The following is a 461,373-nucleotide window of genomic DNA, read 5'->3' as shown; positions in this document are numbered from 1 at the left end:
ACCCAATACCGCGCCTGTGCTTTTAAACTCTTCTTCTCAGAATAGCGCAGGTTACCTTTTTCCCTGGTGTTGGCGCAGTATTCGCGCACCCCGGCCTCGGTCGGGGTCATTTTTTTCCAGCGTCCGTAACCCATTCCCGTAACACGTTCACATCATTCCGCCATTCATGTTTCAACTCGTCGATCCATTCCTGAACGTTGTCCCACCAGGCTGGCAGCTCCGGACTTTGAATCTGTTTCGCCAGATACTGAAGATGCACCAGGCCAACCGATCCCGCAGCGCCTTTTATTTTATGCCCCTCTTCCGCAATGCCTTTCTGATCGCGGGCCATCATGTTCGAATCAAGCACCTCAAGGTAACCCGGCATCATCTGCTCGAACATATCCAGACTCTGATAGATAAGCTGGGGACCAACCAGTTCGATGTATTGCTCGAGCATGGTGACATCCAGTAATCCCAGTTTTTCCTCATCCATTTTGCTCTCCTCCGTCTCCTGCTGAAAATCCCAGTACTTTTTGATGATCGCTGTCAGGGCTGGCACAGCCAGCGGTTTACTGAGCACATCATCCATGCCGGCATCCAGATACTCTTTCTTGTCTTTAAGCACATTGGCCGTCAGTGCCACCAGCGGCGGCAGATGCTGTCTGCCATGACGCTGATGGATTTCCCGGGCGACATCCAGACCGGTCATATCCGGCAACTGAATATCCAGCAGCACAAGGTCAAATTCATCGGGGTCAAACATCGCCAGAGCTTCTTCACCCGTCATTGCGACCTCCACGCTGTTACCCAGCTTTTCAAGCACCGAGCGGGCTACCACAACGTTGAGTTCAATATCCTCCACCAGCAGCACATGAAGCGCCGGCAGCGGCATATCATCGGCTGGCTGTTCAGCTTCATGCTGTTCAGCAATACGGGGAGCATTTATCGTCAGCGTAAAGCAGGATCCCGCTCCCGGAGCGCTGCGCACCGTAATGTCGCCCCCCATGCTCTGTGCAAGGCGACGGGAAACCGCCAGACCAATCCCGGTACCGGTTGCCGGTTTACCCCCGCGCTGGTCCTTGACCTGGTAGTACATTGCAAAAATTTTATCCTGCTCATCCTGAGGGATGCCCATCCCCGAGTCTTCCACTTCAAAGCGCAGGCAATCTTCTCCCTGATACTCTACCCGTACAACAATGCTGCCCTTTTGGGTGAACTTCACCGCGTTACCAATCAGGTTCCACAGGATCTGCCGCAGTCGCGTGCCATCGGTCATGATTTGGTGGGGAAGAGGCAACTGAGGTTCCAGCTCGAACCGGAGATCTTTAGGCTGAACCAGCAGCCCGGAGAGATTCTCCAGATCGGCCAGAAAACCGGTAAAGTCCACCGGCTGGATATCCAGCTGCACTTTGCGCCGCTCGATCTTATCCATCTCAATCACGTCGTTGAAGATGTTCCCCAGGGTGATGGCTGAGACGTGAATGGTTTTGAGGTAGTTGAGCTGTTCCTGATTAAGTTCGGTATCCAGCAGAATGCGGCTGAGGCCTACAATGCCATTAAGCGGCGTACGCAGCTCATGGCTGATAGTTGAGATAAATGTGGTCTTCTCCCTGCTGGCATTCTCTAAAGCGTCCTGGTAGCGCTTACGCTCCGTTATATCGCGTCCAAAGCCCATCAGACCACTGCGTTTACCGATGCGGTCGTAATAAGGCACTTTGCGGATTTCAAAACAGGCTTTGCGCCCGTCAGGGTATTGCAACCATTGCTCATAGGTCAGGGAGACGTTATGACGGAAGACTTTATCGTCAGTTTCCAGCACTTTAGTCGCCGCATCGTTGTCATAAACATCGCGGGGCGTCAGGCCAATCAGCTGTTTTTCACTTTTTCCTGTCAGTAATTCCATCGCGCGGTTACAGCCTGAAAACTGCTGATCGATATTGCGGTAGAACACGAGGTCAGGCGAGGCATCCAGAAAAGATCGCAGGAAGGAAGATTGTTGTTCGAGTTCGATCTGCGCCTCTTCACGTCTGACCATCTCTTCCTTGAGTTTGGCCATCACCTGCAAACGCGCCTCTTCGGCTTTGATACGATCGGCAATTTCCTGGTTCAGCTGGGTGATATTCTCTTTCATCTGCTGATTCAGTTCGAGATCGCGGTGCCGCATCTCCTCCAGCTTATCCACCAGCCTCGACAGCCGCTGTCGGGACTCTTCAAGCTGCTCCACCACCACTGAAAGGAAGTAGACAGCCCAGGGAGTGATCAGCAGACCAAAGAACACTGAGCGCACCATGTCGATACTTTCCACATGACCGCGCAGCACCATGGTCACTGCCATCTGCACAATCATGGCCAGCACCACCAGAGCGGAAGCCAGCAGCAGTGAGAAGCGGACCAGCCCCAGCTTCACCATCAGGTCGACGTAATATTGCGCTAAAAGACGAATTTGTTTCATAAAAGATTCCTTCCGTGCCAATGGGACAATCATACCGTAAAAGCTCAAAAGACCCACCAGCGGCTGTTCATTCTGGCAGCGCACCAGGCTGGTGCACTAAAAACTTTCTCTATTGCCTTACAGGCTGCGCCCACGTTGGTTCTGGTATAAAATGAGGCTACCAATATCCTCAACGCTTTACCCCCGCCACCTGCCTGTCATTCTTCTGAAGCATTTTTACTGTCTGATATTATTGATTGCATAATCTGCGAGAGAGGAACCCGCCCTGTTTTGCAGTCTTAAGGCTGTCATTCATAGCTACAGGCCGATCTCGGCTGCATAATCGCCGCGCTCACGCGAATAAAAATTCACATTAAATGAGAAGTTAATCATGGCCAGGGTGATTAATTTTACTAATGATCCCCCGGTGTTTAATTCAAATAACCCACACAATTAAAAACAGTACTTTTCAGCAAACAGGTGCCTGTTGTCAGAACATTCTGCTGCCAATACCCCCGGCACCAGCATGGTGCAGAGATTTGGCCCCTGCACTACAGTGAGACAGCTCACACTTAGTGGGGCCACTGAGGCTATACCTCCGACAGAAAAAAGCCTTACAAAAGCTTACATATCATAAAGTTAACATGCATTAACCCGGCAAAAGGCTTTGTAAGAGCGCTATTTGACCTGAGTACGCTTTCCCGATAAGTTGGAAATCCGCTGGAAGCTTTCCTGACGGGCCATTGTCCCGGCATATCTATGCAGCAAGAAGACTCCCTCGTGATGTAAGTTATCTCCCTTTAAGAGATTCGGAAATTTTAGAGCAGCCCCCCTTCATGGATGTATTACAAAAGTCCGGAGAGGAGATGCTCGGGTTAACAGCGTCCGCTTGAAGCGGTCAGGAAAATGATACAGAGCCTGGGAAAGATCCACTCAGTTGCATTCTGTGGTTGAAACAATATAGGCAATGTCAAAAAGAAGTTGAGGAGGCCCCCGATGTCCAACACAAACCCTTTTCCCTACGGCTTGTACGATCCAACGCAAGACAGTGACAGCTGTGGCGTAGGCTTTATTACGCGTAAGGATGGCGAACAAACTCATGAGATACTGCAGATGGCACACAGTGCCCTGTGCACCGTGCCTCATCGTGGGGGTATGTCGGCGGAAGGCGTCGGTGACGGCGCTGGCGTTAACGTGGACATCTCGCTGCACTTCTTCCGTAAAATTACCGGCCAGCCGCTGAATGCAGGACGTTTCGGTGTGGGTAACTTCTTTGTGCCTAAAGATGTTGAACTGCGCGCGAATGCCGAGCGTCTGGTAGAAGAGACCCTGGCCGCCGGTGGCCTGCCAGTATTGCTGAAACGCGATCTGCCACTGGATGGCAGCGTGCTGCGTCCTGCCGCCCTCTCTTTCCAGTTGCCTATCGTACAGTGGGTGTTTGCTGCCCCGCTGGATGTGGTTGATCAAAACGACTTTGAAAAACGCATTCACCGCGCCCTGCTGGATATTGAAGCGCGTGCCTTTACTGAAAGCCAGTTTGGTGGACTTTACCCGCTCTCGCTCTCTTCACGCACCCAGGTTCTGAAAGCCCGCCTGAACTCTAATGAAGTGATCCCTTACTTCAAAGATCTTACCGATCCGGATCATCAGGTGCGCGGGCTGTTCTTCCATACCCGCTTCTCCACAAATACCGATCCGCACACCACTATGGCGCAGCCTTTCCGGCTGATGGCGCACAATGGCGAGCTGAACACTGACCGTAAAAACCGCATTGCCGAGTCCGCTCTGGCGCTGGCACGTGGCAAAAAAATCGTTCGCCCTAAAGGGCAGTCTGACAGCTCGCGCCTGGATCAAAGTATTCAAAGCCGCCTGATGGAAGATAATCTCGATCTGATCAACGCCGTGGTTTCGATGATGCCGCCGGCATGGGAAAACGATCCTTCACTTTCTCCTGAAGTCCGCGCGATGCTGGAATACTTCTCTTTATATGAAGAGAAGAACGATGGTCCGGCCGCGCTGATCTTTGGTAATGGCGAAGTTATCGGCGCACGCCTTGACCGTCTGGGCCTGCGTCCCCTGCGTTCTGTTGAGACAGCTGACTATATCGGTGCCATGTCAGAAGCGGGACAGATCGCTTTCCCACCGGAAAGCGTGTTACGCCGTGGCCGCATCGAGGCTGGTGGCATGCTCTATTACGATCACAGCGAAAAACGCAGCTATACCACGCTCGAAGCACTGGAAAAACTGGCTGCCGAAAAAGATTATCCGGCATTGCTGGAACAATCCCGCGTGACGCTGGATGCGCTGCCGTTAATTCCTGCAGAGCAACAAGGTTCACCGCTACGTTACAGCGGCGATCTGAAAACTTATCAGCGTTTTGTTGCCTACTATTACAACCAGGAAAGCTTCAAATTCATGATGGATCCGATGTTGTCCACCGGCGCAGAGAAGATCTCTGCAATGGGCTATGGCAACGCGATCAACGGCTTATCCGATCATGAAGGCGGTATGGCGCACTATTTCTCACAGCGCTTTGCTCAGGTGACTAACCCGCCTTTAGACTCCATCCGTGAAATCGACGGCATGACGTTGCGCGTCGCCCTGGGTGCCAAACCGCATCTGGGACGCAGTAAAGGGCGCCAGATCATCGTGCCTACGCCAATCCTGACCCATCTGGATATGCTCCAGCTGCGTGAACAGGATGTGGCGCCGTACGCTCGTTTTGACATGCTCTATACCCCGATTACCGGCACCGAGCCACAAAACCGACTCGATAATGCTGATGCGCTGGAAAAAGCCATCGACGATCTGGCTCAGCAGGTCGTGGATTTTGCCCGTGAACAGGGCGGAATTGCGGTGCTTACCGACCGCCATATCTCCTCTACCCGCGCGGGTATTCCAATGCTGCTGGTGGTTTCTGCCATCAACCAGCGTCTGGTGCAGGAAGGCTTGCGTCTGGATGTCTCGCTGGTGGTTGAAAGCGGGCAGAGCATCTCCTCACACCACATCGCAGCGACCCTTGGATTTGGCGCTTCCGCGATCTATCCGCTTGGCGTGCAGATGCGTGCTGAAGAGAAATACGGTGAAGGCGTCGAAGGCAACAAAGCCTTTAAGCGCTATGCCAAAGCGGCTGAAAAAGCGCTGATGAAAACCATGGGCAAAGTGGGCCTGTGTACCGTTGAAAGCTACAGCTGCGGTGAGTTCTTTGAACCGAACTTCCTCGATACTGAAGATCGCGTGCTGAAGAAATATTTCCCGAATATCAAAACGCCAGTGGGCGGCGCAGGCTTTGCCACCATTGCTCAGATGGCCGTTGACTGGCACCAGAGCGCACTGAAAATTCAGGGCGAATCCGAAGTGCCTTTGCTGGGTCTGTTTAAAGAGCGTGCTGAAGGCGCGGGCCACTCTTACGGCACCATTGCCGTGCGTACCTTTATTGATATGACTGAGCAGCCGATCCGTTTTGCTGATAAGCCGCGCGATGAAGATCAGTTCATTCGTCTGCTGACGCTGGCAAAACTGGATAACGCTTTCAGCATCAAGCCGGACTCTTTTGCTGACACCAGCTTTGAGCGTATCTCCAGTGAGGTGATTGATAATTTCACTATCACCGCGGATTACCGTGAGTTCACCAGCCTGATGCATCAGGAGCGTAAACGTCGTCCTGCGGCGCTGCGTGATATCCTGGCCTTCCCTGCCGATCTGACCCACGTGGACAGCCAGGCAGAGTTTGCCCGTAAGCTGGGACGTTACTCACTGGTCAACAATGGCTTTGCCACTCGCGGCCTGGTTTGTGAAGCAGCAGAAGGCCGTGAGGGTTACTTTACCCTGCGCCTCACTGACAGCATCGTTGGGCTGAAACCGGAAAGCGAACGTCTTGCGGCCCTGTTCAGCGCGCTTAAGGCCCGTTTCAACGATGAGATTGGCGAGAGTGAAATTGTGGCCGGTGGCCTGCAACTGGCCGCAACGGGCAAAGCTGCTGACTATCTGTCACGCATCTTCACCTCTGCTCCTTCTCTGCCTTTGAACGAGATTCAGCCAGCGAGCGAAATTACCCGTACCTTTGCTTCTGGTGCGATGAGTCACGGCGCACTGGTTGCGCCGGCTCACGAAGCGGTAGCTCACGGCACCAATATGGTTGGCGGCATGAGCAACTGTGGTGAAGGCGGTGAGCACTATTCCCGTCACGGCACCATCCGTGCGTCACGCATTAAACAGCTGGCTTCCGGGCGTTTTGGCGTCTGGGCTGCTTACCTTGCCGATCCGATGCTAGAAGAGCTGGAAATCAAGATTGGCCAGGGTGCAAAACCTGGCGAAGGCGGTCAGTTGCCTGCGGCCAAAGTGACGGTAGAAATTGCGGCTGCGCGTGGCGGCACGCCTGGCGTGGAGCTGGTTTCCCCTCCTCCGCACCACGATACCTATTCGATCGAAGATTTGGCGCAGCTGATCCATGACTGCAAAGCGGCTCGCGTGCGGGTTATCGTTAAGCTGGTTTCCTCAGAAGGCATCGGCACCATCGCGGTCGGCGTTGCCAAAGCCGGTGCCGATGTGATTAACGTCGCCGGTAACACCGGCGGTACAGGTGCAGCCTCGGTAACCAGCCTGAAATATACTGGCCGTGTGGCGGAGATTGGCATTGCCGAAGTCCATCAGGCGCTGTGTGCCAATGGCCTGCGTGAAAAAGTGCTTTTACGCTGCTCGGGCGCTCAACAGACCGGTAGCGACGTGGTGAAAGCGGCACTGCTGGGTGGAGACAGCTTCGAATTCGGTACTACCGCGCTGATGATGCTGAAGTGCGTGATGGCGAAAAACTGTAACGTGAAATGCCCGGCGGGTCTGACCACCAATGCCGAAGCCTTTGATGGGGATCCACGCCAGCTTGCGCAGTACTTTATCAACGTGGCACATGAAGTCCGTGAGATCCTGGCTCGTCTCGGCCTGCGTTCCCTGCGTGAAGCACGCGGTCGCTCTGACATGCTGCATCTGATGGATCACCCGCTGGAAGTCGGCAAACTTGATTTCCGTGCGATGCTGACCGTGGTGCCGGAACTGAAAATCGCGCATCCGGTTTATCTGGAAAAAGATTTCGAACTGGACAGCGGCTGGATCGAACAGCTGAACCTTGAGCTGGTTGATCAGAATAAAACTACGCTGGAATTTGGCGCAGGCATGATCCTGAACAACCGTAACAAAAGCGTTGGGGGCCAGCTGGCTATCGATATCGAACGTCTGCTGAACCACAAGCTGGATACAGAACGTTTGAACAAAATTTCAGCGGTCATGCTGGACGACCGTGGACGTCGCTATCTGGCGCCTGCTACGGTGAACCTCTCAACCTCAGGCTCTGCCGGTCAGTCATTTGGCGTGTTCTGTAATGACGGCATGAAATTGCAGCACTACGGCACCTGTAATGATGGCGTGGGTAAAGGCCAGTGCGGTGGCGAAATTGTGGTGATGTCGCCTGGCGGCGGCTCTCAGGATGCTGAAGGCAACGTGCTGATCGGTAACTTCGCACTCTTTGGTGCTACCGGTGGCCGTCTGTTTGTTCAGGGCCAGGCCGGTGACCGTTTCGCTGTCCGTAACTCCGGTGCCACTGCGGTGGTGGAAGGCGTCGGTGATTTCTGCTGCGAATATATGACCAACGGCGCCATCCTGAACCTGGGGACATACGGCACCGGTTTTGGTAACGGCATGAGTGGCGGTTTCGCCTACCAGTACGATCCCTATGGGACGCTGGCAGGATCGGCCGCCGGTGATTCGGTGCTGTTTGGATCGATCGCTGACGACAACGAGATGGCGAAAGTGCACAAAGAAGCGGTGCTGACGATGCTGAACTGGCATCTGGAAGCGACCAACTCTCCTCGCGCCGCCTGGTTGCTTGAGCACTGGGAAACAGAGTGTCATCACTTTGTTTACGTGATGCCACGTTCACTGCTGCTTTACCAGGACAGTGCAGAAATCCTTAAGGCGAAAACCCGTAAGGATCTGCTGGAAGAACTCTCTACCGCGCTGGCCAGCCATCAGGTAGCGAAATTCAAAGCAGCCTGGCGCACGAAAAACATTATCGCCAATGGCGCAGTACCTGAATACGGTGCAACTGACACACAAGAAATGTTTGTGCTGCTCAATAACTACACCGTTCTCAGCTTTGCTCAACAACTGGCGATCTCCCGGTTACCTAAAGGGACGTCGGTAGAGGATGCAGCGGTCGAGAAAGCCGTGCGTAATCTGTTGATGACGGAAGACTTCTCACTGATCAGTAAGCTGCAACGGCATGCCCGTTCGGCGATTGAAAACTACAGTGATGACGAGCTGGCCTGCCTGATTGCAGCAAAACGTATGGCGGATTACAAAGCTGCTCTGACACAACGCAACATCCGCTCGATGGACAGCCTGGCAACCTATGGCTGGATCATTTACCAGGATGCGCGAAACAGAGAAGTGCTGGGCGGACTCCCTGATTTTGAAGAGCTGTTTGCCCGTGCTGCACTGCCAGAAATCGCTGCTGCCGTCGGGAAATTATCCTGACGGTTTACCGGACTGAATGCGACTATCTACTGAACAAGACGAAACGGGATTGAGTACAGATAACCGATGAAAATTCCATACATTCCTGAAGACGCGCCATTTAATGGCGACCAGAAATCCTGGCTGGCGGGGTTTCTCGCCGGGCTACATTCACGCCTGCTGGTACTGGAAGACAAGCAGCAGGTTGTCAGCGGCACCAGTTCTACGGCTACCACACAACTGCATATTCTGTTTGGATCCCAGACGGGTAATGCTGAAGCCTTAGCGCAGAGCGCGGCGAAAGCCGCCCGCGCTCAGGGCCTGGTGCCTGTGGTTCAGGGCCTGGGTGAAGTGGATATCGAAGTGTTCGCCACTATGCGTCACGTTCTGGTGATCACTTCCACCTATGGCGAAGGCGAAATGCCTGACAATGCGCAACTTTTCTGGCAGGCGATTTCTGCCAGTACCGCACCACGCCTGGAGCAAATGCACTTCGCCGTACTGGCTATCGGTGACACCGGCTATGACGGTTTCTGTCAGGCGGGTAAATTTATCGATATGCGTCTTGAGCAGTTGGGCGCCAAACGCGTCAGCGATCGTATCGACTGTGATATCGATTATGAAGAGCCGTCTGAACAGTGGATTTCAACCTCAATGCCACAGTTTGCTGCCAGTGCCGGCAGCAGCGGTACCGCTCTGGAAAACCTGCCAGAAGCGCCGGTTATACCGGGCAGTAACAAACAGAACCCTTATGCCGCCGCGCTGATCACCAACAGTCGCCTGTCAGGAACAAATTCCGGCAAGGATATCCGCCACTTTGAATTTGATCTTACCGACAGCGGCCTGAAGTACGAAGCAGGTGATGCTTTGGGGGTGATCCCGGTAAACGATCCGGCGCTGGTGAAACTGTTGCTTGCTCAGCTGAATTCAGACTATGACACCCCGGTTTCCGGTTTTGACCGCAGCCTCGGCGATCTGCTGACTTATCAGTTCGAGATCTCTGAACCTTCCCGTAAGCTGATCGAGTGGGTAGGCCAGAACACCACCAACCAGGAGTTGCGTCACGTACTGCAACACGACGATAAAGACGCGCTGGGTGTCTGGCTTTGGGGCAAAGATTCGCTGGACCTGCTGCAGCTTGAGCTGACCCGCTCGCTGAGCATTCCTGAGTTCGTTGCACTGCTGCGGCCTTTACAGCATCGTGCCTACTCAATCTCGTCCAGTTCTAAAGCGCATCCGCACCAGGTGCATCTGACTATCGCTACGCTGCGTTATCACAGCTCTGGCCGTCCACGCAGCGGCGTATGCTCCTCGTATCTGGCTGAACGCGTTGGACGTGGTGAAAAGCCGGCCATCTTTATCTCCCCGAACAAAGCTTTCCGCGTTCCGGCAAATGGCGAAGCTCCGCTGATCATGATCGGTCCGGGTACCGGCATTGCGCCGTTCCGTGCCTTCCTGCAGGAGCGTCATGCTGTTGGGGCGACGGGCAAAAACTGGCTGTTCTTCGGCGATCAGCATCAGGAACATGACTTCATCTATCAGGATGAGCTGTCAGGCTGGCAGGAAACTGGCCTGCTGACTCGTCTGGATCTTGCATTCTCGCGCGATCAGTCGAAGAAGATTTATGTGCAAAACCGGATGCTTGAGCAGGGTGCAGAGCTGTTTGCATGGCTGGAGCAAGGCGCTTATTTCTACGTTTGCGGCGATGCATCACGTATGGCTAAAGACGTTGATAAGGCGCTGTATCAGGTGATTACTCAGTTCGGTGGGATGTCATCAGAGCGTGCAGCGGATTATGTCGACCAGCTCAAAAAAGAGAAGCGCTACCTGCGCGACGTCTATTAATCTCACCCTGACCGGCCTGTTTAACGGGCCGGGTATGAGATAAAAAAAACGGGCCGAAAGGCCCGTTTCTTATTTCACGACGCGTAACGCCGGTCGACCACCGCGAGGCGGCGGATCGTCATCCGGATTATCATCATCGTTGTGCACGCTGCTGTGATCGGGGCGGTCACCGTCGATCACAGACATTGGCGTGTTGTTCTGCTCTGAATCCGGGTTATATTCCCCGGCTTCTTCGTAGACGGGTTCAGGCTCAAACATCGTGCCTGCGCCATTTTCCCGCGCATAGATAGCCATCACTGCCGCCAGCGGAACCGTGACCTGACGCGGAACGCCACCAAAACGGGCGTTGAACGTCACTTCATCGTTACCCAGCTCAAGGTTACCCACTGCACGCGGTGCGATGTTCAGGACAATCTGACCATCTTTCGCATACTCAAGCGGTACCATCACGCCGGGTAAATTGATATCCACTACCAGATGCGGGGTAAGCTGGTTGTCCAGCAGCCAGTCGTAAAACGCCCGAAGTAAGTACGGACGACGAGCGGTAAGTTGTGACATTTCCATGGTAATCAGCCCCGCGTTTGCAGGCGCATTTCACGTTCTGCTTCCGTCAGGGAAGCCAGGAAGGAATCACGCTCGAAGACACGAGTCATATAACCTTTAAGCTCTTTAGAACCAGCGCCAATCAGATCAATACCCATCTGCGGCAAACGCCACAGCAGCGGAGCCAGGTAGCAGTCAACCAGGCTGAACTCTTCGCTCATAAAGAACGGGGTACGGGCAAACAGAGGGGCAATCGCCAACAGCTCTTCACGTAATTGCTTACGTGCTGCATCTGCTTCCTGCGCCGTGCCGTTTTCAACCTTACGCATCAGGCTGTACCAGTCCTGCTCTACACGGTGCATCATCAGACGGCTTTCACCACGAGCCACCGGGTAGACCGGCATCAATGGCGGATGCGGAAAACGCTCATCAAGGTATTCCATGATGATGCGGGATTCATACAACGTCAGCTCACGATCGACAAGCGTAGGAACGGTGCGGTACGGATTGAGGTCAATCAGATCCTGGGGCAGGCTATCCATTTCTACCTGCTCGATCTCTACGCTGACGCCTTTTTCCGCCAGGACAATACGAACCTGGTGGCTAAAGATGTCAGTCGGACCAGAAAACAGCGTCATTACCGAACGTTTGTTGGCAGCGACAGCCATGTAAACCTCCAAGTTTATCCAGAAAATTACTGCGCAAGCCCGCCACGTGGCGATTAACCTGCTTAACAGACTGCCATTAGCATGATGTGAAGCCGAACCAGCATCCACTGAGGATTTCATGCATCAATGCCCTGCTAATGGGCGCAAAGTGACACACAGTTTACCAGATTTTAGACAGCTTGTGGGGGCGGCAGCGAGGAATTGATGGGAAAAGGGTAAATCCCACCCTCTTTTCGGCTCTGTTTGCCGAAAGCGGAAAAGAAAAAACCCGGTGCAGGCACCGGGTTTTCCGATAATCGTTTCTGCCGGAGCAGAACAGATTAACGTTTGGAGAACTGAGGACGACGACGTGCTTTACGCAGGCCGACTTTCTTACGTTCAACCTGACGAGCATCACGAGTAACGAAGCCTGCTTTACGCAGTTCGCCACGCAGTGATTCGTCATACTCCATCAGAGCGCGTGTGATACCGTGACGGATCGCACCAGCCTGACCAGAGATACCACCACCTTTAACAGTGATGTACAAATCGAATTTACCAACCATGTCCAGCAGTTCCAGCGGCTGACGAACTACCATGCGGGCAGTTTCACGACCGAAGTACTGTTCCAGCGAACGCTGGTTGATTACGATGTTACCGCTACCCGGCTTGATAAAGACGCGTGCGGAAGAGCTTTTGCGGCGACCAGTGCCGTAGTTTTGATTCTCAGCCATTGCCTGTAATCCCGATTAAATGTCAAGAACTTGCGGTTGCTGTGCCGCGTGGGAGTGCTCGTTGCCCGCGTAAACTTTCAGTTTACGGTACATAGCACGACCCAGTGGGCCCTTCGGCAGCATACCTTTAACCGCGATTTCAATCACACGCTCAGGACGGCGAGCAATCATCTCTTCGAAGGTCGCTTGCTTGATACCACCGACGAAGCCGGTGTGATGATAATAAATCTTATCAGTACGCTTGTTACCGGTTACGGCAACTTTCTCAGCGTTCAGAACGATAATGTAATCACCAGTATCTACGTGCGGAGTATATTCCGCTTTATGCTTACCGCGCAGGCGACGAGCCAATTCAGTCGCTAAGCGACCTAAAGTTTTGCCTGTTGCGTCGACAACATACCAGTCACGTTGGACGGTTTCTGGCTTAGCTGTAAAAGTTTTCATCTAAAAGCTTACCCAAATTAAGTTACACGTTGGTGAAATCCCAAACGCTTGAATAAACGGTTGAGGCTCACACGACCATCTTGACCAGCAAGCCCACCCCTTCGGATAGAGTTACTGGAACACAAAGAGTTTTGGGAAAAAAACCTTTGTTGTAACGTGGGGTCGCAAGATTATAGAGAAGTCGCCTGTAAAGTGCGACCCCTTTTTAATATTAATTGCACCCCAATGCCCCGCCCTGGCCCGCTTCAGGGCAAATGCGCCAGTCGGAGATACTCCTCGCTTTGCATCTCCTGCAGACGTGAGACACAACGCTGGTATTCGAACTTCAGCCGCGAGCCCTGATAAATCTCATACAGCGAGGCTTCGGCGGAGACCACCAGCTTAACATGCCGTTCATAGAACTCATCAACCAATGCCAGAAAACGTCTCGCCTGGTCCTCGGTTTTGTAGATCATCACCGGCACATTAAACAGCAAAACACTGTGGAAACGGCGCGACAGCTCAATGTAATCATGCTGGCTTCGCCCCTCGCCGCACAATGTTTTGAAATCCATCGCGACTACGCCTTCAGCCATTCCCTGGGTTGCCAGAGCGCGGTGATTGATCTCCAGCACGGGTTTATCTTTCCTGCCCTGCCCCGACAGCGCGACAAACATCCGCTCCATCTCTTTGTCTGTTGCCTCATTTAGTGGCGTCATCCACAAATGGGCCGACGTCAGCGTTCGCAGGCGATAATCAATTCCGGCATCAACATTCATGATTTCGCAGTGCTGCTTAATCATCTCTATGGCAGGCAGGAATCGGGCGCGTTGCAGCCCGTTACGATAAAGGTCGTCAGGGGGAATATTGGAGGTGGCCACCAGTGTAATCCCTCTGGCAAAAAGCGCCTCCATCAGGGTGCCGAGCAGCATCGCATCGGTGATATCTGAGACAAAAAACTCATCAAAGCAGAGCAGATCGGTTTCACTCTTGAAGCGATCGGCGACAATTTGCAACGGATCGCTCTGCCCCTGCAACTGGGTCAGCTCTTCATGAACGCGCAACATAAAACGGTGAAAATGCAGACGCTGTTTACGCTCCCCAGGAATTGCCTGAAAAAACATATCCATCAGCCAGGTTTTTCCCCGGCCCACTCCGCCCCACATATACAACCCACGTGCGGGGGCTGGCGCGTCAGTTTTGCCCTTGCCCATCAGCTTATTCAGTTTGCCAAACAGACCTTTAACAGGGGCAGAGGAAACCGGTTCAACCCGGGTCAGCGCCTGATAAATCCCGTCCAGGCGGGTCATGGCTTCACGTTGCACGGCATCAGGCTGAAACTCGCCGTTGTCCAGTGCCTGCTGGTACAGCGCCAGGGGGAGATCGTTTGCATAATTTGTTCACATTCCATGAAAAATTCGGTGCGTCAGGTGATTGATTGTCCAAAAAAAGGCCGTTATACACTAAGCGATGCTGCCTCAGGATTCCACTTCCATCAGATTAGCGGTTATAGTGGCAGGTAGTGAACTGGCGTTGGCCAGAAGCCCCTACGGAACAACGAAGACAACACGGGAGTTATTATGACCTGGGAATACGCGCTTATTGGGTTGGTAGTTGGATTAATCATCGGCGCGGTGGCAATGCGTTTTGGCAACAGTAAGCTTCGCGAACAGCGCAGCATGCAGTATGAGCTGGAAAAAACCAAAGCTGAGCTGGCCGACTATCGTGAAGAGCTGACCGGCCACTTTGCACAAAGTGCCGAGCTGCTGGATAACATGGCCCGCGACTACCGCCAGCTGTACCAGCATATGGCAAAAGGGTCGAATGACCTGCTGCCAAATCTGCCTGGGGAGAAGAATCCCTTCGCTTACCAGCTGACTGAATCTGAAGCAGATAACGATCAGGTACCCGTTCAGATGCCGCGTGACTATCCGGACAGCGCATCAGGCTTGCTTCGCGGCGATCGTGCTGCACAGAAATAAGCTGAATGAGTACAGGGCGCTTTGCGCCCTTTTTTCTTTCTGAACCAGTTTCACCCACAAGGCCATAATCCTGAGTCCCCTCACCCTTTTGGTAGCGAGAGCGTCGTAGCGATGAAGAAAAAATCCTTACTATTAAGCGCGTTAGCATTGAGTACTGGCATGAACCTGACCCTTGCTCCACAGGCGATGGCTACGCTTCCTGCGCAAATTCAGGGGCAAACCTTGCCCAGCCTGGCCCCGATGCTGGAAAAAGTGCTGCCAGCCGTGGTTAGCGTGCATGTGGAAGGCACCCAGACGAATACTCAGGAAATACCCGAGCCATTGAAGCGCTTCTTTGGTCAGGGTGGGCAGGAAGGCGCGCAGCCCCAGCCTTTTGAAGGTCTCGCTTCTGGCGTGGTTATTGACGCCGAAAAAGGCTACGTGCTGACCAATAATCATGTGGTCAACGGCGCGGATAAGATCAGCGTTCAGTTGAGTGATGGCCGCGAATTTGACGCCAAATTGATCGGCCATGACGAACAAACTGATATCGCCCTGATTCAAATCAGCGGGGCTAAAGGTCTCACTGAGGTCAAAATTGCCAACTCAGACCAGCTGAAAGTGGGTGACTTTGCCGTTGCCATCGGCAACCCGTTTGGCCTGGGCCAGACCGCAACTTCTGGCATAATTTCAGCGTTGGGACGTAGCGGGCTGAATCTGGAAGGGCTGGAGAACTTTATCCAGACCGATGCAGCCATTAACCGCGGTAACTCCGGCGGTGCGCTGGTCAACCTGAACGGTGAACTGATTGGCCTGAATACCGCCATTCTCGCTTCTGCTGGCGGTAATATAGGCATCGGTTTCGCCATTCCCAGCAACATGGCGATGAATCTGGCTCAGCAGTTAATTGAGTTTGGCGAAGTTAAACGGGGTCAGTTGGGCATCAAGGGCACAGAGATGACGGCCGAAATGGCTAAAGCCTTTAACGTGGATGTTCAGCGTGGCGCCTTCGTCAATGAAGTGTTGCCGGGTTCCGCCGCTGCTAAAGCCGGCATCAAAGCGGGTGATATCATTACCAGCCTGGATGATAAGCCGGTTGAGAGTTTTGCTGCCCTGCGCGTGACCATCGGTACCACTGCGCCAGGTAAAGATGTAAAAGTTGGCCTGCTACGTGAAGGTAAGCCTGTGACCGTCACCGTAAAACTTGATACCAGCACTCAGGGCAGCAGCAGCGCAGAACAAATGACGCCTGCGTTGCAGGGCGCCACATTGAGTGATGGTGCGGCGAAGGACGGGACCAAAGGCGTCAACGTTGATGCCGTGGAAAAATCCACGCCGGCAGAACAGTTTGGATTGCAGAAAGGCGATGTCATTGTGGGCCTTAACCGGACCAAAGTGGAAAATCTGGCTGAACTGCGCAAACTGCTGGAGGCCAAACCACCGTTACTGGCCCTGAACGTTATTCGGGGTGATGAGAGCATCTATCTGCTTTTACGTTAAATCATGATGCGGACACCTGCGTGTCCGCTTAACTCATGTTATCCTGCCCAAAGTTATCCACTCACCTGTTAAAGCCATGTTTCCTAAACTTTTGCGTTCAGTGCTTCTTGGCCTTGTGGTTGCGGGTCTTCTGCTGGCGGCCCTGCCGGCATTAAGGATCGGCAGTGACTTTTTCGCCCAAAAAGATGACAGTGCCGATCAGACGCCGGTCAGCTACAACCCGGCCGTGCGACGAGCCGCTCCTGCGGTAGTGAACGTGTATAACCGCAGTGCCAATGCCTCCGCTGATAACCTTGAGATACGCACGCTGGGATCCGGAGTAATCATGGATGCCCGCGGCTACATTCTGACTAACAAGCATGTTATCAATGATGCCGATCAGATCATCGTGGCGCTGCAGGATGGACAAATTTTCGAAGCGATGCTGGTGGGGTCGGACAGTCTTACCGATCTTGCGGTCCTGAAGATCACAGCTTCCGGGCTGCCTGTTATTCCAATCAACCCTAAACGCACCGCTCACATTGGCGATCTGGTGATGGCGATCGGTAACCCCTATAACATCGGCCAGACCGTGACCCAGGGGATTATCAGCGCAACTGGCCGTGTGGGATTAAGCCCCTCCCGTTATCAAAACTTTCTGCAAACTGATGCCTCAATCAACAAAGGCAACTCCGGTGGAGCGCTGATCAATTCGCTGGGCGAACTGATGGGCATAAACACGCTCTCATTTGATAAAAGTAATGATGGTGAGACGCCGGAAGGGATTGGCTTTGCTATACCAACCGCTCTGGCGGTTAAGATTATGGATAAATTAATTCGTGATGGCCGCGTAATCCGTGGTTTTATCGGCATCAGTGGCCGGGAAGTCCCTCAGATGCATGGGCAGAACAGCGGTCTGGATCATATTCAGGGGATCGTGGTAACTAACGTTGCCCAGGGTGGGCCAGCGGCCAAAGCGGGCTTACAGGTGAATGATGTTATCACCAGTGTGAACCATAAACCGGCGATCTCTGCTGTGGAAACCATGGATCAGGTAGCTGAAATCCGGCCGGGAACGGTGATTGATGTTGATATCATGCGCAACGACCAAAAGATGAAATTGCCAGTCACCGTACTGGAATATCCGGGAAATTAATCGATATCCTGCGCAACATCAGAAGATGAAGCTGCCAGTAGCCAGATTGAACACGGCGATAAATGAAAGGGCCAGCGATTGCTGGCCCTGTAGCAGGGTTATTTAACGAACTCTTCGCCCAGCGTAATATCTTTCTTCAGCGTTTCCAGCATGCCTTCTAAAGACTGCTTTTCAAATGCGCTCAGCGTTCCAATGGGCTGGCGTTCAATAATCCCCGTTTTACCCAGCAGCAGCGGCTGAGAGAAGAAACGGGCATACTCGCCATCGCCTTCAACGTAGGCACATTCCACAACATTGCTTTCGCCCTTCAACGCCCGCACCAGTGAAAGACCAAACTTAGCTGCAGCCTGGCCCATCGACAGCGTAGCAGACCCGCCACCCGCTTTAGCCTCAACCACTTCCGTACCGGCATTCTGAATACGTTTAGTCAGATCGGCCACTTCCTGATCGGAGAAACTGACGCCTGGGATCTGTGACAGCAGAGGAAGAATAGTCACGCCTGAGTGTCCACCTACCACAGGGATATTCAGCCCGGCAGGGTCTTTGCCTTTCAGCTCAGCAACAAAAGTATTGGAACGAATAATATCCAGCGTGGTAACGCCAAACAGTTTGTTTTTGTCGTATACGCCAGCCTTTTTCAGCACTTCAGCAGCAATTGCCACGGTGGTGTTGACCGGGTTAGTGATGATCCCTATCAGGGCTTTCGGGCTGGTGCTGGCAACCTGTTCAATCAGATTGCGCACGATACCGGCGTTGACATTGAACAGATCGGAGCGGTCCATACCAGGTTTACGCGCCACGCCGGCAGAAATCAGCACAACGTCAGCGCCCTGAAGGGCCGGGGTGGCATCTTCGCCACTGAATCCTTTGATTTTTACGTCGGTAGGGATATGGCTCAAATCTACTGCCACGCCAGGCGTAACAGGAGCGATGTCATACAGGGAGAGTTCTGAACCTGCAGGAAGCTGGGTTTTAAGCAGAAGTGCGAGAGCCTGGCCAATACCGCCAGCTGCGCCGAGAACTGCAACTTTCATCCTAAACTCCTTATTATAGTGTGCGTGATGTGTCGAAAATCTCTCTGGTCAGGAACATAGACGACCCGGAAGGTCTTAGCGAATGCCATCATGTTATTTTGAGCCCTCAGGCCCAAAAAACGCCGAAGCGGGTGAGATTGACCGCATTATAAGAAACGCTGTTCGTAACCCAGTGCAGACAACATATTCTACTTTTACATTACACCCTTAGCGCTTATCTGAACAACATCATTTTAATAACATTCTGTTTACTTTTCGTACTACCGCTCTGTTATTAAGCCCGTTTTTTTCAGCACAAAGTTTGGTAAACTGCGTCTCTGTCTGCCCGGGATGGCGGAACACCGCAAGGATTTATTGCATAAAAATTCACTTCACTGCATAATCATGTTCTGTCCCGCCGGGGCCACCCCCTTTATTTCTGACTTTTTCGCGGAAGCCTATGCGTAACCCATCAAAACAAGAAGATCTGATTAAAGCGTTCAAAGCGCTATTAAAAGAAGAGAAGTTCAGCTCGCAGGGCGAGATTGTTGCCGCACTGCAGGAAGATGGCTTCGACAATATTAATCAGTCAAAAGTGTCACGCATGCTTACCAAGTTCGGTGCTGTCCGCACGCGCAATGCCAAAATGGAAATGGTCTATTGCCTGCCTGCAGAACTCGGCGTGCCTACCACAACCAGCCCGCTGAAAAATCTGGTTCTGGATATCGACTATAACGATGCCCTGGTGGTGATCCACACCAGTCCGGGCGCCGCTCAGTTGATTGCCCGCATGCTTGACTCACTGGGTAAAGCTGAAGGGATTCTGGGAACCATTGCAGGCGATGACACCATCTTTGTTACGCCAGCGAGAGCGTTTACTGTGAAGCAGTTATATGAGGCGATCCTCAAACTGTTTGAACAGGAGCTGTAAGAAGTTTCAGTTATACCCGCAGGGATAACTCTTCAGTAGCCCGAAGGATTTTCAAAAGCCGACGCCCGTCGGCTTTGTAATTTCTGCTCTCTCCGTCCCATCCTGCCAGAACAATCGTCTGCTTCAATCGCCCTACGACAGAGTGATGAAACTGGATACTCTCGTCTCACGGTGTGATCCACCACAAATAAGCGCACAAATGGCTAAATTCACATATCCGTATGTTTTTACATGGAATTAACATGAGCTGCACAACTTATAAGCGTTTTTTATAACAGAAGGTTATTAAAAAGCAGCGAAATGATAAATAACCACAACAAAACATTATTAGCTTGCTATTAATTTTTTACGTTATCAGATCTATACTTATTTTCGTGATGAGAATCACAGTAAACAGAAAGATAAAAATACACTACGAGGAATAGATCATGAATATTAAAACTACTGTAGCTACCCTGAGCGTACTTTCCGCCCTCTCTTTTGGTGCTTTTGCAGCTGAATCTGTCAACGCGGATCAGGCGCAAAATCTGCAAGCAGTCGGCACCATCTCCGTGAGTGGCGTATCAGGCTCACCGATGAGCATTCGTCAGCAGCTGAGCCAGAAAGCCGATGCACAGGGCGCTTCTGCTTACCGTGTGGTGGAAGCCCGCCTTGATGGCAACTATCACGCTACAGCCGAGCTGTACAAATAAGCCGTTGAGACCAGCAATTACCTCTACCTTACAGACCGGTAACCCCAGGAATAAAAATCGCCTTCGAGCCCTTTCGGTTACCGCTCACCCTTACCCGGAGTATTTATTATGAAAACCAAATTAGCCATTGCCGTACTCAGCCTTGCTTCCGTCCTCTCCTTCGGTGCCAGCGCTGCACATCTCGTCACCGATCAGCAGGTTAGCAGTCAGAATCTGCAATCCATGGGCACCATCAGCGTCAGCGGTATTGATGCGGCACCAACGGATATCCGTCAGGAACTTTCGCAGAAAGCCGATAAAGAAGGCGCCAGCTCTTACCGTGTGATTGAGGCCTATACCAACGGCAACTACCACGCCACGGCAGAGTTGTATAAATAACAGAGGCCAGCAGCGCGTCGTCGAAGCCCGCAATTACCCTCGCTGGCATGCCACTGCAAAAATTTGAAAGTATTCCTCGTCAGTATGACGAACCTTTTGGCCCCGCTCGCCGGGGCCTTTTTTGTCTCTGTCCTTCAGCGAACATTAAAGCGCAGAAGGCCTTCCTGCTCCTCTTCCGCTTCATCAAACAATAAAATCAGCGCACCATAACGCCGTTTCTGCCCTGTTCCTAAATGGATAAATTCAATCCCCAGCGGCACGGGTAGCGCGCTAACTGCATCCCACAAACTGTCTAAATCGGTGACGGCCAAATCGGCCAGCGCAAAACGTTCGCTGAACTGCCGGAAAAAATGCGCCTGATCGACTATCTCATCAAAATCAAAAATCTCTGTTCTCATACTGGCCGCTCCACAAGGCAGACGGTTGGGCGGCGGGACGCCGCCCGGTGAGTTACAGTCCCCCAATATGCAGGGCTTTTACCTCTAAATACTCTTCAAGCCCCAGCACCGATCCTTCACGCCCCAGCCCGGACTCTTTCACACCGCCAAACGGGGCAAGTTCAGTAGAAACGGCACACTCATTTATGCCGACCATACCACTTTCTAATGCGGCTGAAACACGGAATACCCGCTGCAGGTTCTGGGTGTAAAAGTAAGCTGCCAGGCCAAATTCGGTATCATTGGCCCGCCGGATGACATCATCTTCATCATCAAAGCGGAAGCAGGCTGCAACCGGCCCAAAAGTCTCTTCTCTGGCGAGCTTCATCTTTTCATTCGCCTCTGCTATCACCGTTGGCTGCCAGAAGTTACCGCCCAGAGCATGACGCGCGCCACCCGTGACAATTTTGCCACCGTTGGCGACCGCATCCTTCACGTGTTCTTCAACCTTCTCAACCGCGGCAGCTTCAATCAGGGGCCCTACGATCACCCCTTCATCCATACCGTTACCCACTTTGAGTTTACTGACTTCCTCTGCCAGCTGTCTGACAAAGCGGTCATAAATCGAATTGTGGATAAAGAAGCGGTTCACGCTGACGCAGACCTGGCCGGCATTACGGAATTTATTGGCAATGGCCCCTTTTACGGCGGCGTCAATATCCGCATCGTCGAAGACGATATAGGGCGCATTACCACCAAGTTCCATAGAGACCTTTTTCATGGTTTCAGCCGCGTTACGCATCAGAAGTTTGCCCACGGCGGTGGATCCGGTGAACGAAATTTTCCTGACGGCTTTGCTGGCCATAATCGCATCGCTGATGGCATGCGTGTCCCCGGCTACGGCATTCAGTACCCCCTCTGGTACACCCGCTTTTTTTGCCAGCATCACCAGAGCAAAAGCCGACAGCGGCGTATTGTTGGCCGGCTTAATAATTCCGGTACAACCAGCGGCAAGCGCAGGGCCAAGCTTGCGGGTCAGCATCGCCATCGGGAAGTTCCAGGGTGTGATGGCAGCCACCACGCCAATGGGTTCGCGGGTTGCCAGAATACGTGAGCCGGTTTTTGCCGGGGGGATAATCTCCCCGTTGGCACGTTTAGCCTGCTCAGCGAACCACTGAATGAAGCTGGCGGCGTACTCAACTTCTCCTTCAGCTTCTTTGACCGGCTTGCCCTGTTCAGCCGTCATCAACTTACCGAGCCAGACCTTGTTGTCGATCATCAGTTGATACCAGCGATAGAGAATTTCACTGCGCTCTTTCGCGGTTTTAGCACGCCAGGCCGGGAAGGCTTTTTCCGCTGCCGCGATGGCCTGTTCTGTCTCTTTTTTACCGGCTTTAGCCACCTGAGCTATCACTTCTCCGGTGGCAGGATTAAGGACATCAAAAGTTGATGCGCTTTGCTGCCACTGGCCATCAGCAAAATAACCGGTCTGGAATAATTCATTGTCCTGAAGGGAGGTGCTCATTATCTTCTCCTGAGTGGTTTGCCATCCTGAATAAATAAGTATAGATGGCACACATTATCCCGGTATGAACCAGGCAGGGAGAAACGGGAATGGGAAAACGCTGATACAGTCCTGTATCAGCGTAAAGTCAGATTTGGATGAGGGTGTTCTGGTACTTTTTCAACATATCGGCCAGCCTTTGCACCGGCTCGGTCACGCCCAGCGGCGCCTCGTAGTGACGCAGTTTTTCCTGATAGATATCTAATTCGGCCAGAAGACGTTCAAAATACCTGCGTCGTTTTGCATCGCTGCTGGCCGAGATCACCCGGTCAGCCGTGTGACGCAACTGCTTATGCCAGGCCGACAACTCTTCATTAACCGGAATCTCCGCATCTCTGAGACGCTGATGACCAATGATCAGCGTCAGGGCAATACGGAATTTGTCGATGTCGCCAGGGAACATATTCAGCAGCATAAAGAGCTGATGATAGAGCGCAGGGAGATGGTTTTCCCTGCGTCGGACCTGATTGGTGGTCATGGCAGAAACGGCGGCATACATAAAGCGGTTGAGCAAGGTGCGGCCGGTACGGGCTTTGGAGGTGTCGCGGATCAACAGGATAACCAACAGGGCCAGGAAGCAGCCGATGGCCTGTCCCAGGGCATTATCCAGAAATACGCTGACGTTGAAGGTCATCGGATTATCCAGCGTGAGGATATTGATAGTGCCTACCAGCGCGCCGAGCGTACCAATCTGCCGCCGCTGGATCAGGATCCCACCAATAAATGCCATTACGCCCAGCGCAATACAGAGCAACAGCATACTTTGCTGGGTGCCCGGCATGATCACCATGTAGTAGAGCGACCCGAGTGGGATCGCCACGATCATGCCGTAGAGAAAATCCTTGGCCATCATCAGTGGATTTGGCATTCGCATTGCCAGCGCGGTAATGACCGCCAGCATCACCATCGCCCCGCTTCCCGAAGTCCAGCCGCTCCATAACCAGAACAGCGATCCTACAGCGGTGGCAACAAATGTCCGGATACCGTTGATCAGTGCATGACGGGTTTCAGCAGAACGGACTTTTACAACCGGCTCCTCATCCAGCACTTCCTGTTCAATGCGGCTGATGCTGCTGTTGGTGTGGATACCCTTCAACAGCAGAAGATAACGCGTTGAGGCAACCACCCAGTTGCGGAGAGTCACCGGGGTATTTTTACTGCCGCTGACACTGATCACCCTGCGCATAATTTTCATACGCTTATGGATATCGCCAATGCTCTCTACCGGCTTTTCAAAGAAGATATGGAACTGCGGGGGCACATATTCCTGACGGGAATTCTGGATCAGAAAGGTTTCAGCTGCCTGGGTGATCAGAGTCAGCGAAAGCGTATTCAGCGCACGCATCCGGCGATCAATTTTCTGCCAGCGACTGGATTCCATCATCAGATTGCCGCGCATACCGTTCAATGCGGCGGTTCGCCGTACCAGCCCTGTCCAGAGTTTATCCACCTCTTCTCTGTAACCATGCGCCACACACAGCTGCATCAGCTTGTACTGATCCACCAGCAGGGCATCAATTTCCCGATCAATATCCTGCTTAATGGAGCGGGGAGAAAACAGCATATCTGCAAGGATGGCGCAGACTATCCCGATAATGATTTCACTGCAGCGCTCGACCGCAAACTGCGGAGCAAGCAGCACCGACCCGTTGGCATCCACGCTGACCACAATGATCAGGGCGGTATAACCAGCCAGGCCCAGCGCATAGGAGTTTTCAATTTTGATCAGCGAAGAGAGCCAGACGCAAAATCCGGCCCACAGGCAGCACAGCAGCAGCATCACCACCGGCGCCCGGATGGTGGCAATCATGATCACCAGGGCCGCCAGGCACCCCAGGAACGTCCCGATTATGCGCAGCATGCCGCGATGGCGAAGCGCGCCAGAGAAAGGATCGCCACCGGCAGCAAATGCGGTTCCTCCTGCCACGATACAGGCCGTCATAACCGCCCAGCGAGGCGTTTCCAGATTGAAATGAAAACCGATCAGCAACGCCAGCAAAATGGCAAAGGTAAGCTTGATCGGGAACCGTAAACGGTGCCACTGCATAATGCGCTCCTGCTTAGCCGAACTCACGCAGGCGATGCATCAGTTTCATCATCGGGGACATATCTTCAGGCTGACGATCTTTGGCGCCGGTCACCACAACGGTGGCCGTAGTCCCTGAAGGATAAAGGTTGCCCTGCTGCGCATCCAGGTGAATACGCACCGGAACCCGCTGTGCCAGACGAACCCACTCCAGATTCGAATCAATGGTCGCCATCCCTTTAGCGTCAATAGTGCTGCTGCTGTTGGTCACACCGGCAGCAACGCTGTCTACCCAGCCATGCAGAACGCGGTTGCTTCCCAGCGGGGTGATTTCCACCCGGTAACCCGGACGAACGCCATCAAGTTTGGTCTCTTCCATATAGGCCAGCACATAGAATGTATGTTGTTGAACCAGGGCTACGGCCGTGGAACCCCGGGTGATGAACTCACCCCGGTAGACGTTGAGGTTAGTCACCCAGCCATCCGCAGGGGCTTTAACAACGGTACGATCCAGATCCAGCTTAGCGGTATCGCGGGTTGCCACAGATTTTGCCAGCTGATGCTCGGAGGTCTGGTAATCGTTGTTGGATTGTTCGATAGCCTCGCGTGACATCGCGGAGACGCCAAGCTGATTACGGCGGGAGGCTTCGCGGCGTTTCTCGCTGACCAGCGCCTGATAGTAAGCCACATCGGCTTCAGCTTCGTTCAGAGCCTGCTGATAGCGAGGCTGATCGACCACAAACAGCACCTGGTCTTTTTTCACCAGCTGGTTATCGTGCACGCGAACATCAGTGATGAGCCCGCTGACGTCAGGCGCAATCGCCACCACATCAGCCGTGAATTTGGCATCGCGAGTCCAGGGAGATTCGGTGTAGAAAACCCATGCGCGGAAAATAACGATGACGGCAATGACAACCAGAATCAGGGTTATGGCATACCGGGAAATTTTTGTAGTTAGCGCTTTCACTATGACCTCAGACAAACAATCGGGAAACCAGGTAGAACAGGCAGCAGTAGAGTGCTGTATTAAACAGTGCAGGATGCCAGACCAGGTCATAGATCCCGGTGGGCGTGAGCAGTCGACGCACCAGCCAGAACAGCATCAGTGACACAATAATTTCAAAGAATATGGGCGGGAAGGAGAGCCCAAATATTACGATAACCGGAAGCACACTCATCTCTTATCCTTGTCAGTACCTTACCGGGTTCACGCCATACACAAATCACCTCCCCTTCAGGGGTGGTTGCTGTTTTACAGGTTGATGATGATAGAGTGACACACGAGCTGTCAGATAATCATAACCGGCGCTCATTGAATAATAGCGTATTCAGGAGCCAGCATCAGGCGAGTAGGGTTACGAAAGAGTGACCCGGCGGTGCTATAGTAACGCGCCCGACTATATGTTTTCTACCTAATGTGATCTAAATCACTTTTAAGCCAGAGTTAATAATGGAAAGACTGAAGGGAATGTCCGTTTTCGCACGGGTAGTGGAGCTGGGATCCTTTACCGCAGCGGCCCAACGGCTACAGATGAGCGTCTCTGCTGTCAGCCAGAGTGTGGCCAGACTGGAGAATGAGCTGCAGGTAAAATTGCTGAACCGCAGCACCCGCAGTCTGGGCCTGACTGAAGCCGGGAAAATTTACTTCCAGGGCTGTCGGCGCATGATGTCTGAAGCGCAGCAGGTTCATGAACAGCTCTATGCGTTTAATAACACGCCGGTAGGGACGTTACGCATTGGCTGCTCCTCGACCATGGCCCAGAACGTGCTGGCCAATATGACCGCTGAGATGCTGAAAGAGTATCCGGGGTTAACGGTCAATCTTGTTACCGGCAGTCCGGCACCCGATCTGATTGCCGACGGGCTGGATCTGGTTATACGTGTGGGTGCCCTGCAGGATTCCAGCCTGTTTTCACGCCGTCTGGGATCGATGCCCATGGTGGTCTGCGCGGCTAAAAGCTATCTGATGCAGCATGGCATACCGGAAAAACCCTCCGATATCGGCAATTTTTCCTGGCTTGAATACAGCGTTCGTCCTGACAACGATTTTGAACTGACATCGCCGGAAGGAAACTCAATTCGCCTCTCTCCTCAGGGGCGCTTTGCCACCAATGACTCACAAACCCTCATCCGCTGGCTGGTGGCCGGAACCGGTATCGCCTATGTGCCGTTGATGTGGGTGATTGAAGAAATCAACGCCGGAAAGGTGGAGATCCTCTTCGCGCATTATCAGTCCGACCCGAGGCCGGTCTACGCGGTCTACACCCAAAAGGACAAACTGCCGCTGAAAGTTCAGGTCTGCATTAACTATCTGACCGAGTATTTCGACAAAGTAGCGGATATTTACCAGGAATCCCGGCAGGAATAGTCGGCTGAACGGGCTTCCGAAACACGGCCAGAACAGGCGAGATTCAGGGAAAGGATGTTGCAGAAAAGCCGAAAGCAAAAGGGACGATTTCTCGCCCCTTTAGGTTATTGACAAAGTGCAGGCTCAGGGAGCATATGCCTCTCACAAAGACGCAAAAAGCGCCGTCCCTGCCAGCTCAGCACGGGCCGTCCATGGCCCGTGATGCTTTGCTCAAGGCATATGCTCCCATCGCTTCGGGGTTCGGGAACAGTCTTAAGGTACCCATCGCCCGCCGGACTAAGCTGTGCCGCCTACCGTCAGTTTATCCAGCTTCAGAGTAGGCTGGCCTACACCAACCGGCAGGCTCTGGCCCTCTTTACCACAAACCCCGACGCCTTTATCCAGCGCCAGATCGTTACCGACCATGGAAATTTGCTGCATCGCTTCAATGCCGGAACCAATCAGCGTGGCACCTTTCACCGGTTTGGTGACTTTGCCGTTCTCGATCAGATAAGCCTCTGAGGTAGAGAACACAAACTTGCCGGAGGTGATATCCACCTGACCGCCACCAAAGTTCGGCGCATAGAGGCCGTATTCAACGCTTTCGATGATGTCCTGCGGTGTGGATTTACCGGCGAGCATATAGGTATTCGTCATGCGCGGCATCGGCAGATGTGCATAAGATTCACGGCGGCCATTGCCGGTCGGTTTAACGCCCATCAGCCGCGCGTTAAGTTTGTCCTGCATGTAGCCTTTAAGAATGCCGTTTTCAATCAGCATATTGTACTGGCCGGGCACACCCTCATCATCAATAGCCAGAGAGCCGCGCAGGCCATCAAGGGTGCCGTCATCCACAATAGTACAGAGCTCAGACGCCACCAGCTGCCCCATCTGTCCGCTAAAGACAGAGGTGCCACGCCGGTTGAAATCCCCTTCCAGGCCGTGACCTACGGCTTCATGCAGCAGCACGCCCGGCCAGCCCGCGCCCAGCACCACAGGGATAGTCCCGGCAGGTGCAGCCACGGCATTCAGATTGACCAGCGCCATCCGCACCGCTTCACGAGCCCAGGCTTCAGCCCGGACTTCGCCGGATTCATCGGCCAGGAAAAACTCATAGCCGAAACGACCGCCGCCGCCGCTGGAGCCGCGCTCACGCTTGCCATTCTCTTCAACCTGAACGCTGACAGAGAGACGAACCAGCGGACGAATATCCGAGGCCAGCGTGCCGTCAGTCGCCGCTACCAGAACCAGTTCGTAAACGCCGCTCAGGCTGGCGGAAACTTCCTGCACGCGCTTATCTGCAGCGCGTGCTGCGCTGTCGACACGGTGCAATAACGCAATTTTTTCTTCACGCGTCAGGCTCTGTAACGGATCCCGATCGGAATAGAGCGAACGGTTCATCACCGCGCCGAGCGTATGAGATTTACCGTTGCCCTGTTCACGCACAATGCTGCGTGCGGCAGTGGCGCTCTGTGTCAGGGCATTCAGCGTGATTTGGTCCGCATAGGCAAACCCGGTTTTTTCACCGCTGACGGCGCGCACGCCAACACCCTGGTCAATATTCCAGGAGCCGTCTTTAATGATGCGATCTTCCAGCACCCAGGACTCATGAAAGCTTGACTGGAAATAGAGGTCAGCATAATCCAGTTTACGTTCAGACAGCTGACCGAGAAGGGAAAAGAGATCCTGTTGATTTATGTTGTTAGCAGTCAGTAACTGCTCACTTACCAGATTCAGACTCATGAATTCTCGCTCTGTTTGGATGAGCCAGGCACCGCTGGCATCGCATATCTATAGCCTGCGGCAATTCGCAGGTCACGTCAAATTCACTTCGCGCTCTTTTCCCGGGGCTTACGCAGGACTTCGTCGATTTCGGGCTTATCGATTGGCCCGGAAATGTGGTAGCGCAGCACCGAAATTTTATTCCACAATGGCCCAAGGACTTTACTGGCGGCAAAGACCGCCGCGCCCACTACCGGGTTAACAGCAAAGGCTGCTGCCACGCCCACCGTCGCGGAGATTTCCGGGGCGACCACCGCTTCCATATCTATTTGTCTTTTCACCAGGTCCATCTTCCCTTTCATGGCAATATCCGCTTCCAGCCCATCTACCAGCAGATTGTCGGTGTGCATTACCCCTTTTTCAATCCATGCGGTGCCATTAATGGAGTCAAAATAGAAGCCCTGGCTGAAGGTGTCACTGAAATCCAGCCGCAGTTTACGCAGCAGGGCATCAATACTGACCAACCGTAATAGCTGACCGGCTCTGCCGGTATTCACATCCGCAATCTGCCCCGCACCAAAATGCGTTTTGAGTAAGCCGCTCAGGGTAGCTTCGGAGGGCTGCCACGGCGCAGATTGCCAGTGAAGGTCATAATCAATATTGAAAGGCGCATCCCGCAGCGGCGAGTTCATGCCAAACCAGTTAGTGGCATCATTGATTTTCCTGCCGCTGAGCACGCCTTTGAGCGCCGTGCGCTGTGCGCCTGGACGGTTAACCCATTCACCTTCAACTTTCAGCTTCGAGTTTCCGGTATCAATCAGTCCGTTGTTCAGGGTCAGGGTGTCACGCGTATGGCTGAGATCGGCTTTCATCCGGCCAAACTTTTGTCCACGCAGCCAGCATTCATCGCAGGTGACTGCCAGTACAGGCCAGGTACTGAAATCAACGGCAGTGGCATCGCCAGGCAGAGGAGAATCTCCCGCCGTTGCAGGCCACTCCGGGTTGTAATAGAGGTAATTAAGATGAGCCACCCAGGGTGAACGCTGATTCATCTCCAGCGTGGCGTCGATCTCTTTCCCCTTAGCCTGAATCCGGGTATCGCCGGAAACAGTCTGGCTTAGCGTTGCATTCAGCTCATGCCATTGCTGCCCTCCCAGCGTCAGCTCTGGTGTGCGCAGAGTGATATTACCCGGAATATAAGCCAGGCCCTGACGGGTCTGCTCAGTAGAAACGGTTGCTGAACCTTTACCCGCCCCCTTGCTGTTGAACAGGCCCAGCCAGGCTTCGCCATCCAGCGGCGGCAGATTCAGCACCATGCCGTTCGTTTCAGGCAGGGCCGGGAGACTTTTGGCGTGATTTTCCCAGATGCCCCGATCCACCTTAAGCTGTTTGCCCAGCAGCCACTGGCTGTTGAAACGGTTGTCGTCACCTACCAGTCCGCTGAGGTTGAGACTGTCCAGGTTACCTTTGACAGCAATTTTCACCGGCATCGCCTTACCCCTGGCTTTATCGAGAGGAGCAGGTAAGTGACTGCTTACATTTTTCAGCTCCCCCTCCAGAGCAACCTGGTAATTCGCCCCGCCGCCATGCGGCAGATTGATGAGCACATTGCTTTTCCAGCTGGCATTTCCGTTCAATTGCTCACGCAGCTTCGCGGGAACCACATCCATCTCGCCTGGCTGCCAGTCGCCCTTCAGGTCAATATCCACCTGATAGTTCTTTTCACCCTCAAGCGTATCGAAGCTGACATCAATGGGCTGCCCGAACCAGGTGGCGGTCATGGGATCGCTCTTCAGATCGCCATTGTCATAAGTAAAATGCCCGTTAAGTGCTCTGACTGTGCTGCTCAGAGGTTTAATAAACAGATCATTATTCTTCAGATTCACATCACCGGTTGCACGAACCTGCTGACCATCCAGCGGAATATCCAGATGTAAGCGACCACTTACATCGCCGCCAATCTGCAGTTCATCCAGAGCGGCGCCTAATGATGGCTTAAGTGGCGACTGGTTAAAGTAGTTGCCAATCTCTTTACCTGAGCCGCTGATATCTCCATCAACGATCAGCTTCTCTTTTAAATAATCCGGGATGACCGCAGAAATATTCCTGCCGTTGACCTCTCCCAGCTTCGCTTCGTCAGCCTTCATAAACAGGCCATCGTTAACGAAATCCAGGTTGATATCGAGGTTTTGCAAATCCGGCCAGCCTGGCTGGAACTGATAGGTCGCTTTTTTCAACGGCACCCAGACTTCAAACATGCCGTCATTATGCTTAAACGGGAATAAATGCGGATTTCCGGCGAAAATCAGCGAGGCATTTTGCACCTGACCGCCTTTGATCGCGCCACTGAGGTAGTTCACCAGCGAGGTCCCCATCAGCGGCTGGGGGAAGTAACGCCAGGCATCACCGGCATCGGTAACGTTGATGCCTGCCAGAATATCCAGGCGGGGAGCCTTGTCCTTCGGCTGAGCGTAGGTAAAGTCACCCTTCGCCCATAATGAACGGGCTTTTACATCCAGCTGATGACCGGCCAGGGTGAAGTGGTCTTTTGCATACTGCCAGTCCAGAGAACCTTTCGCCTGCTCTATCTCAAGAGGGGCGCGGAACATTGAGCCGTAGGGCAGGCTGGCACTGGACAGATTGAAATCCACCCGCCCTTTTGCAACTCCACCGGAGAGTGCGCCGCTGAAATGTTCCATTCCTGGCAACAGTTCCCAGTGCTGCCAGCTTAAATCACGCCAGCTGGCCTGGAAGCGGCTTTGTTCGGGCTGCTGCAGGGGAATATCTACCGCCAGCGCCTCGATCCGCCCTTTGGGTTGCAGAGAACGCCAGTTCTCCAGCAGCGTGGGGGTTAATTTTGCGAACAATGGGATCAGCGGGTCAAGCCGCTCCAGATCCAGTTGCGTGGCGCGTACGCGGATTTCCTGATTGTGATCCGGACCGGGCAACAGACCATTTTCCGGCTGCCACAACACAGAAAGCTGCCCTTCAGGCCAGGCCTTGCCATCCGTCACCAGGTTGGTCTGCGGCACCTCAATACGCCAGCCGCTATTGAAACGGGCGATATGGGCAGTCACATCGTCGACGGTAAGCTGATGCGATTGTTTATCGCCCTGCCAGCTTGCGCCCCCTTTCTTCAGCTGGATATCGCCATCATAAATTTCGCCCTCTTTCAGGCTCATCCAGGCCGCCAGGCTGAACCGGGCGCTGTCCAGGCTGGTATTGTCACGCATCCACTGGCCCAGCCAGGGTTTCACATCCACGTCGTCAGCCTGCATCCAGACCCGGCCAGTATCGAGATAACCATTGCTGTCACTCAGATCCAGGCGAACCTGCACTTCGCCATGCTGCCCGGTGAAGCTGGAAAGGCTTACGATACCTTCCGCACGGTGGCGATTTTTTTCGTTCAGCCAGGTTAGCTGTGGAATATCCAGGCGGGCACGCTGACCAGAAAGCGTGAGGAAACTGATATGGCTGTCGCGCAGGTCGAAGTGATCGAACTGTCGCAGGAAGAGATCGCTGAATTTGCCTGGTTCAAGCTGCACTTTGCTGCCATCGTCAGAGGTCAGGGGTTTACTGGTTTTCAGATTCAGTTGATAAAAGGTAAGGTCGCGGAACTGCCAGCGGAGGTGGAGCGCTGACTGCCAGATATCCAGCGCCAGAGTAATGCGATCGGCCTTCAGCTCATCGCCCTCTTTCAGGGCAACATGCAAATCTTTGATTTCCAGAACGGGCCCGAAATTTTCCCAGGTGCCATTCAGGGCGCTGGCCTGTACCGGCATCCCCGTAGAGGAGGAAACTGTCTCCAGCAGAGGTTCGCGCCAGCTATTGAGGTGAGGCATCACCAGACGCAGCCCACTCACCATCAGCGCAATAATCACCACGATTATTGCACCGGTGAGTAGCAGGATTCCTGGTAGTCGCCTCACACACTTCTCCTTGTGTCGGTCACATCATGACCACATCAAACTGCTCCTGAGTATAGAGCGGTTCAACCTGAACTTTGACCTGTTTACCCACAAAAATTTCGACTTCCGCCAGCGCGTGGGACTCATCGGTTTTCAGCGCTTCACCCACTGCCGGAGAGACGTAAACCAGGAAGCGATCCGAATCATAAGCGTGATGCACGCGTACAATCTCACGCATGATTTCATAACACACTGTTTCTACCGTCTTCAGCGTACCGCGGCCTTTACACACCGGACAATCCTGGCAGAGCACATGCTCAATACTTTCACGCGTTCGTTTGCGGGTCATCTCCACCAGCCCGAGCTGCGAGAAACCGTGAATGCCAGTTTTAACCCGATCTTTACTTAATCCCTGCTCCAGCGAATGAAGCACTCTCCGGCGATGGTCTTCGTTGGTCATGTCGATAAAATCGATGATGATAATGCCGCCGAGGTTACGCAAACGCAGCTGACGGGCGATAGCCTGAGTCGCTTCAATATTGGTGTTGAAAATGGTCTCGTCGAGATTGCGGTGGCCAACAAAAGCGCCGGTATTGATGTCGATGGTGGTCATGGCTTCGGTTTGATCGATGATCAGATATCCCCCGGACTTCAGCTCGACCTTACGATCCAGTGAGCGCTGGATTTCATTTTCCACATCAAACAGATCGAAAATTGGCTGCTTACCGGTATACAGCTCAAGCTTGTCTGTCATCTCCGGAATATATTCGCTGGTGAACTCCACCAGATGCTCATAAGTCAGGCGGGAATCTATCCGGATACGATCCAGAGCGGCACCGGCAAAATCACGCAGGATACGCTGAGACAACGCCACTTCACCGTAAAGGCGGCAGCGGGTTTGATTGCGTTTACGGCGTTCAATGACCTTCGTCCACAATCTTTTCAGGAAGGCGGCATCGGAAGCCAGCTCCACTTCGCCCACCCCTTCTGCGGCGGTACGAATAATGTAGCCGCCCAGCTCATCGCAGTAAGAAGAAACCACTTTTTTAAGACGATCGCGCTCGGCTTCACTTTCAATACGCTGGGAAACCCCTACGTGTGAAGCGCCCGGCATAAATACCAGATAACGGGATGGCAACGTGATATCTGTTGTTAAACGTGCGCCTTTGGTGCCCAGCGGATCTTTGACCACCTGAACCACCAGGTCCTGCCCCTGACGGACCAGCTCCGAAATATCGCGCACCGAGAAATTTTTCTGCTCATCTCCCGCCACGCACTCGGTATGAGGCATGATATCGGAAGCATGGAGGAAGGCGGCTTTCTCCAGGCCAATATCGACAAACGCCGCCTGCATACCGGGAAGAACACGACTGACGCGGCCTTTATAGATATTGCCCACGATGCCACGACGCGCTTCGCGCTCAATATGAATTTCCTGCAGGATGCCGCCATCAATATAGGCAACGCGGGTCTCTGAAGGGGTGATATTTACCAGCAGTTCAGCGGTCATGTTGTTCCCTTACCTCACGCAGTGACTGAAACTGGCTGAACAACTCAGCCGTTTCAACCAGCGGCAGCCCCACTACAGCGTGATAGCTTCCATTAATTTTGCGGACAAAGTTGCCACCCAGTCCCTGAATCCCATAAGCCCCGGCTTTATCCATCGGCTCACCACTGGCGATATACGCCGAGATGTCGTCAGCAGATAAGGTACGGAAGGTGACTTCAGTCACCACCAGACAATCCAGGAGTTGCTTCGCATCGGCCAGCGCCACGGCAGTCATCACCCGATGCGTCTGCCCCGAGAGTTTAGCCAGCATTTCTGCGGCTGCTGCTTCATCGGCAGGTTTTTCCAGCACGGCATCATTCAGCACCACAATGGTATCCGCGCCCAGTACAGGCAGATCCTGTTCTGCAACCGCTACACCAGCCCGGGCTTTTTCACAGGCGAGGCGGCGAACGTAGGCTTCTGCCTGCTCGTCCGGGCGTTTTTGTTCTTCAACTTGAGTGGAGAGACGTTCAAAGCGCAGGCCAAGCTGCTCAAGCAACTCACGACGACGGGGAGAACCAGAGGCCAGATAAAGGGATACCATATTCTTCCTTATTGTACGGCAAACTGGCGGCGTATTTTTCTCATCAGCAAGAACAGCCAGGGCCAGAGGATACCGTCCACCACGCTACTCCAGAAAATTTCCGGACGGAACGAGACGTTTATCACTAAAAATTCAGCCCAGAATACAATGACATCCATAGCCAGGGAGAGCACCATGACCATCAGCGCCTGCTGCCAGAGTGCGAGGTTACGGAACAGCTGGAATTTGAACGCGACCAGATAAGCCACGATGCTGAATGCCAGAGCACGTACGCCCAGCGTCGAGCCAGAGACAAGATCCATTATAGATCCCATCACAAAGCCCGTACCGACATTCGCGCGATGAGGCAGAGCCAGCACCCAGTAGATCAGAATCAGAAGCAGCCACGAGGGCCTGAACATATAAAGTTGTTCAGGCCAGGGCATAATTTGCAGAACCAGTGCGACCAGAAACGAGAGCCAGATAACCCAGCGTCCGTGGCTGCGATAGCTACTCAAGGCTGGCCTCCGCGGGGGCGGGTACACTGGATGGAGAGGCCGTTGCGGCGGGTGCCGTCTGGCCAGACGAGGAGGGAACGGAGCCAGCAGGCTGGCCCGGCGCCGGCGGTCCCATCATATCGCCTGTCGCAGGCAGAACCTGCGGCATCATCTGCATCAATCGTTCATTAGCAACCCGGTGAACTTCATTGGGTGCCATTGGCATGGTGCCGTTGCGATCGGCGCCCCAGAGTAAAAGCAGGTAGCGCAGACGCTGAAGCCCGGCGGTGGGACGTGCCTGAATCACGGTGTAAGCACGCTGCGTATCCAGTTTGACGGAAGAGACCACGCCAACAGGATAACCTTCAGGGAAACGTCCCCCCAGTCCGGAGGTCACCAGAACATCCCCAACACGGATATCGGTATTACCTGGCAGGTGTTCCAGCTGCAAATCTTCTGTACAGCCGTTACCGGCAGCAATAACGCGGATGTCATTGCGCAGTACCTGAATCGGCAGCGCATGGGAAGAGTCACAAATCAGCATCACGCGGCTGGTGATTTTACCCACGGCAACCACTTGCCCCACGACACCTTTATCGCTGATGACCGGCTGGCCTTCATACACGCCGTTCATACTGCCTTTATCAATGACGACCTGATCGGTGTAAGGATCTGTCCCTGTAGAAATGACCTGGGTGACCATCTTATGCTCATCCTGACGCAGGGGTGAACCCAGCAGTTCGCGAAGACGGGCATTTTCCTGCCTGAACTGACCCAGCATAAGCAGCTCGCTGTTTTTCAGCATCAGCTCGCGCTGTAATCCTTTATTTTCCAGTTCAAGCTGCTGGCGGGAGGCCAGTGTTTCAGAAACACTGTCCAGAATTTGACGTGGCCCGTTGGCCAGAAAATAGAATGGGCTGACCGCCGTATCCATATAGGTGCGTATCTGGCTAAAAGCGCCCATACGACTGTCGGCGATAATCACGCCCAGAGCCACAATAACCGCTAAAAACAAGCGTAGCTGCAGGGAAGGCCCCCTGCTGAAGATTGGCTTCATAAACTCGGCGTATTCCTCGACATCTTGAAAAAGGAGTGCCGGGCAAAATGCCCACACTCCTTAAAGCAAATTATTCTTCGCTGAACAAATCGCCGCCGTGCATGTCGATCATTTCCAACGCTTTACCGCCACCGCGAGCAACGCAGGTCAGCGGGTCTTCTGCGACGACAACCGGGATACCGGTTTCTTCCATCAGCAGACGATCCAGGTTACGCAGCAGAGCGCCACCGCCGGTCAGAACCATACCGCGTTCAGAGATGTCGGATGCCAGTTCTGGCGGACACTGTTCCAGAGCAACCATCACCGCGCTGACAATACCGGTCAACGGCTCCTGAAGGGCTTCCAGAATTTCGTTGGAGTTCAGCGTAAAGCCACGCGGTACCCCTTCAGCCAGGTTACGGCCACGAACTTCAATTTCACGCACTTCATCGCCCGGATAAGCAGAGCCGATTTCATGCTTGATGCGTTCAGCGGTGGCTTCACCAATCAGTGAGCCATAGTTACGACGCACATAATTAATAATAGCTTCATCAAAGCGATCGCCACCGATACGGACGGAAGAAGAGTAAACAACACCGTTCAGTGAGATAACAGCCACTTCAGTGGTACCGCCACCAATATCCACCACCATAGAACCGGTAGCTTCTGATACCGGCAGGCCGGCACCGATAGCAGCAGCCATCGGCTCTTCAATCAGGAACACTTCACGTGCACCAGCACCCTGGGCAGATTCACGGATAGCGCGACGCTCAACCTGAGTGGCACCCACTGGTACGCAGACCAGCACGCGAGGGCTTGGGCGCATAAAGCTGTTGCTGTGAACCTGCTTGATGAAGTGCTGCAGCATTTTCTCGGTCACGAAGAAGTCGGCGATAACACCGTCTTTCATCGGCCGGATAGCCGCGATGTTGCCGGGCGTACGCCCCAGCATCTGTTTTGCATCATGACCGACAGCCGCAACGCTCTTAGGGGAACCGGCACGATCCTGACGGATCGCGACTACTGAGGGCTCGTTCAACACGATGCCCTGCCCTTTTACGTAAATCAGGGTATTGGCTGTACCCAGGTCGATGGACAAGTCGTTGGAAAACATGCCACGGAATTTTTTAAACATACTGAAGGATAATCCTGCAAGCTGGGGGCGGAAAATAAAATCCGCTTACTTTACCAACCACACGAAGCAGCGACAAGGCGCAAAAATGGTCTACTTCGGTGAAAAATCACGCTATCTCGCATCTTCAGCACACCGCTAAACGGGCGGCGAACAGCCAGCCAGTCTTCAGGCTACGCCCCCATTTCCAGGGCGTTCAGATGGACATAACGTACATAAAATTTAACATTTCTCAGGTCACTGGCTAACCAGGCTACCCGTGCCGGCACCACAGCCGCGCGGGTATTCTACGTGAATTCCAGCACAACGGCAGATTAAACTTGATATCTTTGCAAATATTTTTTCACGCTGCTATTAAGCGGTTGTGAGGGCGCAATAAATTCGCCCTGACCACCCGCCACGCCCAGTTCCATAAGGATTTGCCACTCGGCACGGGTCCGCACGCCGGCCGCAAAAACCCGCGTGGAAGTATTCGTGCAGCTCTCCAGTAAACTTCTTACAAAGAGCTGATTTTCAGTACGACGTTCAATATTTCTGACCAGCGCCGGATGAAGCTTGATCAGCTCCACCTCAAACTGCCGGATATAGGCCGTACTGACCATCGTCAACCCCGCCTGATTAATGGCGATTCGACAGCCAAAACCTTTCAGCAAATGGAAAGCGGAACCTAAACGGCTGATGTGTTGACACACATCTGCTTCCGCAAGTTCAAATAAAATGTGATTTCTTTGTAATTTAGTGGATTGCAGCAACATATCGCGCAGCCAGATCTGAAAGGGACGCTGGAGCAAAGCGTCGACTGTCAGCGGGATTGCCAGCGTCTCTTCCGGCCAGACTGGCAGCAGAGCCAGCATCCGCGTGACCAGTTGCCGGTCATACCCTTCGGCCATGCCCAGCTGCTGAATAAACGGCAAATACTCTGCTGAAAGAAGCTCTTTTTCACCGTCAAAGATGCGCGGCATCATCTCGCGATGATGAACCTTGCCATCATGGGTTACGGCAGGTTTTTGATACAGCCTGGGTCCGCCACGATGCAGCGTATTTTCCAGTAAAGTGCGCCATTTTACGCTGCCACGGGCAAACTCAGGCTGCGGTGTTTCGCCCACTGACCAGTTATTGCCGCCCTGGAGTGCCGCATGCCGGGTCGCTGATTCCACATTTTCCATCACCTGTTGTGTCGCCTGGCCACTTCGCCAGGCGCTGATACCGATATGGATCATATCCTCCCGATCCAGCATTCTTGTAGGAGGCAGGGCATCTACGGCTTTAATCAGCTGCGAAGCAATACTGTCCGCATCTTTCAGACTTCGGTGCGGAAGAAGCACAGCAAAATCACTGCGGAAATAGCGCGCCAGTAAGGCTCCGGGATAACGCATCACAAAGGTCGACAGCAAATTCACCAGCGCAAAAATATAGTCATTGGTTTGGCTATGGCCCCAGTTATCGCGCAACGTATCAAAGTCTGGCAGGCGTATCATCATGACCATTCCGTGTGCGCCGCCCGTCTCATTATCTTCCAGCATGGTCGCCAGCTGACTGTCAAAAAAAAGCCGGTTGTTGAGGCCGGTTTTAGCATCCTGCGCAGCAAAAGCGCGGATCAGCGTATCCACGCGTGTACGCTGCTCCCCCGCTTCATGCAGATCGGCCAGCAGGATGTCCAGGGCACTACTGGCCTTTGGCGGCCACTCATGCACCGTGCCGGGTTTAACCGTACTCCTCTCCCCTTTAATGACCTTCCCAGCTCTGATTTCCAGCCGCTCCATCCCCTTGAGCTGGCGATAGAGCCAACGGTGAGTCAGCACCAGAATGACGATCATTACCGCAACCGCTGCACCGATAACGCCGATCACCGAAGCGCCAATAAAAGATTTTAACCAGGTTCTGGTGGAGTCCACCCACTGGACGCGGAGGGCATAATCGGGATGATTTGGCAGGGCGAGCAGAGATTCACGGTACTGATTGGGCTCATCTTCCACCACCGGATCCTGATAGCGATGAACGGTAAGACGGCTCTGGTTATCCTTGATGAAATCCACACGAACAATTTGCAGCGGCCCCATGATCTTTTGTAACCATTGCGAAATTTGTTCTGGCGATTGTGATACCAGAGCCGTATCAACATCTTCAGCCATCAGCCCTATACGGTGCTCTGCCCGCAGTGCACTGAGGTAGAAAAACTTATTACGCATCCCACCAGCATCAGTGACATTGCCAGCGTGCTTAAAAGCGTAATCATCGCCGAAAGTTTAGTGGTTAATCGCATCCCTGTGCCTGTTAACTGCGGTTAAGGTGCGGTCTGAATACTGACGTCCCGCACCTGCCGGATTGAAATTCGTAGTCCCTCAGACTTCCCGCCTGCGGCACGCCGCTGAAACTATCACATCCGCTCCGCCGGTTATTTGCCGGATATCAGATTAGTGACCATTATCGGGAGTATAGTGATGTAAGACTTCAATTCTGCAACGTGGTTTCATTTTCAGGAGATTCTCATGCAAGCGCTGGTTCTTGAACAATCCGATGGCAGGACTCTTGCGGCCATCAAACATCTCACGTCAGATGACCTCCCTGCAGGCGATGTTACCGTAGACATCGACTGGTCAAGCCTGAACTATAAAGATGCTTTAGCCATTACCGGCAAAGGAAAAATCATCCGCCAGTTCCCGATGGTGCCCGGTATCGACTTCGCCGGAAAGGTTCATCACAGTGAGGACCCTCGTTTTCACATCGGACAGTCAGTGCTCCTGACCGGATGGGGCGTGGGAGAAAATCACTGGGGGGGACTGGCGGAGCAGGCACGGGTGAAAGGTGACTGGCTGGTGCCGCTGCCACAGGGCCTTGATGCGCGCAGAGCGATGATTATCGGCACTGCGGGTTTTACCGCCATGCTCTGCGTGATGGCTCTTGAAGAGGGAGGCGTAAGCCCGGAAAGTGGCGAGGTTCTGGTGACGGGAGCGAGTGGAGGGGTCGGCAGCACCGCTGTTGCCTTGCTCAGCGCGCTGGGCTATCAGGTCGTTGCGGTCAGCGGACGCGAATCTACTCACGAGTATCTTCATCAGTTGGGTGCTAAAGCGATCCTACCGCGTAGCGAGTTTAGTGGTGAAAGTCGCCCCCTGGACAGACAAAAGTGGGCTGGTGCAGTGGATACAGCAGGTGGCAACGTGCTGGCCAGCGTACTGGCACAGATGAATTATTCAGGCGTGGTAGCCGCTTGCGGGCTGGCTGGCGGGTTTGACTTACCCGCCACGGTGATGCCTTTTATCCTGCGCAATGTCCGTCTTCAGGGCGTCGATTCCGTAAACACGCCTGCCGCACGTCGGATTGAGGCCTGGAAAAGAGTGGTTAAAACGCTGCCCGAAACGTTTTACCAGCAGGCCACACAAGAGATTACTCTTGCTGAAGCCGCTGACAGCGCTGCCAGGTTGCTGAATAACGAATCAACTGGCCGTACGCTGGTCAGAATTCGTTAGTCCCTTCTCTCCTTCCTTTTCACTAAAGGAAGGAGTCCCCAGGAAATTTCACATTTTTCGCCCTTAATTCGCGTAAACCCTCCTCTTTAGTCATGCTTCAGATAAGAAAAGACCGAGCCTGTGGAGGCCGCCAGATGAAACCTTTTGATAAACTTACTGAAAGTGATGTCACTCCTGAAAGTATTTTTAACACCCGCCGTCGTGAGTTGCTGAAAACGCTGGGCATCAGTGCCGCCGCTTTATCGTTGCCTGTCGCCGCTCGTGCCGATGTGCTGTCGTGGTTCAAAGGAAACGACCGCCCCGCAGCTCCCGCCGGTAAGCCCCTGGACTTCACTAAACCTGCGCAGTATCAGGCTGACCTGACTTTAACGCCTGCCGACAAAGTGTCCGGCTACAACAACTTTTATGAATTCGGGCTGGATAAAGCCGATCCTGCAGCCAATGCCGGTACGCTGAAAACGGATGACTGGAAAATTGAAATTGGGGGTGAAGTTGGTAAACCGATGACGCTGTCGATGGATGATATTTTCAAACGCTTCCCGCTGGAACAGCGTATCTATCGTATGCGCTGTGTGGAAGCCTGGTCGATGGTCGTGCCCTGGGTGGGGTTTGAACTTGGCAAATTACTGAAAGCCGCAGAACCCACCAGCAAAGCTCGCTATGTCGCCTTTCAGACAATTTATGCACCCGATCAAATGCCCGGTCAGAAAGATCGTTTTATTGGCGGCGGCATCGATTATCCCTACGTTGAAGGGCTGCGCATTGATGAAGCCATGCATCCCCTGACAATGTTGACGACCGGAGTGTATGGTAAAGCGCTTCCTCCACAAAATGGCGCCCCCATCCGTCTGACCGTACCCTGGAAATACGGTTTTAAAGGGATCAAATCGATCGTCAAAATCACTCTGGTCGAGAATATGCCCCCCACCACCTGGAACCAGCTGGCTTCAAATGAATACGGATTTTATGGCAATGTGAATCCGCATGTCGATCATCCACGCTGGTCGCAGGCAACCGAGCGCTTTATCGGCTCTGGCGGCATTCTGGACGTTAAACGCCAGCCTACCCTGCTGTTCAATGGCTATGCCGATCGGGTGGCTTCTTTGTACCGGGGAATGAACTTGCGGGAGAACTTCTAGTGAGGCGTTTAACCGCCAGAGAGATCACCTGGTTAAAAGTGCTACTGCATCTTGCCGGCTTTCTGCCGTTGCTCTGGTTACTGTTGTCTGTCGATCAGGGTTGGTTCAGCGCCGATCCTGCCAAGGATATCCAGCATTTTACCGGCAGGATGGCGCTGAAATTTTTACTGGGGAGCTTGCTGATAACACCGCTGGCCCGCTACGGCAAACAACCGCTGTTAATCCGGGTTCGCCGGTTGCTGGGTTTATGGTGTTTTGCCTGGGCAACGCTGCATCTGGTCAGCTATTCCGTGCTGGAACTGGGTATCAGCAACCTTGGCCTGTTAGGTTCGGAGCTGATCTCACGCCCTTATCTGACGCTGGGCATCATCAGCTGGCTGATTTTACTTGCCCTGGCGCTTACTTCCTTCCAGAAAGCGCAACGTAAGCTGGGAAAACGCTGGCAAACGTTGCACAACGGCGTCTATCTGGTGTTGATCCTCGCGCCCATCCATTATTTGTGGTCAGTGAAAACTTACTCTCCTCAGCCGTGGATTTATGCGCTGATTGCCGCGATCCTGCTGGTGTGGCGTTATAAAAAATTCCGTCAGTGGCTGCGCTAAGAGTGTGTACTGCCCCGCATTTCCTGCATTAAACCGCCTGTCTGTTCAGCCGGGCGGTTGATAATCTTCGCTGATACGACCAGTATTTAGCTGCGAATTGCCACGAAATCGTTATAATGCCCGACTTCGAACCTGCGAGCAGGCCTATTTTCACCTGGAAAGGTGACAAATGGCTTTTCGCGTTGTATTTTGTGCGATGCCTCAATTATCGCAGGAGATAGCAGCAAGATGGCTGATAAGTTTCACATATTGCTCTTAAACGGTCCCAACCTGAACCTTCTTGGCACTCGTGAGCCAGAAAAGTACGGGAAAACGACCCTGGCTGAGATCGTCAGTGACATTACATCGCAAGCTGATGCGCTCAACGTGAAACTGAGTCATCTCCAGTCCAATGCGGAATATGCGTTAATTGACCGCATTCATGAGGCGAAAGGCAATGTCGATTATATCGTCATTAACCCGGCGGCATTCACCCATACCAGCGTAGCGCTTCGGGATGCCCTGCTGGCAGTCAGCATTCCATTCATTGAAGTTCACCTGTCGAATGTGCATGCTCGCGAGCCTTTCCGTCATCATTCATATCTTTCTGATATTGCTGCCGGTGTAATTTGTGGACTTGGTGTCGACGGTTACTCCTGGGCTTTGCAGACGGCGGTTAAACGCCTGTCACAATCTAATTAAACAGAGTACGGAACCACACTCATGGATATTCGTAAGATAAAAAAACTGATCGAACTGGTTGAAGAATCAGGCATTTCTGAACTGGAAATTTCTGAAGGTGAAGAGTCTGTTCGCATCAGTCGTTCACCGGCAAACGCTGGCTACCCAATGATGCAGCACTATGCTGCGCCAATGATGCAGCAACCTGCACTGGCTAACGCCGTTGCACCCGCTACTGCACCCGTCATGGAAGCGCCGGCTGCAGCCGAGATCAGTGGCCACATCGTACGTTCACCAATGGTGGGCACTTTCTACCGTACCCCAAGCCCGGACGCTAAAGCGTTTGTGGAAGTGGGTCAGAAAGTTAACGCTGGCGACACTCTGTGCATCGTTGAAGCGATGAAAATGATGAACCAGATCGAAGCCGATAAATCCGGCGTTGTGAAAGCGATTCTGGTCGAAAGCGGCCAACCCGTTGAATTTGACGAGCCGCTGGTAGTCATCGAATAACGAGGCGAACCATGCTGGATAAAATTGTTATAGCTAACCGTGGTGAAATTGCGCTGCGCATTCTGCGTGCCTGTAAAGAGTTGGGCATTAAGACTGTGGCCGTGCATTCAACTGCGGATCGCGATTTAAAACATGTGCTGCTGGCAGATGAGACCGTCTGTATTGGTCCTGCGCAGTCAGTGAAAAGCTATCTGAACATCCCTGCCCTGATCTCTGCTGCAGAGATCACCGGTGCCGTGGCTATCCACCCTGGCTATGGCTTCCTGTCCGAAAATGCGGATTTTGCCGAGCAGGTTGAGCGTTCAGGTTTCATTTTCATCGGCCCTAAAGCTGAAACCATTCGCCTGATGGGAGACAAAGTCTCCGCCATCAACGCGATGAAAAAAGCAGGGGTTCCCTGCGTGCCAGGCTCTGACGGCCCGCTGACTGACGACATGGATAAAAACCGTGCGTTCGGTAAGCAGATTGGCTACCCGGTAATCATCAAAGCTTCTGGCGGCGGTGGTGGCCGTGGTATGCGCGTAGTGCGCAACGAAAAAGATCTGGAACAGTCCATCAATATGACCCGTGCGGAAGCCAAAGCGGCTTTCAACAACGATATGGTCTATATGGAAAAATACCTGGAAAACCCACGCCACATTGAGATTCAGGTGCTGGCTGACGGTCAGGGCCATGCTATCTATCTGGCTGAACGTGACTGCTCCATGCAGCGCCGTCACCAGAAAGTGGTTGAGGAAGCCCCTGCACCAGGTATCACCGACGAGATGCGTCGCTTTATCGGCGATCGTTGCTCTAAAGCCTGTATCGAAATCGGTTACCGTGGCGCAGGAACCTTCGAGTTCCTGTACGAAAACGGTGAGTTCTACTTCATTGAGATGAACACCCGTATCCAGGTTGAACACCCGGTGACCGAGATGATCACTGGCGTGGATTTGATCAAAGAACAGCTGCGTATTGCTGCTGGTCAGCCTCTGTCGATCAAACAGGAAGACGTGGTCATCCGCGGCCATGCGGTGGAATGTCGTATCAACGCCGAAGATCCTAACACCTTCCTGCCAAGCCCAGGCAAGATCACCCGCTTCCATGCACCAGGTGGTTTTGGCGTTCGTTGGGAATCTCATATCTACGCCGGCTATACTGTTCCGCCGTACTATGACTCCATGATCGGCAAACTGATCACTTACGGCGAAACCCGTGAGGTTGCTATCGCCCGCATGAAGAATGCGCTGGCTGAGCTGATCATCGACGGCATCAAAGTTAACGTTGAGCTGCAGATGAAGATCATGAGTGACGAGAACTTCCAGCACGGTGGAACCAATATCCACTATCTGGAGAAAAAACTCGGCCTTCAGGAAACCTGATTAGCCTGATGTTTTAAAAAAGGCCGGTCTGACCGGCCTTTTTCTTTGCATTTTTAAGGTGAGGTATACATGGACAAGCGTTTCGTTCAGGCTCATCGCGAAGCTCGCTGGTCATTCTGGCTGGCTGTAGCCTATCTTGCCGCCTGGTCACTGATGGCCTGGTTGCCGGACGATCGGCCGGGGATTACCGGGCTGCCACACTGGTTTGAAATGGCCTGCCTGCTTGTTCCCGCGCTCTTTATTCTGCTCTGCTGGCTGATGGTCAGGCTGGTATTCCGTGACATTCCTCTGGAAGATGAATAGTGAAACTTGAAATCATCCTGCCCCTGATTGCCTATCTTTTGCTGGTTGCGGGTCTCTCTGTTTACGCCATGCGTAAACGCCGCGAGGGCAACTTCCTGACAGAATATTTTCTGGGTAGCCGGTCAATGGGCGGTTTTGTACTGGCGATGACGCTGACCACCACCTATATCAGCGCCAGCTCATTTATAGGCGGCCCAGGGGCTGCTTATAAATATGGCCTTGGCTGGGTATTGCTCTCTATGGTGCAGGTGCCAGCCGTCTGGTTATCCCTGGGTATCCTGGGAAAAAATTCGCTATCCTGGCCAGGCGTTATAACGCGGTTACGCTTAATGACATGCTCTACGCCCGTTATCGTAGTCCCCTGCTGGTGTGGTTTGCCAGCCTCAGCCTGCTGATTGCGTTTATTGGTGCTATGACCGTGCAGTTTATCGGTGGCGCGCGCCTGCTTGAGACAGCGGCGGGTATTCCCTACGACACGGGATTACTGATCTTCGGGGGCACAATTGCGCTCTATACGGCGTTTGGAGGCTTTCGGGCCAGCGTGCTGAACGATGCCATGCAGGGTCTGGTAATGCTGGCAGGCACTTTCCTGCTGCTGTTTGCGGTCATTCATGCCGCTGGTGGCGTGCACAGCGCCGTGGAGAAGCTGCAGCAAATCGATCCTCAACTGGTCTCTGCCAGCGGAGTCGATAACATCCTCAGCCCAACTTTCCTGGCCTCCTTCTCGGTGCTGGTCTGTTTTGGGGTGATTGGCCTGCCGCATACCGCAGTTCGCTGCATCTCCTATAAAGACAGCAAAGCCGTTCATCGCGGGATTATTCTTGGCACGGTAGTGGTCGCTATCCTGATGTTTGGCATGCACCTTGCCGGCGCGCTTGGACGGGCAGTGATGCCCGATCTGGCGATCCCCGATCAGGTCATCCCTACCCTGATGATCCATGTATTGCCGCCTGTGGCTGCCGGGATTTTTCTTGCTGCTCCGATGGCTGCCATTATGTCGACCATTAATGCCCAGCTTCTGCAGGCTTCCGCTACCATCGTAAAAGATCTCTTTTTACGGTTGCGGCCGCAGCATATGGACAACGAGCCCTTGCTCAAGCGGATGTCTGGTCTTATCACGCTGATAATGGGTCTGTTACTGCTGGTGGCGGCATGGAATCCGCCTGAAATGATCATCTGGTTAAATCTGCTGGCCTTTGGCGGACTGGAAGCCGTGTTCCTCTGGCCGCTGGTGCTGGGGTTATACTGGGAAAAAGCCAATGCGGCGGGTGCGCTAAGCAGCATGATCGCTGGTGCCGGATGCTATACGCTGCTGGCCAGCCTTTCGCTGCAATTATGGGGATTCCATCCTATTGTGCCCTCTCTGGCGATCAGTTTGATTGCCTTCGTGATGGGTAACCGTTTTGGCCATACCGCTGCCGTGTCAGCGCCGGCTTCCACCCCTGTTTGAATAAAGAGAATTGCCATGCCCTGGATACAAATGAAAATTAACACCACTGGCGCTCAGGCTGAAGAGCTGGGCGATGCGCTGATCGAGAACGGGGCTGTCTCGGTCACGTTTCAGGACACGCATGACAACCCGGTTTTTGAACCCCTCCCCGGCGAAACGCTGTTATGGGGCGATACCGATGCCATCGGCCTGTTTGATGCGGAAACCGATATGGATCTGGTTATCCTCGGTTTAGAAGCTTGCCCTTTGCTGGGCTCGGGTTTCGCACATAAAATCGAACAGATTGAAGACAAGGACTGGGAACGTGAGTGGATGGATAACTTTCATCCGATGCGTTTTGGGCAGCGTTTATGGATCTGTCCTAGCTGGCGTGACGTTCCGGATCCTGATGCGGTGAACGTGATGCTGGATCCTGGCCTGGCTTTTGGCACCGGCACACACCCGACCACCTCACTTTGCCTCACCTGGCTGGATGGCCTGGATCTGGAAGGGAAAACAGTGATCGATTTTGGCTGTGGTTCCGGAATTTTAGCTATCGCTGCGCTGAAGTTGGGTGCAGCTAAAGCGATAGGTATTGATATTGATCCCCAGGCAATTCAGGCAAGCCGTGACAACGCCCAGCGTAATGGCGTGTCAGAACGTCTCTCTTTGTACCTGCCCCACGAACAGCCCGATAACCTGAGTGCAGACGTGGTGGTCGCCAATATTCTTGCCGGCCCTCTGCGTGAGCTTGCGCCGCTGATTAGCGTACTGCCCGTCACAGGCGGTAATCTGGGCCTCTCTGGCGTGCTGGCAAGTCAGGCAGAAAGCGTCTGCGAAGCTTATGCAGAGTTATTTACGCTGGATGCAGTGGCAGAGAAAGAAGAGTGGTGCCGGATCACCGGCGTAAAAAATTGATCGAGGGCAGGGGAAAGTCAGGTTTCCTGCACCTTAAGACTTAATTAAACCTTCATTTAATTTAGTGCCGTTACTATCTGCTTTCTTGCTGTGGGCATCCTTCGCCCACAGCATTTTGCAGAAACTGTTAACCAGGATAGTAACTCATCATGAACGTAAAAATTTCTTCTCTTGCCCTTGTTGTCTCTCTCCTCACCGCGCCTTTAGCCCATGCCCACTCAATGCCACACTGGTCTTATTCTGGTGACGGTGCCCCGGAAAAATGGGGGAAATTAAGTGAGGATTTTGGTGCCTGCGAGAAAGGCTATAATCAGTCCCCTGTTGATATTCAGCAGGTTGTTAAGAGTGAACTTCCGCCACTGAGCCTGACTTACCAGGCAAAAGACAAGAGCATTATCAATAATGGTCACACACTGCAGTTAAATGTCCATGATGGCGATAAGCTGCTGGTGGACGACACAGAATTTACCCTGCTTCAGTTCCACTTCCATACCCCTTCTGAGAACCAGATAAATGGCAGGGCTTATCCTCTGGAACTGCATTTTGTCCATAGCGATGACAAAGGCAATCTGGCCGTGGTTGGCGTGATGTTTGAAAAGGGGAAAGCGAACCCGGCCATTGCAGATATTCTCAATATGGTGCCCGCTACAATTAATGTTGCCGAAGCAGTGGCTAAGCCTGTTTCATTGGCCGAATTAATGCCTGGTGATAAACATTACTTCCGCTTCAGTGGATCGCTTACCACCCCTCCCTGCACTGAAGGTGTTCGCTGGCTGGTGATGAAGCAACCGGTCACTTTGTCTGCCGGACAAATTGACGCGTTTAAGAAAGTCTTAGGTGATAATAACAGTCGCCCTGTCCAGCCTTTGAATGGCCGGGTTATCGTTGACTGAGTAGCCAGAGCACAGCAATTTTTGCGGACTGACTCTTCACATGTCTCGGATAAGAGACATGTGTTATCCCGTAATGACAGAGTACTTGTAGCGTTTTTGTCCTGAAGTAACGTTATTTATATTGTTAAGTGGGTCACATAAAAAGAAAAATATTTGTATACAAATCCAGCAAAGTTATATAAACGGATGATAAATAAGACTATTTCATGTTTAAACGGTTTATGTAGTTCTCTGTAGTCTGGTTTCAGTCTGAATTGTTCAAAGTTTGGCCTTTCATCTTCTATGAAAAATGCGTAATATACGCCGCCTTGCGGACACACTATGGTCACTTTTTTTCATGCGCATTGGAAACCACCAGCTTCGTAATCAACTGATTGCAGCACCAATGGCCGGAATCACCGACAGGCCTTTCCGGACGCTTTGTTATGCAATGGGCGCTGGTATGACTGTCTCTGAGATGATGTCGTCTAACCCTGAAGTTTGGGCTACCGATAAATCCCGGTTGCGTATGGTACACAGTGATGAGCCCGGTATTCGTACCGTGCAAATTGCCGGATGTGACCCTCATGAGATGGCGGAAGCCGCGCGTATCAATGCTGCATCTGGCGCGCAGGTGATTGACATCAATATGGGATGCCCGGCTAAAAAAGTGAATCGCAAGCTGGCGGGTTCGGCCCTGCTGCAACATCCGGAGTTGGTGAAGTCTATCCTCTCTGCGGTGGTCAATGCAGTAGACGTGCCCGTAACGCTGAAGATTCGCACCGGCTGGGATCCAGACAACCGTAATTGTGTTGAGATTGCCCAATTGGCTGAACGCTGCGGTATTCAGGCCCTGACCATCCACGGACGCACTCGCGCGTGTTTGTTCAACGGTGAAGCTGAATATGACAGCATTCGGACAGTTAAGCAGAATGTCACCATTCCCGTTATCGCGAATGGTGACATCACTGACCCGCATAAAGCCAGAGCTGTACTCGACTATACGGGGGCTGATGCCCTGATGATAGGACGGGCGGCTCAGGGAAGACCGTGGATCTTCCGGGAAATCCAGTATTATCTGGACACTGGGGAGTTGCTGGCACCGATGCCACTGGCTGAAGTCAAGCGCTTGCTCATCGGGCACCTACGGGAACTGCACGACTTTTATGGTCATCGCAAGGGATACCGTATTGCCCGGAAGCACGTCTCCTGGTATCTCCAGGAGCATGCCCCAAACGACCAGTTTCGGCGCACATTCAACGCCATAGAGGATGCCAGCGAACAGCTGGAGGCGTTGGAAGCATACTTCGAAAAACTTGCCTAATAGAAATAAAGAGCTGACAGAACTATGTTCGAACAACGCGTAAATTCTGACGTACTGACCGTATCTACCGTAAACTCACAGGATCAGGTGACTCAAAAGCCACTGCGTGATTCGGTCAAACAGGCACTGAAGAACTATTTTGCTCAATTGAATGGTCAGGATGTTAATGACCTGTATGAGCTGGTTTTGGCTGAAGTAGAACAGCCATTGTTGGACATGGTGATGCAATACACCCGTGGCAACCAGACCCGTGCCGCCCTGATGATGGGCATCAACCGTGGTACGCTGCGTAAGAAACTGAAAAAATACGGCATGAACTAAGTTTCGGTTCATTGTTATGAAGGCGCTAACTTATTGATAGCGCCTTTTTTAATGTCTGAAACAAGGACCTGAAGTGTCCTGATCGTGTAAAGTACGACTATCCGGCCTAACATAACGTGTTTACTGCTGTCAGATTCAACGTACCGCTGTTGATGCCCGACCTCTATGCGTTAAATACCTCATGCACGCCAGAAGAGAGAATTATGAAGTCTTCCCCTCGTTTCACCCGTCGCCTGTTGCACCCACGTTACTGGATAACCTGGGCCGGGCTGGGATTTCTTTTTTTACTGGTTCAACTCCCCTTCCCGCTGCTGCAGAAGCTGGGAACCTGGATGGGCCGGACCTCAATGCGGTTCCTTAAACGCCGTATTCGTATCACCCGTCGTAACCTTGAACTTTGCTTTCCTGATATGCCTGCCGATCAGCTTGAAGCACGTATCGTTAAGAATTTTGAATCTCTGGGCATGGGATTGCTGGAAACGGGCATGGCCTGGTTCTGGTCCGATCGCCGGGTGAAACGCTGGTTTACTGTAGATGGCCTGCAAAATCTTAAAGCGGCTCAAAAGGGTGGACGAGGTGCCCTGATCATAGGTGTCCACTTTATGTCTCTGGAGTTAGGTGGCCGGGCGATGGGTTTGTGCCAGCCAATGATGGCCATGTATCGTCCGCACAACAATAAGCTGATGGAGTGGGTGCAGACCAAAGGGCGCATGCGCTCTAACAAAGCAATGATCAACCGTCGCGATCTGCGTGGCATGGTGCAGGCTCTGAAACAAGGTGAAGCCGTATGGTTTGCACCGGATCAGGATTACGGCCCTAAAGGCAGCGTCTTTGCTCCTCTGTTTGCCGTTCCTCAGGCTGCCACCACCAGTGGAACCTGGACAATTGCTCGCCTGGCTAATCCCGCTCTGATAACCGTGGTACTGATTCGTAAAGAAAAAGGTTACGGCTATGAGCTGGTGATCCAACCTGAGCTTGAAAATTACCCTCTGGAAGATGAGCAGCAGGCCGCTGTCTATATGAACAAGGTCATCGAGCGTGAAATTATGCGTGCGCCAAATCAGTACCTGTGGCTGCACCGTCGTTTCAAAACCCGGCCAGAAGGTGCTACCTCGTTGTATTGATATCATTACCAGCCTGGGTGCCAGCTCAACATATTGGGCTGGCATTTTTTATTACCTGATTTTACCAGCCCCTCGCTCCTTCCCACCGCCGTTTTAAACCTGCACCCCCTCAAAAAACATCATCCATCATTAACAAAAATACGCTTTTGCTCACATTGCTTTCATATAATGAAACATATTGCACCATTTGTGACCAGTCCGGCTGTTTTTGCCCCCCTGTAGTGCGCGATATTAAGCAAACTTTCAAAATGCTTCAGATTATTAGCAAAGCTTTTCAGGAAATTCAGGGTTCTGCAATTTTGGCATTACCTTTGCAGAGTCGTGGATGGCTCGCGCCACAGACGGGAAAAGTGCACCACAGCGTGCGTTGAACATAAAAATGATTTCGCCACACAGGATGCTTTATGAAAAAAATGTTGCTCTCCACTTTGGTTGCCGCTGCAGCACTTATCGCAGTGACGAATCAGGCTCATGCCGGCACCACTCTGGATGCCATTAAAAAGAAAGGTTTTGTACAATGCGGCATCAGTGATGGCCTGCCGGGCTTCTCCTTTGCAGATTCCAGCGGCAAATTCAGCGGTATTGATGTGGATGTATGCCGTGCGGCCGCGGCCGCCGTGTTTGGTGATGCCAGCAAGGTGAAGTACACCCCGCTGACCGCTAAAGAGCGTTTTACCGCCCTGCAGTCTGGTGAAGTAGACATTCTTTCCCGTAATACCACCTGGACCTCTGCACGCGACGGCGGCATGGGCTTTATCTTCGCTGGCGTCAACTATTATGACGGCATCGGCTTCCTGACTCATCAGAAGGCCGGCCTGAAAAGTGCTAAAGAGCTCGATGGCGCGACAGTCTGTATTCAGGCTGGTACAGATACCGAACTCAACGTGGCTGACTTCTTCAAAGCCAACAACATGCAGTACACCCCTGTAACCTTCGACCGTTCTGATGAGTCAGCGAAAGCGCTGGACACGGGCCGCTGCGATACTCTGGCTTCTGACCAGTCACAGCTGTATGCGCTGCGTATCAAGCTGGGCAAACCAACCGAGTTTATCGTGTTGCCAGAAGTGATCTCCAAAGAGCCACTGGGGCCTGTGGTACGCCGTGGTGATGATGACTGGTTCACCATCGTTAAATGGTCCCTCTTTGCCATGCTGAATGCTGAAGAGATGGGCATCACCTCTAAAAACGTCGATCAGATGGCTGCCAAACCTACCACACCAGATATGGCTCACCTGCTGGGTTCCGAAGGCGACTTCGGCAAAGACCTCAAGCTGGATAATAAATGGGCTTATAACATCGTTAAGCAGGTAGGTAATTATCAGGAAGTCTTTGATCGCAATGTGGGTAAAGACAGCCAGCTGAAAATTGCCCGTGGGCAGAATGCCCTGTGGAACAATGGCGGTATTCAGTACGCACCACCAGTACGTTAATTCCCCCCGTTAACAGGGCGCCGGTATACCGGCGCCTTCGTCAGAATTTTCGTCACTGAGGTTTCAACATGTCTCAACGCCCAACCGTAAAAAGGGATTTTTCATTCACCAATCCTGCGGTGCGCGCCTGGCTTTACCAGATCATTGCGGTTGTCGCTGTTTTAGGGGTGGTGGGGTATCTGGTTCACAATACCGTCATCAACCTGGCTAACCGCGGCATAACTTCCGGTTTTGGTTTCCTTGAACGTAGCGCTGGCTTTGGTATCGTTCAGCACCTTATTGAGTACACCGAAGGTGATACTTATGCTCGTGTATTCTTAGTTGGCTTAACCAATACCCTGCTGGTATCCGCTCTTTGTATTGTATTCGCCTCTTTTTTGGGCTTCTTTATTGGTCTGGCACGTCTGTCAGATAACTGGCTGTTGCGGAAAATTTCTACAACTTACATCGAAATCTTCCGTAATATCCCGCCGTTGCTGCAGATTTTCTTTTGGTATTTTGCCGTACTTCGTAATCTGCCAGGACCACGACAGGCAGCAAATGCCTTTGATTTAGCCTTTGTCAGTAACCGCGGGCTTTACATTCCCTGGCCGCTGTATGCCGAAGGTACCTGGCCATTTGTTATCGCCCTGCTTCTGGCGGCGGCGGCAACGGTAGCTCTGTTCCGTTATAACCGCACTTTCCAGCTGAAAACGGGCCAACTTCGTCGGACCTGGCCTGCAGCTATTGCAATGCTGATACTCTTTCCGCTGATTGCTTATATGACTTTTGGTACTGCCATGCACTGGGATATTCCGCAATTACGTGGATTTAATTTCCGCGGTGGTTTTGTCTTAATCCCGGAACTGGCTGCGTTGACTCTGGCGCTCTCCATTTACACCTCTTCCTTTATCGCTGAAGTTATCCGTTCAGGTATCCAGTCGGTACCTTATGGTCAGCATGAAGCTGCCCGTTCACTGGGCTTACCTAATCCAGTCACGCTGCGACAGGTCATCATCCCGCAAGCCATGCGAGTGATCATCCCACCGTTAACCAGCCAGTACCTGAATATCGTGAAAAACTCTTCGCTGGCCGCAGCCATCGGTTATCCGGATATGGTTTCTCTGTTCGCTGGTACCGTGCTGAATCAGACTGGCCAGGCTATCGAAACCATTGCCATCACTATGGGTGTCTATCTGATCATCAGCCTGCTGATTTCGCTGTTAATGAATATCTATAACCGCAAAATCCGCCTGATTGAGCGTTAAGAGAACGGGATCATTATGACTTTAGCTACTCATGAAACACCGCCTGTGCCGACCAATGCGTTTTCCCGCACCGTCAGATGGGCACGCAAAAATCTGTTTTCAAGTTGGGGTAATTCTCTACTGACTCTGTTTTGCCTGTGGGTTATCTGGACTGTTATTCCTCCGGCGCTTAACTGGCTGGTTTTTCAGGCTAACTGGATAGGTACGACAAGGGCGGATTGTACTAAAGAGGGGGCCTGTTGGGTCTTTATCCATGCGCGCTTCGGCCAGTTTATGTATGGGCTTTATCCGCATGAATTACGCTGGCGTATCAACCTCGCCCTGGTCATTGGTCTGTTATCGATCCTGCCGATGTTCCTGAAAAGTATGCCGCGCCGTGGACTTTACATTGCCGTCTGGGCTGTCGCCTATCCGGTCATTGTCTGGTTCCTGCTGTACGGGGGCTTTTTCGGACTTGAGCGTGTTGAGACCAGGCAATGGGGAGGATTAACCCTGACGCTGATTATCGCTTCTGTTGGCATAGCCGGGGCTTTGCCTTTGGGCATCTTACTGGCTTTGGGAAGACGTTCAACCCTGCCTGTGGTCCGTTCACTCTCAATTATTTTTATTGAATTCTGGCGTGGTGTGCCGCTGATCACCGTCCTGTTCATGTCCTCGGTAATGCTTCCCCTGTTTATGGCAGAGGGGAGCAGTATCGACAAACTGATCCGTGCATTGGTCGGGGTCATTCTGTTTCAGTCAGCCTATGTTGCTGAAGTGGTTCGGGGAGGGTTGCAGGCGCTGCCTAAAGGCCAGTATGAAGCCGCCGAGTCACTGGCACTGGGATACTGGAGAACTCAGGGGCTGGTTATTCTGCCGCAGGCATTGAAGATGGTCATTCCTGGGCTGGTAAATACCATTATTGCCCTGTTCAAAGATACCAGTCTGGTGATCATCATCGGCCTGTTTGATCTGTTCAGCAGCGTACAACAGGCAACGGTCGACCCCACCTGGTTAGGGATGTCGACTGAAGGCTATGTCTTTGCCGCACTGGTTTACTGGATTTTCTGTTTTAGTATGTCGCGCTACAGCCAGTATCTGGAGAAGCGTTTTCACACCGGGCGTTCACCGCACTGAGGCTTAAAATGACACAATCTATGATTCAATCCGACGACGCGATGATGATTACGCTCGAAAACGTCAACAAGTGGTATGGGCAGTTCCACGTGCTGAAAGATATCAATCTGCATGTTAAACCCCGTGAACGCATTGTGCTTTGTGGGCCTTCAGGCTCGGGGAAATCAACCACCATTCGCTGCATTAACCACCTTGAAGAGCATCAGCAAGGTCGTATTGTGGTTGATGGTATTCATTTGAATGATGACTTACGCAATATTGAACGCGTGCGTACGGAAGTCGGTATGGTGTTCCAGCACTTCAACCTTTTCCCTCACCTGACCGTATTACAAAACTGTACGCTGGCACCGATCTGGGTGCGAAAATCACCTAAAAAAGAGGCAGAAGCGCTGGCAATGCACTATCTGGAGCGCGTACGTATTGCTGAGCACGCACATAAGTTCCCCGGACAGCTTTCAGGAGGGCAGCAGCAGCGAGTAGCCATTGCGCGCTCTTTGTGTATGAAGCCTAAAATTATGCTGTTTGATGAACCGACCTCAGCGCTGGATCCTGAAATGGTGAAAGAGGTGCTGGATACGATGATTGGTCTGGCAGAAGACGGTATGACCATGCTCTGTGTCACGCATGAGATGGGTTTTGCACGTACGGTGGCCGACCGGGTGATCTTCATGGATCGGGGGGAGATTGTAGAACAAGCACCTCCGCAGGAGTTCTTCTCGAATCCTAAGTCAGAGCGTACACGTGCTTTCCTTTCTCAGGTAATTCATTGATTAAAAAGCATTAAAAAGTCAGATGTAGATAACAAAAAAAGCCCCGGTGTATCACCGGGGCTTTTTTTGACCGCACTGCAAACAAATTTCAAAGGCCCGGCGCGTCAGCGCCGGGCCTTTTCTTTGCCCTTTTTCACTGCCCACGCCGGTACTTACGGGCGCACAGATCGGTGTGAACGGCAAAATTTCACCGGTCAGCGTCCACATGGACGTGTTCATGGCGTTTTTGCAGGCAGGGCGCTTCCCGCAGCCTGTGCAGCGGAGCTCAGAACGTCATTTTTGACGCACGCAGACGCAAAAAACCCCGGCCTTGCGGTCGGGGTCAGTGCTTGATTTGATGCCTGGCAGTTCCCTACTCTCGCATGGGGAGACCCCACACTACCATCGGCGCTACGGCGTTTCACTTCTGAGTTCGGCATGGGGTCAGGTGGGACCACCGCGCTAAAGCCGCCAGGCAAATTCTGTTGTTCACGCCGCCCTCGCAGGCCACGTAAATCAATCCGTTATCGAACAGGCTGAAAATCTCTTTTTCGTCTCTCAGACGCCCACCAGAACGCTTCTGGTGTTGTAAGGTTAAGCCTCACGGGTCATTAGTACCGGTTAGCTCAACGCATCGCTGCGCTTACACACCCGGCCTATCAACGTCGTAGTCTTCAACGTCCCTTCAGGGGTCTCAAGGACCCAGGGAAGATTCATCTCGAGGCAAGTTTCGCGCTTAGATGCTTTCAGCGCTTATCTTTTCCGCACTTAGCTACCGGGCAATGCCATTGGCATGACAACCCGAACACCAGTGGTGCGTTCACTCCGGTCCTCTCGTACTAGGAGCAACCCCTCTCAATCTTCCAGCGCCCACGGCAGATAGGGACCGAACTGTCTCACGACGTTCTAAACCCAGCTCGCGTACCACTTTAAACGGCGAACAGCCGTACCCTTGGGACCTACTTCAGCCCCAGGATGTGATGAGCCGACATCGAGGTGCCAAACACCGCCGTCGATATGAACTCTTGGGCGGTATCAGCCTGTTATCCCCGGAGTACCTTTTATCCGTTGAGCGATGGCCCTTCCATTCAGAACCACCGGATCACTATGACCTGCTTTCGCACCTGCTCGAGCCGTCACTCTCGCAGTCAAGCTAGCTTATGCCATTGCACTAACCTCACGATGTCCGACCGTGATTAGCTAACCTTCGTGCTCCTCCGTTACTCTTTAGGAGGAGACCGCCCCAGTCAAACTACCCACCAGACACTGTCCCCACGCCAGATTATGGCGCCAGGTTAGAACATCAAACGTTAAAGGGTGGTATTTCAAGGTTGGCTCCACGCAGACTGGCGTCCACGCTTCAAAGCCTCCCACCTATCCTACACATCAAGGCTCAATGTTCAGTGTCAAGCTGTAGTAAAGGTTCACGGGGTCTTTCCGTCTTGCCGCGGGTACACTGCATCTTCACAGCGAGTTCAATTTCACTGAGTCTCGGGTGGAGACAGCCTGGCCATCATTACGCCATTCGTGCAGGTCGGAACTTACCCGACAAGGAATTTCGCTACCTTAGGACCGTTATAGTTACGGCCGCCGTTTACCGGGGCTTCGATCAAGAGCTTCTCCTTGCGGATAACCCCATCAATTAACCTTCCGGCACCGGGCAGGCGTCACACCGTATACGTCCACTTTCGTGTTTGCACAGTGCTGTGTTTTTAATAAACAGTTGCAGCCAGCTGGTATCTTCGACTGGCTTCAGCTCTGGGAGCAAGTCCCATCACCTACGCGCCAGCGTGCCTTCTCCCGAAGTTACGGCACCATTTTGCCTAGTTCCTTCACCCGAGTTCTCTCAAGCGCCTTGGTATTCTCTACCTGACCACCTGTGTCGGTTTGGGGTACGATTCTGTGTTACCTGATGCTTAGAGGCTTTTCCTGGAAGCAGGGCATTTGTTGCTTCAGCACCGTAGTGCCTCGTCATCACGCCTCAGCCTTAAAGAGTTCCGGATTTGCCTGGAACTCAAGCCTACACGCTTAAACCGGGACAACCGTCGCCCGGCCAACATAGCCTTCTCCGTCCCCCCTTCGCAGTAACACCGAGTACAGGAATATTAACCTGTTTCCCATCGACTACGCCTTTCGGCCTCGCCTTAGGGGTCGACTCACCCTGCCCCGATTAACGTTGGACAGGAACCCTTGGTCTTCCGGCGAGCGGGCTTTTCACCCGCTTTATCGTTACTTATGTCAGCATTCGCACTTCTGATACCTCCAGCAGACCTCACAGTCCACCTTCGACGGCTTACAGAACGCTCCCCTACCCAACAACGCTTACGCGTCGCTGCCGCAGCTTCGGTGCATGGTTTAGCCCCGTTACATCTTCCGCGCAGGCCGACTCGACCAGTGAGCTATTACGCTTTCTTTAAATGATGGCTGCTTCTAAGCCAACATCCTGGCTGTCTGTGCCTTCCCACATCGTTTCCCACTTAACCATGACTTTGGGACCTTAGCTGGCGGTCTGGGTTGTTTCCCTCTTCACGACGGACGTTAGCACCCGCCGTGTGTCTCCCGTGATAACATTCTCCGGTATTCGCAGTTTGCATCGGGTTGGTAAGCCGGGATGGCCCCCTAGCCGAAACAGTGCTCTACCCCCGGAGATGAGTTCACGAGGCGCTACCTAAATAGCTTTCGGGGAGAACCAGCTATCTCCCGGTTTGATTGGCCTTTCACCCCCAGCCACAAGTCATCCGCTAATTTTTCAACATTAGTCGGTTCGGTCCTCCAGTTAGTGTTACCCAACCTTCAACCTGCCCATGGCTAGATCACCGGGTTTCGGGTCTATACCCTGCAACTTAACGCCCAGTTAAGACTCGGTTTCCCTGCGGCTCCCCTATACGGTTAACCTTGCTACAGAATATAAGTCGCTGACCCATTATACAAAAGGTACGCAGTCACACCACGAAGGTGCTCCCACTGCTTGTACGTACACGGTTTCAGGTTCTGTTTCACTCCCCTCGCCGGGGTTCTTTTCGCCTTTCCCTCACGGTACTGGTTCACTATCGGTCAGTCAGGAGTATTTAGCCTTGGAGGATGGTCCCCCCATATTCAGACAGGATGTCACGTGTCCCGCCCTACTCATCGAACTCACAGTAAGCACATCTTCGTGTACGGGAGTATCACCCTGTACCCTGCGACTTTCCAGACGCTTCCACTGATGCACAAACTGATTCAGGTTCTGGGCTGTTCCCCGTTCGCTCGCCGCTACTGGGGGAATCTCGGTTGATTTCTTTTCCTCTGGGTACTTAGATGTTTCAGTTCCCCAGGTTCGCCTTGCATGGCTATGTATTCACCATGCAATGATGCACCAAAGTGCACCGGGTTTCCCCATTCGGGTATCGTCGGTTATAACGGTTCATATCACCTTACCGACGCTTATCGCAGATTAGCACGCCCTTCATCGCCTCTGACTGCCTAGGCATCCACCGTGTACGCTTAGTCACTTAACCTCACAACCCACAAGCGTCCCGGAGGACACGAGCTGTTGCGAGCATTTGAGAGACTCGACCGCATCGTAAATTTCATTCTTATTACGGAGAATGAAAACGACGCGTCGTTTCAATTTTCAGCTTGTTCCGGATTGTTAAAGAGCAAATATCTCAAACGTGACTCGCCTTGCGGCATAATCAGTTTTGAGATACTGGTTGATAATGTCTTTCACTCATTATCAGGAGATGGCGTCCCCAAGGGGATTCGAACCCCTGTTACAGCCGTGAAAGGGCAGTGTCCTGGGCCTCTAGACGATGGGGACTCTGGTTCGTTCTTTGCTCATTACTTCTATCAGACAATCTGTGTGGACACTACGCGGGAAAGTATCTTCAGGTAAGGAGGTGATCCAACCGCAGGTTCCCCTACGGTTACCTTGTTACGACTTCACCCCAGTCATGAATCACAAAGTGGTAAGCGCCCTCCCGAAGGTTAAGCTACCTACTTCTTTTGCAACCCACTCCCATGGTGTGACGGGCGGTGTGTACAAGGCCCGGGAACGTATTCACCGTAGCATTCTGATCTACGATTACTAGCGATTCCGACTTCACGGAGTCGAGTTGCAGACTCCGATCCGGACTACGACGCACTTTATGAGGTCCGCTTGCTCTCGCGAGGTCGCTTCTCTTTGTATGCGCCATTGTAGCACGTGTGTAGCCCTGGCCGTAAGGGCCATGATGACTTGACGTCATCCCCACCTTCCTCCGGTTTGTCACCGGCAGTCTCCTTTGAGTTCCCGACATTACTCGCTGGCAACAAAGGATAAGGGTTGCGCTCGTTGCGGGACTTAACCCAACATTTCACAACACGAGCTGACGACAGCCATGCAGCACCTGTCTCACGGTTCCCGAAGGCACTAAGGCATCTCTGCCGAATTCCGTGGATGTCAAGGCCAGGTAAGGTTCTTCGCGTTGCATCGAATTAAACCACATGCTCCACCGCTTGTGCGGGCCCCCGTCAATTCATTTGAGTTTTAACCTTGCGGCCGTACTCCCCAGGCGGTCGACTTAACGCGTTAGCTCCGGAAGCCACGCCTCAAGGGCACAACCTCCAAGTCGACATCGTTTACGGCGTGGACTACCAGGGTATCTAATCCTGTTTGCTCCCCACGCTTTCGCACCTGAGCGTCAGTCTTTGTCCAGGGGGCCGCCTTCGCCACCGGTATTCCTCCAGATCTCTACGCATTTCACCGCTACACCTGGAATTCTACCCCCCTCTACAAGACTCTAGCCTGCCAGTTTCAAATGCAGTTCCCAGGTTAAGCCCGGGGATTTCACATCTGACTTGACAGACCGCCTGCGTGCGCTTTACGCCCAGTAATTCCGATTAACGCTTGCACCCTCCGTATTACCGCGGCTGCTGGCACGGAGTTAGCCGGTGCTTCTTTTGCGGGTAACGTCAATCGACAAGGTTATTAACCTTATCGCCTTCCTCCCCGCTGAAAGTACTTTACAACCCGAAGGCCTTCTTCATACACGCGGCATGGCTGCATCAGGCTTGCGCCCATTGTGCAATATTCCCCACTGCTGCCTCCCGTAGGAGTCTGGACCGTGTCTCAGTTCCAGTGTGGCTGGTCATCCTCTCAGACCAGCTAGGGATCGTCGCCTAGGTGAGCCATTACCCCACCTACTAGCTAATCCCATCTGGGCACATCCGATGGCGTGAGGCCCGAAGGTCCCCCACTTTGGTCCGAAGACGTTATGCGGTATTAGCTACCGTTTCCAGTAGTTATCCCCCTCCATCAGGCAGTTTCCCAGACATTACTCACCCGTCCGCCACTCGTCACCCAAAGAGCAAGCTCTTCTGTGCTACCGTTCGACTTGCATGTGTTAGGCCTGCCGCCAGCGTTCAATCTGAGCCATGATCAAACTCTTCAATTAAAAGTTCGATTTGCTGCAACAAGTGCAGCGATGCTCAAGTGTAAAACGTCATAATGAATTTCATTATGTGTTCACTCTTAAGGCTTGATATTTTTTGCGTCCAAAGACGCTGATATCAATCCTGCGAGTGCCCACACAGATTGTCTGATAAATTGTTAAAGAGCGGTGCGGTAAGCGCCGTGGCGACTTACTGCGAGGTGGCGTATACTACGCTATCCTCCTTCAGAGTCAACGTCTTTTTCAGAAGTTTTTCTCCGGCGGTTCAGCTTCCTGACCCTCTCAACCCGGTGACTGTTAAGCCGTTGTTCCGTGTCGATGGAGGCGCATTATAGGGATCCCGCTTCAGAGCACAACCCTTTTTTCGATCTTTCTTTTCAAGTGCTGTATTTTCACTCTTTTCGCTGAGATCTCAGACGATCCGCACAAAAATGCCGCGCAATTATCCCCAGTTATTGATCCTTAATCCCCTGGCGCACTACCCTTCAGGGATCCTTTTACAGAGAGGTAGTTATGTCCGCACACCTTCGACCTTATAAAAATACGCGTCCGCAGCTGGGTCAGCGCGTTATGGTAGACCTATCCAGCGTGGTAGTGGGGGAAGTTGAATTACAGGATGACGTGAGCATCTGGCCATTAGTTGCCATCCGGGGTGATGTTAACAAGGTGGTTATTGGTAAGCGCAGTAACATTCAGGATGGCAGTGTCCTGCATGTGACTCACAAGTCCTCTTATAACCCTGAAGGTAATCCACTGATCGTTGGCGAGGATGTTACCGTCGGCCACAAAGCTATGTTGCACGGCTGCACGATTGGCAACAGGGTATTAGTAGGGATGGGTTCAATTTTGCTGGATGGGGTAGTAGTAGAAGATGATGTGATGATTGGTGCCGGGAGTCTGGTTCCACCAAACAAGCGTCTGGTTAGCGGTTACCTTTATCTGGGAAGCCCGGTAAAACAGATTCGTGCTCTGACAGCCGCTGAGATTAGCGGGCTTCTCTATTCATCCAGTAATTATGTAGGCTGGAAAGATGATTATCTTACTCAGGAAAGCCACACCCAGCCCTGATCGTCTGCTCCCGCGGCTTTAATAGCCGCTTCTGCCTCTTCTTCTATATCCCAACGATGGAGCAGAAAACTGGCCATCACGGTCTGTTTATTACCATAGCGGCGGACAATGGTTTCGCCGCTGATTGCGCAGGTAAGTTGAAACCCATTAACCAGAGCTGGAAAGCAGACGGAACCGGTAGATTCTTCCCACCACTCCCTGTCCGGAAACTGAATGGCCTGATTCAAGCGTGTAGCTCTGCCTTGAGGACTGCAATGACGGGAGTAATGTCAGGGAGCATGCCATGCCATAAAAAGAAAGAGTGTGCCGCTTGTCCCACCAGCATCCCCAACCCATCAGCCATTTCGACAGCACCCTGCTGCTGGCACCACTTCAGAAAAGGCGTGGCTGTTGCCTGGTAAAACATGTCATAACAGCGGGTATGCTGAGTAATCAGAGTGCCGGATAAAGCAGGGATGTCACCGCCAATACCACTGGACGTGGCATTGATGATCAAATCAAATTGCTCGCCTTCCAGTTGATCAAGAGCCTGAGCATGGATAACTCCTGCATGTTGAAATGCATCGGCAAGCATCTGCGCTTTGCTCAGCGTACGGTTGGTGATAGTCAGTGAGCATCCATAAGAAAGAAGCGGCAGAATAACACCCCTTGCTGCTCCCCCCGCCCCCACCAGCAAAATACGATCTGCTGGTTTGATCAGCTCCAATCTGTTGAGATCGGTTAACAAACCTATCCCGTCAGTGTTGTCACCCAGCAAACGTCCATCTTCCAGCCTTTTAACCGTATTCACCGCACCTGCAAGTGCGGCACGCTCGGTTAACTCGTCGGCCATTTCATATGCCTGCTCTTTAAAGGGCAAAGTGACATTTGCCCCTTTCCCACCCTGCTGCATAAATTCTGATAAAGAAGAGGAGAATCCTTCTACTGGTGCGCAGATCCGCCCGTAAGGATGATCGATCCCTGTCTGCTCAGCAAAAAGCTGATGGATCCGTGGGGATTTACTGTGGGTGACTGGATTACCGAACACGGCGAAGGTTTGCATCGTATTTCCTGTTAGCCCTGACGAATGAGTTCGCCGGTTAAAACATCGCGAATTTCCGAAGGGTTCTCGCGTCCTCCGGTTTTTCCTGACAGAACGGGGAACGTCTGCCCAAACTGCTCATGAACTTCTGCAGCCGTGCGACAAGGGGGGAATCCCGTCAGATTAGCGCTGGTTGAAACCAGAGGTTTACCAAAACCATTACAGAGATTCTGTACATCGGGATGATGACTGACACGAACGGCGAGCGAGCTGAAACGTCCGGTCAGCCAGGCTGGCGTCGTTGCACGGGCAGAAACAACCCAGGTCACGGGACCAGGCCACGTCGCCAACATTTGTTCTTTCTGATCTGCGGAAAGCGTGCTGTCATCTATATAAGGCTGCAACTGTGAATAATCTGCAGCTATCAAAATCAGCCCCTTCTCCACCGGCCTTTTTTTTAATGCCAGTAAGGTCATAACTGCTGACTCGCTGTCCGGATTACATCCCAGTCCAAAAACGGCCTCGGTGGGATAAGCGATAACGGCATCTTGCTGGAGTTGCACGATACAAGCTTCTACAGAACCTGGAACGATTTCATTCTTCACTGCTGTTTCCTGCTGTTACCGGCTTTCCACAGGCTTTACTGGCGCAATAACGCTTCAGGCCTCGTGCCGTTTTTTTCTCAATTAAAAGTGGGAAATGACAAAATTCACATGCTCCCTCTACCGGAGGGAAATTTACCGCAAACTGACAGTCTGGGTAACGATCGCAGGCGTGGAAAGATTTGCCATAGCGGGAGCGACGCTGAACCAGTTTCCCCTGCTCACACTGAGGACAGGCAAGCGTCGTGGAATCAGGTTTATCGATCACTTCGGTGTGTTCGCATTCAGGATAGCGGCTACAGCCTACAAACATACCAAATCTTCCCTGGCGCAATACCAGCTCGGACTGACATTCGGGACATAACTGCCCCTCAAGGACTTTCACCACATGGCCATCGGCCTGATTTTTCAGAGGACGAATATAGTCACACTCGGGGAACTGCGAACAGCCAAGAAAAGCGCCGTGTTTGCCCGAGCGAATAACCAGTTCTGCCCCACACTGGGGGCAAGGTTCATTTTTTCGCACAGCGAAAAGCGCTGTTTTATTCATAACATTTCTTACACGAAGAAGATCTTCAGTGCACTATTCCTTCATTGACGTCGAAAAGAAGTTCTTCCATCTGTTGGTAAGCGTTTTCACATCCGGGAATATTGAACAACACCATCAGCACTACCCATTTGAGATCTTCAAGATCGAACTCGAGCGTATCCAGGGCCATAATCCGTTCGATAACCATTTCGCGGGTTTCGAGATTCAGTACCTGAATTTGCTCCAGGAACAAAATAAAGCCCCGACAGTTGGCATCTAAACGCTGGCTTTCTTCCTCGGTATAGATACGCATAGACAGCGGATCGGTAGCTAGCAGAATCGGAGCAACCAGCCCGTCCTGATAATCTGCAAGCTTTTCCAACCAGTTCAACGCATTATAAATATCTTCACGATGAAAACCGGCATCGGTTAAATCATCAGTCAATTTATCCTGGTCAACGCGCATTTCGGCTTCGTTGTGGATATACGTTTCAAATAAGTACATTAGTACGTCGAACATGGCTTGCCCTCCTCAATCGGACATAGCCGCCGGGTACAGCTGCGATCCACCCTGCTAACTCCAACTCAAGCAGCTTAGCTACGATAGCTGGCACAGGTTGGCCGGCACGTTCAGCGACGACGTCAACAGGTGTAACCTCATCTCCTACGTTAGCCAACACATCAGCAAATGGCAATGGAGTATTGCTCTCCCCGGGCGAATATATTGTGGAATCTGAGGCATCAGGCAGCCATTTCAGGTCGCTTTGTAATTGCTCGAGGATAGAATCAGGATGCGCGGTCAACATTGCCCCCTGTTGAATCAGCCAGTGAGTACCTTCACTTCCGGGGTTACCTATCGCGCCAGGCAAGGCATATACGTCCCGATTTTGTTCTAATGCAAGCCGCGCCGTTACCAGAGAACCACTGTTTAGTGTCGCTTCAATGACTAATACCCCAAGGCTTAGCCCGCTGATAATCCTGTTGCGGCGAGGAAAGTTGTGGGCCAGCGGTTTAGTTAATAAAGGATACTCTGAAATCACCGCGCCTCCCCGTTGGATGATCTCTTGAGCCAGAGAACTATGTTGCCGGGGATAGATATGGTTGAGCCCGCTGCCTAAAACTGCCAGTGTTTTACCGCCAACCTCCAGCGCTGCCCGGTGCGCTATCCCATCGATACCCAGCGCCAGGCCACTGGAGATAGTGATGTCATTCAAGGCTAATGCCTGAGCAAAAAAGGTTCCCCAGTTCCGCCCATATAGCGAACATTTACGGCTCCCTACGATGGCGATCTGTGGTGTTAACAAAACCTTGGGGTCTCCTGCGACATACAGAAGAGGAGGAAAAGAGGCAATATTTCTTAAACGCTCTGGATAGTCTGAACTGTCGCAGGTCACAATATGGTGCTGAGGATTTTCCAGCCAGCGAAATGTTTGTTCAATAACAGCGGGATTATAATTAAGAAATGCCTCGCATTGCTCATGCCTGAAGCCAGCCTGAATCAACTTTTCCCTACTGACGTTTCCTGTTTGTTGCAAACATGAGGCCATCCGTAAACGTTGTTGGCCTCTCATTCCGCTAACGCCTGAAAGACGCAGCCACATCTCCGCTGGTGTCATCGTCCAATCCTTGTTAGGCCTGAAAAGCGGCCCGGCTAACGTAGCGGGAATGCTGTCAATCACCGCCCGAAATGTCTACAATAAGAGAGATAAATATCTACTCCCTTGAACACAGATCTGGAAAGTTATGTCAGTTTTGCAGGTATTACATTTTCCTGACGAGCGCCTGCGCATCGTTGCGAAACCCGTTAAAGAAGTAAATGCAGATATTCAACGCATCGTTGATGATATGTTTGAGACGATGTATGCGGAAGAAGGCATCGGGCTGGCGGCCACTCAGGTCGATATCCATCAGCGTATTATCGTGATTGACGTTTCTGAAAATCGCGAAGAAAGGCTTGTGCTGATCAACCCGGAAATGCTGGAGAAATCCGGCGAAACCGGTATTGAAGAGGGCTGTCTCTCTATTCCGGAGCAGCGTGCGCTGGTCCCGCGTTCAGAGAAAGTGAAAATCCGTGCTCTGGACCGTGAAGGCAAAAGCTATGAGCTGGAAGCAGATGGTCTGCTGGCCATCTGTATTCAACATGAAATGGATCATCTGGTCGGTAAATTGTTTATTGATTACCTGTCCCCCATGAAGCGTCAGCGCATTCGCCAGAAACTGGAAAAGCTTTATCGCCAGAATGCCCGTGATTAAGACGAGCCTGAAGAAGGGAAGAGCGTGTCCGAAGCCTTAAACATTATCTTTGCCGGTACACCAGATTTTGCAGCGCGTCATCTTGACGCGCTGCTCTCTTCTGGCCATAACCTGGTCGGCGTATTTACTCAGCCGGATCGTCCTGCGGGCCGGGGGAATAAGCTAACGGCCAGCCCGGTTAAACTGCTTGCTGAGCAACGCAATATTCCTGTTTTTCAGCCAAAATCGCTTCGCCCGGAAGAAAACCAGCAGCTGGTTGCCGGACTGAATGCCGATGTAATGGTGGTTGTCGCCTACGGCCTGATTTTGCCTGCCCCGGTACTGGCAATGCCACGCCTGGGCTGTATTAACGTACATGGTTCATTGCTGCCAAAATGGCGCGGTGCCGCCCCTATCCAGCGTTCGCTCTGGGCGGGTGACAGCGAAACCGGCGTGACTATCATGCAAATGGATGTAGGGCTGGATACCGGCGATATGCTGCATAAACTTGCCTGTCCCATTGAGCCTGAAGATACCAGCGCCACACTCTACAATAAGCTGGCTGAATTGGGTCCGGAGGGGATGCTCACCACCCTGTCTCAACTGGCTGATGGCAGCGCCAGGCCGGAAGTGCAGGATGAATCCCTGGTAAGTTATGCCGAAAAACTCAGCAAAGAAGAGGCCAGACTCGACTGGAGCCTTTCCGCTGCGCAGTTAGAACGGTGTATTCGGGCGTTCAACCCCTGGCCGGTCAGTTACTTCATAATTGATGACCAGCCGGTAAAAGTGTGGAAAGCCACCCTCCTGCCTCATGCCGGAAAGCCGCCTGGCGAAATTGTGCAGGCTGATAAGAACGGTATTCAGGTTGCAACAGCCGATGGCGTACTGAATATTGAAGAACTGCAGCCTGCCGGTAAAAAACCGATGAAGGCGCAGGACCTGCTCAATTCCCGCCGGGAGTGGTTCATACCGGGCAATATTCTTGCCTGATGCTTCGCCCGACATCCCGTCGGGCTGATTTTGACTTGCGATCCCTATGAAAAAAAATACCAACCTGCGCAGCGTTGCTGCCCAGACTATCGAAAAAGTGGTCGAACAGGGCCAGTCGCTGAGTAACGTGCTGCCCGCTGCACAGAAATTACTGGCGGAGAAAGATGCCGCGCTCCTGCAGGAGCTCTGCTACGGCGTATTGCGGACATTGCCTCAGCTTGAATGGATTATTGGCCAACTGATGGACCGCCCTATGACGGGTAAACAGCGGACCATACACTTTTTAGTGATGGTTGGCCTTTATCAGCTGATGTATACCCGGATACCGGCGCATGCAGCGCTTGCTGAAACTGTTGAAGGGGCAGTGTCGTTGAAACGTCAGCAGTTTAAGGGGCTGATAAACGGCGTATTGCGCCAGTTCCAGCGTAAGCAGGAAGAGCTGACTCAGCGTATGAACGATGGCGATCAGCAATATCTTCATCCGAAATGGCTGCTGGAAAGGCTGAAACGTGCCTGGCCAGACAACTGGGAAACCATCGTTGAAGCCAATAACCAACGTCCCCCCATGTGGCTTCGCGTAAATCGCCAGCATCACAGTCGTGAAGGCTGGCTGGCTTTGCTACAGGAATCCGGTAAAGCTGCCTTTCCCTCTTCCCTTCATCCGGACGCACTGAGACTGGAGTCGCCTTGCCCGGTATCACAACTGCCAGGGTTCGATCAGGGATGGGTAACCATTCAGGATGCCTCTGCTCAGGGATGTGTGACGCTGCTTGATCCTCAAAATGGTGAGTCAATCCTCGATCTTTGTGCCGCACCCGGCGGGAAAACTACCCATATCCTGGAAGCTGCTCCCCAGGCAGACGTCATGGCTGTTGATATTGATGCACAGCGCCTGGCCAGAATTGACGAGAACTTGTTGCGGCTTAACATGACCGCAGAAGTGAAAGTGGGGGATGGCTGTTTCCCTGAAAGCTGGTGTGGCGATCGCCAGTTCGATCGAATTCTGTTAGATGCACCCTGCTCGGCAACCGGCGTCATTCGCCGCCATCCTGATATAAAGTGGTTACGCAGGGATCGCGATATTGCTGAACTGGCTGCCCTGCAACAGCAGATTCTGGATGCCATCTGGCCTCATCTGAAATCTGGCGGCACCTTGCTTTATGCAACCTGCTCTATTCTGCCAGAAGAGAATCATCAACAGGTTGCTTCTTTCCTGAGTCGTCATGAAGATGCCAGCCTGGCAGAAACTGGCAACGCAGAGCAACCAGGCCTGCAAGTCTTCCCCGCCACAGACGGTGGAGATGGTTTCTTCTACGCGAAATTGTTAAAACGATAGCTGCGCCGGCCGGTGAGATCTCCCGGCCATATCCACTTCCAACGAATCAGACTGAAGCACAATGAAAATAATCATTCTTGGCGCCGGTCAGGTCGGTGGCACACTCGCCGAAAACCTGGTTGGTGAAAACAACGACATTACTGTTGTAGATACTGATTCGACACGCCTGCGTCAGTTGCAGGATAAATTCGACCTGCGTGTTATCCAGGGACATGGTTCACACCCGCGTGTGCTTCGTGAGGCAGGCGCTGAAGATGCCGATATGCTGGTTGCGGTGACCAACTCAGATGAAACCAATATGGTCGCCTGTCAGGTAGCTTATTCACTGTTCAATACGCCCAATCGTATTGCCCGTATTCGTGCGCCGGATTACCTCCGGGATGCAGACAAACTCTTTATTCCTGAAGCGATTCCGATTGATCATTTAATCTCTCCGGAGCAACTGGTGATCGATAACATTTACCGGTTGATCGAATATCCCGGCGCCCTGCAGGTAGTGAATTTTGCCGAGGGCAAGGTCAGCCTGGCAGTGGTAAAAGCCTATTATGGCGGTCCACTGGTGGGAAATGCGTTGACTGTAATGCGCGAGCATATGCCGCATATTGATACCAGGGTAGCGGCTATCTTCCGCCAGGATCGTCCAATACGCCCGCAGGGGTCGACGATCGTAGAGGCGGGTGACGAGGTATTCTTTATTGCAGCCAGCCAGAATATTCGCGCGGTAATGAGTGAGTATCAACGTCTTGAAAAACCCTACAAGCGCATCATGATAGTCGGTGGCGGTAATATTGGCTCAGGTCTCGCTCAACGACTGGAAAAAAATTACAGCGTGAAGCTGATCGAGCGCGATCAACAACGGGCGGCTGAACTGGCGGAAGTTCTGCAAAACACTATTGTATTTCATGGTGATGCTTCGGATCAGGAACTGCTGGATGAAGAGCATATCGATCAAATCGATCTCTTTATTGCCATCACTAATGATGACGAAGCAAACATTATGTCGGCGATGCTGGCGAAGCGGATGGGTGCCAAAAAAGTCATGGTGCTTATTCAACGCAAGGCTTATGTCGATCTTGTGCAGGGTAGCGTCATTGATATCGCCATATCTCCGCAACAGGCCACCATTTCTGCTTTACTGGGACATGTACGCAAAGCCGATATTGTTGGCGTTTCCTCTCTCAGACGTGGCGTCGCGGAAGCCATTGAAGCTATTGCCCATGGTGATGAAACAACCTCCAGAGTAGTTGGCAAACCCATTGATGATATCAAACTCCCTCCCGGGACTATCATTGGTGCGGTTGTCCGTGGGGATGACGTAATGATTGCCAACAACAATCTGCGTATTGAACAGGGCGATCACGTGATTATGTTTCTCACCGATAAGAAGTTTGTTCCTGATGTGGAACGGTTGTTCCAACCCAGCCCATTTTTCCTTTAACTTTGGTCCGACGGCCCCGCTCCGTCGGTACTTTTATCCGGCTTGCCAGACATTTTCTCAGTAATCCGAATGGAAAAAACTCAATCGTTTGTTAGACTTTCAAATTGGCACAGGAAAGGAGATAACAATGAGTTTATTCAAAGAGTTTCGCGATTTTGCGATGCGCGGCAACGTTGTCGACCTGGCGGTCGGTGTCATTATTGGTGCCGCATTCGGCAAAATCGTGTCTGCTCTGGTGGCGAATATTATTATGCCACCGCTGGGGTTACTGATTGGTGGGGTAGATTTCAAATCCTTCGCATGGGTACTGAAACCTGCTGTTGGCGATACACCTGCCGTTATTATGCAATACGGTATCTTCATTCAGACCGTGTTTGATTTCATCATTGTCGCTTTCGCCATCTTTATGGCGGTCAAACTGATGAACAAGCTGCATAAGAAGAAAGAAGTCGAAAAACCTGTAGCAAAACCAGGTGCAGAAGAAGTTCTCTTAACTGAAATCCGTGACTTGCTTAAGCAGAAAAACGGCCAGCTCTGATTAATTTCTTCAGGCCAGTATAAAACCGCCATCGGCGGTTTTTTTATTCCTCAAAAGCAGAAGGCCAGTGGTAAAGCTCTCTTTACCACTGGCCTCCCAGTTACCCTTCTTATTGTATTTGTCCTTACGTCGGTAGCTCCCTTTCCCTTTCTGATTCACTTCAATACGGACTTTGAAAAGCGGGTCGTGTAACAGAGCCTCAAGCGCATTGTCCCGAATAACGCCTTTTTTATGTTGATAGCCTGACATGGTGTTTTCCTTCAGTGAGTGTCGGCAAGAATATAGATCTGACCTGATATAAAATCAATCCGCTGGAGAAATTTCTCCCTTTTCCAGTGCCTCAAGTATTGAGCAGTAAACGCTGCTGTGTGCCGTGCCACAGCAGGCATCGTTCAGCCTTTGCAGTGAGCGCTGCATATTCTGCAATTCGCCAATCATTGTTTCTACTTCGGTCAGGCGGGTCTGAACAATGGTTTTAGACTCGTGGCAGGTATGATGTTCTGGATCCACCCGGATCGACAGAAGCTCTCTTATTGCCTCCAGACTAAAACCCAACTGTCTGCCATAACGGATAAACTTCAGCCGCTGCAGATCGTTTTCACCGTAAAGACGAAATCCTCCTTCTGTACGGATTTCATGATCCATCATCTGCTGTTTTTCATAGTAGCGAATAGTATCTGGTGTAACCTCGGCTAACTTTGCGAGCTGTCCAATTTTGAACATCATTTTTCTCCTCTAAAGCGCTGGTTGAACTGGGTTTGGTATCTCCCTTTGAGAAATGATGTACTCATCCCTGCCTGCTTAAGTTTTAGCTCAAGGGGTAGTAGTTTTTTAGCATATTGCTGATAACTGGTATCGGATGGATCGATACCGGCAAGCAATTCGGAAAGTTCAACAGCCTCACGCCGTAGTTCCAGCTCGGGGGGAAGATGGCCTGAGTTCTTTAAAAGACGATAAGCTGCTCTGAGCTCAGCCGGGACATGGCTGTCATCATCCAGCACCACTCTTTTGCCACTTCCGGGAAGATTATCGAATTCACCTTTGATTTGAGCTTCAGAGATGTGTTGTTCTACCAGCTGATCAATTAGCCACATAGTTCTGCCCCGGTCATTTATATCAGGAAGAGAACAAGGATAACGCTTGTGGGGGGAGAAGGGGAATTTCAGATATAAAAAAACCGGGCAAGCCCGGTTTTTCCTTAGTGCAACAGATTACTCTGCTACAGCTTCTGCTTGAGCTTCTGGACGATCAACTAACTCGATGTAAGCCATCGGAGCGTTGTCACCAGCGCGGAAGCCACACTTCAGAATGCGAGTGTAACCACCGGCACGGCTCGCGAAACGCGGGCCCAGCTCGTTAAACAGTTTTGCCACGATCTCGTTATCACGAGTACGGGCGAATGCCAGACGACGATTAGCTACGCTATCGGTCTTGGCAAGAGTAATCAGCGGCTCAACTACACGACGCAGCTCTTTCGCCTTTGGCAGGGTCGTCTTGATAATCTCGTGACGAACCAAAGAGCCAGCCATGTTGCGGAACATAGCCTGACGATGGCTGCTGTTGCGGTTCAGTTGACGACCACTCTTACGATGGCGCATGACCTTATCCTTCTCAGTGAAACCTTAACCTGTGATCGGGTTATTCATCAGCGATGCTAGCGGGTGGCCAGTTTTCCAGGCGCATGCCCAGTGACAAACCACGAGAAGCCAACACATCTTTAATCTCAGTAAGAGATTTTTTACCAAGGTTAGGCGTTTTAAGCAGCTCAACCTCGGTACGCTGTACCAGATCACCGATGTAGTGGATAGCTTCTGCCTTAAGGCAGTTAGCAGAGCGGACAGTCAATTCCAGATCGTCAACAGGGCGCAGCAAGATCGGATCGAATTCTGGTTTCTCTTCTTTAACTTCTGGTTGACGTACATCACGTAAATCAACGAAAGCTTCAAGTTGTTCAGCCAGGATGGTAGCCGCACGGCGGATCGCTTCTTCAGGATCAATAGTGCCGTTGGTTTCCATTTCGATGACCAGCTTGTCCAGGTCAGTACGCTGTTCTACACGCGCTGCTTCAACATTGTAGGCAATACGCTCTACAGGGCTGTAACAGGCATCTACCAACAGACGACCGATCGGGCGCTCATCTTCTTCCGAATGAATTCGGGCTGAAGCCGGCACATAACCACGACCACGCTGAATTTTGATACGCATGCTAATAGCCGCGTTCTCATCAGTCAGGTGACAGATCACATGCTGAGGCTTGACGATTTCGACATCACCATCATGGGTGATATCGGCTGCAGTCACAGGGCCAATGCCAGATTTATTCAAGGTAAGAATAACTTCATCTTTCCCCTGAACTCTTACCGCCAGCCCTTTCAGGTTGAGCAGGATTTCCAGGATATCTTCCTGTACGCCCTCTTTGGTGCTGTACTCATGCAGTACACCATCAATTTCAACCTCGGTCACCGCACAACCCGGCATTGATGAAAGCAGAATACGGCGCAGTGCGTTACCAAGAGTATGGCCAAAGCCACGCTCTAAAGGCTCAAGGGTCACCTTGGCATGCGTCGAACTCACTTGCTCGATATCTACCAGGCGCGGTTTTAGAAACTCTGTCACAGAACCCTGCATTGTGTCCTCTCTTTGGTACTAAGCTTTACTTGGAGTAAAGCTCGACGATCAGGTGTTCGTTAATGTCCGCAGACAGATCGGTACGTTCAGGAATACGTTTGAACACACCTTCCATCTTAGTCGCATCAACTTCCAGCCAGGTTGGCTTTTCACGCTGTTCAGCCAGCTCCAGAGCGGCTTTCACGCGAGACTGCTTTTTGGCTTTCTCACGGATGCTAACAACGTCATTCGGAGTTACCTGATAAGAAGCGATGCTGACAACGCGGCCGTTTACCATGATAGATTTGTGGCTAACTAACTGACGTGATTCTGCACGAGTAGCGCCAAAGCCCATACGGTAAACTACGTTATCCAGACGACCTTCCAGCAGAGCTAACAGGTTTTCACCCGTGTTGCCTTTCAGACGTGCTGCTTCTTTATAATAGTTACGGAACTGACGCTCCAGCACGCCGTAGGTACGACGAACTTTCTGCTTTTCACGTAACTGAACGCCGTAATCAGACAGACGCGGTTTACGCGCACCGTGCTGACCAGGGGGTTGTTCAATCTTACACTTGGTATCAATCGCGCGAACGCCTGACTTCAAAAAGAGGTCGGTACCTTCGCGACGGCTCAGCTTGAGCTTAGGACCCAAATATCTTGCCATTATTCTTTCTCCAACATTCCTAAAAAACGGGCGTTATACGCGGCGTTTTTTCGGCGGACGACAACCGTTGTGAGGGATCGGAGTCACATCAGTAATATTCGTGATGCGGAAACCAGCTGCGTTCAGAGCACGAATCGTTGATTCGCGGCCTGGACCAGGACCCTTAACCATAACTTCCAGGTTCTTAATACCGTACTCTTTCACGGCGTCTGCACAGCGTTCGGCAGCAACCTGAGCTGCAAACGGAGTCGACTTACGAGAACCACGGAAACCGGAACCACCGGCTGTTGCCCAACCCAACGCGTTACCCTGACGATCGGTAATAGTTACGATGGTGTTGTTGAAAGATGCATGGACATGAGCCACGCCATCAGAGACTTGCTTTCTTACACGCTTGCGTGCACGAACTGGTGCCTTTGCCATTATTCAATCACCCCGATTATTTCTTGATCGGTTTACGCGGACCCTTACGGGTACGTGCGTTGGTCTTAGTACGCTGACCGCGCACTGGGAGACCACGACGATGACGTAAACCACGATAGCAGCCAAGGTCCATAAGACGCTTGATGCTCAGGGTGACTTCACGACGCAGATCGCCTTCAACAACAAATTTAGCAACTGCATCACGCAGAATGTCGATTTGTTCTTCAGACAGCTCACTGATCTTAACATTTTCAGCGATTCCCGTAGTAGCACAGATAGCCTGTGAACGGGTCTTGCCGATGCCGAAGATTGCAGTTAATGCAATAACGGTATGTTTGTGATCAGGAATGTTAATGCCTGCTATACGGGCCACTATGCACTCCTATTAAATTACTTATGCGTTCCATACCGAAAAGCCCGTTTTCAGGATACTCAAATGGAAACGCACAGACATACAAAAGATTGGCTGGCTAATCTAGCCAGCTCAACCCGACTTTGCAAGAAAAATATTAGCCCTGGCGCTGTTTATGCTTAGGCTCGGCGCTGCAAATTACACGAACGACGCCTTCGCGACGAACGATTTTGCAGTTACGACATAATTTCTTGACGGAAGCACGAACTTTCATTTTAACTCTCCGTAACTTCGTAGCGCCTGATTAACGGCCGTAGCCTTTCAGGTTTGCTTTCTTCAATGCAGACTCATACTGACTGGACATCATCAGAGTTTGCACTTGAGCCATAAAGTCCATGATGACTACCACTACGATCAGCAGTGATGTACCGCCGAAGTAGAATGGGACTTTCATCGCATCACGCATGAACTCCGGGATCAGGCAGATGAAAGTAATGTAGAGCGCACCGACCAAAGTCAGACGAGTCATTACTTTATCGATGTACTTCGCCGTCTGTTCTCCCGGACGAATTCCTGGTACAAATGCACCGGACTTCTTCAGGTTATCTGCTGTTTCACGCGGGTTAAATACCAGCGCTGTATAGAAGAAACAGAAGAAGATGATTGCAGTCGCATAGAGTAGCACATAAAGCGGTTGCCCGGGCTGCAAATACATCGAAATAGTCGTCAGCCAGTTCCAACCGGTACCGCCCCCGAACCATGAAGCAATGGTCGCCGGGAACAGAATGATGCTGGAAGCAAAGATTGCTGGGATAACCCCGGCCATATTCACTTTCAACGGTAAATGTGTGCTCTGTGCAGCATAGACACGACGGCCTTGCTGACGTTTCGCATAGTTCACCACAATGCGGCGTTGACCACGCTCAACGTAAACAACGAAGAAGGTCACTGCAAATACGAGAACTGCAACCAACAGTAACAGGAGGAAGTGCAGGTCGCCTTGCCGTGCTTGCTCGATAGTATGGCCAACGGCCGGCGGCAATCCCGCAACAATACCAGCGAAGATTATGATTGAAATACCGTTACCGATACCTCGTTCAGTAATCTGTTCACCCAGCCACATCAGGAACATTGTCCCGGTAACCAGGCTGACAACAGCAGTAAAGTAGAAGGCAAAGCCTGGATTTAACACCAGGCCCTGCATTCCAGGCATATTCGGTAAACCGGTAGCAATACCGATAGACTGAAATATCCCCAATACCAACGTACCGTAACGGGTGTACTGGCTAATCTTACGACGGCCAGCCTCCCCTTCTTTCTTGATTTCTGCCAACGCTGGATGAACCACCGTCAGTAGCTGGATAATAATAGAGGCCGAAATATACGGCATAATACCCAGGGCAAAGATAGAAGCACGGCTGAGAGCACCACCAGAGAACATGTTAAACATTTCAATGATGGTGCCACGCTGTTGCTCAAGCAGTTTGGCAAGTACAGTGGCATCGATACCAGGGATCGGAATAAAAGAACCAATTCGGAAAACAATCAGCGCACCAATAACAAACAGAAGTCTGCGTTTTAGTTCGCCAAAACCACCCTTGGCACTTTGAAAATCTAATCCTGGTTGCTTAGCCATCTGCTACTTATTCCTCAATTTTACCGCCAGCAGCTTCGATTGCAGCACGAGCGCCTTTAGTGACACGCAGACCGCGAACCGTTACCGGTGCAGAGACTTCGCCAGACAGGATAACTTTAGCGAATTCAATCTGAATACCGATAATGTTGGCTGCTTTCAGCGTGTTCAGGTCGACGATGCCGCCCTCAACTTTCAGCAGGTCAGACAGACGAACTTCAGCTGTAACCATTGCTTTACGCGAGGTGAAACCGAACTTCGGCAGACGACGGTACAGAGGCATCTGGCCGCCTTCGAAACCGCGACGTACGCCACCGCCAGAACGAGAGTTCTGACCTTTGTGACCACGACCAGCGGTCTTGCCGAGGCCAGAACCGATACCACGACCTACACGCTTCGCAGCGTGCTTAGACCCTTCGGCCGGAGACAGAGTATTTAAACGCATCTGTTACTCCTCCACTTTAACCATGTAGGAAATCGCGTTAACCATACCGCGTACAGCTGGCGTGTCTTCACGCTCTACGGTGTGGTTAATACGACGCAGACCCAGGCCCAGCAGCGTTGCCTTATGTTTCGGCAAACGACCGATCGAACTACGGGTTTGAGTAATCTTAATAGTCTTAGCCATGGTCATTACCCCAGAATGTCTTCAACGGATTTGCCACGCTTGGCAGCGACCATTTCTGGGGAATTCATGTTGCCCAGGCCATCCAGCGTTGCACGAACCACGTTAATCGGGTTAGTGGAACCGTAGGCTTTAGCCAGAACGTTATGAACCCCAGCGACTTCCAGTACGGCGCGCATTGCACCGCCGGCGATGATACCGGTACCTTCAGAAGCCGGCATCATGAACACGCGAGACCCAGTGTGCACGCCTTTAACAGGGTGCTGCAGGGTGCCGTTGTTCAGCGCGACATTGATCATATTGCGACGAGCTTTTTCCATCGCTTTCTGGATCGCTGCTGGAACTTCACGCGCTTTTCCGTAACCAAAACCGATACGACCGTTACCGTCGCCAACTACTGTCAAAGCAGTGAAGGAGAAGATACGACCGCCTTTAACGGTTTTAGATACGCGATTAACCGCGATCAGCTTTTCCTGCAGTTCGCCAGCTTGTTTTTCGATGTGTGCCATCTTACAACTCCACCTTAGAACTGTAGGCCAGCTTCACGGGCAGCATCTGCCAGTGCCTGGACACGACCATGATATTGGAAACCAGAGCGGTCGAAAGAAACATTTGTGATGCCTTTTTCGATTGCGCGCTCAGCAACTGCTTTACCAACAGCGGCGGCGGCGTCTTTGTTTCCAGTGTACTTCAGCGGCTCACTGATTGCTTTTTCTACAGTAGAAGCAGCAACCAGAATTTCAGAGCCGTTAGGAGCAATTACCTGTGCGTAAATATGACGCGGGGTACGATGTACCACCAGGCGAGTTGCACCCAGCTCTTTGAGCTTACGGCGTGCGCGGGTCGCACGACGGATACGAGCAGATTTCTTATCCATAGTGTTACCTTACTTCTTCTTAGCCTCTTTGGTACGCACGACTTCGTCGGCGTAACGAACACCTTTGCCTTTATAAGGCTCAGGACGACGGTAGGCGCGCAGATCAGCTGCTACCTGACCAATCAGCTGTTTATCAGCGCCTTTCAGCACGATTTCAGTCTGAGTTGGACATTCAGCAGTGATTCCGGCTGGCAGCGCATGTTCAACGGGGTGAGAGAAGCCCAGGGCCAAACTCACTGCGTTGCCTTTAATGGCTGCACGATAACCTACACCAACCAGCTGCAACTTCTTAGAGAAGCCTTCGGTAACACCGATAACCATACCGTTCAACAGTGCACGAGAAGTACCAGCCTGCGCCCAACCATCCGTGAAGCCTTCGCGCGGAGCGAAAGTCAGGGTGTTGTCAGCATGCTTAACTTCTACAGCAGCGTTCAAAGTACGAGTCAGCTCGCCGTTTTTACCTTTAATCGAAATAACCTGACCGTCGAGTTTTACCTCTACGCCGGCAGGAATCACGACAGGTGCTTTAGCAACACGAGACATAAATTCCTCCTTAAGCTACGTAGCAGATAATTTCGCCACCAAGACCAGCCTGGCGCGCTGCACGATCGGTCATAACACCTTTAGAGGTAGAAATAACAGCGATACCCAGTCCTGCCATAACTTTTGGCAGTTCGTCTTTGCGCTTATAAATGCGCAGACCTGGACGACTAACACGCTGAATGCTTTCTACCACAGCCTTGCCCTGGAAATACTTAAGAGTCAGTTCCAGTTCTGGCTTGGTGTCGCCTTCGATTTTAAATTCTTCAATATATCCTTCTTCCTTCAGCACGTTGGCAATAGCCAATTTCAGCTTGGAGGAAGGCATGGTGACCGCAACTTTGTTCGCGGCTTGACCGTTACGGATACGGGTCAGCATATCCGCGATCGGATCTTGCATGCTCATCTGTCTTTACTCCCGTGATTCAATTGGTAATTACCAGCTAGCCTTTTTCAAGCCAGGTACTTCACCGCGCATGGCGGCTTCACGCAACTTGATACGGCTCAACCCGAACTTGCCCACGAAACCATGTGGACGGCCAGTTTGGCGGCAGCGATTACGCTGACGAGACGGGCTGGAATCACGCGGCAGAGTTTGCAGCTTGAGAACAGCATTCCAACGATCTTCGTCGGATGAGTTCACATTCGAAATGATAGCTTTCAGTTCCTCGCGTTTAGCGCGGTACTTGTCAGCCAGTTTCACGCGAACGACTTCGCGTGCTTTCATTGATTGCTTAGCCATCAGTAACCCTGCCTTACTTGCGGAACGGGAAGTTAAAAGCAGCCAACAGTGCGCGGCCTTCATCGTCAGATTTCGCAGTAGTGGTAATGGTAATATCCAAACCACGAACGCGGTCGACTTTGTCGTAGTCGATTTCTGGGAAGATGATCTGCTCACGAACGCCCATGCTGTAGTTTCCACGGCCATCAAATGACTTAGCGGACAAGCCACGGAAGTCACGGATACGTGGTACAGCAATAGAAATCAGTCGCTCGAAGAACTCCCACATGCGCTCGCCACGCAGAGTTACTTTACAGCCGATCGGATAGCCCTGGCGGATTTTGAAGCCTGCAACTGATTTGCGTGCTTTAGTGATAAACGGCTTTTGACCGGAGATTGCTGCCAAATCAGCTGCTGCGTTATCCAGCAGTTTCTTGTCAGCGATCGCTTCACCAACACCCATGTTCAGGGTGATCTTCTCGACCCGAGGGACTTGCATGACAGAATTGTAGCTAAACTCAGTCATGAGTTGTTTAACTACTTCGTCTTTGTAGTAATCATGCAGTTTCGCCATCGTATACTCCAAATTACTTGATAGTTTCGCTGTTAGACTTGAAGAAACGGACTTTTTTGCCGTCTTCGAATCTAAAGCCTACACGGTCCGCCTTGCCGGTGGCAGTGTTGTAAAGTGCAACGTTAGAAACCTGCAGAGCAGCTTCCTTTTCAACGATGCCACCTGGTTGGTTCAGGGCCGGAACCGGCTTCTGATGTTTCTTAACCAGGTTGATACCTTCAACAATGACCTTGCCAGAAGACAGGACATTTTTAACTTTACCGCGCTTACCTTTATCTTTGCCGGTCAGCACGATAACTTCGTCATCGCGACGGATTTTAGCTGCCATTTTTCGCTCCTTAGAGTACTTCTGGTGCCAGAGAGATAATTTTCATGAACTTTTCAGTACGAAGTTCACGAGTTACCGGCCCAAAAATACGCGTTCCGATAGGCTGCTCGCTGTTATTATTTAAAATAACGCATGCATTACCATCGAAGCGAATGACAGAACCGTCCGGGCGACGAACACCCTTCCTGGTGCGCACCACTACCGCTTTCAGCACATCACCTTTCTTAACCTTACCGCGAGGAATTGCTTCCTTGATGGTAATTTTGATGATATCGCCTACGCCTGCGTAGCGACGGTGCGAGCCACCCAGAACCTTGATACACATTACGCGACGTGCACCGGAGTTGTCGGCGACGTTCAGCATAGTCTGTTCTTGGATCATTTTAGTGCTCCGCTAATGTCAACTACTACTTCGGGACCTGATTCAGGTCGTATAAAAACCCCAATATTGAGGGCGCAGCATTATAACACTGCTTCTCGCATATGGGTAGAAAAAATAAACGGCCCAGACGAGCCGTTTATCTTATTTTTTAGAGAGCGCAGATTCTATTACAGAATCGCTTTCTCTACAACGCGAACCAACGTCCAGGACTTAGTCTTGGACAGTGGACGGCATTCACGTATTTCTACCTTGTCGCCAATTCCACATTCGTTGTTCTCGTCATGTACGTGCAGTTTAGTCGTACGCTTGATGAATTTACCGTAGATAGGGTGTTTCACAAAACGTTCGATAGCTACAACAATGGATTTCTCCATTTTGTCACTAGTCACACGACCTTGCAGAGTACGGATTTTATCGGTCATTACGCACCCGCCTTCTCAGTCAGTAAAGTCTTTACGCGTGCAACATCACGACGCACTTGCTTCAACAGATGAGACTGTTGCAGCTGGCCGGATGCTGCCTGCATGCGCAGGTTAAACTGCTCACGCAGAAGGTTAAGCAGCTCTGTGTTCAGCTCTTCAACGCTTTTTTCACGCAGCTCTGTTGCTTTCATTACATCACCGTCTTAGTTACAAAGGTGGTTTTGATAGGCAGTTTTGCTGCTGCCAGCTTGAATGCTTCACGGGCAAGCTCTTCCGGAACGCCGTCCATTTCATACAGGACTTTACCCGGCTGGATCAAGGCAACCCAATACTCCACGTTACCTTTACCTTTACCCATACGCACTTCCAGCGGCTTCTCGGTAATTGGTTTGTCCGGGAATACACGGATCCAAATTTTACCTTGACGCTTAACTGCACGGGTCATAGCACGACGTGCTGCTTCGATCTGACGAGCGGTCAGACGACCACGGCCAACAGCTTTCAAACCGAAAGTACCGAAGCTAACATCCGTACCCTGCGCCAGACCACGGTTGCGGCCTTTATGCACTTTACGGAATTTTGTACGCTTTGGTTGTAACATCAGCGACTCTCCTTACTTACGGCTTTTACGCTGCTGCTTTTTAGGTTGAGCAGCCGGTTCCGGTTGTTCAACAGCAGCCATACCACCCAGGATCTCACCTTTGAAGATCCATACCTTAACGCCGATTACACCATAAGTGGTGTGCGCTTCAGAGGTGTTATAGTCAATGTCAGCACGCAGGGTGTGCAACGGCACGCGGCCTTCACGGTACCATTCGGTACGCGCGATTTCAGCACCGCCCAGACGGCCACTAACTTCGACTTTAATCCCTTTAGCGCCCAGACGCATTGCGTTCTGTACAGCACGCTTCATAGCACGACGGAACATCACACGACGCTCCAGCTGTGAAGTGATGCTGTCAGCAACCAATTTAGCGTCCAGTTCCGGCTTACGGACTTCGGCGATATTGATCTGTGCAGGAACGCCAGCGATATCCGCTACGACCTTGCGCAGTTTTTCTACGTCTTCGCCTTTCTTACCGATCACGATGCCAGGGCGAGCAGTGTGAATAGTCACACGGATGCTCTTAGCTGGACGCTCGATAACGATACGAGATACAGACGCTTTTGCCAGTTCTTTAGTCAGGAACTGACGTACTTTAAAGTCGCTGTCCAGGTTGTCAGCGAATTCTTTGGTATTTGCGAACCAGGTAGAGTTCCAGGCTTTGACAATACCCAGGCGAATACCATTAGGATGTACTTTCTGACCCATTGCTAGTCTCCAGAGTCTCAGCGATCGGACACAACCACAGTAATGTGGCTGGTGCGCTTCAGGATGCGATCTGCACGACCTTTTGCACGAGGCATAATGCGCTTCATGCTTGGGCCTTCGTCAACGAAGATCTTCGTGACTTTCAGATCATCAATGTCCGCGCCATCGTTGTGTTCGGCGTTAGCAATGGCAGATTCCAGAACTTTCTTGACCAGTACAGCCGCTTTCTTATTGGTGTAGGTCAAAATGTCCAGAGCCTGCGACACTTTCTTACCGCGTACAAGATCTGCTACCAGGCGAACCTTCTGAGCAGAAGAACGAGCGTGGCGATGTTTAGCTATAGTTTCCATCTCTTCCTCCTACCTTAGCGTTTCTTGGCTTTCTTATCAGCCGTGTGGCCGCGATAAGTACGGGTCGGTGCAAATTCACCCAGTTTGTGGCCGACCATTTCGTCGGATACAAAGACAGGAACGTGCTGACGACCATTATGGACAGCGATGGTCAAACCGATCATGTTAGGGAAGATCGTTGAACGACGGGACCAGGTGCGCAAAGGCTTCTTGTCTCCGCTTTCCACCGCTTTCTCTACCTTCTTCAGCAAGTGCAGGTCAATAAAAGGACCTTTCTTGAGAGAACGTGGCATGGCTTATCCTCTAAAATTATTTGCTACGGCGACGTACGATAAATTTATCAGTACGCTTGTTGCTACGGGTCTTCTTACCTTTGGTCTGAACGCCCCACGGGGTTACCGGGTGCTTACCAAAGTTACGACCTTCACCACCACCGTGTGGGTGATCGACTGGGTTCATCGCAGTACCGCGAACGGTAGGACGAACACCACGCCAACGAGCAGCACCGGCTTTACCCAGAACGCGAAGCATGTGCTCAGCGTTACCGACTTCACCCAGGGTAGCGCGGCAGTCAATTTCGACTTTACGCATTTCACCTGAACGCAGACGCAGGGTAACGTAGGAACCATCACGAGCAACGATCTGCACGTAAGCACCGGCTGAGCGAGCAATCTGACCGCCTTTGCCTGGTTTCATTTCTACGTTATGCACGGTAGAACCCACTGGGATGTTACGCATTGGCAGGGTGTTACCTGCTTTGATCGCAGCATCAACGCCAGACTGAATCTGGTCACCAGCTTTCAGGCCTTTAGGGGCCAGGATGTAACGGCGCTCGCCATCTTTGTACAGAACCAGTGCGATGTTCGCAGAGCGGTTCGGATCGTACTCAAGACGTTCAACGGTTGCCGGGATACCATCTTTGTTGCGTTTGAAGTCAACAATACGGTAAGCCTGCTTGTGACCACCACCGATATGACGGGTAGTGATGCGACCATTGTTGTTACGGCCACCGGATTTGCTGTTTTTCTCTACCAGCGGGGCGAATGGTTTGCCCTTGTGCAGCTCCGCGTTCACCACTTTAACTACGTGACGACGACCCGGAGATGTCGGTTTACATTTAACAACTGCCATTGTTCTTCTCCTCCGACTTACTCAGCGCCGCCGACGAAGTCCAGATTCTGGCCTTCTTTCAGGGTGACGTAAGCTTTTTTCCAGTCGTTACGACGACCAATACGCTGTCCGGAACGTTTAACTTTCCCTTTAACTACCAGGGTGTTAACGACCTCTACTTCCACTTCGAAAAGCTTCTGTACAGCGGCTTTGATTTCTGCTTTGGTCGCGTCTTTAGCAACTTTGAGAACGATGGTATTTGTTTTTTCCATCGCAGCAGATGCTTTTTCAGATACGTGCGGCGAGCGCAGTACTTTCAGCAGACGTTCTTCACGGATCATGCCAGCATCTCCTCAACTTGCTTAACTGCGTCAGCAGTCATAACGACTTTGTCGAAGGCGATCAGGCTAACTGGGTCGATACCCGCTGCATCACGTACGTCAACCTTGTACAGGTTACGCGCGGCCAGGAACAAATTCTCTTCCAGTTCGCCAGTGATGATCAGCACGTCTTCCAGAGCCATGTCTTTCAGTTTCTCTACCAGCAGCTTAGTTTTAGGTGCTTCCAGAGCGAACTGCTCGACAACGATCAGACGATCTTGACGTACCAGTTCGGACAGGATGCTTTTCAGCGCGCCGCGGTACATCTTTTTATTTACTTTTTGACTGTGATCCTGTGGCTTCGCAGCAAAGGTCACACCACCTGAACGCCAGATTGGGCTCTTTACAGAACCTGCACGCGCACGGCCGGTGCCTTTCTGGCGCCACGGCTTTTTGCCGGAACCAGTTACTTCAGCACGAGTCTTCTGAGCACGAGTACCTTGACGGGCACCTGCTGCATAAGCAACAACAACCTGATGTACCAGCGCTTCGTTGAAGTCACGACCGAAGGTAGTTTCGGAAACAGTCAGCGCGCTTTGCGCGTCTTTCAATACTAATTCCATTGCTATCCCCTTACGCCTTCACAGCTGGTTTAACGATCAGGTCGCAACCGGTAGCACCGGGTACTGCACCTTTAACCAGCAGCAGGTTGCGCTCAGCGTCAACGCGTACCACGTCCAGGCTCTGAACGGTTACGCGCTCATTACCCATCTGGCCTGCCATTTTCTTGCCTTTGAACACTTTGCCCGGAGTCTGGTTCTGACCGATAGAACCCGGAACGCGGTGAGACAAGGAGTTACCGTGAGTAGCATCCTGAGTACGGAAGTTCCAGCGCTTAACAGTACCGGCAAAACCTTTACCTTTAGATGTACCAGTCACGTCAACTTTTTTCACGTCAGCGAAAATATCAACGTTAATGCTCTGACCTACGGTGAATTCAGCGCCTTCAACAGTGCGGAACTCCCAAAGACCACGGCCAGCTTCAACGCCAGCTTTAGCAAAATGGCCTGCTTCAGGCTTAGTAACACGGTTTGCTTTTTTAGCACCCGCAGTTACCTGGATAGCAGTGTAACCGTCGTTTTCCAGGCTCTTAACCTGAGTCACGCGGTTTGCTTCAATTTCAATCACGGTTACTGGGATAGAAACGCCATCTTCAGTGAAGATACGAGTCATGCCCACTTTTTTACCGACTAAACCAATCATTGTTTCAACCTCTCAATCGCTCAATGACCTGATTAACCCAGGCTGATCTGCACGTCTACACCTGCAGCCAGATCCAGACGCATCAGAGCATCAACCGTTTTTTCAGTTGGCTCAACGATGTCAACCAGACGCTTGTGAGTGCGAATTTCATACTGATCGCGCGCGTCTTTGTTGACGTGCGGGGAGATCAGAACGGTAAAGCGCTCTTTGCGGGTCGGCAGCGGGATGGGACCACGCACCTGCGCACCAGTGCGCTTGGCAGTCTCAACAATTTCCGCAGTTGATTGATCAATCAGACGATGATCAAACGCTTTAAGACGGATACGGATTCTTTGGTTCTGCATGAGACCAGAGCTCCAATTATTTATAAACGAAAAAAATTACTACTCATACCCATTACGATTGATGGGTGAGTGTAATCGTCTGCACATAACTCCCCTATTGGGAGTATTGTCAGGTGAGCTGATTGCTCGCCTGCGGTTCAGATTGAACCGGGCCGTCATTTCTGACAAGCCCGCGCATTATACGTGGCTCAGCGTTTAACGCAACCTGTTTCTATAGAGCGGATAAGTGAGAAGAAGGGAGGGCTGACTGGAATACAAAGACTAAAAATGCGAACGCCGCTGAACTCTCTGTTTCAGCGGCGTAAATTTGTACAACGACATTGCGGCTACCCTGCCCTACTCTTCTACTTTTATTTGTGACTGCAGATAATTTTGCGTACCTATCTTACCGATCAGCTCAAGCTCGGTTTCAAGAAAATCGATATGCTGCTCTTCATCTTCCAGAATCTTAATCATCATATCCCTGCTGACGTAATCATGAACCTTATCCGCATAAGAGATGGCTTCGCGCAAATCTTTTGCGCCTTCAAGCTCCAGTTGCAGATCGGATTGCAACATCTCTTCCACATCTTCTCCAATGCGTAACCTGCCAAGATCTTGCAGATTTGGGAGCCCCTCGAGAAATAATATGCGTTCAATATATTTATCAGCATGTTTCATTTCATCGATCGACTCATGATACTCAATGTCGTTCAGACGCATCAGTCCCCAGTTTTTGAACATCCGCGCATGCAGGAAATACTGATTGATGGCAACCAGCTCATTTCCAAGCAGTTTATTAAGATGACTTATGATTTTTATATCGCCCTTCATTTTGCTTCCTCCGCTTCCAGTTAATCAAATCGTAGACGCGGAATGAGGGAAGTCAAAAAACCATGACTAAATATAGGGAGATTATCAGGCGATCTCTTTGTACTGCGGAACATGCTGTAATTCTTCATCCATGATTTCGCGTGCGGCGCGGATACATTTACCGCATTGCTTGCCAACCGGGACCAGTTGACGGAGATGCTGTATGGATTTGGGTTGATAACGGCGGACCACTTCGCGGATGGTTTTGTCACTCACAGCATTACACAAACAGACGTACATTTTGCCACTCCAGTACAATTTCTGATCATAGTGTAAATGCGAATCGTTTTTATTACAATGCCTGGCGAATCTGTCCGGATTGCGGACATAAAAAAAGAGCACCTGAGTGCTCTCTTTATTTGCTATGGCGGAGCAAGCTCCGCCTCAGGCTATCAGCAATTAAGCGATAACTTTAGCAACAACGCCCGCACCAACAGTACGGCCGCCTTCACGGATTGCGAAACGCAGACCGTCATCCATCGCGATTGGGTGGATCAGGGTAACAACCATCTGAATGTTGTCACCTGGCATTACCATCTCAACGCCTTCTGGCAGTTCGATGGTACCGGTCACGTCAGTAGTACGGAAGTAGAACTGAGGACGGTAGCCTTTGAAGAACGGAGTATGACGGCCGCCTTCGTCTTTGGACAGAATGTAAACTTCTGACTCAAACTTGGTGTGTGGCTTGATGGTACCTGGCTTAGCCAGAACCTGGCCACGCTGGATATCTTCACGCTTGATACCACGCAGCAGAACACCACAGTTCTCGCCTGCACGACCTTCGTCCAGCAGCTTACGGAACATTTCAACGCCGGTACAAGTTGATTTCACAGTATCTTTGATACCAACGATTTCAACTTCTTCACCAACCTTGACGATACCGCGCTCTACACGACCGGTAACAACGGTACCACGGCCAGAGATAGAGAACACGTCTTCGATTGGCAGCAGGAAAGGCTTGTCAATGGCGCGCTCTGGTTCTGGAATGTAGTTATCCAGGTGGCCAGCCAGCTCAATGATTTTCTCTTCCCACTCAGCTTCGCCCTGCAGTGCTTTCAGTGCAGAACCGCGAACAATTGGCAGGTCATCACCAGGGAAGTCGTAAGCAGACAGAAGTTCACGAACTTCCATCTCAACCAGCTCCAGCAGCTCTTCGTCATCAACCATGTCACATTTGTTCATGAACACGATGATGAAAGGAACGCCAACCTGGCGACCCAGCAGGATGTGCTCACGGGTCTGAGGCATAGGGCCGTCAGTCGCAGCTACAACCAGGATAGCGCCGTCCATCTGAGCAGCACCGGTGATCATGTTTTTCACATAGTCGGCGTGGCCCGGGCAGTCAACGTGCGCGTAGTGGCGAGTCGGGGTGTCATATTCAACGTGTGAAGTGTTGATGGTGATACCACGAGCTTTTTCTTCTGGCGCGTTATCGATCTGGTCGAATGCACGAGCAGAACCACCGTAGGTTTTAGCCAGAACGGTAGTGATAGCAGCAGTCAGGGTAGTTTTACCGTGGTCAACGTGTCCGATGGTACCAACGTTGACGTGCGGTTTGTTACGTTCAAATTTCTCTTTAGCCACGACGATATTCCTTACTTTAATGCTCTCACTCCGTGGTGAGAGCATAGGATCAATATTTTAAAACTGTAGCTTATTTGCTACGAGCTTCAATAACGGCCTGAGCGACATTGTTCGGCGCATCATCATACTTCAGGAACTCCATTGAGTATGAAGCACGGCCTTTAGTCAGAGAGCGCAGCTGAGTTGCATATCCGAACATTTCAGACAGCGGAACTTCAGCATGAATCTGTACGCCAGTAGCGTTAGATTCTTGTCCCTTCAGCATACCACGACGACGGCTAAGGTCACCGATAACGTCACCGGTGTTCTCTTCCGGAGTCTCTACTTCAACTTTCATGATCGGCTCAAGCAGTACTGGAGTTGCTTTCTTAAAGCCGTCTTTGAACGCGATAGAAGCTGCAAGTTTAAACGCCAGCTCTGAGGAGTCAACGTCATGGTAAGAACCAAAGTGCAGACGAACACCCAGATCAACTACCGGATAACCAGCCAGAGGACCTGATTTCAGCTGCTCCTGGATACCTTTGTCAACCGCAGGCACGTATTCAGTAGGAATCACGCCGCCTTTGATGTCGTTGACGAACTCGTAACCTTTAGGGTTAACGCCTGGCTCCAGTGGGTACATGTCGATAACAACATGACCGTACTGACCACGACCACCGGACTGCTTGGCGTGTTTACCTTCAATGTCGTTAACGCGTGAACGGATGGCTTCACGGTAAGCAACCTGAGGTTTACCCACGTTAGCTTCAACGTTGAATTCACGCTTCATGCGGTCAACGATGATGTCGAGGTGCAGTTCACCCATACCAGCGATGATGGTCTGGTTAGTTTCTTCATCAGTCCATACGCGGAAAGATGGATCTTCTTTAGCCAGACGACCCAGAGCCAGACCCATTTTTTCCTGGTCAGCTTTGGTTTTTGGTTCTACTGCGATGGAGATTACCGGCTCTGGGAATTCCATACGCTCAAGGATGATCACATTATCTGGATCACACAGGGTGTCACCAGTGGTCACATCTTTCAGACCGATCGCTGCAGCGATATCGCCTGCACGAACTTCTTTGATCTCTTCACGCTTGTTAGCATGCATCTGAACGATACGGCCCAGACGCTCACGCGCGGACTTAACCGGGTTGAACACGGTGTCGCCAGAATTCACGATACCAGAGTACACGCGGAAGAACGTCAGGTTACCAACGAACGGGTCGGTAGCAATTTTGAACGCCAGCGCAGCAAACGGCTCGCTGTCGTCTGAGTGACGAACAGCCGGAGTGTCTTTGCCATCGTCCAGCATACCGTTGATTGCAGTAACGTCAGTTGGAGACGGCAGATATTCAACTACCGCATCCAGCATCGCCTGAACACCTTTGTTCTTAAATGCAGAACCACAGGTAACCAGGATGATTTCGCTGTTCAGAACGCGCTTACGCAGAGAGTTTTTGATCTCTTCTTCAGTCAGCTCTTCGCCACCAAAGAATTTCTCCATCAGCTCATCAGAGCCTTCAGCAGCAGCTTCAACCAGCTTTGCACGCCATTCTTCAGCCAGTTCCTGCATATCAGCTGGGATCTCTTCGTAAACGAAGGTCACGCCCTGATCGGCATCGTTCCAGTTGATCGCTTTCATTTTCACCAGGTCAACGACACCGGTGAATTTCTCTTCTGCGCCGATAGCCAGCTGTAATGGCACTGGGTTTGCACCCAGGCGCGATTTCATCTGGTCAACAACTTTCAGGAAGTTAGCACCCATGCGGTCCATTTTGTTAACGAACGCGATGCGTGGAACTTTATATTTGTTAGCCTGACGCCATACGGTCTCAGACTGTGGCTGAACACCACCAACCGCACAGTAAACCATTACTGCGCCGTCGAGCACACGCATGGAACGTTCTACTTCGATGGTGAAGTCAACGTGTCCCGGGGTGTCGATGATGTTTACGTGGTGTGGCTCAAACTGCTTAGCCATACCAGACCAGAAACAGGTGGTCGCAGCGGAAGTGATGGTAATACCACGTTCCTGTTCCTGCTCCATCCAGTCCATAGTGGCTGCGCCATCATGAACTTCACCGATTTTATGGTTTACACCGGTGTAGAACAGAACACGTTCGGTCGTCGTCGTTTTACCGGCGTCGATGTGTGCGCTGATGCCGATATTACGGTAGCGCTCAATGGGTGTTTTACGAGCCATTTGATTCCTCTGATTCTCGGACGTTCTAAAGTTAGTAAATCCCAGCGGGTGAGTCACTGGGGACGCCCGCTGGGTTAATAACAACTACGAAGCTGTTACCAGCGGTAGTGAGCGAACGCCTTGTTGGCTTCGGCCATACGGTGAACGTCTTCACGTTTCTTAACTGCAGTACCTTTGTTCTCTGCAGCATCAGAAAGTTCGTTCGCCAGGCGCAGAGCCATAGATTTATCACCGCGTTTACGAGCAGCTTCAACGATCCAACGCATTGCCAGAGCATTACGACGAACCGGACGGACTTCAACTGGTACCTGATAAGTAGAACCACCAACGCGACGGGATTTAACTTCCACGGTTGGGCGGACGTTGTCCAGGGCTACTTCGAATGCTTCCAGTTCGTTTTTACCTGAACGCTGAGCCAGGGTCTCAAGCGCGGTATAGACGATTGATTCAGCAGTAGATTTTTTACCATCTACCATCAGGATATTTACAAATTTGGCCAGCAGCTCTGATCCGAACTTAGGATCTGGCAGAATTTTACGCTGACCAATTACGCGACGACGTGGCATGGAAATACTCCGTTGTTAATTCAGGATTGTCCAAAACTCTACGAGTTTATTATGACATTTAAGATAAAACGTTTGGCCTTACTTAACGGAGAACCATTAAGCCTTTGGCTTCTTCACGCCGTACTTGGAGCGTGACTGCTTACGGTCTTTAACACCTGAGCAGTCCAGCGCGCCACGAACGGTGTGGTAACGCACACCTGGCAAGTCTTTTACACGACCGCCACGGATCAGGATCACGGAGTGTTCCTGCAGGTTATGACCTTCACCACCGATGTAGGAGGTAACTTCAAAACCATTGGTTAAACGAACACGACATACTTTACGCAGTGCGGAGTTCGGTTTTTTAGGGGTAGTAGTATATACACGGGTACATACACCACGTTTCTGCGGGCAGGCTTCCAACGCAGGCACGTTGCTCTTTGCAACTTTGCGTGCGCGTGGTTTGCGTACCAGCTGGTTAACTGTTGCCATTAAATAGCTCCTGGGATTTGCTTTCGCTTCGTAAACACGTGATAAATCGCCTCGTGGTATAACGAGGACGCAGAATTTTAGGGCTGAGGAGAAAAGGTGTCAAGAAATAACCAGGATATCGTGAGTTACCAGGTCATTTGTTGCGGATTTTTTACCGTCAGCGCGACGAAATCAGTATAGCTTACCCTGGTCGCACTGGTTGAAATTTGAGCAGAAAGTCCGCGAGCGACAATATCTTCTTGCAGCACATACAGTGATATAGGGGCTTTCAGCAAGATTTCAAGGGCCCGACTCCCTTCCAGGGCGGCCAGCACGCCGTCCTGAAGCAGCAGCAGATCGTCGCCCTGAGAAATAATTCGCATCAATGCGGTTAAATCACATTTATAAGGAGAGGTGATCAGGGTATACAGCATAATTTCCTCAAAATGTAATGATACGATCGTATTTTTCCAGCTCGGCACGCAGTGCCAAAGGCGTTAAAACTTCGACCGGCAGAACCTCTGCCATTTCAGCGCTGATACCCCGTTCGGCCAGGGAGGCAGCACAAACATAAAAACGCTCAAGATCGTAGAGTGGCAGCACGCCGAAAGTCGCTATGTAGTTACGGGAAAGCACCTGTTCAGGATCCTGACCAGAAATAAGCTGCAGGACGCCATCACTCACAAAAAATAGCCCCACCTCTTCACTCAGCGCGGATATCGCTAACACCGCATCCAGCCCTTCGCGTCCGGCACTGGTGCCGTGAGGAGCCTGACTGAAAATAAAAGCCACCTTATTCATCAGAACTGCACCAAACGTTCACATGTCAGGGCTGCTTCTGCCAGCGCCCCTAATCCTGACAGTTGAAACCCCTCAGCCAGATTGGCCGAAGGCAGGTTCAGATTATTGGCTTCCTGCTGATCGGTGATGCCACGGCGAAGTGCCGCTGCCACACAGATGTTCAGGATGACACCCTGCTCCTGATGAAGACGCTGCCAGGCTTTGCTCAGATTAAACTCATCGCTGGCCGGTGAGGTTAACTGGCTGGCATTGAGCACCCCTTCACGATAGAAAAAAACACTTTCCAGTTCATGCCCGGCAGCCAGCAAAGCCTGCGCAAAAAGATACGCGCTGCTCGAATGCTGAGTTCCGTAAGCGGGGCCGGTGACCAGTAAGGTGTAACGCATCAGCGTTCATGCCCCTGAAGATCTCCACTTTTAAACTGGCGGATGTAGAGATAGACGGTGTGCTTGGAAATGTTGAGCCGATCAGCAACCTGATTAATGGCATCTTTGATATCGAAGATCCCCTTCTCATACAGATTGAGCACAATCTGACGATTCTTGGCGTTATTGGAAACGTTACGGTCGCCACTGACCTCTTCAATGGTGAACTCCAGCGTTTGCATCACCAGGTCATCAACCGAAGAAGCGAAATTCACTGAGGAGGCCGCATCCTGGGTCTCAGGCGGCATAAACGTCGCCATAATCTGCGAGAAAGGAACATCCAGGTTCATGTTGATACAAAGCAGGCCAATCACACGTTGATCGCCATTACGGATGGCAATCGTGACCGACTTCATCAGAACACCGCTTTTGGCACGCGTGAAGTAGGCCTTAGAGACATTACTGTCTGCCCCGGTCATATCATGCAGCATACGCAGCGCAAGGTCGGTGATGGGTGACCCAATCTTGCGGCCGGTATGCTCGCCATTAGCAATCCTGACGGCTGAACACTTCAAATCTTCCAGTGAATGCAGAACAATTTCACAGTGTGAGCCAATCAACATCGCCAGCCCATCAACCACGGCTTCATAGGATTTGAGGATATCGAAGTCAGTTTGCACGAAGGGATGCTGTTCCAGTAATTCCAGATCGGCCACATCACCGGTAAAAATTGAACCAGACATTAAGACACCACCCTTTTAAAGAGCCTGTCGCACGGCGCAAGGGCAGACTCGTTCGGAAGAAAATGCGTGAAGCACAGTCTATCAAATATCCGAAACGCCTGTCCTGACCTTTGTCATGAAATGCCGGGGAACGCAAAGTCTGAAGGAAAAGAGAGGGGGAAAGCAAACCGCCACACAGGGTGTGGCGGCTGAGGGTGTTACTTCGCCTGAGGAGCGGCAGGGGCTTCTGCAGGTTTAGGGGCATCAGCATCTGCTTTTGCAGCAGGTTTGATGTCGAGGAGCTCCACATCAAACACCAGCGTGGAGTTAGCCGGGATACCCGGAACACCGTTTTTGCCGTAAGCCAGCTGTGGTGGAATGACCAGCTTGATCTTGCCGCCCTTCTTCACATGCTTCAGACCTTCAGTCCAGCCTGGGATTACGCCATCCAGACGGAAGGAGAGAGGCTCACCGCGCGTGTAAGAGTTGTCAAATTCAGTACCGTCAATCAGCGTACCTTTGTAGTTCACTACTACGGTATCGCTGTCTTTTGGTGCATCACCGGTACCTTCTTTCTCAACCTGATAAAGCAGACCGGATTCTGTTTTCTTCACGCCTTTTTCTTTGGCAAATTTGGTGGCATAAGCGTCACCCTTCTGGGTGTTCTCTTTTGCGTCTTTTTCCATCTTCGCCTGGGCAGCGCCTTTCACGCGGCCTTCAAATGCTTGCAGGGTCTGTTCGATTTCCTGGTCAGAGAGTTTGCTCTTACCCGCGAAAGCATCCTGAACACCAGAGATCAGCTGATCTTTATCCAGTTTGATGCCCAGTTTCTCCTGCTCTTTGAGAGAGTTTTCCATGTAGCGGCCCAGTGATGCACCCAGCGCATAAGCGGACTGCTGGTCATCATTTTTAAAGGCTGCGTTCTTCGGTGCCTGCTGTGGTGCCTGCTGAGCCGGTGCTGCTGCCGGAGAAGTTTCGGCAGCCATTGCCAGTGGCGCATTCAGCGCGACGGCCATGGTGGTGGCTAACAGTGTGACTTTAAACAGTGATTTCATCCATTTCTCCAAAACCGAAGTCTCTCACCTCGGACATCGTGTACAGAACAGGGCCTGTACTATAACTGTGTGCGAGAAAACTGCATAACCCGCAATGAAAACTAAGTTAACTTCCGACCTCTTTTCCATCCGAAAGTTTCAAAACAGAGATGCAGACGCACAATCGCTTTTTCAACCGCCGGACCGAAATTAACCTCAATATCCCTGTTTCAGCCCGCTGTTTATCGCTAGAATCAGACAATTCGGCAAGTATACCTGTCGCCGCAGTAACAAGAGGAAAGAGTATGCAACAATCATTGTTTGAAGAGCGGATGGAGATGCTGGAGAGTCGTCTGGCTTTTCAGGAACACACCCTTGAAGAGCTTAACCAAACGGTGATTCATCATGAACTTGAAATGGCTCGTCTGCGTGAGCAAATGCGCCTGCTGACCGACAAGTTGAAATCGGCCGCACCTTCCATGATTGCCTCGCAGTCTGAAGAGACGCCGCCACCGCACTACTGACAACACGTTTTTGACGCATAAAAAAAGGGGCCGAAGCCCCTTTTTTACTGCTGACACTTAGTGGCAACCACAGCCGCCGGTGCCGCAACCGCCTTTGCCATCTTCATGGTCATGTTCGTGATCGTGGTGATGGTCGTGCTCACCGTGAACGTGGCCATGGGCAAGTTCTTCTTCAGTGGCTTCACGAATTGCAACCACTTCAACATTAAAGTTCAGGTTCTGACCAGCCAGCATATGGTTACCATCAACCACTACATGCTCGTCTTCTACTTCGGTAATTTCGACCGGGACAGGGCCCTGATCGGTTTCTGCCAGGAAGCGCATGCCTACCTGCAGTTCATCAACGCCCATAAATACGTCTTTAGGGACACGCTGGACCAGGTTGTCGTCATACTGACCGTATGCGTCGTTGGCAGCGATGTTCACTTCGAATTTGTCACCGGCCTCGTGGTCTTCCAGGGCTTTTTCCAGACCTGAGATCAGAGAACCATGACCGTGCAGGTAGTCCAGCGGTGCGCTCACCGGAGACTCATCGACCAACACGCCGTCTTCTGTACGTACCTGATATGCCAGGCTGACCACCAGGTCTTTAGCTACTTTCATGATTACTCCTAACCGTTGAGAACGTTGAGTCCTTTGTATGTTGACCGGTTTGCCAACAGGAAAGACTCGAAATTGGGCCGATTGTAACGACTTTCAATGCCGCTGTGTGTTACAGCTTAAAAAAGCTGAGCCATAACGCTACTCAGGATGGAAAATTCCAATCACTTGTTCGTTATCGCGGACCCGATCGCGGACCTGCTTATCCGCTTCACGCATCTGATGGCCGCACTTAACACATTCAACCACATCAATATTATTTTCCTGCCATAAAGCCAGGGTATCCTGCGCTTTACAGCTGGGGCAGGTAGCCCCTGCAATAAATCTTTTACGCATAACTTTTCCTATTCAAATTCATCCCAGCCGTCGAACTGGCGTTTTTCATGCTGCATCTCAGCCTGAAAAATCTCTTCCAGCTCGCGGCGAGCCTCTTTCACCCGGGAGATTTGCTGGCTGTCCGAATGGTTAGGTAACATTTCGCGAAGCATTCGCATATCCAACCGGCGGAAATGTTGTTGGGCGCGGAATGCCTGATGCGGGTGCATCCCCAGTGTAATAAGGGATTTACGTCCCAGCTCCAGCGCACTGGAGAAGGTCTCACGGGAAAATTGCGTGACGCCGGCCTGGAGCAGTTCATGAGCTTCCACACGCCCCCTTGCTCTGGCAAGGATCTGCAGATGGGGGAAATGATGCTGACAAAGATGCACAATTTCCATCGAGGCTTCCGGGCCGTTGCAGGTAATTACAATTGACTGCGCTGTTTCCGCCCCCGCAGCCCTCAGCAGCTCTAATTCGGTGGCATCTCCATAGTATACTTTGTAACCGTACTTTCGCATCAGGCTGACTGCGCTGATATCGCGCTCCAGTACCGTGACCCGTTTCTCATTGGCCATCAGCAGGCGCGCAACAACCTGACCAAAGCGGCCAAACCCCACCACAATAACCTGAGGTTTATCATCTTCAACCCAGGGCTTTTCTTCGTTTTCATCTGGCTCATTGAAACGGCGCTCAAGGATTTTGTCCACGCCCTGCATCAGCAATGGCGTAGTCATCATCGACAGCGTAACCGTCACTAACAGCAACGGCATCTGGTCGCCACTGAATAATTTTGCTGAAGAAGCCGCCGAGAACAGCACAAAAGCAAACTCTCCGCCCTGGCTCAGCACGCCCGAAAATTGCAGACGTTCTGAACTGCGCAGGCCGAAAATGCGTGATAGTAAATAGAGTACGCCAGCTTTAATGGAGACCAGTGCCACCACGCCAATCAGGATTTCCACGATATGGGTGTAAAGCACGCCCAGATTCAACGCCATTCCTACTGAGATAAAGAACAGGCCCAGCAGTAATCCTTTAAAGGGATCGATAGCGATCTCAAGCTCGTGGCGGTATTCACTTTCCGCCAACAGGATCCCGGCGATAAAGGTGCCAAGCGCCATAGAAAGCCCAAGTGCATCCATAAATAATGCGGATCCCAGCACCAGTAACAGCGCCGCAGCGGTGAAAACTTCCCGCACGCCCGAAGCAGCAATAAAGCGGAAAATGGGCCGCAGTAAATAGCGTCCACCGATTAACATGCCGGCAAAGGCCAGCACCTTCATGCCCACCTTCATCCAGTCGGTGTGGCCACTGTCGCCACCCGCCAGTAGCGGGACCAGGGCCAGTGCAGGAATCACCGCCAGGTCCTGGAATAACAGAACTGAAAAGCCCAGCTGCCCCGATTCGTTGCGGTTCATGCCTTTGTCCCGCATCAGCTGAAGCGCCATCGCGGTTGAAGACATCGCCAGCCCAATCCCGCCAATCGTTGCTGCCTGCCAGGAGAAGTCCGTCAGAAAGAGCAGCCCACCTAAAATGGCAGCACTAAAAATAACCTGAGCCGCCCCGACGCCAAAAATGGAGCGGCGAAGTTCCCACAGTTTTGAAGGTTTCAGTTCCAGTCCGATAATGAACATCAGGAACACAACGCCCAGCTCAGAGAAATGCAGGATCTCTTCCACATCGCTGATAAAGCCCAGTCCCCAGGGACCGATAGCAATACCGGCCAGCAAATAGCCCAGCACCGCACCGATGCCTAATCGGGCGGCAATCGGCACGGCAATCACCGCCGCAAACAAATACACCACACCAGCCGTCAGGAGGGTCTGTCCTTCCATTCAAATACCTCCGTAAGGCAAAGGGGATGCGAGCCAGTCACTGTAGGCTCGCGAATAATTTTTCATAACCTCAGGGGTTTGACGCCTGGCCCAGTAAATGATCATCGGGGTCAGCCAGTGCATCCGGCACATCTGCGCCGTCAGCTCAAACGGGCGCATGATCTCTGACATCGGATAGCGGTTCAGCCCTTCCTGATGGTAAGCCGCTTCGGGCTCGCCGGTAGTGATCACGCTGCGCCAGTACTTTCCTTCCAGTACGTTACCGCCTGGCCCACTGGCAAACCCGCGCGACAGCACACGATCGAGCCACTCTTTCAACAGAGCCGGGCAACTGTAAGTATAAAGAGGATGCTGGAAAACGATGACGTCATGTTCACGCAACAGTTGCTGTTCGTGGTGGATATCAATAAAGAAATCAGGATAGTGCGCGTAGAGATCGTGCACGGTGACATGCGGCAAATCATAAGCCGGTTTCAGTAAAACCCTGTTAGCTAACGAGTCCTGTGATTCCGGATGGGCGTAAAGCAGCAAAACTTTAGGCGTCTGTGACATCATTCCCCTCCAAATCATCGTCACGGCGGGGAAATTCCGCTACCATGCACGACGCAACGGAATTTAAGATTCCGATATAAAATTGACGGTTTAATTTAACATATTCTGACTATTACGGCGCTTATGATTGTCTTCTCTTCGTTACAAATCCGACGCGGTGTTCGCGTACTGCTGGACAATGCCACAGCCACCATCAACCCGGGACAAAAAGTGGGTCTGGTGGGAAAAAATGGCTGCGGTAAATCCACGCTGCTGTCGCTGCTTAAGAACGAGATAAGCGCCGATGCAGGTAATTTCAGCTATCCTGGCAACTGGTCTCTGGCCTGGGTTAATCAGGAAACGCCGGCGCTTTCTGTTCCGGCCATTGATTACGTTATCGATGGCGACAGGGAGTTTCGCCAGCTTGAGGCCGAACTGGCCCATGCTAATGAGATCAATGATGGTCATGCCATCGCCACACTGCATGGCAAGCTGGACGCTATTCAGGCATGGACAATACAGCCACGTGCCGCCAGCCTGCTTAACGGTTTGGGCTTTTCTCAGGAGCAACTGCAACGTCCGGTAAGCGATTTCTCCGGCGGTTGGCGTATGCGCCTGAACCTTGCGCAGGCGCTGATCTGCCGTTCCGATCTGCTGCTGCTTGATGAGCCCACCAACCACCTGGATCTGGATGCTGTTATCTGGCTGGAACGCTGGCTGAACAGCTACCAGGGGACACTGATTTTGATCTCGCATGACCGGGACTTCCTTGACCCGGTTGTGGATAAAATTTTACATATTGAACAGCAGTCGATGTATGAATACACCGGCAACTACAGCTCGTTCGAAATCCAGCGCGCGACAAAGCTGGCGCAACAGCAGTCAATGTTCGAGAACCAGCAGCAAAAAGTGGCGCACCTGCAAAGCTTTATTGACCGGTTCAAAGCCAAAGCCAGCAAGGCGAAACAGGCGCAAAGCCGTATCAAAATGCTGGAACGGATGGAAAAAATCGCGCCAGCGCACGTAGACAATCCGTTTACCTTCAGCTTCCGCGAGCCGGAAAGCCTGCCCAATCCGCTGCTTAAAATGGAAAAAGTCACTGCGGGTTACGGCGATAAAATCATCCTGAATTCGATCAAGCTGAATCTGGTTCCTGGTTCGCGTATTGGTTTGCTGGGCCGGAACGGTGCCGGTAAGTCAACGCTGATCAAAATGCTGGCGGGCGATCTGGCTCCGCTGAAAGGCGATATTGGTCTGGCGAAAGGCATCAAGCTGGGTTACTTCGCCCAGCATCAACTTGAATTCTTACGGGCTGATGAATCCCCGCTTCAGCACATGGCACGACTGGCGCCAAAAGTGCTTGAGCAGCAGTTACGGGATTATCTGGGCAGTTTTGGTTTCCAGAACGATAAAGTCTCCGAAAACACCGAACGTTTCTCAGGCGGTGAGAAAGCCCGCCTGGTGCTGGCGCTGATTGTCTGGCAGCGCCCTAATCTGCTGTTGCTGGATGAACCGACTAACCACCTTGATTTAGATATGCGTCAGGCGCTGACTGAAGCCCTGATTGATTTCGAGGGGGCGCTGGTTGTGGTATCGCACGATCGTCATCTGCTGCGTTCCACTACCGATGATCTGTATCTGGTCCATGATGGCCAGGTCGAGCCCTTTGATGGCGATCTGGAAGATTACCAGCAATGGCTGAGCGATTTGCAGAAGCAGAGCAGCGACGCGGAGCCAAAACAGGAAGGGGCTAACAGCGCCCAGGCTCGTAAAGATCAGAAGCGTCGTGAAGCGGAGTTGCGCACGCAGACTCAGCCTTTACGTAAGCAGATTGAAAAGCTGGAAAAGCAGATGGAAAAGCTGAACGTACAGCTGGCCGAAGCAGAGTCAAAACTGGGCGACACCGCCCTCTACGACCAGAGCCGTAAGGCCGACCTTACCGCAGCTCTGCAACAGCAGGCCACGGCGAAATCGGCGCTGGAAGAGTGTGAAATGGCGTGGCTGGATATTCAGGAACAACTTGAAACTATGCTGGCTTCCTGATGAGACAGGCGGGAGAGCAGGACGGCTCTCCCACTACAATTCTGCCGTACCCTCTTTACCAGCGTCTAAGGTTCATTTCCCCCCAGTCAGTTATCCTTAGTGCCGTTAACCCCCTCCGCCTGCCACATCACGCCCGATAAAATGGCTGATCCCCCAGAATTGTTGCGCGATGCATGATCCTGCGCTGCGGCATGTAGTCGGCATTGGCATAATGCTGCGTCACCCGGTTATCCCAGATAGCAATATCATTCTCCTGCCAGCGCCAGCGAACCTGAAACTCCGGTTTGGTGATATGGGCAAACAGGAAGTTCAGCAGCGCATCACTCTCCTTCTGACTCAAATCCACAATGCGGGTAGTGAAGCCCTCGTTCACAAACAGCGCCTGTTTGCCACTGACCGGATGCGTGCGGATAACGGGGTGTTGCAGCGGAGGATTCTTTTCTACTGCCAGCTTCCAGCGCGCATGTTCTTCTTCACTGCCACGGTGTTTGAATTCCTGGAAAGATTTGGTGAAATCATGCTCCGCCCGGAGCCCGCTTAACAGCACTTTAAAAGGTTCGGACAAAGCCTCATAAGCCGCTATTCCACTGGCCCATAATGTATCTCCACCCGTCTCCGGCAACTGTTTGGCCGCCAGAATCGCACCCGCTGGTGGGGTAGTGATAAAGGTGACGTCGGTGTGCCAGTTATCATTGTCAGGTGGATTATTATCATGGGTATCCAGCACGATAATCTCTTCCACATCCGGCGCGTGTGGGTAAACCGGATGAATATGCAGATCGCCAAATCTGGTGGCCAGCGCACGCTGCTGCTGAGGCGTGACAGGCTGATCGCGGAAAAACAGCACCTGGTGACGGATCAATGCATGCCAGAGCTGTTCAAACTGCGCATCGCTCAGCGGACGGCTTAGATTAATGTCGGAAACCTGAGCACCGATATAGGGGCCAAGCGCGGTAATAGTCAGACGTTCGTTCATGAATGTACTCCATGCCAGGGGGTCAGACGGCGTTGTAAAGCACGCAAACCCAGTTCAAGGGTGAAAGCGATCAGGGCGATAACGGCGATCCCGGCCAGTACCACATCCGTCGCTAAAAATTCTCCGGCAGACTGCACCATAAAGCCCAGTCCACGGGTGGCAGCAATCAGTTCGGCAGCGACCAGTGTTGACCAGCCCACGCCCAGCCCGATGCGCAGTCCGGTGAGGATTTCCGGCAAAGCTCCCGGCAAGATCACCAGCCACAACACCTGCCAGCGGTTGCCTCCAAGAGACTGTGCGGCGCGAATACGAACCTGCTGAGCACTCTTCACCCCCGCCAGCGCGGACATGGCGACAGGTGCGAAAATCGCCAGATAGATCAGCAGGATTTTTGAGGTCTCGCCAATGCCGAACCAGATCACCATCAGCGGCAGATACGCCAGCGGAGGCACAGGCCGGTAAAGCTCAATCAGGGGATCAAGAATGCCGCGAGCCGTCTGACTCAGGCCCATCAAAATGCCAACTGGCACGCCAATCAACACCGCAGCCAGCAGCGCTATTAAAATTCGGCTCAGACTGGCGGCCAGATGCTGCCACAGCGTGGCATCCATAAATCCCTGGGAACCGGCAATAGTCAGCAGCTGATGAAAAACCTGCTGCGGCGCAGGCAGAAAAAGCGGTGCAATCAGCTGCAGTTCAGTCACTCCCCACCAGATGGCAAGCAGGACCAGTAGTGTTGCCGTGCTCAGCGTAAACTGCCTGCTGAAAGGCCAGCTCAGACTGCGCTGCACGGTTTTTTCCGTCGATAACAGGCTCATGAAAATACCTCACGCTGCTGAAAGACCTGGCTCAGAACGTACTCCCGACGCTCAATAAAAGCGGGGTCGGATTTGATCGCCCGGCAGGATTCCCCGGCTGCGTAGCGGCGGCCAAAATCAAGCGGGATCCGCTCAATGACGGTACCCGGCCCCGGTGACAGCAAGATCAGCTCGCTGGCCAGGAAAATAGCTTCTTCAATATCGTGGGTAATCAGCAGGATCTGTTTGCCACTTTCCCGCCATAACGTCAGCAACAGCTCCTGCATCTGTTCACGGGTAAACGCATCCAGTGCGCCAAAAGGCTCGTCCAGTAACAGCAGTTGAGGATCGGCTGCCAGCGCACGGGCGATCCCGACGCGCTGGCGCATGCCGCCGGATAACTGCCAGATAAAGCGCTTTTCTGCTCCTTCCAGCCCGACTTTCCTCAGCATCTTCCGGGCAATATCCCGGCGAGGCTCTTTCACCATCCCCGCCAGCTGCAAACCCAGCGCGACGTTATCCAGCACGTTTCGCCAGGGCAATAACCCTTCATGCTGGAAGACCACGCCACGTTCTGCACCAGGTCCGTTTACGGCTTTGCCATCGAGGAGAATGCTGCCGGATTCCGCAGGCAGAAAACCGGCAATCAGATTAAGCAACGTGGTTTTGCCGCAGCCTGAAGGGCCTAATACCACCAGCAGTTCGCCGCTGTCGATCGACAAATTGATATCCTGCAGCGCGAGGTGCCCTTCATAGCGGGCCGTCAGATGCGAAACTGTCAGCATGGGATCCCCTTAATCACTCAGCAATTTGCTTAACAAAGCGATCGGTAACATAGTCGCTGTAATCACTGGCCGCCTGAAGCACCTTGCCCTGAGCTTTGAGGAATTTAGCGGTATCGATAATGGCCTGATCCACGGGTTTCCCCAGTTGCTCCACCTGTTGCCGGGCGGTGAGATAGGTATTGCCCTTAACCAGACCCGGAACCTGGTCTTCCGGAACACCGCTCAGACGCGACAGCTTGCTGAGGTTATTACCGTCTTTCAGCCACTGTTCCGGATTGTCGAGATAGCCTTTTTGCGCCGTTAACGCACTACGGGCAAATGCGGTGACCACTTCAGGATGCTGCTGCGCAAAATCTTTGCGTACTACCCACACATCCAGCGTCGGTGAACCCCACTCGCCAACCCGTGCTGAATCGGTCAGGACTTTGCCCTCCTTCTCCAGTTCATTCACCGCTGGCGCCCAGACGTAAGCGCCATCAATGTCGCCCCGTTGCCAGGCAGCAATAATTGCAGGGGGCTGAAGATTAACAATTTGAAGTTGATCGGGACGGATGCCCCAGTGTTTAAGCGCTGACAGCAGGCTGTAATGCGTGGTGGAGATGAACGGCACCGCAATGCGTTTGCCGAGCAGATCTTGCGGACTGCTGATAGTTTTCTTCACTACCAGCGCTTCAGAATTTCCCAGCTGAGAGGCCAGCAGGAAGACCTCTATGGGCACCTGCTGACTGGCGGCCACCGCCAGAGGACTGGATCCGATATTGCCAATCTGCACGTCCCCGGAAGCTAACGCGCGCACCACGCTGGCTCCACTGTCAAACTTGCGCCAGTCCACTTTCGCCCCGCTCTCTTTGGCGAAGGTATCATCAGCCTGAGCGATCTTGGCCGGCTCCGCAGAAGTTTGATAAGCGACGGTGACATCCACCGCTTGTGCGCTGAGTGCCGACAATGAAAGTGCCGCCGCAATAATTGTAAGAGTGAATTTTCCCGCCATAACCTGCCCCGGTAAGTGATCGTTATTGTCTGAATAACGCCTTTGTAACCGAGAGCAATCATCGCGATAAAGTAATTAAAAATTATCTTTTATAACCATTCATCCTTAGAACAATCACTGGAAACCAAAGCTTAAAAGCGGATTTAAGCCATAAAAAAACCACCGCGTGGCGATGGTTCTTTCAGAAAGCGTCTTCAGCGCCAAATCAACAGGACGCAGGCGGCAGTCAGGAGACCCATTGAGAGGTTAAAAACGGTCCAGGCGCGACGGCTCCGCAAAATGCGGCCAATCAGCGAACCGAAGCCCAGCCAGATCAGGCCTGAAACCACGTTAACCAGCGCCATACCGATGCTGATGGCCATGACGGAATGGCGATACTCATCCCCTGCCAGGCTGAAGCTGGCGACGGCACCCAGCGCCATTAGCCAGGCTTTGGGATTAATAAGCTGCAGCAACCCGCCCTGCCAGAACGGCATCGGTGCGGCAGGTGCGCTACTGGTTTCCAGTTTCTCATAGGTTGCCGTGGCTATTTTCCACGCCAGCCAGAGGAGATAGACACTGCCAGCTATTTTCAAAAAGAGATGCAGCGAAGGATAGAGCAGAATCAAGCCGCCAATCCCAAAGGCGACCATCAGCAGCATCACCTGCATACCGAGCATGATGCCGATCAACAGCCACAATGAGCGCAAAAAACCAAAATTGGCGCCGGAGGCGGTGAGTAACATATTATTAGGGCCTGGCGTAATGGCTGCGACCCATAAAAAGCCCAACATTGATAAAAATAAACTCAGTTCCATATGAAACGGGTGCTCCTCACCCCCTGACCAGAAACGAACTTGTCGAAGCTAGCAATGTGACAGGGATCCTACAAGCATTTTGAACATGAATTTTAATCACGGAACAGCCCTGCCTTTCAGGCCGCTGGCTGGCATGAGCAATGCCCATCTGCAAACGATTTTGCCACGGCTGATTCGCCGCCGGATTGAGCTGCAACCTCACTGGCAGCGCCTGACGCTTCCGGATACGGATTTTGTCGATCTGGCCTGGAGTGAAGATCCCGCTGGCGCTAAACATAAGCCCAGGGTTGTGCTCTTTCACGGGCTGGAGGGAAGCTTCCACAGTCCCTACGCGCACGGACTGCTGCAGGTCTGTAAAGCGCGGGGCTGGCTGGGCGTGGTGATGCATTTCCGTGGGTGCAGCGGCGAACCGAACCGGCTGCGGCGAATTTATCACTCCGGCGAAACCAGCGATGCCCGCTTCTTTCTTCAGTGGCTAAGGGAGGAATGGGGAGCGGTGCCTACCGCTGCTGTGGGTTTCTCTCTTGGGGGAAATATGCTGGCCTGTCTGATGGGTGAACAGGGGAATGCCTGCCTGCTTGATGCCGGAGTGGTGGTTTCTGCCCCACTGATGCTTGAACCCTGTAGCCTGAAGCTGGAACAGGGATTTTCCCGTTTCTACCAGCGCTATCTCCTCAGCCTGCTCAAGCAGAATGCCGAGCGTAAATTACTCGCCTGGCCCGGAACGCTGCCCATCGACCTTCCGCAGCTCCGGGCGTTGAAAAAACTGCGGGATTTTGATGACGTTATTACGGCCAGAGCGCACGGATTTCTGGATGCAACAGACTATTATCGCCGCTGTAGCGCGATGCCTTTACTGCCCGGCGTGGCAAAACCTTTGCTGATCATCCATGCTAAAGACGATCCCTTTATGACCAGCGAGGTCATACCCGCTGCCGGCCTGCTGCCTTCCAGCGTCACTTATCAGCTGACGGAGTATGGCGGCCACGTAGGATTTGTCGGCGGCACCCTGCGGAAACCGCAAATGTGGCTTGAGCAACGTATACCTCAATGGCTTTCAACCTGGCTGGACAACTAACGTGATTATTCCCTGGAAAGATTTAGACGCTGAAACTCTCGATAACCTGCTGGAAGCCTTTGTGCTGCGGGAGGGCACTGACTATGGCGAGCAGGAAAAGACCCTTGAACAAAAAGTTGCAGACGTTCGCCGCCTGCTAAACAGCGGCGAAGTAGTGCTGGTGTGGTCAGAACTGCATGAAACAGTAAATATTATGCCTCGTGGCCAGGTGACCGGTTAACAAGGCGGTTTAATGCACAGAGATGACACCTGTGCGTTAAACATGGTACCAATGCTGGATCGATGTGATTTTTTTCAGGGAGGTATGCCATGTCAGCCAAACATCCGGTCATCGCGGTGACCGGTTCCAGCGGAGCGGGAACCACTACCACCAGCCTGGCTTTCAGAAAAATTTTCCAGCAGCTGAATCTGCATGCTGCAGAAGTCGAAGGTGACAGCTTTCATCGCTACACCCGTCCTGAGATGGACATGGCCATCCGTAAGGCGCGCGATATGGGCCGGCATATCAGCTATTTCGGTCCCGAAGCCAATGACTTCGCGCTACTGGAACACACCTTTGCTGAATATGGCCGTAGCGGCAGCGGCAAATCGCGTAAATACCTTCACACTTATGATGAAGCTGTGCCGTGGAACCAGGTTCCGGGCACCTTTACGCCGTGGCAACCCCTGCCTGAACCTACCGACGTTTTGTTTTATGAAGGCCTGCACGGCGGTGTCGTGACGCCTACCGATAACGTTTCACAGCATGTTGACCTGCTGGTCGGCGTGGTCCCCATCGTTAACCTGGAGTGGATCCAGAAATTAGTGCGCGACACCAGTGAACGGGGGCACTCCCGCGAGGCGGTAATGGATTCGGTAGTGCGCTCTATGGAAGATTACATTAATTTCATCACCCCACAGTTCTCGCGCACACACATCAACTTCCAGCGCGTCCCCACTGTAGATACCTCTAACCCCTTCGCTGCGCGAGCCATTCCCTCGCTGGATGAGAGCTTTGTAGTGATCCACTTCCAGGCGCTGGAGGATATTGATTTCCCCTACCTGTTGTCGATGCTACAGGGGTCTTTTATCTCCCACATCAATACATTAGTGGTGCCGGGTGGAAAAATGGGGCTGGCGATGGAATTGATCATGGGGCCGCTGGTGAAACGGCTGATCCAGGGGAAAAAATTGAGTGATGCCCCGACAGTGCGGGGCAGCAGCAAAACGGTGATGCAGTGACTTATCCTGTTATTCAATCACTTCATAACTGTGGGTGATCTCCACGCCCTTTCCTAACATCAGCGCAACAGAGCAATATTTCTCAGCGGAGAGATCCACAGCACGCGCTACGGCCTTATCAGCCAGCGCTGCACCGCTGACAATAAAGTGCATATTGATATGGGTAAACAGGCGGGGTGCTTCCTCACGGCGCTCTGAAGTTAGCTTAACCTCGCAATCCCTGACGTTATGACGGCCCTTCTGCAGGATGGAAACCACATCTATTGCGCTGCATCCGCCCGCGGCCATCAGCACCATTTCCATCGGGCTTGGTGCCTTATCGCCTGAATTCCCATCCATCAACACCTGATGTCCCGATGAGGATTCTCCCAAAAACGTTAACCCTTCTACCCACTTTACCCGAGCCTGCATAACAAGTTCCTCTAATTCATTCAGTTAACCTCAGATTACGCTTTACCCTGAAAAACGGCAATGCGGCAGTTTTCGCACTATGCTGAAGCGAGACAACAGAAGACACCCATTGAAAGCTGTGCTACAAACAAAGCTGTAATATATTCGTCAGTACTCTACATGCATGACGAAACGGGACGACATAACGAGCCAGGCTTTTGACAGAGGCCCGAATAAATTTCCTGATGGGAAACGCTTGACTATTTCAACGCCTGGCAGGGAACTCTGCCCCTGTATTTAGGCACGATTACAACAGAGGATAACAGCGAATGGTTCTCGGCAAACCGCAAACAGACCCGACACTTGAATGGTTCCTGTCACATTGCCATATTCATAAGTATCCCTCCAAAAGCACGCTGATTCATCAGGGTGAAAAGGCGGAAACGCTCTACTACATCGTCAAAGGCGCAGTAGCGGTACTTATCAAGGATGAAGAAGGCAAAGAGATGATCCTCTCTTACCTCAATCAGGGTGACTTCATTGGCGAGCTTGGCCTGTTCGAAGAGGGTCAGGAACGCAGCGCGTGGGTACGTGCGAAGACAGCCTGTGAAGTGGCTGAGATCTCCTACAAAAAATTCCGTCAGCTGATTCAGGTTAACCCTGACATTCTGATGCGTCTCTCTTCACAGATGGCGCGTCGTCTGCAGGTGACTTCTGAGAAAGTGGGCAATTTAGCTTTCCTCGATGTGACAGGTCGCATCGCGCAAACCCTGCTGAACCTGGCGAAGCAACCCGACGCCATGACGCATCCGGACGGCATGCAGATCAAAATCACCCGCCAGGAAATTGGGCAGATCGTTGGCTGCTCACGTGAAACGGTAGGGCGTATTCTGAAAATGCTGGAAGATCAAAACCTGATCTCGGCACACGGTAAAACGATCGTTGTCTACGGCACTCGCTAATCGGCTCTGATCCACGGCGCAACAGTTACTGTTGCGCCGTTTTATTTGGTACGGAGTGATGTGGCGTCGAATCATTTATCACCCAGAAGTTAATTACGCACTGCGCCAGACGCTGGTGCTCTGTTTACCCGTGGCTACAGGATGGCTGCTGGGCGATTTGCAGAGAGGTTTACTCTTTTCCTTAGTGCCTGCCTGTTGCAATATTGCTGGTCTCGATACGCCTCATAAACGTTTTTTCAAACGCCTGATTGTCGGCGGAAGCCTGTTTGCCTTCAGCAGCTTCCTGATCCAGTACCTTGGCGGCCATGCCGTTCCCCTGCCGGTTATTCTCTTTACGATGGCGATGCTGCTGGGCATTACCGGGGAGCTAAGCCCGCTGCATGGGCGTTTGCTGCCAGGCTCGCTGATTGCTGCAATTTTTACGCTGAGTCTGGCCGGACGTATGCCCGTCTGGGAACCGCCGATGCTCTATATTTTGGGCACAATCTGGTACGGAGTCTTTAACTGGTTCTGGTTCTGGCTGTGGAAAGAGCAGCCGATGCGCGAAACTCTCAGCCTGCTCTACCGGGAGCTGGCGGGCTATTGCGAAGCCAAATATACCCTGCTGACCCGGCTTACCGATCCTGAAAAGGCCCTGCCTCCGCTGCTGATACGACAGCAGAAAGCTGTCGACCTGATCACCACCTGCTATCAGCAAATGCACATGCTGTCAGCTACCCGTTATAACCATCATAAACGGCTAACCCGGGCATTTCAGGTGGCGCTGGATTTGCAGGAACATATCTCAGTCAGTCTGCATCAGCCGGAGGAGGTGCAAAAACTGGTTGAGCAGAGCCATGCTGAAGCGGTCATTCGCTGGAATGCTCAGACTATAGCTGCCAGGCTGCGTGAACTGGCCGACGATATCCTCTATCACAAGCTGCCCAACCGTTTCACCATGGAAAAACAGTTGCAGGCGCTGGAGAAAATTTCGCGTCAGAATCCGGATAATCCGGTTGGGACCTTTTGCTATTACCATTTCAGCCGTATCGGACGGGTGTTGCGCACGCAGCGCCCTCTCTATCAGCGGGACTTAATGGCCGATCGGCAACGCCGGCTGCCTCTGCTGCCCGCCATCAAAAGCTATCTGTCGTTGAAATCCGCAGCCCTGCGAACCGCAGGCCGGTTCGCCGTGATGCTGACCTTTGCCAGCTCCCTGGCGCTGTTCTTTAATCTGCCAAAACCTTACTGGATCCTGATGACGGTGATGTTCGTCAGTCAGAATGGCTACAGTGCCACCCGGGTAAGGATCCAGCACCGTGCGCTTGGCACGCTTGCCGGGTTGGTTATTGCGGCTATAACCCTGCGACTTCAGGCACCGGAATCGATCGTCCTGCTGGTGATGCTGGCGATCACCCTGATCAGCTATCTGTTTATCCGTAAGTTCTACGGCTTTGCCATGATCGGTTTTACCGTCACCGCCGTTTACTCTTTACAGCTCCTCTCGCTGAATGGGGCAGATTTCCTGCTGCCCCGGTTGCTGGATACGTTGATGGGCTGTCTGATTGCCTTTGCCGGCATGGTCTGGTTATGGCCACAGTGGCAAAGCGGTCTGCTGCGACAGAATGCGCACGATGCGTTGGGCACTTATCAGGATGCGTTACAGCTTTTACTGGGGAATGAGCAGGATCCGGTGAAGCTGGCTTACCAGCGCATAAAAGTAAATCAGGCTCACAACGCGCTGTATAACTCGCTGAATCAGGCGATGCAGGAGCCGGGATTTGATCCCAGTTATCTTTCCGATATGAAACTCTGGGTAACGCACAGTCAGTTTATCGTTGAGCATATCAATGCCATGACCACGCTGGCGCGCGAGCACACCATGCTGACCTCTTCGCTGGCAGAGCGCTATTTGCAATCCTGCGAGGTGGCACTGCAACGCTGTCAGCAGCGACTGGAATATGATGGCCCCAGCTCTGAAGCTAACGTGCTGGATTCACAGGTGGAGTTTCATCAGGGGCCGGTCACCATTCTTGAAAGGCATGTGAAGCGTATTCTGGGGCATCTGAGCGTGATGCATACCATCTCCTCACTCGCCTGGAGTTCACGTCCGCACCACGGACGCTGGCTCTCACGCAAGTTAAGAAAATCGTCCTGACTGCTTATCCTGTGCTGCCTGTACGGTGAGATGAAAGAGGGCCTGACAGCCGGTCTGCAGGGGGCGGTACGAATGCAGGTGTGAGAGAGCGGCATGGCGTGGAAAGGGATCTGATGCAAAATTTGAGCTGATGGGAAATCCCCAGGGAGCTGAGCAGCTCAGCTCCCTGTCGGTCTGTTAAGCCAGCGCTTGTTCTACCGCTTTAGCAAAGCGGGCCATGCCCTCTTCAATATCAGTAGGTTCAATTACCAGCGAAGGGGCGAAACGGATCACATCCGTTCCGGCATTCAGAATCATCACTCCTTCCGCTGCGGCGGCATTCAGAATGTCCCGCGCTTTACCTGCATGTTGCGGCTTCAGTGCGGCACCAATCAGTAACCCTTTGCCACGAATATCGCTGAACAAATCCAGCTTCACATCGAGGGCCTTCAGTGCGGTGACAAACTGCTCACGGCGAGCTTCCACACCGCTCAGCACCTCTTCGGTGTTGATAATATCCAGCGCGGCTTCTGCTATGGCGCAGGCCAGCGGATTACCGCCATACGTGGTGCCATGAACGCCCGGCGACATAGTGGAAGCGATCTCGTTGGTAGTCAGCATCGCACTGACCGGGAAACCGCCGCCCAGCGCTTTAGCGGTGGTGAGGATATCCGGCTGCACGCCATAATGCTCATAAGCAAACAGCTTGCCGCTCCTGCCCATACCGCTCTGCACTTCATCCAGCACCAGCAGCGCCTGATGCTTATCACATAATTCGCGCAGCCCCTGCATAAACTCCAGAGTCGCTGGCATCACGCCGCCCTCGCCCTGAATCGGCTCAACCACAATGGCACAGGTATGGTCATCAATCACCGCCTTAACGGCAGCCAGATCGTTAAACGGCACATGGACAATATCCGCAGGCTTCGGACCAAAGCCGTCAGAATATTTAGGCTGCCCACCCACGGAAACGGTAAACAGCGTGCGGCCATGAAACCCGTTATGGAAGGCAATGATTTTACTTTTGTAGGGTGAATGACGTTTGGAAGCGTAGTAACGCGCCAGCTTGAAAGCGGCTTCGTTGGCTTCTGCACCCGAGTTGGCAAAGAACACACGTTCGGCAAAGGTGGCGGCAATCAGCTTGCTGGCGAGGCGCAAAGCTGGCTCATTGGTGAACACGTTGCTGGTATGCCACAGTGTTTCGCCCTGAGTTTTTAATGCTTCCACCAACGCCGGATGGCAGTGCCCCAACGCCGTGACCGCAATACCACCGGAAAAGTCGATATACTCTTTGCCCTGCTGATCCCAGACCCGGCTGCCTTTGCCTTTCACCGGCACAAACTGCGCTGGTGCATAAACAGGCAATATCACCTCATCGAACGTCGCCCGCGTTACCGCTAATTTATCCGCTGCCATTGACTACCTCATGTTTTTTTCGTTGTCAGAGAGTGAAATTATAATCACAAAATATGCATAAAAAATCACTGAATTGCAATTATTTCACGCTTTCAGGAAATTACCGAGGAGTTGATGCCCCTGCTCGCTGAGGATGCTTTCAGGATGAAACTGTACGCCTTCCAGCGGTAAATGACGGTGACGAAAGCCCATGATCTCATCCGGTTCTCCGTTGGAGAGTGTCCATGCCGTGACCTCGAACGCTTCCGGCAGCGAGGCCGTTTCCACTATCAACGAATGATAACGGGTAACGGTTAGCGGATGGTTCAGGCCAGCAAACACGCCACGATCGTTATGTTCAATAGCCGACACTTTCCCGTGCATCACCTGACGCGCACGCACTACACGAGCGCCGAAAGCCTGTGCGATGGCCTGATGTCCAAGACAAACGCCCAGAATGGGCATCTTCCCGGCAAACTCACGGACAGCGGCCAGAGAAATCCCCGCCTCATCTGGCGTGCAAGGCCCGGGTGAAATCACCAGCCGCTCCGGCTGTAAATCCGCAATCTGCGCCAGCGAAATTTCATCGTTACGGTGAACCTCTACCTCAGCCCCCAGCTCGCAAAAATACTGGTAAAGATTCCAGGTAAAAGAGTCGTAGTTATCGATAAGCAGTAGCATGTTGGCTCCGGGATGATCTGGGACGCCGCCATTCTACGCATTTTCCTGCCGTTCGCTTACCACTTTGCCAAACGCGGCGGTGAGTAAACTCAGATCCCCTTCCAGGCTGGCGCGGTTAGCCTCTTTCCAACTGTCGCTGTCTGTTTTCTTCCACTGAATATCATAACCGGCCTGAATAACGATCTGCTCAAACAGCAAACGTTGCGTGCGGCCATTGCCACGCAGGAAAGGATGCAGCACCGTCAGCTCGCAATAATACCAGGCCAGGCGTTCAGTGAATTTATCCAGAGGCAGATCGGCCAGACCATTTTCATCTTCCAGCGCCTGCATCAGTGAATTGCCCTCTTTTTCGATATATTCGAAATGGCAGCAGGGGGTGTCGCCAAGCACGATATCAACCCGACGCAGTTCTCCGGCATCCTCCAGGACGTCATGGAACAGTGCGCGATGGAGTGCACGTAAATGAGGTAAACCTGGATGTCCATTACCCGGATCCAGCGTGGCACCGCTCAGGGCGAAACTGGCAAAGAAATTGGCTTCCTGCCTTTGCTGCCAGAGGGCTAGTTTTTGCTTATCGGTGAACTTTTTGGACATGCTGACTCCCGGAACGTGGTGACTGCTGCGAAATGCGACCTCCAGGTCGCGTGCAAGTTACTGCACTTATTATAAGCAGCAATCACCCGTTGGGAGATTAAGGCAGGACTTTTGCGGAAAGGATCACCACCGGCTTAACCGGAACATTCTGGTAAGGGCCGACGTTCTGCGACTGAACCTGAGAGATTTTGTCGGCAATCTCCTGCCCTTTTACCACTTTGCCGAAGACGGCATAGCCGAAGTCACGCTGTCCGTGATCGAGGAAAGCATTGTCCGCTACGTTGATAAAGAACTGGCTGGTAGCGCTGTCTTTGTCCGCCGTACGGGCCATAGAAATCGTGCCGCGCTTATTCAACAGACCATTGTCCGCTTCATTTTTGATCGGCGCGTTAGTGGGCTTCTGCTGCATATCCGTGGTAAAGCCGCCGCCCTGGACCATAAAGCCCGGGATGACGCGGTGGAAAGTGGTGTTGTTGTAGAAGCCGTTATTGACGTAATCAACGAAATTCTTTGTCGAAACAGGGGCCTTTTGATTATTAAGTTCCAGTTCGATATTGCCAGCTGAAGTCGTCAATAACACATGAGTATCCCCTTTTGCTGCCAGTGCAGAAGCGGAGACTGTGGACAGCGCGAGAAGGGTAGCAACGGCTGTCAAAGTACGTTTTAACATGAAAGATTCCTTACTAAGGGCTGTGAGCCTGAACAATAAAAATGATTGTAAAGAGGCGCTTAACAACGCGCCAGCGTTTTACTTTTATTTACTCGCGAACTGCGGCAGGCAATCGCTTGCGGACCCCGATAAACAGTGACTTAAGTCACGAAATTCATGAAAATGAAATTAAATGTTTCATTATTCGTTTAAGCCGATCACGAATATCGTTACACTCCTGCGGGTTACCGTGGCCTTCCTGCGCCACGTTCCCTTTTACTCACAGGCCTCAACTATGACTAATCGCGATCGCATCGGGCTTACCTGGATCAGTTTCTTCTCATATGCGCTTACCGGCGCGGTAGTAATCGTCACCGGTATGGTACTGGAAAATATTGCTGAGTATTTTCAGTTACCCGTCGCTCAAATGAGCAACACCTTTACCTTTCTGAATGCCGGTATTCTGGTTGCGGTGTTCCTGAATGCCTGGCTGATGGAAATTATTCCTCTGAAGCGTCAGCTGGTATTCGGATTCGTGCTGATGGTGCTTGCGGTGCTGGGGCTGATGACCAGCCATAACCTGAACGTCTTCTCGCTGTGTATGTTCGTACTGGGCGTGGTCAGCGGCATCACCATGTCGATTGGTACCTTCCTGATCACTCATCTGTACCAGGGGCGTCAGCGCGGTTCGCGCCTGCTGTTTACCGACTCCTTCTTCAGCATGGCAGGAACTGTCTTTCCGATTATTGCCGCCGCTATCCTCGCGCGCTCCCTGCCATGGTATTGGGTTTATGCCTGCATCGGTGTGATCTATGTGGCTATCTTCGTGCTGGCACTGTGCTTTGAGTTCCCGGTTCTGGGCAAGAAAGCGCCAAATCAACCAGCCGGAGAAAAAGAAAAATGGGGTGTCGGCGTGCTGTTCCTGTCGATCGCTGCCCTGTGCTACATCCTTGGACAGCTTGGCTTTATCGGCTGGGTGCCGCTGTATGCCACCAAAACCATGGGGATGGATATCAGCCAGGCCGGTGGGCTGGTAGGCAACTTCTGGACATCCTATATGATCGGCATGTGGGCCTTCAGCGCCATCCTGCGCTTCTTCGATCCTCAACGTATTCTTACCCTGCTGGCCCTGCTGGCAACGGCGATGATGTACTGGTTTGTCTCCACTCCTGACGCCTCAATGCTGAAGTGGATTATGATCGGTCTGGGCTTTGGCTCCAGCGCTATCTACACCACTATCATCACCCTGGGCTCTCTGCAGACCAAAGTCTCTTCACCGAAGCTGGTGAACTTTATCCTGACCTGCGGCACGGTAGGCACCATGCTGACCTTTGTGGTCACCGGGCCGATTGTGGAAAAAGGAGGTGCCCACGCAGCGCTGATGACGGCTAACGGCCTCTATGCGGTCGTCTTTGTGATGTGTCTGCTGCTGGGCTTCGTCAGCAAACACAAATTGCCGGGACATATGTCTTCGCACTAAACATAAAAAGGCCGGGAACACCGGCCTTTTTTATTTCTTCATGGCTCTGTACAGAGCACGGAAAATTACCTTTTAAAATCTACCTTCTCACTTTCCTGTAAGTGGATCAGCGTTTCTGCCGGCTGCGTTTCGGCTATCACCCTCCCCTGGCGGATTGAGTACCGCACCGGAACCTGACGCCGGAGAGCATCAAAGCCGTTTTCAGCAGGCAGAATAATCAGGTTGGCACTGTTCCCGGTTTGAATGCCGTAATCCTTAAGTTGCAGTGTCCGGGCACTGTTATGGGTAATCAGGTTAATACCGGCGTCGATCTGCCCATACCCCATCAGCTGACAGACGTGCAGCCCCATATGCAGAACCTGCAACATGTTCGCCGTTCCCAACGGGTACCAGGGATCAAACACGTCATCGTGACCAAAGCAGACATTAATATCCGCTTCAAGCATCTCTTTGACCCTGGTGATCCCCCGGCGCTTTGGATAGGTGTCAAAACGGCCTTGCAGATGGATATTGACCAGCGGATTAGCGACAAAGTTAATGCCAGAAAGCTTCAGAAGTCTGAACAGGCGCGAGGTATAAGCCCCGTTATAGGAGTGCATGGCGGTGGTATGGCTGGCCGTCACCCGCTCGCCCATTTTCTCGCGCAGCGCCAGGGCCGCTACCGTTTCAACAAACCTGGACTGCTCATCATCAATCTCATCGCAGTGCACATCCACCATCCGCTGGTATTTTTGCGCCAGCGCGAAGGTTTTATGCAGGGACTCCACGCCATATTCGCGCGTGAACTCGAAATGTGGGATCGCCCCCACCACATCTGCCCCCAGCTTCAATGCCTCTTCCAGCAGGGCTTCACCGTCCGGATAAGAGAGGATGCCCTCCTGTGGGAAAGCCACCAGCTGAATATCCACCCAGGGTGCCATCTCTGCTTTCACTTCCAGCATCGCTTTAAGCGCCGTCAGTGTGGGATCTGACACGTCGATATGGGTACGCACATGCTGAATGCCGTTGGCAATCTGCCATTTAAGCGTCTGCTTTGCCCGCTGCTTAACATCTTCATGGCTCAGCAACGCCTTGCGCTCTGCCCAGCGCTCAATGCCTTCAAACAGCGTACCGGACTCATTCCAGGCGGGTTCACCGGCGGTCTGGGTGGTATCAAGATGGATATGAGGTTCAATGAACGGTGGAAAAGCCAGGCCGCCTTCCGCATCCAGCGAGTCCGTGGTGGGCCGGGATTGGGTCTGAGGTGAGATTCGGGCAATCCTGCCGTCGTTGATTTCGATTTGCCACAGCCCTTCACGCCAGGGCAAACGAAGATGATTTATCCATTTCACATTACCAGCCTGCATGCAAACGCTCCTGAAGGTCGTTGGTCTGTCATTTACCATAGCATTGTTTTTACAGGCTGTACGCAAGGCACCAAACCCGTAGCTGATACGATTCAGTTTAACTGTCGTATTTTCCGGGACTTACAGAAAAAGGCGTTAAATCAGCGACCTACTCATAAAGGAGTATTTAAAAAGCGGATTGATGTACATCAATAAGTGCACATGCCTGCGCGGTATTGTAGCGATAATAAATTGCATTGTGAGGCAAAAATGAGCACCCGACTCGTCATTATTGGCAACGGCATGGTAGGCCACCGCCTGATTGAAGAACTGGTTGAAAAAGCCGCGCCCGGCCAGTTTGCCATCACCGTTTTCTGCGAAGAACCCCGCGTGGCCTATGACCGTGTCCACCTCTCCGCTTATTTCTCCCATCATACCGCTGAAGAACTGTCGCTGGTCCGTAACGACTTCTATCAAAAAAACCATGTTGAAGTGCTGATTGGTGAGCGGGCCATTACGCTTAACCGCCGTGAAAAAGTCATCCACTCCAGTACCGGACGTGCAGTGCATTACGACAAGCTGGTGATCGCCACAGGTTCATATCCCTGGGTCCCTCCAATTGAAGGCGCCAGCGGTCAGGACTGCTTCGTCTATCGCACCATTGAGGACCTCAATGCGATTGAAGCCTGCGCACGCCGCAGCAAACGCGGTGCGGTTGTGGGCGGCGGATTGCTGGGTCTGGAAGCGGCCGGCGCGCTGAAAAATCTGGGCATTGAAACCCATGTGGTGGAATTTGCTCCGGTGTTGATGGCTGAACAGCTCGACCCTATGGGGGGCGATCAGCTGCGTCAGAAGATTGAGCGTATGGGCGTGAAAGTCCACACCAGTAAAAACACCCGAAAAATTATCGACCGCCCGGCAGGTGGCAAAACCATGCAGTTTGCCGATGGCAGCGAACTGGAGATCGACTTTATCGTCTTCTCCACCGGGATTCGTCCCCAGGACAAACTGGCCAGGCAGAGCGAGCTGCCCGTGGGTCCACGCGGCGGCGTGCTGATTGATGACCATTGCCAGACCGCCGATACCGATATTTATGCCATTGGCGAATGTGCTGCCTGGCAGAACCGGATTTACGGGCTTGTCGCGCCGGGCTATAAAATGGCGCAGGTCACCTGCGATCGTCTGCTTGGCAATGACAATGCTTTCTCCGGCGCGGACATGAGCGCCAAACTCAAGCTGCTGGGCGTGGACGTGGGCGGCATTGGCGATGCGCATGGCCGTACCCAGGGCGCCAGAAGTTACGTATACCTCGACGAAAGCAAAGAAATCTACAAGCGTCTGGTGGTCAGTGCTGATAACAAAACCCTGCTGGGGGCCGTGCTTGTAGGGGATACCAGCGACTTTGGCAACCTGCTCCAGCTGATGCTGAATGCCATCGAACTGCCCGACAACCCGGATGCCCTTATTCTGCCAGCTCATGCGGGCAGCAAACCGGCGATTGGGGTGGAGTCTCTGCCCGACACGGCGCAGATTTGTTCCTGCTTTGACGTCACCAAAGGCGACCTGGTCAGTGCGATCCAGGCCGGATGCCATACCGTAGCAGCGCTGAAAGCCGAAACCAAAGCAGGCACCGGTTGCGGAGGATGTGTGCCGCTGATGACCCAGGTACTGAATGCTGAACTCAGCCGCCAGGGCATTGAAGTTAATCATCACCTTTGTGAACACTTCAGTTATTCACGTCAGGAGCTTTATCATCTGATCCGCGTGGAAGAGATTAAAACCTTTGAGCAGCTGCTTGAGAAATACGGTAAAGGGTATGGCTGCGAAGTCTGCAAACCTACCGTCGGCTCCCTGCTGGCATCCTGCTGGAACGAATATGTTCTTAAGCCCCAGCACACGTCACTGCAGGACAGTAACGATCTCTTCCTCGGCAATATTCAGAAAGATGGCACCTATTCAGTGATCCCCCGCTCTGCCGGCGGCGAAATCACTCCTGAGGGCCTGGTAGCCATTGGAGAGATTGGCCGACGCTATAACCTCTATACCAAAATCACCGGCTCACAGCGTATCGGGCTGTTTGGTGCGCAGAAAGACGATCTGCCCGCTATCTGGTCACAGCTGATTGCCGCTGGTTTTGAAACAGGTCATGCGTATGCCAAAGCGTTGCGTATGGCAAAAACCTGCGTGGGCAGTAGCTGGTGCCGTTTTGGCGTCGGGGACAGCGTCAGCCTTGGGGTCGAGCTGGAAAATCGCTACAAGGGCATTCGCACTCCGCACAAGATGAAATTTGGCGTCTCCGGCTGTACCCGTGAATGCGCGGAAGCTCAGGGCAAAGATGTGGGCATCATCGCCACAGAAAAAGGCTGGAATCTTTACGTCGCGGGCAACGGCGGTATGAAGCCGCGCCATGCAGATTTACTGGCAGCCGATCTGGATCGGGAGACGCTGATTCGTTACCTGGACCGCTTTATGATGTTCTACATCCGCACTGCGGATAAATTGCAGCGCACCTCGCTGTGGCTGGAGAGCCTTGAAGGCGGCATCGACTATCTCAAACAGGTGATCGTCAACGACAAGCTGAAGATCAATACCCAACTGGAAACGGAACTGGGCCGGCTTCGTGAACAGTTTATCTGTGAATGGAAAGAGACCGTCGGGGATCCGCGCCAGCATGCCCGCTTTGCTCACTTTATCAATGATTCACAGCGTGACCCGCTGGTACAGGTGGTTGCCGAACGTGAACAGCATCGTCCTGCCCGCCCGGATGAACGTATTTCTGTTGTCGTGCTGGAGGAACAATCATGAGTCACTGGTATCCGGTCTGTTCTCTGGAGAGCATTATCCCCGCCACCGGCGTTTGTGCGCTGGTGAACAATCAGCAGGTTGCGGTATTTCGCCCTTACGCTGACGACACTGTTTTTGCGCTCAGCAATATCGATCCCTTTGCCCAGGCAAGCGTGCTTTCCCGTGGCCTGATAGCAGAGCATCAGCAGGCTTTATGGGTCGCCAGCCCGCTGAAAAAACAGCGTTTTCGCTTGCAGGATGGGCTTTGTATGGAAGATGAAAGCCGTTCGGTCACCAGCTATCCCATCCGCGTCTGTGACGGAATGATAGAGATAGCTGTCTGAGCGTGGATTGACTGATAAAATCCTTCCTGGCCGCCCTTCTGCGGCCCTTTTTTTCTGTGAGTGGTGAACCCCGTATGGATTATCTTCCCCTGTTCTGCCAGCTTCGTAACAGAGCCTGCCTGCTGGTGGGAGGTGGCGAGGTGGCAGAGCGCAAAGCCCGTCTTCTCCTGAAGGCGGGTGCAGACCTGCGAGTCTGTTCAACCCATTTCTCGTCCCAGTTCCATCTCTGGCAGCAGGCCGGAGAAGTTACCCTGCTCGATCGGTCGTTTACAGCAGAGATGCTTGAGGGCTGCTGGCTGGTGATTGCGGCAACAGATGACGACAAAGTGAATCAGCAGGTCAGCGCCTGCGCGGAAGCAAGGCAGGTATTTTGCAATCTGGTGGATGCACCAGAGCAGGCCAGCGTGATCATGCCTTCTGTTGTTGATCGCTCCCCGCTGATGGTGGCGATCTCCAGCGGTGGCCGGGCGCCAGTGATGGCGAGGCTGCTAAGAGAAAAAATTGAGGCGTTACTGCCTCAGCATCTCGGTAAAATTGCGGCCTACGCCGGGTCGCTTCGTCAGCGGGTCAAAAACCACTTTGCTGAAATGGGGCAAAGGCGACTTTTTTGGGAGAAAGTTTTCCATCACGATCGCCTGGCACAGTCGCTGGCCAACAATCAGACCGCCCGGGTTGAACAGCTGACGGAAGCGCTGTTTCGGGCACCGCTGGCAGATAAAGGCGAAGTGGTGCTGGTCGGCGCGGGTCCGGGGGATGCCGGCTTACTGACGCTGAAAGGCCTTCAGCAAATTCAGCAGGCTGATGTGGTGGTCTATGACCGGCTGGTTTCTGATGAAGTTATGGAGCTGGTACGGCGCGATGCAGAGCGTATCTTCGTTGGCAAACGGGCGGGACATCACTGCGTGCCCCAGCAGTCCATCAACCAGTTGCTGCTTGAACAGGCCAGTCAGGGTAAACGCGTGGTCCGCCTTAAAGGCGGCGATCCCTTTATTTTCGGGCGGGGTGCTGAAGAGCTGGAAGCATTGCTGGGCGCGGATATTCCTTTTTCTGTGGTCCCCGGTATCACTGCGGCTTCCGGCTGTTCAGCCTACAGCGGCATTCCCCTGACCCATCGCGATTATGCGCAAAGCGTCCGGCTGGTAACCGGTCATGTGCAGAGTGAAGGGGCACTGGACTGGAAAAATCTGGCAGCAGAACAGCAAACGCTGGTGTTCTATATGGGGCTGTCGCAGGCGGCTGAGATTCAGAAGCAGCTGTCCGATCACGGCATGGCAGCGGATATGCCGGTAGCCTTGGTGGAAAGAGGAACGTCGGTGCAGCAACGCGTGGTGACCGGGGAATTACATCAGTTGGCCCGCCTGGCGGCAGAAGTTGAAAGTCCTTCGCTGATTATTGTCGGACGGGTGGTTGCTCTGAGAGAAAAGCTTCGCTGGTTTTAAAATTAATCGGGAGATGTACAGGCCTGAAGGGGTGTTGCCTGATGAATGGAGGGTACCGGAGGGCGACAGGGTTTCGATGATGAGTCAGAAGCAGGTATTCCTGCTTCTGACTGTGTCGCTAATCAGGGTTGAGCAACAAAGCCCACGGCTTCATAGACTTTCTTCAACGTTTCCTGAGCCTGTGCACGGGCTTTGGTCGCACCATCACGCATGATCTGCTCAAGCAGGGCTTCATCATTACGGAAATGGCTGTAACGCGCCTGCAGGTCTGTGAGCATGCCAGAAACAGCTTCAGCAACCGCCCCTTTCAGATGACCATACATCTGGCCTTCAAACTTCTGTTCCAACTCTGCAATGCTCTCACCGGTCACGCCAGCGAGAATATCCAGCAGGTTAGAAACCCCAGCCTTCTTTTTAACGTCGTAACGCACAACGGGTGGCTCATCGCCATCAGTCATGGCACGTTTGATCTTCTTCACCACTGACTTAGGATCTTCCAGCAGGCCGATAACGTTATTGCGGTTATCGTCAGACTTGGACATCTTCTTCGTCGGCTCCAGCAGGGACATCACGCGCGCGCCAGATTTCGGGATAAACGGCTCAGGGACTTTGAACACCTCGCCATACAGCGCGTTAAAGCGTGCCGCCACATCACGGCTCAGCTCCAGATGCTGTTTCTGATCTTCGCCTACCGGAACCTGAGTAGTCTGGTACAGCAGAATATCGGCAGCCATCAGTACCGGATAGTCAAACAGACCGGCATTGATGTTCTCCTCATAACGGGCTGATTTATCTTTGAACTGGGTCATACGGCTCAGCTCGCCGAAATAGGTGTAGCAGTTCAGGATCCAGCTCAGCTGGGTGTGTTCAGGGACGTGAGACTGAACAAAAATGGTGCTCTTTTCAGGATCGATACCGCAGGCCAGATAAAGCGCCAGCGTATCCAGCGTGGCTTTACGCAGCGCGGTTGGGTCCTGACGGACGGTAATCGCATGTAAATCGACAATACAGTAAATGCAGTGGTAGTCATCCTGCATATTTACCCACTGACGCAGCGCACCCAAATAGTTACCGATGGTCAGTTCGCCGGATGGCTGTGCGCCGCTAAATACGATGGGTTTGCTCATGTTTTTTCGTCCTGATAATTACAGCCCTAAGGCGGGCAACAAATCGTTAAAATGGTCCAGCACCAGAGTGGGCTGACTGGCAGCAATCGGCTCACCGTAGTTGTAGCCGAAAGTCATGCCAATGCTGGGGCACCCTGCCGCCCTGGCAGCAAGAATATCATTCCGGGAGTCGCCCACGAATACCAGCTCTTCCTGTAGCAGGCCAAACTTGCCCAGTACGAGGAATAACGGTGCCGGATGCGGTTTTTTTGCCACCACATCATCGCCACCGATAATCAGCGAGAAGTAATCAGCGATGCCCAGTGAAGCGAGCAACGGCGCGACGAAAGGCGTGGGTTTATTCGTCACTACCGCCATCGGCAAGCCCGTAGCCGCCAGAGCAGCCAGCCCCTCTTTCACACCGGGGAACAGCTTGCTGCCGCTTTCTATGGTGGTTGCGTAGTGCGTATCAAGCAGAACACGCGCATCGCGGATCAGGTCGCTGCCTGGCTGGTGGCCCAGTGCCCAGGTCAGCGCACGCTCAATCAAAATATCCGCGCCGTTGCCAATCCAGGTCGAGACGCGCTCTATGCCCGCGGCTGGCAGACTCAGAGAGGTCAGCGCCGCATCTACGGCACTGGTCAAGCCGGGAGCACTGTCAATCAGCGTGCCGTCCAGATCGAAAGCCAGCGCGCGAACTTTAGTGAAATGAGCCATGGCGAGATTTCTCCAGTTCAGTGCGCATGTCGTCGATCACTTTTTTGTAATCGGGTTTACCGAAGATGGCAGAACCGGCGACAAACATATCCGCACCAGCCGCAGCAATCTCCGCAATATTCTCTACCTTCACGCCGCCATCCACTTCCAGACGAATGTCGTAGCCGCTTTCGTCAATCAGCTTACGGGCCTGACGCAGTTTATCCAGCGTCCCTGGGATAAAGGATTGCCCGCCAAAGCCTGGGTTCACCGACATCAACAGAATGACATCGACTTTATCCATCACATATTCAAGGTGGCTCAGCGAGGTGGCCGGATTGAAAACCAGACCAGCCTTGCAGCCGTGTTCTTTAATCAACTGCAGCGAACGGTCAACGTGCTCTGAAGCTTCAGGATGGAAGGTAATGTAGCTGGCACCCGCTTTAGCAAAGTCCGGGATCAGGCGATCCACAGGTTTGACCATCAGATGCACATCAATCGGGGCGGTAATGCCATAATCGCGTAGCGCCTTAAGCACCATCGGACCCATCGTCAGATTGGGTACGTAGTGATTATCCATTACATCGAAATGCACGACATCGCCACCGGCGGCCAACGCTTTCGCTGTATCTTCACCCAGACGGGCAAAATCCGCAGACAGAATTGATGGGGCTAGTAAAAACTGTTTCATCCATTTCTCCCAATAAGCGCGCCTGACGCCAGGCACGTACCGCAGTTGAGGGTTATCTGCTCACGAACAACGCCAGCAGTTCATCCACCTGATTACGTCCGTTACTGTTGCGACTGATTGAACGCCGTGCCTTGATCTGATGCAGCATGGCGGCCTGATACCACTCCCTTGTCAGAGGCGTATCATGATTTGAGATCAGCACCGGGATACGGTTCTCAACGGCCAGTTTCTGAGCCAGTTCGGCCAGATGCTGCTGTTGCAGCAGACTGAAGCTGTTAGTGTGGTAAGCCGTAAAATTAGCCGTTGCTGACAGCGGGGCATAAGGGGGATCGCAATAGACGACGGCCCCTTGTGGCGCACGGTTCAGGGTAACATCGTACGATTCACAGACAAAGGTCGCATTCTGTGACCGCTCAGAGAACCAGTAAAGCTCATCCTCTGGGAAATAGGGTTTACGGTAACGGCCAAAGGGCACGTTAAACTCGCCGCTGAGATTGTAACGACAGAGTCCATTGTAGCAATGGCGATTGAGGTACAAAAACAGCAGGCCGCGACGATAAGGATCTTTACAGCTGTTGAATTCAGCGCGACGGGCGTAGTAAAAATCCGCGTCGTTGCTTTCACTGGTGAACAGCTCGCGGGCATCAGTGACGAACTCACCGACACGGGTTTTGACAATACCGTAGAGGTTAATCAGATCGCTGTTGATATCCGCCAGGATGTAGCTGGCAAAATGGGTATTAAGGAACACGGATCCCGCCCCGACAAAAGGTTCGATTAAACAATCTCCTTCTGGCAGATGACGCTGGATATCATCAAGCAGCGGGTATTTGCCACCCGCCCATTTCAAAAAAGCGCGATTTTTTTTCATGCCGTCGTTTTTATTACACTTACTCTTCTGGCTGCGGTTACACCGACAGCATATCTGCGCTTTGAATAGTAAGCCCTCCGAAGAGGGCTGACAGTTTCATCTTAAATCAGGCTTAAGCTGACTTCTTAATTAGTCGATTCTTTCTTAACCTGACTGACAGGCTTCACCCAGGGGTTTTGCGACCGGACGTCTGCCGGAAGTGAAGCTACGGCGCGCTTCGCTTCTGCCGGCGTGGCATAAGAGCCGCTGATCAGCACGTACCAGGGTTGACCATTCCGGGTCGTTTTGTAGACATGATACCCGCTGAGGTTCTGTTTCTTAGCCCAGGCGTTCAGCGTGTCTGACCTTGACGCACTGCTCAGCTGCAGCGTGTAATTTCCACCCGGCGCTGAAGAGGACGCTGCTGCGGCTCCCGAAGAAGCATGGCTACTGGTTGACGCAGTGCTTTTCGGCTTGCTCTCTTTCGCTACCGGCTTAGTGGCGGCAGGTTTATGCGTTACGGCAGGCTGATTTTTATGCGTAGCTGCCTGGCGTGGCTGACTGGCCGGAGAAGTCGTCTCAGCAGGTGTCGAAGCATTACCGCCAGGGGCTACAGTTGCAGGCCCGGTAGGTAAAGTGCTGCCGTTATCCTGAGCGCCCTGGGCCGCAGCATCTACCTGACCCTGCTGGCTGGTCAGCGCATTATTCAAATCACCGGGCAATTCAACACGCTGCTGACTGGCCGGAGCCTGAACTGGCTCAGCCTGCGTAGGCGTGGAGGAAACAGGCGGTGCGCTGAGCTCCTGGGGACCATTACTGTTCTGAGACGGGCTACCCGCTGTCGCATCCGGGGCAGGCTGTGAGCCAGACTGTCCACTCATTGACGAAGAGCCTGAGAGGTCGATATCTTTATTGCTGCCAGTGTTTGCCGCGCCAGAAGGAGCAGCGGATTTTTGACTACTGCCGGTGGGTTTGTCGTCCGGCGAATTCAGCGCAGAGCCAATACCAATCACCAGGAGCAGCAGGACCAGAATACCAATACCCATCATCATATGCTGACGGGAAACCGGCACTTTAGGGGCAGAAGACGTCTTGCGGGACCGCTGCGGGCGGCGGTCACTGGTGTCAGGTTTCAACTCGTCTTCCGGTTTAAACTCGTCCATTCAACCTCCTACTGTAGAGCAGCAACGCCCCTCAACATCCTGTGAGCGGCGGATTACTATCATTTGGGCCGAAACGGTATCAGGCAGGCTGACAGTCGTTGATCGCAGCCAGTACCGTATCATGTGCTACGCCGCTGCGCACTTCGGCTTTACCGATTGCGAGAGGCAGGACAAGGCGAAGTTCACCGGCCAGCACTTTCTTATCACGCATCATATGCGGCAGGTATGCTTCCGCAGTCATACTCTCTGGCCCGGTTACCGGCAGGCCTGCACGTTTTAATAACGTGATAATCCTGTCAGTATCCTGCGCAGTAAATTGACCTGAACGTTCTGCCGTCCGGGCTGCCATCACCATTCCGGCAGCCACAGCTTCACCGTGGAGCCAGTTACCGTAGCCCATATGGGCTTCAATGGCATGGCCATACGTATGACCAAGGTTCAACAAAGCACGCTGCCCCATTTCACGCTCGTCGGCGGCAACAACCTCTGCTTTCAGCTCGCAACAGCGGCGAATGCAGTAAGCCATCGCTTCCCCGTCAAGGGCCAGCAACGCATCAAGATTATCCTCAAGCCAGCTGAAGAAATCGCCGTCCAGAATAATACCGTACTTGATCACTTCAGCCAGACCAGACGCCAGCTCACGCGGCGGCAGGGTACTGAGACAATTGATATCAATGACCACCGAAGCAGGCTGATAGAACGCGCCGATCATGTTCTTGCCCAGGGGGTGATTGACAGCGGTTTTTCCTCCCACAGAAGAATCAACCTGCGACAGCAGCGTGGTAGGAACCTGAATAAAGCGCACACCGCGCTGATAACTTGCGGCGGCAAAACCGGTCAGATCGCCAATAACCCCACCGCCTAAAGCGACCAGGGTAGTATCACGACCGTGAGGTTTTTCCAGCAGAGCGGTAAAGACCTGATCCATCACCGCCAGCGTTTTATACTGCTCGCCGTCGGGGAGAATAACCTGGTCCACCTCAACGCCAGCGCCTTCCAGCAGTTGACGAACAGGTGCCAGGTAAAGAGGTGCCAGGGTCTGGTTAGTGACCAGCATGGCACGATCGCCCGCCTTAAGCGGCCAAAAAGAAGCCGGATCCGTAAACAGTCCGGCAGCGATGGTAATGGGGTAACTTCGTTCCCCCAAAGTGACGGTAATCTTCTCCATGAAGCGTTATCACCTTTTTATTACTTTGGCCCGCAGGCGGTCAGAGCTGGGTTCAGCTCTTCTCCAACATGTTGATGATCTGGTTCGCGACCACTTTAGCGCTCTGGTCGTCGGTCCGGATCGTCACGTCGGCGATCTCTTCATAGAGCGGATTACGCTCGGCAGCCAGCGCTTCCAGCACCTCTCGAGGCGGAGATTCCACCTGCAACAGAGGACGCTTTTTATCACGCTGCGTGCGAGCTAATTGTTTCTCGATGGTGGTTTCCAGATACACCACGACGCCACGAGCCGAAAGACGGTTGCGGGTTTCGCGTGATTTCACTGAACCGCCACCGGTAGCCAGCACTATGCCTTGCTTCTCGGTGAGTTCATTGATGATTTTTTCTTCGCGATCGCGGAAGCCTTCTTCGCCTTCGACGTCGAACACCCAACCCACATCCGCTCCGGTACGTCGCTCAATTTCTTGATCGGAATCGAAAAATTCCATATTGAGTTGCTGAGCTAACTGACGCCCAATAGTGCTTTTGCCGGCACCCATAGGCCCAACCAGAAAGATATTGCGTTTCTCTGCCATTTTTTCGGTATTACTAAGACAATTCGTTAATGATACCCCGTCCAACCGGACAGGACATGAACTGAAACCTCATGAGCGATAGTGCGAGAGTCAGATGAAAATTATCTCAACACTGAAGGTGTTTTGGCAACCGATTAAATTGACCTTGCCCATTGCGCACTCAGGGCGCGTTTCAGTCCGCTTCATTTATCAGCCCGATGTCACTGCATCGGCTACGCCGGTTGCGCACGATAAAAAACGGGTTCTGTGTATTCTTTGAAGCCAAACCAAGGCTCATAAATCAAAATCGCTAAACCTTGTAAGCTAATTCGGCCCTTGCGTCAAACGCATATGGCTTCAATGCCGGAAAAAAACCTCCGGTTTCTCAGTTTGGCCTAAAAAAAGCATTACTCGTCACGGATCAATCGGGGCGTGATGAAGATCACTAATTCTCGTCTTTTTTGTTCATGAATATCATAACGAAACAGCTTTCCCAGGCCCGGGATATCGCCCAGCAGCGGGACTTTGCGCTGTCCGCTGGCGTTTTGCCGCTGGAAAATCCCTCCCAGTGCCAGCGTCTGGCCATCCTTTAGCGTCACCTGGGTCTGAATTTCCTGAGTGTCGATGGCCAGATATTCACCCTCCCCGCTGCGCATCGTTCTGCCGGGAACGTTTTGCGACAAATGCAGTTTCAGCAAAATCCGACCATTCGGTTGCACCACTGGCGTCACTTCCATTCCCAGCACCGCCTCTTTAAATTCGACGGTAGTGGTCCCGTTGCCGCCGCTGGAAACTTCGTAGGGAATTTCTGTCCCCTGCTTGATGCTGGCAGCCTGCTGATGGGAGGTAAACAGACGCGGGCTGGCGATAATCTCCAGCTTGTTCTCCTGCTCAAGTGCGCTGAGTTCCAGGTCCAGTAATTTCCCGTCAAGCCTGGCCAGCGTGAAGCCAGCGGATAAAGCGGCATCCGTCACCGGAAGATTAACGCTAAGCTGGCTGGCGCGAAGCGCATGGGTAATCTGCTCATCGCCACTCAATCCCCAGCGAACCCCTAACTCCCTAAGGCTCTCTTCATTGATGGTGACGATTTGTGCCGACAGCTCAATCTGCTCAAGGGGAACATCCAGCGCGCGTATCCAGTGGCTGGTAGCTTTCAGAGCAGGGCTCGTATCCCGGATCAGCAGACTGTTGGTTCTGGTATCGACCGTCACACTGCCTCTTTCGGTCATTAATTTTGCCCTTTCGGCCTGCAGGCTGGTATTCACCGTGGTGGCATCCGCATGAGCAAGCGTTAATACTTCAGCGATCAGCGGCAGGGCTTTCTGCTCTTTTTCCCGCTGATTTTCCTCCTGACGCTGCTTCTCCTGCTGCCAGCTCTGCGGCCAGACCAGCAGGACATTGCCTTCCGTTTCGATACTCAGTTTTGCCATTCTGGCAACCAGCGTGAGCGCCTGCTGCCAGGGAACACTCTCTAATCTCAGCGACAGTACCCCTTCCACTCCCGGCGCAACCATCAGGTTGAGTTGCTGCCAGTTCGCCAGCGCCTGCAATACCTGGGCCACTGGCGCATCGTCAAAAGCCAGAGACAGCGGCCCCTGTCTAGCCTGAAGTGGCGCCAGGTACAGCAGGCATAACAGGCAGAAGATCCTTTTCATAAATGCTTCCTTTTAAATTCCTTTTCAGCGGTGAAAGACAACCCTTCACATCCGCCAGCGTAATGCTCATCGCCTCTACCTTTATCAACTGCCAGCGTTGATCAATTTGCTGGCCCTGACTGCGTGGCATACCTTTACCTTTTTCCGGGGTCAGCCAGGCATGGTAATCGTCAGCCCGCCCAATAATGCCTTTCAGCCGCCAGTTGAACGGGGCAGACTGCGCTGTTTCACATACCGTCCCGGGAGGCTGAAAAGGATCTTTCTCTGCCCGGCATCCTGCCGTTATCAGCAGTAACAGCAACAACCAGTGCAATACTGGCTGTTGATACCCGCGCCCCCGTTCAGCCCTCATGGTTCAGGGCCAGCGTCAGCTGGAATCGTAAATGTGCCTGTTCCGGTTTCAGGCTAAAATGAGGCAGCTCCACCCCGGTTTGCAGCGAACCGAAATAGTCGAACACGCTATGCACCTGAGGCCAGTTAAGGGCCAGCGTAAGATTTCCGCCCTGCCCGGCGGGTTGCCAGACCGCGATTTCCCCTCCGGAAGCCTGAGCCATGTCCAGCAGGGAGAAGGTTTTTACCTTATCCGGGTGCAGGCTCTGTCGTAGCTGCGCTATCTCATGGTTCAGACTGGCTAACGACCTCATCGCCAGCAAACGCTGAATCCGCTGTTGATACTGGCCGCTCTGCTGCTGCTGCTGAGATTGCAGGAGAGTGGACTGCCGGAACACCGGCGAAGACCAGAGCCACCATGTGACCAGGACTATTACAGCTACCGGGAGGCAAAGAAAAATAGCCTGTAACCAGAGCGGAAAACCCAGCCAGCGCGAAATAAAATTATCCATCTAAATCTGCCTCTGGTTTTAACGTAATCAATAAATTAAATGCCATTCTGCCCTGAGCAACCCGGCTTAACGTGCCCGCTGTTATCTGCCCGACCAGCCCCTGTTTTCGCAGTTGCAGGCTGAACGCGTCCAGATCGCCCACCCCCTTGCAAAAACCCGCCAGCGTCAAAGTACTGGCGCTTTTACTGATGCTGCTCAACCAGAGCGTTTCAGGCATCGCCTTTACCAGGCCGGACAGAAAAGAGGACCACCGGACGAGTCCTTGCTGTCTCCTCTGCCGTTCTATCAGTTGCTGTTTGAGAGCCTCTCTTTCCCTGTCTGACAGAGTGACCTGCTGAAGCTGTTTTTCAAGCTGGTGGTCAAGCCCCTGCCGCTGCCGGATCCCTTTTTCATTAAGTCGGTTCAGCTTCTGTTGCCCCAGCGTGGGTAAGCCAGCCACCATCAGCGTTAATGCCAGTAGCATCAGGACAACAGACCAGCGCTGGCATGCCTTTCGTCTCTGCCGCCGCCGCCAGGGCAGCAAATTGACCCACACCATCAGGCATCCCCCGGACGCAATGCTAACCCTGCAGCCAGGGTAAAAGCCCCGGACAGCCCTGGCAGCGGGGGTTGCCTCAGGGCAAAGGCTGCAAAGGGATCGAGCCACTGTGCCGATTTCGGCAGAGGCTCCTTCAGCTGTGAGCTGTAATAGAAGGCGTTAAAGTCAGGCAGCTGCTTTTGCCGTAGCGTGGAGAAATCTGGGGCATCCTGAAGGGAGCACCAGCCCCATTCAGGCCGGGCAGGCAGGGCCGAATACCACAGCCAGTGATCCTGCAACCGGTGTACCATCGCCGCGGAAGGATCGAGGGAGAGCGATGTTGAGAGGGCAAACAAGGCGGCAGGCGTCAGTTCCAGCACTTCAGGTTTCAGCCTTGCCTGTTCGAGGCAGTCCATCCAGCTGGCAAGAACATCACGCTTTGCGGCCGTAATGTAGAGCGCCCTGGCCTCCTGAGCGCCTTCGCGGTAGTCCAGCGCCAGCGTCTCGGGCTCAATTGGGAAAAATCGCCTCGCCGCTGCGGTGATGTACCTGCTACGCTCAGGCTCGCGTAACTGGGTTCCCGGAAGCTCAACCTGCCGTTGCAGAACCAGCTGAGGAGGAAAACCCACGCGCAGTGAGATACGGTAAGGCAGCTGCCTGCGCCAGCGTTGCAGGAGTGCGATCACCGGCTCGGGACGTTGCAGCAGCCCGTTAACTAACGTATCTTGCGGCAACGCATGTTGCCACCAGTGGCGAAGTTGCCAGCCGTTACGACGGCGCTGGATGCCAAGGGCACAAAGTTGCCCATTCTGAATATCCAGGCCTACTTGCCATGTCTGAAATGCCATTTAGCGCGATCTCCATATCGTCAGTCATCAAAAGGACGTATCCAAGCTTCTGGCTAGCCTTTATACTACCGCGCGATTGTTTATAAACTGCCCAATCGACTCAGAATGGAAAATATCAGGTGAAGTTCGTAAAGTATTTTTTGATCCTTGCAGTGTGTTGCATTTTGCTGGGAGCCGGCTCGGTCTATGGTTTATACAAATACATAGAACCCCAGCTGCCAGACGTAGCCACGCTGAAAGATGTGCGTCTTCAGACGCCTATGCAGGTGTACAGTGCCGATAATGAGCTGATTGCTCAGTATGGTGAGAAACGCCGTATCCCGCTTAAGCTGCCGCAGATCCCGCCTGAGATGGTAAAAGCGTTTATTGCCACTGAAGACAGCCGTTTCTACGAGCACCACGGCGTTGATCCTATCGGGATCTTCCGTGCTGCCAGCATCGCGCTGGTTTCCGGTCATGCTTCGCAGGGTGCCAGCACCATTACCCAGCAGCTGGCGCGTAACTTCTTCCTCAGCCCGGAACGCACGCTGATGCGTAAGATCAAGGAAGCTTTTCTTGCTATCCGCATCGAGCAGATGATGAGTAAAGATGAGATCCTTGAGCTCTACCTGAACAAAATTTACCTCGGCTACCGTGCCTATGGTGTGGGTGCCGCCGCTCAGGTTTACTTCGGCAAAAATGTCGATCAGCTTTCGCTGAGCGAAATGGCAATGATTGCCGGTCTGCCTAAAGCACCCTCAACTTTTAATCCGCTCTATTCCCACGAACGGGCCGTTATGCGCCGTAACGTGGTGCTGGGCCGTATGCTTGATCAGAATTACATCTCTCAGTCGCAGTATGAAGAAGCGCGCAATGCACCGCTTGAAGCGAACTATCATGCCCCTGAAATCGCCTTCTCCGCCCCTTATCTGACGGAAATGGTTCGCCAGCAGATGGTGAAACGTTACGGGGATAACGCCTATAACGACGGTTTCAAAGTCACCACCACCATCACCCGTAAGCTGCAACTGGCTGCCCAGAAGTCGGTGCAGGACAATGTGATGAACTACGACATGCGTCACGGCTACCGTGGGCCGTCTGCCGTGCTGTGGAAAGTGGGCCAGAATCCGTGGGGTCGCACTGAAATCCTGAAGAGTCTGAAGGCGCTGCCGGTGTATGGCCCGCTGTTCCCGGCGGTGATTACCGAAGCCAACAGTGAAGAAGCCACAGCGACTATGCGTGACGGAACCAGCGTCACACTGAATCTCGCTGGCATGCGCTGGGCTCGTCCCTACAAGTCCGATACCGCACAGGGTAGAACGCCAAAATCTGTGACCGAAGTTGTGCAGCCTGGTCAGCAGATTTGGGTCCGCCAGGTGGGGACAGACTGGTGGCTGGGACAAGTGCCTGACGTAAACTCTTCACTGGTTTCGTTGGATCCTCAAAACGGCGCAGTTCGTGCTCTGGTGGGTGGATTTGACTTTAATCAGAGCAAATTCAACCGCGCTACTCAGGCTCTGCGTCAGGTAGGTTCCAATATCAAACCTTTCCTGTACACGGCAGCAATGGATCGCGGTCTGACGCTGGCTTCCATCCTTAACGATGTGCCCATTTCGCGCTGGGATGCGGGTGCCGGTTCCGACTGGCGTCCTAAAAACTCCCCGCCAACCTATGATGGCCCAATCCGTCTGCGCCAGGGGCTGGGACAGTCAAAGAACGTGGTCATGGTCCGGGCTATGCGTGCCATGGGCGTCGATTACGCGGCAGAATATTTACAACGCTTTGGTTTCCCTGCGCAGAACATTGTGCATACCGAATCGCTGGCACTGGGTTCCGCCTCCTTTACTCCATTGCAAATGGTGCGTGGCTATTCAGTGATGGCCAACGGCGGATTCCTGGTTGATCCTTACTTCATCAGCAAAATTCAAGATGAACAGGGCAATACGCTGTTCGAAGAGAAACCCAGGATTGCCTGCCCCGATTGCAATTTGCCGGTGATTTACGGCGACACCAAAAAAGCGGTTGCCCTGAGTGAAGACAGCGTGGAAAACGTTGCCGTCTCGCAGGAAGGCGACAAAACAGCCGTACCGCAGCCTCAGCTTGGGCAGGTTTCGCAGCAGGGTGGCGAGCAGCAGTACGCTCCGCATGTGATCAATACGCCGCTTTCGTTCCTGATTAAAAGCGCAATGAACACCAACATCTTTGGCGAGCCCGGCTGGATGGGAACCGGCTGGCGCGCTGGCCGCGATTTAGGCCGTAATGATATTGGCGGTAAAACAGGCACCACCAACAGCTCGAAAGATGCCTGGTTCTCTGGCTATGGCCCCGGTGTGGTGACCTCAGTCTGGATTGGCTTTGACGATCATCGTCGTGATTTAGGGCGAACCACCGCATCTGGTGCCATCAAAGATCAGATCTCAGGGTATGAGGGCGGCGCTAAAAGTGCTCAGCCAGCCTGGGATGAGTATATGAAGGCCGCGCTGGATGGCGTACCGGTACAACCGCTGACGCCGCCAGAAGGTGTGGTGACCGTCACTATCGATCGTAACACTGGCAAGCTGGCTAATGGCGGTGGCAATACCCGTCAGGAATACTTCATCAATGGCACCCAGCCTACTGAATATTCCGTTCATGACGTGGGGACTACGCTGATGGATAACGGTGAGAGCCACGAACTGTTCTGATTATTCACAGTAACAAAAAGGGACGCACCGGCAGGCGATGCGTCCCCTTAAATTATCAAGGCGGGCTCAGGCCCGCTTTTTTAATAGCTCAGGCGGCCTTGTTTCACCAGCCATTCGCGTACCAGAAACAGCGCACTGACGTTACGCGCCTCACGGAAATCCGGCTCCTCTAACAACCCCAGCAGATTATCCAGCGGCCAGCGTAACTGAGGTAACGGCTCAGGTTCATCCCCTTCCAGCTGCTCCGCATAGAGGTTTTCCGCTACGACGATGTTCATTTTGCTGGAAAAATAGGAGGGTGCCATCGTCAGCTTAGCCAGAGTTTCGAGCTTTTCAGCCCCAAATCCTACCTCTTCCTTGAGTTCGCGGTTGGCGGCTTCAAACGGCGATTCGCCAGGATCGATCAATCCTTTAGGAAAACCCAGTTCATAACTTTCAAGCCCTACCGCGTACTCCTGAATCAGCACAATGTGGTTATCGATTATTGGCACGATCATTACCGCCTCACGATCTGAGGGTTTCATTCGTTCGTAGACCCGCCGGGCACCATTACTGAATGCCAGGTCTACGGCCTCAACGGTAAAAAGGCGTGAACGCGCCACGGTTTCAACGTTAAGAATGGTGGGTTTCTGCAGTTGTCTGGTCATGGCGGCCCCAGGAAAAAAGCCAAAAAAATGAGCATCACAGCCCGTAAGTCGCGGCACGCTGGCCGTCGTTACCCCATTGTGCGGTACCCAGCAGGGGATGCCAATCATCGCATGGTTTATTTTTACGCCGTTATAACAATTCCGTCCGGTTCAGCATTAAAAGTTTTAAGTAATGTCAATCAGGGCCATAAAAAATAGGAATATGCCGATACTGACATCCCATTTTGCTTGATAACATTCGGAAAGGGATTCATATACTAATAATCTAATTTTATGATTTTGCGCGCTATTTTTGTATGCACAGCGGATTGCCAGAGCCGTCTAAACCCGCCACAATGTCGATAACGATATGAGCATGGCCGGGTATCAACATAATAACGACGGGAGCATCGTGGCAGGAATGAGGGAAGCATGAGCACAATAGTCATTATATTGGCTGTGATGCTGACCTGCTCGATTGGGGCGGGTTGTTTCTTTTGGTACGCTATGCGGCATCGCCCGCCGTTGGCGAAACCACTGCCATTTATAAGTCCCCCTTTTCGTAAACTTAGCGACGACGAGCGTAAAGCCGTAGAGCGCTATCTCAGCCTGCTGGAAAAACACCGGGAAGCCACATTGCCCGGAGGTATAAACAGATCTGCCGACCCGCTGGTTCTGACCTCACAAAGCAGCAACGTCTATCCTGTCACCCGCTCCATTACGCGCTACGGCCTTTCCACTGATGAACCCCACAAATGGCGTTATTACCTGGATGCGGTGGAAGTCCATTTGCCGCCGTTATGGGAGCAATACATCGCGGATGAAAATTTTGTTGAGCTGATTAAAACGCAAACGATCCCCCTGGTCATTTCGCTCAACGGCCATTCGCTGGTGAACTATGTTTATGAGCAGCCCGCTCTGGCTCCGGTCGTTCGCCCCGTGTCGCAGAATGCCTCGATCAGGAAAGAAGAGAGCGAAAACATTGAGCTGGTCAGCGTACGTAAGGAAACAGCTGAAGAGTATGCGCTCAGCCGTCCTGATGGCACACGGGAAGCGACAGCTATTGGCCTTGCTTTCCTGCTGATCTTTATCAGCCTGGTCGGCCCTGAACTGCTGATGCCCTGGCTGATCCTGGCGGCTACCGCCATGATTGTGGTCAGCTGCTGGTTCCTCTATCGCCCTCCGGGCAATAAATCACTGCGCGAAATTCATTGCCTGCGTGGTGCGCCAAAACGCTGGGGTCTTTTTGGCGAATCCAACCAGGGGCAGGTCAGCAATATCTCCCTGGGCATTATCGATCTGATTTATCCTCCTCACTGGCAACCCTACGTTTCCCACGATCTGGGACAGCCCACCGAAGTGGATATCTACCTGAATCGTCAGGTTGTCCGTCAGGGCCGTTACCTTTCCCTGCAGGATGAAGTGCGTAATTTCCCTGTCCAGCGCTGGAAAAAAATCTGGTGCTGGCTGCAGGTTCACTGCTGGTGCTGGTTTTGCTGATTGCGTGGATCCCGTTAAGCATGCCACTGAAACTGAGTATGGCCTGGCTGAAAGGCACGGAAAGCGTTCAGGTGCAGTCAGTGAACGATCTTGAAAAAATGCCGCTGCACGTAGGTGACAGTCTGAAAGTAAAGGGTGAGGGTATGTGTTCCATCCCCGCCACCTATCAGGGCAATCGCTCATATGCTTTTATGCCGTTCGACTGTTCAGCGGTGTACTGGAATAATGCCGCTCCCCTGCCCCAGCCGCAGTCTGATATTATTGATAAAGCTACTGCGCTGTTAAGCACTACCAGCCAGCAGCTTCATCCGCAGACCAGCACCGATCCCAAGCTCAATCCTCAACTGGCTACGGCGATTCAGAAATCGGGGATGATCCTGCTGGATGATTTCTCCGACATCGTCCTGAGAACGCAGGAGCTTTGCAGCCAGGAGCAGGATTGCGTCAGACTCAAGAATGCGCTGGTCAATCTGGGCAATGCTAAAGACTGGGAAGCGCTGGTGCGCCGTGCCGATTCAGGCGCGCTGAATGGCATGAACGTGCTGTTGCGCCCGGTGAGCGCAGAAGCGCTGGAAAATCTGGTGAACACCGCCACCTCCTCTTTCTTCTATCGTGAAACAAGGCGCGCTGCGGAAGCTCTGAACAGCCCACCGCCGGGCGGTTTCCTGATCCTGAGTGATGAGGGACGCCAGCTGGTGAATCAGCAGGCTCCGGCTGTTTCCCTGTTTGATTATAATGCGCCGGATCAGTGGCCTGAGTTGCAACGGCTGGCTGGCATGCTGCTACACACGCCGTTCACCGCCAACGGCATAGTGACCAATATCAGCGTTGATGCTAACGGGACGCACCATATCGCCCTGCACAGTGCGCCGGATACGCTGACGCTGTGGCGTTATCTGGGCACCAGTCTGCTGCTGCTGATTGTCAGCCTGAGCTTTATCTTTAACAGCCTGTTAGCGCTGAAGCGCATCCACCGTAATCGCCTGCGTATTCAGGCCATTCAGAACTATTATGATAAGTGCTTCAACCCCTCGCTGAGCACTACCCAGAGCATCCGCCCTTTATTCTGAGCCTGTCAGTTTTTATGCTATTTTTAAGGCTGACAAGGCCAGTGGTCTCCCTGCCTGCCCCCTGATTATCCTGTGGCGAAGCGCCTTGAATTCCAGTATTTCACCCACACATAGGGGTATTCCCACCAAGGAGCAGCGATGAAAGAGAAATCCGCAGAGGCGGTTCGGCTCGATAAGTGGCTGTGGGCCGCTCGCTTCTATAAAACCCGCTCTGCCGCGCGCGAGATGATTGAGGGTGGCAAAGTTCACTACAACGGTCAGCGCAGCAAACCTGGAAAAATCGTTGAACTCAATGCAGAACTGACCCTGCGCCAGGGCAACGATGAGCGCACGGTCATTATCCAGGCCATCAGCGACCAGCGCCGTCCAGCCGTGGAAGCACAACAGTTGTACACGGAAACGGCACAAAGTATTGAGAAACGGGAAAAGATGGCACAGGCGCGAAAGATGAACGCGCTGACGATGCCACATCCTGACCGCCGCCCTGACAAAAAAGAGCGACGGGACTTAATGAAATTTAAAAATTCTGGCGAAGAGTAACCCGCCTAAAAGAGAGAGAATTATGGCTCATCAAGACCAACTGCATCGCTACCTGTTCGAAAACTACGCCGTGCGTGGCGAACTGGTGACTGTTTCTGACACCTGGCGCGAAATCATCAGCGGCCACGACTATCCGCTGCCGGTACAAAAAGTACTTGGGGAACTGCTGGTTGCCACCAGCCTGCTGACCGCTACGCTGAAGTTCGATGGCGATATTACCGTGCAGTTGCAGGGTGATGGTCCGTTGAACCTGGCAGTGATTAACGGTAACAACCGCCAGGAGATGCGCGGTGTGGCCCGCATGCAGGGTGACATTGCCCCTGAAAGCACCCTGAAAGAGATGGTAGGCAATGGCTATCTGGTGATCACCATCTCTCCTGCCGAAGGTGAGCGCTATCAGGGCGTGGTCGGGCTGGAAGGTGAAACGCTGGCGGAATGCCTGGAAGATTACTTCATGCGTTCAGAGCAGTTGCCAACCCGTTTGTTTATCCGTACCGGTGAAACCGAAGGTGTACCGGGTGCTGGTGGGATCCTGTTGCAGGTGCTCCCGGCTCAGGATGCCAGTCCGGACGACTTCAGCCATCTGGCTACACTGACAGAAACGATCAAGACAGAAGAGCTGCTTGGCCTGCCAGCCCACGACGTCCTGTGGCGCCTCTACCATCAGGAAGAAGTGACCCTTTACGATCCGCAGGAAGTCTGTTTCCGCTGCACCTGCTCGCATGAGCGCTGTGGGGAAGTTCTGGTGACGCTGCCGGAGGAAGAAGTGGATCAGATCCTGGCTGAAGATGGCAAAATTGATATGCATTGTGACTACTGTGGCAGTCACTATATCTATGACGCGGTAGATATTGCGGCCATCCGCACGGGCTCCGCAACCAGTAACGACCAGCTTCACTGATCGCCCAATGGTCAGGCCTTAACCGGTCTGGCCATACTTCCCAATCTCTTTACGCGTCGCCTCTCATTTCTACGGCTTATGCCTTTCGCTGACTTCTCACACGTGTACACTGCGCGCGATCGTGATTTCCGCACCATGACGGATATGCGGATCGTCACGGTTAATGGTCTTCCATTACCCTACACTACGTGGCAGCAAAGAGCCGATTAAGGAGCAGTAACATGCGTGATTTGACCCCGCAGGACCTCGTCGCTTATGGCATCACGGATACGGTTGAGATCGTTCATAATCCGGATTATGACACGCTGTATAAAGAAGAAACCCGGCCGGGACTGACCGGCTATGAACGCGGCATTGAGACGAAATCCGGCGCTATCGCCGTTGATACCGGCATTTTTACCGGGCGCTCACCCAAAGATAAATATATTGTCCGTGATGAGACTACCCGCGACACGCTGTGGTGGAACGATCAGGGCAAAGGCAAGAACGATAATCAGCCCCTTTCAGTGGAAACCTGGCAGGCACTTAAGTCTCAGGTAACCCGACAACTCTCTGCAAAACGTCTGTTTGTGGTGGATGCCTGGTGCGGTGCAAACCCGGATACCCGCCTCTGCGTGCGCTTTATCACCGAAGTCGCCTGGCAGGCCCATTTCGTTAAAAATATGTTTATCCGTCCTGATGAAGAGTCGCTGGCAAGCTTTGTCCCGGATTTTGTGGTGATGAACGGAGCCAAATGCACTAACCCAAACTGGCAACAGCAGGGTCTGCACTCCGAAAACTTTGTGGCCTTCAATCTGACCGAACGTATTCAGCTGATAGGTGGAACCTGGTACGGCGGCGAAATGAAAAAAGGTTTGTTCGCCATCATGAATTACCTGCTTCCGTTGCGGGGCATTGCGGCAATGCACTGCTCGGCTAACGTCGGTAAGAATGGCGACGTGGCGGCCTTCTTTGGCCTCTCCGGCACTGGAAAAACCACGCTCTCTACCGATCCGCAACGTCAGTTAATCGGTGATGATGAGCATGGCTGGGATGATGACGGCGTGTTTAATTTCGAAGGGGGTTGCTACGCCAAAACCATCAAGCTTTCTGAGCAGGCTGAACCGGAAATTTACCACGCTATCCGTCGCAATGCATTGCTGGAAAACGTGGTGGTGCGTGCCGACGGAACGGTAGATTATGATGACGGCAGCAAAACCGAAAACACCCGCGTTTCTTACCCGATTGAGCATATCGACAATATCGTTAAGCCGGTGTCTAAAGCGGGCCATGCGCGTAAGGTCATCTTCCTGACCGCTGATGCTTTTGGCGTGCTGCCACCGGTTTCCCGTCTGACTCCGGATCAAACGCAGTATCACTTTCTTTCCGGCTTTACCGCCAAACTGGCTGGCACTGAGCGGGGCGTTACCGAACCCACACCGACCTTTTCAGCCTGTTTTGGTGCCGCTTTCCTGACCCTGCACCCGACGCAGTATGCTGAGGTTCTGGTTAAACGAATGGAAGCGGCAGGCACTGAAGCTTATCTGGTCAATACCGGCTGGAACGGCAGCGGCAAGCGCATCTCAATCAAGGATACGCGGGCGATTATTAATGCCATCCTCAATGACGATTTATCAGAGGCGGAAACGGTGACGCTCCCGCTTTTCAACCTTGAAATGCCTGCCTCACTCCCGGGCGTGGACAGCCACATTCTGGACCCGCGTAATACCTATGCTGATGAAGCAGGATGGGAAAGCAAAGCCCGTGACCTGGCTCAACGCTTTATCGACAACTTCGATAAATATACCGACACGCCTGCAGGGGCGGCCCTGGTCAAAGCCGGTCCGCAACTCTGACGCCTGCCATAAAAAAGGGCCAGTCGAAAGAGTGGCCCTTTTCTGCAATGTTATGGGAGAACGGTGTTTCCGCCCCCTCTCAGCGTACTAACCAGCTGTAGTCACCGGAAGTTGTGATGCGGGTAAAGGAAGGTAGGCGCGGATCCGCAAACCTCCACGCTCACTCTCTGCAATCTCCAGCGAACCCTGGTGCGCATCAATAATGCGCTGCACAATCGCCAACCCTAATCCGGTGCCGCTGGTACTACGGGCACTGTCTCCCCGCACAAACGGCTGGAGCAGATGCTTCAACTGATCGGGCTTGATGCCCGGACCATCATCATCCACCTGGAACCAGGCTCGTTGCAGTTCGCTGCCGCTGCTGACTTTGATCCAGCCATTGCCATAACGGGCGGCGTTGACCACCATATTCGCCAGTGCGCGCTTGATTGACAGCGGGTTAATGTCCACCATCAATTCTGCAGGCATTACCGCATTTTCAATCTCACGCTCGTAGCCACTTTCTGCAGCTACAACCTCTCCCAGGACACTATTCAGGTCAGCGCGCTCAAACTGCATCTCCTGACCCGTACGCAGATAATCAATAAACTGCTCGATAATGGCGTTGCACTCTTCGATGTCTTTATTGATCGACTCAGCCAGATAGCCGTCTTCCTGTGACATCATCTCTGTGGCCAGACGGATACGGGTCAGAGGCGTTCGCAGATCGTGGCTCACCCCGGCCATCAGCAGCGTACGATCGTCGGCCAGTTGCTTAACCCCTGCCGCCATCTGATTAAAGGCCCGCGTTACAGAACGGACTTCAGAAGCGCCGTATTCACGTAACGGCGGTGGAATAATGCCCTTCCCTACCTGGAGGGCGGCGTGCTCCAGCTCGACCAGAGGCCGGTTCTGGATACGGATAAACAGCCATGCCCCGCCTATGGCCAGCAGCATAATCGCCAGCGTATAGCGGAACAGCGGAGAAAAGTCGCCCTGATGGATTTCCGTCAGCGGCACCCTCACCCAGATATCCGGCGACAGCCAGGTTTTCAGCCAGACTACCGGGGAGTTTTTGTTCACCTCCACACGAACATCGGTCGGGCCACCCAGCTGCTGTGCCATCTGCTGACTGAGGAATTCGTAATGCTGCGCCCAGCGCAATCCGCTCTCTTCCGCCGCCGCGTTGGTATACAGCGAAATGCCTAACTCGCGGTATATCTCACGGCGGAACGCGGGTGGCACCTCAAGCTGGGTACCATCCTCAAGCTGTAACCTGTCGGTCATCAGCATACGCACTTCATAAGCCAGCACTTTGTTGAACTGCTGCAGGCTGGGCAGAATGGCAAAGTTCAACACCACCAGATAGGTCGTGACCAGGCTGACAAACAGCAGGGTCACGATCAGCAGTAGCGTACGGGCAAAGGAACTGCGGGGAGAGAAGCGGATCCGCCTCATGCTTTGCTGCCGTCCGGCACAAAGACGTAACCCAGACCCCAGACGGTCTGTATATAGCGTGGATGGGCCGGATCTTCTTCCACCATGCGGCGCAGGCGGGAGATCTGAACGTCGATAGAACGTTCCATCGCACTGTACTCACGGCCACGGGCCAGGTTCATCAGCTTATCGCGTGATAACGGCTCACGAGGGTGGCTTACCAGCGCTTTAAGCACCGCAAATTCACCGCTGGTCAGTGGCATAGGCTCATCTTCACGGAACATTTCACGCGTGCCGAGGTTCAGCTTGAATTTGCCGAAGGCGATGACCGCCTCTTCCTGTGAAGGCGCGCCCGGCAGTTCATTAGCCTGACGGCGTAAAACGGCACGGATACGGGCCAGCAGCTCGCGCGGGTTGAAGGGTTTCGGGATGTAGTCGTCGGCACCGATTTCCAGCCCCACGATACGATCCACTTCTTCGCCTTTAGCCGTCACCATGATGATCGGCATTGGGTTGCTCTGGCTGCGCAGACGGCGGCAGATAGAGAGGCCATCTTCGCCCGGCAGCATCAGGTCCAGCACCATCAGATGGAAGGATTCACGCGTCAGCAAACGATCCATCTGCTCGGCATTAGCCACGCTACGCACCTGGAAACCCTGCTCGGTCAGATAACGCTCCAACAACGCACGTAAACGCATGTCGTCATCCACGACCAGAATTTTGTAGTTCTCTTGCATGTCGATACTCCCAAAGGCGCTATTGCCTGAGTCATTATTCTTAAAAAAGATGCCTGAATGTAACAGTCAATAATGGTTTATATTCTAGCCGAAATTGTTACAAAGCATATTAAACAGCAGCTTATCTTTAATTTTGCGGCAAAAAAACGCGCTGGTGCACACTATTTCACAGCCGAATAGTCAGGACAAACAAACAGTAAGGTCGGGCAGAAAACTGCAGAAGAGATTTGCATCAGTGCGCGTCGCACAACAAAATAAGCGCAGCATTTCGCAGTAAGAACTGGATTACGATGAAAACTCAACTGATCACCCGTGAAGGTTACGACAAGCTGAAGCAGGAACTGGACTTCCTCTGGCGTGAAGAGCGGCCAGAAGTCACCAAAAAGGTGACCTGGGCTGCCAGCCTCGGCGACCGCAGTGAAAACGCCGATTACCAGTACAACAAAAAGCGCCTGCGTGAGATCGATCGCCGCGTGCGTTATCTCACCAAATGCCTGGAGCAGTTGCGCATTGTCGATCACTCTCCACAGCAGGAAGGTAAAGTCTTCTTCGGTGCCTGGGTAGAGATTGAAAATGATGAGGGCGAGGTAAAACGCTTCCGCATTGCGGGCTATGACGAGATCTTTGGCCGCAACGACTATATCTCCATCGACTCTCCGATGGCCCGCGCACTGTTGAAAAAAGAGGTGGGCGATCTGGCTACGGTACAGACGCCAGCCGGAGAAGCCCACTGGTACGTGGTAGCTATCGACTACGTTAAACAATCCTAATCACGCGGATGCAGGCGCCTGGATCGGCCCGATGACTGGCATTTTTCGCCTGCAATCCGTATAACTGACGGTCTTTGAGCCATAAAGTAACCGATGATGAAAGATTCGCTGAGCCGCATAATTGCAAGTGAGCTGCAGGCGCGAGCAGAACAGGTTGATGCCGCTGTTCGTCTGCTGGATGAAGGGAACACCGTGCCGTTTATCGCACGTTACCGTAAGGAAGTGACTGGCGGTCTGGATGATACCCAGCTGCGCCAGCTGGAAACCCGCCTGGGTTATCTCCGGGAGCTTGAAGAACGCCGCCAGTCGATCCTGAAATCCATCGGCGATCAGGGCAAGTTAACTGATGAGCTTTCCAGTGCCATCACCAATACCCTGAGTAAAACCGAACTCGAAGATCTCTATCTGCCCTATAAACCAAAGCGTCGCACGCGTGGCATGATCGCTATTGAAGCCGGTCTGGAACCGCTGGCCAACACGCTGTGGCAGGATCCGTCGAACAATCCAGAGCAGCTTGCTGCCGGATTCGTGGATGCTGATAAAGGCGTGGCCGATACCAAAGCGGCACTGGATGGCGCACGCTACATCCTGATGGAGCGCTTCGCTGAAGACGCCACGCTGCTGGCAAAAGTCCGCGATTATTTGTGGAAAAATGCCCATCTGGTCTCCCGTATGATGGACGGGAAAGAGGAGGAAGGCGCGAAATTCCGCGACTACTTTGATCATCACGAAGCGCTGGCTACCGTGCCTTCACACCGCGCGCTGGCAATGTTCCGTGGCCGTAACGAAGGCGTGTTACAGCTCTCTCTGAATGCAGACCCGCAGTTTGATGAGCCGCCGCGCGAAAGCCACGGCGAGCAGATTATTATCGATCACCTGCAACTGCGCCTGAACAATGCCCCGGCGGATGCCTGGCGCAAAGCCGTGGTCAGCTGGACCTGGCGCATCAAAGTGCTGCTGCACCTTGAAACCGAACTGATGGGCACCGTGCGTGAACGTGCGGAAGATGAGGCGATCAACGTCTTCGCCCGTAACCTGCACGACCTGCTGATGGCTGCTCCGGCAGGGATGCGCGCGACTATGGGCCTCGATCCGGGCCTGCGGACCGGGGTGAAAGTGGCGATTGTAGATGCCACCGGCAAACTTGTCGCGACGGATACCATTTATCCCCATACAGGCCAGACAGCCAAAGCGGCAGCCGCCGTTGCGGCCTTGTGCATCAAACATAATGTCGAACTGGTGGCTATTGGTAACGGAACAGCCTCACGGGAAACCGAGCGCTTCTATCTGGATATCCAGAAACAGTTCCCTGAAGTGCAGGCGCAGAAAGTGATTGTCAGTGAAGCTGGCGCGTCGGTTTACTCCGCTTCCGAGCTGGCCGCGCTGGAATTCCCTGACCTGGATGTTTCCATCCGTGGTGCCGTGTCGATCGCCCGCCGCCTGCAGGATCCGCTGTCTGAGCTGGTGAAAATCGATCCTAAATCGATCGGTGTAGGCCAGTATCAGCATGACGTCAGTCAGAGCCAGCTGGCGAAAAAGCTGGATGCAGTCGTGGAAGATTGTGTGAATGGCGTGGGGGTCGATCTGAATACCGCGTCAGTGCCGCTGCTGACCCGCGTCGCAGGGCTGAGCAAAATGATGGCACAGAACATTGTCAGCTGGCGTGACGAAAATGGCCGCTTCCAGAACCGCCAGCAGCTGTTGAAAGTCAGCCGCCTGGGGCCTAAAGCCTTTGAACAGTGCGCGGGGTTCCTGCGGATTAACCAGGGCGACAACCCGCTGGATGCTTCCACCGTTCACCCGGAAGCCTATCCCGTGGTTCAGCGCATTCTGGCCGCAACGCAGCAGGCGCTAAATGAAGTGATGGGTAATCCTTCCGAGCTGCGTAATCTGCGTGCTGTAGATTTCACCGATGAGAAATTCGGTGTCCCTACCGTCACCGATATCATCAAAGAACTGGAAAAACCGGGCCGCGATCCGCGTCCTGAGTTCAAAACTGCCCAGTTTGCTGAAGGCATTGAGACGATGAAGGATCTGCTGCCAGGCATGGTGCTGGAAGGTGCAGTGACTAACGTGACTAACTTTGGTGCCTTCGTCGATATCGGCGTGCATCAGGACGGCCTGGTGCATATTTCTTCACTTTCTGACAAGTTCGTTGATGACCCGCATAAAGTGGTCAAAGCGGGCGATATCGTTAAAGTGAAAGTGATGGAAGTGGATCTGCAGCGTAAGCGAATTGCGATGACGATGCGCCTTGACGAACAGCCAGGGGAAACCAATGCCCGTCGTGGCGGTGGCAATCCTGGCCGTGACAATGCAAAACCGGCTCAGGGCAAACCGCGTCCTCGTCCGGCGGCTCAGCCGGCAGGCAGCAATAACAGCGCGATGGGCGATGCGCTGGCCGCTGCCTTCGGCAAAAAGCGTTAAAGTACAGGGCGGGCCTCCGGGTCCGCCTCTTGCCCCTTCCCTCCTTCTCCCCCTGCTCAAGCCTGCCCCAAGCTTGTTCTATATCAATATTAGCGATAATAGTTCTCATTATAATTTCCGCCGTTGATTATCACAGTGCGCATCTATGTCGCCCGGGTGGAACCATGCAAATTATTCCCCAGCAACACTATAAAATTCTCAGCTTCTCGCCTTCTGTCAGTGCCGCCTTCCGGCAGAAACTTCTCGCATTAGGGCTGCTGCCCGGTGCCAGTTTTCTGGTCAAACGTGTTGCCCCACTGGGCGATCCGGTACAGATCCAAACGCGCCACGTCAGCCTGATGTTACGGAAAAAAGACCTTGCCTTTCTGCAACTTGAGCATCTGCAAGGGGCTGCAAGATGAAAACCTGCACCATTGGCCTGATTGGAAACCCTAATTCCGGAAAAACCACGTTGTTTAATCAGCTCACAGGCGCCAGGCAGCGAGTGGGCAACTGGGCAGGCGTTACGGTAGAGCGTAAGGTGGGCCATTTTTCCACAGGTCATGCCCGCGTGGAGCTCGTCGACCTTCCCGGCACCTATTCCCTCACCACCATTTCTGCCACCAGCTCTCTGGATGAGCAGATAGCCTGCCATTACATGCTGAGCGGTGAAGCAGACCTGGTGATCAACGTGGTGGATGCCAGTAATCTGACCCGTAATCTCTGGCTGACATTGCAGCTACAGGGGCTGGGCATTCCCTGCATCGTTGCGCTGAATATGCTGGATATCGCTGCCGCTCAGCAGATCGATATCAATGTGGCAGCGCTTGAGGGGCTACTTGGCTGTCCGGTTGTGCCGCTGGTATCCAGTCGCGGTCAGGGGATAGATCTCCTGAAGCAGGCCATAGACGATCACTCCCACCAGCCAGCTCATTATGAGGTCCGCTACCCGTCAGAAGTGCTGGATCAGGTCGCCACGCTGTATAAAGTCATGCCTGCAGATCGTACCGCACAGCAGCGCCACTGGCTGGCGCTTCAGATGCTGGAAGGCGATATATACAGCCGCTCCCAGGCTCCGGAAGCCGCCAAAATATTGCCCTCACTTACGGGGTTGTCTGACAAGCCGTTACAGATCGCCGCCGCCCGCTATCAGGCAATAGATGAAATTTGCCAGGCCGTCACCCTTCCCCACCACGCCATCCCGCATCGCCTCTCAGCCCGGCTCGACAGCCTGGCTCTGAACCGCTGGCTGGGGCTGCCGATTTTCCTGCTGGTGATGTACCTGATGTTTTTCCTGGCGATCAACCTCGGCGGGGCTTTACAGCCGCTGTTCGAAATTAGCTCGGCTGCGATCTTTATCCACGGCATGCAGTGGCTGGGGGATGCCCTTCATTTTCCACTGACGCTGACGCTGTTCCTGGCACAGGGTATAGGCGGCGGCATCAATACCGTGATGCCGCTGGTCCCGCAAATCGGTCTGATGTACCTGTTCCTTTCACTGATGGAAGACTCCGGTTATATGGCTCGCGCCGCCTTTGTGGTGGATCGCCTGATGCAGGCTCTGGGCCTGCCGGGGAAATCCTTTGTACCGCTGATCGTAGGATTTGGCTGTAATGTGCCGTCGGTGATGGGTGCCCGGACTCTGGACGCCCCGCGCGAACGGCTGATGACGGTGTTGATGGCCCCGTTTATGTCCTGTGGGGCAAGGCTGGCTATCTTCGCGGTCTTTGCCTCGGCCTTTTTTGGCAAAAGTGGTTCTCTGGTAGTGTTCAGTCTTTATCTGCTGGGCATCGCGGCGGCCATTCTGACAGGCCTGCTCCTGAAACATACTCTGCTAAGGGGGAAGCATCGCCGTTTATCATGGAGCTGCCGACCTGGCATGTCCCCCATCTGAAAAGCCTGCTGCTGCAAGCGTGGCAACGGCTGCAAAGCTTTGTACTGAGAGCCGGGAAAGTCATCGTTGCCGTCAGCGTGCTGATTGGCGCCCTGAACAGCTTTTCGTTCAGCGGAAAACCGGTAGACAGTATTAACGATTCCGCGCTGGCGGCTACCAGCCGCATACTGACCCCGCTGCTTTCCCCTATGGGCGTACATAACGATAACTGGCAGGCCACCGTTGGGCTGGTCACTGGCGCAATGGCCAAGGAAGTGGTGGTGGGTACGCTTAACACGCTCTATACCGCTGAGACGCTGCACGAAGAGCCTTTTGATGCTGAAGGTTTCAGCCTGACAGATGAACTCAAAGAGGCGGTGACGGTAACCTGGGAGGGTGTTAAAGAGACGTTCAGCCTGAGCGTACTGCTCAATCCGATTGAAGCCAGCAAAGGCGACGGTGAAATGGACAGCGGCTCCATGGGCATGATGCACAGTAAGTTCATCAATGACCATGCTGCTTACAGCTATCTGATTTTTGTACTGCTCTATGTTCCTTGTGTCTCCGTAATGGGCGCTATTGCCCGGGAAAGCAGCCGCCGCTGGATGCTGTTTTCCATCGGCTGGGGACTGAATCTGGCTTACTCACTGGCAACAATTTACTACCAGCTGGCCACCTTCAGCGATCATCCGCAATCCAGCAGCCTGATCCTGCTGGCGGTAGCCGCTGTTAATCTGCTGATCTGGCTCAAGCTGAAAACCATCACTTTAGCGCCGGAACGCCTGGTGGTCAGGACTGTCACCGACAAACCCTGCACTGGCTGTGCAAAAAACGGTAATTGTCACTAAGGTTCATGGAAAAGGCCGTTGGAGTTGCGATTCTGCTTCAACGGTCTACAGTGAAATCTATCGTGCTGTGAAAAAATGCGGCGGCTCACTGCATCACCATGGATATCATCACTTCCCTTCTCGATAAAATTTATGACGGAACTTTTCCTCTCATCTGCAGGGAAAAGCTGACCGAAGCTGTCCTTCAAACGCGAAAGGCCATAAACCATCAGCGTAAAGCGCACTGGGATGAAAAAGATGTGGTGCTGATCGTCTATGCCGATCAGTTCAGCAAGGCCGACACGCCCGGGTTGAGCACCCTCTCAAAATTTTATCAGCAACATTTGCAATCCAGTTTTAATCTGGTGCATCTTCTGCCTTTTTTCCCTTACTCCTCTGACGATGGCTTTTCGGTTATTGATTACCATCAGGTCAGTAAAGCGTGTGGGGAGTGGTCAGATATCGCGGAGCTGCATCAACATACCCGGCTGATGTTTGATTTTGTCTGCAACCATATGTCGGCTCACAGCGCCTGGTTTGCCCACTATCTGGCGAGGGATCCTGGCTGGGATGATTTTTTTATCAGCATGCCGCCCTCCACCGATCTCAGTGCGGTAACCCGTCCCCGCACCTCGCCCCTGTTAACACCTTTTGAGATGGCGAATGGCGAAACCCGCTTTATCTGGACCACCTTCAGCGCCGATCAGATAGACCTCAATTTCGCAAATCCCAACGTGCTGCTCAGCATGGTGGGCGTGCTGCTAGATTATCTGGCGAAGGGTGCAGATTATATCCGCCTGGATGCCGTAGGCTATATGTGGAAAACCCCCGGCACCTCCTGTATTCATCTGGAGAAAACCCACCTGCTGGTTAAATTATTCCGCGCTATCGCCAACGAGATCGCGCCTGGCACGGTGATCATCACTGAAACCAATGTGCCGCACAAAGATAACATCAGCTATCTGGGCAACGGGCAGGATGAAGCGCAAATGGTGTATCAGTTTTCGCTGCCGCCACTGGTACTGCATGCCATTCACTATGGTTCAGCACGCGCGCTGAAACAGTGGGCATCCTCACTGGATGCAGGCAGCGGGACGACAACCTGGTTCAATTTCCTGGCTTCTCACGATGGGATTGGGATGAACCCGCTGAGGGGCATTCTGCCCGAAACAGAGATTGTTTCGCTGGTCAGAGATCTGGCGATGGAAGGGGCGTTAGTCTCTTATAAAAATAATCCGGATGGCACCACCAGCCCCTACGAAATTAACGTGACCTACATGGATGCGTTAAGCAAAAAGCAGGACGATGACGACACGCGTCTGCAACGGTTTATGCTGGCACATGCACTGTTACTGGCATTTCCCGGCGTGCCTGCGCTCTATATTCAAAGCATTCTTGGATCCCGCAACGATATGCAGGGAGTGAAAACCGCCGGGCATAATCGGGCCATTAACCGGCAGAAATACATACTCAGCGAGATTGAAGCGGAACTGGGTGACCACCATTCACTGCGCTATCGGGTTTATCATTCACTGTCAGCCCTGATCCAATTGAGAACCCGCCAGCCCGCTTTTCATCCGGATAATCCTATGCAGGTGCTGGAAAGTGACAATGCTGTCTTTGCTATCTACCGCTGGTCTGAAAAAGATCATCAGACGCTGCTCTGCCTCTATAACCTCAGCAGCAGGGAGATCCCCTGGACGCTGCCGGATAACAGACGCTATCGGGATCTGATTACTGACAGGATATTTGAAGGCGAAAAACCCCTGACGCTGACGCCATGGTCTTATATGTGGCTTAAGAGCTGAAAGTTAATATCAGGCAGGGAAAACCCTGCCTGAGAGATAAATCACTGATTATTCAATGTGTGCCGGGGTGTTAAACCGACCGGCGTCCATAAAGCTTATTTATAAACATCCGCTGTGGCACTGAACTTACCATGCTCACGTCCGGCGATGACCAGGAAGTATTTCCCCCCTTCTCATCCGCTTTCTCAGACAAATCTTTTTTTGCATCCATCGGGGAGGTTGCTTCCGCGGTGGTGGTGACCGTGCCAATTTTTTCCAGCTTCATTGTTTCTACTTCTTCTTTGGTCACCTCTTTGGCCGCCATGGCACCAAAGGAAACCGAGCCTGCCAGCAGGCTAATCACAACAGTTTTAAAAATTTTCATCAAAGACACTCCCGTTTTATTTTCAGGTATAAGCAATCGCTTGATGAGAATACAGGGAGGAAAATGAGGCCAACTCCCTGGACTGCTCAGAGGTAAATAGGTAAGCAACCCCGCTTACCCAGATAATTATTACCCGTTATGATTAATTCGCCAGTTTTTGACAGAAGTTTAACGGCTGATTTTCAGGCTGAAATCAACCAGTTGCTGACAGAAGGTTTCAGGGTGGGAAAGAAAGGGGGCGTGGGCCGCTTTTTCTATCATCGCCGACTCGCTGTCAGGCCAGGCTTCATCCAGCAATGCCGCCACTTTGCGCGGAACCAGGCCATCTAATGCGCCATAAATACGCAGCAAAGGTCGCTGTAACGCTTTCATCTCTTCACGGAGATCGACAGTGCGCAAAATCTCCAGCCCGGCATTCAGCACCTCCACTTCGGGCGCAGGTAACTCCAGCACGATATTTTTCAGCTGACGGGCATCCTGCCTGGCATTTTCCGTGCCCAAAGTCTGTAAAGCCAGAAAGCGCTCAACGGTGCGCTGGAAATTTTCGCTGAGCTGATGCTGAAAGCCGCTCAGCGTCTCAGGTTTAATGCCCGGCCACGCTTCTGTTGCAGAGAAACGAGGCGAGGAAGCCACGGTGATCAAACCAGTGACGCGTTCCGGATGCAACAGGGCCAATTTGCCTGCCACCAGCCCACCCAACGACCAGCCAAGCCAGAGTGCCTTCTCAGGTGCCTGCGGCAGCAAAGTAGCCACCATCTGCTCCACGCTCATTGGGGCAAAATCTCTGCTGCGGCCATAGCCCGGCAAATCCACCAGATGCAGACAAAAATGCGGGCTGAGTCGCGCTGCCACGGTCTGCCAGACACCGGCATTCAATCCCCATCCGTGCAGCATCACAAGATGGCGATCGCCGGTGCCCATTGTCTGCCAGTAAAGCTGTGTCATGCGTTATTGTCCTGTTTTTGCCATGGAGGCCGCTATGCTACCAATGCCCACCGCCTGTTGGCTATGTCAGATGCCGCTGGCGATCTCCCGCCATGGGCTATGCAGTTTCTGTCTGCGCCACCTTCCTGCTTTGCCCCGGTGCTGTCCTCGATGTGGGCTCCCGGCACCCAGTGCGCTAACCGAGTGCAGGTCCTGCCTGCTGAAGCCGCCGCCATGGCAGCAGATGATTTTCGTCAGCGAGTGGCGATCGCCGGTAAAGGAGTGGGTGAAACGGCTGAAATTTTCTCAGGCTACCGCACTCTCGGTGATGCTCGCACGGCTGCTCTTACTGAAATGGCTGGTTGCCCGTCGTGAGCACAACCTGCGCAGACCCGATATCCTGCTCTGTGTACCCTTACATAAAACGCGCGCCTGGCGGCGTGGCTATAATCAGATGGACGACGTAGCCCGTCAGCTGGCTCGCTGGCTGAACTGCCACTATGCCCCTGCCGGCCTTTCACGGCAGAGAAAGACCCGAATTCAGCACAGCCTTAACGCTATCGCCAGGCGGAAAAATTTACGTGGCGCGTTCAGGGTTGAAATCCGGGTAAAAGGGCAGCATATCGTCCTGACAGATGATGTGGTAACCACCGGCAGTACGGCAGGTGAAATAAGCCGCATTTTGCTGGCCGCGGGTGCCGCCAGCGTGCAGGTCTGGAGCCTGTGCCGAACCTTGTAGAGCGTCGGCGATGGGCGTAATATATTCAATTAATTGAGTTAACTGTTGAGCAATCGCCATGATCCTAATTACTGATTCTGCGCAAGAGCATTTCGCAAAACTGCTGTCGAAACAGGAAGATGGCACACAAATTCGCGTATTCGTTATTAATCCGGGTACCCCTACTGCGGAGTGTGGTGTCTCTTACTGCCCACCCGATGCAGTTGAGAGCACAGATACCGAACTGAAGTTCGAGAAGCTTTCTGCCTTTGTAGATGAACTCAGCGCCCCGTATCTGGAAGATGCCGAGATCGATTTCGTCACCGACAACCTGGGTTCTCAGCTGACCCTGAAAGCGCCTAACGCCAAAATGCGTAAAGTGAATGAAGATGCCCCGCTGATTGAACGCGTTGAGTATCAGCTGCAGGCAACCATCAACCCGCAGCTGGCCAGCCACGGCGGTAAGGTTTCCCTGATGGAGATCACCGACGACGGTTTTGCTATTCTGCAATTTGGCGGTGGCTGTAACGGTTGTTCGATGGTCGACGTGACCCTGAAAGAAGGCATCGAGAAAGAGCTGCTTGCTGCTTTCCCCGAGCTGAAAGGCGTTCGCGATCTGACCGAGCACCAGCGCGGTGAACACTCTTTCTACTGAGTGGCATGAATGGACTGCGCGGTGAGCACGCACTTATTGAGTGAGGCTAAACCGTCAGGCTGTGAATGCTGTTGTAGTGAGTGACAATAACTGGCTGAATACTGAACTGCCCCCTGAATGCTGGAGAATCATCCACCATATTGAGGGGCAGTTTTTAATTTAAAAGCGCGCTTTATTGACTGCCTTTACTGACGGCTTTCTCTTCAACTTCGTTTCCTGTTTCATTTGCTGCTTCTCCCTCAGCCTCACGCCCTGTTTTTTCTTCAGCTTTGCTCCCTGCTTTCTTCTCAGCTTTGCGCCTGCGATTCAGATCTTTCAACAACCTGTTGATGTGTGGGTCCTCAAACATCGCCTCCAGCGTCATACTCAGCTTCCTGCGCCAGTTTGGATACTCATCCGTGGTGCCCGGCACATTGACCGGCTTCTCCATATCCAGCCAGTCTTCCGGTTGCAGCCCCAGCAGGGCGCTGTTGCTGTCAGCAATAAACCGCTGCATACCGCGATTCAGCTCAGGCGTCATCTCCATCAGGCTGGCCTCTTTACCACTGCGCTGTGGCATACAGCCATAGCGATGGAGCGCTTTCAGCAGTGCCTGCTTTTGCCTGGCGCGATCCTGATACAGGCTGTGCAACACGGCTTTGTCCGGATAAAGCCCCAGGCTCTCACCGAGCTTCAGATCGCCTGCACTCCAGAAGCCCCGCAGCGTGGGCAGGTCGTGCGTGGTGGCGCTGGCCATCGACTGACGGGGCCAGGCCGCAGGCGAACGGTAGCGGTCCATATTCTCCTGCTCGAAGTACATCACTTTCCAGGAGTAGATCCCGCTTTTACGCAGCAAATCAACGATTTCTACCGGGACCGTCCCTAAATCTTCGCCAATCACCATGCACTTATTACGCTGGCTTTCCAGCGCCAGAATGGCTAACAGGTCATCCACCGGATAGTAAATATAGGCACCGAAATTGGCCGTTTCGCCTCTGGGGATCCACCACAAACGCAGCATCGACATCACATGATCGATACGCAATGCCCCACAGCTGGCCATATTCGCCCTGAGCAAATCGATAAACGGCTGATAGCCTCTGGCCGTCATTACGTGAGGATCCATGGGCGGCAGGCCCCAGTTTTGTCCCAGTGGCCCGAGGATATCCGGCGGCGCGCCCACAGAAGCTTCAAGACAATAGAGCTCCCGATCGCACCAGGTTTCTGCCCCCCTTCAGCCACGCCTACGGCCAAATCACGGTACAACCCCACCGGCATCCCTTTCTGCTGGCTCAGCTGCCAGCACTCATCAAACTGCCGGTTTGCCAGCCACTGGAGCCACAGCCAGAAACGGACTTCCTGTTCCTGCTGCTGACAGAAAAGCTGTACCTCATCAGATTGAGGATGCTGCTGGCTTTCCGGCCAGACAGGCCAGCCCCAGCGGGCAGGATCTTCCGCCAGCATTGCGGCGTGCAGCGCATCATAAGCTGCCTGCCAGTAGAGGCTGCTGCCCCCCTGAGCAATAAATTCTTCAAAAATTATCTGGCTGGGATCCTGCTTTTTGCGCTGGCTGAAATGCTGCCACGCATGACGTAGTCCGGCAATTTTCAGTTCGCCTGCCAGGGCGTAATCCACCCATTCACTCTCACGGGCTTTAGCCAGCCGCTGCTGAGTATTTTTCTGCTGCCACCAGCGTTGTGCCGCCTTACCCTGCTGAAAATCCTCCACGGCAGCCACGTTGATGTACAACACATTCAACCAGCGGCGAGAGGAGGGACTGTAAGGACTGGCATTTTCAGGGAGTGCAGGATAGAGCGAATGGATCGGATTCAGGCCGATAAACGCGCCCCCGCGATCGGCCACTTCGGCCAGCATCCGGCTTAAATCACCAAAATCACCCATTCCCCAGTTCTGTTCAGAGCGCAGGGTATAAAGCTGGACGCAGGTACCCCAAAGCTTTTTCCCCTGCAACAGCGGCTCTGGTTCAAAACAACGTTTTGGTGCCACGATAATCCGGCATGACCACTGTTTTTCCCCCTGGCTGAGTTGCAGCTGATGATACCCCAGCGCCAGGTTAGCAGGCAGGCGTATAGCTTCATCCGCGCTGACCTTGCCGGTATGTTCGCGGCCATTCTCCATCATCAGTTGCCACTGATAGTCGCCCTTTCCGGCCACATTGAGCTCAAGCTGGCGTTTACGGATAAACACTTTGCACAGCGGCACCGGACCGGGCTCAGCCTTGCGCTGATCGGACATTGCAGCCAGCAGACGCTGACGAATTTCAAGCGCAATCTCCTCGGGCTCGTTCCGGGCGTTGATATATTTGGAGGCGATACCTGCCGCCGCGGCTTCCTGTTCAAATTTTTTCCTGTCCAGTGCCGCGTCGAAATGCACCTGACCGGATTTCTGCTGCGACATAGCGCTTCCTTCTTCAATGATGGGCTAAAGCGAAGTGCAAACTGGCTTACAACCCTTACAGTTAAGACCGGAACAGAAAAAATTGCTCACTGGAAGTGAAGATAAAGTGGCGGGAAAAGAGGCGACAAAGAAGGGAGTGCGGCATCCATGCCGCATAACATCGGATCAACAAAGCTCAAGATGGACTTCGTGCTGTTCAATGGTTTGCAGCACGCTGGCGGGGGGTGTCTCATCGGTGAAGAGGTAATCAATCAGGCTCATGTTGCCCAGGTTGACCATGGCGTTACGGCCAAACTTGGAGTGGTCCGCAACCAGCATCACGCAGCGGGAATTCTCAATGATAGCCCGCTTGGTACGCACCTCATGATAGTCAAAGTCCAGCAGGGAACCATCCATATCAATGCCGCTGATCCCCAGAATGCCGTAATCCAGACGGAACTGAGAGATATAGTCCAGCGTCGCTTCCCCCATGATCCCGCCATCGCGGGTTCTGACTTCGCCCCCGGCCACAATCAGGCTGAAATCAGGCTTGGTCATCAGCAGCATCGCCACATTGAGGTTATTGGTGACTACCCGCAGGTTGCTATGGTTGAGCAAAGCGTGCGCTACAGCCTCCGGCGTGGTGCCGATGTCGATAAACAGCGAAGCCCCGTCGGGGATCTGGCTGGCAACCCGTTGGGCAATGCGGGCCTTTTCAGCCGACCACATCATTTTCCGATCCTGCCAGGCGGTGTTTTCCGAGCTGGAAGGCAATGCGGCTCCACCATGATGGCGTTGAATTTTATTCTGTTCGGCCAGGTCATTCAGGTCGCGACGAATGGTCTGCGGGCTGACGGTAAAATGGTCCACCAGCTCTTCCGTACTGACATATCCCTGACGACGCACCAGATCGATAATGGCGTCATGACGTTGCGTTTGCTTCACAAAACTCTCCTGTACGGGGCATCCCTGCTGATTAATGCTTCAGGATTTTTTCTTATGGGTATCCACAAACGCCATCGCCAGACCTACCAGCAGCCCGGTAACGTGCGCGGCGTTAGCAATGGACAAGCCAAACCAGCCCATATAACCCACGACAAGCCAGACGACGGCAAAGGCCATCAGTCCACGCTCAAGGAATATTCCACTTTCGGGATCGCGTTCGCCTTTCAGCCAGGCGTACCCCATCAGGGCATACACGGCACCTGACAGACCACCAAACATTACGCCGCTGTATTTGGACTGCATCCAGCCACTCAACAGCGCGGAAATCAGCAGGATGACAAACAGTTTGCCGCTGCCAAGACGTTTCTCAATGGCGCCTCCCAAATACCACCACCACATCAGGTTAAAAGTGATATGCAGAACAGAGAAGTGCAGCAGCGCATGGGTAAACCAGCGCCAGAGCTGGAAATGCTGATCCTGATCCGGCCACGCCAGCCAGCTCATCACCGTCTGATCGCCCAGCACCTGCATCAGGATATAGACCAGAACAGAGATTACCATCACTGACAGCGTTAAGGGTCCGGCACGCTGACGAATGTTAGCCAGCAGCGACGAGCTCTGATAATGGATCCCGGTGGAAGTGGTGCCGGAATGCCAGCTTGCCGCCTGATAACGCGGATGATTAGGCTCGCGGATAAACTGGCTGAGTTCGTTTTCGACCAGATTCACTTTCGAATCATCATCCAGCCAGACGGTATAATGGTTATCGTGCTCCACGCGCAGACTGATGCCACGGGTTGCCATATAGTCCACGAAGGCCTGCGCCATGCGAGGGTTGGAGAATTCAGTGATACGCATCATCGCCGTCGAAAGTCCCTGTTTATCATAACGAAAGAACAGTATACCGCACAGTTTAAGGGGATACAGTTAAACCGTGACGGCGTCCACCTGCTGCGGGAACGCAACCCGCCAGGCTTCAAAGCCACCATCAATGCTGTAAACCCGATCAAAACCTTGTGTCAGCAGATATTGAGCGGCTCCTTTACTGCTGTTGCCGTGATAACACATCACCAGCACCGGCGTAGCGAAATCCGACTGCCCGATAAAGCTGTGCAGCGTATCGTTATTCAGATGAAACGCGCCGCTGGCATGAGCCGCAGCAAAACTCTGGGGATCGCGAATATCAACCAACAGCGCCTTGCTGTCAGCGAGCTGTGCCTGTGCCTGCTGCACACTAATGCACTCAAATTGTTCCATGGTGGGTTCTCATTAAAGTCGGACAAACAGGCGCCATTGTAACGCGAAGGTTGCCAGGAATAACCCGAACTGTTGCAGGGTTATCAGCCTTTTCTTTGCTCAATTATGTTACCTGCATCACGCATAAATGTTTTTATTCGGTTAACGCTGGCAACAATGCGCGTTTACGATTATTATAATGCTCGAAAACGAACATTTAAGAACTATTCCGAACACCGGAGGGGATGACGTGGAAACCAAAGACTTGATCGTAATCGGCGGCGGTATCAACGGCGCTGGCATTGCGGCTGATGCTGCAGGTCGCGGCCTGTCTGTGCTGATGCTGGAAGCGCAGGATTTGGCTTGTGCCACCTCTTCCGCCAGCTCAAAACTGATCCATGGTGGCCTGCGCTATCTGGAACATTATGAATTCCGCCTGGTCAGTGAAGCACTGGCCGAACGCGAAGTGCTGCTGAAAATGGCACCTCACATCGCTTTCCCGATGCGTTTCCGCCTGCCGCACCGTCCGCATCTGCGCCCGGCATGGATGATCCGTATCGGCCTGTTTATGTATGACCACCTGGGCAAGCGCACCAGCCTGCCCGCCAGTAAAGGGTTGCGTTTTGGCTCAGATTCTGTGCTTAAGCCTGAAATTGTGCGCGGATTCGAATATTCTGACTGCTGGGTGGATGATGCACGCCTGGTGGTGCTTAACGCGCAGGAAGTTGAAAAGCGTGGTGGCGAAGTCCGTACCCGTACCAAAGTTACCCGCGCCTGGCGTGAAAATGGCCTGTGGGTGGTGGAAGCCGAAGATATCGACAGCGGCAAAACCTTTACCTGGCGCGCTAAAGGCCTGGTGAATGCGGCAGGTCCCTGGGTTAAACAGCTGTTTGATGACGGCCTGAAGCTGAAATCGCCTTACGGCATTCGCCTGATTAAAGGCAGCCATATTGTGGTGCCGCGCGTTCATACGCAGAAGCAGGCCTACATTCTGCAGAATGAAGATAACCGTATCGTGTTTGTGATCCCGTGGATGGATGAGTTCTCCATCATTGGTACCACTGATGTCGAATACAAAGGCGATCCGAAAAACGTCCATATCGACGATAAAGAGACTGAGTACCTGCTCAATGTGTTCAACAACCACTTTAAAAAGTCGTTGAGCAAAGAAGATATTGTCTGGTCCTACTCAGGTGTTCGTCCGCTGTGTGACGATGAGTCTGATTCACCTCAGGCCATCACCCGTGATTACACGCTGGATGTACGCGATGATAATGGTCAGACGCCTCTGCTGTCGGTGTTTGGTGGCAAGCTCACCACTTACCGTAAGCTGGCAGAAGCCGCGATGGAAAAACTGGCTAAGTACTATCCGAAAGCGGGCCCGGCCTGGACCAAAACCTGCGTGCTGCCAGGCGGTGATATTGCCGGTTCACGTGATGATTATGCCGCCAGCCTGCGCCGCCGTTATCCGTTCGTTACCGAGGCGATGTCTCGTCACTATGCCCGTACTTACGGCAGCAACACTGAAAAGCTGTTGGACGGGGCAAAGAGCCTGGATGATTTAGGCGAGCTGTTTGGTCACCACTTCTATGAAGCTGAACTGCGCTATCTGATGGAAAACGAGTGGGTGCGTGAACAGGACGATGCCCTGTGGCGCCGGACCAAAATCGGTATGTGGCTGAACGAAGAGCAACGTGCGCGTGTGGGCGCATGGCTCGCAGAGCACGCTAAAAAACCGGCGCTTTCACTGGCCTCATAACGCTCTCTTCCTTCAGTCGCGCCATAAATAAAAAGCGGGCTTAGTACCTTAAAAAGGACTAAGCCCGCTTTTTTTATGGGAATAATCGAAAACCCTCGATTTCCGCCCTGTCCCCTGCCCTGAACACCAACACTCATGCTTAAAGCGAGAGGGACACAGGCCGTGAATAAAGCGTCCCGGCACATGGACGTGCCGGGCCGAGCTATCAGGGACGATGCTTTTTGCGTCTTTATGAACGGCCTGTGTCCCTTGAAGCCGACACAGGTTTTGGATATTAAAGCTGGTGCTGGTTTTAAGTTTTCAAATCCAGCACCGTTTTCAAAAGCTCGTTACAACCGCACCGGCTTAATGCCCCAAATCTCATCCGCATACTCCTGAATCGTCCTGTCGGATGAGAAATACCCCATATTAGCGATATTCAACAAGGCCCTGCGGGTCCACTCATCCGGATTACGATAAAGCTCGTCCACCTTATCCTGCGTATCCACATAGCTGCGGTAATCTGCCAGCAGCTGGTAGTGGTCGCCAAGATTGACCAGCGAATCAAAGATATTGCGATAACGGCCAGGCTCCTGAGGACTGAACACGCCGGTGGCAATCTGCGTCAACGCCTGATGTAACTCCGCATCCTGCTCATATATCTTGCGGGAGCTGTAACCGCTTTTGCGCAGCTCATCAACCTGTGGCGTGGTGTTACCAAAGATAAAGATATTCTCCTCGCCCACATGTTCCAGCATCTCAACGTTGGCTCCGTCCAGCGTCCCTATAGTCAGCGCGCCATTCAGGGCGAACTTCATATTACTGGTGCCCGACGCTTCCGTCCCGGCCAGAGAAATCTGCTCAGAGAGATCGGCTGCCGGAATGATAATCTGCGCCAGGCTAACGCTGTAATTCGGGATAAAGACCACTTTCAGCTTATTCTTCACCAGCGGATCGCTGTTGATCACCTTTGCCACATCGTTGATCAGATGAATAATATGCTTCGCCATGTAATAGGCAGAGGCCGCTTTACCGGCAAAAATATTGACGCGGGGTACCCAGTCCGCTTCCGGATCGGCTTTGATACGGTTGTAACGGGTAATCACATGCAGCACGTTCAACAACTGACGCTTATATTCATGAATACGTTTAATCTGCACGTCAAACAACGCATGCGGATCGATGACGATATCCATCTTCTGGGCAATATACTCCGCCAGCCGTTTTTTGTTGTGCAGCTTGGATGCGCTGATCTGGGCAAGGAAACCTGGATAATCCGTATGCTGCTTCAGCTCACCCAGCTGGCTCAGTTCGGTGCGCCAGTTGCGGCCTATAGCTTCATCCAGAACGCCGGAAAGAGAAGGGTTAGCCAGCGCCAGCCAGCGTCGTGGCGTCACGCCATTGGTCTTATTACAGAAACGGCCCGGGAACAGCGCGGCAAAGTCGGCAAACAGCGACTGCACCATCAGGTTTGAATGCAGCTCAGAAACGCCATTCACTTTATGGCTGACCACCACCGCCAGCCATGCCATACGGATTTTACGGCCATTGGTTTCATCAATGATTGAAATGCGCGATTGCAGATCCCAGTCATCCGGATAGTAATCCTGAATGGTCTTGAGAAAGTAATCATTGATGTCGAAAATAATCTGCAAATGCCGCGGCAGGATTTTGCCGATCATATCCACCGGCCAGGTTTCCAGCGCTTCCTGCATCAGGGTGTGGTTGGTATAGGAGAACACCTGGCAGTTAATTTCAAACGCATCATCCCAGCTGAATTTGTGCTCATCAATCAGCAACCGCATCAGCTCCGGAATAGCCAGAACCGGGTGCGTGTCATTGAGGTGGATGGCAATTTTGTCCGCCAGATTGTCAAAGGTCTGGTGCATTGCCCAGTGACGACTGAGAATATCCTGCACCGTCGCCGAGACGAGGAAATACTCCTGCCGCAGCCGCAACTCCCTGCCTGAATAAGTGGAGTCATCGGGATAGAGCACGCGGGAAACGTTTTCCGAGTGGTTTTTATCCTCAACGGCCGCAAAGTAGTCGCCCTGGTTGAATTTCCCCAGATTGATCTCATTACTGGCCTGAGCCCCCCATAGCCTCAGGGTATTAGTCGCATCGGTGTCAAAACCCGGGATAATCTGGTCATAGGCCATCGCCAGCACTTCTTCGGTCTCCAGCCAGCGGGAACGGCTGCCTTCAAGCTGGATACGGCCACCAAACCGCACTTTGTAACGGGTGTTGTAACGCTGGAACTCCCAGGGATTGCCATATTCCAGCCAGTAATCCGGTGACTCTGCCTGACGCCCGTCCACGATATTCTGTTTGAACATACCATAGTCATAGCGGATGCCGTAACCGCGTCCCGGTAAGCCAAGCGTGGCAAGAGAATCCAGAAAACAGGCAGCCAGCCGACCTAAACCGCCGTTGCCAAGACCGGGATCGCTCTCTTCTTCAATCAGCTCTTCCAGACTGAATCCCATCTCTTCCAGCGCCGCGTTAGCATCATCATAGATGCCCATTGCCAGCAGCGCATTCGACAGCGTTCGTCCGACCAGAAACTCCATCGACAGATAATAAACCTGCCGTACATCCTGGGAAAGTTGCGCCCTGTTGGAGCGTAACCACCGTTCAACCATACGATCGCGCACTGCCAGCAGCGTGGCGTTCAGCCACTCATGCTTATTGGCAATTGAGGGATCCTTACCAATAGTAAACATCAATTTGTAGGCGATGGAGTGTTTCAACGCTTCAACGCTGAGAGTGGGAGCGGTATAGGTGAAAGGTGAGTTCATATCAAATTTCCCATTTCCAGATTACAACAGACGCTGATAGAGATCGCGATAGGCTACAGCAGCAACCTGCCAGCTAAAATCCATGCCCATCGCCTGACGCTGAACATAGCGCCACAGCGTGGGACGTGACCAGAGTACAAAGGTGCGTCGGATAGCCCGTAACAGAGACCAGGCATTACTGTCTTCAAAGACAAAGCCGCTGGCAATCCCATCGGCAAGGTTCTCCAGCGAGCTGTCATTAACCGTATCCGCCAGCCCGCCCGTACGCCTGACCAGCGGCAGCGTGCCATATTTAAGGCCATACAACTGAGTCAGGCCACAAGGCTCAAACCGGCTTGGAACCATGATCACATCTGCACCACCCATGATCCGGTGTGAAAAAGCTTCGTGATAGCCAATCTGCACGCCAACCTGCCCCGGATATTCCGCAGCAGCAGCAAGGAAGCCCTGTTGCAGCACTGCATCCCCGGCACCCAGCAGCACCAGCTGTCCGCCCTGCTCCAGTAAACCAGGCAGAGCTTCCAGCACCAGATCCAACCCTTTTTGTTTGGTCAGGCGACTGACCACAGCAAACACCGGCACTTTATCGTCAATCTTAAGCCCCATGGTGATCTGCAACTGACGCTTATTCTCAACTTTGGCATCCAGAACATCGCGGTTATAGCGCGCGTTCAGCAGCAGATCGTGCGCCGGATCCCAGATAGCCGGATCCACGCCGTTCAGAATACCGGTCAGCCTGCCCTCCATCTGCCGCTGTTTCAGCAAATCCTCCATGCCGTAACCAAACTCCGGCAGGGTGATTTCACGGGCATAGGTCGGACTGACGGCAGTAATATGATCGGCGTAAAACAGGCCCGCCTTCAGGTAGGAAATTTGATTATAGAATTCCAGCCCAAACATGTTGAAGAAAGAGGCTGGCAGCTGGATCTCATCAAGATGTTTCGCCGCGAACAGCCCCTGATAAGCCAGGTTATGAACGGTGAAAACCGACTTTGCCGGCCGCCCTCTTGCTGCGAGATAGGCGCACGTCAGCCCGGCATGCCAGTCATGCGCATGCACCACTTCCGGACGCCAGTAAGGATCCAGTCCACAGGCCATTTCACAGCCAATCCAGCCCAGTAAGGCAAAACGGAGATAGTTATCCGTATAAGCAAACTGTGACTCATCGTGATAGGGGCTACCGGGCCTCTCATACAGGCCCGGTGCATCTATCAGGTAAATCCCCACCCCATCAAATTGCCCGTACAGCAGCTCTACGTTGCCCGCGAAGGTTTGCAGGCTGGCTACAACCTGCTGATCGGTGACCCCTTTTTTCAAATCGGGAAACGCCGGGAGCAGAACTCGGGTATCAATTCCTTCCGCAATTTGCGCCGCAGGTAATGCCCCAACAACATCAGCAAGCCCGCCCGTTTTCAGCAGCGGGAAAATTTCTGAACAGACATGTAAAACCTGCATTATCGGCTCCTTTACTGTGTACTGATGCGGTCCTCCGCATCAAAAACCTTGCCCAGACTGCCTTGTAATTTTCTTAGCTTCGCCAGCCCAGTTTGGCCAGCATAGAACGCGTCACCAGCACTATCCCCTCATCTGAACGGTAGAAACGTCGCGCGTCGTCATCCGGGTTCTCCCCGATTACCGTTCCTTCAGGCAGCACGCACGCGCGGTCAATTACACAGCGGCGCAGGCGACATGAGCGCCCCACCACCACATCCGGCGAGAGCACAGAGGATTCGATATTGCAGAAAGAATTGATTCGTACGCGGGAAAACAGCACTGAATTCACCACCACCGAGCCGGAAATAATGCATCCACCCGAAACCAGAGAATTCATCGTCATCCCGTGACTGCCGGACCGGTCCTGCACAAACTTCGCCGGTGGAAGCGGCTCCATATAGGTGCGAATCGGCCATTCACGGTCATACATATCCAGCTCTGGCTTCACGGAAGCCAGGTCGAGATTCGCTTTCCAGTAAGCCTCCAGCGTTCCCACATCGCGCCAGTACGGCAGTGAAGTTTCATCACTTTGTACGCAGGAGATGCTGAAAGAGTGCGCCAGGGCCTCACCGGTTGCGACAATCTGCGGAAGAATGTCTTTACCAAAGTCATGATTGGAATTGGGATTTTTCAGGTCTTCTTCCAAAAGTTCGTAAAGGTAATCCGCATTGAAAGCATAGATGCCCATGCTTGCCAGCGCCTGGTTTTTATCACCTGGCATATGGGGCGGATCGGCTGGCTTCTCCAGAAACTCGACCACTTTATTCTCATCGCTGACCGCCATCACGCCAAAAGCGCTGGCTTCTTCAATCGGCACCGGCAGACAGGCGATGGTACATTTAGCCTCATTTTCTACGTGATCCAGCAACATGCGCGAGTAATCCATTTTATAGATATGGTCGCCTGCGAGGATCACGATATATTTCGCCTGATAGCGGCGAATGATATCCAGGTTCTGAGTGACCGCATCAGCCGTCCCGCGATACCAGTGTTCGGTAGTCTGACGTTGCTGAGCCGGAAGCAAATCTACAAACTCGTTCATCCCCTCGTTAAGGAAAGACCAGCCGCGCTGGATATGTTGCACCAGCGTATGAGATTGATATTGCGTGATCACCGCGATTCGACGGATCCCGGAGTTCAGGCTGTTTGACAGGGCAAAATCGATAATGCGGAACTTACCACCGAAGTGGACAGCCGGTTTAGCGCGCTTGGCGGTAAGATCTTTCAACCGCGTGCCGCGCCCACCAGCCAGGATCAGGGCTACAGTTTGAGTTGGCAATTGTTTTGCCAGCATCAGGGGATCGTTCTTATCTGAATTTATCATGTCTGACTCCTGTTATGATTGCTTTTGGAACACGCACACACCGTGTGCTGGCCCATGCCAGACAGTTGTAAGGATCGGGTTGTCATCCCCGGCGAAGGGCGGAATGGCGTGCCATTGACCTTGAGGCAGTTTGATATCGCCAACTTCTTCGGTGGCGTTAATAGTGATCAACCAATTTTGTGACAGACGGATCTGCAGACGACGCACCCCGTAATGCCACTCCTGTTCGCCAAACGGCTGGCCCTCCGGCCCAAGCCACTCAACGTTTCCATCTCCTTCCTGCCACCAGCGATCGATTTGCAACGCAGGGATCTTTTTGCGCAGATGAATCAACGCCGAGGTAAACGCAAATAACCCACTGTCATTATTTTCCCAGTCCAGCCAGGTCAATTCATTATCCTGACAGTAGGCATTATTATTTCCATGCTGACTGTGGCCATGCTCATCGCCGGCCAGTAGCATTGGGGTTCCCTGCGCCAGCAGCAGCGTGGTTAACAACGCGTGCACGCTGCGGCGACGGTGCTCTGTAACCAGCAGCGGCGCATTCAGTCCTTCAACCCCGTGGTTATGACTGTAATTTCTGTTGTTGCCGTCCCGGTTATCTTCACCATTGGCTTCGTTGTGCTTGTGGTTAAAGCACACCACGTCGGAGAGGGTAAATCCGTCGTGAGCCGTCACCAGGTTGATGCTGGCTGAAGGCAATCTTCCCTCCTGCTGGAAAACATCGCTGGAGGCGGCAAACCGTCTGACAAACTCCGCGTTGGAGATCTCGCCATATAGCCAGTAACGCCGGACAACATCGCGGAAATGGTCATTCCATTCCGCAAAGGGCGCCGGGAAGTTTCCTACCTGGTAGCCACCAGGGCCTATGTCCCAGGGTTCTGCAATCAGTTTGCACCCAGACAGAACCGGATCGGCTTCAATGGCCTTGAACAGCCCGGCATCCCGGTGATACTCCGGTGTACGCCCAAGTACGGTAGCCAGGTCGAAGCGGAAACCATCAATGTGGCACTCCTCAACCCAGTAGCGCAGGCAGTCCAGTGTCCAGGCCATCACTTCAGGATGGCTGATGTTCAGCGTGTTGCCGCAACCGGTCCAGTTGGCATAGGCCCCCTGCTCATCAAGCCAGTAATAGCTTTTGTTATCCACGCCGCGTTTCGACAGCGTTGGGCCACTCTCTTCAATCTCTGCCGTGTGGTTAAACACCACATCCAGAATCACTTCTATACCCGCCGCATGCAGCGCTTTTACCGCCTGCTGAAACTCGTTGCGCGGATGAAAACCGTCGACCCCGGAGGCATATCGCGCATCCAGCGCATAGAGCGCTAACGGATTGTAGCCCCAGTAGTTGGTCAGCCCTTGCCGCAACAGACGCGGTTCATGAGCAAAAAAAGCCACGGGCAGCAGTTCAAGGCTGGTGATACCCAGCCGTTTGAAATAGCCGATCATCACCGGGTGGCCCAGCGCCGCATAGGTGCCCCGGATCTCAGGTGGGATGCCGGGATGCCGTTTCGTCAGTCCCCGCACATGTGCTTCGTAAATCACCGTAGAACCCCACGGCACACAGGGAGGACGATCGTCCTCCCAGTCAAAGTCATCTGCCAGCACCACGCTTTTAGGGGCCACAGCAGCGCTGTCTTCGGTGTTCATTTCGGTTTCACCGCCCTGAAAACGCGGATCGTCAGGTACATCCCCTTCCACTTCTCTGGCACAGGGATCGACCAGCAGCTTATGCGGATTAAAGCGATGCCCCGCCTGCGGATCCCAGGGGCCATGCACCCGGTAGCCATAACGCTGCCCCGGTTTAATCGCCAGCAGATAGCCATGCCAGATATTCCCGCTGCGTGCAGGCAAATCCATTCTTGTTTCCTGCCCTTTGCTATCAAACAGGCAGAGCTCAACGCGCTCTGCATGTTGTGAGAACAAAGTAAAGTTCACCCCTTTTCCATCGTAAATCGCGCCAGCAGGCGAGGATTTACCAGGAAGCAGTGGACTCATGGCACCTCCCGGGCAAGCCAGAGGGTGGACAGGGGTGGCAGCGTCATACTGACCGAATGTTCGCGATCGTGGCTTGGCTGCGGTTCGCTGTGGATCACGCCATGATTTCCAGCATTACTGCCGTGATAGTGCTCCGAATCGGTATTCAGCACTTCGCGCCAGCTACCCGCACCTGTTACCCCAAACCGGTAATTTTCGCGAGCGACAGGCGTAAAGTTACTGACCACCATCAGTTCGTTGCCTTCACGATCGCGCCGCACAAAGACAAACACCGAATTTTCGAAATCATCCACTACCAGCCACTCAAAGCCCATCGGGTCGAAGTCCAGCTGGTGAAGTGGCGCGTGCGCCTGGTAGGTATGGTTAAGGTCGCGGACCAGTCGCTGAACGCCGTGATGCCAGTTGTCTTCCCCTTCCAGCAGATGCCAGTCGAGGCTGACGTCATGGTTCCACTCTCTGCCCTGGGCAAATTCATTGCCCATAAACAGCAGCTTTTTGCCGGGAAAGCCGAACATCCAGCCGTAGTAGGCACGCAGGTTGGCAAACTTCTGCCAGGCATCGCCGGGCATACGGTCAAGAATCGAGAGCTTGCCGTGCACGACCTCATCATGTGACAGCGGCAGGACAAAGTTCTCTGTCGAGTTATAGAGCATGCCAAAAGTCATATTGTTGTGGTGATGCTTGCGGTGCACCGGATCCAGCTTCATATAATCCAGCGTGTCGTGCATCCAGCCCAGATTCCACTTGTACCAGAATCCCAGCCCTCCCATTTCGGGCGGCCTGGAGACGCCAGGGAAGTCGGTAGACTCTTCAGCAATGGTGACAGAACCCGGTACCGCCGTGCCTAACATACGATTGGTATAGCGCAGGAATTCGATCGCTTCCAGATTCTCTCTGCCGCCCAGGTGGTTTGGCACCCATTCACCTTCGGCACGGCTGTAATCGCGATAAATCATTGAGGCGACAGCATCCACACGCAGGCCGTCAATGCCAAACCGTTCCGCCCAGTAAAGGGCATTACCTGCCAGATAGTTACTGACTTCGCGCCGGCCAAAGTTATAGATCAGCGTGTTCCAGTCCTGATGATAGCCTTCACGGGGATCGCCATGCTCATACAGCTCGGTGCCGTCAAATTTTGCCAGACTAAAATCGTCTGAAGGGAAATGGCCAGGCACCCAGTCAAGCAGCACATTCAGGCCTGCTTCATGGGCCGCGGCGATGAAATTGCGGAAATCGTCCCGCGTGCCGAAACGACGGGTGGGCGCATACATGCCGGTGGGTTGATATCCCCAACTGCCGTCAAAGGGGTGTTCGTTGATGGGCATCAGCTCAAGATGGGTAAAGCCCATCTCTTTGACATAGGGCACCAGCTGTTCGGCCAGCTCTTTGTAGCTCAGCCAGTAGTTATTGTCAGTGTGCCGACGCCATGACCCCAGATGAACTTCGTAAATGGAAATGGGCCGATCAAAATCATTGGCACGCTGACGGGCTTCCGTCATTTCGGTTTTAGGCGGAATACCGCAAATCATTGAGGCGCTTTCCGGCCGCATCTGTGCTTCAAATGCGTAGGGATCGGACTTCAGCCGCAGTTTGCCATGCAGGTCGATAATCTCGAATTTATACAGATGTCCCTGGACTGCGCCGGGAACAAACAGCTCCCACACGCCAATCTCGCGGCGAAAACGCATCGGATGGCGACGACCATCCCAGAAGTTGAAATCTCCCACTACCGATACGCGTTGAGCATTCGGTGCCCAGACAGAGAAACGCGTGCCAATGACGCCATCAATCACGTCGGCATGCGCCCCCAAAGTCTCATAAGGGCGGAGATGCGTCCCCTCCGCCAGCAGCCAGCTGTCCATCTCCGCCAGCAGTGGGCCAAAACGATAGGCATCATCGATCAGGTTTTGCTGACCATGCCAGGTGACCGCAAGCTGGTAGCGAAAACGATTTTTACGCCTTGGGATCACGCTCTGGAAATACCCCCGGGAATCCAGGCATTTAAGCTGGGCGCATTTACGCCCGGTATTGGTTTCAATCACCCATACTTCGGTGGCATCTGGCAGGAGCGCCCTTACTTCCAGCCCGTTTTCTGTCTGGTGCATACCAAGAAGCGAGAAAGGGTCTGCATAGTGGCCGGAGAGTAGTGCATTAATAAGCTGACGTTCCGTTAGCTCGGACATGTCTGTTTTCCCGTGATATAGGGCAGGCGATCCTCTCATCGCCTGTGAAAGGGCGAGGGATGCTCTGCTCTTCAATGAGCCAAAAGCACGCTGACGGGAAAGGTGGCTATCCAGTACGAAAACCGCCGCAGCGCGCGACAACTTCTTAAGATAAGGCAAATTTTTTCAGGCCGGATTCTGAAGGTGTTCCAGCCTGTTATGATTCAGCGACATTTTTAAGCATAGCGCGAGCGCAACTAAAGCCAGCACTGAAAATTCAAAAAAAGGCTTTTCAGATCAAACTTTCAGAGATTGACCATGAGGGGACGGGTAAAGCTGAAGAAAAACAGAGCCGGGAGAGGATTGAAACGAGAAAACCCCGCTGCCAACGGCAAGCGGGGGGATAAAGATGGGCAGTGGAAGGGTTAGCCGACCAGCAGACGAAGCATGCGGCGAAGAGGTTCAGCAGCTCCCCACAGAAGCTGGTCACCTACGGTAAACGCGGAAAGATATTCCGGCCCCATATTCAGCTTCCGCAGACGGCCTACCGGGGTTTTCAGCGTGCCGGTTACCGCTGCTGGCGTCAGCTCACGCATGGTCAGCTCACGGTCGTTTGGCACCACATGCACCCAGTCATTATGCGAGGCCAGTAACTGCTCGATCTCTTTCAGCGGCACATCTTTTTTCAGCTTCAGCGTGAAGGCCTGGCTGTGGCAGCGCAGCGCGCCAACACGGACGCAAAGGCCATCAACCGGGATAGTGGTGGCGGGTTGCAGGATCTTGTTGGTTTCGGCCTGCCCTTTCCACTCTTCACGGCTCTGGCCATTCTCCAGCTGCTTATCAATCCACGGGATCAGGCTGCCTGCCAGCGGAACACCAAAATTATCGGTCGGCAGCACGCCGTCACGGCTCATCGTGGTGACTTTGCGTTCGATATCCAGGATAGCAGAAGCGGGATTTTGCAGCTCTTTCGCCACATGGTCGTGCAGCATTCCCATCTGGGTCAGCAGTTCACGCATATGGCGCGCGCCGCCGCCAGAAGCCGCCTGATAGGTAGCCACAGAAGCCCACTCCACCAGGTTGTTGGCGAACAGGCCACCCAATGACATCAACATCAGACTGACCGTGCAGTTACCGCCAGCAAAGGTTTTGATGCCTTTATCCAGCCCCTGCTGAATGACGTTGTGGTTAACCGGATCGAGAATAATCAGCGCATCGTCATTCATGCGCAGGGTGGAAGCCGCATCAATCCAGAAGCCCTGCCAGCCGGAAGCCCGCAGTTTGGGATAGATTTCAGTGGTATAATCACCACCCTGACAGGTGATAATGATATCCAGCGCTTTCAGCGCCTCAACATTATAAGCATCCTGCAGAGTACCCGCAGACTGGCCGCCAAACTCTGGAGCCGCCTGGCCATGCTGAGAAGTCGAGAAAAAGACCGGGCGAATCACATCGAAGTCACGCTCTTCTACCATGCGTTGCATAAGAACGGAGCCAACCATGCCACGCCAACCGATAAGTCCTACTGATTTCATGTTGCACCTGCTGCAGGCGTTACTGGCTGCGACAATAACGCCTGACCTGTTAGAGTTTGAGAGATAAGAAAGCGATCTGCTTAACACCTTACAAAATGCAGCAAAAGTGGCAAGTGAATTAAATCGATTACAGGCATTTTTTTAGCAATGCTGCTTATAACATGCAGCGAACTGCGCGAATCAGAGAAGAATAGCGATGACTGAAATGATCTCCGCGACAATATTATTGTTGCTTATTATGGACCCGCTGGGCAATTTGCCGATTTTTATGTCGGTTTTAAAGCATCTGGAGCCAAAACGTCGACGCCGGGTGGTGATGCGCGAAATGCTGATTGCGCTGGCAATTATGCTGCTGTTTTTGTTTGCCGGTGAGAAGATCCTCGCCTTTCTGAATCTCCGCACGGAAACCGTCTCGATTTCGGGCGGCATCATCCTGTTTCTGATTGCCATCAAAATGATTTTTCCTTCTCACGAAAGCAGCAGCAGCGGTTTACCGGCCGGTGAAGAACCTTTCCTGGTGCCGCTGGCTATCCCGCTGGTGGCCGGGCCTTCTCTGCTGGCAACACTGATGCTGCTCTCGCATCAGTATCCCAATCAGATTGGTCATCTCGCAGGCGCGCTGCTGATCGCCTGGGGGGCAACGGTAGTCATTTTACTGCTGTCAGGGGTGTTCTTAAAATTGCTGGGGGAGAAAGGGGTTGATGCGCTGGAGCGGCTGATGGGGTTGATTCTGATCATGCTGGCAACGCAGATGTTCCTGGATGGGATTCGGGCTTATCTGAAGATATAAGCCCGCTACAGAGGGTCCTGACAACTTCATTCAGGACCATTATTTATTATCACACAGCTGAATTACTGACCACCATTTCATTAATTCTGTTTAAGTTAACTTGTTGTTAGTCACAACAAAATGGATATAATGGCGATAGATAGGGAGATCAAATGGCTAATAATATTGCAAATTACAAAGGCACGGGAATCTACATCATTACTGAACGCTTATACAGCAGAGGTGCGCCCAACTGGAATGGAATTGGGGCATCAATGGTTCAGGTTTATAAGATGGTTTATCAGCTGTATCAAAAACAGGATGTTTATCTTGAAGAGAAAAGAATTACGCCTGATACCGTTACCCTCTGGCAACGTCTGAAAATTCTTTCGGGAGCCCATCTTGTTCAGCGAGATTCTTCCGACCACAGTAATTGCTTTTCTCTGGATTATGCTGGCTCACGCTTTATGGCTACGCCGCTCTCCAGCTTCGATTCAAAAAAATCCCTACCTTTTTGACGAAAGAGTATAGCCTGCCTACCCGTAGAATACTGGCCTTAGGAAGAGATCCTTTTCCACAAGTGAATATTTACGGTCGCCAGGATGCGCACTTCGTCATGGCCAGTGGTGGGAAAGATGACCCGATCGCCGCAGCTAAATATGATTCAAATACCCGACAGTTAGTACTGGTGGATCCTGGGCAGGAGTTGTCAAGCCTGATGAGGCTGCTAAGTACACAGAGAGTATTATAATGAAATATGTGATTTCACAGGTTACTTTCAGCATCCTGTTTTTGGTCACAGGGTATTTATCATGGGATCAGTTAGTTCAGTACTATGTAAACGGAGCTGAGAGCAATGTTGTTAATGTGCGAAACTTTTTCGTTGCCCCCTTATTTACCGCTTCTTTCTGGCTGTTTCTTTACCTGTCTGCCGGTTGGGTATTCAGGAAAATAGCCGTAATCACTCGCGCCAGAGAGAACTTATTTCAATTGCTTTTTCTTATAGCCAATCTGTTTTTCTTATTTTCAGTCACCTGGTTTAGTAAGCCCGGGGGTAATGATGAGCTTGCCACTGTACAATTGACACAAATCAGCGATAGATTCTTTATGGCTATCTATCTGATTTCCGCTGCGCTTTCATTAGGAGTGTTCATTGGACTGAGAAGGAAATTTCGATGAGGGCTCTGCTGCAGATTATCAAAGACTGCCTGCTGAAAACTTTTAACTATGAAGGGCGTGAAGCACGGAGAAGCTATCTGGTTTTCCTGGGTTTCCAACTGATGTGGTTTTGCTGTTACCTGAAGTGGGGAACCGGTACTGATGGCGAACTGAGTTTTATCGCCTTGCTGCTGTTCATTCTGCCGACATTTGCCTGCGGTATCAGAAGAGCCAATGACGCCGGCTATTCGCGCGGCGTCATTGCTCTGCTGGTTGTTGCTCCCTACCTGCTGTTCCCTTTTTTGCTGTTTCCCGCTTCAGCTAACCTGTCTGAGAAAACATAAACTTTAAGACAGCAACTCGAAAGCAATCATGCCGACCACCGCGCCCACGGTGCCCAGAATGGTTTCCATCATCGTCCAGGTTTTTAGCGTCTGCGCTTCTGTTGCGCCAGTAAAGCGGCCAAACAACCAGAAACCAGCATCGTTGACGTGGCTGAAGATTATTGAGCCACCGGCGATGCAGATCGACAGCGCTGCCATCTGCGCGCCAGAGTAATGCAGCGGTTCAATCACTGGCATGATCAAGCCTACCGCTGTCAGGCAGGCTACCGTTGCTGAACCCTGAATGATGCGCACCGCGCCGGCCAGGATAAAGCACGCCAGCGCCACGGGCAGTCCGGCTCCGGTTAATGCATTGCCCAGCGCCGGGCCAACGCCTGAATCCACCAGCACCTGCTTAAATACGCCACCGGCACCAATCACCAGCAGAATAATCCCGGCTGGCTGCAGGGCGCTGCCACAAATCTGCATCACACGCTCTTTATCCATGCCCTGGCGGTAAGCCAGACCGTAGATGGCAACCAGGCAAGCCAGCAGGATGGCGATAAACGGATGCCCAATGAATTCGAGCCATTCATAGAGCGTTGACCCCGGTGCGGTAAAGCGGGCGCCGATAGTTTTCAGCCCTACCAGCACCAGCGGGAACAGGATCAGCGACAGGCTGAAACCGAACGAAGGCAATTTGCTCTCGTCAAATTCCGGATGGGTGGTCTCGGTAGGCAGCGTGAACTTAACATGGCGACTGATAAAGTTACCGAACAACGGGCCGGCAATCAGCATGCTGGGAATAGCCGCACAGAGGCCAAGCAGGATCATCCAGCCAAAATCGACATGCATCTGAGAAGCCAGCAGCATCGGGGCTGGCCCCGGCAGCAGGAAGGCCGCAGAAGCTGCCACGCCGGCAAACAGAGGGATAACCAGTTTGACCAGATTATCATGCGTGCGGCGCGCAACGGCGAAAGCGATACTGATCAGCAGCACGATCGCCACCTCAAAGAACAGAGGCAGTGCGCAGATCAGGCCTGCAATGCCCATCGCATAGTGTGCCCGGCTTTCCCCGAAGGTTTTCAGCATTTTGATGGCGATCTGATCGACCGCACCGGTTTCATGCAGAATTTTGCCGAACATCGCGCCCAGCGCGACCACGATAGCGAGGAATCCGAGGGTGCCGCCCATGCCTTTTTGCATGGTGTCGGCAATTTTATCGAGGGGCATGCCGGAGAAAATACCGGCACCAACGGAGACTAACATCAGGGCAACAAAAGCGTGCATACGCGCTTTCATAACCAGAAACAGCAGCAGTAAAACAGAACCCGCTGCTGTCAAAACCAGTGTTGCAGTAGCCATTACATCCAACTTATTGTTTTATTGCACCTTCGATGGTGGCAATGGTGGCAGCCACAACCTCATCCAGCGTTTGATTAATATCCACCACCAGCACGCCGCGCTCATCATTGCCCGGCTCTTCCAGCGTTTCGAACTGGGTTACCAGCATCTGCGGCTTGAAAAAGTGACCTTTACGTGCGCGCAGACGGGATTCAATGGTGTCGAAGTCACCTTTCAGATAGACGAACGAAAGATTGTCATTGCCCTTGCGCAGGATATCCCGGTACTGCTTTTTCAGGGCTGAGCAGACAATCAACGATACATCGTTGGTGCGCTGCATGGCAAAAGCGGCATCGTTTATCGCTTCCAGCCACGGCTTGCGATCGTCATCATTCAGCGGATGACCTTCCGCCATTTTCTGAATGTTGGCGCGAGGATGAAGGAAATCCCCGTCAAGAAACGCCGCTTTCAGCTGGTGTGCAACGGCATTAGCCACCGCTGATTTGCCACTTCCGGATACGCCCATAAGCACGAAAACGTGACGGGACGAGAGGGTAGGTTTCATTATTTATGCTCCGGCAAAGAAGTCAGTGAAGAGGGCCGTCAGGAAATTCCTGCATTGTTATCGGTAACATTGTCTGGACGGCCACGCACGAAGGCAACAGCTGGGGAGGAAAAAGCTGGTAAATGTGAAGTGGTTCAAAGAAATGAGAGTTTCAGAGTTCAGGGGCACAAAGAGACAAAGTCTCTCTTAATGCCCCTCTGAGGTTAACCGCCGAGCCAGGCTCAGATGCTGCCCCCTTCTGAAATCGCGAAACCGACATTCACCTGCTTTACGTCAGCCTGCTGGCCGCGGATGCTGGCCAGCAGCAGGGCAGCAGATTCCCGCCCCATCTCTTCACGCGGCGTCACCACCGTTGCCAGTACAGGTGTTACCACCTGAGTAATATCATGGCCGTGAAAACCCGCTATCGCCATCTCCTGGGGAACACGAAGTCCCTGACGCTGGCATTCAAACATCGCGCCTATCGCCAGGTCATCGTTGGTACAAAACAGGCTGTCGGTGTCGGGATAGTGTTTTTGAGCTTCCTGCAGAAGCAGGCCACCCATGGAAAAGGAGGAAGCTTCTTCTCTCATGATGCTGCGGGGCTCAAGGCTGGCTTCACGCATCGCCTGCTCATAACCCTGCTGTTTAAGCAGCGTTCGCTCATCCAGCCGCGCCCCGAGATAGACGGTGCGCCGGTGACCTTTTTTAAGGATCGCATGGGTCATCTGCCGCGCCGCTTCAACGTTATCAAACCCCACGGCCATATCCAGACAGGGTGAGACACAATCCATCATCTCAATCACCGGGATGCCGGCTGTTTCAATCATTCTCAGGCTGGCGGGTGTGTGGGTGCGTTCGGTGAGGATTAATCCATCGATGTTCCAGCCAAGCAGCGAGCGGATCTGAAGTTCTTCTTTTTCTGCACTGTAGCCGAAATGGCCCAGCATCGTCTGGTATCCCGCAGCATCGGTGACGGCCTCAATGCCACGCAGGACATCAGCAAAGACCTGGTTAGTCAGTGAAGGCAGCAAAACGCCAATAGCCCGGCTGGTGGCATTAGACAAAATATCGGGGGCTTTATTGGGGATATAACCCAGCTCATCCAGCGCTTCGGCGATGCGGCTCTGTAGCGCGACAGAGACCTGATCGGGATTGCGCAGATAGCGACTAACGGTCATTTTAGTGATGCCCACACGATCGGCAACATCCTGTAATACCGGTCTTTTCTTCTTCATGTTCAAAAGGGATTTGAGGAGAGATAAGAAGAGTGTAACAAAAATGGCTGATAAACGGTGAAGGGTGCGGTAAACCGCACCCAAAGTGTGACGAACTTAAACCGCAGGCAGATCAAACAGCAGGATTTCCGCATCGCTACCGGCAACAATCTCCAGCGCAGCTTCATCCCAAATCGCAAAGGCATCGCTGGTTGAGGCTTTTTCACCGTTAACAGTCACGTCACCCTTAACCACCTGGATCCAGATACGGCGACCTGACTCCACGTTTACAGTACCCTGCTCGCCCTGTTTCAAAGCCCAACGGGACAGCGTCATATCCTGGAACACCTTCAGCGAGCCCTCACGCGCATCCGGTGACAGCACCAGCTGGCGGCCCTGCACATCGTCGAAACGGCGCTGAGCGTAACGTGGCTCTATGCCGGTTTCTTCCGGGATAATCCAGATCTGGTAAAGGTGCAAAGGCACTTCTTTACTGGCGTTGTACTCGGAATGACGCACACCGGTTCCGGCGCTCATGATCTGAAACTCACCGGCTGGGATCTGCTCTTTGTTACCCATGCTGTCTTCGTGCTCGACCGTACCGGAAAGCACGTAGGTCAGAATTTCCATATCTTTGTGGGGATGAGTGCCAAATCCCTGACCGCCATCGATCACGTCTTCGTTGATAACGCGCAACGCCGAGAAGCCCATGAAGTTGGCGTCATAATAGTTCGCGAAAGAAAACGTGTGATAGCTGTCCAGCCAGCCATGATTAGCATGACCGCGTTCCTGTGCTTTGCGTAAGTAAATCATATTCAATCCTCCTCAACGTTTTCACACAGTCTGGACCTGATCTAAAAGCGATGATAGCGGAGAAAATTGTCTTCTCTGTTCAAATATTTCGATTAAAAACAGGCGGAATATTCAGGCGTGCTGAGGAGGGCAAATAGCAGGCAAAAAAAAAGCCAGCACCCGAGCTGGCTAAATAATACTTGGAAGCAATGTGAGCAATGTCGTGCTTTCCCGTTGGTCCGTGAAGCCCATGTCGGGAACGCATGACAATAATAATCATTATCATTCGCACTTGTAAAGTATTTTTTTGCTTGATTTATCAGCTAAAGCCCATGATCTTAAAGAGGATTACCATTCAACAAGGAGAGAGACAATGCGTGAGATTGTGATACGTCATGCGGAAAAGGGCGATGCAGAAGCACTGCAACGCATTATGAGCCAGCCCGAAACCTACGCTGATACGCTCCAACTCCCTCATCCCTCTCTGCAAACCTGGCAGGAACGCGTGGAGACTTCCCGTGCCGGTCTGCACCGTCTGGTGGCCTGTATCGATAACGTGGTGGTTGGTGATTTGACGCTGGAAGTGAACAGTCGTGCCCGCCGCCGACATACCGCATCATTTGGGATTTGCGTGGATTGCCACCAGCGCGGCAAAGGCGTGGCAACAGCATTAATGCAGGAGATGATTAACCTTTGCGATAACTGGCTCGCCGTCGAACGTATTGAGCTGACCGTATTTGCCGACAACGCCACAGCCATCGCGCTTTACGAAAAGTTCGGTTTTGTGACTGAAGGCGTGGCCCGCCGTTATGCCGTGCGGAATGGGCAGCAGGTTGATGCGCTCTATATGGCCCGGTTTGGCCTGGGGTAGAAGGTTATGACAAGCAGGGGGATAGTTAGGAATAGCCGGTGTCAGTTGAAAGTGAGCTGATAAACATTTCTACCCTGCCCTGAGGAACAACGGCTGAGATCGTCAGTCCTTATTGAGCCCCGGAAACATACCTCATCCGGGGCTCTCCTTTCAGTGATTAATAACCTGCAGTTAAATCATCAATGGAGCGGGGATCCGACGCGCCATACAGCGTGCCGTCCGGCCCAATCATAATACTCTGCGTGCTGCCCATCGCAGGCTGCACCTTCACATGCTGACCTTTAGCTTCCAGCAGCTTCAGGGTATCCGGGCTGAAGCCCTTCTCCACCCGCAGCTGATCCGGAAGCCACTGATGATGGAAGCGTGGCGCATTGGTCGCCTCTGCAATATTCATCCCGTAATCGATGCTGTTCACCACCATTTGCAGCACGGTTGTGATGATGCGGCTGCCACCCGGGCTGCCGGTAACCAGCCAGGTTTTACCGTCTTTAGCCACAATAGTCGGCGACATAGAGGAGAGCGGACGCTTATAAGGCCCGACTGCGTTGGCCTCTCCCCCCACCAGACCATAAACGTTTGGCGTCCCTGGTTTGGCCGAGAAGTCATCCATTTCATTGTTCATCAGGATGCCGCTGTTGCCTGCCACAATGCCGCTACCAAAATAGGTATTCAGCGTATAGGTCACCGCCACCGCGTTACCCTGCTTATCTACCACGGAGAAATGCGTGGTCTGGTTGCTTTCATAAGGAGCCAGTTTGCCCGGTTTAATTTCTGAAGAAGGTCGCGCTTTATTCACGTCGATCTGCTGCGCCAGCGATTTTGCATAGGCTTTGCTGGTAAGCGCCTGCCACGGCACCTTAACAAAGTCCGGATCGCCCAGATATTCCGAGCGGTCAGCATAGGCATACTTCTCCGCCTCAGCCATCACCTGCATGGCATCCGCGCTGCCAAAGCCCATTTTCGCCAGGTCAAAGTTTTCCAGGATATTCAGGATTTGCACAATATGGATCCCTCCCGAAGAAGGAGGCGGCATAGAGAAGACTTCATATCCGCGATAAGTGCCGCCGATCGGCTTACGCTCCACCGCCTTGTACTTTGCCATGTCAGCTTTGCTGATCAGGCCGCCGTTCGCTGCCATTTCACGATCGATCTGATCGGCGATCTCGCCTTTATAGAAGGCATCCGGCCCCTGCTTTGCGATCAGCTCCAGACTGTGTGCCAGATTACGCTGGACCAGCTTCTCACCCCGTGCGTAAGGCATGCCATCCTTTTTGTAGAAAATGGCTTTACTGTTGGGATGAGCGATCAGCACCTCCTTGCCGTAGACCTTAAGGTCATCAGCCAGAGCCTGATTCACCTCAATGCCCTGGCTTGCCAGTTTGATCGCTGGCTGGATAAGCTGGCTCAGAGGCAGGGTGCCATATTCTTTACTAGCCAGCGCAAAGCCTGCCACCGTGCCCGGAACGCCAGAAGCGAGATGAGAGGTCAGGGATTTTTTACTGTCGGCATTGCCCTGCGCATCCAGAAACATATCGCGGCTGGCTCTGGTCGGGGCCATTTCACGGAAATCGATCGCCGTGGTGCGGCCAGAGGCCGTACGCAGCATCATAAAGCCTCCGCCGCCCAGATTACCGGCCTGTGGGTGAGTCACTGCCAGCGCATAGCCAACGGCAATGGCTGCATCAACCGCATTGCCGCCCTGCTTGAGGATATCCACCCCCACCTGAGTGGCGGTGGCATCCACCGACGCCACCATCCCGTGCTGCTCTTTTACCGGATGAAAAGTGTCCGCATCCACCCCATAAGAAACGGCGGGTGCAGCAGGGGCAGCGTGCGCTCCCTGCCAGAGAAACAACCCGATCATCAGCGGCCCGGCGAACCGCGCCCACTTACCTTGTCCAGTCATCTTCACCTCTTCATGATTATTTACGTTTGTTTACCGCTGGTAAGTGTGTACGAAATAAAAGAAAAGGCGAGCAGACAGTGAAAATCAGTCAACTCCTGGCGCCGCTTTTACGCGCCTGGCATACACTTGAGGGAAGAAACATGGAGGGCAGTTTATGAAATGGTTAATTATTTTTGCCGCACTGGTGCCGTTAAGCGGCATGGCAAACATGTTGAATAACAATAATCCGAACCAGCCGGGTTACAATCCAAGCACTCAACGGACACAGCAACATATGCAGGCGCAGCAGTCCCAGCAAAAACTGAAGTTACAGCAGGATCAGCAGCGTCAAAGCCAGGATATGCAGCGTAAAGTTCAGGAACAGCGCAACAGTGCCTCTCAGCGCGTGCTGCAATCGCAGCCGGGTAACAATACCCAGCCGCCAGTTCAGCAGAACAATAATTAAGCCTGCGGGAAATTCGGACCCAGGGTGTCGATGCGGTCAGTACAGATAGCATCGACGCCCCACTTCAGCAGTTTCTTTGCCTGCTCCGGGCTGTTTACCGTATAAACCAGAATCCGCAGCCCAGCCGCTTTTAACTCTGCGACTCTCTGTTCAGTCAGCACCCGATAATTGAGGTGGATGGAGACGCACGCCAGCGTTTCGGTCAATGCCTGCCAGTTTTCATCCCACTCATCCAGCAATAACCCGCGAGGCAGTTCCGGCGCGGCTTCTTTAGCCGCTTCCAGCGCGATAAAGGAGAAAGAAGAGAGCAATGGCGTGGTCTGGGTATGCCAGAGATCCCGCGCGGCAAGTGCCACCGCCCGCCCGGTTTCAGCTTCAAGTCCGGAAGTCGGTTTGATTTCGATATTGGCCATCATCTGATAACTTGCACAACGCTTAGCAACCTGGGAGAGCAACGGCAGTCGCTGATCGGCGAAATCTTTGCCATACCAGCCTCCCACATCCAGCTGTACCAGCTTTTCCCAGGGCAACTGACCGGCGATCCCCCAGCCATTACTGGTCCTGTCCAGCGTGTCATCATGCAGCAGGAAAATTTCGCCATCCTGCGACAGTTTCACATCAAATTCGATCATCTTGTGGCCCAGTTTTGCGCCCACGTCGATGCCCGCAAGGGTATTTTCCGGGGCCAGTTTGCCCCCGCCACGGTGCGCAACAATGGCCGGGTAAGGCCAGGCTTTATTTCTCATTCGAGCCGTTGTCCATTAAGGGTGTCAAAGAAGTGTAGCGATTCTGCAGGCAGATGCAGCCATAACATGCTGCCAGGTGTCGGACGCTCAATGTGCGGCAGCCGGACCACCACATTGCGGCCGCCCAGTTTGCCATGCGCCAGATTGTCTGCGCCCAGCATCTCCAGCGTCTCCACCACCAGCGGCAGGCCGCCAGCCTGTTGTGACGAGAGCTTAATATGTTCCGGACGAATCCCCAGCGTCAATGACCTGTTTGCCCAGCGCGCTCTGGCCTGAGCCAGAGGTAGGGCAAACCCTTCCGACAATGTCAGACGCGAGCCATCATCATTCATCTCACCCTCCAGCAGGTTCATGGAAGGCGCGCCGATAAAGCTGGCAACAAAGCGGGTTGCCGGGCGCTCATACACTTCTACCGGCGTCCCTGACTGTTCCAGCACGCCTTTGTTCATTACCATCACTCGCTGTGCCAGGGTCATCGCCTCCACCTGATCATGAGTGACATACAGACTGGTGGTTTTCAGGCGGCGATGCAGTTGCTGAAGCTCAAGCCGCATCTGCACCCGCAGCCGGGCATCCAGGTTTGACAAGGGTTCATCGAACAGAAATACCGCTGGTTCACGCACAATCGCCCTGCCCATTGCCACACGCTGGCGTTGCCCGCCCGAAAGTTCGCGGGGACGACGATCGAGCAGCGCATCAAGTTCCAGGCTTTTTGCGGTTTCCAGCACTCGCTGGCGGATATGCTCTTTGCCCATGCCGCGGATTTTCAGGCCATAGGCCATGTTCTGCTCCACGCTCATGTGCGGATAGAGGGCGTAGTTCTGGAACACCATCGCAATGCCCCGATCTTTCGGCTCCATCTGTGTGACGCGCTGGTTGTCGATGTAAATATCACCGCTGGTGACCTGCTCAAGCCCGGCGACCATCCTTAAGAGCGTGGATTTTCCGCAGCCGGAAGGGCCGACCATCACCACAAATTCGCCATCACGGATTATCACATCCAGCGGTTGAATAATCTGGTTTTTGCCGTCGTAGGATTTGGTGACGGCCTGAAGTTTTACGCCTGCCATATTATTTCTCACTCTCTACCAGCCCGCGAACAAAGGCGCGCTGCATCACTAAAACAATCACAATCGGTGGGATCATGGTCAGCAGCATCGCCGCCATCACCAGATTCCACTGGGTGGATCCATCGCCGTTGCCAATCATGCTGCGGATGCCGGCTACGGCGGTGCCCAAATCGGCCTCACTGATGATCAGCAGCGGCCACATGTATTGATTCCAGCCGTAGATAAAGGTGATTACGAACAGCGCCGCCAGATTGGTTTTCGACAGCGGCAGGACGATGTCCCAGAAAAAGCGCATCGGGCTGGCTCCATCAATGCGTGCCGCCTCGATCAGCTCATCAGGCAGGGTCATAAAGAACTGACGGAACAGGAAAGTCGCCGTGGCGGAAGCCATCAGCGGCAGCGTTAATCCGCTGTAGCTGTCGAGCATATTCAGGCTGGAAATCACCTCTACGGTGGGGAAGATCCTGACCTCAACCGGCAGCATCAGGGTGATAAATATCATCCAGAAAAACAGCGAGCGCAGCGGGAAACGGAACCACACCAGTGCAAAAGCGGAGAGGATCGAGACGGTGATTTTTCCGGCAGTGATGCACAACGCCATAATCGCGCTGTTCATCAGCATCACGCCAAAGGGTGCACTGTTCTGCGCTACGCCGTGCTGCCAGATGTTAGCCATGTTTTCCAGAAGATGGCGGCCAGGGATCAGCGTCATCGGCACCTGAAAGACTTCACTGTTGCTCAGGCTGGCGGCGACAAACGCCACGTAGAGCGGGAACAGGACGGTCAGAATGCCCAGCCCCAACATCACATGGCTGAAGAGCGTCAGCCCGCGTCGGTTCTCAATCATTGGTAACGCACCCTTTTTCGACGTAGCGGAACTGGATCACCGTCAGGATAATAACCAGCACCATCAGCACTACCGACTGTGCGGAGGAAGAGGAGAGATCCAGTCCGGCAAAGCCTTCACGGTAGATTTTGTAAATCAGCGTGGTGGTGGACTGTACCGGGCCACCGCCGGTTGCGGCGTCGATCACCGGGAAGGTATCGAAGAAGGCATAGACCAGGTTGACCACCACCAGGAAGAAACCCACCGGCGTTATCAGCGGTAGTGAGAGCTGGAAAAACCGTCTTACCGGCCCGGCACCGTCAATGGCTGCGGCTTCGGTCAGTGATTTTGGGATCGATTGCAGCGCGGCAAAGAAGAACAGGAAGTTGTAGCTCATCTGCTGCCAGATGGAGGCCAGCACCACCAGGAACATCGCCTGCCCGCTGTTTTGTGCATGATTCCAGTCGTAGCCGAGATACCGCAGGAAGTGGGTGATCAGACCCAGGCCGGGGCTGAACAGGAACATCCATAATACCGCAGCCACGGCTGGCGCTACCGCATAGGGTAGTAAGAACAGTGTCTGATAGAAGCGTTTAAGGCGCACTACGTGATCCACCAGCGCGGCAAAAAACAGCGATACCACCAGACCGATAACCGTAACCAGGCCGCTGAAGATCATCGTGGTCAGAAAAGAGTCGAGGTAGTACTCGTCGCCCATCAGGCGTTTGAAATTCTCCATGCCGACATACGTGCTGGAGAGGCCAAAGGGATCGACGCTTTGTACCGAATACCACAGCGCTTCGCCCGCAGGCCAGAGGAAGAAGACGACGGTGATCAGCAACTGGGGCAGCACCAGCAGATAGGGCAGCCAGCGTGAGCGGAATACGGGACGGGAAGAAGACATAACGTCGCCTTGAAATAGGTTATTCAACGCTGAAACGGGCGAAAGAATTCCCGCCCTTGCAACAGATATCGCCCTTAAGGGCGGTCAGAGATCCCCGGCTGGCTTAGCCGGAATACCATGCCAGCCGGGATAGTCCTGATAGCCAGGGGTGTTTTCTCTCTCTGGCTTACTGTTTAACCGTCTGTTCAAAGCGGCGAAGCAGCAGGTTGCCACGGGTGACCGCGTTATCCAGTGCAGCCTGAGGCGTTTTCTTGCCGGTCCAGACGCCTTCCAGCTCTTCATCGACTATGGTGCGGATTTGCGGCATGTTGCCCAGACGCATTCCTTTGGTGAAAGGCAATGGCGGCTTGTTCAGCATCTGACGGGTGGCCGTGTCAGCCCCTGGGTTTTTCTCGTAGAAGCCCTGTTGACGGGTCAGTTCATAGGCCGCCGTGGTGATCGGCAGATAGCCGGTTTTCTGGTGCCATTCTGCGGCGATCTCTGGTTTAGCCAGGAATTGCATAAATTCCGCCACGCCTTTATAGGTGTCGGCATCTTTGCCTTTCATCACCCACAGGCTCGCCCCGCCAATAATGGCGTTCTGTGGCGCATTCGGTACGGTGGCGTCATACGGCATCATGCCCACGCCGTAGTTGAATTTGGCATAGTGGCGGATATCAGCCAGAGAGCCGGAAGAGGCCGTGGTGATGCCACAATCGCCGTTGTAGAACTTGGCGGTGGATTCATCTTTGCGGCCAAAGTAGGTGAACTCCCCTTTTTTGTTCATCTCTTCCAGCATCTGGATATGACGCACCTGCACCGGCTTGTTGAATTCCAGTGCGGCGTCGGTGCCGTCAAAGCCGTTGTTTTTGGTGGCTACTGGCAGGCCATGCCAGGCGCTGAAGTTTTCAATCTGGATCCATCCCTGCCAGCCACTGGCGTAGCCACAGGTCATTCCCGATTTACGCAGTGCGGCGGCGGCTGTTTGCAGTTCCTGCCAGGTTTTTGGCGGTTCGTCCGGGTTCAGCCCCGCTTTTTTAAAGGCGTCTTTGTTGTAGTAGAGCACCGGTGTGGAGCTGTTGAAGGGCTGAGAAATCAGGTGGCCATTGGCGTCGCTGTAGTATCCGGCCACGGTCGGCACAAACTGTTTTTCATCAAAGGTGATGCCCGAGTTTTTAAAGACATCGTAGACCGGCACAATAGCTTTTGAAGCCATCATGGTAGCCGTACCCACTTCATAAACCTGCAGGATTGCCGGGGCTTTACCGGAACGCACAGCAGCAATACCGGCGGCCAGGCTCTGTTCGTAGTTGCCTTTGTAGGTCGGCACAATTTTGTAGTCAGGGTGGGAGTCGTTGAAGCGTTTAGCCAGCGACTCCACCTCTACGCCCAGTTCGCCTTCCATGGAGTGCCAGAATGGAATATCGGTTGCAGCCAGTGCGTGACCGCTGAAGGTCAGTCCCAGTACCACGCAAAGTGCGGTTTTACGAAATGAGAACGCTGTCATATCGGTTTCCTGTGCCCGGTGTTTTCGCGCGAATTCGCGCGTTCTTATTGTCCGGGAAGTAACATGACACGGGAAAATGACGGAAAGATAACGGGTTTATGACGGGTACATGACACTCAGGTGACGGTAAAACCGGGTTTAAGGTGGTACGTAGTTGTCGGTAAGTTCGGGGGCATAGCTCGTTCATAAAGACGATAAGGCATCGGTAGGCACGGGTGAAACGAGGGGAACATAGCTCGTTCATAAAGACGTAAAAAGGCGTCGGTAAGCACGGGGGCAACGAGGGGAACATAGCTCGTTCATAAAGACGTAAAAATGCGTCGGTAGGCACGGGGGCAACGAGGGGAACATAGCTCGTTCATAAAGACGCAAAAAGCATCGTCCCTGATAGCTCGGCTCGCACCGTCCATGGTGCGAGACGCTTTATTCACGAGCTATGTCCCCCTCGCCTCATATTTCTGTGTAGCCTGTAAAAGCAAGTCCAGGGCAAAAAATCCGGCGACCAATACTGAGCGTTGCCTGTCCATGCTTTGTCATCCGGGATTCCTGGTAAGCCATGCCTGAAAGCTAGCCGCCCAGATAGGCGCTGCGAACGGCTTCATTGGCCAGCAGGGCTTCGCCGGTGTCTTCCAGCACCACATGGCCGTTTTCCAGCACGTAGCCCCGGTCAGCCAGCTTCAGCGCCTGATTGGCGTTCTGCTCGACAAGGAAGATGGTCATACCTTCCTGACGCAGTTGCTCAATGGTGTCGAAGATTTGCTGGATGATAATGGGAGCCAGCCCGAGAGAAGGCTCATCCAGCAGCAGCAGGCGTGGCTGGCTCATCAGCGCACGTCCGATGGCGAGCATCTGCTGCTCGCCGCCCGACATAGTGCCAGCGCGTTGCACACGTCGTTCATAGAGGCGTGGGAAGAGTTCATAAACCCGTTTGATGCGCGTCTGATACTGCTGACGATCGGCAAAAAATCCGCCCATTGCCAGGTTCTCTTCCACGGTCATCCGGGAGAAAACCCGCCTTCCTTCCGGAACGATAGCGATCGCTTCACGCATGATCCGCGCTGTTTGCCACCCGGTGATCGCTTTACCGTCGAAAGTAATCGTCCCCTGCGTGGCTCTCGGCTCGCCGCAAAGCGTGCCCAGAATGGTGGTTTTGCCTGCGCCGTTAGCGCCAATCAGCGTGACGATTTCACCCTGATTAATGTGCAGGCTGACGTTATGCAGCGCCTGAATCTTGCCGTAGTGGGCGCTGACGTTTTCCAGAGAGAGCATGCTCATATCAGGCTTCTCCCAGATAGGCGCGGATCACGTCCGGGTTGTTGCGGATCTCTTCCGGCGTGCCGTTTGCCAGCGGAGTGCCCTGATTCACCACGTAGATGCGGTCTGAAATACCCATTACCAGTTTCATATCATGTTCAATCAACAGTACCGAGACGTTGTGTTCACTGCGCAGTTCTGCGATCAGTTCGTCAAGCTCGTGAGTTTCTCTCGGGTTCAGTCCGGCTGCGGGTTCATCCAGCATCAGGATCTCCGGACGGGTCACCATGCAGCGGGCGATTTCCAGGCGACGTTGCTGACCGTAAGCCAGGTTGCCTGCCTGGCGGTTAGCCATGTCCAGCAGCCCTACACGCTCCAGCCAGGTGGCCGCGCGATCCAGCGCTTCACTTTCCGCTTTACGGAAGGCAGGCGTTTTCAACAGACCGGCAAACACGCCGCTTTTCAGGTGCTGATGCTGAGCCACCAACAGGTTTTCAATCACCGTCATTTCACGGAACAGGCGTACATGCTGGAAAGTGCGCACGATGCCCATCCGGGCAATTTTCTGACCTGGCAGGCCAGCAAGCTGCCGATCGCGGAGCGTGATGCTGCCGCCTGTGGGGCGATAGAAGCCGGTCAGGCAGTTAAACACCGTGGTTTTCCCAGCACCGTTTGGCCCGATCAGCGAGACGATCTCCTGCGGGCGCAGTTCCAGCTCAACGTTGTTGACGGCGAGCAGGCCGCCAAAACGCATCATCAGGCCATTTACGGCTAACAGAGGCTTCATGGCTGCGCTCCTTTTTCCACACTCTTCAGCTTCAGATGTGGCCGCTTCATCGGCAGCAGTCCCTGAGGGCGCCAGATCATCATCAGCACCATCAGGCCACCGAGGACCAGCATGCTGTACTCATTCAGATCGCGCATCAGCTCGCGCGAAACCACCAGCAGGATAGCAGCAAGGATGACCGCAAATTGCGATCCCATACCGCCCAGCACCACGATTGCCAGCACAAAAGCCGACTCGGCAAAGGTGAAGGATTCCGGGCTGACAAATCCCTGACGGGCAGCAAACAGGCTTCCGGCAAAGCCTGCAAAAGCGGCGCTGATGGTAAAAGCAGTCAGTTTGATGCGCGTAGGGCTGAGGCCCAGTGAACGGCAGGCTATTTCATCTTCACGCAGCGCTTCCCACGCACGGCCCAGTGGCATACGCAGCAGGCGGTTGATCACGAACAGGGTGATCACTACCAGCAGCAGCGCCACCATGTAGAGGAAGATGATGCGATCGCTGGGATCGTATTTCAGCCCGAAGAAGTTATGAAAGGTATCCCATCCGCCGTCGCGGACGCTGCGGTTGAATTCCAGCCCGAACAACGAGGGTTTCGGGATCTGGCTGATGCCGTTCGGGCCGCCGGTGATTTCGGTGTTGTTCAGCAGCAAAATACGCACAATCTCGCCGAACCCCAGGGTAACAATCGCCAGATAGTCACCGCGCAAACGCAGAACCGGGAAGCCCAGCAACAGCCCAAACATGGCGGCTACCAGTCCGGCCAGCGGCAGGCATTCCCAGAAACTCATGCCGTAGTAGTGGTTCAGCAACGCGAAGGTATAAGCGCCGATAGCATAGAAGCCGCCATAACCCAGAACCAGAAGGCCAGACAACCCCACCACCACGTTCAGGCCCAGGCCGAGCATCACGTAAATCAGCGTCAGCGTGGCGATATCCACGGTTCCCCGGGAGACGAGGAAAGGCCAGGCCACAGCGGCAATGATCATCACCACCATCAGCAGTTTTTGCTTCGGCGTTGAGCCATCAATGCCCGGTAATACCAGCGCAGGGCCAGATATTTTTTTCAGGCCTTTCTGCATCAAAGGGCGCAGCAGCTGGAAGAAAAAGACTACCGCAGCACCGGTGGCGATCCAGTTCCAGCGGACGCTGCCCGCGTTGTTTACGACCAGATGAGTGCCATCCAGATTCAGCCGCATCCCCATAAAGAAGGCAGCCAGCACCACCAGCATCAGCGAAGAGGCGATGGCGTTAAGCAGGTTAAGATGCTTCATACTTTCTCAACCTCCGGACGGCCCAGGATACCGGTTGGCATCACCAGCAGCACCACAATCAGCAGGGCAAACGACACCACATCTTTGTATTCAGTGCTGAGATAGGCCGATGTCAGGGCTTCAGCAATACCGAGGATCAGGCCACCCAGCATCGCGCCAGGAATACTACCGATGCCGCCAAGAACAGCTGCGGTAAAGGCTTTCATACCGGCCATAAAGCCGATGTAGGGGTTGATCACGCCGTAAAATTGCCCCAACAATACGCCCGCGACAGCAGCCATAGCGGCGCCGATCACAAACGTCAGGGAGATCACCCGGTCAGTGTTAATGCCCAGCAGGCTGGCCATTTTCAGGTCTTCCGCACAGGCGCGGCAGGCACGCCCCATGCGGGAATAGCGAATGAACAGCGTCAATGCCAGCATCGACAGGAAAGTCACAACCCAGATTACAATCTGCATAGTGGAGATGGTCGCGGCAAAGCCATTGGTTTCACCCAGCGTCCACTGTCCGGTAATCAGGCTTGGCAGCGCCAGATCGCGTGAACCCTGGGTCAGGCTGACGTAGTTTTGCAGGAAGATCGACATCCCGATGGCGGAGATCAGCGCTATCAAACGCTTCGATGAGCGTACCGGTTTATAGGCCACGCGCTCAATGCTCCAGCCGTAGGCGCTGGCGATCACAATCGCCACAATAAATCCGGCACCGATCAGCATCCAGCTGACGTCGATGCCCATCATCATCAGGGCGGCGATCACGATAAAAGAGACATAGCTGCCGATCATATAGACCTCGCCGTGGGCGAAGTTGATCATGCCGATGATGCCGTACACCATAGTGTAACCGATGGCGATCAGCGCATAGGTGCTGCCCAACGTTACGCCGTTGAACATTTGCTGCAGGAAGTAGAGAAACTGCTCGGACATACCTTGATACCTTACTTCTATCCGCCTCGGCGGAGAGAATGAAAAAAACGTCCGGGAGTCATTCACCAGACGTTTGCTGTTACTGGCAACAACGTCGCCTTCACCGCTGGCCTGCACGGTAAAGGACCGTCAGGCAAAGCCCGACTGGATTATTTCACCGCGGTTGATGAGCCGTCTGCATGCCATTTGAAAATGCCGAACTCAAAGCCTTTCAGATCGCCTTTGCCATCCCAGCTCAGGTCACCCATTACGGTTGGTACCGGCGCACCCTCTTTCAGGTTCTTCGCGATATCTTCAGGCTCAGCACTTTTGCTGCGTTCCATCCCGGTAGTCAGTGACTGCAAAGCCGCATAGGTGGTCCAGACGAACGGGCCGGTTGAATCCAGTTTCTTCGCTTTCAGCGCGTCAACAATGGCTTTGTTAGCCGGAACCTGGTCGTAACGCTTAGGCAGCGTCACCAGCATGCCTTCAGAGGCAGCACCGGCAATGTTGGACAGGGAGGAGTTACCCACGCCCTCCGGTCCCATAAACTGGGTTTTAAGACCGGCAGCACGGGCCTGACGCAGCATCTGGCCCATCTCCGGGTAATAACCGCCGAAGTAAACGAAATCCACGTTCTCTTTCTTCAGGCGCGCTACCAGCGTGGAGAAGTCTTTATCTCCTGCCGTGATGCCTTCAAACATCACCACGTTGCCGCCGTTTTTCTTCAGGCTTTCCTGAACAGAACGCGCCAGGCCTTCACCGTACTGCTGTTTATCATGGATAACGGCAATACGCTGAGGTTTGATTTCGCTGAGGATGTACGTTGCCGCCGTAGGCCCCTGATCTGAGTCCAGACCGGTGGTACGCATGATCATCTTGTAACCGCGAGTGGTCAGGTCTGCATTGGTTGCAGCCGGGGTAATCATCAGTATGCCTTCGTCTTCATAGATATCAGAAGCAGGCTGCGTAGAGGAGGAGCAAAGATGACCAATGACGTAACGGATACCGTCGTTGATCACTTTGTTGGCTACGGCCACGGCCTGTTTTGGATCGCAGGCATCGTCATATTCCACGCCAACCAGTTTGTCGCCGTTCACGCCACCTTTGGCATTGATATCGGCAATCGCCTGTTTAGCACCGGTGAATTCCATATCGCCATATTGCGCTACCGGGCCAGACATTGCGCCAACAATGGCAACTTTAATGTCTTTCGCTACGGCTGCGTGGCTCATCGCCAGGGCCACACAACCCGCCAGGAACGCGCTACCTTTACTGATTTTCATCCGAACTACCCCATCTGTTGTGATTGCTGTTTTTATTGCTGGCGGATGTCGATAAATCGTCGAAGAAAGAATGAGTTACCGGTAAACGCAGCGATTTTTAATAATAAGGTGTTAATTTTCAGGTTATTAAACAGGAATTTTCTGCTGTAAATCAACTGACACATTCAGAAACCCCCGCTACTGACAGGACAAAACACTGGCAGTTATGGTGGCTTTTCAGCCGCTCAGCCAGCGCGTTATGCTGGCTTTGTGAACAGGCCTAAGTATTTACCCTGCCTTTCAGTTGAGCAATAAACAGATTGCTTTGAATTCGTACAGGAAAAGTTACACGCCCTTCTTTGTGTAATTTCGCTACAATATGCCTTTCGTACTAGTGCGGTATTCCCTATGAAGCTGACCATCATCAGACTGCAACACTTCTCCCCGCAGGACCGGCTTGATTTAGCGAAAATCTGGCCGGAGAGCGATCTGGCTGTCCTGGCGTCTGTACTGAGCGAAACCCAGCAAATTTGGGCGGCAAAATTCAATGACCGTCTGCTGGCGGCTGTTAAGGTCACGATAAAAGGAACGCAGGGCGAGCTGGTGGATTTTCACGTGCGGGAAGTGACCCGTCGCCGTGGCGTCGGAAGTTATCTGCTGGAAGAGTTACTGATAAACAATCCGGCGATCGTTCAATGGTGGATGGCGGATAAAGGTGTGGAAGATCGTCTGGCGATGGCCGCGTTTATGCAGCACGGAGGATTTGTTGATCAGAGGGACGGCTGGAGCTGGCAGGTGCGCTAAGCGCTATCTGAACGGCAGAGTACGGGATGCGGCATCAGAAGCAGGCACGTCAGACATTTTGCACACCAGGCACGTTACAGATTTCAAAGCTGCCTTTGCCGCAGAAACAGAAAGGGCGACCCGAAGTCGCCCTTTCCTGATTAACTTGTGGTTTACGCTTCGATAGCGACACGCAGTTTTTTCATCGCGTTCTTTTCAAGCTGACGCACACGCTCTGCAGAAACGCCGTATTTATCGGCCAGTTCCTGCAGGGTGGTTTTGTTGTCATCGTCCAGCCAGCGGGCACGGATAATGTCCTGGCTACGCTCATCAAGACCCTGCATCGCATCACTGAGTTTATCCGCAGCATGCGCATCCCAGTTATCTTCCTCAATGCCACCGGCAAAGTCAGAGGACTTATCCTGCAGGTAGAGCATAGGCGCCATAGAGCGGCCTTCACCTTCATCATCCGGCGTAGGATCGAAAGTCATGTCCTGGGCCGCCATACGCGACTCCATCTCCAGCACATCTTTGCTGGAAACACCCAGTTCACGGGCAACCATCTCCACTTCGTCCTGATTAAACCAGCCTAAACGCTGCTTGGCTTTACGCAGGTTAAAGAACAGCTTGCGCTGAGCCTTGGTGGTGGCGACCTTCACAATACGCCAGTTACGCAGGACATATTCGTGAATTTCGGCTTTGATCCAGTGCACCGCAAAAGAGACCAGACGTACGCCCACCTCCGGGTTAAAGCGACGCACTGCCTTCATCAGGCCGATATTCCCTTCCTGAATCAGATCAGCCTGCGGCAAGCCGTAGCCCGAATAGTTACGAGCGACATGAACAACAAAGCGCAGGTGAGACAGGATCAGCGTTTTAGCTGCTTCCAGATCGCCCTGGTAATGCAGCCGTTCAGCCAACGCTTTTTCCTCTTCTGCCGTCAGCATAGGCCAGGCATTGGCAGCACGGATATAGGAATCCAGGTTGCCTAAAGGAGCAATAGCTAAAGTTTGCATTTCTTTGGTCATTCAAACCCTCTCTGTTTTCAACAATGATGCTGTGCATTTCCCTGCACAATCCACAAGCCTACGTGAACGGCAGCCAGAAATGAAAGCAATCTGTGCTACTTCGACTCTAAAGTTATCCACAAGTTCACTGTCAGCAGTGCATAAATTACACACCGTCTGGGCAGGGGGAGTCTCCGGAGGGGAAGTGTAGAATAAAAACTTCCTCTGTGCAGGGGACTCACGCAACAGAGGAAGATTATAACAAAAAAGATGTAAAGGGGTTACTGCGGCGTAAATCGACGTAAATGTTGCACCGTCGCCAGCCAGGCGGCTATCCAGCCAATCATGGCGGAGACCAGCAGCAGCAGCAGGCTCTCATCCCAGGCTAAACCGGTCAGATTAAAGGTGGTGCCAAAGACGGCGGCAACCTGAGTCACTACCGTTTCCAGACGGAACACCAGGACTTCTGAAAGGATCAACGACAGCAGCGCACCGGCGAATCCGAGCAACGCACCGCCATAAAGGAAAGGCCGCAGAATAAAGCCATCTGTTGCGCCAATCAGCTTCTGCACATTGATGGTGTCGCGACGCGCAAAGATACTGAGCCGCACGCTGTTACCGATCACAAGGAACACGGCCACAATCATCAGAATACCGATCATGGCTGCCACCTGGCCGACCAGGCCGGTCAGCGCGGCAAGGCGGGCAAACCAGCTGTCATCCATCTTCACTTCATCCACGCCCTGCACTTTCGATACGCGGTCGCGCAGGTTATTCATGGTGTCGTTGCTCTGGAAGGTCATCTTTGGCGTGATGATGGCAACGGCAGGCAGTGGATTCTGCTCCAGCATGTCCATCGCGCCACCAAAACCAGACCAGTTGCGGAACTCGCCCATCGCCTCTTCGCGGGACAGATAATTCACTTTGTCCACGCCATCTTCTTTCTTCAACTGCGCCACAACATTTTCTGCCGCGTCGTCATCCAGCGTTTTACTCAGGTAAACCGTCAACTGAGGTGCGGGATACCATTGTTCTGCTGCCTGATTGACGTTTTTCCACACCATGTAGCATACGCTTGGCAACGTCAGTGAGATGGCAATCACCATCACCGTCAGCAAGGTGGCTAACGGTTGACGCCACATATCAGAAAGCGAGCCATGCAGCGCATATCGCCACTGCTCCTGCCAGCCGCCTTTCAGCGCTTTGCTTTTAGAGGGGCGCTTCTGTTTTGCCGCTTTGGGTGCAGGCGTCCGGGAATTGCGTTTATTAACCACCCTGGCCTCCGTGCAAACGTCCCTGATTTAAAGTCATCAGGCGATAATTACGCCGGGCGATCAGCGCCCGGTCATGGGTTGCCATCAGTACGGTGACGCCAACACGGTTGAACTCTTCGAACAGGCGAAGGATATCTTCCGACAGAGCATCATCCAGGTTACCGGTGGGTTCATCAGCCAGCAGAACGGCAGGTTTGTTTACCACGGCGCGGGCAATGCCTACACGCTGCTGTTCACCGCCAGAAAGTTGGATCGGATAGCTTTTGGCCTTGTCCAGCAGGCCCACTTTGTCCAGCGCGGCAGATACGCGACGGCGAATATCTTCTCCGCTGGCCCCGGCGATGATCAACGGAATGGCCACGTTGTCATATACGGAACGATCCATCAACAGGTGGTGGTCCTGAAAGATCATACCGATCTGGCGGCGCAAAAACGGCACTTCGCTGTTTTTCAGGCGACTGATGTCATGGCCGCTGAACCAGATCTGGCCGGCACTTGGGCGCTCGATACCACAAATAAGCTTTAGCAGGGTGCTTTTCCCGGCCCCGGAATGTCCGGTCAGAAACGCCATTTCTCCCGGACGCAGATGAAAATCTACCCCCTGAAGCGCTTGCCGACCGCCGAGATAAGCCTTACTGACTTCTTCAAAGCGAATCATCCTAATTAGTCCTCTCGGGCAAAAAGTGCCTCTATAAAATCGTCAGCTTTAAACGAGCGTAAATCTTCGATGCCTTCACCCACGCCGATATAGCGAATCGGAATGGCAAACTGATCGGCGACCGAGAAGATCACCCCACCTTTCGCTGTACCGTCCAGCTTGGTCAGGGTGATCCCCGTCAGCCCAACAGCCTCATGGAACAGCTTAGTCTGGCTGATAGCATTCTGGCCGGTGCTGGCGTCGATGGTCAGCATCACCTCATGCGGAGCCTGCTCGTCGAGCTTTTTCATCACGCGGGTGATTTTTTTCAGCTCTTCCATCAGGTGCGCCTTGTTCTGCAGACGCCCGGCGGTATCCGCAATCAGCACGTCTACGTGGCGGGCTTTAGCAGCCTGAATGGCATCAAAAATTACCGAGGCGGAATCCGCACCGGTATGCTGAGCAATCACTGGAATATCGTTACGCTGGCCCCACACCTGCAATTGCTCAACGGCTGCTGCGCGGAAGGTATCTCCGGCTGCCAGCATCACTGATTTGCCTTCGGCCTGGTACTGACGGGCCAGTTTACCGATGGTGGTGGTTTTACCGACGCCGTTAACACCAACCATCAGGATCACAAACGGCGTTTTCCCAGTGACTTCAAGCGGTGCCTCTACTTTGGCCAGGATTTCTGACATCTCCTGTTTCAGCAGACCATACAGGGCTTCAGCATCCCGTAGCTGTTTGCGGTTAGCCTGTTGCGTCAGGTTATTGATAATACGGCGAGTGGTCTCTACCCCTACATCTGCAATCAAAAGCTGCTCTTCCAGCTCTTCAAACAGATCGTCGTCGATCTTTTTACCCCGGAACAACCCGATAAATCCGGACCCCAGATTCTGACGGGTTTTCACCAAGCTGCGTTTCAGGCGGGCAAAGAAGCCTTCTTTGGTCGGACGCTGCTGTTCGGTTTGTTCAGCCTGCTCAACTTTCGCCAGCGCGGCCGCAACAGACTCTTCCTGTTCAATCAGTTCAGCCTCAGAAGCCCCGGAAGCCAGAGCGATAGCTTCCAGCTCTTCCGGCAGGATCTCATCCTCTGGCTCACTCTCAGCCACCTCTTCCGGCAGATACTCTTCTTCCGGCTCAGGTTTAAACTCAGCCACTTCTTCCGGCAGATATTCTTCTTCCGGCTCAGGTTTAGTCTCAGCCACCTCTTCCGGCAGATATTCTTCTTCGGGCTCAGGCTTAGCCTCAGCCACGGCTTCCGGCAGATATTCTTCTTCGGGCTCAGGCTTAGCCTCAGCCACGGCTTCCGGCAGATATTCTTCTTCTGGCTCAGGCTTAGCTTCAGCCACGGCTTCCGGCAGATATTCCTCTTCCGGCTCAGACTTAGTCTCAGCCACGGCTTCCGGCAGATATTCTTCTTCGGGCTCAGGCTTAACTACCGCCACGACTTCCGGTTGTAACGGTTCTGCCGTGGCAGATTCACTTACGCGTTCCGGGTGGGTGGCCTGATCGTGAGCAACGTTTTCCGTTACTTCAACAATCTCTTCAGCGCGCTGCTCAGCCTCGGGTTTTGCGGGCGTGGCGGCATCTGTTGCAGTAACATCCCCGGACTGCTGCTGATCTGGCGTCTCTTCCTGCGGCGTTTTATCTTCACGCCCTAATCCCAGCCAGGAAAAAAGCCACGTTTCTTATTTTTTGCCATGGTGCAACCACACTCCTCGCGGGGAAAAAACTGTCAGGTCTCTGAAAATCATCTTAATCCCCTAGTCTAACACTTTCCTGCTAACGCAACACAGCACCCTTTTTACGTTTCCTCCGCCCGGTAAGCCCGTTAAACTGTGCAACAAATTATGAAGAGTTCAGCAGCATGAATAAAAATCCCCGCAGCGGCGGCGCCGGACAAATCCGCATTATTGGTGGTTTGTGGCGCGGCAGAAAACTTCCGGTGCCCGACAGCGCCGGCCTTCGTCCCACGACCGATCGCGTTCGTGAAACCCTGTTTAACTGGCTGGCACCCGATATTCAGGGAGCAAAGTGTCTGGACTGTTTTGCCGGCAGCGGTGCGCTGGGCCTTGAAGCGCTTTCGCGCCATGCAGCCTCGGTCACGTTACTGGAGCTGGAACGCCCGGTGGCCCGCCAACTGGAGCAGAACCTCGCTACTCTGGCAGCAAAAACAGGTCGTGTGGTGAACACCAATACTTTGCAGTTTCTGGCGCAGAGTGGAGAGCCTCACGATCTGGTATTTATTGATCCTCCGTTCCGCAAAGGGCTGTTAGACCAGACTCTTGAGCTGCTGGAACAGAAAGGCTGGCTGGCGGATAACGCGCTTATTTATGTCGAAAGCGAAGTCGAGCAGGGCCTGCCGCCCGTGCCGGTCAACTGGAAGCTGCATCGTGAGAAGATTGCCGGGCAGGTAGCGTATCGCCTCTATATTCGTCAGGTTATTGAGAAGGAAGAGAAAATGCTGATTAATCTTGGCCGGCTGTTGATGGCCTGCGTCTGGGCCTTTTTGTTGCTCAACCTGGTGCATCCCTTCCCCAAACCGCTGAAGTATTTTATCGATGTGGCGCTGTTTTTCATGGTGATCATGCATGGCCTGCAGCTGGTGTTGATGCGGGCAACGCAACCGAAAGATGCCCCTAAACTCAGTGGCCTGATGCAGATAAAAATCTTCTTCTTCGGCGTATTTGAACTGCTGGCATGGCAGAAAAAATTTATGCCGAAGAAGTAAAAAGCAGTAAATCAGCCGAAAAAGCGCGGTCATCCCCTGCTTTTTCGGCAAGCTTACCGACTGCTGAACGAAATAAACCGCGTTCCCTGAATTTTTAACTGCCCTTTCTCACCCTGGTCAATCTGCCTGTAATCCTGCTCTTTCAACACCAGTTTGAAATCGCCTGCCCCGTTTAAAGGGTGGAACCAGGCCTCGTAACGCATCTCCTCTACCGGAATAACTTCACGCTGGCGAGAGCGGCGGTTAGTAATCGGAACCTCTTTCTTGGCTTTGACCTGTGCCGGTATTGAACGCACTGGCGAAGCATCATTTACCGCGACTTCCCGCCGCTGCTTGATAAACTGCCGCGTGGCCAGCACGGCGATGACAGCCAGTACGACGAAAAAAATGAGTGATGGCTTCATATTTCCCTTCTTCCTCCTTATCAGGCAATGCAATTCATTCCCACGGACCAAAAGGATACAACCAGAGCCGTCCCATTGTCACATCGGGAAGACCTGACCTAAACTACTTTCAGAATTGTGGAGTTTTGCCTCTAAAACAAAGGGACACATTATGATTTGGTCGTTTCTGGCAGTCTTTTTCTCCAGCTGGTTATATGTCGACGCTTCCTATCGCGGCCCGCAGTGGCAACGGTGGGTCTTCAAGCCCGTCACTCTCCTGCTGTTGCTGGCGTTGGCTTGGCAGGCACCGGTGCTTAATACCACGGACTATTTGATCCTCTTCGGGCTGCTGGCCACGCTGATTGGCGACGCGCTCACGCTGTTACCCAACCGCCGCATGCTTTATGCCATCGGTGCTTTCTTCCTTTCTCATCTGCTTTACACCCTGTGCTTTGCCAGCAACATGACGCTGACCTTCTTCTGGCCCATCCCGCTGGCAGTGCTGATTATTGGGGCAGCCCTGATCGCCACCATCTGGACCAGGCTGGAAGATCTGCGCTGGCCGATTTGTACATTTATCGGCATGACGCTGCTGATGGTCTGGCTGGCTGCTGAACAATATTTCTTCCGCCCAACGGATTACAGCTTCTCGCTGATGGTCGGTACCTCGCTGCTGTTGCTGGCCAATATTGTCTGGCTGGGTAGCCACTACCGCCACCGCTTCACCGCTGACAGCGCTATTGTCGCCGCCTGCTATTTTGCCGGCCACTTTATGATTGTCCGTTCGCTCTATCTTTAATCGTCTTTTGCCTTGACTCTGGAGTCCACTCCAGAGTGTAAGATGGCGCAATCGCGGGACACTTTCCCGCCGTTGCCCATCAGGAGGCGTTATGCACCCGCACTCATCATCTTGCCCTTGTGGTCAGACCCACGCTCACAGCCAGCATGGCTGCACCAGCAAACCTCGTCCCGTGATTAAAAAAATTGCTTCGCTCAGCATGGCAGCACCGGAAACCAGCTGTTGCAGTGATGCAGGATGCGGCCCGGCTGACGAGCCTGATGAGGAAAGCGACAATGCCGGTTCGGCAGAACGTTTAAGCTGGATAATTAACGGGATGGATTGCCCGGCTTGTGCCCGCAAAATCGAAACGGCCGTAAATAAACTCGCTGAAGTCAATCATGCCCGGGTGCTGTTCGCCACGGAAAAACTGGTGGTCACCGCCGACAAAGATGTCAGCAGGCAGGTTGAGGCCGCCGTTATCCAGGCCGGGTTTACCCTGAAACGCAGCAATGCGCCAAAGACGGTTGAGGATCATCCCGGCTTCTGGCAGGAAAATCGCGCCATTATATCGCTCTGCGTGATGATGCTGTTGAGCTGGTCAATCCACTTCATCAGCCCTCAGGCTGCAAAGATTGCCTTTACCCTGACCACGCTGGCCGGAGCCTGGCCTGTTGCCCGCAGTGCATTGCGCCTGATCCGCAGCGGCACCCCCTTTGCTATTGAAACATTGATGACTGTCGCAGCCATCGGGGCCTTATTTATCGGCGCTACCTCAGAGGCTGCCATGGTTCTGCTGCTGTTTCTGCTGGGTGAACGGCTGGAGTCTTTTGCCGCCAGCCGCGCACGCCGTGGCGTAACGGCGCTGATGGCGCTAAAACCCGAAGAGGCTGTCCGTATCCGGGGAGACCGGCGTGAAACCGTTGCTCTGAACGCGCTGCGCCCTGGCGATATTATTGAAGTTGCCCCCGGTGACAGGCTGCCAGCCGATGCCCTTTTACGCTCTTCCTTTGCCAGCTTTGATGAAAGCGCCTTAACCGGTGAATCAGTTCCGGTTGAGCGCCAGCAGGGCGAAGCCGTAGCCGCAGGCTGCCTGAGCGTCGACCGCCAGGTTCAGCTGGAAGTGGTATCAAAGCCGGGTGAAAGTGCCGTTGACCGTATCCTGCACCTGATAGAAGAAGCCGAGTCTAACCGCGCACCGATAGAACGTTTCCTCGATCGTTTCAGCCGTATCTACACCCCGGCGATCATGGCGCTGGCATTGCTGGTAGCGGTAATCCCTCCGCTGCTGCTGGGCGCAGAGTGGCAACCCTGGATTTACAAAGGGCTCACCCTGCTGCTGATTGGCTGCCCCTGCGCACTGGTTATCTCCACGCCTGCGGCGATCACTTCCGGCCTGGCAGCAGCCTCACGCCGCGGCGTGTTAATTAAAGGCGGTGCGGCACTTGAGAGTCTTAACGCTATCCGCACGCTGGCTTTCGATAAAACCGGTACGCTGACGCAGGGTAAGCCTGAAGTCACTGCCCTGATTGCGCTGACAGGAGAGAGTGAATCCTCACTGCTGGCCAAAGCGGCAGCGGTGGAAAGCGGCTCCTCACATCCGCTGGCGAAGGCCATTGTCTCCCTGGCGGCTGAACAAAACCTGACGCTGGCACAGGCAACCGCCCAGCGGGCACTGGCTGGCAGCGGCGTTGAAGCCATTGTTGAAGGTCACACCTTGTTGATCAGCGCACCTGGCAGGCTGGCTGAGGGCAGACTGGATTGGGCGCAGGCTGAACGCGTGGCCACGCTTGAAGCCGCAGGAAACACGGTAGTGGTACTGATGCAGGATGGACTGCCAACCGCTCTGATTGCCCTGCGTGATACCCTGCGTGCCGATGCGGCAGAGGCTCTCGCAGAGCTGCGCGCGCTGAATATCCATACTCTGATGTTAACCGGGGATAATCCCCGGGCTGCCGCAGCTATCGCCGGTGAGCTTGGGATAGATTATCGCGCCGGCTTATTGCCCGCAGATAAGGTGGCAGCCATCAGGGAGCTGAATCAGCATCAGCCCGTAGCCATGGCAGGCGATGGGATTAACGATGCACCAGCGATGAAAGCCGCCACGGTGGGGATTGCCATGGGCAGTGGCAGCGATGTGGCACTGGAAACAGCCGATGCCGCCCTGACCCATAACCGGCTTGGCGGCCTGGCAACGATGATCCGCCTGGCCAGGGCAACGCACAGCAATATCCGTCAGAACATCACTATCGCGCTGGGGCTTAAAGCGGTCTTTCTGGTGACTACACTGCTCGGCATCACCGGCTTATGGCTGGCCGTGCTGGCCGATTCAGGCGCTACCGCATTAGTCACCGCTAACGCGTTACGCCTGCTGCGCAAATCCTGATACGGGTTTGCGCTCAGCCCGGAAGCCCTTTTCTCAACAGATACTTATAGGGTACCTGCTCTGTCAGTTGGGCGACCAGCGTATGTTCCATAAAACGACAGAAGCCGGGGATATCGCGGGTGGTTGCCGGATCGTCAGCAATAATCAGCAGGGTTTCGCCCTCCTGCATATGGCGCACGGCTTTGCGCACCATCATTACAGGCTCCGGGCAGCGCAGGCCCAAGGCATCCAGGGTTTGATCGGGGTTGGCGAACAGATCGCTCATAGCACTCTCATTAAACGTAAAAAAACTGCGTTTAGTTTACCCTCCCCTTTTGCATCTGCAAGTCCGCTGCAGACGATAACGTTTGCGCTAAAATTAACCATTGCAATGGCAGGATGATTCGGTAAGATGCCGCGCAATCGCCCTGGCGATACAATTTTCATTGGGTTCCCTCACCCCAATCTTCAAAAAGGTCACATGATGATTTCTTTTTCAAAAAATCAGCGCATGCATGCGTTGGTCTGGCTGTCGCTGTTTCATGTACTGGTGATCACTTCCAGTAACTATCTGGTGCAACTGCCGATCTCTGTTTTCGGTTTCCACACCACCTGGGGCGCCTTCAGCTTCCCGTTTATCTTTCTTGCCACCGATCTGACCGTGCGAATTTTTGGTGCGCCGCTGGCTCGTCGCATTATTCTGGCGGTAATGATCCCGGCCCTGTTTATCTCCTACGGCGTTTCAGCCCTCTTCTATCAGGGAGAATGGCAGGGTTTTGCCGCGCTGAAAGAGGTCAATCTGTTTGTCGCCCGCATCGCCTGCGCCAGTTTTATGGCCTACGCGCTGGGTCAGATACTGGACGTGCACGTCTTTAACCGTCTGCGCCAGCTGCCGCAGTGGTGGATAGCACCGGCTTCCGCCATGTTCCTTGGCAATATCAGTGACACGCTGGCCTTCTTCTTTATCGCCTTCTATAAAAGCCCCGATGCTTTTATGGCGCAGAACTGGGTCGAGATTGCTCTGGTGGATTACAGCTTCAAAGTGCTTATCTGCATGATTTTCTTTTTGCCCGCTTATGGCCTGCTGTTGAATGCCATGCTGAAACGCCTTGCGGAAAAATCCCGCCTCACCCAGGCCAACTTCGGCTAAGCTGCATTCTGTGACAGAGAGCAGGTTGCTTTTGCCTGCTGATTACTATTTTATGAATGGCTGTAAATCAGCACATGACTAACGTAAAAAGGGATCATAATGCGTAACTTACTGAAATATGCCGGTATTGGTTTACTGGTGGTCGGACTGGCCGCCTGCGACGGCAAAGATGATAAAGCCGCAGCCGACGACAATGGCACCAGTAGCAGCCAGAGCAGCCAGAATGTGACCCTGATGGATGGCAAGCTGAGCTTTGCGCTGCCAGCCGGAATGTCCGATCAGAGCGGCAAGCTCGGCACCCAGGCCAATAACATGCACGTCTATGCCGATGCATCAGGTCAGAAAGCGATTATTGTGATCGAAGGGGATTCCACCACTGAAGGTCTGGACGTGCTGGCAAAACGTCTTGAGCAGCAGCAGCGTAACCGTGATCCACAGCTACAGGTCGTCACCAACAAGTCTGTCGATCTGAATGGCCAGCCTGCCCAGCAGCTGGACTCGGTGATCTCTGCTAAAAACCAGTCTTCCTGGTCTTCAGTAGTGTTAGCCAAAGTTGACGGCAAACTGCTGACTATGCAGATTACTCTGCCTGCAGATAACCAGCAGCAGTCTCAGACAGATGCTGAGAGCATCATCAAAACCATCAAGCTGAAGTAAAAAAAGCCCCTGCAAGTATCTTGCCAGGGGCTTTTGCTTTTTTTACGGCTTACAAACCCGCGTACTCGCGAATATATTTCCTGGCTTTCACCGCATACTCATAGGGATTGGCTAAGGCTGGATCCTGCTCCGCCTCCACAACCATCCAGCCTTTATATCCCGCCTCGTCCAGAATTTTAAACACCGGCATAAAGTCGATTACGCCATCACCCGGTACGGTGAAAGTGCCTTTTTTCACGCCGTCGAGGAACGACAGCTTCTGGCTTCTGACCTGCGCCACCACCTCATCGCGCACATCTTTCAGATGCACATGATTGATGCGCGGCAGATACTTTTTCAGGATAGCCAGCATCGCGGCCTGACTCCCTTCCGAGTAGTAAGCATGGCCCGTATCAAACAGCAGGTAGACATCTTCGTTGGTGGCAGCCATAAAGCGATCAATTTCTTCGGTGGTCTGGATCGCAGTGCCCATATGGTGGTGCAGACAAACCTGCATGCCTTTTTCTGCCGCCAGTTTCGCCAGCTCGTTATAGCCCTCTGCCGTCAGTTGCCACTCTTCGTCAGTGAAGTACGGTTTCTCTTCCAGCACGGCTAACGTCGTACCCTGGATGCTTTTGCTCTGCTCTGAGCAGCCGATCACTTTTGCTCCCATGGCATGCAGGAAATCACGATGATTAATAAACTCATCAATGGTTTTTGCTTTGTCGCCATTGGCAAAAAAGGTGCTGAACCAGGCATTGCAGATTTGCAGACCCCGGCTTTCCAGCATCGGTTTCAGCACCGCCGGATCCCGCGGATATTTACTTCCCACTTCACTGCCGGTAAAACCAGCCAGCGCCATCTCACTGACCGTTTGCTGAAAGGTATTTTCTGCGCCCAGCTCCGGCATATCGTCGTTGGTCCAGCCAATCGGGGCTATCGCCAGCTTCACATTGTCTTTGTTCATCTTCATCTCTCGCAAGAAATAGGGCCGCAGGGCGTTATCTGTTCAGCAGCTCACGCTCAATCAGCTCGCGGGTCTCCACGGCCTGACGCTTCATTTTTTCCGGGTAACCAAACAGCGAAGAGGCAATGACAGATTCCCCCCACTTTGTATGTGCGGTTGGCAAAATCCATCTCCTTCAGAGTCTGGAACAGGGTGTCAAAGTCCACTTCCCCTTCTCCCACACCCACATGCTGGTGAATGGTGGCATCCACGCCCGGCGGATTGACGATGTAACGACAATGCTTGGTGTGATTCATGGTATCGGCAATCAGCACGTGTGACAGATCGCTACCGGCGTATTCCAGCATGCGCTTCACATCGCCTTTGCCTTTGTCATAAAAGAAGGTGTGCGGCACGCTGTACAAATATTTGATGTTCTCACTGCGGAAAGACTTCACCAAATCGACGGTCTCATTGTTCTCTTCGCAGAAATCCCAGGGATGAGACTGGATTTCGATGCGGATGCCTTCACGTTCGACGATCGGCAGGAGCTCCTCCATCGAGCGATAGAACATCTCTTCACAGATTTCCGGCTCGTTAGGCGTGCCGGAGAGTTCGGTATTGATCACCTGAACGCCGGTTTCCACGGCTATCTCAATCATGCGTTTCCAGTTCCGGACGGCAGCCTGACGACGGGCCTCATCCGGGCCGGACCAGCGATAAACCACGATAAATGAGGAGATCTCGACGCCGGTTTCACGCAGCGCGTTTTTATATTCAGTGATAATTTCACGGCTGGCTTTGGGATGTTTATAGAAGGGGTTGATCTGCGGATGGGGCGACTGCTCAATATATTTATAGCCCCAGTCAGCCACCTGATGGACCATTTTAGTAATGCCCATCTCTTTGATGACATCAACGTCAAAAGCGATTTTCATCTCTAACTCCCGGCAATTCAATTCAGTGGTTCCCCCACACAGGGTGGGGGAAAAGAAGCTTATTTGTTGTAGAACGCCGGACGAGGCGGAAGCTCAACGGGCTCTATAGCGCCACTCTCCTGCGCACGAAGGCAGGCATCGGCAGCAACGGAGGCGGCAAAACCATCCCAGGCTGACGGCCCCTGCAGCTTGCCGCTGGTGGCATCGTTGATGAAGGCCTGCAGCTCAACGTCGTAGGCATCAATAAAGCGGTCTTTCCAGTCGGTCAGGATAGTGGTGGCCAGCTTCGCCTCTTTGCGCATCTGCACCGAGGCCGGTTCAGGCAGCTTCGCAATACCGGTTTCACCTACCACTTCACACTGAATGTCATAGCCGTAGGCACAGTTGACGAATATCTCGACGTCTATACGGGTACCTTTCTGGGTTTCGAACAGGACAATCTGCGGGTCACGCAGCCTGGCATGGCTGTTTTTAGTGGAGCGGGGGAAGACCACCTGAACGGTTTTATAGTCGTCCTCGGTCAGCCAGCGCAGCACGTCCAGCTCGTGGATCAGCGTGTTGGTGATCGCCATATCCGTGGTGTAACTCTCTGGCACAGTGGGGTTACGGTGCGCGCAATGCAGCATCAGGGGCTCGCCGATATCTCCGTTAACGATCACCTGCTTAAGCGCACGGTAGCCTGCATCGTATGGGCGCATAAAACCGACCTGTACCAGGCGCTTACCGTAAGCGATTTCGGCATCCACAACGCGGCGGCAGCCTTCGGCACTCAATGCCAGTGGCTTTTCACAAAAGACCGGCTTACCCGCAGCGATTGCAGCCAGAGTGAACTCTTCGTGAGTCGGATCCCAGGAGGTGACAATCAGCGCATCCACATCCGCTGAACGGATAACATCATGGCCGTTGGCATAGACTTCCGCATCAAGGCCTAAACGGCTGACGATCCCTTTAGCCCCTTCGATATTGATATCCGAGACGGCGACCACTTTGGCCCCCTGCAATACTTTGCTGCAGCGACGGATATGTTCCTGACCGATAGCACCGGTACCAATAACGCCAAGTTTCAGAGTCATACAATGTCCTTGATAGGTAGGGTTCAGCACGGACACTTAACCCTGCCAGTTATGTGCTGGCAGTGGCCGGGTGTCCGTTCCAAAAAACAGAGTGATAAGGAAAAAGTCAGAATCAGTATTCGCGAGCCTGGCCGATATGCTCGTTCAGCATCCGTGCCACGGCATCCACACGTTCAGAATCAGAAACCTGAGCGCCGCCGACGCGCCACCAGCTGAAGTATTTGTGCACCATGGTTTTTGGCAGCACTTTGATATCAATCAGGGTAGAAACGGTCTGTTTTCGCGCATCTTCCAGCGCGTCTTTTAACTGTTCAAGCGTGGTCACGCGGTAAGTTTTACAGCCATAGCCTCCGGCAATTGCCGCGAAGTCCACCGGCACAAAGCCCCCGTTCAGCTTGCCGCCTTCGGCATTGCGGAAGCGGAATTCGGTGGTGAAACTGTCCATACCGTGTTCCATCTGCAGGTTATTAATGCAGCCGTTGGTCATGTTATCGAACAGCACCACGTTGATTTTGGCCCCCTCCTGGATGGAGGTGACCAGCTCCGAGTGCAGCATCATAAAGGAGCCATCTCCTACCAGGGTGTAAACCTCACGATGCGGCTCAGCCAGCTTTACGCCCAGCGAGGCGCTGACCTCGTAGCCCATGCAGGAGTAGCCATACTCCACGTGATAGCTGTTGTAATCTTTAGTGCGCCAGACGCGCTGAAGGTCACCCGGCAGGCTACCTGCAGCGGCGACTATCACCGAGTTCTTTGGGAGATGTTCATTCAGCGTCCCCAGCACGCTGCTCTGTGTCAAAAACGAGTCTGTCAGGCGGTTAAATTCGGCATAGACCGCTTCACGATCCAGATGATCGTCAATTTCCGGGATAAAACCGTCGTTGCTGTAAACCGCCTGATAAACGCGCTGGGTCTCTTTCAACAGTTTGCTTTGCGCCTGGGAAATTTTCTCCCCCCAGCCGCTGGTAAAGCCCTGTGCTGCCAGCCTTTCATCCAGCGCCGTCAGCGCTTCACGGGCATCTGCCACCACCTGCACGGCATCCAGCTTATAGGCGTCGAAAGAGCTGACGTTGATATTGATGTAGCTGACGTCCGGATTGTGGAATATCCATTTCGAAGCTGTGGTGAAATCGGTATAGCGCGTGCCTACTCCAATCACCAGATCGGCCTCTTTTGCCAGCAGGTTTGCGGCCAGACAGCCCGTTTCACCCACACCACCAACGTTGAGCGGATGATCGGAAACAAGCGTGCCTTTGCCAGCCTGGGTTTCGGCAAACGGAATCTGATGGCGCTCGGCAAACTGACGCAGCGCCTCACCGGCTTCTGAATATTTCACCCCGCCGCCGCAGACAATGATCGGTTTACGCTTACCGGCGATCAGCTTCAGGGCTGCTGACAGTTGCGCTTCCGTTGGCAGACGACGATCCAGCAGGTGCACGCGTTTCTGGAAGAAGTAATCCGGATAGTCATACGCCTCGCCCTGCACATCCTGCGGCAGGGAAATTGTCACCGCCCCGGTTTCCGCCGGGTCAGTCAGCACACGCATGGCGTTGATGCAGGCGGTCATCAACTGCTCCGGGCGATTTACACGATCCCAGTATTTGCTGACGGCACGGAAGGCATCATTGGTGCTGATGCTCAGGTCATGGCTTTGTTCAATCTGCTGCAGCACCGGGTCTGGCTGGCGGGTGGCAAACACGTCGCCTGGCAGCAGTAATAAAGGAATACGGTTAGCGGATGCGGTGCCCGCTGCGGTGATCATATTGGCCGCACCAGGCCCGACAGAAGAAGTACAGGCAATGATTTCCCGGCGCAGTTTCTGTTTGGCGTAGCCGATGGCGGCATGTGCCATCCCCTGCTCGTTGCGCCCCTGATGCACCACCAGGTCACCGCTGTCCTGCTCAAGCGCCTGCCCTATTCCCAGCACGTTGCCGTGCCCAAAGATGGCAAAGATCCCTTTTACAAATTTGGTTTCAACGCCATCTACCGACAGATACTGGTTATCCAGAAATCTGACCAGAGCCTGTGCTGTGGTGAGTCTGATCTTACCCATTTGCTCTTCCTTTACGGTACGGCGGAAAGTCAGAAACCTTCCGGGGTTCGTAGTCTTGTTCGCCACCGGTTGTTGACAATGGGCGATGGCTGTAAGTGAAACGTGAAGCGATTATAAACAAATATTTTTTTCATTAAACACGACTACAGAAGAAACATTTCATTTTGCGAGTGAGATCAAATTATGCGGTGAAATGACGCTGATAAAGATGACTGTGCGTCCAGATTTGAAACAATAAGATGAGGTTATAAGAAAGATGGGAAAATTCGTTTCACTTCAATGGCTTCTCAACTACAGATTTCTCACATTGGGAGCGGCTTCACATTGCCTGTACAGGGGGAACAGAGCAGGAGATTCGATCGCCGTGGATACCCTGTTCAAGAGTTTTATCCACTTCACACTTTTGGGGTATAAATTTCATTTTGTATTGAAGTTGAAATTTTTATTCTCCATACTCAGGCTCATATTCAGTCCGGGTGTCAGGTTCTGGCGAAAGCGCTGAAAAAGCTCAGCTAAGCCGGCTTATTAAAGAAGGAAAAAAGGTATGAGTACACAACAGAAACGGCTTGATGTGATTTGTATCGGCCGCATTGCCGTTGACCTTTATGGCCAGCAAATTGGCGCACGCCTTGAAGATATGAGCACCTTTTCTAAATACCTCGGTGGATCATCAGGCAACGTGGCTTACGGCACCGCAATTCAAGGCCTGAAATCTGGCATGCTGGCTCGCGTAGGTGACGAGCATATGGGCCGCTTTCTGCGTGAAGAACTGCAGCGTGTCGGGGCTGATACTGAATGCCTGATTACTGATAAAACCCGTCTTACCGGGCTGGTGATCCTTGGCATCAAGGATCAGGATACCTTCCCGCTGGTGTTCTACCGCGATAACTGCGCTGATATGGGCCTGACGCCGGATGACATTCAAGAAGATTACATCGCCTCTTCGCGAGCCGTAGCCGTGACCGGGACACATCTCTCCCATCCTGATACCCGCGCTGCGGTGTTGAAAGCCCTGGATATCGCCCGCAGTAACGGGCTGCGCACCGCGCTCGACATCGATTATCGCCCGGTGTTGTGGGGGCTGACCTCGCTGGGCGACGGCGAAACTCGCTTTGTTGAATCTCAGCACGTCACCCAACAGCTGCAGGAAGTGCTGCACTATTTCGATCTGGTGGTGGGTACGGAAGAGGAGTTCCATATTGCCGGAGGCAGCACGGATACGCTTACCGCGTTAAAAAATGTCCGTCAGTCGACCCAGGCGACGCTGGTCTGTAAGCGTGGGCCGATGGGCTGCGTGGTACTTGAAGGCGAAATCCCGGACAGCTGGGAGCAGACTAAGCTTCAGAGTGGCGTGCGCGTGGAAGTACTTAACGTGCTGGGCGCGGGCGATGCTTTTATGTCTGGCCTGCTGCGCGGCTGGCTGAATGATGAAAGCTGGGAACAGGCCTGCCGCTATGCCAACGCCTGCGGCGCGCTGGTGGTTTCCCGTCACGGATGCGCTCCGGCCATGCCAACCAAAGCCGAACTGGATGATTTCCTGAGCCGCGACAATGAGGTCAAACGCCCGGATCTGGACAGCCGTCTTAACCACCTTCACCGCGTCACCACGCGCAAACAGCAGTGGCCGGAACTGTGCGTCTTTGCCTTTGACCACCGTAAGCAACTGGTGGATATGGCCAACGAGGCGGGTGTTGATACGCACCGCCTGCCAGAGCTGAAAATGCTGCTGCTCCGGGCGGCAGAAGAAGCCGCCGGAGAAGCCGGGCTGAACGGCCGCAGCGGCATTCTGGCAGACACCACCTTTGGCCAACCGGCACTGAATGCCATTACCGGCAAAGGCTGGTGGATTGGACGCCCGATTGAGCTGCCCAGCTCCCGTCCGCTGCGCCTTGAGCATGGAAACATCGGTTCACAGCTGGTCGACTGGCCACAGGAACACGTGGTGAAATGCCTGGTGTTTTACCATCCGCAGGACAGTGCAGAACTGCGAAAAGAGCAGGATGAGCTGGTGCTGGACGTCTGGAACGGCTGTAACAAAACCGGACACGAATTGCTGATGGAAGTGATCCTGCCGGAGAGCAATCCGGACAAGCAGGAGTCTTATTATCTGGATATTCTCAGCCACTTCTACTCCCTGGGCATTCAGCCGGACTGGTGGAAGCTGCCGCCATTGCAACAGGAGAGCTGGGAGGCAATCAGCGGGCTGATTGAGCAACAGGATCCGCATTGCCGTGGCATTCTGCTGCTCGGCCTGGACGCGCCAGAAGAGAAACTGAAAGCCGGTTTTGCCGCCGCCGCTAAAGCGCCGTGGGTAAAAGGATTTGCCGTCGGGCGGACTATCTTCGGTCAGCCTTCCCGCCAGTGGCTGCAGGGCGAACTGGATGACGATGCCCTCATCGCGCAGGTGAAAAATAATTACCAGCAGCTGATTAACTACTGGCGCGAGGTTCGCCCGGCGCAGTAATTATCTTTGAAGGGGCGGCGATCTGGCAGGATCTTTCCGTCAGTGCATTTTCTGACTCACGGGGATCCGCAACGGTTCCCGCCCCACTTTTCCTGCTCACCTCTCCCTCCGAAATGCTTCCAGCCATTACTGCAGATCCGCACTTATTTTATATCGCGAAGTAAAACCAGCCGGCCCTGAAGTTTTTCACAGCGTAAATTGTGATTCGTTTCATATCCCGATGAAATAAACCTCCTGTTTTACGTTAGAAAGTGAAATTTTTTGTTCATCTGGTAGAATAGCGACCAGAAGAAAATGACTTATTTTATTTAGCGAGCCGAAGTAATGACCAATAACCCGACCCAGCTTTCTCTGTTACAGGACGACATTCGTCGTCGCTACGATACGTTGAGTAAACGCCTGAAGCAGGTGGCTCGCTACATTCTCGACAACAGCAACAGCATCGCTTTTGACACCGTGGCCTCCATTGCCCAACAGGCAGATGTGCCGCCCTCCACGCTGATCCGCTTCTCCAACGCTTTTGGCTTCAGCGGCTTCAACGAAATGAAACAGGTTTTTCGTCAGCATCTGATGGAAGAGACTGTTAACTACACTGAACGTGCCCGTCTGTTCCGTCAGACCTCTACGGATGAATCAGCTACGCCGCCTGAAACTCCGGCTGAGATCCTCAACGTGTTTACCATGGTCAACTCGCAGGCGTTGCAACAGCTGGCCATGCAGACCAACCCTGAGCAGCTCAATAAAGCGGTAGAGTTGTTGAACCAGGCAGAGAATATTTATGTCATTGGCCTGCGTCGCTCGTTCAGCGTGGCTTCTTATCTGACCTATGCATTGCGCCATCTTGAGCGCCGCGCCTTTCTGATTGATGGCCTGGGCGGCATGTTTACCGAGCAGCTGAGCATGGTGAATCCTAAAGACGTAGTGATTGCTATCAGCTATTCGCCTTACGCCCGTGAAGCGGTGGAATTAGTTGAACTGGGTGCCAAACGTGGTGCTCATCAGATTGCGATCACTGACAGCCAGGTCAGTCCGCTGGCCGCTTTCAGCGATGTCTGCTTTGTCGTGCGTGAAGCCCAGGTTGATGGCTTCCGTTCACAGGTCGCATCACTCTGCCTGGCGCAGACCCTGGCGGTATCGCTGGCGCTGAATAACGCCGGGTCCTGATATTTGCCAGGCCGGGAGAAAGGCCTCTCCTCCCGGCCTGGCTTCTTCCTCTCAGCCCAGCGGCTCAGCCGCTTCAGCCAGACGCGCTTTCATCTGCTGATAGCTCTCTGCCACGTACTGTTCCGCCCAGGCAGCATCCTCAATTTTTTCCACCCTTACCGCACAGTATTTAAATTCAGGCGTTTTCGCGATCGGATCCAGACTGTCGATAGTCAGCTCATTGCAGGCACCGATCCACCACTGGTAAGTCATATAGATCGCTCCCTGGTTAGTGCGTTCACCGATCTCCGCACGGCTGATCACCCGACCTCGCCGGGAAACTATCCACACCAGCTCCCCCTGACTGATGCCCAGACTTCGCGCATCTTCAAGGTTAATCTGTACCCTGCCCGGTTCATCGGCCTGGGCACTCAGCGCATGGCAGTTGCCGGTCATAGATCGGCAGCTGTAGTGTCCCACCTCTCTGACCGTGCACAGCACCAGTGGCCACTCCTTATCGACCGGCTCTACCGGTGGGCGCCAGTCACAGGCGAACAGAATGCCTTTACCTGAAGGGCGGGAAAAATGATTCCCTTCATACAGGTAAGGCGTTCCGGGATGGGATTCATCCGGACAGGGCCACTGAACATAGCCCAGGTCAGCCATTTTCCCCCAGCTTGCCCCGGCATAAAGTGGACAGAGCGCCCGCAGCTCATCCCAGATAGCTTCATTGTTCGCGTAGTGCATGGGATACCCCATCGCCTGCGCCATCCGGCTGATAATCTCCCAGTCTGGCAGGACATTGCCTTGCGGCTCTACCGCTTTATAAAAGCGCTGGAAGCCCCGGTCGGCGCTGGTGTAGACACCTTCATGCTCGCCCCAGCTGGTAGCAGGCAGGATTACGTCAGCCATTTCCGCCGTTTTGGTCATAAAGATGTCCTGCACGATGACCAGATCCAGCTTCGCCATCGCTTTTCGCATTAGCGCTAAATCCGGCTCCGTCTGCAGAGGATCTTCACCCATGATCCAGTAAGCCCGTAGCTTGCCTTCCAGCGCCAGATGGGGGACATCGGTAATCGCATGCCCGACTTTACCACTCAGCGACTCCACACCCCAGGCCGTGGCAAACTTCGCCCGCACCTGGTTATCCGTCACCGGCTGATAGCCCGGAAAGAGGTTTGGCAGCGCGCCCATATCACAGGCTCCCTGCACATTATTCTGCCCCCTGACAGGCCCGACGCCGACGCCGGGACGACCAAAGTTACCGGTAGCCAGGGCCAGACTCGACAGCCCCTTAACCACATCCACTCCCTGCCCCCACTGCGTCACTCCCATCCCCCACAGAATGGTGGCGTTTTTCGCTCCGGCATACAGCCGCATCGCTTCACGGATCTGCGCGGGTTTCAGCCCCGTCACTTCTTCCACCGCTTCTGGCGTGTAACGCTGAACAATCTCCTGCCACTCCGCGACCCCTTCAACATGCTGGCTCAGATAGTGGGTGTTCCACAGCCCCTCGTTGATCAGCACATTAGCAAAGGCATTCACCAGCGCCATATTGCTGCCATTTTTCAACGGTAGCCACAGGTCTGCCAGCCTGGCACTTTCGATATAGCGGGGATCGCAGACAATGATTTTTGCCCCGCGTGCCTTAGCGCGAAGGATACGGCGGGCAACGATAGGGTGGGAATCGGCGGCGTTGTAGCCAAAAATGAGCAGGCAATCGCTGTGCTCAATATCCTTCAGCGAATTGCTCATCGCCCCGTTGCCCAGCGTGGCCTGTAAACCGGCAACGGACGGGCCGTGGCAAACCCTGGCGCAGCAGTCAATGTTATTGCTACCCAACACCGCCCGCACAAACTTTTGCATAACATAGTTAGTTTCATTGCCTGGCCCGCGGGATGAACCTGTGACCATAATGCTTTCTGCGCCATGACGCGCCTTGATCTTCTTCAGCCGGGAGCTGGCAAAAGCGATGGCCTCCTCCCAGCTTACGGCTTCGAAAGGTCCACCTCGTTTACGACGAATGGCAGGCTGCTGCAAGCGTGGCGTCAGTAGCCTGGTATTGTTTAAAAATTCCCAGCCAAAGTAGCCTTTCAGGCAAAGCTCGCCCTCGTTGGTCACTCCCTGCGCGCCACTGGCACTGATGATTTTTCCCTGGTCAATCTTAAGCTCGATCTTGCAGCCGCAGCCGCAATACGGACAAACGGTTGTCACCTTATCCATTGATCCACTCCTTGTGTAAAAGCTGGCCACCCGCCAGGCTCTCAATCGCCACCTGTTGCTGTCGTTTTTGCTGCTGAAGACTGAGGTCGCCTGGCGTGAGAAGGAGAAGTGCGTCGGTCGGGCACACGGCGATACAAACCGGTCCCTCTTCATGCCCGGCACACAGGTCGCATTTTCTGATTAACGGGATGCTGTGCCGGGCTTCATCGGACTGGCTGACAATCTCAATAGCGCCAAAAGGGCAGGCAACCATGCAGCTTTTGCAGTCGATGCAACGCAGGGGGATCATCTCTACTGAGTGCTCCCCTTTTTGCAGAGCCGCCACCGGGCAGGCAGCAACACAGGGGGCGTTTTCACACTGTCGGCACATCACAGGGACGCTGACTGCGCCCTGCTTAACCACCTTCAGCCTTGGAAAATAGTGCTCCGCTCCTACTGCAATCGTTCCTGCATGAATCACAGCACAAGCCACTTCACAGGTATGACAGCCGATGCATTTTTCGGCTGAAGCCACAATCATATTGCTCATGATGCCTGCTCCCTGAGCCTGATTTGCTCATTAAACATCTCAATCATCTCTCCGGCGCTGCGGCGTCCTGCTGCCATCGCCGTAACCACCAGATCGGCGCCATGTACAGCATCTCCGGCGGCGAAGACTTTGCCGTTGTGGGTCTGGGTCGACCTGCCTTTCTCTCCGGTTTTAATCAACCCCCAGCGATCGAAGCGGATACCCTGCCCGGCAAGCCAGGGCATCTCATGGGCCTGAAAGCCAAAGGCCATGACCAGCGCATCCGCCTTCAGCACAAATTCCGAGCCAGCCAGCGGTTGCGGCCGTCGTCGGCCATCACTTCCCGGCGCGCCTGGTACAGTGCGGATCATTCCGATGCCGCTGAACCGGCCTTGCTCATCAAGTTCGATAAACTGCGGCTGAAGGTTGAACATAAATTCCGCGCCTTCCTCACGGGCGTTAGTCACTTCCTTTTTCGAGCCAGGCATGCTTTTTTCATCCCGCCGGTAGGCGCAAATCACCTGTTTTGCCTGCTGACGGACGGCAGTTCTCAGGCAATCCATCGCCGTATCTCCGCCACCCAGCACCACCACTTTTTTATCCCTGAAGGAGATAAAGGGTTGTTTTGGATCATCCTCCAGCCCCATTACCCGGCGCGTGTTGGCGATCAGGTAAGGCAGCGCCTGCATAACGCCGGGAGCCTCTTCATGCTCCAGCCCGGCCTGCATCAGGCCATAAGTGCCCACGCCCAGGAACACCGCGTCATACCCTTCCAGTAAATCGGCAAAGGCGATGTCACGGCCTATTTCGCGGTTGAGATGAAAACGGATACCCATCTCACTGAAAATGGCCCTGCGGGTGGTCAGCAGTTGTTTATCCAGTTTGAAAGAGGGAATGCCGAAAGTCAGAAGGCCGCCGATTTCAGGGTGACGATCGTAAACATCCACGCTAACGCCCTGGCGTATCAGAATATCGGCACACCCCAGTCCCGCCGGCCCGGCGCCGATAACAGCTACCCTTTCCGCACGGGGCTGTACCCCCTGCATGTCCGGACGCCATCCCTGAGCAAGCGCCTGATCGGTGATATAACGCTCGATGTTTCCTATGGTGACTGCGCCAGAATGACCATTCAGCGTGCAGGCGCCTTCACAAAGGCGATCCTGGGGGCACACGCGCCCGCAGATTTCAGGCAGGCTGCTGGTCTGGTGGGAAAGCTCCGCCGCTTCCGTAATCCGCCCCTCCTGCGCGAGCTGAATAAAATCGGGAATGGCGTTATGAAGCGGGCATGTCCAGTTACACCAGGCTTTGCGGGAACAGTGAATACAGCGTTCTGTTTCATAGCCGGCCTGTGACGCGTTCAGTCCGGCATAAATCTCCTTAAAGTGCTGTTTTCGCTCATCGGCCGGGCATTTGCGTGCGCCGATCCTGGGAGGCTTATCCAGCAGTTTCTGTCCCTGCCCGGCTGCTGAGCGGGATTCACTGCCCGCACTTGCGCGCTGGCGATGCTGATGAAGTCTGGACAGCGCCGCCTCATCCATCAGCTGCAATGCCTGAGCAGGGCACTCACTGACGCAGGCTGGCTGACCAGACGAGCTTTGCTGACAAAGGTCGCATTTCATCATCCGCTCTGGGGATGCCGCCTGCTCAATCGCACCGAAAGGACAGGCCAGCAGACAGTTTTTACAGCCGATGCATTTCTCTTCCCGCAGATGTATAAATCCCTGTTCGGCCACCAGCGCATCACAGGGACAACTGGCGACGCAGGGAGCGTTATTACATTGACGGCAGGTAAGCGGGACTATGGCTTCCCCCGCGGCGACAAGGTGAATACGCGGCCTGAACTCGCTGCGTTCTGAGGGCCAGAGCTGCTCATTATGCGACAGTGCACAGGCCACCTCGCAGACATGGCAGCCTATACATTCACCCGGGTTAGCAATGACAAACCGATTCATTTGGTTATCCTTTTTTGCGGCACAGGGCCACCTGCTGAGCGCAATGCAAAAAAGGGGCTAGATTGCGGAAAGCGCCAAAAAACCGGCTGATTTGTGAAACGCTTCGCAAAAAGACAGGTTGCCCTCCCTCCACCTCTGCCGCTCTGCCGGCTGATGCGAGAAAGCCTCTCTCACAATGAGAAAAAAATGCGTCAAAGTGAAAAATCGCTTCTTGTACCAGAGGGTTAGCAAGGATTTCACCGTAATAAAAAGGACATTTTTCTAATTGCCCTCACAACTCCGCACCAACTTTGGCCGTTCTCCTTTCTCTGGCACATCCCTTGCTTTACACAGCCACACGGGTGCATATCAGGAGAATAAACCCTATGGAAACGTTATTTGTGGGCAGTGAAGTTCCGCGTGTTGACGGGCTGGCAAAGGTCAAAGGCGTGGCGATTTACGGCGACGATATGGTGCTGAAAGGGATGTTGTATGGCGTCTGTCGCTACGCCGACATTGCCTCAGGCCGGATTGAGTCTCTGGACATATCAGAAGCGGAGAAAATGCCCGGCGTGGTGAAAATTGCCACCTGGAAGGATATTCCCGGACAGACCCACATTGGGGTTGTTATCCCGGATTATCCGCCACTGATTGACCGTGAAATTGCTTTTCGCGGCGATGTGATTGCCATTGTCGCGGCAGAGAGCTACGAAGCCGCCTGTCTGGCTGCCGAAAAAATCAGAGTGACCTATACCCCCTGGACTCCGCTGACGTCGGTCAGAGAAGCGATGATGCCCGGCGCACGACTGATCCACAGCGACAGAGAGAACAACATCATTAATCACCATCACACTATGAAGGGAGATATTGAAGCGGGTTTCGCCGCTTCAAGCCATATTTTTGAACGCGATTTTGAGGTGGGTTTTCAGGAACATGCCTATCTCGAACCCGAATCCATCACCGCTGGCTACGATGATAATGAGCAAATCATTACCCTTTACGGATCGATTCAGAACGCGCATCGCGTGCGGGGGATGGTAGCGAAATACCTCGATTTGCCGCAGGCAAAAGTCAATGTAAAACGGTCAGTGCTCGGCGGCTCTTTTGGCGGCAAAGATGACATTATCGATCACCTGGCCTGCCGCGCCGCATTACTGGCACAGCTCACCGCGCGCCCGGTCAAAATGACCTATAACCGCGAACAGTCGATGCGCGAAAGTTATAAGCGCCATCCCTACCTGATGCACTACAAAATCGGCCTGGATGACCAGGCACGTATTCAGGCGATCAAGATCGACATCCTCGCGGATGGCGGCAGCTATGCCGGACAAACCGTTTTTGTCACCTGGCGAAGTTCGGTACAGGCCGCCGGCCCTTACAACATCCCGAACGTGCGTGTTGATGTTACCGGGGTTTATACCAACAACAATTACACCTCTGCCTACCGTGGGTTTGGCGCGCCACAGGTGATCTTTGCCAATGAGTCGCTGATGGATGAAGTCGCGGAAGCGTTGAATATGTGCCCCATTGAGCTGCGGCGGCGAAACGTGCTGCGCCAGAACGATACCAGCATGGCAGGCCAGGTATTCAGCGACCACACCGTATCAGCAGGGGAAGTGCTGCAAAAGGCGGTGGACAGCACTGAATTTATCGCACGGCAAAAGCATTATCGTGAACTGAACAGCAAGGGCGGGCCGGTGCGTTATGGCATTGGGTTGGCGCTCAGCCACCGTGGCTGCTCATTGGGTGCAGAGGGGCTGGATGCCTCTTCCGCGTTGATTCAGGTTAATGCCGACGGCAGCCTGAATATCTCCACCTCGGTCTCTGAAAATGGCCAGGGATTACAGACCACCATGTCGCTGATCGCTGCCGAAGCTTTTGGCGTGGGTCTGGATCGCATCAGTTTCACCGATCCGGCCACCGCCATGATTGCCGACGGTGGCTCAACGGTGGCCTCACGCGGGACCTTAATGGGCGGACAGGCCATCCTGAACGCTGCGGATAAACTCAAGCGCAGAATGGCCGATGCGGTAGCGGAAAAACTGGGGGCCAGCGGCCTTGACGAACTGGTCTGGGAGAACGGCAAAGTCTTTAACCGTCTGCAACCTTATAACCGGCTGAGTTTCCAGGAAGTAGTGGATCTGACCAGGGCTACCGGTGCCAACCTCTCCTCTTATGGCTGGCATGTAGCGCCCGATATCCACTGGGATGAAGAAAAAGGCTGCGGCAGTCCCTACTTTACCTGGGTATACGGCTGTCAGGTGGCCGATATCGCGGTGGATACCCGCACGGGGAAAATTACCATCAACAAAATCACCGCCGTCCATGATGTGGGCAAAGTGATCAACAAGGTAGGGTTTGAAGGCCAGGTTTACGGCGGCGTGGTACAGGGAATGATCGGCTACGGCATGCTGGAAGAGTTCAATATTGAACAGGGTGAGGTGAAATCAGAAAACTTTGATACCTACCTACTGCCCACGATCAAAGATGTACCGGAGATTGAGATCGTTGCCGTGGAAAACCACGATCGCGCCGGCCCTTATGGGGCAAAAGTCATTGGCGAGCCGGTGCTGGAACTGGGCGGCGCGGCATTAAACAACGCCGTCAGTTTTGCGCTTGAGCGCCGGAATTATGTCCTGCCACTGACCCTTGAACAGGTGCGTCTGGGCTATGCCCTGAAAAAACCGGTGCGGCAGAGTGAGATGCTGGCGGAATCAGAGGAGAAAAAACAGCTTCTGCGGCTGAATACCCTGCAACTGACCCGGGCCGTCACGCTGAGTGACGCTCTGCAAGCGCTGGCGGATGGTGTAGCCAGGCCGATAGCCGGGGGAACCGATGTGCTGGTACAGGCGAGGTTAAAATCCGCGGCGGTTCCACTGGTGGATATTTCTGGTCTGGCCGAGCTGAAAACCATCTGTGCCTGTGGAGATGCTCTCTCCATCGGTGCCGGGATCTGCTTCAGCGACCTCACCGCCCACCCAATAGTGCAGCAGCGTTATCCGCTGCTGGTCACCGCCTGTAATACCATTGGTTCACTGCAACTGCGTAACCGCGCAACGCTCGGCGGGAATATTGTCAACGCAGCCCCCTGTGCGGACTCAATGCCCCCGCTAATTATCTACGACGCCATCATAGTGATACAGAGCCTGAAGGGCATACGCCATGTGCCCTTAGCCGAATTTGTCACCGCCGGCTACCGGACTCAGCTTGAAGTGGGTGAACTGGTCACGGCCATTATCCTCCCCCTCCCTGCGAAGATGCCGGGCTACAGCAGCGCTACCTGCAGCTTGGCCGCCGTAACGCCCTGAATATTACCCGCCAGAGCCTGACCGGGCAGTTCACTTTCAATCCCTCGGGGATCCTGACGCGATGCCGGCTGGTAGATGGCGCGCTGTTTTCCAGACCTCAGCGATTGATTGCGGTTGAGAAGGCGTTAACCGGACAAAAACTCAGTGCCGCACAGACAGATGCCGCGATAAAAGCGCTGGAAACGGAGCTGGTTGCGGCCATTGGCAACCGCTGGTCAGCCGCCTATAAAGTGCCTGTGGCGCTGGATATGTTGCGCCAGATGCTTGAGGAAGCGCAGGAAAGCCGGAACAAATAAGGAAAGTAAGATGAACACAATCAGTCTCAAAGTGAACGGGATCCGCGTGGAAAAGCAGGTGGATGATAATCGCCGTCTGCTGGATTTTCTGCGGGAAGATTTGCAGCTAACCGGAACCAAAGAGGGCTGCTCGGTCGGAGAATGCGGCGCCTGCACGATTATTATGAACGGAAAATCCCTGTGCTCCTGCCTGCTGCTGGCGGCACAGTGTGACGGCGCGGAAATCACCACCATCGAAGCGCTGCAGTTTGACGAGCCGGGACGAAAATTACAGCAGGCGTTTGTCCGTCACGGCGGTGTGCAATGTGGTTTCTGCACGCCTGGCGTGCTGATGAGTACCAAAGCCCTGTTGGATAACCATCCACAACCGGATGACAGCCAGATAGCGGAAGCGCTGGAAGGCAATCTTTGCCGCTGCACGGGCTATCACCCCATCATTACCTCAATCAAAGCGGTACTGAAGGAGCGTTGATAACCCCGCCGTAATGCCCGCTCAGCCGGGCATTACGGTAACTGCCGTACCGGATGTAAGACAGGGATATCGTTATGAAACAGTGCATTATGCTGGCTGCGGGTCTCTCCTCCCGCATGGGAGTGTGGAAAATGATGCTCCCCTGGAAAACGGGAACCGTGCTGGACAGTGCCCTGCATCACGCGCTGGAGTTTTGCGATCGGGTCATCCTGGTTACCGGCTATCGAGGGGAAGAACTGGCCCAGCGTTACGCAGGCCACGCTGGCATTCGGTTATGCCCTAACAGCCGTTTCAGACAGGGAATGTTTTCGTCGGTTCAGTGTGGGGCGTCTCTCCTGTCGGGCGAGCGTTTTTTTGTTGTGCCTGGCGATATGCCCGCGATTGATCCCCAGGTTTATGCCACGCTGTGGCAGCACGCCAGCGACAGATGTTTGCACCCCCGTTTTGAGAAAGGAAACGGACATCCGGTATTACTTCCCGCTGCCCTGATCCCACTGATCCTTGCCGCTCCACAGGAAAGTAATCTGCGTGAAATCATGCAGGCCAGAGGGAGGACAAGCGTACCGGTCACCACGCCTGCCATTCACTGGGATCTGGATACGCCCCAACAATATCGGGCGTTACAGGCCATCTGTCCCTGAGGGGAAGGCTCAGACCAGACCATATTTTTTTATTTTGCGGTACAAAGTGGCCATACCGATACCCAGTTCGTCGGCGATCTGCTTTTTATTGCGGCTCCGGTGCAGCGCTTCTTCGATAAGTTTTCTCTCCATACGTTTCAGGCTGGCCGCACTACTCTCTTCATCCGCAAACTCCTCCTCCGGCAGCAACATTATCCGTTCTGGCATCCTCTCACCCGCGGCATGAAATACCGGTGGCAACAACGCGCTGTCGATCACTTCACCTTCGGGAACGATATTCACCAGATACTCCACCAGATTACTGAGCTCCCTGACGTTTCCCGGCCACCGGTGACGCTGAAGCAGCCTGACGACTTCCGGACTGACGCCGGGATAGGCACAGCCAATGCGCATGGAATGAAAATTAAGGAAGTAATGCAGCAGCAGTTCCACATCATTATCCCGCTCCCTCAGAGGGGGCAGCGTCAGAGGGATCACATTCAGCCGGTAATAGAGGTCTTCGCGAAAGCGTTTATGCTGAATAAATCCCTGAAGATCCTGATGTGTCGCAGAAATAATGCGGATATTGACAGGAACAGGCCGGCTGGCTCCTACCGGTAATACTTCCCTGGTTTCAATTGCCCTCAGCAAGCGCGCCTGTAAATTAAGCGGCATATCCCCGATTTCATCCAGAAACAACGTCCCGCCGTTCGCAGACTGAATTAACCCAGGACGCCCTCCCGGCGCGGCCCCGGTAAATGCCCCTTTTACATAGCCAAAAAGCTCACTTTCGAGCAGATTTTCAGGAATGGCGGCACAATTTATCGCCACAAAGGGTTTGTCATGACGATGGCTGAGGCGGTGGATAGCCCGGGCAACAACTTCTTTTCCGGTGCCGCTTTCTCCCAGGATCATGACGCTGGTCGGGCTGGAGGCGATACGAATAATTAATCGTTTTAACTTTTTCATCCCTGATGACTTCCCCACCAGCCGTTCAATGGCTGGTGTCTCATCCTCCTGCGGGAAAAACTCTTTTGACGCACTCTGGTGGAAGGCCAGCAAAAACAGCGATTGCTGGCCGATAGCATGCAGCTGGCCAGTGAGTAATGTCTGGCGATCGTCCAGCATAATACGGTGCTGAATATGCCCTTCGCAGCTGTTCTGCTGGCGGCTCAGAGGCTCAATAGTCATAAATTTTTCCAGCAGGCTCGCCTGAGGAAGGTGAAGAAGATCGGTTGCGCGTTCATTGATCATCTTAATCCTGCCCTCCTGATCCCGGACGATCACCCCCTGATCCATATTGCTCATTAACAATGGCCAGACTGCCTGGCTCCTGGGCTGTTTCTGCTTATCACTGGCCAGATTGGCGACCAGTAGCCGGGAAACATGCCAGATATATTGCGTGAACATATCCGCATTCTTGCACAGGCTCTGATGCTGCTCGTTGCTGACCGCTATCAGGCTTATCACCCCCAGGCATCGCTCTGGTCCAATAACAGGTACGCCGATAAAAGCTCTTTCTTTGCAGGCTCCCCGTTGCTGGCAATGCTGACAAAGTGGATTGAACCGCGAATCCACCACCACGACCTCTTTTTGCGTTTCAATAACATTTCTGAGCAGCGTGGTATTACTTTCGGGGATCTGGCCATAACGACTGCTGTAGGGGCCGGTACCGGCGATCCGGGCAAGGTGGTGATCAACAACCTCAACTTCCAGCTTCAGCACATTGGAAAGAAGGCTGCTGAAGTTAAGGATGGTGGACTGAATCGTCATTAATGTGGTGGGTGGATCCTGCCTGTCACTCATTTTCACTCCCTGTCGACCTGAGCTTTCCTGTGAAAAACTGACGGCGTCCTGCCACTCTCATTTTGAGAAGTGCGGCGGGATTTCTCATTTTGACCCTCTCTTTATCTCCTGCCCACGCGGTCAGCCTGCTGAACTGCGCCCTACAACTACGCTGATTGCCCGAAACCCGTCATGACGGATCACAACAAAGCCGGTTTTTTGGTGAATATTGCCGCGAAATAAGAACAGGATCACATTTCGGCCACTGCACAAGTTGCCGCAATCGCGTTGGCACAGAAGTTGATTAACCCCGCTGAGTAAACACATGCCCGTCATTTTTCTCACTGAAAAAGCCAATGCCGGGTTTTCCTCTTCAGGTTTAAGGAATCTGTCAAATGGATGAGATCAACACGCTTCTGCACGTTATCAGTCAAAAGAAATCGGCCCTGTCGAAGAAAGACTTTCTCCTCACCTGGGAACAAACGCGTGACGAACTGGAACAGGTGCTGGCTATCGCCGAAGCGATGAAAAGCCTGCGTGAACGCAACATCGATACCCGCGTGTTTAACAATGGCCTGGGCATTTCTGTTTTCCGTGATAACTCCACCCGCACCCGCTTTTCTTACGCCTCAGCGTTGAATCTGCTGGGACTTACGCAGCAGGATCTGGATGAAGGTAAGTCGCAGATTGCGCATGGCGAAACGGTACGGGAAACCGCCAACATGATCTCCTTCTGTGCCGATGCCATTGGTATCCGCGACGATATGTACCTCGGTGCAGGCAACGCCTATATGCGTGAAGTGGGTGAAGCGCTGGATGATGGTTTTGCACAGGGGGTTCTGCCTCAACGTCCTGCGCTGGTCAATCTGCAATGCGATATCGATCACCCCACCCAATCGATGGCCGATCTGGCCTGGCTGAAAGAGCATTTTGGCAGCCTGGAAAATCTTAAAGGCAAAAAAATCGCCATGACCTGGGCTTATTCCCCGAGCTACGGCAAACCGCTGTCGGTGCCGCAGGGCATTATCGGGCTGATGACCCGGTTTGGTATGGACGTCACGCTTGCCCACCCTGAAGGCTATGACCTGATCCCGGATGTGCTGGATGTTGCCCGTCAGAATGCCAGGGCATCAGGCGGCAGCTTCCGCCAGGTCAGCAGTATGGAAGAAGCCTTTAAGGATGCGGATATTGTCTATCCCAAATCCTGGGCACCCTGGCAGGTGATGCAGCAGAGAACCACGCTGCTGCGCAGTCAGGATGCAGCCGGCTTAAAAGCGCTGGAACAGCAGTGCCTGCAACAAAACGCCGGCCATCAACACTGGCACTGCACGGAAGAGATGATGAAGCTGACCCGCAACGGCAAAGCCCTCTATATGCACTGCCTGCCTGCTGATATTACCGGAGTCTCCTGTGAGGCAGGCGAAGTGGAAGCCAGCGTCTTCGAGCGTTACCGCATTGAGACCTACAAAGAAGCCAGCTGGAAGCCGTGGATTATCGCCAGCATGATCCTCGCCCGCAAATTTGCAGACCCCGCAGCGGTACTGGCGAACTGCCTGAGTAAAGCACAGCCGCGCATCAAATACTGATGCCGTGCCGCCCCTCTTAATTTAACAAAAGGATCGGTATGTCAACGTTTACGTTAAAGATGCAGATAGCCGACAACGCCAGCTTCGCGCCTGTACGGTCGGCGCTTTTCACCCGTGAAACGGCGAAAGCGGCGCGTAATTTCCACAGCAAAATACCGGGTTACCGGCCTACTCCGCTCTACAGTCTGCCAACCTTCGCCTCTGCACTGGGCGTGCAACAGGTGCTGGTGAAGGATGAATCTCAGCGTTTTGGGCTGAACGCGTTCAAAATGCTGGGGGGTGCATGGGCAATCGCCCGCCTGCTTTGTGAAGAATATGCATTGGATATCAACGCCTTTTCCTTTGACACCTTTCGCAAACAGCACCCTAAACCCATCACATTCGCCACCACTACCGACGGTAATCACGGGCGCGGCGTTGCCTGGGCTGCCCGTCAGCTGGGGCAGCATGCGGTGATTTACATGCCAAAAGGCTCTGCACAGGCGCGGGTTAACCACATCACCGACCTTGGCGCCGAGTGCATCGTCACCGACATGAATTACGACGACACGGTGCGTCTGACCATGCGCACCGCCGAAGAAAAAGGCTGGAAGGTGGTTCAGGACACCGCATGGGAAGGCTATACCAGCGTCCCAACCTGGATAATGCAGGGCTACGCCACGCTGGCCGATGAGGCCGTGGAGCAAATGCAGGCGATGGAGTGCGGCGCGCCAACCCATGTTTTCTTACAGGCGGGCGTGGGGGCGATGGCCGCAGGGGTACTTGGCTATCTCAGCGACGTTTACGTCCCAGGTACCCTGCATGCCGTGGTGGTTGAACCTGACAAAGCAGACTGCCTGTTCCGTTCTGCAGCCCTGGGCAAAATCGTCAATGTCGGCGGCGAGATGAACACCATTATGGCGGGCCTGGCCTGCGGGGAACCTAACCCTCTTGGCTGGCCTCTGCTACGGGATTGTGTCCGGCAGTTTATCTCCTGCGAAGACCGGGTTGCCGCCCTGGGCATGCGCGTGCTGGGGAATCCCCTTGGGGACGATCCACGCATCATCTCAGGCGAATCAGGCGCGCCGGGCATGGGCGTATTGGCTGCCATTCTCCACCATCCGCAGGCACAGCAGCTCAAAAACACTCTCAAACTTACCCCTCATTCTCGCGTGCTGTTGATCAACAGTGAAGGCGATACCGATCCTCAGCATTACCGTGAAGTGGTGTGGGAAGGGAAATTCAGTTCCGGAAACGACAAGGAGTAACACATGAGCAAAACCATTCCGTTCAGCGACATTCTGGCGCTGGCAAAAAAATACCAGCCAGAAATGACCCGTTTTCTGCGTGACATGATTGCCATTCCCAGCGAAAGCTGTGACGAAAAGCGCGTGATTGCCCGCATCCGTCAGGAGATGGAAAAAGTCGGCTTCGACAAAATTGAGGTGGACCCCATGGGCAACATTCTTGGCTACCTCGGCCATGGTCCGCGCCTGCTGGCGATGGATGCCCACATTGATACGGTCGGTATCGGCAACATCAAAAACTGGAACTTTGATCCCTATGAAGGCATGGAAGATGATGAACTGATCGGTGGCAGAGGATCATCGGATCAGGAAGGCGGCATGGCTGCGATGGTCTATGCCGCGAAGATCATCAAGGATCTGGCGCTGGAAGATCAATATACGTTGCTGGTCACCGGTACCGTGCAGGAAGAAGACTGCGACGGGCTGTGCTGGCAATACATTATTGAGCAGTCAAAAATCCGTCCTGAGTTTGTGATCAGCACTGAGCCAACTGACTGCCAGATCTACCGTGGGCAGCGTGGCCGCATGGAAATCAGGGTGGAAGTTCAGGGCATCAGCTGCCACGGCTCAGCGCCGGAAAGGGGCGACAATGCGATTTTCAAAATGGCACCGGTACTGACCGAACTGCAGCAGCTTTCCGGCAAGCTGGGCCATGATGAGTTTCTGGGTAAAGGCACGCTGACCGTGTCAGAAATTTTCTTCACCTCTCCAAGCCGCTGTGCGGTTGCTGACAGTTGTGCCGTTTCGATTGACCGACGCCTGACCTGGGGCGAAAGCTGGGAGAATGCGCTGGAAGAGATCCGGGCGCTGCCTGCCGTTAAGGCCGCCAAAGCTGAAGTCTCACTTTATCACTATGAGCGTGCCTCCTGGACCGGCCTGGTCTATCCAACCGAATGCTACTTCCCTACCTGGAAAGTGGAAGAAGATCACATCACGGTCAAAACGCTCAGCGCCGCCTATCGCGGGCTGTTCAATAAAGAACCCGTGGTAGACAAGTGGACCTTCTCCACCAACGGCGTGTCAATCATGGGCCGTCACGGCATCCCCGTGATTGGCTTCGGGCCGGGTAAAGAGCCGGAAGCCCATGCCCCGAATGAGAAAACCTGGAAGGAACATCTGGTGACCTGTGCCGCCCTGTATGCCGCAACGCCGCTCGCCTGGTTGCAGCAGCTGGAAAGTTAATCGTTTTGCGCTGGCGCCAGCTTCGGGCGCCAGCAGGAGAAAGACGATGAGAACATTACTGAAAGGGGGAACCCTGGTAGACGAAGCCGGGGAGTACCGTCAGGACTTGTTGATCGAGCTGGGGAAAATTGTGCGGCGGGAGGAGGAGATCGTCGCAGATGCCAGTATGGAAGTGATTGACGCCAGCGGCCTGTTGGTGATGCCAGGGGGAGTTGACGTCCATACCCATTTCAATATCGATGTGGGCATTGCCCAAAGCTGTGATGATTTCTTTACCGGCACCCGGGCAGCAGCCTGCGGAGGTACCACAACGATCGTGGATCATATGGGATTCGGGCCTGAGGGCTGTTCCCTGCATCATCAGCTGGAAAAATATCATCACGACGCGAAAAAATCGGTCATTGATTACAGTTTTCACGGCGTGTTACAGCACGTTTCAGCGCAGATTATTGATGAAATCCCTTCGATGGTTCATGACGAAGGGATCAGCAGTTTCAAATTTTACCTGACCTACAGCCATATGCTGAACGACGGTGACATACTAAAAGTCTTACAGCGGCTTAATGATACCGGCGCGCTGGCTACCGTGCATCCGGAGAACGATGCCGCCATAAAATGGCGCATCAGCCAGTTCAAAACACAGGGGAAAACGGCCCCCATCTGGCACGCCCACAGCCGCCCTTCAGCCTGTGAGGCCGAGGCTATAGCCCGTACGATAAACCTGGCTAAGCTCGCCGATAACGCCCCGCTTTATATCGTTCACCTCTCCAACGGTCAGGGGCTGGAGTACATCCGCATGGCCAGAGAAGCAGGGGGCCGGGTCTGGGCTGAAACCTGTCCTCAGTATCTGCTGTTGGATATCAGCCGCTACCACCAGCCCGACGCACTGAAATTCATGCTCAGCCCGCCTTTACGCCCACGTCCGGAGCTGGACAAACTTTGGGTAGGCATCGCCGATGGCAGTATTGATACCCTTGCCACTGACCACTGCAACTTCCCCCTGAGCCAGCGCCAGCAGATGGCAGCGAATGATTTTACCCGCTGCCCGAATGGTCTGCCGGGTGTGGAAAACCGGCTGGCGTTACTGTTTTCCGAAGGGGTGATGAAAGGGCGGATAAGCCGTTCGCGCTTCGTCTCACTGACCAGCAGCAAACCGGCAAAGCTGTTTGGGCTGTGGCCGGAAAAAGGCAGTCTGATGCCGGGGGCCGATGCCGATCTGGTGCTGTTTGATCCCGCCCGGCATCAGGTGATTCAGCACAATGCCCTTCATGATAATGGCGATTACTCGCCTTATGAAGGTTTTCACGTACAGGGAGTGCCGGTCATGACGCTGTCGCGCGGCGAAATCGTCTGTCGCGATGGCCGCTTTACCGGGCGAGCCGGGCATGGCCGTTTTATCAACCGTAAGCCATTCACAGGGAGTCATTGATGAAAAAGAGAATTGTACTGGCACTGGGAGGTAATGCTTTGGGCAGCAGCCTCGCTGAGCAGATGCAGGCGGTGCAAAGTACCGCCGAAGCGATTGTTGATCTGGTGGCTGAAGGGCATGAGCTGGTGATTACCCACGGCAATGGCCCTCAGGTAGGCATGATCCATCAGGCCTTTGAAACCGCCGCCAGTATGGCCGCCCATTCCCCCCATCTGCCCATGTCGGTGTGCGTGGCCCTCAGCCAGGGCTATATCGGCTATGACCTGCAAAACGCCCTGCGTGAAGCGCTGCTTAATCGGGGAATACAAAAACAGGTGGTCTCCCTGATCACCCAGGTACGGGTAGACGACTGCGATCCGGCTTTTGCTTCTCCGGATAAACCCATAGGTTCATTTTATACCGAAGCTGAGGCGGAGAAGTTGCGCGTGCGGGGAGTGCTGTTAAAAGAAGATGCAGGACGGGGCTGGCGCAGAGTGGTTGCCTCACCCAAACCACAGGAAATTATTGAAGCGGATGCGGTGAAGACCCTGCTCAAAGCCGGACAGATTGCTATTACGGCTGGCGGCGGAGGCATACCCGTCATCGCCCGGCAGCATCATCTTAAAGGCGTGAATGCCGTGGTGGATAAAGACTGGGCCAGCGCGGTGCTGGCGCGGGATATTGATGCGGATATGCTGATTATCCTTACGGCGGTGGAAAAAGTGGCGGTTAACTTCAACCGGCCGGATCGGCGCTGGCTGGATACGCTGACGCCAGAGCAGGCGCGTGCCTGGATTGCTGACGATCAGTTTGCTCCCGGCTCCATGCTGCCAAAAGTGGAGGCAGCCCTCTCTTTTGCAGAGTCGAAGCCGGGCAGACAGGCTTTAATTACCCTGCTTGCTAAAGCCAAAGAGGGCATTGCAGGAAAAACCGGCACCGTTATTCAGCTGTAGCTTCAACGGCGGTGGGCGCTGCCAGGGCCTTGCCGTCCGTTGCTTCCCGGGCTGCCCTGGCGGGCTTTTTTGCCGCAAAATTGGAATGAGTTGAGCAAGGATACCGATCGCGATCTCTTCCGGTGTTTCCGCCAGGATATCCAGCCCGACCGGTGCATGCAGCTTCTCCAGTTGCTCATCGCTAATCCCCTGTTCCTTTTTCAGCAGTTGGCGAAAGTGCTGAGCCTTCCGGCGGCTGGCCAGCAGTCCGAGATAGCGCAAAGGCAGGCCAATCACCTGTTCCAGCACTTCACGATCCTGATGATTGGTGGCGATAATGACAAAGCTGCGGGGGGTGAAATTAAGTTTTGGCAGGATAGCCGTAAAACTGTCGCCACCGATTCGCTCACAGCATTCCGGCAGGTCCGGATGCTCCAGATTCTCCTGCCAGGGATCGGCAATCGTAACCTGAAATCCCAACTTAACGGCAAACTGTGCCAGCGCCCGATTAACATGCCCTGCCCCCAGCAGAAAAAGCGCGGGGCGATTGGCATATACCGCAATGTGTATCGTCATGGCCCCGCCACAATCCGAGCCTACTGCATCCGGTCCCTGGCGCGCCAGCTTGCCATGAAACAGCCGCGACTCTCCCTGCCGTATCGCCTCTCTGGCCTGTTCAATCGCCAGCCTCTCAATCATTCCTCCGCCAATAGTGCCGATGGCGGGCCCCTGTTCCGGGATCAGCATACTGGCAGCATGACGGGGTGACGATCCCCGGCTTTCGATGATATGCAGTAGCGCAAACGCGCAGTTCTCCTGTTCGAGCCGGGTGGCCTCAGTAAATAAGCTCATATTTCTCTCCCTGATAAGGTGTTCATAAGAACAATGCAACCTCCGTGCCGACCGACAGATCAAGTAACTCAAAGGGTCAGGGGCCATTCGCATTCTCCCTTCTCAGTTTGAGAGGAAAAAATTCTTATATTGCGAAGATTCTCGCGGTAGCCCGCAGGAATTCATCTGGTAAATGCCTCTCATTATCAGCCAGTTACCTGTGATGGCTGCAAGCCGCTTCACCCTGCGATTGGGGTCACGAATATCAGTTAAAAATGGCCCCCCGGACAGCTCTGGCGCGCTTGTTGCTAATGCCCATCGGAAACTTGCCCGGCCTGACCCACTCAGGCCCCCTGCAAAAAGCATCAAGGAGCTATTTATGGGTGACATTATGCGTCCCATTCCCTTCGACGAACTTCTGCACAGAGTGTGCGCCGAATATCAGGAGAATCAGTCCATCTTCGGCATTCCGGAAGCTGAGTTTTATGCCCGTGATCCCGCCCGCCAACTCCACATGTTCGGTGAAACCTGTGATACCCCGATTGGCCCGGCTGCCGGCCCGCATACTCAGCTGGCGCAGAACATTATTGTCTCGTGGTTAACAGGCGGCAGCTTTATAGAATTAAAAACCGTGCAGATTCTGGACCGGCTGGAACTGGAAAAACCCTGCATTGATGCCAGCGATGAAGCCTTTAACACCGAGTGGTCAACCGAGTTTACGCTGCTCAAGGCCTGGGATGAGTACCTGAAAGCCTGGATGGTGTTGCACTTTCTGGAAGAAATTTATTCACCTCGTCCACAGGGGCAAGGCCGCTCTTTTATTTTCAATATGAGCGTAGGGTACGACCTCAAGGGCATTAAGCAGCCAGCAATGCAGACCTTTATCGATGAGATGAAAGATGCCAGCAAAACGCCAAAATTTCATCTCTACCGCCAGATCCTGAAAGAGTGGCTGGAAACCAGCGGATGGCGGCTGCTCGAAAAAGCCCCCAGAACAACGCTGTATTCCCTGCCGGAGCGGATTTCAGGGCGGATGGTTAACAGCGTGACGCTCTCCACCATGCACGGCTGCCCACCCGATGAAATTGAATCCATCTGCCGTTATATGCTCACGGAGAAAAATCTGCACACCTTCGTGAAGCTTAACCCCACCCTGCTGGGCTATGAGAAAGTCCGGGCGATTCTGGATGGCAACGGCTTCGACTATATCTCCCTGAATCAGGACTCTTTTGCCCACGACCTGCAGCTAAGCCAGGCGCTGGAAATGCTCGAAAGACTGGTTTCTCTGGGCAAGCAAAAGCAGCTTACCTTCGGCGTGAAGTTGACCAACACGCTGGGCGCGCGTAATCATAAACACCGCCTTCCGGGTGAAGAGATGTATATGTCCGGACGTGCGCTTTACCCCCTTTCCATCAACGTTGCCGCTCTGCTGTCAGAACATTTTATCGGGCAACTGCCCGTTTCCTATTCCGGCGGTGCCAGCCAGTACAATATCGCGGACATTTTCGCTACCGGCATCCAGCCGATCACCATGGCTACCGATTTGTTAAAACCTGGCGGCTATCTGCGGATGAAAGCCTGCGCGAAAATTCTTGATGGCGCTGAGGGCTGGGAGCGCCGCCAGATTGATGTTGCGCGGTTACAGGCGCTGGCTGCCCGATCGCTAACGGCTGGATGGGCACAGAAAGAGTGGAAAAGCCGGGATGAGATTGACGCCGGTGGACCGCTACCGCTCACTGACTGTTATGTTGCTCCCTGCGTCAGCGCCTGCGCAATCCGGCAGGACATTCCGGAATACCTGCGCCTGGCAGGAGAAGGCCGCTACACCGATGCGCTGGAGATTATTTATCAGCGTAATGCGCTGCCCGGTATCACCGGTCATATCTGCGATCACCAGTGCCAGAGCAACTGTACCCGCCTCGATTATGACAATGCGCTGAATATCAGGCGGATCAAAAAAATCGTGCTGGAAAAAGGCTGGGAAGCGTATCGCCAGCGCTGGCACAAACCGGCAGGATCGGGCGATCGGCATCCCGTTGCCGTGATTGGGGCCGGGCCTGCCGGGCTGGCGGCAGGGTATTTCCTTGCCCGTGCCGGACACCCGGTGACCCTGTTTGAACGCGAAGCCAGCGCGGGCGGCGTGGTGAAACATATCGTTCCGCATTTCCGAATCCCGGCAAACCTGATCGAGCAGGATATCCAGTTTATTGCCGATCATGGCGTTAAATTTGTCTATAACTGCGACCGGCAGCTGACGCTTGATAAACTTCGCCAGCAGGGTTTTCGTTATATCTGCGTGGGGATCGGAGCGGGAAAAAATACCGCGCTGGACCTGCCCGGCGGCAACCTGCATCTCCTGAAATCCTTTGAATTTTTGCGGCGTTTCAACCAGCAGGTGCTGGCCGGCACGATCAGCGGCGATGTGGCAGTAGTCGGTGCCGGGAATACCGCCATGGACTGCGCCCGTGCCGCGCTGAAAATTCCCGGTGTCACCTCCGTCAGCATTGTCTATCGTCGTGAGGAGAAAGACATGCCGGCCTGGCCAGAGGAGATTGCCGAAGCCCGCCATGAGGGCGTGGCGTTTATGACCTGCGTCAATCCGGAACGCTTCGATACTGCAGGCAACCTGACGCTGAGGGTGATGCGGCCAGGGGCACCGGATGAACAGGGTCGTAGCCGTCCGGTGGCCACCGGAGAGACCTTCACAAAACATTTTGATGCCCTGATCGCGGCTACCGGCGAGAATCCCGATTATGACGTATTAAACCGTATCGGCCTGCCGCTGAACGCTTCAGGCAAGGTCAGTGTAGATCCCGTCACGCTGGAAACCAGCCTGCCCGGCGTGTTCCTGACCGGTGATGTGCAGAGCGGCCCTGCTTCTATCGTTTCTGCCATCGGCGGCGCCCGCAAGGCAACCAATGCCATTCTTCACCGGGAAAACATCCGCTCTGATAAAGAGGACAAGCGCTGGCTGAACAGCGATCCTGCCGCCCTTTATCGCCGCCGTGGCGTGGTCGCTATCCGCCAGGCAGACAGCGATGATGCGGATGCCTTTGCCCGCCAGGAAGCCTCACGCTGCCTGGAGTGCAATTACGTCTGCGCCAAGTGCGTCGATGTCTGCCCGAACCGCGCCAATGTCGCCCTTGCCGTCCCCGGCTATCACAGCCGTCAGCAGATAATTCACCTGGATGCCCTGTGCAACGAATGTGGCAACTGCGCCCAGTTCTGTCCGTGGCAGGGCAAGCCTTACAAAGACAAGATCACCCTCTTCAGCCGCCAGGATGATTTCGACAACAGCACAAACCCTGGCTTCCTGATCGACCGTCAAAGCGTACAGATCCGCCTTAAGGATCGTCGCTGGACGCTGGAGATCGATCACAAGGGCGAGATCCTCGGTGACACGCCGGAAGAGCTGCAGGAAATGACCCGGATTATCAGCTATACGCGCCAGCAGCATGACTATCTGCTGGGCAGCGTGGAGGAGTGATCATGCTTTTACTTAAAAATTGTACCGCCGTTGAGTTCTGTCCCAGCCGCGTGGAAGCGGGCGTGGATATAGTGATTGAGGGCGACAAAATCGTTGCGGTGGGGAAAAACCTTACCGCGCAGTATCCCGATGCCGGCTGCAAAGAGATGCACAACAGGCTGGTGATGCCGGGGCTGGTGTGCGCCCATAACCATTTTTATTCCGGGCTGTCACGCGGCATCCTGGCTCCAGTCGCCCCCTGTCCGGACTTTATCTCCACGCTGAAAAACCTGTGGTGGCGGCTGGATCGGGCACTGGATGAAGAGTCGCTCTACTACAGCGGGCTGATTTGCTCACTGGAGGCGATCCGCTCCGGCTGTACTGCCGTGATCGATCATCATGCTTCCCCCAGCTTGATCAAAGGATCGCTGGCGATCCTGCGCCGGGGTTTTCTCCAGGCGGGCTTACGCGGTATGACCTGTTTCGAAACCACCGACCGTAACGGCGGGCTGGCTGAACTGGAAGCGGGCGTTGCAGAGAACGTCGACTTCGCCAGTTTAATAGACTCGGAGCGGACCGCCCATCAGCAAAGCCCCTTGGTGGAGTGCCATCTTGGCGCTCATGCCCCCTTCACCCTGTCGGACGCCGGGCTGGAGATGCTGCGCCAGGCCCGGAAAGCCACCGGCAGGGGCCTGCACATTCATGTGGCTGAAGACCGCTATGACGTATCACACAGCCATGATAAATACGGGCTGGATCCCATTGTCAGGCTGGATAAATTTGGCCTGCTGGACGAGAAAACGCTGATTGCCCACGCCCTGTGGCTCTCTCCTCATGAGATTGCGCTGCTGAACGAACGGCGGGCTGCCCTGGTCCATAACGCCCGTTCGAATATGAATAACCATGTCGGCTACAACGCGAACCTCGCTGATTATCACCTCTCTGCGCTGGGCACCGATGGCATAGGGGCAGATATGTTTGAAGAGCTGAAATTTGCCTTCTTTAAACACCGCGACGCGGGAGGGCCACTCTGGCCTGACAGTTTTCTGCGCATGCTGCATAACGGAAACACCCTGCTTGAGCGAAACTTTTCGCAATCCTTTGGCCAGCTTGCTGCGGGATATACCGCTGATTTGACCATCTGTGACTACGCCTCACCCACGCCTTTACAGGCCGAAAACCTGGCAGGCCATCTGGCCTTCGGCATGAACAGTGCCTCAGTACACAGCGTGATGATAGCCGGACGCATGGTGTATGAAGATCGTCAGTTCCCGTTTGATATTGAACCGATCTACGCCAGCGCGCGCAAAGCAGCCAGCAGGCTGTGGCAAAACATGGCGAAGCTTTAACCCTCCGGGCTGCGCCAGTATGGGCAGCCTTTTTTTACTTCCGGATGACTTCAAGGGAGGCAACATGCCTTCGAATCGTAGCCAGGGTAGCAATGCCCGGGCCGTATGGGAGAAATATGATGAACACTTCTGAACGTCAGGACTCACCTGCCAGACCTCTGCCCGTTGATGAAATCCTGCCCATCGGGCAGATGGTTCTTTACGGCCTGCAGCATGTGCTGGTGATGTACGCGGGAGCAGTAGCCGTTCCGCTGGTTGTGGGGTCGGCTATTGGGCTTACCGACGAGCAAATCGTGGTGCTGATAGGCTGCGATCTGATGGTTTGCGGCCTGGCTACGCTGATGCAAACGCTTGGCGTGGGGAGATGGATGGGCTGTCGGCTACCTGTCGTCCAGGGCTGTACCTTTGTTGCCATGATCCCGCTGGTGCTGATTGGCAAAGAGTATGGCATGGGCGGTATTTCCGGTTCTGTAATGGTTGCCGGGGCTTTCACGCTGTTGTTCGCGCCCTGGATCTCAAAACTGGTGCGTTTTTTCCCCAGAGTGGTGATGGGGTCGATAGTCACCCTGATTGGCTTATCAATTATGCCGGTGGCCGGCGGCTGGATTGGTGGCGGAAACGCCGCAATGGTGGGTTTTGGCAGCCCGTTAGCGCTCTCTCTGGCTGCGGTAACGCTGGTGATCATCCTGAACATCTATACTTTTGGCTCAGGGCTGATCAAAAACATTGCGGTGCTGATCGGCCTGATCATCGGATCTACCCTGTGGTATTTCGTTGATACGCTGGATCTGGGGCGGCTCGCCGCCACGCCCTGGATCAACATCCCCCTTCCCCTGCAATTTGCCGTGCCTGAGTTTCATCTGGTCCCCGCCTTGCTGATGTCGATGGTGATGATTGTGGTGATGGTGGAAACCATGTCGTCGATGATGGCAACGGGTGAACTCGTTGGCCGTCAGGCCGATGGGGAAACGCTGAGAAAAGGGCTGACCGGCTGCGGGTTTGCCACCTTGTGCGGCAGCCTGTTTAATCTTTTCCCCTATGCCGCCTTTGCACAGAATGTCGGGCTGATTAGCCTGACCGGCGTGCGCAGCCGCTTTGTGGTGGCGGTATCCGGTCTGATCTTAATTCTGATGGGATTGTTCGCCAAAATGGCGGCACTGGTAGTGATTGTGCCGAAACCGGTGCTGGGCGGGGCGGGCATAGTGATGTTTGGTATGGTCGCCGTTGCAGGCATCCGGACGCTGGGCCAGGTTAACTATCGCAATAATAATAATGGCATGGTCGTAGCGCTGACGCTGGGCGTGGGGCTGATGCCGGTGCTGGTGCCCGGTCTGTTTTCACAAATGCCTGAGCTGGCGAAGATGTTTCTGCACAGCGGCATTACGCTGGGAACCTGCGTGGCCATCTTTGCCAATGTCGTTCTGAACGGTAAGGGAGGACAGGCTAAAAAAGCGAATTGTGATACCTGCCAGCCGGAGGAGCTGACGGCGGCTGGCCCGGAATCCACCGCCGCCCGGCGTGTGGCGGTCAAAACGGTCAGGGTCTGGCTGCTGCTGCGTCGCGCCCGTGAACAGCAGCAAAGAGAGCGGGAACAGCAGTGAACAGAAAATCCTGCCTGACCCGGCTAATAGTAGCCGCGGCGTTTATTGTGCTGTCGGGTTTGCTGCTGGTTACTGACGGCATCAGGCTCGGCCTGGAAAGTCGTTTTCATTACGCCGCAGGTTTTGATTTCTTACTGCCACCAACCCCATGATTTACAGACAAAAAAGAGGGTAATGTGCGTTGCCCTCAGATTGCAGCCGAACCCTGAAGCGATGGGAGCATATGCCTTGAACAAAGCATCACGGGCCACGGATGGCCCGTGCTGAGCTGCCATGGACGGCGCTTTTTGCGTCTTTGTGAGAGGCATATGCTCCCTGAGCCTGCACGTTGTCAATAATCTGAGGGTAACGCGCGTTACCCTCCTGTTGACTGCCAGACTCACTCTGCCTTTGGATAGGCTTCGCTGTTTACCCAGGCGTGATCTTTCTCCCAGCTAAACTTCCACAATCTCACTGGCCCCGCCATCACGTTAAGATAGTAATTATCGTAGCCTGCGATAGTGGCCACCGGATGATACCCACGCGGTACCGTTACCACATCGCGGTTATAAGCCGCCATGCATTCGTCCAGCGAGCGGTCGTCAGTGTAGACCCGCTGCATGGCAAAACCCTGCTCCGGGCTGAACCGGTGGTAGTAGGTCTCTTCCAGATAGGTTTCCGTTTCTGAATTTTCCTGGTCATGCTTGTGGCTGGGATAAGAGCTGGTGTCCCCTTCGTTGGTATACACCTCCACTACCAGCAGGCTGTCTGCCGGTTGATCGTCTGGCAGGATGTTATGCACCAGGCGCTTATTGCGCCCTTTGCCACGCTTTTCCACGCCTACATCAGCAGGCGCAATCAGCCTGGCAGGCAAGGAGCCTTTACCTGGAGCATTGCATACCGCCAGTTCCAGATCGGAATCGGCATACACCTCAACCTTGTCATTATTCGGTACATAAACCGAATAAGGCGGCGTACGCTCAAACGGTGACATACGCTTTCCGATGCCGGGAAACTCTGCATGCAGCGTTTTCACCGAGGCCAGCCCGGCTACCAGCACCAGACACAGCTCTTTATCGCCACTTTCCAGCTGCAGGGTCTGGCCCTTTTTAAGCTGATAAGCATCAAACCCCACATAACGCCAGCCTGCACTTTCCGGCGTGACGTGCTGGATGCGCCCCTGCGCATCGGGTTGTTGGACTCTGGACAGCAATGACATTCTCGTCCTCCTGATCGATTAACCCAGCGTCGGCATACTGAACTCAGAAACGGTTTTCTGTCCGCTCGGCCAGCGCACGGTAGCGGTTTTCATGCGGGTATAGAAACGAACGCCATCCGGACCGTGTACGTTCAGCGCACCAAACACCGAGCGTTTCCAGCCGCCGAAGCTGTGGAATGCCATAGGAACCGGCACCGGCACATTCACACCCACCATGCCGGCCTGCACTTCGCGCACAAAATCGCGCCCGGTGTGGCCATTGCTGGTAAAGATGGCGCTGCCGTTACCGAACTCATGGCTGTTAACCAGTTCCAGTGCGGTGGCGTAGTCCGGCGCACGCATGATGCTCAGCACCGGTCCGAAAATTTCTTCCCGCCAGATGACCATCTCTGAAGTGACGTTATCGAACAGCGTCCCCCCCACGTAGTAGCCTTCCGCATAGCCTTCCACCTGGAAGTTACGGCCATCGACCACCAGCTTCGCGCCTTCCTGCTCGCCTTTATCAATATAACCCAGCACTTTTTTCTGGTGCGCGGCCGAGACGACCGGCCCCATTTCATTCTCTTCGCTGCCTTTCTGGATGCCGGGACCGACGCGCAGCGCTTTAACCAACGGCGTCAGGGCTGCAATCAGTTTATCTGCGGTGTCATCGCCTACGGCAACGACCACCGGCAGCGCCATGCAACGTTCGCCAGCTGAACCAAATGCACCGCCCATAATGGCGTTAACGGTCGCCTCCAGATCGGCATCCGGCATCACGATGGCGTGGTTTTTAGCCGCACCGAAAGCCTGCACGCGCTTGCCATGCGCACTGGCGGTTTTGTAGATGTGTTCTGCCACACCGGAAGATCCGACAAAGCTTACCGCCTGAATGCGGGGATCTTTGTACAACTGCTCAGCATCTTCATTAGAACAGTGAATAACGTTGAATACGCCATCCGGCAGACCCGCTTCGGTCAGCAGCTCTGCCATACGGACGGAAACAGAAGGATCCAGCGCCGGGGGTTTCAGCACGAAGGTGTTACCGCAGGCCAGCGCAATCGGGAACATCCACAACGGCACCATCGCCGGGAAGTTGAACGGCGTAATGCCCGCCACCACGCCCAGCGGCTGCATCAGGGAATAGCTGTCCACGCCCGTAGCCACATCAGCCGAGTTTTCACCTTTGATTAGATGCGGGATACCACAGGCAAATTCGACCACCTCCAGACCCCGGGTCAGTTCACCCAGCGCGTCAGACCAGACTTTACCGTGTTCGCTGACGATCAGTGCAGCCAGCTCTTCACGGTGCTGCTCCATCAACGCTTTAAAGTTAAACAGCACACGGGCGCGGCGCAGAGGAGAAGTGCGGGACCAGCCGTCATAAGCGTTATGCGCCACTTCAATGGCTTTAGCCACCTCATCTGCGGTGCTCTGGGTCAGTTCACGCACCGGTTGCCCGGTAGCGGGATCGTAAACCGGAATCGTTTCATTACTGGCGCTCAGAGACGTTTTTCCGCCAATAAAATTTCCTGTAATAGTCATGTTCTGGCCTCTTTGATGTATGTATTCCCTGCAGGGACGGCGTTTATGCTGCCCGCGCCCTGACCGGACAAATCCCAAATGCGTGTAAGGACAGTATTATAGTGGAATAAATTTTTCAAATATTTCACTTTAGAAAATTCATTTTTAGCGGCACAGATCGCATTTTCACCGGAACGATTGCGCTCTGTATTGCATTGGCCCGTTCGCTGTTCAGCAGCAAAGAAAACTTAAGCAGCACGCGGCTCGTGGACGTTAAACAGTTATGCGCGCGTTCTTTGTATTACGCTGCGCCAGGGTTCACATATCCCCGATAATCCTCGGGATAATCGGGGCGTCTGAACGAAATTTTGCGAGAATGATCCAAAAACTTAAATTTCATTATTCACCACTCATGAAATAAATGTTCTCTTATAGGCCATAACAGAAGCCGCTGAAGGTCATCTGAAATCGCGGTCCCTCCTTTTCTCTCAACCTTGTTTGCAGGAGCAAAAACATGGCTATCGAACCAACCCGTTTCTGTATCAACCGTAAGATTGCCCCCGGTCTCAGTATTGAGCAGTTTTTTCAGCTGGTGCAGAGCCTGGGGCTGAATAAGGTCGAACTGCGCAATGACATGCGTGGCGGCAGCGTGACGGATAACCTGAGCCATGCCGAGGTGCGCGCGCTGGCCCAGCGTTACGATCTGGAAATCGTCACCATCAACGCCGTCTACCCGTTCAATCAGGTTGACGATACGCTGCTGGCGAAAGCGGAAGGCTTGTTAAAGGATGCCCGGGGCGTCGGCGCTAAAGCACTGGTGCTTTGTCCGCTCAACGATGGCACGCCAGTTTCCGACGAGCAGACGCTGGCGGCCCTGAAAACCCTTGCCCCGCTGTTTGAAAAATATGGCATTGAAGGTCTGGTGGAGCCGCTGGGCTTCCCGGTCAGCTCTTTGCGCTCAGGCGTAAAAGCCCAGGCACTGATCCGTGATGCCGGTGTGCCTTTCCGTCTGGTGCTGGATACCTTCCATCACCATCTGTATGAGAAGGCAGAAGAGGAGTTTGAAGAGAGGATTGATATCAACGCTATCGGGCTAATCCATTTGTCCGGCGTGGAAGACAGCCGACCGACCAGCGAACTTACTGACGAAGAACGCATTATGTTAACGGAAGGCGATCTGCTTAACACCGCCACCCAGGTTCAGCGTCTGGAACGAATGGGATATCGCGGCATTTACGCTTTTGAGCCCTTCTCCTCCGTAATGGATAACTGGAACGCGGCGGACATAGAACGGGAGATCCGCCGCAGTATCGCGCTGTTGCAGGATTAAGGTCAGTAAACCTGATTCACGACCTCTCCGCCTGCGTTTCACTTTGCTCGCGGAGCGTTCGTTTAATTCTCAACGTCAGCCCCATCGCCACGCAGACCAGTAGCCCGCTGATCAGATAGATAACCGGCACGCCCAGCCAGCTCATGGCAAGCCCGGCCAGCGGCCCGGTTATCCCCAGAGAGAGATCCATAAACGTGGTGTAAGCGGCCAGTGCGCTGCCCTGATTCTGTGGCGGCACGGCTTTTACTGCGACCACGCCAACAGCGGGGAACACCAGCGAGAAGCCTGCGCCGGTGAGTAAGGCGCCCAGCTTCGCCATCCAGGGATCGACCGATCCCCAGACCAGAAACAGCCCGATGGCCTCTACGGCGAAACAGACCAGCGCAACTGCCAGCCCGCCGTGACGGTTGATGGCGTTAGGGAAAAGCAAGCGCGTGCCAACAAAAGCCCCGCTGAACAGGGTCAGTGCCCAGGCCGCTCCTTCCCAGCCTTTATCCTGGTAAAACAGGGTGATAAAGGTGGCGATCACCCCAAAGCCTGCTGAACCCAATCCGAGGATAATGCCATACCCCCAAATCTTCCCCAGCACGGCGCGGAACGGCAGGGGTTTGCCTTTGCTGCTTTTCACCTTTGGACGCGGTAAAGCAAACAAAATAGCCACCAGCGCGATAGCCAGAATAATGCCCGACAGCAACAGTAAACCGCCCCAGTGATATATGCCCACGCCCAGCGGTGCCCCTATCGCCATCGCACCGTAGGTAAAAATGCCATTCCACGAAATCACCCGGCCAATATGCAGCGATCCCACCACGCCAACGCCCCACAGCGTGGAGCCCGTGCCGGCAAAACTTTGTCCCACCCCGAGGATCACCCGTCCAAGACAGAGCAGCAGCAGGCTGAGGATCGGTATACCTGCCCCCAAAGCGGCCAGCGCATAGAAAAGTCCGCTCAGGAAGCAGCCGCACAGGCCAAAGACCACCACCTTTTTTGGCCCCCAGAGATCGGCAAACCGCCCGGCATGGGGACGACTGAGTAGGGTCGCAAAGTATTGCAGACTGACCACCAGTCCCGCCCAGAAGGCGCTGTAGCCCATCACGTCGTGGACATAGCCCGGCAGGACAGCCAGCGGTAATCCAATCGTCAGGTAGCTGGCAAAGTTAAAAATCACCACGGAAATAATACGCAGATTCAGGCGAAAACCGCTTTGAGCAGGTTCCGGCGCAGGATGCTCAGGCATGGAGAAGGGAACTCTTTTGGCAAACACACGAGGTTCAACTATACCCCGACTTCCCCCTGCCTGTCATCCCCGGTTTACATCTTCAACATAAATGCCGCCATAAATCCGTCATACAGCGCTCATATACTGCCGCCTTAATGAAATCCCAAAGAGGATAATATGACAGCTCCCCTGGTTCTCTCCCGGGCGAGCGCGAACCGTCCGTTCCGGCTGACGGGATGCAGGCCCTGCCTGCTTCCGGTGGAGGCCATCTGATGAATCGTGCTCCCCTTACTCTCGATCTGAAGGGCATTCACTATGCCTTCGGCAATCAGACCGTATTGCACCATCTCGATCTCAGGGTGGAAGGCGGCACCACTGTGGCGCTGCTTGGCCCTTCAGGCTGTGGCAAAAGTACGTTGCTTAAGCTGCTCGCGGGCCTGCTTCAGCCACAGCAGGGCGAGATCCACTTTGGTACGCGTCTGATTGCCAGCCCCCGAAGCGCGCTGCCTCCCGAACAGCGCGATATCGGCATGGTCTTTCAGGATTATGCTCTGTGGCCGCACATGACGGTAGCGCAGAACGTTGGCTTTCCCCTGCTGATGCGTCGCCTGCCCACAGCCGAAAGACTGACCAAAACCATGATTGCCCTTGAGCGGGTTGGCCTTGCCAGTCTCGCGCTGCGTCGCCCTGCCGATCTCTCCGGAGGCCAGCAGCAACGCGTGGCGCTGGCCAGGGCAATCATCGCTGAGCCGGGCATTCTGCTGTTTGATGAGCCGCTTTCAAATCTCGACCGGGATCTGCGTGAATCCTTAAGTCGTGAAATGAGCGGCCTGCTGCGTCAGCTTAATACCACGGCAGTTTATGTCACCCATGATCAGGGTGAGGCAGAGGTGTTAGCCGATCGCATTGTTCATCTGTCACAAGGTTCTGTGACCGCCATTCAGGCGGTCAGGCCACTCTCCGGGGAAATTGCATGAAATCCATTCTGACTAAAAAAACAGGGGCCATCTTCGCGATGATCTTCACTTCCGCCATGATGATAAATGATGCCAGTGCGCTGACGGTCTACACCGCCGGACCAGGATCGCTGGCCAAAAAACTCGCTACCGGTTATGAAAAGCAGACCGGGGTGAAGGTAAATATTTTCCAGGCGACCACCGGCAAGGTGATGGCCAGGCTGGAAGCCGAGCAGGCTAACCCGATAGCCGACGTGTTGATTTCCGCCTCCTGGGACACGGCAGAAGAATTACAGCAGCGCGGCTGGCTGCTGCCTTATACCAGCGCCAATGCGGCCACCATCCCGGATTCACTGAAGTCAGATTCATATGTGGCGCAGGGAATTTCAGCGCTGGGCATCGTCTGGGATACCAAAAGCGGCACGCCAGAGCCAAAAGAGTGGGCCGACCTCACGACCCCGGCCTTCAAAGATAAAGTGACCACGCCCGATCCTTCTCTCTCCGGCGCATCACTGGATCTGCTGACTGGCCTGCAAAACGGCATGGGTGACGCTGCCTGGCAACTGTTCGGCAAGCTGAAAAATAACGGCATGGTGATCGGTGGGCCTAACGCTCAGGCGCTGACTCCGGTGCTGCAGGGCGCGAAAGCGGCGGTGTTTGGCGCGGTGGATTATGTCTCCTACGGCAGCATTCAGGATGGGGAAGCGATCAAAGTGATCTTCCCGGCCAGCGGCACCGTGGTGGCTCCCCGCCCGATGATGATCCTGAAATCCACTCAACATGCGGCGGATGCTAAAGCTTTTGTGGATTATGTCCTCTCACCGGAAGGTCAGGAGCTGGTAGCGAATGCCTGGCTGATGCCTGCCCGTGCGGATATTGGTGCCAAACGTCCTCTGCTCAGCGAGCTGAAGATCCTGCCTGAGAACAGCGAAGGCAGCAGCGATCGTGCTGCTATCCTGCAACGCTTCGGCAAACTTTTTGCCGCTCAGTAGCGCCTGGTCTGGAAATTCGCCTGTGAAACTGCGTCTGATGCCACTGATTACCGTGGCACTGTTAATTATTCTGGTGGCGCTGCCGCTGTTATTTGTTCTGCTTCAGGCACTGTTTCCGGCGTTGAGCCGGGGATCGCTGGCGGGTGCCTTCTCCACAATCCACACGCTGCTGCAGGATCCGGCTTTGCCCGCCCTGCTGGCGGGCACGTTAAAAACCGGGCTGGGCGTGGCCCTGCTCAGCGCGCTGGTGGGGGTGCCGCTGGGGACGCTGCGCGGGCTGTTTCAGCTACCGCTGGCACGCTTCTGGGATCTGGTGCTGCTGATCCCTTTTCTCACCCCTCCTTACATTGCCGCGCTGAGCTGGATGCTGGCACTGCAACAGAATGGCTACGTGCAGCAACTTACCGGGCTGAATCTGAACAATCTGCTGTTCAGCCAGACCGGCATCATGCTGATCATGACGCTGAACATCTTCCCGGTGGTCTATTTTGCGGTGTCGCGAAGTATGCTGGCCAGCGGTCAGCGCCTGGCTACCGTCGCACGGGTGCATGGCGCTTCGGCATGGCGGGCGTTCTGGCATATCTCACTGCCTATGGCGCTTCCGGCTCTGGCGGCTGGGGTGCTGCTGGCTTTTACCCTGGCAACAGAAGAGTTTGGCGTGCCTGCTGCGCTTGGCCCTCGTGCTGGCGTCGTTATGCTTACCGTCGGGATTGAACAGCGGCTGGCAGACTGGCCAATCGATCTGCCGGGCGCCTCGCTGCTCTCTGTGTTGCTGGTGGCGATCGCCCTGGGCGCTTTTACCCTGCAGAAACAGCTGACCGGTAATAAAGAAGTCACCAGCATTACCGGTAAACCCGCCGCAAGCAGCCCCGTGCTGCTGGGGCCGTGGAAAATACCGGTGATGCTGTTGTTCAGTCTGGTGGCTTTTATGGTGGTGATAATGCCACTCTCCTCGTTAGTGCTGACAGCGCTGATGTCCACGCTGTCCGGCGGGTTACATCTGGATAATCTGACGCTGCGCCATTTCTCCGCGTTGTTTGCCCAGCAAAGTGAAGCCCTTTCCGCATTATCCACCAGCGTTGGCCTGGCGCTGGGGGCAGCGGCGATTACCGGCGCGCTGGGCTTTCTGGTGGCGTGGCTGGTAGTGGAAGGCAAGATGCGCGGCGTCAGGATCATCGATGCGCTGTCGCTGCTTCCCGTTGCCCTGCCGGGAGTGGTCATTGGTGTGGGGCTGATCCTATTATGGAACCGTTCGTTCTGGCCGGTTTCGCCCTATAACAGCTGGGCGATCCTGCTGCTGTCGTACTGTTGTATTCTGCTGCCGTGGCCGGTTCGTTATGTGGGCAGCGCGCTGAAACAGATCGGCGGCAATCTGGAACCGGCGGCGCGCGTTCACGGAGCCAGCTCTTTACAGGCGCTGCGCCATATTATTCTGCCGCTGGTGTTACCCAGCCTGCTGGCAGCGATGCTGATGGTGTTTGCCATTGCCTCCCGCGAGCTGGTGACCTCGCTGCTTCTCGCTCCGGCAGGCACTCAGACCGTGGCCGTGTTTATCTGGCGGCAGTTTGAACAGGGGTCTCCAGGCCAGGGAATGGCAATGGCCAGCATTGCGCTGACGGCCAGTCTGATACTGATGCTCGCTGCGCTGGCACTGATGCAACGCCAGGGAAAAACGTCCGATCATTCTTAAAGTCAGCAGGTTACTCTCCAGAGGCGTTAAACTTGTCAGGCATAGACTTCTCTGGAGATGGAATGAGCGAACTGCAGCAGGAAAAAATCGGGCAGAATTTGTTGCTTAAGCTGGCCACACTGATAGTGATACTCGCCGGGATCAAGGCGTCCTCAGAGATTCTGGTGCCGTTTTTACTGGCGCTGTTTCTCTCTGTAGTGCTGAATCCACTGGTGACTTTTTTGCTGCGCCGGGGTGTCAGGCGTGGTCTGGCTATCAGCCTGGTGATGGCAGGGGTGCTGATTTGTATCGGCCTGCTGGTTGCGCTGGTGGCGGGGTCGGTGAATGAGTTCAGCGATATTTATCCCGAATTACGCACGCAGATGGAGCAAAAGCTGGTAATTGTTCAGCACTTTGCGGCGACGTTTAACATCAATATTTCCACCGACCGGCTGGCAGAACGGCTGGATCCCAATGCCATAATGGATATGGCCACTACCGTGCTGAGCCAGTTTTCCGGCGCGATGACCAATATTGTGCTGCTGCTGATGACCGTGGTCTTTATGCTGTTTGAGGTACATCACCTGCCCTATAAGCTGCGCTTTGCGCTGGTTAACCCCAAAATCCGCATCGCGGGGCTGCATAAAGCGTTAAAAGGGGTGACGCACTATCTGGCGCTGAAGACCCTGATCAGCCTGATTACGGGCGTGGCGGTCTGGCTCGCGCTGCTGTCGTTGGGAGTGAAGTTCGCCATGCTGTGGGGCGTTGTCGCCTTTATCCTGAATTTTATTCCTAATATCGGCCCGGTTATTGCCGGCATTCCGCCGCTGATTCAGGCCCTGCTGTTAAACAGCATCTACGATGCGGTGCTGGTAGCCGGGCTGTTCACCGCCATTCATATGCTGTTCGGCAATATGCTGGAGCCGCGAATAATGGGCAAAAGGCTGGGGCTTTCCAGTCTGGTGGTGTTTCTGTCGTTGATATTCTGGGGCTGGCTGCTGGGGCCGGTGGGTATGCTGCTCTCAGTGCCGCTAACCAGCGTGTGTAAAATTCTGATGGAAACCACGCCGGGCGGCAGTAAGCTGGCAGTCCTGCTCGGCAACGGCAGGCCGAAACAGAACCGCAGCGAGCTGCGAAAAAACCGGGCGTCCTGAGGCCTTAATTTTGTCCGGTAAACAGCCGGTCATAAACGTGCTGAATATGGCTCTCCATACACATTTTTGCCCGCTGAGGATCGCGTTCAATAATCGCCTGGGCGATGTTAGCGTGGTCCTGATTCATCTCACGGGGGAAGTCACTTTCAGCATAGTGGCTTTCCAGCCGCAGAAAACGGGAGCTTTTCCGTTTGTTCCACAGATACTCCATCATCTCCGCCAGCACCTCGTTGCCGGTCATTTCGGCAATAAGCAGGTGAAAGCGCTTATCTTCATGCAGAAACTTTTCATCATTAACGTGCAGCTGAACCAGGTCCTGAGTCACTTCTTTTAATTCAGCACGCTGATCGTCGGTGCCGTTGCGGGCCGCCAGTTCTGCGGTCATGCCTTCGTAGATCAACCGGGCATTAATCAGCGATTTCAGGCTGAATTCATCCTCAACCAGCGGAGCGTCAGTTTTGGGCAGAGGATTCATAACAAATACGCCGTTACCGGTACGGATCTCAACCCAGCCGGTGATTTCCAGGGCAATCAAAGCCTCACGGATGGAGGAGCGGCTGACGCCAAGCTGCTTAGCCAGTTCACGTTCTGCGGGCAGCATAGCCCCAGGCGCAAACTGTCCCTTACGGATACAGCCAATCAGCAGCGAAGAGATCTGCCGGTAAAGTCGTTCTGGTTTCAGGGTAGGTAATTCCATCTTCCGCTCTCATGCCGGGCATTCTGGCAGGCAGCTTAGCATAAGCCACCGGCATTTCTGCCCCCGCCCGGAGGTAAAGCTGCGATCCGGATCACGGCGCGATCGCCCCGTTGCGTTTTATTCTTGGTCCAGCGGCCTGACCACTGGGCCGGTCACAGCTTATCGTTACTTAAAGGAGTCTCTGCATGGAACACACATGGCGCTGGTATGGCCCCAAAGATCCTGTTTCGCTGGATGATGCTCGTCAGGCGGGGGCTACCGGTATCGTCACCGCCCTGCATCACATCCCCAATGGTGAAGTCTGGCCAGTGGAGGAGATAAAAGCCCGTCAGGCATTGCTGGCTGAAAAGGGGCTGGTCTGGTCAGTGGTGGAAAGTATTCCTGTGCATGAGTCGATTAAGACGCAGCGGGGCAATTATCAGCATTACATTGCCAACTATCAGCAGTCGATTCGTAACCTGGGTGCCTGCGGCATTGATACCGTCTGCTATAACTTTATGCCGGTGCTGGACTGGACGCGAACCGATCTCGCCTGGACATTGCCTGACGGCGCCAAAGCGCTGCGGTTTGACCATATCGCCTTTGCCGCGTTCGAACTGCATATTTTGCAGCGCCCTGGCGCAGAGCGGGATTATTCAGAGCAGGAGCAGACAGAAGCGGCAGAGTATTTTGCCGCCATGACGCCAGGAGCAATCGAAACCCTGACCCGCAATATTATCGCCGGGCTGCCGGGTGCCGAAGAGGGCTACACGCTGGAGCAGTTTCAGGCGCAACTTTCCCAGTATGACGGCATCGATAAAGCCGGACTGCGGGAACATATGGCCGAATTTCTTCAGGCGATTGTGCCAGTAGCAGAAGCCAGTGGCATTGTGCTGGCGGTGCATCCTGACGATCCTCCACGTCCTATTCTGGGCCTTCCACGTATTGTCTCCACGCTGGAAGATATGCAGTGGCTGAAAGACAGGGTCAACAGCGTGCACAACGGTTTTACCTTCTGTACCGGCTCTTATGGCGTGCGGCCTGATAACGACCTGGTGAAAATGGCCGAAACCTTCTCCGATCGCATCCATTTCGCGCATCTGCGTTCGACACTGCGCGAAAGTAACCCGAAGAGCTTCCATGAAGCTGCGCATCTGGGAGGAGATGTGGATATGGTCGGCGTGGTGAAGGTCATTCTGGCGGAAGAACAACGCCGCCGCCAGCAGGGCAATGCAAGATCCATCCCGATGCGCCCCGATCATGGCCATCAGATGCTGGACGATCTGCATAAGAAAACCAACCCTGGCTACTCAGCAATTGGCCGTCTGAAGGGGCTGGCGGAAGTGCGGGGCGTGGAAGTGGCTTTAAAACAGATCTATTTTAACGACTGAGCTGGTGATGCAGCGGCCGCCTGACCAAAGCCGGAAGATGTTCAGGTCAGCCCGGATGTGGCTGGCGGTCTGATCATTGAATAGTCAGGGCCAGCATCCTGGCCCTGATGCTAATCGACAATAAACAACTGCGCGCCGGTGCTGGTCCAGGAGCGGTGGGCCTCAGCTTCATCAGCCACCTGATAACTCATGCCTGGCGTCAGCGAAAATACCCTGCCATCCTCCAGTTCAGTGTGCAGCTCGCCCGAGAGGCAAAGCAGGATGTGCCCTTTTTTACACCAGTGATCGGCCAGATAGCCGGGGGTATATTCGACCATTCTGACGCGAACGTCGCCGAAATGCTGGGTTCGCCATAGTGCCTGTCCGGTTTCACCCGGATGCTCTGTGGCTGCCAGTGCGGCCCAGGCCGTGGTGCCAAACGGAATGTCGCTGATCTTCATTGTACTGCCTTCCCGGATTCAGGTGCCTGATGGCAGCATAGCAATGGTTAAGGCCTGCTGGCACGCTGAAAAAGCAGGCACAGTGATGATAAGGCACATTGAGGCTGCGGATGCGCTTGCCAGGGCGGAACCGGAACCTCAATGCTCAGCCCGGCTCCCCGCCGGATAGCCTGGTTTGTGAGCGAAAGTGTCGATTAGCGAGCTTCAAATACGCTGGTATCGGTAATCTCCTGTACGCTGACCTTCGCGGGCAGGATAGCCAGCGAGGAGAACAGATCGGAAACCTTCTGCACTTTGGCAATATCCTCAGCAGAAACCGGGCGGATGCCGTGTGAAATACGTGCGGTAATCCCTTTGGCTGCTTCAGGAGAAAGCCGGGTTAACGAAGCGTAAACCTGATTGTATTCATCAGGATGCTGCAAGCCCCATTCACGTGCTTTTGCCAGACGACGGGCAAAATCCGCAATCGCCAGCCGCTTCCGGGGATCCTTCAGTGAACGCTCTGTTGCGGTCACAAAGGAGAGCGCCGTGGTCAGCCCTTTTCCATCGCGCAGCAACCTTGCCCCATTCTGCTCGGCAATCCCCAGGTAGGGATCAAAAGTCGCCCAGGCAGCAATCTGCCCGGAATTAAAGGCCGCACTGGCATCCGTTGGCAGCACAAAGCGCACGGGCACCGCTTCACGCTTTACGCCTGCCTCCTCCAGCGCCTCATACAATAAATGCTGGGAGATACTGCCCCTGGCGGAGGAGACCACCACCGGTTTCCCGGCCAGCTCTTTCACGCTGTGTACCGGAGAATCGGCAGGCACGATAATCCCATTGGAACCCGGGTCGCCGACGTTAGTGGCGATAATTTTCAGTTCCACCCCACCGGAGGCGGCCATCAGCACCGGCAAATCCCCCGCGTAGGACGTGTCTACCGCGCCAGCCCTTTGCGCCTCAAACAGTGGCGCAGCGCCCTGAAAATTTGCCCAGCGATAGGTATAGGGCGCATCTTTCATCACGCCGGAAGCCTCCACCAGCGAACGCAGGTTGCGGGCCTGATCGCCCAGCACCAGCGTCACGCCGGATAAATCACTGGCGGCACTGGCCGCAAAAGAGGCGCACAGCAGTAAAAACGTCCCTAAATATTTCATGGCCAATCCTTATTGTTAAAGGGCATTGCGTTGCAACTGGCGAATATAAGCATCCCAGTGCAGTAAATATTTTTTGTTTTTAATACCGTTATCAAAGACCTGCGCCGCTTTCTCTGCCACTGCGTCAGGCACAATCGTCAGTTCGCTGCCGCCGGTCTGCGCGGCCAGTTGGGCTACGCATGCACGCTCCAGGTAGTAGAGGTTATAAAAAGCTTCTTCCAGATCCTCACCGCAGGTCAGCAAGCCGTGATTGCGCAGGATCAGCGCATTCAGATCGCCCAGATCGGCGACGATTCGCTGCTGCTCATCCAGGTCCAGCGCAATCCCTTCATAGTCGTGATAAGCCAGCCGCTGGAAAAAACGCATGCTGTGTTGCGAAATCATCAGCAGGCCTTTGCTCTGCGCCGCCACACCTGTTCCGGCAGCGGTATGGGTATGCAGCACCGCGTGGGTGCCTGGTCGGGCACGGTGGATGGCGCTGTGGATGACATAGCCTGCCGGATTGATACCCAGCCCGGTAGGATCGTCGATGATCTCCCCTTCCAGGTCGATCTTCACCAGCGTTTCAGGGGTAATCTCATCGAACGTCTGGCCGTAAGCGTTGATCAGAAAATGAGGTTTTTCACCGGGCACCCGCAGGGAAAAATGCGTGTAGATATGGTCGGTCCAGCGTAGCTTTGCAGCCAGCTGGTAGCACTGAGCGAGTTTGACGCGAGCCTGCCACTCCGCGTCACTGATTCTGCTTCTCAACGGCGTTGCCGCTTCCACTACTGCATCAGTCATGGTCTCTCCAGTTTCAATTACAGGGTAAGCGGCCTGAACCGCGAGGGCATCCTGACACAGAGGAAAATGGCGGGGGAAACGAGGAATCCGGCAATAATTTGCAGAATATTGACTAAGCTCCGGACTCTGCGTTTATGATGCAGGCAGACTGTGCGGCTTTAACAGGTTTTGTCCGCCAGAATCCGCGGCCTGAAGTTCTGCCGGGCAGCACTTTGCCGATATACAGAGGAACAACGTGGAGTCTATTTTTAAGAAAAGCCCCGAAAAGAAAGGGCTGCTGCTGACCATCGCCGGTCTGACGCCGTTGATCCTCTGCCTGCTCTTTACCTTTATTGATGCACGGCAAATCGTGCAGCGCCAGCAGGCCGTTACAGCGAACATGCTGCTGACCCAGGCTGAAGAGATCAGCGACCGCGCCTGGAATATGGTCGGCTATCTGCGAAAGTATTCCGGCCTTCCCTGCCGGGAAATCAACGATCGGCTGCAACAGTATGTCTCGCAGTACCCCTATTTCCGTTCGATTGGGGTGATGCACGAGGGTACGGTCACCTGCTCTTCAATCTTTGGCGGGCAGACGAGCGATCTGCAAACCATGCTTCAGCGCCCGGCCCCTGAACATCCCAAAGCCTGGTGGATGCTCTCGCTTGCCGGAACCTTTTCGGTAAAAGATCGCCCTGCGGTGATCTTCATGCGCAATACTCCCAGCCAGTTCAGCACCTATGCACTGGTTGACGGTCAATACCTGCTCGATTTTATGAATGCCGTCGGCAAAAGCCACGGTTACGACATTGCCATGCAGTTTGGCGGCGGGCACCTCATTGAAAGCGGCCTCCAGCCTGAACCCGGCACTACTCTGCTAAATGCCAGTACGCTAACCCAAAGCTCAGCCCGTTATCCCATTATTGCTACCGTCACCTCACCGCCTGCCGATCTGGCGCTGACCTGGCGTCAGGGGCTGATGACCTTTGTGCCGATGGCGGTGATTTTCTCGCTGCTGCTGATGATGATGACCAACAACTGGTTGAAGCGAAAAGTGTCGGTTAAAGACAGGTTGCGTCGGGCCATCGCCCGGCGGGAATTTACCGTGAATTATCAGCCGGTTTATAACATTGAAACGGGAGAATGCAGTGGTGCAGAAGCCCTGATGCGCTGGCAACTGCCCAATGGCGTGTGGGCAAGGCCCGATCTTTTTATTCAGGCGGCGGAAGAGGAAGGGATGATTGTCCCGCTGACCCGCCATCTTTTGCAGATGATCGCGGAAGATGCCGGAAGCTGGCAGATCCCTGCTCATTTTCACCTGGGGCTGAATATTGCCGGAGAACATATTCAGCATGCTGATTTTGTCGCTGATATTCGCCAGTTTGCTGCAAAAGTTGCGCACCACCAGCCCAGCATCACCCTGGAACTGACGGAAAGAAGTTTGATTGCTGACGGCGATGAAGTGATTCAAAAACTGCAACAGCTACGCAGCGATGGGATCCGCATTGCCATTGATGACTTTGGCACCGGGCACTGTTCGCTCTCTTATCTGCAAACGTTCCCGCTGGACTATCTGAAAATAGATCGCGGCTTTGTGAATGCCATTGAGTCGGTACAAGGCGAAGCACCGGTGCTGGACGCCATTATTATGCTGAGCCATAAGCTGAAGCTGAGCATCGTGGCCGAAGGGGTAGAAACGCCAGTACAGCGGGATTATCTCAGGGATCGTGGTGTGGTCTTCATCCAGGGCTATCTCTATGCGCGCCCCATGACCAGTTCCGCTTTCATGGCCTGGATGCAGGAGCAGAGTGAGCGTCCTGTAAGGTCATAACGGGTACAGAAATAAAACGGCAATAAATTATTATCCACGCAGCTTTAAAGCAGCGCGCATCGCCACGTTCAGCGTTTCTTCTGCAACTGGCAAACTTATTTGCGAGGCAGAGTGAATGCCGGTAGCTTCACGCCTGGCTTCCACCCGCTGATTTATTCTCGCCAGCGTGGGCATAATATGATCGGCCAGCTGCTGATATTCATCAGCAAGGTGCCTGTGCTGTCGGGTATTTGATTTTTCTGCCAGTTTCTCACCCAATGCCTGAAACCGTTCTATCAGGCTTTGCACGGGCGGAGAAATCATCCCATCACGGCTCATCGCTTCCGCCTGTTGCGCAACTATTTCTCCCTGGATAAGTAACTCTTTTAAGGCCTTATCAACAGACTCTCCGCAATTAAGCCAGGCATTTTGAGACTGAATAGCCTGATATTTTACAGGGGGAAAAGCATGGTGCTGCTGCCAGGCTTTTAAATTATTTTCAATGCTGTCTGACCTGTTTAGATAATGATTCTCGAATTTAGGGCTTTTTTTATTATGCATTGCAGGCTCCGCAAAAATGCGCCGGGAATTATTACCTATAGTGGGATAACACGCAACAATTAACTTTTAGAGATCCATTCGCTTAATCAGACTTAATTTTAGTAATAAAAAATGCGGCTTAATTTATTATATTCTTTTCCTCAACATTATTTTTCCAAAATAAATTGCTGTTAACTGTAGATTTGCAATCAGGGTTAACCGCCGGCCCCTGACTTTGCGGATGCGAAAGCCTGGCCGTTGAACAGGGCTGCTCCTTTCTGACTGTAGGTCTAATTTCAGGCAGAAATTATGTTAGCTGCTGAAGAAACGATATACTGATAACAGACAGATATTTGTTGAGGGGCCTGATACCCGCTACATATCGCTGTCTGTAGGGTTTCCAGCCCTACAATTTGACCCGCCAGGCCTTGTGCCACATTCTTGACAACGGCACTGCGGGCAAAAATTTAATGGGTAAACAGTCAATTACAGGGTGTTTTATATGAAGCTACGTAGGAAGCGTGTTAAGCCGATAGGCTTAAAAGACGTAACGATCATTGATGATGCCAGGTTACGCAAAGCCATTACCGCAGCGTCGCTGGGCAACGCCATGGAGTGGTTTGACTTTGGGGTTTACGGCTTTGTGGCCTATGCATTGGGCCAGGTGTTCTTCCCGGGTGCCGATCCCGGTATTCAGATGATTGCCGCTCTGGCAACCTTCTCCGTTCCTTTCCTTATTCGTCCCCTGGGTGGGGTATTCTTTGGCCGGTTGGGTGACAAATATGGCCGTCAGAAAATCCTCTCCATCACCATTGTGATTATGTCGGTCAGTACTTTCTGTATCGGCCTGATCCCCTCGTACGCCACGATAGGCATCTGGGCCCCTATTTTACTGTTGCTGTGTAAAGTAGCGCAGGGCTTCTCAGTAGGCGGTGAATATACCGGTGCCTCAATCTTTGTGGCGGAATACTCCCCGGACCGCAAACGTGGCTTCATGGGTAGCTGGCTGGACTTTGGTTCGATTGTTGGCTTTGTCACCGGTGCCGGACTTGTGGTGCTGATCTCCACCGTAATCGGTGAAGCGAAAATGCTGGAATGGGGCTGGCGTATTCCCTTCTTCGTCGCACTGCCACTGGGCCTGATTGGGATCTACCTGCGTAACGCGCTGGAAGAGACCCCGGCATTCCAGCAGCACGTCGATAAGCTGGAAAAAGGCGATCGTGAAGGTCTGGCCGATGGCCCTAAAGTGTCGTTCAAAGAGATTGCCACCAAACACTGGAAAAGCCTGCTGGCCTGTATCGGTCTGGTGCTCTCCACCAACGTCACCTACTACATGCTACTGACGTACATGCCAAGCTACCTGTCGCACAATCTTCACTACTCTGAAGATCATGGCGTGTTAATCATTATCGCCATCATGATTGGTATGCTGTTTATTCAGCCGATCATGGGCCTGATGAGTGATAAGTTTGGCCGTCGTCCGTTCGTCATCATCGGGAGCATCGCGTTGCTGTTGCTCTCTATCCCGTGCTTTATGCTGATCAACAGTAACGTGATAGGGCTGATTTTTGCCGGCCTGCTGATTCTGGCTGTGGTGCTGAACTGCTTTACCGGCGTTATGGCGTCATCGCTGCCTGCGATGTTCCCGACCCATATCCGTTACAGCGCCCTGGCCAGCGCCTTCAATATCTCGATTCTGGTCGCTGGTCTGACGCCTACTCTGGCGGCCTGGCTGGTTGAATCTACCGGTAACCTCTACATGCCTGCTTACTACCTGATGGTGGTGGCGGTGGTAGGTCTGATTACCGGTGTGATGATGAAAGAAACCGCGAATATGCCGCTGCGTGGCGCTACGCCAGCCGCGTCTGATATTCACGAAGCGAAAGAGATCCTGCAGGAGCACCACGATAACATCGAGAGCAAAATCGAGGATATCAGTGGACAGATAGCTGACCTGGAAGAGAAGCGTAAACACCTGATTAATCAACATCCGAACATTAACGAATAATGTCCGGAGTGATATCAGCAAAAGGCCCGCGATAATCGCGGGCCTTTTTTTATGCGCTTAACGGGCAGGTTATCTGGCCGTCCAGTAGGTTCCCGTTTCCGGCAGCGGCAGGAAATGCTGGTTCATCTCCTCCAGGGTCTGACGGGGATCCAGGTCGGCAAACAGCTGAGGGTGCAACGCCTTAGCGAAGATCTCCACGTCCAGCAGATGCCAGGGGCTCATATAGAAGTTGTGCCAGACCGCCAGCGCCCTGCCATTGCGCACCGCCGTAAGCTGCGAGAGAACCGGTTCCCGCGCCAGCGCCCGCTTAAAACTCTGCTGCGCCACAGCCGCACTGACCTGCGGGCCAAGCTGAAGCGACTGCTTTTGCCCAGACCGCCCCATGCCCGTTGCCAGATAGACGTCAGGATTTGCTGAGATAATCGCTTCCGGGCTTAGTTGCCCGAACACGCTGCCAAAGCGTCCTGCGGCGATATTGTTTCCCCCAGCAAAAGCCAGCAGATCGGCCAGATTGCCGTGGCTGACAGTGGTACAACACTCATCCCGCCGGCCCAGATGCAGTTGCAGCAGCACGCTGGGGCGGGCAGGTTTGGCCTGTGCCAGACGCTCGCGGATGCGGTTCATGTGCTGCTGGTAGAAGGTGATAAAGCGCTGCGCTTTCGCCCGATCGTTTAACACGTCACCCAAAATATTGAGGCTTGGCACGGTGTTTTTCAGCAGCTCAACACGGGTGTCGATGTAGATTACCGGAATACCAGCGCCGGTCAGCTGTGCCTCGAAGCTATCCTGATTACTGCCTTTTTTGGCATACACCGGCAGGATCACCAAATCTGGTTGCAGGGCGATAACCTTTTCAACGCTGATCTGCCCGTAACCGGCCTTGCCCACAATCGGGATGGCTTTGATCTGAGGGAAAGCAGCGGTATAACGCGCCCAGGTTTGAGGATCGTACTTTTCTAAATCGCCGGGCCAGCCCACGATGCGCTTTGCCGGATTACCCTCTTCTACCAGCCCAAGGGTGTAAATCATCCGGCTTTCCCCCACCACAATACGTTGCGGATTTTCAGGAACCTCAACGGTGCGCTGCAAAATATCGGTGACGGTTTTTGCTGGCGCCGTGCTGCTGACCAGCAACAGCAGGATAATCAGAGCTTTTTTCATGGGAGTCGCGCCACCTTAAAAATCAACCGATGCCTGCAGATAAAACATGCGCGGCTCGCCCTCAATCACGCGCAGATTACCGCCGCTGGAGGAGTAATATTCTTTATTAAACAGGTTGTTGATATTCAGCTTCAGCTGAGTATGTTTGCCCACCAGCTGGCTGTCCCAGGCGATAAAAGCATCCGCCACTGTATAGTCCGGCAGGGTGAAACTGTTCTCCGGATCGCCTGCCCGGTTGCCCACATAGCGTGCGCCACCGCCTGCGCGTAGTTCACCTGGCAGCCAGGAGAAGCGCATGCTGTGGCTCAGATAGAGGCTGCCCATATTAGTGGGGGCGTTAACCAGCCGGTTGCCCACGTTATCCGGGTTGAGATCGTCTTCCACGATTTCAGTTTTGTCGTAGCTGTAATTAGCAATCAGCTGCCAGTCCCTGGCCAGCTCACCGTTGATCTCCACTTCAGCGCCGGTCGAACGTGCTTTGGGAATATTGCGCGTCACGCCATTGATAAACACCGACATATCTTTTTCATCAATACGATACAGCGCCAGCGTGGCGGAAACGGCAGGCACCATCTGCCATTTCACGCCGGCTTCATAAGTGGTCCCCTTTTCCGTTGAGGCGACATTACCGTCGTCATCCGTCTGGGTGGAAGGGGTGAAGGAGCGGCTGTAGCTGCCATAAAGCGACAGATCCGGCAGGACTTTATAGACCAGACCCAGCTGCGGCAGGAATGCATCTCCGCGATCGTTAAGGGTCGACTCCGGGTTCTCATAGCCTCTGCTGCCGGTCTGGGTGTAACGCTGGAAACGTCCACCCAGCACGGCTATCCATTTGTCGCTGAGGTGGATACTGTCTTTGGCAAACAGCGAACGGCTGTAGAGATTGGTGCGCAGATTACTCTGCGTGTCGCTGAGGGTGCTGGCATTTACCACAGGCTCTTCGCCATACACCGGATCGTACATATTGAACGTTTTAGAGACTTTGCCACGGTAAGAATAGGCTTTGTAAGTCTCGTTTTGTTCGTAATCCGCACCCAGCATCAGATCGTGCTGCATCCCCCAGATCTCGGGACTGCCACCAATATCCCAGGAGAGGGAGGTAGTCTGATGGTTAAAGCCCCGGTTGGCATCTGCACGGCGGGAAACAATTCCGCTGGTGGTATCCACCGCCGTGGCCCTGACTTCGTTGCTGTCATAACGACGCTGCATCCAGGCATAGGTGAAGTGGGTCGCCCAGGTCTCATCCAGATTGTAGCCATAGCTGACGTTCAGCCGTTTGGTTTTGCCCCAGGCGTGGTTGGCGCTGTCGTCCAGCCTCTGGTTGTAGGGGACGTTGACCGGTTTATTGTTGATAAATGCCGTGCCCCGGTCATAGGGAATATCATATTTGTTTTCCACGTAGCTGACGTTAAACGAGGCTTTTTCGCCGAACCAGCTAAGGGAAGGCGCGACCAGCGTATGTTCATTCACCCCGAAATTGCGCCAGTAATCTTCACGCTGGCGTTCGGCAATCAGCCGGAACGCAAAGCCATTTCCCAGCGGGCCGGTGACATCAATCATGCCGGAGCCGCCGCCAAAGCTGCTGGTTTCACCGCTGACATGGGTGTTCCATTCGTACTGCGGCTTTTTGCTGACCAGATTGATCACCCCGCCAGGGTTAAGAATACCGTACAGCAGCGAAGCCGACCCTTTCAGCACTTCTACGTGATCGATGGTGGCATCCATCGACAGCCCCAGATTGCTCCGCACGCCGTCCAGAAACAGGGAGCCATCGGAATTGGAGCCAAATCCCCGCTTCACAAATCCGTCCTCGGTGCCGCCCAGCGTATTCCCCTGAGTCACACCGCTGACAAACTTCACTGCATCATTAACGGTTTTGACCTGATAATCCTTTATCACCTGGGAAGTGACCACGCTGACCGACTGTGGCGTTTCATTACGTGGGGCGGCGGTCCGGGTCGCAGTGGTCGCCATATCCTGGCTGTAGCTGCCTGCCGGTGAAATCCGATCGGCATTAACGGTAAGCGTCTCTTCCTCACTGGCTGCGGCAGCAAAGGGAGATACACTGCTGAACAGGCTGACCACCATGAGAACGGGGAGTTTTCCGCCGAGGCGAGTGAAATGAAAAGGGGAGAAATAGGGCGATTTCATCTGTTTGCGCGACTGTTATCCATATTATTAGACCGCGAATGATAATGACTTTCATTGTCATTATCAATTATTACAACGCCCTGCCCGACTGGCGCTTCGCGGTCTGTCGCCCTCAGCCAGCCAGCGTCACCTCAATATCCATCGCGGCCATCTCCTGACGTGCGCCCGCAGCCAGCCAGGGATCGGTAATAATACTGTCAAATTGCGTCAGCGGCAGGACCAGGAAAGTGGCAATTTTGTTGTATTTCGAGCTGTCGGCCAGCAGCACGCGCTTATGGCTGATTTCACTGACCGCACGCTTCACGGTGATCTTCTCTTCATCCGGCGTAAATATTCCCCTTAATCCCCAGCAGGAGGCTGAGATAAAGGCAATATCCACCGAAAGGCCGCGCAGCGCCTGTGCCGCCGCATCGCCCACGCAGGAGCGGTTATCGCGGCATAAGGTCCCGCCGGTGTGAATCATCCGGCACTGGCTGTTATCAATAAAGAAGTTGGCAATCACAAAGTCATTGGTGACCACCGTCAGGTCATCCCGCATTCCCAGCTCACGGGCCAGCGCCAGCGTGGTGGTCCCGGCATCAAGGTAAATACAGCTGTGGCGGGGAATATGGCGGGCGGCCGCTTCCCCAATCGCCTGTTTTTCCTGGCTGAACATGCTGGTTTTATCCAGATGGGAAGGCTCACTCGCCAGACGCTCTGTTGAGCGCACGCCCCCGGAAACCAGCATCACGGCCCCCTGCTCTTCCAGCTTTTGCAGGTCGCGGCGGATGGTCATATGGGACACCGCCAGGCGTTCGGTGAGTTCGGCTATGCTTACCACGCCTTTTTCCTGCACCAGCGCTAAAATTTGTTGATGTCTTTCAACCGGGATCATCGTCTCTCCTTGCCATCACGACGGGGGTTATCAGCATGTGAAGTGTAAAGGAGCAGAGCGAATTACTGCACCCCAATTTTTATCATTTCATCACGAATTTTTTGCCTGAGCCCGCCTGTCTGTTACCGGCTCTTTTTATCATCACGCTGAAAATAAAAGAGTTTAATAAGAAACAGCTTCGTTACCGTGATGTTAATCCTTGTGAATCGGAGGGTATTGCATGTTAATTATTGTGACACACATCACCAAAGTGATCGCATACAGCGCCTATACTTCACACAACAAAACAAATTATCACCTAAATTAACACGGAGATCCTATGTCTGACTCAACATCACTGTCGGTTTGTGTCGTGGGCCTCGGCTCGATGGGAATGGGCGCAGCGCAATCCTGTGTAAAAGCCGGTCTGACTACTTACGGTGTCGATCTCAACCCTGTGGCTTTGCAGACTCTGTTGGACAGCGGTGCCAAAGCCGCCGATACCCGCGCCGACGGCTTTGCCGCGCAGCTGGATGCCGTGCTGCTGTTAGTGGTTAACGCCGCGCAGGTAAATCAGATCCTGTTTGGCGACAACGACAACGGCCTGGCTGCACAGTTAAAACCCGGCACCGCCGTGATGGTCTCTTCCACCATCTCTTCTCAGGATGCGTTGCAGATTGAACAGCGTCTGGCGGCGCACCAGCTGATCATGCTGGATGCCCCGGTTTCCGGCGGCGCGGCCAAAGCCGCCCTGGGCGAGATGACGGTGATGGCCTCCGGCAGTGATAAAGCCTTTGAGCTGTTGCAGCCGGTGCTGGATGCGGTGGCAGGCAAGGTCTACCGCATTGGCAGCGAAATTGGCCTGGGTTCAACGGTAAAAATCATCCACCAGCTGCTGGCCGGGGTGCATATTGCAGCCGGTGCAGAAGCGATGGCGCTGGCGGCGCGTGCAGGCATTCCTCTGGATACCATGTATGACGTGGTGACCAATGCGGCGGGCAACTCCTGGATGTTTGAAAACCGTATGCGTCACGTGGTGGACGGTGATTACTCGCCGAAGTCAGCCGTGGACATCTTCGTAAAAGATTTAGGCCTGGTGGCTGATACGGCCAAAGCGCTGCACTTCCCCCTGCCGCTGGCCTCTACCGCTTTCAATATGTTCACTTCGGCCAGCAATGCAGGTTATGGCCGTGAAGACGACAGCGCAGTGATCAAAATTTTCAGCGGGATTACCCTGCCAGCGAAAAAGGAAGGTAAATGATGCGTCTGGGCGTGATTGCCGATGATTTCACCGGCGCAACGGATATCGCCAGCTTTCTGGTGCAGAACGGCATGACGACGGTGCAGGTGAATGGCGTGCCAGCGGAGCCACAAAGCCTGGAAGCCGATGCGATTGTGGTCAGCCTGAAGTCCCGGTCCTGTGCCGCGGACAAAGCGGTGAAAGACTCGCTGGCGGCGCTGACCTGGTTGCAGCAGCAGGGCTGCGAACGCTTCTACTTCAAATATTGCTCCACCTTCGACAGCACCGCCAAAGGCAATATCGGGCCGGTGACCGATGCGCTGCTGGCGGCGCTGGAAGAGACGCAGACTATTCTCTCCCCTTCGCTGCCGGTTAATGGCCGCACGGTCTATCAGGGGCATCTGTTTGTTCAGGATCAGCTGCTTTCCGACTCCGGCATGCGCCATCACCCGGTCACGCCTATGACCGACAGCAATCTGCTGCGCTTGATGGAAGCACAAAGCCAGGGCAAAGCCGGGCTGATTGCCAGCCAGACGCTCGATCGCGGGGCGGATGCCGTGCGCGAAGCGCTCGCCGGACTGAAAGAACAGGGTGTGCGATACGTGGTGCTGGATGCCCTGAACGAACAACATCTGCTGACGCAGGGCGAAGCCGTGTGTGAGATGAAGCTGGTCACCGGCGGTTCCGGCCTGGCGATCGGTCTGGCAAGGCAGTGGGCAAGCAGCACGCATAACAGCGAGCAGGCTCAGGCTGCTGGCGCCCCCCAGGGCGAACGGGCGGTGGTGATTTCCGGATCCTGTTCCACCATGACTAACCGTCAGGTGGCCCGCTATCGCGAGCAGGCCGCTTCTCTGGCTGTGGATGTGGAACGTGCGCTTGAACAGCGCGAAGCCTATGCCCTTGAGCTGTGCGACTGGGTTGCTGAACAGGAACAGGGTCTGGCACCGCTGCTGTTCGCTACTTCCGAGCCGGAAAAGTTAAAACGCATTCAGCAGAAGTATGGTGCTGAGAAGAGCAGCGAAGCCGTTGAACAGCTTTTTGCCGCCGTGGTGCGTGAGTTACAACAGCGTGGCTGGCAGCGCTTTATCGTGGCCGGTGGTGAAACTTCCGGCGTGGTGGCTCAGACGCTCTCCATTGATGCCTTCCACATTGGCCCGGTTATTTCTCCCGGCGTGCCGTGGGTCAGGGCTGTCTCTCAGCCAATTTCGCTGGCACTGAAATCCGGTAACTTTGGCGATGAAAACTTCTTCGCCCGCGCACAACAGGAGTTTCCACTATGACCGAACAACAAGCACGGGAAGAGATGGTCCGGCTGGGCGCCTCTTTCTTTCAGCGGGGTTACGCCACCGGATCGGCAGGAAACCTGTCAGTGCGGCTGGAAGATGGCACGCTGCTGGCCACGCCGACCGGCTCCTGCCTTGGAGAGTTAGTGGCCGACCGGCTCTCTAAAGTGACGCCGGAAGGTGAGTGGATTGGCGGCGACAAGCCTTCCAAAGAGATCAGCTTTCACCGCGCTATCTATCAGAACAACCCGGCCTGCGGGGCGATTGTTCACCTGCACTGCCTCTACCTTACTGCCCTCTCGTGCATGGAAGGGCTGGACACGCAGAACTGTATCCGCCCTTTCACCCCTTACGTAGTGATGCGCGTGGGCGATGTGCCGGTAGTGCCTTATTACCGTCCGGGCGATGCCCGTCTTGGCGAAGACCTGGCGAAGCTGGCCCCGCACTATAAAGCCTTCCTGCTGGCAAACCACGGGCCGGTCGTCGTGGGTAAAACCCTGCGTGAAGCCGCAGACAACACGGAAGAGCTGGAAGAGACTGCCCGGCTTATCTTCACTCTGGGCGACCGCCCCATTCGTTATCTTACTGATGACGAAGTGGCTGAATTACGGAGCTGAATATGCCTAAGTTTGCTGCCAACCTCTCCACGATGTTTACCGATCTGCCTTTTATGGCCCGCTTTGATGCCGCCGCCGCCGCCGGATTTCGCGGTGTGGAGTTCCTGTTTCCCTATGACTATGACGCCGGGGAATTAAAGCAGGCGCTGATCCGCAACGATCTGGAGCTGGTGCTGTTTAACACCGGCCCCGGTAACGTTGAGGCGGGCGAGTGGGGTCTGTCTGCCATTCCTGGCCGTGAAGAGCAGGCCCGTCAGGATATCGATCAAGCGCTGGAGTACGCCCTGGCACTGAACTGCCCTCAGGTGCATATCATGGCCGCCACGGTGCCGCAGGGCGCGGATCGCGAAGCTTACTGCCGGACTTTTATTGAAAACCTGCGCTATGCCGCCGATCGTTTCGCGCCGCATGGCATCAAAATCCTGCTGGAAGCGCTGAACCCGAAAACCAAACCGGGCTATCTCTATGCCAGCCAGTATCAGACGCTGGAGATGGTAAAACGCATTGACCGTCCGGGGATCTTCACCCAGCTCGACCTGTTCCATGCCCAGCTGGTGGATGGCAATCTGAGCCATTTGATCACCGAATACAGCGGTCAGTATCAGCATATCCAGATCGCTTCTGCTCCGGACCGCCACGAACCGGATGAGGGCGAGATCAACTACCCCTGGATCTTCGATCTGATCGACCGCAGTGGCTATCAGGGCTGGATCGGCTGCGAATACTTCCCGCGAGGCACCACGCTTGAAGGGCTGAGCTGGTTCTCCCCCTATAAGTAGCTGACCGACAATGTTGATTAACGCTGCGCGTTTTTGCGCGCAGCTACGGCTTTCTGTTGCCTGAATCAGGCCGGGCCGGGGAAAAGTGTTACCCGCGAGCGTGCTGTAAAGCACGACAAAATGAGAAAACTCTGTGAGGCTGCAACGATGTCTACCGCCCTGTTACTCACGATTGCCGTAGCCAGCGTGCTGATTTTGCTGCTGCTGGTGATCAAAGCCAAAGTTCATCCGTTCGTCGCACTGCTGGTGGTCAGCCTGATGGTGGCTGTCGCTACCGGCATTCCGGCGGACAATATTATGAAGGTGATCGTGTCCGGGATGGGCGGCCTGCTGGGGTCTATCACCATTATTATTGTACTGGGCGCCATGCTCGGGGCGATTATTGAATCCTCCGGCGGTGCTGAATCGCTGGCGCAACGCTTTACCCATGCGCTTGGCATAAAACGCACCGTTGCCGCACTGACCATGGCCGCGTTTATTCTGGGCATCCCGGTGTTCTTTGAAGTCGGCTTTATTATCGTGATCCCGCTGATTTACGGCTTCACCAAAGTCGCCAGAGTTTCTCCGATTAAATATGGCCTGCCCATGGCGGGCGTGATGCTCACCGTCCATGTGGCGTTACCGACTCACCCGGGTGCAGCGGCGGCGGCTGGCCTGTTAGGCACTGACGTAGGCTGGCTGATGCTGCTGGGGATCGCCGTCTCCATCCCGGTGGGCGTGGTCGGTTACTTTGTTGCCAGGTCGATGAACCGTCGTCAGTACCATCTGTCGCTGGCCGTGCTGGAGCAGTTACAGCTGACAAAGCCTGAAAGCAGCTCTGGCAAACGTGAAACGCCACCGCCGGGTGCCGCACTGATCGCCTCCCTGATTGTCGTGCCCATTGTTCTGATTGTGGTGGGAACGCTGGCGCACACCGCGCTGCCTGAAGGCAACATTATCCGTAAGCTGTTAACGCTGATTGGTACCCCGGCAATCGCCCTGCTGATTGCGCTGGCCCTGTCGGCCTGGCTGCTGGCCCTGCGCCGTGGCATCACCAAAGAGAAACTGGGCGAACTGCTGGATCGCGCTATCCCAAGTTCTGCCGGGGTTATCCTGGTGGCCGGGGCAGGCGGTGCCTTTGGTAAGGTGCTGGTTGAATCCGGTGTGGGTAAAGCGCTGGCGCTGTCGCTGGAAACCATCCATCTGCCGCTGATCCCTGCTGCGTTTATCCTGTCGCTGGCCCTGCGTGCCTCACAGGGATCGGCCACCGTGGCCATTCTCACCACCAGCGGACTGCTGACCCAGGCGGTAACCGGCCTGAGTGATATGCAACTGGTGCTGGTCACGCTTTCAGCCTGCTTTGGTGGACTGGGCCTGTCGCACGTTAACGATGCAGGTTTCTGGGTAGTAACCCGTTACCTCGGCCTTTCCGTTGCCGATGGTCTGAAAACCTGGACGGTACTGACCACCGCGATGGGGATTACCGGCTTCCTGCTGGTATGGCTGTTGTCGGCAGTCATTTAACGCTTTACAGCCAGCCCGTCGAAAGATGAGCTGGCTAAACCTCCTCAATGCCCCCACCCGCCGATCCTTTTCCTATACTGGTACTTCATCCCCGGTTTAAGGAGAGAAAATGCAGTTTTTGTCACGTTTTGATTTTATTACTCTGGTCATGGCGCCGTCGTTCTGGATAGGTGCGGCCACTATCGTGCTGGTCACGCTGATCATGTACTGGGTTATTAACCGGTTACTTGCCGTCATCCAGAAAGGGATTAATAGCTGGGGGAGAAGCACCATTCCGCTCGCAGAAGCCGCGCGGTGTTCACCGACATGCTGACCAGAACCAGTAAGCTGTTGATTTTTATCTCAGCTTTTCTGTTCAGCCTGCGCTTTGTTAACCTGCCCGATAAACTCTACAACACTATCAGTCATGCGTGGTTCCTGGTACTGGCGATACAGATGGCCTTGTGGCTGGACAGAGGGGTAGTCTCCTGGCTGCGTGAGCCGGGCATGTCCCGGAATCCTGTCACGCTGGTGATCACCGGCCTGATCCTGCGAGCTATGGTCTGGTCGGTGATGCTGCTCTCTATTCTGGCGAATGCGGGCGTGGATATCACCGCGCTGGTAGCCAGCCTGGGCGTCGGCGGTATCGCCATTGCGCTTGCCATCCAGACTATCCTCAGTGATGTTTTCGCCTCGCTTTCCATTGGTTTTGACAAGCCTTTTGAAATTGGCGATTTCGTGGTGTTCAACGATGTGGCAGGGACGGTTGAACATATCGGCCTGAAAACCACCCGTATCCGTAGCCTGAGTGGCGAGCAGATAGTCTGCGGGAATGCCATTTTGCTGCAGCAAACGCTGCACAATTACAAACGGATGCAGACCCGCCGTATCGTCTTCACTTTCAGCGTGGCGCTGAACACGCCGCCAGAAAAGCTGCGTAAAATTGGCGAGATGGTTAAAAAGATTATTACCGATGTAGGCGAAACCAAATTTGACCGTGCCCATCTGCTGGGCTTTGGCAGTGACCGCCTGAATTATGAAGTGGTGCATATCGTCAATACTGCCGACTACAACAAATACATGGATATTCAGCAGGAGATCAATATTCAGATTATTGAAAAACTGCAGGCGCAGGAGATAGAAATGGCGCTGCCGAATATGATTATCAATAACCCGTGGGCCACCGATGCTCAGGAAGATCAGGATGATGCTTCTTATGGGGATCAGAAAAGGGCATAATTTTTTGCCCGGCTAAGCATAAAAAAACCACTCGTGATGAGTGGTTTTTTTATCGCTGACGCTTAACTGCTCAGGCCGTGGCCTTCATCGCGATCGTAAACTTCAGCGAAGCTGTCAGCAATTACAACGGCACTACGTTGCCAGCTGATGGACCTTTAGCACCGTTCTCAATAGTGAACTCTACTTTCTGGCCTTCATCTAACGTTTTGAAATCGTTGCTCTGGATCGCAGAGAAATGCACGAACACATCTTTGCTACCGTCATCTGGAGTGATAAAGCCGAAGCCTTTCTCAGCGTTGAACCATTTGACGATACCAGTCATTTTACCAGCCATAATTATTTCCTTGATTGTGGGTGTTACTCAGCCTGACGAACAAAAGCCAATGTTCAGGTCAGGTCTTAAGCATAGTTGAAAGGAGGCATATGGGGATGAATATCTTTTGATAACCCGATCGGATCGCTCAGACACGCTGATTTTTAACCAGGGAGAAGCAGGCAGGGCACCTGATTCAGGCAAAAAAAAACCCGCACAGGGCGGGTTTTCTTATCACTGTTGCTTAGCTGCTCAGGCCGTGGCCCTCATCGCGTTCGTAAGCGTCAGTGAAGTCAGCAGCAATTACAGAGCAACAACGTTGCCAGCTGCAGGGCCTTTAGCGCCGTTTTCGATAGTGAATTCCACTTTCTGGCCTTCATCTAAAGTTTTGAAATCGTTGCTCTGAATTGCAGAGAAATGTACGAATACATCTTTGCTGCCGTCTTCTGGAGAAATGAAGCCGAAGCCTTTGTCAGAGTTGAACCATTTTACTAAACCAGTCATTTTGTTAGACATGAATATTTCCTTTGAATTTTTTTGAGTCACACAAGGTGACAGACAAGGCCTGTTTTCAGATTAGTTCTTATGGGGCACTTAAAAGAAGACTCAAGAGGAAGGATATCCAGGGATAACGCTTTGAATGAGAACTGCTTTACTAATTTCGTGTACATAAGGTCTGTGTTCCAAACCGATGACGCATACTACGCCCGAACCGACTCACTAAGCAAGCGTTAGTTTTTTTAATATTTTTTTAACATTTCCTTCCCTGCCCTTCACGCCTGTCGGCACCGGGGTTGAGCCCTGTTTCGCGGACAATTCAATGAGTAAAACCCTGCTCAGTCTGGCGCCCTGTAACCGACGTAGATCACAGGTTTTTGAGCTAATCTTAACTCTCGCGTTGCGTTAACCCGCTTTTAAGGCCTTTATTTGAAAGGGAATAAACAGAATGAACATTGCCTGTCTTGGTTGGGGATCGCTGGTCTGGAAACAGGGGCAGTTGGACGTCAAAGGTGACTGGAAGCTTGACGGCCCCAGGGTGCCCGTGGAGTTTTGCCGCGTAAGCGATGGGGGAGAACTGGCCACCGCGATTTGCCTGAATGCCGCGCCCGTGACGGTGCTCTGGTCATGGCTGAACACCGATAATCTTGCAGGCGCCATAGAAATGCTGAGGTTGCGTGAGGGCATCCCCGCCGATCGCGCTGACGGCATCGGTTGGCTGACGTTGAGTGAGCGGCCAGTGGGCGATCTGGCGAAATGGGCGCAGGAAAAAGGCATTGAAAGCGTGATCTGGACCGGGCTGCCTGCGAAAAGCCTCGCCGCAGAAGGACGTGTGCCTACGGTTGAAGAGGCGATCGGCTATCTGAGCCAGCTTGAGGGAGAGACGCGGCATCATGCGAAACGCTATATCGAACAGGTTCCCGCACAAATTGACACCGCCTACCGGAAAGAAATTGTTCGTCAGCTGAACTGGTGAAGCCGATCCCCTGATGCAAAGTCGGTCTTCATCCGTTGATAAGGAGGGAACTGTGCGTCTGATGCGTGGCTCATCCCCCTTCTGCGTGCAAGCCTCCCCTTTTTCAGCCAGCGCAACGCTCCTGTAAAATTGCAGAGTTGATCGTCAGCTCACAACTCTGCTTCTCCCTGATTACCGCACCAATTTTTGCGTGATAGGCTGATTCGACGTTGCTCAATTGTTGTCATATGCAGATTTATGAAACGCAGATTGCCTTTTCAGGTGAAACTCTTTTTATCGCTCGTGCTCTTTTCCTGCCTGCTGTTAACCCTGCTGGGCACTGTTCTTTTTCATTTTACCGATCGCCAACTGCATCACGACCTTGGCCAGCGCGCCCGCGTTCAGGCCAGCCAGATAGCGCTTATGCCCGGACTTTCAGACGCGGTAGCAACCCGCAATCTGGCAGAGATAGCCCGGTTAATTCAGCCGCTGCGTAACCAGAGTGATGCCAGCTACATTGTGATTGGCGATGTCAAAGAGCAGCACCTCTATCATTCAGAATCGCCAGAGCGCCTGAATTTGCCGATGATAGGCGGGGATAATGCTGAAGTCCTGCAGGGGAAAACCATCATTTCGATGCGTCAGGGCGGCATCGGCCTTTCGTTACGCAGTAAGGCACCGATCATGGATGCCCGTCATCATGTGACTGGCATTGTTTCAGTCGGCTATCTCATCTCTTATATCAACACTGTCAGTGCCCGGCTTCTCTGGCAGGCGGGGTTATACGGTCTGGTGCTGCTGCTGCTGCTGTTTGTTTTCTCCTGGATATTCACCCGCAACGTCAAAAAACAGATGTTCTGGCTGGAGCCAAAAGATATCGCTCTGCTGGTACTGCAGCAAAAAGCGCTGCTGGAAGCGATGTACGAAGGGGTTTTTGCCGTGAACGCCGGGAAACAGCTGATCTTAATTAACCGTGCAGCCCGTGAACTGCTGGATATCCGCCAGCCTGAAAGCGAACTTCTCGGAAAACCGCTTGAGGCGATCTTACAGACTCCGCCCCGTTTTTTTGCGCAAGGTGATGAGCAGGAAAAACACAGCCACCATGACCAGATTACCGTGCTCAATCAGCGACAGGTCATCTTCAATCGTGTGCCGATTAAACTGGAACCCGGCGTGGAAAACGGCTGGATATTCAGCTTTCGCGATAAAAACGACATGAATACCCTCAGCAGCCAGCTCAGCCAGGTGAAGCGTTATGCAGACAGCTTACGCATCATGCGCCATGAACAGCTTAACTGGACCGCAACGCTGGTGGGCCTGCTGCAACTGCAGCGTTACGACGAAGCGATGCATTATATTCGGGCACAATCCGGGGAGGCGCAGGATGTGCTGGATTTTGTCTCTGCCCGTTTCACCTCTCCGGCGCTCTGTGGCCTGTTACTGGGGAAATATGCCAGCGCACGGGAAAAAGGGATTGAACTGGCTTTCGACCCGGCGTGCCAGCTTACCCGTCTGCCGGTCAGGATTAATGAAACCGAACTGATGTCGATAGTGGGTAACCTGCTGGATAACGCCCTGGATGCAACCCTCAAATCCCCTGGCCCGGCAGCACCTGTGGAACTCTATATGTCAGATCGAAATAACGAGCTGCTGATTGAGGTGGCCGACAGGGGCTGCGGCGTGGATGACATCCTGAAACCGCATCTCTTCGAACAAGGCGTCACCAGTAAGCCTTCTGACGACAGCGAAAGAGCCGGTTCAGATCACGGCATCGGCCTCTATCTGGTGGCCGGTTACGTCCGTCAGGCTGGCGGCAGTATTGAGATCGCCGATAATTCGCCGCAGGGAACCATCTTTTCTGTGTTTATTCCGTTGCCGGACTCTGCTTTATCAGGACAACACCATGAATAATGCCCGCGCCCTTGATGTTGTCATTGTGGAAGATGAACCGCACCTTGCCGGTTTACATCGTGATTATATTGAGCAAAATTTTCTTCTGCGCGTGGTTGGCATCGCTGGCACGCTGGAACAGGCGCGCGTGCTATTGCAACAACATCAGCCGCGCCTTGTGCTGCTCGACAACTATTTACCGGACGGGCAAGGCGTGGATCTGCTCGACAGCCCGTTACTCAAAAGCTTCGACTGTTCGGTAATTTTCATTACGGCTGCCAGTGATATGCAAACCTGTAGCCATGCAATGCGTAGCGGCGCATTTGATTACCTTATTAAGCCGGTGTTTTTTAACCGCCTGCACGCCTCACTGGAGCGCTTTATGCGTCTGGTACAGACATTGCGCCATGTCAAAGTGGTGGATCAGCATTCGCTGGATCGGCTGTTTAATCTCACGGCGGCCTCAATCCCCTCCGCTCCTTCGGCAAAAGGGATTGAGCCCACCACGCTGGACCTTGTGCAGCGCGTGATTACCGCCAGACCAGAGAGCAGCTGGTCGGTGGAAGAAGTGGTGAAAGAGGCCGGGATCAGCAAAACGACTTGTCGCCGTTATCTGGAATATTGCGTCGAAATGGGGTTCATCTGCGTCGAAATGCAGTACGGCAACATCGGCCACCCGAGGCGCCTTTACCGAAAGATGTGACCTCAGCCCCGTACTTGTTCAGGTCATCCTGAGGGGATAAGCGTCACCCGTCGTGGTTTTTATGGTGTTTATTGCTTAAATAATGCCAACAATCACACTTCTGCATAATAACATTCGCCCCTCTATTGCCTGTGAGACGCCATGAGTTATGTTGACTTTTAGTTTGCTAAATGTAACTAAGAGGTTAACTGCAATGTCGAATAAATTACCCCTCTCTCTGCTGGCTGTCTCTGTGCTTGTGTCGTTTTCTGCCATGTCTGCATTACCTCAGGGTTATCCCGCTGACTATCAAAAAGTCGTGGATGCGGCAACCAAAGAAGGCAAGGTGGTGGTCTATTCCACCACCGATACCAAAGCTGCCGGCCCGTTGATTCAGGGCTTTGAGGCGGCCTATCCGGGCATCAAAGTTGAATATAACGACATGAACAGTACGGAACTGTACAACCGTTTTATCAGCGAACAGGCATCCGGCGGCACTAGTGGCGACGTGGTCTGGAGCTCCTCTATGGATACCGGGTTAAAACTGGCAACCGACTATGCGCAGGAATATAAATCCCCTGAGCAGGGCCAGCTACCGAAATGGGCGGTCTGGCAAAGCAAGGCTTATGGCACCACCTACGAACCTGTGGTGTTTATCTATAACAAGCGCCTGATCCCGGCGGGCGAAGTGCCTGACTCCCACACTGCCCTGGCCAAACTGATCGCCAGCCAGCCCGACAAATTCAGCAAAAAAGTCACCACTTACGACATCGAGAAATCGGGGCTGGGCTTTATGCTCTCCGTACAGGATTTCAAAGCCGATCCGAATTACTTCAAAACCCTGGCTGACGTCGCCAAAGGCGGTTTAGCGGTGCAGTCCTCTACCGGCACCATGATGGAAAGGGTCTCCTCAGGCGAAAACCTGATTGGCTTTAACATCCTGGGTTCCTACGCCGAAGCGCGCGCTAAAAATGACCCGTCGCTGGGGATCTCCTATCCCAAAGATTACACGCTGGTGCTGTCCCGCGTTTCCTTCATCAGCTCGCAGGCTCAGCACAGCAATGCAGCAAAACTGTGGCTGGATTATGTGCTCTCTGAAAAAGGCCAAAGCATCCTGGCAAACAAAGCTGATATCCCCTCTCTCCGTAACGATATCGAAGGGAAAAATGATATCGATGGGATGACCAAAATTTTAGGCAAAGCGCTGAAACCCATTCCGGTTGACGAAACCCTGCTGGAATACCTGCAACAGAAAAAACGCCTCGATTACATCAAACAGTGGCGCGCTGCTGCTGCCAAATAATCGCATTTTGGTAGCGTGTCATCCCTGTCACGCTACCTTCTTTCATGCCGGATCCCGCTGTTCTGGAATAACCGTAGGGTAGAAATATGAGTGCATTGCGCAGAAAGTGGCAGAGCCTGCCACGCGGCATTGTGGTGCTGATAACAACGCTGGTTATCTACGTTCCCCTGTCGTTCATCGTGATCCAAAGTTTTCTCTCCGCGCCGTTCTTTTCGCCGTCGAAAGAGTGGAGCCTGGAATCATTCGAATTTATTTTTACCGATCCTGATTTTTACCGGGCGCTGAAAAGCGGCTTTATCCTCGCGTTCGGGTTAGTGGTTATCGCTATTCCGCTCGGCGGTATTCTGGCGTTCCTGATGGTTCGTACCGATTTGCCGGGCCGACGCGTGATTGAACCCTTGATCCTGGTGCCGATTTTCGTGTCGCCGATGGTGCTGGGTTTCGGCTACGTGGTAGCCGCCGGGCCGGTAGGGTTCTTCTCTCTGTGGGCGCAATCCCTGTTTGGGTTTATCCCGTGGAATATCTACGACATGTCGAGCATTGTGGTGATTGCGGGTCTGACCCACGTCCCGCATGCCTATCTCTATATCTCCTCTGCCTTGCGCAGCGTGGGGTCAGATGTTGAAGAGGCCGCGCGTACCGCCGGGGCATCCCCCCTGCAGGTCATGACGTCCGTGAGTCTGCCGATGGTGCGCCCGTCGATGCTTTACGCCACCGTGCTGCTGTTTTTCCTTGGGCTGGAAGTGTTCGGCCTGATGCTGGTGCTTGGCGACCCTGAAGGCAACCTGGTGCTGGCGACCTATCTGTACCAGTTGACCAACAAACTCGGCACGCCTTCCTATCATCTGATGGCCGCTGTGGCGGTGGTGCTGATCTGTATCACCATCCCGCTGGTGATGCTGCAGCGCCGGCTGATGCGCACGGCTAACCGATTTGTGACGGTTAAAGGCAAAGCTTCGCAGGCCCGCGCCCTGCCGTTAGGGAAATGGCGCTGGGTGGCGGGTGGTGTAGTGGCTTTCTGGCTCACCGTCACCATTGGTGTGCCGCTGGTTGGCGTGATGCTGCGCGCATTTATCTCCAACTGGGGCGTGGGTGTCTCAATCTGGGATGAACTCTCGCTCGGTACCTTCCGGACGATCTGGGAACAGCCGAATCTGCTGCGGGCCATTGTGAACTCCATGGCAATAGGGGTGTTTGGCGGTGCGCTGGCGGTCGCCTGTTATCTGTTCATTGGCATCGCAATGCACCGTAAACCGGATAACGTTACGCGTTTCCTTGATTACAGCGTACTGGTACCCCGTGCAGTTCCCGGCCTGCTGGCGGGTCTGGCGTTCCTGTGGGTGTTCCTGTTCCTGCCGATGTGGCTTGATAACGCGCTGAAATCCGGCTGGCTGTCTGATATGGCGTGGTCGCAGTGGCTGCGTGACAATCTGGTGGTCTGGCTGCGTTCGCTGCGCAGTACCATCTTCAGCGTCTGGCTGGCCTATACCGTGGTGTGGATGGCCTACGGTTTGAGGTTGATCTCTTCGACCCTGTTACAGGTAGGGCCGGAGCTGGAAGAAGCTGCGCGGAGCACTGGCGCAACCCGTGGGCAGATCACCCGTCACGTCACCATTCCCCTGTCGCGCTATGGACTGATCGGCTCATGGCTGCTGATGTTCCTGATTTTCGAGCGCGAATATTCCACCGGTGTCTATCTGCTCTCGCCGGGTACTGAGACCATCGGGTCGATGCTGGTTTCCCTGTGGGCCGCCGGTGCGATTGATATTGTCGCGGCACTCTCCTTTATTAATATCCTGCTGGTCGTGGTCGGCCTGGGTGTTGCCCTTCGTTTTGGAGTGAAATTACATGATTGAATTATCGGTCGAGAATCTGCACTTAACCTACGGCGACAATCCGGTGTTGAAGGGGGTTTCCATGGATCTGAAGCGCGGCGAAGTGGTGTCGCTGCTTGGACCTTCCGGGAGTGGTAAAACCACCTTATTGCGTGCCGTTGCCGGGCTGGAAAAACCCACGCAGGGCGTGATTACCATCGGCAAAAACAGAGTATACGACGGCACGTCGCGGAGTGAGATCCCTGCCGAAGAACGTAATCTTGGTCTGGTGTTTCAGTCTTACGCGCTGTGGCCGCACAAAACCGTCTTTGAGAATGTGGCTTACCCGCTGAAGCTGCGCAAAGTGGCCTCCGGTGAGATTGCACAACGGGTCCAGGCTGTGCTGGAGCAGCTGGGCCTCGGCCATCTCGGTAAACGCCATCCACATCAGCTTTCCGGGGGACAGCAACAGCGCGTGGCGATTGGCCGTGCGCTGGTCTACAACCCGCCGGTGATCCTGCTGGATGAACCCTTATCGAACCTTGACGCCAAACTGCGTGAAGAAGCCCGCGTATTCCTGCGCGAGCTGATTATCAAACTGGGCCTGTCGGCGCTGATGGTCACGCACGATCAGAACGAAGCGATGGCGATTTCAGACCGTATTTTGCTGCTTAACAATGGCAAAATTGAGCAGCAGGGAACCCCGCAGGAGATGTACGGTTCGCCCAAAACGCTGTTCACCGCCGAGTTTATGGGCAGTAACAATCGTCTGCACGGTAAAGTCACCGAACTGCGCGACGGTAAAGCCCGTATCGAAGGCAAAGGCTGGGCATTGTGGGGCCAGGCGGGTGAAGGCGTTCAACAGGGGCAGGAAGGCACGGCGGTAATCCGCGTGGAGCGCGTAGTGCTGGCGGACGGCCCGGGCGAGAATCAGCTGGAACTGCCGTTGCTGACCAGCATGTACCTGGGCGATCGCTGGGAATATCTGTTCCGCACCCAGGGTGATGACTTTGTTATTCGCGCCTACGGCAACGAGGTGCGCGATCCGCAGCATTGCCATCTGGCCTTGCCAGAAAAGCATCTCTGGATATTCCCGAAAACCTGAGGGGGTGCTGACAAAAATTAACCCGGCTTTTCGGGCCGGGTTCCACTCACAAAGCCTGAGCGCAGGCCCAGGCCGAACTCCACGCCCACTGGAAGTTATAGCCGCCTAACCAGCCGGTGACGTCCACCACTTCGCCGATGAAATAGAGACCAGGTACATCCCGCGCTTCCATGGTTTTGGAAGAGAGCACGCTGGTGTCTACTCCGCCGAGAGTCACTTCCGCCGTGCGGTAGCCTTCGGTGCCGTTAGGCTGCACTCGCCACTGGTGCAGTGAAGCCACCAGTCCGGATTGCTGGCGGCTGTTCAGCTGCTTCAGGGTGCATTCTGGTACGCTGCCCAGCAGTTGCAGGCACTCCACCAGGCGACGGGGCAACACTTTTGCCAGGGTGTTCTTCAGGCTCTGGTTCGGGTGCGCCTCACGCTCTTCCGTGATAAAGCTGTCGAGGTCGCGTTCCGGCGAGAGATTGATGGTGACGAATTCGCCAGGCTGCCAGTAGCTTGAGAGTTGCAGCACTGCCGGTCCGGATAAGCCCCGGTGGGTAAACAGCAGCGCTTCCTTAAACAGCGTGCCATCTTCAGCCGTCATGACGGACGGCACGGCCACGCCGGACAAGGTCTGAAGTTGTTCCAGCAGCGGCTTGTGCAGCGTAAAAGGCACCAGCCCGGCGCGGGTAGGAAAAACCTTCAGGCCAAACTGTTCGGCAACTTTATAGCCAAACGGCGAAGCGCCCAGTCCGGGCATTGAAAGACCGCCGGAGGCGATCACCAGCTTCTCTGCCTGAACCGTGCTGCCGTTCAGCTCCAGCGTGTAACCTGCGTCGTCGCGCGCCACGCTCAGTACTTCACTTCTTAAACGCAGCGTCACTTTCCCGGCTTCACACTCTTTTAACAGCAAATCGACAACCTGCTGGGCTGAATCATCGCAAAAAAGTTGTCCCAGCGTTTTTTCATGCCAGGCAATACCGTGACGATTGATCAGATCGATAAAATCCCACTGGGTATATCGCGCCAGCGCAGATTTACAAAAATGGGGGTTTTGCGAGAGATAGGCCGCCGGTTCAGTATAGAGATTGGTAAAATTACAGCGACCGCCGCCGGACATCAGGATCTTACGGCCCGCTTTTTTGCCGTTATCCAGCAACAGAACGCGCTTGCCCCGCTGCCCCGCCTGAGCAGCACAGAACAGGCCAGCCGCACCGGCGCCAATAATGATAACGTCAAACTTTTCCACGACTCGCTCCGGGCTGCTCAGAAAAGCGGTGATTGTAGTGACAAGCCGCGTCTGATGCCAGAGTAACAAAAGTGTCAGGCTGAAACATTTTACAACCGGATGATTTTCAAGCAGAACAATCTTCTGATTTGGTCTTATTGACACAATAATGTCAAAAAAAGTCTATATTTCCCTTTCCCCGGTCGCGGTTTCTCGCTGATAATGCGCCGCGTTCATGTCCCTGAAATGGCTTAACGCTTATGTTACATCTGTTTGCTGGTCTCGATTACCATACCGGCCTGTTACTGGTGCTTGCGCTGCTCTTTGTGTTGTTCTACGAGGCCATCAACGGCTTCCATGATACGGCCAATGCGGTGGCTACTGTGATTTATACCCGAGCAATGCGATCGCAACTGGCGGTGGTAATGGCCGGGGTATTCAACTTCTTTGGTGTGCTGCTGGGTGGACTGAGCGTGGCTTACGCTATTGTTCATTTGCTTCCCACCGACCTGCTGCTCAATGTGGGATCGGCTCATGGCCTCGCCATGGTCTTCTCTATGTTGCTTGCCGCTATTATCTGGAATCTTGGCACCTGGTACTTCGGTCTGCCTGCCTCCAGCTCCCATACCCTCATCGGGGCCATTATCGGCATTGGCCTGACCAACGCACTTGTGACCGGAACCTCGGTTGTGGATGCGCTGAATATCCCCAAAATGATTGGCATCTTTTTATCGCTGGTGATCTCGCCGATTGTCGGCCTGGTGCTTGCTGGCGGACTGGTGTTTATCCTGCGTCGTTACTGGAGCGGTAACAAAAAGCGTCGCCGTATTCATATGACGCCTGCAGAGCGTGAAAAGATCGACGGCAAAAAGAAGCCGCCATTCTGGACCCGTATCGCGCTTATCGTCTCGGCAATTGGCGTGAGCTACTCGCACGGTGCGAATGATGGCCAGAAAGGTATCGGCCTGATTATGCTGGTGCTGATTGGCGTAGCCCCGGCTGGGTTTGTGGTTAACATGAACTCTTCCGGCTACGACATCACCCGTACCCGCGATGCCGTGAACCATCTGGAGCAGTATTATCAGCAGCATTCTGATTCTCTGGCCCATATCGTTCAGCAGGCACCGCCTGCCGTTCCCACGCCAGAAGAGTATAAGAGTGGCCCGAAAGAGTTCCACTGCGATGCAGCGCGTGCTCTGCCAGCCATTCAACAGGCTCAGGGGTTGCTGAACAATCTGCAAAGCTACGACAAGCTGACTGTTGATCAACGCGCGCAGATGCGTCGCCTGCTGATGTGTATCTCTGATACCGCTGACAAGGCCGCGAAACTGCCGGGCGTTAACAACGATGACAAACGTTTCCTGACCAAGCTGAAAGACGATCTGCTGAACACCGTTGAGTATGCCCCAATCTGGATTATCGTGGCCGTGGCGTTAGCGCTGTCACTGGGAACAATGGTTGGCTGGCGTCGTGTTGCGACCACCATCGGTGAGAAAATCGGTAAGAAAGGCATGACCTACGCACAGGGCATGTCCGCGCAGATGACGGCTGCCGTCTCTATCGGTGTGGCAAGCTACACCGGGATGCCGGTATCAACGACCCACGTCCTCTCCTCCTCTGTTGCCGGTACTATGCTGGTCGACGGTGGAGGCGTGCAGAGTCGCACCATCAAAAGTATCCTGTTGGCCTGGGTGTTTACCCTGCCTATTTCGATACTGTTGTCCGGTGGGCTCTACTGGATAGCGTTGCAGTTCGTCTCTTAAGCGAGGGCTGCCAAAGTAAAAGGGTGGGGCTTGTCCCCACCCTTTTTGTTTTCTGCCGGTCAGATCAGTGCCAGATAAGCAACCCAATCAGACTGACCACCACCAGCCCACAGAGCGAACTGGTCAGGATAAACTGCCCCCGCACACGCTCGCAGCGACGAATAAACTCCTCATCATGATGGTCAAGGTAACGTTGTGCCCAGATATAGCGCACCAGCCGCACCTGTTTGACCGGCTGCCCGTGCGAGGTAAAGAACCCCGCGCCATCGACATATTGATAAAGCAAAGGGTCACACCCGCGAAGCACCACTAAAAGGGCGCGCAAAGAGGAAAAGTAGCGCGCCATATTCACCAAACAGATGACACAAAGAGCCCAGAATAGCGCGATGGTGCTGATCATGATCCCCTCCCGGCAATCCATCAAAGAACATGTTCAGCGGGATACGCTGAAGATCCTGAGAACCAGCCAATAACCTCATTGAACCAGCAGAAATGGTGTTCCGAAAGACCGTTATTAGCGCATAACAGGTCGTTGTTATCAGTGTAGGAGATTTGTTTAATTTTTTCCAGCGATGTTATACGCAACCACAGGAAAAAGAGAAAAATTCACTTTGATCCCGCTCGCAAAGGGCGCGGCCTCTCAGCCCTTCTGTTAACAATTAAGACTATAATGGGGATGAAAACAATAAAGGCGCCGGGACGTTCTCTCTTCTCAGGCGCGGTACCGACCCCCGATGCATTAAACATTAGCAACAGATTTCAATGTGTTATGATGCAAAAAGACAACTTTGTCGGCGGAGAACTCTCCGCAACGAATGAAAGGAGTATCGTTATGTCTTACAAACACATTCTGATTGCAGTTGACCTTTCCCCGGAAAGTAAGCTGCTGGTTGCCAAAGCGGTGTCCATGGCCCGTCCTTACGATGCCAAAGTGTCACTGATCCACGTCGATGTGAACTATTCCGACCTGTATACCGGGTTGATCGATGTGAACCTTGGCGATATGCAAAAACGTATCTCTGAAGAAACCCACACCGCCCTGACTGACCTCTCCAACAGCGCTGGTTATCCCATTTCCGAAACCCTTAGCGGCAGCGGCGATCTGGGCCAGGTACTGGTAGACGCGATCAAAAAATACGATGTGGATTTGGTGGTTTGTGGTCACCATCAGGACTTCTGGAGCAAGCTGATGTCATCGGCTCGCCAGCTGATCAACACTGTGCACATTGATATGCTGATTGTGCCGCTGCGTGATGAAGAAGAAGAGTAACCTCGCCGGGCTACAGGGTTGAGGAAGGGGCGGAAGCGATCCCGCCCCTGCTTTTTTCCGCAGGAAAGAGGCCGAAAAGTCAGCCGCTGACCAGTGGCGGATAGATATCAAACCGGTGACTTTTGGTGACCACCGCAGACTGAGTGGCAATGCCAGCAAGCGGCGGCGCGTAGTCAGGGCGTTTAACCACTACCCGTTTTTTCGCCAGCCTTCTGGCCGGTCCCAGCAATCCATCAGCATCATTATCTGCACCTACCAGCGTCTGAAATACCCGCATCTCTTTCTTCACCAGCGCGCTTTTCTGCTTGTGGGGATACATCGGATCCAGGTAAATCACATCCGGCTTCTCCTGCATTTCGTCCAGCGCCTCCAGGCTTGAAGCGTGGATCAACGTCAGCCTTTCACGAAGCCAGCCGCCAATTTCCGCGTTCTGATAGCCGCGTTGCAGACCATCATCCAGCAAGGCTGCCACAACGGGGTGACGCTCCAGCATCTGCACACGGCAACCCAGCGAGGCTAAAACAAAGGCATCACGCCCCAGGCCCGCGGTTGCATCAATCACCGAAGGCAGATAACCGCCCTTGATACCCACGGCTTTCGCCACCGCTTCGCCACGTCCGCCGCCAAAGCGCCGACGGTGAGCCATTGCCCCTTCAACGAAGTCGACAAAAATCCCGCCAAGCTTAGGTTCATCCAGCTTGCGTAATTCCAGATGCGTGGCGGTCATCACCAGCGCCATCGGTGCGCTGTCATCGTGCTCAAGCTGCCAGCGGTCCGCCAGAACAGATAAGGCGCCGTCTCCGGCGCCCGTTTCATCTACTAAACAGATCTTCACTGCACGCTATTCCTGAATACCGTAGTGTTCAAGCATCGCATCCAGCTGCGGCTCACGGCCCCGGAAGCGTTTAAACAGCTCCATAGGCTCTTCCGATCCGCCACGCGTCAGGATGTTATCCAGGAACGACTGGCCAGTGTCACGGTTGAAAATGCCCTCCTCTTCAAAGCGGGAGTAGGCATCTGCCGCCAGCACGTCGGCCCACAGATAGCTGTAGTATCCTGCGGCATAGCCCCCGGCAAAGATATGGCTGAATGCGTGCGGGAAACGGCCCCAGGATGGCGCAGGGATCACCGCCACCAGCTGTTTGATCTCTTTCAGCATCTCCAGAATCTGTGCCCCTTTGGCCGGGTCAAATTCCGCATGCAGGCGGAAGTCAAACAGGCCGAACTCAAGCTGGCGCAGAATAAACAGCGCGGCCTGGTAGTTCTTGGCGGCCAGCATTTTTTCCAGCAGCTCAACCGGCAGTGACTCGCCGGTCTCGAAGTGACCGGAGATAAAGGCCAGCGCTTCCGGCTCCCAGCACCAGTTTTCCATAAACTGGCTTGGCAGCTCGACGGCATCCCACGGCACACCGCTGATACCAGACACGCCCGGCGTTTCAATGCGCGTCAGCATATGGTGCAGGCCATGACCAAACTCATGGAACAGAGTGATAACTTCGTCGTGGGTGAACAGCGCAGGTTTGCCATTCAGCGGACGGTTAAAGTTACAGGTCAGGTAAGCGACCGGCTTCTGCAGGGAACCGTCAGCAAGGCGCATCTGGCCTACACAGTCATCCATCCACGCCCCGCCACGCTTGTTATCGCGCGCATAAAGATCCAGATAGAAGCTGCCGCGCAGTTCGCCGGTGTCGTCAAACAGATCGAAGAAGCGCACGTCGGCATGATAAACATCCACGTCTTTGCGCTCTTTGGCGGTAATGCCATAAATACGTTTTACTACTTCAAACAGGCCGTTAACTGCCCGCTCTTCCGGGAAGTAGGGGCGAAGCTGCTCGTCGCTGATGGCGTACAAATGCTGTTTCTGTTTTTCGCCGTAGTAAGTCAGATCCCAGGGATTCAGCTCATCAATGCCGTGCTCTTTTTTGGCGAAGGCACGCAGGCGTTCAATCTCTTTCTCGGCCTGAGGACGGGCACGTTTAGCCAGATCCGTCAGGAAGTCGGTGACCTGGGCCGGGTTTTCCGCCATTTTGGTCGCCAGTGATTTATCCGCATAAGAGTCGAAGCCCAGCAGCTGTGCCAGCTCGTGACGCAGCGCCAGCTCTTCCGCCATGATCTCGCTGTTATCCCACTTGCCCGCGTTCGGCCCCTGATCGGAAGCACGCGTTGAATAGGCGCGGTACATCTCTTCGCGCAGCGCCTGATTGTCGCAGTAAGTCATTACCGGCAGATAGCTCGGGATATCCAGCGTTAACAGCCAGCCCTGCTGCTCTTTGGCTTCTGCCTGAGCCTGTGCCGCGCCCAGCGCGCTTTCCGGCATCCCGGAGAGTTCGCTGACATCGGTAATCAGTTTGCTCCAGCCCATAGTGGCATCAAGCACGTTATTGCTGTATTTCGAGCCAAGCTCGGAGAGGCGCGCGGCGATTTCGCCATAACGCTTCTGTTTTTCGGCTGACAGGCCAATACCGGACAGCTCGAAATCACGCAGCGAGTTATCCACCGCTTTCTGCTGTGGTGCGCTGAGATCGGCGTAGCTGCTCTCTTTCAGATTGCGGTAAGCCTGATAAAGGCCTTCATGCTGACCAACCCAGGTGCTGTATTCGGACAACAGCGGCAGCGTCTGCTCGTAAGCTTCACGCAGTTCCGGGCTGTTTTTGACCGAGTTCAGGTGGCTGACTGGCGAAAACAGGCGGCTCAGACGATCGTCCACTTCAGCCAGTGGCTGAACCAGGTTATCCCATGTATAAGGTGCGCCCTGGGCTACCGCTTTCTCCACCGCAGCACGGCAATCGGCCAGTGCCTGGGTGACAGCAGGAACAACGTGTTCTGGTTTGATGGCGGAGAAAGGAGGAAGCGTAAAAGTTGAGAGTAACGGATTGGTCATTGCGCAGTCCTTGTTATGGTCAAAAGTATGTAGCGCAGTTAAGCACGCGATTAAGCTAACATGAGGCTAAGTGTAGCGAAAATCAATGGTGGCCCGGTGAGGAAATTGCCCTGCAGGGTGTGAAACGGTGTGCTTATACCAGCCCGCACTCTCGCTGTTTTCCTTTTAACAACGGCAAATTGATCTGTATCACTTACAGGCCCGGCTTACGCCGGACAGTACGCTTTTCCGGTTGCCTGCTCCGCCGGGTCACCGCATAATCCTGCCGTTTTCCCGGCCATCAGGGTTATCTACACGGAGTGTTTGTATGTGGTATGTCTTTGCTGCCTCACTGCTTTTTCTGCCTTTTCACCTGCGTGCTTCACTGGGCCTGCTGTTCATTACGCTGGTGCTGGCCATTTTCAATCACACCCTGCACTGGCAGGCGATCGTTGCGCTGATCGCTATGGGTGCTGTAGCCATCTGGCGTGGACGGCTGAAATCATCGGGCACCGCGGCCCTGGCTGGCGAGGCGGTTCTGGCGATCGCTTCTGTAGCTCTGATGCTGCATCTGATCCCGGGGTTCACGAACCTGATGATTATCAGCGACGTCAAAGCCGGGCCGGAAAGTGCGCCAGCTACCTTTTATTACAATTTCGATAAGGCGCTGATCCCCTTCCTGCTGCTCGCCTGCCTGCCCACGCTGCTGAAGCGCCCGGCTGCCGCGCCAAAAAACAGGCTCTGGTGGCTGATATTGATCCTGTCAATGCCGCTGCTGCTGCTGGTAGCGACCCTGGCCGGAGGGTTACGAGTGGAAAGGCATCTGCCCGAATGGCTGGGTGCGTTTATGCTGGCGAACCTGTTCTTTGTCTCGCTGGCTGAGGAGGCGCTGTTTCGCGGTTATCTCCAGCAGCGTCTGAGCCAGAAGCTTGGCAATCTCTGGGGATTGCTGCTTGCCTCAATGCTGTTTGGCCTCGCGCATATCGCTGGCGGGCCAATGCTGGTGTGCTTCGCCACGCTGGCCGGTCTCATCTACGGGCTTGCCTGGCTGTGGAGCGGCAGACTGTGGGTTTCCACGCTGATGCATTTCGCTTTTAATCTGCTGCACCTGCTGTTTTTCACCTGGCCGATGTGGGAACGTCTGGCGTGACAGGATGGCGATCGAAAGCCTCAATTTGTGATGACGCTTTCAGCCCATCCTGCCGCTATCCCTGATATAATCCCGGCCTCTGAAGGTTCTCATGCTTTTTCCTGCATCCGTGGCTGCGCGTCGTTCTGTAGGTTATCCGTGAGGTAAAACTGATTTAATATCAATTAAAACCTTATAAATTCAACAGGATACACAATGCTCAGCTATCGCCACAGTTTTCACGCCGGCAACCACGCCGATGTTCTTAAGCACACCGTTCAGAGTCTGATTATCAACGCCCTGAATGAGAAAGATAAACCTTACCTCTATCTGGATACCCACGCTGGCGCAGGACGCTATCAGCTGAGCGGCGAGCACGCCGAGCGCACCGGGGAATATCTGGAAGGGATTGCCCGCATCTGGCAGCAGGACGATCTGCCGGCAGAGCTGGAGAGCTATATCTCCTGCATCAAAGCGCTGAATCCGAATGGCAAACTGCGTTACTACCCAGGCTCCCCGCTGATCGCGCGTCATCTTCTGCGTCCTTACGACAAGCTGAACATGACCGAGCTGCACCCGAGCGACTACCCGATGCTGCGTAACGAGTTCCTGAAGGACGATCGTGCCCGTACCGAGCGTGCAGACGGTTTCCAGCAGTTAAAGTCAAAACTGCCGCCGCTCTCCCGCCGTGGCTTTACCCTGATCGACCCGCCCTATGAGCTGAAAACCGATTATCAGGCCGTGGTGAAAGGATTACTGGAAGGACACAAACGCTTCAGCACCGGCGTGTACGCATTATGGTATCCGGTGGTACTGCGCCAGCAGATCAAACGCATCACCAAAGAGCTGGAATCCAGCGGTATCCGTAACATTCTGCAGATTGAGCTGGGCGTGCGTCCGGACAGCGATCGCTTTGGCATGACCGCCTCCGGGATGATCGTCATTAACCCACCGTGGAAGCTGGAAAAGCAGATGAACAACGTGCTGCCGTGGCTGCTTAAGCATCTGGTGCCGTCCGGAACCGGCCACACCAAAGTCAGCTGGATTGTGCCTGAGTAACAGCAGCTTGCCTGGGGACGAATGCTTTTGTCCCCTTTTGAAGGCGGGTGGCCTTGCTAACCGCCCTTTAAAACGGGTTCACACCTCAAATACTGAAAAATCATGCGCCATCTCGGTATTGGGGAAAATCTCCCGACACTCCGCCAGTAATCTTTCCGCATCCTCCCGCAGATAACGCGAGCTGAGGTGCGTAATAATCAGCTTCTTTGCCCCTGCTTCTTTTGCTGCTGTTGCCGCCTGCACCGTTGAGGAATGTCCCCGCCCGTTGGCTTTTTCTTCCAGCGCCTTTTCCAGCGTAGCCTCATGAACCATCACATCAGCCCCCGCTGCCAGCTCAACTGAAGCCGTGGTCGGGCTGGTATCGCCAAAAATAGCCAGTGTCACGCCCGGCGTGGGCGATCCAAGCCACTCTTTGCCGTTCACCACGCGGCCATCTTCCAGGGTGACCGTTTTACCCAGTTTAAGATCCTGGAACAATTTGCCCGGTTTAATGCCTGCGGCCAGCAAGCCTTCGGCATCCAGTGCACCGGGTTTTTCATGCTCTTCAATACGAAAACCGTAACACTCCACCGGGTGAGTAAGGGGATAAGCCGTCACGCGAAAATGCTCATCGTTAAACAGCATACCCGCTTCGATCTCCACAATTTCCAGCGGGAAGGTCAGCCAGGAGCCGCTAAGGCTCAGGGTGGTTTCAATAAAGGTTTTAATGCCTTTTGGCCCGTAAACCGTCAGGGTGTCGCTGACGCCATTCATCGAACGGCTGGTCAGCAGCCCCGGCAGGCCAAAAATATGATCGCCGTGCAGATGAGTGATAAAAATTTTCTCTAATTTGCCGGTTCTGGTACGTGAGCGCATGATCTGATGCTGAGTACCTTCGCCGCAGTCAAACAACCAGCAGCCGCTGCGCGCGCCGTGCAGATTCAGCGCAATGCTGGTGACGTTACGCTGGCGGCTGGGCGTGCCTGCACCCGTTCCTAAAAAAGCAGTTCCATCCGGTCTCTCTTTGCCAGTAAAGTGCGAAAAAAGTGAGGTCTGTCGCAGTAATTTATGATTATTACCGATTTTCAGGCGGCTGCCCTATCACAATCATAGACGCAAACTTTGCGGCATTTAACCGACTGGCGTTACACTACTGCCAATTCATTTCACTGACTGATGGAATTTCCGATGACCAGACATTATGACTACCTTGCCATTGGCGGCGGCAGCGGCGGTATCGCCTCTATTAACCGCGCGGCTATGTATGGCCAGAAATGCGCGTTGATCGAAGCTAAAGACCTCGGCGGCACCTGTGTGAACGTCGGATGCGTTCCCAAGAAAGTGATGTGGCACGCGGCACAGATCGCTGAAGCTATCCACCAGTACGGCCCGGATTACGGTTTCGATACCACCGTGAACCATTTCAGCTGGGCAACGCTGGTTAAGAACCGCAGCGCCTATATCGACCGCATTCATACCTCTTATGACAACGTATTGGGTAAAAACAACGTTGACGTGATCAAAGGCTATGCCCGCTTTGTGGATGCGCATACCGTTGAAGTTAACGGCGAAAAAATTACCGCCGATAATATCCTGATCGCTACCGGTGGGCGCCCTACCCATCCTTCCATTCCGGGTGCGGAATATGGCATTGATTCCGACGGTTTCTTTGAGCTGGATGACCTGCCAAAACGTACCGCCGTGGTGGGCGCAGGCTATATCGCCGTTGAGATCGCTGGCGTGGTAAACGCGCTGGGTTCTGAAACGCACCTGTTTGTGCGCAAGCATGCGCCACTGCGTACTTTCGATCCGCTGATCGTTGAGACGCTGGTGGAAGTGATGAACGCCGAAGGCCCGACGCTGCATACCGAATCTGTGCCAAAAGCCGTGATTAAAAACGCTGACGGCAGCCTGACTCTGCAACTGGAAAATGGCGAAGCGCAGACGGTTGACTGCCTGGTGTGGGCCATTGGTCGTGAGCCAATGACCGATAACCTGAACCTGGACGTTACCGGCGTGAAGCTGAACGAAAAGGGCTACATCAGCGTCGATAAATACCAGAATACCAACGTAGCTGGCATTTACGCGGTGGGTGATAACACCGGTGCGGTAGAGCTGACCCCGGTGGCGGTAGCTGCTGGCCGCCGCCTGTCAGAGCGCCTGTTTAACAACAAGCCGGAAGAGCACCTGGATTACAGCAATGTGCCTACCGTGGTCTTCAGCCACCCGCCAATAGGTACGGTAGGCCTGACCGAGCCGGAAGCGCGTGAGCAGTACGGTGAGGACGAAGTGAAAGTATATAAGTCTTCTTTCACCGCCATGTATACCGCAGTGACTCAGCACCGTCAGCCTTGCCGTATGAAGCTGGTTTGCGTGGGCAAAGATGAGAAGATTGTGGGCATCCACGGCATCGGCTACGGCATGGATGAAATGCTGCAGGGCTTCGCCGTGGCACTGAAAATGGGTGCCACCAAGAAAGACTTCGACAACACCGTGGCGATCCACCCTACCGGGTCGGAAGAGTTCGTTACCATGCGTTAACGCTTTGCCTGATCTGAACAAGCCAGCTGATGCTGGCTTTTTTTATGGCTTCACTTCAGCGTCTGGCCATCAGGGTAGCGAAGTTATCATCAATGACTTTCCAGGTTTCTTCAGCCTTGATTTTATAAAGCTCGCTGGAGGGATGAATGCAATCCGGCGACATCATCGACTGCCAGCCCGGTATCTCCTGAATACGCTGATACTGTTTAACCAGCGGCACGGACAAGGTTTTAGCGACAGCGTCCAGCCTGGCGCTGTAGGGCGAAATATTCCATGATACTGCTTTACCGCACAGCGGATGCGGCTCCTGCAAGACCACCTGTTTGCCGTTATCGCGGGCAATAGTGATCAGTTCGGTCATGACCTTTTCATACTGATCCGGGCTTAACACGTAATCCGGTTTTGCATCTTTAAAATGATAGTGCCGCGCATCATTGGTGGCGAAGTTCAGAATAATCAGCCTGGCTTTGGATTTTTTCATTTCATCCGCCCACAGCCCATTATTTTTATATTTGTAAGTGCCGTTAAGTAATTCTATTGCCTGCGCCGAAGGCTGGCCTTTATTGATAACTTCAATGCTCTTGCCATATTTTTTCTGCAGAAAATCGCTCAGGAAATGTATTTCATTCTCTCTGGTGACCACATTCTTCAGCCGGCCATTCTCTTTTCTGACCGCCATCACCCCCGCCGTACTGGATCCGCCATAGGCTTCGATAATCATACCGCCGTCGATGTTTTTTGCCTGTGAAAGCAATGGCAGAAGCGCCAGTAGCGGGATCGCGATCTGTTTGAACATATAAAACCTTTGCCTGGTAGCAGCCGGGGGCTAAGTAAACCCTGAATCATCTCAGGGAAAGGGTAATTCAAAACAATAAGGCGGAAATTTATCATTTCCGGGAGGATAAATGAATGATCAAATTCCGATTTATACTGCGTTTTTGTACCTGTTTAAGGGCCGCAGGCCAGTTAAATGACCCTTCTTATCTGCGCCAGATGCGTGCAGCGCAAAAGGATATACTGAAATGAAAACGCACAGTCCAGGAGAAATTTATTAACACTCCCTTCTGATTTCATCAGCATTAATCCTCCTGGTTTTGAGAAATTTACCAGGACGCTACATAAGTAAAACTGGTGGAATCCACAGATTCTCTGTGTAAAGCCAATGGCAAAAACCTAAAAAATAAAAACAAATAAAGAATAATTACAACAAGTTAATAAAATTAATTTCGGCTCTGAAATTTCATTACTTTTAGTGAGAGCACCATAATAACTTCAGGTAAGTTATTAGCGTTTTTCTGATTTCTACGTCAGCCAGTAAACCTTAATCATAACGATGATATTATTCTCCGCACTCTACAGGAGTTACACTCTTCCAGGGAATCAGGACCTCACATCATTATGCGCAATGAGAATATCGACTGCGAAATCTGACGCCAGGTCCAGCTTAAAATTGACAGACAGTTATTAAGGCAAAGTTATGGATACCTCACCGTTTTTAGCGCGAAGAAATATCGGCCTGGACTTTTTACGCGCCGTGCTGATTCTGGAGGGCGTGCTCTATCATGCAGCAAGAAGCCTGCCCGGCAGTGGTAATTACTGGTACTACGTCGCCAACAAAAATGAATCAATCGCTTTTTCTTCGCTGATTGAATTTGTTCATGCTTTTCGCATGGAGGCCTTTTTCTTTCTCTCCGGCATGTTCTCAGCCATGGTCATTCTGAGAAAGGGTCGGGATTTCTTTATTGATAACCGAAAAAAACGCGTGCTGTTGCCACTGGTGGGGGCATTTTTATTTATTCCCCCGCTGATGTATCTCATCACAGCCTCTATTAAAGGCAACCCATTAGCCCTCTCGGGGTTGGTAAACTCCTGGACCATGCTGCATCATCTCTGGTTCCTGGTGTCGCTGTCGGTAATGTCACTGATTGTTCCGGTCAGCCTCTGTGACAAAATTGCCGCGCTGTTCAGATCCCTGCCGCTGCCGGTGGTTGTGGCTGCCATTATTATTAGCTGTAACCTGTTCTTTGCCGTGAAATATGTGGTCAAAGATATGGGCGAATTTGTGGCATTAGTTCCCGTAACGGCGCGTTTCTTTATCTATTATGCGGCTGGGTATGCTTTATATGTTAACCGGGATAAAATCCCGCAAATTAAAAGCAGCTGGATCCTCAGCAGCTGGTTTGTTCTGCCAATGGGGCTGGTGACATACCTGGCGTTCTATTACACGCTGCATAACCATATTGAAGGGGTGATGAAATATATCCCCACCCTTATCGCCAGCGTTTTCTCCGTGCTGATCTCTTTCTGGCTGGTATTTTTCTTTGAAAAAATACGCATCAATGAGAGCAGATTAGTCAAACTGGTGGTGGATTCGGCGCTGGTCGTTTACATCATGCACTACCCGGTGGTGATCTCTTTCTCTTACCTTGCAGATGCCTGGGTGGCGAAGGAAAACGCCATTATCTACGTAGCGCTGATTACCTCGATTGGGCTGGCTGTCAGCTTCCTGCTCTATTACATGGTGAAAAGAAGCAAACTACTTTCCGCCCTGTTTGGCTTAAAACCTGTGGCGATCAAACCGGTTCTCCCTTCCGCGCAACCGGAGTAAGTCTGAATGGCCGGGCAGCATGGTTGCCCGGCCAGATAGATCGCTACGCTTTTTGATTTGCAGTGGAGAGTTTTTGCAGCACGGTCAGTTGCACTACGGCATCCTGCATGGCATCCATTCCCTCCGTCAGCGTGCGCAGGCTGCCAAGATGCTTCGCAATACTCTCCCGCTCGTTGTTGGTCTTCTGGCTCATAGCGGCTATCGCATCCGCCGCCGTGATGCTGCGCTCAGCCATCTCGGTAGAGGTTGCCACCGTTTCACTGGCAACGATGCGGATCCGCGCAATAGTTTCTACCGCCTCGTTGATATTCCCTGCCGTGGAGTCGGCCTGCTCTTTTGAAGAGTGCGCCAGCCTGCGGACTTCACCCGCCACGACCGCAAACCCCCGCCCCGCTTCTCCTGCCCGTGCAGCCTCAACTGCGGCGTTCAACGAAAGCAAATTAGTCTGGAATGCAATGTCGCTGATGCCGCTGGTGATGTGGTTAATGCCCATGGAAATTTTCTCCAGGTCGTCCAGCCCCTCCTCCAGGCGGCTCTGCGCCTGTTGGCTCCGCAGAGCAATGCTGCTCAGTGCGCGGATACTGGTTTCCGCCATGCCTAACGTCTCGTTTTGATTTTGCGTAGCCGCTTCCAGCATCGGCAGGGCCGCCATCAACGGTGAGATCTCCTGTTGATAAGAGATTACCCGGTTAAGCACGCGGGTCTGGATACTGTTCAGCGCTTCCCAACGGCGCAGCGCACGCTGGGCGTAATGCCCTGCATAGCCAGCGTATTCAACCGGGAACTGCGTCATCGCTTTGACATCATGATTGAAAAAAACCAGCGCTGATAATGTCTGATTGATAGGCACGCCCAGGATTTCACCAAAGCTGGAGAAGCCAGCCGCAGGTAAGCCCTTGAAAAAATGTGCATTATGCAACTGACCCTCATTGCCTGCCCGCCGCAGAATACAGTCATTCATCAGGATCGCTGCCGGCCTGCCTCGTTTAGCGATAAAGGTCTGCCAGTCCTGCCGCGTAGTCTGCTTAAAATCCGTCTCTTCCAGCAAATAGAGGCGATCCCCAAACTCCAGATCGCAGAAGAACTGCACGCTGCCAGGTTCAATTTTAGCGACAGAGCGGATGAAAAATTCCTCCCCCACTTTCACCCCAAATGTCAGCCCTTTCAGACGTTCACTGAGCATCTGCTCATTGCACCCCAGGGATGTTGCCAGCGCTTCGGTAAAGCGTACCTGCTGGCCCTGGCGATCAAAGACCGAGGTTACCGTACGGGCAACCGGATCGGCCTCTGCAATCAGCCAGCTCTGGTCACGAGGGGTAAAGTTCTGGCTTTTAAAGGGCGCGAAAGATTTTCCTGCAGCCATCTGACAGAAAATAATCACGGCTTTCCCCTGCAACACCTTTCCACCCACGCCAATCCAGGTGCCGTCAAACTCAATTTTGCCGCCAGCCGACCCGCCGATCGCCAGGCAGGGAAAACGCCCGCAGTTATACCAGGCCTGCATCAGGAAACCTTCAGACGCCGAGAGGCCATCGCAATAAATCATCGCGAAAGTGCGATCGGAGGAGAGGGGCATTCGCACGGTCATCGACGCCAGTTCGCGCTGAATGGCGTTGATTCGGTCAGCAGCGGTATGCGTGTCCGTGACGTGCAAATCGATAACATGAGTCTCATGGCGGGATATCAGGCTTTCGGGCAGCCAGAGCCAGCTTCCTTCCTCTCCATGACCTTCACAATAGGTGGTCTCTTTACCGCTGCTGCTTAGCGCGCCATTCGAGGAAAGCGTGATAACCGTCAAACGGGGGGAGGTAAAGCGTTGCCATGCCTGGCTGACCTGCTGGAAATCGGCATACGGGGGCACAAAGGCCATTAAAATACCGGATGCCTTGTTGCTTAATCCCGCCGTTGCAAGTGAGGCAGGGAGGCGCTGGCTGTGAAAAGTCCCGTTTGCGGGCTGACTTTTACGGCGGAACAGAAACGCTGAAAGGCGCTTCATCATTGCCATTAATGAAAACATGGTGTGGTGACCTTCTATTTTTTTATATTAACAATGCAGGTGTGGGGGGTGGTTTCTGGTGTGGTTAAAGAGGGCTTAAGGCATGTTCCATACGCGAGAAGAACTCGGTATCAGGAGAAAACACGTCTTGTGCTTTCTGTCTCTGTATACAGCATCGTTATCGCCCTGGCGGCGCAAAACTTTAAAGGTCGTTGGCGTCACCCGCCAAAAAGCCTGTCTATTCCCGCTCTTTATCGGGTATGATTGAAACAATTCGTAATACGAATCATTAGTATTCAACTAATTGTTACATTCACTTTCAGGAGAGAAAATGAAATTGCGTTCAGCGTGGATCTCATCTTTGGTGGCTACTGGCCTGTTGATCATCAGCAGCCAGTGGGCTGTGGCAGAGGAACAGAAGGGCCAGCTCAGTATTGAGCATGCTCAGGGCACCACCCAGGTTCCGCTCAATCCCAAAAAGGTGATTATTCTCAATCCCGCCACGCTGGATAACGCAGATGCGCTGGCTATTCCGGTCGCCGGCGTGCCAAAAAACAGCGCCCATCTGCCCGGCTTTCTGGCGAAATATCAGGGTGACGATTATCTGAATGCAGGAACGCTGTTTGAGCCGGATTATGAAGCGCTGGTTAATGCCAAACCTGACCTGATCATTGCGGGCGGCCGCGCCCGTGATGCCTATGACAAACTCAGTGAAATCGCGCCGACCATTGCGCTGGATGTTGATCCGGAGCACTTCGTTGCCAGCCTGACCCAGCGTACGGAACAACTGGCCGCCATTTTCGGAAAACAGCAGCAGGCTACTGCCCTGATGGCCGGATTCAACGCCAGAATCGCTGAAATCAAAGGTAAATCCGCCAAAGCGGGCAGCGCGATGGTGATTATGATCAACGGCGGCAAAATGTCAGCCTACACGCCCGGCTCCCGCTTTGGGTTTGTCTATGATGCGCTGGGCTTCAAACCGGCCACCAGCTTTAAGCAGACTGGCCGCCACGGTAATGTAGTCTCTTCCGAATTTATTCTGCAGACCAATCCGGACTGGCTGTTCGTGCTGGATCGTGACAGTGCGATTGGCCGTAAAGAGGGACAATCCGCGCAGCAGGTGCTGGATAACCCGCTGATCCGCAAAACCCATGCCTGGAAGAACAGGCAGGTGGTGTATCTCGACTCTGCTTCGCTGTACATCGCCGGTGGTGTGCAAAGCTACACTCAGCTGATGGACAAAATTAACGTCTCGCTGGATCAGGCAGGACAGTAATTCCCCGTGATGAAAAGCTTCCCATTGGTCGTGGGCCTGGCAGCATTGCTGGGCCTGATGACATGCAGTCTCTTTATCGGCGCGGGCCAGATGACATGGCGTGGGATCTGGACAGATGCGGACATGCGCGACATCTTTCTGATCAGCCGTGTTCCCCGCACGCTGGCCCTGCTGCTGGCCGGCAGCGCTATGAGCGTGGCGGGCCTGATCATGCAGATGCTGACGCAAAACCGGTTTGTTGAGCCTTCAATTGCCGGAACAACGCAGTCAGCCAGTCTTGGCCTGCTGCTGGTGATGATTGTGAACCCTGCCGCTTCCGTGCTGCTGAAAATGGTTGTCGCCGTGCTTTTTGCCCTGGTGGGCACCGCACTGTTTATGACGCTGCTTCAGCGAATGCGCATCAAATCGCCGCTGATGGTGCCGCTTACCGGAATGATGCTCGGTGCCATCTTCAGTGCCGTTACCACGTTTCTCGCCATGGAATTTGACCTGTTACAGTCGCTGAGCGGCTGGGAATCCGGCGATTTCTCCGGCGTCTTACAGGGTCGCTATGAGCTGCTGTGGATGGTCGGCGGCCTGACGGTGCTGGCGATGCTGATTGCCGACCGGTTCACCGTGGCCGGAATGGGCCGTGAGTTCTCCGTCAATGTGGGCCTGAACTACCAGTACATTATGCTCACCGGGATGGCGATCGTTTCGGTCATCAGCGGTGTGGTGGTAGTGGTGATTGGCGTTCTGCCGTTCCTCGGCCTGATTGTGCCGAACATTGTCAGCCTGGCGATGGGGGATAACCTGCGCCGCACTATTCCCTGGGTTGCTCTGTGTGGCGGTGGCCTGGTGGTGCTGTGCGATATCGCTGGTCGCCTGATTGTCTGGCCGTTTGAAATACCCGCCAGCGTGATCCTCGGGGCAATTGGGGCGATGGTTTTTTTGTTCCTGCTGCTAAGGAAGCCAAAACATGCAGGTTAGTGCCACCTCTTCTGAAGGGATAACTTCGCGCCCTTCTCTGCCCTCTCCCGTCAGGCGGTTGTGGCTGCTCAGCGCCCTGGCTCTGGCCGTTATTGTGCTGTTTATGACCGTGAATCTGGGTGGCAACCTGGGTTACATCCTGGTGCATCGCGGCCTGATCCTGGCGACCATGCTGCTGGTGGCCTTCGCTGCCGGCGTGGCGACCCTGCTGTTCCAGACGGTAACCAGTAACCGCATTCTGACCCCCTCAATAATGGGGCTGGAAGCGCTGTTTATCCTGATCCAGACGATGCTGATCTTCTTTATTGATGCAGACGGATTTCGTGCGCTGGGGATTTTGGGCAAGTTTCTCTGCGAATCGCTGCTGCTGCTGCTCTTTTCTGTCGCGCTTTATCGCTGGCTGTTGTCCGGTCTGGGCGTCGATCTGCATAAAGTGCTGCTGGCAGGACTGGTCTTTGGCACCCTGTTTCGCAGCCTGTCGGGCCTGCTGCAACGGCTGCTGGCACCGGGAGAATTCGCTGTTCTGCAGGGCCGCCTTTTTGCCACCTTTACCCGCGCGGCCCCGGAGATTATTGCACTGGCGGCAGCGATAGTGCTGCTGATGGCCGTCATCATCTGGCGGCTGCGCCACGTACTGGATGTGCTCGCTTTAGGCCGGAATGCCGCCATCAATCTGGGCGTGCCTTATCAGCAAAAAGTGATGACTATTCTGCTGCTGGTTTCGCTCCTTGTGGCGGTTTCCGTCGCGCTGGTTGGCCCACTGACCTTCCTGGGCCTGCTGGTGACAAACCTGACTTACCAGATCATCGGATCGCACCGTCATCAGTATCTCCTGCCAGGGGTGATCCTGACCGGCATAATTATCCTGGTCGGGGGGCAGCTGATTCTGGAACGTCTGTTGAATATGTCAGGAACGCTGTCGGTGGTGATTGAGTTCACTGGCGGCGCGCTGTTCCTCTACCTGTTGATTAAGAAGGCGTCGTTGTGATTGAAATTAGCGGTGTTGTAAAAAAATACCATCAGACCACCGTGCTGGACCAGGTCAGTGAATCTCTGCCGGAAGGCGGCATCACCTCCATTATTGGCGCTAATGGCGCAGGCAAATCCACGCTGCTGTCGGTGATGAGCCGCCTGCTGACGCCGGATGCCGGCAGCATCTCCATCAACGGGCTGGACGTGGAAAAAACGCCGGGCAAAGAGTTGGCAACCGTGCTCTCCATTCTCCGTCAGGAGAACCATTTTACCAGCCGCCTGACGGTGTATGACCTGGTGGGTTTTGGTCGCTATCCCTGGTCGCAGGGCCGTCTTACCGCAGAAGACCACCAGCACATTGAAAAAGCGATGGCCTTTCTGGAGCTGCAACCGCTGAAGGATCGCTATCTTGATGAGTTATCCGGCGGCCAGCGGCAGCGAGCCTTTGTGGCGATGGTGCTGTGTCAGGATACCAAATATGTGCTGCTGGATGAGCCGTTGAACAATCTGGATATTAAACACAGTGTGGCAATGATGAAGCAGCTACGGCGGGCCGCCGACGAACTGCAAAAAACCATTGTGCTGGTGATCCACGACATCAACTTCGCCTCGGCTTATTCCGACCATATCATCGCAATGAAGGAGGGAAAAATTCTGTTTCGCGGCCCGCCCGAAACGATCATGACGCCGCAAAGAATTGAGGCGATTTTTGATACTCAGGTCAGCATTGAACGCGTCAATAATCAGTACATCGCGGTTTATTATCGCTGAGGAAAAAGGGGGGTCTTCCCCCTGTGCCTGGAATTTCAGAACTTAAATCAGCGGTTCATCAATTATTTGCAATCTTTTAAGCCGCTGCTGATAACACTTCAGGGTTCTTTCAACGGCCTCTGCCTGCATAAATGAACTGTTATAAACCCCGACCACCAGCTCAGCTTCCTTCATCAGACTGGAAAGCAGGCTGATGACCAGTGCATGGCTTAGCCCCATGCTGAGGCCAAGCGCCAGGAAATCCATGCCAATATATTCACCGTAAGCCGTTTTGAATCCTTCAGCGAGTTCCCCTTCACCCTCTTCACGGATCAGCAAGGGCAGCGCCAGATAGCTCGCGTTGAAATAGTCCGGATAAGGCGCTACAGAGACAAAATCATAAACAGGCGCCAGCAGGGGCCGCCCGGCCACAGGCAGTAAAAGACCAAAGTTTCTGAGATGCATATCGTTATTGCCCAGCAGCCAGGCATAAGCAATACGACGAAACAGATCCATTTTAAAAGAGAGGTTGTCATTGACCTTCTCAATCAGAAACAGCGCCAGCCGCTCATAGCTAACATACTGCTTACCGTCATTGCGCGTTTTACCGTATTTCTCACCGATATCCATCGCTGCATCAAGCTGTTCCTGATGCAATGGTGCTCCTGTAGCTGGATGACGATCGAAACGCTTTATCACAAACGCAAACTCAGGTTGTTCACCGTTCTCTGCCAAATGAAACCTCAGCAGCCCGTGAGCCGGAACGGTAAAACCCAGCCTGCTCATCACCGTCATGGTGGCGTGCTCATTTTCCGCTAACTGTGGGAACTCAGGCGGGGAAGGTTTGAGGATAAACTCTCCCTGATGATCCACCACAGCAAACTGGTCATCTTTGAGCACCAGTTGCAGTTTTGGCTGATAGCCGGAAATACTCATCCCTTGCTGCTTTTTCGGCAGTTCATGAACAAATTGTTCGCGGGTGAAGGGCAGTTGAGGGGTGACTTTGGCGGAACCGGCCAGCTTTTTCAACCCGTTAGCCGAATAGCCCAACGCCAGCTCCTTTTGCCCTGAAAGCGGCGTCATCAGGATCCGACAGCGTTTCATCTCTTCCCCTCTGCGGTCAGTTGCACCGCACCCAACAAGTTTTCCCCATTTTGCAGTAACAGGCCAAACAGATCCTGCTCATCCAGTTTTTGCAGCCGACTATAACGCTTTTTTAACCATCCTTCGGGCGCCAGAGATGCAAAATAGGGATGAAGGACAGGTCGCCGGAAGGGCCCACCGTTGATCGGCAAGCTAAGAGATAAAGCGGGGCCTCTGTATCCCTGACAGTAATCGAATAAATACCCTTCATTATCCTGACTTAACTGCCCTATGCACTCGCCATAAAGCCAGACGTTCAGACAACGGCGCACAATGTCACCCCCAGTGTCTTAGCAACCTGATGAACAGTGGCAAACTTTACCTGGGCCGGATCATTAAACAGCCGTTTTAGTGTCGATAAGGAAACGCCCGTTTGCAGCTCCAGATGGCTTAACTCTATGCCCAGGGTTTTCCGTCGGGCGTTTAGCTGCTGCCCAAGCTGTGGAAATGAGTCAATCTGATATCGTATTAATGAAGAAGCTCCCCCAGATTCCTGTGCAACTTCCTTGTTCAAATCGTTAAGCAGTTGCTGAATAGCCTCTATTTTTTTAAGGGCTGAATCTGATGGGTTATAGCTCATATCTGGGCTTCCGATAAAAAATGACGATATATTGTCCAAATATAGGCTTCAGCTAAGCCAAAGTCCAGATACGAACATAAAATCGATCTTTTATTACAAATAAGCTTATTTATGAGCCTGACGCAGTTTTTATGACAACCTCAGTAAAAAACGCACCTTTTCAGTGCGTTTTACCGACGGGAATCCAGCCAGATTGCATAAGCTTCATCCCAGATGGCTGCTGGCGTGCCGGCTTTGCCGAGGCCAAAGCCATGGCCGCCACGGGTGATGTTGATCTGCTCTACCGGCACACCCATTCTGCGGCAGGTGTCGTGCATGATCACAGTATTGTGCGGATTGGAGATGGGATCGTCCTCGGCCTGAGCCAGAAACGTCGGCGGATATTTTCGGGTGACGAAGTTTTCCACGGACCATTCCGCTTCCTTCTTTGCTGAGGGATTTTTCCCCACCATCTGCAAATGCGTATTGGTATGGGTGTAAGGCGGCTCCAGGGTGATAACCGGGTAGATCAACCCCACGCTGTCAACCACCGGCACCACGCTATCCAGCGCATCCTGAGGCGCATAAGTCTCAAAATCAGGACGTGCGGCAGCCATGCCAAACAGATGCCCGCCCGCTGAGAAGCCCAGCAGATGCACTTTTCTTTCCATTGAACGCACCAGCCGGATAGCCCGCTGCGCATCCTGCAGGGGAGCAAGGCTGCCCGCATGCCACTTTTCACGGGGCAGGCGGTAGCTCAGCACATAGGCGGTATAGCCACGGGCATTCAGCCAGCGCGCGACGGGCCAGGCTTCCCCTCCCATACCAATCCAGCGATAGCCGCCACCTGCGGCAATCAGCACGGCCGATCCGTTAGGGTTTTCAGGCTGAAAGCGCTGGATTGCCGGGCTGACAATATTGGACCATGAGCCATTGGCAGAGACGTGAAGGTCTCCGCTGGGACCGCCTCCGCCCGGCGGTTCATCCTGCCAGAGAGGCATAATGTCTTCTCTGGCAAACAGTTTTCCGGTAGTCATGGCTAACAGTGTAGCGCCAGTTCCCAGTATCAACCGGCGACGACTAATCATCTGGCATTTCCGTCCTCAGTATTCACAATGAGCCACTTTTGCTGCCCCTGGTGAAATCATGCAATGAAAGTGCCAGAAGTTATTCAGTGAATAACGGCATCGGGTTGGGATTTCAGGGAGTTTTACGGCCACAAATTTTTCGAACCGGCGTGTGGTCAATTTTCTTCACCGCTTTTTATGCGATCTGGCCCTGCGGATGCAAGCAAAACTACCCGGAGTAAGGAAAAAAGAGTGACGGTGCCCGGATGGTCCGGGCAGCGGAGGGTATCAGTGACTGCTGGCTTTCTCTTTGCGGGAGAGGCTGTCGAGGTAGCCCATCACAAAAGCTGAAAGGACAAAGGTCAGATGAATAATGACGTACCACAGCAGCTTATTGTCAGGAATATTCCGCGCATCCATAAACACCCGCAGCAGGTGAATGGAGGAGATAGCGACAATGGAAGCCGCAACTTTGTTTTTCAGCGAGCCGGAATCCATCTTGCCCAGCCAGCTAAGTTTTTCTTTATGGTCGGCGATATCCAGTTTTGAGACGAAGTTTTCGTATCCGGAAAGCATCACCATCACCAGCAGTCCCCCTACCAGCGTCAGGTCGATCATCGACAGCAGGACCAGCACCAGATCGTTTTCCGCCATCGCCAGCACGTTTGGCAGCAGGTGAAAGACTTCCTGGAAGAATTTGATAGCCAGCGCCAGCAAGCCCAGCGACAGTCCGATGTAGATCGGTGCCAGTAACCAGCGCGAAGCATAAATAAGATTTTCAGCGAAACGTTCCATAGCATCCCGTAAACAATTCAACACGGGCGTCAGTATACCCGAGGAAATGTTAAATTTTGCATAGTCCGGCGCTGGCTGACCGGAATTTAAGGGATTTTACATCGGGAAAAGCTTTACTCTGCTTGAACGGAGTAGCTGACCGCGCCTACAGGACCCACTTCGCTAACCTGCCTCATCACCCGCTGAACCTGGCGATCGTAGCCAACCAGGCCCTGAGTGAGTTCGTTACCGGCAACAGCCACGGTCAGGCAGGCAGGAATGCAGTTTGCCTGGCCCGGGGTATGCAGGCCAGAGGAGGAGGCAAAGGCAGAGCCGCTCATCACCAGAGTGATAAGTATCAGGGAATATTTTTTCATGGTTATGTCTTCAGGTTCAGGGTAAGAGTATGGCCCGGCTACGCTGACTCAGTGAAATTCACGATGCTGGTTGCGATAGTCTCTTGGCGTCACGTTGAAATGCTTTTTAAATACGCGCTGGAAACACTGCTGGGAGGAGAACCCCAGGTCCATGGAAATCGTCATGATGGTTTTATGAGAACTGACCAGGCTTTTGGCGGCTTCATCCAACCGGCGACAGCGGATAAAGGTGCCTAAAGTCATGCCTTTTTTCTCTTTAAATGCCCGCTGAAGGTGCCATTTAGAGTAGCCAGACCGTGCTGCTACAGCCTCAATATTTAATCCATCGTCCAGATGTTCTTCAATCCAGTCGATGATGACCTCTACGATTTCGCCTTTCACTTGCTCTCTCCCCGACGGGCAGCCCTTCAGGACCGCCGCCACTTGCGCGATGAATTTATTATAAATTATTGTTTTTTTTGGTAAAAATGGTGATATGCAAAAAATTATGCAACATATCAAAATTTGATGGTGTGGATGGTATAAAGAAGTCTAAAATAGTTCAAATAGATAATTTAAATCTCCGTTTATAGATATCATCTATAGGACAAACTTATGATGGATCTTAATCTGGTTCGCGTCTTCACGGCGATCTACGAAACGCGCAGCGTCAGCGGCGCAGCCGAACGCCTGTTTATCACCCAGCCCTCCGTCAGCTATGCCTTATCCCGCCTGCGTAATGAGACCAGCGATGAGCTGTTTAAACGAAGCCGGGCCGGAATGGAACCTACTCCCACGGCCGTGCAGCTCTATAAGGTATTCAAAAAATCCCTGACCGGGATTGAGAAAGCCGTCGCCGATACCCGTAACTTTATCCCGGCAAGTTCAAGGCACAAGTTTCGCCTGGCCCTGACTGACCTGGGGCAGTTGCTGTTGCTGCCAAGACTGGTCGCCGCGCTGCGGGGGTGGCACCCGGCATCCAGTTAGAGGTCATCGCCGTGGACACCCTCAAACTCAATGACTGGCTGCTTACCGGCAAGATCGATGCGGCAATCTGCAACCGCAACGAGACCGTCTCCTCCGCACAGCGCGAGCTGATTCTGTATGAACGCTACGTCTGCCTGCTGAACGAGCATCATCCGCGCATTGGCGAAACGCTTTCGCTGGAAGCCTATATGCAGGAGCAGCATGTGCTCGTCGCCGCCACCAGCGGCCACCATATCGTGGAAGACCGGCTGAAAGAGTTTGGACTGGAACGGGATATCGCGCTGGAAGTGCCCCATTTTGCGGCATTGGGTGAGCTGATCGCTTCCAGCGAACTGCTGGTAACGCTGCCCTCCGCTGCCGCCAAAATCTACATCCGTCGTGGCAACGGTCGCCTGCTTGAATTGCCTTTTCAGGTGCCTAATCAGGAAGTGTTTGTTTATGCGCACACCGAGATTGGCGATATCACCGCCAAAACCTGGTTCTATAACTTCCTTAAGGAAGCCGGCCCGACCATGATGGATCCCTGACGCCCCGGCCAGGCTCCTGTGCTTCCGGTCACAAATGCCAGCAGTGGCACCCGGCGCCATAGAGAACTCCTGCACCATAATCTTCGACAGAGAGCACATTCCTGCAAAGCATTTTCCCGCGTGGGCGGTTTAGTTGCAGGAGTGTGAACCGCTTCAAGTCAGCTTGTGACTCTGGCTGAATTTGCCCCCTGTACACCGCCCCGATCTCAACAAAAGCACAATGACCAGCCTGCGAAGGCACTCCTATAGTTGAAACAACACCTGTTAGCAGCTGCTTTCCCCTCTCACCAGCCTGATCCCGCTGAGATCGGTTATTGCTAATGACTGAGCCATTTCATTCATTGTCCGCACATGAAGAATAAAAAAGGGTCATTACTATGACGGCAAAAAAAAGGTCGCATGTCCGCGTCTGGATATTGATGTTGATATTATTTCTGTCGGTGATTGCTTATGCCGATCGCTCTATTCTGTCGATCGCCGGCGGGGCAATAAAAGATGAATTTGGCCTTACGCCGGTTCAACTGGGTTTTGTGCTCTCCGCGTTCAGCTGGGCCTATGTGATTGGGCAAATCCCCGGCGGCTTATTTCTTGACCGCTTCGGCACCAAAAAAGTGTATGGCGTCACGCTGGTATTATGGTCGCTGTCGACGCTGGCGATGGGATTCATTGGCGAGTTTTCTCAGGGCGTCACCAGCGCATTAATTATTATGTTCAGCCTGCGTTTCTTACTGGGATTGATTGAGGCCCCCAGCTTCCCGGCCAACGCACGCGTGGCCATTATGTGGTTCCCCAAAGCTGAGCGCGGGCGCGCCTCTTCTTTATTTGCTTCATCACAATATTTTGCCGTAGGGATCTTCTCGCCTCTCTCTGGCTGGCTGGTGTCAGAATATGGCTGGCCCTGGCCGTTCTTTGTGCTGGGGGTGATTGGCATCGGCGCGTTCTTCGTCTGGCTCTGGTATATGAAAGAGCCCCGTTTGCACCCCGCTGTTTCCGCTGATGAACTGAACTATATAGTTGAAGGTGGCGGGTTGATTGATATTGATTCCGCTGCCGAGCGAAAAGATAAAAAACGGCTCTCGCGGGAAACTTTCCGCAAATTACTCACTAACCGAATGCTGTGGTGTGCCTATATTGGTCAGTACTGCACCATCGCACTTAGCTATTTCTTTATTACCTGGTTCCCGATTTATCTGGTTCAGGCCAGAGGGATGGATATTCTTCATGCTGGTTTTGCCACCGTAGCGCCAGCGCTGTTTGGCTTCCTGGGAGGGATCTCCGGCGGCGTGATTTCTGACTACCTGATCCGCACTGGCTGGTCAGTCTCCTGGGCGCGTAAAACGCCCTATATTGTCGGGATGCTGATGGCCGCCACGCTGATTGCCGCCGCCGGGGCCAACAGCAATTTCTGGGTGATCGCCATTATGTCCTTTGCCTTTTACGGTAAAGGCATTGCGGCCGGAGCAGGCACCTGGGCAATAATCAGCGACACCGCACCTAAAGAGGCGGTGGGGCTGGCTGGCGCCATCTTTAACTGCGTCGGCAATATCGCCGGGATCGTCACCCCTATTATCTTTGGCTACCTGGTGGCCCTGACCGGCAGCTACAGCGTCGGGCTGATTTTTGTGGGTGCCCATTGCGTGGTCGCTGCACTCTGCTTCCTGTTTATCATGGGTCCGATCGTCCGGGTCGGTGGCGATACGCCAGAGGATGAAGTCAAATATACGCTGACGGATGGCGTCCGCTAACCTCTGCGCTCCCGCACCGCACAGGCTTTAGCGGCCTGTGCGGTAACAGTATCAGACGTTGATCTTCACCACAAAAACCTTCACCTTAACACTTCGTGATCTGCCATGTACGGGGGCCGTAGTCGCCGTAAAAACGGAGTATCTCTATGTCTCTTACTCTCCTGACGACGTTGGCCGACTTTCCCGCCAGTCAGTGGGATGCCCTGACCCCGGACGACCAGCCGTTTATCAGCCATGCTTTTCTCAGCACGCTGGAAGAGAGCGGTTCGCTGGGTCAGGGAACCGGCTGGCAGCCTGAACACCTGCTCTGGCTTGAACAGGGCGAGGTACGGGCTGCGTTGCCTGGTTACCGTAAAACCCACTCCAGGGGAGAGTATGTCTTCGATCACGCCTGGGCAGAGGCGTGTCAGCGGGCGGGTCTGCCTTACTATCCCAAATGGCTGGCGGCGGTGCCGTTCAGCCCGGTCACCGGTGCGCGATTGCTGGGAGACCGGGATGCAGGTCAGCAGCTCCTTCAGGCCGTACCGGGCTTCCTCCAGCAACGCCAGTTGCACAGCGCGCACATTAACTTTGGCAATGCCCATACCCGCTCACTGCTCGCTGAAGAGGATCGCTGGCTCTCCCGTCTGGGCTGCCAGTATCACTGGCATAATCCCGGCTACCGCGATTTTCAGGATTTCCTCGATACGCTGATGTCGCGCAAGCGCAAGCAGATCCGCAAAGAACGCGAGCTGGTGGCCAGCCAGGGCTTTGAGTTTGCGTGGCTGACCGGAAGCCAGCTCAGCGAATCTCACTGGGACTTTGTCTACGCCTGCTACGCCAACACTTATGCCGTCCAGGGCCAGCGCCCTTACCTGACCAGAGACTTCTTCAGCCTGCTGGCGGAGAGAATGCCTCAGGCCATTCGGGTTGTGCTGGCCACGCAGCAGGGACTGGCCGTTGCGATGGCGTTCAGCCTGATGGATGGCACCACGCTGTATGGTCGCTACTGGGGCTGTCTGGAAGAGTTTAACCGTCTGCATTTTGAAACCTGTTTCTACCAGGGGATGGAGTATGCCATTGCTAACGGATTACAGCGCTTTGATGCTGGTGCTCAGGGTGAGCACAAGCTGATACGCGGGTTTGAGCCAGTGATCACGGAGTCCTGGCATTATCTGCGGCATCAGGGATTGCATGAAGCGGTGGAGGATTTCCTGATTCAGGAGCGGGCGGGCGTCCGGGCATGGGCAGAAGAAGCCAGAGAAGCCTTACCCTATCGCCGACAGGGCGAGGCGGGCTAAAACTCCCTGTAAAAGCCAATACCCGCCAGGATTGACCGCCATTTACCGTCACGGGCAATCCGTTCAGAAGCGATTCTCTCCTGCTGAAGAGAATCGCCCTGCTTCCTGAAGTGCCGTGCTGACTTACTCTTCGCCAACAAATCCACCGGTCTGGTGCGCCCAGAGCCGGGCATATAAACCGCCCTTCTCCAGCAGTTCGCGATGGCTGCCAATCTCCGCAATACGGCCTTTTTCCAGCACCACCAGCCGGTCCATTTTTGCGATGGTCGACAGACGGTGGGCAATGGCAATCACCGTTTTACCGCCCATCAGCGTCTCCAGGCTCTCCTGAATAGCTGCCTCCACTTCGGAATCCAGCGCGGAGGTCGCCTCATCCATTATCAGGATTGGCGCATCCTTCAGCAGCACCCGGGCAATGGCGATTCGCTGACGCTGTCCCCCGGAAAGCTTCACGCCCCGCTCACCTACGTGGGCATCCAGTCCGTAACGGCCCTGCGCATCAGAAAGCAGTGGGATAAACTCATCAGCTTTTGCCCGGTGGATCGCCTGTTGCAGCTCGGCTTCGGTTGCTTTGGGGCGACCATACAACAGGTTATCGCGGATGGAGCGGTGCAGCAGCGAGGTATCCTGAGTGATCATACCAATCTGCGCCCGCAGGCTTTCCTGGCCGATCTGCGAAATATCCTGCCCGTCGATCACAATCCTGCCGCCATCCAGGTCATACAGGCGCAGCAGCAGATTGACCAGCGTGGATTTCCCGGCACCTGAAGGCCCAATCAACCCGATTTTTTCACCGGGACGAATGGTCAGCTGCAGGTTATCGATCACCCGACGCTCTTTACCGTAATTAAAATCGACGTGGTCATAACGGATTTCACCGCTGTGCACCTTCAGGGCCGGCGCTTCAGGTTTATCTTTGACGCTGACCGGCTGCGTAATAGTTTGCAGGCCATCCTGCACCATGCCGATATTTTCGAAAATGCCGTTCACCACCCACATGATCCAGCCGGACATGTTAACAATGCGGATAACCAGGCCCGTAGCGAGCGCAATAGCCCCCACGCTAATCAGCGACTGCGTCCAGAGCCACAGCGCCAGACCGGTAGTGCCAACAATCAGCAGACCATTCAGCGTGGTGACCACCACATCCATATTGGTCACCATCCGGCCCTGCTGACGGGTTTTCTCCGTCTGGTCGCCAATCGCTTCGCGGGCGTAGGCCCGTTCCAGATCGCTGTGAGCAAACAGCTTCAGGGTGGTGATATTGGTGTAACCATCAACGATGGTTCCCATAAGTTTTGATCGGGCATCCGACGAGGCAACGGAGCGTGATTTCACCCGTGGCACAAAATAGCGCAGGCAGAGGATATACCCCACAATCCAGACCAGCAGCGGGATCATCAGTCGCCAGTCGGCCTCCGCAAAAAGGACCAGCGCAGTGATGGCATAAATCAGCACATGCCACAGGGCATCTACCGCCTGTACAGAAGAGTCACGCAGTGCGTTCCCGGTCTGCATGATGCGTTGCGCGATGCGACCGGCGAAATCGTTCTGGAAAAAATTGAGGCTCTGGCGCAGCACGTAGTTGTGATGCTGCCAGCGGATCATGCTGGTCATGCCGGGGTTGATAGTCTGGTGGACCAGCAGATCGTGCAGGCCGATAAAGAGGGGTCTGAGAACCAGGGCCACCACGGCCATCCAGATAAGCGCAGTGGCATGGTCACTGAAAAAAGTGGCAGCAGACGTGCTGTTAACCATATCGATAATGTTACTCAGATAGCGGAACAGCGCCACCTCAATCAGTGAGGCAATCAGGCCGACCACCAGCAGCATGGCGAAGCTTTGCCAGACCTGACGAAGATAATAGACGTAGAATGCCCAGATGCTGTCGGGCGGCGTGGCGCTGGGCGCCTCCTGGAAAATATCGATCAGTTTCTCAAAGCGGCGATACAGCATTACAGACTCACCTTTGCAGCTAAAAGAACTGATCTTAGTGCAATTTTGCCTGGCTCTGCGGCAGTTAGTGCGAATTCCTGCCGTGGGAAGGGGTAAAAAAACCGGTAGCGCTAGCCGTTTTCAGGCTTCACGACCACCAGGCGGGAACCATATTTTGACCGCTGCTTCAGGGTTGGCGACTCCTCAGTCACAATCAGGCTGATATCACTGAGCGGGCAGACATGTGCCAGCGTGCGGTACCCTATTTTGGAGCTGTCGGCCAGTACCACGGTTTTCTCCGCTGCTTTGATCATCGCCTGCTTCACCGGGATTTCCACCGTATTGATATTGGTGAGGCCGCTCTCCGGATGAACGCCTTCTGCCCCCATAAACGCCCAGTCGACGTGAAGACTGTTGATCTTCTCCACAGTTTCCTGCCCCACCAGGGTATAGACCTTGTCGAGCATCATCCCGCCCGCCACATGCACGGTGATGCCGGGATGGTTTCCAAGCGCTATGGCGGTGTAAATGTCGTTGGTCACCACGGTGAGATTCTTTTTCTCCCTGAGCGCCAGAGCCAGCGCATAGACGGAAGATCCGTTATCCAGAATCAGCGATTGCCCATCTTTTACCAGGCTGGCAGCGTAGTGAGCAATCGCGGTTTTAGCCTGCGCATTCATGGTCAGCCGCACGTTAAACGGAGTATCCAGAGCCTCAGCCGGTTCTCCCGGCAGCAGGCCACCGTGGGTGCGCATGATTTTGCCTGTTTTTTCCAGCAAAGAGAGGTCACGGCGGATGGTGGAACTGTCCACGCTAAAGATCTCCGAGAGCTCTCCGGCGTTCAGATAGCCCCGTTCTGCGATCATTTCTATTATCTGCGTTCTTCGCTGCGACGCCGTCATCCTTTACTTCCTCATCCTGTAAATGCACGTTTTGATGCATATACTGGCTCATAACGTGCAGTATGTCATCCCGCAGCGCTTTTTCAGCGGCTAATATAAGCAGTTCGTCTGGATAAGCGTATTGACTGCACGAATTCGTGCATATATGGTTAAACACGTTAGCAAAATTAACAAGTTTGAGAATAAAACCATGACCCCTACACGCTTCAGCGACTATGAAAAAGAGTTGGATCAGCAGGTTACCGCCCTGAACGACCAGCTCGATTATGCCCTGCCCGACGAGCTGAACTCTCTGGATCTTAGTCACTACGATCGCATCGTTTTATCAGGAATGGGATCTTCAGACTACGCATTGATCCCGATCGAACGTGAGCTGATCGCACAAGGTTATTCCGTCTGGCGGATCGATGCAGGGCGCCTGCTGGATATGCCGAACATCGTCACGTCAAAAACCTTACTCTGGATGACATCTCAGTCCGGGATGAGTGGCGAAGTGGTGGCCGCGCTCGGCAGGATACGGAGGCCAAAAACCTTAATTGGCCTTACCAATGATATCAACAGCGTGCTGGCGCAGAAGGCCGATATCGTTGTGGAGCTGAAGAGTGGAGAAGAGGCGACGGTCAGCGCCAAAAGCTATCTGAATACCTTAGTGGCCAGTTACCGCACGCTGTATGCGCTGACGGGCCAGGATGAGCAGCCGCTGCTGCAGGAAGTGCGTGGCATCCTGCCAAAAGTGGCAGAAATTATTCAGCAGCGCACGCCCGTGCGGAAAATTACCGATCGTCTGTTCCGCCATACCAATCCACGCGTGGCGATGGTAGGAATGGGGGCCGATGCCGCCACGGCGTTAACCGGCGCATTGATTATTAAAGAGGCCTCGAAAGTCAGTGCTGAAGGCTTTATCGGCGGCGAGTTCCGGCATGGTCCGATGGAAACGTCGGGAGCCGGTATGTTGACCGTACTCTTCGGCGACGGCAGCGACAGCACGCTGAAAACGCTGGCGGGCGATCTGCTGAATAACGGCACCGACGTGGTCACCGTGGGGCCGGCGGCCTACGCCAAGAGTCAGTGGCTTGAAGCTTCCGGAGAGATCCCCCTGACCCGTTTACTCTGCGCTATGCTCTGGGTTCAGCATCTCACCGTTACGCTTGCACGGGGTAATGGCATGGTGCCTGGTGAATTCCTCTACGGTAAAAAGATAACGGTAAAAATATGACATCACCCAGGCTTCCTCTCCGGGCCGGTATTGATATGGGCGGCACCGGCACCCGCATTGCAGTGCTGGATGGTGAGCAGGAAGTGGTGTCTGAGACGATCCCTACAGCCTGGTTCGCCACAGTGCCTGAGGCGCTGCGGGCCCAGGCGCTGGTTGACAGGCTCCACCAGTTGCTGCCGGCAGGCAACTCGCTGGCGAGTCTGGGGATCGGGGCCAGCGGTCCGGTAAATAATCAGACCGAAATGATTGAAAACAACGATACGCTGGCCTGCTTTTCCTTTTTCCCCCTGGTCGCGCAGCTCCGTGAAAAGCTGGCGATACCGGTAGCCATTGATAATGATGCCGTGGTGGCCGCCCTGGGTGAGTACCATCTGGGTGCCGGGCGCGGCAGCAAACGCATGATGATGGTCACGCTGGGCACCGGTATCGGCGTCGCCCTGTTAATGGATGGCGAGCCGCTGCGCAGTGCCGATGGCAGACATCCTGAAGCCGGCCATATCCCGATCGCTTCCGACCCGGTGAACTGCTACTGCGGGTTGCAGGGCTGCTGGGAGATGCTGGCCTCTCGCGGTTGGTTGCAGCAGGCGCTGGCCCGGCAGATCCCCGATCTTGCCTGGGACAGCCACACTCTGGGGGTGCTGAGTGAGATGAGCGCTGCCAGCCCGCGCGTGGCAGAGATTTTGTATCACTATGGTCAGAACGTGGGACGCGGTTTGAACACCCTGCTGACACTTTATGGCCCGGATATCACGGTTTTAAGCGGCAGTGCCGCCACGCTGCTCCCCCTTTATCAGTCAGGTCTGGATGCAGCACTTAATCGGGCAGAGGGCTATTCCCTGAACAGGCTGATTGTTCAGGCTGCTCTTGGCGATGCAGCGGGCGCGCTGGGTGCGGCACTACTGCCTGCCCTGCGGGAAACCCGTCATTCACACTAAATAAAACTGATTAATCGCTTCTCATGTACTGTCACCGGAGAGTTTGTATGAAGAGTCGATTTACCCCCCGTGTTACCGGCTGTTTACTCACCCTGCTGGCGCTTAGCGCCTCCGGAGTGACCTCGGCAAAAACCCAGATCAACGCCCTGTTTATGTCCCAGGCCGCCTATAGCGAAAGCGATGTGCGCGCCATGACCAGCGATTTCGAAAAAGCCAATCCCGACGTCAGCGTCAACCTCGAGTTTGTCCCCTATGAAGCTCTGCACGACAAAATCGTCGCGGCTCGTGGGGCGGGCAGTAATGGCTACGACGTGGTGTTATTTGACGATATGTGGCCGGCAGAATTCAGCAAATTCAACATGCTGAAAGATATCACCAGCAAAATTACCCCGGATGAAAAGGCTAAGGTCTTTGACGGCGCCTGGAGTACCGTCAGCTGGAATAACAAACAGTGGGGGATGCCGTGGATCCTCGACACCAAATATCTCTATTATAACAAAGCCATGCTGGCTAAGGCCGGGATCGCTGAACCGCCAAAAAACTGGCAGCAGGTGATGGAGCAGTCGCAGATCCTGAAAGAGAAAGGCATTGTGAAATACCCGCTGGTGTGGAGCTGGTCGCAGGCGGAAGCGCTGGTCTGTGATTACACCACGCTGGTTTCCGCCTTTGGCGGCCAGTTCACCCAGGACGGGAAGCTGAATTTCAGCGATGACGGTTCAGTGAAAGCGGTGAGCTACATGAAATCCACGCTGGATAAAGGCGTCACTAACCCCAACTCCCGCGAATACCTGGAAGAGGATGTGCGTAAAGTCTTCTCCAACGGGGATGCGGCTTTCGCCCTGAACTGGACCTACATGTACAACATGGCTAACGATCCTAAACAGAGCAAAGTAGCCGGTGAGGTCGGCATCATTCCTGCCCCTTCTGAAAAACCGGGTGCCGTGGCCGCCATGAACGGATCGATGGGCCTGGGCATCACCCAGACCAGCAGCCATCCCGATCAGGCCTGGAACTATATCCACTATCTGACTTCTCAGCCGGTGCAGAACAAATATGCCCGCCTGAGCCTGCCAATCTGGAAATCTTCTTATGACGATCCGGCGGTGCAGAAAGGCCAGGAACCGCTGATTGCGGCGGCGAAACCTGCGCTTGATGTGATGCTGATGCGTCCGATCACCGCCGACTATTCCCGACTGTCCAACACGCTGCAACAGCAACTGCAACAGATCCTGCAGGGCCAGCAGACGCCGGAAGCGGGTATGCAGGCCGTGACCAAAAGCGCACAGCGTCTGCATTAAGGAGCAGCGATGCTGAGTTTGCCACAGCGTGAAAAACGACAGGCATGGGTGCTTCTGGCACCCATGCTGATTGTGATGGGCCTGCTGACGGCCTGGCCCCTGTTAAGAACCCTCTGGCTGAGCTTTACCGACGCCGCGCTGATTGGCAACGGTGGCGAAGTGAATTATGTGGGCATTGAGAACTATCTTTATGCCCTGACCGATCCCGATTTCCTCTCCTCTCTCTGGCGAACACTTTATTTCACCGTGGTATCCGTTGCGCTGGAGGGGATTATTGGCGTGCTGGTGGCCCTGCTGCTGAACCAGAAATTTTATGGCCGCAGTTTTCTGAGGGTATTGGTGATCCTGCCCTGGGCACTGCCCACTATTGTTAACGCCATGATGTGGCGGCTGAATTTCAATCCTGATTACGGCAGCATCAACGCCCTGCTGACGCAGTTGGGCATCATTGATGGCTACCGCAGCTGGCTGGGATCGCCGGACTCTGCGCTGAATGCCGTGATGCTGGCCGACGTGTGGAAAAACTACCCGCTGGTGACTCTACTGACGCTCGCCGCCATGCAGTCAATTCCGGAGGATCTGTATGAGGCGGCAAGGCTGGATGGCGCTTCCGCTTTCCGCCGCTTCCAGGCCATTACCTTCCCGGCTATCGTCGGCCCGCTGAGCGTGGCGCTGATCCTGCGCACCATCGATGCTTTTAAAATCTTCGACATCATCTATGTGATGACGCGCGGCGGCCCGGTCGACAGTACCAAAACCCTGAGTTTTTTCGTTTACCAGGAGTCCTTCAGTTATCTGCGAGCGGGCAGCGGTGCGGCTTACGCCATTCTGATGACCCTGATGTGCAGCGTGTTGATAGCGCTTTATCTGGCCATGCTTTATCGCCAGCGGCGCAGGAGTTTCATCAATGAAGCCTAAACTACGGGTCGTCTTTCGTTATCTGGCTGCGCTGCTGGTTGCCGCCAGCATCCTCGGGCCGATGCTGTGGCTGTTCCTGATGAGCGTCAGTTCCAACAGCGATTTGACGCGTATTCCGCTGAGCTGGCTGCCACGCCAGTGGGACTTCAGCCGGTATGCCGCGCTGATTTCGCTGGAGGCTGGTCAGCCGGGCGCTCTGTTTCTTCATGCGCTGGGCAACAGCATCCTGGTAGCCTGTGGTGCCACGCTGATCTCCCTCGTGTTAGCCATTCCGGCGGCCTTCAGCTTCTCCCGTTATTCAGGCCGCGAAGGCTGGTTGTTCGGCAGCCTGGCAATTTATATGGTGCCGCCGGTGGCATTTGTGCTCCCGCTCTATTTCGTGCTGCAACAGCTCAGCCTGCTGAATACCCACCTTGGCCTGATACTGGTCTACTGCTCGCTGATCCTGCCGTTCCTGACCTGGATGCTGAAAAATCAGTTTGATGCCCTGCCACGCGATATTGAACAGGCCGCCCGGCTGGATGGCCTGCGTTTCTGGCAGGTGCTGCTGCGGATTACCCTGCCGCTGGCAAAGCCCGTGCTGGGGGCTTCGGCGCTGTTCGGCTGGCTGCTGGCCTGGGATGAGTTCTTTTATGCCTTGCTGTTTACCAGCACTATCAGCGCCCAGACGCTGCCGGTGACCATTGCCGGCTTTACCGCAGGTCGTGCCACCGATGATGGCCTGATAGCGGCAGTGGGTATTCTGGCTTCCGTTCCACCCTTGTTTATTGCCATCTGGCTGCAAAAAAGCCTGGTCAGCGGGCTCGCCAGCGGCGGCAGTAAAGGCTAGCCGTTTTACCACTTTTTGGGGATCGCTGAATTATGGCTCGTGTTGAACTGGTCAAGGTGACCAAGCGTTACGGTAAGCAAACGGTACTCCATCCACTGGATTTGACCATTCCCGATGGCAATTTCACCGTTCTGGTCGGCCCTTCCGGCTGTGGGAAATCCACCCTGCTGCGCCTGCTGGCCGGGCTGGACAGCCTGACGGAAGGATCGATCCTGCTTGATAATAAACCGATCAACGATCTGGATCCGGCGGATCGCGACATCGCCATGGTGTTTCAGAGTTATGCGCTCTATCCCCATCTTACGGTGGCAGAAAACCTCGGCTTCCATATGAAGGTGAAACGGGTTAAACACGATGAGCAGGCAAGCAAGATCGCCCGTGTGGCGGAGATCCTCGGCATCAGTAAGCTACTGAATCGTTTTCCCCGGGCGCTTTCCGGCGGGCAGCGTCAGCGTGTGGCGATGGGCCGGGCGATGGTTCGCAATCCGCAGGTTTTCCTGTTTGATGAACCCCTCTCCAATCTGGATGCCCAGCTGCGTATGGAGCTGCGGGCTGAAATCAAAGCGCTGCATCAGCGGTTCAAAACAACGATGGTCTATGTCACGCACGACCAGGTTGAGGCGATGACGCTGGCCGATCGGATTGTGGTCATGCGTGAGGGCGTTATCGTTCAGCAGGGTAAACCGCTGGAGATTTACGACCGTCCGGTGAATACCTTTGTGGCACGCTTTATCGGTTCCCCGCCGATGAATCTGCTGGCAGGGCAACTGGAAACCCGTGACGGTTTGCCGGGTGTGCTCTGTAACGGGTTATGGTTTGCGCTGCCCACCCGCTGGCATGAAGCCGCCGCACGCCAGGCGGAGAAGCCGGTGTTGGTTGGCCTTCGCGCGCAGGACTTTATTCAGGTTTCCACTTCGGATCAGCCTGCGGCCATTGTCAGGCTGATTGAAGTTACCGGGGAGTCAAGCTTGCTGCACCTTGACTGGCAGGGCTTCCCCCTGCACGTACAGTTCACCGGCCGGGTTGATGTGGCATCAGGCGATCCCGTTAAGCTGGGAATTAATCCCGAAAAAATCCACCTGTTTGATGCTGCCAGCGGGGAAAGAGTATAAATTTTCCCGCTTTACCACGCTCGATATGGCAGACATAAACCAAAAGCTCCTGAGGGAGCTTTTTTATTATATTTATAATCAGCGTGTTATCTGAGGATTGCTTGTGGAGAACTGAACCCCTGCTGAAAGTGTGATTAAGATCGCACTTATTGTTAATATGCTAATAGTTAGTAGGGTTATTATTACACCCATCGAAGACACACAGTCTTCACCTGCAAACCAAGAAGGAATTTAACCATGAAAACCATTAAAACTCTGTCTGTCGCCGCTGTTGCTGCTCTTTCACTGGTCTCTTTCGGTAGCTTTGCTGCCCAGTCCATTTCAGCACAGGGCTCGACTCTGGATAGCGCTGAAGCGAATATCGCTGCTCAGGCTAAAGCCTCAGGCGCTGATTCTTACAAAATCACCAGTGCCCGTGCGGATAACGGCGTGTATATGACCGCCGAAATCTACAAATAACAGATGGTGCATAAGGAAGTGCCAGAAGAGGCTGCCCACGGGCAGCCTTTTTTGTGTCTGCAGAAAGGGATATTTAAGCCGGGAGGGCCAGTTTTCACCGCCCTCCGGTAAGGCGACTTACTCTTCTACCGCATCAACGATCGGGTCACGAACGATAAACAGGTAGGAGAGCGCACCGAGTACGGTGACACAGGCACACAGGGTCAGCGCCATGCTGAATGAACCTGTTTTATCCAGAATAAACCCGGTCAGCACCGGTGCGAAGGAGGCGAAAACAAAGCTCGCGAAATTCTGAATGCTGCCTACAGAAGCCGTCATACGTGAGGTCACGTTCACATGGATCAGACCCCAGCACGAGGTGCCGGCAAAGTGAATACAGAACAGCGCCATGCCGATCAGCACCACGGCCATTGAGGTGGTTGTCGCCTGCACGACCACGGCAGTAAAGGCCGCCGAGAACAGCATACCGGCAACGATACAGATTTTACGCGTTTTCACCGGCTGCATTCCACGACGCACCAGCGCATCCACTACATAGCCATTCAGCAACATACCCGCTGCACCGAACAGGAACGGGATCGCCGTCAGCCAGCCGGTGGCCTTCAAATCCAGATGGTAAGTGGTTTGCAGATAACCAGGCAGCCAGGCCAGATAGAGCCACGCCGTGTAGTTGATGCCGCTGAAGCCAATCATCATTCCCCACATGGTGCGGTTGCGGAACAGGCCACGCCACTCCTTCATTGTCATCGGCTCTTTACGTGCGCTGACGCTGCCCGCTTCCAGGTAGTTAATTTCCTCTTTGGTCAGCGTTTTATTGTCGCGGTTGCGATACAGCATGTACCAGCCTCCCGCAAGGAAGATACCCAGTACGCCGATAGTGACGAACATCGCACGCCAGCCCATGGTCAGCATCATCGCGGCCAGAATCGGCGGGCTGATCGCCAGACCAATCATCGAAGCGGCGTTGAAGAAGCCCATTGGCATGCCGCGCTCTTTGATGTTGAACCAGTCATTGATCACCTTCACACCGCAGGGGTTCATTGGCGCTTCACCTATGCCTAACCCAATACGCACCAGAATAAACTGCGTGAAGCTTTGCACCATGCCGGAGAGTGCCTGGAAGCAGGACCAGACAAACATGCCAATCCCTAACATGATGCGCGGGCCTTTACGGTCCAGCAGCGTGCCGCAGGGCAGCTGCGCTATGCCGTAGGCCAGAGAAAATGCCGAGAGCAACAGGCCAATTTCGGTGGCGCTCAGGCCCATATCGCCACGAATGGTCATGTTGGCGACCGAGAGCGAACTGCGGTCGAGGTAGTTGATAATGGCTGCAAGGAACAGCAGAATCATCGCGGTGGTTTGCACGCGTTTAATGCGGGCAGAGCGAACCAGCTTGCCATGCGCCGGGACGATATCTACGGTCTCTTTGCCGCTGCCGATATCGCGGCCAGTGCCAGTCACAATCGGGCTGTTATCCATGAAGCATTCCCCAGTGTCAGGTTTTCTGTTAATCCGCTATGGGCGGTGAAAATGTCCTGCTCAGAGTAAATGCGGTGTTAATTTCACGTAGTAACCATGTTGTTGTTCCGTGCTACAGATTGGGGTTTGCAGGTTTTTATTGGTTTTTTATTAGCGCCTCCCCCGACAAAGCGCGATCCTTGTCACGCTAAAAAACCCGGACCTGGGAAAATATCAGGCAATGGCTCACGAGACTTCCGACTGAGGATATTTTTGCAGCAAATGAATTTCGCTTCACCACAAGCATATTCGTAAGGTATCAGTCACTGTATTGCTTTATGGAGCGAATCATTGATTCTTTTGCGGTGGCGAGATGGCGGTGCAGTTCGCAGCTGGCTTCCACATCATTGCGACTGATAATAGCCGTCAGGATCGCCATATGTTCCTCAAGAGCGACAATATTTCGCTGCTTAAGATCGCTTTCATCCCACTGATAATGCGAATGGAAAATCACCGAAATAATTTCCAGCGACTGATCGATAAACGGATTGTCGGCCGCGGAAAGGATCAGCTGGTGCATTTCGCGGTCAAGCTGCGCGAACATCCGGTAGCTGCTGGCAATGGTATCGCGCATTTCACGGTGACGGTTCAGCAGGTCACGCGCTTTGATCCAGCGCTCATCTCCAGCAGGCAAGTTAAGAAACCGGTTCAGTGCATGAGTCTCCAGCATCTCTCTCAGCTCAAACAGTTTTTCAGCATAGCGGCGATCGAATTTCTTCATCAGCCAGTGCCCCCGCCGAACGCTTTCTATCAGGTTGTAGCGGCTGAAGCGCAGCAGAAACTCGCGCACTACCACCGGGCTGACCCCCACCAGCTGAGCCAGTTGCAACTCCGAAAAGCTTTCACCTGCACACAGCGTTTTCTGGTTAATCATCTGGAAAAAGGCCTGTTCAAACTGCCGCGCCTGCTCATCAAGAGAGGTAGTGACCGCATCAAAACCGTCCTCCTCGCTGGGATAACGCACGATCAGATACTGATCCTGCACCTTATCAAGCACTCCCCGTTCGTGCAGGTGTGCCAGCGTATGGCGAACGGTAGTCCGGCTGACGTTAAACATCTCCGCCAGCGCTGCCTGGGGAGGAAGTGGCGATCGAATGTGCTTGTTGCTGATGCCTTCCAGCATCTGATTGACCACATTGTGGCGAAGATTTTGCGTGCGACTCATGGCTTCTCCTGATTTTTATTCATTAAAAACCAATTCAGGACCGCGAAAGGCGCGTTCAGTCACAAATCCGCCGACGCATCCTGCGCAGCGTGCCGGTTTTATTCCATAACTCAGGCCAGACAAAGGAGAAACCCATGACCACGATGACGACGCTGGTATGCCAGCAGCCGAAAGAGATGTTTTATCAGCAGCGCCCTAAGCCTCAGCCAGCCGTGGGTGAAGCCCTGTTGAAAATTGTGACCGCCGGAATTTGCGGCACGGATATCCACGCCTGGGCAGGCAATCAGCCCTTTTTCAGCTACCCTCGCGTGCTGGGTCATGAACTGTGCGGAGAGGTTGTTGCTCTGGGTGCTGGCGCTCACCGCTTCCGGATTGGCCAGAAAGTCTCGGTGATCCCTTACCTCTCCTGCGGCAGCTGTGCGGCTTGTGAAAGCGGCAAAACCAACTGCTGTGAAAAGATTTCGGTGATTGGTGTCCATCAGGATGGTGGGTTTTGTGATTACCTCAGCGTGCCGGAAAGCAATCTGTTGGATGTCAGCGGCGTGGATTCGGAAGCCGCTGCGCTGATTGAACCCTTCGCTATCAGCGCTCACGCCGTCCGTCGTGCCAACGTTCAGCCTGATGAAAGCGTGCTGGTCGTGGGCGCAGGCCCGATTGGCCTGGGCGTGGCCGCCATCGCTAACGCCGCTGGTGCCCGCGTGGTAGTGGCAGACACCAGCCCGTTCCGCCGTGCGCATGTTGAACAGAACCTGGCGCTTCCTGCACTGGATGCCGCTGCCGGTGATTTTGAACAGCAGCTTCGCGCGCAATTCTCCGGACGGTTGCCAGGTAAAGTGATCGATGCCACCGGCAATCCGGCAGCGATGAACAATACCGTGTCGCTTATCGCTCATGGCGGCAGCATCGTATTTGTCGGCCTGCACAAAGGCGACATCCAGATCCCGGATATCGACTTTCACAAGAAAGAGACCACGTTGATGGGCAGCCGTAACGCCACCCAGGAAGATTTTGAGAAAGTGGCGCAGTTAATGGCTGCAGGCAAAATCAGTGCAGAAATGATGCTGAATCAGCGGTTTGAGTTTTCTGCGCTGGCTGACGTGTTTGAATCTCAGGTGATCAACAACCGGGAGTTGATCAAAGGCGTGATTCATTTCTGATCCCCCAACTGAATCAGGATGCTGAGATCAGGGTTAAACCAACTGTCGCCTCAGCCCTGATTTTCATTAAATTCCGGCGATGACTGGCTAGCTGGTTAACAGCGCGTGCAGCGCCTTTAAATCCCGCCTCACCCAGGCCACATCTTCAGCGTATTTCTCATCTGACATCAGCGGCTGGCGGAACACGGTGATAAACACCTCTGCGCCTTCCTGATTGGCCACTACACGCATCGGCACATAGACTTCTTTGCCAAAACCGGTGTCCACGTAGTGATCCATCACCCCATAGGGGTTATGGCCGGTGAAACGGATTTTTACCACGCCTTCCGGGCCACTGGCTTTCCAGTGGGTGCTTTCCTGTACCAGGCTCGACTGACTGAGCCCCGATGCCCATTTAGGAAAAAACTCCGGTTTCCAGATCGTTTCGTACAGGTCCAGCCAGTTACGCGGGATGGTTTGACTGATAATTTGCGATGACAGCACAGGCTCTCCTGAACTCTTTTTAGCGATACAGGATTTAACCATCCGTCCGGGGGGATGAAAAGTTTGCGCCCTCTAATCTGCAACGCAGATAACGAAACGGCGTAAAAGATCGTTTTGGCATTCAGGCCGCAGCCAGAGCAGAGGGCGGCCCGCAAACCGGCCTGATAAACTTTACTCAGGGGCCTGGGTCGATCAGAACCCCGCACTGGCGGGCCAGCTCCCAGAGTTTAGTGCGGATAACCTGCTTCAGTTGCAGCGTTGACTGTGACTGTGGCCGATCCCGGCGGCTGATGAGCATCACCTCAAACGGCAGCGGCTGAGCTATAGGTACAACCTTCAGCTGCCCGGCATAACGCCTGCCGGTGAACAGATCGACAATGCCCACGCCACCGCCCGCCAGTACCATATCGGCAATCACTGAATAAGTTTTGATATACAACGAGTTGGCGGGCTGCAGCGCTTTATCACGCAGCGCCCGGTGCAGGACATGCCCCAGCGGATCTTCTTTCTGCATCATCAGCAGATTGTTCTGGCACAGCCACTCCAGCGTCACGGTAGCCGGTGCCTGTGCATCGGCTGGCAGCAGAGCCACCATCATCGAGTGAAAAAGGGGTTCAGCCACCAGCTCACCGGGGACCTGCTGGCCGAAGACCAGCGCGAAGTCCAGCCGATCCTCCAGTAAATTCTGGCACAGCGTGCTGAAGTGTTCCGTCACCAGATCGACATTCACAAAGCCATTCTGCCGACGATATTCCACCATCGCAGGCGCCAGAATCATCTGCCCGAAAGCATGGGCAGCCCCCACTCTCACCGTTTGTCCTTCGCCGCGTCGCAGTTGATCGGACAGAGTGCCAATCGCCTTCAGACGACCATAAAGCTCCCGGATCTCCGGGATCAGCCGCTGCGCTTCCAGCGTCGGGATCATTCCCTGGCTGCGGCGCTCAAACAGCGGAAACCCCAACTGCTGCTCGGCATGGCCCAACACCCGGCTGACGTTGGGCTGCGAGACGTTAAGCTGCCGGGCCGCCGCGCTGATGCTGCCGGTGTCGACGATGGCCTGAAAAACCTCAATATGACGCAGACGCATGGCTACTCACCCCAGGTGGCTTCCAGCACGCGGATCCAGTTGCCGTAGCAGATTTTTTCCAGCAGCGGCTGGCCATAGCCTCGCTCGCGCAGCGCACTGACCAGCAGCGGTAAACCGGCCACGTCTTTCATATCCGGCGGCAGCGTGGTGCCGTCGAAATCCGATCCAAAGCCGACGTTATCTTCCCCGACTTTCTCCAGCAGATAATCCACATGCCGCACGATCTCCAGCACCGTGGCATCGTCCGCTTTTTTGCCGTCACCGCGCAGGAAGCTGGTGCCGAAGTTCACGCCCACAAAACCCCGGGTTTCTCCAATAGCGGCCAGTTGGCGATCGGTCAGGTTGCGTGACTGCGGACACAAAGCGTGAGCATTGGAATGGCTGGCGACCAGCGGCGCATTGCTGATTTCTGCCGTCTGCCAGAACCCTTTTTCATCCATATGCGAGAGGTCGACCATGATGCGTTTCGCATTGCAGGCCCGCACCAGACGCAGCCCGGCGGCGGTCAGTCCGTTGCCAATATCCGGTGAGGAGGGGAAGCGAAACGGGACGCCATCGCCAAAAATATTAGGTCGGCTCCATAGCGGCCCCAGCGTGCGCAGCCCGGCGGCATAAAGGACGTCCAGAAGCTCCAGATCGGCATCCAGCGCCTCTGCCCCTTCGATGTGCATCACCATGGCCACTGCACCGTCCCGCATACACTGACGGATATCTGCTGCCGTGCGGCAAATGCGAGCCGCCCCCGCGGACTGCTGCTCAATGCGCAGTAATGTGGCAATCATCGACAGGGTAATTTCCAGCGCCTCTTCCCGGCACGGCGTTGGCTCAAACTCTTGAAAATCAGGAGCTGAGCGATCTTTCCTGACAGATGGCGCGTTTCTTGCAGCAGATCCAGTTGAAGGTACATAAGCCGCGAACAGCCCGCCAGCAAAACCTCCCTGACGAATCCTTGGCAGGTCCATCTGGCCCGCCGCTGGCCCGTTGAGAAAAGCCGAAGCGGGATCGTCCTGATGGGAGAGCCACAGGCGCATAAGGAGATCGTTATGACCGTCAAAGACGGGAACGGTGACGGCATCAGAACGCAGTGCTGGCATGGGATATTTCGCTCTCAAAGTGTGGGAGGACCGGTGCTTCATGCTGACGCAGGATGCACCACCAAAGGGCAGCCTGTTTCGCGCAGCAAAAAAAGGGCTTCTGCTTTCAGTACTACCTGACAACTCAGGTTGCTGTCAAGGCTTAATAAGCAATAAAAGCATTTATTATTCTTAAATTTCAATAAGTTGGAGATACCATGGTTACCAGAAGACGTTTTCTTGCAGGATGCAGCGCGGTTCCTTTTCTCTCTTACCTCTCTCTGAACAACGCCTTTGCCGCCACCCCACCTTCGATGCTGGTGATGGCAATGCAACTCGACAATATGACCAGCCTGGATCCGGCAGAAAGCTTTGAAGCCATTGGCTCTGAAATCTGTGGCAACCTCTACCAGCGGCTGGTGATGCCAAACCCTGATAAGCCCAGCGAAATTAAAGGTGAACTGGCCAGCAGCTGGGAGAGAAGCGAAGACGGGAAAACCTTCACTTTCCATCTCGATCCGGCAGTGAAGTTCTCTGACGGCAGCCCGATGACCGCAGAAGACGCCGCCTTCTCGCTGCAACGCGTGGTGAAACTGGATAAAAGCCCGGCCTTTATCATCAATCAGTTTGGCTTTACCAAAGAGAATGTTGACCAGATGATCGTGGCAAAAGATGCCCATACGCTGGTGCTGAATCTGGCCGAACCGGCCGCCGAGACTTTCCTGCTTTACTGCCTGTCTGCCCCTGTAGGCAGCATCGTGCAGAAGAAAACCGCGCTGGCAAATCAGGCGGGTGATGACCAGGGCAACGCCTGGATCAAACAGCACAGCGCCGGAAGCGGACCCTTTACCCTGCGCGCCTGGAAAGCCAGTGAAAGCATTATCCTGGAAAAAAACACCCAGCATCCGTCCAAATCGGTGATTAAGCGGGTGATTGCCAAACACATTATCGATCCTTCTGCCCAGCTGCTGATGCTGCAAAAAGGCGATGTGGATATTGCCCGTGACCTGACTACCGAACAGCTTAAGCCGCTGATGCAGGATAAAAATTTCAATGTGGTGCAGCAGATGGTGGGTACCCTGATGCTGATGTCCTGCAACACTAAAGATCCGCATCTGCAGAAGCCGCAGGTCTGGCAGGCGCTGAAATGGGCAATTGATTACGACAGCATCCAGAAAAACATCATTCCGCTGACCTACAAAACCCATCAGAGCCTGTTACCGGCGGGCTTCCCGGCGGCGCTGAATGACCAGCCGTTTAAAGTGGATGTGGCCAAAGCCAAAGCCCTGCTGGCAGAAGCGGGTTTTGCGGACGGGTTTGAGCTGACGCTTGACCACTATTCCGCCCAGCCTTTCCCGGATATCGCGCAGGCGGTACAGACTCAGCTGGCCGCCATCGGTATTAAAGTGAAGCTGATCGCCGCTGAGAACCGTCAGGTACTCACCAAAATGCGTGCCCGCCAGCACCAGCTGGCGATCACCGCCTGGGGTGCCGATTACTTTGATCCGAACTCCAATACCGAAGCCTTCAGCGTCAATACGGATAACAGCGACAACGCCCGGGTACGCTCTCTGGCCTGGCGCTGCAGCTGGTCTGACGAAGAGTTCAACAAAATGACGGCTGACGCACTGCATGAAACCGATGCAGCAAAACGCATCGCCCTGTATGAACAAATCCAGACTATGCACCGCGAAAAAAGCCCGTTTATCTTTATGTTCCAGAAGCTCAACACCTATGCCAGCAGCAAAGGCGTCACCGGAATGCAGATTACCGTGCTCAACGACAACCCTTATGAGCAGGTGAAAAAAGCCTGATGTCCTGGTTAATACGTATTGCCAGCACGCTGGGAAGCCTGCTGCTGACGCTGTTTGGTCTGTCAGTCCTGACGTTCTTTATTGGTCGGGTAATGCCGACCGATCCGGTACTGGCGGCGGTTGGCGATAATGCCCCGCAGGACGTGGTGGAACGCGTTCGTCAGGAAATGGGGCTGGATCAGCCCCTGTACATCCAGTTCTGGCACTACCTCAGCCAGATCCTTCATGGGGATTTTGGTCGCTCAATTCTGACCTCTAACCCGGTGAGCGAGGATATTGCCCGATTCTTCCCGGCCACGCTGGAGCTGGCTACGGCAGCAATCATTGTGGCGGCAATTATCGGCATTCCACTCGGTGTCTGGGCGGCGGTCCGCCAGGGTAAATGGGTTGATCAGGTGATCCGCGTGGTCTGCCTGGCAGGCCACTCCCTGCCGGTGTTCGTGCTGGCTCTGCTCAGCCTGCTGGTGTTCTATGCGGTGCTGGGCATTGCGCCCGGACCAGGGCGTCAGGACATTATCTATCAGGACATGGTGCCCCAGGTGACCGGACTGCTGACGGTAGATTCTTTGCTGGCAAAAGATTACGGCGCCTTTTGGGATGCACTGGCACATATGGCACAGCCGGTGCTGATCCTGGCCTACTTCAGCATGGCGTACATCACCCGTATGACCCGTACATTTATGCTTAACGCGCTGAGCGGTGAGTTCATCATTACCGCACGTGCCAAGGGGCTCTCTTCCCGTCGGGTTATCTGGCGTCACGCCTTCCCTACCGTGGCGGTGCAGCTGGTGACCGTGCTGGCGCTGACCTATGCCGGGCTGCTGGAAGGCGCGGTAGTCACGGAAAACGTCTTCTCCTGGCCAGGCCTCGGGCAGTATCTGACCACTTCACTGATGAATGCGGACATGAACCCGGTGGTGGGTGCCACGCTGTTAGTAGGCACGGCTTACGTGCTGCTGAACCTCTGTGCCGATATTCTCTACCGACTTATGGATCCCCGCGTAAAATGACAATCTTATCAAGAAGCTGGCTGCTCGACGAGACGCCTTCCACCCGTCGTCAGGCGGTGTGGGGACGGCGCTACCGTCTGTGGCTGGGCCTGAAGCGTCATCCGCTGGCAATGAGCGGACTGATTGTGGTGCTGCTGATGCTGTTACTCTCGCTGGCCGCTCCGTTATTAACTCCTTATGAGCCTGGCTTCCAGGATCTGGCTAACCGTCTGGCACGTCCTTCTGCCCTGCACTGGCTGGGAACGGATGAGCTGGGGCGCGATATCTTCACGCGTCTGCTTTTCGGTGGCAGAACCACGCTGGGCATGGTGATTGCGGTGGTGCTGATCACTGCGCCCATTGGTCTGTTTATCGGTTGTATCGCGGGCTACGCAGGCGGATTGCTGGACAAAACGCTGATGCGAATCACCGATATCTTCCTGGCTTTCCCACGCCTGATTCTGGCGCTGGCCTTTGTGGCTGCCCTGACGCCGGGCGTGGAAAGCGCCATCCTGGCAATAGCCCTTACCGCCTGGCCGCCCTATGCCCGTCTGGCACGGGCCGAAACGCTCCAGTTCCGACACAGCGACTTTATCGCCGCCAGCCGTCTGAGCGGCGCTTCACCGCTGCGTATTATTCTGCGCCATGTGATGCCGCTGTGCGTGCCAAGCCTGATTGTGCGGGTCACGCTGGACATGAGTTCGATCATTATCACCGCCGCCAGCCTGGGTTTTCTGGGCATGGGCGCGCAGCCGCCGTCACCGGAGTGGGGCACGATGATCGCCACCGCGCGCCGCTTCCTGTTCAGCGAGTGGTGGGTGCCGCTGATGCCCTGTATTGCGATCTTTTTAACCTCGCTGGCGTTTAACTTCCTCGGCGATGGCCTGCGCGACGTGTTGGATCCTAAGGAGAAGTAAATGCTGGTTGAGATTCAGAACTTACATATCAGTTTTACCAGCGGTACGGAAACCTTCGAAGCCGTGCGTGGCGTCTCGTTCAGCGTTGGCAGGGAGAAGTTTGCCATCGTCGGCGAAAGCGGTTCGGGCAAGTCGCTGACTGCACGCAGCCTGATGCAACTGCTGCCCGGCAGCGCAAAAGTAGTGGCGGACAAACTGAGCTTTGACGGTATCGATCTGCGTGGAGCCAGTGAAAAAACGCTGCGCCAGGTGCGTGGCAAACGCGTCGGCTTTATTCTTCAGGACCCGAAATATTCACTGAATCCGGTGATGACCATCGGCCAGCAGATTGCTGAAGCCTGGCGCGAGCATAAAGGGGGCAGTAAACGTGACGCGATGACAGCCGCCATCGATTTGCTCTCTCAGGTGAAAATTCGCGACCCGGAGCTGGTGGCAAAACGCTATCCGCATGAAGTTTCTGGCGGGATGGGGCAGCGCGTGATGATTGCGATGATGCTGGCGCCGGATCCGGAACTGCTGATCGCCGATGAGCCGACCAGTGCGCTGGACGCCACCGTGCAGGCGGAGATCCTGCGGCTGATTGACGATCTGGTTTCTGAACGCGGAATGGGGTTGATCCTGATCAGTCACGATCTTCCGCTGGTGTCGCATTTCTGCGATCGCGTGGCGGTAATGTATGGCGGAAGGATCGTCGAGATGCTGGCGGCAGGCGAGTTGCAGCAGGCGAAGCACCCTTACACTCAAGGTTTGCTGGCCTGCCTGCCCTCTCTGCGCCATCCGCGCGAGCGTTTGCCGGTAATGCAGCGTAAAGCCTCCTGGCGCGAGGATTCTGTATGATTGATATTGATAAACTGCGCATCGCCTTCGGTTCTCAGGAAGTGGTAAAAGGCGTCTCTTTTAGCGTGGCAAGCGGCGCCAGTTTTGGCATCGTGGGGGAAAGCGGCTCCGGAAAATCCACGATTTTGCGCGCGCTGGCCGGGCTGAACAGTGACTGGGGCGGTGAGATCCGGTTTGGCGGTCTGCCGCTGGCTTCCCATCGCGGACGCAACTTCTTTCGTCAGGTGCAGATGGTGTTTCAGGACCCTTACGGCTCGCTGCATCCCCGCCAGACTATCGACCGCATCCTGCATGAGCCACTGCTGATCCACCGTTTTGATCGCGCTGAACAGCGCATTGCTCAGGCGCTGTCGGAAGTGGGTTTACCCGCTACGGTACGTTTTCGTTTCCCTCATCAGCTTTCCGGTGGGCAGCGCCAGCGCGTCGCCATTGCCAGAGCGCTGATTGCCGAGCCTGAAGTGCTGCTGCTGGATGAGCCGACTTCCGCGCTGGATGTCTCCGTGCAGGCGGAAATTCTGAATCTGCTCAGCGACTTGCGGCAGGAACGCAAACTCACCTACATTATGGTGACGCACAATCTGGCGGTGGTCACCCACCTCTGTGCGCAAATTGGGGTGATGCAGCAGGGTGAAATGGTTGAGCAGTTGAGCGCAGAGGATTTACGCGCGCGCCGCATTCAGCATCCGCACACGGCAGAGCTTTATGATCTGAGTCTGTCGCTGGAAGAACCTGCATGACGCCTTCAGCACCCACAATGGCAGAGCTTCTGAAGGGCAGTCTGACTTCAAAGGAATCAGCATGACGCATTCAGCATCCACAACGGCAGAGCGTCTGAATGGCAGTCTGTCTTCAAAGGAATCAGCATGACGCTTAACTGGCAACAGGCGCAAAAAGTCGCCGATGAGATCACCGCAGGCTGGGGAAAACCCGGCGAACCGGGCGGCGCTATCGCGCTGTTCGACGGCGAAAACATTCGCAGCATCAGCGCCGGTGGCCTGGCCGACCTGGCGCAGAACAGCCCCTTTGATGGCAACACCGTGGTGCGTTATGCCTCAGTGACCAAGCATATTTTCGCCTCGTTAGTCACGGGCGCGGCCAGCCAGCATCTGGGGCTGGAAGACAAACTGGCCGATTATCTTCCCCAGTTAACCGGTGAGAACGGTCAGGTCACTGTAGGTCGTGCGCTGGATATGACATCCGGCCTGCCGGACGTGCGTGAAACCCTGTCGCTGCTGGGCCTGTCGGTGTATAACGCCACCAGCGCCCCCTCGCTGCTGGCTTTTCTCGCGGAGATGGGCGATCTCAGCTATCCCGCAGGCAGCGAAGTCTCCTATTCCAACACCGGGTACCGACTGGTGGAAGAGGTGCTGAAAACCAGAGGCGTGCTGTTTTCCGCGCTGCTCAACGAGCAGATCAATCAGCCTCTGGGCATTAACTTTACCGCGCCGGAAACCTGGTTTGATATCGTGCCAGGCCTGGTGCCGGGCTACTGGCAGCATAATAAACAGTGGCTGCTGGCCAGCGCCGGACTGCATCTTTCGGCCTCGGGCTGTATTACCGGCAGCGTGACGGATCTCAGCAAGTGGCTGCAGCATCTGCTCAGGGAAGAAAAGACGCTGAACAGACTGGCCGCACCGCGCTATCTGACCGATGGCCGTGAGACAGGTTATGGGCTGGGTGTCGCGCATTCGAAAGCGGGCCAGGTCAGACTGGTGGGTCATGGCGGGTCACACGCCGGATATAAAAGCTATTTCCTGCTCGATCCGCAGCAAAAGGTCGGGCTGGCGCTGGTTGCCAACCGTGAAGACGTCGCCAGCTATGATTCGGCACTGGCAGTGATGGCCGCTTTGCTGGGTCAGTCTCTGCCGGTGAAAGGTCACAGCCTGACGCCGGGTCTGTACGTTGCGGAAGCGGGCAGCGACTGGCTGGAAGTGAATGCTGACAGCATCAACTGGATCGGCGCGGGAGAGAATTTGTATCACAGCGATCGGCCAGGCGAGGCCGTGTCGCTCTCCAGCACTTTCCCGGTTCGACTGAAGCAGGATGGCCCTGTAATCAGCGGCGAAATTGGCCTGGCTGCAAGAACTTTTGTCCCGGTAGAACCAGATAACCTCTCACTGGACGCCGTGCAGGGGCGCTGGAGCATTCCTTCGATGCGCAGCGAACTGGTAATAAGCGGGGAAAATATGATTCTGGGCATCGGCCCGGCAGCCATCACCGCCACGCTGGTGCCGCTGGGCAATGGCCGCCTGTTAGCCACCGCGCAGGATGGCCCCTGGCAGAAACGCTTTACCGTACAAATCGACGGCGATGCCCTGAAGCTGGTGCTCAATCGCAGCCGGATGGTGAAGTACCGGCGTTAGGTTGGATCATCAGCATCAATAAACGCCGACACCGGGATATTAAAGCGGGCTGACAACACCCGCATATGTTCAAGGGTCAGCGATCGCTGCCCCTTCAGGATCATGCTGACCAGCGAACGCGCGCCAATTTCCCTGGGAAAGCTGCTTTGGTTAAGACCGTAACGTTTTCGTTTCGAATTAGATGTAAGTAATGATCCTCAAATTACTCCCCCCACATCCAAAAACCACCATTTATTTCGGTATCTGAAACAGTCCATCTACATAAAAGCCATGCTGCTTTACTTACCCTATGAAAATCGGATATACCCACTCTTTATGCATGGTTTTTAATTGACATCGTTCATTCAGTAATCAGATATTTGACTTAAGTCAATCAGTTGGCGTGGAAGCGACTTCTGGTCGGCACGGTAAAGGAAGACGGGGTATTCAGGATGAGTAAGCGGTCAGAAATAATTGATGGAAAAGATGCAGCTATCCGGCAAAGAGGATTAATTTATACAGAAGTGCTTGGGTGGGTGGATCTTGGACATGCGCAGGGAAAGGACATTCGCGACCTGTTAAATCAGATATCGCGGGGAGAATCATCAGGGAAGGATTTCTATGACGTAAGGTATTCTCAGGGAATGACTTCACCTTATGGCTTGTTTCGTTCGGGAAAGATGGTGACCTGGCGTATCCGGCACGGGCGGCCTTACTGGGAGCAAAAAAGCATAGCGCTGGCAATGATGATGACGATAGCGAGAAGGTTCGAGGCGTTTCAGGGATCGTTTCCCAACAACCTGGTGACCGACAGCGGGTTTAGTGGGGAGGATCTGGTTTCAGATTTGCTGGGTTTTTACCGCGTGGTGTCGGTTCAGCATCCGTTTGGAATGCTGCGTCCGGTTAGCAAGGACGAGGCGCTGAGGCGTTGGGACTACTATGGGAAAATTGGTAACTGGAAAAACGAGACGTTCGAGCCGCTGCTGTTCCCCAATCCAAAAACATTTCCTCACTCACGGCCACGTAAAGGACTGCTACCACCATTCATGCGAACGATTATCCCTTATAACGATTTTCTGTCGGGTAATGTGATCCTTCCACAACATGATCAGACTTTTGCTATATTGGGTGCTGATAATGGCAGGAGGGGGTTGTGAAGAAGCGTATAATAGCCAGGACTGGCGTTATTTTTGGTCTTATTCTGGCTTCATCCCTGACTTTTATTAAGCTGGAATTTGCTGGTTCTGCCTGTTACACCGAGCAAGACTGGCTGGAATATAATTTTTACACGCCCGATTTGCTAAAAAAATTACCACGAATTTCGACTGAATATGGATTCGATTTTAATAATATTACCGGGCCTGAAGCTCATGTTTTTTCGGTAAATTTTTATAACGTTACTGAAACACGGCCAGTCAGGGATTATCTGAAATCAGTGGGCTATGAACCTCAAAAATCGTGTAATGTCGAAGCAGAATGCTGGCGAAGTCATGCTACTAACGACGTGGTTACGGTAGGTAACATGCTGTCCCAAAAAGGCGTTTTTGTTGAAATATACCGAAGTCCATATAACGAGTAGCTATTCGTCTGTGAGTAATGCTATCAGTGCAGTAAAATGCGGCTGGCAAAACCTGACGCAGGAGAACCATTTTGAAAAAAAGCGAACTTCCGACAAAAATTTGTACCGTCTGCAGACGACCCTTTAGCTGGCGTAAAAAGTGGGAAAAATGCTGGGATGAAGTGCGTAAATGCTCAGAGCGTTGTCGGCGACAATAAAGGTTTGTATTAAGCAGTAGATGGTAAATAGTTAGTTCAGTCATTGATTTTTTTGAAGTGGATCAAAAAAATTTGCGAACGGCGATCAAGTGACATGCGACTGAGTTACAGCTCAATTGCAATTAAGCTGTCAGAGGTGTTTTTGAGGATCCTGGCTTTGATGCAGTACAGCAATGATATTGACGCCGTGAGGTGCAGTACGAAAATAAATATTGTGCCTGCCAATGGGATAAGCCCGCAGCCCTGGACGCACATCATCACGCGGAGTCCCTGTCTTTGGATTTTTACCCAATAGTTCCATGATGGTTTGCAGTTGCCCCATAGAGTTTTCTTCCTGAGCAGGTCCCCATTCTTTCTGCGTATATTCAGAAATGGCAGTCAAATGACGTAAGGCGGGTTGGGTTAACTTATAGGTCATTGGCTCCACGCTTTTCCTTAAGCTTGCTGAAAAATTCCGGACCATCTTCCAGATGTCCGTTTTCAATGTCGCGGTCTGCTTCATCCACTAATTTGCGCAGATGAAGCATCTTAAGGGCTTCTAACTCTGCGTAATCCTCAGCAGAGACTACCACTACAGACTGTTTGCCATTTTTGGTAATAAATACCGGTTCACGCTGTGCCTTAACAAGCACCTCACCAAACTGAATTTTAGCTTCGCTGGCAGTGAAACTGTACATAACCCACTTCCTCACAGGGAAAAAACCGGTGCGGTTTAATCGTTTCGTACCTATATTAGTTTGTTTACGGAGTCACCATCACTCAATTCTGTGTACTGGCCAGATAAGAAAATGCGCTTAACAGGCTGACAAGGGTTACCATCGTCTGCGCTGTATAACCGATCGTCACGGCATCCAGCCTTTCCACGCCGGGGATCAGGCAGAACAGGTCGCCCAGCACTGGTTTTGCCACCATCAGCTCCAGCTTGTAGGGCGCTGAAAGACGCGTGGTCTCTACTTTACGGGCGCGTTTTACCGCCTGTTCTGCGGCCTGACGAATGGCGTTGCGGGCGGCCTCCGGGCTCAGTGATTCGGCGGCGGTATTTGAAATGGCGCGTTTGACGCAAACGTAATCTACCGACGGATAGTGTTCGCCAATCCACTGCTGCAGGGTGTCGTCACCCGTCACCAGCCACAGCGGAGCGTTCAGCTCTGCGCCTGCGGCGGCATAGATATCGCTTTCGCCCACGACTTTGCCGTTGATTTTTACCCGGTAAAAGGCCCGGCCGTTAATGGTATGGGCCAGTACGCCCCTTTCGCCCGCCGCACTGTGAAAACCCACAAACATCATGCCGTCGAAAGCTTGTGGCTGGGTGTTTTCTGACGTGCCGTCGCAAGGCTGCTGTGCATGATTTCCTTCACTGCCGATGTAGGGCTGTTGCAGGCCTTCCACCATCGACAGGCCACGAGGTTTCCCCTGTACCAGCCGCGCGCGCGGGTCGATATTTTCCGCCCGCAGGTTGGTCATCTGAGCGTGGCTGTCTGCAACCACCACTTCGGTTGCGCCACCCGCAAAGGCACCTTCAATAGCCGCGTTGACTTCCTGCTCCATCAGGCCACGGGCAAGCTGATACTCGGCATGACCAGGGCTGCACTGTTCCGGGCGCATCACGCCAGCGATGCCTTCAATATCGGCGGAGATAAAAATTTTCATCGGAGAGTTCCTTAAGGAAGAAGATTTGCCGCCAGCCGATCCAGAATCTCACTGAGCGCGGGGCGATGATGTTCTCTGAAACCCGTCACGGCTTCCGCACTTAACAATGCATCCAGCACCGCGTGTTCTGTCGCATCCGCTGCTGCCATTAACAAGGGTTCAAGTGCGGCATCTTCTGGCGGCTGTGGCGCAGGCGAGGTAGAGAAAGCCACGGCGATGTCCCCGGAGCCATGACCCCAGTAACTGCCCAGCCTGCCCAGACCTGCCCCGGCCCGTTTCGCGATACGTTTTAACTGACGGGCATCCAGCGGTGCGTCGGTGGCCATAATGATGATGATCGATCCGGCATCACGCTGGGGCGTCAGCTCCGGCAACAGGGGTTCAATCGCTTCGCCGACCCGCACGCCATCCAGCGTCAGAGCTTTCAGCGCGCCAAAGTTAGCCAGCACCAGTACACCCAGCGTGGCGTTAAGAGAAGGAATAAGCCGCGAAGCCGTGCCGATGCCGCCCTTCATACTAAAACAGCTCATGCCGCGACCTGCACCCACGCTACCACGGGCAAAATCCGTGGTGGCAGAGGCCAGCGCCTGCTGCGCCATCTCCTCCGTGACCGCCAGCGCCTGAATATCGTTCAGCCAGCCATCATTACACTCCAGCGCCAGCGGATTCACCGTGGGCAGCGAACGGCCCAGTTCGGGATTGCGGCTGATAGCATCGCGCACCAGCGTGGTAAACAGCGTGCCCACCGCCAGCGTATTGCTGAGCAAAATGGGCGTTTGCAGCACGCCCAACTCCTCTACCTGCACCAGCCCGACGGGCTTGGCAAAGCCATTCAGCACCGCCACGCCGCAGGGTAAGGGCTGCACAAACAGATTGTCACCCGGTGGCAAAATGGCGGTGACGCCGGTCTGACGTTCGCCCTCATCCAGCGTGGAATGCCCCACCCGCACGCCCGGCACATCGCTGAGGCTGTCGGTTGCGCCACAAGTTCCACGCGGGTTGCCCAGTTGACGCGTTTCGCGCCAGCGCGTGAGCTGTAAATCAAGCGCCGCCTGCTGATAATCCATGCCGTTACCCTTTGAGTTTGGGATCTAAAGTGTCGCGCAGCGCGTCACCCAACAGGTTAAACGCCAGCACGGTAATGAAAATCGCCAGGCCAGGAAACACGCTGACGTGCCATTGTCCGGCCATCATCATGCTGCGGCTCATCGCCAGGATATTGCCCCACTCCGGCACGTCCGGCTCTGGTCCCAGGCCAATAAAGCTCAGTCCGGCTGCGGTCAGGATACTGGTGCCGATGCGCATGGTGAAATAGACAATCACGTTGGAGAGCGTGCCGGGCAGGATATGGCGGATCAGGATCACCCGATCTGGCGCACCCGCACAGCGCACGGCTTCAACATAGGCCGCCTGCTTCAGGGAGAGCGTGGAAGCCCTGACGATACGGGCAAACACCGGGACGCTGAAGACCGCCACCGCGATGATGACGTTGTTCAGCCCCGGACCTAAAATTGCCACTACCGCAATCGCCAGCAGCATGCCGGGAAAGGCGAACAGCACGTCAGAGCCGCGCATAATCAGCATATCCACCCAGCGGCCATAGTAGCCCGCCAGCAGACCCAGAATGATGCCTGCCACCATGCCCAGCGTTACCGACAGCACGCCAACATACAGCGAGATACGCGCGCCATAAATAATCCGGCTCATCACATCACGGCCCAGATCGTCGGTGCCCATCCAGTGAGCGGCAGAAGGTGGTGCAGACAGCGCCATCCAGTCCGGTGCCATCGGATCCCAGGGCGCCAGCCACGGCGCAAAAACAGCCACTAAAACCAGCAGCAGGACAAATCCGCCAGACACCACAGCCAGCGGGTTGCGGATCAGGTTTTGCACAAAATCGTGCCAGGGCGAACGCAGGGTGCTGTTCTCCAGCACTGTTTTCGCCACCGCTGCTTCCGTTGGGGTTTTCATGCAGGCTCCTGACGCAGTCGGATGGCCGGGTTGACGACCGCATAAAGCAGATCCACCAGCAGGTTAATCACAATAAATTCAAAGACAAACAGCATGACCAGCGCCTGAATCACCGGCTGATCCTGCGTTTTGATCGACTCGATCAGCAGCCAGCCCAGACCCGGCCAGCTGAAGACGCTTTCCACCACGATCGATCCCCCCAGCAGGAAGCCGAATTGCAGCCCCAGCATGGTGATCACCGGGATCAGCGCATTGCGCATGATGTGTTTCCACGTCACCAGCCTGTTGCGTAGTCCTTTGGCCTTCGCGGTTCGCACATAGTCTTCCTGTGCCACTTCCAGAAACGCCGAGCGGGTGAATCGCGCCATCACCGCCGCCACTGACGATCCCAGAGTAATAGCGGGCAGAATGATGTCGCTGAACTTGTTGAAGCCGCTGACCGAAAACAGGCCGAACGGCATAGCGACAAACTGGATCAGCAGCAGCCCCAGCCAGAACGGCGGCATCGAAATCCCGCCCACCGCCAGGCTCATCAGCGTCCAGTCCTGCCATTTACCGCGCTTCAGCGCGGAGATCACCCCAATAATCAGCCCCAGCAGCACCGACCAGGCAAAGCCTGCCAGCGCCAGCCACATCGTTGGCATAAAGCCCTGAGCGATCACCTCGGTAACCGGCTGCTGGGTGCGGTAGGTCACGCCCAGATCGCCCTGCATCAGCCCGCCCAGCCAGTGCAGATACTGCTGCGGCAGCGGGTCATTCAGACCCAGATGCTGGCGTGCCGCCTCGACTGCCTCAATGGGCGCATCGGGGCCGGCATAAATTCGTGCCGGATCGCCCGGCAGCAATTTGATAAAACCGAACACTAACAGAGAGACCACCAGCAACACCGGGATCATTTCCAGTAAACGTCGGACAAGATAAGCAAACATAGGCGATTTCCTGGTTAAATCGGGTGTGCCAGCAGCCAGGGCGGGATCGCGCCCGCCCTGAAAAGGTTATTTAAACTCGGCCTGATCGAACAGGAAGGAGCCGTCCGCCAGCATCGAGACGCCGGTGAGGTTTTTCTTCTTGCCGACCAGGTTATCTGGCGATCCCAGGAAGGCAACCGGGGCATCTTTCCAGATGATTTTCTGCGCTTGCGCGTAGGCTGCGGCACGCTTAGCCGGATCGGCCGTTTGCAGCGCTGCGGCAATGGCTTTATCCGCTTCCGGGTTGCTGTAATAGGAGACGTTATAGGAAGTAGGTACCCAGGATTCGGTAGCATAGAGCGGACGAAGTGCCCAGTCGGCATCACCCGTTGAGGTAGACCAGCCGCCGTAATAGAGGTCGTACTCAGCCTGCTTCGGATCCTTCACGCCCCACAATTTGGCGTTACGCGCGCCGGAATCCATTGGCGTCACCGTCACACGGATGCCCACGGCGCCCAGTTGCTGCTTCATGAACTGCGCGGCACGTACGCTTGCAGTGGCGTTGGTCACCCACAGCTTGAGATCCAGCCCGTTGGCAAAACCGGCCTCTTTCAGCAGGGCTTTGGCTTTTTCCGGGTTGTAGCTGTAATCCGGATCGCTTTGCTTCGCGTAGAACTGCACCGCAGGCGGGATAGCGGAGGTGGCCGGTTTACCCATGCCTGCATAGGCCACTTTCAGCCAGATATCGCGATTGATGGCGTAGTTGATCGCCTGACGCACCCGCACATCAGCCAGCGATTTATGCTGAGTATTGATCGCCAGATAATAGAGATAGATGCTCTCGTCGCGCTGTACCGCCAGTTTGCTGTCGCTCTGTACGGTGTTGATCAGGTCAGAAGGCAGCGGATAGATGGCATCCACCTGACCGGATTTCAGGGCTGCCACGCGGGTGGAATCTTCAGGGCTTGGCGAGATAAAGACGTTATCGACTTTTGGCCAGCCCTTCTGCCAGTAACCGTCAAATTTAGTCAGTTTCACCTCTTTACCAGGCTGCCAGCTGACAAATTTAAACGGGCCGGTGCCGGTTGGGTGCAGACGTAACTGTGCTTCTTCCGGGAATTGCTTGAGGACGGTCGGGCTCCACATCACCGCAGAAGGATGCGCGAGGGTGTTGATAAAGGCGCCGAAAGACTGGTTCAGGGTCACTTTCACCTGGGTCGGAGAGGCGACAGTCACCGTTTTAATCATTTTATACAGGCTGTTACGCTTCAGCCCTTTGGTCTGATCGGCCAGGCGCTCCAGGTTGGCTTTCACCGCCTCAGCATCAAATGGCGTGCCGTCCTGGAAGCTCACGCCCTGACGCAGGTTCAGGGTGAATTCGGTGGCATCCTCGTTGCTGGTGTAGTCCGTAGCCAGCCACGGCACCAGCTTCATTTTGCTGTCGAACTGGAACAGGCGCTCAAAAATACCCGCCTGCACCGAGTAGCTGGCGTTGTCCGAGGTATCGTGTGGATCGAGTCCGGTGATATCTACATAGGCGGAAATCCGCAGATCCTGCGCCTGCGCGATACCTGCCAGGCACAGTGACAGCCCGAGGGCGACGGCAGAACGACGTAAAAACGGCTTCATGGTGTCTCTCCAGAGTGGGAAATTAAATAGCTAACGGTGCATGTCCTCTTCAGCCACCCAGTGGTGCGGGGCGACCTGGCGGTAACGAAGTTTTGCCACCTCTTCACCGGCTTTACGCAGCGGCGAAGGGATTTCACTGTCGTCCAGCTCGCGGGCGGTGCGGCGGGCAGGATCGGCCACCGGAACCGAGGCCAGCAGGCGACGGGTATAGGGATGCTGAGGATCGGTGAAGACGGCATGACGCGGGCCAATCTCCACAATCTGTCCGAGATACATCACCGCCACGCGGTTGGCGATGCGTTCCACCACCGCCATATCGTGCGAGATAAATATCCATGCCACGCCGGTCTCTTTTTGCAGATCCATCATCAGGTTCACCACCTGAGCCTGAATCGAGACGTCCAGCGCAGAGACCGCTTCATCAGCAATGATGACCTGCGGTTGCAGCGCCATCGCGCGGGCGATAGCAATGCGCTGCCGCTGGCCGCCTGAAAACTCGTGCGGATAGCGACGGGCATGTTCCGGCAGCAGACCGACGCTTTTCAGCAGCCGTTGCACCTGCGGCGTCGCCTCTTCCAGCGACTTCACCAGGCCGTGGATCAGCAGCGGTTCAGCGATGGTAAACCCCACGGTCAGACGGGGATTCAGCGAGGCATAGGGGTCCTGAAAAACCATCTGAATTTCGCGGCGCAGGCTGTGAAAAGCCGCCTCTTTCATCTGACTGACTTCTTCGCCCCGGAAGTGAATGCTTTCTGATTCACTGGAAACCAGCCTTAGCAGCGCCCGTCCGGTAGTGGATTTACCACAGCCGCTTTCGCCCACAATCGCCAGCGTCTCGCCTGGCCAGACGGCGAAATCAATTTGCTCCACGGCATGAACGCGGTGCGTCAGGGCGGAAAACATCCCGCTGCGGATCGGGTAATAGACTTTGAGGCCACGCACGTCCAGCAGGGGTTTTTCTTCGTAACGCGCGGTGATCTGCGTGCCCGCATCTTCGTCCTGCTCTTCGCCCAGCAGTGGAAAGCGCTGGGGCCAGCGGCTGGCTTTCATGTCACCCAGCCGGGGCACGGCCGCCAGCAGCGCTTTGGTGTAGCTGTGTTTCGGCGCGGCAAAAATCTGCTCCACGCTGCCCTGCTCAACCACTTCGCCCCGGTACATCACCACCACACGATCGGCAATTTCCGCCACCACGCCCATGTCGTGAGTGATAAACAGCACCGCCATCTCGCTTTGCTGTTGCAGGTCACGCAGGATTTGCAGGATGCGGGCCTGAACGGTAACGTCCAGTGCGGTAGTGGGTTCATCGGCGATCAACAGTTGCGGATCGCAGGCCAGCGCCTGCGCAATCATTACGCGCTGGCGCATCCCACCCGAAAGGGAGTGCGGATGGCTTTTCATCACCCGGTCGACATCGGCAATGCGCACTTTGCGCAGCAGTTCACGCGCTTTGCGATCGGCGGTTTTGCTGTCGCAGAGCTGATGATCTTTCAGCGCTTCGGTAAGCTGATCGCCCACTTTCAGCACCGGATTCAGCGAGGTCATCGGCTCCTGAAAAATCATCGCCATATCGCGGCCACGCAGCTTGCGACGCTCATCGGGACTCATCGTCAGCAGTGGATGCTTCACGCCGCTGCGCGGACTGAAGTGAATGGCGCCCCGCTCAATGGCGGCAGAAGAAGCCAGCAGGCCCATCACCGCCAGGGAGGTGACAGACTTACCGGAGCCGCTTTCGCCCACCACCGCAACAATTTCACCTTTGTTGATGGTGAACGAGACCCCTTTCAGGGCCAGGTTTTTCCCAGAGCGTCCGCTGAAGCTGACGCTTAAATCTTCCACCTGCAGGACAGGGGAAGGGTTGCCGGATCCGGTGGCGGTGAGTTCTGGTTGAATGCGTTCCGTCATCGTGACTCCGGTGGCCTCTGGCTCAGAGCCAGATGCGACCCTGGTTATAAGAGAGATAAGGAGAGCTGTCTGCCGCGAGCCAGATTGGCCCGTCGAGATCAACATGTTCTGCCGAGACGGCTACCGGCAGCGCCGCTTCCATCGCCAGCGATGAGCCAAGCATGCAGCCCACCATCAGCCGCAGCTTTTGCCGTTTTGCCTCTTCCACCATCACCAGCGCTTCCGTCAGGCCGCCGCATTTATCGAGCTTGATGTTGATCATCTCGTAGCGGGTACGCAGCCCGGCGATATCGCCAGCGTGATGGCAGCTTTCATCGGCGCAAATCGGGATTGGGTGGTCAAAGCGCTGTAAATCCGCATCTTTGCCCGCGGGCAAAGGTTGCTCAATCATGGCGATATTGAAATGGGTCAGCGCCGTGCACAGACTGCTGAGATCCAGTCCGCTCCAGGCCTCGTTGGCATCAATAATCAGCGTCGCTTCCGGCGCGGCGGCACGTATGGCGGCTACCTTTTCCAGAATCAGATCGCGATCCAGTTTGATTTTCAACAGGATCGCGCCGCGAGAAACCGCATCCGCAGCGGCGGCGGCCATCCTGTCCAGGCTGTCCAGGCTCAGCGTTTCCGCCGTGGTTACCGTTGCGGGAGGCTGTGCATTCAGACGCTGCCACAGCGTTTTTCTTTCCAGCGCCGCTTCCAGCCGCCACAGCGCACAATCCAGCGCGTTGCGGGCTGAGCCCGGCAGCAGCCGGGTTTGCAAATCGGCCAGCGTCAGGCCGTTTTCCACCTCTTCCTGCACCGCAGCCAGCTGTGCGGTGACGCTTTCCGGGCTTTCATGGTAATGGGCGGTCGGCGTACATTCACCGCGCCCGATAAAGCCCTGCTGCTCCAGCGTCACCCGTACCACGGTCACTGCCGTACGGGTGCCGCGCGCAATGGCAAACGGGCGGGCCAGAGGCAGCTCCACCACTTCCACCTGCATCCGGCGCATAATCAGCCACGCTCCTTAAGCAATGCAGCGATCTCCGTGATGCCAAAGCGCACCGGATCGGTGGCTGGCACGCCAAACTCTTTACTGATTTGCTGGCAATATTCCCGCGCTTCCTGCTCGCTGAAACCAGAGGTATTGATGGCGAAGCCTGCCAGCTGGACGTTATCGCTGGTGACGTTAGCCGCGCGCAGGTTGGCCTCCACGCAGTCAGCCAGGCTGACCATCGGCTGATGAGGGAGGTGACGCATATGCGGGCGGTGCATCTCGTGGCACATCACCAGCCAGTGCGGCTGCGCACCGTGGATCAGGCCCATGCTGACGCCGGCATAAGAGGGGTGGAACAGAGAACCCTGACCTTCAACAATGTCCCAGTGGTCAGCTTCATTAGCCGGAGACAGGGCCTCTGCTGCGCCAGCGATAAAGTCGGCGATCACGGCATCAATGGCGATGCCTTCACCCGCGACCAGGATCCCGGTCTGACCGGTGGCGCGGAAATCCGCCTTCAGGCCGATATCACGCATCGCCGATTCCAGCGCCAGCGAGGTGTACATTTTGCCTACTGAACAGTCTGTCCCCACGGTTAACACGCGTTTGCCGCTGCGTTTTTTGCCGCTGCCCACATCCAGTTTTGGCCGCATATGGCGCAGGTCAAACAGCTCAACGCCCTGCTCTTTTGCCAGTGCCACCAGCTCTTCGTTATCCACCAGGCGATAATGCAGACCGCTGGCGACGTTCATACCCGCCTTGATGGCGCCACGTACGGTATCCAGCCAGTGCTCCGGCAGGAAACCTCCGGCGTTGGCAGTGCCCAGCACCAGCGTTTTTGCGCCTGCGGCCACGGCAGCGTCAAGCGTCAGATCATCCAGACCCAGCGAAACGGTGCAGGCAGGCAGGCGAATCTGCCCGACGCACTGCTCAGGCCGCCAGACATGAATACCGCGCGCCGTTTTAGCCGCCAGAGGGTCGGTAACATCGCCAAGGAATAACAGATAGGGTTGAGGGATCAGCATCAGAGGTTCTCTTATCAGGTTGCAGGGTTTGCCTGATAAGACTATTTCACCCCTGCTGCCGCCTGGATAATGCTTGTTTGTCACCAGGGTATAGCCTGAGGTTATGGGCGGACTTCAGCAAAATTATGTGATGTAAATCACATTATAATCCTTAGCATGCTTTGCTTTTTACCGCTTCGTCAGCAGCATGCTTCGAAGTTATGCGTTGGATCTTCGCTATATACGATAGTACATAACGATATGCTACCCTTTCCGCTCTTTTTACTGCATCTCTGCACAGGCGGCCTCCCGAAGCCGCAATGCATCAAAGGCATACTCATAACATGGCAGTGGTAACCCCGTATTTTAAAGCAGGCACGCTGTGCGTCCTGATCCTTTCCGCGCTTCCGGCCCAGGCCGCGCCCCCGGAAAAAACGCTGACGGTTACTGCCGCAGCACCCGCCAGCGAGCCTGCGGCACCGGATAAACAGGCCACGCTGGGCAACCTGGGCAAACAGGAAGTGCGTAATACGCCCTATTCGGTTCAGGTTATCTCTCCCTCCCTGATGAAACGCCAGCAGTTGAAAAGCCTCAGCGATATTTATCGCTATATGCCTTCCGTGCAGGGTGACGGTGCCCGTCCGCAGACGCGTGGAATGCAGGGCAGCGTGGTGCAAAACTCCATGATTGACGGGCTGAATGTGGTCTCCACAACTGATTATGCTGCCGAACAGTTTGATCATCTCGAGGTGCTGAACGGGCTGGCTGGTTCGCTGTATGGTCCGGCGAACCCCGCAGGCCTGTTCAACTTTGTCGCCAAACGCCCGACTGATATCGCACAGCACAGCCTGACCTTTGGCGCAGGCACCGGACTCAGCCACCTGGTTTCCGGGGATTTCAGTGATCCGCTTGATGACAACGATCGCCTGCGTTACCGCGCGAATTTTCTTGATGATGAAGGCGATGGCTATGTCAGCGGCAGTAAAAAACGCCGTCAGCTTTTCAGCCTGGCGCTGGATGCCAACCTCACCGACAAAACGGTGCTGGAGAGCAACTTCAGCTATTACCACTATGACGAAAAAGGGCTGCCAGGTAAGTTTGCGCTTGGCAGCGGGCTGTCGTTCCCCTCTGCGCCAAACCCGAAAACGGCGCATCTTGGGCAGTATTACGCCGGTAATGACAATCATACGCTGACGGCAAGCCTGCATCTGAAACACGATTTTGACGGGAACTGGCAGGGAGAAGTGGGCGTACTGCGCCAGATCGCCGATCGGGAATCCACGGCGGTGACCAATACCTTTACCGATAATGCCGGGCACTACAAAACCACTACCTCGTCCGCCACCGCCAGCCGCTTCACCATTAACAGTTATATGGCCAGCCTTAACGGCGAAGTGGAGACGGGCTGGCTGCATCATCAAATCGCCACCGGTGTTCGTGGGTTCGTCTGGAAAAATGAAAACCCGCGCAACGGTGGCACCTCGACGCTGGGCAGCGCCTCGCTGGATAATCCTGCCTCTTATACAGAGCCAGATTACCCGGATTTCACTCATCGCTATCACTCCACCACCGCGACACAACAGGCGTTTCTGCTGAGCGATATCCTGACATTTTCCCCGCAGTGGAGCCTGCTGCTGGCAGGAAGCAAAAGCTTTCTGAGTTCGGCCAATTACAGTAAAACCGGCAGCCGTACCAGCGACTCCAGCAACAGCGGATTCAGCGGGTCTGCCAGCCTGATGTACAAGCCGGTAGATCCCCTGACGCTCTACATCACCTGGGCTGACAGCCTGCAACAGGGCGATACAGCGCCAGCCGGAGCCAGCAATGCGGGCAATATTCTCGATCCGTATCGCAGCACGCAGGTGGAAGTGGGCAGCAAACTGGCCGTGGGAAAAGTGCTGCTGACCGCCGCGCTGTTCCAGATCGATCGCCCCTTCGCCTACACCACCGCCAGTGGCAGTTACGGGGTAGATGGCAACCAGCGTAACCGGGGTCTGGAGCTAATGACCGATGGTGATGTAACCGATAATCTGCATCTGTATGGTGGCATGACCTGGCTCGATCCCCGCCTGCGTGATACCGCCAGTGCTGCCACCGAAAATAAGCAGATCGTTGGTCTGCCACGCTATACGGCCAGCCTGTTCGCCGCTTACGATTTGCCGTTCCTGAGCGGCACGGATGTGCACGGCGGGATGCATTACGTTGGCCGCCGCACTACGGATAACGCTAACGACAGCTGGGTGGGCAGCTATGCCACTTTTGATGCCGGAACCAGCTATAAAACACGCCTGTTTACTACCGACACCACATTCCGCTTCGATATCACTAACCTGACCAATCGCCATTACTGGACCAACATTGTGCCGGGTGGCCTGAATGGTTACAGCGGTGCCGGATATGCCAGTGCCCAACTGGGCGAACCGCGCATGATGCAGGTTTCCATGCAGCTTACTTTCTGATGAGGTCATGATGAAAACACCCCTGATTGCTTCACTCCTGACAGCCCTGAGCCTGACATCACTCCCGCTTGCGGCGCTGGCCCGCACGGTGACGGATGATGCCGGAAACACCGTCACCGTTCCCGATCGGGCCAGGCGTATTGCCGATGGCTGGTATGCCCACCACTCGCTGCTGATGACGCTGGGCGCAGGTGACCGGATTGTGGCGACGGTGAACCACGCCAAAGACCGGCCCTGGATGTTTACAATCCAGCCTTCGCTGAATCAGGCGTTATCCGTGCATGGCCGCAGCTTTGAGAGCGAAGCATTGCTGGCGCACAAGGTGGATGCGGTATTTGTAGCGGCAGAGGATGGCGATGCGGCGGCTTACCGTCAGGCAGGCCTGCCGACGCTGGTGATGGGGTTTGATGATTTTCCCTCGATGGAGCGTTCGCTGCTGACCACTGCTGAAGTAGTGGGAACGGATCGGGCACGACAGCGTGCTGAGGAGTACAACGCTTATCTGGATCGACAGATTGCCAGCATACAGGCCAAAACTGCCGGACTGAGCCAGAGCCAACGCCCGCGCGTGCTGCATATTCAGTCGCTTCATCCACTCAAGGTGGATGGCCGTAATACGCTGATTTATACCTGGATTAAGCTGGCGGGTGGACGAAATGCGGCGGCAGAAGTCGATGGCAATATGAAAGAGACCTCGCCGGAGAACGTGCTGTTCTGGCAGCCAGATATCATCATTATTGGTGCAGGGGCGGGAACCCTGGCCAGTTCAGATTACGCCTCGTTGTTCAGCAGCCTGAAGGCAGTTAAAAACCATCAGGTGTGGCAGAATCCAGCCGGCGTCTTTCCCTGGGACAGATACGGCACGGAGTCTGGCCTGCAGATTCAGTGGGCAGCAAAATTACTGCATCCGGCGCTGTTTAAAGATCTGGATATGGTCCGGGCAACGCAGGATTTTTATCAGCGGTTCTTTGATTATCAACTCACTCCGGATCAGGCTGGCAGGATATTAAAAGGAATGGGGCCGGAGTAAGGCCGGGAAACTGAAAAAGAATCTGATGAATAAACAGATTCTTTTTTTTATGGAAAAAATAAAGCATTCCTACTCTGATTACATGTTGTTAACTTCAACATTAAAAGTACATTTTGGTCAGGATTATTCACATGTAAATTATATGTTATCCGCCTTCTTTTCTGATTAATATCCATTACTGTATTAAAAAATACCAATACAAAATATGCACATTTATGCCTGAAAAATTTTGAAAGGGTTAATCAATTTCTTTCCTGGCCGGGTTAATCATCCAGTGCCAGAATCGCTTCAATCTCAATGTTTAAATCTGGTGAAAAAAGCTGGCTAACCTGAACCAGAGAACTGGCAGGAAGATGCGAGCCAAAATGACGGAATAAAACGGTTCTCAGCGCATTTATTTCATCCAAAGCAGTCACAAAAATAGTCACTTTAATCAATGAGGCCAGTGAAGTTTTTTCAGCCGTGGCTATTAGCTTAAATTGAGCGAAGATTTCTTCAGCCTGTTCAGCTATACCCTGCTTTTGCGCCGGGGAACCAAATGCTGTTAGCCCGGAAACATACAGGGTATTGTTGTGCTTAACGGCATGAACATAAGGCGCTTTTACTTCACCTAATTGTGGGTAATTGACTCTTGTTAGCTTTTCCATTTTGTCATCCTTCATTGAGATTTTATCTGCTGAATAATCGCTGCCGGGTCAGCACCTGAATGTATCACATACATCTTACATTTTTATTTAGAACCGGCTTCACATTTCTATAATTATCAGCCCGTTGTAGGGGTTATTCAAACGCCTTCAGATTGACATAAACACCTCATAATTTCATGATTATCAGGCATTCATTACAGCGGGTATTTTTCATATTAAATAATGAAAAATAAATAACAACGCCCCATCAATGTTAAAGCATTGACAGGGCGTCTGACCAACACGTTAAGGACCTAACGCTATGGCTAAGCCGAAGTGTACCCAAACCCGTTTCGAAATAAAGACTTTCGCTCCTTTTTACGAGGAGAATCACAATGTTTGACGAAATGCTTTCAATTGAAACGCTAGCAACACCGGAACTTTGTGACCAGTGCCTGGCTCTCACCTGGGCAATCAATGAGCTTGTCGACCCGATGATCAGAGACACACTGAACTGGATATTGCTGGAACGGTTACAGCATCTGAACCAGCGATTTAGTGATGTAAGTGAGGTGGAGTGGCAGCCTTAACCGGCTTAAGGGCGGATGACTCCGCCCTTTCAGTTTCGAAAGGATGAGCATAATGGAGTGTAAAAAAAGTAGTTTGAATCATTATGATTAGCTATTATTAAAAATTAATCACTCCGGAGGAGTTTTTCCATGGGCCAACCATTAACACGCGTCATTACTGCACATGTACCGATAGAAATGGCAGAAAAATTGGACGAAATGGCAGCTGCTTACGATCGTTCACGCGGCTGGCTTATCAAGCAAGCGCTTGCGGCCATCATTGAACAGGAAGAAAGGCGTCATCAACTTACCCTGGATGCTCTTAATGCTGTTGATGAGGGCAGAGTTGTTGAACACAATGACGTCGTGAAATGGGCGAATAGTCTGGGGACAGACAAAACACTTCCCCTCCCCAAATCAGGAAGATAACTATGCGTTTTATCTGGACTGACCCTGCCTTAGAGGATTTAGACAGGGTTTATCACTTTCTTGCAAAGGTCAATCCCAGGGCCGCAGCCAAAGCCATTCAATCCTTAGTTAACGCACCTGCTCATCTAATAACTCATCCCCGGCACGGCGCTGTTTTGAGTGAATTTGAGCCCCGGGAAGTTCGCAGGTTGATCGTTGGTCAATATGAAATGCGCTATGAACTCAAAATCAATGATATCTATCTCCTGCACGTATGGCATACGAAAGAAGATCGCTGACCTGATTTTTCAGGATAATGTCCTTTGATACCATCCCGCTCACCCCACTCTTAATAAAGCGTATTTTTAATCCGTTCCGGCAGCGCTTTATCATAAGCGTCACCATCAATGGCCGACTGCGAGAGTGCTTTCAGGATGCTCCCCGTGCTGGGAAGTTGGTTGCGGGTAATCCGGGCGGCAGGGTCCCAAAGCTGGGCACGGATAATGGCCCGGCTGCATTGAAAAAAGACGCTTTCCACTTTGATACGCAACACTGAACGGGGTTTATTGCCGTTAACCGCAAACCGTGCCAGCAGGTCTGGCTCAATACTGATTTCAGCCTTGCCGTTCACCCGCAATGTTTCTCCGATACCTGGGATCAGAAACAGCAGAGCCACCCGCGGATCGTTAATAATATTTTTCAGACTGTCGATACGATTGTTGCCCCGCCTGTCTGGCAGCAGCAGCGTCTTCTCATCTTCAATATGAATAAACCCGGCGGGATCGCCACGCGGTGAGACATCCAGACCAGAAAGGCCACAGGTTGCCAGCGCCACAAAGGGCGACATTTCAATAAAGGGAAGGTAAGCGGCGTGGATGTGGTCGACAACTTTTATCACTGAAGGCTGCGCAGGCACACCGTAGATCTGTTCAAGCTCTTCTGTAGTGGTGATGCGCTGAATATCTCCGGACATTTTACCCCCTGATTTCATAAATGCGTCCTCTGCTTCGGCATGATCCTGTGCACCTGAAGCCTCCAGCCAAGAGTAGTACAGCGGCATCGTTTCGGGAATGGAGTCAGCCCCGCTCATGCGGTACGGCTGTCTCATTACAGACCAAAAACCTTCGCGTTTTACGTCAGGCTATCTATGATTTTATAAACGGGGATCACCGGGGAAGCAGGCATGAGCGATGAATACGTCACCTCAGATGAGGACATGGCCGAAGCAAGAGCGATCTGTAATGAGATTGGCGGCGCGGTATTAACGGTTTTAGGTGAGAAGCGCGCCTTCACCGTTGAATCCCTGATCACGACCTTAAAGCGAATGAAAGCCAGCGATTATGATTACGGTAAGGAAAGGACGCAGGCTGCTGAAAGAGCACAATTTATTCTGGGGAAATTCCTGTGAAAAAATCTACTGTACTGGCGTTATTGATCCTCGCCTTCTCTGGTGCGGCCTGCTCGCAACTCTCTCAACTGCCGCTGGTGCCTCCGAAGCAGGACATCATTGCTACGCCGGTCGCGGCTAAGTGCGATGTCAGCATTTGCCAGCAAAATTGTTATGTGCAGAACAGCCAGTGTGACCGTAATGATAACAGCGGCTGCGGGGCAAAAATGCAGGCCTGCGTTCAGGCCTGCACCTCCCAATGCCGCTAGTCTGATGACTGATTCAGATTCTTAATCAGCGCCTGATAATCGTTGCCGCTAGCCCGACGGCTGATTCAGGTTTTTGATCAGCGCCTGATTGAATTTTGCAGGCTCCTCCATCTGTGGCGCATGGCCCATGCCCGGGAATTCAATCAGCGTGGCCTGCGGAATCAACGCTGCAACCTGTTTGCCTAACTCATTGTAATGACCAATTTTTGCCTTCACTTCCGGCGGCGCTATATCGCTGCCAATCGCCGTGGTGTCTGAAGTGCCGATCATCAGGGTGGTTGGCATCTTCAGATCTTTAAATTCGTAATAGACCGGCTGGCTGAAAATCATGTCGTATTGCAGGGCAGAATTCCATGCCACGGTTTCCTTACCCGGCCCATTATTCAGCCCGGCCAGCATATCCACCCAGCGATCGTATTCCGGTTTCCAGCGTCCGACGTAATAGGTGTTCAGCTCATATTTTTTGATACCGGCAGCCGAGGTTTTCAGCTCCCGCTGATACCAGTCGTCCACGCTGCGCCACGGCACGCCTTTCGCTTTCCAGTCTTCCAGCCCTATCGGGTTCACCAGCACCAGTTTCTGCACCTCCTGCGGATACATCAGCGCGAAGCGGGTTGCCAGCATGCCGCCCGTTGAATGGCCAACCAGGGTAACTTTATCGATATTGAGTTTTTTCAGCAGGTTCTGCGTATTCAGCGCAAGCTGCTGGAAACTGTACTGATAATGGGCAGGTTTGCTGGAGGTACAAAAACCAATCTGATCGGGCGCGATTACCCGAAAACCAGCCTTACTCAGCGCATCAATTGAATCCTGCCAGGTCACGCCACAAAAGTTTTTACCGTGCATCAGCACCGCAGTGCGGCCATTGGCTTTGCCCTGAGGCTGGACGTCGATATAGCCCATGCTCAGCGGCTGGCTCTGCGAGCTGAAGGAGAATTTCTGAATGGGATAGGGGAAATCAAATCCCTGGAGTTCAGGGCCATACTTCGGCGTTGTCTTTGCCGCAGTGGCAGAAAAAACCGTCACCAGGCCTGACAGCATCAGACCATGAAAGATTTTCGACACAGGCATTATCCTCAATGATATCCAGTAGCGGGAAGGAAAATCAGAATAAACAAGGAGTAACCATAGCGGATAAAAAAGTTTGTCAGAAGGTGTGACCGGGTAAAGAAGCGCAAAGAAGCAAAGCCCCGCGGCGGCCACAATTAAACCCCCGTCTCAATTTTTAATAAAACCAGCTTTTGCCTCTGCAACGATCTGGTTAATTTTCTTATCCGGTTTACTTTTACTCATAACCAGACTCTCGCCTGTCACACACATCTGCTTTTAACTCCCCCTTTTTTCTCTTGCATGTCTGATACGCTAATTCAATAATAATGAAACAGCATTTTATTAAATTGGTGAGATCGGTAGCGGATTTCTTTACCTGAACGCCAGCGGTAGGCGTGGAGTGGCAAAATCACAAAGGTTATCTCCTTCTGCTGGTTCTACCTTACTTCATCCCCCGACGAACAGCCGGGCGTTAAAGTGGGTTAATCAGGATGAACGCTATGAAGACACGCAAACCAGCAACGCTAAATTATTTAGCTTATGGCTCAGGTGATTTCCTCGGTGCCGGTACGATGGCGCTGACTTCGGCCTGGCTGCTCTATTTCTATACCACCTTCTGCGGGCTCAGCCCCATTGAAGCCACCTCAATCTTTGCCATGGCTCGCGTGCTGGATGCCGTGGTCAGCCCGCTGATGGGCTATCTCACCGATCATTTTGGCTCCACCAGATTAGGGAAAAGGTTTGGCCGCCGTAAGTTCTTTATCCTCACCGGCATCCCGCTGGTCTTTACCTACAGCCTGATGTGGGTCGGCGATATGACCTATATCTATTACCTGCTGACTTACCTGGTGTTTGAAGTGGTCTACACCTCAATTCTGGTGCCCTATGAAACGTTAGTGCCGGAAATGACCGATGATTTTAAAGAGAAAACCAAATTCTCCGGGGCACGTATCGCCCTGGCGCAGCTCTCGGCAATCCTTGCGGCATTCCTGCCCGGCGTGCTGCTGAATATCTTTGGCAAAGACAACGTGATCTCCTTCTTCTATGCCAGCCTGGTGTTCTCCGTGCTGTGCGCGATTGTGTTGACACTGGTGTGGTTCAACACCTGGGAAAGACCGCAGGAGAAAAAATCCGCTGCCGCGCTGGAAGCTGAACAGCAGAAACTGACGCTGAGGCAGAGCCTGTCCAGGCTGAAAATTGAACTGACTTCTACCCTGCGGGTGCGCATTTTCCGTCAGCATCTGGGTATGTACCTCGGCGGCTATATTGCTCAGGACGTGTTTAATGCGGTCTTCACCTATTACGTCGTCTTTGTGCTGATGCAGAGCGCCAGCATGGCCTCGAACCTGATGGGCACTATGGCGATCATGCAGTTTGTGGCGGTGATCGGCATGATCCCCCTCTGTATCCGCTTCGGGCCTGCCCCTTCATACCGCCTTGTCGTGCTGCTTTTTGGCTTCAGCGCCCTCTCTTATGGCGTGCTCTATTACGCCGGGCTGAGCGATGTGTTCTCCCTGCTGTTACTGGTTTCCGCTATCGCCGGGCTGGGACGGGGCGGTATCAACTACGTGCCGTGGAATATCTACACCTACATTTCTGACGTGGATGAAGCGATCACCGGGCAACGCCGTGAAGGCATTTTCGCCGGGATCATGACGCTGACCCGCAAAGCCTCGCAGGCTGGCGCGGTGATTCTGGTCGGCATTCTGATGCAGCTTTCCGGCTTTGTCACAGGCAGCAGCACGCAGACTTCAGCGGTCAGTCACGCCATTCTGATGATCCTCTGCGGCGGTACGCTGGTGATGCTCTGCCTGGGCTTTGTTATCTCCCTGCGCTTCAGACTCAACATGGCGACTCATCAAACGCTGCGCGAAGAAACCGGAAAAATGCGGGCAGCGGGCAACGTGGTGCCGGGCAGTATCACTCCGCAGGCCAGGGCCACGGTGGAAATGCTGGCCGGTCTGCCTTACGAGTCGCTGTGGGGTAACAACAATATTGGTTACCTGAACCGTCACAAGCCCGCTGCGAAGGCGCTTCCCGTTACTCCACCGGCCGATCCTGTCATCCGCCAGTCAACCCGTCATTCCTGACCCGAGGGCAAATTTATGTTGGTCTATCCCGTAAAACAGAGCGAACTGCTACGTCAGCCGGAACGCTTTATTTCCAGCACAGAGCTGCATCAGCTGATCAATAAGCTGGTGGATAACCTGGTGAACATCAGGGATAACACCGGCGAGTTCCTGCTGCGTCTTGATGACGGGCGGGTGATTGATACCAAAGGCTGGGCCGGCTGGGAGTGGACGCACGGCATCGGGCTGTATGGCATCCATCAGTATTACCGCCAGACTGGCGATGACCGGCTGCGGGCGATAATCGACGGCTGGTTTGCCGACCGGTTTGCCGAAGGTTCCACCACCCGCAATGTGAATACAGTCTGCCCCTTCCTGACGCTGGCTTACCGTTATGAAGAGACGCGGGATCCGCGCTGGCTGCCTTATCTGGAAAGCTGGGCAGACTGGATAATGCATAAAATGCCGCGCACCGACTGCGGCGGGTTGCAGCACATTACGCTGGCCGAAGAGAACCACCAGCAGTTGTGGGACGACACGCTGATGATGACCGTGCTGCCGCTGGCAAAAATCGGCAAGCTGCTTAATCGCCCGGCCTATATTGAAGAAGCCAAATACCAGTTCCTGCTGCACACCCAGCACCTGATGGATCGGCAAACTGGGCTGTGGTTCCACGGCTGGACCTTCGAAGGCCACCATAACTACGCTCATGCCCGTTGGGCGCGTGGCAACAGCTGGCTGACCATTGTTATCCCGGAGTTTCTCGACCTGCTGGAGTTGCCGGAACAGGATGCCACCCGTCGCTATCTCCAGCAGGTGCTGGCCAGCCAGCTTGCAGCACTGGAGCAATGCCAGCATGAGAGCGGGCTGTGGCACACGCTGCTGGACGATCCCGATTCCTACTTAGAGGCCTCTGCCACGGCGGGCTTCGCCTTCGGCATGTTGAAAGCGGCCCGACGCCATTATGCCGACGAACGCTATATCGCCGTGGCTGAAAAAGCGCTGAAGGGGCTTATCGGCCACATCAATCACGAGGGTGAACTGACTCAGGTCTCTTTCGGCACCGCGATGGGTAAAGACCTTGATTACTACCGCCAGATCCCGCTGACGTCGATGCCTTATGGTCAGGCGATGGCGATTTTATGCCTGGTGGAATACCTGCACCGCTATCTGTAAAACAACGAGGAAAACAGCATGATCCTGAACAATTTTTCTCTGCACGGAAAGGTGGCGATGGTCACCGGATGCAATACCGGCCTGGGGAAAAGTATGGCCGTAGGGCTGGCTCAGGCCGGTTGCGACATTGTGGCGATTAACCGCAGTGAACCAACCGAAACGGCCGCCGAAGTCACAGCACTGGGTCGCCGTTTTCTCAGTCTTAAAGCCGATTTAGGCCAGCAGGAGCAGCTTGCCTCCCTGGTGGAGCGGGCAGTGGCTGAGATGGGTCAGATCAATATTCTGGTCAACAATGCCGGCATCATTCGTCGTCAGGAGGCGCTGGATTTCAGCGAACAAGACTGGGACGAAGTGATGGACGTCAATATCAAAACGCTGTTCTTTCTGTCACAGCAGGTTGCCCGCCAGTTCATCAAACAGGGCGGCGGCGGCAAGATTATCAATATTGCTTCCCTGCTCTCTTTCCAGGGCGGGATCCGCGTGCCTTCTTACACCGCATCGAAAAGCGCGGTAATGGGACTGACGCGTGAACTGGCTAACGAATGGGCCGGATACGGCATCAATGTCAATGCGCTGGCTCCCGGCTACATCGCCACCAACAACACGCAACAGTTGCAGGATGACGAAACGAGGTGCGCAGAAATTCTTTCACGTATCCCTGCCGGGCGCTGGGGAGAACCTGATGACCTGATGGGGCCGGTGGTTTTTCTGGCCTCGGCTGCCTCTGATTACGTTAATGGCTACACCCTTGCAGTAGATGGCGGCTGGCTGGCGCGCTAATCACTGACCTTATTTCACCCTCCAAACCTGAACACGGGAGTAAATATGAATATTGCACTGATGATGGAAAACAGCCAGGCGGGAAAAAATGCCCTGGTATTAACCCAGCTTGAGGCTGTGGCGGCAGACAATAATGATGCGGTGTTCAATGTGGGAATGCAGGACGATCGGGACCATCATCTGACCTACATCCATCTGGGGATCATGGCCAGCATCCTGCTGAATGCCAGAGCCGTGGAGTTTGTTGTCACCGGCTGCGGCACCGGCCAGGGGGCATTAATGTCGCTGAACATCCACCCTGGCGTAGTGTGTGGCTACTGTATTGACCCTGCGGATGCTTTCCTGTTTGCACAGATCAATAACGGTAACGCGCTCTCTTTACCTTTTGCCAAAGGCTTTGGCTGGGGAGCGGAACTGAATGTTCGCTATATCTTTGAGAAGGCGTTTACCGGCCGTAAAGGCGAAGGTTATCCACTGGATCGCAAAGAGCCACAGGTGCGTAACGCAGGTATTCTTAACCAGGTGAAAAGCGCAGTGATGAAAGAGAACTATCTCGACACGCTGCGGGCTATCGACCCTGAGCTGGTAAAAACGGCGGTGGGTGGCGAACGCTTCCAGAAATGCCTGTTTGAGCAGGGCAAAGATCAGGAAATTATTGCCTGGGTTAAACAGCTGATCGGTTAATTCTCTCTTTCCACTTAAACCGTAACTGGCCCCGGCTGGTTACGGCTTTTGCCGTTTCATCTCACCTGGCCTGTCTGATAGCTTCATTTCCCGTCAACGCCCCCCATTATTGGTGCCATCTGTCTGATTCGTGCCCGTAATCAGCCGCATAACCGATTGATTGAACTGTTTATTAATTTTATGCTTACCACCCGCAGACGGGCTGAATGAACGGGTTATTCATTGCCGTCAGGCTGAGCAGCACGATTTTTACAGCAAAAAAGTCTGTCCCGGCCAATTCACCACTAAACTTTGATCCATGCCGTTTTACCCTGCTGTTGATCCCGGCAAAAGATTCCCGTTTCATAAGGAGAAAGTATGAAGAAAGTAATGATGCTGCTCGCTGTTCTGGCTGCCACAGGTTCGGTACAGGCTGCTGAACAGTCTGACGATCCGGCACAGGGCTATATTGCCAATCTGTGTACCCTGGTGACTCAGGAAAAATCCACCGGTTCTTCAGACAGCTATATCACCCAGCTGAAAGCGCTGGATGCCCGCGGCAAATCCCCTTCTGCACAGGAAACCCCGGAGTTTGATGAGGATGAAGCCAGAACCGTGGTGGCAGCCTGGCTGAACCTCAGCGATGAACAGAAAAAGCAGGCGCGGCAAAGCCAGGACGCCTGTCAGAATGCCACTCTGGATGAGTATCAGAGTCAGGATTAATGTCTCAATGGCCGGGGAAAACCCGGCCACTTCTTTTCATCCGATCCGGCATCCCGCCGTCAGACGGTGTGAAGTAAGCGATCCAACTGCCGACGTAGCAGCGCGTTCTCTTTCTCCAGACGATCCACTTTCTCCATCAGCGTCAGTGCCATCGCAATTCCCGACCACTCCAGATCGAGTTCAATTTGCAGACGTCGTGCCCTGCGCAGGCTGCGCAGCGCATGATAATCAAAGATCCAATTGGTCTCTGCTTCAACCGGCGTTATCACCCCCAGCCCCACCACCTCATTCAGTTCTTCCGGGGATATATCCACCGACTGGCAGATCTCAATCACGGTCAGTCTGACTTGCTCGCTCATGATGCGGACTCCCATGCTGCACGGGGATTAAAGGCGGCTTTTTCCGCCAGTTCACGCCACAGGGCGCTGGTCTGTTCATCGGTTTTAGCTGGCATCACCACCTTAAGGATGGCATAGAGATCGCCGCTACTCTTTTTGCTGGCAAGGCCTTTGCCTTTGATCCGCAGACGCTGACCACTCTGACTGCCAGCCGGGATGGTCAGGGCAATTTTGCCGGTTAACGTCGGAACCTCCACGCTGGCACCCAACGCCGCCTCCCAGGGCGCAAGCGGCACGACAATCTGCAAATTTTGTCCATCGACTTCAAACAGCGGATGCGGAGCAAAACGGATCACCAACCAGAGATCGCCATTTGCCGCACCCTGACTGCCTGCCACGCCCTGGCCTTTAAGGCGGATACGTTCACCCTCCACCACCCCGGCGGGAATTTTCACCTTAAGGGTTTTAGCGACTTCATCAATCTGCCGTCCATACTCATCCAGCACCGGTACGGTAAAAGAAACCGTCCGGCTCTCACCGGTGAGCGTCTCTTCCAGAAACAGCGGCACCTCCATCTCCATATCCTGCCCTCGTGTTGGTGGGTGCCGTTGCGTGTGGCCCCGAAAACCCCGGGCCTGGCTACCGAAAATCGATTCAAAGAAGTCAGAATAGTCACCGCTGTTGCCCTGGTTTCCCTGCCAGTGGCCCCCGCCAAAGTCCGGAGACGGCTCTGAAAAACGCGGATCATCGCGGTGCAAACGCAGGTTGTCATATTCGGCGCGGCGCTCGCTGTCTTTAAGTACCTCATACGCCTCAGCCATCTGCTTGAACTTTACTTCGGCATTAGCTTCTGTACTGACATCCGGATGATATTTGCGCGCAAGCCGCCGGTAGGCTGTTTTTATGGTTTTCAGATCTGCGGAGGGATCGACCTCCAGAAGGGCATAATAGTCTTTGAATTCCATCTGATAACACCTTCTTTTTGCTCGTTATTTGAGATAAGTCGGGTTAAGTCCATTGAAAACAAATCAGGCTGTGTCGTCCCACGATGAGGAAAAGGCACTTTAGGAGTGTAAGGCGAATTTCAGTAAAAAGAGGGATGATTTTATGGAGAGGGTTGGAGCGAACTAAGAGTGATAACCATCGGTCTGTCCCTGACCGCGGCTATCGAGGGTTTCTGGCCGGAACCATTAAGACATGGCGCCTGGCGGCACGTGTTTGAACGCTTCAACATAGCTGTGTAACACGCGTTTAAAGAATTTTTTCATTTCAGTACCTGATTCAAATTTTGTTAGTAAAACGCAAAAAAATTATACAATACGACTGTTTTACAGGCAATAAAATTTGAGCCAGATCACACAATTGGCCTTCAGTATGCAAAGTTTAACTTAAACGAAGGGTAAACAAGCGGGCCGTTGCCCGCCAAAACGGGTGAAGAAAAACGAGGAAAATCAGGAAAAAAGGCCCAGATGCTCAACCAGAATGCTGCTGCCGATACCGATTAGCACCACGCCACCGAAAACTTCGGCCCATTTGCCCATTACCGGCCCAAGGAAACGCCCGAGCAGGATACCAGCCGTCGCCATCACCAGAGTGGAAGCACCAATGGCCAGTGCGGTGGTTACAATGTTCACCTGGAGAAACGCCAGGCCAACGCCAACGGCCATCGCATCCAGGCTGGTCGCCACTGCGGTGGTTGCCAGCAGGGCAAAGCTGTGACTCTGCGGCGCCTTTTCTGTTGTCTCTTTCTTGCGAAAACCTTCGTTGATCATTCGCGCGCCCAGCACGCCCAGCAGAATAAAGGCCACCCAGTGATCCCAGGCCATGACATAGCGACTGGCCGCAATCCCTACAGCCCAGCCAATCAGTGGCGTCAGGGCTTCAATTACGCCAAAAATTAATCCGGTGCGCAGGGCCTCCTTCCAGGAAGGGCGATGCAGGGCGGCGCCTTTACCCAGGGCAGCGGCAAATGCGTCCATGGACATGCCGAAAGCCAGAATTAACGTTGCGTAAAGATTCATTGTGGTTATACCGGTTTGAGAACCTCAAAGGTGCTCAACACATCAAAAGAACAGGTCCCGGTGAAAAAATAAGCGCGGGAGTCTAAAGGTGAAACGCATCCTATCACGCGAATACGGTAAAAAAAAGACAACAAAATCAGGGGTTTGAGTATAGCCTTGGCTATACTTTTTAACGAATGCTAATTCTGTACAAAAAAAACCACCAAAAAGGCTAAAAGAATTACTGTGTTAAGCGGCACAACCCTGAACAGGTTGGGGGAATTCCAGGCAAAAAGAAGGGAATTAAACGGGGGAAACCGGCGTGTAAATTCAGGGTGAAAAGGGGAGGATTGCTGCTGACGGCCCTCATATCATCAGACCCAGCAGAAAGAGACAGAAGAAGGCATCATAACAATATGCGCTTCACCGGGGTTTGTTGCCTGCTATAACACTCCGTAAAATTTTTGAAGAAACCAGACATGTGCTGCCGGATTAAGAAAAATAGATCTGCTATTTACTTAATAAGTTGGGATTATCTTTTGATAAACTTTGTCCCGGTTGATTTTCAAATTACTTTGTTTAATAAAAATCAAAGCTCTGCCCAGCCCATCAGACTGTAACCAGTATTGGTTAAACTGTTTATGAGTATAATTCAATATTCCCCATGCCGGGTCTTGTATCTGTACCCAGAACTCATCAACGCCTTTCAAAATCACAAAATGACCTTTACCAAACCTTTTCAGGTAAAGGATTGCTGGTGAATGTATTTCCTTAATCTGCGAAGGAGTTATTTTTACTCCTGCAGTTTTGATGTGGAACTTATCAGCCACCAGGGAAAGATCTGCAAAAGAGTATTCTGGCTTAAGATGAAAATATTTCAGCAACTCCAGTTCATTTTTTTCAATGGAAAAATGATTTTTGAAGATATCAGATAAAGAAGCAACACCACAGGTATTGTCATATTTTTGTTTTTCAAACCCGTTAAAACGCAATTTGTCGTATGAAGATTGTGAATCATTACTGTACGTCATTGACAGCACTATAATGCTAAACAATCCGAGTTTAGGGAGAACATTCAATTTACACCTGCCCATGATAAAAGCATCTGAATTGAAAAGAACCAGGGCATCGCATTATAAAAACCGAAATGTTTATTAAAATCTTTATCTTTTATAACGTTCAATTTATTAAGATATTGAATTGAGGCGCCAAATATAACAATAAAAACGACATTAAGAAAGATATATATACTTGCACCATAGTAAAAGTTAGCTATAGCCATGAATGCAGCATGAACAATTAGCAGAAGGTTTTGCGTTTTCTTTACGTGTCTGTTTTTTATAAAAATTAAAGTGTAGAGACTAATAGATAGTAAGTTTGGGATATTCCAGTCCATCACTTTTTAACCCCATGACACCCATTACTGTAACACCCTCCGCTGCTCGCGCCAAAAACGTCATTGATTCCAGCGGCTACACTTATCCCTATTAATGCGGAACCTGTTGGTCCAATAATAGGGTATAGTGCCCCACCAACGGCGCCCCCAGCCCCTCCTGCTATAATATTTAAATTGCTGGGTGAATTATTGGGAGCTGTAGCGTAAGCTCCAATAACCCCAGTTACAATGCCTGAAGCTGCTCCAACAATTATGGGGCCAACTTTTCCTTTAGTCTCCTCCATTTCGTCAGTTCCCATGCGGATAAAAGCATTATAATCTAACGTAGGGACTTCAGAGCGTACCAGTATCTCTTCAGCAGGAGCCGCCTTCTCAAAAGACAAAGCCCAAGTGATCATTGAAAGAGGTGCAATACCAAGAATAAAGATGATAGCAATCAAATTCTTTCTGTTCATAGAATAACTCCTACATTTTATAGTTTATCCCTAATGAAATAACTGAGTTTTTATTACCTCCTACCCCACCTTTTACATTCACACTACCAGTCAGATCCTCAAGTAAATTTATAGTTGTGCCTGCTAATAGTGATGAAGTGCTTCGCCACTGCTTTTGATTACCATACTGGCCATATGAATTAATGAAGTCCTTTGATACACCCCAGCTAAGATTAACTTCTGGATTGACAGCAAAAATAACCCTTCCTGTTGTAATATAAGCAACATAATCGTTTGAGAATTTTTCTTTTGATATTCCATCGAGAGACCCAAGTGATATATTTAAAACTAATGGATCGTAAATCCAGTTAAAGGATGAACCCAAAACATAACTTTTTACTTCACCCTTGTTTATATTTACACCACCATAAAAAATTGTAAAATCAGACAGGATATATGATTGATAACTTAACCCGAACCCTGCCCCATTAAATCTGAACTCATCTTTTTTAGAGTAAACATTATCACTGCTTTGGTATTGTGTATTCAACCACTGTCCATTCAATGAAATTGCCAATGATACTCGATTGGTAATACCATACATACCTGATAAAAAACCTGAAAGTCCATTATTTTCTTTATCATAAGACTTCGTAGTTTGATCAACAACATACTGTCCGGGCGCGACCTGAGTGATATACACCACAGGATAATCCCCTGTTCCATTCGAGTTTATAATATTGATACCTGAACTGAATGACCAATTCTTTTTATCTGGCAAGAAATCCTCAATCTTGAGGATATTTTTAGGGGATTCATTTGCGATCTGTGCAGTATGTGCGTTGAACACCCCTATTGCATAAAATAAGATGACAGTAATTATTTTCATAGCATCCCTGCATCATGATTTATTTTTCCTGAATCTAACCTATTGAGAATTATAATCGATGTCAACCAGTAAAATAATTTATTTTAGTGAAAAACCTAATTCTCTTATTGGAATGAATAACACTTATAGGAAAATAACTTCCAATAACCGGTTAATTAATAACAGGTACAACTAACAATATACCTCTACTGAGGAATAAAATTGTCATTGTTATCAAAACATACTTTCATTAAAAGGTCATGAATAGCGACAAGTAGCAATTTATAGATTAAAATCATTAACTTATATTGCTTGCAGGAAGTTTAACAATTTACAATTCCAACGGGACCGTTGTACAACAGGTAAGTTATTCCGGTTACAGGTTTATTTTCAGAACCCTTTTCACAAATAACTTACCCGATTAAATTCCCAGAAGTTTATTAGCGCCAATTATGGTTTTAAAAATTTTGCTTCCCACTGATAATCAGCCACATCACTTTTATTAGATGCACCTTTTTCAACTAGCATCAGCACTGTTGGCGGCTTTTCTATGCCAATATCCTGCATATGCAACGGGACACCCAGGTTTTTTGCAGCGTGATATGCTCCGGCAATCAGTAGTGATGGCATTGGTGCAGCTGACAAACTTTGGGCCATACGTCTGTCGCGCTGTTGCTGAATAGCTAACATGGCGTTGAGCTGCTGCGAATCTATTCGGTTCCCGTGTGAAAGACGGATGATGTTTGAGAGAGACTGACGAACTTCAGGCTGGCTGGAAAGTAGTCCTTGCGTAAAAACAGGATGTTTATAAATATCCGAGATTTCATGGCGGTCAAGATTTGCACTTAATAACGGATAAGGTGCCTGCAATGCCGTAATAACTATTGGGCCATATAGTGCCCAGTTCCAACTTTGTTTCCAGTTCAAATCCTGCATTAATTGAATACCATTGTCTGGAAAAACAACATATAAAGAGTTTTTGATGGTGTCAATTTTGACCTGTTGGTCCGGAGTGAACATTTCCATTAATATACTGCCCTGAGGCCGGTAATGTGGCAGTTCATCGATCAGCCAGTGCTCAATTTGATGGTGAGCAACATTATCATGCTGTTCTCCGATAATGATCACAGGCTGTTTACTCAAAGCTAAAAGGAGTTGTTGGGCTGTCAGTAGCTTACCTGTATGAAGATCAGTGATGTTACCTGATGGTTCGAACATATCTGATAAGACAATCTCTGGTGAATGCTTGCTGCCACAAGCTGTTATCAGCATCAAAGTAAGTAAAACGAAGATTCTCATCGAAATTCCTTTTCGTTGCAGTAATGAACAGACTATGAGCATTAATTATTCCTTGCAATCACTACCCGTTTTTTACGTGAGGATTGAACCTGAGCCAGGTTTGCCGGAAAATGGCCGCCAGTTATCAGAATGGAACACAGATGAAAAACCCTTTCGTGACCTTTTTAATGCCGATGAGCACGCTGATGCTGGGTATGCTCTCCGCTTTGCTGCTGCCCGCGCCCTGGTTTGGCCTGAGCCTGACGTACCGGCTGATGGCGATGTTCCATCTCAGCGACATTGGCCAGCTTTATACGCTGGTATTTTGCCTGTGGTTTTTGCTGCTGGGCGCCATTGAGTACTTTGTCATCCGCTTTATTTACCTGCGATTTATCAAGGTATGAGATGGACAAAGCTTTGGTTCAAACGCGCAATCATGCTGGCCATGATCGTGCTGATTGTCCTGCTGGGGCTGCGTGTGGCGCTGACAGAGCGGGGGCCCGATCTACAACTGTGGCATACCTGGGTGCCGGAAGAGTTAAGCGACAGCGAGATGGACCGCACCGACTGGGCGGGCTACCTCACCAACGAGCAGAAAATCTTTGCGGAGATGAAAGCCAACGTCAGCGATAAACTGCCGGACGATAACCCCGATACCTACAATCGCTACGCAGAGCAAAGCCCGGTATACCCCGGGCATTTTGCTACCGACTGGAACCGCTCCTATATTCTGATGCCGCAGGGCAAACCTCGCGGTGCCGTAGTGCTGCTTCATGGCCTGACCGATTCCCCTTACAGCCTGCGACATTTTGCGCGCGATTATCAGCAGCATGGCTATGTTGCTGTGGCTCCGCGTCTGCCCGGTCACGGAACTGTTCCGGCGGCGCTGACCAGAGTGGAGTGGGAAGACTGGATGGCGGCCACACGTCTGGCGGTGCGGGAAGCCAGAAAACGCACGCCACCGGGCACCCCATTGCACATCGTCGGTTTTTCTAATGGCGGTGCGCTGGCGATGAAATATGCGCTGGATGCGCTGGAAGATCCTGAGCTGCCCGCGCCGCAAAGGCTGATTCTGCTCTCGCCCATGATTGGCGTCAGCAGCTATGCCCGCTACGCTGGTCTGGCGGGGATCCCGTCCATCTTCCCGGCATTTGCCCGTTCCGCCTGGCTCAGCATCCTGCCTGAATTCAACCCGTTCAAATATAACTCCTTCCCGGTGAAAGCGGCTCGTCAGTCCTGGCTGTTGACCAGCGCACTACAAAGCCAGCTGCATCGCGACCAGGCCAGCCAGCTGCTGAATAAACTTCCTCCGGTGCTGACTTTCCAGTCAGTGGCTGATGCTACCGTCAGTACCCCCGCCGTGGTCCGGGGCCTGTACAATTTGCTGCCGGATAACGGTAGCGAACTTGTGCTGTTCGATGTTAACCAGTCGGTGCAGCTCTCTCCGCTGATGCGCAGCAGTGCAAGACATGCGGCTGCACAACTGCTGCCCCCGCCGCCCCGTCACTACACCACCACGCTTGTCACCAATGCGTCGGTACAGGGCAACAATGAAGTCGCCAATACCACGGCAGCAGGCAGTACTACCACGGTCAGCACGCCTCTGGGGCTGAGTTACCCGGCGGATGTCTATTCACTGTCACACGTGGCCCTGCCCTTCCCGCTTACCGATTCTCTCTACGGGCGAACGCCTGAGCACCCCAATGAGTTTGGGGTAAGTTTTGGCTCGCTGGCGCCAAGAGGAGAACGTTCGGTGCTGATAGTCAGCCTGGATTCACTGATGCGTCAGTCTTCCAATCCTTTCTATCCCTGGGTGCTACAACGCGTGAATGCCACAATCAGATAAGCGTGACAGCAGACATCCTTTGTAACAGCCGGAGCGGATGCAGATCCCTTCGGTCCGGAGTGGCAAAGTTGGTGTAAAATCCGGTCTGCTGCACAATTATTGCGCAATACTCAGCATTTATCGCTGACACGACACTTTTTATTGCCCGTTTCGCAGTGGTTATTACCAGAAAAGTGACGTTTAGCCCTGCCATCGCCCGGTAAATATCCTCTGTCACGCAGGATCCTCTTTTCCGCGCTGCAAGCCTGTTGCAGCGCGGTTTTCACCATTGAATGCCGCCGGTGCAGTGCGTAAGATTCTTTAACATGTTTTACAAATAAGAAACTGCTATGCAAGCCTCCATCGCCTCAACTCACGACGCCGAAACCGACACCACGCCCGTAAATTCACGCGGTAAAGTGATGGTCGCTTCGCTTGTCGGCACCGCTATCGAATTTTTCGATTTCTATATTTATGCCACCGCTGCGGTTATCGTTTTCCCGCATATTTTCTTCCCACAGGGTGATGCCACCGTGGCCACGCTACAGTCGCTGGCCACCTTCGCTATCGCCTTTATCGCGCGCCCTATTGGTTCAGCGGTATTTGGCCACTTCGGTGACCGTGTCGGACGCAAAGCCACCCTGGTGGCCTCCCTGCTGACTATGGGTGTTTCAACCGTCGTGATTGGTTTGCTGCCGGGTTATGAAACCATCGGCGTTTTCGCGCCTCTTCTTCTGGCGCTGGCGCGCTTTGGACAGGGCCTTGGCCTGGGCGGAGAATGGGGGGTGCAGCCTTGCTGGCTACCGAGAATGCTCCTGCCAAAAAGCGTGCGCTTTACGGTTCGTTCCCACAGTTGGGTGCCCCGATTGGCTTCTTCTTTGCCAACGGCACTTTCCTGCTGCTCTCCTGGCTGCTTACCGACGATCAGTTTATGTCATGGGGCTGGCGCGTGCCGTTTATCCTCTCTGCGGTGCTGGTCCTGGTCGGGCTTTATGTTCGCGTTTCGCTGCATGAGTCGCCGGTGTTCGCCAAAGTCAAAAAGGACAAGAAGCAGGTCAAAATGCCGATTGGCACGCTGCTTTCTAAGCATCTGAAGGCGACCATTCTCGGCACCTTTATCATGCTGGCGACCTACACGCTGTTCTATATCATGACCGTTTATTCCATGACTTATGGCACCACACCAGCGCCAAACGGTCTGGGATTCCCGCGCAATACCCTGCTCTGGATGCTGATGGTGGCGGTAATTGGCTTTGGGGTGATGGTACCGATCGCGGGTATGCTGGCTGACCATTTTGGCCGCCGTAAGACCATGATTGTGATTACGCTGATGATCATCGCCTTCTCGCTGATATTCCCGGGCATGTTAGCGTCTGGCAGCCAGCTGATGGTGATGGCTTTCCTGCTGTGTGGCCTGAGCATTATGGGGCTGACCTTTGGCCCGATGGGCGCGTTGCTGCCGGAGCTTTTCCCGACAGAAGTGCGTTATACCGGAGCCTCGTTCTCCTATAACCTCTCCTCGATTCTTGGTGCTTCAGTGGCCCCTTATATCGCGACCTGGTTAGCCCATACCTATGGCCTGTTCTATGTCGGTGTATACCTTGCCGCTATGGCCTGCCTGACGTTGTTTGCGCTGATCGCCAGCAAAGAAACCCGCAACGAATCGCTCTACGACTGATTGTCTGAAAGCAAAAAACCGGCTCCGGCCGGTTTTTTTTGCGCTGTAAGCGGGGAAAACTGCGTATTGCGGTTAGCCCGCCCTGTAGCAGGCACCTTGGTTTTGATGCCTGAGTCAGTGGGGGAAAGAAAGGGAAGCGGACGATCCGCTTCCCCTGGTCGGGCTTACTTCTTGCTCTTCATCTGCTTCAGCACGTCAGTACACTGATTCTCTTCATTATCGCTGGGTGAGATCAACGCCAGCAGCGCCGCCGCAGGGGCCACTACGGCGCCAAGCGCGACGGCTGCGGCACCACGGGCAATCAGCGGACCGGCTTTCACGCCAGCATCAGGGTTCTTGAACGTTCCCTTAACGTAGAGTGGCGAACGTAGGGTAATAATACGGATACCCTTACTCTCCGGATCGATCGACAAATCCATCCGTTCGTTAGCGAAATTGGTGGTGCCGGCAATATTGATTACCGCATTTTCGGTATCGAAGACAAACAGCCTGGTCGAGGCTAACCCGTTTCTGACGTTAAGATCCGCGGCCGCACAGTTGATGCGTACTTCATCATCACCAAACAGTTTACCCACCACATAGTTGCCGACATTCAGGCCGACAATCTCCATCAGGCTACGGCTGATTACCCCATCATTCATCAGCATCTTCAGATCGCCGTCGCTGGTGGCGAGGATATCGGCTACCGAATTGCCGGTACCGCTCAGGGTGGCGTCGCCGTTCATCTGCCCCATACTGCTTTGCATGGCAGCCACATCCGGGAAGAGCTGTTTAAGCTTCAGATTCCGGGCATGGAGATCGGCTCGCGCACGCATCGGGGTACGGTTGCCTTCCATATGAATGGTCGAATTCAGATGGCCTCCGGCCACGCCAAAACGCAGCGGATCGAGCAGCAGGTCGCCCTTTTTCAGCACCAGGTGCGTATAGAGATCGCTGAGCGGTAACGAGTTGCTGTGTTCAATGCGTTTGCCGCTGAATTTTACATCGGCATCCATCACATCCCAGCTTTTGGTATCGAATTTATCATGAGGCAGTACCCGATCGGCAGGCTGGCCGGAAGCCTCACCGCGCTTAGCCTTGGCCTGCTCGGTTTTCTCACTGCCCTTGCCGGAATTGACCCCAATCAGCGGCCCCAAATCAGCCATTCTCAACTGTTCAGACTCAAGCGAGCCCTCAAGTTTAGGACGAGGTTTCCCCTGGGTGTAGGTCATTGAACCGTGGATATCGCTGTCGCCGATATGGCCGTTGAAGTTTTCATAACGGAATACCGGCCCGCCTTTCTCCTGGAAGCGCGCAATCAAGTGCCCGTCCGTTTCGTAAGGGGGAGTATCAGGCAGCAGAATGCCGGTCAGGCCATACAGATTAGCCAGCGTATCTCCCGAGAAGCGCAGGCGGATATCAAGCCCTCCCAGGTTAAGCGGATCCTGTAATGTGCCGGCTACCTGAACGCGGGTGGTGCCATTGCGAACGTCTGCCGCAAGAGGGAAAGGATTAGTTTTACTGCGCAGCGACAGCATGCCGCCGATTTTCCCGTCCCCGGTCAGCTTCTCATCGTTGTAAGTCCCGGAAGCTTTCCAGCCGAAGACGAAATCAGAAGCGCCCTTCTGACTCTTATCGTCTTTGCTACCTGCTACCTGAACGTATGGCACTGGTTTACCCAGGGGATCAACCGTGACCTGCACATCTGCTTTATTGATCGCATCCCGATAGCGAATCTGGCCCCGATCGAACATGATGTTGTCCAGACGGAAGGTCCAGGCAGAAGGAGCCTGAGCCTGTTCAGGGCTGTCACTTTCGGCCAGCGTAAAGGTCCAGTTGTTCTTTTTATCTGCGGTCTGAATCAGCCTGGCATCCGGCTGTGTCAGCCTGATCCACGGAATAAACACCTCTTTGCCAATCAGCGCAAGAGGGGCAAGCGTGGCATCCACACGTTGCAGATGAACCATAGTGACTTCTGGAATTTCTGGCGGATTGCCAAGCAGAATGTCTTCGGCGTGAACGTGCGGCCAGGGCACCCAACTGCGCCAGCCTGGCTCATCCCGATTGCGCTCCCAGGCCACGCCCAGATCGCCACGAATGGCAAAGGGGCGATTCAGTTCAGCAGACACTTTTTCGTTAATAGTGGGTTTGAGTCGGTTCCAGTCAAAGGTCGCGATAACAATCACCACGATAACGACCAGCAACAAAAAAATCCCGACAATCCAGCTAATTATTTTTCCCGTACGCGACATACCCGGTCTCCTTGCTCGCTTCGGCCTTCTGTAAAGATAGTCGAGAGAACAGGAAACGGGATCAGTTCAGCTGCAAGGGCAACGACTCGAGCTGATCAAAAGAGAGCGGGCGGGCAAAAAAGTACCCCTGAGCAGCAAAAGCAGGAGAGTTTTTCACCTGGATCCACTCCTCGACGGTCTCCACGCCCTCCACGATCACGCCTTTGCAATAGCGGTTAATCAGTATCAGCAACAAGTTAAACAGCTTGCAGCCCTCTTCTGAATTTTTCAGCATGATAAACAGCTCGCGGGCCATTTTGATGTAATCGTACTTCAGTTCATTCAGCGCCGAGAAATTAGCCATGCCGGACCCAAAGTCATCCAGCCACAACGGACCCAGTTCAGGCATCTCCGCGACAAGCTCCTGATGGGGCAACATATAGTGCTCAACCAGTTCAAAACGGACAAAGGGACAACGAGCGATCAGCTCCCGCACAGCACTGTCATGCTGAACCGCAGATAAGGTCGGGCCATCAATATTGACCGAAGCCACTATGCCTGAGGCGATGAATTTTGTTTCCCAGACGGTCAGCAATTTCAGTTGTTCATAAATGATTTGCAGACGCTGAGTCACTTCAAGCGCGGCAAAATAGGTCTCCGGCGACAACCTTTTGCCCGGTGCGGAAGGATGAAACACCGCCGTGAGCAACTCAATAGCCATCAGGCTACCGGTTACCTGGTAGATAGGTTGAAACGTATAAATGCGCTGGCATTCCAGCCAGTAAGCACTATCTTCCTGTTGTTTTTCAACACCCTCTGATGGAGGAAGCCGGTGACTGAGAGCATTCAGCACCATGATATTGTTCCTTTATTATGATGAGACCTCCCTGGAACAGATCTCCCGCAAAGAGAGATATCGGCACCAGCCTGGAGAACTTTATTGCGGGTTCTGCCCATCAAACCAGTGATTGTCGCTTATTACGGTGAGATCTGTTGCGGTAACAGACGCTTTCAGCACGCTGTAATCCTGTTTTCTGCGCCACAGGATAAAAGTAAAACAGCGTTTTAATTTATTGACTCGGCCGGGCCGGACGGCGAAACTGGTCTAAATGTGAATGATGAGTGGCCCCCCATGACACAGAAAAAAATTGCCGTCATTGGCGAATGCATGATTGAGCTTTCACAAAAAGAGAGCGACCTGAGCCGTGGTTTTGGCGGCGATACCCTGAACACGGCCGTCTATATCGCCCGCCAGGTAGAAAACCAGCAGCTCGGAGTGGACTACGTTACCGCTCTGGGCACCGACAGTTTCAGCAGTGACATGATCGCGGCCTGGGAACAGGAACAGATCGGAACCTCGTTGATTCAGCGGATGGAAAACAAGCTACCGGGTCTTTACGTGATAGAGACAGATGAGCATGGCGAGCGAACCTTTTATTACTGGCGCAATGATGCAGCCGCCCGTTACTGGCTGGAGAGCGATCGGGCTGACGCCATCAGTCAGCAGCTTGCCAGCTACGACTATCTCTATCTCAGCGGTATCAGTCTGGCCATCCTCAGCCCACAAAGCCGTGAAAAGTTGATGGGGCTGTTAACCACCTGCCGGAATAATGGCGGCAAAATTATCTTTGATAATAACTACCGCCCCCGCTTATGGCCCTCAGCGGAAGTGACGCAGGCGGCGTACCAGGCGATGCTGGCCTGTACCGATATCGCCTTCCTGACGCTGGATGATGAAACCCTGCTGTGGGGAGAATCGCCTGTGGAAGATGTGATAGCCAGGACCAGAGCCGCTGGCGTGAGTGAAATCGTGATCAAACGCGGGGCGGATGCCTGTCTGGTGGCGGTGGAAGATCGGCCTCTGCTGGAGGTTCCAGCCGTTAAACTGCCAGCCAGCAGCGTGGTGGATACCACTGCCGCAGGCGATTCATTCAGCGCGGGCTACCTTGCCGTGCGCCTCAGCGGCGGCAGTGCCGAAGACGCTGCAAAACGAGGACACCTCACCGCCAGCACTGTTATTCAGCATCGGGGTGCCATCATTCCGCTGGCGGCGATGCCTGAATAAGCTGCACGCGTAGGCGACGGCACCTGCATAAGCTGCACACGCGATTGCTGAAACAGTTACAGGTGCTGACGCCAGCAGGTTAAGACTTTGTCTGGCACAACACCGGCTTTAAATTTCTTTATTACTGTACGGGTGTTTATCGCGATAGCGGATACCGAACCGGGCTTTAAGGTAAATTATCTGCATATTAACTGCCTTATTTGACTTTAGGCAGTTAATTTAATTCCTCATAATATAAATAATCAGCAAGTCCTGATGAAACTCTGAGATTAAGCCCTTTGTCACACATTAAGGTGATAAAAATAATATCTCCCGCCAGTTAAAACGCGTTACCGTCCTGAATGAGTTAATTCTTAATACTCTGTTATTCTCCAGGCCAAAAACCCTTAACGTTATGAATAAAATGGAAATTTATTAAGTACCCCTTAACACCCTCTCTCCATGATCCCTTTCTCAAAAGGTTCTTATTTAAAACAAACAGATAACGGGAGAAAATTACAATTTAAGGTGGCGTTAATTTATTCCCTGGGCATAGTCTGAAACTGGCCAGAATGGCCGATGAAGGCTGGACGCTGTAACCATTAATGGGCAATGTTACTTTCACCGCGACCAGACGAATCCTTATTATTTCTCCCGGCTCGCCTATACTTTTAATAAAAATAAACAGGAGCGCCTGTGAAAACCGAAATAATTAACCTCTGGCCTCATGGCGATGCGCCTGGAGCCAGTGATTCCCGGGTCAGCCCACAAATTATCGACTTGGCCAAAGAATATGAACCCTGGGATCGGGCTGCCAGTGGTGTGAAATGCCCCGAGCTGGCCTTCTGGTATCCGGAAGAGGGGAAATCCAACGGCGTGACGCTGCTGGTGGCACCGGGGGGTGGCTTTGAAAAAATTATGATCGATAAAGAGGGCAGCGCGCTGGCGATGTTCTTTACCGCGATGGGCTACACCCTGGCAGTGATGACTTATCGCTTTCCGCAGGATGGTCACCACGAAGCCGCTGATGCGCCACTGGCGGATGCACAACGCGCGGTGCGCGTACTGCGACATCGTGCTGCCCGTAACCTGACAGGCAAGCGAATCGTGATGATGGGCTTTTCTGCCGGAGGCTACGTGGCCGCCAGCGTGGCAACCCGCTTTGAGGAGAAACTTTATCCGGTACAGGATATTGCCGACTCCCTGACTGCACGTCCGGATGCCCTGGTGCTGATGTATCCGGTGATCAGTATGCGCGAAGGACTGGCGCACCAGGGTTCACGCCTGCGCCTGCTTGGCGAACACCCCACGCAGCAGGAAATTGACGCTTATTCGCTGGAAACGCGCGTCACCGATAAAACGCCGCAAACGCTGCTGATCCATGCGGTCAACGATCAATCCGTGCCGATCAACAACAGCATGGTGATGTTCAGCGCGCTGCGCGAGCACAATGTCCCGAGCGAGCTGCATTTTTACGAGAAGGGGGGCCACGGTTTCGGCATCCGCAACGTCGCCGATCTGCCGCTGGCAAGCTGGCCAATGCTGGTCAACGAATGGCTGCGCGCACGGGTGTGGTGATCCCGGCAGGAAAGATGGGGTACTCAGCAAGGCTGTTAACGTGGATTTGTTCAAAAAACTGAACAGCAAGCAAGGGCGTTACCCGGCAGCAACAATCTGCCGGGTAACGTCTGACGGCTTAATTTGATGAAGCCGGAATATCTGACACTTCAGGACGGGTTTCATCCACGGCGGCAGCAGCTTCGGGAGCCGGGGCCGGGACCATGATTTTCTGCCAGCTCTCCTGCAGAGACTTCACGTTGGTTTCCTGCTCGCCCTGCGGCTGCATCAGCATCATGGTCAGATCCTGAGAGAGCTGCTGACGCAACTCCTGATTCATCATCTGTGATGTCAGGCCAGAGAGGAAACTCTGGCGCAGTTTCTGATACTGCTCAGGCGCGATATCCACCACCGCATTCTGCTGGGAGCGCAAACGCTGGCTCATCAGCACATCCGTGTCAGTCCGGGCATAAGTGGCAAACAGCTTGTTCAGCTCGGCCGTCTTCTGCGCCATCAGTGCATCAAACTCTTCCTGCGGCAGACCGTTATCACGGATGTTAGCCATTTCACGGGCCACCAGATTCAGGTTGTTTGGCAGCGTGGCGTTATCCGCATCCAGGTTGATGGCACACTGGGCGCGCTGGTAGAGCACGCGGCAGTCAAATCCGACCTGCACTTTCTGTGCTTTGTTGTTGCTCAGCACGCGCTGAACATGCCAGAACAATGCCTCCCTTGCCAGATCGCTCTGCCAGTAACGTTGCAGATTCTGCGAATCACGGATCGGCTGCCAGGGGGTATCCCACACCAGCGACAGGCGATCCTGGGTCAGATTATTGTTCACCAGATTGACGGGCTGAGGCGGCAACGGCGACAGCGTGGGCATTGGCGAAGGCGAATCACGCTTGCCTTCCAGCGGAGAGAAGGTCTTGTTGATCTGCTCTACCAGTCCGCGGCTGTCCACATTGCCTACCACCATCAGAGTCATGGCATCCGGGGTGTACCATTGCTTATAGAACGCCTTGAGCTTTTCCATGTCCACAGGGGCATTGGCAGGCGCAGCCGGATCGTGTCCCAACAGCGTTGAGCCTTTCAGGCGATAGCGCCACCAGACATCCTGAGGGTTGGCAGGCCAGGTCGCTATCGGATCATCCGCACTCAGCGCGGCGTTCACTGTCTGCTCGTTGATGCTCATATCACCGGCAGTTGCCGCCAGCCAGTTCAACGCTTCTTTCACCATCTCAGGCCGGTTATTCGGCAGGCTGAGCGTATAAAGCGTGAAATCGTAAGAGGTCAGAGCGGGCGGCTGTGGACGATCGGGATCGATGCTTTGCTGCCACAGCGAGCGCTGTTGGGCAGGATCAAGTTTCGCGTTGTGCACCAGGGCCATACGCGGCAATAAATGGCTGTAACCGGCCTGCTGGGTATTTTCCACCAGCGAACCTGTGTTAACCAGTAAGCGAACTTCAACGCGATCGCTGGGACGCTGAGGCGTTGTCAAAACCTGCCAGCTGAAACCGTTATCCAGTTTCCCTTGCTGCCAGGCGGGATCGGGTTGGAGTGTTTCAGCCTGAACAGTGCTGCTGGCGGCGGCCAGCAATATTCCACCGACCAAAAGAAGAATTCTGGTGCCCTGCATGTGAACCCCTACTAAATCACAAACCAAAAAAAATCACTGGCGATCTACGGCCTGCTGCTATCGACGGGAGGATAACTCAGAGAAGCCGCTGTTTTTTAACGGAACAGCTTCTTAGACCACGCGATGGCGGGGATGTCCCACCCTGAAGTGAAAAATGATTAAAATCTCTGGGGGTTATTATGCAAATGCCCGCCGCGAGGGCAAGTCGCGGCGGGCATTTCGGAGGGTTTTAAGTAAAATAAACGCTTATACCGGCGTATCAGGCAGCTTTTTTGCCTTTTTTCCCGCTGTTAGCGTCTCCTTAAGTTGTTTTTCATCCAGCTGGCCCACCCACTTCGCTACCACAACGGTAGCCACGCCGTTACCGACCAGGTTGGTCAGCGCGCGCGCTTCAGACATAAAGCGGTCAATCCCGAGGATCAGCGCCAGACCCGCCACCGGCAGGTGGCCAACGGCAGAGAGCGTTGCCGCCAGCACGATGAATCCACTGCCTGTAACCCCTGCCGCGCCTTTAGAGGAGAGCAGCAGCACCACCAGCAGGGTGATCTGATGCCAGATATCCATATGCGCATTGGTGGCCTGAGCAATAAATACTGCCGCCATGGTCAGGTATATCGAGGTGCCATCCAGGTTGAACGAATAGCCGGTTGGGATAACCAGCCCCACCACCGATTTTTTACAGCCCAGCTTCTCCATCTTATCGAGCATGCGAGGCAGCGCCGATTCCGAAGAGGAAGTGCCCAGCACAATCAGCAGCTCTTCCTTGATGTAGGCGATGAATTTGAAGATGTTGAAGCCCACCACGCGGGCAATCAGTCCCAGCACCACGATCACAAACAGCAGACAGGTGATATAGAAGCAGATAATCAGCTGCCCCAGTTGGACCAGCGATCCCACACCATATTTACCGATGGTAAAGGCCATGGCCCCGAAGGCGCCAATCGGTGCCAGACGCATGATCATGTTGATGATGCCGAAAATCACTTTGGAGAAGCTGTCGATAAAGTTAAAGACCAGCGTTCCTTTATCACCCATGCGATGCAGGGCAAAACCAAACAGGATAGCGAACAGCAGCACCTGAAGAATATTGCCGCTGGCAAAGGCCCCGATCACGCTGTTTGGAATAACATCTAACAGGAATGCCACCACGCCCTGCTGCTCAGCCTGCTGGGCATACACCGCCACCGCTTTGGCATCCAGCGTGGCCGGGTCAATGTTCATCCCCACGCCAGGCTGCAGCACGTTGACCACCACCAGACCAATGATCAGGGCAACGGTACTGACAATTTCAAAATAGAGCAGCGCCACGGCACCGGTACGGCCTACGGCTTTCATGCTTTCCATACCGGCAATCCCTGTTACCACGGTACAGAAAATAACGGGCGCGATGATCATCTTGATCAGCTTAACGAAGGCATCGCCCAGGGGTTTCATCTGGGCACCTATCTCGGGATAGAAATGCCCTAACAGCACGCCCACGGCGATAGCTGTTAACACCTGGAAATAAAGGCTTTTAAACAGGGAAGTTTTCATAAAAATGTCCGGTAACGGCCTGGATGGCGGGTGAATTCGCTGGAGTTATAATCATGCTTCAGCGCGAAAATAACACTACGTTAACGGGATTGATATAAGTTGACACATTCAGCGTCCCGCCAGCACGTCAATTTATGAGCTGAATCACATCAGCAATCGGCATTTGGCTTAAGGATTGCTACCACCAGCGATTATCCCTGCCGGTAAGGTTTTATTGTGTAAAGGATTCCAGGTATTTTTTATTAAACAGCATCAGGGGAAGCGCTTCAGAATAGAGGTAGCCCTGACCAATATGGATGCCGCGTGCCAGCAGCCAGTCCCGTTGCTGACTGGTTTCCACGCCCTCGGCGATCACATCCAGTTTGATGATCTCCGCGATAGCGGCAACGATGCGTACCATAGTGTCATCGTCAGGCAACACAGCGACGAAACTGCGATCCATCTTCAGCTTGCTGATGGGCAGGGATTTAAACTGGCTGAGCCAGTTCAGGTTCGCGTAGCCCATACCAAAATCATCCAGCGCGACGGAGACACCCACTTTCTGTAGCTCGCTTAACAATTTCAGTGCCTGTTCAGGCTCGCCAACCTGCGCCGTTTCGGTGATCTCCAGCATCAGGCTGCCTGGTGAGATACGGTGGCGGTGAATCAGGTCCTGCAGATGCGCCACCATATCCGGCTCGCGCAGTTGAACCGCAGAGAGATTGACGCTGAGCGTCAGATGAATCCCCTGCTTTTGCCAGGTTGCCAGCACCCGGCAGGACTCTTCAAACACCCAGCGCCCCAGCGCCCCGATCACGCCGATTTCCTCAGCGTTAACGATCAGGTCTTCCGGCAATGCCCAGCTCCCGTCCGGCTGGCGCATCCTCAGCAGGGCTTCCGCACCGACCAGCCTGCCGTTGCGCATATCAATCTGCGGTTGCAGGTAGAGGGCAAACTGCTCTTCTGCCAGCCCCTGCAAAATATCGTGTTCCTGAGTCAGGCGTTTATGCGCCCGCTCCATCATCGCCGGGTCAAAGAACAGGATCTGGTTTTTGCCCTCAAGACGGGCAGACATCATGGCGGAAGCGGCACGGCTCAGTAAATCCTGTGCGGTGAGATCGCTATCCTCACGTTGCGCCAGACCAATACTGACGTTAGGCCTGAGTTGCATAGTCTGTAGCGCCACGGGCTGATTAAGACGCATCAGCAACAGGCGGGCCAGCCTTATAGCCCGGAAGGGCTTGTTAGCCCGTTTCACCAGCAGCACAAAATCATTGCCGGATAACTGGCCCAGCACCGTCTGGCTGTCAGTGCAGTGACGGATTTTCTCTAGCAGGGTCAGCAGCAGCGCATCCCGCTGCTCGTCCATCACCACGCCATTGGTTTCCAGCAGTGTTTCAATACGCAGCACCATCACGCTGAAATTTTCATCAGTGGGAATGGAGTTCAGATGCTGCTCCAGCAGGGCCAGGAACAGCGTCTGGTTGGGCAGATTGGTCAGCTTAAATCGCGTAGTCTGCCTGCTCATCTCGTCATGTACCGCTTCCAGCACCTGCTGATTACGGTTATAGCTGCGGATCAGCATGCCCAGCTCATCGTCACGATGGCGATCCGGCAGCGCAAGCTGGTGAGAGATGGCTTTCTGGGGAGGCAAATCCTGTAGCTCAGTGGCAATGCGCCGCAGCGGACGAACTATCAGCTTATTTATGCACCAGCTGATAGCCACCGACAGGATCAGGGCCAGCAGCAGGTAGGTGGTCACCATGGTCGACAGCGCGCTGAGGATAAACTGATAGACCCGCCAGGAGTCGGCCTGCAAGACCAGCAGGGCCAGCGGCTTGGGATTGGCAGGCTCCAGAGAGTAGAGCGGAACGGTAATTTTTACCGGCAGTTCAAACAGCCTGGCGATAAAGTCCGGCACCGGCTTTTCCGGCTCAAAGTCCGTATGCAGAGCCTGTAAGCCGTTGGGCAGCACCACTTCAGCTCGCGCCAGAATGCCCGCCGGCTTCAGTGAATTAAGGATAAGTTCCGCCTGGGGAATATCCGCTTTTAATACCGCCTGGGATAAAGGTTGCCGCACGGTATGGGCGACATTTTCCATCTGCTGGGCATAATCCACCCTGCGCTGCTGCACAAAGTGGAAAAGCTGAATGACAATAAAAATCGAGATGGTTACGGCAGCCACGCCTGACACCGTTGCCATCTGTTTTATTGTTAATGAACGACTGACACGCAAGCTGTTCTCCGAATCACTGGATGCTGCCACCGGGGGCAGCAAAACTGCCCTGAGTATATCTTATGGTGGCCGCTTGTTAAGCACCGCGATCCGCTAACCTGCTGATTAGGCGCTTTCTGAGCGGGATAGGGTAAAATTCCCCCCGGCTTACGGACTATTTGAAGTCTGCGTAAGGCGTTAACGGCTGTGGTGGCATATCCAGGTCGCCTTCCCAGCCTGCCATTGAGTAGCGGGCGTAAATCAATCCGTGGCTTGGCGTGTAATCTTTGGCTTCCTGAATATCCACACCGGCCCCCAGCGTCCAGTGGGCGGTGAGCCTGCGTTCAATCACCGCCCGTAGCGTGTAGCCAAAGCCACTGCTGCTGCTGTCGCTGCTTTTCGGGTTATTGGCGGTGAGCGAACCGAAACTTAGCGGATAGCGTGATTCTCCGCTGGTTTTTGAATGAGACCACGAGACAGAAGCACCCAGATCGTAAGACCAGTTTTCGGTGCGTTGACGCCAGGTAACCGGCACCGACAGCGAGGTATAACTTTGCGGGCTGTAGTAGCCCCCCTGCCCAAGTGAGTAATCACTCAGGTCTTTGGCGTAATGCCAGAGCATGCCGTTGAGGCCAATGGTTGCCCGCCGGTTATCCTCGTTGAGCAGCTTGTAGTAATAGCCCGCCATCAGCCGTTCGCGCGAGTTATCCGCCACGTTTTCACCCGTGATCTGGTGCGCGCTGATATCGGCCCAGACGCCGTTGGCGTTGCCCTGGTCATAGCTCAGACCAATGGCTGCACCAGTAGCAACCACGCCGCCCCAGGTTTTGCCGCTGGCCAGATTGGGATCCTGAGCGCCAGCATAAGAAAGCAATGAGCTGGAAATAGGCCGCCTTGAAGCGGTCAGTGAAACGCCCAGATCTTTTACATCAGTATTCCAGCTGACGCCGCCTACCCAGTTAGTGACCGCAAACCCCAGCGGCGTGGTGCCCAGATCGGCTGACCATTTATCGCTGCGGTAACCCAGCCCGACGCTGGTGCCGTTCTGATGCTGACGGTAATCCCGGCTACAGGCCGCATCATCGTTGGCGCAGGTGCCAAAGTTTTCATCAATATTGCCGCTGCTGTTACGGGAGAAGGTTCCGGCTGAGACATCTACGTTATCCACCCGCAGAAAACTTTTGCCCGCGGCAAACGGCGTTTCGACTTCCATCATGGTGGTGTGCGCCGTGAAATCCGACACGCCGCCGGTGCCTTTATTGCGGGAGTAATCCTCCTCCAGCGTCAGGGTGGTGTCCTGCTGGCGGTAGAGATCGGCCGCATCACTGCGAATGCCCCGCTTCAGCCAGTCATCCCGCTTATCGTTGCGGGTCAGCAGGCTGTAGCGGAGGTTATTTTCTGGCAGGGTTGGGGTGATACCGCTGGCGACCATCGCCTGGCTGTAATCGGCCTGTGCCGCCTCGGGCTGATGCTGTGACGCTTCCAGCCGGGCCGCATCGCGGAACACCAGTGCGCTACTTTGCGAAGGGGCTTCTTTCGCAGCCTGGGGTTTCAACTGTTGATAGATCGCCGCTGCCCGTTGCGCATCGCCCACTGACTGCCAGGCATTCGCCACCCGGCGGCCAGTGTTCACGCTTTGCGTGGCGACTTCCGGTGGCAGCGCCTGCATCAGCCTGCGGGCTTCGACAGGCTGATTTTCTGCCACCAGCGCTTCAATCCTGTCCAGGCTGGCTTCGGCGCGGGCATTAACCCGATCGGTCTCCAGCCGGGCAGTAAGATCTTTGATGTTCCGATCTCTTTTTCTTCCGGCAACGAATGGAGTTGATCCAGCGCCCGATCGGGCCTGCCGCTGCCCGAAAGATACAAAGCACTGGCGTATACCTGAGCAGGCACATCCGGCTGCTGACGGGCCATCGCCTGCATCTGCCTGTCGGCTTCCTGTGGCTGGCCTGCCTGACGCAGCGCACCCGCCAGGCGGTAGTTTAGCCAGACATCCTGCGGCGAGGCCTGCAACGCCTGACGGTATTTTTCCGCCGCCTGCGGCCAGCTTCCCGCCTCCGCCAGCTTATCCGCTTCGGCGCTGAGCGCATTGCTGCGCAAAGCCGTCAGAGTATCGCCCAGCGAGCGTTTCTGCGCGGCAGGCAGCCCGTTGATAAAGGCCATCGCCTTCTGCGGCGACTGCTGCTGATAAAGCGTTGCCAGCCGACGGGTGGCCGTAGTGTTGCCGGGTTCAACCCGCAGCGCGCGCCGGTACTGCTCTTCCGCCACGGCTTCATTCTTCTGCGCCAGGGCCACATCTCCCAGCCCTACCAGCGCATACCCATCACTGTTATCCAGGCTGCGGGCGAGCTGATAGTGACGGCTCGCCTGAGCGGGATCGCCAGCCGCCAGCGCTTTATCTCCCTGAGCAATCGCCAGCCAGTACTGGTTTGACTGCAACAGGCTGCGCCATTTGGCAATGTCGGTGCCCTGCGCATCCGCCACAATCGCCCGCTGGAAAAAGCCAGTGGCCGCTTCACGATTATTGGCTCTGGCCAGCGCCTGTCCCATTGCGCCGAGCAAATCCGGATCGTCCGGCGTGGCTTTCAACGCCGCCCGAAGCGCCGGGATAGCCGCGGTACTTTGGCCCTTGTCGATCATCGCTAATCCGCGCAAACGCTGCTGATAAGCGGGATCGGCCAGCATTTTTTGCTGGCGTGCCAGTTCAACAAGGCCATCTGACTGAGGCTTGTCACTGGTAAAAGTGGCGAGATAGGTTTTCAGCTGTGCCACGCTTTGCGGCGTGACGGGCTGCGACTTGATGTTGCTCAGCCACAGTTCAGCAGCCTGAACCCGGCCAGCAGGATCGACCGCCACCGCCTGCAACTGCTTAACCGCAGCGGCCTGGTTATCACGGCTCAGCTCCATCTGGGCGATCGCCATCCGCACGTTGATGCTGCCCGGTGCATCGCGATCCAGCGCCTGAAGTGCTGCCAGCGCCCGATCCTCCTGTCCCGGCAGGCGGGCCACCAGACGCCAGTATTCCAGCGCAATTTCGCCGGAAGGAAACACCCCGTTAAACTGCTTATCGTAGGCAGTGCGCGCCTCTTCAAGCCGCCCGGAAGTGGCCAACAGACGCGCCTGCTGCAACTGTTGCCTTCCGGCATCGGAAAGCAGCAGCAGGCTGGCTTCGGCCTGACGGGTTGCCAGCGAGTCGGGCGAGGATTTTTTCAGCGCCGCCATCAGCTGGCGGGCTTTGTCCTGCTCGCCCTGATGCAGCGCCAGCCGGATTTGCGCCGCCAGCACCTGCGGATTATCCGGCGCAATTTTTTCCAGCCGGTACAGCGACTGGCTGACCAGATCATATTTATTGGTGGCTTCGCCAATCCTGACCTGTTGCAGCAGCCAGTCGACCGGCTCAACCTGGCCGTCGGCAGGGGCAGCCAGCGCCGTGCTGCTCAGGGACATCAGCACCAGCAGGCTGAGCAATGAACGTTTCACTACTCGTCATCCTCATCGCCCAGACGATGGCGGCTTACGCGGCGCATCAGTCGCCAGACCAGCAGGCCAAACAGGATCACCACCACAGCGGCAAAAACAGCCAGCAATACCGGGTGAGTTGCCAGCGCATTCCACAGCCGCTCCCACCACGGAAGATGACCGACCCAGTAGGTGTCGCCCACCCGCAAACTGTTGACGCCGGATTCACGAATAATGGAGGCGGAGCCGAAGATAGCGGCACGTTTACCGCTGTCGGTAAGCGCGCCGTTTAACAGTTCCCAGGCTCGCGGGCTGTCGGCCAGCAGAGCGACCACGCTGCGTTGCGGATAGAAAGGAGACTGGAATCCGACCAGCGCCGCCATCGGCCCTGCTGAACTGATCGTCGTCTGGCTTTCTGCCCGGCGATCGTCCGGTAAGTTCATGCCGCTGGAGAAGGCAGTCTGTCGGTTAGGCTTATTGACCCAGCTTTTAGCCGCCTCTACCAGCAGGTTGATTTTGTCATCTTCCTTTAGCTGGGAGGGAAGCGTGCCGATCATCAACAGGTCGGCATCGCTCTCTTTCGCCCTGCTCCAGTCATCCGTGATCTGCACTTTCAGGGCAGGATAGCCTGTCTGCGCAGAGACATTGCCCAGCGCATCCAACAGCGCCGTGACCTTGCCTGGTTCCGGATGAGGGCTGACCAGCACCAGCGTTTGCGCCAGGTCCGCATTGCGGCTGAACGGGAAACCGGCGCTGGCAAAGGCCCCCAGCGAAGGCATCTCCATATAGTGACGATAGCCGGACAGATTGATCGTCGAGTTACCGTCAATCACCACATGGTTGGTCACGGGCAGCACGGTTTCACAGCGGCCCTCGCTGGTTTTGTCGTTATAAGCTCCGCCAATAAAGGTGCTGGCGTAATCAAAATCAAACCTCAGCTGATTAACCACCCCCAGCCTTAACGCCGGAATAGTCAGCTGGGTACCGCCATCCAGCAACCCCTGCACCAGTGGGATCCGCAGCAGCTGGTTGCCCTGCTGACGCTTGTTGGTCAGCGCGTAATCCTGCACAAACTGGTCATTGAGGCTGACCGCAAGCCGCGAGCCATCATCCTGTACTGGCGAGGTGTAGCGATACTTGATGTCCATATCTATCCCGCGGGCGCGGACCAGGAAGAGATCCGGCGGCAGTTTCATCGTCAGCCCAATCGGATAAGGCTGCATACCACTGGCCTGAAACTGCCCCTCAAACTGTTGCAGTTCGGCAAAGGTGGTGGCGCGATCGGTCCGCACCCAGTTTGGCGCATCGTAAGGCTCGCGGGGTTCCAGCTCTTTCAGGCTGTCGATGGTGGAAACCTGACCGCGCAGCAGCAATTGCCCCTGGGCTATCCCCTGCGCGGCCGTCAGCAGATCTTTGTCATCGCGGCCCAGGATCAGCAACATTTTTTGATAAGGGTTATCCGGCTGGTCGACTATCTCCACCGTGGGTTTGTCGACCGGCGGCAGATCCTTCAGAAAATCAGGACGGCGGCTGTTGGTCGCAAAGACCACCGCATGCTGCTGCTGCGGTAGCTGGTTGTAGAGCACCGGGAAAGTCTGTCCGCGCCAGTCGGCTTTGGTGCCAAACCAGGAGGCCAGCACGGCCGCAGCCTGCTGCTGGGCTGGACCAGGGGCGCTGGCAAAAACCACCGGCAGCGTCAGGGGACGATTATCACGCGTATCAAAGAAGGGTTCAGGGAAGTCAGAGAGATCGTCCTTCACCGCCAGCTTTTGCAGCGAGAGATCCAGCGTGCTCTCCTTGCCAATATCCAGCCAGATGGCACTGTTAGCCGGATTCTCACAGATATTGGCATAATGCCCGACCAGCTCCAGACGGATGCGGTTGAAGTCACCGATAAAGCGCGGATCGATCGGCACCTGCACCTGGTTATTTTTCCCCAGCTGCTCAGGTGCAATCGTCACCACGCCCACCAGTTCATCATTAAGAAAAACTTTAAGATGCGACAGCGCAGGGATTAGCGAAGGCGATGGACGGAAGGTGAGGTTCAGCATCGCCCGGGTCACCACTTCATCACTGCGCACCCCGAACTCTATCTGCCCCTCAGGACGGGTGCCAAGCAGATTAAAGCTGCCTGGAGGAGGAGCGATCCGGGCAAAGGCCGAGGAAATATCACGCACGGGCGCAGCGGGATCAATGTCCGGCTTAACCTGCCGGGCCTCAGTGCCAGCCCCTGGCAGCGTAGAATTGTCTGGCGCAGCCTGAGCCAGGGGTAAAACACCCAGCAGTAATGCGGTTAACCAACCTGATTTTTTCGTCATCATCTCTTCATCTTTTTTGAATCAGAATGCCGCTGAACCTGACCGGTTCACGCTTCTGGGGAAGAAAGACGCTACCCAGCCTGTCAGCTGTGTCAGCAGCGCAAACAACCTGCGCAGGGGTGCGGGGCCATATTCGACCAGTCGCAGGTAGCCCCTGAAGCCCAGCACCACGATATCGGCAAGGCTCTGGATCGGTTTATCTTCAGGGAAACTGTCCTGCCACAATGCCCAGGTATCTGCGCGGGCAAAGGTGCACTGGATAAACTCCACGTGCTGTTCGGTTGTCAGTTCGTGAAGGCGGATACCGGCCCGGCGGCCAAAGGTACGCTGGACATAACAGGGGAAGCTGAACTCCTGCTGGCCCCGGCGTAGCAGCAGATAAACTTTATCTTTCTCACTGAGCAGGTTTTCTTCCCGCAGTTCCACACCCACGCCCCCATCTGAATAGTCGCGTAGCGTGCAGGGCAGCATATGGCCATCAGCCCGGGCCAGCGCGGCAGGCATGGCAATTTCCACCCTGTGCGCTTCACGGATCTGTCTTGCTTCCACCGAAACGGCGACCGCCCCACCCAGAATAATCATGTTGTAGAACACCCAGATCAGGCTGACAAGCACCGTCATCACCTCTTGAGGCGGGCCAGAATGCAGACGCCAGAAGGCAGCAGCGACGCCGGCAAGGTTGATTAGCACCAGCAACATATAGGGTTTAGTGATCACCCAGTCGAGATGCTGCTCTTCCACCAGTCCGCCCTTGGCGGTGACGTTGAATTTGCCTTTGTGTGGGTTGAACAGCGCCACCGTAGTTGGCCGGGCGATGTACCAGGCGAGCACGGTTTCATAGACTTCACTCCAGAAAGAGTGACGCCAGCGCCCCTGAATCCGCGAGTTGGTCAGGCTGGTGTGGATCATGTGCGGCAGCACAAAAATGGCGATCATCAGCGCGGGCGCAAAAATGATAAAGGCGTGGAACAACAGGAAAGCCAGCGGGGCCAGCAGAAAAATTAACCGGGGGATGCCGGAGAGGAAATGCAGCATGGCGTTAGCGTAGCAAAGCCGCTGCACCAGCTTCAGCCCCTTGCCCGTCAGCGGATTATCCAGCCGGAAAATCTGCACCATTCCCCTTGCCCAGCGAATACGTTGCCCGATATGGGCGGAGAGGCTTTCCGTCGCCAGCCCGGCGGCCTGAGGAATACGGATATAGGCCGAAGTGTAACCTTTGCGATGCAGCCGCAGGGAGGTGTGGGCATCTTCGGTGACGGTTTCAACAGCTATACCACCAATCTCATCCAGCGCTGAACGGCGAATTACAGCACAGGAACCGCAGAAGAAAGCCGCATCCCAGACATCATTGCCGTCCTGTACCAGGCCATAAAACAGCGTGCCTTCGTTTGGCGTCCGGCGGAAACGGCCAAGGTTGCGCTCGAAAGGATCGGGCGAGAAGAAATGGTGCGGCGTCTGTAGCATCGCCAGTTTAGGATCTTTCAGGAACCAGCCCAGTGCCACCTGCAGGAAAGAGCGGGTAGGTACGTGGTCGCAGTCGAAAATCGCCACGTATTCACCGCTGCATTCGGTGCGCAGCGCATGGTTGATGTTGCCCGCTTTGGCATGTTCATGGCTGCTACGGGCTATATACTTCACGCCTATTTCCGCCGCAAACTCCCGAAACTCCGCGCGGTCACCGTCATCCAGCACGTAAATTGTCAGCTTCTCTTTTGGCCAGTCAATCCCCAGTGCGGCATAAAGTGTGGGCTTCACCACGCTCAACGCTTCATTATAGGTAGGCACTAATAAATCGATGGTTGGCCAGCTACTGATATCCTCCGGCATCGACACGGGCTGGCGTTGCAGCGGCCACAGCGTCTGGAAATAGCCTAAAACCAGGACCACCCAGGCGTAGGTTTCTGCCGCAACCAGCAATACCCCAAAGGTCAGGCTTACCGGGTCATCCCAGTTCAGGGTGGAGGTATAACGCCACCAGAGATAGCGGCACGAGATGGTCAGCGACAGCACAATCAGCATCATGGTCGGCAGCCGTCCCGGTATTCGCCGCATTATCATTGCGACGCTCCACAGCAGCACCACAAACACAAACTGGGTGAAGAAATCGAACGGCTGCGAAATACAAAGCAGCGCCAGCGCGGATGCCGAAAGAATGGCAAGGCCGAACAAAACTCGCCTGAGCAGAGGATTCATGCTTTTCAGTCGCCGGTCAGCTTTGCGGGCTATGTCGCGCTCTTCCGCACGTTCAGGCATTTTTCCCAGCCAGCGATAAATCCCCTGACGCCAGGCCTTTACCGGGAGCATTCGTGAGCGTTCACGCCGTCGGGTTGCATCAAGCGGAGAGACCAGCAGCAGCCAGATACTTTGCACAAGGTAGCGCAGAATATCCGCTGGCCGTGGCCTTTCCGGTGAGATATGGGGATATAATCTGCGGCGTTCGGCCTGCACCCGTTGCCAGCCTGGCCCCTCAAACCGCAGTACCGACCAGCCCAGAACCAGCCAGAAACAGTGCAGCGCCGACGTCAGCACTGGCGTGCCCTGCTGGCGGAAGCCGGAATATCGCTGGTGCAGCGACAGCCAGACCGGTGGGATTAGCAGCCAGCGTAAAGGTGACATCATGTCTGCTCACGCAAAGTAATCAGCGCCCAGTTCGCCAGCGTCATAATCTCTTCTGCCGCCAGACTCTGTGGGCGGTATTCACCAAAAGGCTGCTTGCATAACAGGGCTTCGGCCACGGCTTCGTCGCGATGAATATGCAGGGGGATCAGATTTTGCAGGCTGGTAAGCCACAACTGATGCAGATCCTGCTGCGATTTACTGACCGGTGAGAACTGGTTGAGTAAGAAGTAGTTACCGGAGGTAAAACGTTGCTGATGCAGCCGGATATGGCAGTTGGCATCCGGCACCACCACGGTAATGATCCGTTCGGCCTGTTGCAGTATTGTCCTTGTCCAGGGCGTTTCCCCTGCGGGCACGTCCAGCAGAACCCACTGGTAACTTTGCCTGAGCTCCGCCAGTTGCGCGGCCCAGGCCTGACTGTAAATCAGCGGCTCGCTGACAAAAGCCATGCGTTCATCATCGCTGAGCTGGCCTGACGGGATAAAATCCAGACCCTCAGCATAACGCAGGGCACTTTGCTGCCAGGGCTGATGATCCAGCGCCGCCCGCAACCAGCCACGGGGATGGCCTGGGGCGGTGTTGAAATGCAGGCACAATTGATTGTCCGCAGAGAGATCGACCGCAATCACTGATTCGCCCAGCTGATGCAATGCCCAGGCGAAGGCAGCGGTGAGTGAAGTGGCTCCCGCTCCGCCGCGTACCCCCTGAAATGCCAGAACCGGCATTACCGCTCCCCGGCAGGGGTGGCAGAAACCAGCTCGGCTAACAGCGGCCAGCGGGCAATAATCTTCTCCAGTTTTTCCTGACGGGCAATATCAATATAGCGCCAGTTCTGTAAGGAAAAGGCGTCAGCTAAAGCCCGGATATCATCCTGTGTTTCACTGTTGTTGGATAACACAGACGTTCGCGTCTCATTCATCCTGGATAACCTTCTGTAGCGCGAGCCCAAAAAAAGCGGCGAATTGACTTAAGAACTTTCTTACAGGTAGTCTAATTCGGATTAGTGTAAGTTGTAATGTATATTTACAGGAATACAACTCAGACTTTCTATTTTTAATTGTTCTACACTTAATGTTTATACTGGGACGTGTAACGAAAAAACTCATGACACCTACATTCTCTTTAGGTTTTGAACAGGTCAGGGATGAATTAATGCGAATGCAGCCATCAGGCTGTTATTGGGTGACGGCTAACCGGGAACAAGACGCCCGTTTACTGGCACGCCAGTGCATTGCTGTACAACGTTCGGTGGCGTTAATCGCTGCTGGCAGCCAGCCCCAGGCCCTTCTGACACCGGATCTCGCTACCGGGCCGGCTGCTATCCCTATGTTTACTTTGCCAGAAACGCAAAAGGCTTTAATGCACCTGACTGACGATCTCACCCGTGTGTTATCAGATAAGCCCCGGCTGGTGATATTTTTCACCTCCTCATTGCTATGGGAAAAAATAGCGGCTGAGGAAGTGCTTAGTTTCCTTAAAAAATTACAAAAATGGCTTAGTGGGAAACAAATTTCCTTCCTGATTATTACGTCCGGGTCAGGAATTAATAACATCCGTAACCACCTTCAAACATTTTATCGCCATTTAGAGGGGCTTTCCCACCTCGACTGGCAGCAGGACAGTTGGAATTACCGGATTAGCTGGTGGGCGAGTGGCGATAACATGTTAGCGGACCGGGCATTACGTTTATCCGCCACCGATCATGGCTTTACCTTAATCAGCCAGGAAGAACAAACGGACCCGTTAACCCTGAATGATGAGCAATTATTTTTTGCAGAACAATCGGTACTGGAAGGTGCCCCGCCGCTTTCCAGCCAGTGGCGTTTGCTGAGCGATAATGAGGCGGTTTTCGAACGTGCAAGCCAGGCAAATGCCGCCACGGTGGTGTTCACTCTGCAGCACAGCGATCATATTCCCGGGCTGGCTGCTCAGATCCACAGCCTGCGCCGCACGCGCGGCAGCGGCCTGAAAATCGTGGTGCGTGAAATGCAAACCGCGCTGCGTTACAGCGACGAGCGGCTGCTTCTGGCCTGCGGGGTAAATGCTATCGTGCCGTTCACTGCACCCATGTCACGATTTCTGACCACCCTGGAGGGGATCCAGGGGCAAACCTACAATCGCCACGTGCCCGCTGATTTGAACATACTGTTAAAATCGATGCAGCCTTTGCAGGAAAGGGGCTTTCTTAAGCTGGAGCCCTTCTGTGAATCTGTGACGCTGCTGGTCAACAATACCCTGCTGCCGGAGAACGGCAAAGGGCTGCTGGTGGCGCTCAGGACGGTGCCGGAACTGAAGCCGGAACAGGCGCTGACCCTGTGCAAACCCCGCCGCTATGGCGATTTAGTGACGCTGGCGGATGACCGTATCTGGCTGTTTCTCTCCTCCTGCCGCTTTAATGATCTGGACACGGCGCTGAAATTTATCTTCCGCCTGCCCCATGATGAGATTTTCACCAATCGCCTGGTATGGCAGGAGGATTTGCAGATTTTGTCGGAAGTGCGGCAGATGGCGCAAAAAGTCAAAACGGCCTGGCGTACTGCGCCTGCAGCTCCTCAGCCGGAACAGGCCCCTGCCGTCCCACAGGAAGCGCCATTGCGCCGTAAGCCGCAGGATATCACCCTCGGAACCCTCCCCCCGGAAGACGCCGAATGAATTTGATGGACTGGGTGCAGATCCTGATTCTGCTGGTGCTGGCGCTGCTGCTGCTGAAGCCTGTTTATGCCCGCTGGTTGCCGAAAAAGTGGCACAGGGCGATCCACCGTCTAACACCGCCGCGCGCACTGAAATATGAAGGAACCTGGCGGCGTAACTCTTCAACATCGGATAAGCAATGAGCCAAAAACATCCCTCTTCGCCTCCTGCCCTCTCTTTGTGGCGGGGTCTGGGCGGCTGGAACTTTTATTTCCTGATCAAATTCGCCCTGCTGTGGTTTGGTTACCTTAATTTTCACGCCCTGACCAACCTGGTGTTTCTGGCCTGGCTGCTGATCCCTCTCCCTTCAGAGCCGCTGCATCGCCTGCGCAACTGGGTTTCCATTCCCATCGGCATCGGCCTGTTCTGGCATGATACCTGGCTGCCGGGGCCTGAAACCATCATGAGCCAGGGGGCCAGCTTGCCGGATTCTCCGGTGCTTACTTGCTGGATCTGGCTAATCGTTTTATCAACTGGCAGATGGTCGGTACCGCCTTTGTCATGCTGGTGCTCTACCTGTTTATTGCCCAGTGGATCCGTATTACGGTGCTGGTATCGGCGATGTTGTTGTGGATTAACGTGGTGAATATCGCTGGCCCCTCTTTTGCTTTGCTCCCCTCAAAAGAAGCCGCGCCGCCTGTCGCACTGAACACTGCGCCACAATCTGATGCCGCCGCAACCAGAGCCGCTGCTGCCAGTGGGCTGGATGAGTCTGCACCGCCCACCAGCGCCAATCTCACCGCCTATCTGAATAAATTCTACGAGAGCGAAAAGCAGCGGGTCACTCATTTCCCTGATGCGTTACCAGCCGACTCAGCGCCCTTTGATATTCTGGTGATCAACATCTGCTCACTGGCCTGGTCCGATATGGATGCTGCCCAGCTGCGCGATCATCCGTTGTGGAAGCATTTCGATATCATGCTCAGCAACTACAACTCGGCTACCGGCTACAGCGGCCCGGCGGGGATCCGCCTGCTAAGAGCAAGTTGCGGGCAGACGTCGCACAGCGATCTCTACAAGCCTGTGGATCAACGCTGCTATCTTTTTGATAACCTTGCGAATCTTGGCTTTAAGCAGCAGTTAATGATGGACCATACCGGCGTCTTCGGAAATTATCTTCAGGAGTTGCGTGAAGATGGCAACCTGACCGCCCCGCTGATGTCCCAGGCCGGATTTAAAGCCGAGCTGACGTCGTTCGACAGTTCGCCGGTGTTAAATGATGGCGAGGTCATGCAGCGCTGGTTTGACGAACGCCAGAAAAGCAGCGATGCCCGCACGGCGACCTTCTATAACCTGATCCCGCTGCATGACGGCACCCGCGATCTGGGCAGCAGCAAAACCGCCCCCTGGCCGCCACGCGCGAAGCTGCTGTTTGATCAGCTGGATACCTTCCTGACCAATCTGGATAAGTCAGGCCGTCGGGTGATGGTTATTGTGGTGCCGGAGCATGGTGCGGCCCTGCAGGGTGACAAAATGCAGATGTCCGGCCTGAGGGATATTCCCAGCCCGAGCATTACTCATGTTCCGGTAGGCATTAAGTTCGTGGGCATGAAGGCCCCCCATCAGGGACAGGCGCTGGATGTTAATGCGCCGACCAGCCTGCAGGCCATTTCAGAGCTGGTTTCCCGCGTGGTGGATGGTCAGGTATTTAATGCAGCCAATGTGAATATGTCGGTGCTGACAGAAAACCTGCCGCAAACGCCGGTGGTGTCAGAGAATGATAACGCGGTAGTGATGATGTATCAGGGGAAACCCTGGATACGACTGAACGGCGGTGACTGGGTCGCCTATCCGCAATAGATCTGAACCCCGATGGCAGGCTGTCATCGGGGTTGAGTTATGGAGACTTCACCACGAGGTCTTTTTTTATTGCAAAATGACGCTTAATTTTCATTCAATTATTTTGACAAACTTCAGCAAATAGCTCAGCTTTCAATCATCCCTCATCAAGCCTATGATTGTTTACATCGGGGCAGAAAGCCCCACTCCGAATAAAACAACCTTAGGAAACGATCATGAAAACCATCAAAACTTTAGTTGCAGTTTCAGCACTCACCCTGATTTCATTCGCCAGCTTTGCACAGAGCGTGACCGCGTCAGCCTCCACTCTGGATGGCGCTGAAGCCAAAATCGCTGCGCAGGCTCATCAGGCGGGGGCTTCCTACAAAATCACCGGCGCACGCGTAGACAACGTTGCTTACTTAACGGCTGAACTGGTCAAATAAATCATTTCACAATTGAAAAGGCCGCTCATTGAGCGGCCTTTTCAAAAATTTGCCGGTGAAGCCTTAGCGGGCTGCCAGTGCCTGAAAGAAATCAGGGTTAGCCTGAATGACCGCCAGGACTTTTGCTGCTAACCCAGTCGGATTACGTCTTTTCAACTCCCAACTTTTGATGGTATCCACGCTGGTACCCAATGCCTTTGCCATCTCGGCCTGGGAAACATTGAGTTTTTCTCTGATAGCCTTCACGTCAGCAATCTCATATCGGGTAACATTCGCGGGGGCTTGAACACCCTTTTTAATGTCTACAGCTTCCTCCAGAGAAGCTTTGAGCTCGTCAAAAAGAGTCATGTCACACCTCACTTTTTAATATTTTTGTCAGCTTCCTCAGCTCTGACTTCTCTGCATCCGTCAGACTCTCTTTACTGCTTTTTAGATATGCCAAAACCAGATAGATTATTTTTCCCGTGGCAAGAAAATAGATCACTCTGGCGCTCCCGCTTTTTCCCTGGGAGCCTGTCGCCATCCTGATTTTCCTTAATCCGCCTGTTTTCTGTATCAAATCGCCTTTGTCGGGGGATTCGATAAGCTCTTTTTGGAGATCTTTAAGTTCATCATCCGTGGCTATCTGTTTTATCTGGCGGGTAAATATCGAGGTTTCGATAAATTCTATCGCATGATTCACAGGTGGAACTCCTTTTCAAGGAGTACATAGTACACCTTGAAAAGTCTATTTTGCAACGCTATATGCGAGCAAAAACTCATCGTGCTTTTCTCATTAGCTCATCAGGCGGGGGCTTCCTACAAAATCACCGGCGCACGCGTAGACAACGTTGCCTGGTTAACGGCTGAGCTGGTCAAATAAATCATTTCACAATTGAAAAGGCCGCTCATTGAGCGGCCTTTTTTTATCGATCCTTCAGCGCAAGCCAGCTGAGCAGGTGCAGGCTGGAAGAGTAATAATCCTCTTTTTCATCCAGCCGATCGCTCACATTCCCCACCTCATTCAGCGTTAAATCACGTACCGCCAGCAAACCGCCTGCCATATTGTAGGGCGCTTTGTTGTTGCTCATTACGTCAATCCACGCCGGCGTTTGCAGCCTGGAGAAACTCATCCAGTAACGCTGGAAAGGCACCAGCTGCAGGCTCTGCGCGTCATACCAGTAAACATATAACGGCACGCGGATCGCATCGTAGCTAAAGCGCGGTGGCCAGGCGGTGGCGGGGGCAACCGTGCCATCGGCATTCAGCGCCACCCAGTCAACCGGTAACCCGGCATCGCCGAAACGCATTTTCGACAGCAGATCCATGCCGCTGTCGATCAGGTTATTCCAGACTTTCAGGTGACTGCGCGCGGCAAAGTCACGCCAGGCGGGGAACAGGAAATAAGAGGGGTTCAGCACCACATAACTGGTTTTATTAAACCCCTGCGCGCCCGGCAGCATCACCGTATAACCGCCAAAGGTAATCACATCACGCTGAATGATCGCCTTCTGAATCCGGTCAGATGCCTGAAGATAAGCCTGATTCTGCCACTTCTGGCCCGCTTTCAGCAGCGCCCAGGCGATCAGCACATCGCCATCGGAGGCATTGTTTTTATCTGCCACCGGATCGGCCGCGTCGGGAATATATTTCCAGTAGAACAGGCCATTCTGCGGGTTTTTCAGATGCTGCTGCGTCCAGCGCCACAGGCTGTCGAAGCTGTTGCGGTCGTTGTACCAGACCGCCATCAGCATCGCATAGCCCTGCCCTTCGGTGTGGCTGACGTTGTTGTTGCCGGTGTCCTGGATCCGCCCATCGCTGGTCATAAAGCGGGTTTTAAAACTACTCCATCCATCGGACGCGGTGGCCTGCGCACAGCCCACCACCATCGCAATGATCATCACGCCCGCTCTGAGCAGAGACATCGTTAGCTTCCTCACTTCTGATAACGGAAATTCAGCGTTGCTTCGCTGTCGGTCTCTTCACACACCAGCGGTACGGCATGATCGCCCCCCTGATCGCGTAACCAACGCGCATAAAGCCCAAGCAACACAGCAGCCAAAGCCTGACGCCACTGGCGGGCTTCAATCTGCCCATCGCCCGGTGGCAGCGCCATATGAGAGATAACCACGGCGTTCTCATGCGGCTGCACATCCACAAAACCCCAGTTGAACTGAGCCAGTACCGCGTTGATCTGCTGTTCCAGATCGGCCACGGTTTGGGCCGCAGCCAACGGGTAGCGGGTCGCCAGAGTTTCGCCCATCTGCTGCAGGAAGGCGTGGCTTTCACGCTCTCCTGCATTGCGTAACATACCGTTAATCATCACGCTCAGTAAATCAAACCAGCCTGGCTGATACTGCTGCTGACGATAGTAATTCAGCGTGCGGTCTGTAAGTTCACTCATGCTTATTTGTCTCCGAGCATATAGCGGAAGTAGAGTCGGGCGGTGCTTTCGTTGTAGTCACCGAAGGTATCGTAGCCAAGCTGGCCACCAAGGGTGATGTCTTTGTTCACCTTGTAATCCGCACCGGCATGCAGATTATAGCCAATGCCATTTTTGCTGCCGCCAGAATAGTAAGCCTCGGTGGCGTAACCGGCGTTGTAATAGCTTTCAAGCTGAGCCTGTTTTTCCGGATCGGTCGGGAAGTAAGCGCTGCGATCCTGAGAGTAAGACTGGTAGCCTACGGAGCCGCCCACCTTCACTTTCAAATCGTCGTAGTTCTTACTCCAGTCAACCGGTAACGAGACGGCGACAAAGTTCTGCGGGCTGAAGTAACCGCCCTGGCCGTAGCTGTAGTAGCTGAGATTTTTCGAGAAATCCATCCAGCTCATGCTGATACCGGTTTTCAGCTCACCGTTCTCGTCATGGAACGGACGAACATAAGCGCCCGCCTGACCCATCACACTCTGGTTGCTTTCGACGTTCTCGCCAATGTAGCTGTAACCCCCCGCACCAAAGTAGAACCCGGCATCACCGTTGTCATAACTCAACAGCGCATCACCACCGTTTTTGGTTACGCGGCCCCAGCGTTTGCCGCTGAGTTTATCTTCCGCACCGACATAAGAGAGCAGGCTGTCAGTGACGGCACGGCGCTCGCCGGTGAGGATCAGCGTCAGGTAATCCGTGAGTTTAGGTGACCACTGAATGCCGCCCACCAGGGTGCTGAGATCCTGACCCAGCGGCGTTGAGCCCAGGTCAATTTTAAAGGTATCGTTGGTCAGGCCCAGATTCACTTCCACACCGGAAGCGGTCTGCGATCCCGGAGAATCCAGCTTCACTTCAGAGGGCAGAATGTCGTTGGCCTGAGCGCTACGCCCCTGCTCCAGCGCCTGAGAGCCAAAGCGTGAAGTAGAAGTGCCGGAAGCACTGCCTGCACTTAACGTCACCGGCGTCAGAGTGAAGTCAAAGCGCGTGTCGCCATAAGGCACGGTTGACCAGGTCAGCGGTGCTTTGGCTTCCGTCAGCTTGCTGAGGCCCGATTCACCGTCACGTCCTCTGACCTGAACCCCGCCCTGCACCCAGGTGCCGGTACGCTCCTGCAGATCGTCCATCATGGTGTCGATCTGATGCAGGGTACGGCTCTGCTGGGTTGGGGCTGCCACACCCGTGGTTTGCAGCGCAGCATCGCTGCCCGCCGGGGTCTGCTGCCACGGCATCACAGAGCCGTAAGCAGAAGGCGAACGACGCTGGGAAGGCGTGGTTCGGTTGATAAACGGATTATCGTTCAGCGCCAGGCCACCGATAGCCGGATTGGATCCGTCGGTGCCGCCGTTCAGCCCAATCATCTTACCGCGTGCATTGCGCAGGTAGGCCAGTGCCTGTTGATGATCGCCGTCAGCTTCCGCCACGCGTGCCATTAACAGCAGGCGTTCCGGCGTGGGTTCGCCGCGCAGTCCGCTGGTCAGGCTTTTGGCTTTCGCCAGATCGTTGGTGGCCAGCGCCACATCTATCGCCCCGATGCGGGCATCCTGCGTTGGCGTATCGCGGGTCATCAGGTAGTCATAGACCACGCCCGCTTCTTTGTTCATTTTGCCGGACTGATAGAGACGGCCCATGGCAAACATCAGATCCTGGTTCTGCGGATCGTGCTGCAATGCGCCAATCAGCTTGTCATACGCGGCGGCATATTGTCCCTGCGAGCGCAGACGATCGGCTTCGTTGATCACGTAGCCATTCTGAATACCGGCCAGCTGCGTTGGCGTACTGCGCGACTGCAATTCCGGATTGCTCAGGAAAGTCTGCGCTTCACCGCCCAGGCCAGCCTGATTCAGCACTGCAACCTGCGCGGCATAATCGCCCGCATTGCCTTTCACGCCACGCTGCATACTGTTGCGTACCACCGAAACGGCGGTAGTCAGGTCACCCGCATCGGCCAGCCCTTTTGCCAGATTACCGGCATCAGCCGGGTTCTCCGGTGGATTGACTGCCAGCGCCTTCAGCGTGTTAGCCGCTGCGGCGTCAGATCCCTGCGCCAGATACTGCTCTGCCACAGCCATCTGCAGATTGAAGTTAGCGCGACGTGAAAGCTCACGCATCTCGCTGGTCTGGCTGCGGACAGGAACGCGGGAGATCAGCGTCTGCGTCTGCTGCCAGGCGCCGCTTTCACTGGCGAACAGGGCGCCAGCGTAAATTTCGTTGTTGCTGGCACCGTTACGGAACGCCGGCTGCATCACGCCAGCCGCCAGCGAGGTGTTGCCCTGCTGCTGATATAAACGTGCCAGATCCAGACGGACCCAGGGATCGGTCGGGAAGCGCTGGATCCCCTGCTGCAGGATAGTGACAGCCTGCTGCGGATTGCCAGCGGCCAGCGCCTGTTTAGCCTGACGACGGACCGGATCGCTGGTTACGGCAGGCTTTGGCGTTACGCTTTCGCGCACGCTGTCCGGCAGGGAAGAGAGCAGGGTATTGGCTTCTGCGCCACGGTTTTGCTGACGCAGGACGTAGAACAGGCCTTCTTTCGCCGGACGGTTATTCGGATCGCTTTGGATCACAGAGCGGTAAGTTTGCTCAGCGGCCTCCAGCTGATTGTTGCGGCGCTGAACGTCGGCACGGAACAGTTTCGCCGACACGCCCTTCTCGCCTTCAGCCTGAGTCAGCGGTTCGCTCAGGCTCAGCGCCTGCTCGCTGTTGCCCGCTTTCATCGCCTGCTGCGCGGTCGCCAGCTGTGCGTAGAAACGTGCATCGGCCGACTGCTGCTGACGTTGCTGGCTGCTGTCACCGCCCTGCTTCGCTGCGCGCTCAAGATAATCGGCTGCGGCCGCATAGTTGCCGTTGCGCTGGGCAACATAGCCCAGACCGGCTAACGCATCGGCATCTTCCGGGTTCGCCTGGAGCACCTGATCGAAGGCCGATTGCGCACCAGCTACATCACCGCTGTTCAGCGCGGTAAAGCCCTGGCCTTTTTCGGCGCCGCCGGCGTTCTTACGGTAATAGTCCATCACCGTGCGATCCTGTGGGTGCCGTTGCTGATAGTTCTGATAAAGCGGCGCATCATCCGGTTTCGGGCCAAGCCATAACAGCGCCTGACGCAGCGACCGATCGGCATCCTGATTGCCGTCAGCCATACTTTCCAGCATCTGCAACCCTTCACGGCGGGTCGCTTCCTGATAGGTCAGGGCTTTACCCAGCGCCAGCCTGGCGCCGTTATCCTGAGGATTCTGCGCTGAGAACTGACGAAGATTATCCACCGCCTGCGGCAGCAGCGAACGGTCGCCCGCCATCGTCAGGTAGTATTCCGCCGCCACGCTGGCTGGCGGCTCGTTACCGCTGAAGGTGTTCCGCCAGGTCTGCAACGAAGCGGAGATGTTGCCGCTGCGTGCCTGCTGACGTGCGAGGCTGAGCTGGGCCGTCGGGACAGACTGCAACTGACGGGCCTGCTCCAGTTCCACCAGCCGGGAGTCGTTCGGTGACACTTCATTGAGGCGGGCACGCCATTTGCCTGCGGTCGCGGTATCGCCACTCTGCTGGGCCCACAAGGCCATCAGGTAAAGCGCCTGAGTGTTACTGCCATCGACCATCAGCACTTTGTTCAGCGCATCACGGGCCAGCTCGTCATGAGCCTTCTGGTGCCAGTAATTTGCCTGATCGAACAGAGCCTGAAGGGCCGGATTGTTTTCCGCTGCCACCGCCGGGAAGACCAGTGTGGAGGCAGCCAGAGCCAGCCCGGATACCTGAAGCTGACGAAGTCTGGCGGTAAGCGTTTTCATTTTCATTAGGGTCATCACTTCTTCTCGCCAGAGGAATCGGCATCATTCTGCGGGTTCAGACGCTTCCAGGCGTGCCGCTTAAGCAGTACGACAGTGCTCAGACCCACCAGGACAGAGAACAACAGCGCCAGCAGCGCCAGCACCACGGCATGCTGGTTGGCATACCAGACCACCATCATGTACCAGGGCATTTGTCCGCTCGGGAACTGCGCGCCAACGCGGAAGCTGCGGATGCCGTTTTCATCAGTGATGATGGCGGTGTCGCCACGGATCCCGGCATTGATGCGCTGTAGCGACAGGTCATGATGCAGGCGTGAAAGCTGCGCATCATCGGTTGCCACGGTCATCACCACCACGCGGGAGCTGTTCCACGGCGAGCTGTAACTGACAAATCCACGCCAGTCTTCATTGGAAGAGAAATAGCGATCGGCATCCACCGCCTGGCGATACCAGTCACCGGTCAGCCAGCCGCGCAGGTTATCCAGCAGCGTCGGCTCTTTCACGCCCAGCGTATGGCCGTTAACATCGTAGGGAGTCCCCTGCAACATCGACTGATTAAAGGCGGTCTGAGCCAGGGTGGTCACCGCCAGCACGTCGCTGTTTTGCAGACGCTGATAAGAGGTGCCACCAGCCGGAATACCGAACATCACACTGTTGTGACTCAGCGCCACGCCCGTGGCATTGCCAGAACGTCCTGCCATATCCAGCAGCGTGCCGATCTCTGCATTGCTCGGTGAGGAGGGCAGCATCAGCACGGTCTGTGAGTAGTCCGCCAGACGGGTGAACGGGAACGAAGCCCCCACGAAGTAAGCCAGGTTCGGCAACAGCGTAAAGTGGCGCGTATGGCTCAGATCGATATACGAATCGTCCTCAATACGGCTCTTGATGTTGTTGTTGGTCAGCACGCCGCAAGGCGCGTTCTCTTTTGGCTTGATGTTGAAATAGAGCTGAAGCTGGTTGTCGCCATAAATCAGGTAGGGATCGAGCTTCAGGGTGTAATTTTCCTGACGCGCATCGCCGCCCAGACGGTGCCAGATGTTCTCTAACAGTCCGACTTTGTTCACCGAGAGGTTACGCAGGAAGGTCCCGTTAAGACCCACGTTGAGGAACGACTTGTTCTCGTCAATCCAGCTTTCCGACGGGAAGCGGTAGGTCAGCTGCACCGGCAAGGTTTCACCATCCCACAGGAACAGGTCTGGTGCGGCGCGGAAGTTAACACGCAGCGCATCATGCCAGATACCGGTAGTGGTCAGGCTCTGATCTTTACGCAGCAGCTCGCTGAGGCGAACCGGGCGATCGGTGTTGATCCAGCGTGGCGCATCATAAGGCTTGCTCAGCGGGATGTTTTGTCCGGCTACCGCCAGCGAAGCGCTGTCCACGCTCAGCGGCTGGGTCAGACGCCATGCCGCCTGACGAAGTTCATCTTCATCCTTGCCAATCACCAGCATCAGCTTGTAAACCGGATTTACCGGGTTATCCACCAATTGCAGCGTCGGGCCGGTGACGTCCGGCACAACCAGACCGGCGATGGTTTCACCCGGCTGGGCAAAGACGATGCCGTTTTTCTCAGGCAGTTCGTTACGCAGCACCGGGAAGTTAATCCCGCGATAATCGGTCTGAATGCCTAACCAGGAGGAGAGAATAGCGGCAGCGCTGACTTTCCCTTGCGTCACTGACTGACCAAAGACCATTGCCACGCTCGACGGCGTCATACGCAACGGATCGATAAACGGACGCGGGAAATTGCGCAGCGTGTTACCGATGTTCAGCTGCTGGCCTTCCAGCGACAGTCTGGTCTTTGGCAGGATGGTGACCTGATACTGGCTGGCGCTGTCGCGCTCGCACAGCAGCTGATCCGCATCATTAATTTTAAAGCTGAGGTTATTGCTGGACACCACCATCGCGGCGGGAATATCCAGCTGATACTCTTCGCTTTCGCTGTCTGAGGCGCTGAGCGGCAGCGTTCCCAGCGGCTGGCCGTTAAGCATCAGTTGCAGCGAGGTGTTACGCGCGGCCAAAGCCTGTGACACTTTCAGTGACAGGTTCAGGCGGGCGTTGGTGATCACTTCATCGCCGGGGAGCGTAAAGACAATCCCTGACTGGAGCTGACCGCCGGTTAACAGGATGCCGCTGGTCTGGCCCATCTCGCCGACCGAAATAGTGGTGGAGAGCGGCTGGTTCAGCATCACATGGGGAACCCCAGCCGGAGCTTCAGTGACCGGCGCAGGCAACGGCGGCAAACCTGCTGGCAGGCTCATAGCCGGGTCGGGCTGTTCCTGAGTGGTATCCGCTGCTGAAGGTTGCTCAGCCGAAGAATCACTGGTTGCCTGATTCATCTGGGTAGCATAGCTCTCGCTCCCGGTTTGAGCCGCAGAAGAGAGACCGGCCGGAGGCGGGATCTGCGACAGCGCAGAGCTGTCCTGAGTCACGCTTTCCGGTGCGGCCCAGACGCTGCTCAAAGTCAGAACGCTGGTAAAACAGATCGCCGGGAAAATCAGTCGCTTCATGCCACGCCATCCTCTTCAGCCTTCAGGGTCTGACGTTTTGCACGACGGTCTTTCCAGGTCAGCCAGAACAATTCAAATACGGTACGGATAATGGTTATCAGGGAGCGGAAAGGTCGGTCTTTCCCCCTTCTGGTTTAATCCAGGCATCAGCACGGGATAACACCACACGCACCAGCTCGCGGCGGCGTGACAGGGGGATCTCGTCGAACTTCAGACGGATCACCCCCTCTTCAGCACCGATGGTGCCAACAGGAATGGTGATAGCACCGGATTGCAGCATCAGGTCGATCGCTTCGATCTGGTCCGTTTCATGCCGATCATCGGGTGCATTTACCCGCGCTCCACCCATCGACAGATCGACAGTGGTGGTACGTGAAGAGATGCCGCTGGCGTAATGCAGCACTACCGGAATGTCCACTTCGATGCGGATAGTTTTGCGGGTCTGTTTGGTTTCCCGCGCCACGGCAATGGCCGCCATCAGGATGATCAGACTGAACAGCGCCCAGCCAACGTTCAGCGCGATAACGTAAGGGTCCACACCAAAATAGTCATGCGCCACAGCACGCACGATGCCGCTGACCACACCAATCAGCAGCAGTGCCGCACAAATCACATGAGGACGCACGATGTTGAAATCGAAGAAGCCGACATCCAGCAGGCCGCCCTTATCCGTCACGTTAAACTTGCCGTGTTTAGGCGAAATCATGGTGAGGAACGTCGGGATAACCAGGTGGAACGCCATCACCGTTTCGTAAATTTCACCCCAGAAGGTGGCGCGGAAGCGCCCATTCATACGGGAGTTCACATACAGCGACATCACCAGGTGCGGCAGCACATAGGCGAAAATCAGGCTGGCTGACGAGTGAATGATGTTCAGGTTAAACAGCAAATAAGCCAGCGGCGCCGTCAGGAAGATCACGCGCGGCAGGCCAAACTGGAAGTGCAGCATGGCGTTGAGATAGCACAGGCGTTGCTGCCACTTCAGGCCGCGACCCAGCAGGGGATTATCCACGCGGAAAATCTGCGTCATGCCACGCGCCCAGCGGGTACGCTGAACGATATGCAGACCCAGACGCTCTGTAGCCAGACCCGCCGCCAGCGGCAGGGCCAGGAAGGCAGATTTCCAGCCCAGACGCTGCATTTTCAGCGCGGTGTGGGCATCTTCGGTCACGGTTTCTGTGGCGAAGCCACCAATTTCTTCCAGCGCCGATCGGCGAATTACCGCACAGGAGCCGCAGAAGAAGGTGGCATTCCAGTTATCGTTACCCTGCTGAACAGGGCCGTAGAACAGCGCGCCTTCGTTAGGGATGTCGCGCGCGGCCTTGAGGTTACGTTCAAACGGATCCGGCGAATAGAAATAGTGCGGCGTCTGTAACAGGGCCAGTTTGGGATCTTTCAGGAACGGCGCGACGGTAGCCTGCAGGAAGGCACGGGTGGCTACGTGGTCACAGTCAAAGACGGTAATCAGCTCGCCTTTGGTGATGCGCATCGCGTGGTTCAGGTTACCGGCTTTAGCGTGGCGGTTGTCGTCGCGGGTGATGTAGCCCACGCCTGCATCGGCGGCAAACACCGCAAACTCGCTGCGCTTGCCGTCATCCAGCAGATAGATTTTGATTTTGTCGCGCGGGTAGTCGATACACTGTGCGGCAAGCACCGTATCACGGACCACATCAAGGCTTTCGTTATAGCTCGGCACGTAGATATCAACGGTCGGCCATAAGTTGATGTCATCGGGCATCGGCTCGATGGTTCTCTTAAGCGGCCATGATGTTTGCAGGTAGCCGAGGATCAGGATCGCCCAGACATAAATCTCGGCAATAAATAGCCCGATCCCCAGGATTGCTTCCACTTCGGAATTAAAAGAGAGCGTTTCCGTGGCGCGCCAGAAAATATAACGAGTCGACATTAATGCCGAAAGGAACACCATCACCATAGAAATCTTGCGGCTTTTATTGATGCCCAGGATAAAAAGAATGGCGATGGAAATCAGACCAAAAATATACTGTTTCTGGCTGTCCATAGGGGTGATGATAATCACTGCGGCGAGCGGGAATAATACCAGCAGCAGCAGGTAATACAGGACTTTTTTCATAAGTCATCCTGAAAGCGAGACTATTATTTTTACCGCAGCACGGGCGCGCTACGGTGATTCAGGCATCCATACCCGACGGCTTAGCCGCCGACTAACGCGATCTCAGCGGTGCCTGCATCTCGCCGTCACCGACCTTGATATCGAGCAGGGCAGCAACGCGTTTGCCTACAATCTCTATGTCAAAGGCCGCAGCCGATACAGGGCTGAAATCAAAGATGGATTGCTGCGAGGCATTGGCTTCCGCCACGCTCTCATCGCGATTCACCACACCCAGCAACCGGTCTCCCAGTCGCTGTTGCATAAAGGCCGTTACGTCACGACTGATATTGCGACGGCTGTCGCTCTGGTTCAGGACAAAGTAGTGTCCTGCACGCTGATTCAGCGCGGCGCCAGTCATCTTTTCGTTTTCGATTTGCGGCAGCAGTGACAGCGAAGCGGTATCCGCCAGCATCACTACAAGGTGTAAATCGGCAAGCGCAGCCATTGCCTTTAATGCCGGGCCCGGACCTGGCGGGAAATCCGCCACAATCACCAGGCCCGGATAGTTCAGAACGGTGTGCAGACCGCGGGCAAGGAAGTTCGGGTCACGGATTAAATTATCTTCAAATTCAACGCGCTGCTCTTCGGTAACCTCTCCGTAAGGCATCACGAAGATATTGCCGCCGGTGGTCAGGATAGACTGACTCCAGTCCGGTGATTCTGAGGACTTTGCCACATAGCCACGGCCATCAGAAAGCGGCACACCGAAGTGCAGACGCAGGGCGTTTTGCACGTCGAAATCAATCGCCAGCACTTTGCTGCCGCCGCGGGCGAGGGTGTAAGCCAGATTGGCAGCTACGGTGGTTTTACCTACGCCACCTTTGGGAGAACAAATACAAACTAACGGCATGAGGCAATTCTCTCCAGCAGAGGTTGCAGCAAAGTATCTTTGGACTGGGCAACGATGGACGGCTCCGGCGCCGTGCTGAACAGCTGTTTAAAGCGCGGCAGCTCAGCCTGCACAGGGGTGCGGGCCGGCGGCGCGGCTGGCAGCGACGAGAGTAAAGATGCGGGCTGCGAAACGGCGCCCGGCTGCGCGGTCAGCGGCGAGCTTTGCACCTGAGCCGCGGCAAGCGGGTTCGGTGCCTGAGCGGGCTCTGCGGCCGCGGCAAAAGCATCCGGCTGCGCGGTCAGCTGCGGGCTCTGCACCTGAGCCGCGGCAAGCGGGTTCGGTGCCTGAGCGGGCTGTGCGGCCGCGGCAAAAGCATCCGGCTGCGCGGCAGCCAGCAGAGTTTCAGCGGCGGCAGGAGCAGGTTCAGCGGCGGGTTTCAGCGAAGCGGAAATGCTGTCCAGCAGCGAACCGCCCACCTGAGCACCCACCGGCCTGGCGACAAACGCTGCCACGCTGTGCTGCTGAGCCACGGGCCGCAATGAATGCGGCTGGGTCTGCAAGACTGCCTCAGGCTGTACGTGTACTGCCTTGAAAACATCTTCGCCAACGGGCTGCGGAGCAGCCACATCAATACGCTGCCCGTTGCCTAATGTCGGCTCCGCGTCATCCGTCATCAACTGTTTAATGATCGCCCAGTTGGTATTGTCTGAATTCTTCGTCTGTTCAGACATGTCCTTGAATTCGATATGGTTTGTTTGCGTTTTTTCTTTAAAACGCTGCAGGTCATCATAACTTTTCATGGGAATGATCGCGGAGAGTAGAGGAATTTTGCGGCAATATAACACACTATTTTTATTTCCCTGAGATTATTCTTAAGCCTGTTTATAACGGTTAGTGAATAATTAACTCTTCAGGATAAATAAAATAAATGGCTACGCAGACTATCAGTCAACTTTGTTATTATTTGCCTTAATTAAATAATTTCGCCAGGTTAATTAAATAATCCGTAAATGAAAAGAAAATGGCTGGTTACGAAAAATACGTTTTCACAGATAGGTCAGCAATACTTTAGTTGTAGTTATCAAATAATCTCCTGATGGCGGCATAAATTTGACATAAGTCACTTTTCACTGGCCCTGCCCCCCTATTTTATCCGGTGGGCCTGTTTTTCACTCAAGCGTGAGGTGAACGGGGCGCATAAGTACAATGCTGTGATCCAGTTCACAATACACCTGTTTTCCTAATAAATAAGCCTCTGTTTCAGCCAAAAAAAGGCGAATCTGAGATTCGCCTTTGAACGTTATTGTTGTCACTTGCCGACAGGCTGACCTTCATCCTGATCCACTGCAAAGCAGGCGATCTGCTGGTCACCGTACTGCTTTAGCTGAGGCTGAATTTGCGTACAAGGGCCAAAACGGCGACGGCAGCGCGCATTGAACGCGCATCCTGGCGGCGGGTTCAGCGGGCTTGGCAGTTCGCCGGTCAGTTTAATGCGCTCGCGGCGATCGTCCGGGTTCAGACGCGGCGTGGCGGACAGCAAAGCCTGAGTATAAGGATGACGTGGGTTAGCAAAAATCGCTTCCTTAGTGCCCCGCTCTACACACCGTCCCAGGTACATCACCATCACCTCATCAGCGATGTGTTCAACCACCGACAGGTCGTGAGAGATAAAGACGTAGGACAGCCCCAGCTCCTGCTGCAAATCCATCATCAGGTTCAGCACCTGCGCGCGTACGGAAACGTCGAGTGCGGAAACAGGTTCATCAGCAATCAGCACGTCCGGATCCAGCATCAGACCACGGGCAATAGCAATACGCTGACGCTGGCCGCCGGAGAACATATGCGGATAGCGATCGTAATGTTCGGTTTTCAGGCCGACCTTTGCCATCATCGCCAGCGTTTTTTCGCGGCGCTCCGCCTTGCTCAGGCTGGTGTTAATCAGCAGCGGCTCTTCCAGGATCTGGCTGACCTTTTTGCGCGGGTTCAGAGAACCATAGGGGTTCTGAAACACGATCTGGATTTTCTGGCGACGCAGCTTCTGGGCTGCAGGATCGTGCTTTAACAGATCCTGTCCCTGATAAAACAGCTGGCCCTCGGTCGGCGTTTCGATCATGGTCAGCAGGCGTCCAAGCGTCGATTTACCGCAGCCAGATTCCCCCACTACTGCCAGCGTTTTACCGCGTTCCAGATTAAAGGAGACGCCGTCCAGCGCCTTCACCAGGCGTTCCTGACCAAACAGGCCTTTCTTCACCGGGTAGTGCTTTTTCAAATCTATCGCCTGCATCAGCAGAGCAGAATTTTCTTCAGGCTTCATAAGTTGGTCTCCCGGCATCATCCAGCGGGTAATGACATTTGGACTGACGGCCCGGAATATCACGTAATTCAGGTTCTTCTGCGCGGCAGCGGTCGTTGGCATACGGGCAGCGCGGGTTCAGCAGACAGCCGTTCGGGCGATCGTATTTGCCCGGTACCACGCCCGGCAGTGAAGCAAGGCGCGCCTTGTCAGCCGCAAACTCGGGCAGCGCGCGAAGCATTGCCTGAGTGTAGGGATGACGGGGAGCCTTGAAGATATCCACGGCCTTGCCGGTTTCCACCACCTGCCCGGCGTACATCACGATGATGTGCTGCGCGGCCTCGGCGACCAGCGCCAGGTCGTGGGTGATCAGGATCAGCGCCATGTTCTCCTGGCGTTGCAGATCGAGCAGCAGTTCGATGATCTGCGCCTGAATGGTCACGTCCAGGGCGGTGGTAGGCTCATCGGCAATCAGCAATTTTGGCCGGCAGGCAATCGCCATCGCGATCATCACGCGCTGGCTCATTCCTCCGGAAAGCTGATGCGGATAGACATCAAGACGTGATGCCGGGTCGGGAATACCGACCTGATCAAGCAGGTCAATCGCGCGCTGACGGCGGGTTTTCTTGTTGCCGCCCTGATGCACCTTGATCGCTTCCATAATCTGAAAGCCCACGGTGTAGCAGGGGTTCAGGCTGGTCATCGGATCCTGGAAAATCATCGCCACTTCCGAGCCCACCAGCTGGCGACGCTCTTTTTCGGAGATACGTTTCAGGTCGCGCTGGTTGAACTCCAGCTTGTCGGCCATCACGCGGCCAGGGTAATCAATCAGCCCCATAATCGCCAGCGAGCTGACAGATTTCCCGGAGCCGGATTCTCCCACAATGCCCACTACCTGGCCCTGTTCGACCTGATAGCTGATGCGGTCTACCGCGCGGAACGGTGCCTTTTCGTCGCCGAAATGCACCGACAGTTTGTCTACATTTAATAGTGCCATCTGGTGCCTCTTACTGCTTGAGTTTCGGGTCGAGTGCGTCGCGTAAACCGTCGCCCATCAGGTTAAATGCCAGCACGGTAAGCAGGATCGCCACACCGGGGAAGGTCACTACCCACCAGGCACTTTGCGCATACTGCAACACGTCGGAGAGCATGGTGCCCCACTCCGGCGTTGGCGGTTGCGCACCCATACCCAGGAAGCCCAGCGCGGCCATATCAAGGATCGCATTGGAGAAGCCCAGAGACGCCTGCACGATTAACGGTGCCAGGCAGTTTGGTAAAATATTGACGAACATCTGACGCAGAGCACCCGCACCCGCCACATTGGAGGCGGTAACGTAGTCCCGGTGCACTTCCACCAGCACCGCAGCGCGGGTCAGTCGGATGTAGTGCGGCAGGGCCACGAAGGTCAGCGCAATCGAGGCGTTAACGATCGACGGCCCGAAAATCGCCACCAGCACCAGTGCCAGCAGCAGGCTTGGCAGAGCCAGCATGATATCCACCAGACGCATGATGATGGCATCCACCGCCCCGCCGACATAGCCTGCGATCAGACCAAAAATCACGCCAAGGATCAGCGACAGCACCACCACCAGACAGCCGACCAGCAGCGACAGGCGCGCACCGTACATCAGGCGGGAAAGCACATCGCGCCCGACGTCATCGGTGCCGAGGAGATAACTCCAGCTCCCACCCTCCTGCCAGACCGGAGGATGCAGCAACGCATCACGGAACTGCTCTGCCGGAGCATGCGGGGCGATAACGTTGGCGAAAATCGCGATAAGGAACATCAGAACCACGTAGACCAGGCCGATAACGGCGCCTTTGTTACGCTTAAAATAGTGCCAGAACTCCTGCAGAGGGGTCATGGGCTTGGGTGCAGCGGTCACGCTGCCTGGATCGATTAAAGACATCCTGGCCCCCTTATTTCTTGTGGCGAATGCGCGGGTTAACCACGCCGTAGAGCACATCAACCAACAGGTTGACCGCGATAATCAGAATGGCCACCATCAGCACGCCACCCTGCACCACCGGATAGTCACGACGCTGAAGCGCATCGATCAGCCAGCGACCCAGACCAGGCCAGGAGAAGATTGTCTCGGTCAGAATGGCACCGGCCAGTAACGTTCCCACCTGCAGACCGATAACGGTCACCACAGGCAGCATGGCGTTACGCAGCGCATGTACCACAATCACCCGCATCCGCGTCAGGCCCTTGGCGCGCGCGGTACGAATATAATCTTCCCCTAACACTTCCAGCATTGCGGAACGGGTCATACGTACGATTACCGCCAGCGGGATGGTGCCCAGCACGATGGCTGGCAGGATCATATGCATTACGGCGTCTTTAAAGTCGCCCGGCTCGCCCCAGATCAGGGTGTCGATCAGCATAAAACCGGTCAGCGGCTGGCTGTCATCAAGGAATACCGTATCGCCTATTCGCCCGGAAACCGGGGTCAGGTTCCACTGCACGGAGACCAGCATGATCAGCATCATTCCCCACCAGAAAATCGGCATGGAGTAGCCGGTCAGCGAGATGCCTACCGCAGTGTGATCGAAAACGGAGCCGCGTTTAACCGCAGCAAGAACGCCGACAGGAATGCCTACGGCGACGGCAAACATCATCGCGCAGATACCCAGCTCCAGCGTGGCTTTGAAGCGGGGAACGAATTCCTGCCAGACCGGGATACGGCTTTTCAGTGAGATGCCCAGATCGCCATGAAGCACGCCATAGACATAGGAGACATATTGTTGCCACAGCGGCTTATCCAGACCCATCTGGGCCAGCAACTGCGCGTGACGTTCAGGAGAGATACCGCGTTCGCCAGCCATAATCAGCACCGGGTCGCCGGGGATCATATGGACAAACGCGAAGGTTAACAGGGTAATACCAATAAACGTCGGGATGACAAGTCCCAGACGTCGGAGTATGAACTGCAGCATATTCCGGATTCTCTTTTGGTTCCCGCAGGATCTATGCCTGAGAGATTATATTTGCTCACATCTTGCGACGGATATTCTCCCTCGCGACGCCTTTAAGGGCGCCTTGACCATTTTTTTGCTTCCGAGCGGTACAGGCTTGGGCCGGAAACGTCCGGCCCAACAGGGGGTAAGAAGGGGCCAGCTACCGGCCCCGACTGTTATTCCTGAATATCAACGTTCTCGAAGTGATGTTTACCTAACGGGTCAACCACATAGCCAGTCACTTTCTTGCTGACAGGTTCGTACACCGTAGAGTGCGCGATAATCAGCGCAGGCGCCTGGTCATGCATCACAACCTGAGCCTGTTTGTAGTATTCAATACGCTTGTTGTGATCGGCTTCAGCACGGGCTGGCTGAATCTGATCTTCAAACGGCTTGTAACACCAGCGTGAGTAGTTGGAACCGTCTTTGGCCGCAGCGCAGCTGAACAGGGTGGCGAAGAAGTTATCCGGATCCCCATTGTCACCGGTCCAGCCCATCATTACGGTCTGGTGTTCACCGGCTTTAGCGCGCTTCAGGTACTCGCCCCACTCGTAAGTGACGATTTTGGCTTTCACGCCAATTTTCGCCCAGTCAGACTGGATCATTTCAGCCATACGACGTGCGTTCGGGTTGTACGGACGCTGAACAGGCATGGCCCACAGGTCGATGGAGAAACCGTCCGCCATGCCTGCTTCTTTCAGCAGCGCTTTGGCTTTAGCCGGATCGTAAGCGTAATCCTGTACCGCGTCGTTGTAGCTCCACATGGTCGGTGGGATCAGGTTTTTAGCCGCCTGGCCCGCACCCTGGTAAACCGCGTTGATGATCGCCTGCTTGTTCACCGCCATGGTCAGCGCCTGGCGCACTTTCAGGTTATCCAGCGGTTTTTTCTCGGTGTTGAACGACAGGTAGCCGACGTTCAGACCAGGCATCTGCATCAGGTTGATATTTTTATCTTCCTTCATGCGGGCAATATCAGCCGGGTTCGGGTACGGCATAACCTGGCATTCGCCTTTCTGCAGCTTGGCGTAACGCACGGAGGCATCCGGAGTAATGGAGAACACCAGACGATCTATTTTTGGCTTGGTGCCCCAGAACTGGTCAAAAGCTTTGTACAGAATACGGGAGTCTTTCTGGTACTGAAGCAGCTGGAACGGACCGGTACCGACCGGGTTCAGGTCGATCTTTTCCGGAGTGCCGGCTTTCAGCATGTTATCGGCATATTCCGCAGACAGAATGGAGGCGAAGTCCATGCCCAGGTCAGCCACGAACGGCGCCTCAGAACGGGTCAGCACGAAGCGCACGGTATTCTCGTCCACTTTCTCGATTTTGCTGATCAGTTTAGGCATGTCCATGCCTTCGAAGTACTCATAGCTGCCGCCAGAGACACCGTGGAATTTGTTGTTCTTATCCAGCTGACGTTCGAAGGAGAAGACCACGTCATCGGCATTGAAGTCACGAGTTGGCTTGAAGTCTTTTGTCGTCTGCCACTTCACGCCTTTGCGCAGATGGAAGGTATAAGTCTTGCCGTCTTCGCTCACGTCCCACTTTTCTGCCAGACCCGGCTGCAGCTCCGTGGTGCCGGTTTTGAACTCTACCAGGCGGTTATAGATCGGCACAGAACTGGCATCGTAAGTGGTGCCGGAAGTGAACAACTGCGGGTTAAACCCTTCTGGCGACCCTTCTGAACAGTAAACGAGGGTTTTAGCCTGGACGCCAGCGGCAACGGTAAGAGCGATCAGGCTCAGACCTACCTTCAGCATCCCTGTTTTAGAAATACTCATGCTTCTGCTCCAATTGTGATGTGGTGTTGTGTGTGCATCTGCAAGACCCTGTATTTTTTTAATGCGGTCTTTGCGTCGTGCCTTACGGCAGCAGAGAGGGGAAACGGCGTACTGGAGAAACCATCAGACTAATCCGCTTCCTTTCTCGTTGAGGCATCAATTTGTCAACAGTTGCAATGAACGTCAATACAACTGTCAGGTATTTACACAGAGTGTGAGAAACAGCAAGCAAACATAAAAAAAACCAATTCATAACATTTTTGGTTGAAACGTTTATTCACTGGCCGTTTCACCGCACAAACACAATGCCCACACCTTTTATCATGGCAATTTGCTCTGAAAAAAAACGATAAATATAATCCATTAAGTGCCTTATTTCTGAACGATACGCTTTGCTTATGTCATGAAATCCAGCTAAATATGCTGCAACACAGGTATAAGAAATCATCAACAACCCGATAACGGTCATAAGCGAAACGCGACGCGAATTAAGCACTCAATCCCAGACGGGAGAAGGGGTTTGGCCGGTAATTTGTCGTTAAAAATGGATTAATTTTTGGAAGAGTCATTTTCTGAGCGCAGAATATTATGCTGCCGTTTCGCTGAGGAATGACAGGCATAAAAAAGCCCGGAAGATTCCGGGCTTGAGGGCGGTGTAAGGCAATCAGGCTTTATCGTCTGTCGCTTTGGCCTTAGTGGGATCGGCACACCAGTTATTTTTATCGTTGATACCGCCATCCGGCGAGGTGTAGCCCAGACAGCCCAGGATGGTATCAAACAGCTCAACGTGACGATGGGTGGTGCCCACACGCTGCTGCGCTTTCAGCCGGTCAAAAGCGTTCTGATGCTGAGGGTCAGCCAGATACTTATCGGATGCCCAGACGATCATTGGCACACGGAACTGCTCAGGCGGGGCCATATTGCGCGGCGTGCCGTGCAGGTGCATGTTCTCGCTGATCGATTCGCCGTGATCGGAAGCGTAAAATACGATGGCTTTCTTATCACGTAGCTGGTCGAACACTTTATCCAGCACCGTATCGGTATAAAGCACCGAGTTGTCGAAGGCGTTAATCAGCATCTCTTTGCTGCACTTGTCATCCACGCCCATACATTCCGGCTGATAACGTGCGAACTCACGAGGGTAGCGCTGAGAATAAAGGTAGTGTGAACCTTTGGTATGCAGGATCACCAGATGCTTGCCCTGCGGATGACGGTCTAACGACTTTTTCAGCTCCGGCACCAGCAGCATATCATCGACCGATTTGCCCTGGTTCTGCTGCTCAGATCCAATCTGCTCACGGAAGGCAAAGTTATCGGCGTTAGTGTTGTTATAGAACCAGACCTCACTTTGCATCGCAAACAGCTCAGAACTGAAGCCCAGCTCTTTCAGCACGGAAAATACGTTCTGCTCTTTCAGCGTGCGGCCCGGGCCTTCATCAGTTCCGCCTTCGCGAACAAACATGCAGCGCAGTGAAAGTTTGGTGGCGGTATCGCAGGACTCACCACGGAACGCCACCAGATTTTTCTCCTGAGAGAGTTTCGGGGTGGTATCGCGTTCGTAGCCCAGCAGACCCATATGATCCCAGCGGGTGGTTTCACCAATCACAAAGACTACATAGGTATCATCCAGCCCGGCTGGCGCGGTGTAACTGAACTTCTTCGCCGGATCCAGCAGGTCTTTGCTGTCCATCTTCTCGTCATAGCTGGTATAGGCAAACAGCCCCAGCGCAGAGAGCCAGTTGGAGGGCAGATAGGAGTGTGCCACCACGCCGCCATAGCTTGGCAGGTCAACGTTGGTCAGCTTCTCATTGATGTTCTGCTGCTTATCAAAGTAACGGATCGGCAGCCAGACCAGCGCCACGGCCAGCAGCAAAATAAACAGCGGCTTGATACGATGACCTGGGGTTTTCAACTGTTCAATCAGCGTCATACGCAGCGAGTTACGCCAGATCAGCAATAAAGGTACCGCGCTGACCAGCACCATCCACAGCACAAAGTGGTAGCCGATCACTTCTTTCGACAGGTCGGTATCGGTAGTCATCACCGAGGCGACAATGCCGTAGCCAATCACTACGTTGAAGAAGCTCATATAATAGCTGGCGGCTACAGAGATCAGCACCAGTGCGGTGGCCGCGATGCGCCAGAACACTTTTCCACCCAGCGACAACAAGCGCATCAGGAAGAAAGTCAGCAGCACGATAGCCATGACTTCTGCCACAGCGGAGAACCACTGTGAAGCTTTGAAATGGGTGAGGAAAGGATCAAAACGTCGGTAAAATACAGGAATATTCAGGAAAATACCGATGTAAAATGCCAGCATAAGCGACAGCTTTTGCTGAGTCAGAGATTTAATATAATTCATTCAACCTTATTCCCGGCGTAACTTAAACGGTTCTTAAACGCTAATCAGACCGTACCGTTGCGCCAGAGTTCGGAAAGCAGGTCGATTACTCCCGGCGAGACGATACCGGAAGATGCAGAGGCTCAGGGAGAACCCCTTAGCACAAGCGGCGTAGTTAACCACATTACGCGCAAATAAACAGATCAATCGGCCGAATAAGGCAAAAAAAGATTAAAAATTGACCAGAATCAGATTCCACTGAACCAGTTGTAACCCTGATCCTCCCAGTAACCGCCGGGGTTTTCGTTGGTCACGAAAATGGCGCCGATATGCTTGGCATTTTTGAAGCCCAGTTTCGTGGGGACCCGCAGGCGGAGCGGATAACCAAAGTCTGGCGGCAGAGGTTTTTTATCGAAATCCAGCGCGAGGATGGTTTGCGGATGGAGGGCGGTCGGCATATCCAGGCTGGAATAGTAGCGATCGTCACACTTGAATCCGACATATTTTGCGGTCAGGTCTGCGCCCACATGCTGCAGGAAAGTTTTCAGCGGTACGCCGCTCCACTGGCCGATGGCGCTCCAGCCTTCAATACAGATCAGCCGGGTGATCTGTTCGTTCTGCGGCAGTTGCTTTAACTGCTCCAGAGTCCAGGGCGTTTTTTTCTCAACTTTACCTGAGACTTCCAGCCGGTAATCACCCAGGTCAATCTCCGGAACATTGTATTCAGGGTAATAAGCATTAAAGCGGAAGGGCCGTGTAATCTGCGATTCATCGTAAGTCTGCGCCAGCCTGCTACCGTTAAACAGCCAGGCCTGAACGCGATCGTTCCAGCGGGACATCGCCCACAGGACTTTATCCACCCGATCGCCATCCTGCAGATTGCAGCCGGTCAGCAGGGTTACCGCACCCAGCGTCAGGCCCGATCGCAATAACAGACGTCGCTCAAGATTCACCAGCTTTTTACGCTGATCCGGCTCCAGAATAATCTTTGGTTTCTCACTCATCGGCGGAGGTCTCTTTGCGGCCACCGGTGATCATCGCAGGCAGCGTTTTCGGCACCAGCAGCACCATCACCACGTGCACCACCACAAACAGCATCATGCCGCTCATGGCGAAGAAATGGACATAACGGGCGATATCAAATCCCCCGAACAGCGCGACTAACAGGCTGAACTGCACAGGTTTCCAGATGGATAACCCGGAAAGCACCAACAGCGCGCCGAGGATCAGCACGCCGACATAAAGCAGCTTTTGCACGGCATTGTAGTTGCTGTGGTTATGCGGCAGTTTAAACCGCAGCGCCAGTCCGGTATCGCGGAGCACTGACTTCGGGCTGAAAGGGAAAAAGCGGCGACGGAAATGCCCGCTGAACAGGCCCCAAACCAGGTAAATCAACGCGTTAACAAACAGCAGCCACATCACGGCCAGATGCCAGGCGATATTGCCGCCCAGCCATCCCCCGAGGGTCACTATTTGAGGGAAAGTAAAAGAGAACAACGGTGAGGCGTTATAGATGCCCCACCCGCTCATCACCATGCCAACCATCACCAGCACGTTCAGCCAGTGACATAACCGGACGGGCCAGGGATGAACCCGTTTTTTAAGGGAAGCTGGCATGGTGACTCCGGGTTACATCGGTGGGGTCAGACCATCTTTACCGGCAGAGATACCGCGAGCAACGATGTTACCCTGCGCATCTTTCGTGCCAAACAGCACCACTTTGGTCCCGGCTTTCAGCAGGCTGCGGTTGCCTGGTTCGATCAGCACCACGGGCACATCGTCAGGGACGATCACGGTTTTTTCCATATCGTGCACTTTCACGGTCAGGGTGCGGCCATTGCTGTTCACCAGCTTGCCGACGGTGCCGTTGGTCATGGTATTGATTTTACCGTCCGCAGATTCAAACGGGTTAAAGCCCTCACCGCTGCCGCGCAGGCTTGGCGCGAAGACGTGAACTTCCAGCGCTTTCAGCTCACCGTTAGCCATTGGCACGGCAGCCGTGCCGATAAAGCTGTCGGGCTTGATATCGCTCATTTTAGCTTCGCTGATGCTGTTCACTTTGGTCTGATCGGTGATTTTCACATCCAGCTTATCGCCCTGACGGGTGGTAATCTGCACCGCTGAATCGCTGACAGAATCGATGGTGCCACGGGTCGGTTTGATGGTGGTATCAGCAGCGAAAGTGCTGCCGCTGACCAGCAGCGATCCGAGCAGCAGCGCTGCAATACGGGACTTCATCATATTTCTCTCCTGAGAATTTTTTTGGTTTTTTCGGTGATTAGCTTGCTAAGTAAGCGTAACCGGCGAAGGCGATAATAGGAGTTGAAAAACAGAATAATTGTGTATGAAAAAGTAACTATAAAAATTTTTAAGCGGTTGCGGGCCACAGGTTTCTCTCGCGCATGCAGAAATCAGAGGCGCGAAGTCATCCGGGAAAATACTCACGGACAACCTCGCGCCTCCATAACACCTGCAGCATGAAAACTTAGTTGATGATGTTCAACGTCACATCAATGTTGTTACGGGTAGCGTTGGAGTAAGGGCAAACGATATGCGCTGCATCGACCAGCTTTTTCGCTTCTGCCGGGTCCATACCTTCCAGGTGAATATTCAGCTTAGCTTCGATACCAAAACCGTCCGGGATTGGGCCGATACCCACTTCACCTTCAATAAAGGCCTCTTTAGGCAGAGTGAATTTGTCGCGGCCAGCCACGAATTTCATTGCGCCCAGGAAGCAGGCTGAGTAACCCGCAGCAAAAAGTTGTTCCGGGTTGGTCACTTCGCCGCCTGCGCCGCCCATCTCTTTGGGTACGCCCAGCTTGACGTCCAGTACGTTATCGGAAGAGGTTGCACGACCATCACGGCCGCCGGTGGCTTTAGCTTTTGCGGTATAAACGACTTTTTCTAAAGACATATAAACTCCTGAATTATGTTTGCTTGTGCGATTTAATCGCGTGCTATTTATCTAATTATAATGTTGGTGCTATTTTCCCGGTGTCGGCAGCCTGCGCTTACCCGTTAAGGTTATCACGCAGTGTTTCGAGCTCACTTTTCAACGTGGATAGCGTTTCACCATCACACGCTGTTCTACAAAAAACAGTTTCTGGAATATTGACCGCTTTGCTGCGGAGTTCACGTCCCTGCTCCGTCAGGGTAACCACCACCTGACGCTCATCTTTTCGTGAGCGCTGACGCTGCAGCAGGCCTGCGGCTTCAAGCCTTTTCAGCAGCGGGGTTAAGGTTGCCGAATCCAGATAAAGACGTTCACCGATTTCAGAGACAGTCACATCATCACGTTCCCAAAGTACCAGCAAAACCAGGTACTGTGGGTAGGTCACCCCAAGCTGAGTTAACAACTTACGGTAGAGTTTGTGCATGGCCAGGTTCGCGGAGTAGAGCGAAAAGCAGAGCTGTTGATCAAGCAACAGTGGCGCGTCCTGGGCTTTTTTGTCATCTTTTACGGTAGTCATGAATAGAATATAAATAGCGCACGATATAATTGCAAGCGAATTTTATCAGCAGGGGAGAAGGCGATGAGGGATTCACTGGAAGAACAGGCACGACGTTATGCGACCAAAGCCCATGCCGAAGCGGGCCAGCGGCGGAAATACACCAATGAGCCCTATATTGTTCATCCTGCGGCGGTAGTCGAACTGGTAAGAAGCGTTACCCATAATGAGGCGATGCTGGCAGCCGCATGGCTGCATGACACGGTGGAAGATACCCCCAGCACGCTGAATGACATTTGCAGCTATTTTGGGGAAGAGGTTGCCCGACTGGTGGAGATGCTGACCGACAGCTCTCCCGCCGAAGCCAAAAACCGGGCGGCGCGTAAGGTTGCCCACTTCCGTCACACCGCACTGGCCTGCGCGGAAGCGCAAACCATCAAACTTGCCGACATCATTGATAATACCCGGTCGATTATCCATTTCGATCCGCACTTCGCCCGCGTCTACCTGGTCGAAAAACGAGTGCAAATCGGTCTGCTGACAGCCGGCCATGCGGATTTGTGGCAACAGGCCTCACTGATTATTGAGCAAGGGATTGAGCAACTGACGCAGGCACCCCATCATGTCCCGCCCGACTGGTTTACCCGTCAGCAGCAGAAATACCCGGTAGCGGACTGCCCCCCTTCTGCCTGATATCTCAGTGGGGCACCAGAGTGAAAAGCTGTCAGGGAAGCCTCAATGAACCCTGCGTGCTGCCAGGCGTTTTCTGGCACCAATTGGTAAGACCTTAACCCGCCGGTTCCTATAATCGCCCCCCTAATCATAATAAGGGGGGCGTTGTGCATTCAGATTTACTTTTTATCCGAAACCGGGTGTTGGCTTTTCTTGGCTGTGCCATTTTTCTCAGTGCCATGATGGGCCTGGTATTTATTGATGTTCGCTGGATGAATGATGCGGTGCATGAAACCTCCTTTACCGAGCTGGCGCAGGAGTTGATGCTGGGTGTGATTGCCCTGCTCTACTTTGTCCGCGCTTATCGCCAGGCGAGCGTTCGTCCGGTCTTTGTACTGGTCGGGGGATTTTTCAGTTGCATGCTAATCCGTGAGCTGGATTTTGTGTTTGATACTTTTCCGCAGGGCAGCTGGGTCTGGATTGCTCTGAGCATCACTGTGGTGTGCCTGGCTTTGGTGGTTCGTCATCCTGCCCGGGTGATTTCCGGCCTGGCCTCTTATCTGCGCCATCCTGGCTGGGGAATGATGTGCGCGGGGATGCTGACCATTTTAGTCTTTTCCAGGCTGTTTGGGATGCACGATCTCTGGCAGCATTTGATGCTTGATGGCTATAACCGCACGGTAAAAAACATGGCGGAAGAAGGCTGCGAACTGCTGGGCTACAGCCTCTGTCTGTTCTCCACCTGCCGTTATCTCTATGGCACCGGAAAGCTGAGCCTTTCTGCTGTTTGCGGGCAGCATTAACGCCTTTAAAACACTGCAATTACATCACTCCTTACATTGCTAGTTTGATTGCTAGCAATCCAGAGGCTATCGTTGTTTCAGACTGAAACTGATTAACGAGGTCATGATGGGTTTTGTAAAAAGAACGATTGCCCTGGCGATGAAAAACGTTGAAGAAGGTGGCAGGCCTTTTGCCACTGTCATTACGCGCAACGGGGAAATCATTGCCGAAAGTGCCAATCAGGCTGCGCAGAGTCACGATCCTACGGCCCACGCCGAGATTCTGGCTATTCGCGAAGCCTGTAAAAAGCTGGGTACAGAGAATCTGTCCGACTGCGAGATTTACGTGCTCGCCAGCCCCTGTCCGATGTGTCTGGGATCGCTCTACTATTGCAGCCCGAAGCAGGTGATTTATATCACCACTCGCGAAGAGTACGTGCCCTTTTACCGCGACGATCGTCAGTACTTTGAGCTGGAGAACTTCTATGAGGAGTTTGCTAAACCCATCCCTCAACGACGGCTGCCGATGAAGCAGCAGGCAGATGCAGAGGCGCTGGGGGTTTATAAGCGCTGGAAAGCGTTAAATAACCCGGCTTAGTAAGGTGTGGCGTAACGGATGCAATTGAAACCGTTGCAGGGCATCAGGCATCAGGCATCAGGCATCAGGCATCAGGCATCAGGCATCAGGCATCAGGCATCAGGCATCAGGCATCAGGCGTCAATGGTTACAGAGTTATGCTGACAGTAAAGCGATAAGAAACGGAAACCACGATATGGTTTCCGTTTTTTTTATTACTGGTGGTAGAAGATGTCGCCGGATTCAGCCTGGATGATTTTGCCATCGGCTTTGGTGAACAGCACATAGTTGCCGCCCATATAGGTCCATGCGGTGCCTTCAGCCGGTTTAGGCAGGTTGCGGGTTTTCCAGTCCACGATTTCATACTTTTTCGTGCGGTAACGATCCGGGATTACGCTGCCAATGTTGAAGCGCTGGAAGTCAGCGAAGAACGTTTTAACCGCATAAGGATGAGCCGGGTCTGGCTTCTCTGGCGCATCCTGATTGTGTTCGGCAGGCGTTTGCACATCTGGCGTCTGGCCTGGCGTGGTAAGGCCCTGATTATCAGACGATGAAGTCTGATCCTGAGCGGCAGGATCCTGTCCGTCCTGAGACGGGGCATCCGTAGCCTGAGCGGCTGGATCTTGTGCTTCAGTGGCCTGCGCAGCAGGGTCCTGAGTAACAGGGTCCTGAGTAACAGGAGCCTGAGTTTGCTCGCCTTCTGCATAAGCGGTGGTCATCACCGGCAGCGCACCAAACAGTACAGCGGATAACAATACGATCTTCGACTTACTCATAATTTCTCCAGATGGGACACCGTCAGCCCTGAGGCGCACTGCGTAAATTCTACAAAATTTCCCGGCGCTGTTTTGACTTTTTTGCATGCCAGAACTGCGTAAACGCGCTATCTCACAATTTTGCAGTAGAAGATAAAGTGTTCGCAGCAGGAAGACACGGAAATTTTGTAAAGAAGGGTTGGACCCGGGGGGCCTGGCGCAAATTTTTAAAGCCGCTCTTCCTGAAACCGCATCTTTTTATGTCTGCTTTACCTGCAAGTCCTGCCGACTATCAGCAAGCTACCGGGCGAACATTCAAAGAAAACGGCCATTGTGACCAAAGTACAAATGGTAGATATTATGGCAAACAGAGGGACCCGCGAGGATATCATCCAGTACCTCAATGATGACATATATCAGAGAAGAGACATCAGAAGATTCAAAATGAGAGTCAGGAGTTTACAATGAAATTATCTTTTACGTTACTCGCAACCATCGGGATGTTTTTTTCATGCAATTCCCTGGCAAGTGATTTGAACATAACTGAAAACAGTGAAGTTTTGGATTGTATAAGCAAATATGGCGAAGAAAATGCAGAATGCTTCAGTAACCTCAATGAAAAAACCGAGAGAAAATTAATCTTATCCTTTGACTCTAAGCTTACACAAATTTCAAATTTTGATTATGAAAAATGGTGGATGGGTTCCCAGGAACAAAAAGAGGATATGATCTCTTCTTTTAAAAAGAACCAAAATGAATGGAAAATTTACAGAAATGATTATTGTCAAATAGCAAGCACGGCGGCAGAAAACACGCATTCTTATGCGGGTAGCATGCTTAGTTGCATCATCAATATGAACAAGAAAAGAATCGATGAAATCAATATGATCAATCCTTAAAATCAAGTTTCTAATTTCTTTATCCATCAATGAACCGCATAATTTTTGCAAGCATCCAGCACCTCTAAGATATCCATAGAGGTGCCCAGCGGTTGTTCTGACAGTTCATTTATTTCAACATCATGAAATCCAGGTTGAGAAATCATTTCAGATCGATTGTCTGTATCAGGTTAGCTTTGGTAAAGGGTATCTGATGTGATTTGTGATTTTTGGCAGCAAAGTAAAGTGCAGCGTATGCTGAAAAAATAAGGCGAGTGCTGTCTTACACTCACCTTATAAATCAGAAAGAATCATGCACTATAAAGGTAAGCAACCGTTTTGATGGTGTAGGTATCGGCAGCAACGGTAGCAACACCGTCTTTGTCATTGTAGACAGCGAATAACCTGTAAATTGTTGATTTAGCCGGAACCGTTGTTACCCTGTACTGAGAGCCATTCAGCACTTCACTGGTGGATGTTTGCTCCAGAGCATCTACACGACCAGAAGGCATAATAACATTCATTATATGCTTGGCATCATTTTTACCAGGAACAGCATAAACAATATTTTTATCATAAAGAGTACCGCTATCAGTCCCACTGGCGATCCTCACCGCGAACAAACTGTCTTCAGCACTGGCAAGTGTACCCATTGCCAGTAATGTCGTTCTGCCAATTAATGCCTCAACAGAATGTTTGCCTTCTGACACCAGCGTATTGGTTACGGTACTGGATTCTCCAACAACCACATCAATTGAGGCTTCTGCTGCCCCGCTAATGAAGGTACCGGCCTGGGCGACACCTGTTATCGCTGCGCCTGTCAAAAGAGCCACCAGTAAAGTTTTTTTCATATTCATCATCATTTTCTTCCTGAAAATTTAGAGTATCCCCTGGAAACGTTAGTTTCAGGGAATTGATTATCAATGATATGTTCATTGATCCTGACCAGTAATTTCCTTAATGAAATTACCTTACTTTATTTCCAAACCTGGTATGGAAATAAAAATATTTTCTTTTACCACTTTTAAAAAAGTTAAATCAGGGCTGGACATCTGCCACATCAATATTGAAGGCATAGCGGTCAGCCTTGATTAATTGATTGCCATCAGCCACGATGTCGAAAGTCAGCTTTTCCTCCTGCACGGGGAAAAATAATCCTTTAACGCCCGGTAATTCAACACCAGCATCCCCTTGATTTGATTCCAGCCGAACCCGAATTAAATTTGTCGGATTTTGCTTCCCGGTAAGCAGGTAACGAGCCTGAGAAACTTCTCCCACAGACTGCTGACTCCAGAGTTGAAACCCTTTGTGATTGTTCTGACTGATAAACGTGCCCTGACCAATCCGCGATCCATCTTTCAGGTTGCCAGCCAGGAGTCCTGTATTCACTTTTAATAATACCTGGGGTGCCTCTGAGGAGTGTGCAATTACCGGCATCACCCCACCAATTAACATCACGGTGGTCACCATGCTGATAACAAACTGATTCATTATTACCTCCATGACCTGCGTTTATCTCTGTGATCATTTAGCGGCACACTGCAGTCAGTAAATAAATGCCACTCAATTCTTTATTCTCTGGCAGGCGATACGCCGCCCTGCATTGCTGACTCAGTGACGGCCCCCATTTCACTGACAGTTCTCCTTCTTCTTGCAGACCGGAAAAATAAACCTGACCGCTGTCCCCTACAACGCCAGCAATCCCTGTTTGCCTCTCTTCAAGCGTAGCCAGCGCACCGAAAGGTACCGGCTGATTTTCCAGGTTTTTCAACGTTATCAATGCACGGCCACCAATCTGAGTAACAAATCTGGCCGGTATAATCGCGCCTTTTGTAGGCACAACCCTGACGTCGGTTTGAACGATTTCGGCATCCGCTGGCAACCAGGAGGGGTCCAGACTCACACTGTTTTCCTGATACGGGCTCAGGTAAGAGAGCGTGGTATAGCCCCGAAAATCGGTTTTTACGCCGGGCCATCCTCCAACCGGAACACCAGAAGCGCCAGGAGCCGCCACTAATGCAATGCCGTTGTTCATATCCAACGGTTGGGCAAAGGTGACGCCATCGCTACTTATCACCACACCTCCGGAAGCCCCCATTCCCAATTGCTTTATGGAAGGGCTGTAACTGTAATTGCCGGTAAGCTGACCATATCCGCCATACCAACCCAGTTGCATCGCGCTGTTGTTCCTGTCGCCACTTTCAATACCAGAGCGATATTGTTGGTTCACCGTCCAGTTCAATTGCCGATCAAAAGCCTGCCCGCTCAATCCGGCCTGTTGGGTTTCCCCTCCGGACGAGGAAGAACTCATCTGATAGTTAGCCCGCACAGCGCTCCCCATCCAGCGATCCAGGGGCATGCTGGCCATAAAGCTAAAGATCTGTTCATTGTTCTGTTGCCACGCGTACCTGCTGCGGTTTTGCATCCAGCTCAGGCTCAACGACACATCCCGCAGGCCAACGCCATAACTGGCACCGAAAGAATCGTTGTATCCCGTCCGGTTCCAGTAATTTTCCCGGCTGCCGTTGAAATTGAGATATCCCAGCGTCTTCAGAGACTGACTGATTGTCAGCGTACTGCGGGTTTTACGTCGGTCCCGGTTATTCTCAAACCAGCCCTCATTACCCGATGCGCCACCTTTATAGTAGGTATCCAACACCTCCGACAGCGTGCTGTAGCCTGAAGAGGCATACTGATAGCTGGAGAGGATAAAGTGGGTATTCGTCTCCTCAATCGCTTTGCTGTAACGCAGCCGCCAGGTTCCGCCCTGTTCAGCTTTTTTGCCCTGACGAACGCCTCGTGCCTGCGTGCTGTCCAGGGAAAGACTCCCCCAACTTCCCAATGACTTGCCGATCCCTGCCGAAAAAGAGTGATAGTGCGCCGCACCCTGAATGCCGCCATACACGGTTAAATCCCAGGGCAGACCATACATCGCTGTGGCCTGTGCCACAGATGAAGCCTGAATTGATGAGTCGGCCGAACGATACTGGCCAGCCATCAGGTTGTAGTTCAGGTAGCCCTCATGCAGGGCCATAGCCGGCGTCTGATAGGGAACGGTATATGTCTGGGGACTACCGTCCGTTTCCCAGACTGTGACCTGAAGATCTCCCCCGTCAGCAGCTGAAAAATCGGACAGAGCAAATGGCCCCTGAGCCACCACAGAGTTAAAGAGGGTGTAGCCATTTTGCTTTATCTCAACTCTGGCCTGGGTGCGGGCAATTCCCCTTACCACGGGGGAGAACATCCGCAGATGGCTGGGCACCATTGCCTCATCCGACCCTAACATCACGCCACGAAAAGGAACGTTATCGAACACCTCTGAAGAGGTGAAGCGCTCACCCAGCGTAAGCCGGCTCTTGAAGCTATTCAGCCCTCGCTCAGCGTAGGTATAAGAGCTTTGCCAGCGGCCGGACCGATCGTTGTTCTTGCGCCACGTGGTGTTATTACGCAGTCGCCATGCGCCCAGATTTATCCCTGGCTCCAGAACCGCATACTGACTTTCATCCCGACCCTTGGCATATCCACGGTAATCAGTTTGTACGGTGCTGTACTGGTAATTCATCAGCAAAGCCGGGATGCCGTCATCCCACAGATAGTTCGGGGCAATCCCCTTGAGCTTTGCATGCACAGCTATCTGTGGAATGCTCAATAGCACTCTCTGAGCGCTGAACTGAAAATCAGCGTACGCTTGTGGAATAACCGAGAGATCCACGCAACGCATTGTCACGCCAGTTTTCGCAGACGATGAACCTTCTTCCCCACTACGTGTGTCATCCAACGCGGGATAATCTTCAACTTTAACGCCGTAGCGGGCTAATTGTTTGCGGTTCAGACAGGGTTCCAGCACGGGCCGACCACTGGCTGTATAGCGCTGACGGAAAAAGATCTCTCTTGAATCAACCTGCTCACCATTGACCAGAACATCCACATGATAATTACCCGGTAGCTGCCCTCCTTCATTAAATAAAGCGATATCTGCATTACTGACATCTCCCTGAAGCTGGCTTGCTTCAAAAAGGTACTCTTTTGCCAGCACAGCTGGAGTTAACGTTGCCAGGCACACCACTATGACGAGTGCAGATTTCCTTTGGCTAAACATGTAGATTCCTGGGTCCGGATTATTGAAGGGGTGATTGATAGAGGCGGCTTTCACCCCTTCATCGGTGATCACCCGCCACTTCACCTGGCCTGAAGGTTTTTCAGGAAGATCAAAAGAACCGCTGGAAAACGGCGCAATATAATTCAACCCTTTGATTTCCCTATCACCTACGCTCAGAGCTTTTAGGTTCATATAAAATGCGGTCTGATTAATTGCGATCAACTTGCCCTTCTCGTATCGCCAGGTGAGTGAAGAGGCGGCATCAAGAGGATGGCTCTTTAGCGAAGAAGGTCTTACCAAAAGCTTGATACAGCTGTTTGTCTGTATCTCGAGGTTCAACTTTACCGAAGAGGGATTCAGTACAGATTTGCCCTCTTTATCCTGGGCCCAGACGTCCGTATCTTTAGGAGGGATGCCGCCCACACATAACCAGTTCAGCGTTTCACGGTCCGCGATCGCCGGGCCACCGGTGCGGATGACACGAAGCCGGCTTTGCTGACCCGCTTCCAGCCGAAACAAAGGGGGTGTAACAATAAAGGGAGCCACGGTTTTTTTATCTTCGGTATACACTTTCCCCTGAATCAGAATCGGGTAATCCTGTGGGTTATTCACGGATAAGGATGCCCCGCTGGACGCTGGGTTGTAAATTAATCTGGTAGCCCCTAATTTGAGTTCGAAATTTTTTGTGTTGGTCGTCATCTCTTGTAAGGCGGCATGAGCAGTATTAACTAATGTGTTCAGACAGATGACCACTGGCAGAAGAGTTAATAAGTAAGACGGCTTTCTGTTTTTACAAAAACCAAACATAGTCATTATCACCTGGAATCAAAACCAGCAAAGGCATTGATGGAGAGTTAATTTCCAATGACATTCCTGCCATTTATGTGGGGTGTATTTTCCATATTATCTTCAGGGGGTCAATCGCACGGGGCAGAGAATAAAACCGGCAGACAACAATCAAAATCAGTTTATTGAACGACTAAAACATTCATAAGCTGCGGACCATTCAATAAGGTTCATGTGAAAAAACCAACAGGTTTATATGAAATAAAGAGATGAATTCACTTTCCAGAAAACAACCTTGCTTTACTTTGTTTAGGTTGCGTTTAACTTATCCAGCCGTTATTAACTCCCGATGCAAACAAGCTTTCACTTTAAGTGTATTAAAATGAATTATAATGTTATTAAAAGGGATATGATATTAAGTGATTTTTTGATAGAAAAATGGCACGCATGAAAGGGTTAGAAATAATCTGTAAAAAAATCATATAGATAAATTATATTTTTCATTCTCAGACAGGAATAACACTCTTTTTCGCGAATTTGGAAGGCATCAAAGAAAAGTTGACCACATCGGCACCCCATGAGAATCCCTTATGGGGAAATAGTAAACAGAGTTACATGAAGCAGTAAAAGATTAATTAAAGAAGCAGTAAAAGATTAATTAAAAAACCCTTAATTTTTCAGAATCGATACTATTTATGCTTCGCATTTACTCCCGATCGTCTGGAACGATATCGTCAAGGATCATATTAATTGTTTTACAGGCATCTTTTAAATTAAGAAGTTTTAATAAATTTTCTCTGCCCGCAGGTAGAGGGACATCCACATAATTAGCGGTCAGTTCGGCATAGATACGAATACTTTTCAATACCAGGTCGCTTCGTGAACATTTTTCAGTTTTACAGATTTCATCAATCAGCCGCTTACTTTCTTTATCAGTGCGGATACCCAGAATGTAAAGATTACGCGCAACCGGACTTTCTGTATCGGTATTAATGTTCTTCATAAAGCCTCTCCCTGTTTAACTGGTTAGCATCATTGCCATTAGAAATTATTATCATTCTAAAAATCTTTTCCTTTTTATAATGGTTTGAAAGCAAAAACAAACTCATTAAAACGATCAAATTCTTTAATATGATAGATTGCATCTATCACAAAGCGTCAGGTGATCAGTTAAACCGATCAAAAAAGGGGTGTGCATTTAAGATTACATTGTATGGATCAGGCTTATTTTTCATTATTCAAACTTATAAATTCATTTCTGACACTTACCTGAAAATGTATGTTCATAAAAAGCTTTATATCAATCAAAAAATTTGAAATTCGGGTAATGCAGGTTTGTCTTGTGCTACTTTCCCTGCGTTTTCTGTAAGTCCTCGCCCTGTGGTCTCATCCCGGCAGGATCATGTCCGTTTCTGGCCTTCTTTGATGCCGCACTTCCCGCCATCATTGGGCTATACCCTTTTTAACAGGAGTCCAGAAATGTCCAGAACAGTGCTTTTAGTGATTGACGCGCAGCAGTCCTTCTATCATCGTGGCTATCAGGATACCGTCGAGATGCCCGCTTTCGAGCGCAGTATCAGCGCACTGATTGGCGGCTGCCATGTTCGCGGTATTCCTGTGGTGGATGTGTTTCATGTGGAAGAAGAAGGTCCCTTCTCGCTGGATTCCGGGCTGGTAACAAGACTGCCGTTTTTGAATCATAAAGCGGTGAAAACGGTGCATAAACGCGTTCATAACGCGCTAACCGAATCCGGGCTGGAACAGTGGCTGCGCGAGCAGGAGGTGGATCATCTGATTGTCTCTGGCCTGCGCACCGAGCAGTGCTGTGAGACTACAGCGCGTGTCGCCTCTGATATGGGATTTAAGGTGACCTTTGTCACCGAAGCCACGCTGACTTTCCCGATTTGCCATAACCGTATCACGCTGAGTATCGCTGACCTCCGTCACCATACTGAAGCCGTGCTGATCAACCGTTTCGCCTCCATCCGTACCGTGGAGGAGTGTCTGCTGGAGCTCGAATAAGATGGCTATCCCGGTGTGGTTTTTGATGGTGCCCGGCATTGTGTCGCTGGATGTGACCGGCCCGGCGGAAACGCTGAAGCTGGCCAATGCCTTTGATCTGCGTTATATCGGCCCGGAGGAGAGCATCATGACCTCCACCGATATGACCGTGAGCCGCATTGCGCCGATGCCCGATCGTCTGCCCGCCGGGAGTTTACTGATCGTGCCTGGCGTGCAGGATTCCGGCACTCAGTTTGATACCCCGCAGGGTGTGGCCGCCCGCAACTGGCTGATGCGCCAGCAGCCCGATATCCATGCCCGCCGCATTTCTCTGGTCTGCATCTGTTCCGGCGCAATCCTGGCTGCAAAAGCAGGCCTGCTGCACGGCGTGCAATGTACCAGCCATCATGAAGTGATCACCCGCCTGAAAAATGCCGATCCTGCTGCTATTGTGAAAGAAAACCGCATCTTCGTAGAAGATCGTGGCATCTGGACCAGTGCAGGGATTACGGCTGGAATTGATTTGTCGCTGCATCTCATCCACCAGCTTTGCGGCTCGCAGATGGCGCTGAATGTGGCGCGGGAAATGGTGATCTATTTTCGTCGCTCCGGTGAAGACCCCCAACTTTCCCCCTGGCTGCGTTACCGCAACCATATGCATCCGGCAATCCATCGCACTCAGGATTTACTGGTGGTGAATCCGGAACAGGAATGGCAGCTGGATGAGATTGCCGGGCGGGTACACGTCAGCCCACGGCATCTGACCCGATTGTTCAGGCAGCATCTGGGGATCAGCGTGCGGGATTATCACGAGCAGTTGCGGATTGCGATTGCACAGCAGCGGCTGCAACAGGGAGAAGGAGCGGAGAAAGCGGCACTCTCAGCGGGATTCTCTTCTTCGCGCCAGCTCCGCCGGGCGCTTCAGCGCTGGCAGACATAGCGGATACATACATCCTCACTGCTTCATTTGACGGTTCTGCTCAAAATGTAGGGTGAAATCTTCGTAGCGTTCTTGCACAGGGAGTTCCATAAAGGGCGCAGGCATCCATTTTAGGGAAAGTTGCACCTGGTCTACAGCCTTGCTTGAATCAAAAACCCTGCGATACTATAGTAATATTTACCATAGGACTGGTGAGTTATGATATGAAAGGGAAAACACGAATATTTATAGAAAAGCATTACAACAAAGATCGCAAAAAATCCGGCATAACGGATGAAGATTTACGTGAGATTGTGGCCGATGTGTTAGCCAAACCTGCCGATGGATCATTAGGTGGCGGGGTTTACAAGAAACGCGTTGGCCTGGATGCCAGTGGTACAAGTGGCGGTGCGCGCACTATCGTGTTCTACCACCAGGGCAACAAGTTTTATTTTAATGATGGGTGGGAAAAGAAGGATGTTCCTAAGAGTGGCCCTGAAATCCCGCCCGATCTACTCAAGGCTTATAAGGTGCAATCAAAGGTTTATAAAGCCCTGACAAATGCACAGCTTAAAGCCGAACTGATGAGTAGAGATTTGGTAGAAATACCTTCAGCAGACCCGGAGAATACAGATGATTGATAAACGCATACTTCGCATTCAGGAAAGCATTAAACGCCAGCACGAGCGCGGAACTGCTTCTGACGAGGCTCTGGCCGATATCAATTCAATCGTTGCGGAAGCGCGAGGAAAAGCTACCCCCGTAGTAATGACAGGGGATCGCATTCGTGCGCTACGTGCGCGTGAGCACCTTAGCCAGGCGCAGCTTGCAAATCGCATGTATATCAGTGCTAATGCGGTTCAGAAGTGGGAACGGGGTGTTACCCAACCGAGAGGCGCGGCGCTTGCCTTCCTTGAACTGATCGACAAGAAAGGCGTTGCAGCTCTGGAATGCTAAAATAAGCCCCGGAACGGGGCTTTTTTTATTCCTGCACAAATCCGACCACCAGTTGCAGTCGGTGGTCTTCATAAGAAAGCGCTACAGCCCGTTACTGCTTCACGCTCTCGATAAAGGTCTTCCGGGCGGTTTTCGATCCCAGACGTTCGGCTTCATCCAGTAATTTCAGCGCTTTATCCACATCTCCGGCCTTCACGGCCTTTTTGATCGACTCGTTAAACCAGGCATCGGAATCATCCAGCATCGGCTCTGAAGGTTTGGCTGGCGCAGCGGCAGCGGCTGGTTGAGGTTGTGTGTTGCCCACAACCACTGGCGTGGCGGCTGCATTGCCGGAAGACGGGAAGAGCTGGCCAATCATCACATTACCGGTTTTCTGCTCGGCGGTGACTTTCAGGCTGATGGTGCCCGTTGCCGTATGGCGGGCCACGGGATCGGGAATATCCGGTACGGCATTGCCCACGCCAGCCGCATAGGCTTTGGCCGGGTTAACCATTTGCGTGGTGGTATCCAGATCTTTGCGGGTGGTGTAAACCAGCAGATAAATTTGCTTCTGCCCCAGGGCCGGGGTCAGTTTCAGCGTGCCTTCCAGACGATCGCTGGAGACAATACCAGGCTTCTCATAGGGGAAATAGCTGGAAGGATAGAATGCCGCCGGGCGCATCTGCTCATCCAGAACCAGGACGTTAGGGGCATACACCGTTTTACCGGTCACTACGCTGGTCAGAACGATTTCCAGTGACCCGCGATCGGCTGGCAGAGAAAAAGCCCCGACGGCGCCCTGAATATCACCCTGATTAATCTGTGCACCCGCCGTGCTGAGCTGCACATCCTGCGTCACTGGCGGCACCAGCGGTGTCCAGGAGAGGGAGCGTAGGGTCTTGCTGGCGATCTCCGGAGCCGTGGAAGCATCCTGCTGAGCGGCATACACTCCCGCAGGAGCAGCAGCCATCAGGCTCAGCGTCAGGCACAGTGACAGCAGATTTTTTCTCATTATCGTTTCCTTTTGAATCACCATGAAGGCTGGCGACCTGTTACTTTCCGCCAGCCAGCACAACTTTGAAAAGCAGTTTACAGCGCAAACCTTCGCCGCTTCTTACGCGAAGCGGCAAGGCGAAAACTGACCTTATCCCTGGGAAATCATCGTCACTTCCCAGGGGAGCTAAGGCCGGTCAGCGCCTTCGTCTCACGGAAGATCGTCAGAGACTTACCACCAGACTTCCATCTGCGCACCGAAGGTCACTTCATCGTCATCACCGCGGCTGAAGGTACGGGCGCTGGTATCGTTCATCGCCAGGCCATTGTCTACGCCAGCATCGGTGTCATAACCCCACTTCTCATCCCATTTGGCGTAGGTCGCAAACACGCGGATTGCCGGACGGGACCAGATGCTGTCGCCAGCCTGCCACTGTTGCGCCAGCGTCACTTTATACTGGCCGTTACGGTCGCCGGTACGCTGTGATTTCACGTTGTCATAGCCCGCTTCTAACAGGGTGCTCATGATCGGTGTCCATTTGTACATCGGGCGCACGCCCACGGTGTACCAGGTGGTGCCGTTGTTGTTATCACGGTCGATGTCCTGATACATCGCCACGTACATCAGGCCCCATTTATCGTTGAAATCAAGTGCACCGTGGTCCAGCACGCGGAGCATGCTGCCGTTGTTGTTAATCGCTGCGCCGTTGGAGTGACCATTAGCCGCACCAGTGGAGGGATCGGTCATTGAGTCTGCGGCGTATTGCAGCACGAATTTGTTGTAGCCGTTATAGATGCTCTGAGTATGTTCTGCCGTCAGCAACCAGCCATCTTTGGTGGCGCCATCTGCCAGCTCATAGCCATCACGCGCGTTGGCACGGCCATAATCCACGCCCAGTTCCAGCACGCCGCCAGGGTTAGTGTTCAGCCCGGCAATACGCACGTCGAACACGTCATTGGAGGTCGGCAGTTCGTCACGTTGATCGGCGATATAGCCAAAGGAGCCGCCGCTTTCAGTATTACGGGTAGCCGCAATAGAGAGCTTACCAAAGCCCAGGTCGATATCTTCCAGACCGGCACCAGGACCTGAAATATCCCAGTAGTAGAAGTCGATCATGTGGACGTCATGACGCTGATAGAAGCGCTTACCAGCCCACATGGTGGAGCCTGGCAGCCATTCGATCAGGTTTTTACCCTTGATGTTAGCTTCGCGGAAAGCCGGATCGGTAGCTTCCCAGTCATTCTGCTGTGAAACGGAGTAAGCAACGTTGGTATCGAAATAGAAGCTTTTATCGCCCTGTTTCCACACTTCCTGCCCCAGTTTCAACTCTGCGTAGGTTTCGCATTCGTTACCCAGACGATATTTACTTTCAGCACCGGTGGCTTTAAAGCATTGCTGCTCGCCGCCGCTGCCTGACCAGCCGATGCCGGAACGGGCGTAACCGGTGAAATCCACCGCCATCGCCTGGGTGGAAAGGACGCCTGCAGCCACTGCCAGCGCCAGGGAGGAATTGCGTATTGTTATCATCATCTTCTCCTGTAGGGGGACATGTGCTTTAAACGCCGGGCTCGGGGTGTAACCGGCGACAGGCCGTCCCGTCTTCACGGAACAGATGGCAGCGGTGTGGCGGCAAGCCGATGGCGAATGTTGCACCTTCTTCTACCAGCACCACGTCATTCTGGCGGTACACCAGGTTTTGACGAATTGCCGGAATCTGGATGTGGATCTGTGTTTCGTTGCCGAGCTGCTCGATAACCTGCACCTCGCCGGAAAGTTTGATTTCTGCGGTATCGCCTGGCAGCAGATGCTCAGGGCGGATGCCCAGCGACAGGTTGCTGCCGGGAATGACGTCAGTTCCCGTCACGGGCAGCCAGACCCACTGGCGATCGGGCAGTTCAACCTGCACGCGTTCAGGTTCAGCGGCGATCGCTTTCACCGGCAGGAAATTCATTTTAGGGGAGCCGATAAACCCGGCGACGAAGCGGTCCGCCGGGTAGTGATACAGCGCCAGCGGCTTACCGATCTGGGCGATGCGCCCGGCATTAAGCACCACAATTTTGTCGGCGAGCGTCATCGCTTCAACCTGATCGTGGGTGACGTAAATCATGGTGCGCTTAAGGCGCTTATGCAGGCGGGAGATCTCAATACGCATCTGCACGCGTAAGGCCGCATCCAGGTTTGAAAGCGGTTCATCCAGCAGGAAAACCGTGGGTTCCGCTACCAGCGTACGGCCGATAGCCACACGCTGACGCTGGCCGCCGGAGAGCGCCTTCGGGCGACGTTCCAGCAAATGCGCCAGCTGCAGGGTTTCAGAAACCTGATTAACCCGCCGTTCGATCTCCTCTTTTTTTGTCCGCGACAGCTTCAGCCCGAAGGACATGTTTTCTGCCACCGACAGGTGCGGATAGAGGGCGTAAGACTGAAAGACCATGCCAATGCCCCGTCCGGCGGGCGGCACTTCATTCATGCGCTGATTACCTATCTTCAACTCGCCGGAGGTGATCTCTTCAAGACCAGCAATCATCCGCAGCAACGTCGATTTTCCACAGCCGGAAGGGCCGACAAACACCACAAACTCGCCCTCCTCAATCTCCAGATTAATATCGCTGGAGATCACTGTTTCGCCGAAGGCTTTATAAACGCCGCTTAGGGAAACGCTCGCCATCCTGAACTCCTGTAGTTGCCGTCAGCAAGGGAAACTGAATGTTCGGAAGCATGCCGTTTACCTCCGCAGGCGTAATCCTCCGGGCGCGGGTTTTTGATGGTGGAGAGGTGGGGAGGACAGGCGACAGCGAATCGCGGCGAAACGCTCACGCGAAAAGACATTTTCGTGATCTGCACTGCAAAAAATGACGGATGATTTTGCCTGCGAGGGCGCATAACTGAGCACAGTGCTACCGGGGTCACATTCTGAGAGGTGGGGGCGTAGGCGGGGGGATGATGAAGGCATGAGGGGTTAACTCCACACTGGCTGCGTACCCTCTCATTACCGTCTCAGGCGTGAGCCTGGACTATAAAGGACTGGATTATGACCCTCAGCATCAAGAACATCGTCAAACGCACCGTCGCGCTTTCTGCGCTGGCTACGCTGGTGTTGTCCTCTGCCGCGTTTGCCAAAATTGAAGAAGGCAAGCTGGTCATCTGGATCAATGGTGACAAAGGTTACAATGGCCTGGCCGAGGTCGGTAAGAAGTTCGAAAAGGACACCGGGATTAAGGTCACTGTTGAGCACCCTGACAAACTGGAAGAGAAATATCCTCAGGTTGCCGCGACAGGCGACGGCCCGGACATTATCTTCTGGGCGCACGACCGTTTTGGCGGCTACGCGCAGTCTGGTCTGGTGGCTGAAGTCAGCCCGGACCAGGCATTCAAAGACAAGCTGTTCCCCTTTACCTGGGACGCAGTGACCTTTGATGGCAAGCTGATCGGCTATCCGGTCGCCGTGGAATCCCTGTCGCTGATTTACAACAAAGACCTGGTGAAAACCCCACCAAAAACCTGGGAAGAGATCCCGGCGCTGGATAAATCCCTGCGGGCGAAAGACAAAGACAAAAGCGCCATCATGTGGAATCTCCAGGAACCCTACTTCACCTGGCCGATTATTGCAGCGGATGGCGGCTATGCCTTTAAATATGTCGACGGCAAATATGACATCAAAGACACCGGCGTAAATAACGCGGGATCGAATGCCGGCCTGCAGTTCATCGTTGATCTGGTGAAAAACAAACATATCAGCGCCGACACCGACTACTCCATCTCCGAAGCGGCCTTCAACAAAGGCCAGACGGCGCTGACCATCGATGGTCCCTGGTCCTGGTCCAACCTCGATAAGAGTAAGATCAACTACGGCGTCGCCCCGCTGCCGACTTTCCACGGTAAACCTTCCAAACCCTTTGTTGGCGTGCTGACCGCAGGCATCAACGCCGCCAGCCCGAATAAAGAGCTGGCAAAAGAGTTCCTGGAAAATTACCTGATCACCGATGACGGCCTGGCCGTGGTCAACAAAGATAAACCTTTGGGTGCCGTGGCGCTGAAATCCTACCAGGCAAAACTGGAAAACGATCCGCGCATCGCCGCCACTATGGCGAACTCGAAAAACGGCGAAATTATGCCGAACATCCCGCAAATGAGCGCCTTCTGGTACGCCGAACGCAACGCGATTATTAACGCGGTGGATGGCCGTCAGACCGTACCCCAGGCGTTAAAAGATGTCGAAACCCGCGTGACTAAGTAACTCCTGTCTTAGCTGAATTACGGGGCGGCGCTGATGGTGCTGCCCCGTGCCGAAAAGGATCGCCTCCATGTCCGTGACCCACACCAGCCAGCCCGTCAGAAAAAAAGCCCGTTCGCCCCTGTGCTCGCCTGGCTTTTCATCGGCTTTTTCGCCCTGCTGGCCGGGTATTTGATTGTGTTGATGTATGCGCAGGGAGAGTACCTTTTTGCCATCCTGACGCTGATCCTCTCCAGCCTCGGGCTGTTTATTTATGGCAACCGCCGCGCCTATTCCTGGCGCTACGTCTATCCTGGCCTGGCAGGAATGGGGCTGTTTGTCCTGTTTCCGCTGGTTTGTACCATCGCTATTGCCTTCACTAACTACAGCAGCGTCCACCAGCTGACCTTCGAGCGCGCCCAGAGCGTGCTGATGGACAGGCAGTTCCGCGCCGACAAAGCCTGGGCTTTTGGTTTGTACCCAACGGGCCAACAGTGGGTGCTGGCGCTGACCTCGCCGGATAACGGTGCGGTGCTGGTATCAAAGCCTTTCAGCTTCTCGCCTTCTGCCCCCCAATCGCTGGAGATGACGGCCCAGTCCCTTCCGGCGACCGAAAAAGCCGGGCTGCGAACCATCACGCAGAACCGCCAGGCGCTGACCCAGTTAACCGCAAAAATGCCGGATGGCTCCGGCCTGCGCATGAGTTCGCTACGGCAGTTTTCCGGTACGCAGCCGCTTTACAAACTGGATGAACAGAGCGGGCAACTGACCAGTAGCCAGAACGGCAAAATTTATCGCCCGAACATGACCACCGGCTTTTATCAGCTGGTTGATGCAAAAGGCGCCTGGCAGGAGGAGGTGCTCAGCCCCGGCTTTACGGTGGGCATTGGCTGGAAAAACTTCCTGCGGGTGATCCAGGATGACGGCATCCAGAAACCCTTCCTGTCGATTTTTGTCTGGACGGTAATTTTCTCCCTGCTGACGGTGATCTTCACTACGGCGGTGGGCATGGTGCTGGCCTGCGTGGTCCAGTGGGATGAACTGAAAGGCAAAGCGGTTTATCGCCTGCTGCTGATCCTGCCCTATGCGGTACCGGCCTTTATTTCGATTCTGATTTTCAAAGGGTTATTCAACCAGAGCTTTGGTGAAATCAACCTGGTGCTGGGCACGCTGTTCGGTATCAAGCCCGCGTGGTTCAGCGATCCGCTGACGGCGAAAACCATGCTGATTATCGTCAACACCTGGCTGGGTTATCCCTACATGATGATCCTGTGTATGGGCCTGCTGAAAGCCATTCCGGATGACCTGTACGAAGCCTCGGCGATGGACGGTGCCACGCCGGTGCAGAACTTTTTACGCATCACCCTGCCGATGCTGATTAAGCCGCTGATGCCGCTGATGATCGCCAGCTTTGCCTTTAACTTTAATAACTTTGTGCTGATCCAGTTGCTGACCAACGGCGGCCCGGATCGGCTGGGCACCACCACCCCAGCGGGCCATACGGACCTGCTGGTCAGCTACACCTGGCGTATCGCCTTTGAAGGCGGCGGCGGGCAGGACTTTGGTCTGGCTGCCGCCATCGCCACGCTGATTTTCCTGCTGGTTGGCGCACTGGCGGTCATCAACTTAAAAGCCTCACGTATGAAATTCGACTAAGGAAGCGTTATGCCGATGGTAAAACCGAAATCGCAGCGCGTCAGGCTGCTGGTCACCCACTTATTATTGTTGAGTTTTGTTGCGCTGATCCTGTTCCCGCTGCTGATGGTGATTGCTATCTCGCTGCGGCCCGGCAACTTTGCCACCGGCAGTCTGATCCCGGAGACTGTCTCCTGGGATCACTGGAAGCTGGCGCTGGGTATTGCGGTGACTAACAGCGATGGCAGCATCACGCCGCCGCCGTTCCCGGTGATGCTGTGGCTGTGGAATTCGATCAAGATTGCGGCGATCACCGCCATCGGCATCGTCACCCTTTCCACCACCTGCGCCTATGCCTTCGCCCGTATGAAGTTTCGTGGCAAAAGTTCGCTGCTGAAAGGCATGCTGATTTTCCAGATGTTCCCGGCAGTATTGTCGCTGGTCGCCCTCTATGCGCTGTTTGACCGCTTAGGCGTTTATGTTCCTTTCCTGGGGCTGAACACGCATGGCGGGGTGATTTTTGCCTATATGGGCGGCATCGCGCTGCATGTCTGGACGATCAAAGGCTATTTCGAAACCATCGACAACTCGCTGGAAGAAGCCGCCGCGCTGGATGGGGCCACCCCGTGGCAGGCCTTCCGTCTGGTGCTGCTGCCGCTGTCCGTGCCGATTCTGGCGGTGGTGTTTATTCTGTCGTTTATTGCCGCCATTACCGAGGTGCCGGTGGCTTCTCTGCTGCTGCGTGATGTGAACAGCTACACGCTGGCCGTAGGGATGCAGCAGTATCTCAATCCACAGAACTATTTGTGGGGCGATTTTGCCGCAGCCGCCATTCTGTCAGCCATTCCGATTACAGCCGTATTCCTGATTGCGCAACGCTGGTTAGTGGGGGGACTCACGGCAGGGGGTGTGAAGGGATAGGTTTTTGCCCTCTGGGTTTTTGCCCCGTGGGCTATTGCAGTATGTCCTGTGTCCTGGGTGGCCTGAAAGGCCACCCCTTTTTTGGCGGTGGCCTTGTGGTATCGCGGAGAAATTTTGGCGGGTGTTAACTTACTGAGACTTTCCGGCGGCGCTGATCGAGATCTTTGATCAGGCCGTTGACTTCCGGGCTGGCAAACATCGCTTCCAGCGTGTGGGAAAGCTTGCGACGCCAGTTAGGGTATTCATCACTGGTGCCCGGCACGTTGACCGGCGTCTGCATATCCAGCCAGTCTTCCGGCTGCATCCCCAGCAGGGCGCAGGCGCTGCTCGCCACGTAACGCTGTAATCCACGACGGATCGCCAGGCTCAGGTCCGTAGAGGAGGCCAGACGCAGCGTTCTCTTCGGCACGCAGCCATACTGATGCAGACCATCAAGTAATCCCTGACGGGCCTTGTCCCGGTCGGCATACAGCCCTTCAAGCACGGTCGGATCGCGATACAACCCCAGCATTTTACCCAGCTTCAAATCGTCACTTTGCCAGTAGCTGCGTAGCGTCGGGAGATCGTGCGTGGTTAACGTCGCCATTGCCTGTACGGGCCAGGATTGCGGCGCGCGGAAGCTGTTCGCCGTCTCACGTTCGAAATAGAGCACTTTGTAGGAGTAAACGCCGCCTTCCCGCAGCTTGCTGACGATCTCAACCGGGACGGTACCCAGGTCTTCGCCAATCACCATGCAGCGATGACGCTGGCTTTCCAGTGCCAGAATCGCCAGCAGATCGTCCACCGGATACTGGACGTAAGCCCCTTTATCCGCCGATCCGCCCGCCGGGATCCACCACAAACGCAGCAGCGCCATCACATGATCGATGCGTAACGCGCCGCAGTGGATCATATTTGATCGCAGCAGATCGATGAAAGGCTGATAGGCGCGGCTGACCATCGCCCAGGGATCCATTGGCCGCAGATCCCAGTTTTGCCCCTGCGGGCCGAGGATATCTGGCGGCGCACCGACCGACGCTTTCAGGCAATAAAGTTCGCCGTCACCCCAGGTTTCAGCCCCGCCTTCCACCACGCCCACGGCCAGATCGCGGTAGAGGCCGATCGGCATCGCCTGCTGCTGGCAGACCAGGTTGCACTCTTTGAACTGGATTTCGGCCAGCCACTGTAGCCACAGCCAGAATTCCACCTCCGGAGCCTGCTGCTCGCAGAACGCCCTGACCATCGGCCCACGCGCGTTGCGATACGCCTCCGGCCAGGCGTTCCAGCCCTGTGCCGTGCCGGTTTCACGGGCCAGATGCCCGAATAACGCATCATAGGCCGCCTGAAGGTAGAGGCTTTCGCCCCCCTGCTTCACAAACAGCGCGAAGGCCTGCCGCTGAGGATCTTTCTGCGTGCGGGTGAGGAACTGAGTAAAGGCCAGGCGCAGCCCCTGGAGCTTAAGCGCCATCACCTGAGCATAATCCACCCATTCAGTGGCCTTCACCACCTGCAAAGCCAGCTGCGTAGCTGAGCTCTGCCACCATTGCCGGGCGACCTCGCTCAGCCTGAAATCCTCCACCGCAGCAACGTCGATATAGATGACATTCAGCCAGCGGCGTGAGGAGGGGCTGTATGGGCTGGCGGCTTCTGGATCGCCAGGGCAGAGCGCGTGGATCGGATTAAGGCCGACAAAGGCTCCGCCCCGTGCAGCAATGTTCTTCACCAGTACGGAGAGATCGCCAAAATCACCGATGCCCCAGTTAGTCTCCGAACGCAGCGTGTAGAGCTGTACGCAGGTTCCCCAGAGTTTTTTTCCCGCCAGCAGCGCATCCGGTTCGTAACAGCGCCGGGGAGCAATAATCACCCGGCACTCCCAGCTTTGTGTCGCCTGAGTCAGCATCAGACGGTGATAACCGGGCGCCAGGTGTTCCGGCAGGGCCAGCGTCATTTTACCCTTGACCCTGCCCTGATGCGTGGCCCCGCCTTCCTGCCGCAGATGCCAGCTAAATTCCCCTTCCCCGCTGACGGGCAGCGCAAAGCGGCTGCCTTTGATAAACACTTTCACCACGGGAACCGGCCTGACCAGGCTCAGGCGTTCATGACTCCAGCCCATCGCCTGCAACAGATCGCGTTTGGTTTCTGCGGCGATCGCCTGCTGCTTGCCGTGCGCATTGATAAATCCGGAAGCAATACCCGCTTCCATAGCCGCCTGCTCCAGCGCGTTATTTTCCATATAGCCTCCTCAGCGCTTCGCCTGCCAGATCCGCTGCTGGTAATCACGGATCGAGCGATCAGAGCTGAACATCCCTACTCTGGCCGTGTTGAGGATGGTGCTGCGCGTCCACTGCGGCACGTCACGGTAAAGCGCTTCAACCTTTTGCTGAGCCACGCAGTATCCGGCAAAATCAGCCAGTACCAGGTACGGATCGCCACCTGACAGCAGGCTGTCCAGCATCGGTTTGAACGCTTCTTTATCGCCTTCGCTGAAGAAGCCGTTTTCCAGCTCGGTCAGCAACGTGTTGAGATGTTTATCTTTCTTGCGCAGTTTGATCGGATCGTAGCCGTTGCTCAGCTGCGCCTTTACCTCATCCACGGTATGGCCGAAGATAAAGATATTCTCCTCGCCGACCTGTTCAGCAATCTCCACGTTGGCCCCATCCAGCGTGCCCACGGTCAACGCGCCGTTCAGCGCCAGCTTCATATTGCCGGTGCCTGAAGCCTCTTTTCCTGCGGTGGAAATCTGCTCAGAGACATCCGCCGCCGGGATCATCAGCTCCGCCACCGAAACCTTATAATCCGGGATAAACACCACTTTCAGGCGATCGGCGACCAGCGGGTCGTGATTGATTTTTTCAGCCACTTTGTTGATGGCGTGAATAATATTTTTTGCCAGGTAGTAGCCCGGTGCGGCTTTTGCGCCAAACAGAAACACGCGCGGCACGCAGGCCATTTCAGGATTGTCCCGTAACTGGCGATAAAGCGAGAGGATGTGCAGCAGGTTCAGGTGCTGGCGCTTATATTCATGCAGGCGTTTAATCTGCACGTCGAAAATCGCCTCAGGATTAAGGGTAATGCCCATGGTGCGCTGAACATATTCCGCCAGGTTGATTTTGTTTTGCTGTTTGATCTGCTGAAAACGCTGCTGGAATTCTTTATCGTCGGCAAAAGCTTCCAGACCTTTCAGCGCATCCAGATCGGTGACCCAGTCGGCGTTGAGCTTGCTGTCGATCAGCGCCGACAGCGCAGGATTACACTGTTTCAGCCAGCGGCGCGGCGTGATGCCATTGGTGACGTTATGAAATTTAGTCGGCCAAAGCTGGTGATATTCCGGGAACAGATCTTTCACCACCAGATCGGAGTGCAACGCGGCCACCCCATTGACGGCAAACCCGCTGACCACACACAGATTGGCCATCCGTACCTGTTTGTTCTGATGAATGGAAAGCTTCTCCCAGACCGCTTTATCCCCCGGCCAGCGCTGCTCTACCTGTTTTTTGAACCGGGCGTTGATCTGTTTGATCAGTGAGAAGTGGCGCGGCAGCAGGCTGCGTACCAGTTTTTCATCCCAGCACTCCAGCGCTTCCGGCATCAGCGTGTGGTTGGTGTAGGCAAAGGTCTGGCTGACGATGGCCCAGGCCGCATCCCACTCCAGTTGATGTTCATCCAGCAGGATGCGCAGCAGTTCCGGGATGGCGATGGTTGGATGGGTATCATTAAGCTGGATCACCTCGTAACGGGGTAATTCTTCAATTTTCCTTCCCTGCAGATGGTGACGACGCAGGATATCCGCCACCGAGCAGGCGCACTGGAAATATTGCTGCATCAGGCGCAGGCGCTTACCGGCCTGATGGTTATCATTGGGATAGAGCACCTTGGTCAGTTTTGCCGCCTCAATCCCCTGCTGTTCCGCCTGCAGGAATTTGCCGTCGTTAAACAGCCCCAGATCGAACGGCTGCTCGGCTCCTGCCTGCCAAAGTCGCAGCGGCTGCGTAACGCCATTCTGATAGCCGACAACCGGCAGATCCCAGGCTTCTCCACGCAGGGAAAAAGCGGGCAGCCACTGTTCGCGGCCCTGTGAATCTTTTGTCAGCGAGCCACCAAAACCTACCGAAACTGACAGCGCGCTGTTGTGGGTAAACCACTTGTAGCTTTCGCGATGCCAGTTGTCCGGGGCTTCCTGTTGTGCGCCTTTGCTGAAGGTCTGGCGAAACAGGCCATATTGATAATTCAGACCATACCCGGTAGCGGGCTGGCCCACGGTGGCCATTGAATCGAGGAAACAGGCCGCCAGTCTGCCCAGCCCGCCGTTACCCAGTGCAGGGTCTACTTCCTGCTCCAGCACGTCAGTCAGGTTAACGCCCTGCTCTTTCAGCGTGTCGCTGACCGATTCCATCCAGCCGAGGTTGATCAGATTATTGGCGGTGAGTCGCCCGACCAAAAACTCCATCGAAATATAGTTAACGTGCCGCTGCGGCTGTCTGGTCACCGGTGGGGCCGGGTGAGCGGTAAGCTGGCCGGACAGCGCCGCACTGGTTGCCTGCCACCACTGATGGGGCGTCATCTGCTGCGCCTGGCGTAAACCAAAACCCTGCCACTGACGTTGCAGCGCGGCCAGAAACAGCGACTTATCAAACTGAACCTGCATCACTTTTCCTCTCATTCGGTAAATTTTTCACCATGCTGCAACTTCAGCCCCCGCTCAGCATCCTCCCGCCAGGGATTAGACAGGGAGGAGAAACGGGGCGTAGGCAGGCTGACTGCACCGGCTCATTAACAACCGGAAACTCCTATTTTCAAAAATGTGACGAACTGCGACTAAACGAAACATAAAACCTTAACATTCTTGCAATCAACAGCTTGAAGGCAGACTTTATGAAAAAGAATTAATACGCACAGTAAAATAATTCATCTTCTCTCTGGCCTCCGTCATAAGAAACGAAACTATGCTAATCCCTTCGAAACTCAGCCGCCCGGTGCGGTTGCAAAATACGGTGGTGCGCGAGCGTTTGCTGACGAGGCTCAGCTCTGCGCCTAATTATCGCCTGACGCTGGTCAACAGCCCGGCAGGCTATGGCAAAACTACACTGATGGCTCACTGGGCAGCGGATAAAAATTTTCTGGGCTGGTACTCACTGGATGAGAGTGACAATCAGCCGGAACGCTTCGTCAGTTACCTGATAGCGGCGGTCCAGCAGGCTACAGACGGGCACTGTAGCAAGAGCGAAGCCCTGAGCCAGAAGCATCAGTACGCCAGCCTTCCCGCGCTGTTTGCGCAGCTTTTTGTGGAGTTGTCCGACTGGGATCGGCCTCTGATGCTGGTGATTGATGACTATCATCTGATCACCAATGTCGCCATTCATGAAGGGATGCGTTTTTTCCTGCGCCACCAGCCTGAAAACCTCTCGCTGCTGATCCTCTCCCGGACATTACCTCCGCTGGGCATAGCTAATTTACGCGTGCGCGATCAATTACTTGAGCTGAACTCTTCACAGCTGGCTTTCACCCATAATGAAACCCAGCAGTTCTTTGACTGCCGCCTGAAAGAGCCGATTGAGCAGGCCGACAGTAACCGACTGTGCGACGACGTGGCCGGTTGGGCAACCGCCCTGCAACTGATCGCGCTCTCTGCCCATCAGTCCACCACTTCCACCCAGCAATCCACTCAGCAATCCGCCCGTAAACTGGCCGGTCTGAATGCCAGCCATTTATCGCAGTATCTGGTGGAAGAGGTGCTGGATCGGGTTGATGCGCCAACGCGTGATTTCCTGCTGCGCTGCTCGCTGTTGCGCTCGATGAACGACGGGCTGATTGTGCGTCTGACCGGCAGCGACAATGGCCAGCAGCGGCTCGAAGCGCTGGAGAGCCAGGGGCTGTTTATGCATCGTATGGATGGCACCGGCGAGTGGTTTAACTTCCATCCGCTGTTTGCCACCTTTCTTCGCCAGCGGTGCCAGTGGGAGCTGGCAACCGAACTGCCGGCTATTCACCGGGCGGCGGCTGAAGGCTGGCTGGCACAGGGTTTTCCTGCCGAGGCGATCCACCATGCGCTGGGTGCAGAAGACACCTCCATGCTGCGTGACATCATGTTGCAACATGCCTGGGCGCTGTTTAACCAGAGCGAACTTGCGCTGCTGGAAGAGTGCCTGAATGCGCTGCCCTATGATCAAATGATCCTCAATCCCAAGCTGGTGCTGTTACAGGCCTGGCTGGCGCAGAGCCAGCATCGCTATGCGGAAGTGGAAGCCCTGCTCTGCCGGGCAGAACAGGAAATGCAGCAGCGCGATATCTCAATGACGCGGGAACTGACCGCCGAATTTGACGCCCTGCGCGCGCAGGTGGCGATCAACGATGGCCGTGAAGAAGAAGCCGAAAGGCTTGCCACCGAAGCGCTGCGCTATCTGCCCCATGAGAGCTATTACAGCCGCATTGTTGCCACCTCGGTGACCGGCGAAATCCAGCACTGCAAGGGCGATCTAGCCCGCGCCCTGCCGCTGATGCAGCAGACCGAGCAAATTGCCAGACGCTACCAGGTTTACCACTATGCGCTGTGGGCTCTGCTTCAGCAGAGTGAAATCCTGATTGCCCAGGGCTTTTTGCAGGCCGCTTTTGAGATGCAGGATCGCGCCTTTGAGCTGGTGCGGGAGCAGCATCTCGAACAGCTGCCGATGCACGAGTTTTTGCTGCGCTTACGCTCCCAGGTTTTATGGTCATGGTCCAGGCTGGATGATGCCGAAAGTGCCGCCCGGCAGGGGCTGGACGTGCTGACTAACTTCCAGCCACAGCAGCAGTTGCAGTGCCTGGCGATGCTGGCGAAATGCGCGCTGGCTCGCGGCCAGATGGACAACGCCCACCACTATCTTCAGCGCTGCGAAACCCTGATGAAAACCGGCCAGTATCATATCGACTGGCTGACCAATACCGACAAAACGCGGGTAATTTACTGGCAGCTCACCGCCAATAAAGCAGCGGCTCGCCAGTGGCTCCAACAGGCCCGCAAACCCGGCGTGGCGGATAACCACTTCCAGCAGGGCCAGTGGCGAACGATTGCCCGCGTACAGATTTTACTGGAACAGTTTAACGAGGCCGAGGTGGTGCTGGATGAGCTGAACAGCAACGCCCGCAGCCTGCGCCTGCTCAGCGATCTGAACCGCAATCTGCTGTTGAGCAATCTGCTTTACTGGCATACCGGGCGCAAAAACGAAGCGCAGCGGGTGTTGATTGAGGCGCTGAGCCTGGCGAACCGCACCGGTTTTATCAGCCATTTTGTGATTGAAGGCGAGATGATGGCCCAGCAGTTAAGGCAGTTGATTCAGCTGAATCTGCTGCCGGAGCTGGAACAGCGGCGGGCGCAACAGATCCTCCGCGAACTTAACCAGCATCACCGCCATAAGTTTGCCCACTTTGACGAAGGCTTCGTCAGTAAATTGCTGACGCATCCGCAGGTGCCGGAGCTGATCCGCACCAGCCCGTTAACCCAGCGCGAATGGCAGGTTCTGGGGCTGATTTATTCCGGCTACAGTAACGAGCAGATCGCCGGAGAGCTGGATGTGGCCGCCACCACCATCAAAACGCATATCCGTAATCTGTACCAGAAAATGGGCATCGCTCACCGTCAGGATGCGGTGCAGCAGGCGCAGCATCTGCTGAAGGTGATGGGATACAGCGCGTAAAGCGTATCAGCTCACCAGATGCCTTTTATCGATACGCCGCAATCCCAGCGCCAGCAGCAGGCTGCCCATGAGCGTGATAACAAATACCAGCGGAATATCGATGAACGGTTGGTCGGTATGGTCGAGGTGATGAGTCCGCATAAAGTGGATAAACAGCGCGTGAAAACCGTAAATCGGCAGGGAATTTCGCGAGATTAATGTCAGCACCGGCAAGGGCCGGTTAAGGCAATTTTTGAATAAGACCAGCAGGCTGACGGCGGCGATAAACACCACGGGTCCGCAGTAGAGATACCAGGTATCGGCAAAAGCCCCGTTGATTGCCATCTGCTTTTTTGTCCCCATCGCAATGCCCGCCACGCTGGCGAAAAACACCACGCCCGCCAGCCAGCTTATGCCACGCCGGTCGGTGTTCATCATGCCAATTGCCCGGCCGAACAACGCATAGAGCACATAATAGAAGCTGTCGCCGCTGAGATAGAGATTGAGCGGTAACCAGTGAAACGGCCCTACCGACTGATCGATTGTATTCGGGTTAGCCAGCACCGCCAGCACCAGCGTGACTACCGCCAGATAACCGGCGCGAACCGCTTTCACCTGAATCAACGGCGACAGCATATAGATGGGAATAATCGCGAAGAAGAACCACAGGTGGTAGAACACCGGTTTTTGCAGCAGATGTTTGATCGAAATCGCTTCGCTGATCGGCGTCAGCCAGGTGATGTAGGCCAGCCCGACAAGGCTGTAAAAGGCCAGGCAAAGCACGATGCGCAGGAAATGCCGGCCCTGAGCACTGCGCTCACCAAAGAACAGAAATCCCGAAATCATAAAGAACAGCGGCACACAAACGCGTGAAGCGGAATTCAGCAGATTGGAGACATCCCAGGTGTGTTCACCCACGGCTTTGCTGTTGGTCACATACCAGGTGGTGGTATGAATCATAATCACCATCAGGCAGGCTACTGCACGCAAATTGTCTATCCAGCCAATCTTTTCCTTCATCTCATCCTCGTCCACCGTGCCTTAAATGCGTACCAGAGAGTAGCCGGGTGGCGAATGTTCAACAACCCTTGCGTTGAGAAATCGGACTGGGCTGAAAGCAAAGACACGACAGGGCCGCAGCCCGATCGCAGGCACAAAAAAACCGCCATTACGGCGGTTGATTTGTGCAGGCCTGGTTAAGCGGCCTTCCAGCAGAGCTTTGATGCAGGCATACCCAAAGTGCATCCAGTAAGGGACTCAATCCCGTACCAAAAACTTCTCAATAATATCTTCACGCGGCTCCACGCCCAGACCCGGCTCTGAAGGCAGCCAGGCGTAGCCGTCTTCGATGCGCACCGGGTTTTTCGCCAGCGACCGGCTGATTTCGCCCGGTTCGACGCAATACTCCATCACCAGCGCGTTTTCAATAGCGCAGAGGAAGTGCAAAGAGGCGGCGGTGTTGATGTCGGTAGTGAAGTTGTGGTTGCAGACTTTACGGCCCCGGCTGTGGGCATAGTTGGCAATTTCAATCGCCTGAGTAAAGCCGGTTCGGGTCAGATCGATCTGCACGATATCGATGCCGCCTTCGTCAATCAGGCGCTGGAAGCCGCTGACCGAACACTCCTGCTCACCCGCTGCGATATGCTGATTACAGGCGGCGGAAACCTGACCATACCCGGCAAAGTTATCGGGATGCAGCGGCTCTTCAATCCAGAACAGGTTGAACGGATCGAAACGCTCTGCGCGCCGTAGAGTGGTTTTTGCATCCCAGGCGTGGCCTACATCGAGCATCAGGTCGACATCATCGCCGATCGCGTTGCGAAGAGCGTCGAGATAATGCATATCCAGCGCTTCATTCTGCCCGAAGGGTTCCCAGCCAAACTTCACGCCGGTATGGCCGGTATCTACTGCATGTCGGGCGCGGGCTACGGTGTCATCAATGCTGTACTGGAACATATTGGAAGAGTAGACGCGCATTTTGTCACGCATCGCCCCGCCCAGCAGATCCACAATCGGCTTATCCAGCCCTTTGCCTTTGATATCCCACAGCGCAATGTCGATCCCGGCCATCGCCTGAATCACTGCGCCATTGCGTCCGTAGTAGATAGTCGCACGGTGCATTTTGGTCCACAGGCGTTTGGTATCCAGCGGATTTTCGCCAAGCAGCAGCGATTTCAACCCCGTCACCATGGTGTGCGAATAAGGCGCATCAATAATCGCTTTGGTCACGTACGGACTGCCATCCACTTCGCCCCAGCCCACATAACCGGCGTCGGTGGAGATTTTGATCAGCAGCGCATCCTGAGAACTGTCGGTACGCTTCTCAATGTTCGGCAGCCTCAGATAGAAGGCTTCAACGTCAGTAATTTTCATCGGGTCGGTTCCTGGTAGCAAAATCTTCAGGCGGTATTACTCTGCCTGAGAAAGTAATCTGCGGCGTTCCGCTATGATCTTTTCGTAATCCACATCCAGCGCCTGCACGCGGATATGTTGTTCAATCTCTTCGGCCATTTTGCGGATATCGCCTTCGGCAAACACATCCACCAGCCGCTGATGCTCTTCGATGATCGCTTCCATCGATTTGCCCATGGTGGAGAGGCCAAAAATCACCGTAAGCTGGCGCGCTATCGACTCCCACAGATTGCTGAGCACCGGATTCATCGCGAAGCTGCACAACACCCGGTGAAAAGCGGTATCTGCCGAAGCAAAGCCATACACATCTTCGCGCTGCTGCATCAGCACCAGCTCGTCCACGCTCTGATTCAGAATACGGATCTCACGCGGACCGTTGCGCCCGGCCTCAATGGCACGGCGGCAGGCCAGCGTCTCCAGCGGGATACGGACATCAATAATCTGCTCCAGCCGCTGATGTGAAATCTCCATCAGGCGGATGCCTTTATAAGGCTCGCTGGAGACAATGCCCTGGCTTTCCAGAATGCGCAGCGCCTCACGAATCGGCACCCGGCTCATGCCCAGCCGGGTCACCAGATCCGGCTCTGACACCCGGTCACCGGGCAGCAGTAATCCGCGTGACGCGGCCGAGAGGATCGCATCCACCGCGTGATCCACTAAGGTGCGGGGTCTGGCTGGTGCCCAGCTCTCGTCGAGGTTCTCTTCGTCGAGCAGTGGCGCGTGATGTTGTCCCGTTTTACGCGTGGGCGTCGCGGCTTTTGCGGCCATGAGTTTGTCCTGATAGCTCGTTAATGGGTGCGGGTCTGGAACTCACCAAAACCTGGCTCAATCTGCATTTCACCGTTACAGAACACCGTCACCCCACGGATCAGGGTGCGGACGACCTTGCCCTGACAGGCCATGCCTTCAAAGGCGCTCCATTTGCCCAACCCCTGGAATTTAGCCCCTTCCACCGTCCAGTTACCCGCCGGATCGTAAAATGCCAGGTCGGCATCAAAGCCCAGCGCGATCGCCCCTTTCTTTGGATAAAGATGGAAAGCTTTAGCCGGGCCGGTAGCGGTCATGCGGGCGAAATCCCGCAGCGACACGCCGCGCTTAACGTGGCCTTCGCTGAAGAACATCGGCCCCAGCGTTTCCACGCCGGTCAGGCCCATTCCGGCATCCCAGATGGTTTCTAACCCGGCCAGCTTTTGCTCCGGCGTATAGGGGCAGTGATCGGACGCCAGCACGTCAATCTCACCGCTGTGCAACACCTGCCACAACGCATCCACCACCGGACGGGGGCGGATTGGCGGGCCGCAGCGGGCATTCGGACCAATGCGCACCAGATCATCTTCATCCAGGATTAAGTAGTGCGGACAGGTTTCAAAGGTCGCACGCACTTCCGGGCGGGCAGCAGCAATCTGCAGGGCGGCTTTCGCCGAGCTGACGTGAACGATATGCGCCCTGGCTCCGGTGGCTTTGGCAATCTGCAATACGCGGCCAACCGCCTCAATTTCGGCAATTTCCGGCCCGGCCAGCGCGTGGGCGCGGGTATCTTTCCGGCCTGCCTGACGCAGTTCCGTGCCTGCGCCAATCAGAATGTCGTGGTTTTCCGCATGGACGCCAATCAGGCCATCAAAGGTTTTCAGCTCGCGCATCGCACGCAGCAACCCATCGTCGTTCAGACGCGGCAGGCCTTTCTCATCGGTGGCTTCGCCATTTATTGCGCCGCTGCACAGGAAAGCTTTAAAGGCGACAGCCCCCAGCGCATCCATCTCAGCAAGCTGGCTGACGTTGTTGCCATCCAGCCCTGCCCACATTGCAAAATCCACTGAACAACTGCGGGCCAGCATCTCGCGCTTGGCGATAAAGTTTTTGGGGCTGGTCGCCGGAGGCAGCGAATGAGGCATTTCGACAATAGTGGTAACGCCGTGGGCTGCCGCGCCCCGCGTGCCTTCCAGCAGCTCCTTCTCCGGGTAATCGTGCGATCCGGTGAAGTGGGTATGAACATCAATCGCGCCTGGCACAATCACCAGCCCGGCGGCATCAATGATTTCATCAACCTGTGGCAGGGTTGCATCCTGCGCCAGGATACCGGCAATTTTCCCCTGTTCGATCAGCAGATTCGCCTGCACTTCTCCGCTCTCGAGTACCACCAGGCCATTAATAATCAACGTCTTCATGCCGTTACTCCTGTGAAGGGTTTGCGCGGGCTGCGAGGGAAGTCTCCACCAGCGCGGCGAAAGGAACCGGAATTGCCGGGCTGAGCCAGCCTGCTTCGGTAAGCAACCGGGCAAAGCGATCAAAATCTTCGCGGGCGATTAACGGCGAAGCGGCAAAAACGTTCGCCTTCAGGTAGGCATCAAGACCGGTAACCAGCGCCGCTTTGGGGTAATCCTGATACCAGGGCTGCACCCGATCTGCCAGTGCCTGCGCGCTGTGCGTTTGCAGCCACTGCTGGGCTTCTGCCATCGCGGCGGTAAAGGCGCTGAAGGCAGCCTGTTTTGCCGCCATCACATCACGGCGGGCGATATAAGCACTCCAGGGAATGTCGCCGCAAAGGGGAGCCAGACTGGTAACAGCAGAAATATCGCCACGGACGATGAAAGGTGCCAGCGCGTGCATTGAGTGCAGGGCATAGTCGGCATCTCCCCGGCTGACAGCGGCGAAATCGGCAGCTTCATCACCGCAGCCTGCAATTAACTCAACTTCACTTTCTAAGCGATGTTGACGCAGCAACCAGTTGAAACTCAGGGTGGCAGTGCCGACGTTGCCGACATCAATCACGCGTTTGCCGCGCAAACTGGTCAGCGAGAAGTCGTCGTCAGTTTTGCCTGCGGCCAGGAACCACGGGTTAGCAGAAACTGCCGCCGCAAAACAGAGCAGCTCCGGGCCCTGCTCCTGATAATTTTTCATCATCACCATCGGGCCACCAATGGTCAGATCGGCTTCGCCAGCCATCACTGCCGGAACCTGACCGCCCTGCACCGTTTTCCCGCCCGACTCTGCGGTGGTGAACTGCACGCTGAGGCCGTGCTTAGCAAACAGCCCCAGGCTTTCAGCCAGATACTGCGCACAGTAATAAATGCGTGATTCGCTGCGATCGCCCTGATTCAGGATTAAGGACATCGTCATGACAGGTTTGCTCCCGCAGATACAGAGGCTGATGGAATGAAGAGGAAAGCTACGACCACAGCCAGGTCAGGTTTTTTTAAACCTGCTAAACCAGCAGAGAGTTTCATAAGCAGCCAGCTCCTTCCGTGGTAAGAAACGCGGTATTCAGCTCGCCCATGTTGCTGACGCCGCACCAGTGGCTCAGGGCGGTGATTTCATTCACCCAACCCGACAGCAGCCCGAAGACCGCATCCTCTCCGCCCGCCACCAGCGCACTGATTACCGGCCGGACAACCAGCGATAAGGACGCTCCCAGACAGGCGGCCACCACGGCATCTGTTCCACTGCGCACGCCACCATCGAGGACCAGATTGCCCTGATAATGCTGACGAAGCGCAGGCAGTTGCTGCGCCGGTGATGCCCAGCGTGCGCTCTGGCGCAGACCAATATTCGAGGCAATGATGCCCTGGCAACCCGCGTTTTGGGCGGCAGTCGCATCCTCAGGATGCAGAATACCTTTTACCAGCAGCGGCAATTTATGGGCAGCGGCCAACTCGCAGGCCTGACGCAGCTGATCCCAGCCCCAGCACGGGAAGGCAGGCAGCGCCTGAACGCCTGGCCCGGTGGAACCGATAGTTTTCAGTCCACGTTGTAACAGGGCATCACCTATCGAAAAGCCGCCGGGTTGCAGGCCAGGCACCGGATGCACCGGGGCCAGCACCGTCAGGATGATCCCTTTTGCGCCACATTCGGCGGCATGGGCAATCAGCGCTTCAATACGGGTCAGCTCTCCCGCCGCCCGCAGTTGCAGCCAGCAGCCTTCATACTCCGCGCAAATTTCATTTAGCGGCGTCACCGTCTCTTCCGAAATCGCCAGCGGCAGATTCAGGCGCCTGCAGGCACGGGCGATCGGCAACAGCCCCTCAGGATGGAAAATCTTATCTCCTGCAAAAGCGCCCACTCCCAGCGGGGCGGCCCAGCGTGACCCGGCGAAAGTCACGCTGGTATCAATCCCCTGGTTTGCCCGCATCACGCGGGGCAGCAGACGGTAACGCTGCAAATCCAGGCCGTTGCTGTCCTGCGCGTCCAGCAGAGCATCAGCAGGCTGGCCCAGCATATAGCGGTAAAGCGGATCGCCCAGGCGCTCGCGCGTTTCCTGTTGAAAAGGCAGCGCCTTTTTGCACTCAGCCATGCTGACTCTCCTGATGTTCCTGCTCGTGTTTAAGGAAGGTGGTGAACGCTTCTGTCTGGGGCTGTTTAAGGATGGCCGGCGGCCCCTGCTCAATCAGTTGTCCGCCCTGCAGGAACACCACCCGATCCGCCACGCTCGCCGCGAAAGCGATATCGTGGGTACTGATAACCAGAGTGATGCCGGTCTGCGCGAGGTTACGGATGGTCTGGTTCACTTCGCGCACCAGTTCCGGATCCAGCGCCGAGGTGGGCTCATCAAACAGCAGGATACGGGGCTCAGCGGCCAGCGCTCTGGCAATCCCCACCCGCTGCTGCTGCCCGCCGGAAAGTTCGTGCGGCAGGTTAGCGACAAAATCCCCCAGACCCACGGCACGTAATGCCCGCAGCCCTTTGGCGCGGGCTACATCTTCCTGCATGCCCTGCACCCGCAAAGGAATGCTCATCGCGTTATCCAGCGCGGTCAGATGATCGAACAGTGCGAAATGCTGGAAAACAATGCCGATGCCGGAACGGGCACGGTTTTGCGGCAGCAGACGATCGGGCAGCACGCGACCATTTTCGTCGTAGCCCATAAGGTGGCCTTCCGTCGAAATGGTGCCGCTGGAACGCGGAGTCAGTGCCAGAATCGATTTCAGCAGCGTACTTTTACCGGAACCGGAGCGGCCCAGCAGCACCACCACTTCGCCCCGACGGATATGCAGCGACAGATCTTTCAGCACCGGCTTGTTGCCATACTCCACGCAGAGATTATCAATTTCGAGTACCGGCGCGGCTTTACTGGTTTCCCAGCGCTGTTTTGGCAGTGGCACCACTTCCGCTTCGGCTGGCATCGGCAGCTTCTCCAGCCGGAGACGGGCACGACGGGCGCGATCTTCAAGATTGTAATGACGCTCAAGCCACCATTGACCGGCAGCCAGCAGCGAAGAGAGGATCATATAAATCCCACCTGAAGCCACCAGCACCGGAATAAACAGGAAGTTTTGCGAAACGATGGTCTGCCCACGCATGGTCAGTTCGTTCACGCCGACTACCGAGGCCAGCGAGGTGGACTTCAGCAGCCCCACGGCTTCGTTGCCCATAGTGGGCAGAATAGCGCGCAGTGCCTGAGGGATAACCACATGGATCATCTCTTTGGTACGGGAATAACCAAAAGCCTGGGCCGCCGTGCGCTGGTTGCGATCGGTGGCGAGAATGCCGCCACGGATAATTTCCGCACAGAAAGCCGTTTCGTTGATCATCAACGCCAGCAGGGCGCTGAGAAAAGGGCTGAAGCGCAGGCCAAACTGCGGCAGCACGTTATAGAGCAGGATCAGCTGCAACAGCACCGGCGTGCCGCGCAGAATATAGATATAGACCTGCACGGGAAAACGAATAATCCAGTGGCGGGAGGTGCTGGCCAGCGCCAGAAAGAACCCAATAATCACGCCACCTGCCAGCGCACCGACCAGAAGCTGGACAGCGATAACAGCACCCTGCCACAGATAAGGCAGAGTTAAATACTTCAGAAAATCATCCACGCTTTCTCTCCAGCTTTCGGACGCTTACTCATCCCATCAGGGGGTAGCAGCACTTCCCGTTCAGTCATCTCTGAACGGGAGGCGTGACCTTATTGCCGGCACCGGCGAAATGGGCTGCTGCTGATGACGCTTAGCCTTTGTCTACGGCATCACGCTGCGCGCCTGCACCCTGGCCCCAGTAATCCAGCAGCTTTTTCTGTGCGCCGGAGGCCTGAATCACTTTCATCGAATCCAGGACGGCATTCCGCATCACGGTATTGTCTTTGGCGATGGGGAAGCCAACCATGATCGGCAGGTCTACAGTAAAGGCGGTGGTGAAGGCGGGATCGGCTTTGGCGATTTCACGTGCGGAGCCCGCTTCGGTCAGGTAGATATCAGCACGACCACTTTTGATCGCCTGAATACTGTTATCGGTGTTTTGCACCATCAGCATATTCACTTCTGGCTTGCCTGCGGCTTTGCACTTCGCCGTTTGCTCTGGCACCAGCTTTGTGGCTTCGTAAGTGCCCGCAGCAGCGGCGACAGTTTTGCCGCACAGATCGTCAGCAGTCATGATTTTTTTCGGGTTGCCTTTGGCAACGACAGAACCGTCCTGCACCTGCACAGAGGCGACAAAAGCGATCTGCTTCAGGCGCTCCGGGGTGACGTAGAGCATCGGGCCAATATCCGCACGACCGTTAGAGATGGAGGTCAGCAGGACGTTGAACGAACCATTCTGGTAAGTGTGCTTAAAGCCCAGGCAGCCGCCAATACGATCGAAAAGCGACGGGTCCAGTCCTTCAATCACAGTAGGATCGGCGGCGGAAGGGGCTTCAAAACCTTTGGTGTAGCCCCCCAGGCCCACCACCACGTCTTTGCCGACCAGTGAAGGATATTTGGCCTGTAGCGTTTTACACTGAGCCATCGCGCCGAAGTCGGAGGCGGAAGGTTTTACCGTATCCGCAGCCTGTGCGGAGAGTGAGAAGACGGTGCCGGTCAGACCGGATACCAACAATGCGATGCGTGCTAATTTCATTATAAATTTCCCTGGAGCTGGTGAATGTGGAAGCGATGACCTGCAAGGAATGAATCACGTTCGACTGCTTTTGTGGGTGTTAGCGTAAGATCAATACCCTTTCTGACTACTTACACGGTTTATCAGCGGCTCTCCGGCCAGATACCGTTCGAGGTTCTGCAAAAATAGCGTCAGGCAGCCGTCAAGGTAGGCGCCGTGATCGTCGAGGCTACAGTGCGGGGTCATAATCAACCGCGGGCACTGCCAGAGCGCATCACCTTCAGGCAGCGGCTCTTCGTAAAACACATCCAGTACCGCACCCGCCAGCTTCTCCTGATTCAGCATCTCGCTAAGGGCGTCGTAATCGAAGACCCGCGCGCGGCCAACAATAATCACACCTGCACGAGGCGGCAGTTTTGCCAGACGTTCGCGGCTGAAAAATCCGTTGGTTTCCGGGGTCAGCGGCAGGGTTGAGACCAGCACATCGGTATCCGCCAGCTCCTGCTCAATGTCTGCCAGGCTGATGCAGCGAGCCACATCGGCCTGCGTTTCTCCGCTGCGGGTTACGCCGACGACTTCATAACCCTGACGGGTCAGCAGGGCTGCGGCCGCCGATCCAATGCCACCCAGCCCCAGCAGCGTGACTTTTTTGCCGCGAGCGCAGCCGCCAAACGCTGGACGCCACTGCTGACTGGCCTGATCCTGTAAAAAGCCCGGAATGCCGTAGTTGAACATCAGTGCTGACATCAGGATAAATTCAGCGCCTTTGTCACCGTGGACGCCGGAAGCGTTGGTGAGCTGAACGGCGCCCGGCCATCTCTCCAGCCAGCTTTCCACGCCTGCCGACATCACCTGAACCCAACCCAGTTTTGTGGCTTCAGCCATATGCTGATACAGGGGAAATTTACGTCCGGCCCAGACGATATCCGCTACCGGCAGGAAATCTGCCAGTCGCTGAGGGTCGTTGTTTTCCGACAGGGTGAATTTGCCCGTCAGCAGCGGATTCGCCTCAAGACGTTGCCAGAGCAGCGCTTTGGGAAGGCGCAGCGCCTGCGGGCCAGCCGGATCGTTTTCAATATGAATATGCATGTTTTTCTCCGCGCTTCAGCGCATCGCCGTGACTTCCAGCTCAACCAGTAAATCAGGATGGTTAAGCTGAATGCCTACGGTGGCCCGGGCCGGGAACGGGAAGGAGAAGTACTCTGCGTACACCTCGTTCAACTGGGAAAAAAGCGACAGGTCGGTCAGGAAAATGGTCACGCGAACCACGTTGTCGAAAGTCATGTCTGCCTGGCTCAACAAATCACCGACGTTTTTCAGTACCTGGTGGGTTTGTTCCTGAATGGTTTTCCCCACGATGGTGGCGGTGTAAGGGTCAATCGCCACCTGACCAGAGATAAACAGCATGGGTTCATGCAGCACGGCTGCCGACAGGGGCGCTGGCCCCATTGGGCGGTCTTCTGCGTTCATACCAGGATAGGCAATGGCCTTTTTCATTAAGGTGTCTCAGCGAACGTTTGATGACTCATAATTCGTATACGATCAGACGAAAGTCAACGCGCGCATTTTGACCAGATGGAAGGTTTTATGCTTTGACACAGCGGGTTAGCTGAAAAATTTCGTGCGGATAACCGGGAGGAAAGTTAGAAAAATCAGTAATATAAATGTGATATAAATCACATTTTTTTCCGTGCGATTTTCAGGCGATGGCAAAGTATACGATTTTGTGATGGTGGGGTTTAAAGGCCTGTTTTTGTATGCCAGCACGCAGGATTTCACCATGAACCGACCTGAACTTCATAAAAGGTGCTGCTGCTATCAACCAGAGTGATAACTACATCAGAAATTACAAATTTTAATCTATTCTCTGCTAATGCATATTAATTCCCACGGAATATAAACCTGGGAAATAAAATGACTGAAGAGATGATAAACTTAAAAAAAGAAGAGCTACCTTTATTTACTACGCTTAAGACACTATGTCAAAAAGGAATTTATTCCTTCCATGCACTACCCATTTCCAGCTTAGGAGGAAGTGATATCTTGCCTGGTGGCTCTTCAATTATGGGGCTAAATCTTGAATCAACAGTAACAGGTGAAAGATTTGATAACTTTTTCTTTCCAAGGAATGTAATTTTTAAGTCGCAAAACCTGACTGCAAAAACTTATAATTCCGACGCTTCATTTTATATCACTAGCGGCACTAGTGTAGCAAACCAGATAGCTATCTCAGCAATATGCGAAAAAAATGATACTGTTCTTGTTGATAAAAACTGCCATCAATCTGTGCATTTTCATACTCAATCTCTGGGTGCGGATATACGTTACCTTCACCCTGATTTAAGCAGTGATGACGGGGAAGTCAGTGCCTGGTCTTATGATAATTTAAAAAATGAAATACTGGAAAAACAAAAAACAACCAATGGATATGATTTAATAATCCTTACAGCACAGTCTTATGATGGAATGATCTATGATATACCAGAAATTTTATACAGACTTCTTTCAGATGGGGTTAAAACCCGGAAATTCTTTATTGACGAAGCGTGGGGTAGTTTGAATTACTTTAGTGATGACACCCGTAAGTTAACTGTCATGCATGCGGACAAAGTAGTATCCTTATTTCCTGATATTCAAATAATTTGCACCCAATCAGCTCATAAATCATTATATTGTTTGCGTCAGGCTTCTCTTATACATTGCAAAGGAGATCAACATCTTGCTGAAAAGATTGAGATTGCGAAATATAGAATCCATACAACTTCACCCAGTTATCCTGTATTGGCTTCACTTGAGATGTCCCGGTATGAGATGGATCAATATGGCAAAGAGCTTTCTAATTACAGTCGAAAATTGTTAAATGATTTCGCTCTATCAATTGAAAACTTACCGGAACTCAAAATTAAAAACATCCGACAACTATTTCATAAAAAGCAATGGCATATTCACATTGACCCAACTAAGTTTATGCTTGATGTTTCGATTCTTGGGACTGCAGCAGAAATAAAATCAAAATTACTCCTTAAAAATATTTACGTAAACAGAACGATTGGAAACTGTCTTCTGCTTAACTTTCATATTGGAGTAAATAAAGCGGCCACAAAAAAATTGAGCGATGCTTTATCCGACTTGTACAATGAAAATATTAAGTGTAATGGTTCAGATTTGAAAGAATATAATTCCTCAGATAAATTCATTGTTTCCTACCCACCTGGAATACCATTGGTTTTCCCCGGAGAGGTAATTGACAAAAAAGTCAGAATGAAAATTAATCAATACCGAGAAAAAGGCATGCTGATCATTGCAGCATAGTAATTAATTTAATTATCGGGAAATACATAATGATTAAACTAGAAAGATTAAGAGAAATTACTTCAGCCCAGGGTAATCTTCCCTGCATGATTAGTGGCGAAAAGGTTTATACATGGCAGGAAACTCTATCGCTTACTGAATCAAAAATTTGTTTTTTAAAAAATAACTTTCAGCCATGGCAACTTCAATCTGCCAGTTTTATATCTAAAAATAGTTTCGAATTAATTTGTTGGCTTTCGGCATTTTCCACGTTGTCCATACCCATAAATGGACTTGACTACTCTCTTCCACTCAACACCTTGGTAAATTTATTAAAAAAAATAAAACCAGGATTACTACTTATCTCCTTTAAACTTTATAATGCTGATGAAATCAGCAAACTACAATCCACGGGTGTTACATTGATGGCTATTGATGCGCCTATTGACCCAGTTGTAAAAAGTTTAGGTATCATCCATCAAGACAAAATTAATGAGATCCTTAAAATTCATAAACCAGTTGCTTTTCGCTCTCTTTCATTAACATCTGGAACCTCTTCGGAACCTAAAATAGCAGTGCGTTATAAGTCTTTCGATGCGCGTAGATTTGCATGGTTTACGGCACGATATGGATTTAATCATCTTGATGGCTTCATGCTCATACTTCCCCTTTATCATGCTGCGGGCAATGGGTGGGCCAGGATGTTTATGGGCCTGGGTTCAATACTGTATCTGGTTGATCAAAATAATGATCAAGAAATTATAAAAACGTTGTCCTCAAGTCATGTTTCCACATCGGTTATGACACCCAATTTAGTTTCACATCTAGTGGAAATGATGAATGTTTTTGGTATCAAAACCCACCTGAGATGGTTACTTGTCGGTGGTTGTAACTTCTCCGCTCAAAGAAAAATTGAAGCGGTTGATGCCCTGGGCGCTATTATTCATGAATACTACGGTTGTACAGAGTCGGGAATTAATATACTGGCTGAGCCTGATGATTTAATCAGCAATCCAGAAAGTGTAGGACGAGCATTTGATGGAAATAAAGTTATTATTCTTGACCCTAAAAATAACCCGGTAGAAAAAGGTATTCAAGGTCGTGTAGCTATCGCTAGCTATATGTTAATGGATGAATACGGAGATGGAAGAAAACCATTTGTAGAAATTGAAGGTTCTTCATACTTCCTTATGGCCGATTATGGCTACATAGATTCTCAAAATCGACTTTTTTTGATGAACAGAAACGCAGATAATAAAAACACATTTCATGTCTATAGCATTGAAGAGAAATTAAGATCCTTGCCATGCATTAATGATATTGTCATAATTCCTGTTATAGATAACACCTCATGCTCGCTTGAATGTTTATATACTACAAAAAATACGGCCTTGTTAAAAACAGGGTCGCTTATTAATAAAATAGAAAATATATTTCACGAACATAAAGTTTCAAAATTCAAAATAAAAAATGTAGAAAGCATACCTTATAGCCCCAGTGGAAAGGTTAGGTTTTATGAGGTTATCCATCGGCCTGACGCTGCATGATGAAAGCAGATGTAAGATATTAGACCAATTTGAAAATAATCATTCATTATTTTCCGTTTAGATAATAGTTACACTTATGCAATCAAGTATAACGGACTTAAATTTCACGTTAAGGAAACAGTATGATCCCCTCACACACAAAAGGCATTATTTGCTGCTTACTGGCCACTGTATCATGGGGTGCGATGTTCCCAATTATGACAGATGCGCTGGCACATCTTGACCCATTCAATTTCACAACGCTCCGCTACGGTATTGCCGGATTAGCTTTTGCGCTTTTACTTTTCTGCATGGAAGGAAGTAAAGGTTTTCACCTTAAGGGTGAACGCTGGGGACTTGCCTGGCTATTTGGAACATTTGGTTTTGCTGGTTTTGGATTTCTGGTTTTTTTGGGGCAACATCTCGCCGGACCATCCGGAGCGCTAACCGCTTCAATTATGATGGCAACCATGCCAATGCTGGGTCTTTTGAGTATCTGGGCATTGAAAAAAAACGGCCTGCTGCCAGTACCTTCGGTTTTATTCTGCTATCTTTTTTTGGCGTGTTACTTGTAATAACCCACGGCAGTACGGCGGACATCCTGAATAAGCCAGTAAATATAATCGCTAACCTTTTACTGATTGCAGGTGCATTGTGTTGGGTTTTGTATACCATAGGCGGATCTTATTTTCCTGGCTGGAGTCCGATACGGTATACCACGCTGACAACCCTTTTGGGCATGATTAGCGTCTTAGCCATCGATATTGTCCTTATGCTAACTGGAATGATCAGCGTACCTCATAGCGCTTCAGTGACTGCCGTTATACCGCATCTGCTTTATATGGCATTGGTTGCTGGTATGATGGCAGTGCTGTGCTGGAATGTTGGGAATATGATCATTACCCCCACGAATGGTGTTTTGTTCATGGATATTGTACCGGTTACTGCTTTCTTCATCTCGGCAATGAATGGTATTGTTCCATCTCAACTGCAGATTGTCGGTGCCTGTATTACTGCAACAGCATTGATTTTAAATAATCTGAACCAACGCAAACAGGCAAAAATTTTAATGATAGAAAATTAGTCATTAATATCCCAAAGTTCCCTCACCGCGTCGATTAATGCTGAAATAACCGGTGAGGTTTCTCTTTCTAGTGACCAGATGAAGCATAGCTGACTGATGGTTTTTTCTCCCGGCCAGATATAAACCTGCTGATTATCCTGGGCGGATAGTGCCAGATCTTCTCTGAGCAGAGTCAGCCCCATTTCCATACTGACCATTTCTGTCAGCGTTTTTTCCTGATCTGCAACCATGCAAGGTCTAACCTTCAGATTATTTTGGGAAAAAAACTCACGACTGATGGTAGAGAAAGAACACTTTTCTGGCGTAGCTATCCAGGGAAATGAAGGAATATCTTTCAGGGATGCCTTATTAAGCCTTTCCTTCCAGGTCCAGGGCCCCACAATGCAGATTGATACCGGGGAAATTTCCATTACCCCTAAACCAGGATCCACAACTTTACCAATGACGAATCCTGCATCTAATTCACCACCTATAACACCATCAATAATGTGGCCAGAAATGTTTTGCCGGATGGTCAAATTAATATTCTGATGACGTTGACGCAGTCGTGAAAGAACTGTTGGTAAATTCAGGATAACCGGGACTGATATTGTTCCAAGGGAACAGGTAATAACATCATTTATGGTCCGTGCTTTATTCACAAAATTCTTTGCTGCAGCAAGTGCAATCTGCGCCTCTTCTCGCATAATGATACCGGCAGAAGTGAGTTCCATTCCTCTTGGCGTGCGTTTGAACAGTTTAACGTTGTATTCATTTTCGAGTGATTTGATATGTGCACTGACTGCTGGCTGACTGAGGAAAAGAATGCTGGCAGCCCGTGTAAGGCTGGAGGTTTCAGCAACAGTGACGAATGACTTCAATTGATGCAAATCCATTTTATCGACCTTCCTGTTGGCAGAGCATTAACTGCCATCAACTACCTGTAATGAAAATCCCATACTGGCTGATTTATAATCAACTCCCCTTGATATACATTCTGTAGCGCTTATGCGCAAGATGTTTGCCTTCACATTCCGGGTAACCCCTGCAGATGCAATAGGCCCTCTTCTTTTGCTAAAACATCATGCTTACAGCTATTGACGCACTCAACTGCGGGCTGACTAACTCACGGTCAAAGGGTATACTGACGCCCACTTTTTATAACCTCTCGTATCGCGTGCGGATCTAACATGCAAAAGTTTGATACCAAAACCTTTCAGGGTTTGATCCTGACCTTACAGGATTACTGGGGCAGCCTGGGCTGCACCATCGTGCAGCCACTGGACATGGAAGTGGGTGCAGGAACTTCTCACCCGATGACCTGCCTGCGTGCAATCGGGCCAGAACCGATGGCCGTGGCTTACGTACAGCCGTCACGCCGTCCGACTGATGGACGCTACGGTGAAAACCCTAACCGTCTTCAGCACTATTATCAGTTTCAGGTGGCCATTAAGCCTTCCCCGGACAACATCCAGGAGCTCTATCTTGGTTCCCTGAAAGCGCTGGGTCTGGACCCGACTATCCACGATATCCGCTTCGTAGAAGATAACTGGGAAAACCCCACGCTGGGTGCCTGGGGTCTGGGCTGGGAAGTGTGGCTGAACGGCATGGAAGTGACGCAGTTCACCTACTTCCAGCAGGTGGGCGGCCTGGAGTGCAAACCGGTGACCGGTGAGATCACTTATGGTCTGGAGCGTCTGGCGATGTATATCCAGGGCGTGGACAGCGTTTATGATCTGGTGTGGAGCGATGGCCCGCTGGGCAAAACCACCTACGGCGACGTGTTCCACCAGAACGAAGTTGAGCAGTCTACCTATAACTTCGAACACGCGGATGTCGACTTCCTGTTCTCCTGCTTCGAGCAGTATGAGAAAGAAGCCCAAAGCCTGCTGGCGTTGGAAAATCCACTGCCATTGCCGGCTTACGAACGCATCCTGAAGGCGGGTCACTGTTTTAACCTGCTGGATGCGCGTAAAGCGATCTCTGTGACCGAACGTCAGCGCTATATCCTGCGCATCCGTACCCTGACTAAAGCCGTGGCTGAAGCTTACTATGCGTCGCGTGAAGCGCTGGGCTTCCCGATGTGCAAAAAGCCAGCACAACTGGAAAATGATTAAGGAACCCACCATGACTGAGAAAACATTTCTGGTGGAGATCGGCACCGAAGAGCTGCCACCAAAGGCACTGCGTAGTCTTGCCGAATCCTTTGCCGCTAACTTTACTGCCGAGCTGGACACCGCGGGCCTGACGCACGGTGGTGTGACCTGGTATGCCGCACCACGCCGTCTGGCGCTGAAAGTAGCTAACCTCAGCGCTGCACAGCCCGATCGCGAAGTAGAAAAACGTGGCCCGGCGATTGCCGCTGCGTTTGATGCGAATGGCGTGGCCACCAAAGCTGCCGAAGGCTGGGCGCGCGGCTGTGGTATCACCGTCGATCAGGCCGAGCGCCTGAGCACCGATAAGGGTGAATGGCTGCTGTACCGCGCCCATGTGAAAGGCGAAAGCGCACAGTCGCTGCTTCCTGCCATGGTCAGCACCTCGCTGTCTAAACTGCCTGTTCCGAAACTGATGCGCTGGGCCGATTCTGACGTGCAGTTTGTGCGTCCGGTCCACACCGTAACGCTGCTGCTGGGTGAAGAGAGCCTGCCAGCCACCATTCTGGGCGTGGCTTCTGGCCGTACTGTCCGTGGTCACCGCTTTATGGGCGAAGCGGAGTTCACCCTCGACAATGCCGACCAGTATCCTGAAATACTGCTGGAGCGTGGCAAAGTTCAGGCTGACTATGAAGCGCGTAAAGCACTCATCAAAGCCGGTGCCGAAGCGGCTGCCCGTGAAATCGGCGGGATTGCCGATCTCAGCGAAAGTCTGCTGGAAGAGGTGACGTCTCTGGTGGAGTGGCCGGTAGTGCTGACGGCGAAGTTTGAAGAGAAGTTCCTGGCCGTGCCAGCCGAAGCGCTGGTTTACACCATGAAAGGCGACCAGAAATACTTCCCGGTCTACGACCAGGCAGGCAAACTGCTGCCAAACTTTATTTTCGTCACCAATATCGAGTCGAAAGATCCGCAGCAGATTATCTCCGGTAACGAGAAAGTGGTTCGTCCGCGTCTGGCTGATGCAGAGTTCTTCTTTAATGCAGACCGCAAAAAGCGTCTGGAAGATAACCTGCCACGTCTTGAAACCGTTCTGTTCCAGAAAGAGCTGGGCACGCTGCGTGATAAAACAGACCGTATTCAGGCGCTGGCGGGCTGGATTGCCGGTCAGACGGGTGCCGATGTTAATCACGCTACCCGTGCTGGTCTGCTCTCCAAATGCGACCTGATGACCAACATGGTGTTTGAGTTCACCGACACCCAGGGCGTGATGGGCATGCACTATGCGCGTCATGATGGCGAAGCAGAAGATGTGGCCGTAGCGCTGAACGAGCAGTATCAGCCGCGTTTTGCCGGTGACGATCTGCCTTCCAGCCCGGTAGCCTGTGCGCTGGCTATTGCCGACAAGATGGATACCCTGGCCGGTATTTTCGGCATTGGTCAGCATCCGAAAGGCGATAAAGACCCGTTCGCACTGCGCCGTGCTGCGCTGGGCGTGCTGCGTATTATCGTCGAGAAGAACCTGCCGCTTGATCTGCAAACCCTTACCGAAGAAGCCGTGCGCCTTTACGGCAGCAAGCTGAGCAACGCCAAAGTGGTCGACGAAGTTATCGACTTTATGCTGGGGCGTTTCCGCACCTGGTATCAGGAAGAAGGCCACAGCGTGGATACCATCCAGGCCGTGCTGGCTCGTCGCCCTACCCGTCCGGCAGACTTCAATGCCCGTATGAAGGCGGTGTCCCACTTCCGTACGCTGGAAGAAGCCACCACGCTGGCAGCGGCGAACAAGCGCGTCTCCAACATTCTGGCGAAGGCTACCGAGCCACTGAACGACAGCGTTCAGGCCTCTCTGCTGAAAGAGAATGAAGAGATTCAGTTAGCGACCTATGTCTCAGCGCTGAGCAGCAAGCTGCAGCCTTACTTCGCTGAGGGCCGTTATCAGGATGCACTGATTGAGCTGGCACAGCTGCGGACCACCGTGGACAACTTCTTTGAGAAGGTGATGGTGAATGCCGAAGAGCGCGAAGTGCGGATAAACCGCCTGACGCTGCTGGCTAAACTGCGTGAGCTGTTCCTGCAGGTAGCGGATATTTCACTGCTGCAGTAACGCTGGTAAAACCAGGGGCGGAATGTATTCCGCCCTTTTCACTTCTGTTAACCGCGCTGTGACGCCTTCATATCAATCACAAAGCGGTACTTCACGTCGCCCTTCAGCATCCGCTCAAACGCCACTTCCACCTGATCCAGAGCGATCACTTCCACATCCGACACAATATTGTGCTCGCCACAGAAATCCAGCATCTGCTGCGTTTCCTGAATGCTGCCGATAGACGTGCCGGAAATGCTCAGTCGCTTGAATACAATAGGTGTCACGTTCGGGGACTGATGCGGCGCATCCGGGATCCCAACTAATACCAGATGGCCGTTGGTTTTCAGCGTATGCAGGTAAGGATCGAGATCGTGCGGCGCAGCCACGCAGTCCAGAATAAAATCGAGGCTGTTAGCTTCTGCCGCCATCTGCTCTGCGTCTTTAGAAACCACAACTTTGCTGGCACCTAAACGTAGCGCATCGCTGCCTTTCGCCGGAGAGGTGGTAAACAGCACCACTTCAGCGCCCAGCGCACTGGCCAGTTTCACCGCCATATGCCCCAGACCGCCAAGACCGATAACGCCAACGCGCTGGCCCGGCTGAACGTTCCAGTGCTTTAGCGGTGACCAGGTGGTGACGCCAGCACACAGCAAAGGAGCCACGGCAGCCAGCGGCAGATTTTCGGGTACGTTAACCACAAATTTGCTGTCGACCACGATGCTTTCGGAGTAGCCACCAAAGGTTTTGCCGCCGATGGTTTTTTCATCAGCATTATAAGTAGCGGTGAAGCCCTCTTCGCAGTACTGCTCTTCGCCCTGATGACACTGCGCACAGTGACCACAGGAATCCACCATCACGCCTACGCCGACCAGGTCGCCTTCTTTAAATGCGGTAACGCCGTTTCCGGTACTGATGACGCGACCCACAATTTCATGGCCGGGCACCAGCGGAAACTGGCTGACGCCCCATTCGTTACGGGCCATGTGCAGATCTGAGTGGCAGACGCCGCAGTAGTGGATATCGATATGCACATCGCCAGCCTGCAGTTCGCGGCGTTGAAATTCAAAAGGTTCGAGGGGAGTTGTCGCAGACTTTGCTGCCAGACCATATACCTGCATGGGGGATGCGCCTTGTTTTGCAAAGCGGCGTAGAGTAGTGAAATGTGCCGGTCAGGGCAAGGCGGAAGTGTAAGTCCGTTTAACTTACAGGCAGTGACAAACTATTTATGTAATCACGTTTAGCTGCCTGACGAATCCCGCAAGTCCGACCCCCTGAAACACAAAACCCGCCAGATGGCGGGTTTTCTTACTATCCCAGCAGTTCTCTGCTGAGACATGGATTAAATTGTATTAACTGCATTAATTTCTGTGCGCTGCGCGAAGGTTTGGTGCGCTTGGCTTCCCAGCTTTTCACCGAGGTCACACTCACGCCCAAAGCCAGGGCAAATTCATCAATTTCCATGCCGGTGATTTCCCTGATGCGTTTTGGCTCGGGGATTTTCACTTCGCCCTTTAATGCAGGAGCGGCCTGGATCACTTCACGTGTTAATACAATATGTTCGAGACTCGACAGCAGCTCTCCCATTGGATCTTTCAGTTCCATATCAGCTCTCCTCATAAAACTCACAAATGTGAACGACCGGAGGTCAAAACCTGAGACTCAGGTTCAGAATAGTGGCGACAGCAGCCGCTGGGTGGCTCAGAGAGGTGGCTCAGAGAGACAGCGCAGGGAAACGCCAGGAACCTAATTATTAGATCAAAACCTGAGATTTGCGTCATATTTTTTGCCTAAATTTCAACCTTGCTTAACAACCTGGCATCCTTTTGCGCACCGGTTTTACAGGGAACCTATACAGGCCGCCGTTGGTAGCGATTACACGCAAATTACCCCGGATTTTTTTTCAGATTTGTCTTAACTCAGAAACCGGAGGGAAAGTTACTTTAGTTTCAAAACCGCGTGCAGCGCGGAGTGCAGCTGCACCAAAATATAGCAAACCTGAAAGCCTCCTGAATTTGTCGCATTTCCCTCGTAATTTAATTTCACTGCTTTTTCAGTCTATTAGCGCGAGCAACATCACAATTATATGAACCAATTAAATATTGGTTCGCTTCTTGCCTACTTTGATTAATGGGGAAGCATCTTAATTTCCTTTCCCCAGACCCGTTAGCCACAAAAAAGCCCTTTATCTGAACTTACTATGAGCGAACCAATTATGGGTGGCACGCCAGAAGCCAGTGTGAATTCAAGCTCAGCGCTGGAAAATCTCCGCCAGCTGATCCAACAGCATGAAGTCCAGCCCGATCATCCTCTGCCCACCGAACGGGAGCTTGCAGAGCGCTTTAACGTTGGCCGTCGTGAGATTCGCCGGGCGCTGGACGTGCTGGAAGAAGAGGGGAGGATCTGGCGTAAACAGGGCAAAGGGACTTTTGTTGGCCCTGCCGCGCCGGTGCAGCCGCTGGTGCTTCAGGATTTGCCTCAGCAGTCCAATCTTCTGGAGGTGATGGAAGCGCGGGTGCAGCTGGAACCCGGACTGGCCCGCCTGGCTGCGCTGCGCGCCAGTAATGAGCAGATAGCCCTTATGAAGCGCCTGGTGGAAAGAATGCACTCCTTCACGCTGGGCGACAGCGATCGGACCGAACTCTGGGACAGCGCCTTTCACCGTGCCATCGCAGAGGCCGCAGGTAATCGCCTGATGCTGGGGTTATTCGATGCCATTGATGCGGTACGGCGGGAACCCAGCTGGCAGCATCTGCGGGAACTGGCAAGGACGCAGGATCGCCTCAACAACTATGACCACCATCATCAGCGTCTGGTGCAGCATATCGCCGCCCGCCAGCCTGTTGAGGCCGCTGCAGCGATGCGCGAACACCTTCTGGCGCTGCAACAGGCGTTGATCGAAGCCATCAGCCACGGCGAAGAGGAAGAATGATGATTGCAGATAACCAGCCTCCTGTGCTGACGCTGAATCAGCTGAATGTGCAGTTCAAAGGATCGCCGGTCAGCGTGCTGGACGGAATTTCACTGCAAGTCCATGCCGGTGAAACGCTGGCGTTAGTCGGGGAATCCGGCTGCGGCAAAAGCATCACTTCACTGGCGCTGATGGGATTGTTGCCAGACAGCGCAGAGGTGAAGCACGGCGAGATCGCTTTCCTGGAGAAGAACCTGCTGACGCTGAGCCAGCGTGATTACGCGGACCTGCGCGGCAATGAGCTGGCGATGATATTCCAGGAACCTATGACCTCGCTGAATCCCGCCTTTACCCTGGGCGACCAGCTCAGTGAAGCGGTGATGCGCCACCGCGATATCAACCATCGCGAGGCGATGAAGGTGGCGTTGCAGATTCTGGAGAAGGTGCAGATCCCGGCTCCTGAAATGCGGTTAAAGGCCTACCCTCATCAGCTTTCAGGAGGAATGCGCCAGCGCGTGATGATCGCCATGGCGCTGATCAATCGCCCTAAATTGCTGATTGCTGATGAGCCCACCACCGCGCTGGATGTCACCATTCAGGCGCAGATCCTGGCGCTGCTCAATACCCTGAAAGCGGAAACCGGTACAGCAGTACTGATGATCACTCACGACCTTGGCGTGGTGGCCGAAGTGGCGCAGCGTGTGGCGGTAATGTATGCCGGCCAGGTCGTGGAGACGGGCGATGTTGAGGAGATTTTTAACGATCCACAGCACCCCTACACCATCGGCCTGATGGGGTCTATTCCCAGTCTGGGCGCCCGCAGCGCCTCGCTGGCTACCATCCCCGGGACGGTTCCCCTGCCTGAGCAGATGCCTGCAGGCTGCCGCTTCGCCACCCGTTGCCCCTTTGCCGAAACCCGCTGCCATCAGGACAAGCCCAGCCTGAAAGCCTTTGGGCCCCGCCATCAGGTGGCCTGCTTTCGAGCACCGCTGGAACAGCACATCACGCTGGGAGAAATTGCATGAGCACCCCGATTCTGGAATGTACCGACCTGAGCAAAACTTTCGCTGGCCCCGCGCGATTATTTAAACGTAATCCGCAGGTCACGGCGGTGGATCGCATCTCCATGAAAGTGATGCCGGGCGAGACGCTGGCGATAGTGGGCGAGTCCGGCTCCGGGAAATCCACGCTGGGCCGTCTGCTGCTTCGTCTGCTTTCCCCTTCTCAGGGGCAGGTTTTTTATCAGGGCGAAGAGATCACCCAGGCCAGCGGCGCTCGCCTCAATCAGCTGCGCCGTGAGCTGCAAATTATCTTTCAGGATCCCTTTGCCTCGCTGAACCCCCGCATGAACGTGGAAAGCATTGTTGGTGAACCTTTGTGGCTGCACGAATCCTTATCGGCCAGCCAGCGCCAGGAAAAAGTCGCCGGCCTGCTGCAAACGGTTGGGCTGCCTGCCGCCTGGTCACGCCGCTATCCGCACGAATTCTCCGGCGGCCAGCGCCAGCGTATCGGGATTGCCCGCGCGCTGGCCTCGAACCCGAAACTGCTGCTGGGAGATGAGCCAGTCTCCGCGCTGGACGTCTCGGTGCAGGCGCAGGTGGTGAATCTGCTGGAGAGCCTGAAACAGCAGTTCGGGCTGACAATGATTATTGTCGCCCACGGCCTGGCGGTGATCCGGCATATGAGCGATCGCGTGGCCGTAATGTACCTGGGTCAGATTGTTGAACTGGCCACGGTGGACGAGATTTTCGATGCGCCGCTGCACCCTTACACTCAGGCGCTGATCGCCTCTGCGCCGCAGCTGCAGCCCGGTGCAAACCGTCAGATCCCGATGTTACAGGGCGATCTGCCCAATCCTGCCGCACCGCCCAGCGGCTGCCGTTTTCACACCCGTTGCCCTCACGTCAGCGATGAATGCCGTCTGATTGAACCGATCAATCAGGTATTGCCGGGCGGTCGTCAGGTTGCCTGTCATCGCTGGCAGGAGATCAACCGCGACCGCAGCGTGATTACGATTGCTCCACCTTCTTCCGCTTTTCTCCGGCGCCGTGCGCTGTTTGAACAGGCGGTAAAACACCCTTCAAT

Annotated in this window: 408 protein-coding genes, 1 tRNA gene, 3 rRNA genes and 18 pseudogenes (2 of these 430 running past the window's edge); 177 read left to right on the top strand and 253 right to left on the bottom strand. The window is 53.8% G+C overall.

The window, feature by feature from the left end; all coding sequences use genetic code 11:
• Both VRC33_RS02400 and arcB read right to left on the bottom strand, forming a co-directional pair.
• On the bottom strand, positions 1-110 hold the 5' portion of the coding sequence (locus VRC33_RS02400; protein WP_338564666.1) for a hypothetical protein. The gene continues 127 nt to the left of window position 1, outside the view; 110 of the gene's 237 nt are visible here — the first part of the coding sequence; its start codon is at positions 108-110; its stop codon lies off the left edge, out of view.
• Positions 107-2,434 carry an aerobic respiration two-component sensor histidine kinase ArcB gene (gene arcB / locus VRC33_RS02395; RefSeq protein ID WP_338564665.1) on the bottom strand — a complete coding sequence of 776 codons (2,328 nt, stop codon included), beginning with the start codon at positions 2,432-2,434 and terminating at the stop codon, positions 107-109. Before arcB ends, VRC33_RS02400 begins: the two co-directional genes overlap by 4 nt.
• Before the next feature lie 975 nt (positions 2,435-3,409).
• Between arcB and VRC33_RS02390 the strand changes: the two genes are divergently transcribed.
• Both VRC33_RS02390 and VRC33_RS02385 read left to right on the top strand, forming a co-directional pair.
• Positions 3,410-8,941 carry a glutamate synthase-related protein gene (locus VRC33_RS02390; protein ID WP_338560485.1) on the top strand — a complete coding sequence of 1,844 codons (5,532 nt, stop codon included), beginning with the start codon at positions 3,410-3,412 and terminating at the stop codon, positions 8,939-8,941.
• 66 nt (positions 8,942-9,007) lie between these two features.
• Positions 9,008-10,765, top strand: coding sequence for a sulfite reductase subunit alpha (locus tag VRC33_RS02385; protein WP_338560482.1), 1,758 nt, complete (start codon positions 9,008-9,010; stop codon positions 10,763-10,765).
• A 69-nt stretch (positions 10,766-10,834) separates the two neighbouring features.
• Here the strand turns inward: VRC33_RS02385 and sspB are convergent, their stop codons facing one another.
• The 5 genes from sspB to zapE form a co-directional block, all read right to left on the bottom strand.
• Positions 10,835-11,329: a ClpXP protease specificity-enhancing factor gene (gene sspB, locus VRC33_RS02380; RefSeq protein WP_338560480.1), complete on the bottom strand. Its 495-nt coding sequence runs from the start codon at positions 11,327-11,329 to the stop codon at positions 10,835-10,837.
• Positions 11,330-11,334: 5 nt separating this feature from the next.
• The gene (gene sspA / locus VRC33_RS02375) at positions 11,335-11,976 is read right to left on the bottom strand and encodes a stringent starvation protein SspA (protein ID WP_338560478.1); all 642 of its coding nucleotides are present in this window, start codon (positions 11,974-11,976) and stop codon (positions 11,335-11,337) included.
• A 320-nt stretch (positions 11,977-12,296) separates the two neighbouring features.
• Positions 12,297-12,689, bottom strand: coding sequence for a 30S ribosomal protein S9 (gene rpsI / locus VRC33_RS02370; RefSeq protein WP_004168023.1), 393 nt, complete (start codon positions 12,687-12,689; stop codon positions 12,297-12,299).
• 15 nt (positions 12,690-12,704) lie between these two features.
• Complete coding sequence (rplM, locus tag VRC33_RS02365; protein WP_338560476.1) at positions 12,705-13,133, bottom strand: 50S ribosomal protein L13; 429 nt, start codon at positions 13,131-13,133, stop codon at positions 12,705-12,707.
• A gap of 245 nt (positions 13,134-13,378) precedes the next feature.
• Positions 13,379-14,488, bottom strand: a complete 1,110-nt coding sequence (gene zapE, locus VRC33_RS02360) for a cell division protein ZapE (RefSeq protein ID WP_338563990.1) — start codon at positions 14,486-14,488, stop codon at positions 13,379-13,381.
• A 204-nt stretch (positions 14,489-14,692) separates the two neighbouring features.
• On the opposite strand from zapE, the gene zapG reads away from it, so the two are divergent.
• From zapG to degS, 3 genes are all read left to right on the top strand, one after another.
• Positions 14,693-15,094: a Z-ring associated protein ZapG gene (gene zapG / locus VRC33_RS02355; RefSeq protein WP_338560475.1), complete on the top strand. Its 402-nt coding sequence runs from the start codon at positions 14,693-14,695 to the stop codon at positions 15,092-15,094.
• 111 nt (positions 15,095-15,205) lie between these two features.
• Complete coding sequence (gene degQ, locus VRC33_RS02350; RefSeq protein ID WP_338560474.1) at positions 15,206-16,573, top strand: serine endoprotease DegQ; 1,368 nt, start codon at positions 15,206-15,208, stop codon at positions 16,571-16,573.
• 76 nt (positions 16,574-16,649) lie between these two features.
• Positions 16,650-17,708 (top strand): outer membrane-stress sensor serine endopeptidase DegS, encoded by a 1,059-nt coding sequence (gene degS / locus VRC33_RS02345; protein ID WP_338560472.1) that lies wholly within the window; start codon positions 16,650-16,652, stop codon positions 17,706-17,708.
• 98 nt (positions 17,709-17,806) lie between these two features.
• On the opposite strand, the gene mdh is transcribed toward degS, so the two are convergent.
• Positions 17,807-18,742, bottom strand: coding sequence for a malate dehydrogenase (gene mdh, locus VRC33_RS02340; RefSeq protein ID WP_338560471.1), 936 nt, complete (start codon positions 18,740-18,742; stop codon positions 17,807-17,809).
• Positions 18,743-19,181: 439 nt separating this feature from the next.
• Here mdh and argR point away from each other — a divergent pair, with 439 nt between their 5' ends.
• The 3 genes from argR to yhcN (VRC33_RS02325) all read left to right on the top strand — a co-directional run bounded on the left by argR (position 19,182) and on the right by yhcN (VRC33_RS02325) (position 20,722).
• Positions 19,182-19,652 (top strand): transcriptional regulator ArgR, encoded by a 471-nt coding sequence (gene argR / locus VRC33_RS02335; RefSeq protein ID WP_338560469.1) that lies wholly within the window; start codon positions 19,182-19,184, stop codon positions 19,650-19,652.
• A 428-nt stretch (positions 19,653-20,080) separates the two neighbouring features.
• On the top strand, positions 20,081-20,344 hold the full coding sequence (gene yhcN, locus VRC33_RS02330; protein WP_338560467.1) for a peroxide/acid stress response protein YhcN: 264 nt from the start codon (positions 20,081-20,083) through the stop codon (positions 20,342-20,344).
• Positions 20,345-20,452: 108 nt separating this feature from the next.
• Positions 20,453-20,722, top strand: a complete 270-nt coding sequence (gene yhcN / locus VRC33_RS02325) for a peroxide/acid stress response protein YhcN (protein WP_338560465.1) — start codon at positions 20,453-20,455, stop codon at positions 20,720-20,722.
• Between the two features lie 134 nt (positions 20,723-20,856).
• On the opposite strand, the gene VRC33_RS02320 is transcribed toward yhcN (VRC33_RS02325), so the two are convergent.
• From VRC33_RS02320 to aaeX, 5 genes are all read right to left on the bottom strand, one after another.
• Positions 20,857-21,120, bottom strand: coding sequence for a hypothetical protein (locus VRC33_RS02320; protein ID WP_338560463.1), 264 nt, complete (start codon positions 21,118-21,120; stop codon positions 20,857-20,859).
• Between the two features lie 52 nt (positions 21,121-21,172).
• The gene (locus VRC33_RS02315) at positions 21,173-22,624 is read right to left on the bottom strand and encodes an NAD-dependent succinate-semialdehyde dehydrogenase (RefSeq protein ID WP_338560461.1); all 1,452 of its coding nucleotides are present in this window, start codon (positions 22,622-22,624) and stop codon (positions 21,173-21,175) included.
• Between the two features lie 127 nt (positions 22,625-22,751).
• Positions 22,752-24,710: a p-hydroxybenzoic acid efflux pump subunit AaeB gene (gene aaeB / locus VRC33_RS02310; protein ID WP_338560459.1), complete on the bottom strand. Its 1,959-nt coding sequence runs from the start codon at positions 24,708-24,710 to the stop codon at positions 22,752-22,754.
• A 13-nt stretch (positions 24,711-24,723) separates the two neighbouring features.
• The gene (gene aaeA, locus VRC33_RS02305; RefSeq protein ID WP_338560457.1) at positions 24,724-25,656 is read right to left on the bottom strand and encodes a p-hydroxybenzoic acid efflux pump subunit AaeA; all 933 of its coding nucleotides are present in this window, start codon (positions 25,654-25,656) and stop codon (positions 24,724-24,726) included.
• Positions 25,657-25,663: 7 nt separating this feature from the next.
• Entirely contained in the window at positions 25,664-25,867 is a 204-nt protein-coding gene (gene aaeX, locus VRC33_RS02300) for a p-hydroxybenzoic acid efflux pump operon protein AaeX (RefSeq protein ID WP_034890367.1), read from the bottom strand.
• Between the two features lie 272 nt (positions 25,868-26,139).
• Between aaeX and aaeR the strand changes: the two genes are divergently transcribed.
• On the top strand, positions 26,140-27,057 hold the full coding sequence (aaeR, locus tag VRC33_RS02295) for an HTH-type transcriptional activator AaeR (RefSeq protein ID WP_338560450.1): 918 nt from the start codon (positions 26,140-26,142) through the stop codon (positions 27,055-27,057).
• 276 nt (positions 27,058-27,333) lie between these two features.
• Here aaeR and tldD read toward each other — a convergent pair whose 3' ends face one another.
• The 8 genes and pseudogenes from tldD to csrD all read right to left on the bottom strand — a co-directional run bounded on the left by tldD (position 27,334) and on the right by csrD (position 39,666).
• Positions 27,334-28,779, bottom strand: a complete 1,446-nt coding sequence (tldD, locus tag VRC33_RS02290) for a metalloprotease TldD (protein ID WP_338560448.1) — start codon at positions 28,777-28,779, stop codon at positions 27,334-27,336.
• 83 nt (positions 28,780-28,862) lie between these two features.
• Positions 28,863-32,687: an AsmA2 domain-containing protein YhdP gene (gene yhdP, locus VRC33_RS02285; RefSeq protein ID WP_338560446.1), complete on the bottom strand. Its 3,825-nt coding sequence runs from the start codon at positions 32,685-32,687 to the stop codon at positions 28,863-28,865.
• Positions 32,688-32,706: 19 nt separating this feature from the next.
• Positions 32,707-34,176, bottom strand: coding sequence for a ribonuclease G (gene rng, locus VRC33_RS02280; RefSeq protein WP_338560444.1), 1,470 nt, complete (start codon positions 34,174-34,176; stop codon positions 32,707-32,709).
• Entirely contained in the window at positions 34,166-34,759 is a 594-nt protein-coding gene (locus tag VRC33_RS02275) for a Maf family protein (protein WP_338560441.1), read from the bottom strand. The genes rng and VRC33_RS02275 overlap by 11 nt, the downstream gene beginning before the upstream one ends.
• Positions 34,760-34,767: 8 nt before the next feature.
• Positions 34,768-35,256 (bottom strand): rod shape-determining protein MreD, encoded by a 489-nt coding sequence (gene mreD / locus VRC33_RS02270; protein WP_338560438.1) that lies wholly within the window; start codon positions 35,254-35,256, stop codon positions 34,768-34,770.
• Entirely contained in the window at positions 35,249-36,292 is a 1,044-nt protein-coding gene (gene mreC, locus VRC33_RS02265) for a rod shape-determining protein MreC (protein WP_338560435.1), read from the bottom strand. The genes mreD and mreC overlap by 8 nt, the downstream gene beginning before the upstream one ends.
• A gap of 70 nt (positions 36,293-36,362) precedes the next feature.
• Positions 36,363-37,406, bottom strand: a complete 1,044-nt coding sequence (gene mreB, locus VRC33_RS02260; RefSeq protein WP_003855260.1) for a rod shape-determining protein MreB — start codon at positions 37,404-37,406, stop codon at positions 36,363-36,365.
• A 311-nt stretch (positions 37,407-37,717) separates the two neighbouring features.
• A pseudogene (csrD, locus tag VRC33_RS02255) lies at positions 37,718-39,666 on the bottom strand (RNase E specificity factor CsrD).
• A gap of 226 nt (positions 39,667-39,892) precedes the next feature.
• Between csrD and VRC33_RS02250 the strand changes: the two are divergent.
• The 17 genes and pseudogenes from VRC33_RS02250 to VRC33_RS02170 all read left to right on the top strand — a co-directional run bounded on the left by VRC33_RS02250 (position 39,893) and on the right by VRC33_RS02170 (position 55,996).
• Entirely contained in the window at positions 39,893-40,870 is a 978-nt protein-coding gene (locus VRC33_RS02250) for an MDR family oxidoreductase (protein ID WP_338560431.1), read from the top strand.
• A gap of 134 nt (positions 40,871-41,004) precedes the next feature.
• Positions 41,005-42,009, top strand: coding sequence for a protein-methionine-sulfoxide reductase catalytic subunit MsrP (gene msrP / locus VRC33_RS02245; protein ID WP_338560428.1), 1,005 nt, complete (start codon positions 41,005-41,007; stop codon positions 42,007-42,009).
• On the top strand, positions 42,009-42,611 hold the full coding sequence (gene msrQ, locus VRC33_RS02240; RefSeq protein WP_338560425.1) for a protein-methionine-sulfoxide reductase heme-binding subunit MsrQ: 603 nt from the start codon (positions 42,009-42,011) through the stop codon (positions 42,609-42,611). Before msrP ends, msrQ begins: the two co-directional genes overlap by 1 nt.
• Before the next feature lie 228 nt (positions 42,612-42,839).
• Positions 42,840-43,292 carry a type II 3-dehydroquinate dehydratase gene (aroQ, locus tag VRC33_RS02235; RefSeq protein ID WP_338560422.1) on the top strand — a complete coding sequence of 151 codons (453 nt, stop codon included), beginning with the start codon at positions 42,840-42,842 and terminating at the stop codon, positions 43,290-43,292.
• A gap of 21 nt (positions 43,293-43,313) precedes the next feature.
• Complete coding sequence (accB, locus tag VRC33_RS02230; RefSeq protein ID WP_338560419.1) at positions 43,314-43,781, top strand: acetyl-CoA carboxylase biotin carboxyl carrier protein; 468 nt, start codon at positions 43,314-43,316, stop codon at positions 43,779-43,781.
• Between the two features lie 11 nt (positions 43,782-43,792).
• A complete protein-coding gene (gene accC, locus VRC33_RS02225; protein ID WP_338560417.1) occupies positions 43,793-45,142 on the top strand; it encodes an acetyl-CoA carboxylase biotin carboxylase subunit in 1,350 nt (449 codons plus the stop codon).
• Positions 45,143-45,211: 69 nt separating this feature from the next.
• On the top strand, positions 45,212-45,445 hold the full coding sequence (locus VRC33_RS02220) for a YhdT family protein (RefSeq protein WP_338560414.1): 234 nt from the start codon (positions 45,212-45,214) through the stop codon (positions 45,443-45,445).
• Positions 45,445-46,895, top strand: a pseudogene (panF, locus tag VRC33_RS02215) (sodium/pantothenate symporter). The gene VRC33_RS02220 and the pseudogene panF overlap by 1 nt, the downstream one beginning before the upstream one ends.
• Before the next feature lie 15 nt (positions 46,896-46,910).
• Positions 46,911-47,792: a 50S ribosomal protein L11 methyltransferase gene (gene prmA, locus VRC33_RS02210; protein WP_338560412.1), complete on the top strand. Its 882-nt coding sequence runs from the start codon at positions 46,911-46,913 to the stop codon at positions 47,790-47,792.
• Positions 47,793-47,941: 149 nt separating this feature from the next.
• On the top strand, positions 47,942-48,685 hold the full coding sequence (locus VRC33_RS02205; protein WP_338560410.1) for a carbonic anhydrase family protein: 744 nt from the start codon (positions 47,942-47,944) through the stop codon (positions 48,683-48,685).
• 337 nt (positions 48,686-49,022) lie between these two features.
• Positions 49,023-50,031: pseudogene (gene dusB / locus VRC33_RS02200) on the top strand (tRNA dihydrouridine synthase DusB).
• Complete coding sequence (fis, locus tag VRC33_RS02195; protein WP_000462905.1) at positions 50,013-50,309, top strand: DNA-binding transcriptional regulator Fis; 297 nt, start codon at positions 50,013-50,015, stop codon at positions 50,307-50,309. The pseudogene dusB and the gene fis overlap by 19 nt, the downstream one beginning before the upstream one ends.
• A gap of 203 nt (positions 50,310-50,512) precedes the next feature.
• Positions 50,513-51,433: a kdo(2)-lipid IV(A) palmitoleoyltransferase gene (lpxP, locus tag VRC33_RS02190; RefSeq protein ID WP_338560407.1), complete on the top strand. Its 921-nt coding sequence runs from the start codon at positions 50,513-50,515 to the stop codon at positions 51,431-51,433.
• 404 nt (positions 51,434-51,837) lie between these two features.
• Positions 51,838-52,863, top strand: a complete 1,026-nt coding sequence (locus tag VRC33_RS02185) for an amino acid ABC transporter substrate-binding protein (protein ID WP_338560404.1) — start codon at positions 51,838-51,840, stop codon at positions 52,861-52,863.
• A gap of 68 nt (positions 52,864-52,931) precedes the next feature.
• Positions 52,932-54,110, top strand: a complete 1,179-nt coding sequence (locus VRC33_RS02180; protein WP_338560401.1) for an amino acid ABC transporter permease — start codon at positions 52,932-52,934, stop codon at positions 54,108-54,110.
• A 15-nt stretch (positions 54,111-54,125) separates the two neighbouring features.
• Complete coding sequence (locus VRC33_RS02175; protein ID WP_338560398.1) at positions 54,126-55,226, top strand: amino acid ABC transporter permease; 1,101 nt, start codon at positions 54,126-54,128, stop codon at positions 55,224-55,226.
• A gap of 8 nt (positions 55,227-55,234) precedes the next feature.
• Positions 55,235-55,996, top strand: a complete 762-nt coding sequence (locus VRC33_RS02170; protein ID WP_338560396.1) for an amino acid ABC transporter ATP-binding protein — start codon at positions 55,235-55,237, stop codon at positions 55,994-55,996.
• A 339-nt stretch (positions 55,997-56,335) separates the two neighbouring features.
• On the opposite strand, the gene rrf is transcribed toward VRC33_RS02170, so the two are convergent.
• The 4 genes from rrf to VRC33_RS02150 all read right to left on the bottom strand — a co-directional run bounded on the left by rrf (position 56,336) and on the right by VRC33_RS02150 (position 61,389).
• Positions 56,336-56,451: ribosomal RNA gene (rrf, locus tag VRC33_RS02165) — 5S ribosomal RNA — on the bottom strand.
• A 114-nt stretch (positions 56,452-56,565) separates the two neighbouring features.
• A 23S ribosomal RNA gene (locus VRC33_RS02160) occupies positions 56,566-59,472 on the bottom strand.
• 226 nt (positions 59,473-59,698) lie between these two features.
• Positions 59,699-59,774, bottom strand: a tRNA-Glu gene (locus VRC33_RS02155).
• Positions 59,775-59,846: 72 nt separating this feature from the next.
• Positions 59,847-61,389 (bottom strand): 16S ribosomal RNA (locus tag VRC33_RS02150).
• Together the 16S, 23S and 5S rRNA genes with 1 tRNA gene alongside form the textbook arrangement of a ribosomal RNA operon.
• 510 nt (positions 61,390-61,899) lie before the next feature.
• Here VRC33_RS02150 and VRC33_RS02145 point away from each other — a divergent pair.
• Complete coding sequence (locus VRC33_RS02145) at positions 61,900-62,454, top strand: gamma carbonic anhydrase family protein (RefSeq protein ID WP_338560392.1); 555 nt, start codon at positions 61,900-61,902, stop codon at positions 62,452-62,454.
• Here the strand turns inward: VRC33_RS02145 and VRC33_RS02140 are convergent.
• Genes VRC33_RS02140 through dprA form a run of 6 tightly spaced genes read right to left on the bottom strand, consistent with a single transcriptional unit; the run spans position 62,430 to position 66,222 of the window.
• A complete protein-coding gene (locus VRC33_RS02140; protein ID WP_338560389.1) occupies positions 62,430-62,681 on the bottom strand; it encodes a DUF1488 domain-containing protein in 252 nt (83 codons plus the stop codon). The genes VRC33_RS02145 and VRC33_RS02140 overlap by 25 nt on opposite strands.
• Positions 62,678-63,496 carry a shikimate dehydrogenase gene (aroE, locus tag VRC33_RS02135; protein WP_338560386.1) on the bottom strand — a complete coding sequence of 273 codons (819 nt, stop codon included), beginning with the start codon at positions 63,494-63,496 and terminating at the stop codon, positions 62,678-62,680. The genes VRC33_RS02140 and aroE overlap by 4 nt, the downstream gene beginning before the upstream one ends.
• Positions 63,497-63,507: 11 nt before the next feature.
• The gene (gene tsaC, locus VRC33_RS02130) at positions 63,508-64,080 is read right to left on the bottom strand and encodes an L-threonylcarbamoyladenylate synthase type 1 TsaC (protein WP_338576876.1); all 573 of its coding nucleotides are present in this window, start codon (positions 64,078-64,080) and stop codon (positions 63,508-63,510) included.
• Positions 64,070-64,627 (bottom strand): topoisomerase DNA-binding C4 zinc finger domain-containing protein, encoded by a 558-nt coding sequence (locus VRC33_RS02125; protein ID WP_338560383.1) that lies wholly within the window; start codon positions 64,625-64,627, stop codon positions 64,070-64,072. Before VRC33_RS02125 ends, tsaC begins: the two co-directional genes overlap by 11 nt.
• Positions 64,628-64,652: 25 nt before the next feature.
• Entirely contained in the window at positions 64,653-65,126 is a 474-nt protein-coding gene (gene smg / locus VRC33_RS02120) for a DUF494 family protein Smg (RefSeq protein WP_158782194.1), read from the bottom strand.
• A complete protein-coding gene (gene dprA / locus VRC33_RS02115) occupies positions 65,098-66,222 on the bottom strand; it encodes a DNA-protecting protein DprA (protein ID WP_338560378.1) in 1,125 nt (374 codons plus the stop codon). The genes smg and dprA overlap by 29 nt, the downstream gene beginning before the upstream one ends.
• 127 nt (positions 66,223-66,349) lie before the next feature.
• On the opposite strand from dprA, the gene def reads away from it, so the two are divergent.
• The 5 genes from def (at position 66,350) to mscL (ending at position 71,140) form a co-directional block, all read left to right on the top strand.
• Positions 66,350-66,859 carry a peptide deformylase gene (def, locus tag VRC33_RS02110; RefSeq protein ID WP_338560375.1) on the top strand — a complete coding sequence of 170 codons (510 nt, stop codon included), beginning with the start codon at positions 66,350-66,352 and terminating at the stop codon, positions 66,857-66,859.
• A 24-nt stretch (positions 66,860-66,883) separates the two neighbouring features.
• Positions 66,884-67,828 (top strand): methionyl-tRNA formyltransferase, encoded by a 945-nt coding sequence (gene fmt / locus VRC33_RS02105; protein ID WP_338560372.1) that lies wholly within the window; start codon positions 66,884-66,886, stop codon positions 67,826-67,828.
• Between the two features lie 46 nt (positions 67,829-67,874).
• Positions 67,875-69,164: a 16S rRNA (cytosine(967)-C(5))-methyltransferase RsmB gene (rsmB, locus tag VRC33_RS02100; protein ID WP_338576874.1), complete on the top strand. Its 1,290-nt coding sequence runs from the start codon at positions 67,875-67,877 to the stop codon at positions 69,162-69,164.
• Positions 69,165-69,225: 61 nt separating this feature from the next.
• A complete protein-coding gene (trkA, locus tag VRC33_RS02095; protein WP_338560367.1) occupies positions 69,226-70,602 on the top strand; it encodes a Trk system potassium transporter TrkA in 1,377 nt (458 codons plus the stop codon).
• Positions 70,603-70,729: 127 nt separating this feature from the next.
• Positions 70,730-71,140: a large-conductance mechanosensitive channel protein MscL gene (gene mscL / locus VRC33_RS02090; protein ID WP_338560365.1), complete on the top strand. Its 411-nt coding sequence runs from the start codon at positions 70,730-70,732 to the stop codon at positions 71,138-71,140.
• A 9-nt stretch (positions 71,141-71,149) separates the two neighbouring features.
• On the opposite strand, the gene VRC33_RS02085 is transcribed toward mscL, so the two are convergent.
• The 42 genes from VRC33_RS02085 to fkpA all read right to left on the bottom strand — a co-directional run bounded on the left by VRC33_RS02085 (position 71,150) and on the right by fkpA (position 94,570).
• Positions 71,150-71,389, bottom strand: a complete 240-nt coding sequence (locus VRC33_RS02085; RefSeq protein ID WP_338560363.1) for an alternative ribosome-rescue factor A — start codon at positions 71,387-71,389, stop codon at positions 71,150-71,152.
• Between the two features lie 54 nt (positions 71,390-71,443).
• Entirely contained in the window at positions 71,444-71,863 is a 420-nt protein-coding gene (gene zntR, locus VRC33_RS02080; RefSeq protein ID WP_338564413.1) for a Zn(2+)-responsive transcriptional regulator, read from the bottom strand.
• On the bottom strand, positions 71,863-72,234 hold the full coding sequence (locus VRC33_RS02075) for a DUF1992 domain-containing protein (protein ID WP_338560361.1): 372 nt from the start codon (positions 72,232-72,234) through the stop codon (positions 71,863-71,865). Before VRC33_RS02075 ends, zntR begins: the two co-directional genes overlap by 1 nt.
• 117 nt (positions 72,235-72,351) lie before the next feature.
• On the bottom strand, positions 72,352-72,738 hold the full coding sequence (gene rplQ / locus VRC33_RS02070; protein ID WP_004160560.1) for a 50S ribosomal protein L17: 387 nt from the start codon (positions 72,736-72,738) through the stop codon (positions 72,352-72,354).
• A 40-nt stretch (positions 72,739-72,778) separates the two neighbouring features.
• On the bottom strand, positions 72,779-73,768 hold the full coding sequence (gene rpoA, locus VRC33_RS02065) for a DNA-directed RNA polymerase subunit alpha (protein ID WP_034899656.1): 990 nt from the start codon (positions 73,766-73,768) through the stop codon (positions 72,779-72,781).
• A gap of 25 nt (positions 73,769-73,793) precedes the next feature.
• Entirely contained in the window at positions 73,794-74,414 is a 621-nt protein-coding gene (gene rpsD / locus VRC33_RS02060; RefSeq protein ID WP_338560356.1) for a 30S ribosomal protein S4, read from the bottom strand.
• A 33-nt stretch (positions 74,415-74,447) separates the two neighbouring features.
• Positions 74,448-74,837: a 30S ribosomal protein S11 gene (gene rpsK / locus VRC33_RS02055; RefSeq protein WP_034899652.1), complete on the bottom strand. Its 390-nt coding sequence runs from the start codon at positions 74,835-74,837 to the stop codon at positions 74,448-74,450.
• 16 nt (positions 74,838-74,853) lie between these two features.
• Positions 74,854-75,210: a 30S ribosomal protein S13 gene (rpsM, locus tag VRC33_RS02050; RefSeq protein WP_338560350.1), complete on the bottom strand. Its 357-nt coding sequence runs from the start codon at positions 75,208-75,210 to the stop codon at positions 74,854-74,856.
• A gap of 136 nt (positions 75,211-75,346) precedes the next feature.
• Complete coding sequence (gene rpmJ, locus VRC33_RS02045) at positions 75,347-75,463, bottom strand: 50S ribosomal protein L36 (RefSeq protein WP_013204118.1); 117 nt, start codon at positions 75,461-75,463, stop codon at positions 75,347-75,349.
• A 30-nt stretch (positions 75,464-75,493) separates the two neighbouring features.
• Entirely contained in the window at positions 75,494-76,825 is a 1,332-nt protein-coding gene (secY, locus tag VRC33_RS02040) for a preprotein translocase subunit SecY (RefSeq protein ID WP_306210028.1), read from the bottom strand.
• Between the two features lie 7 nt (positions 76,826-76,832).
• Positions 76,833-77,267: a 50S ribosomal protein L15 gene (gene rplO / locus VRC33_RS02035; protein WP_013204120.1), complete on the bottom strand. Its 435-nt coding sequence runs from the start codon at positions 77,265-77,267 to the stop codon at positions 76,833-76,835.
• Positions 77,268-77,270: 3 nt separating this feature from the next.
• Complete coding sequence (gene rpmD / locus VRC33_RS02030) at positions 77,271-77,450, bottom strand: 50S ribosomal protein L30 (RefSeq protein WP_004160569.1); 180 nt, start codon at positions 77,448-77,450, stop codon at positions 77,271-77,273.
• A 5-nt stretch (positions 77,451-77,455) separates the two neighbouring features.
• A complete protein-coding gene (gene rpsE, locus VRC33_RS02025) occupies positions 77,456-77,956 on the bottom strand; it encodes a 30S ribosomal protein S5 (protein WP_013204121.1) in 501 nt (166 codons plus the stop codon).
• Positions 77,957-77,970: 14 nt separating this feature from the next.
• Positions 77,971-78,324, bottom strand: coding sequence for a 50S ribosomal protein L18 (rplR, locus tag VRC33_RS02020; RefSeq protein ID WP_338560338.1), 354 nt, complete (start codon positions 78,322-78,324; stop codon positions 77,971-77,973).
• 9 nt (positions 78,325-78,333) lie between these two features.
• The gene (gene rplF, locus VRC33_RS02015) at positions 78,334-78,867 is read right to left on the bottom strand and encodes a 50S ribosomal protein L6 (protein ID WP_338560336.1); all 534 of its coding nucleotides are present in this window, start codon (positions 78,865-78,867) and stop codon (positions 78,334-78,336) included.
• Positions 78,868-78,877: 10 nt separating this feature from the next.
• Positions 78,878-79,270, bottom strand: a complete 393-nt coding sequence (rpsH, locus tag VRC33_RS02010) for a 30S ribosomal protein S8 (protein WP_133847023.1) — start codon at positions 79,268-79,270, stop codon at positions 78,878-78,880.
• 30 nt (positions 79,271-79,300) lie between these two features.
• Positions 79,301-79,606, bottom strand: coding sequence for a 30S ribosomal protein S14 (gene rpsN, locus VRC33_RS02005; RefSeq protein WP_338560332.1), 306 nt, complete (start codon positions 79,604-79,606; stop codon positions 79,301-79,303).
• A 13-nt stretch (positions 79,607-79,619) separates the two neighbouring features.
• Complete coding sequence (gene rplE / locus VRC33_RS02000; RefSeq protein ID WP_013204126.1) at positions 79,620-80,159, bottom strand: 50S ribosomal protein L5; 540 nt, start codon at positions 80,157-80,159, stop codon at positions 79,620-79,622.
• Positions 80,160-80,172: 13 nt separating this feature from the next.
• On the bottom strand, positions 80,173-80,487 hold the full coding sequence (gene rplX / locus VRC33_RS01995; protein ID WP_338560329.1) for a 50S ribosomal protein L24: 315 nt from the start codon (positions 80,485-80,487) through the stop codon (positions 80,173-80,175).
• 10 nt (positions 80,488-80,497) lie between these two features.
• Positions 80,498-80,869, bottom strand: a complete 372-nt coding sequence (gene rplN, locus VRC33_RS01990) for a 50S ribosomal protein L14 (RefSeq protein ID WP_004160583.1) — start codon at positions 80,867-80,869, stop codon at positions 80,498-80,500.
• Between the two features lie 167 nt (positions 80,870-81,036).
• On the bottom strand, positions 81,037-81,291 hold the full coding sequence (gene rpsQ, locus VRC33_RS01985) for a 30S ribosomal protein S17 (protein ID WP_338560327.1): 255 nt from the start codon (positions 81,289-81,291) through the stop codon (positions 81,037-81,039).
• Positions 81,291-81,482, bottom strand: coding sequence for a 50S ribosomal protein L29 (rpmC, locus tag VRC33_RS01980; protein ID WP_013204129.1), 192 nt, complete (start codon positions 81,480-81,482; stop codon positions 81,291-81,293). The genes rpsQ and rpmC overlap by 1 nt, the downstream gene beginning before the upstream one ends.
• On the bottom strand, positions 81,482-81,892 hold the full coding sequence (rplP, locus tag VRC33_RS01975; protein ID WP_002438716.1) for a 50S ribosomal protein L16: 411 nt from the start codon (positions 81,890-81,892) through the stop codon (positions 81,482-81,484). Before rplP ends, rpmC begins: the two co-directional genes overlap by 1 nt.
• 12 nt (positions 81,893-81,904) lie before the next feature.
• The gene (gene rpsC, locus VRC33_RS01970) at positions 81,905-82,603 is read right to left on the bottom strand and encodes a 30S ribosomal protein S3 (protein ID WP_013204130.1); all 699 of its coding nucleotides are present in this window, start codon (positions 82,601-82,603) and stop codon (positions 81,905-81,907) included.
• A 17-nt stretch (positions 82,604-82,620) separates the two neighbouring features.
• A complete protein-coding gene (gene rplV / locus VRC33_RS01965) occupies positions 82,621-82,953 on the bottom strand; it encodes a 50S ribosomal protein L22 (protein WP_000447532.1) in 333 nt (110 codons plus the stop codon).
• A 14-nt stretch (positions 82,954-82,967) separates the two neighbouring features.
• Complete coding sequence (rpsS, locus tag VRC33_RS01960) at positions 82,968-83,246, bottom strand: 30S ribosomal protein S19 (protein WP_013204132.1); 279 nt, start codon at positions 83,244-83,246, stop codon at positions 82,968-82,970.
• A 16-nt stretch (positions 83,247-83,262) separates the two neighbouring features.
• Complete coding sequence (rplB, locus tag VRC33_RS01955) at positions 83,263-84,084, bottom strand: 50S ribosomal protein L2 (RefSeq protein ID WP_338560320.1); 822 nt, start codon at positions 84,082-84,084, stop codon at positions 83,263-83,265.
• Positions 84,085-84,101: 17 nt separating this feature from the next.
• Complete coding sequence (gene rplW, locus VRC33_RS01950) at positions 84,102-84,404, bottom strand: 50S ribosomal protein L23 (protein ID WP_338560316.1); 303 nt, start codon at positions 84,402-84,404, stop codon at positions 84,102-84,104.
• A complete protein-coding gene (gene rplD / locus VRC33_RS01945) occupies positions 84,401-85,006 on the bottom strand; it encodes a 50S ribosomal protein L4 (protein ID WP_338560313.1) in 606 nt (201 codons plus the stop codon). Before rplD ends, rplW begins: the two co-directional genes overlap by 4 nt.
• Before the next feature lie 10 nt (positions 85,007-85,016).
• Complete coding sequence (gene rplC / locus VRC33_RS01940; protein ID WP_338560311.1) at positions 85,017-85,646, bottom strand: 50S ribosomal protein L3; 630 nt, start codon at positions 85,644-85,646, stop codon at positions 85,017-85,019.
• 32 nt (positions 85,647-85,678) lie between these two features.
• Positions 85,679-85,990: a 30S ribosomal protein S10 gene (gene rpsJ / locus VRC33_RS01935; RefSeq protein ID WP_001181005.1), complete on the bottom strand. Its 312-nt coding sequence runs from the start codon at positions 85,988-85,990 to the stop codon at positions 85,679-85,681.
• Between the two features lie 336 nt (positions 85,991-86,326).
• Positions 86,327-86,803: a bacterioferritin gene (gene bfr, locus VRC33_RS01930; protein ID WP_338560309.1), complete on the bottom strand. Its 477-nt coding sequence runs from the start codon at positions 86,801-86,803 to the stop codon at positions 86,327-86,329.
• Positions 86,804-86,887: 84 nt separating this feature from the next.
• Positions 86,888-87,082 (bottom strand): bacterioferritin-associated ferredoxin, encoded by a 195-nt coding sequence (gene bfd, locus VRC33_RS01925; RefSeq protein ID WP_338560306.1) that lies wholly within the window; start codon positions 87,080-87,082, stop codon positions 86,888-86,890.
• Positions 87,083-87,241: 159 nt separating this feature from the next.
• On the bottom strand, positions 87,242-88,426 hold the full coding sequence (gene tuf / locus VRC33_RS01920; protein ID WP_338560305.1) for an elongation factor Tu: 1,185 nt from the start codon (positions 88,424-88,426) through the stop codon (positions 87,242-87,244).
• A gap of 70 nt (positions 88,427-88,496) precedes the next feature.
• Positions 88,497-90,611: an elongation factor G gene (gene fusA, locus VRC33_RS01915; protein WP_338560303.1), complete on the bottom strand. Its 2,115-nt coding sequence runs from the start codon at positions 90,609-90,611 to the stop codon at positions 88,497-88,499.
• A 95-nt stretch (positions 90,612-90,706) separates the two neighbouring features.
• Positions 90,707-91,177 carry a 30S ribosomal protein S7 gene (gene rpsG, locus VRC33_RS01910; RefSeq protein ID WP_008457106.1) on the bottom strand — a complete coding sequence of 157 codons (471 nt, stop codon included), beginning with the start codon at positions 91,175-91,177 and terminating at the stop codon, positions 90,707-90,709.
• 96 nt (positions 91,178-91,273) lie between these two features.
• A complete protein-coding gene (rpsL, locus tag VRC33_RS01905; protein ID WP_013204141.1) occupies positions 91,274-91,648 on the bottom strand; it encodes a 30S ribosomal protein S12 in 375 nt (124 codons plus the stop codon).
• Positions 91,649-91,773: 125 nt separating this feature from the next.
• Positions 91,774-92,061 (bottom strand): sulfurtransferase complex subunit TusB, encoded by a 288-nt coding sequence (tusB, locus tag VRC33_RS01900; protein WP_338560297.1) that lies wholly within the window; start codon positions 92,059-92,061, stop codon positions 91,774-91,776.
• Between the two features lie 7 nt (positions 92,062-92,068).
• Entirely contained in the window at positions 92,069-92,428 is a 360-nt protein-coding gene (gene tusC / locus VRC33_RS01895) for a sulfurtransferase complex subunit TusC (protein WP_338560295.1), read from the bottom strand.
• On the bottom strand, positions 92,428-92,814 hold the full coding sequence (tusD, locus tag VRC33_RS01890) for a sulfurtransferase complex subunit TusD (protein ID WP_338560293.1): 387 nt from the start codon (positions 92,812-92,814) through the stop codon (positions 92,428-92,430). Before tusD ends, tusC begins: the two co-directional genes overlap by 1 nt.
• A complete protein-coding gene (locus tag VRC33_RS01885) occupies positions 92,814-93,536 on the bottom strand; it encodes a transcriptional regulator (protein ID WP_338560291.1) in 723 nt (240 codons plus the stop codon). Before VRC33_RS01885 ends, tusD begins: the two co-directional genes overlap by 1 nt.
• Positions 93,537-93,733: 197 nt before the next feature.
• Positions 93,734-94,570, bottom strand: coding sequence for an FKBP-type peptidyl-prolyl cis-trans isomerase (gene fkpA, locus VRC33_RS01880; protein ID WP_338560289.1), 837 nt, complete (start codon positions 94,568-94,570; stop codon positions 93,734-93,736).
• Between the two features lie 284 nt (positions 94,571-94,854).
• On the opposite strand from fkpA, the gene VRC33_RS01875 reads away from it, so the two are divergent.
• Complete coding sequence (locus VRC33_RS01875) at positions 94,855-95,073, top strand: SlyX family protein (protein WP_034895544.1); 219 nt, start codon at positions 94,855-94,857, stop codon at positions 95,071-95,073.
• 57 nt (positions 95,074-95,130) lie between these two features.
• On the opposite strand, the gene slyD is transcribed toward VRC33_RS01875, so the two are convergent.
• From slyD to kefG, 4 genes are all read right to left on the bottom strand, one after another.
• Positions 95,131-95,676 (bottom strand): peptidylprolyl isomerase, encoded by a 546-nt coding sequence (slyD, locus tag VRC33_RS01870; protein ID WP_338560284.1) that lies wholly within the window; start codon positions 95,674-95,676, stop codon positions 95,131-95,133.
• Between the two features lie 138 nt (positions 95,677-95,814).
• Positions 95,815-96,009 (bottom strand): YheV family putative zinc ribbon protein, encoded by a 195-nt coding sequence (locus VRC33_RS01865; protein ID WP_338560281.1) that lies wholly within the window; start codon positions 96,007-96,009, stop codon positions 95,815-95,817.
• Positions 96,010-96,017: 8 nt separating this feature from the next.
• Positions 96,018-97,823: a glutathione-regulated potassium-efflux system protein KefB gene (gene kefB / locus VRC33_RS01860; protein WP_338560280.1), complete on the bottom strand. Its 1,806-nt coding sequence runs from the start codon at positions 97,821-97,823 to the stop codon at positions 96,018-96,020.
• On the bottom strand, positions 97,824-98,375 hold the full coding sequence (kefG, locus tag VRC33_RS01855; protein WP_338564412.1) for a glutathione-regulated potassium-efflux system ancillary protein KefG: 552 nt from the start codon (positions 98,373-98,375) through the stop codon (positions 97,824-97,826).
• Positions 98,376-98,498: 123 nt separating this feature from the next.
• Here kefG and VRC33_RS01850 point away from each other — a divergent pair, with 123 nt between their 5' ends.
• Positions 98,499-100,397: an ABC transporter ATP-binding protein gene (locus VRC33_RS01850; protein WP_338560278.1), complete on the top strand. Its 1,899-nt coding sequence runs from the start codon at positions 98,499-98,501 to the stop codon at positions 100,395-100,397.
• A 127-nt stretch (positions 100,398-100,524) separates the two neighbouring features.
• On the opposite strand, the gene tauD is transcribed toward VRC33_RS01850, so the two are convergent.
• The 5 genes from tauD to VRC33_RS01825 form a co-directional block, all read right to left on the bottom strand.
• Entirely contained in the window at positions 100,525-101,373 is an 849-nt protein-coding gene (tauD, locus tag VRC33_RS01845) for a taurine dioxygenase (RefSeq protein WP_338560276.1), read from the bottom strand.
• Positions 101,370-102,191 (bottom strand): taurine ABC transporter permease TauC, encoded by an 822-nt coding sequence (tauC, locus tag VRC33_RS01840; protein WP_338567483.1) that lies wholly within the window; start codon positions 102,189-102,191, stop codon positions 101,370-101,372. The genes tauD and tauC overlap by 4 nt, the downstream gene beginning before the upstream one ends.
• Positions 102,188-102,955, bottom strand: a complete 768-nt coding sequence (tauB, locus tag VRC33_RS01835) for a taurine ABC transporter ATP-binding subunit (RefSeq protein WP_338560274.1) — start codon at positions 102,953-102,955, stop codon at positions 102,188-102,190. The genes tauC and tauB overlap by 4 nt, the downstream gene beginning before the upstream one ends.
• 13 nt (positions 102,956-102,968) lie before the next feature.
• The gene (gene tauA, locus VRC33_RS01830) at positions 102,969-103,946 is read right to left on the bottom strand and encodes a taurine ABC transporter substrate-binding protein (RefSeq protein ID WP_338560272.1); all 978 of its coding nucleotides are present in this window, start codon (positions 103,944-103,946) and stop codon (positions 102,969-102,971) included.
• 194 nt (positions 103,947-104,140) lie between these two features.
• A complete protein-coding gene (locus VRC33_RS01825) occupies positions 104,141-104,743 on the bottom strand; it encodes a LysE family translocator (protein ID WP_338560270.1) in 603 nt (200 codons plus the stop codon).
• A gap of 85 nt (positions 104,744-104,828) precedes the next feature.
• Here VRC33_RS01825 and VRC33_RS01820 point away from each other — a divergent pair, with 85 nt between their 5' ends.
• The 3 genes from VRC33_RS01820 to VRC33_RS01810 all read left to right on the top strand — a co-directional run bounded on the left by VRC33_RS01820 (position 104,829) and on the right by VRC33_RS01810 (position 107,042).
• Complete coding sequence (locus VRC33_RS01820) at positions 104,829-105,821, top strand: hydrolase (RefSeq protein ID WP_338560268.1); 993 nt, start codon at positions 104,829-104,831, stop codon at positions 105,819-105,821.
• Position 105,822: 1 nt separating this feature from the next.
• Positions 105,823-106,041: a YheU family protein gene (locus tag VRC33_RS01815; protein WP_338560266.1), complete on the top strand. Its 219-nt coding sequence runs from the start codon at positions 105,823-105,825 to the stop codon at positions 106,039-106,041.
• A gap of 89 nt (positions 106,042-106,130) precedes the next feature.
• On the top strand, positions 106,131-107,042 hold the full coding sequence (locus tag VRC33_RS01810; RefSeq protein WP_338560264.1) for a phosphoribulokinase: 912 nt from the start codon (positions 106,131-106,133) through the stop codon (positions 107,040-107,042).
• 9 nt (positions 107,043-107,051) lie between these two features.
• Here VRC33_RS01810 and VRC33_RS01805 read toward each other — a convergent pair whose 3' ends face one another.
• Positions 107,052-107,453: an OsmC family protein gene (locus VRC33_RS01805; protein ID WP_338560262.1), complete on the bottom strand. Its 402-nt coding sequence runs from the start codon at positions 107,451-107,453 to the stop codon at positions 107,052-107,054.
• A gap of 308 nt (positions 107,454-107,761) precedes the next feature.
• Here VRC33_RS01805 and crp point away from each other — a divergent pair, with 308 nt between their 5' ends.
• The gene (gene crp / locus VRC33_RS01800) at positions 107,762-108,394 is read left to right on the top strand and encodes a cAMP-activated global transcriptional regulator CRP (protein ID WP_017803012.1); all 633 of its coding nucleotides are present in this window, start codon (positions 107,762-107,764) and stop codon (positions 108,392-108,394) included.
• A 58-nt stretch (positions 108,395-108,452) separates the two neighbouring features.
• On the top strand, positions 108,453-110,531 hold the full coding sequence (locus tag VRC33_RS01795) for a YccS/YhfK family putative transporter (protein ID WP_338560259.1): 2,079 nt from the start codon (positions 108,453-108,455) through the stop codon (positions 110,529-110,531).
• Positions 110,532-110,708: 177 nt separating this feature from the next.
• Here VRC33_RS01795 and VRC33_RS01790 read toward each other — a convergent pair whose 3' ends face one another.
• The 4 genes from VRC33_RS01790 to ppiA all read right to left on the bottom strand — a co-directional run bounded on the left by VRC33_RS01790 (position 110,709) and on the right by ppiA (position 113,850).
• Positions 110,709-111,926: an aspartate aminotransferase family protein gene (locus tag VRC33_RS01790; RefSeq protein ID WP_338560257.1), complete on the bottom strand. Its 1,218-nt coding sequence runs from the start codon at positions 111,924-111,926 to the stop codon at positions 110,709-110,711.
• Between the two features lie 84 nt (positions 111,927-112,010).
• Entirely contained in the window at positions 112,011-112,586 is a 576-nt protein-coding gene (locus tag VRC33_RS01785) for an aminodeoxychorismate synthase component II (RefSeq protein WP_338560255.1), read from the bottom strand.
• 33 nt (positions 112,587-112,619) lie between these two features.
• Positions 112,620-113,180: a putative adenosine monophosphate-protein transferase Fic gene (locus VRC33_RS01780; protein ID WP_338560253.1), complete on the bottom strand. Its 561-nt coding sequence runs from the start codon at positions 113,178-113,180 to the stop codon at positions 112,620-112,622.
• Positions 113,181-113,277: 97 nt separating this feature from the next.
• A complete protein-coding gene (gene ppiA, locus VRC33_RS01775) occupies positions 113,278-113,850 on the bottom strand; it encodes a peptidylprolyl isomerase A (protein ID WP_338560251.1) in 573 nt (190 codons plus the stop codon).
• Positions 113,851-114,124: 274 nt separating this feature from the next.
• Here ppiA and tsgA point away from each other — a divergent pair, with 274 nt between their 5' ends.
• Positions 114,125-115,309 carry an MFS transporter TsgA gene (tsgA, locus tag VRC33_RS01770; RefSeq protein WP_338560248.1) on the top strand — a complete coding sequence of 395 codons (1,185 nt, stop codon included), beginning with the start codon at positions 114,125-114,127 and terminating at the stop codon, positions 115,307-115,309.
• Positions 115,310-115,374: 65 nt separating this feature from the next.
• Here the strand turns inward: tsgA and VRC33_RS01765 are convergent, their stop codons facing one another.
• Positions 115,375-116,655, bottom strand: coding sequence for a cytosine deaminase (locus tag VRC33_RS01765; RefSeq protein WP_338560246.1), 1,281 nt, complete (start codon positions 116,653-116,655; stop codon positions 115,375-115,377).
• A gap of 249 nt (positions 116,656-116,904) precedes the next feature.
• Here VRC33_RS01765 and nirB point away from each other — a divergent pair, with 249 nt between their 5' ends.
• The 3 genes from nirB (at position 116,905) to cysG (ending at position 121,201) form a co-directional block, all read left to right on the top strand.
• The gene (nirB, locus tag VRC33_RS01760) at positions 116,905-119,439 is read left to right on the top strand and encodes a nitrite reductase large subunit NirB (protein WP_338560244.1); all 2,535 of its coding nucleotides are present in this window, start codon (positions 116,905-116,907) and stop codon (positions 119,437-119,439) included.
• Complete coding sequence (gene nirD, locus VRC33_RS01755; protein WP_338560242.1) at positions 119,436-119,762, top strand: nitrite reductase small subunit NirD; 327 nt, start codon at positions 119,436-119,438, stop codon at positions 119,760-119,762. The genes nirB and nirD overlap by 4 nt, the downstream gene beginning before the upstream one ends.
• A 74-nt stretch (positions 119,763-119,836) precedes the next feature.
• Positions 119,837-121,201: a siroheme synthase CysG gene (gene cysG / locus VRC33_RS01750; RefSeq protein WP_338560239.1), complete on the top strand. Its 1,365-nt coding sequence runs from the start codon at positions 119,837-119,839 to the stop codon at positions 121,199-121,201.
• A gap of 122 nt (positions 121,202-121,323) precedes the next feature.
• Here cysG and trpS read toward each other — a convergent pair whose 3' ends face one another.
• From trpS to pilM, 12 genes are all read right to left on the bottom strand, one after another.
• A complete protein-coding gene (gene trpS / locus VRC33_RS01745; RefSeq protein ID WP_338560237.1) occupies positions 121,324-122,328 on the bottom strand; it encodes a tryptophan--tRNA ligase in 1,005 nt (334 codons plus the stop codon).
• An 18-nt stretch (positions 122,329-122,346) separates the two neighbouring features.
• Positions 122,347-123,024, bottom strand: coding sequence for a phosphoglycolate phosphatase (locus VRC33_RS01740; protein WP_338560234.1), 678 nt, complete (start codon positions 123,022-123,024; stop codon positions 122,347-122,349).
• A complete protein-coding gene (rpe, locus tag VRC33_RS01735; RefSeq protein WP_338560231.1) occupies positions 123,008-123,694 on the bottom strand; it encodes a ribulose-phosphate 3-epimerase in 687 nt (228 codons plus the stop codon). Before rpe ends, VRC33_RS01740 begins: the two co-directional genes overlap by 17 nt.
• Before the next feature lie 52 nt (positions 123,695-123,746).
• Positions 123,747-124,565, bottom strand: a complete 819-nt coding sequence (dam, locus tag VRC33_RS01730; protein ID WP_338564660.1) for an adenine-specific DNA-methyltransferase — start codon at positions 124,563-124,565, stop codon at positions 123,747-123,749.
• A 125-nt stretch (positions 124,566-124,690) separates the two neighbouring features.
• Positions 124,691-125,707 carry an SPOR domain-containing protein gene (locus tag VRC33_RS01725; RefSeq protein ID WP_338560227.1) on the bottom strand — a complete coding sequence of 339 codons (1,017 nt, stop codon included), beginning with the start codon at positions 125,705-125,707 and terminating at the stop codon, positions 124,691-124,693.
• 79 nt (positions 125,708-125,786) lie between these two features.
• A complete protein-coding gene (aroB, locus tag VRC33_RS01720; protein ID WP_338560225.1) occupies positions 125,787-126,875 on the bottom strand; it encodes a 3-dehydroquinate synthase in 1,089 nt (362 codons plus the stop codon).
• A gap of 52 nt (positions 126,876-126,927) precedes the next feature.
• Positions 126,928-127,449, bottom strand: coding sequence for a shikimate kinase AroK (aroK, locus tag VRC33_RS01715; RefSeq protein WP_041692146.1), 522 nt, complete (start codon positions 127,447-127,449; stop codon positions 126,928-126,930).
• 386 nt (positions 127,450-127,835) lie between these two features.
• Complete coding sequence (gene hofQ, locus VRC33_RS01710; protein ID WP_338560223.1) at positions 127,836-129,083, bottom strand: DNA uptake porin HofQ; 1,248 nt, start codon at positions 129,081-129,083, stop codon at positions 127,836-127,838.
• Complete coding sequence (locus VRC33_RS01705) at positions 129,028-129,435, bottom strand: HofP DNA utilization family protein (RefSeq protein ID WP_338560221.1); 408 nt, start codon at positions 129,433-129,435, stop codon at positions 129,028-129,030. Before VRC33_RS01705 ends, hofQ begins: the two co-directional genes overlap by 56 nt.
• Complete coding sequence (locus tag VRC33_RS01700; protein ID WP_338560219.1) at positions 129,425-129,925, bottom strand: hypothetical protein; 501 nt, start codon at positions 129,923-129,925, stop codon at positions 129,425-129,427. The genes VRC33_RS01705 and VRC33_RS01700 overlap by 11 nt, the downstream gene beginning before the upstream one ends.
• The gene (locus tag VRC33_RS01695; RefSeq protein ID WP_338560217.1) at positions 129,918-130,463 is read right to left on the bottom strand and encodes a PilN domain-containing protein; all 546 of its coding nucleotides are present in this window, start codon (positions 130,461-130,463) and stop codon (positions 129,918-129,920) included. Before VRC33_RS01695 ends, VRC33_RS01700 begins: the two co-directional genes overlap by 8 nt.
• Entirely contained in the window at positions 130,463-131,290 is an 828-nt protein-coding gene (pilM, locus tag VRC33_RS01690) for a pilus assembly protein PilM (RefSeq protein ID WP_338560215.1), read from the bottom strand. The genes VRC33_RS01695 and pilM overlap by 1 nt, the downstream gene beginning before the upstream one ends.
• Positions 131,291-131,409: 119 nt before the next feature.
• Here pilM and mrcA point away from each other — a divergent pair, with 119 nt between their 5' ends.
• A complete protein-coding gene (mrcA, locus tag VRC33_RS01685; RefSeq protein WP_338560213.1) occupies positions 131,410-133,953 on the top strand; it encodes a peptidoglycan glycosyltransferase/peptidoglycan DD-transpeptidase MrcA in 2,544 nt (847 codons plus the stop codon).
• Between the two features lie 80 nt (positions 133,954-134,033).
• On the opposite strand, the gene nudE is transcribed toward mrcA, so the two are convergent.
• Complete coding sequence (gene nudE / locus VRC33_RS01680; protein ID WP_338560211.1) at positions 134,034-134,600, bottom strand: ADP compounds hydrolase NudE; 567 nt, start codon at positions 134,598-134,600, stop codon at positions 134,034-134,036.
• A 411-nt stretch (positions 134,601-135,011) separates the two neighbouring features.
• Between nudE and VRC33_RS01675 the strand changes: the two are divergent.
• The 4 genes and pseudogenes from VRC33_RS01675 to pckA all read left to right on the top strand — a co-directional run bounded on the left by VRC33_RS01675 (position 135,012) and on the right by pckA (position 140,425).
• Positions 135,012-137,149: pseudogene (locus VRC33_RS01675) on the top strand (intracellular growth attenuator family protein).
• A 138-nt stretch (positions 137,150-137,287) separates the two neighbouring features.
• Positions 137,288-137,689: a ribosome-associated heat shock protein Hsp15 gene (hslR, locus tag VRC33_RS01670; RefSeq protein WP_338560209.1), complete on the top strand. Its 402-nt coding sequence runs from the start codon at positions 137,288-137,290 to the stop codon at positions 137,687-137,689.
• A gap of 22 nt (positions 137,690-137,711) precedes the next feature.
• Positions 137,712-138,590 (top strand): Hsp33 family molecular chaperone HslO, encoded by an 879-nt coding sequence (hslO, locus tag VRC33_RS01665; RefSeq protein ID WP_338560207.1) that lies wholly within the window; start codon positions 137,712-137,714, stop codon positions 138,588-138,590.
• 221 nt (positions 138,591-138,811) lie between these two features.
• The gene (gene pckA, locus VRC33_RS01660) at positions 138,812-140,425 is read left to right on the top strand and encodes a phosphoenolpyruvate carboxykinase (ATP) (protein ID WP_338560205.1); all 1,614 of its coding nucleotides are present in this window, start codon (positions 138,812-138,814) and stop codon (positions 140,423-140,425) included.
• A gap of 87 nt (positions 140,426-140,512) precedes the next feature.
• Here the strand turns inward: pckA and envZ are convergent, their stop codons facing one another.
• Together envZ and ompR are read right to left on the bottom strand one after the other, a co-directional pair.
• Positions 140,513-141,862: a two-component system sensor histidine kinase EnvZ gene (envZ, locus tag VRC33_RS01655; protein ID WP_338560203.1), complete on the bottom strand. Its 1,350-nt coding sequence runs from the start codon at positions 141,860-141,862 to the stop codon at positions 140,513-140,515.
• Positions 141,859-142,578, bottom strand: a complete 720-nt coding sequence (gene ompR / locus VRC33_RS01650; protein WP_001157751.1) for a two-component system response regulator OmpR — start codon at positions 142,576-142,578, stop codon at positions 141,859-141,861. Before ompR ends, envZ begins: the two co-directional genes overlap by 4 nt.
• A gap of 290 nt (positions 142,579-142,868) precedes the next feature.
• On the opposite strand from ompR, the gene greB reads away from it, so the two are divergent.
• The 5 genes and pseudogenes from greB to VRC33_RS01625 all read left to right on the top strand — a co-directional run bounded on the left by greB (position 142,869) and on the right by VRC33_RS01625 (position 150,262).
• Positions 142,869-143,348 (top strand): transcription elongation factor GreB, encoded by a 480-nt coding sequence (gene greB, locus VRC33_RS01645; protein ID WP_338560201.1) that lies wholly within the window; start codon positions 142,869-142,871, stop codon positions 143,346-143,348.
• 93 nt (positions 143,349-143,441) lie between these two features.
• On the top strand, positions 143,442-145,775 hold the full coding sequence (locus tag VRC33_RS01640; RefSeq protein WP_338560199.1) for a Tex family protein: 2,334 nt from the start codon (positions 143,442-143,444) through the stop codon (positions 145,773-145,775).
• 164 nt (positions 145,776-145,939) lie between these two features.
• Entirely contained in the window at positions 145,940-146,176 is a 237-nt protein-coding gene (gene feoA / locus VRC33_RS01635; protein ID WP_338560198.1) for a ferrous iron transporter A, read from the top strand.
• Positions 146,173-148,370, top strand: a pseudogene (feoB, locus tag VRC33_RS01630) (Fe(2+) transporter permease subunit FeoB); the annotation flags it as partial. The gene feoA and the pseudogene feoB, both read left to right, overlap by 4 nt.
• Positions 148,371-148,573: 203 nt before the next feature.
• A complete protein-coding gene (locus VRC33_RS01625; RefSeq protein ID WP_338560197.1) occupies positions 148,574-150,262 on the top strand; it encodes an alpha-amylase family glycosyl hydrolase in 1,689 nt (562 codons plus the stop codon).
• A 95-nt stretch (positions 150,263-150,357) separates the two neighbouring features.
• On the opposite strand, the pseudogene VRC33_RS01620 reads toward VRC33_RS01625, so the two are convergent.
• Positions 150,358-150,626, bottom strand: a pseudogene (locus VRC33_RS01620) (YdgH/BhsA/McbA-like domain containing protein).
• Positions 150,627-150,794: 168 nt separating this feature from the next.
• On the bottom strand, positions 150,795-151,571 hold the full coding sequence (bioH, locus tag VRC33_RS01615; RefSeq protein WP_338560196.1) for a pimeloyl-ACP methyl ester esterase BioH: 777 nt from the start codon (positions 151,569-151,571) through the stop codon (positions 150,795-150,797).
• A gap of 34 nt (positions 151,572-151,605) precedes the next feature.
• Between bioH and gntX the strand changes: the two genes are divergently transcribed.
• Entirely contained in the window at positions 151,606-152,289 is a 684-nt protein-coding gene (gene gntX, locus VRC33_RS01610; protein WP_338560195.1) for a DNA utilization protein GntX, read from the top strand.
• Between the two features lie 58 nt (positions 152,290-152,347).
• Positions 152,348-152,923: a Fe-S biogenesis protein NfuA gene (nfuA, locus tag VRC33_RS01605; RefSeq protein ID WP_338560194.1), complete on the top strand. Its 576-nt coding sequence runs from the start codon at positions 152,348-152,350 to the stop codon at positions 152,921-152,923.
• A gap of 292 nt (positions 152,924-153,215) precedes the next feature.
• Here the strand turns inward: nfuA and malQ (VRC33_RS01600) are convergent.
• From malQ (VRC33_RS01600) to glpE, 4 genes and pseudogenes are all read right to left on the bottom strand, one after another.
• Positions 153,216-155,278 (bottom strand): annotated as a pseudogene (gene malQ, locus VRC33_RS01600) (4-alpha-glucanotransferase); the annotation flags it as partial.
• Positions 155,279-155,485: 207 nt separating this feature from the next.
• Positions 155,486-156,244, bottom strand: coding sequence for a DeoR/GlpR family transcriptional regulator (locus VRC33_RS01595; RefSeq protein WP_338560192.1), 759 nt, complete (start codon positions 156,242-156,244; stop codon positions 155,486-155,488).
• A gap of 39 nt (positions 156,245-156,283) precedes the next feature.
• Positions 156,284-157,102 (bottom strand): rhomboid family intramembrane serine protease GlpG, encoded by an 819-nt coding sequence (gene glpG, locus VRC33_RS01590; RefSeq protein WP_338564411.1) that lies wholly within the window; start codon positions 157,100-157,102, stop codon positions 156,284-156,286.
• Between the two features lie 69 nt (positions 157,103-157,171).
• Positions 157,172-157,501, bottom strand: a complete 330-nt coding sequence (gene glpE / locus VRC33_RS01585; RefSeq protein WP_338560190.1) for a thiosulfate sulfurtransferase GlpE — start codon at positions 157,499-157,501, stop codon at positions 157,172-157,174.
• Between the two features lie 229 nt (positions 157,502-157,730).
• Between glpE and glpD the strand changes: the two genes are divergently transcribed.
• The gene (gene glpD / locus VRC33_RS01580; protein ID WP_338560189.1) at positions 157,731-159,239 is read left to right on the top strand and encodes a glycerol-3-phosphate dehydrogenase; all 1,509 of its coding nucleotides are present in this window, start codon (positions 157,731-157,733) and stop codon (positions 159,237-159,239) included.
• 329 nt (positions 159,240-159,568) lie between these two features.
• On the opposite strand, the gene glgP is transcribed toward glpD, so the two are convergent.
• The 6 genes from glgP to asd all read right to left on the bottom strand — a co-directional run bounded on the left by glgP (position 159,569) and on the right by asd (position 170,529).
• On the bottom strand, positions 159,569-162,016 hold the full coding sequence (glgP, locus tag VRC33_RS01575) for a glycogen phosphorylase (protein WP_338560188.1): 2,448 nt from the start codon (positions 162,014-162,016) through the stop codon (positions 159,569-159,571).
• 21 nt (positions 162,017-162,037) lie between these two features.
• Positions 162,038-163,471 (bottom strand): glycogen synthase GlgA, encoded by a 1,434-nt coding sequence (gene glgA / locus VRC33_RS01570; RefSeq protein WP_338560186.1) that lies wholly within the window; start codon positions 163,469-163,471, stop codon positions 162,038-162,040.
• Between the two features lie 73 nt (positions 163,472-163,544).
• Complete coding sequence (gene glgC / locus VRC33_RS01565) at positions 163,545-164,834, bottom strand: glucose-1-phosphate adenylyltransferase (RefSeq protein WP_338560183.1); 1,290 nt, start codon at positions 164,832-164,834, stop codon at positions 163,545-163,547.
• 12 nt (positions 164,835-164,846) lie between these two features.
• Positions 164,847-166,832: a glycogen debranching protein GlgX gene (glgX, locus tag VRC33_RS01560; RefSeq protein ID WP_338560180.1), complete on the bottom strand. Its 1,986-nt coding sequence runs from the start codon at positions 166,830-166,832 to the stop codon at positions 164,847-164,849.
• Complete coding sequence (gene glgB / locus VRC33_RS01555) at positions 166,829-169,015, bottom strand: 1,4-alpha-glucan branching enzyme (protein WP_338560178.1); 2,187 nt, start codon at positions 169,013-169,015, stop codon at positions 166,829-166,831. The genes glgX and glgB overlap by 4 nt, the downstream gene beginning before the upstream one ends.
• A gap of 404 nt (positions 169,016-169,419) precedes the next feature.
• Positions 169,420-170,529 (bottom strand): aspartate-semialdehyde dehydrogenase, encoded by a 1,110-nt coding sequence (gene asd, locus VRC33_RS01550; protein ID WP_338560174.1) that lies wholly within the window; start codon positions 170,527-170,529, stop codon positions 169,420-169,422.
• A 196-nt stretch (positions 170,530-170,725) separates the two neighbouring features.
• On the opposite strand from asd, the gene VRC33_RS01545 reads away from it, so the two are divergent.
• The 4 genes from VRC33_RS01545 to VRC33_RS01530 all read left to right on the top strand — a co-directional run bounded on the left by VRC33_RS01545 (position 170,726) and on the right by VRC33_RS01530 (position 172,800).
• Positions 170,726-171,319 (top strand): YhgN family NAAT transporter, encoded by a 594-nt coding sequence (locus tag VRC33_RS01545; RefSeq protein WP_338560171.1) that lies wholly within the window; start codon positions 170,726-170,728, stop codon positions 171,317-171,319.
• Positions 171,320-171,471: 152 nt separating this feature from the next.
• Positions 171,472-171,816 carry a hypothetical protein gene (locus VRC33_RS01540; RefSeq protein WP_338560169.1) on the top strand — a complete coding sequence of 115 codons (345 nt, stop codon included), beginning with the start codon at positions 171,472-171,474 and terminating at the stop codon, positions 171,814-171,816.
• Between the two features lie 232 nt (positions 171,817-172,048).
• Entirely contained in the window at positions 172,049-172,477 is a 429-nt protein-coding gene (locus VRC33_RS01535) for a hypothetical protein (RefSeq protein ID WP_338560166.1), read from the top strand.
• Positions 172,474-172,800 carry a DUF805 domain-containing protein gene (locus tag VRC33_RS01530; protein ID WP_338560163.1) on the top strand — a complete coding sequence of 109 codons (327 nt, stop codon included), beginning with the start codon at positions 172,474-172,476 and terminating at the stop codon, positions 172,798-172,800. The genes VRC33_RS01535 and VRC33_RS01530 overlap by 4 nt, the downstream gene beginning before the upstream one ends.
• Before the next feature lie 3 nt (positions 172,801-172,803).
• Here VRC33_RS01530 and gntU read toward each other — a convergent pair whose 3' ends face one another.
• The 4 genes from gntU to VRC33_RS01510 all read right to left on the bottom strand — a co-directional run bounded on the left by gntU (position 172,804) and on the right by VRC33_RS01510 (position 176,697).
• Positions 172,804-174,144 carry a gluconate transporter gene (gene gntU / locus VRC33_RS01525; RefSeq protein ID WP_338560161.1) on the bottom strand — a complete coding sequence of 447 codons (1,341 nt, stop codon included), beginning with the start codon at positions 174,142-174,144 and terminating at the stop codon, positions 172,804-172,806.
• A 10-nt stretch (positions 174,145-174,154) separates the two neighbouring features.
• Positions 174,155-174,688: a gluconokinase gene (gene gntK, locus VRC33_RS01520; protein WP_338560159.1), complete on the bottom strand. Its 534-nt coding sequence runs from the start codon at positions 174,686-174,688 to the stop codon at positions 174,155-174,157.
• 221 nt (positions 174,689-174,909) lie between these two features.
• Positions 174,910-175,905 carry a gluconate operon transcriptional repressor GntR gene (gene gntR / locus VRC33_RS01515; protein WP_338560157.1) on the bottom strand — a complete coding sequence of 332 codons (996 nt, stop codon included), beginning with the start codon at positions 175,903-175,905 and terminating at the stop codon, positions 174,910-174,912.
• Positions 175,906-176,001: 96 nt separating this feature from the next.
• Positions 176,002-176,697, bottom strand: a complete 696-nt coding sequence (locus VRC33_RS01510) for a pirin family protein (RefSeq protein ID WP_338560154.1) — start codon at positions 176,695-176,697, stop codon at positions 176,002-176,004.
• 352 nt (positions 176,698-177,049) lie between these two features.
• Between VRC33_RS01510 and VRC33_RS01505 the strand changes: the two genes are divergently transcribed.
• On the top strand, positions 177,050-177,547 hold the full coding sequence (locus tag VRC33_RS01505; RefSeq protein ID WP_338560152.1) for a GNAT family N-acetyltransferase: 498 nt from the start codon (positions 177,050-177,052) through the stop codon (positions 177,545-177,547).
• Between the two features lie 157 nt (positions 177,548-177,704).
• On the opposite strand, the gene ggt is transcribed toward VRC33_RS01505, so the two are convergent.
• Positions 177,705-179,411 carry a gamma-glutamyltransferase gene (gene ggt, locus VRC33_RS01500; RefSeq protein ID WP_338564410.1) on the bottom strand — a complete coding sequence of 569 codons (1,707 nt, stop codon included), beginning with the start codon at positions 179,409-179,411 and terminating at the stop codon, positions 177,705-177,707.
• Between the two features lie 196 nt (positions 179,412-179,607).
• Here ggt and VRC33_RS01495 point away from each other — a divergent pair, with 196 nt between their 5' ends.
• Positions 179,608-179,898 carry a DUF2756 domain-containing protein gene (locus VRC33_RS01495; RefSeq protein WP_338560150.1) on the top strand — a complete coding sequence of 97 codons (291 nt, stop codon included), beginning with the start codon at positions 179,608-179,610 and terminating at the stop codon, positions 179,896-179,898.
• On the opposite strand, the gene ugpQ is transcribed toward VRC33_RS01495, so the two are convergent.
• The 10 genes and pseudogenes from ugpQ to VRC33_RS01445 all read right to left on the bottom strand — a co-directional run bounded on the left by ugpQ (position 179,895) and on the right by VRC33_RS01445 (position 190,430).
• Positions 179,895-180,644, bottom strand: a complete 750-nt coding sequence (gene ugpQ, locus VRC33_RS01490; RefSeq protein WP_338560148.1) for a glycerophosphodiester phosphodiesterase — start codon at positions 180,642-180,644, stop codon at positions 179,895-179,897. The two genes, VRC33_RS01495 and ugpQ, sit on opposite strands and share 4 nt — an antisense overlap.
• Entirely contained in the window at positions 180,641-181,714 is a 1,074-nt protein-coding gene (locus VRC33_RS01485) for a sn-glycerol-3-phosphate import ATP-binding protein UgpC (protein WP_338560146.1), read from the bottom strand. Before VRC33_RS01485 ends, ugpQ begins: the two co-directional genes overlap by 4 nt.
• Position 181,715: 1 nt before the next feature.
• Positions 181,716-182,561, bottom strand: coding sequence for a sn-glycerol-3-phosphate ABC transporter permease UgpE (gene ugpE, locus VRC33_RS01480; RefSeq protein WP_338560144.1), 846 nt, complete (start codon positions 182,559-182,561; stop codon positions 181,716-181,718).
• Positions 182,558-183,444 (bottom strand): annotated as a pseudogene (gene ugpA / locus VRC33_RS01475) (sn-glycerol-3-phosphate ABC transporter permease UgpA). Before ugpA ends, ugpE begins: the two are co-directional and overlap by 4 nt.
• 166 nt (positions 183,445-183,610) lie before the next feature.
• On the bottom strand, positions 183,611-184,930 hold the full coding sequence (gene ugpB, locus VRC33_RS01470; protein ID WP_338560142.1) for a sn-glycerol-3-phosphate ABC transporter substrate-binding protein UgpB: 1,320 nt from the start codon (positions 184,928-184,930) through the stop codon (positions 183,611-183,613).
• 567 nt (positions 184,931-185,497) lie between these two features.
• On the bottom strand, positions 185,498-186,205 hold the full coding sequence (gene livF / locus VRC33_RS01465) for a high-affinity branched-chain amino acid ABC transporter ATP-binding protein LivF (protein WP_338560138.1): 708 nt from the start codon (positions 186,203-186,205) through the stop codon (positions 185,498-185,500).
• A 1-nt stretch (position 186,206) separates the two neighbouring features.
• Positions 186,207-186,971: a high-affinity branched-chain amino acid ABC transporter ATP-binding protein LivG gene (livG, locus tag VRC33_RS01460; RefSeq protein WP_338560135.1), complete on the bottom strand. Its 765-nt coding sequence runs from the start codon at positions 186,969-186,971 to the stop codon at positions 186,207-186,209.
• Positions 186,968-188,242, bottom strand: a complete 1,275-nt coding sequence (locus VRC33_RS01455) for a high-affinity branched-chain amino acid ABC transporter permease LivM (RefSeq protein ID WP_338560133.1) — start codon at positions 188,240-188,242, stop codon at positions 186,968-186,970. Before VRC33_RS01455 ends, livG begins: the two co-directional genes overlap by 4 nt.
• The gene (gene livH / locus VRC33_RS01450; protein WP_338560130.1) at positions 188,239-189,165 is read right to left on the bottom strand and encodes a high-affinity branched-chain amino acid ABC transporter permease LivH; all 927 of its coding nucleotides are present in this window, start codon (positions 189,163-189,165) and stop codon (positions 188,239-188,241) included. Before livH ends, VRC33_RS01455 begins: the two co-directional genes overlap by 4 nt.
• A 149-nt stretch (positions 189,166-189,314) precedes the next feature.
• Positions 189,315-190,430 carry a branched-chain amino acid ABC transporter substrate-binding protein gene (locus VRC33_RS01445; protein ID WP_338560128.1) on the bottom strand — a complete coding sequence of 372 codons (1,116 nt, stop codon included), beginning with the start codon at positions 190,428-190,430 and terminating at the stop codon, positions 189,315-189,317.
• A gap of 387 nt (positions 190,431-190,817) precedes the next feature.
• Between VRC33_RS01445 and panM the strand changes: the two genes are divergently transcribed.
• Positions 190,818-191,213: an aspartate 1-decarboxylase autocleavage activator PanM gene (gene panM, locus VRC33_RS01440; RefSeq protein WP_338560125.1), complete on the top strand. Its 396-nt coding sequence runs from the start codon at positions 190,818-190,820 to the stop codon at positions 191,211-191,213.
• Positions 191,214-191,365: 152 nt separating this feature from the next.
• Here the strand turns inward: panM and rpoH are convergent, their stop codons facing one another.
• From rpoH to ftsY, 4 genes and pseudogenes are all read right to left on the bottom strand, one after another.
• Entirely contained in the window at positions 191,366-192,220 is an 855-nt protein-coding gene (gene rpoH, locus VRC33_RS01435) for an RNA polymerase sigma factor RpoH (protein WP_147200179.1), read from the bottom strand.
• A 260-nt stretch (positions 192,221-192,480) separates the two neighbouring features.
• On the bottom strand, positions 192,481-193,473 hold the full coding sequence (ftsX, locus tag VRC33_RS01430) for a permease-like cell division protein FtsX (protein WP_338560122.1): 993 nt from the start codon (positions 193,471-193,473) through the stop codon (positions 192,481-192,483).
• Complete coding sequence (gene ftsE, locus VRC33_RS01425) at positions 193,466-194,131, bottom strand: cell division ATP-binding protein FtsE (RefSeq protein WP_338560119.1); 666 nt, start codon at positions 194,129-194,131, stop codon at positions 193,466-193,468. Before ftsE ends, ftsX begins: the two co-directional genes overlap by 8 nt.
• Positions 194,132-194,136: 5 nt before the next feature.
• A pseudogene (gene ftsY, locus VRC33_RS01420) lies at positions 194,137-195,815 on the bottom strand (signal recognition particle-docking protein FtsY).
• Between the two features lie 165 nt (positions 195,816-195,980).
• Between ftsY and rsmD the strand changes: the two are divergent.
• Positions 195,981-196,553, top strand: a pseudogene (gene rsmD, locus VRC33_RS01415) (16S rRNA (guanine(966)-N(2))-methyltransferase); the annotation flags it as partial.
• 21 nt (positions 196,554-196,574) lie between these two features.
• Complete coding sequence (locus tag VRC33_RS01410; protein ID WP_338564409.1) at positions 196,575-196,844, top strand: DUF1145 family protein; 270 nt, start codon at positions 196,575-196,577, stop codon at positions 196,842-196,844.
• A gap of 53 nt (positions 196,845-196,897) precedes the next feature.
• Here the strand turns inward: VRC33_RS01410 and VRC33_RS01405 are convergent, their stop codons facing one another.
• Positions 196,898-197,248, bottom strand: a complete 351-nt coding sequence (locus VRC33_RS01405; protein WP_338560115.1) for a DUF2500 domain-containing protein — start codon at positions 197,246-197,248, stop codon at positions 196,898-196,900.
• A gap of 151 nt (positions 197,249-197,399) precedes the next feature.
• Here VRC33_RS01405 and VRC33_RS01400 point away from each other — a divergent pair, with 151 nt between their 5' ends.
• Together VRC33_RS01400 and VRC33_RS01395 are read left to right on the top strand one after the other, a co-directional pair.
• Positions 197,400-198,026, top strand: a complete 627-nt coding sequence (locus VRC33_RS01400) for a lysoplasmalogenase (RefSeq protein ID WP_338560113.1) — start codon at positions 197,400-197,402, stop codon at positions 198,024-198,026.
• A gap of 91 nt (positions 198,027-198,117) precedes the next feature.
• A complete protein-coding gene (locus tag VRC33_RS01395; protein ID WP_338560111.1) occupies positions 198,118-200,391 on the top strand; it encodes a zinc/cadmium/mercury/lead-transporting ATPase in 2,274 nt (757 codons plus the stop codon).
• Between the two features lie 13 nt (positions 200,392-200,404).
• On the opposite strand, the gene tusA is transcribed toward VRC33_RS01395, so the two are convergent.
• Complete coding sequence (gene tusA, locus VRC33_RS01390; protein WP_338560109.1) at positions 200,405-200,656, bottom strand: sulfurtransferase TusA; 252 nt, start codon at positions 200,654-200,656, stop codon at positions 200,405-200,407.
• Between the two features lie 198 nt (positions 200,657-200,854).
• Between tusA and VRC33_RS01385 the strand changes: the two genes are divergently transcribed.
• Together VRC33_RS01385 and VRC33_RS01380 are read left to right on the top strand one after the other, a co-directional pair.
• The gene (locus VRC33_RS01385; RefSeq protein WP_338564408.1) at positions 200,855-201,520 is read left to right on the top strand and encodes a 7-cyano-7-deazaguanine/7-aminomethyl-7-deazaguanine transporter; all 666 of its coding nucleotides are present in this window, start codon (positions 200,855-200,857) and stop codon (positions 201,518-201,520) included.
• A 99-nt stretch (positions 201,521-201,619) separates the two neighbouring features.
• Entirely contained in the window at positions 201,620-202,177 is a 558-nt protein-coding gene (locus tag VRC33_RS01380) for a DcrB family lipoprotein (protein ID WP_338560107.1), read from the top strand.
• A gap of 49 nt (positions 202,178-202,226) precedes the next feature.
• Here the strand turns inward: VRC33_RS01380 and iolE are convergent, their stop codons facing one another.
• The 4 genes and pseudogenes from iolE to iolD all read right to left on the bottom strand — a co-directional run bounded on the left by iolE (position 202,227) and on the right by iolD (position 207,166).
• Positions 202,227-203,123 (bottom strand): myo-inosose-2 dehydratase, encoded by an 897-nt coding sequence (gene iolE, locus VRC33_RS01375; protein WP_338560105.1) that lies wholly within the window; start codon positions 203,121-203,123, stop codon positions 202,227-202,229.
• Positions 203,124-203,157: 34 nt separating this feature from the next.
• Positions 203,158-204,040: pseudogene (locus tag VRC33_RS01370) on the bottom strand (sugar phosphate isomerase/epimerase).
• A 59-nt stretch (positions 204,041-204,099) separates the two neighbouring features.
• Entirely contained in the window at positions 204,100-205,113 is a 1,014-nt protein-coding gene (locus VRC33_RS01365) for a Gfo/Idh/MocA family oxidoreductase (protein WP_338560103.1), read from the bottom strand.
• A 112-nt stretch (positions 205,114-205,225) separates the two neighbouring features.
• Entirely contained in the window at positions 205,226-207,166 is a 1,941-nt protein-coding gene (gene iolD, locus VRC33_RS01360) for a 3D-(3,5/4)-trihydroxycyclohexane-1,2-dione acylhydrolase (decyclizing) (RefSeq protein WP_338560100.1), read from the bottom strand.
• A gap of 544 nt (positions 207,167-207,710) precedes the next feature.
• Here iolD and iolC point away from each other — a divergent pair.
• Positions 207,711-209,630 carry a 5-dehydro-2-deoxygluconokinase gene (iolC, locus tag VRC33_RS01355; protein ID WP_338560098.1) on the top strand — a complete coding sequence of 640 codons (1,920 nt, stop codon included), beginning with the start codon at positions 207,711-207,713 and terminating at the stop codon, positions 209,628-209,630.
• 324 nt (positions 209,631-209,954) lie between these two features.
• Complete coding sequence (locus VRC33_RS01350) at positions 209,955-210,794, top strand: MurR/RpiR family transcriptional regulator (RefSeq protein WP_338560096.1); 840 nt, start codon at positions 209,955-209,957, stop codon at positions 210,792-210,794.
• A gap of 51 nt (positions 210,795-210,845) precedes the next feature.
• Here the strand turns inward: VRC33_RS01350 and fdhF are convergent, their stop codons facing one another.
• Genes fdhF through VRC33_RS01335 form a run of 3 tightly spaced genes read right to left on the bottom strand, consistent with a single transcriptional unit; the run spans position 210,846 to position 215,456 of the window.
• Positions 210,846-212,996, bottom strand: coding sequence for a formate dehydrogenase subunit alpha (gene fdhF / locus VRC33_RS01345; RefSeq protein WP_338560094.1), 2,151 nt, complete (start codon positions 212,994-212,996; stop codon positions 210,846-210,848).
• Entirely contained in the window at positions 212,989-213,525 is a 537-nt protein-coding gene (locus VRC33_RS01340) for a 4Fe-4S dicluster domain-containing protein (RefSeq protein WP_338560092.1), read from the bottom strand. The genes fdhF and VRC33_RS01340 overlap by 8 nt, the downstream gene beginning before the upstream one ends.
• On the bottom strand, positions 213,522-215,456 hold the full coding sequence (locus VRC33_RS01335) for an FAD-dependent oxidoreductase (protein WP_338560090.1): 1,935 nt from the start codon (positions 215,454-215,456) through the stop codon (positions 213,522-213,524). Before VRC33_RS01335 ends, VRC33_RS01340 begins: the two co-directional genes overlap by 4 nt.
• A 365-nt stretch (positions 215,457-215,821) precedes the next feature.
• On the opposite strand from VRC33_RS01335, the pseudogene VRC33_RS01330 reads away from it, so the two are divergent.
• From VRC33_RS01330 to VRC33_RS01320, 3 genes and pseudogenes are all read left to right on the top strand, one after another.
• A pseudogene (locus tag VRC33_RS01330) lies at positions 215,822-219,039 on the top strand (molybdopterin cofactor-binding domain-containing protein).
• Positions 219,040-219,049: 10 nt separating this feature from the next.
• The gene (locus VRC33_RS01325) at positions 219,050-219,511 is read left to right on the top strand and encodes a (2Fe-2S)-binding protein (RefSeq protein ID WP_338560087.1); all 462 of its coding nucleotides are present in this window, start codon (positions 219,050-219,052) and stop codon (positions 219,509-219,511) included.
• A gap of 74 nt (positions 219,512-219,585) precedes the next feature.
• Positions 219,586-220,152 carry an NTP transferase domain-containing protein gene (locus tag VRC33_RS01320; RefSeq protein ID WP_338560085.1) on the top strand — a complete coding sequence of 189 codons (567 nt, stop codon included), beginning with the start codon at positions 219,586-219,588 and terminating at the stop codon, positions 220,150-220,152.
• 9 nt (positions 220,153-220,161) lie between these two features.
• On the opposite strand, the gene VRC33_RS01315 is transcribed toward VRC33_RS01320, so the two are convergent.
• Positions 220,162-221,937 (bottom strand): sigma 54-interacting transcriptional regulator, encoded by a 1,776-nt coding sequence (locus tag VRC33_RS01315; RefSeq protein ID WP_338560082.1) that lies wholly within the window; start codon positions 221,935-221,937, stop codon positions 220,162-220,164.
• Positions 221,938-222,311: 374 nt separating this feature from the next.
• Between VRC33_RS01315 and ygeW the strand changes: the two genes are divergently transcribed.
• The 5 genes from ygeW to arcC are packed head-to-tail and all read left to right on the top strand — an operon-like array spanning position 222,312 to position 228,331.
• Positions 222,312-223,502 carry a knotted carbamoyltransferase YgeW gene (gene ygeW, locus VRC33_RS01310; RefSeq protein ID WP_338560080.1) on the top strand — a complete coding sequence of 397 codons (1,191 nt, stop codon included), beginning with the start codon at positions 222,312-222,314 and terminating at the stop codon, positions 223,500-223,502.
• Positions 223,503-223,540: 38 nt separating this feature from the next.
• On the top strand, positions 223,541-224,749 hold the full coding sequence (dpaL, locus tag VRC33_RS01305; RefSeq protein ID WP_338560078.1) for a diaminopropionate ammonia-lyase: 1,209 nt from the start codon (positions 223,541-223,543) through the stop codon (positions 224,747-224,749).
• Between the two features lie 3 nt (positions 224,750-224,752).
• Positions 224,753-225,970 carry a YgeY family selenium metabolism-linked hydrolase gene (locus tag VRC33_RS01300; RefSeq protein WP_338560076.1) on the top strand — a complete coding sequence of 406 codons (1,218 nt, stop codon included), beginning with the start codon at positions 224,753-224,755 and terminating at the stop codon, positions 225,968-225,970.
• 46 nt (positions 225,971-226,016) lie between these two features.
• On the top strand, positions 226,017-227,399 hold the full coding sequence (gene hydA / locus VRC33_RS01295; protein WP_338560074.1) for a dihydropyrimidinase: 1,383 nt from the start codon (positions 226,017-226,019) through the stop codon (positions 227,397-227,399).
• A complete protein-coding gene (arcC, locus tag VRC33_RS01290; RefSeq protein ID WP_338560072.1) occupies positions 227,399-228,331 on the top strand; it encodes a carbamate kinase in 933 nt (310 codons plus the stop codon). Before hydA ends, arcC begins: the two co-directional genes overlap by 1 nt.
• Here the strand turns inward: arcC and VRC33_RS01285 are convergent.
• The gene (locus VRC33_RS01285; RefSeq protein ID WP_338560070.1) at positions 228,263-229,162 is read right to left on the bottom strand and encodes an XdhC family protein; all 900 of its coding nucleotides are present in this window, start codon (positions 229,160-229,162) and stop codon (positions 228,263-228,265) included. The genes arcC and VRC33_RS01285 overlap by 69 nt on opposite strands.
• Positions 229,163-229,520: 358 nt before the next feature.
• Here VRC33_RS01285 and ygfK point away from each other — a divergent pair, with 358 nt between their 5' ends.
• From ygfK to VRC33_RS01265, 4 genes are all read left to right on the top strand, one after another.
• The gene (gene ygfK, locus VRC33_RS01280) at positions 229,521-232,628 is read left to right on the top strand and encodes a putative selenate reductase subunit YgfK (RefSeq protein ID WP_338560068.1); all 3,108 of its coding nucleotides are present in this window, start codon (positions 229,521-229,523) and stop codon (positions 232,626-232,628) included.
• Between the two features lie 2 nt (positions 232,629-232,630).
• A complete protein-coding gene (gene ssnA, locus VRC33_RS01275; protein WP_338560066.1) occupies positions 232,631-233,956 on the top strand; it encodes a putative aminohydrolase SsnA in 1,326 nt (441 codons plus the stop codon).
• A 116-nt stretch (positions 233,957-234,072) separates the two neighbouring features.
• Positions 234,073-235,557: a nucleobase:cation symporter-2 family protein gene (locus tag VRC33_RS01270; RefSeq protein WP_338560064.1), complete on the top strand. Its 1,485-nt coding sequence runs from the start codon at positions 234,073-234,075 to the stop codon at positions 235,555-235,557.
• Positions 235,554-235,709 carry a hypothetical protein gene (locus VRC33_RS01265; protein ID WP_338560061.1) on the top strand — a complete coding sequence of 52 codons (156 nt, stop codon included), beginning with the start codon at positions 235,554-235,556 and terminating at the stop codon, positions 235,707-235,709. Before VRC33_RS01270 ends, VRC33_RS01265 begins: the two co-directional genes overlap by 4 nt.
• A 227-nt stretch (positions 235,710-235,936) precedes the next feature.
• On the opposite strand, the gene iolB is transcribed toward VRC33_RS01265, so the two are convergent.
• Complete coding sequence (gene iolB / locus VRC33_RS01260; protein WP_338560059.1) at positions 235,937-236,755, bottom strand: 5-deoxy-glucuronate isomerase; 819 nt, start codon at positions 236,753-236,755, stop codon at positions 235,937-235,939.
• An 18-nt stretch (positions 236,756-236,773) separates the two neighbouring features.
• The gene (locus tag VRC33_RS01255; protein ID WP_338560057.1) at positions 236,774-238,279 is read right to left on the bottom strand and encodes a CoA-acylating methylmalonate-semialdehyde dehydrogenase; all 1,506 of its coding nucleotides are present in this window, start codon (positions 238,277-238,279) and stop codon (positions 236,774-236,776) included.
• A 493-nt stretch (positions 238,280-238,772) separates the two neighbouring features.
• On the opposite strand from VRC33_RS01255, the gene VRC33_RS01250 reads away from it, so the two are divergent.
• Positions 238,773-239,588: a TIM barrel protein gene (locus VRC33_RS01250; protein ID WP_338560055.1), complete on the top strand. Its 816-nt coding sequence runs from the start codon at positions 238,773-238,775 to the stop codon at positions 239,586-239,588.
• Between the two features lie 16 nt (positions 239,589-239,604).
• On the opposite strand, the gene VRC33_RS01245 is transcribed toward VRC33_RS01250, so the two are convergent.
• Positions 239,605-240,825 (bottom strand): MFS transporter, encoded by a 1,221-nt coding sequence (locus tag VRC33_RS01245; protein ID WP_338564407.1) that lies wholly within the window; start codon positions 240,823-240,825, stop codon positions 239,605-239,607.
• Between the two features lie 254 nt (positions 240,826-241,079).
• On the opposite strand from VRC33_RS01245, the gene VRC33_RS01240 reads away from it, so the two are divergent.
• The 4 genes from VRC33_RS01240 to VRC33_RS01225 all read left to right on the top strand — a co-directional run bounded on the left by VRC33_RS01240 (position 241,080) and on the right by VRC33_RS01225 (position 245,578).
• Entirely contained in the window at positions 241,080-241,784 is a 705-nt protein-coding gene (locus VRC33_RS01240; protein WP_338560052.1) for an ABC transporter ATP-binding protein, read from the top strand.
• Positions 241,781-242,755, top strand: coding sequence for an ABC transporter substrate-binding protein (locus VRC33_RS01235; protein WP_338560050.1), 975 nt, complete (start codon positions 241,781-241,783; stop codon positions 242,753-242,755). The genes VRC33_RS01240 and VRC33_RS01235 overlap by 4 nt, the downstream gene beginning before the upstream one ends.
• 22 nt (positions 242,756-242,777) lie before the next feature.
• Positions 242,778-244,445: an iron ABC transporter permease gene (locus VRC33_RS01230; RefSeq protein WP_338560047.1), complete on the top strand. Its 1,668-nt coding sequence runs from the start codon at positions 242,778-242,780 to the stop codon at positions 244,443-244,445.
• Positions 244,446-244,507: 62 nt separating this feature from the next.
• Positions 244,508-245,578: an AI-2E family transporter gene (locus VRC33_RS01225; RefSeq protein ID WP_338560045.1), complete on the top strand. Its 1,071-nt coding sequence runs from the start codon at positions 244,508-244,510 to the stop codon at positions 245,576-245,578.
• Between the two features lie 4 nt (positions 245,579-245,582).
• Here VRC33_RS01225 and VRC33_RS01220 read toward each other — a convergent pair whose 3' ends face one another.
• Complete coding sequence (locus VRC33_RS01220; protein WP_338560042.1) at positions 245,583-246,275, bottom strand: FadR/GntR family transcriptional regulator; 693 nt, start codon at positions 246,273-246,275, stop codon at positions 245,583-245,585.
• Positions 246,276-246,460: 185 nt separating this feature from the next.
• Between VRC33_RS01220 and uxuA the strand changes: the two genes are divergently transcribed.
• Entirely contained in the window at positions 246,461-247,645 is a 1,185-nt protein-coding gene (gene uxuA, locus VRC33_RS01215) for a mannonate dehydratase (protein ID WP_338560040.1), read from the top strand.
• Between the two features lie 110 nt (positions 247,646-247,755).
• Here uxuA and VRC33_RS01210 read toward each other — a convergent pair whose 3' ends face one another.
• The 3 genes from VRC33_RS01210 to VRC33_RS01200 form a co-directional block, all read right to left on the bottom strand.
• Complete coding sequence (locus VRC33_RS01210; protein ID WP_338560038.1) at positions 247,756-248,085, bottom strand: DHCW motif cupin fold protein; 330 nt, start codon at positions 248,083-248,085, stop codon at positions 247,756-247,758.
• Between the two features lie 194 nt (positions 248,086-248,279).
• On the bottom strand, positions 248,280-249,221 hold the full coding sequence (locus VRC33_RS01205; RefSeq protein ID WP_338560036.1) for an ABC transporter substrate-binding protein: 942 nt from the start codon (positions 249,219-249,221) through the stop codon (positions 248,280-248,282).
• A gap of 15 nt (positions 249,222-249,236) precedes the next feature.
• A complete protein-coding gene (locus VRC33_RS01200; protein ID WP_338560034.1) occupies positions 249,237-250,004 on the bottom strand; it encodes a class II aldolase/adducin family protein in 768 nt (255 codons plus the stop codon).
• Between the two features lie 235 nt (positions 250,005-250,239).
• On the opposite strand from VRC33_RS01200, the gene VRC33_RS01195 reads away from it, so the two are divergent.
• The gene (locus VRC33_RS01195; protein WP_338560032.1) at positions 250,240-251,814 is read left to right on the top strand and encodes an EAL domain-containing protein; all 1,575 of its coding nucleotides are present in this window, start codon (positions 250,240-250,242) and stop codon (positions 251,812-251,814) included.
• Positions 251,815-251,844: 30 nt separating this feature from the next.
• On the opposite strand, the gene VRC33_RS01190 is transcribed toward VRC33_RS01195, so the two are convergent.
• Entirely contained in the window at positions 251,845-252,354 is a 510-nt protein-coding gene (locus VRC33_RS01190) for a hypothetical protein (protein WP_338560030.1), read from the bottom strand.
• A 481-nt stretch (positions 252,355-252,835) separates the two neighbouring features.
• On the opposite strand from VRC33_RS01190, the gene proP reads away from it, so the two are divergent.
• Positions 252,836-254,341, top strand: a complete 1,506-nt coding sequence (gene proP / locus VRC33_RS01185; protein ID WP_338560028.1) for a glycine betaine/L-proline transporter ProP — start codon at positions 252,836-252,838, stop codon at positions 254,339-254,341.
• 69 nt (positions 254,342-254,410) lie between these two features.
• Here the strand turns inward: proP and VRC33_RS01180 are convergent, their stop codons facing one another.
• The 3 genes from VRC33_RS01180 to ygbI all read right to left on the bottom strand — a co-directional run bounded on the left by VRC33_RS01180 (position 254,411) and on the right by ygbI (position 258,527).
• Entirely contained in the window at positions 254,411-255,502 is a 1,092-nt protein-coding gene (locus VRC33_RS01180) for an ABC transporter substrate-binding protein (protein WP_338560026.1), read from the bottom strand.
• 15 nt (positions 255,503-255,517) lie between these two features.
• A complete protein-coding gene (locus tag VRC33_RS01175) occupies positions 255,518-257,653 on the bottom strand; it encodes a TonB-dependent siderophore receptor (RefSeq protein ID WP_338560023.1) in 2,136 nt (711 codons plus the stop codon).
• 112 nt (positions 257,654-257,765) lie between these two features.
• Positions 257,766-258,527 (bottom strand): DNA-binding transcriptional repressor YgbI, encoded by a 762-nt coding sequence (gene ygbI, locus VRC33_RS01170; RefSeq protein ID WP_338560021.1) that lies wholly within the window; start codon positions 258,525-258,527, stop codon positions 257,766-257,768.
• A 319-nt stretch (positions 258,528-258,846) separates the two neighbouring features.
• Between ygbI and ltnD the strand changes: the two genes are divergently transcribed.
• From ltnD to VRC33_RS01140, 6 genes and pseudogenes are all read left to right on the top strand, one after another.
• Entirely contained in the window at positions 258,847-259,767 is a 921-nt protein-coding gene (gene ltnD, locus VRC33_RS01165; RefSeq protein ID WP_338560019.1) for an L-threonate dehydrogenase, read from the top strand.
• The gene (otnK, locus tag VRC33_RS01160; protein ID WP_338564406.1) at positions 259,767-261,026 is read left to right on the top strand and encodes a 3-oxo-tetronate kinase; all 1,260 of its coding nucleotides are present in this window, start codon (positions 259,767-259,769) and stop codon (positions 261,024-261,026) included. Before ltnD ends, otnK begins: the two co-directional genes overlap by 1 nt.
• Complete coding sequence (locus tag VRC33_RS01155) at positions 261,023-261,646, top strand: aldolase (RefSeq protein ID WP_338560017.1); 624 nt, start codon at positions 261,023-261,025, stop codon at positions 261,644-261,646. The genes otnK and VRC33_RS01155 overlap by 4 nt, the downstream gene beginning before the upstream one ends.
• Before the next feature lie 2 nt (positions 261,647-261,648).
• Entirely contained in the window at positions 261,649-262,425 is a 777-nt protein-coding gene (locus tag VRC33_RS01150; protein ID WP_338560015.1) for an HPr family phosphocarrier protein, read from the top strand.
• 147 nt (positions 262,426-262,572) lie between these two features.
• A complete protein-coding gene (locus VRC33_RS01145; protein WP_338560012.1) occupies positions 262,573-263,928 on the top strand; it encodes a GntP family transporter in 1,356 nt (451 codons plus the stop codon).
• A 109-nt stretch (positions 263,929-264,037) separates the two neighbouring features.
• Positions 264,038-265,146: pseudogene (locus tag VRC33_RS01140) on the top strand (mechanosensitive ion channel family protein).
• A 121-nt stretch (positions 265,147-265,267) separates the two neighbouring features.
• Here the strand turns inward: VRC33_RS01140 and cspA (VRC33_RS01135) are convergent.
• Together cspA (VRC33_RS01135) and cspA (VRC33_RS01130) are read right to left on the bottom strand one after the other, a co-directional pair.
• Positions 265,268-265,480, bottom strand: a complete 213-nt coding sequence (gene cspA / locus VRC33_RS01135) for an RNA chaperone/antiterminator CspA (protein WP_338560010.1) — start codon at positions 265,478-265,480, stop codon at positions 265,268-265,270.
• Positions 265,481-265,762: 282 nt separating this feature from the next.
• Entirely contained in the window at positions 265,763-265,975 is a 213-nt protein-coding gene (gene cspA, locus VRC33_RS01130) for an RNA chaperone/antiterminator CspA (protein ID WP_338560008.1), read from the bottom strand.
• 430 nt (positions 265,976-266,405) lie between these two features.
• Between cspA (VRC33_RS01130) and VRC33_RS01125 the strand changes: the two genes are divergently transcribed.
• The 6 genes from VRC33_RS01125 to VRC33_RS01100 all read left to right on the top strand — a co-directional run bounded on the left by VRC33_RS01125 (position 266,406) and on the right by VRC33_RS01100 (position 273,706).
• Positions 266,406-266,933, top strand: a complete 528-nt coding sequence (locus VRC33_RS01125) for a hypothetical protein (RefSeq protein WP_338560006.1) — start codon at positions 266,406-266,408, stop codon at positions 266,931-266,933.
• Between the two features lie 237 nt (positions 266,934-267,170).
• Positions 267,171-268,823, top strand: coding sequence for a sensor histidine kinase (locus VRC33_RS01120; protein WP_338560004.1), 1,653 nt, complete (start codon positions 267,171-267,173; stop codon positions 268,821-268,823).
• The gene (locus tag VRC33_RS01115) at positions 268,816-269,505 is read left to right on the top strand and encodes a response regulator (protein WP_338560002.1); all 690 of its coding nucleotides are present in this window, start codon (positions 268,816-268,818) and stop codon (positions 269,503-269,505) included. Before VRC33_RS01120 ends, VRC33_RS01115 begins: the two co-directional genes overlap by 8 nt.
• 193 nt (positions 269,506-269,698) lie before the next feature.
• Entirely contained in the window at positions 269,699-270,787 is a 1,089-nt protein-coding gene (locus VRC33_RS01110; RefSeq protein WP_338560000.1) for an ABC transporter substrate-binding protein, read from the top strand.
• Between the two features lie 86 nt (positions 270,788-270,873).
• The gene (locus tag VRC33_RS01105) at positions 270,874-272,643 is read left to right on the top strand and encodes an iron ABC transporter permease (protein WP_338559997.1); all 1,770 of its coding nucleotides are present in this window, start codon (positions 270,874-270,876) and stop codon (positions 272,641-272,643) included.
• Positions 272,636-273,706, top strand: coding sequence for an ABC transporter ATP-binding protein (locus tag VRC33_RS01100; RefSeq protein ID WP_338559994.1), 1,071 nt, complete (start codon positions 272,636-272,638; stop codon positions 273,704-273,706). Before VRC33_RS01105 ends, VRC33_RS01100 begins: the two co-directional genes overlap by 8 nt.
• A 46-nt stretch (positions 273,707-273,752) precedes the next feature.
• Here the strand turns inward: VRC33_RS01100 and VRC33_RS01095 are convergent, their stop codons facing one another.
• On the bottom strand, positions 273,753-274,937 hold the full coding sequence (locus VRC33_RS01095; RefSeq protein WP_338559992.1) for an NAD(P)/FAD-dependent oxidoreductase: 1,185 nt from the start codon (positions 274,935-274,937) through the stop codon (positions 273,753-273,755).
• A 239-nt stretch (positions 274,938-275,176) separates the two neighbouring features.
• Here VRC33_RS01095 and pitA point away from each other — a divergent pair, with 239 nt between their 5' ends.
• Complete coding sequence (pitA, locus tag VRC33_RS01090; RefSeq protein ID WP_338559990.1) at positions 275,177-276,679, top strand: inorganic phosphate transporter PitA; 1,503 nt, start codon at positions 275,177-275,179, stop codon at positions 276,677-276,679.
• Between the two features lie 64 nt (positions 276,680-276,743).
• Here the strand turns inward: pitA and uspB are convergent, their stop codons facing one another.
• The gene (gene uspB, locus VRC33_RS01085; RefSeq protein ID WP_338559988.1) at positions 276,744-277,079 is read right to left on the bottom strand and encodes a universal stress protein UspB; all 336 of its coding nucleotides are present in this window, start codon (positions 277,077-277,079) and stop codon (positions 276,744-276,746) included.
• A 432-nt stretch (positions 277,080-277,511) separates the two neighbouring features.
• On the opposite strand from uspB, the gene uspA reads away from it, so the two are divergent.
• Positions 277,512-277,949: a universal stress protein UspA gene (gene uspA / locus VRC33_RS01080; RefSeq protein ID WP_338559985.1), complete on the top strand. Its 438-nt coding sequence runs from the start codon at positions 277,512-277,514 to the stop codon at positions 277,947-277,949.
• 79 nt (positions 277,950-278,028) lie between these two features.
• Here the strand turns inward: uspA and rsmJ are convergent, their stop codons facing one another.
• Together rsmJ and prlC are read right to left on the bottom strand one after the other, a co-directional pair.
• A complete protein-coding gene (gene rsmJ, locus VRC33_RS01075) occupies positions 278,029-278,784 on the bottom strand; it encodes a 16S rRNA (guanine(1516)-N(2))-methyltransferase RsmJ (RefSeq protein ID WP_338559983.1) in 756 nt (251 codons plus the stop codon).
• A gap of 6 nt (positions 278,785-278,790) precedes the next feature.
• Positions 278,791-280,830: an oligopeptidase A gene (gene prlC / locus VRC33_RS01070; RefSeq protein ID WP_338559981.1), complete on the bottom strand. Its 2,040-nt coding sequence runs from the start codon at positions 280,828-280,830 to the stop codon at positions 278,791-278,793.
• A gap of 307 nt (positions 280,831-281,137) precedes the next feature.
• On the opposite strand from prlC, the gene VRC33_RS01065 reads away from it, so the two are divergent.
• Entirely contained in the window at positions 281,138-281,959 is an 822-nt protein-coding gene (locus tag VRC33_RS01065) for a CPBP family intramembrane glutamic endopeptidase (protein WP_338559979.1), read from the top strand.
• 195 nt (positions 281,960-282,154) lie between these two features.
• On the top strand, positions 282,155-282,997 hold the full coding sequence (locus VRC33_RS01060; RefSeq protein WP_338559976.1) for a 23S rRNA (adenine(2030)-N(6))-methyltransferase RlmJ: 843 nt from the start codon (positions 282,155-282,157) through the stop codon (positions 282,995-282,997).
• Between the two features lie 78 nt (positions 282,998-283,075).
• Here the strand turns inward: VRC33_RS01060 and rnz are convergent, their stop codons facing one another.
• Complete coding sequence (gene rnz, locus VRC33_RS01055; RefSeq protein ID WP_338564405.1) at positions 283,076-284,038, bottom strand: ribonuclease Z; 963 nt, start codon at positions 284,036-284,038, stop codon at positions 283,076-283,078.
• A 126-nt stretch (positions 284,039-284,164) separates the two neighbouring features.
• Here rnz and gorA point away from each other — a divergent pair, with 126 nt between their 5' ends.
• Positions 284,165-285,517 carry a glutathione-disulfide reductase gene (gene gorA / locus VRC33_RS01050; protein WP_338559974.1) on the top strand — a complete coding sequence of 451 codons (1,353 nt, stop codon included), beginning with the start codon at positions 284,165-284,167 and terminating at the stop codon, positions 285,515-285,517.
• 55 nt (positions 285,518-285,572) lie between these two features.
• Here the strand turns inward: gorA and VRC33_RS01045 are convergent, their stop codons facing one another.
• The gene (locus tag VRC33_RS01045) at positions 285,573-286,313 is read right to left on the bottom strand and encodes an SGNH/GDSL hydrolase family protein (RefSeq protein ID WP_338559971.1); all 741 of its coding nucleotides are present in this window, start codon (positions 286,311-286,313) and stop codon (positions 285,573-285,575) included.
• Between the two features lie 681 nt (positions 286,314-286,994).
• On the opposite strand from VRC33_RS01045, the gene VRC33_RS01040 reads away from it, so the two are divergent.
• On the top strand, positions 286,995-288,125 hold the full coding sequence (locus VRC33_RS01040) for an acyltransferase family protein (RefSeq protein WP_338559968.1): 1,131 nt from the start codon (positions 286,995-286,997) through the stop codon (positions 288,123-288,125).
• A gap of 43 nt (positions 288,126-288,168) precedes the next feature.
• Here VRC33_RS01040 and VRC33_RS01035 read toward each other — a convergent pair whose 3' ends face one another.
• A complete protein-coding gene (locus VRC33_RS01035; RefSeq protein WP_338567477.1) occupies positions 288,169-290,142 on the bottom strand; it encodes a methyl-accepting chemotaxis protein in 1,974 nt (657 codons plus the stop codon).
• 310 nt (positions 290,143-290,452) lie between these two features.
• Here VRC33_RS01035 and VRC33_RS01030 point away from each other — a divergent pair, with 310 nt between their 5' ends.
• The 4 genes from VRC33_RS01030 to VRC33_RS01015 are packed head-to-tail and all read left to right on the top strand — an operon-like array spanning position 290,453 to position 294,109.
• A complete protein-coding gene (locus tag VRC33_RS01030) occupies positions 290,453-291,397 on the top strand; it encodes a siderophore ABC transporter substrate-binding protein (RefSeq protein ID WP_338559966.1) in 945 nt (314 codons plus the stop codon).
• A 9-nt stretch (positions 291,398-291,406) separates the two neighbouring features.
• The gene (locus tag VRC33_RS01025; protein WP_338564404.1) at positions 291,407-292,366 is read left to right on the top strand and encodes an ABC transporter permease; all 960 of its coding nucleotides are present in this window, start codon (positions 291,407-291,409) and stop codon (positions 292,364-292,366) included.
• A complete protein-coding gene (locus tag VRC33_RS01020; protein ID WP_338559964.1) occupies positions 292,356-293,354 on the top strand; it encodes an iron chelate uptake ABC transporter family permease subunit in 999 nt (332 codons plus the stop codon). The genes VRC33_RS01025 and VRC33_RS01020 overlap by 11 nt, the downstream gene beginning before the upstream one ends.
• Positions 293,351-294,109: an ABC transporter ATP-binding protein gene (locus VRC33_RS01015; RefSeq protein ID WP_338559962.1), complete on the top strand. Its 759-nt coding sequence runs from the start codon at positions 293,351-293,353 to the stop codon at positions 294,107-294,109. The genes VRC33_RS01020 and VRC33_RS01015 overlap by 4 nt, the downstream gene beginning before the upstream one ends.
• 42 nt (positions 294,110-294,151) lie before the next feature.
• On the opposite strand, the gene VRC33_RS01010 is transcribed toward VRC33_RS01015, so the two are convergent.
• The 7 genes from VRC33_RS01010 to VRC33_RS00980 all read right to left on the bottom strand — a co-directional run bounded on the left by VRC33_RS01010 (position 294,152) and on the right by VRC33_RS00980 (position 298,389).
• Positions 294,152-295,192 carry a HipA domain-containing protein gene (locus VRC33_RS01010; protein ID WP_338576870.1) on the bottom strand — a complete coding sequence of 347 codons (1,041 nt, stop codon included), beginning with the start codon at positions 295,190-295,192 and terminating at the stop codon, positions 294,152-294,154.
• Positions 295,189-295,503 (bottom strand): HipA N-terminal domain-containing protein, encoded by a 315-nt coding sequence (locus VRC33_RS01005; RefSeq protein ID WP_338559955.1) that lies wholly within the window; start codon positions 295,501-295,503, stop codon positions 295,189-295,191. The genes VRC33_RS01010 and VRC33_RS01005 overlap by 4 nt, the downstream gene beginning before the upstream one ends.
• Entirely contained in the window at positions 295,488-295,811 is a 324-nt protein-coding gene (locus VRC33_RS01000; RefSeq protein ID WP_338559954.1) for a helix-turn-helix transcriptional regulator, read from the bottom strand. Before VRC33_RS01000 ends, VRC33_RS01005 begins: the two co-directional genes overlap by 16 nt.
• Before the next feature lie 170 nt (positions 295,812-295,981).
• Entirely contained in the window at positions 295,982-296,878 is an 897-nt protein-coding gene (locus tag VRC33_RS00995) for an alpha/beta hydrolase (RefSeq protein WP_338559953.1), read from the bottom strand.
• A gap of 267 nt (positions 296,879-297,145) precedes the next feature.
• The gene (locus tag VRC33_RS00990) at positions 297,146-297,652 is read right to left on the bottom strand and encodes a TIGR00645 family protein (RefSeq protein WP_338559952.1); all 507 of its coding nucleotides are present in this window, start codon (positions 297,650-297,652) and stop codon (positions 297,146-297,148) included.
• Between the two features lie 113 nt (positions 297,653-297,765).
• Positions 297,766-298,008, bottom strand: a complete 243-nt coding sequence (locus VRC33_RS00985) for a hypothetical protein (RefSeq protein ID WP_338559951.1) — start codon at positions 298,006-298,008, stop codon at positions 297,766-297,768.
• Between the two features lie 48 nt (positions 298,009-298,056).
• A complete protein-coding gene (locus tag VRC33_RS00980; protein WP_338559948.1) occupies positions 298,057-298,389 on the bottom strand; it encodes a helix-turn-helix domain-containing protein in 333 nt (110 codons plus the stop codon).
• A gap of 213 nt (positions 298,390-298,602) precedes the next feature.
• Between VRC33_RS00980 and VRC33_RS00975 the strand changes: the two genes are divergently transcribed.
• From VRC33_RS00975 to VRC33_RS00960, 4 genes are all read left to right on the top strand, one after another.
• The gene (locus VRC33_RS00975) at positions 298,603-298,974 is read left to right on the top strand and encodes a LysR family transcriptional regulator (RefSeq protein WP_338559946.1); all 372 of its coding nucleotides are present in this window, start codon (positions 298,603-298,605) and stop codon (positions 298,972-298,974) included.
• 11 nt (positions 298,975-298,985) lie between these two features.
• Positions 298,986-299,501 carry a LysR substrate-binding domain-containing protein gene (locus VRC33_RS00970; RefSeq protein ID WP_338559944.1) on the top strand — a complete coding sequence of 172 codons (516 nt, stop codon included), beginning with the start codon at positions 298,986-298,988 and terminating at the stop codon, positions 299,499-299,501.
• A gap of 377 nt (positions 299,502-299,878) precedes the next feature.
• Positions 299,879-301,246, top strand: a complete 1,368-nt coding sequence (locus VRC33_RS00965) for an MFS transporter (RefSeq protein ID WP_338559943.1) — start codon at positions 299,879-299,881, stop codon at positions 301,244-301,246.
• A 146-nt stretch (positions 301,247-301,392) separates the two neighbouring features.
• Entirely contained in the window at positions 301,393-302,526 is a 1,134-nt protein-coding gene (locus VRC33_RS00960) for a GNAT family N-acetyltransferase (RefSeq protein ID WP_338559942.1), read from the top strand.
• A gap of 123 nt (positions 302,527-302,649) precedes the next feature.
• On the opposite strand, the gene VRC33_RS00955 is transcribed toward VRC33_RS00960, so the two are convergent.
• A complete protein-coding gene (locus VRC33_RS00955; RefSeq protein WP_338559941.1) occupies positions 302,650-304,482 on the bottom strand; it encodes an ABC transporter ATP-binding protein in 1,833 nt (610 codons plus the stop codon).
• A gap of 110 nt (positions 304,483-304,592) precedes the next feature.
• On the bottom strand, positions 304,593-305,363 hold the full coding sequence (locus VRC33_RS00950) for a DeoR/GlpR family DNA-binding transcription regulator (protein ID WP_338576868.1): 771 nt from the start codon (positions 305,361-305,363) through the stop codon (positions 304,593-304,595).
• A 190-nt stretch (positions 305,364-305,553) separates the two neighbouring features.
• On the opposite strand from VRC33_RS00950, the gene VRC33_RS00945 reads away from it, so the two are divergent.
• The 7 genes from VRC33_RS00945 (at position 305,554) to VRC33_RS00915 (ending at position 312,130) form a co-directional block, all read left to right on the top strand.
• Positions 305,554-306,579 carry an SIS domain-containing protein gene (locus VRC33_RS00945; protein WP_338559938.1) on the top strand — a complete coding sequence of 342 codons (1,026 nt, stop codon included), beginning with the start codon at positions 305,554-305,556 and terminating at the stop codon, positions 306,577-306,579.
• Positions 306,576-307,514, top strand: coding sequence for an ROK family protein (locus VRC33_RS00940; RefSeq protein ID WP_338559937.1), 939 nt, complete (start codon positions 306,576-306,578; stop codon positions 307,512-307,514). Before VRC33_RS00945 ends, VRC33_RS00940 begins: the two co-directional genes overlap by 4 nt.
• Positions 307,515-307,561: 47 nt before the next feature.
• On the top strand, positions 307,562-308,812 hold the full coding sequence (locus tag VRC33_RS00935) for an extracellular solute-binding protein (RefSeq protein ID WP_338559936.1): 1,251 nt from the start codon (positions 307,562-307,564) through the stop codon (positions 308,810-308,812).
• A gap of 9 nt (positions 308,813-308,821) precedes the next feature.
• Positions 308,822-309,730: a sugar ABC transporter permease gene (locus tag VRC33_RS00930; protein ID WP_338559933.1), complete on the top strand. Its 909-nt coding sequence runs from the start codon at positions 308,822-308,824 to the stop codon at positions 309,728-309,730.
• Positions 309,720-310,559, top strand: coding sequence for a carbohydrate ABC transporter permease (locus VRC33_RS00925; RefSeq protein ID WP_338559932.1), 840 nt, complete (start codon positions 309,720-309,722; stop codon positions 310,557-310,559). The genes VRC33_RS00930 and VRC33_RS00925 overlap by 11 nt, the downstream gene beginning before the upstream one ends.
• Positions 310,560-310,591: 32 nt before the next feature.
• Positions 310,592-311,671 (top strand): sn-glycerol-3-phosphate ABC transporter ATP-binding protein UgpC, encoded by a 1,080-nt coding sequence (gene ugpC, locus VRC33_RS00920; protein WP_338559931.1) that lies wholly within the window; start codon positions 310,592-310,594, stop codon positions 311,669-311,671.
• Between the two features lie 237 nt (positions 311,672-311,908).
• Positions 311,909-312,130 carry a YdgH/BhsA/McbA-like domain containing protein gene (locus tag VRC33_RS00915; RefSeq protein WP_338559930.1) on the top strand — a complete coding sequence of 74 codons (222 nt, stop codon included), beginning with the start codon at positions 311,909-311,911 and terminating at the stop codon, positions 312,128-312,130.
• Positions 312,131-312,247: 117 nt separating this feature from the next.
• On the opposite strand, the gene VRC33_RS00910 is transcribed toward VRC33_RS00915, so the two are convergent.
• Complete coding sequence (locus VRC33_RS00910; RefSeq protein WP_338564403.1) at positions 312,248-313,480, bottom strand: MFS transporter; 1,233 nt, start codon at positions 313,478-313,480, stop codon at positions 312,248-312,250.
• Between the two features lie 427 nt (positions 313,481-313,907).
• The gene (locus VRC33_RS00905) at positions 313,908-314,813 is read right to left on the bottom strand and encodes a GntR family transcriptional regulator (RefSeq protein ID WP_338559929.1); all 906 of its coding nucleotides are present in this window, start codon (positions 314,811-314,813) and stop codon (positions 313,908-313,910) included.
• A 134-nt stretch (positions 314,814-314,947) separates the two neighbouring features.
• Between VRC33_RS00905 and VRC33_RS00900 the strand changes: the two genes are divergently transcribed.
• Positions 314,948-315,970: a zinc-binding alcohol dehydrogenase family protein gene (locus tag VRC33_RS00900; RefSeq protein WP_338559928.1), complete on the top strand. Its 1,023-nt coding sequence runs from the start codon at positions 314,948-314,950 to the stop codon at positions 315,968-315,970.
• An 87-nt stretch (positions 315,971-316,057) separates the two neighbouring features.
• Here VRC33_RS00900 and VRC33_RS00895 read toward each other — a convergent pair whose 3' ends face one another.
• The 3 genes from VRC33_RS00895 to VRC33_RS00885 form a co-directional block, all read right to left on the bottom strand.
• Positions 316,058-316,453, bottom strand: coding sequence for a polyketide cyclase (locus tag VRC33_RS00895; protein WP_338559926.1), 396 nt, complete (start codon positions 316,451-316,453; stop codon positions 316,058-316,060).
• Between the two features lie 175 nt (positions 316,454-316,628).
• Positions 316,629-317,540 carry a LysR family transcriptional regulator gene (locus tag VRC33_RS00890; RefSeq protein ID WP_338559924.1) on the bottom strand — a complete coding sequence of 304 codons (912 nt, stop codon included), beginning with the start codon at positions 317,538-317,540 and terminating at the stop codon, positions 316,629-316,631.
• A gap of 2 nt (positions 317,541-317,542) precedes the next feature.
• Positions 317,543-318,634: a dipeptidase gene (locus VRC33_RS00885; protein WP_338559923.1), complete on the bottom strand. Its 1,092-nt coding sequence runs from the start codon at positions 318,632-318,634 to the stop codon at positions 317,543-317,545.
• Positions 318,635-318,831: 197 nt separating this feature from the next.
• Between VRC33_RS00885 and VRC33_RS00880 the strand changes: the two genes are divergently transcribed.
• The 6 genes from VRC33_RS00880 (at position 318,832) to VRC33_RS00855 (ending at position 325,533) form a co-directional block, all read left to right on the top strand.
• Positions 318,832-320,427, top strand: a complete 1,596-nt coding sequence (locus tag VRC33_RS00880) for an ABC transporter substrate-binding protein (RefSeq protein WP_338559922.1) — start codon at positions 318,832-318,834, stop codon at positions 320,425-320,427.
• Complete coding sequence (locus tag VRC33_RS00875; RefSeq protein WP_338559921.1) at positions 320,427-321,437, top strand: ABC transporter permease; 1,011 nt, start codon at positions 320,427-320,429, stop codon at positions 321,435-321,437. Before VRC33_RS00880 ends, VRC33_RS00875 begins: the two co-directional genes overlap by 1 nt.
• Complete coding sequence (locus VRC33_RS00870; RefSeq protein ID WP_338559920.1) at positions 321,434-322,333, top strand: ABC transporter permease; 900 nt, start codon at positions 321,434-321,436, stop codon at positions 322,331-322,333. The genes VRC33_RS00875 and VRC33_RS00870 overlap by 4 nt, the downstream gene beginning before the upstream one ends.
• Complete coding sequence (locus VRC33_RS00865; RefSeq protein WP_338559919.1) at positions 322,334-323,170, top strand: ABC transporter ATP-binding protein; 837 nt, start codon at positions 322,334-322,336, stop codon at positions 323,168-323,170.
• Complete coding sequence (locus VRC33_RS00860; protein ID WP_338559916.1) at positions 323,167-323,907, top strand: ABC transporter ATP-binding protein; 741 nt, start codon at positions 323,167-323,169, stop codon at positions 323,905-323,907. Before VRC33_RS00865 ends, VRC33_RS00860 begins: the two co-directional genes overlap by 4 nt.
• A gap of 126 nt (positions 323,908-324,033) precedes the next feature.
• Positions 324,034-325,533, top strand: a complete 1,500-nt coding sequence (locus VRC33_RS00855; RefSeq protein ID WP_338559914.1) for a serine hydrolase domain-containing protein — start codon at positions 324,034-324,036, stop codon at positions 325,531-325,533.
• Here the strand turns inward: VRC33_RS00855 and VRC33_RS00850 are convergent.
• Positions 325,530-325,697, bottom strand: a pseudogene (locus VRC33_RS00850) (transcriptional regulator); the annotation flags it as partial. The gene VRC33_RS00855 and the pseudogene VRC33_RS00850 sit on opposite strands and share 4 nt — an antisense overlap.
• A 267-nt stretch (positions 325,698-325,964) precedes the next feature.
• Here VRC33_RS00850 and VRC33_RS00845 point away from each other — a divergent pair.
• The 3 genes from VRC33_RS00845 (at position 325,965) to VRC33_RS00835 (ending at position 327,288) form a co-directional block, all read left to right on the top strand.
• Positions 325,965-326,669, top strand: a complete 705-nt coding sequence (locus VRC33_RS00845; RefSeq protein WP_338559912.1) for a hypothetical protein — start codon at positions 325,965-325,967, stop codon at positions 326,667-326,669.
• Entirely contained in the window at positions 326,666-327,091 is a 426-nt protein-coding gene (locus tag VRC33_RS00840; protein WP_338559910.1) for a hypothetical protein, read from the top strand. The genes VRC33_RS00845 and VRC33_RS00840 overlap by 4 nt, the downstream gene beginning before the upstream one ends.
• A 71-nt stretch (positions 327,092-327,162) precedes the next feature.
• Entirely contained in the window at positions 327,163-327,288 is a 126-nt protein-coding gene (locus VRC33_RS00835) for a DUF2256 domain-containing protein (protein ID WP_338559908.1), read from the top strand.
• Positions 327,289-327,418: 130 nt separating this feature from the next.
• On the opposite strand, the gene VRC33_RS00830 is transcribed toward VRC33_RS00835, so the two are convergent.
• The 10 genes from VRC33_RS00830 to dgcN all read right to left on the bottom strand — a co-directional run bounded on the left by VRC33_RS00830 (position 327,419) and on the right by dgcN (position 337,346).
• A complete protein-coding gene (locus tag VRC33_RS00830; protein WP_338559906.1) occupies positions 327,419-327,706 on the bottom strand; it encodes a type II toxin-antitoxin system RelE/ParE family toxin in 288 nt (95 codons plus the stop codon).
• On the bottom strand, positions 327,696-327,965 hold the full coding sequence (locus tag VRC33_RS00825; protein WP_338559904.1) for a type II toxin-antitoxin system Phd/YefM family antitoxin: 270 nt from the start codon (positions 327,963-327,965) through the stop codon (positions 327,696-327,698). The genes VRC33_RS00830 and VRC33_RS00825 overlap by 11 nt, the downstream gene beginning before the upstream one ends.
• An 82-nt stretch (positions 327,966-328,047) precedes the next feature.
• Positions 328,048-328,938: a M55 family metallopeptidase gene (locus tag VRC33_RS00820; RefSeq protein ID WP_338559902.1), complete on the bottom strand. Its 891-nt coding sequence runs from the start codon at positions 328,936-328,938 to the stop codon at positions 328,048-328,050.
• Between the two features lie 11 nt (positions 328,939-328,949).
• Positions 328,950-330,005 (bottom strand): P1 family peptidase, encoded by a 1,056-nt coding sequence (locus tag VRC33_RS00815; RefSeq protein ID WP_338559900.1) that lies wholly within the window; start codon positions 330,003-330,005, stop codon positions 328,950-328,952.
• A 4-nt stretch (positions 330,006-330,009) separates the two neighbouring features.
• On the bottom strand, positions 330,010-330,909 hold the full coding sequence (locus VRC33_RS00810) for an ABC transporter permease subunit (protein WP_338559898.1): 900 nt from the start codon (positions 330,907-330,909) through the stop codon (positions 330,010-330,012).
• Positions 330,906-331,838, bottom strand: coding sequence for an ABC transporter permease subunit (locus tag VRC33_RS00805; RefSeq protein ID WP_338559896.1), 933 nt, complete (start codon positions 331,836-331,838; stop codon positions 330,906-330,908). The genes VRC33_RS00810 and VRC33_RS00805 overlap by 4 nt, the downstream gene beginning before the upstream one ends.
• A gap of 66 nt (positions 331,839-331,904) precedes the next feature.
• On the bottom strand, positions 331,905-333,446 hold the full coding sequence (locus VRC33_RS00800) for a glutathione ABC transporter substrate-binding protein (protein WP_338559894.1): 1,542 nt from the start codon (positions 333,444-333,446) through the stop codon (positions 331,905-331,907).
• A gap of 30 nt (positions 333,447-333,476) precedes the next feature.
• Entirely contained in the window at positions 333,477-335,348 is a 1,872-nt protein-coding gene (locus tag VRC33_RS00795; RefSeq protein WP_338559892.1) for an ABC transporter ATP-binding protein, read from the bottom strand.
• Between the two features lie 22 nt (positions 335,349-335,370).
• A complete protein-coding gene (gene dgcA, locus VRC33_RS00790; protein ID WP_338559890.1) occupies positions 335,371-336,336 on the bottom strand; it encodes an N-acetyl-D-Glu racemase DgcA in 966 nt (321 codons plus the stop codon).
• A 2-nt stretch (positions 336,337-336,338) separates the two neighbouring features.
• Entirely contained in the window at positions 336,339-337,346 is a 1,008-nt protein-coding gene (dgcN, locus tag VRC33_RS00785; protein WP_338559888.1) for an N-acetyltransferase DgcN, read from the bottom strand.
• Positions 337,347-337,669: 323 nt separating this feature from the next.
• Between dgcN and VRC33_RS00780 the strand changes: the two genes are divergently transcribed.
• Both VRC33_RS00780 and VRC33_RS00775 read left to right on the top strand, forming a co-directional pair.
• The gene (locus VRC33_RS00780; protein ID WP_338559885.1) at positions 337,670-339,784 is read left to right on the top strand and encodes a TonB-dependent siderophore receptor; all 2,115 of its coding nucleotides are present in this window, start codon (positions 337,670-337,672) and stop codon (positions 339,782-339,784) included.
• Between the two features lie 7 nt (positions 339,785-339,791).
• Positions 339,792-340,814 (top strand): ABC transporter substrate-binding protein, encoded by a 1,023-nt coding sequence (locus tag VRC33_RS00775; protein WP_338559882.1) that lies wholly within the window; start codon positions 339,792-339,794, stop codon positions 340,812-340,814.
• A 263-nt stretch (positions 340,815-341,077) separates the two neighbouring features.
• On the opposite strand, the gene VRC33_RS00770 is transcribed toward VRC33_RS00775, so the two are convergent.
• A complete protein-coding gene (locus tag VRC33_RS00770) occupies positions 341,078-341,461 on the bottom strand; it encodes a RidA family protein (protein WP_338559879.1) in 384 nt (127 codons plus the stop codon).
• Positions 341,462-341,835: 374 nt separating this feature from the next.
• On the opposite strand from VRC33_RS00770, the gene VRC33_RS00765 reads away from it, so the two are divergent.
• From VRC33_RS00765 to VRC33_RS00755, 3 genes are all read left to right on the top strand, one after another.
• Positions 341,836-342,030 carry a hypothetical protein gene (locus VRC33_RS00765; protein ID WP_338559876.1) on the top strand — a complete coding sequence of 65 codons (195 nt, stop codon included), beginning with the start codon at positions 341,836-341,838 and terminating at the stop codon, positions 342,028-342,030.
• A gap of 129 nt (positions 342,031-342,159) precedes the next feature.
• Complete coding sequence (locus tag VRC33_RS00760; RefSeq protein WP_338559873.1) at positions 342,160-342,438, top strand: ribbon-helix-helix domain-containing protein; 279 nt, start codon at positions 342,160-342,162, stop codon at positions 342,436-342,438.
• Positions 342,439-342,440: 2 nt separating this feature from the next.
• Positions 342,441-342,716 carry a type II toxin-antitoxin system RelE/ParE family toxin gene (locus tag VRC33_RS00755; protein WP_338559871.1) on the top strand — a complete coding sequence of 92 codons (276 nt, stop codon included), beginning with the start codon at positions 342,441-342,443 and terminating at the stop codon, positions 342,714-342,716.
• Positions 342,717-342,766: 50 nt separating this feature from the next.
• On the opposite strand, the gene VRC33_RS00750 is transcribed toward VRC33_RS00755, so the two are convergent.
• On the bottom strand, positions 342,767-343,390 hold the full coding sequence (locus VRC33_RS00750) for a pyridoxamine 5'-phosphate oxidase family protein (protein ID WP_338559869.1): 624 nt from the start codon (positions 343,388-343,390) through the stop codon (positions 342,767-342,769).
• Positions 343,391-343,600: 210 nt separating this feature from the next.
• Here VRC33_RS00750 and VRC33_RS00745 point away from each other — a divergent pair, with 210 nt between their 5' ends.
• The gene (locus tag VRC33_RS00745; protein ID WP_338559867.1) at positions 343,601-343,825 is read left to right on the top strand and encodes a hypothetical protein; all 225 of its coding nucleotides are present in this window, start codon (positions 343,601-343,603) and stop codon (positions 343,823-343,825) included.
• Complete coding sequence (locus VRC33_RS00740) at positions 343,822-344,073, top strand: hypothetical protein (protein ID WP_338559865.1); 252 nt, start codon at positions 343,822-343,824, stop codon at positions 344,071-344,073. Before VRC33_RS00745 ends, VRC33_RS00740 begins: the two co-directional genes overlap by 4 nt.
• Before the next feature lie 48 nt (positions 344,074-344,121).
• Here VRC33_RS00740 and VRC33_RS00735 read toward each other — a convergent pair whose 3' ends face one another.
• Positions 344,122-345,114, bottom strand: a complete 993-nt coding sequence (locus tag VRC33_RS00735; protein WP_338564402.1) for an alpha/beta hydrolase — start codon at positions 345,112-345,114, stop codon at positions 344,122-344,124.
• 500 nt (positions 345,115-345,614) lie between these two features.
• Between VRC33_RS00735 and VRC33_RS00730 the strand changes: the two genes are divergently transcribed.
• The 5 genes from VRC33_RS00730 (at position 345,615) to VRC33_RS00710 (ending at position 350,534) form a co-directional block, all read left to right on the top strand.
• Positions 345,615-347,213: an MFS transporter gene (locus tag VRC33_RS00730; RefSeq protein ID WP_338559863.1), complete on the top strand. Its 1,599-nt coding sequence runs from the start codon at positions 345,615-345,617 to the stop codon at positions 347,211-347,213.
• Positions 347,214-347,228: 15 nt separating this feature from the next.
• Positions 347,229-348,368, top strand: coding sequence for a glycoside hydrolase family 88 protein (locus tag VRC33_RS00725; protein WP_338559861.1), 1,140 nt, complete (start codon positions 347,229-347,231; stop codon positions 348,366-348,368).
• Between the two features lie 18 nt (positions 348,369-348,386).
• Positions 348,387-349,148 carry a 2-dehydro-3-deoxy-D-gluconate 5-dehydrogenase KduD gene (gene kduD / locus VRC33_RS00720; RefSeq protein ID WP_338559859.1) on the top strand — a complete coding sequence of 254 codons (762 nt, stop codon included), beginning with the start codon at positions 348,387-348,389 and terminating at the stop codon, positions 349,146-349,148.
• Between the two features lie 45 nt (positions 349,149-349,193).
• Positions 349,194-349,832: an RpiB/LacA/LacB family sugar-phosphate isomerase gene (locus tag VRC33_RS00715; RefSeq protein WP_338559857.1), complete on the top strand. Its 639-nt coding sequence runs from the start codon at positions 349,194-349,196 to the stop codon at positions 349,830-349,832.
• A gap of 357 nt (positions 349,833-350,189) precedes the next feature.
• Entirely contained in the window at positions 350,190-350,534 is a 345-nt protein-coding gene (locus VRC33_RS00710; RefSeq protein WP_338559855.1) for a hypothetical protein, read from the top strand.
• Positions 350,535-350,593: 59 nt separating this feature from the next.
• Here the strand turns inward: VRC33_RS00710 and VRC33_RS00705 are convergent, their stop codons facing one another.
• The 7 genes from VRC33_RS00705 to VRC33_RS00675 form a co-directional block, all read right to left on the bottom strand.
• Positions 350,594-350,893 carry a chaperone modulator CbpM gene (locus VRC33_RS00705; RefSeq protein ID WP_338559853.1) on the bottom strand — a complete coding sequence of 100 codons (300 nt, stop codon included), beginning with the start codon at positions 350,891-350,893 and terminating at the stop codon, positions 350,594-350,596.
• A complete protein-coding gene (gene cbpA, locus VRC33_RS00700) occupies positions 350,890-351,837 on the bottom strand; it encodes a curved DNA-binding protein (protein ID WP_338559851.1) in 948 nt (315 codons plus the stop codon). The genes VRC33_RS00705 and cbpA overlap by 4 nt, the downstream gene beginning before the upstream one ends.
• A 486-nt stretch (positions 351,838-352,323) precedes the next feature.
• The gene (gene mntP, locus VRC33_RS00695; RefSeq protein WP_338559849.1) at positions 352,324-352,893 is read right to left on the bottom strand and encodes a manganese efflux pump MntP; all 570 of its coding nucleotides are present in this window, start codon (positions 352,891-352,893) and stop codon (positions 352,324-352,326) included.
• Positions 352,894-353,390: 497 nt separating this feature from the next.
• Positions 353,391-353,903 (bottom strand): cysteine peptidase family C39 domain-containing protein, encoded by a 513-nt coding sequence (locus VRC33_RS00690; RefSeq protein WP_338559847.1) that lies wholly within the window; start codon positions 353,901-353,903, stop codon positions 353,391-353,393.
• Between the two features lie 364 nt (positions 353,904-354,267).
• Positions 354,268-354,723: a hypothetical protein gene (locus tag VRC33_RS00685; protein ID WP_338559845.1), complete on the bottom strand. Its 456-nt coding sequence runs from the start codon at positions 354,721-354,723 to the stop codon at positions 354,268-354,270.
• A gap of 10 nt (positions 354,724-354,733) precedes the next feature.
• Complete coding sequence (locus VRC33_RS00680; RefSeq protein WP_338559843.1) at positions 354,734-355,591, bottom strand: hypothetical protein; 858 nt, start codon at positions 355,589-355,591, stop codon at positions 354,734-354,736.
• A gap of 429 nt (positions 355,592-356,020) precedes the next feature.
• On the bottom strand, positions 356,021-356,869 hold the full coding sequence (locus tag VRC33_RS00675) for a ChaN family lipoprotein (protein ID WP_338559841.1): 849 nt from the start codon (positions 356,867-356,869) through the stop codon (positions 356,021-356,023).
• A 140-nt stretch (positions 356,870-357,009) separates the two neighbouring features.
• Between VRC33_RS00675 and VRC33_RS00670 the strand changes: the two genes are divergently transcribed.
• The 3 genes and pseudogenes from VRC33_RS00670 (at position 357,010) to VRC33_RS00660 (ending at position 360,351) form a co-directional block, all read left to right on the top strand.
• The gene (locus VRC33_RS00670) at positions 357,010-357,252 is read left to right on the top strand and encodes a DUF1158 family protein (RefSeq protein ID WP_338559838.1); all 243 of its coding nucleotides are present in this window, start codon (positions 357,010-357,012) and stop codon (positions 357,250-357,252) included.
• The gene (locus VRC33_RS00665) at positions 357,249-358,694 is read left to right on the top strand and encodes an alpha/beta hydrolase (RefSeq protein ID WP_338559836.1); all 1,446 of its coding nucleotides are present in this window, start codon (positions 357,249-357,251) and stop codon (positions 358,692-358,694) included. Before VRC33_RS00670 ends, VRC33_RS00665 begins: the two co-directional genes overlap by 4 nt.
• Positions 358,695-359,023: 329 nt before the next feature.
• Positions 359,024-360,351 (top strand): annotated as a pseudogene (locus VRC33_RS00660) (MFS transporter).
• A gap of 164 nt (positions 360,352-360,515) precedes the next feature.
• On the opposite strand, the gene VRC33_RS00655 reads toward VRC33_RS00660, so the two are convergent.
• Both VRC33_RS00655 and pdeH read right to left on the bottom strand, forming a co-directional pair.
• A complete protein-coding gene (locus VRC33_RS00655; RefSeq protein WP_338559834.1) occupies positions 360,516-362,582 on the bottom strand; it encodes an AsmA family protein in 2,067 nt (688 codons plus the stop codon).
• A 61-nt stretch (positions 362,583-362,643) separates the two neighbouring features.
• The gene (pdeH, locus tag VRC33_RS00650) at positions 362,644-363,417 is read right to left on the bottom strand and encodes a cyclic-guanylate-specific phosphodiesterase (protein WP_338559832.1); all 774 of its coding nucleotides are present in this window, start codon (positions 363,415-363,417) and stop codon (positions 362,644-362,646) included.
• 276 nt (positions 363,418-363,693) lie between these two features.
• Between pdeH and VRC33_RS00645 the strand changes: the two genes are divergently transcribed.
• Entirely contained in the window at positions 363,694-364,626 is a 933-nt protein-coding gene (locus tag VRC33_RS00645) for a sugar kinase (protein WP_338559830.1), read from the top strand.
• A gap of 675 nt (positions 364,627-365,301) precedes the next feature.
• Positions 365,302-366,183 (top strand): alpha/beta hydrolase, encoded by an 882-nt coding sequence (locus tag VRC33_RS00640; protein WP_338559828.1) that lies wholly within the window; start codon positions 365,302-365,304, stop codon positions 366,181-366,183.
• A 118-nt stretch (positions 366,184-366,301) separates the two neighbouring features.
• Here the strand turns inward: VRC33_RS00640 and VRC33_RS00635 are convergent, their stop codons facing one another.
• From VRC33_RS00635 to bcsR, 8 genes and pseudogenes are all read right to left on the bottom strand, one after another.
• Entirely contained in the window at positions 366,302-367,798 is a 1,497-nt protein-coding gene (locus VRC33_RS00635) for a pitrilysin family protein (protein WP_338559826.1), read from the bottom strand.
• A 246-nt stretch (positions 367,799-368,044) separates the two neighbouring features.
• Entirely contained in the window at positions 368,045-369,331 is a 1,287-nt protein-coding gene (locus tag VRC33_RS00630; RefSeq protein ID WP_338559824.1) for a dicarboxylate/amino acid:cation symporter, read from the bottom strand.
• Between the two features lie 211 nt (positions 369,332-369,542).
• Positions 369,543-371,546, bottom strand: coding sequence for a biofilm formation regulator HmsP (gene hmsP, locus VRC33_RS00625; protein WP_338559822.1), 2,004 nt, complete (start codon positions 371,544-371,546; stop codon positions 369,543-369,545).
• 154 nt (positions 371,547-371,700) lie between these two features.
• A pseudogene (locus VRC33_RS00620) lies at positions 371,701-374,972 on the bottom strand (cellulose biosynthesis protein BcsC).
• A 32-nt stretch (positions 374,973-375,004) separates the two neighbouring features.
• Positions 375,005-377,302, bottom strand: coding sequence for a cellulose biosynthesis cyclic di-GMP-binding regulatory protein BcsB (bcsB, locus tag VRC33_RS00615; protein ID WP_338564401.1), 2,298 nt, complete (start codon positions 377,300-377,302; stop codon positions 375,005-375,007).
• 21 nt (positions 377,303-377,323) lie between these two features.
• Complete coding sequence (gene bcsA / locus VRC33_RS00610; RefSeq protein ID WP_338564400.1) at positions 377,324-379,918, bottom strand: UDP-forming cellulose synthase catalytic subunit; 2,595 nt, start codon at positions 379,916-379,918, stop codon at positions 377,324-377,326.
• Positions 379,918-380,646, bottom strand: coding sequence for a cellulose biosynthesis protein BcsQ (gene bcsQ / locus VRC33_RS00605; RefSeq protein WP_338559819.1), 729 nt, complete (start codon positions 380,644-380,646; stop codon positions 379,918-379,920). Before bcsQ (VRC33_RS00605) ends, bcsA (VRC33_RS00610) begins: the two co-directional genes overlap by 1 nt.
• Complete coding sequence (gene bcsR / locus VRC33_RS00600) at positions 380,646-380,840, bottom strand: cellulose biosynthesis protein BcsR (RefSeq protein ID WP_338559817.1); 195 nt, start codon at positions 380,838-380,840, stop codon at positions 380,646-380,648. The genes bcsQ (VRC33_RS00605) and bcsR overlap by 1 nt, the downstream gene beginning before the upstream one ends.
• A 185-nt stretch (positions 380,841-381,025) precedes the next feature.
• Between bcsR and bcsE the strand changes: the two genes are divergently transcribed.
• From bcsE to VRC33_RS00580, 4 genes and pseudogenes are all read left to right on the top strand, one after another.
• Positions 381,026-382,573 carry a cellulose biosynthesis protein BcsE gene (gene bcsE, locus VRC33_RS00595; protein WP_338567468.1) on the top strand — a complete coding sequence of 516 codons (1,548 nt, stop codon included), beginning with the start codon at positions 381,026-381,028 and terminating at the stop codon, positions 382,571-382,573.
• The gene (gene bcsF / locus VRC33_RS00590; RefSeq protein WP_338559815.1) at positions 382,570-382,755 is read left to right on the top strand and encodes a cellulose biosynthesis protein BcsF; all 186 of its coding nucleotides are present in this window, start codon (positions 382,570-382,572) and stop codon (positions 382,753-382,755) included. The genes bcsE and bcsF overlap by 4 nt, the downstream gene beginning before the upstream one ends.
• Positions 382,752-384,412: pseudogene (gene bcsG / locus VRC33_RS00585) on the top strand (cellulose biosynthesis protein BcsG). Before bcsF ends, bcsG begins: the two are co-directional and overlap by 4 nt.
• Positions 384,413-384,627: 215 nt before the next feature.
• Positions 384,628-384,837, top strand: a complete 210-nt coding sequence (locus VRC33_RS00580; protein WP_338559812.1) for a DUF1471 domain-containing protein — start codon at positions 384,628-384,630, stop codon at positions 384,835-384,837.
• Between the two features lie 63 nt (positions 384,838-384,900).
• On the opposite strand, the gene nadS is transcribed toward VRC33_RS00580, so the two are convergent.
• Both nadS and VRC33_RS00570 read right to left on the bottom strand, forming a co-directional pair.
• Positions 384,901-385,185, bottom strand: coding sequence for a NadS family protein (nadS, locus tag VRC33_RS00575; protein WP_338559810.1), 285 nt, complete (start codon positions 385,183-385,185; stop codon positions 384,901-384,903).
• A 1-nt stretch (position 385,186) separates the two neighbouring features.
• Positions 385,187-385,519 carry a type II toxin-antitoxin system RelE/ParE family toxin gene (locus VRC33_RS00570; RefSeq protein ID WP_338559808.1) on the bottom strand — a complete coding sequence of 111 codons (333 nt, stop codon included), beginning with the start codon at positions 385,517-385,519 and terminating at the stop codon, positions 385,187-385,189.
• 36 nt (positions 385,520-385,555) lie between these two features.
• On the opposite strand from VRC33_RS00570, the gene VRC33_RS00565 reads away from it, so the two are divergent.
• Entirely contained in the window at positions 385,556-385,699 is a 144-nt protein-coding gene (locus VRC33_RS00565; protein ID WP_338559806.1) for a hypothetical protein, read from the top strand.
• A gap of 43 nt (positions 385,700-385,742) precedes the next feature.
• Here the strand turns inward: VRC33_RS00565 and VRC33_RS00560 are convergent, their stop codons facing one another.
• The 18 genes and pseudogenes from VRC33_RS00560 to VRC33_RS00475 all read right to left on the bottom strand — a co-directional run bounded on the left by VRC33_RS00560 (position 385,743) and on the right by VRC33_RS00475 (position 409,339).
• Complete coding sequence (locus VRC33_RS00560; RefSeq protein WP_338564399.1) at positions 385,743-386,717, bottom strand: glycosyl hydrolase family 8; 975 nt, start codon at positions 386,715-386,717, stop codon at positions 385,743-385,745.
• A 35-nt stretch (positions 386,718-386,752) separates the two neighbouring features.
• Positions 386,753-387,220, bottom strand: a complete 468-nt coding sequence (bcsD, locus tag VRC33_RS00555) for a cellulose biosynthesis protein BcsD (protein WP_338559803.1) — start codon at positions 387,218-387,220, stop codon at positions 386,753-386,755.
• Between the two features lie 2 nt (positions 387,221-387,222).
• Complete coding sequence (locus VRC33_RS00550; RefSeq protein WP_338564398.1) at positions 387,223-391,029, bottom strand: cellulose synthase subunit BcsC-related outer membrane protein; 3,807 nt, start codon at positions 391,027-391,029, stop codon at positions 387,223-387,225.
• A gap of 8 nt (positions 391,030-391,037) precedes the next feature.
• The gene (gene bcsB / locus VRC33_RS00545; protein WP_338559801.1) at positions 391,038-393,530 is read right to left on the bottom strand and encodes a cellulose biosynthesis cyclic di-GMP-binding regulatory protein BcsB; all 2,493 of its coding nucleotides are present in this window, start codon (positions 393,528-393,530) and stop codon (positions 391,038-391,040) included.
• Positions 393,527-395,622: pseudogene (gene bcsA, locus VRC33_RS00540) on the bottom strand (UDP-forming cellulose synthase catalytic subunit). The gene bcsB (VRC33_RS00545) and the pseudogene bcsA (VRC33_RS00540) overlap by 4 nt, the downstream one beginning before the upstream one ends.
• Positions 395,623-395,713: 91 nt before the next feature.
• On the bottom strand, positions 395,714-396,511 hold the full coding sequence (bcsQ, locus tag VRC33_RS00535; protein WP_338559799.1) for a cellulose biosynthesis protein BcsQ: 798 nt from the start codon (positions 396,509-396,511) through the stop codon (positions 395,714-395,716).
• Positions 396,502-397,293 (bottom strand): cellulose biosynthesis protein BcsO, encoded by a 792-nt coding sequence (bcsO, locus tag VRC33_RS00530; RefSeq protein WP_338576866.1) that lies wholly within the window; start codon positions 397,291-397,293, stop codon positions 396,502-396,504. The genes bcsQ (VRC33_RS00535) and bcsO overlap by 10 nt, the downstream gene beginning before the upstream one ends.
• A gap of 509 nt (positions 397,294-397,802) precedes the next feature.
• On the bottom strand, positions 397,803-398,807 hold the full coding sequence (gene dppF / locus VRC33_RS00525) for a dipeptide ABC transporter ATP-binding subunit DppF (protein ID WP_338559794.1): 1,005 nt from the start codon (positions 398,805-398,807) through the stop codon (positions 397,803-397,805).
• Positions 398,797-399,783, bottom strand: a complete 987-nt coding sequence (dppD, locus tag VRC33_RS00520) for a dipeptide ABC transporter ATP-binding protein (RefSeq protein ID WP_338559793.1) — start codon at positions 399,781-399,783, stop codon at positions 398,797-398,799. Before dppD ends, dppF begins: the two co-directional genes overlap by 11 nt.
• Before the next feature lie 10 nt (positions 399,784-399,793).
• On the bottom strand, positions 399,794-400,696 hold the full coding sequence (dppC, locus tag VRC33_RS00515) for a dipeptide ABC transporter permease DppC (protein ID WP_338559791.1): 903 nt from the start codon (positions 400,694-400,696) through the stop codon (positions 399,794-399,796).
• A gap of 10 nt (positions 400,697-400,706) precedes the next feature.
• Positions 400,707-401,726 (bottom strand): dipeptide ABC transporter permease DppB, encoded by a 1,020-nt coding sequence (gene dppB, locus VRC33_RS00510; protein ID WP_338559789.1) that lies wholly within the window; start codon positions 401,724-401,726, stop codon positions 400,707-400,709.
• 197 nt (positions 401,727-401,923) lie between these two features.
• On the bottom strand, positions 401,924-403,528 hold the full coding sequence (dppA, locus tag VRC33_RS00505; protein ID WP_338559787.1) for a dipeptide ABC transporter periplasmic-binding protein DppA: 1,605 nt from the start codon (positions 403,526-403,528) through the stop codon (positions 401,924-401,926).
• A gap of 664 nt (positions 403,529-404,192) precedes the next feature.
• Positions 404,193-405,890 carry a kdo(2)-lipid A phosphoethanolamine 7''-transferase gene (gene eptB, locus VRC33_RS00500; protein WP_338559785.1) on the bottom strand — a complete coding sequence of 566 codons (1,698 nt, stop codon included), beginning with the start codon at positions 405,888-405,890 and terminating at the stop codon, positions 404,193-404,195.
• A gap of 227 nt (positions 405,891-406,117) precedes the next feature.
• Positions 406,118-406,873: a molybdopterin-dependent oxidoreductase gene (locus VRC33_RS00495; protein WP_338559782.1), complete on the bottom strand. Its 756-nt coding sequence runs from the start codon at positions 406,871-406,873 to the stop codon at positions 406,118-406,120.
• A complete protein-coding gene (locus VRC33_RS00490) occupies positions 406,866-407,486 on the bottom strand; it encodes a cytochrome b/b6 domain-containing protein (protein WP_338559779.1) in 621 nt (206 codons plus the stop codon). Before VRC33_RS00490 ends, VRC33_RS00495 begins: the two co-directional genes overlap by 8 nt.
• Positions 407,487-407,498: 12 nt before the next feature.
• A complete protein-coding gene (locus VRC33_RS00485; RefSeq protein ID WP_338559776.1) occupies positions 407,499-408,110 on the bottom strand; it encodes a hypothetical protein in 612 nt (203 codons plus the stop codon).
• Positions 408,111-408,354: 244 nt separating this feature from the next.
• A complete protein-coding gene (locus VRC33_RS00480; RefSeq protein WP_338559774.1) occupies positions 408,355-408,783 on the bottom strand; it encodes an organic hydroperoxide resistance protein in 429 nt (142 codons plus the stop codon).
• A gap of 97 nt (positions 408,784-408,880) precedes the next feature.
• Positions 408,881-409,339: a MarR family transcriptional regulator gene (locus tag VRC33_RS00475; protein WP_338559771.1), complete on the bottom strand. Its 459-nt coding sequence runs from the start codon at positions 409,337-409,339 to the stop codon at positions 408,881-408,883.
• 63 nt (positions 409,340-409,402) lie between these two features.
• Here VRC33_RS00475 and VRC33_RS00470 point away from each other — a divergent pair, with 63 nt between their 5' ends.
• From VRC33_RS00470 to VRC33_RS00460, 3 genes are all read left to right on the top strand, one after another.
• Entirely contained in the window at positions 409,403-410,011 is a 609-nt protein-coding gene (locus tag VRC33_RS00470; protein ID WP_338559768.1) for an HD domain-containing protein, read from the top strand.
• A gap of 146 nt (positions 410,012-410,157) precedes the next feature.
• Entirely contained in the window at positions 410,158-410,793 is a 636-nt protein-coding gene (locus VRC33_RS00465) for a hypothetical protein (RefSeq protein WP_338559766.1), read from the top strand.
• A gap of 103 nt (positions 410,794-410,896) precedes the next feature.
• Entirely contained in the window at positions 410,897-411,370 is a 474-nt protein-coding gene (locus VRC33_RS00460) for a nucleoside deaminase (protein WP_338559764.1), read from the top strand.
• Positions 411,371-411,564: 194 nt separating this feature from the next.
• On the opposite strand, the gene VRC33_RS00455 is transcribed toward VRC33_RS00460, so the two are convergent.
• The gene (locus VRC33_RS00455) at positions 411,565-412,125 is read right to left on the bottom strand and encodes an RcnB family protein (protein ID WP_338559761.1); all 561 of its coding nucleotides are present in this window, start codon (positions 412,123-412,125) and stop codon (positions 411,565-411,567) included.
• A 443-nt stretch (positions 412,126-412,568) separates the two neighbouring features.
• Between VRC33_RS00455 and VRC33_RS00450 the strand changes: the two genes are divergently transcribed.
• Positions 412,569-413,003: a lysozyme inhibitor LprI family protein gene (locus tag VRC33_RS00450; RefSeq protein ID WP_338559758.1), complete on the top strand. Its 435-nt coding sequence runs from the start codon at positions 412,569-412,571 to the stop codon at positions 413,001-413,003.
• A gap of 290 nt (positions 413,004-413,293) precedes the next feature.
• Here the strand turns inward: VRC33_RS00450 and VRC33_RS00445 are convergent, their stop codons facing one another.
• The 4 genes from VRC33_RS00445 to VRC33_RS00430 all read right to left on the bottom strand — a co-directional run bounded on the left by VRC33_RS00445 (position 413,294) and on the right by VRC33_RS00430 (position 418,870).
• On the bottom strand, positions 413,294-413,845 hold the full coding sequence (locus tag VRC33_RS00445) for a hypothetical protein (protein ID WP_338559756.1): 552 nt from the start codon (positions 413,843-413,845) through the stop codon (positions 413,294-413,296).
• A gap of 175 nt (positions 413,846-414,020) precedes the next feature.
• Complete coding sequence (afaD, locus tag VRC33_RS00440; protein WP_338576863.1) at positions 414,021-414,473, bottom strand: AfaD family invasin; 453 nt, start codon at positions 414,471-414,473, stop codon at positions 414,021-414,023.
• Between the two features lie 37 nt (positions 414,474-414,510).
• A complete protein-coding gene (locus VRC33_RS00435) occupies positions 414,511-417,693 on the bottom strand; it encodes a fimbria/pilus outer membrane usher protein (RefSeq protein WP_338559752.1) in 3,183 nt (1,060 codons plus the stop codon).
• Positions 417,694-418,573: 880 nt separating this feature from the next.
• On the bottom strand, positions 418,574-418,870 hold the full coding sequence (locus tag VRC33_RS00430) for a hypothetical protein (RefSeq protein ID WP_338559750.1): 297 nt from the start codon (positions 418,868-418,870) through the stop codon (positions 418,574-418,576).
• A 476-nt stretch (positions 418,871-419,346) separates the two neighbouring features.
• Here VRC33_RS00430 and VRC33_RS00425 point away from each other — a divergent pair, with 476 nt between their 5' ends.
• The 4 genes from VRC33_RS00425 to VRC33_RS00410 all read left to right on the top strand — a co-directional run bounded on the left by VRC33_RS00425 (position 419,347) and on the right by VRC33_RS00410 (position 421,744).
• Positions 419,347-419,889, top strand: coding sequence for an isochorismatase family protein (locus VRC33_RS00425; protein WP_338559748.1), 543 nt, complete (start codon positions 419,347-419,349; stop codon positions 419,887-419,889).
• A 1-nt stretch (position 419,890) separates the two neighbouring features.
• On the top strand, positions 419,891-420,808 hold the full coding sequence (locus tag VRC33_RS00420; protein WP_338559746.1) for a helix-turn-helix domain-containing protein: 918 nt from the start codon (positions 419,891-419,893) through the stop codon (positions 420,806-420,808).
• Positions 420,809-421,011: 203 nt separating this feature from the next.
• A complete protein-coding gene (locus tag VRC33_RS00415; RefSeq protein WP_338559744.1) occupies positions 421,012-421,428 on the top strand; it encodes a type II toxin-antitoxin system RelE/ParE family toxin in 417 nt (138 codons plus the stop codon).
• Positions 421,421-421,744 carry a helix-turn-helix domain-containing protein gene (locus VRC33_RS00410; RefSeq protein WP_338559742.1) on the top strand — a complete coding sequence of 108 codons (324 nt, stop codon included), beginning with the start codon at positions 421,421-421,423 and terminating at the stop codon, positions 421,742-421,744. The genes VRC33_RS00415 and VRC33_RS00410 overlap by 8 nt, the downstream gene beginning before the upstream one ends.
• 91 nt (positions 421,745-421,835) lie before the next feature.
• Here VRC33_RS00410 and malM read toward each other — a convergent pair whose 3' ends face one another.
• From malM to malK, 3 genes are all read right to left on the bottom strand, one after another.
• The gene (gene malM, locus VRC33_RS00405) at positions 421,836-422,735 is read right to left on the bottom strand and encodes a maltose operon protein MalM (protein WP_338559740.1); all 900 of its coding nucleotides are present in this window, start codon (positions 422,733-422,735) and stop codon (positions 421,836-421,838) included.
• Positions 422,736-422,948: 213 nt separating this feature from the next.
• Positions 422,949-424,244, bottom strand: coding sequence for a maltoporin (locus VRC33_RS00400; RefSeq protein ID WP_338564397.1), 1,296 nt, complete (start codon positions 424,242-424,244; stop codon positions 422,949-422,951).
• A gap of 28 nt (positions 424,245-424,272) precedes the next feature.
• Positions 424,273-425,382: a maltose/maltodextrin ABC transporter ATP-binding protein MalK gene (malK, locus tag VRC33_RS00395; protein ID WP_338559738.1), complete on the bottom strand. Its 1,110-nt coding sequence runs from the start codon at positions 425,380-425,382 to the stop codon at positions 424,273-424,275.
• A gap of 363 nt (positions 425,383-425,745) precedes the next feature.
• Here malK and malE point away from each other — a divergent pair, with 363 nt between their 5' ends.
• Genes malE through malG form a run of 3 tightly spaced genes read left to right on the top strand, consistent with a single transcriptional unit; the run spans position 425,746 to position 429,483 of the window.
• Positions 425,746-426,951: a maltose/maltodextrin ABC transporter substrate-binding protein MalE gene (gene malE, locus VRC33_RS00390; RefSeq protein WP_338559736.1), complete on the top strand. Its 1,206-nt coding sequence runs from the start codon at positions 425,746-425,748 to the stop codon at positions 426,949-426,951.
• Between the two features lie 33 nt (positions 426,952-426,984).
• Positions 426,985-428,583, top strand: a complete 1,599-nt coding sequence (gene malF, locus VRC33_RS00385) for a maltose ABC transporter permease MalF (protein ID WP_338559733.1) — start codon at positions 426,985-426,987, stop codon at positions 428,581-428,583.
• Positions 428,584-428,592: 9 nt separating this feature from the next.
• Complete coding sequence (malG, locus tag VRC33_RS00380; RefSeq protein WP_338559731.1) at positions 428,593-429,483, top strand: maltose ABC transporter permease MalG; 891 nt, start codon at positions 428,593-428,595, stop codon at positions 429,481-429,483.
• 124 nt (positions 429,484-429,607) lie between these two features.
• Here malG and malQ (VRC33_RS00375) read toward each other — a convergent pair whose 3' ends face one another.
• The gene (gene malQ / locus VRC33_RS00375; protein WP_338567463.1) at positions 429,608-431,695 is read right to left on the bottom strand and encodes a 4-alpha-glucanotransferase; all 2,088 of its coding nucleotides are present in this window, start codon (positions 431,693-431,695) and stop codon (positions 429,608-429,610) included.
• 9 nt (positions 431,696-431,704) lie between these two features.
• The gene (gene malP, locus VRC33_RS00370; protein WP_338559729.1) at positions 431,705-434,107 is read right to left on the bottom strand and encodes a maltodextrin phosphorylase; all 2,403 of its coding nucleotides are present in this window, start codon (positions 434,105-434,107) and stop codon (positions 431,705-431,707) included.
• 298 nt (positions 434,108-434,405) lie between these two features.
• On the opposite strand from malP, the gene malT reads away from it, so the two are divergent.
• Positions 434,406-437,132 (top strand): HTH-type transcriptional regulator MalT, encoded by a 2,727-nt coding sequence (gene malT, locus VRC33_RS00365; protein WP_338559727.1) that lies wholly within the window; start codon positions 434,406-434,408, stop codon positions 437,130-437,132.
• Between the two features lie 6 nt (positions 437,133-437,138).
• Here the strand turns inward: malT and VRC33_RS00360 are convergent, their stop codons facing one another.
• From VRC33_RS00360 to VRC33_RS00315, 10 genes are all read right to left on the bottom strand, one after another.
• Complete coding sequence (locus VRC33_RS00360; protein WP_338559725.1) at positions 437,139-438,131, bottom strand: acyltransferase; 993 nt, start codon at positions 438,129-438,131, stop codon at positions 437,139-437,141.
• A gap of 237 nt (positions 438,132-438,368) precedes the next feature.
• Positions 438,369-439,484: a mandelate racemase/muconate lactonizing enzyme family protein gene (locus tag VRC33_RS00355; protein ID WP_338559722.1), complete on the bottom strand. Its 1,116-nt coding sequence runs from the start codon at positions 439,482-439,484 to the stop codon at positions 438,369-438,371.
• Positions 439,485-439,520: 36 nt separating this feature from the next.
• On the bottom strand, positions 439,521-440,291 hold the full coding sequence (locus tag VRC33_RS00350) for a GntR family transcriptional regulator (protein WP_338559720.1): 771 nt from the start codon (positions 440,289-440,291) through the stop codon (positions 439,521-439,523).
• Positions 440,292-440,311: 20 nt separating this feature from the next.
• Entirely contained in the window at positions 440,312-441,688 is a 1,377-nt protein-coding gene (locus VRC33_RS00345) for an amidohydrolase family protein (RefSeq protein ID WP_338559718.1), read from the bottom strand.
• A 4-nt stretch (positions 441,689-441,692) separates the two neighbouring features.
• On the bottom strand, positions 441,693-442,640 hold the full coding sequence (locus tag VRC33_RS00340) for an ABC transporter substrate-binding protein (protein ID WP_338559716.1): 948 nt from the start codon (positions 442,638-442,640) through the stop codon (positions 441,693-441,695).
• Positions 442,641-442,743: 103 nt separating this feature from the next.
• Positions 442,744-443,811, bottom strand: a complete 1,068-nt coding sequence (locus VRC33_RS00335) for an alpha-hydroxy acid oxidase (RefSeq protein ID WP_338559712.1) — start codon at positions 443,809-443,811, stop codon at positions 442,744-442,746.
• Entirely contained in the window at positions 443,804-445,327 is a 1,524-nt protein-coding gene (locus VRC33_RS00330; RefSeq protein ID WP_338559709.1) for an amino acid ABC transporter permease/ATP-binding protein, read from the bottom strand. The genes VRC33_RS00335 and VRC33_RS00330 overlap by 8 nt, the downstream gene beginning before the upstream one ends.
• A gap of 130 nt (positions 445,328-445,457) precedes the next feature.
• Positions 445,458-446,342 carry a transporter substrate-binding domain-containing protein gene (locus VRC33_RS00325; RefSeq protein WP_338559707.1) on the bottom strand — a complete coding sequence of 295 codons (885 nt, stop codon included), beginning with the start codon at positions 446,340-446,342 and terminating at the stop codon, positions 445,458-445,460.
• A gap of 90 nt (positions 446,343-446,432) precedes the next feature.
• Complete coding sequence (locus VRC33_RS00320) at positions 446,433-447,410, bottom strand: D-2-hydroxyacid dehydrogenase (RefSeq protein WP_338559705.1); 978 nt, start codon at positions 447,408-447,410, stop codon at positions 446,433-446,435.
• Between the two features lie 15 nt (positions 447,411-447,425).
• Positions 447,426-447,818, bottom strand: coding sequence for a Rid family detoxifying hydrolase (locus VRC33_RS00315; protein WP_338559703.1), 393 nt, complete (start codon positions 447,816-447,818; stop codon positions 447,426-447,428).
• 417 nt (positions 447,819-448,235) lie between these two features.
• Here VRC33_RS00315 and VRC33_RS00310 point away from each other — a divergent pair, with 417 nt between their 5' ends.
• The 4 genes from VRC33_RS00310 to VRC33_RS00295 all read left to right on the top strand — a co-directional run bounded on the left by VRC33_RS00310 (position 448,236) and on the right by VRC33_RS00295 (position 452,222).
• Positions 448,236-449,633, top strand: coding sequence for a lysine decarboxylase (locus VRC33_RS00310; RefSeq protein ID WP_338559701.1), 1,398 nt, complete (start codon positions 448,236-448,238; stop codon positions 449,631-449,633).
• A 29-nt stretch (positions 449,634-449,662) separates the two neighbouring features.
• Entirely contained in the window at positions 449,663-451,159 is a 1,497-nt protein-coding gene (locus tag VRC33_RS00305) for a class I adenylate-forming enzyme family protein (RefSeq protein WP_338559699.1), read from the top strand.
• A gap of 122 nt (positions 451,160-451,281) precedes the next feature.
• Positions 451,282-451,713 (top strand): EamA family transporter, encoded by a 432-nt coding sequence (locus VRC33_RS00300; RefSeq protein WP_338576861.1) that lies wholly within the window; start codon positions 451,282-451,284, stop codon positions 451,711-451,713.
• Entirely contained in the window at positions 451,701-452,222 is a 522-nt protein-coding gene (locus tag VRC33_RS00295; RefSeq protein WP_338559694.1) for an EamA family transporter, read from the top strand. Before VRC33_RS00300 ends, VRC33_RS00295 begins: the two co-directional genes overlap by 13 nt.
• On the opposite strand, the gene VRC33_RS00290 is transcribed toward VRC33_RS00295, so the two are convergent.
• Entirely contained in the window at positions 452,219-453,097 is an 879-nt protein-coding gene (locus VRC33_RS00290; RefSeq protein ID WP_338559692.1) for a LysR family transcriptional regulator, read from the bottom strand. The two genes, VRC33_RS00295 and VRC33_RS00290, sit on opposite strands and share 4 nt — an antisense overlap.
• A 294-nt stretch (positions 453,098-453,391) precedes the next feature.
• Here VRC33_RS00290 and glyQ point away from each other — a divergent pair, with 294 nt between their 5' ends.
• Together glyQ and glyS are read left to right on the top strand one after the other, a co-directional pair.
• Entirely contained in the window at positions 453,392-454,318 is a 927-nt protein-coding gene (gene glyQ / locus VRC33_RS00285) for a glycine--tRNA ligase subunit alpha (RefSeq protein WP_338559690.1), read from the top strand.
• A gap of 10 nt (positions 454,319-454,328) precedes the next feature.
• Positions 454,329-456,398, top strand: coding sequence for a glycine--tRNA ligase subunit beta (glyS, locus tag VRC33_RS00280; protein WP_338559688.1), 2,070 nt, complete (start codon positions 454,329-454,331; stop codon positions 456,396-456,398).
• 47 nt (positions 456,399-456,445) lie between these two features.
• On the opposite strand, the gene VRC33_RS00275 is transcribed toward glyS, so the two are convergent.
• Together VRC33_RS00275 and VRC33_RS00270 are read right to left on the bottom strand one after the other, a co-directional pair.
• Positions 456,446-457,498, bottom strand: coding sequence for an NAD(P)-dependent alcohol dehydrogenase (locus VRC33_RS00275; RefSeq protein WP_338559686.1), 1,053 nt, complete (start codon positions 457,496-457,498; stop codon positions 456,446-456,448).
• A gap of 190 nt (positions 457,499-457,688) precedes the next feature.
• Complete coding sequence (locus VRC33_RS00270; RefSeq protein WP_338559683.1) at positions 457,689-457,982, bottom strand: HTH-type transcriptional regulator; 294 nt, start codon at positions 457,980-457,982, stop codon at positions 457,689-457,691.
• Between the two features lie 610 nt (positions 457,983-458,592).
• Between VRC33_RS00270 and VRC33_RS00265 the strand changes: the two genes are divergently transcribed.
• The 3 genes in view from VRC33_RS00265 to VRC33_RS00255 are tightly spaced (each overlapping or abutting the next) and all read left to right on the top strand, a layout consistent with a single transcriptional unit that may run on beyond the window.
• Positions 458,593-459,309: a FadR/GntR family transcriptional regulator gene (locus VRC33_RS00265; RefSeq protein ID WP_338564396.1), complete on the top strand. Its 717-nt coding sequence runs from the start codon at positions 458,593-458,595 to the stop codon at positions 459,307-459,309.
• Positions 459,306-460,313 (top strand): ABC transporter ATP-binding protein, encoded by a 1,008-nt coding sequence (locus VRC33_RS00260; RefSeq protein ID WP_338559680.1) that lies wholly within the window; start codon positions 459,306-459,308, stop codon positions 460,311-460,313. The genes VRC33_RS00265 and VRC33_RS00260 overlap by 4 nt, the downstream gene beginning before the upstream one ends.
• Positions 460,310-461,373: the 5' portion of an oligopeptide/dipeptide ABC transporter ATP-binding protein gene (locus VRC33_RS00255; protein WP_338559678.1), read on the top strand. It continues 28 nt past the right edge of the window; 1,064 of the gene's 1,092 nt are visible here — the first part of the coding sequence; the start codon lies at positions 460,310-460,312; its stop codon lies beyond the right edge, outside the window. The genes VRC33_RS00260 and VRC33_RS00255 overlap by 4 nt, the downstream gene beginning before the upstream one ends.

It is taken from the genome of Erwinia sp. E_sp_B01_1, assembly GCF_036865545.1.
GTDB lineage: Bacteria > Pseudomonadota > Gammaproteobacteria > Enterobacterales > Enterobacteriaceae > Erwinia.
Note: the sequence above shows the minus strand (reverse complement) of the source record. Positions and strands in the feature narration are given on the sequence as shown.

What these genes read in the sequence shown, in the direction of transcription:
- dpaL (WP_338560078.1), top strand. Translation starts at nt 223,541, where the DNA reads ATGTCAACGTTTACGTTAAAGATGCAGATAGCCGACAACGCCAGCTTC.
- VRC33_RS00400 (WP_338564397.1), bottom strand. Translation starts at nt 424,244, where the DNA reads ATGATAACAATACGCAATTCCTCCCTGGCGCTGGCAGTGGCTGCAGGC.
- livF (WP_338560138.1), bottom strand. Translation starts at nt 186,205, where the DNA reads ATGAGCATGCTCTCTCTGGAAAACGTCAGCGCCCACTACGGCAAGATT.
- VRC33_RS00960 (WP_338559942.1), top strand. Translation starts at nt 301,393, where the DNA reads ATGTCTCTTACTCTCCTGACGACGTTGGCCGACTTTCCCGCCAGTCAG.
- VRC33_RS00670 (WP_338559838.1), top strand. Translation starts at nt 357,010, where the DNA reads ATGAAAAACCCTTTCGTGACCTTTTTAATGCCGATGAGCACGCTGATG.
- VRC33_RS00580 (WP_338559812.1), top strand. Translation starts at nt 384,628, where the DNA reads ATGAAAACCATCAAAACTTTAGTTGCAGTTTCAGCACTCACCCTGATT.
- VRC33_RS00350 (WP_338559720.1), bottom strand. Translation starts at nt 440,291, where the DNA reads ATGGCCGCAAAAGCCGCGACGCCCACGCGTAAAACGGGACAACATCAC.
- VRC33_RS01540 (WP_338560169.1), top strand. Translation starts at nt 171,472, where the DNA reads ATGGCTAATAATATTGCAAATTACAAAGGCACGGGAATCTACATCATT.
- sspA (WP_338560478.1), bottom strand. Translation starts at nt 11,976, where the DNA reads ATGGCTGTCGCTGCCAACAAACGTTCGGTAATGACGCTGTTTTCTGGT.
- nfuA (WP_338560194.1), top strand. Translation starts at nt 152,348, where the DNA reads ATGATCCTAATTACTGATTCTGCGCAAGAGCATTTCGCAAAACTGCTG.
- ygeW (WP_338560080.1), top strand. Translation starts at nt 222,312, where the DNA reads ATGGATGAGATCAACACGCTTCTGCACGTTATCAGTCAAAAGAAATCG.
- argR (WP_338560469.1), top strand. Translation starts at nt 19,182, where the DNA reads ATGCGTAACCCATCAAAACAAGAAGATCTGATTAAAGCGTTCAAAGCG.
- glpE (WP_338560190.1), bottom strand. Translation starts at nt 157,501, where the DNA reads ATGGAACAATTTGAGTGCATTAGTGTGCAGCAGGCACAGGCACAGCTC.
- glgP (WP_338560188.1), bottom strand. Translation starts at nt 162,016, where the DNA reads ATGAACTCACCTTTCACCTATACCGCTCCCACTCTCAGCGTTGAAGCG.
- pckA (WP_338560205.1), top strand. Translation starts at nt 138,812, where the DNA reads ATGCGTGATTTGACCCCGCAGGACCTCGTCGCTTATGGCATCACGGAT.
- bcsB (WP_338559801.1), bottom strand. Translation starts at nt 393,530, where the DNA reads ATGAAGCGACTGATTTTCCCGGCGATCTGTTTTACCAGCGTTCTGACT.
- VRC33_RS01105 (WP_338559997.1), top strand. Translation starts at nt 270,874, where the DNA reads ATGAGTGCATTGCGCAGAAAGTGGCAGAGCCTGCCACGCGGCATTGTG.
- VRC33_RS01235 (WP_338560050.1), top strand. Translation starts at nt 241,781, where the DNA reads ATGAAATCCATTCTGACTAAAAAAACAGGGGCCATCTTCGCGATGATC.
- msrP (WP_338560428.1), top strand. Translation starts at nt 41,005, where the DNA reads ATGAAACCTTTTGATAAACTTACTGAAAGTGATGTCACTCCTGAAAGT.
- VRC33_RS01250 (WP_338560055.1), top strand. Translation starts at nt 238,773, where the DNA reads ATGGCTATCGAACCAACCCGTTTCTGTATCAACCGTAAGATTGCCCCC.
- VRC33_RS02085 (WP_338560363.1), bottom strand. Translation starts at nt 71,389, where the DNA reads ATGTCAGGCTATCAACATAAAAAAGGCGTTATTCGGGACAATGCGCTT.
- aroQ (WP_338560422.1), top strand. Translation starts at nt 42,840, where the DNA reads ATGGCTGATAAGTTTCACATATTGCTCTTAAACGGTCCCAACCTGAAC.
- bcsO (WP_338576866.1), bottom strand. Translation starts at nt 397,293, where the DNA reads ATGAAAAGTTATGATGACCTGCAGCGTTTTAAAGAAAAAACGCAAACA.
- bcsR (WP_338559817.1), bottom strand. Translation starts at nt 380,840, where the DNA reads ATGAATGAGACGCGAACGTCTGTGTTATCCAACAACAGTGAAACACAG.
- ppiA (WP_338560251.1), bottom strand. Translation starts at nt 113,850, where the DNA reads ATGTTAAAACGTACTTTGACAGCCGTTGCTACCCTTCTCGCGCTGTCC.
- cspA (WP_338560008.1), bottom strand. Translation starts at nt 265,975, where the DNA reads ATGTCTAACAAAATGACTGGTTTAGTAAAATGGTTCAACTCTGACAAA.
- rpsN (WP_338560332.1), bottom strand. Translation starts at nt 79,606, where the DNA reads ATGGCTAAGCAATCAATGAAAGCACGCGAAGTCGTTCGCGTGAAACTG.
- VRC33_RS01065 (WP_338559979.1), top strand. Translation starts at nt 281,138, where the DNA reads ATGTGGTATGTCTTTGCTGCCTCACTGCTTTTTCTGCCTTTTCACCTG.
- gntX (WP_338560195.1), top strand. Translation starts at nt 151,606, where the DNA reads ATGCTACCAATGCCCACCGCCTGTTGGCTATGTCAGATGCCGCTGGCG.
- rsmB (WP_338576874.1), top strand. Translation starts at nt 67,875, where the DNA reads ATGAAAAAAAATACCAACCTGCGCAGCGTTGCTGCCCAGACTATCGAA.
- rplB (WP_338560320.1), bottom strand. Translation starts at nt 84,084, where the DNA reads ATGGCAGTTGTTAAATGTAAACCGACATCTCCGGGTCGTCGTCACGTA.
- hslO (WP_338560207.1), top strand. Translation starts at nt 137,712, where the DNA reads ATGGCTCATCAAGACCAACTGCATCGCTACCTGTTCGAAAACTACGCC.
- VRC33_RS01285 (WP_338560070.1), bottom strand. Translation starts at nt 229,162, where the DNA reads ATGAGCTTATTTACTGAGGCCACCCGGCTCGAACAGGAGAACTGCGCG.
- VRC33_RS01485 (WP_338560146.1), bottom strand. Translation starts at nt 181,714, where the DNA reads ATGGCAGGCGTAAAACTTCAGGCCGTCACCAAATCCTACGACGGCAAA.
- VRC33_RS01100 (WP_338559994.1), top strand. Translation starts at nt 272,636, where the DNA reads ATGATTGAATTATCGGTCGAGAATCTGCACTTAACCTACGGCGACAAT.
- sspB (WP_338560480.1), bottom strand. Translation starts at nt 11,329, where the DNA reads ATGGAAATGTCACAACTTACCGCTCGTCGTCCGTACTTACTTCGGGCG.
- rpsL (WP_013204141.1), bottom strand. Translation starts at nt 91,648, where the DNA reads ATGGCAACAGTTAACCAGCTGGTACGCAAACCACGCGCACGCAAAGTT.
- rpoH (WP_147200179.1), bottom strand. Translation starts at nt 192,220, where the DNA reads ATGACCAAAGAAATGCAAACTTTAGCTATTGCTCCTTTAGGCAACCTG.
- VRC33_RS00710 (WP_338559855.1), top strand. Translation starts at nt 350,190, where the DNA reads ATGAAGAAAGTAATGATGCTGCTCGCTGTTCTGGCTGCCACAGGTTCG.
- VRC33_RS00995 (WP_338559953.1), bottom strand. Translation starts at nt 296,878, where the DNA reads ATGATTAGTCGTCGCCGGTTGATACTGGGAACTGGCGCTACACTGTTA.
- otnK (WP_338564406.1), top strand. Translation starts at nt 259,767, where the DNA reads ATGCGTCTGGGCGTGATTGCCGATGATTTCACCGGCGCAACGGATATC.
- gorA (WP_338559974.1), top strand. Translation starts at nt 284,165, where the DNA reads ATGACCAGACATTATGACTACCTTGCCATTGGCGGCGGCAGCGGCGGT.
- pdeH (WP_338559832.1), bottom strand. Translation starts at nt 363,417, where the DNA reads ATGGTGCTGAATGCTCTCAGTCACCGGCTTCCTCCATCAGAGGGTGTT.
- rpsC (WP_013204130.1), bottom strand. Translation starts at nt 82,603, where the DNA reads ATGGGTCAGAAAGTACATCCTAATGGTATTCGCCTGGGTATTGTCAAA.
- kefB (WP_338560280.1), bottom strand. Translation starts at nt 97,823, where the DNA reads ATGGAAGGACAGACCCTCCTGACGGCTGGTGTGGTGTATTTGTTTGCG.
- VRC33_RS02125 (WP_338560383.1), bottom strand. Translation starts at nt 64,627, where the DNA reads ATGAATAAAACAGCGCTTTTCGCTGTGCGAAAAAATGAACCTTGCCCC.
- VRC33_RS00420 (WP_338559746.1), top strand. Translation starts at nt 419,891, where the DNA reads ATGGCTATCCCGGTGTGGTTTTTGATGGTGCCCGGCATTGTGTCGCTG.
- rplQ (WP_004160560.1), bottom strand. Translation starts at nt 72,738, where the DNA reads ATGCGCCATCGTAAGAGTGGTCGTCAACTGAACCGCAACAGCAGCCAT.
- rplF (WP_338560336.1), bottom strand. Translation starts at nt 78,867, where the DNA reads ATGTCTCGTGTTGCTAAAGCACCTGTCGTGATTCCTGCCGGCGTAGAG.
- dppB (WP_338559789.1), bottom strand. Translation starts at nt 401,726, where the DNA reads ATGCTGCAGTTCATACTCCGACGTCTGGGACTTGTCATCCCGACGTTT.
- tusC (WP_338560295.1), bottom strand. Translation starts at nt 92,428, where the DNA reads ATGAATAAGGTGGCTTTTATTTTCAGTCAGGCTCCTCACGGCACCAGT.
- VRC33_RS00925 (WP_338559932.1), top strand. Translation starts at nt 309,720, where the DNA reads ATGAAGCCTAAACTACGGGTCGTCTTTCGTTATCTGGCTGCGCTGCTG.
- VRC33_RS00945 (WP_338559938.1), top strand. Translation starts at nt 305,554, where the DNA reads ATGACCCCTACACGCTTCAGCGACTATGAAAAAGAGTTGGATCAGCAG.
- bcsE (WP_338567468.1), top strand. Translation starts at nt 381,026, where the DNA reads ATGACACCTACATTCTCTTTAGGTTTTGAACAGGTCAGGGATGAATTA.
- aroK (WP_041692146.1), bottom strand. Translation starts at nt 127,449, where the DNA reads ATGGCAGAGAAACGCAATATCTTTCTGGTTGGGCCTATGGGTGCCGGC.
- VRC33_RS01030 (WP_338559966.1), top strand. Translation starts at nt 290,453, where the DNA reads ATGAAATTGCGTTCAGCGTGGATCTCATCTTTGGTGGCTACTGGCCTG.
- dppC (WP_338559791.1), bottom strand. Translation starts at nt 400,696, where the DNA reads ATGTCTTTAATCGATCCAGGCAGCGTGACCGCTGCACCCAAGCCCATG.
- yhcN (WP_338560465.1), top strand. Translation starts at nt 20,453, where the DNA reads ATGAAAACCAAATTAGCCATTGCCGTACTCAGCCTTGCTTCCGTCCTC.
- accC (WP_338560417.1), top strand. Translation starts at nt 43,793, where the DNA reads ATGCTGGATAAAATTGTTATAGCTAACCGTGGTGAAATTGCGCTGCGC.
- rpe (WP_338560231.1), bottom strand. Translation starts at nt 123,694, where the DNA reads ATGAAACAGTTTTTACTAGCCCCATCAATTCTGTCTGCGGATTTTGCC.
- rplP (WP_002438716.1), bottom strand. Translation starts at nt 81,892, where the DNA reads ATGTTACAACCAAAGCGTACAAAATTCCGTAAAGTGCATAAAGGCCGC.
- nudE (WP_338560211.1), bottom strand. Translation starts at nt 134,600, where the DNA reads ATGACCAGACAACTGCAGAAACCCACCATTCTTAACGTTGAAACCGTG.
- VRC33_RS00675 (WP_338559841.1), bottom strand. Translation starts at nt 356,869, where the DNA reads ATGAGAATCTTCGTTTTACTTACTTTGATGCTGATAACAGCTTGTGGC.
- rpsH (WP_133847023.1), bottom strand. Translation starts at nt 79,270, where the DNA reads ATGAGCATGCAAGATCCGATCGCGGATATGCTGACCCGTATCCGTAAC.
- VRC33_RS01145 (WP_338560012.1), top strand. Translation starts at nt 262,573, where the DNA reads ATGTCTACCGCCCTGTTACTCACGATTGCCGTAGCCAGCGTGCTGATT.
- VRC33_RS02385 (WP_338560482.1), top strand. Translation starts at nt 9,008, where the DNA reads ATGAAAATTCCATACATTCCTGAAGACGCGCCATTTAATGGCGACCAG.
- VRC33_RS01530 (WP_338560163.1), top strand. Translation starts at nt 172,474, where the DNA reads ATGAGGGCTCTGCTGCAGATTATCAAAGACTGCCTGCTGAAAACTTTT.
- mdh (WP_338560471.1), bottom strand. Translation starts at nt 18,742, where the DNA reads ATGAAAGTTGCAGTTCTCGGCGCAGCTGGCGGTATTGGCCAGGCTCTC.
- malT (WP_338559727.1), top strand. Translation starts at nt 434,406, where the DNA reads ATGCTAATCCCTTCGAAACTCAGCCGCCCGGTGCGGTTGCAAAATACG.
- tsgA (WP_338560248.1), top strand. Translation starts at nt 114,125, where the DNA reads ATGACTAATCGCGATCGCATCGGGCTTACCTGGATCAGTTTCTTCTCA.
- VRC33_RS01205 (WP_338560036.1), bottom strand. Translation starts at nt 249,221, where the DNA reads ATGAAATATTTAGGGACGTTTTTACTGCTGTGCGCCTCTTTTGCGGCC.
- VRC33_RS00355 (WP_338559722.1), bottom strand. Translation starts at nt 439,484, where the DNA reads ATGAAAATTACTGACGTTGAAGCCTTCTATCTGAGGCTGCCGAACATT.
- VRC33_RS00485 (WP_338559776.1), bottom strand. Translation starts at nt 408,110, where the DNA reads ATGATGAAGTCCCGTATTGCAGCGCTGCTGCTCGGATCGCTGCTGGTC.
- VRC33_RS01405 (WP_338560115.1), bottom strand. Translation starts at nt 197,248, where the DNA reads ATGAAGCCATCACTCATTTTTTTCGTCGTACTGGCTGTCATCGCCGTG.
- VRC33_RS02315 (WP_338560461.1), bottom strand. Translation starts at nt 22,624, where the DNA reads ATGAGCACCTCCCTTCAGGACAATGAATTATTCCAGACCGGTTATTTT.
- rplM (WP_338560476.1), bottom strand. Translation starts at nt 13,133, where the DNA reads ATGAAAACTTTTACAGCTAAGCCAGAAACCGTCCAACGTGACTGGTAT.
- VRC33_RS00495 (WP_338559782.1), bottom strand. Translation starts at nt 406,873, where the DNA reads ATGAGTGAGAAACCAAAGATTATTCTGGAGCCGGATCAGCGTAAAAAG.
- bfr (WP_338560309.1), bottom strand. Translation starts at nt 86,803, where the DNA reads ATGAAGGGCGATATAAAAATCATAAGTCATCTTAATAAACTGCTTGGA.
- VRC33_RS00475 (WP_338559771.1), bottom strand. Translation starts at nt 409,339, where the DNA reads ATGACTACCGTAAAAGATGACAAAAAAGCCCAGGACGCGCCACTGTTG.
- malM (WP_338559740.1), bottom strand. Translation starts at nt 422,735, where the DNA reads ATGAGAAAAAATCTGCTGTCACTGTGCCTGACGCTGAGCCTGATGGCT.
- VRC33_RS01400 (WP_338560113.1), top strand. Translation starts at nt 197,400, where the DNA reads ATGATTTGGTCGTTTCTGGCAGTCTTTTTCTCCAGCTGGTTATATGTC.
- iolE (WP_338560105.1), bottom strand. Translation starts at nt 203,123, where the DNA reads ATGAACAAAGACAATGTGAAGCTGGCGATAGCCCCGATTGGCTGGACC.
- VRC33_RS00445 (WP_338559756.1), bottom strand. Translation starts at nt 413,845, where the DNA reads ATGATGATGAATATGAAAAAAACTTTACTGGTGGCTCTTTTGACAGGC.
- rplN (WP_004160583.1), bottom strand. Translation starts at nt 80,869, where the DNA reads ATGATCCAAGAACAGACTATGCTGAACGTCGCCGACAACTCCGGTGCA.
- VRC33_RS01395 (WP_338560111.1), top strand. Translation starts at nt 198,118, where the DNA reads ATGCACCCGCACTCATCATCTTGCCCTTGTGGTCAGACCCACGCTCAC.
- gntK (WP_338560159.1), bottom strand. Translation starts at nt 174,688, where the DNA reads ATGAAACCTACCCTCTCGTCCCGTCACGTTTTCGTGCTTATGGGCGTA.
- VRC33_RS00455 (WP_338559761.1), bottom strand. Translation starts at nt 412,125, where the DNA reads ATGAGTAAGTCGAAGATCGTATTGTTATCCGCTGTACTGTTTGGTGCG.
- rplV (WP_000447532.1), bottom strand. Translation starts at nt 82,953, where the DNA reads ATGGAAACTATAGCTAAACATCGCCACGCTCGTTCTTCTGCTCAGAAG.
- dprA (WP_338560378.1), bottom strand. Translation starts at nt 66,222, where the DNA reads ATGACACCAGCGGAGATGTGGCTGCGTCTTTCAGGCGTTAGCGGAATG.
- uspB (WP_338559988.1), bottom strand. Translation starts at nt 277,079, where the DNA reads ATGATCAGCACCATCGCGCTATTCTGGGCTCTTTGTGTCATCTGTTTG.
- fis (WP_000462905.1), top strand. Translation starts at nt 50,013, where the DNA reads ATGTTCGAACAACGCGTAAATTCTGACGTACTGACCGTATCTACCGTA.
- VRC33_RS01000 (WP_338559954.1), bottom strand. Translation starts at nt 295,811, where the DNA reads ATGAGCTATAACCCATCAGATTCAGCCCTTAAAAAAATAGAGGCTATT.
- VRC33_RS01705 (WP_338560221.1), bottom strand. Translation starts at nt 129,435, where the DNA reads ATGAGGGCTGAACGGGGGCGCGGGTATCAACAGCCAGTATTGCACTGG.
- VRC33_RS00260 (WP_338559680.1), top strand. Translation starts at nt 459,306, where the DNA reads ATGATGATTGCAGATAACCAGCCTCCTGTGCTGACGCTGAATCAGCTG.
- rpmJ (WP_013204118.1), bottom strand. Translation starts at nt 75,463, where the DNA reads ATGAAAGTTCGTGCTTCCGTCAAGAAATTATGTCGTAACTGCAAAATC.
- VRC33_RS00870 (WP_338559920.1), top strand. Translation starts at nt 321,434, where the DNA reads ATGACAATCTTATCAAGAAGCTGGCTGCTCGACGAGACGCCTTCCACC.
- VRC33_RS00690 (WP_338559847.1), bottom strand. Translation starts at nt 353,903, where the DNA reads ATGACGTACAGTAATGATTCACAATCTTCATACGACAAATTGCGTTTT.
- VRC33_RS00965 (WP_338559943.1), top strand. Translation starts at nt 299,879, where the DNA reads ATGACGGCAAAAAAAAGGTCGCATGTCCGCGTCTGGATATTGATGTTG.
- VRC33_RS00810 (WP_338559898.1), bottom strand. Translation starts at nt 330,909, where the DNA reads ATGAAAACCCCAACGGAAGCAGCGGTGGCGAAAACAGTGCTGGAGAAC.
- VRC33_RS02075 (WP_338560361.1), bottom strand. Translation starts at nt 72,234, where the DNA reads ATGTGGCTAATTGATCAGCTGGTAGAACAACACATCTCTGAAGCTCAA.
- VRC33_RS01535 (WP_338560166.1), top strand. Translation starts at nt 172,049, where the DNA reads ATGAAATATGTGATTTCACAGGTTACTTTCAGCATCCTGTTTTTGGTC.
- VRC33_RS00305 (WP_338559699.1), top strand. Translation starts at nt 449,663, where the DNA reads ATGATTAAACTAGAAAGATTAAGAGAAATTACTTCAGCCCAGGGTAAT.
- rpmD (WP_004160569.1), bottom strand. Translation starts at nt 77,450, where the DNA reads ATGGCTAAGACTATTAAGATTACTCAAACCCGTAGTTCGATCGGTCGT.
- VRC33_RS01335 (WP_338560090.1), bottom strand. Translation starts at nt 215,456, where the DNA reads ATGAATCGGTTTGTCATTGCTAACCCGGGTGAATGTATAGGCTGCCAT.
- VRC33_RS01505 (WP_338560152.1), top strand. Translation starts at nt 177,050, where the DNA reads ATGCGTGAGATTGTGATACGTCATGCGGAAAAGGGCGATGCAGAAGCA.
- VRC33_RS01190 (WP_338560030.1), bottom strand. Translation starts at nt 252,354, where the DNA reads ATGCATAATAAAAAAAGCCCTAAATTCGAGAATCATTATCTAAACAGG.
- kefG (WP_338564412.1), bottom strand. Translation starts at nt 98,375, where the DNA reads ATGTCACAGACGCCTAAAGTTTTGCTGCTTTACGCCCATCCGGAATCA.
- VRC33_RS00425 (WP_338559748.1), top strand. Translation starts at nt 419,347, where the DNA reads ATGTCCAGAACAGTGCTTTTAGTGATTGACGCGCAGCAGTCCTTCTAT.
- VRC33_RS01510 (WP_338560154.1), bottom strand. Translation starts at nt 176,697, where the DNA reads ATGATTTACTTACGCAAAGCACAGGAACGCGGTCATGCTAATCATGGC.
- afaD (WP_338576863.1), bottom strand. Translation starts at nt 414,473, where the DNA reads ATGAATCAGTTTGTTATCAGCATGGTGACCACCGTGATGTTAATTGGT.
- VRC33_RS01320 (WP_338560085.1), top strand. Translation starts at nt 219,586, where the DNA reads ATGAAACAGTGCATTATGCTGGCTGCGGGTCTCTCCTCCCGCATGGGA.
- VRC33_RS02275 (WP_338560441.1), bottom strand. Translation starts at nt 34,759, where the DNA reads ATGGTATCCCTTTATCTGGCCTCTGGTTCTCCCCGTCGTCGTGAGTTG.
- dgcN (WP_338559888.1), bottom strand. Translation starts at nt 337,346, where the DNA reads ATGCTGATCCCTCAACCCTATCTGTTATTCCTTGGCGATGTTACCGAC.
- pitA (WP_338559990.1), top strand. Translation starts at nt 275,177, where the DNA reads ATGTTACATCTGTTTGCTGGTCTCGATTACCATACCGGCCTGTTACTG.
- zapG (WP_338560475.1), top strand. Translation starts at nt 14,693, where the DNA reads ATGACCTGGGAATACGCGCTTATTGGGTTGGTAGTTGGATTAATCATC.
- glyS (WP_338559688.1), top strand. Translation starts at nt 454,329, where the DNA reads ATGACTGAGAAAACATTTCTGGTGGAGATCGGCACCGAAGAGCTGCCA.
- VRC33_RS00345 (WP_338559718.1), bottom strand. Translation starts at nt 441,688, where the DNA reads ATGAAGACGTTGATTATTAATGGCCTGGTGGTACTCGAGAGCGGAGAA.
- VRC33_RS00990 (WP_338559952.1), bottom strand. Translation starts at nt 297,652, where the DNA reads ATGGAACGTTTCGCTGAAAATCTTATTTATGCTTCGCGCTGGTTACTG.
- iolD (WP_338560100.1), bottom strand. Translation starts at nt 207,166, where the DNA reads ATGGGTAAGATCAGACTCACCACAGCACAGGCTCTGGTCAGATTTCTG.
- VRC33_RS01270 (WP_338560064.1), top strand. Translation starts at nt 234,073, where the DNA reads ATGATGAACACTTCTGAACGTCAGGACTCACCTGCCAGACCTCTGCCC.
- VRC33_RS01740 (WP_338560234.1), bottom strand. Translation starts at nt 123,024, where the DNA reads ATGGCTCATTTCACTAAAGTTCGCGCGCTGGCTTTCGATCTGGACGGC.
- VRC33_RS00315 (WP_338559703.1), bottom strand. Translation starts at nt 447,818, where the DNA reads ATGAAAAAGGCCATTGCCTATCCTGGTATGAACGCAGAAGACCGCCCA.
- VRC33_RS01150 (WP_338560015.1), top strand. Translation starts at nt 261,649, where the DNA reads ATGCCTAAGTTTGCTGCCAACCTCTCCACGATGTTTACCGATCTGCCT.
- bcsF (WP_338559815.1), top strand. Translation starts at nt 382,570, where the DNA reads ATGAATTTGATGGACTGGGTGCAGATCCTGATTCTGCTGGTGCTGGCG.
- VRC33_RS00885 (WP_338559923.1), bottom strand. Translation starts at nt 318,634, where the DNA reads ATGCCAGCACTGCGTTCTGATGCCGTCACCGTTCCCGTCTTTGACGGT.
- VRC33_RS01875 (WP_034895544.1), top strand. Translation starts at nt 94,855, where the DNA reads ATGCAACAATCATTGTTTGAAGAGCGGATGGAGATGCTGGAGAGTCGT.
- envZ (WP_338560203.1), bottom strand. Translation starts at nt 141,862, where the DNA reads ATGAGGCGGATCCGCTTCTCTCCCCGCAGTTCCTTTGCCCGTACGCTA.
- VRC33_RS00630 (WP_338559824.1), bottom strand. Translation starts at nt 369,331, where the DNA reads ATGAAAACTTCCCTGTTTAAAAGCCTTTATTTCCAGGTGTTAACAGCT.
- mreB (WP_003855260.1), bottom strand. Translation starts at nt 37,406, where the DNA reads ATGTTTAAAAAATTCCGTGGCATGTTTTCCAACGACTTGTCCATCGAC.
- accB (WP_338560419.1), top strand. Translation starts at nt 43,314, where the DNA reads ATGGATATTCGTAAGATAAAAAAACTGATCGAACTGGTTGAAGAATCA.
- bioH (WP_338560196.1), bottom strand. Translation starts at nt 151,571, where the DNA reads ATGACACAGCTTTACTGGCAGACAATGGGCACCGGCGATCGCCATCTT.
- VRC33_RS00635 (WP_338559826.1), bottom strand. Translation starts at nt 367,798, where the DNA reads ATGCAGGGCACCAGAATTCTTCTTTTGGTCGGTGGAATATTGCTGGCC.
- VRC33_RS01350 (WP_338560096.1), top strand. Translation starts at nt 209,955, where the DNA reads ATGACCAATAACCCGACCCAGCTTTCTCTGTTACAGGACGACATTCGT.
- VRC33_RS01340 (WP_338560092.1), bottom strand. Translation starts at nt 213,525, where the DNA reads ATGAGCAATATGATTGTGGCTTCAGCCGAAAAATGCATCGGCTGTCAT.
- VRC33_RS00725 (WP_338559861.1), top strand. Translation starts at nt 347,229, where the DNA reads ATGTTGGTCTATCCCGTAAAACAGAGCGAACTGCTACGTCAGCCGGAA.
- glgB (WP_338560178.1), bottom strand. Translation starts at nt 169,015, where the DNA reads ATGTCCGAGCTAACGGAACGTCAGCTTATTAATGCACTACTCTCCGGC.
- VRC33_RS01035 (WP_338567477.1), bottom strand. Translation starts at nt 290,142, where the DNA reads ATGTTTTCATTAATGGCAATGATGAAGCGCCTTTCAGCGTTTCTGTTC.
- ygfK (WP_338560068.1), top strand. Translation starts at nt 229,521, where the DNA reads ATGGGTGACATTATGCGTCCCATTCCCTTCGACGAACTTCTGCACAGA.
- cbpA (WP_338559851.1), bottom strand. Translation starts at nt 351,837, where the DNA reads ATGGAATTCAAAGACTATTATGCCCTTCTGGAGGTCGATCCCTCCGCA.
- VRC33_RS01010 (WP_338576870.1), bottom strand. Translation starts at nt 295,192, where the DNA reads ATGAAACGCTGTCGGATCCTGATGACGCCGCTTTCAGGGCAAAAGGAG.
- VRC33_RS01545 (WP_338560171.1), top strand. Translation starts at nt 170,726, where the DNA reads ATGACTGAAATGATCTCCGCGACAATATTATTGTTGCTTATTATGGAC.
- degQ (WP_338560474.1), top strand. Translation starts at nt 15,206, where the DNA reads ATGAAGAAAAAATCCTTACTATTAAGCGCGTTAGCATTGAGTACTGGC.
- VRC33_RS01365 (WP_338560103.1), bottom strand. Translation starts at nt 205,113, where the DNA reads ATGACTCTGAAACTTGGCGTTATTGGTACCGGTGCTATCGGTCAGGAA.
- VRC33_RS01115 (WP_338560002.1), top strand. Translation starts at nt 268,816, where the DNA reads ATGAATAATGCCCGCGCCCTTGATGTTGTCATTGTGGAAGATGAACCG.
- rplD (WP_338560313.1), bottom strand. Translation starts at nt 85,006, where the DNA reads ATGGAATTAGTATTGAAAGACGCGCAAAGCGCGCTGACTGTTTCCGAA.
- ompR (WP_001157751.1), bottom strand. Translation starts at nt 142,578, where the DNA reads ATGCAAGAGAACTACAAAATTCTGGTCGTGGATGACGACATGCGTTTA.
- VRC33_RS00750 (WP_338559869.1), bottom strand. Translation starts at nt 343,390, where the DNA reads ATGTCCGGAGATATTCAGCGCATCACCACTACAGAAGAGCTTGAACAG.
- uxuA (WP_338560040.1), top strand. Translation starts at nt 246,461, where the DNA reads ATGGAACACACATGGCGCTGGTATGGCCCCAAAGATCCTGTTTCGCTG.
- nadS (WP_338559810.1), bottom strand. Translation starts at nt 385,185, where the DNA reads ATGACTCTTTTTGACGAGCTCAAAGCTTCTCTGGAGGAAGCTGTAGAC.
- secY (WP_306210028.1), bottom strand. Translation starts at nt 76,825, where the DNA reads ATGGCTAAGCAACCAGGATTAGATTTTCAAAGTGCCAAGGGTGGTTTT.
- mreC (WP_338560435.1), bottom strand. Translation starts at nt 36,292, where the DNA reads ATGAAGCCAATCTTCAGCAGGGGGCCTTCCCTGCAGCTACGCTTGTTT.
- tauA (WP_338560272.1), bottom strand. Translation starts at nt 103,946, where the DNA reads ATGGCGGGAAAATTCACTCTTACAATTATTGCGGCGGCACTTTCATTG.
- glgA (WP_338560186.1), bottom strand. Translation starts at nt 163,471, where the DNA reads ATGCAGGTTTTACATGTCTGTTCAGAAATTTTCCCGCTGCTGAAAACG.
- VRC33_RS01125 (WP_338560006.1), top strand. Translation starts at nt 266,406, where the DNA reads ATGAACATTGCCTGTCTTGGTTGGGGATCGCTGGTCTGGAAACAGGGG.
- VRC33_RS01805 (WP_338560262.1), bottom strand. Translation starts at nt 107,453, where the DNA reads ATGCAGGCTCGGGTAAAGTGGGTAGAAGGGTTAACGTTTTTGGGAGAA.
- bcsD (WP_338559803.1), bottom strand. Translation starts at nt 387,220, where the DNA reads ATGAGTGAACTTACAGACCGCACGCTGAATTACTATCGTCAGCAGCAG.
- crp (WP_017803012.1), top strand. Translation starts at nt 107,762, where the DNA reads ATGGTTCTCGGCAAACCGCAAACAGACCCGACACTTGAATGGTTCCTG.
- arcB (WP_338564665.1), bottom strand. Translation starts at nt 2,434, where the DNA reads ATGAAACAAATTCGTCTTTTAGCGCAATATTACGTCGACCTGATGGTG.
- VRC33_RS00290 (WP_338559692.1), bottom strand. Translation starts at nt 453,097, where the DNA reads ATGGATTTGCATCAATTGAAGTCATTCGTCACTGTTGCTGAAACCTCC.
- VRC33_RS01045 (WP_338559971.1), bottom strand. Translation starts at nt 286,313, where the DNA reads ATGTTCAAACAGATCGCGATCCCGCTACTGGCGCTTCTGCCATTGCTT.
- VRC33_RS00845 (WP_338559912.1), top strand. Translation starts at nt 325,965, where the DNA reads ATGAGTAAGCGGTCAGAAATAATTGATGGAAAAGATGCAGCTATCCGG.
- VRC33_RS01785 (WP_338560255.1), bottom strand. Translation starts at nt 112,586, where the DNA reads ATGCTACTGCTTATCGATAACTACGACTCTTTTACCTGGAATCTTTAC.
- VRC33_RS01110 (WP_338560000.1), top strand. Translation starts at nt 269,699, where the DNA reads ATGTCGAATAAATTACCCCTCTCTCTGCTGGCTGTCTCTGTGCTTGTG.
- VRC33_RS00765 (WP_338559876.1), top strand. Translation starts at nt 341,836, where the DNA reads ATGTTTGACGAAATGCTTTCAATTGAAACGCTAGCAACACCGGAACTT.
- VRC33_RS02180 (WP_338560401.1), top strand. Translation starts at nt 52,932, where the DNA reads ATGTCTCAACGCCCAACCGTAAAAAGGGATTTTTCATTCACCAATCCT.
- VRC33_RS00985 (WP_338559951.1), bottom strand. Translation starts at nt 298,008, where the DNA reads ATGAAAAAATATTCCCTGATACTTATCACTCTGGTGATGAGCGGCTCT.
- VRC33_RS01865 (WP_338560281.1), bottom strand. Translation starts at nt 96,009, where the DNA reads ATGCGTAAAAGATTTATTGCAGGGGCTACCTGCCCCAGCTGTAAAGCG.
- VRC33_RS01180 (WP_338560026.1), bottom strand. Translation starts at nt 255,502, where the DNA reads ATGAAAAAAGCTCTGATTATCCTGCTGTTGCTGGTCAGCAGCACGGCG.
- VRC33_RS01245 (WP_338564407.1), bottom strand. Translation starts at nt 240,825, where the DNA reads ATGCCTGAGCATCCTGCGCCGGAACCTGCTCAAAGCGGTTTTCGCCTG.
- VRC33_RS00265 (WP_338564396.1), top strand. Translation starts at nt 458,593, where the DNA reads ATGGGTGGCACGCCAGAAGCCAGTGTGAATTCAAGCTCAGCGCTGGAA.
- dppF (WP_338559794.1), bottom strand. Translation starts at nt 398,807, where the DNA reads ATGAAGCCTGAAGAAAATTCTGCTCTGCTGATGCAGGCGATAGATTTG.
- tusA (WP_338560109.1), bottom strand. Translation starts at nt 200,656, where the DNA reads ATGAGCGATCTGTTCGCCAACCCCGATCAAACCCTGGATGCCTTGGGC.
- rpsG (WP_008457106.1), bottom strand. Translation starts at nt 91,177, where the DNA reads ATGCCACGTCGTCGCGTAATTGGTCAGCGTAAAATTCTGCCAGATCCT.
- zntR (WP_338564413.1), bottom strand. Translation starts at nt 71,863, where the DNA reads ATGTTCAAAATTGGACAGCTCGCAAAGTTAGCCGAGGTTACACCAGAT.
- uspA (WP_338559985.1), top strand. Translation starts at nt 277,512, where the DNA reads ATGTCTTACAAACACATTCTGATTGCAGTTGACCTTTCCCCGGAAAGT.
- VRC33_RS00915 (WP_338559930.1), top strand. Translation starts at nt 311,909, where the DNA reads ATGAAAACCATTAAAACTCTGTCTGTCGCCGCTGTTGCTGCTCTTTCA.
- VRC33_RS01385 (WP_338564408.1), top strand. Translation starts at nt 200,855, where the DNA reads ATGATTTCTTTTTCAAAAAATCAGCGCATGCATGCGTTGGTCTGGCTG.
- rpmC (WP_013204129.1), bottom strand. Translation starts at nt 81,482, where the DNA reads ATGAAAGCAACAGAGCTGCGTGAAAAAAGCGTTGAAGAGCTGAACACA.
- tauD (WP_338560276.1), bottom strand. Translation starts at nt 101,373, where the DNA reads ATGAACGAACGTCTGACTATTACCGCGCTTGGCCCCTATATCGGTGCT.
- kduD (WP_338559859.1), top strand. Translation starts at nt 348,387, where the DNA reads ATGATCCTGAACAATTTTTCTCTGCACGGAAAGGTGGCGATGGTCACC.
- VRC33_RS00820 (WP_338559902.1), bottom strand. Translation starts at nt 328,938, where the DNA reads ATGAAAATTTTTATCTCCGCCGATATTGAAGGCATCGCTGGCGTGATG.
- bcsQ (WP_338559799.1), bottom strand. Translation starts at nt 396,511, where the DNA reads ATGCCGTTAGTTTGTATTTGTTCTCCCAAAGGTGGCGTAGGTAAAACC.
- VRC33_RS01220 (WP_338560042.1), bottom strand. Translation starts at nt 246,275, where the DNA reads ATGGAATTACCTACCCTGAAACCAGAACGACTTTACCGGCAGATCTCT.
- VRC33_RS00880 (WP_338559922.1), top strand. Translation starts at nt 318,832, where the DNA reads ATGGTTACCAGAAGACGTTTTCTTGCAGGATGCAGCGCGGTTCCTTTT.
- livH (WP_338560130.1), bottom strand. Translation starts at nt 189,165, where the DNA reads ATGTCCGAGCAGTTTCTCTACTTCCTGCAGCAAATGTTCAACGGCGTA.
- slyD (WP_338560284.1), bottom strand. Translation starts at nt 95,676, where the DNA reads ATGAAAGTAGCTAAAGACCTGGTGGTCAGCCTGGCATATCAGGTACGT.
- VRC33_RS01120 (WP_338560004.1), top strand. Translation starts at nt 267,171, where the DNA reads ATGAAACGCAGATTGCCTTTTCAGGTGAAACTCTTTTTATCGCTCGTG.
- ggt (WP_338564410.1), bottom strand. Translation starts at nt 179,411, where the DNA reads ATGATCGGGTTGTTTCTCTGGCAGGGAGCGCACGCTGCCCCTGCTGCA.
- VRC33_RS01380 (WP_338560107.1), top strand. Translation starts at nt 201,620, where the DNA reads ATGCGTAACTTACTGAAATATGCCGGTATTGGTTTACTGGTGGTCGGA.
- VRC33_RS00955 (WP_338559941.1), bottom strand. Translation starts at nt 304,482, where the DNA reads ATGCTGTATCGCCGCTTTGAGAAACTGATCGATATTTTCCAGGAGGCG.
- VRC33_RS01885 (WP_338560291.1), bottom strand. Translation starts at nt 93,536, where the DNA reads ATGTCTGGTTCAATTTTTACCGGTGATGTGGCCGATCTGGAATTACTG.
- VRC33_RS00680 (WP_338559843.1), bottom strand. Translation starts at nt 355,591, where the DNA reads ATGAAAATAATTACTGTCATCTTATTTTATGCAATAGGGGTGTTCAAC.
- VRC33_RS02390 (WP_338560485.1), top strand. Translation starts at nt 3,410, where the DNA reads ATGTCCAACACAAACCCTTTTCCCTACGGCTTGTACGATCCAACGCAA.
- tauC (WP_338567483.1), bottom strand. Translation starts at nt 102,191, where the DNA reads ATGAGCCTGTTATCGACGGAAAAAACCGTGCAGCGCAGTCTGAGCTGG.
- ygbI (WP_338560021.1), bottom strand. Translation starts at nt 258,527, where the DNA reads ATGATCCCGGTTGAAAGACATCAACAAATTTTAGCGCTGGTGCAGGAA.
- VRC33_RS00900 (WP_338559928.1), top strand. Translation starts at nt 314,948, where the DNA reads ATGACCACGATGACGACGCTGGTATGCCAGCAGCCGAAAGAGATGTTT.
- rplO (WP_013204120.1), bottom strand. Translation starts at nt 77,267, where the DNA reads ATGCGTTTAAATACTCTGTCTCCGGCCGAAGGGTCTAAGCACGCTGCG.
- VRC33_RS00770 (WP_338559879.1), bottom strand. Translation starts at nt 341,461, where the DNA reads ATGGAAAAGCTAACAAGAGTCAATTACCCACAATTAGGTGAAGTAAAA.
- proP (WP_338560028.1), top strand. Translation starts at nt 252,836, where the DNA reads ATGAAGCTACGTAGGAAGCGTGTTAAGCCGATAGGCTTAAAAGACGTA.
- VRC33_RS01700 (WP_338560219.1), bottom strand. Translation starts at nt 129,925, where the DNA reads ATGGATAATTTTATTTCGCGCTGGCTGGGTTTTCCGCTCTGGTTACAG.
- VRC33_RS01200 (WP_338560034.1), bottom strand. Translation starts at nt 250,004, where the DNA reads ATGACTGATGCAGTAGTGGAAGCGGCAACGCCGTTGAGAAGCAGAATC.
- tldD (WP_338560448.1), bottom strand. Translation starts at nt 28,779, where the DNA reads ATGAGTCTGAATCTGGTAAGTGAGCAGTTACTGACTGCTAACAACATA.
- VRC33_RS00910 (WP_338564403.1), bottom strand. Translation starts at nt 313,480, where the DNA reads ATGATTCTGCTGTTCCTTGCAGCCATTATCAACTACCTCGACCGCAGT.
- prlC (WP_338559981.1), bottom strand. Translation starts at nt 280,830, where the DNA reads ATGACCAATCCGTTACTCTCAACTTTTACGCTTCCTCCTTTCTCCGCC.
- VRC33_RS01810 (WP_338560264.1), top strand. Translation starts at nt 106,131, where the DNA reads ATGTCAGCCAAACATCCGGTCATCGCGGTGACCGGTTCCAGCGGAGCG.
- VRC33_RS01325 (WP_338560087.1), top strand. Translation starts at nt 219,050, where the DNA reads ATGAACACAATCAGTCTCAAAGTGAACGGGATCCGCGTGGAAAAGCAG.
- VRC33_RS00795 (WP_338559892.1), bottom strand. Translation starts at nt 335,348, where the DNA reads ATGACGGAACGCATTCAACCAGAACTCACCGCCACCGGATCCGGCAAC.
- VRC33_RS00875 (WP_338559921.1), top strand. Translation starts at nt 320,427, where the DNA reads ATGTCCTGGTTAATACGTATTGCCAGCACGCTGGGAAGCCTGCTGCTG.
- VRC33_RS00775 (WP_338559882.1), top strand. Translation starts at nt 339,792, where the DNA reads ATGATGAAAACACCCCTGATTGCTTCACTCCTGACAGCCCTGAGCCTG.
- VRC33_RS00460 (WP_338559764.1), top strand. Translation starts at nt 410,897, where the DNA reads ATGATGGGTTTTGTAAAAAGAACGATTGCCCTGGCGATGAAAAACGTT.
- VRC33_RS00760 (WP_338559873.1), top strand. Translation starts at nt 342,160, where the DNA reads ATGGGCCAACCATTAACACGCGTCATTACTGCACATGTACCGATAGAA.
- gntU (WP_338560161.1), bottom strand. Translation starts at nt 174,144, where the DNA reads ATGGCTACTGCAACACTGGTTTTGACAGCAGCGGGTTCTGTTTTACTG.
- prmA (WP_338560412.1), top strand. Translation starts at nt 46,911, where the DNA reads ATGCCCTGGATACAAATGAAAATTAACACCACTGGCGCTCAGGCTGAA.
- smg (WP_158782194.1), bottom strand. Translation starts at nt 65,126, where the DNA reads ATGTTCGACGTACTAATGTACTTATTTGAAACGTATATCCACAACGAA.
- pilM (WP_338560215.1), bottom strand. Translation starts at nt 131,290, where the DNA reads ATGGCATTTCAGACATGGCAAGTAGGCCTGGATATTCAGAATGGGCAA.
- rplE (WP_013204126.1), bottom strand. Translation starts at nt 80,159, where the DNA reads ATGGCGAAACTGCATGATTACTACAAAGACGAAGTAGTTAAACAACTC.
- gntR (WP_338560157.1), bottom strand. Translation starts at nt 175,905, where the DNA reads ATGAAGAAGAAAAGACCGGTATTACAGGATGTTGCCGATCGTGTGGGC.
- VRC33_RS00825 (WP_338559904.1), bottom strand. Translation starts at nt 327,965, where the DNA reads ATGTACAGTTTCACTGCCAGCGAAGCTAAAATTCAGTTTGGTGAGGTG.
- VRC33_RS01040 (WP_338559968.1), top strand. Translation starts at nt 286,995, where the DNA reads ATGGATACCTCACCGTTTTTAGCGCGAAGAAATATCGGCCTGGACTTT.
- VRC33_RS00855 (WP_338559914.1), top strand. Translation starts at nt 324,034, where the DNA reads ATGACGCTTAACTGGCAACAGGCGCAAAAAGTCGCCGATGAGATCACC.
- VRC33_RS00645 (WP_338559830.1), top strand. Translation starts at nt 363,694, where the DNA reads ATGACACAGAAAAAAATTGCCGTCATTGGCGAATGCATGATTGAGCTT.
- VRC33_RS01765 (WP_338560246.1), bottom strand. Translation starts at nt 116,655, where the DNA reads ATGCAGGCTGGTAATGTGAAATGGATAAATCATCTTCGTTTGCCCTGG.
- aaeR (WP_338560450.1), top strand. Translation starts at nt 26,140, where the DNA reads ATGGAAAGACTGAAGGGAATGTCCGTTTTCGCACGGGTAGTGGAGCTG.
- VRC33_RS01020 (WP_338559964.1), top strand. Translation starts at nt 292,356, where the DNA reads ATGCAGGTTAGTGCCACCTCTTCTGAAGGGATAACTTCGCGCCCTTCT.
- mscL (WP_338560365.1), top strand. Translation starts at nt 70,730, where the DNA reads ATGAGTTTATTCAAAGAGTTTCGCGATTTTGCGATGCGCGGCAACGTT.
- VRC33_RS01210 (WP_338560038.1), bottom strand. Translation starts at nt 248,085, where the DNA reads ATGAAGATCAGCGACATTCCGTTTGGCACCACGGCCTGGGCCGCACTG.
- fusA (WP_338560303.1), bottom strand. Translation starts at nt 90,611, where the DNA reads ATGGCTCGTAAAACACCCATTGAGCGCTACCGTAATATCGGCATCAGC.
- VRC33_RS00410 (WP_338559742.1), top strand. Translation starts at nt 421,421, where the DNA reads ATGATTGATAAACGCATACTTCGCATTCAGGAAAGCATTAAACGCCAG.
- VRC33_RS00975 (WP_338559946.1), top strand. Translation starts at nt 298,603, where the DNA reads ATGATGGATCTTAATCTGGTTCGCGTCTTCACGGCGATCTACGAAACG.
- fkpA (WP_338560289.1), bottom strand. Translation starts at nt 94,570, where the DNA reads ATGAAATCACTGTTTAAAGTCACACTGTTAGCCACCACCATGGCCGTC.
- arcC (WP_338560072.1), top strand. Translation starts at nt 227,399, where the DNA reads ATGAAAAAGAGAATTGTACTGGCACTGGGAGGTAATGCTTTGGGCAGC.
- VRC33_RS00950 (WP_338576868.1), bottom strand. Translation starts at nt 305,363, where the DNA reads ATGACGGCGTCGCAGCGAAGAACGCAGATAATAGAAATGATCGCAGAA.
- bcsA (WP_338564400.1), bottom strand. Translation starts at nt 379,918, where the DNA reads ATGTCACCTTTACGCTGGCTGCTAATCCCACCGGTCTGGCTGTCGCTG.
- fdhF (WP_338560094.1), bottom strand. Translation starts at nt 212,996, where the DNA reads ATGGATAAGGTGACAACCGTTTGTCCGTATTGCGGCTGCGGCTGCAAG.
- VRC33_RS00730 (WP_338559863.1), top strand. Translation starts at nt 345,615, where the DNA reads ATGAACGCTATGAAGACACGCAAACCAGCAACGCTAAATTATTTAGCT.
- rpsE (WP_013204121.1), bottom strand. Translation starts at nt 77,956, where the DNA reads ATGGCACACATCGAAAAACAAGCTGGCGAACTGCAGGAAAAGCTGATC.
- VRC33_RS00860 (WP_338559916.1), top strand. Translation starts at nt 323,167, where the DNA reads ATGATTGATATTGATAAACTGCGCATCGCCTTCGGTTCTCAGGAAGTG.
- VRC33_RS01695 (WP_338560217.1), bottom strand. Translation starts at nt 130,463, where the DNA reads ATGGTGTGGGTCAATTTGCTGCCCTGGCGGCGGCGGCAGAGACGAAAG.
- rplW (WP_338560316.1), bottom strand. Translation starts at nt 84,404, where the DNA reads ATGATCCGTGAAGAACGTCTGCTGAAAGTACTGCGCTCGCCGCACGTA.
- VRC33_RS00755 (WP_338559871.1), top strand. Translation starts at nt 342,441, where the DNA reads ATGCGTTTTATCTGGACTGACCCTGCCTTAGAGGATTTAGACAGGGTT.
- rpsS (WP_013204132.1), bottom strand. Translation starts at nt 83,246, where the DNA reads ATGCCACGTTCTCTCAAGAAAGGTCCTTTTATTGACCTGCACTTGCTG.
- VRC33_RS00480 (WP_338559774.1), bottom strand. Translation starts at nt 408,783, where the DNA reads ATGTCTTTAGAAAAAGTCGTTTATACCGCAAAAGCTAAAGCCACCGGC.
- glpG (WP_338564411.1), bottom strand. Translation starts at nt 157,102, where the DNA reads ATGCGTATCACTGAATTCTCCAACCCTCGCATGGCGCAGGCCTTCGTG.
- malK (WP_338559738.1), bottom strand. Translation starts at nt 425,382, where the DNA reads ATGGCGAGCGTTTCCCTAAGCGGCGTTTATAAAGCCTTCGGCGAAACA.
- VRC33_RS02220 (WP_338560414.1), top strand. Translation starts at nt 45,212, where the DNA reads ATGGACAAGCGTTTCGTTCAGGCTCATCGCGAAGCTCGCTGGTCATTC.
- VRC33_RS00340 (WP_338559716.1), bottom strand. Translation starts at nt 442,640, where the DNA reads ATGACGATGTCCTTAATCCTGAATCAGGGCGATCGCAGCGAATCACGC.
- malG (WP_338559731.1), top strand. Translation starts at nt 428,593, where the DNA reads ATGCCGATGGTAAAACCGAAATCGCAGCGCGTCAGGCTGCTGGTCACC.
- VRC33_RS00935 (WP_338559936.1), top strand. Translation starts at nt 307,562, where the DNA reads ATGAAGAGTCGATTTACCCCCCGTGTTACCGGCTGTTTACTCACCCTG.
- VRC33_RS00735 (WP_338564402.1), bottom strand. Translation starts at nt 345,114, where the DNA reads ATGCTGTCAGGCCTGGTGACGGTTTTTTCTGCCACTGCGGCAAAGACA.
- VRC33_RS00360 (WP_338559725.1), bottom strand. Translation starts at nt 438,131, where the DNA reads ATGAAGGAAAAGATTGGCTGGATAGACAATTTGCGTGCAGTAGCCTGC.
- rpsK (WP_034899652.1), bottom strand. Translation starts at nt 74,837, where the DNA reads ATGGCAAAGGCACCAGTTCGTGCACGCAAGCGTGTAAGAAAGCAAGTC.
- VRC33_RS00665 (WP_338559836.1), top strand. Translation starts at nt 357,249, where the DNA reads ATGAGATGGACAAAGCTTTGGTTCAAACGCGCAATCATGCTGGCCATG.
- VRC33_RS01155 (WP_338560017.1), top strand. Translation starts at nt 261,023, where the DNA reads ATGACCGAACAACAAGCACGGGAAGAGATGGTCCGGCTGGGCGCCTCT.
- VRC33_RS01455 (WP_338560133.1), bottom strand. Translation starts at nt 188,242, where the DNA reads ATGAAGCATCTTAACCTGCTTAACGCCATCGCCTCTTCGCTGATGCTG.
- VRC33_RS01240 (WP_338560052.1), top strand. Translation starts at nt 241,080, where the DNA reads ATGAATCGTGCTCCCCTTACTCTCGATCTGAAGGGCATTCACTATGCC.
- VRC33_RS02205 (WP_338560410.1), top strand. Translation starts at nt 47,942, where the DNA reads ATGAACGTAAAAATTTCTTCTCTTGCCCTTGTTGTCTCTCTCCTCACC.
- VRC33_RS00655 (WP_338559834.1), bottom strand. Translation starts at nt 362,582, where the DNA reads ATGTCGCGTACGGGAAAAATAATTAGCTGGATTGTCGGGATTTTTTTG.
- VRC33_RS02145 (WP_338560392.1), top strand. Translation starts at nt 61,900, where the DNA reads ATGTCCGCACACCTTCGACCTTATAAAAATACGCGTCCGCAGCTGGGT.
- ugpB (WP_338560142.1), bottom strand. Translation starts at nt 184,930, where the DNA reads ATGACAGCGTTCTCATTTCGTAAAACCGCACTTTGCGTGGTACTGGGA.
- eptB (WP_338559785.1), bottom strand. Translation starts at nt 405,890, where the DNA reads ATGAATTATATTAAATCTCTGACTCAGCAAAAGCTGTCGCTTATGCTG.
- VRC33_RS01820 (WP_338560268.1), top strand. Translation starts at nt 104,829, where the DNA reads ATGAATTTTAATCACGGAACAGCCCTGCCTTTCAGGCCGCTGGCTGGC.
- VRC33_RS00745 (WP_338559867.1), top strand. Translation starts at nt 343,601, where the DNA reads ATGAGCGATGAATACGTCACCTCAGATGAGGACATGGCCGAAGCAAGA.
- VRC33_RS00890 (WP_338559924.1), bottom strand. Translation starts at nt 317,540, where the DNA reads ATGCGTCTGCGTCATATTGAGGTTTTTCAGGCCATCGTCGACACCGGC.
- VRC33_RS02320 (WP_338560463.1), bottom strand. Translation starts at nt 21,120, where the DNA reads ATGAGAACAGAGATTTTTGATTTTGATGAGATAGTCGATCAGGCGCAT.
- def (WP_338560375.1), top strand. Translation starts at nt 66,350, where the DNA reads ATGTCAGTTTTGCAGGTATTACATTTTCCTGACGAGCGCCTGCGCATC.
- VRC33_RS01850 (WP_338560278.1), top strand. Translation starts at nt 98,499, where the DNA reads ATGATTGTCTTCTCTTCGTTACAAATCCGACGCGGTGTTCGCGTACTG.
- VRC33_RS00300 (WP_338576861.1), top strand. Translation starts at nt 451,282, where the DNA reads ATGATCCCCTCACACACAAAAGGCATTATTTGCTGCTTACTGGCCACT.
- VRC33_RS01780 (WP_338560253.1), bottom strand. Translation starts at nt 113,180, where the DNA reads ATGTCCAAAAAGTTCACCGATAAGCAAAAACTAGCCCTCTGGCAGCAA.
- VRC33_RS00550 (WP_338564398.1), bottom strand. Translation starts at nt 391,029, where the DNA reads ATGAAAATGAAAACGCTTACCGCCAGACTTCGTCAGCTTCAGGTATCC.
- VRC33_RS00415 (WP_338559744.1), top strand. Translation starts at nt 421,012, where the DNA reads ATGAAAGGGAAAACACGAATATTTATAGAAAAGCATTACAACAAAGAT.
- VRC33_RS02170 (WP_338560396.1), top strand. Translation starts at nt 55,235, where the DNA reads ATGACACAATCTATGATTCAATCCGACGACGCGATGATGATTACGCTC.
- cysG (WP_338560239.1), top strand. Translation starts at nt 119,837, where the DNA reads ATGGATTATCTTCCCCTGTTCTGCCAGCTTCGTAACAGAGCCTGCCTG.
- VRC33_RS00705 (WP_338559853.1), bottom strand. Translation starts at nt 350,893, where the DNA reads ATGAGCGAGCAAGTCAGACTGACCGTGATTGAGATCTGCCAGTCGGTG.
- VRC33_RS00560 (WP_338564399.1), bottom strand. Translation starts at nt 386,717, where the DNA reads ATGATCATTGCGATGGTGGTGGGCTGTGCGCAGGCCACCGCGTCCGAT.
- hslR (WP_338560209.1), top strand. Translation starts at nt 137,288, where the DNA reads ATGAAAGAGAAATCCGCAGAGGCGGTTCGGCTCGATAAGTGGCTGTGG.
- VRC33_RS00905 (WP_338559929.1), bottom strand. Translation starts at nt 314,813, where the DNA reads ATGAGTCGCACGCAAAATCTTCGCCACAATGTGGTCAATCAGATGCTG.
- yhcN (WP_338560467.1), top strand. Translation starts at nt 20,081, where the DNA reads ATGAATATTAAAACTACTGTAGCTACCCTGAGCGTACTTTCCGCCCTC.
- malE (WP_338559736.1), top strand. Translation starts at nt 425,746, where the DNA reads ATGACCCTCAGCATCAAGAACATCGTCAAACGCACCGTCGCGCTTTCT.
- glgX (WP_338560180.1), bottom strand. Translation starts at nt 166,832, where the DNA reads ATGAGTCCACTGCTTCCTGGTAAATCCTCGCCTGCTGGCGCGATTTAC.
- tauB (WP_338560274.1), bottom strand. Translation starts at nt 102,955, where the DNA reads ATGCTGACAGTTTCGCATCTGACGGCCCGCTATGAAGGGCACCTCGCG.
- VRC33_RS00270 (WP_338559683.1), bottom strand. Translation starts at nt 457,982, where the DNA reads ATGGAACTGAAAGATCCAATGGGAGAGCTGCTGTCGAGTCTCGAACAT.
- VRC33_RS00275 (WP_338559686.1), bottom strand. Translation starts at nt 457,498, where the DNA reads ATGCAGGTATATGGTCTGGCAGCAAAGTCTGCGACAACTCCCCTCGAA.
- rng (WP_338560444.1), bottom strand. Translation starts at nt 34,176, where the DNA reads ATGACCGCTGAACTGCTGGTAAATATCACCCCTTCAGAGACCCGCGTT.
- malP (WP_338559729.1), bottom strand. Translation starts at nt 434,107, where the DNA reads ATGCAGGTTCAGTTTGATAAGTCGCTGTTTCTGGCCGCGCTGCAACGT.
- cspA (WP_338560010.1), bottom strand. Translation starts at nt 265,480, where the DNA reads ATGGCTGGTAAAATGACTGGTATCGTCAAATGGTTCAACGCTGAGAAA.
- bcsB (WP_338564401.1), bottom strand. Translation starts at nt 377,302, where the DNA reads ATGACGAAAAAATCAGGTTGGTTAACCGCATTACTGCTGGGTGTTTTA.
- ugpC (WP_338559931.1), top strand. Translation starts at nt 310,592, where the DNA reads ATGGCTCGTGTTGAACTGGTCAAGGTGACCAAGCGTTACGGTAAGCAA.
- nirB (WP_338560244.1), top strand. Translation starts at nt 116,905, where the DNA reads ATGAGCACCCGACTCGTCATTATTGGCAACGGCATGGTAGGCCACCGC.
- rpsD (WP_338560356.1), bottom strand. Translation starts at nt 74,414, where the DNA reads ATGGCAAGATATTTGGGTCCTAAGCTCAAGCTGAGCCGTCGCGAAGGT.
- livG (WP_338560135.1), bottom strand. Translation starts at nt 186,971, where the DNA reads ATGAAGCCTCTGTTAGCCGTAAATGGCCTGATGATGCGTTTTGGCGGC.
- VRC33_RS00715 (WP_338559857.1), top strand. Translation starts at nt 349,194, where the DNA reads ATGAATATTGCACTGATGATGGAAAACAGCCAGGCGGGAAAAAATGCC.
- glgC (WP_338560183.1), bottom strand. Translation starts at nt 164,834, where the DNA reads ATGATAAATTCAGATAAGAACGATCCCCTGATGCTGGCAAAACAATTG.
- panM (WP_338560125.1), top strand. Translation starts at nt 190,818, where the DNA reads ATGAAGCTGACCATCATCAGACTGCAACACTTCTCCCCGCAGGACCGG.
- VRC33_RS01225 (WP_338560045.1), top strand. Translation starts at nt 244,508, where the DNA reads ATGAGCGAACTGCAGCAGGAAAAAATCGGGCAGAATTTGTTGCTTAAG.
- lpxP (WP_338560407.1), top strand. Translation starts at nt 50,513, where the DNA reads ATGAAGTCTTCCCCTCGTTTCACCCGTCGCCTGTTGCACCCACGTTAC.
- aaeX (WP_034890367.1), bottom strand. Translation starts at nt 25,867, where the DNA reads ATGAGTGTGCTTCCGGTTATCGTAATATTTGGGCTCTCCTTCCCGCCC.
- VRC33_RS01025 (WP_338564404.1), top strand. Translation starts at nt 291,407, where the DNA reads ATGAAAAGCTTCCCATTGGTCGTGGGCCTGGCAGCATTGCTGGGCCTG.
- ugpQ (WP_338560148.1), bottom strand. Translation starts at nt 180,644, where the DNA reads ATGAGAAATAAAGCCTGGCCTTACCCGGCCATTGTTGCGCACCGTGGC.
- VRC33_RS01410 (WP_338564409.1), top strand. Translation starts at nt 196,575, where the DNA reads ATGCTGATTAATCTTGGCCGGCTGTTGATGGCCTGCGTCTGGGCCTTT.
- VRC33_RS00800 (WP_338559894.1), bottom strand. Translation starts at nt 333,446, where the DNA reads ATGAAGCCGTTTTTACGTCGTTCTGCCGTCGCCCTCGGGCTGTCACTG.
- VRC33_RS00780 (WP_338559885.1), top strand. Translation starts at nt 337,670, where the DNA reads ATGGCAGTGGTAACCCCGTATTTTAAAGCAGGCACGCTGTGCGTCCTG.
- mntP (WP_338559849.1), bottom strand. Translation starts at nt 352,893, where the DNA reads ATGAATCTTTACGCAACGTTAATTCTGGCTTTCGGCATGTCCATGGAC.
- trkA (WP_338560367.1), top strand. Translation starts at nt 69,226, where the DNA reads ATGAAAATAATCATTCTTGGCGCCGGTCAGGTCGGTGGCACACTCGCC.
- bcsQ (WP_338559819.1), bottom strand. Translation starts at nt 380,646, where the DNA reads ATGCCGGTTCTGGCATTTCAGGGGGTACGCGGCGGAGCGGGAGCCACT.
- VRC33_RS00430 (WP_338559750.1), bottom strand. Translation starts at nt 418,870, where the DNA reads ATGAAGAACATTAATACCGATACAGAAAGTCCGGTTGCGCGTAATCTT.
- rplX (WP_338560329.1), bottom strand. Translation starts at nt 80,487, where the DNA reads ATGGCAGCTAAAATCCGTCGCGATGACGAAGTTATCGTGCTGACCGGC.
- trpS (WP_338560237.1), bottom strand. Translation starts at nt 122,328, where the DNA reads ATGAGCAAACCCATCGTATTTAGCGGCGCACAGCCATCCGGCGAACTG.
- tusB (WP_338560297.1), bottom strand. Translation starts at nt 92,061, where the DNA reads ATGCTGTATACCCTGATCACCTCTCCTTATAAATGTGATTTAACCGCA.
- VRC33_RS00865 (WP_338559919.1), top strand. Translation starts at nt 322,334, where the DNA reads ATGCTGGTTGAGATTCAGAACTTACATATCAGTTTTACCAGCGGTACG.
- VRC33_RS00685 (WP_338559845.1), bottom strand. Translation starts at nt 354,723, where the DNA reads ATGAACAGAAAGAATTTGATTGCTATCATCTTTATTCTTGGTATTGCA.
- VRC33_RS00320 (WP_338559705.1), bottom strand. Translation starts at nt 447,410, where the DNA reads ATGCATATTCATATTGAAAACGATCCGGCTGGCCCGCAGGCGCTGCGC.
- aroE (WP_338560386.1), bottom strand. Translation starts at nt 63,496, where the DNA reads ATGCAAACCTTCGCCGTGTTCGGTAATCCAGTCACCCACAGTAAATCC.
- rpsJ (WP_001181005.1), bottom strand. Translation starts at nt 85,990, where the DNA reads ATGCAGAACCAAAGAATCCGTATCCGTCTTAAAGCGTTTGATCATCGT.
- rpsI (WP_004168023.1), bottom strand. Translation starts at nt 12,689, where the DNA reads ATGGCTGAGAATCAAAACTACGGCACTGGTCGCCGCAAAAGCTCTTCC.
- VRC33_RS01625 (WP_338560197.1), top strand. Translation starts at nt 148,574, where the DNA reads ATGGATATCATCACTTCCCTTCTCGATAAAATTTATGACGGAACTTTT.
- VRC33_RS00805 (WP_338559896.1), bottom strand. Translation starts at nt 331,838, where the DNA reads ATGTTTGCTTATCTTGTCCGACGTTTACTGGAAATGATCCCGGTGTTG.
- tusD (WP_338560293.1), bottom strand. Translation starts at nt 92,814, where the DNA reads ATGCGTTACACCTTACTGGTCACCGGCCCCGCTTACGGAACTCAGCAT.
- VRC33_RS00470 (WP_338559768.1), top strand. Translation starts at nt 409,403, where the DNA reads ATGAGGGATTCACTGGAAGAACAGGCACGACGTTATGCGACCAAAGCC.
- dppA (WP_338559787.1), bottom strand. Translation starts at nt 403,528, where the DNA reads ATGAGTATTTCTAAAACAGGGATGCTGAAGGTAGGTCTGAGCCTGATC.
- iolC (WP_338560098.1), top strand. Translation starts at nt 207,711, where the DNA reads ATGAGTACACAACAGAAACGGCTTGATGTGATTTGTATCGGCCGCATT.
- ftsE (WP_338560119.1), bottom strand. Translation starts at nt 194,131, where the DNA reads ATGATTCGCTTTGAAGAAGTCAGTAAGGCTTATCTCGGCGGTCGGCAA.
- VRC33_RS00450 (WP_338559758.1), top strand. Translation starts at nt 412,569, where the DNA reads ATGAAATTATCTTTTACGTTACTCGCAACCATCGGGATGTTTTTTTCA.
- VRC33_RS01495 (WP_338560150.1), top strand. Translation starts at nt 179,608, where the DNA reads ATGAAATGGTTAATTATTTTTGCCGCACTGGTGCCGTTAAGCGGCATG.
- VRC33_RS02185 (WP_338560404.1), top strand. Translation starts at nt 51,838, where the DNA reads ATGAAAAAAATGTTGCTCTCCACTTTGGTTGCCGCTGCAGCACTTATC.
- hydA (WP_338560074.1), top strand. Translation starts at nt 226,017, where the DNA reads ATGAGAACATTACTGAAAGGGGGAACCCTGGTAGACGAAGCCGGGGAG.
- ugpE (WP_338560144.1), bottom strand. Translation starts at nt 182,561, where the DNA reads ATGATTGAGAACCGACGCGGGCTGACGCTCTTCAGCCATGTGATGTTG.
- iolB (WP_338560059.1), bottom strand. Translation starts at nt 236,755, where the DNA reads ATGTCATTGCTGTCCAGAGTCCAACAACCCGATGCGCAGGGGCGCATC.
- degS (WP_338560472.1), top strand. Translation starts at nt 16,650, where the DNA reads ATGTTTCCTAAACTTTTGCGTTCAGTGCTTCTTGGCCTTGTGGTTGCG.
- malQ (WP_338567463.1), bottom strand. Translation starts at nt 431,695, where the DNA reads ATGGAAAATAACGCGCTGGAGCAGGCGGCTATGGAAGCGGGTATTGCT.
- VRC33_RS00310 (WP_338559701.1), top strand. Translation starts at nt 448,236, where the DNA reads ATGACTGAAGAGATGATAAACTTAAAAAAAGAAGAGCTACCTTTATTT.
- VRC33_RS02250 (WP_338560431.1), top strand. Translation starts at nt 39,893, where the DNA reads ATGCAAGCGCTGGTTCTTGAACAATCCGATGGCAGGACTCTTGCGGCC.
- VRC33_RS00815 (WP_338559900.1), bottom strand. Translation starts at nt 330,005, where the DNA reads ATGGATTATCAGCAGGCGGCGCTTGATTTACAGCTCACGCGCTGGCGC.
- rplR (WP_338560338.1), bottom strand. Translation starts at nt 78,324, where the DNA reads ATGGATAAGAAATCTGCTCGTATCCGTCGTGCGACCCGCGCACGCCGT.
- ssnA (WP_338560066.1), top strand. Translation starts at nt 232,631, where the DNA reads ATGCTTTTACTTAAAAATTGTACCGCCGTTGAGTTCTGTCCCAGCCGC.
- VRC33_RS00930 (WP_338559933.1), top strand. Translation starts at nt 308,822, where the DNA reads ATGCTGAGTTTGCCACAGCGTGAAAAACGACAGGCATGGGTGCTTCTG.
- rpoA (WP_034899656.1), bottom strand. Translation starts at nt 73,768, where the DNA reads ATGCAGGGTTCTGTGACAGAGTTTCTAAAACCGCGCCTGGTAGATATC.
- VRC33_RS01795 (WP_338560259.1), top strand. Translation starts at nt 108,453, where the DNA reads ATGTGGCGTCGAATCATTTATCACCCAGAAGTTAATTACGCACTGCGC.
- malF (WP_338559733.1), top strand. Translation starts at nt 426,985, where the DNA reads ATGGTGCTGCCCCGTGCCGAAAAGGATCGCCTCCATGTCCGTGACCCA.
- aroB (WP_338560225.1), bottom strand. Translation starts at nt 126,875, where the DNA reads ATGGAGAAGATTACCGTCACTTTGGGGGAACGAAGTTACCCCATTACC.
- VRC33_RS01790 (WP_338560257.1), bottom strand. Translation starts at nt 111,926, where the DNA reads ATGGCAGCGGATAAATTAGCGGTAACGCGGGCGACGTTCGATGAGGTG.
- greB (WP_338560201.1), top strand. Translation starts at nt 142,869, where the DNA reads ATGAAAACTCAACTGATCACCCGTGAAGGTTACGACAAGCTGAAGCAG.
- VRC33_RS01725 (WP_338560227.1), bottom strand. Translation starts at nt 125,707, where the DNA reads ATGGACGAGTTTAAACCGGAAGACGAGTTGAAACCTGACACCAGTGAC.
- VRC33_RS01060 (WP_338559976.1), top strand. Translation starts at nt 282,155, where the DNA reads ATGCTCAGCTATCGCCACAGTTTTCACGCCGGCAACCACGCCGATGTT.
- asd (WP_338560174.1), bottom strand. Translation starts at nt 170,529, where the DNA reads ATGAAATCAGTAGGACTTATCGGTTGGCGTGGCATGGTTGGCTCCGTT.
- VRC33_RS00335 (WP_338559712.1), bottom strand. Translation starts at nt 443,811, where the DNA reads ATGGCTGAGTGCAAAAAGGCGCTGCCTTTTCAACAGGAAACGCGCGAG.
- VRC33_RS01825 (WP_338560270.1), bottom strand. Translation starts at nt 104,743, where the DNA reads ATGGAACTGAGTTTATTTTTATCAATGTTGGGCTTTTTATGGGTCGCA.
- VRC33_RS00490 (WP_338559779.1), bottom strand. Translation starts at nt 407,486, where the DNA reads ATGCCAGCTTCCCTTAAAAAACGGGTTCATCCCTGGCCCGTCCGGTTA.
- VRC33_RS01255 (WP_338560057.1), bottom strand. Translation starts at nt 238,279, where the DNA reads ATGACTATTACAGGAAATTTTATTGGCGGAAAAACGTCTCTGAGCGCC.
- glyQ (WP_338559690.1), top strand. Translation starts at nt 453,392, where the DNA reads ATGCAAAAGTTTGATACCAAAACCTTTCAGGGTTTGATCCTGACCTTA.
- VRC33_RS00830 (WP_338559906.1), bottom strand. Translation starts at nt 327,706, where the DNA reads ATGACCTATAAGTTAACCCAACCCGCCTTACGTCATTTGACTGCCATT.
- aaeB (WP_338560459.1), bottom strand. Translation starts at nt 24,710, where the DNA reads ATGCAGTGGCACCGTTTACGGTTCCCGATCAAGCTTACCTTTGCCATT.
- VRC33_RS01300 (WP_338560076.1), top strand. Translation starts at nt 224,753, where the DNA reads ATGAGCAAAACCATTCCGTTCAGCGACATTCTGGCGCTGGCAAAAAAA.
- dgcA (WP_338559890.1), bottom strand. Translation starts at nt 336,336, where the DNA reads ATGCGCCGGATGCAGGTGGAAGTGGTGGAGCTGCCTCTGGCCCGCCCG.
- VRC33_RS02175 (WP_338560398.1), top strand. Translation starts at nt 54,126, where the DNA reads ATGACTTTAGCTACTCATGAAACACCGCCTGTGCCGACCAATGCGTTT.
- dam (WP_338564660.1), bottom strand. Translation starts at nt 124,565, where the DNA reads ATGAAAAAAAATCGCGCTTTTTTGAAATGGGCGGGTGGCAAATACCCG.
- rpsQ (WP_338560327.1), bottom strand. Translation starts at nt 81,291, where the DNA reads ATGACCGATAAAATCCGTACTCTGCAAGGTCGTGTGACTAGTGACAAA.
- rplC (WP_338560311.1), bottom strand. Translation starts at nt 85,646, where the DNA reads ATGATTGGTTTAGTCGGTAAAAAAGTGGGCATGACTCGTATCTTCACT.
- nirD (WP_338560242.1), top strand. Translation starts at nt 119,436, where the DNA reads ATGAGTCACTGGTATCCGGTCTGTTCTCTGGAGAGCATTATCCCCGCC.
- VRC33_RS01445 (WP_338560128.1), bottom strand. Translation starts at nt 190,430, where the DNA reads ATGAAAATCAGTAAAGGTAGCGCGTTCCTGGCGGGTTGTGTGGCCCTG.
- VRC33_RS00325 (WP_338559707.1), bottom strand. Translation starts at nt 446,342, where the DNA reads ATGAAATTAGCACGCATCGCATTGTTGGTATCCGGTCTGACCGGCACC.
- feoA (WP_338560198.1), top strand. Translation starts at nt 145,940, where the DNA reads ATGCAAATTATTCCCCAGCAACACTATAAAATTCTCAGCTTCTCGCCT.
- VRC33_RS00940 (WP_338559937.1), top strand. Translation starts at nt 306,576, where the DNA reads ATGACATCACCCAGGCTTCCTCTCCGGGCCGGTATTGATATGGGCGGC.
- bfd (WP_338560306.1), bottom strand. Translation starts at nt 87,082, where the DNA reads ATGTACGTCTGTTTGTGTAATGCTGTGAGTGACAAAACCATCCGCGAA.
- dppD (WP_338559793.1), bottom strand. Translation starts at nt 399,783, where the DNA reads ATGGCACTATTAAATGTAGACAAACTGTCGGTGCATTTCGGCGACGAA.
- VRC33_RS01315 (WP_338560082.1), bottom strand. Translation starts at nt 221,937, where the DNA reads ATGAGTGACAGGCAGGATCCACCCACCACATTAATGACGATTCAGTCC.
- ltnD (WP_338560019.1), top strand. Translation starts at nt 258,847, where the DNA reads ATGTCTGACTCAACATCACTGTCGGTTTGTGTCGTGGGCCTCGGCTCG.
- VRC33_RS01175 (WP_338560023.1), bottom strand. Translation starts at nt 257,653, where the DNA reads ATGAAATCGCCCTATTTCTCCCCTTTTCATTTCACTCGCCTCGGCGGA.
- hofQ (WP_338560223.1), bottom strand. Translation starts at nt 129,083, where the DNA reads ATGAAAAGGATCTTCTGCCTGTTATGCCTGCTGTACCTGGCGCCACTT.
- VRC33_RS01640 (WP_338560199.1), top strand. Translation starts at nt 143,442, where the DNA reads ATGATGAAAGATTCGCTGAGCCGCATAATTGCAAGTGAGCTGCAGGCG.